398 protein-coding genes, 9 tRNA genes and 1 riboswitch (1 of these 408 only partly in view) are annotated in these 419,185 nt (G+C 66.1%); of the genes, 156 read left to right on the forward strand and 251 right to left on the reverse strand.

Annotation, left to right across the window (positions count from 1 at the left end; all coding sequences use genetic code 11):
• Together ACFY5D_RS02280 and ACFY5D_RS02285 are read left to right on the forward strand one after the other, a co-directional pair.
• On the forward strand, positions 1-563 hold the 3' portion of the coding sequence (locus ACFY5D_RS02280; RefSeq protein WP_387524447.1) for a DUF3097 domain-containing protein. The gene continues 301 nt to the left of window position 1, outside the view; the window shows 563 of its 864 coding nt (coding positions 302-864); its start codon lies off the left edge, out of view; its stop codon occupies positions 561-563.
• A 231-nt stretch (positions 564-794) separates the two neighbouring features.
• Positions 795-1,211, forward strand: a complete 417-nt coding sequence (locus ACFY5D_RS02285) for a DUF4870 domain-containing protein (protein ID WP_387524450.1) — start codon at positions 795-797, stop codon at positions 1,209-1,211.
• Between the two features lie 274 nt (positions 1,212-1,485).
• Here ACFY5D_RS02285 and hemW read toward each other — a convergent pair whose 3' ends face one another.
• A complete protein-coding gene (hemW, locus tag ACFY5D_RS02290) occupies positions 1,486-2,715 on the reverse strand; it encodes a radical SAM family heme chaperone HemW (protein ID WP_387524453.1) in 1,230 nt (409 codons plus the stop codon).
• 2 nt (positions 2,716-2,717) lie between these two features.
• The gene (lepA, locus tag ACFY5D_RS02295; RefSeq protein WP_387524456.1) at positions 2,718-4,562 is read right to left on the reverse strand and encodes a translation elongation factor 4; all 1,845 of its coding nucleotides are present in this window, start codon (positions 4,560-4,562) and stop codon (positions 2,718-2,720) included.
• A 131-nt stretch (positions 4,563-4,693) separates the two neighbouring features.
• Between lepA and ACFY5D_RS02300 the strand changes: the two genes are divergently transcribed.
• From ACFY5D_RS02300 to ACFY5D_RS02310, 3 genes are all read left to right on the forward strand, one after another.
• Positions 4,694-5,317 (forward strand): type II toxin-antitoxin system PemK/MazF family toxin, encoded by a 624-nt coding sequence (locus tag ACFY5D_RS02300; RefSeq protein WP_387524459.1) that lies wholly within the window; start codon positions 4,694-4,696, stop codon positions 5,315-5,317.
• A gap of 278 nt (positions 5,318-5,595) precedes the next feature.
• Positions 5,596-5,856: a 30S ribosomal protein S20 gene (gene rpsT, locus ACFY5D_RS02305; RefSeq protein ID WP_387524461.1), complete on the forward strand. Its 261-nt coding sequence runs from the start codon at positions 5,596-5,598 to the stop codon at positions 5,854-5,856.
• A gap of 331 nt (positions 5,857-6,187) precedes the next feature.
• Positions 6,188-6,919: a phosphatase PAP2 family protein gene (locus ACFY5D_RS02310; RefSeq protein WP_387524464.1), complete on the forward strand. Its 732-nt coding sequence runs from the start codon at positions 6,188-6,190 to the stop codon at positions 6,917-6,919.
• A gap of 16 nt (positions 6,920-6,935) precedes the next feature.
• Here the strand turns inward: ACFY5D_RS02310 and holA are convergent, their stop codons facing one another.
• The 3 genes from holA to ACFY5D_RS02325 form a co-directional block, all read right to left on the reverse strand.
• The gene (holA, locus tag ACFY5D_RS02315; RefSeq protein WP_387524467.1) at positions 6,936-7,934 is read right to left on the reverse strand and encodes a DNA polymerase III subunit delta; all 999 of its coding nucleotides are present in this window, start codon (positions 7,932-7,934) and stop codon (positions 6,936-6,938) included.
• Between the two features lie 89 nt (positions 7,935-8,023).
• Positions 8,024-10,525 (reverse strand): ComEC/Rec2 family competence protein, encoded by a 2,502-nt coding sequence (locus ACFY5D_RS02320; protein WP_387524470.1) that lies wholly within the window; start codon positions 10,523-10,525, stop codon positions 8,024-8,026.
• Complete coding sequence (locus ACFY5D_RS02325) at positions 10,522-11,256, reverse strand: helix-hairpin-helix domain-containing protein (protein ID WP_387524473.1); 735 nt, start codon at positions 11,254-11,256, stop codon at positions 10,522-10,524. The genes ACFY5D_RS02320 and ACFY5D_RS02325 overlap by 4 nt, the downstream gene beginning before the upstream one ends.
• Before the next feature lie 242 nt (positions 11,257-11,498).
• On the opposite strand from ACFY5D_RS02325, the gene ACFY5D_RS02330 reads away from it, so the two are divergent.
• Complete coding sequence (locus ACFY5D_RS02330) at positions 11,499-12,389, forward strand: CPBP family intramembrane glutamic endopeptidase (RefSeq protein WP_387524476.1); 891 nt, start codon at positions 11,499-11,501, stop codon at positions 12,387-12,389.
• 131 nt (positions 12,390-12,520) lie between these two features.
• Here ACFY5D_RS02330 and ACFY5D_RS02335 read toward each other — a convergent pair whose 3' ends face one another.
• Positions 12,521-12,760 (reverse strand): DUF2188 domain-containing protein, encoded by a 240-nt coding sequence (locus ACFY5D_RS02335; RefSeq protein ID WP_387524479.1) that lies wholly within the window; start codon positions 12,758-12,760, stop codon positions 12,521-12,523.
• A 311-nt stretch (positions 12,761-13,071) separates the two neighbouring features.
• Between ACFY5D_RS02335 and ACFY5D_RS02340 the strand changes: the two genes are divergently transcribed.
• Positions 13,072-14,490 (forward strand): MFS transporter, encoded by a 1,419-nt coding sequence (locus tag ACFY5D_RS02340; protein ID WP_387524482.1) that lies wholly within the window; start codon positions 13,072-13,074, stop codon positions 14,488-14,490.
• Positions 14,491-14,514: 24 nt separating this feature from the next.
• Here ACFY5D_RS02340 and ACFY5D_RS02345 read toward each other — a convergent pair whose 3' ends face one another.
• The 5 genes from ACFY5D_RS02345 to ACFY5D_RS02365 form a co-directional block, all read right to left on the reverse strand.
• Entirely contained in the window at positions 14,515-15,609 is a 1,095-nt protein-coding gene (locus ACFY5D_RS02345; RefSeq protein ID WP_387524485.1) for a DegV family protein, read from the reverse strand.
• Between the two features lie 22 nt (positions 15,610-15,631).
• Positions 15,632-18,148 carry a leucine--tRNA ligase gene (gene leuS / locus ACFY5D_RS02350; protein ID WP_387524488.1) on the reverse strand — a complete coding sequence of 839 codons (2,517 nt, stop codon included), beginning with the start codon at positions 18,146-18,148 and terminating at the stop codon, positions 15,632-15,634.
• Positions 18,149-18,424: 276 nt separating this feature from the next.
• On the reverse strand, positions 18,425-19,939 hold the full coding sequence (glpK, locus tag ACFY5D_RS02355; protein ID WP_387524491.1) for a glycerol kinase GlpK: 1,515 nt from the start codon (positions 19,937-19,939) through the stop codon (positions 18,425-18,427).
• Between the two features lie 127 nt (positions 19,940-20,066).
• Positions 20,067-20,795 (reverse strand): MIP/aquaporin family protein, encoded by a 729-nt coding sequence (locus ACFY5D_RS02360; RefSeq protein WP_387524494.1) that lies wholly within the window; start codon positions 20,793-20,795, stop codon positions 20,067-20,069.
• Positions 20,796-21,014: 219 nt separating this feature from the next.
• Positions 21,015-22,727 carry an FAD-dependent oxidoreductase gene (locus ACFY5D_RS02365; RefSeq protein WP_387524497.1) on the reverse strand — a complete coding sequence of 571 codons (1,713 nt, stop codon included), beginning with the start codon at positions 22,725-22,727 and terminating at the stop codon, positions 21,015-21,017.
• Between the two features lie 245 nt (positions 22,728-22,972).
• On the opposite strand from ACFY5D_RS02365, the gene ACFY5D_RS02370 reads away from it, so the two are divergent.
• Entirely contained in the window at positions 22,973-24,025 is a 1,053-nt protein-coding gene (locus ACFY5D_RS02370) for a sugar-binding transcriptional regulator (protein ID WP_387524500.1), read from the forward strand.
• 45 nt (positions 24,026-24,070) lie between these two features.
• The gene (locus ACFY5D_RS02375) at positions 24,071-25,030 is read left to right on the forward strand and encodes an alpha/beta fold hydrolase (protein ID WP_387524503.1); all 960 of its coding nucleotides are present in this window, start codon (positions 24,071-24,073) and stop codon (positions 25,028-25,030) included.
• Positions 25,031-25,054: 24 nt separating this feature from the next.
• On the opposite strand, the gene ACFY5D_RS02380 is transcribed toward ACFY5D_RS02375, so the two are convergent.
• The 13 genes from ACFY5D_RS02380 to pyrR form a co-directional block, all read right to left on the reverse strand.
• On the reverse strand, positions 25,055-27,229 hold the full coding sequence (locus ACFY5D_RS02380) for a primosomal protein PriA (RefSeq protein ID WP_387524506.1): 2,175 nt from the start codon (positions 27,227-27,229) through the stop codon (positions 25,055-25,057).
• A 263-nt stretch (positions 27,230-27,492) separates the two neighbouring features.
• Positions 27,493-28,698, reverse strand: a complete 1,206-nt coding sequence (gene metK / locus ACFY5D_RS02385; protein WP_387524509.1) for a methionine adenosyltransferase — start codon at positions 28,696-28,698, stop codon at positions 27,493-27,495.
• 180 nt (positions 28,699-28,878) lie between these two features.
• A complete protein-coding gene (gene coaBC, locus ACFY5D_RS02390) occupies positions 28,879-30,117 on the reverse strand; it encodes a bifunctional phosphopantothenoylcysteine decarboxylase/phosphopantothenate--cysteine ligase CoaBC (RefSeq protein WP_387524512.1) in 1,239 nt (412 codons plus the stop codon).
• 83 nt (positions 30,118-30,200) lie between these two features.
• Entirely contained in the window at positions 30,201-30,464 is a 264-nt protein-coding gene (gene rpoZ, locus ACFY5D_RS02395) for a DNA-directed RNA polymerase subunit omega (protein ID WP_387524515.1), read from the reverse strand.
• Positions 30,465-30,558: 94 nt separating this feature from the next.
• Entirely contained in the window at positions 30,559-31,137 is a 579-nt protein-coding gene (gmk, locus tag ACFY5D_RS02400) for a guanylate kinase (RefSeq protein WP_387524518.1), read from the reverse strand.
• 11 nt (positions 31,138-31,148) lie between these two features.
• Positions 31,149-31,484 (reverse strand): integration host factor, actinobacterial type, encoded by a 336-nt coding sequence (mihF, locus tag ACFY5D_RS02405; protein ID WP_209997048.1) that lies wholly within the window; start codon positions 31,482-31,484, stop codon positions 31,149-31,151.
• 689 nt (positions 31,485-32,173) lie between these two features.
• Positions 32,174-33,046, reverse strand: a complete 873-nt coding sequence (gene pyrF, locus ACFY5D_RS02410) for an orotidine-5'-phosphate decarboxylase (RefSeq protein WP_387524522.1) — start codon at positions 33,044-33,046, stop codon at positions 32,174-32,176.
• Positions 33,039-36,353 (reverse strand): carbamoyl-phosphate synthase large subunit, encoded by a 3,315-nt coding sequence (gene carB / locus ACFY5D_RS02415; RefSeq protein ID WP_387524525.1) that lies wholly within the window; start codon positions 36,351-36,353, stop codon positions 33,039-33,041. The genes pyrF and carB overlap by 8 nt, the downstream gene beginning before the upstream one ends.
• A complete protein-coding gene (carA, locus tag ACFY5D_RS02420) occupies positions 36,353-37,558 on the reverse strand; it encodes a glutamine-hydrolyzing carbamoyl-phosphate synthase small subunit (RefSeq protein ID WP_387524528.1) in 1,206 nt (401 codons plus the stop codon). Before carA ends, carB begins: the two co-directional genes overlap by 1 nt.
• Positions 37,555-38,100: a hypothetical protein gene (locus ACFY5D_RS02425; protein WP_387524531.1), complete on the reverse strand. Its 546-nt coding sequence runs from the start codon at positions 38,098-38,100 to the stop codon at positions 37,555-37,557. Before ACFY5D_RS02425 ends, carA begins: the two co-directional genes overlap by 4 nt.
• Position 38,101: 1 nt before the next feature.
• Positions 38,102-39,436 (reverse strand): dihydroorotase, encoded by a 1,335-nt coding sequence (locus tag ACFY5D_RS02430; RefSeq protein ID WP_387524534.1) that lies wholly within the window; start codon positions 39,434-39,436, stop codon positions 38,102-38,104.
• Positions 39,437-39,460: 24 nt separating this feature from the next.
• Positions 39,461-40,441, reverse strand: coding sequence for an aspartate carbamoyltransferase catalytic subunit (locus ACFY5D_RS02435; RefSeq protein WP_387524536.1), 981 nt, complete (start codon positions 40,439-40,441; stop codon positions 39,461-39,463).
• A complete protein-coding gene (gene pyrR / locus ACFY5D_RS02440; protein ID WP_387524538.1) occupies positions 40,438-41,028 on the reverse strand; it encodes a bifunctional pyr operon transcriptional regulator/uracil phosphoribosyltransferase PyrR in 591 nt (196 codons plus the stop codon). The genes ACFY5D_RS02435 and pyrR overlap by 4 nt, the downstream gene beginning before the upstream one ends.
• A gap of 116 nt (positions 41,029-41,144) precedes the next feature.
• Between pyrR and ACFY5D_RS02445 the strand changes: the two genes are divergently transcribed.
• A complete protein-coding gene (locus ACFY5D_RS02445; RefSeq protein ID WP_387524541.1) occupies positions 41,145-42,356 on the forward strand; it encodes a PrsW family intramembrane metalloprotease in 1,212 nt (403 codons plus the stop codon).
• Positions 42,357-42,425: 69 nt separating this feature from the next.
• Positions 42,426-43,040, forward strand: a complete 615-nt coding sequence (locus ACFY5D_RS02450) for a hypothetical protein (protein ID WP_387524544.1) — start codon at positions 42,426-42,428, stop codon at positions 43,038-43,040.
• 111 nt (positions 43,041-43,151) lie between these two features.
• Here ACFY5D_RS02450 and nusB read toward each other — a convergent pair whose 3' ends face one another.
• The 15 genes from nusB to ACFY5D_RS02525 form a co-directional block, all read right to left on the reverse strand.
• Positions 43,152-43,562: a transcription antitermination factor NusB gene (gene nusB / locus ACFY5D_RS02455; protein ID WP_387524547.1), complete on the reverse strand. Its 411-nt coding sequence runs from the start codon at positions 43,560-43,562 to the stop codon at positions 43,152-43,154.
• Entirely contained in the window at positions 43,562-44,122 is a 561-nt protein-coding gene (efp, locus tag ACFY5D_RS02460) for an elongation factor P (RefSeq protein ID WP_387524550.1), read from the reverse strand. The genes nusB and efp overlap by 1 nt, the downstream gene beginning before the upstream one ends.
• A gap of 238 nt (positions 44,123-44,360) precedes the next feature.
• Positions 44,361-44,945, reverse strand: a complete 585-nt coding sequence (locus tag ACFY5D_RS02465; protein WP_387524553.1) for a hypothetical protein — start codon at positions 44,943-44,945, stop codon at positions 44,361-44,363.
• Positions 44,942-46,033, reverse strand: coding sequence for a 3-dehydroquinate synthase (gene aroB / locus ACFY5D_RS02470; RefSeq protein ID WP_387524556.1), 1,092 nt, complete (start codon positions 46,031-46,033; stop codon positions 44,942-44,944). Before aroB ends, ACFY5D_RS02465 begins: the two co-directional genes overlap by 4 nt.
• Positions 46,034-46,208: 175 nt before the next feature.
• Positions 46,209-46,793: a shikimate kinase gene (locus ACFY5D_RS02475; RefSeq protein WP_387524559.1), complete on the reverse strand. Its 585-nt coding sequence runs from the start codon at positions 46,791-46,793 to the stop codon at positions 46,209-46,211.
• The gene (gene aroC / locus ACFY5D_RS02480) at positions 46,790-47,992 is read right to left on the reverse strand and encodes a chorismate synthase (protein ID WP_387524562.1); all 1,203 of its coding nucleotides are present in this window, start codon (positions 47,990-47,992) and stop codon (positions 46,790-46,792) included. The genes ACFY5D_RS02475 and aroC overlap by 4 nt, the downstream gene beginning before the upstream one ends.
• A gap of 32 nt (positions 47,993-48,024) precedes the next feature.
• A complete protein-coding gene (locus tag ACFY5D_RS02485) occupies positions 48,025-48,936 on the reverse strand; it encodes a shikimate dehydrogenase family protein (RefSeq protein WP_387524564.1) in 912 nt (303 codons plus the stop codon).
• Positions 48,933-51,149, reverse strand: a complete 2,217-nt coding sequence (gene mltG, locus ACFY5D_RS02490) for an endolytic transglycosylase MltG (RefSeq protein WP_387524567.1) — start codon at positions 51,147-51,149, stop codon at positions 48,933-48,935. The genes ACFY5D_RS02485 and mltG overlap by 4 nt, the downstream gene beginning before the upstream one ends.
• A gap of 172 nt (positions 51,150-51,321) precedes the next feature.
• Positions 51,322-51,810, reverse strand: a complete 489-nt coding sequence (gene ruvX, locus ACFY5D_RS02495; RefSeq protein WP_387524570.1) for a Holliday junction resolvase RuvX — start codon at positions 51,808-51,810, stop codon at positions 51,322-51,324.
• A gap of 26 nt (positions 51,811-51,836) precedes the next feature.
• Entirely contained in the window at positions 51,837-54,518 is a 2,682-nt protein-coding gene (gene alaS, locus ACFY5D_RS02500; RefSeq protein ID WP_387524573.1) for an alanine--tRNA ligase, read from the reverse strand.
• 95 nt (positions 54,519-54,613) lie between these two features.
• Positions 54,614-54,847, reverse strand: a complete 234-nt coding sequence (locus ACFY5D_RS02505) for a hypothetical protein (protein WP_387524575.1) — start codon at positions 54,845-54,847, stop codon at positions 54,614-54,616.
• A gap of 173 nt (positions 54,848-55,020) precedes the next feature.
• Complete coding sequence (locus tag ACFY5D_RS02510; RefSeq protein WP_387524578.1) at positions 55,021-55,392, reverse strand: DUF948 domain-containing protein; 372 nt, start codon at positions 55,390-55,392, stop codon at positions 55,021-55,023.
• Positions 55,393-55,551: 159 nt separating this feature from the next.
• Positions 55,552-56,178 carry a 30S ribosomal protein S4 gene (gene rpsD, locus ACFY5D_RS02515; protein WP_387524581.1) on the reverse strand — a complete coding sequence of 209 codons (627 nt, stop codon included), beginning with the start codon at positions 56,176-56,178 and terminating at the stop codon, positions 55,552-55,554.
• A 241-nt stretch (positions 56,179-56,419) separates the two neighbouring features.
• Positions 56,420-57,928, reverse strand: a complete 1,509-nt coding sequence (locus ACFY5D_RS02520; protein WP_387524584.1) for a replication-associated recombination protein A — start codon at positions 57,926-57,928, stop codon at positions 56,420-56,422.
• A gap of 251 nt (positions 57,929-58,179) precedes the next feature.
• Entirely contained in the window at positions 58,180-59,916 is a 1,737-nt protein-coding gene (locus ACFY5D_RS02525; protein ID WP_387524586.1) for a DUF222 domain-containing protein, read from the reverse strand.
• 249 nt (positions 59,917-60,165) lie between these two features.
• Here ACFY5D_RS02525 and dtd point away from each other — a divergent pair, with 249 nt between their 5' ends.
• Together dtd and ACFY5D_RS02535 are read left to right on the forward strand one after the other, a co-directional pair.
• Entirely contained in the window at positions 60,166-60,609 is a 444-nt protein-coding gene (gene dtd / locus ACFY5D_RS02530) for a D-aminoacyl-tRNA deacylase (protein ID WP_387524589.1), read from the forward strand.
• Positions 60,610-60,873: 264 nt separating this feature from the next.
• Entirely contained in the window at positions 60,874-61,611 is a 738-nt protein-coding gene (locus ACFY5D_RS02535) for a hypothetical protein (RefSeq protein WP_387524592.1), read from the forward strand.
• A 24-nt stretch (positions 61,612-61,635) separates the two neighbouring features.
• Here the strand turns inward: ACFY5D_RS02535 and ACFY5D_RS02540 are convergent, their stop codons facing one another.
• From ACFY5D_RS02540 to hisS, 4 genes are all read right to left on the reverse strand, one after another.
• Positions 61,636-62,754, reverse strand: coding sequence for a hypothetical protein (locus tag ACFY5D_RS02540; protein WP_387524595.1), 1,119 nt, complete (start codon positions 62,752-62,754; stop codon positions 61,636-61,638).
• Between the two features lie 56 nt (positions 62,755-62,810).
• Complete coding sequence (locus ACFY5D_RS02545) at positions 62,811-63,134, reverse strand: PadR family transcriptional regulator (protein WP_387524598.1); 324 nt, start codon at positions 63,132-63,134, stop codon at positions 62,811-62,813.
• Between the two features lie 1,276 nt (positions 63,135-64,410).
• Entirely contained in the window at positions 64,411-66,207 is a 1,797-nt protein-coding gene (gene aspS, locus ACFY5D_RS02550; protein WP_387524601.1) for an aspartate--tRNA ligase, read from the reverse strand.
• A gap of 218 nt (positions 66,208-66,425) precedes the next feature.
• Positions 66,426-67,772 (reverse strand): histidine--tRNA ligase, encoded by a 1,347-nt coding sequence (gene hisS, locus ACFY5D_RS02555; protein ID WP_387524604.1) that lies wholly within the window; start codon positions 67,770-67,772, stop codon positions 66,426-66,428.
• Positions 67,773-68,038: 266 nt separating this feature from the next.
• Between hisS and ACFY5D_RS02560 the strand changes: the two genes are divergently transcribed.
• The 3 genes from ACFY5D_RS02560 to ACFY5D_RS02570 all read left to right on the forward strand — a co-directional run bounded on the left by ACFY5D_RS02560 (position 68,039) and on the right by ACFY5D_RS02570 (position 72,142).
• On the forward strand, positions 68,039-69,589 hold the full coding sequence (locus ACFY5D_RS02560) for a DUF349 domain-containing protein (RefSeq protein ID WP_387524607.1): 1,551 nt from the start codon (positions 68,039-68,041) through the stop codon (positions 69,587-69,589).
• A gap of 272 nt (positions 69,590-69,861) precedes the next feature.
• Complete coding sequence (locus ACFY5D_RS02565) at positions 69,862-71,328, forward strand: amino acid permease (RefSeq protein ID WP_387524610.1); 1,467 nt, start codon at positions 69,862-69,864, stop codon at positions 71,326-71,328.
• A 124-nt stretch (positions 71,329-71,452) separates the two neighbouring features.
• Positions 71,453-72,142 (forward strand): type IV toxin-antitoxin system AbiEi family antitoxin, encoded by a 690-nt coding sequence (locus ACFY5D_RS02570; RefSeq protein ID WP_387524613.1) that lies wholly within the window; start codon positions 71,453-71,455, stop codon positions 72,140-72,142.
• On the opposite strand, the gene ACFY5D_RS02575 is transcribed toward ACFY5D_RS02570, so the two are convergent.
• The 10 genes from ACFY5D_RS02575 to ACFY5D_RS02620 form a co-directional block, all read right to left on the reverse strand.
• Positions 72,139-74,430 carry a RelA/SpoT family protein gene (locus ACFY5D_RS02575; protein WP_387524615.1) on the reverse strand — a complete coding sequence of 764 codons (2,292 nt, stop codon included), beginning with the start codon at positions 74,428-74,430 and terminating at the stop codon, positions 72,139-72,141. The genes ACFY5D_RS02570 and ACFY5D_RS02575 overlap by 4 nt on opposite strands.
• Before the next feature lie 201 nt (positions 74,431-74,631).
• Positions 74,632-75,612 (reverse strand): protein translocase subunit SecF, encoded by a 981-nt coding sequence (gene secF / locus ACFY5D_RS02580; RefSeq protein WP_387524618.1) that lies wholly within the window; start codon positions 75,610-75,612, stop codon positions 74,632-74,634.
• Positions 75,605-77,335, reverse strand: a complete 1,731-nt coding sequence (gene secD, locus ACFY5D_RS02585) for a protein translocase subunit SecD (RefSeq protein WP_387524621.1) — start codon at positions 77,333-77,335, stop codon at positions 75,605-75,607. The genes secF and secD overlap by 8 nt, the downstream gene beginning before the upstream one ends.
• Before the next feature lie 199 nt (positions 77,336-77,534).
• Positions 77,535-78,002 (reverse strand): preprotein translocase subunit YajC, encoded by a 468-nt coding sequence (yajC, locus tag ACFY5D_RS02590; RefSeq protein WP_387524624.1) that lies wholly within the window; start codon positions 78,000-78,002, stop codon positions 77,535-77,537.
• Positions 78,003-78,178: 176 nt separating this feature from the next.
• Positions 78,179-79,237, reverse strand: a complete 1,059-nt coding sequence (gene ruvB / locus ACFY5D_RS02595; protein ID WP_387524627.1) for a Holliday junction branch migration DNA helicase RuvB — start codon at positions 79,235-79,237, stop codon at positions 78,179-78,181.
• Between the two features lie 9 nt (positions 79,238-79,246).
• A complete protein-coding gene (ruvA, locus tag ACFY5D_RS02600) occupies positions 79,247-79,864 on the reverse strand; it encodes a Holliday junction branch migration protein RuvA (protein ID WP_387524630.1) in 618 nt (205 codons plus the stop codon).
• A 150-nt stretch (positions 79,865-80,014) separates the two neighbouring features.
• On the reverse strand, positions 80,015-80,620 hold the full coding sequence (gene ruvC, locus ACFY5D_RS02605; protein WP_387524633.1) for a crossover junction endodeoxyribonuclease RuvC: 606 nt from the start codon (positions 80,618-80,620) through the stop codon (positions 80,015-80,017).
• A 6-nt stretch (positions 80,621-80,626) separates the two neighbouring features.
• Positions 80,627-81,382 carry a YebC/PmpR family DNA-binding transcriptional regulator gene (locus tag ACFY5D_RS02610; RefSeq protein WP_387524636.1) on the reverse strand — a complete coding sequence of 252 codons (756 nt, stop codon included), beginning with the start codon at positions 81,380-81,382 and terminating at the stop codon, positions 80,627-80,629.
• A 2-nt stretch (positions 81,383-81,384) separates the two neighbouring features.
• The gene (gene pdxT, locus ACFY5D_RS02615) at positions 81,385-82,053 is read right to left on the reverse strand and encodes a pyridoxal 5'-phosphate synthase glutaminase subunit PdxT (protein WP_387524639.1); all 669 of its coding nucleotides are present in this window, start codon (positions 82,051-82,053) and stop codon (positions 81,385-81,387) included.
• 124 nt (positions 82,054-82,177) lie between these two features.
• On the reverse strand, positions 82,178-83,470 hold the full coding sequence (locus ACFY5D_RS02620; protein WP_387524645.1) for a CapA family protein: 1,293 nt from the start codon (positions 83,468-83,470) through the stop codon (positions 82,178-82,180).
• A 79-nt stretch (positions 83,471-83,549) separates the two neighbouring features.
• On the opposite strand from ACFY5D_RS02620, the gene ACFY5D_RS02625 reads away from it, so the two are divergent.
• Both ACFY5D_RS02625 and ACFY5D_RS02630 read left to right on the forward strand, forming a co-directional pair.
• On the forward strand, positions 83,550-85,571 hold the full coding sequence (locus ACFY5D_RS02625; protein WP_387524648.1) for a M3 family metallopeptidase: 2,022 nt from the start codon (positions 83,550-83,552) through the stop codon (positions 85,569-85,571).
• Positions 85,568-86,323: a GNAT family N-acetyltransferase gene (locus ACFY5D_RS02630; RefSeq protein WP_387524651.1), complete on the forward strand. Its 756-nt coding sequence runs from the start codon at positions 85,568-85,570 to the stop codon at positions 86,321-86,323. Before ACFY5D_RS02625 ends, ACFY5D_RS02630 begins: the two co-directional genes overlap by 4 nt.
• Before the next feature lie 113 nt (positions 86,324-86,436).
• Here ACFY5D_RS02630 and pdxS read toward each other — a convergent pair whose 3' ends face one another.
• From pdxS to thrS, 8 genes are all read right to left on the reverse strand, one after another.
• Positions 86,437-87,351, reverse strand: coding sequence for a pyridoxal 5'-phosphate synthase lyase subunit PdxS (gene pdxS, locus ACFY5D_RS02635; RefSeq protein WP_387524653.1), 915 nt, complete (start codon positions 87,349-87,351; stop codon positions 86,437-86,439).
• A 361-nt stretch (positions 87,352-87,712) separates the two neighbouring features.
• A complete protein-coding gene (bioD, locus tag ACFY5D_RS02640) occupies positions 87,713-88,429 on the reverse strand; it encodes a dethiobiotin synthase (RefSeq protein WP_387524656.1) in 717 nt (238 codons plus the stop codon).
• Positions 88,426-89,625, reverse strand: a complete 1,200-nt coding sequence (locus tag ACFY5D_RS02645) for a cytochrome P450 (RefSeq protein ID WP_387524659.1) — start codon at positions 89,623-89,625, stop codon at positions 88,426-88,428. Before ACFY5D_RS02645 ends, bioD begins: the two co-directional genes overlap by 4 nt.
• Positions 89,622-90,845: an aminotransferase class I/II-fold pyridoxal phosphate-dependent enzyme gene (locus tag ACFY5D_RS02650; protein ID WP_387524662.1), complete on the reverse strand. Its 1,224-nt coding sequence runs from the start codon at positions 90,843-90,845 to the stop codon at positions 89,622-89,624. Before ACFY5D_RS02650 ends, ACFY5D_RS02645 begins: the two co-directional genes overlap by 4 nt.
• Positions 90,835-92,196: an adenosylmethionine--8-amino-7-oxononanoate transaminase gene (gene bioA, locus ACFY5D_RS02655; protein ID WP_387524665.1), complete on the reverse strand. Its 1,362-nt coding sequence runs from the start codon at positions 92,194-92,196 to the stop codon at positions 90,835-90,837. Before bioA ends, ACFY5D_RS02650 begins: the two co-directional genes overlap by 11 nt.
• Complete coding sequence (gene bioB, locus ACFY5D_RS02660) at positions 92,193-93,413, reverse strand: biotin synthase BioB (protein ID WP_387524667.1); 1,221 nt, start codon at positions 93,411-93,413, stop codon at positions 92,193-92,195. Before bioB ends, bioA begins: the two co-directional genes overlap by 4 nt.
• A 297-nt stretch (positions 93,414-93,710) precedes the next feature.
• Positions 93,711-94,319: an HIT family protein gene (locus ACFY5D_RS02665; protein WP_387524669.1), complete on the reverse strand. Its 609-nt coding sequence runs from the start codon at positions 94,317-94,319 to the stop codon at positions 93,711-93,713.
• A 4-nt stretch (positions 94,320-94,323) separates the two neighbouring features.
• Positions 94,324-96,327 carry a threonine--tRNA ligase gene (thrS, locus tag ACFY5D_RS02670; protein WP_387524672.1) on the reverse strand — a complete coding sequence of 668 codons (2,004 nt, stop codon included), beginning with the start codon at positions 96,325-96,327 and terminating at the stop codon, positions 94,324-94,326.
• A gap of 426 nt (positions 96,328-96,753) precedes the next feature.
• On the opposite strand from thrS, the gene ACFY5D_RS02675 reads away from it, so the two are divergent.
• On the forward strand, positions 96,754-97,920 hold the full coding sequence (locus ACFY5D_RS02675; protein WP_387524675.1) for a Fic family protein: 1,167 nt from the start codon (positions 96,754-96,756) through the stop codon (positions 97,918-97,920).
• An 80-nt stretch (positions 97,921-98,000) separates the two neighbouring features.
• Here ACFY5D_RS02675 and ACFY5D_RS02680 read toward each other — a convergent pair whose 3' ends face one another.
• The 3 genes from ACFY5D_RS02680 to ACFY5D_RS02690 are packed head-to-tail and all read right to left on the reverse strand — an operon-like array spanning position 98,001 to position 99,923.
• Positions 98,001-98,492 carry a peptidase gene (locus tag ACFY5D_RS02680; protein WP_387524678.1) on the reverse strand — a complete coding sequence of 164 codons (492 nt, stop codon included), beginning with the start codon at positions 98,490-98,492 and terminating at the stop codon, positions 98,001-98,003.
• A complete protein-coding gene (locus ACFY5D_RS02685; RefSeq protein ID WP_387524681.1) occupies positions 98,464-99,564 on the reverse strand; it encodes a cation diffusion facilitator family transporter in 1,101 nt (366 codons plus the stop codon). The genes ACFY5D_RS02680 and ACFY5D_RS02685 overlap by 29 nt, the downstream gene beginning before the upstream one ends.
• Positions 99,561-99,923, reverse strand: coding sequence for an ArsR/SmtB family transcription factor (locus ACFY5D_RS02690; protein WP_387524684.1), 363 nt, complete (start codon positions 99,921-99,923; stop codon positions 99,561-99,563). The genes ACFY5D_RS02685 and ACFY5D_RS02690 overlap by 4 nt, the downstream gene beginning before the upstream one ends.
• 228 nt (positions 99,924-100,151) lie before the next feature.
• On the opposite strand from ACFY5D_RS02690, the gene ACFY5D_RS02695 reads away from it, so the two are divergent.
• Positions 100,152-100,604, forward strand: a complete 453-nt coding sequence (locus ACFY5D_RS02695) for a carboxymuconolactone decarboxylase family protein (protein WP_387524687.1) — start codon at positions 100,152-100,154, stop codon at positions 100,602-100,604.
• A gap of 276 nt (positions 100,605-100,880) precedes the next feature.
• Here the strand turns inward: ACFY5D_RS02695 and ACFY5D_RS02700 are convergent, their stop codons facing one another.
• The 5 genes from ACFY5D_RS02700 to ACFY5D_RS02720 all read right to left on the reverse strand — a co-directional run bounded on the left by ACFY5D_RS02700 (position 100,881) and on the right by ACFY5D_RS02720 (position 107,335).
• Positions 100,881-101,258, reverse strand: coding sequence for a glyoxalase superfamily protein (locus tag ACFY5D_RS02700; RefSeq protein WP_387524690.1), 378 nt, complete (start codon positions 101,256-101,258; stop codon positions 100,881-100,883).
• Positions 101,259-101,396: 138 nt separating this feature from the next.
• A complete protein-coding gene (locus tag ACFY5D_RS02705; RefSeq protein WP_387524693.1) occupies positions 101,397-101,660 on the reverse strand; it encodes a hypothetical protein in 264 nt (87 codons plus the stop codon).
• Between the two features lie 85 nt (positions 101,661-101,745).
• The gene (locus ACFY5D_RS02710) at positions 101,746-105,321 is read right to left on the reverse strand and encodes a DNA polymerase III subunit alpha (RefSeq protein WP_387524696.1); all 3,576 of its coding nucleotides are present in this window, start codon (positions 105,319-105,321) and stop codon (positions 101,746-101,748) included.
• A gap of 259 nt (positions 105,322-105,580) precedes the next feature.
• Entirely contained in the window at positions 105,581-106,936 is a 1,356-nt protein-coding gene (locus tag ACFY5D_RS02715; RefSeq protein WP_387524698.1) for a dihydrolipoyl dehydrogenase family protein, read from the reverse strand.
• Positions 106,937-107,023: 87 nt separating this feature from the next.
• Positions 107,024-107,335 carry a DUF6504 family protein gene (locus ACFY5D_RS02720; RefSeq protein ID WP_387524699.1) on the reverse strand — a complete coding sequence of 104 codons (312 nt, stop codon included), beginning with the start codon at positions 107,333-107,335 and terminating at the stop codon, positions 107,024-107,026.
• 211 nt (positions 107,336-107,546) lie between these two features.
• Between ACFY5D_RS02720 and ACFY5D_RS02725 the strand changes: the two genes are divergently transcribed.
• Together ACFY5D_RS02725 and ACFY5D_RS02730 are read left to right on the forward strand one after the other, a co-directional pair.
• The gene (locus tag ACFY5D_RS02725) at positions 107,547-107,987 is read left to right on the forward strand and encodes a VOC family protein (RefSeq protein ID WP_387524702.1); all 441 of its coding nucleotides are present in this window, start codon (positions 107,547-107,549) and stop codon (positions 107,985-107,987) included.
• Between the two features lie 46 nt (positions 107,988-108,033).
• Entirely contained in the window at positions 108,034-108,753 is a 720-nt protein-coding gene (locus ACFY5D_RS02730) for an ATP-binding cassette domain-containing protein (RefSeq protein WP_387524704.1), read from the forward strand.
• A 66-nt stretch (positions 108,754-108,819) separates the two neighbouring features.
• Here ACFY5D_RS02730 and ACFY5D_RS02735 read toward each other — a convergent pair whose 3' ends face one another.
• Together ACFY5D_RS02735 and ACFY5D_RS02740 are read right to left on the reverse strand one after the other, a co-directional pair.
• On the reverse strand, positions 108,820-109,503 hold the full coding sequence (locus tag ACFY5D_RS02735) for an alpha/beta fold hydrolase (protein ID WP_387524707.1): 684 nt from the start codon (positions 109,501-109,503) through the stop codon (positions 108,820-108,822).
• Between the two features lie 162 nt (positions 109,504-109,665).
• Positions 109,666-109,854, reverse strand: a complete 189-nt coding sequence (locus tag ACFY5D_RS02740) for a hypothetical protein (protein ID WP_387524710.1) — start codon at positions 109,852-109,854, stop codon at positions 109,666-109,668.
• A gap of 274 nt (positions 109,855-110,128) precedes the next feature.
• Here ACFY5D_RS02740 and ACFY5D_RS02745 point away from each other — a divergent pair, with 274 nt between their 5' ends.
• Positions 110,129-111,247 carry a hypothetical protein gene (locus ACFY5D_RS02745; protein WP_387524712.1) on the forward strand — a complete coding sequence of 373 codons (1,119 nt, stop codon included), beginning with the start codon at positions 110,129-110,131 and terminating at the stop codon, positions 111,245-111,247.
• 81 nt (positions 111,248-111,328) lie between these two features.
• Here ACFY5D_RS02745 and ACFY5D_RS02750 read toward each other — a convergent pair whose 3' ends face one another.
• The 8 genes from ACFY5D_RS02750 to ACFY5D_RS02785 form a co-directional block, all read right to left on the reverse strand.
• Positions 111,329-112,135: a DUF1206 domain-containing protein gene (locus ACFY5D_RS02750; RefSeq protein ID WP_387524715.1), complete on the reverse strand. Its 807-nt coding sequence runs from the start codon at positions 112,133-112,135 to the stop codon at positions 111,329-111,331.
• A gap of 143 nt (positions 112,136-112,278) precedes the next feature.
• Positions 112,279-113,799: a gluconate transporter gene (locus ACFY5D_RS02755; protein ID WP_387524718.1), complete on the reverse strand. Its 1,521-nt coding sequence runs from the start codon at positions 113,797-113,799 to the stop codon at positions 112,279-112,281.
• Between the two features lie 12 nt (positions 113,800-113,811).
• The gene (locus ACFY5D_RS02760; protein WP_387524721.1) at positions 113,812-114,354 is read right to left on the reverse strand and encodes a gluconokinase; all 543 of its coding nucleotides are present in this window, start codon (positions 114,352-114,354) and stop codon (positions 113,812-113,814) included.
• A gap of 230 nt (positions 114,355-114,584) precedes the next feature.
• A complete protein-coding gene (locus tag ACFY5D_RS02765) occupies positions 114,585-114,971 on the reverse strand; it encodes a VOC family protein (RefSeq protein WP_387524724.1) in 387 nt (128 codons plus the stop codon).
• A 434-nt stretch (positions 114,972-115,405) separates the two neighbouring features.
• Positions 115,406-115,813, reverse strand: a complete 408-nt coding sequence (locus ACFY5D_RS02770) for a VOC family protein (protein WP_387524726.1) — start codon at positions 115,811-115,813, stop codon at positions 115,406-115,408.
• Positions 115,814-115,926: 113 nt separating this feature from the next.
• Positions 115,927-116,340: a helix-turn-helix domain-containing protein gene (locus ACFY5D_RS02775; RefSeq protein ID WP_387524729.1), complete on the reverse strand. Its 414-nt coding sequence runs from the start codon at positions 116,338-116,340 to the stop codon at positions 115,927-115,929.
• 142 nt (positions 116,341-116,482) lie between these two features.
• Entirely contained in the window at positions 116,483-116,704 is a 222-nt protein-coding gene (locus ACFY5D_RS02780) for a hypothetical protein (protein ID WP_387524732.1), read from the reverse strand.
• A 351-nt stretch (positions 116,705-117,055) separates the two neighbouring features.
• Complete coding sequence (locus ACFY5D_RS02785; protein WP_387527537.1) at positions 117,056-118,012, reverse strand: DMT family transporter; 957 nt, start codon at positions 118,010-118,012, stop codon at positions 117,056-117,058.
• 52 nt (positions 118,013-118,064) lie between these two features.
• Between ACFY5D_RS02785 and ACFY5D_RS02790 the strand changes: the two genes are divergently transcribed.
• Entirely contained in the window at positions 118,065-118,967 is a 903-nt protein-coding gene (locus ACFY5D_RS02790; RefSeq protein ID WP_387524735.1) for a LysR family transcriptional regulator, read from the forward strand.
• A gap of 77 nt (positions 118,968-119,044) precedes the next feature.
• On the opposite strand, the gene ACFY5D_RS02795 is transcribed toward ACFY5D_RS02790, so the two are convergent.
• Positions 119,045-119,800, reverse strand: coding sequence for an SOS response-associated peptidase (locus ACFY5D_RS02795; RefSeq protein WP_387524738.1), 756 nt, complete (start codon positions 119,798-119,800; stop codon positions 119,045-119,047).
• A gap of 35 nt (positions 119,801-119,835) precedes the next feature.
• Between ACFY5D_RS02795 and ACFY5D_RS02800 the strand changes: the two genes are divergently transcribed.
• The 3 genes from ACFY5D_RS02800 to ACFY5D_RS02810 all read left to right on the forward strand — a co-directional run bounded on the left by ACFY5D_RS02800 (position 119,836) and on the right by ACFY5D_RS02810 (position 121,936).
• Positions 119,836-120,108 carry a glutaredoxin domain-containing protein gene (locus tag ACFY5D_RS02800; protein WP_387524741.1) on the forward strand — a complete coding sequence of 91 codons (273 nt, stop codon included), beginning with the start codon at positions 119,836-119,838 and terminating at the stop codon, positions 120,106-120,108.
• Positions 120,109-120,221: 113 nt separating this feature from the next.
• Positions 120,222-121,307: an S-(hydroxymethyl)mycothiol dehydrogenase gene (locus ACFY5D_RS02805; RefSeq protein WP_387524744.1), complete on the forward strand. Its 1,086-nt coding sequence runs from the start codon at positions 120,222-120,224 to the stop codon at positions 121,305-121,307.
• Positions 121,307-121,936 (forward strand): MBL fold metallo-hydrolase, encoded by a 630-nt coding sequence (locus tag ACFY5D_RS02810; protein ID WP_387524746.1) that lies wholly within the window; start codon positions 121,307-121,309, stop codon positions 121,934-121,936. The genes ACFY5D_RS02805 and ACFY5D_RS02810 overlap by 1 nt, the downstream gene beginning before the upstream one ends.
• A 73-nt stretch (positions 121,937-122,009) precedes the next feature.
• Here ACFY5D_RS02810 and ACFY5D_RS02815 read toward each other — a convergent pair whose 3' ends face one another.
• Positions 122,010-122,963 carry an L-lactate dehydrogenase gene (locus tag ACFY5D_RS02815; RefSeq protein ID WP_387524749.1) on the reverse strand — a complete coding sequence of 318 codons (954 nt, stop codon included), beginning with the start codon at positions 122,961-122,963 and terminating at the stop codon, positions 122,010-122,012.
• A gap of 198 nt (positions 122,964-123,161) precedes the next feature.
• Here ACFY5D_RS02815 and ACFY5D_RS02820 point away from each other — a divergent pair, with 198 nt between their 5' ends.
• From ACFY5D_RS02820 to ACFY5D_RS02830, 3 genes are all read left to right on the forward strand, one after another.
• A complete protein-coding gene (locus tag ACFY5D_RS02820; RefSeq protein ID WP_387524751.1) occupies positions 123,162-126,068 on the forward strand; it encodes an amino acid permease in 2,907 nt (968 codons plus the stop codon).
• 66 nt (positions 126,069-126,134) lie between these two features.
• Positions 126,135-126,434 (forward strand): hypothetical protein, encoded by a 300-nt coding sequence (locus tag ACFY5D_RS02825; protein WP_387524753.1) that lies wholly within the window; start codon positions 126,135-126,137, stop codon positions 126,432-126,434.
• Between the two features lie 246 nt (positions 126,435-126,680).
• Complete coding sequence (locus ACFY5D_RS02830) at positions 126,681-127,685, forward strand: patatin-like phospholipase family protein (RefSeq protein WP_387524755.1); 1,005 nt, start codon at positions 126,681-126,683, stop codon at positions 127,683-127,685.
• 5 nt (positions 127,686-127,690) lie between these two features.
• On the opposite strand, the gene ACFY5D_RS02835 is transcribed toward ACFY5D_RS02830, so the two are convergent.
• Positions 127,691-128,434 (reverse strand): biotin/lipoate A/B protein ligase family protein, encoded by a 744-nt coding sequence (locus ACFY5D_RS02835; protein ID WP_387524758.1) that lies wholly within the window; start codon positions 128,432-128,434, stop codon positions 127,691-127,693.
• A 37-nt stretch (positions 128,435-128,471) separates the two neighbouring features.
• Here ACFY5D_RS02835 and ACFY5D_RS02840 point away from each other — a divergent pair, with 37 nt between their 5' ends.
• Together ACFY5D_RS02840 and ACFY5D_RS02845 are read left to right on the forward strand one after the other, a co-directional pair.
• Positions 128,472-129,083, forward strand: a complete 612-nt coding sequence (locus ACFY5D_RS02840; RefSeq protein WP_387524760.1) for a uridine kinase — start codon at positions 128,472-128,474, stop codon at positions 129,081-129,083.
• Between the two features lie 108 nt (positions 129,084-129,191).
• Positions 129,192-129,794, forward strand: coding sequence for a hypothetical protein (locus ACFY5D_RS02845; RefSeq protein ID WP_387524762.1), 603 nt, complete (start codon positions 129,192-129,194; stop codon positions 129,792-129,794).
• A 24-nt stretch (positions 129,795-129,818) separates the two neighbouring features.
• On the opposite strand, the gene ACFY5D_RS02850 is transcribed toward ACFY5D_RS02845, so the two are convergent.
• Positions 129,819-130,646: a thioesterase family protein gene (locus ACFY5D_RS02850; RefSeq protein ID WP_387524764.1), complete on the reverse strand. Its 828-nt coding sequence runs from the start codon at positions 130,644-130,646 to the stop codon at positions 129,819-129,821.
• A 182-nt stretch (positions 130,647-130,828) separates the two neighbouring features.
• On the opposite strand from ACFY5D_RS02850, the gene poxB reads away from it, so the two are divergent.
• On the forward strand, positions 130,829-132,553 hold the full coding sequence (gene poxB, locus ACFY5D_RS02855; protein WP_387524766.1) for a ubiquinone-dependent pyruvate dehydrogenase: 1,725 nt from the start codon (positions 130,829-130,831) through the stop codon (positions 132,551-132,553).
• 15 nt (positions 132,554-132,568) lie between these two features.
• Here poxB and ACFY5D_RS02860 read toward each other — a convergent pair whose 3' ends face one another.
• Complete coding sequence (locus ACFY5D_RS02860; RefSeq protein WP_387524768.1) at positions 132,569-133,531, reverse strand: NAD(P)/FAD-dependent oxidoreductase; 963 nt, start codon at positions 133,529-133,531, stop codon at positions 132,569-132,571.
• Positions 133,532-133,644: 113 nt separating this feature from the next.
• Here ACFY5D_RS02860 and ACFY5D_RS02865 point away from each other — a divergent pair, with 113 nt between their 5' ends.
• Positions 133,645-134,244, forward strand: a complete 600-nt coding sequence (locus ACFY5D_RS02865) for a helix-turn-helix domain-containing protein (protein WP_387524770.1) — start codon at positions 133,645-133,647, stop codon at positions 134,242-134,244.
• 180 nt (positions 134,245-134,424) lie between these two features.
• Here the strand turns inward: ACFY5D_RS02865 and ACFY5D_RS02870 are convergent, their stop codons facing one another.
• Complete coding sequence (locus ACFY5D_RS02870; protein ID WP_387524772.1) at positions 134,425-136,725, reverse strand: SH3 domain-containing protein; 2,301 nt, start codon at positions 136,723-136,725, stop codon at positions 134,425-134,427.
• Between the two features lie 221 nt (positions 136,726-136,946).
• Between ACFY5D_RS02870 and ACFY5D_RS02875 the strand changes: the two genes are divergently transcribed.
• The 5 genes from ACFY5D_RS02875 to ACFY5D_RS02895 all read left to right on the forward strand — a co-directional run bounded on the left by ACFY5D_RS02875 (position 136,947) and on the right by ACFY5D_RS02895 (position 143,020).
• Positions 136,947-138,017, forward strand: coding sequence for an alkene reductase (locus ACFY5D_RS02875; RefSeq protein WP_387524775.1), 1,071 nt, complete (start codon positions 136,947-136,949; stop codon positions 138,015-138,017).
• Between the two features lie 115 nt (positions 138,018-138,132).
• On the forward strand, positions 138,133-139,161 hold the full coding sequence (locus ACFY5D_RS02880) for a M12 family metallopeptidase (RefSeq protein WP_387524777.1): 1,029 nt from the start codon (positions 138,133-138,135) through the stop codon (positions 139,159-139,161).
• Positions 139,162-139,482: 321 nt separating this feature from the next.
• Positions 139,483-140,361 carry a MurR/RpiR family transcriptional regulator gene (locus tag ACFY5D_RS02885; RefSeq protein ID WP_387524780.1) on the forward strand — a complete coding sequence of 293 codons (879 nt, stop codon included), beginning with the start codon at positions 139,483-139,485 and terminating at the stop codon, positions 140,359-140,361.
• A gap of 80 nt (positions 140,362-140,441) precedes the next feature.
• Positions 140,442-141,662, forward strand: a complete 1,221-nt coding sequence (locus tag ACFY5D_RS02890; RefSeq protein WP_387524783.1) for an amidohydrolase — start codon at positions 140,442-140,444, stop codon at positions 141,660-141,662.
• Complete coding sequence (locus tag ACFY5D_RS02895; RefSeq protein ID WP_387524785.1) at positions 141,659-143,020, forward strand: DUF3100 domain-containing protein; 1,362 nt, start codon at positions 141,659-141,661, stop codon at positions 143,018-143,020. Before ACFY5D_RS02890 ends, ACFY5D_RS02895 begins: the two co-directional genes overlap by 4 nt.
• 125 nt (positions 143,021-143,145) lie before the next feature.
• On the opposite strand, the gene ACFY5D_RS02900 is transcribed toward ACFY5D_RS02895, so the two are convergent.
• Positions 143,146-143,832: a DNA alkylation repair protein gene (locus ACFY5D_RS02900; protein WP_387524788.1), complete on the reverse strand. Its 687-nt coding sequence runs from the start codon at positions 143,830-143,832 to the stop codon at positions 143,146-143,148.
• A 211-nt stretch (positions 143,833-144,043) separates the two neighbouring features.
• Between ACFY5D_RS02900 and ACFY5D_RS02905 the strand changes: the two genes are divergently transcribed.
• The gene (locus ACFY5D_RS02905; protein WP_387524790.1) at positions 144,044-144,892 is read left to right on the forward strand and encodes an SGNH/GDSL hydrolase family protein; all 849 of its coding nucleotides are present in this window, start codon (positions 144,044-144,046) and stop codon (positions 144,890-144,892) included.
• Positions 144,893-145,019: 127 nt separating this feature from the next.
• Here ACFY5D_RS02905 and ACFY5D_RS02910 read toward each other — a convergent pair whose 3' ends face one another.
• From ACFY5D_RS02910 to ACFY5D_RS02925, 4 genes are all read right to left on the reverse strand, one after another.
• Entirely contained in the window at positions 145,020-146,507 is a 1,488-nt protein-coding gene (locus tag ACFY5D_RS02910) for an amino acid permease (protein ID WP_387524793.1), read from the reverse strand.
• Positions 146,508-146,667: 160 nt separating this feature from the next.
• Positions 146,668-146,814, reverse strand: a complete 147-nt coding sequence (locus tag ACFY5D_RS02915) for a hypothetical protein (RefSeq protein WP_387524795.1) — start codon at positions 146,812-146,814, stop codon at positions 146,668-146,670.
• A gap of 211 nt (positions 146,815-147,025) precedes the next feature.
• Positions 147,026-147,886 carry a hypothetical protein gene (locus ACFY5D_RS02920; protein ID WP_387524798.1) on the reverse strand — a complete coding sequence of 287 codons (861 nt, stop codon included), beginning with the start codon at positions 147,884-147,886 and terminating at the stop codon, positions 147,026-147,028.
• Between the two features lie 234 nt (positions 147,887-148,120).
• Positions 148,121-149,500 carry a DUF1254 domain-containing protein gene (locus ACFY5D_RS02925; RefSeq protein WP_387524801.1) on the reverse strand — a complete coding sequence of 460 codons (1,380 nt, stop codon included), beginning with the start codon at positions 149,498-149,500 and terminating at the stop codon, positions 148,121-148,123.
• 611 nt (positions 149,501-150,111) lie between these two features.
• Between ACFY5D_RS02925 and ACFY5D_RS02930 the strand changes: the two genes are divergently transcribed.
• Complete coding sequence (locus tag ACFY5D_RS02930) at positions 150,112-150,585, forward strand: hypothetical protein (RefSeq protein ID WP_387524804.1); 474 nt, start codon at positions 150,112-150,114, stop codon at positions 150,583-150,585.
• 57 nt (positions 150,586-150,642) lie between these two features.
• Here ACFY5D_RS02930 and ACFY5D_RS02935 read toward each other — a convergent pair whose 3' ends face one another.
• Entirely contained in the window at positions 150,643-151,008 is a 366-nt protein-coding gene (locus tag ACFY5D_RS02935) for a DUF1622 domain-containing protein (RefSeq protein ID WP_387524807.1), read from the reverse strand.
• 48 nt (positions 151,009-151,056) lie between these two features.
• Entirely contained in the window at positions 151,057-151,884 is an 828-nt protein-coding gene (locus ACFY5D_RS02940) for a bile acid:sodium symporter family protein (protein ID WP_387524809.1), read from the reverse strand.
• A gap of 1,008 nt (positions 151,885-152,892) precedes the next feature.
• On the opposite strand from ACFY5D_RS02940, the gene ACFY5D_RS02945 reads away from it, so the two are divergent.
• From ACFY5D_RS02945 to ACFY5D_RS02960, 4 genes are all read left to right on the forward strand, one after another.
• A complete protein-coding gene (locus ACFY5D_RS02945) occupies positions 152,893-153,795 on the forward strand; it encodes a formylglycine-generating enzyme family protein (protein WP_387524811.1) in 903 nt (300 codons plus the stop codon).
• Positions 153,796-153,836: 41 nt separating this feature from the next.
• Positions 153,837-154,157, forward strand: coding sequence for an EthD family reductase (locus ACFY5D_RS02950; protein WP_387524813.1), 321 nt, complete (start codon positions 153,837-153,839; stop codon positions 154,155-154,157).
• Positions 154,154-154,315 carry a hypothetical protein gene (locus tag ACFY5D_RS02955; protein WP_387524816.1) on the forward strand — a complete coding sequence of 54 codons (162 nt, stop codon included), beginning with the start codon at positions 154,154-154,156 and terminating at the stop codon, positions 154,313-154,315. Before ACFY5D_RS02950 ends, ACFY5D_RS02955 begins: the two co-directional genes overlap by 4 nt.
• A gap of 66 nt (positions 154,316-154,381) precedes the next feature.
• On the forward strand, positions 154,382-156,736 hold the full coding sequence (locus ACFY5D_RS02960) for an arylsulfatase (protein WP_387524819.1): 2,355 nt from the start codon (positions 154,382-154,384) through the stop codon (positions 156,734-156,736).
• A 263-nt stretch (positions 156,737-156,999) separates the two neighbouring features.
• Here ACFY5D_RS02960 and ACFY5D_RS02965 read toward each other — a convergent pair whose 3' ends face one another.
• The 11 genes from ACFY5D_RS02965 to ACFY5D_RS03015 all read right to left on the reverse strand — a co-directional run bounded on the left by ACFY5D_RS02965 (position 157,000) and on the right by ACFY5D_RS03015 (position 166,030).
• Positions 157,000-157,557: an SRPBCC family protein gene (locus ACFY5D_RS02965; protein ID WP_387524821.1), complete on the reverse strand. Its 558-nt coding sequence runs from the start codon at positions 157,555-157,557 to the stop codon at positions 157,000-157,002.
• 384 nt (positions 157,558-157,941) lie between these two features.
• Entirely contained in the window at positions 157,942-158,916 is a 975-nt protein-coding gene (nrdF, locus tag ACFY5D_RS02970) for a class 1b ribonucleoside-diphosphate reductase subunit beta (RefSeq protein WP_387524824.1), read from the reverse strand.
• Positions 158,917-159,063: 147 nt separating this feature from the next.
• Positions 159,064-161,184, reverse strand: coding sequence for a class 1b ribonucleoside-diphosphate reductase subunit alpha (nrdE, locus tag ACFY5D_RS02975; protein WP_387524827.1), 2,121 nt, complete (start codon positions 161,182-161,184; stop codon positions 159,064-159,066).
• A gap of 17 nt (positions 161,185-161,201) precedes the next feature.
• Positions 161,202-161,681: a class Ib ribonucleoside-diphosphate reductase assembly flavoprotein NrdI gene (nrdI, locus tag ACFY5D_RS02980; RefSeq protein WP_387524830.1), complete on the reverse strand. Its 480-nt coding sequence runs from the start codon at positions 161,679-161,681 to the stop codon at positions 161,202-161,204.
• 47 nt (positions 161,682-161,728) lie between these two features.
• Positions 161,729-161,974: a glutaredoxin-like protein NrdH gene (nrdH, locus tag ACFY5D_RS02985; RefSeq protein WP_209997258.1), complete on the reverse strand. Its 246-nt coding sequence runs from the start codon at positions 161,972-161,974 to the stop codon at positions 161,729-161,731.
• Positions 161,975-162,729: 755 nt separating this feature from the next.
• A complete protein-coding gene (locus ACFY5D_RS02990) occupies positions 162,730-163,185 on the reverse strand; it encodes a DIP1984 family protein (protein WP_387524833.1) in 456 nt (151 codons plus the stop codon).
• Positions 163,186-163,274: 89 nt separating this feature from the next.
• Positions 163,275-164,036: a YggS family pyridoxal phosphate-dependent enzyme gene (locus tag ACFY5D_RS02995; protein WP_387524836.1), complete on the reverse strand. Its 762-nt coding sequence runs from the start codon at positions 164,034-164,036 to the stop codon at positions 163,275-163,277.
• Positions 164,037-164,112: 76 nt separating this feature from the next.
• On the reverse strand, positions 164,113-164,463 hold the full coding sequence (locus tag ACFY5D_RS03000; RefSeq protein ID WP_387524839.1) for a zinc ribbon domain-containing protein YjdM: 351 nt from the start codon (positions 164,461-164,463) through the stop codon (positions 164,113-164,115).
• Between the two features lie 81 nt (positions 164,464-164,544).
• Entirely contained in the window at positions 164,545-164,871 is a 327-nt protein-coding gene (locus ACFY5D_RS03005) for a hypothetical protein (RefSeq protein WP_387524842.1), read from the reverse strand.
• A gap of 83 nt (positions 164,872-164,954) precedes the next feature.
• On the reverse strand, positions 164,955-165,677 hold the full coding sequence (locus tag ACFY5D_RS03010) for a DUF2071 domain-containing protein (protein ID WP_387524845.1): 723 nt from the start codon (positions 165,675-165,677) through the stop codon (positions 164,955-164,957).
• The gene (locus ACFY5D_RS03015; protein WP_387524848.1) at positions 165,674-166,030 is read right to left on the reverse strand and encodes a metalloregulator ArsR/SmtB family transcription factor; all 357 of its coding nucleotides are present in this window, start codon (positions 166,028-166,030) and stop codon (positions 165,674-165,676) included. Before ACFY5D_RS03015 ends, ACFY5D_RS03010 begins: the two co-directional genes overlap by 4 nt.
• Before the next feature lie 216 nt (positions 166,031-166,246).
• Here ACFY5D_RS03015 and ACFY5D_RS03020 point away from each other — a divergent pair, with 216 nt between their 5' ends.
• Both ACFY5D_RS03020 and ACFY5D_RS03025 read left to right on the forward strand, forming a co-directional pair.
• A complete protein-coding gene (locus tag ACFY5D_RS03020; RefSeq protein ID WP_387524850.1) occupies positions 166,247-167,008 on the forward strand; it encodes an alpha/beta fold hydrolase in 762 nt (253 codons plus the stop codon).
• 118 nt (positions 167,009-167,126) lie between these two features.
• On the forward strand, positions 167,127-169,103 hold the full coding sequence (locus ACFY5D_RS03025; protein WP_387524853.1) for an ABC1 kinase family protein: 1,977 nt from the start codon (positions 167,127-167,129) through the stop codon (positions 169,101-169,103).
• A 31-nt stretch (positions 169,104-169,134) separates the two neighbouring features.
• Here the strand turns inward: ACFY5D_RS03025 and arfB are convergent, their stop codons facing one another.
• Positions 169,135-169,557 (reverse strand): alternative ribosome rescue aminoacyl-tRNA hydrolase ArfB, encoded by a 423-nt coding sequence (gene arfB, locus ACFY5D_RS03030; RefSeq protein WP_387524856.1) that lies wholly within the window; start codon positions 169,555-169,557, stop codon positions 169,135-169,137.
• A gap of 146 nt (positions 169,558-169,703) precedes the next feature.
• Between arfB and ACFY5D_RS03035 the strand changes: the two genes are divergently transcribed.
• Positions 169,704-171,077, forward strand: coding sequence for an FAD-binding oxidoreductase (locus ACFY5D_RS03035; protein WP_387524858.1), 1,374 nt, complete (start codon positions 169,704-169,706; stop codon positions 171,075-171,077).
• A 27-nt stretch (positions 171,078-171,104) separates the two neighbouring features.
• Here ACFY5D_RS03035 and ACFY5D_RS03040 read toward each other — a convergent pair whose 3' ends face one another.
• Together ACFY5D_RS03040 and ACFY5D_RS03045 are read right to left on the reverse strand one after the other, a co-directional pair.
• A complete protein-coding gene (locus ACFY5D_RS03040) occupies positions 171,105-171,899 on the reverse strand; it encodes a DNA polymerase beta superfamily protein (RefSeq protein ID WP_387524861.1) in 795 nt (264 codons plus the stop codon).
• A gap of 53 nt (positions 171,900-171,952) precedes the next feature.
• Positions 171,953-172,657 carry a TetR/AcrR family transcriptional regulator gene (locus ACFY5D_RS03045; RefSeq protein WP_387524863.1) on the reverse strand — a complete coding sequence of 235 codons (705 nt, stop codon included), beginning with the start codon at positions 172,655-172,657 and terminating at the stop codon, positions 171,953-171,955.
• A 132-nt stretch (positions 172,658-172,789) separates the two neighbouring features.
• Here ACFY5D_RS03045 and ACFY5D_RS03050 point away from each other — a divergent pair, with 132 nt between their 5' ends.
• Positions 172,790-173,722: an NAD-dependent epimerase/dehydratase family protein gene (locus ACFY5D_RS03050; protein WP_387524866.1), complete on the forward strand. Its 933-nt coding sequence runs from the start codon at positions 172,790-172,792 to the stop codon at positions 173,720-173,722.
• Positions 173,723-173,741: 19 nt separating this feature from the next.
• Here the strand turns inward: ACFY5D_RS03050 and ACFY5D_RS03055 are convergent, their stop codons facing one another.
• The 12 genes from ACFY5D_RS03055 to ACFY5D_RS03110 form a co-directional block, all read right to left on the reverse strand.
• On the reverse strand, positions 173,742-175,052 hold the full coding sequence (locus tag ACFY5D_RS03055; protein ID WP_387524869.1) for a serine hydrolase domain-containing protein: 1,311 nt from the start codon (positions 175,050-175,052) through the stop codon (positions 173,742-173,744).
• Between the two features lie 244 nt (positions 175,053-175,296).
• Positions 175,297-175,369 (reverse strand) — tRNA-Ala (locus ACFY5D_RS03060).
• 73 nt (positions 175,370-175,442) lie between these two features.
• A complete protein-coding gene (gene rsfS, locus ACFY5D_RS03065) occupies positions 175,443-175,856 on the reverse strand; it encodes a ribosome silencing factor (RefSeq protein WP_387524872.1) in 414 nt (137 codons plus the stop codon).
• A gap of 42 nt (positions 175,857-175,898) precedes the next feature.
• Positions 175,899-177,635, reverse strand: a complete 1,737-nt coding sequence (locus tag ACFY5D_RS03070; RefSeq protein WP_387524875.1) for a hypothetical protein — start codon at positions 177,633-177,635, stop codon at positions 175,899-175,901.
• A gap of 12 nt (positions 177,636-177,647) precedes the next feature.
• A complete protein-coding gene (gene nadD, locus ACFY5D_RS03075) occupies positions 177,648-178,286 on the reverse strand; it encodes a nicotinate-nucleotide adenylyltransferase (protein ID WP_387527540.1) in 639 nt (212 codons plus the stop codon).
• Entirely contained in the window at positions 178,279-178,500 is a 222-nt protein-coding gene (locus tag ACFY5D_RS03080) for a hypothetical protein (RefSeq protein ID WP_387524877.1), read from the reverse strand. The genes nadD and ACFY5D_RS03080 overlap by 8 nt, the downstream gene beginning before the upstream one ends.
• Positions 178,501-178,601: 101 nt before the next feature.
• Positions 178,602-179,921, reverse strand: a complete 1,320-nt coding sequence (locus tag ACFY5D_RS03085; protein WP_387524878.1) for a glutamate-5-semialdehyde dehydrogenase — start codon at positions 179,919-179,921, stop codon at positions 178,602-178,604.
• 83 nt (positions 179,922-180,004) lie between these two features.
• Complete coding sequence (gene proB, locus ACFY5D_RS03090; protein ID WP_387524880.1) at positions 180,005-181,144, reverse strand: glutamate 5-kinase; 1,140 nt, start codon at positions 181,142-181,144, stop codon at positions 180,005-180,007.
• Positions 181,145-181,153: 9 nt separating this feature from the next.
• A complete protein-coding gene (gene obgE / locus ACFY5D_RS03095) occupies positions 181,154-182,725 on the reverse strand; it encodes a GTPase ObgE (protein WP_387524882.1) in 1,572 nt (523 codons plus the stop codon).
• A 149-nt stretch (positions 182,726-182,874) separates the two neighbouring features.
• On the reverse strand, positions 182,875-183,129 hold the full coding sequence (gene rpmA / locus ACFY5D_RS03100; RefSeq protein WP_068737764.1) for a 50S ribosomal protein L27: 255 nt from the start codon (positions 183,127-183,129) through the stop codon (positions 182,875-182,877).
• A 48-nt stretch (positions 183,130-183,177) separates the two neighbouring features.
• Positions 183,178-183,486: a 50S ribosomal protein L21 gene (gene rplU, locus ACFY5D_RS03105; protein ID WP_387527543.1), complete on the reverse strand. Its 309-nt coding sequence runs from the start codon at positions 183,484-183,486 to the stop codon at positions 183,178-183,180.
• 195 nt (positions 183,487-183,681) lie between these two features.
• Positions 183,682-187,101, reverse strand: a complete 3,420-nt coding sequence (locus ACFY5D_RS03110) for an Rne/Rng family ribonuclease (protein ID WP_387524886.1) — start codon at positions 187,099-187,101, stop codon at positions 183,682-183,684.
• Positions 187,102-187,658: 557 nt separating this feature from the next.
• Here ACFY5D_RS03110 and ACFY5D_RS03115 point away from each other — a divergent pair.
• Together ACFY5D_RS03115 and ACFY5D_RS03120 are read left to right on the forward strand one after the other, a co-directional pair.
• Positions 187,659-188,294, forward strand: coding sequence for a vitamin K epoxide reductase family protein (locus tag ACFY5D_RS03115; RefSeq protein WP_387524889.1), 636 nt, complete (start codon positions 187,659-187,661; stop codon positions 188,292-188,294).
• Positions 188,287-188,685: a DUF2809 domain-containing protein gene (locus ACFY5D_RS03120; protein WP_387524891.1), complete on the forward strand. Its 399-nt coding sequence runs from the start codon at positions 188,287-188,289 to the stop codon at positions 188,683-188,685. The genes ACFY5D_RS03115 and ACFY5D_RS03120 overlap by 8 nt, the downstream gene beginning before the upstream one ends.
• 111 nt (positions 188,686-188,796) lie before the next feature.
• On the opposite strand, the gene ndk is transcribed toward ACFY5D_RS03120, so the two are convergent.
• The 4 genes from ndk to ileS all read right to left on the reverse strand — a co-directional run bounded on the left by ndk (position 188,797) and on the right by ileS (position 194,395).
• Positions 188,797-189,213, reverse strand: coding sequence for a nucleoside-diphosphate kinase (gene ndk / locus ACFY5D_RS03125; protein ID WP_387524894.1), 417 nt, complete (start codon positions 189,211-189,213; stop codon positions 188,797-188,799).
• A gap of 71 nt (positions 189,214-189,284) precedes the next feature.
• The gene (locus ACFY5D_RS03130) at positions 189,285-189,728 is read right to left on the reverse strand and encodes a DUF4233 domain-containing protein (RefSeq protein ID WP_387524897.1); all 444 of its coding nucleotides are present in this window, start codon (positions 189,726-189,728) and stop codon (positions 189,285-189,287) included.
• A gap of 3 nt (positions 189,729-189,731) precedes the next feature.
• Positions 189,732-191,093 (reverse strand): bifunctional folylpolyglutamate synthase/dihydrofolate synthase, encoded by a 1,362-nt coding sequence (locus tag ACFY5D_RS03135; protein WP_387524900.1) that lies wholly within the window; start codon positions 191,091-191,093, stop codon positions 189,732-189,734.
• Positions 191,090-194,395, reverse strand: coding sequence for an isoleucine--tRNA ligase (ileS, locus tag ACFY5D_RS03140; protein ID WP_387524903.1), 3,306 nt, complete (start codon positions 194,393-194,395; stop codon positions 191,090-191,092). Before ileS ends, ACFY5D_RS03135 begins: the two co-directional genes overlap by 4 nt.
• A 349-nt stretch (positions 194,396-194,744) precedes the next feature.
• On the opposite strand from ileS, the gene ACFY5D_RS03145 reads away from it, so the two are divergent.
• Both ACFY5D_RS03145 and ACFY5D_RS03150 read left to right on the forward strand, forming a co-directional pair.
• On the forward strand, positions 194,745-195,785 hold the full coding sequence (locus ACFY5D_RS03145) for an endonuclease/exonuclease/phosphatase family protein (RefSeq protein ID WP_387524906.1): 1,041 nt from the start codon (positions 194,745-194,747) through the stop codon (positions 195,783-195,785).
• Between the two features lie 97 nt (positions 195,786-195,882).
• A complete protein-coding gene (locus ACFY5D_RS03150) occupies positions 195,883-197,601 on the forward strand; it encodes a DUF222 domain-containing protein (RefSeq protein WP_387524909.1) in 1,719 nt (572 codons plus the stop codon).
• Between the two features lie 109 nt (positions 197,602-197,710).
• Here ACFY5D_RS03150 and ACFY5D_RS03155 read toward each other — a convergent pair whose 3' ends face one another.
• The 15 genes from ACFY5D_RS03155 to ACFY5D_RS03225 all read right to left on the reverse strand — a co-directional run bounded on the left by ACFY5D_RS03155 (position 197,711) and on the right by ACFY5D_RS03225 (position 214,323).
• Positions 197,711-198,193, reverse strand: a complete 483-nt coding sequence (locus ACFY5D_RS03155; RefSeq protein WP_387524912.1) for a hypothetical protein — start codon at positions 198,191-198,193, stop codon at positions 197,711-197,713.
• A gap of 328 nt (positions 198,194-198,521) precedes the next feature.
• Positions 198,522-200,270: an alpha/beta hydrolase gene (locus ACFY5D_RS03160; protein ID WP_387524915.1), complete on the reverse strand. Its 1,749-nt coding sequence runs from the start codon at positions 200,268-200,270 to the stop codon at positions 198,522-198,524.
• A 51-nt stretch (positions 200,271-200,321) separates the two neighbouring features.
• Positions 200,322-201,098, reverse strand: coding sequence for an SDR family oxidoreductase (locus ACFY5D_RS03165; RefSeq protein WP_387524918.1), 777 nt, complete (start codon positions 201,096-201,098; stop codon positions 200,322-200,324).
• Positions 201,099-201,188: 90 nt separating this feature from the next.
• Complete coding sequence (locus ACFY5D_RS03170) at positions 201,189-202,703, reverse strand: FAD-dependent oxidoreductase (RefSeq protein WP_387524921.1); 1,515 nt, start codon at positions 202,701-202,703, stop codon at positions 201,189-201,191.
• Between the two features lie 72 nt (positions 202,704-202,775).
• On the reverse strand, positions 202,776-204,029 hold the full coding sequence (cobA, locus tag ACFY5D_RS03175) for a uroporphyrinogen-III C-methyltransferase (protein ID WP_387524923.1): 1,254 nt from the start codon (positions 204,027-204,029) through the stop codon (positions 202,776-202,778).
• Between the two features lie 55 nt (positions 204,030-204,084).
• A complete protein-coding gene (locus ACFY5D_RS03180; protein WP_387524925.1) occupies positions 204,085-204,999 on the reverse strand; it encodes an ABC transporter permease in 915 nt (304 codons plus the stop codon).
• Positions 204,989-205,711, reverse strand: a complete 723-nt coding sequence (locus ACFY5D_RS03185) for an ABC transporter ATP-binding protein (protein WP_387524928.1) — start codon at positions 205,709-205,711, stop codon at positions 204,989-204,991. Before ACFY5D_RS03185 ends, ACFY5D_RS03180 begins: the two co-directional genes overlap by 11 nt.
• On the reverse strand, positions 205,708-206,838 hold the full coding sequence (locus ACFY5D_RS03190; RefSeq protein WP_387524930.1) for an ABC transporter substrate-binding protein: 1,131 nt from the start codon (positions 206,836-206,838) through the stop codon (positions 205,708-205,710). The genes ACFY5D_RS03185 and ACFY5D_RS03190 overlap by 4 nt, the downstream gene beginning before the upstream one ends.
• A 65-nt stretch (positions 206,839-206,903) precedes the next feature.
• Positions 206,904-208,280, reverse strand: a complete 1,377-nt coding sequence (locus ACFY5D_RS03195) for a sulfate adenylyltransferase subunit 1 (RefSeq protein ID WP_387524932.1) — start codon at positions 208,278-208,280, stop codon at positions 206,904-206,906.
• On the reverse strand, positions 208,280-209,248 hold the full coding sequence (gene cysD, locus ACFY5D_RS03200) for a sulfate adenylyltransferase subunit CysD (protein ID WP_387524935.1): 969 nt from the start codon (positions 209,246-209,248) through the stop codon (positions 208,280-208,282). Before cysD ends, ACFY5D_RS03195 begins: the two co-directional genes overlap by 1 nt.
• A 91-nt stretch (positions 209,249-209,339) precedes the next feature.
• Positions 209,340-210,047: a phosphoadenylyl-sulfate reductase gene (locus ACFY5D_RS03205; RefSeq protein ID WP_387524937.1), complete on the reverse strand. Its 708-nt coding sequence runs from the start codon at positions 210,045-210,047 to the stop codon at positions 209,340-209,342.
• Positions 210,044-211,759 (reverse strand): nitrite/sulfite reductase, encoded by a 1,716-nt coding sequence (locus ACFY5D_RS03210; RefSeq protein WP_387524940.1) that lies wholly within the window; start codon positions 211,757-211,759, stop codon positions 210,044-210,046. Before ACFY5D_RS03210 ends, ACFY5D_RS03205 begins: the two co-directional genes overlap by 4 nt.
• A gap of 76 nt (positions 211,760-211,835) precedes the next feature.
• On the reverse strand, positions 211,836-212,597 hold the full coding sequence (locus tag ACFY5D_RS03215) for a sirohydrochlorin chelatase (RefSeq protein WP_387524943.1): 762 nt from the start codon (positions 212,595-212,597) through the stop codon (positions 211,836-211,838).
• An 89-nt stretch (positions 212,598-212,686) separates the two neighbouring features.
• The gene (locus tag ACFY5D_RS03220) at positions 212,687-213,052 is read right to left on the reverse strand and encodes a DUF488 domain-containing protein (RefSeq protein WP_387524946.1); all 366 of its coding nucleotides are present in this window, start codon (positions 213,050-213,052) and stop codon (positions 212,687-212,689) included.
• 71 nt (positions 213,053-213,123) lie between these two features.
• On the reverse strand, positions 213,124-214,323 hold the full coding sequence (locus ACFY5D_RS03225; RefSeq protein WP_387524949.1) for an ROK family protein: 1,200 nt from the start codon (positions 214,321-214,323) through the stop codon (positions 213,124-213,126).
• Positions 214,324-214,471: 148 nt separating this feature from the next.
• Here ACFY5D_RS03225 and ACFY5D_RS03230 point away from each other — a divergent pair, with 148 nt between their 5' ends.
• From ACFY5D_RS03230 to valS, 6 genes are all read left to right on the forward strand, one after another.
• Positions 214,472-216,619 carry an alpha-galactosidase gene (locus ACFY5D_RS03230; protein WP_387524952.1) on the forward strand — a complete coding sequence of 716 codons (2,148 nt, stop codon included), beginning with the start codon at positions 214,472-214,474 and terminating at the stop codon, positions 216,617-216,619.
• A 9-nt stretch (positions 216,620-216,628) separates the two neighbouring features.
• Positions 216,629-217,924, forward strand: coding sequence for an ABC transporter substrate-binding protein (locus tag ACFY5D_RS03235; RefSeq protein WP_387524955.1), 1,296 nt, complete (start codon positions 216,629-216,631; stop codon positions 217,922-217,924).
• Positions 217,925-217,926: 2 nt separating this feature from the next.
• A complete protein-coding gene (locus tag ACFY5D_RS03240; RefSeq protein WP_387524958.1) occupies positions 217,927-218,841 on the forward strand; it encodes a carbohydrate ABC transporter permease in 915 nt (304 codons plus the stop codon).
• Entirely contained in the window at positions 218,838-219,737 is a 900-nt protein-coding gene (locus tag ACFY5D_RS03245) for a carbohydrate ABC transporter permease (RefSeq protein WP_387524960.1), read from the forward strand. The genes ACFY5D_RS03240 and ACFY5D_RS03245 overlap by 4 nt, the downstream gene beginning before the upstream one ends.
• Positions 219,737-221,425 (forward strand): glycoside hydrolase family 13 protein, encoded by a 1,689-nt coding sequence (locus tag ACFY5D_RS03250; protein ID WP_387524963.1) that lies wholly within the window; start codon positions 219,737-219,739, stop codon positions 221,423-221,425. Before ACFY5D_RS03245 ends, ACFY5D_RS03250 begins: the two co-directional genes overlap by 1 nt.
• 141 nt (positions 221,426-221,566) lie before the next feature.
• Positions 221,567-224,194 carry a valine--tRNA ligase gene (valS, locus tag ACFY5D_RS03255; protein WP_387524965.1) on the forward strand — a complete coding sequence of 876 codons (2,628 nt, stop codon included), beginning with the start codon at positions 221,567-221,569 and terminating at the stop codon, positions 224,192-224,194.
• A 439-nt stretch (positions 224,195-224,633) separates the two neighbouring features.
• Here valS and ACFY5D_RS03260 read toward each other — a convergent pair whose 3' ends face one another.
• From ACFY5D_RS03260 to ACFY5D_RS03315, 12 genes are all read right to left on the reverse strand, one after another.
• Positions 224,634-225,251, reverse strand: coding sequence for a DsbA family protein (locus ACFY5D_RS03260; protein WP_387524968.1), 618 nt, complete (start codon positions 225,249-225,251; stop codon positions 224,634-224,636).
• 68 nt (positions 225,252-225,319) lie between these two features.
• Complete coding sequence (clpX, locus tag ACFY5D_RS03265; protein ID WP_387524971.1) at positions 225,320-226,612, reverse strand: ATP-dependent Clp protease ATP-binding subunit ClpX; 1,293 nt, start codon at positions 226,610-226,612, stop codon at positions 225,320-225,322.
• A gap of 157 nt (positions 226,613-226,769) precedes the next feature.
• Complete coding sequence (locus ACFY5D_RS03270) at positions 226,770-227,429, reverse strand: ATP-dependent Clp protease proteolytic subunit (RefSeq protein ID WP_387524974.1); 660 nt, start codon at positions 227,427-227,429, stop codon at positions 226,770-226,772.
• Between the two features lie 44 nt (positions 227,430-227,473).
• Positions 227,474-228,067 (reverse strand): ATP-dependent Clp protease proteolytic subunit, encoded by a 594-nt coding sequence (locus ACFY5D_RS03275; RefSeq protein WP_387527546.1) that lies wholly within the window; start codon positions 228,065-228,067, stop codon positions 227,474-227,476.
• 262 nt (positions 228,068-228,329) lie between these two features.
• The gene (tig, locus tag ACFY5D_RS03280; protein ID WP_387524976.1) at positions 228,330-229,697 is read right to left on the reverse strand and encodes a trigger factor; all 1,368 of its coding nucleotides are present in this window, start codon (positions 229,695-229,697) and stop codon (positions 228,330-228,332) included.
• 85 nt (positions 229,698-229,782) lie between these two features.
• Positions 229,783-229,857, reverse strand: a tRNA-Pro gene (locus ACFY5D_RS03285).
• Between the two features lie 295 nt (positions 229,858-230,152).
• Positions 230,153-230,851, reverse strand: a complete 699-nt coding sequence (locus ACFY5D_RS03290; RefSeq protein WP_387524979.1) for a lysoplasmalogenase — start codon at positions 230,849-230,851, stop codon at positions 230,153-230,155.
• Between the two features lie 101 nt (positions 230,852-230,952).
• Positions 230,953-231,026, reverse strand: a tRNA-Gly gene (locus ACFY5D_RS03295).
• Between the two features lie 238 nt (positions 231,027-231,264).
• Complete coding sequence (locus ACFY5D_RS03300; protein WP_387524982.1) at positions 231,265-232,233, reverse strand: Fpg/Nei family DNA glycosylase; 969 nt, start codon at positions 232,231-232,233, stop codon at positions 231,265-231,267.
• Between the two features lie 17 nt (positions 232,234-232,250).
• On the reverse strand, positions 232,251-232,724 hold the full coding sequence (locus tag ACFY5D_RS03305; RefSeq protein ID WP_387524985.1) for a ribose-5-phosphate isomerase: 474 nt from the start codon (positions 232,722-232,724) through the stop codon (positions 232,251-232,253).
• A 66-nt stretch (positions 232,725-232,790) separates the two neighbouring features.
• Positions 232,791-233,831, reverse strand: coding sequence for a DUF1648 domain-containing protein (locus ACFY5D_RS03310; protein ID WP_387524988.1), 1,041 nt, complete (start codon positions 233,829-233,831; stop codon positions 232,791-232,793).
• Between the two features lie 132 nt (positions 233,832-233,963).
• Positions 233,964-234,758, reverse strand: a complete 795-nt coding sequence (locus tag ACFY5D_RS03315; protein WP_387524991.1) for an aspartate dehydrogenase domain-containing protein — start codon at positions 234,756-234,758, stop codon at positions 233,964-233,966.
• A gap of 189 nt (positions 234,759-234,947) precedes the next feature.
• Here ACFY5D_RS03315 and pepN point away from each other — a divergent pair, with 189 nt between their 5' ends.
• The 4 genes from pepN to ACFY5D_RS03335 all read left to right on the forward strand — a co-directional run bounded on the left by pepN (position 234,948) and on the right by ACFY5D_RS03335 (position 239,470).
• The gene (gene pepN, locus ACFY5D_RS03320) at positions 234,948-237,491 is read left to right on the forward strand and encodes an aminopeptidase N (protein WP_387524994.1); all 2,544 of its coding nucleotides are present in this window, start codon (positions 234,948-234,950) and stop codon (positions 237,489-237,491) included.
• Between the two features lie 138 nt (positions 237,492-237,629).
• A complete protein-coding gene (locus ACFY5D_RS03325) occupies positions 237,630-238,103 on the forward strand; it encodes an OsmC family protein (protein WP_387524997.1) in 474 nt (157 codons plus the stop codon).
• A 15-nt stretch (positions 238,104-238,118) separates the two neighbouring features.
• Positions 238,119-238,808 (forward strand): DNA alkylation repair protein, encoded by a 690-nt coding sequence (locus ACFY5D_RS03330; protein ID WP_387524999.1) that lies wholly within the window; start codon positions 238,119-238,121, stop codon positions 238,806-238,808.
• Positions 238,809-239,032: 224 nt separating this feature from the next.
• Positions 239,033-239,470, forward strand: coding sequence for a globin (locus ACFY5D_RS03335; protein WP_387527549.1), 438 nt, complete (start codon positions 239,033-239,035; stop codon positions 239,468-239,470).
• A gap of 19 nt (positions 239,471-239,489) precedes the next feature.
• Here ACFY5D_RS03335 and ACFY5D_RS03340 read toward each other — a convergent pair whose 3' ends face one another.
• Positions 239,490-240,149, reverse strand: coding sequence for a hypothetical protein (locus ACFY5D_RS03340; protein WP_387525001.1), 660 nt, complete (start codon positions 240,147-240,149; stop codon positions 239,490-239,492).
• Between the two features lie 257 nt (positions 240,150-240,406).
• Here ACFY5D_RS03340 and ACFY5D_RS03345 point away from each other — a divergent pair, with 257 nt between their 5' ends.
• Positions 240,407-241,291 carry an acyl-CoA thioesterase gene (locus tag ACFY5D_RS03345; protein ID WP_387525004.1) on the forward strand — a complete coding sequence of 295 codons (885 nt, stop codon included), beginning with the start codon at positions 240,407-240,409 and terminating at the stop codon, positions 241,289-241,291.
• Positions 241,292-241,379: 88 nt separating this feature from the next.
• Here ACFY5D_RS03345 and ettA read toward each other — a convergent pair whose 3' ends face one another.
• Entirely contained in the window at positions 241,380-243,062 is a 1,683-nt protein-coding gene (gene ettA, locus ACFY5D_RS03350; RefSeq protein ID WP_387525007.1) for an energy-dependent translational throttle protein EttA, read from the reverse strand.
• A gap of 125 nt (positions 243,063-243,187) precedes the next feature.
• Positions 243,188-243,694 (reverse strand): single-stranded DNA-binding protein, encoded by a 507-nt coding sequence (locus ACFY5D_RS03355; protein ID WP_387525010.1) that lies wholly within the window; start codon positions 243,692-243,694, stop codon positions 243,188-243,190.
• Between the two features lie 261 nt (positions 243,695-243,955).
• Between ACFY5D_RS03355 and ACFY5D_RS03360 the strand changes: the two genes are divergently transcribed.
• Entirely contained in the window at positions 243,956-244,801 is an 846-nt protein-coding gene (locus ACFY5D_RS03360; protein WP_387525013.1) for an aldo/keto reductase, read from the forward strand.
• A gap of 25 nt (positions 244,802-244,826) precedes the next feature.
• On the opposite strand, the gene ACFY5D_RS03365 is transcribed toward ACFY5D_RS03360, so the two are convergent.
• The gene (locus ACFY5D_RS03365; RefSeq protein ID WP_387525016.1) at positions 244,827-247,217 is read right to left on the reverse strand and encodes an ATP-binding cassette domain-containing protein; all 2,391 of its coding nucleotides are present in this window, start codon (positions 247,215-247,217) and stop codon (positions 244,827-244,829) included.
• A gap of 153 nt (positions 247,218-247,370) precedes the next feature.
• Positions 247,371-248,624, reverse strand: coding sequence for an MFS transporter (locus ACFY5D_RS03370; RefSeq protein ID WP_387525019.1), 1,254 nt, complete (start codon positions 248,622-248,624; stop codon positions 247,371-247,373).
• Positions 248,625-248,818: 194 nt separating this feature from the next.
• On the opposite strand from ACFY5D_RS03370, the gene ACFY5D_RS03375 reads away from it, so the two are divergent.
• Positions 248,819-248,894 (forward strand) — tRNA-Arg (locus ACFY5D_RS03375).
• 112 nt (positions 248,895-249,006) lie between these two features.
• On the opposite strand, the gene ACFY5D_RS03380 is transcribed toward ACFY5D_RS03375, so the two are convergent.
• Complete coding sequence (locus ACFY5D_RS03380) at positions 249,007-249,453, reverse strand: Lrp/AsnC family transcriptional regulator (protein WP_387525022.1); 447 nt, start codon at positions 249,451-249,453, stop codon at positions 249,007-249,009.
• Between the two features lie 184 nt (positions 249,454-249,637).
• Between ACFY5D_RS03380 and ACFY5D_RS03385 the strand changes: the two genes are divergently transcribed.
• On the forward strand, positions 249,638-250,417 hold the full coding sequence (locus ACFY5D_RS03385; RefSeq protein WP_387525024.1) for a LysE family translocator: 780 nt from the start codon (positions 249,638-249,640) through the stop codon (positions 250,415-250,417).
• Positions 250,418-250,523: 106 nt separating this feature from the next.
• Here ACFY5D_RS03385 and ACFY5D_RS03390 read toward each other — a convergent pair whose 3' ends face one another.
• The 3 genes from ACFY5D_RS03390 to soxR all read right to left on the reverse strand — a co-directional run bounded on the left by ACFY5D_RS03390 (position 250,524) and on the right by soxR (position 252,268).
• Positions 250,524-251,153: a superoxide dismutase gene (locus ACFY5D_RS03390; RefSeq protein WP_387525025.1), complete on the reverse strand. Its 630-nt coding sequence runs from the start codon at positions 251,151-251,153 to the stop codon at positions 250,524-250,526.
• 51 nt (positions 251,154-251,204) lie between these two features.
• Positions 251,205-251,696, reverse strand: coding sequence for a flavin reductase family protein (locus tag ACFY5D_RS03395; RefSeq protein ID WP_387525028.1), 492 nt, complete (start codon positions 251,694-251,696; stop codon positions 251,205-251,207).
• A 101-nt stretch (positions 251,697-251,797) separates the two neighbouring features.
• The gene (soxR, locus tag ACFY5D_RS03400) at positions 251,798-252,268 is read right to left on the reverse strand and encodes a redox-sensitive transcriptional activator SoxR (protein ID WP_387525031.1); all 471 of its coding nucleotides are present in this window, start codon (positions 252,266-252,268) and stop codon (positions 251,798-251,800) included.
• Positions 252,269-252,391: 123 nt separating this feature from the next.
• On the opposite strand from soxR, the gene ACFY5D_RS03405 reads away from it, so the two are divergent.
• From ACFY5D_RS03405 to ACFY5D_RS03425, 5 genes are all read left to right on the forward strand, one after another.
• The gene (locus ACFY5D_RS03405) at positions 252,392-253,426 is read left to right on the forward strand and encodes an AI-2E family transporter (protein ID WP_387525033.1); all 1,035 of its coding nucleotides are present in this window, start codon (positions 252,392-252,394) and stop codon (positions 253,424-253,426) included.
• Positions 253,427-253,565: 139 nt separating this feature from the next.
• Entirely contained in the window at positions 253,566-254,189 is a 624-nt protein-coding gene (locus ACFY5D_RS03410; RefSeq protein ID WP_387525036.1) for a biotin transporter BioY, read from the forward strand.
• 57 nt (positions 254,190-254,246) lie between these two features.
• The gene (locus tag ACFY5D_RS03415; RefSeq protein ID WP_387525039.1) at positions 254,247-254,960 is read left to right on the forward strand and encodes an energy-coupling factor ABC transporter ATP-binding protein; all 714 of its coding nucleotides are present in this window, start codon (positions 254,247-254,249) and stop codon (positions 254,958-254,960) included.
• Positions 254,957-255,583 carry a CbiQ family ECF transporter T component gene (locus tag ACFY5D_RS03420; RefSeq protein ID WP_387525042.1) on the forward strand — a complete coding sequence of 209 codons (627 nt, stop codon included), beginning with the start codon at positions 254,957-254,959 and terminating at the stop codon, positions 255,581-255,583. The genes ACFY5D_RS03415 and ACFY5D_RS03420 overlap by 4 nt, the downstream gene beginning before the upstream one ends.
• A gap of 53 nt (positions 255,584-255,636) precedes the next feature.
• Entirely contained in the window at positions 255,637-256,542 is a 906-nt protein-coding gene (locus tag ACFY5D_RS03425) for a neutral zinc metallopeptidase (protein WP_387525045.1), read from the forward strand.
• An 89-nt stretch (positions 256,543-256,631) separates the two neighbouring features.
• Here ACFY5D_RS03425 and ACFY5D_RS03430 read toward each other — a convergent pair whose 3' ends face one another.
• From ACFY5D_RS03430 to ACFY5D_RS03470, 9 genes are all read right to left on the reverse strand, one after another.
• Positions 256,632-256,976, reverse strand: coding sequence for a metal-sulfur cluster assembly factor (locus tag ACFY5D_RS03430; RefSeq protein ID WP_387525048.1), 345 nt, complete (start codon positions 256,974-256,976; stop codon positions 256,632-256,634).
• A 3-nt stretch (positions 256,977-256,979) separates the two neighbouring features.
• A complete protein-coding gene (gene sufC / locus ACFY5D_RS03435) occupies positions 256,980-257,738 on the reverse strand; it encodes a Fe-S cluster assembly ATPase SufC (RefSeq protein WP_387525051.1) in 759 nt (252 codons plus the stop codon).
• A gap of 69 nt (positions 257,739-257,807) precedes the next feature.
• Positions 257,808-259,094: a Fe-S cluster assembly protein SufD gene (gene sufD, locus ACFY5D_RS03440; protein WP_387525054.1), complete on the reverse strand. Its 1,287-nt coding sequence runs from the start codon at positions 259,092-259,094 to the stop codon at positions 257,808-257,810.
• 2 nt (positions 259,095-259,096) lie between these two features.
• Positions 259,097-260,557: a Fe-S cluster assembly protein SufB gene (gene sufB, locus ACFY5D_RS03445; protein WP_387525057.1), complete on the reverse strand. Its 1,461-nt coding sequence runs from the start codon at positions 260,555-260,557 to the stop codon at positions 259,097-259,099.
• The gene (locus ACFY5D_RS03450; RefSeq protein ID WP_387525060.1) at positions 260,554-261,339 is read right to left on the reverse strand and encodes a helix-turn-helix transcriptional regulator; all 786 of its coding nucleotides are present in this window, start codon (positions 261,337-261,339) and stop codon (positions 260,554-260,556) included. The genes sufB and ACFY5D_RS03450 overlap by 4 nt, the downstream gene beginning before the upstream one ends.
• 204 nt (positions 261,340-261,543) lie before the next feature.
• Positions 261,544-262,656, reverse strand: coding sequence for a tyrosine-type recombinase/integrase (locus tag ACFY5D_RS03455; protein ID WP_387525063.1), 1,113 nt, complete (start codon positions 262,654-262,656; stop codon positions 261,544-261,546).
• Between the two features lie 105 nt (positions 262,657-262,761).
• Positions 262,762-263,151 carry an ImmA/IrrE family metallo-endopeptidase gene (locus ACFY5D_RS03460; protein ID WP_387525066.1) on the reverse strand — a complete coding sequence of 130 codons (390 nt, stop codon included), beginning with the start codon at positions 263,149-263,151 and terminating at the stop codon, positions 262,762-262,764.
• A 37-nt stretch (positions 263,152-263,188) separates the two neighbouring features.
• Complete coding sequence (locus tag ACFY5D_RS03465; RefSeq protein WP_387525069.1) at positions 263,189-263,680, reverse strand: hypothetical protein; 492 nt, start codon at positions 263,678-263,680, stop codon at positions 263,189-263,191.
• 105 nt (positions 263,681-263,785) lie between these two features.
• Entirely contained in the window at positions 263,786-264,310 is a 525-nt protein-coding gene (locus tag ACFY5D_RS03470; RefSeq protein ID WP_387525071.1) for a hypothetical protein, read from the reverse strand.
• 234 nt (positions 264,311-264,544) lie between these two features.
• Here ACFY5D_RS03470 and ACFY5D_RS03475 point away from each other — a divergent pair, with 234 nt between their 5' ends.
• The 15 genes from ACFY5D_RS03475 to ACFY5D_RS03545 all read left to right on the forward strand — a co-directional run bounded on the left by ACFY5D_RS03475 (position 264,545) and on the right by ACFY5D_RS03545 (position 272,631).
• Positions 264,545-264,868, forward strand: coding sequence for a helix-turn-helix domain-containing protein (locus ACFY5D_RS03475; protein WP_387525074.1), 324 nt, complete (start codon positions 264,545-264,547; stop codon positions 264,866-264,868).
• 37 nt (positions 264,869-264,905) lie between these two features.
• The gene (locus tag ACFY5D_RS03480; RefSeq protein ID WP_387525077.1) at positions 264,906-265,190 is read left to right on the forward strand and encodes a hypothetical protein; all 285 of its coding nucleotides are present in this window, start codon (positions 264,906-264,908) and stop codon (positions 265,188-265,190) included.
• A complete protein-coding gene (locus ACFY5D_RS03485) occupies positions 265,190-265,375 on the forward strand; it encodes a helix-turn-helix domain-containing protein (protein WP_387525080.1) in 186 nt (61 codons plus the stop codon). The genes ACFY5D_RS03480 and ACFY5D_RS03485 overlap by 1 nt, the downstream gene beginning before the upstream one ends.
• 73 nt (positions 265,376-265,448) lie before the next feature.
• The gene (locus ACFY5D_RS03490; protein ID WP_387525082.1) at positions 265,449-265,823 is read left to right on the forward strand and encodes a hypothetical protein; all 375 of its coding nucleotides are present in this window, start codon (positions 265,449-265,451) and stop codon (positions 265,821-265,823) included.
• A 217-nt stretch (positions 265,824-266,040) separates the two neighbouring features.
• Positions 266,041-266,193: a hypothetical protein gene (locus ACFY5D_RS03495; RefSeq protein ID WP_387525085.1), complete on the forward strand. Its 153-nt coding sequence runs from the start codon at positions 266,041-266,043 to the stop codon at positions 266,191-266,193.
• Positions 266,190-266,870, forward strand: coding sequence for a hypothetical protein (locus ACFY5D_RS03500; protein ID WP_387525088.1), 681 nt, complete (start codon positions 266,190-266,192; stop codon positions 266,868-266,870). Before ACFY5D_RS03495 ends, ACFY5D_RS03500 begins: the two co-directional genes overlap by 4 nt.
• A complete protein-coding gene (locus tag ACFY5D_RS03505; RefSeq protein WP_387525090.1) occupies positions 266,867-267,454 on the forward strand; it encodes a hypothetical protein in 588 nt (195 codons plus the stop codon). Before ACFY5D_RS03500 ends, ACFY5D_RS03505 begins: the two co-directional genes overlap by 4 nt.
• Before the next feature lie 20 nt (positions 267,455-267,474).
• Entirely contained in the window at positions 267,475-268,713 is a 1,239-nt protein-coding gene (locus ACFY5D_RS03510; protein ID WP_387525093.1) for an AAA family ATPase, read from the forward strand.
• On the forward strand, positions 268,710-269,066 hold the full coding sequence (locus tag ACFY5D_RS03515) for a hypothetical protein (RefSeq protein ID WP_387525096.1): 357 nt from the start codon (positions 268,710-268,712) through the stop codon (positions 269,064-269,066). The genes ACFY5D_RS03510 and ACFY5D_RS03515 overlap by 4 nt, the downstream gene beginning before the upstream one ends.
• Entirely contained in the window at positions 269,063-269,407 is a 345-nt protein-coding gene (locus ACFY5D_RS03520; protein ID WP_387525099.1) for a hypothetical protein, read from the forward strand. The genes ACFY5D_RS03515 and ACFY5D_RS03520 overlap by 4 nt, the downstream gene beginning before the upstream one ends.
• A gap of 2 nt (positions 269,408-269,409) precedes the next feature.
• Positions 269,410-269,940, forward strand: a complete 531-nt coding sequence (locus tag ACFY5D_RS03525; RefSeq protein ID WP_387525102.1) for a single-stranded DNA-binding protein — start codon at positions 269,410-269,412, stop codon at positions 269,938-269,940.
• Positions 269,941-270,192: 252 nt separating this feature from the next.
• A complete protein-coding gene (locus tag ACFY5D_RS03530) occupies positions 270,193-270,438 on the forward strand; it encodes a hypothetical protein (RefSeq protein WP_387525105.1) in 246 nt (81 codons plus the stop codon).
• Positions 270,435-271,940: a DNA cytosine methyltransferase gene (locus ACFY5D_RS03535; protein ID WP_387525108.1), complete on the forward strand. Its 1,506-nt coding sequence runs from the start codon at positions 270,435-270,437 to the stop codon at positions 271,938-271,940. Before ACFY5D_RS03530 ends, ACFY5D_RS03535 begins: the two co-directional genes overlap by 4 nt.
• A 58-nt stretch (positions 271,941-271,998) precedes the next feature.
• Positions 271,999-272,190, forward strand: a complete 192-nt coding sequence (locus tag ACFY5D_RS03540) for a hypothetical protein (protein WP_387525110.1) — start codon at positions 271,999-272,001, stop codon at positions 272,188-272,190.
• Positions 272,191-272,433: 243 nt separating this feature from the next.
• The gene (locus tag ACFY5D_RS03545) at positions 272,434-272,631 is read left to right on the forward strand and encodes a hypothetical protein (protein WP_387525113.1); all 198 of its coding nucleotides are present in this window, start codon (positions 272,434-272,436) and stop codon (positions 272,629-272,631) included.
• Here the strand turns inward: ACFY5D_RS03545 and ACFY5D_RS03550 are convergent.
• The gene (locus ACFY5D_RS03550; protein WP_387525115.1) at positions 272,619-273,317 is read right to left on the reverse strand and encodes a hypothetical protein; all 699 of its coding nucleotides are present in this window, start codon (positions 273,315-273,317) and stop codon (positions 272,619-272,621) included. The two genes, ACFY5D_RS03545 and ACFY5D_RS03550, sit on opposite strands and share 13 nt — an antisense overlap.
• A gap of 38 nt (positions 273,318-273,355) precedes the next feature.
• Between ACFY5D_RS03550 and ACFY5D_RS03555 the strand changes: the two genes are divergently transcribed.
• Complete coding sequence (locus ACFY5D_RS03555; protein ID WP_387525118.1) at positions 273,356-273,568, forward strand: hypothetical protein; 213 nt, start codon at positions 273,356-273,358, stop codon at positions 273,566-273,568.
• On the opposite strand, the gene ACFY5D_RS03560 is transcribed toward ACFY5D_RS03555, so the two are convergent.
• Complete coding sequence (locus ACFY5D_RS03560) at positions 273,565-273,927, reverse strand: hypothetical protein (RefSeq protein ID WP_387525121.1); 363 nt, start codon at positions 273,925-273,927, stop codon at positions 273,565-273,567. The two genes, ACFY5D_RS03555 and ACFY5D_RS03560, sit on opposite strands and share 4 nt — an antisense overlap.
• Positions 273,928-274,245: 318 nt before the next feature.
• On the reverse strand, positions 274,246-274,884 hold the full coding sequence (locus tag ACFY5D_RS03565; protein ID WP_387525123.1) for a hypothetical protein: 639 nt from the start codon (positions 274,882-274,884) through the stop codon (positions 274,246-274,248).
• A gap of 60 nt (positions 274,885-274,944) precedes the next feature.
• On the opposite strand from ACFY5D_RS03565, the gene ACFY5D_RS03570 reads away from it, so the two are divergent.
• From ACFY5D_RS03570 to ACFY5D_RS03590, 5 genes are all read left to right on the forward strand, one after another.
• Positions 274,945-275,373: a hypothetical protein gene (locus ACFY5D_RS03570; RefSeq protein WP_387525125.1), complete on the forward strand. Its 429-nt coding sequence runs from the start codon at positions 274,945-274,947 to the stop codon at positions 275,371-275,373.
• Between the two features lie 232 nt (positions 275,374-275,605).
• Entirely contained in the window at positions 275,606-276,085 is a 480-nt protein-coding gene (locus ACFY5D_RS03575; protein ID WP_387525127.1) for a hypothetical protein, read from the forward strand.
• Entirely contained in the window at positions 276,082-276,423 is a 342-nt protein-coding gene (locus tag ACFY5D_RS03580) for a VRR-NUC domain-containing protein (protein ID WP_387525130.1), read from the forward strand. Before ACFY5D_RS03575 ends, ACFY5D_RS03580 begins: the two co-directional genes overlap by 4 nt.
• An 86-nt stretch (positions 276,424-276,509) precedes the next feature.
• Positions 276,510-276,719, forward strand: a complete 210-nt coding sequence (locus ACFY5D_RS03585; RefSeq protein ID WP_387525133.1) for a hypothetical protein — start codon at positions 276,510-276,512, stop codon at positions 276,717-276,719.
• 119 nt (positions 276,720-276,838) lie between these two features.
• Positions 276,839-277,012: a hypothetical protein gene (locus tag ACFY5D_RS03590; RefSeq protein ID WP_387525135.1), complete on the forward strand. Its 174-nt coding sequence runs from the start codon at positions 276,839-276,841 to the stop codon at positions 277,010-277,012.
• A gap of 205 nt (positions 277,013-277,217) precedes the next feature.
• Here the strand turns inward: ACFY5D_RS03590 and ACFY5D_RS03595 are convergent, their stop codons facing one another.
• Positions 277,218-277,979 carry a hypothetical protein gene (locus tag ACFY5D_RS03595; protein ID WP_387525138.1) on the reverse strand — a complete coding sequence of 254 codons (762 nt, stop codon included), beginning with the start codon at positions 277,977-277,979 and terminating at the stop codon, positions 277,218-277,220.
• A gap of 62 nt (positions 277,980-278,041) precedes the next feature.
• Here ACFY5D_RS03595 and ACFY5D_RS03600 point away from each other — a divergent pair, with 62 nt between their 5' ends.
• The 4 genes from ACFY5D_RS03600 (at position 278,042) to ACFY5D_RS03615 (ending at position 280,375) form a co-directional block, all read left to right on the forward strand.
• Positions 278,042-278,737: a hypothetical protein gene (locus ACFY5D_RS03600; protein ID WP_387525141.1), complete on the forward strand. Its 696-nt coding sequence runs from the start codon at positions 278,042-278,044 to the stop codon at positions 278,735-278,737.
• 5 nt (positions 278,738-278,742) lie between these two features.
• Positions 278,743-279,204, forward strand: coding sequence for a hypothetical protein (locus tag ACFY5D_RS03605; RefSeq protein WP_387525143.1), 462 nt, complete (start codon positions 278,743-278,745; stop codon positions 279,202-279,204).
• Positions 279,201-279,992, forward strand: a complete 792-nt coding sequence (locus ACFY5D_RS03610; RefSeq protein ID WP_387525146.1) for a hypothetical protein — start codon at positions 279,201-279,203, stop codon at positions 279,990-279,992. The genes ACFY5D_RS03605 and ACFY5D_RS03610 overlap by 4 nt, the downstream gene beginning before the upstream one ends.
• A gap of 312 nt (positions 279,993-280,304) precedes the next feature.
• A tRNA-Cys gene (locus ACFY5D_RS03615) sits at positions 280,305-280,375 on the forward strand.
• 42 nt (positions 280,376-280,417) lie between these two features.
• Here ACFY5D_RS03615 and ACFY5D_RS03620 read toward each other — a convergent pair.
• Positions 280,418-280,981, reverse strand: a complete 564-nt coding sequence (locus ACFY5D_RS03620) for a hypothetical protein (protein WP_387525148.1) — start codon at positions 280,979-280,981, stop codon at positions 280,418-280,420.
• Positions 280,982-281,101: 120 nt separating this feature from the next.
• A complete protein-coding gene (locus ACFY5D_RS03625) occupies positions 281,102-281,734 on the reverse strand; it encodes a DUF3800 domain-containing protein (RefSeq protein WP_387525150.1) in 633 nt (210 codons plus the stop codon).
• A 547-nt stretch (positions 281,735-282,281) separates the two neighbouring features.
• On the opposite strand from ACFY5D_RS03625, the gene terL reads away from it, so the two are divergent.
• The 4 genes from terL to ACFY5D_RS03645 are packed head-to-tail and all read left to right on the forward strand — an operon-like array spanning position 282,282 to position 286,728.
• Positions 282,282-283,781 (forward strand): phage terminase large subunit, encoded by a 1,500-nt coding sequence (terL, locus tag ACFY5D_RS03630; RefSeq protein ID WP_387525152.1) that lies wholly within the window; start codon positions 282,282-282,284, stop codon positions 283,779-283,781.
• 13 nt (positions 283,782-283,794) lie between these two features.
• The gene (locus tag ACFY5D_RS03635) at positions 283,795-285,339 is read left to right on the forward strand and encodes a hypothetical protein (protein ID WP_387525154.1); all 1,545 of its coding nucleotides are present in this window, start codon (positions 283,795-283,797) and stop codon (positions 285,337-285,339) included.
• 8 nt (positions 285,340-285,347) lie between these two features.
• Positions 285,348-285,674: a hypothetical protein gene (locus tag ACFY5D_RS03640; protein WP_387525155.1), complete on the forward strand. Its 327-nt coding sequence runs from the start codon at positions 285,348-285,350 to the stop codon at positions 285,672-285,674.
• Between the two features lie 10 nt (positions 285,675-285,684).
• Entirely contained in the window at positions 285,685-286,728 is a 1,044-nt protein-coding gene (locus ACFY5D_RS03645) for a phage minor head protein (protein WP_387525158.1), read from the forward strand.
• 156 nt (positions 286,729-286,884) lie between these two features.
• On the opposite strand, the gene ACFY5D_RS03650 is transcribed toward ACFY5D_RS03645, so the two are convergent.
• Positions 286,885-287,037, reverse strand: coding sequence for a hypothetical protein (locus tag ACFY5D_RS03650; protein WP_387525161.1), 153 nt, complete (start codon positions 287,035-287,037; stop codon positions 286,885-286,887).
• 22 nt (positions 287,038-287,059) lie between these two features.
• Between ACFY5D_RS03650 and ACFY5D_RS03655 the strand changes: the two genes are divergently transcribed.
• The 5 genes from ACFY5D_RS03655 (at position 287,060) to ACFY5D_RS03675 (ending at position 290,621) form a co-directional block, all read left to right on the forward strand.
• Positions 287,060-288,298, forward strand: coding sequence for a hypothetical protein (locus ACFY5D_RS03655; protein WP_387525163.1), 1,239 nt, complete (start codon positions 287,060-287,062; stop codon positions 288,296-288,298).
• Between the two features lie 2 nt (positions 288,299-288,300).
• A complete protein-coding gene (locus ACFY5D_RS03660; RefSeq protein ID WP_387525165.1) occupies positions 288,301-288,651 on the forward strand; it encodes a DUF2190 family protein in 351 nt (116 codons plus the stop codon).
• A gap of 13 nt (positions 288,652-288,664) precedes the next feature.
• Positions 288,665-289,738, forward strand: coding sequence for a hypothetical protein (locus tag ACFY5D_RS03665; RefSeq protein ID WP_387525168.1), 1,074 nt, complete (start codon positions 288,665-288,667; stop codon positions 289,736-289,738).
• A 68-nt stretch (positions 289,739-289,806) separates the two neighbouring features.
• Positions 289,807-290,193 carry a hypothetical protein gene (locus ACFY5D_RS03670; protein WP_387525170.1) on the forward strand — a complete coding sequence of 129 codons (387 nt, stop codon included), beginning with the start codon at positions 289,807-289,809 and terminating at the stop codon, positions 290,191-290,193.
• Positions 290,190-290,621, forward strand: coding sequence for a DUF6093 family protein (locus tag ACFY5D_RS03675; RefSeq protein ID WP_387525173.1), 432 nt, complete (start codon positions 290,190-290,192; stop codon positions 290,619-290,621). The genes ACFY5D_RS03670 and ACFY5D_RS03675 overlap by 4 nt, the downstream gene beginning before the upstream one ends.
• Here the strand turns inward: ACFY5D_RS03675 and ACFY5D_RS03680 are convergent.
• Positions 290,618-290,806, reverse strand: a complete 189-nt coding sequence (locus ACFY5D_RS03680) for a hypothetical protein (protein ID WP_387525176.1) — start codon at positions 290,804-290,806, stop codon at positions 290,618-290,620. The genes ACFY5D_RS03675 and ACFY5D_RS03680 overlap by 4 nt on opposite strands.
• Positions 290,807-290,866: 60 nt before the next feature.
• Between ACFY5D_RS03680 and ACFY5D_RS03685 the strand changes: the two genes are divergently transcribed.
• The 12 genes from ACFY5D_RS03685 to ACFY5D_RS03740 all read left to right on the forward strand — a co-directional run bounded on the left by ACFY5D_RS03685 (position 290,867) and on the right by ACFY5D_RS03740 (position 302,703).
• Entirely contained in the window at positions 290,867-291,238 is a 372-nt protein-coding gene (locus ACFY5D_RS03685) for an HK97-gp10 family putative phage morphogenesis protein (protein WP_387525179.1), read from the forward strand.
• Positions 291,231-291,662: a hypothetical protein gene (locus ACFY5D_RS03690; protein WP_387525182.1), complete on the forward strand. Its 432-nt coding sequence runs from the start codon at positions 291,231-291,233 to the stop codon at positions 291,660-291,662. Before ACFY5D_RS03685 ends, ACFY5D_RS03690 begins: the two co-directional genes overlap by 8 nt.
• A 10-nt stretch (positions 291,663-291,672) precedes the next feature.
• Positions 291,673-291,894 (forward strand): hypothetical protein, encoded by a 222-nt coding sequence (locus ACFY5D_RS03695; RefSeq protein ID WP_387525185.1) that lies wholly within the window; start codon positions 291,673-291,675, stop codon positions 291,892-291,894.
• Between the two features lie 3 nt (positions 291,895-291,897).
• Positions 291,898-292,419: a hypothetical protein gene (locus tag ACFY5D_RS03700; protein ID WP_387525187.1), complete on the forward strand. Its 522-nt coding sequence runs from the start codon at positions 291,898-291,900 to the stop codon at positions 292,417-292,419.
• A 99-nt stretch (positions 292,420-292,518) separates the two neighbouring features.
• Entirely contained in the window at positions 292,519-293,175 is a 657-nt protein-coding gene (locus tag ACFY5D_RS03705; RefSeq protein ID WP_387525190.1) for a hypothetical protein, read from the forward strand.
• Positions 293,176-293,180: 5 nt separating this feature from the next.
• Positions 293,181-293,519: a hypothetical protein gene (locus tag ACFY5D_RS03710; protein ID WP_387525193.1), complete on the forward strand. Its 339-nt coding sequence runs from the start codon at positions 293,181-293,183 to the stop codon at positions 293,517-293,519.
• 19 nt (positions 293,520-293,538) lie between these two features.
• Positions 293,539-298,059 carry a phage tail tape measure protein gene (locus tag ACFY5D_RS03715; protein WP_387525196.1) on the forward strand — a complete coding sequence of 1,507 codons (4,521 nt, stop codon included), beginning with the start codon at positions 293,539-293,541 and terminating at the stop codon, positions 298,057-298,059.
• A gap of 327 nt (positions 298,060-298,386) precedes the next feature.
• On the forward strand, positions 298,387-299,529 hold the full coding sequence (locus ACFY5D_RS03720) for a hypothetical protein (RefSeq protein WP_387525199.1): 1,143 nt from the start codon (positions 298,387-298,389) through the stop codon (positions 299,527-299,529).
• Positions 299,530-299,538: 9 nt separating this feature from the next.
• Positions 299,539-300,708, forward strand: a complete 1,170-nt coding sequence (locus ACFY5D_RS03725; protein ID WP_387525202.1) for a hypothetical protein — start codon at positions 299,539-299,541, stop codon at positions 300,706-300,708.
• Positions 300,701-301,693, forward strand: a complete 993-nt coding sequence (locus tag ACFY5D_RS03730) for a hypothetical protein (protein ID WP_387525205.1) — start codon at positions 300,701-300,703, stop codon at positions 301,691-301,693. Before ACFY5D_RS03725 ends, ACFY5D_RS03730 begins: the two co-directional genes overlap by 8 nt.
• On the forward strand, positions 301,693-302,238 hold the full coding sequence (locus tag ACFY5D_RS03735) for a hypothetical protein (protein WP_387525207.1): 546 nt from the start codon (positions 301,693-301,695) through the stop codon (positions 302,236-302,238). The genes ACFY5D_RS03730 and ACFY5D_RS03735 overlap by 1 nt, the downstream gene beginning before the upstream one ends.
• 48 nt (positions 302,239-302,286) lie before the next feature.
• On the forward strand, positions 302,287-302,703 hold the full coding sequence (locus tag ACFY5D_RS03740) for a hypothetical protein (protein ID WP_387525209.1): 417 nt from the start codon (positions 302,287-302,289) through the stop codon (positions 302,701-302,703).
• A 241-nt stretch (positions 302,704-302,944) separates the two neighbouring features.
• On the opposite strand, the gene ACFY5D_RS03745 is transcribed toward ACFY5D_RS03740, so the two are convergent.
• Positions 302,945-303,151, reverse strand: coding sequence for a hypothetical protein (locus ACFY5D_RS03745; protein WP_387525212.1), 207 nt, complete (start codon positions 303,149-303,151; stop codon positions 302,945-302,947).
• Between the two features lie 66 nt (positions 303,152-303,217).
• Between ACFY5D_RS03745 and ACFY5D_RS03750 the strand changes: the two genes are divergently transcribed.
• Together ACFY5D_RS03750 and ACFY5D_RS03755 are read left to right on the forward strand one after the other, a co-directional pair.
• The gene (locus tag ACFY5D_RS03750; RefSeq protein WP_387525215.1) at positions 303,218-303,946 is read left to right on the forward strand and encodes a hypothetical protein; all 729 of its coding nucleotides are present in this window, start codon (positions 303,218-303,220) and stop codon (positions 303,944-303,946) included.
• A gap of 9 nt (positions 303,947-303,955) precedes the next feature.
• A complete protein-coding gene (locus ACFY5D_RS03755; protein ID WP_387525218.1) occupies positions 303,956-304,357 on the forward strand; it encodes a hypothetical protein in 402 nt (133 codons plus the stop codon).
• 344 nt (positions 304,358-304,701) lie between these two features.
• Here the strand turns inward: ACFY5D_RS03755 and ACFY5D_RS03760 are convergent, their stop codons facing one another.
• Both ACFY5D_RS03760 and ACFY5D_RS03765 read right to left on the reverse strand, forming a co-directional pair.
• On the reverse strand, positions 304,702-304,899 hold the full coding sequence (locus ACFY5D_RS03760) for a hypothetical protein (protein WP_387525221.1): 198 nt from the start codon (positions 304,897-304,899) through the stop codon (positions 304,702-304,704).
• A complete protein-coding gene (locus ACFY5D_RS03765; RefSeq protein ID WP_387525224.1) occupies positions 304,896-305,075 on the reverse strand; it encodes a hypothetical protein in 180 nt (59 codons plus the stop codon). Before ACFY5D_RS03765 ends, ACFY5D_RS03760 begins: the two co-directional genes overlap by 4 nt.
• Before the next feature lie 842 nt (positions 305,076-305,917).
• On the opposite strand from ACFY5D_RS03765, the gene ACFY5D_RS03770 reads away from it, so the two are divergent.
• Genes ACFY5D_RS03770 through ACFY5D_RS03780 form a run of 3 tightly spaced genes read left to right on the forward strand, consistent with a single transcriptional unit; the run spans position 305,918 to position 308,589 of the window.
• Complete coding sequence (locus ACFY5D_RS03770) at positions 305,918-306,874, forward strand: ABC transporter ATP-binding protein (RefSeq protein ID WP_387525227.1); 957 nt, start codon at positions 305,918-305,920, stop codon at positions 306,872-306,874.
• Positions 306,864-307,637 carry an ABC transporter permease gene (locus ACFY5D_RS03775; protein WP_387525230.1) on the forward strand — a complete coding sequence of 258 codons (774 nt, stop codon included), beginning with the start codon at positions 306,864-306,866 and terminating at the stop codon, positions 307,635-307,637. Before ACFY5D_RS03770 ends, ACFY5D_RS03775 begins: the two co-directional genes overlap by 11 nt.
• A gap of 19 nt (positions 307,638-307,656) precedes the next feature.
• Positions 307,657-308,589, forward strand: coding sequence for a heme A synthase (locus tag ACFY5D_RS03780; protein ID WP_387525232.1), 933 nt, complete (start codon positions 307,657-307,659; stop codon positions 308,587-308,589).
• A 79-nt stretch (positions 308,590-308,668) separates the two neighbouring features.
• Here the strand turns inward: ACFY5D_RS03780 and ACFY5D_RS03785 are convergent, their stop codons facing one another.
• The 5 genes from ACFY5D_RS03785 to ACFY5D_RS03805 are packed head-to-tail and all read right to left on the reverse strand — an operon-like array spanning position 308,669 to position 314,489.
• Positions 308,669-308,947 carry an HPr family phosphocarrier protein gene (locus ACFY5D_RS03785; protein ID WP_387525235.1) on the reverse strand — a complete coding sequence of 93 codons (279 nt, stop codon included), beginning with the start codon at positions 308,945-308,947 and terminating at the stop codon, positions 308,669-308,671.
• A 37-nt stretch (positions 308,948-308,984) separates the two neighbouring features.
• Positions 308,985-310,673: a phosphoenolpyruvate--protein phosphotransferase gene (locus tag ACFY5D_RS03790; protein WP_387525238.1), complete on the reverse strand. Its 1,689-nt coding sequence runs from the start codon at positions 310,671-310,673 to the stop codon at positions 308,985-308,987.
• Positions 310,670-312,718, reverse strand: a complete 2,049-nt coding sequence (locus ACFY5D_RS03795) for a fructose-specific PTS transporter subunit EIIC (protein ID WP_387525240.1) — start codon at positions 312,716-312,718, stop codon at positions 310,670-310,672. Before ACFY5D_RS03795 ends, ACFY5D_RS03790 begins: the two co-directional genes overlap by 4 nt.
• Positions 312,715-313,713: a 1-phosphofructokinase family hexose kinase gene (locus tag ACFY5D_RS03800; RefSeq protein WP_387525242.1), complete on the reverse strand. Its 999-nt coding sequence runs from the start codon at positions 313,711-313,713 to the stop codon at positions 312,715-312,717. The genes ACFY5D_RS03795 and ACFY5D_RS03800 overlap by 4 nt, the downstream gene beginning before the upstream one ends.
• Positions 313,710-314,489, reverse strand: coding sequence for a DeoR/GlpR family DNA-binding transcription regulator (locus tag ACFY5D_RS03805; RefSeq protein WP_387525245.1), 780 nt, complete (start codon positions 314,487-314,489; stop codon positions 313,710-313,712). Before ACFY5D_RS03805 ends, ACFY5D_RS03800 begins: the two co-directional genes overlap by 4 nt.
• Before the next feature lie 421 nt (positions 314,490-314,910).
• Between ACFY5D_RS03805 and ACFY5D_RS03810 the strand changes: the two genes are divergently transcribed.
• A complete protein-coding gene (locus ACFY5D_RS03810) occupies positions 314,911-315,054 on the forward strand; it encodes a hypothetical protein (RefSeq protein ID WP_387525248.1) in 144 nt (47 codons plus the stop codon).
• A 433-nt stretch (positions 315,055-315,487) separates the two neighbouring features.
• Complete coding sequence (locus ACFY5D_RS03815) at positions 315,488-316,039, forward strand: hypothetical protein (protein ID WP_387525250.1); 552 nt, start codon at positions 315,488-315,490, stop codon at positions 316,037-316,039.
• On the opposite strand, the gene ACFY5D_RS03820 is transcribed toward ACFY5D_RS03815, so the two are convergent.
• Together ACFY5D_RS03820 and ACFY5D_RS03825 are read right to left on the reverse strand one after the other, a co-directional pair.
• Complete coding sequence (locus ACFY5D_RS03820) at positions 315,967-316,686, reverse strand: flavodoxin family protein (protein WP_387525253.1); 720 nt, start codon at positions 316,684-316,686, stop codon at positions 315,967-315,969. The genes ACFY5D_RS03815 and ACFY5D_RS03820 overlap by 73 nt on opposite strands.
• A gap of 2 nt (positions 316,687-316,688) precedes the next feature.
• Complete coding sequence (locus ACFY5D_RS03825) at positions 316,689-316,871, reverse strand: hypothetical protein (protein ID WP_387525256.1); 183 nt, start codon at positions 316,869-316,871, stop codon at positions 316,689-316,691.
• Between the two features lie 539 nt (positions 316,872-317,410).
• On the opposite strand from ACFY5D_RS03825, the gene ACFY5D_RS03830 reads away from it, so the two are divergent.
• The 4 genes from ACFY5D_RS03830 (at position 317,411) to ACFY5D_RS03845 (ending at position 319,853) form a co-directional block, all read left to right on the forward strand.
• Positions 317,411-317,572: a hypothetical protein gene (locus ACFY5D_RS03830; RefSeq protein ID WP_387525259.1), complete on the forward strand. Its 162-nt coding sequence runs from the start codon at positions 317,411-317,413 to the stop codon at positions 317,570-317,572.
• 532 nt (positions 317,573-318,104) lie between these two features.
• Positions 318,105-318,497, forward strand: coding sequence for a nuclear transport factor 2 family protein (locus ACFY5D_RS03835; protein WP_387525262.1), 393 nt, complete (start codon positions 318,105-318,107; stop codon positions 318,495-318,497).
• A 279-nt stretch (positions 318,498-318,776) separates the two neighbouring features.
• The gene (locus tag ACFY5D_RS03840) at positions 318,777-319,142 is read left to right on the forward strand and encodes a YciI family protein (protein WP_387525264.1); all 366 of its coding nucleotides are present in this window, start codon (positions 318,777-318,779) and stop codon (positions 319,140-319,142) included.
• Positions 319,143-319,289: 147 nt separating this feature from the next.
• Positions 319,290-319,853 (forward strand): dihydrofolate reductase family protein, encoded by a 564-nt coding sequence (locus tag ACFY5D_RS03845; RefSeq protein WP_387525267.1) that lies wholly within the window; start codon positions 319,290-319,292, stop codon positions 319,851-319,853.
• A gap of 75 nt (positions 319,854-319,928) precedes the next feature.
• Here ACFY5D_RS03845 and ACFY5D_RS03850 read toward each other — a convergent pair whose 3' ends face one another.
• Positions 319,929-320,912 (reverse strand): heme o synthase, encoded by a 984-nt coding sequence (locus ACFY5D_RS03850; protein WP_387525269.1) that lies wholly within the window; start codon positions 320,910-320,912, stop codon positions 319,929-319,931.
• Between the two features lie 321 nt (positions 320,913-321,233).
• On the opposite strand from ACFY5D_RS03850, the gene tkt reads away from it, so the two are divergent.
• The 7 genes from tkt to ACFY5D_RS03885 all read left to right on the forward strand — a co-directional run bounded on the left by tkt (position 321,234) and on the right by ACFY5D_RS03885 (position 329,990).
• Positions 321,234-323,360: a transketolase gene (gene tkt, locus ACFY5D_RS03855; RefSeq protein WP_387525272.1), complete on the forward strand. Its 2,127-nt coding sequence runs from the start codon at positions 321,234-321,236 to the stop codon at positions 323,358-323,360.
• Positions 323,361-323,387: 27 nt separating this feature from the next.
• Positions 323,388-324,503, forward strand: a complete 1,116-nt coding sequence (gene tal, locus ACFY5D_RS03860) for a transaldolase (RefSeq protein WP_387525275.1) — start codon at positions 323,388-323,390, stop codon at positions 324,501-324,503.
• Positions 324,500-326,125 carry a glucose-6-phosphate isomerase gene (locus tag ACFY5D_RS03865; RefSeq protein WP_387525278.1) on the forward strand — a complete coding sequence of 542 codons (1,626 nt, stop codon included), beginning with the start codon at positions 324,500-324,502 and terminating at the stop codon, positions 326,123-326,125. Before tal ends, ACFY5D_RS03865 begins: the two co-directional genes overlap by 4 nt.
• A 129-nt stretch (positions 326,126-326,254) precedes the next feature.
• Positions 326,255-327,823, forward strand: coding sequence for a glucose-6-phosphate dehydrogenase (gene zwf / locus ACFY5D_RS03870; protein ID WP_387525281.1), 1,569 nt, complete (start codon positions 326,255-326,257; stop codon positions 327,821-327,823).
• Complete coding sequence (locus tag ACFY5D_RS03875) at positions 327,820-328,761, forward strand: glucose-6-phosphate dehydrogenase assembly protein OpcA (RefSeq protein ID WP_387525283.1); 942 nt, start codon at positions 327,820-327,822, stop codon at positions 328,759-328,761. Before zwf ends, ACFY5D_RS03875 begins: the two co-directional genes overlap by 4 nt.
• A complete protein-coding gene (gene pgl / locus ACFY5D_RS03880; RefSeq protein ID WP_387525286.1) occupies positions 328,751-329,509 on the forward strand; it encodes a 6-phosphogluconolactonase in 759 nt (252 codons plus the stop codon). The genes ACFY5D_RS03875 and pgl overlap by 11 nt, the downstream gene beginning before the upstream one ends.
• Before the next feature lie 97 nt (positions 329,510-329,606).
• On the forward strand, positions 329,607-329,990 hold the full coding sequence (locus ACFY5D_RS03885) for a hypothetical protein (protein WP_387525289.1): 384 nt from the start codon (positions 329,607-329,609) through the stop codon (positions 329,988-329,990).
• A gap of 82 nt (positions 329,991-330,072) precedes the next feature.
• On the opposite strand, the gene secG is transcribed toward ACFY5D_RS03885, so the two are convergent.
• The 13 genes from secG to ACFY5D_RS03950 all read right to left on the reverse strand — a co-directional run bounded on the left by secG (position 330,073) and on the right by ACFY5D_RS03950 (position 344,160).
• On the reverse strand, positions 330,073-330,324 hold the full coding sequence (gene secG / locus ACFY5D_RS03890; RefSeq protein WP_387527552.1) for a preprotein translocase subunit SecG: 252 nt from the start codon (positions 330,322-330,324) through the stop codon (positions 330,073-330,075).
• 27 nt (positions 330,325-330,351) lie between these two features.
• Positions 330,352-331,167, reverse strand: coding sequence for a triose-phosphate isomerase (gene tpiA, locus ACFY5D_RS03895; protein ID WP_387525292.1), 816 nt, complete (start codon positions 331,165-331,167; stop codon positions 330,352-330,354).
• Complete coding sequence (locus ACFY5D_RS03900) at positions 331,164-332,396, reverse strand: phosphoglycerate kinase (protein WP_387525293.1); 1,233 nt, start codon at positions 332,394-332,396, stop codon at positions 331,164-331,166. Before ACFY5D_RS03900 ends, tpiA begins: the two co-directional genes overlap by 4 nt.
• Before the next feature lie 27 nt (positions 332,397-332,423).
• Complete coding sequence (gene gap, locus ACFY5D_RS03905; RefSeq protein WP_387525296.1) at positions 332,424-333,437, reverse strand: type I glyceraldehyde-3-phosphate dehydrogenase; 1,014 nt, start codon at positions 333,435-333,437, stop codon at positions 332,424-332,426.
• Positions 333,438-333,682: 245 nt separating this feature from the next.
• Complete coding sequence (locus ACFY5D_RS03910) at positions 333,683-334,312, reverse strand: superoxide dismutase (RefSeq protein ID WP_387525025.1); 630 nt, start codon at positions 334,310-334,312, stop codon at positions 333,683-333,685.
• Between the two features lie 93 nt (positions 334,313-334,405).
• Positions 334,406-335,386 carry a DNA-binding protein WhiA gene (whiA, locus tag ACFY5D_RS03915; protein WP_387525299.1) on the reverse strand — a complete coding sequence of 327 codons (981 nt, stop codon included), beginning with the start codon at positions 335,384-335,386 and terminating at the stop codon, positions 334,406-334,408.
• A 10-nt stretch (positions 335,387-335,396) separates the two neighbouring features.
• Positions 335,397-336,437, reverse strand: a complete 1,041-nt coding sequence (gene yvcK, locus ACFY5D_RS03920) for a uridine diphosphate-N-acetylglucosamine-binding protein YvcK (protein ID WP_387525302.1) — start codon at positions 336,435-336,437, stop codon at positions 335,397-335,399.
• A 6-nt stretch (positions 336,438-336,443) separates the two neighbouring features.
• On the reverse strand, positions 336,444-337,337 hold the full coding sequence (rapZ, locus tag ACFY5D_RS03925) for an RNase adapter RapZ (RefSeq protein ID WP_387525305.1): 894 nt from the start codon (positions 337,335-337,337) through the stop codon (positions 336,444-336,446).
• A gap of 34 nt (positions 337,338-337,371) precedes the next feature.
• Positions 337,372-339,333, reverse strand: coding sequence for an excinuclease ABC subunit UvrC (uvrC, locus tag ACFY5D_RS03930; RefSeq protein ID WP_387525308.1), 1,962 nt, complete (start codon positions 339,331-339,333; stop codon positions 337,372-337,374).
• A gap of 29 nt (positions 339,334-339,362) precedes the next feature.
• Positions 339,363-340,031, reverse strand: a complete 669-nt coding sequence (locus ACFY5D_RS03935; RefSeq protein WP_387525310.1) for a lysophospholipid acyltransferase family protein — start codon at positions 340,029-340,031, stop codon at positions 339,363-339,365.
• Positions 340,032-340,754, reverse strand: a complete 723-nt coding sequence (locus ACFY5D_RS03940; protein ID WP_387525313.1) for an HAD hydrolase-like protein — start codon at positions 340,752-340,754, stop codon at positions 340,032-340,034. It abuts the gene before it with no gap.
• 77 nt (positions 340,755-340,831) lie between these two features.
• Complete coding sequence (uvrA, locus tag ACFY5D_RS03945; RefSeq protein WP_387525316.1) at positions 340,832-343,714, reverse strand: excinuclease ABC subunit UvrA; 2,883 nt, start codon at positions 343,712-343,714, stop codon at positions 340,832-340,834.
• A 65-nt stretch (positions 343,715-343,779) separates the two neighbouring features.
• Positions 343,780-344,160, reverse strand: a complete 381-nt coding sequence (locus ACFY5D_RS03950; RefSeq protein WP_387525319.1) for a GntR family transcriptional regulator — start codon at positions 344,158-344,160, stop codon at positions 343,780-343,782.
• An 82-nt stretch (positions 344,161-344,242) separates the two neighbouring features.
• Here ACFY5D_RS03950 and ACFY5D_RS03955 point away from each other — a divergent pair, with 82 nt between their 5' ends.
• Positions 344,243-344,905, forward strand: a complete 663-nt coding sequence (locus ACFY5D_RS03955; protein WP_387525322.1) for an MBL fold metallo-hydrolase — start codon at positions 344,243-344,245, stop codon at positions 344,903-344,905.
• A gap of 10 nt (positions 344,906-344,915) precedes the next feature.
• Here ACFY5D_RS03955 and ACFY5D_RS03960 read toward each other — a convergent pair whose 3' ends face one another.
• From ACFY5D_RS03960 to ACFY5D_RS03970, 3 genes are all read right to left on the reverse strand, one after another.
• Positions 344,916-346,358: a DUF222 domain-containing protein gene (locus tag ACFY5D_RS03960; RefSeq protein WP_387525324.1), complete on the reverse strand. Its 1,443-nt coding sequence runs from the start codon at positions 346,356-346,358 to the stop codon at positions 344,916-344,918.
• A 143-nt stretch (positions 346,359-346,501) separates the two neighbouring features.
• Positions 346,502-346,810, reverse strand: a complete 309-nt coding sequence (locus ACFY5D_RS03965) for a hypothetical protein (protein ID WP_387525327.1) — start codon at positions 346,808-346,810, stop codon at positions 346,502-346,504.
• 38 nt (positions 346,811-346,848) lie between these two features.
• Complete coding sequence (locus ACFY5D_RS03970; RefSeq protein WP_387525329.1) at positions 346,849-347,637, reverse strand: trans-aconitate 2-methyltransferase; 789 nt, start codon at positions 347,635-347,637, stop codon at positions 346,849-346,851.
• Between the two features lie 82 nt (positions 347,638-347,719).
• Here ACFY5D_RS03970 and ACFY5D_RS03975 point away from each other — a divergent pair, with 82 nt between their 5' ends.
• A complete protein-coding gene (locus tag ACFY5D_RS03975) occupies positions 347,720-350,251 on the forward strand; it encodes a DEAD/DEAH box helicase (protein ID WP_387525331.1) in 2,532 nt (843 codons plus the stop codon).
• Positions 350,252-350,324: 73 nt separating this feature from the next.
• Here the strand turns inward: ACFY5D_RS03975 and ACFY5D_RS03980 are convergent, their stop codons facing one another.
• On the reverse strand, positions 350,325-351,179 hold the full coding sequence (locus ACFY5D_RS03980; protein WP_387525334.1) for a metal-dependent hydrolase: 855 nt from the start codon (positions 351,177-351,179) through the stop codon (positions 350,325-350,327).
• A 110-nt stretch (positions 351,180-351,289) separates the two neighbouring features.
• On the opposite strand from ACFY5D_RS03980, the gene ACFY5D_RS03985 reads away from it, so the two are divergent.
• The 3 genes from ACFY5D_RS03985 to ACFY5D_RS03995 are packed head-to-tail and all read left to right on the forward strand — an operon-like array spanning position 351,290 to position 354,074.
• Positions 351,290-351,769, forward strand: a complete 480-nt coding sequence (locus ACFY5D_RS03985) for a GNAT family N-acetyltransferase (protein ID WP_387525337.1) — start codon at positions 351,290-351,292, stop codon at positions 351,767-351,769.
• Positions 351,766-353,040 carry an alpha/beta fold hydrolase gene (locus ACFY5D_RS03990; protein ID WP_387525339.1) on the forward strand — a complete coding sequence of 425 codons (1,275 nt, stop codon included), beginning with the start codon at positions 351,766-351,768 and terminating at the stop codon, positions 353,038-353,040. The genes ACFY5D_RS03985 and ACFY5D_RS03990 overlap by 4 nt, the downstream gene beginning before the upstream one ends.
• 11 nt (positions 353,041-353,051) lie before the next feature.
• A complete protein-coding gene (locus tag ACFY5D_RS03995) occupies positions 353,052-354,074 on the forward strand; it encodes an SDR family oxidoreductase (protein WP_387525342.1) in 1,023 nt (340 codons plus the stop codon).
• Here the strand turns inward: ACFY5D_RS03995 and ACFY5D_RS04000 are convergent.
• From ACFY5D_RS04000 to uvrB, 3 genes are all read right to left on the reverse strand, one after another.
• Complete coding sequence (locus tag ACFY5D_RS04000; RefSeq protein WP_387525344.1) at positions 354,071-355,393, reverse strand: MFS transporter; 1,323 nt, start codon at positions 355,391-355,393, stop codon at positions 354,071-354,073. The two genes, ACFY5D_RS03995 and ACFY5D_RS04000, sit on opposite strands and share 4 nt — an antisense overlap.
• Before the next feature lie 95 nt (positions 355,394-355,488).
• Positions 355,489-356,523, reverse strand: coding sequence for a TerC family protein (locus ACFY5D_RS04005; protein ID WP_387525347.1), 1,035 nt, complete (start codon positions 356,521-356,523; stop codon positions 355,489-355,491).
• Between the two features lie 269 nt (positions 356,524-356,792).
• Positions 356,793-358,895: an excinuclease ABC subunit UvrB gene (gene uvrB / locus ACFY5D_RS04010; RefSeq protein WP_387525350.1), complete on the reverse strand. Its 2,103-nt coding sequence runs from the start codon at positions 358,893-358,895 to the stop codon at positions 356,793-356,795.
• A gap of 208 nt (positions 358,896-359,103) precedes the next feature.
• Between uvrB and ACFY5D_RS04015 the strand changes: the two genes are divergently transcribed.
• Positions 359,104-360,387, forward strand: a complete 1,284-nt coding sequence (locus ACFY5D_RS04015; protein ID WP_387525352.1) for a dicarboxylate/amino acid:cation symporter — start codon at positions 359,104-359,106, stop codon at positions 360,385-360,387.
• Positions 360,388-360,466: 79 nt separating this feature from the next.
• Here the strand turns inward: ACFY5D_RS04015 and ACFY5D_RS04020 are convergent, their stop codons facing one another.
• The 4 genes from ACFY5D_RS04020 to ACFY5D_RS04035 all read right to left on the reverse strand — a co-directional run bounded on the left by ACFY5D_RS04020 (position 360,467) and on the right by ACFY5D_RS04035 (position 366,022).
• The gene (locus ACFY5D_RS04020; RefSeq protein ID WP_387525355.1) at positions 360,467-360,832 is read right to left on the reverse strand and encodes a hypothetical protein; all 366 of its coding nucleotides are present in this window, start codon (positions 360,830-360,832) and stop codon (positions 360,467-360,469) included.
• Positions 360,807-361,427: a dephospho-CoA kinase gene (coaE, locus tag ACFY5D_RS04025; RefSeq protein ID WP_387525357.1), complete on the reverse strand. Its 621-nt coding sequence runs from the start codon at positions 361,425-361,427 to the stop codon at positions 360,807-360,809. Before coaE ends, ACFY5D_RS04020 begins: the two co-directional genes overlap by 26 nt.
• A 37-nt stretch (positions 361,428-361,464) precedes the next feature.
• A complete protein-coding gene (locus ACFY5D_RS04030) occupies positions 361,465-362,874 on the reverse strand; it encodes an FAD-binding oxidoreductase (protein WP_387525359.1) in 1,410 nt (469 codons plus the stop codon).
• Between the two features lie 97 nt (positions 362,875-362,971).
• Positions 362,972-366,022: an ATP-binding protein gene (locus tag ACFY5D_RS04035; protein WP_387525361.1), complete on the reverse strand. Its 3,051-nt coding sequence runs from the start codon at positions 366,020-366,022 to the stop codon at positions 362,972-362,974.
• Between the two features lie 104 nt (positions 366,023-366,126).
• On the opposite strand from ACFY5D_RS04035, the gene ACFY5D_RS04040 reads away from it, so the two are divergent.
• The 3 genes from ACFY5D_RS04040 to ACFY5D_RS04050 all read left to right on the forward strand — a co-directional run bounded on the left by ACFY5D_RS04040 (position 366,127) and on the right by ACFY5D_RS04050 (position 368,574).
• Positions 366,127-366,801, forward strand: a complete 675-nt coding sequence (locus tag ACFY5D_RS04040; protein WP_387527555.1) for a YigZ family protein — start codon at positions 366,127-366,129, stop codon at positions 366,799-366,801.
• Positions 366,798-367,937, forward strand: a complete 1,140-nt coding sequence (locus ACFY5D_RS04045) for a class I SAM-dependent methyltransferase (RefSeq protein WP_387525364.1) — start codon at positions 366,798-366,800, stop codon at positions 367,935-367,937. The genes ACFY5D_RS04040 and ACFY5D_RS04045 overlap by 4 nt, the downstream gene beginning before the upstream one ends.
• Before the next feature lie 67 nt (positions 367,938-368,004).
• Positions 368,005-368,574 (forward strand): isochorismatase family protein, encoded by a 570-nt coding sequence (locus ACFY5D_RS04050; RefSeq protein ID WP_387525367.1) that lies wholly within the window; start codon positions 368,005-368,007, stop codon positions 368,572-368,574.
• Here the strand turns inward: ACFY5D_RS04050 and ACFY5D_RS04055 are convergent.
• Positions 368,571-370,040, reverse strand: a complete 1,470-nt coding sequence (locus tag ACFY5D_RS04055; RefSeq protein WP_387525370.1) for a hypothetical protein — start codon at positions 370,038-370,040, stop codon at positions 368,571-368,573. The genes ACFY5D_RS04050 and ACFY5D_RS04055 overlap by 4 nt on opposite strands.
• On the opposite strand from ACFY5D_RS04055, the gene ACFY5D_RS04060 reads away from it, so the two are divergent.
• The gene (locus ACFY5D_RS04060; RefSeq protein ID WP_387525373.1) at positions 370,039-370,503 is read left to right on the forward strand and encodes a YbaK/EbsC family protein; all 465 of its coding nucleotides are present in this window, start codon (positions 370,039-370,041) and stop codon (positions 370,501-370,503) included. The genes ACFY5D_RS04055 and ACFY5D_RS04060 overlap by 2 nt on opposite strands.
• On the opposite strand, the gene ACFY5D_RS04065 is transcribed toward ACFY5D_RS04060, so the two are convergent.
• The 6 genes from ACFY5D_RS04065 to polA form a co-directional block, all read right to left on the reverse strand.
• Positions 370,500-370,871 (reverse strand): hypothetical protein, encoded by a 372-nt coding sequence (locus ACFY5D_RS04065; protein ID WP_387525376.1) that lies wholly within the window; start codon positions 370,869-370,871, stop codon positions 370,500-370,502. The two genes, ACFY5D_RS04060 and ACFY5D_RS04065, sit on opposite strands and share 4 nt — an antisense overlap.
• 135 nt (positions 370,872-371,006) lie before the next feature.
• Positions 371,007-372,473 (reverse strand): 30S ribosomal protein S1, encoded by a 1,467-nt coding sequence (rpsA, locus tag ACFY5D_RS04070; protein ID WP_387525380.1) that lies wholly within the window; start codon positions 372,471-372,473, stop codon positions 371,007-371,009.
• A gap of 225 nt (positions 372,474-372,698) precedes the next feature.
• Positions 372,699-373,631 (reverse strand): polysaccharide deacetylase family protein, encoded by a 933-nt coding sequence (locus ACFY5D_RS04075; protein WP_387525383.1) that lies wholly within the window; start codon positions 373,629-373,631, stop codon positions 372,699-372,701.
• 5 nt (positions 373,632-373,636) lie between these two features.
• Positions 373,637-374,944: a GNAT family N-acetyltransferase gene (locus ACFY5D_RS04080; protein ID WP_387525386.1), complete on the reverse strand. Its 1,308-nt coding sequence runs from the start codon at positions 374,942-374,944 to the stop codon at positions 373,637-373,639.
• A 21-nt stretch (positions 374,945-374,965) separates the two neighbouring features.
• Positions 374,966-376,258, reverse strand: coding sequence for a GNAT family N-acetyltransferase (locus ACFY5D_RS04085; RefSeq protein WP_387525389.1), 1,293 nt, complete (start codon positions 376,256-376,258; stop codon positions 374,966-374,968).
• Positions 376,258-378,888 carry a DNA polymerase I gene (gene polA, locus ACFY5D_RS04090; protein WP_387527558.1) on the reverse strand — a complete coding sequence of 877 codons (2,631 nt, stop codon included), beginning with the start codon at positions 378,886-378,888 and terminating at the stop codon, positions 376,258-376,260. Before polA ends, ACFY5D_RS04085 begins: the two co-directional genes overlap by 1 nt.
• A gap of 85 nt (positions 378,889-378,973) precedes the next feature.
• Here polA and ACFY5D_RS04095 point away from each other — a divergent pair, with 85 nt between their 5' ends.
• Complete coding sequence (locus ACFY5D_RS04095) at positions 378,974-379,492, forward strand: hotdog fold thioesterase (RefSeq protein ID WP_387525392.1); 519 nt, start codon at positions 378,974-378,976, stop codon at positions 379,490-379,492.
• Positions 379,493-379,529: 37 nt separating this feature from the next.
• Positions 379,530-380,042, forward strand: a complete 513-nt coding sequence (locus ACFY5D_RS04100) for an adenylate kinase (RefSeq protein ID WP_387525395.1) — start codon at positions 379,530-379,532, stop codon at positions 380,040-380,042.
• 9 nt (positions 380,043-380,051) lie between these two features.
• On the opposite strand, the gene ACFY5D_RS04105 is transcribed toward ACFY5D_RS04100, so the two are convergent.
• The 5 genes from ACFY5D_RS04105 to ACFY5D_RS04125 all read right to left on the reverse strand — a co-directional run bounded on the left by ACFY5D_RS04105 (position 380,052) and on the right by ACFY5D_RS04125 (position 382,990).
• Positions 380,052-380,615, reverse strand: coding sequence for a dihydrofolate reductase family protein (locus ACFY5D_RS04105; RefSeq protein ID WP_387525398.1), 564 nt, complete (start codon positions 380,613-380,615; stop codon positions 380,052-380,054).
• A gap of 35 nt (positions 380,616-380,650) precedes the next feature.
• Entirely contained in the window at positions 380,651-380,893 is a 243-nt protein-coding gene (locus ACFY5D_RS04110) for a hypothetical protein (RefSeq protein WP_387525401.1), read from the reverse strand.
• Positions 380,890-382,128 (reverse strand): anion permease, encoded by a 1,239-nt coding sequence (locus ACFY5D_RS04115; protein ID WP_387525404.1) that lies wholly within the window; start codon positions 382,126-382,128, stop codon positions 380,890-380,892. The genes ACFY5D_RS04110 and ACFY5D_RS04115 overlap by 4 nt, the downstream gene beginning before the upstream one ends.
• 219 nt (positions 382,129-382,347) lie before the next feature.
• Positions 382,348-382,587: a hypothetical protein gene (locus ACFY5D_RS04120; RefSeq protein ID WP_387525406.1), complete on the reverse strand. Its 240-nt coding sequence runs from the start codon at positions 382,585-382,587 to the stop codon at positions 382,348-382,350.
• A gap of 175 nt (positions 382,588-382,762) precedes the next feature.
• Positions 382,763-382,990: a hypothetical protein gene (locus ACFY5D_RS04125; protein ID WP_387525409.1), complete on the reverse strand. Its 228-nt coding sequence runs from the start codon at positions 382,988-382,990 to the stop codon at positions 382,763-382,765.
• Between the two features lie 89 nt (positions 382,991-383,079).
• Between ACFY5D_RS04125 and ACFY5D_RS04130 the strand changes: the two genes are divergently transcribed.
• Positions 383,080-383,700, forward strand: a complete 621-nt coding sequence (locus tag ACFY5D_RS04130) for an L-threonylcarbamoyladenylate synthase (RefSeq protein WP_387525412.1) — start codon at positions 383,080-383,082, stop codon at positions 383,698-383,700.
• Between the two features lie 10 nt (positions 383,701-383,710).
• Here ACFY5D_RS04130 and ACFY5D_RS04135 read toward each other — a convergent pair whose 3' ends face one another.
• The 3 genes from ACFY5D_RS04135 to ACFY5D_RS04145 all read right to left on the reverse strand — a co-directional run bounded on the left by ACFY5D_RS04135 (position 383,711) and on the right by ACFY5D_RS04145 (position 385,863).
• The gene (locus ACFY5D_RS04135) at positions 383,711-384,139 is read right to left on the reverse strand and encodes a VOC family protein (RefSeq protein ID WP_387525415.1); all 429 of its coding nucleotides are present in this window, start codon (positions 384,137-384,139) and stop codon (positions 383,711-383,713) included.
• A gap of 19 nt (positions 384,140-384,158) precedes the next feature.
• Positions 384,159-385,040 (reverse strand): aldose 1-epimerase family protein, encoded by an 882-nt coding sequence (locus ACFY5D_RS04140; RefSeq protein WP_387525418.1) that lies wholly within the window; start codon positions 385,038-385,040, stop codon positions 384,159-384,161.
• A gap of 202 nt (positions 385,041-385,242) precedes the next feature.
• Positions 385,243-385,863, reverse strand: a complete 621-nt coding sequence (locus ACFY5D_RS04145; protein ID WP_387525420.1) for an ANTAR domain-containing response regulator — start codon at positions 385,861-385,863, stop codon at positions 385,243-385,245.
• 156 nt (positions 385,864-386,019) lie between these two features.
• Here ACFY5D_RS04145 and ACFY5D_RS04150 point away from each other — a divergent pair.
• Both ACFY5D_RS04150 and ACFY5D_RS04155 read left to right on the forward strand, forming a co-directional pair.
• Positions 386,020-386,100, forward strand: a tRNA-Leu gene (locus ACFY5D_RS04150).
• 481 nt (positions 386,101-386,581) lie between these two features.
• Complete coding sequence (locus ACFY5D_RS04155) at positions 386,582-387,508, forward strand: S1C family serine protease (protein ID WP_387527560.1); 927 nt, start codon at positions 386,582-386,584, stop codon at positions 387,506-387,508.
• Between the two features lie 111 nt (positions 387,509-387,619).
• Here ACFY5D_RS04155 and pyk read toward each other — a convergent pair whose 3' ends face one another.
• From pyk to hisI, 11 genes are all read right to left on the reverse strand, one after another.
• Positions 387,620-389,137 carry a pyruvate kinase gene (gene pyk / locus ACFY5D_RS04160; RefSeq protein ID WP_387525422.1) on the reverse strand — a complete coding sequence of 506 codons (1,518 nt, stop codon included), beginning with the start codon at positions 389,135-389,137 and terminating at the stop codon, positions 387,620-387,622.
• A 66-nt stretch (positions 389,138-389,203) separates the two neighbouring features.
• Positions 389,204-390,661, reverse strand: coding sequence for a glutamate synthase subunit beta (locus ACFY5D_RS04165; protein ID WP_387525424.1), 1,458 nt, complete (start codon positions 390,659-390,661; stop codon positions 389,204-389,206).
• Positions 390,654-395,258, reverse strand: a complete 4,605-nt coding sequence (gene gltB, locus ACFY5D_RS04170) for a glutamate synthase large subunit (protein ID WP_387525427.1) — start codon at positions 395,256-395,258, stop codon at positions 390,654-390,656. The genes ACFY5D_RS04165 and gltB overlap by 8 nt, the downstream gene beginning before the upstream one ends.
• Positions 395,259-395,687: 429 nt before the next feature.
• Positions 395,688-396,746 carry a prolipoprotein diacylglyceryl transferase gene (lgt, locus tag ACFY5D_RS04175; protein ID WP_387525429.1) on the reverse strand — a complete coding sequence of 353 codons (1,059 nt, stop codon included), beginning with the start codon at positions 396,744-396,746 and terminating at the stop codon, positions 395,688-395,690.
• Entirely contained in the window at positions 396,743-397,537 is a 795-nt protein-coding gene (gene trpA / locus ACFY5D_RS04180) for a tryptophan synthase subunit alpha (protein WP_387525431.1), read from the reverse strand. The genes lgt and trpA overlap by 4 nt, the downstream gene beginning before the upstream one ends.
• Positions 397,534-398,823 (reverse strand): tryptophan synthase subunit beta, encoded by a 1,290-nt coding sequence (trpB, locus tag ACFY5D_RS04185; RefSeq protein WP_387525433.1) that lies wholly within the window; start codon positions 398,821-398,823, stop codon positions 397,534-397,536. Before trpB ends, trpA begins: the two co-directional genes overlap by 4 nt.
• Positions 398,824-398,862: 39 nt before the next feature.
• Positions 398,863-399,696, reverse strand: a complete 834-nt coding sequence (gene trpC / locus ACFY5D_RS04190; RefSeq protein ID WP_387525435.1) for an indole-3-glycerol phosphate synthase TrpC — start codon at positions 399,694-399,696, stop codon at positions 398,863-398,865.
• 2 nt (positions 399,697-399,698) lie between these two features.
• Positions 399,699-399,950, reverse strand: a complete 252-nt coding sequence (locus tag ACFY5D_RS04195; protein ID WP_387525437.1) for an HGxxPAAW family protein — start codon at positions 399,948-399,950, stop codon at positions 399,699-399,701.
• 117 nt (positions 399,951-400,067) lie between these two features.
• On the reverse strand, positions 400,068-400,694 hold the full coding sequence (locus ACFY5D_RS04200; protein ID WP_387525440.1) for a Trp biosynthesis-associated membrane protein: 627 nt from the start codon (positions 400,692-400,694) through the stop codon (positions 400,068-400,070).
• Positions 400,691-402,250 (reverse strand): anthranilate synthase component I, encoded by a 1,560-nt coding sequence (locus tag ACFY5D_RS04205; protein ID WP_387525443.1) that lies wholly within the window; start codon positions 402,248-402,250, stop codon positions 400,691-400,693. The genes ACFY5D_RS04200 and ACFY5D_RS04205 overlap by 4 nt, the downstream gene beginning before the upstream one ends.
• Positions 402,251-402,292: 42 nt before the next feature.
• Entirely contained in the window at positions 402,293-402,694 is a 402-nt protein-coding gene (gene hisI, locus ACFY5D_RS04210; RefSeq protein ID WP_387525446.1) for a phosphoribosyl-AMP cyclohydrolase, read from the reverse strand.
• Positions 402,695-402,838: 144 nt separating this feature from the next.
• Here hisI and ACFY5D_RS04215 point away from each other — a divergent pair, with 144 nt between their 5' ends.
• Positions 402,839-403,471, forward strand: coding sequence for a TIGR03085 family metal-binding protein (locus ACFY5D_RS04215; RefSeq protein ID WP_387525448.1), 633 nt, complete (start codon positions 402,839-402,841; stop codon positions 403,469-403,471).
• Here the strand turns inward: ACFY5D_RS04215 and ACFY5D_RS04220 are convergent.
• Positions 403,468-405,480 carry an amidase gene (locus ACFY5D_RS04220; protein ID WP_387525451.1) on the reverse strand — a complete coding sequence of 671 codons (2,013 nt, stop codon included), beginning with the start codon at positions 405,478-405,480 and terminating at the stop codon, positions 403,468-403,470. The genes ACFY5D_RS04215 and ACFY5D_RS04220 overlap by 4 nt on opposite strands.
• A 205-nt stretch (positions 405,481-405,685) precedes the next feature.
• Here ACFY5D_RS04220 and ACFY5D_RS04225 point away from each other — a divergent pair, with 205 nt between their 5' ends.
• Entirely contained in the window at positions 405,686-406,255 is a 570-nt protein-coding gene (locus ACFY5D_RS04225; RefSeq protein ID WP_387525454.1) for a TetR/AcrR family transcriptional regulator, read from the forward strand.
• A 47-nt stretch (positions 406,256-406,302) separates the two neighbouring features.
• Here ACFY5D_RS04225 and ACFY5D_RS04230 read toward each other — a convergent pair whose 3' ends face one another.
• The 14 genes from ACFY5D_RS04230 to ACFY5D_RS04295 all read right to left on the reverse strand — a co-directional run bounded on the left by ACFY5D_RS04230 (position 406,303) and on the right by ACFY5D_RS04295 (position 418,650).
• Positions 406,303-407,073: a GNAT family N-acetyltransferase gene (locus ACFY5D_RS04230; protein ID WP_387525457.1), complete on the reverse strand. Its 771-nt coding sequence runs from the start codon at positions 407,071-407,073 to the stop codon at positions 406,303-406,305.
• On the reverse strand, positions 407,048-407,818 hold the full coding sequence (gene hisF / locus ACFY5D_RS04235; protein ID WP_387525460.1) for an imidazole glycerol phosphate synthase subunit HisF: 771 nt from the start codon (positions 407,816-407,818) through the stop codon (positions 407,048-407,050). Before hisF ends, ACFY5D_RS04230 begins: the two co-directional genes overlap by 26 nt.
• Before the next feature lie 66 nt (positions 407,819-407,884).
• Positions 407,885-408,733 (reverse strand): ATP phosphoribosyltransferase, encoded by an 849-nt coding sequence (gene hisG, locus ACFY5D_RS04240; RefSeq protein WP_387525463.1) that lies wholly within the window; start codon positions 408,731-408,733, stop codon positions 407,885-407,887.
• 112 nt (positions 408,734-408,845) lie between these two features.
• Complete coding sequence (locus ACFY5D_RS04245) at positions 408,846-409,109, reverse strand: phosphoribosyl-ATP diphosphatase (RefSeq protein ID WP_209997433.1); 264 nt, start codon at positions 409,107-409,109, stop codon at positions 408,846-408,848.
• A gap of 316 nt (positions 409,110-409,425) precedes the next feature.
• On the reverse strand, positions 409,426-409,908 hold the full coding sequence (gene ribH / locus ACFY5D_RS04250) for a 6,7-dimethyl-8-ribityllumazine synthase (RefSeq protein WP_387525467.1): 483 nt from the start codon (positions 409,906-409,908) through the stop codon (positions 409,426-409,428).
• The gene (gene ribB, locus ACFY5D_RS04255; protein ID WP_387525470.1) at positions 409,905-411,188 is read right to left on the reverse strand and encodes a 3,4-dihydroxy-2-butanone-4-phosphate synthase; all 1,284 of its coding nucleotides are present in this window, start codon (positions 411,186-411,188) and stop codon (positions 409,905-409,907) included. The genes ribH and ribB overlap by 4 nt, the downstream gene beginning before the upstream one ends.
• Positions 411,185-411,817 carry a riboflavin synthase gene (locus ACFY5D_RS04260; RefSeq protein WP_387525473.1) on the reverse strand — a complete coding sequence of 211 codons (633 nt, stop codon included), beginning with the start codon at positions 411,815-411,817 and terminating at the stop codon, positions 411,185-411,187. The genes ribB and ACFY5D_RS04260 overlap by 4 nt, the downstream gene beginning before the upstream one ends.
• A 9-nt stretch (positions 411,818-411,826) precedes the next feature.
• Positions 411,827-412,891, reverse strand: coding sequence for a bifunctional diaminohydroxyphosphoribosylaminopyrimidine deaminase/5-amino-6-(5-phosphoribosylamino)uracil reductase RibD (ribD, locus tag ACFY5D_RS04265; RefSeq protein WP_387525476.1), 1,065 nt, complete (start codon positions 412,889-412,891; stop codon positions 411,827-411,829).
• A complete protein-coding gene (gene pnuC / locus ACFY5D_RS04270; RefSeq protein ID WP_387525479.1) occupies positions 412,891-413,592 on the reverse strand; it encodes a nicotinamide riboside transporter PnuC in 702 nt (233 codons plus the stop codon). Before pnuC ends, ribD begins: the two co-directional genes overlap by 1 nt.
• A gap of 150 nt (positions 413,593-413,742) precedes the next feature.
• A riboswitch (FMN riboswitch) is annotated at positions 413,743-413,891 on the reverse strand.
• Positions 413,892-413,911: 20 nt separating this feature from the next.
• Positions 413,912-414,583 (reverse strand): ribulose-phosphate 3-epimerase, encoded by a 672-nt coding sequence (rpe, locus tag ACFY5D_RS04275; protein ID WP_387525482.1) that lies wholly within the window; start codon positions 414,581-414,583, stop codon positions 413,912-413,914.
• 45 nt (positions 414,584-414,628) lie between these two features.
• Positions 414,629-416,182, reverse strand: coding sequence for an RsmB/NOP family class I SAM-dependent RNA methyltransferase (locus ACFY5D_RS04280; RefSeq protein WP_387525485.1), 1,554 nt, complete (start codon positions 416,180-416,182; stop codon positions 414,629-414,631).
• A complete protein-coding gene (gene fmt, locus ACFY5D_RS04285) occupies positions 416,179-417,117 on the reverse strand; it encodes a methionyl-tRNA formyltransferase (protein ID WP_387525488.1) in 939 nt (312 codons plus the stop codon). The genes ACFY5D_RS04280 and fmt overlap by 4 nt, the downstream gene beginning before the upstream one ends.
• Positions 417,114-417,689 (reverse strand): peptide deformylase, encoded by a 576-nt coding sequence (gene def / locus ACFY5D_RS04290; RefSeq protein ID WP_387525491.1) that lies wholly within the window; start codon positions 417,687-417,689, stop codon positions 417,114-417,116. Before def ends, fmt begins: the two co-directional genes overlap by 4 nt.
• A 97-nt stretch (positions 417,690-417,786) precedes the next feature.
• The gene (locus ACFY5D_RS04295) at positions 417,787-418,650 is read right to left on the reverse strand and encodes a cytochrome (protein ID WP_387525493.1); all 864 of its coding nucleotides are present in this window, start codon (positions 418,648-418,650) and stop codon (positions 417,787-417,789) included.
• Positions 418,651-418,858: 208 nt separating this feature from the next.
• Between ACFY5D_RS04295 and ACFY5D_RS04300 the strand changes: the two genes are divergently transcribed.
• The 3 genes from ACFY5D_RS04300 to ACFY5D_RS04310 all read left to right on the forward strand — a co-directional run bounded on the left by ACFY5D_RS04300 (position 418,859) and on the right by ACFY5D_RS04310 (position 419,162).
• A tRNA-Gly gene (locus tag ACFY5D_RS04300) sits at positions 418,859-418,931 on the forward strand.
• A 65-nt stretch (positions 418,932-418,996) separates the two neighbouring features.
• Positions 418,997-419,067, forward strand: a tRNA-Cys gene (locus tag ACFY5D_RS04305).
• Between the two features lie 23 nt (positions 419,068-419,090).
• Positions 419,091-419,162 (forward strand) — tRNA-Val (locus ACFY5D_RS04310).
• The last annotated feature ends 23 nt before the right edge of the window (positions 419,163-419,185 follow it).

Below are 419,185 nucleotides of genomic sequence, written 5' to 3' on the forward strand. Positions count from 1 at the left end.
GCATGGTCACCGACCTGCGGGCCCGCACCGCCCGCGCAAGCCGCATCTGGGTTGAAGGCAAGCACGACGCCCAGCTGGTCGAGAAGGTCTGGGGCCACGACCTGCGGGTGGAGGGCATCGTCGTCGAGCCGCTGCATGGTGTCGATGACCTCGCCGCCGCCATCCGCGACTTCTCCCCCGGTCCGCAGCGTAAGCTCGGGATCCTCGTCGACCACCTGGTGTCCGGCACCAAGGAGGCGAAGATCGCTGCCGAGGCCATGCGGGTGCCCGGCGCCGCGGGCAATGTCCTGATTGTCGGCCACCCGTACGTCGACGTGTGGCAAGCCGTGCGCCCGACGGTGCTGGGTATCAAGGCCTGGCCGGTGGTGCCCCGCGGAACCGATTGGAAAACAGGCATCCTCAAGGGCTTGGGCTGGCCGCACCGGGAACAGATCGACGTGGCGCAAGGATGGGAACGTATCCTTGGACAGGTTCGAAGCTATGCGGATCTGGAACCGTCGCTTTTGGGCCGCGTTGAAGAGGTCATCGATTTCCTCACGGCCGGCGACCACGGGCCCGAATAGACGGGAGGGCCCGCCGCGACGCGCCCGGCCGAAGCAACGTCCGCTCCGTGAGAATGGTCACCCCGTCAACCAATCCGGGCACGTGGAGGGCCTGAAGATGACGCCGCGGCTTCAAAAACCGTTCACCTTTCGGCCAGAACTCGCCCGATGCAGCGATTCGGTTCAATGGACCCCTCGGATTGGCGATAAACTGTCCATCGATTCAGCAACAGCAACGAACAGGACACAGCAGTGGTCAACGAGGCACGACAGTCACCCGGCGCAGGCGATGGCCAGCCGGACCGATTCGAAGGTTCCTCGGACGTCCCGCTGCCACTGACGCCTTCCGAGGACCGCCAGTGGGCAACCATCGCCCACTTCGGCGCGATCATGGGTTGCATCCCGTCGGCCATCATCTACTACGTGTACCGCTCGCGCGGACCGTTCACCGCGCAGGAATCCAAGGAAGCGCTCAACTTCACGCTTCCGCTCACGGTCCTGGCCGTGGTGCTGAACCTGCTCGCACTGATTCCCGTCATCGGCTGGGTCTTCACGGTCCTCGTCGTCGGAATCTGGATCTTCCTCACCGTCAGCGGCGTCAAGGCGGGCATCAACGCGAACAAGTCGCGCCCCTACCGCTACCCGTTCAACCTTCGGCTGTTCAAGTAACCCAAGGCTTGCAGGGAACCCAAGGGCATTGCCGACAAGGCAGTGCCCTTTCCCGTTGGCGGACCCACGGGCCGTTCTTCCGTGGCATTTCCGTACACGGAACAGCTCATCGCATTCCGCGTCTGGTTTTCCGCGGCTGGTTTCTGCGCCTCGTGCGCGAGGCCGCAAGGTCAACTGCGGTCCACACGACAAAAAGGTGGGCGGCGGATTGGAATCCCTTCCAAACCACCACCCACCTCAGTAGGGCCCGTCTGTTATCGCCGCGAGGCGATCCCTAGAAATCCAGTAGCCTGCGCAACACGGCATCGGCCAAAAGCCGTCCCTGCAGCGTCAAGACGACCTTTTTGGCGAACGCCGCCTCGGGGACCACCAAGCCGTCGGCGATCAAGCCGGCAATTGCCTTCCGGCCCTCGGGCTTCAGCTCGGAGGTGTCCATGCCGTCGACGATGCGGGTCAGCAGCATGGCCCGTTCCAGGTAGCGTGCATCCTCGTCGGGGGTTTCACGTCCCGCGGCGGGCGAGGTGCCCGCGTCGATGCGCTGCTGGTACGCGGCGGGATGCTTGACGTTCCACCAACGCAATCCGCCAACGTGGGAGTGCGCACCGGGGCCCGCGCCCCACCAGTCTCCACCGCGCCAGTAGGCAAGGTTGTGCAGGCAGCGGCTGTCTTCGTCCTTGGACCAGTTGCTGACCTCGTACCAGTTGTACCCGGCTGCGGCGAAAAGTTCGTCGGCGATCAGGTACTTGTCGGCGTGGTCGTCGTCGTCGATGTTCGCGACCTCACCGCGGCGGATCTGCCCGGCAAGCCGCGTGCCTTCCTCGATGATCAGCGCGTAGGCGGAGATGTGGTCGGGATCGTAGCTCAGCGCGGTGTTGACGCTGGTGCGCCAATCCTCGATCGACTCCCCCGGAGTGCCGTAGATCAAGTCGACGCTTACCTGCAGGCCCGCGTCCTTGGCCCACTGCACGGCCAGGCCGACCCGCTCGGGGTTGTGGGTGCGGTCGAGGGTCTTGAGCACGTGCGGAACCGCGGACTGCATGCCGATCGACACGCGGGTGAACCCGCCGTCGGCCAGCAGCTGCAGGGACTCGGGCGTCACGGAGTCCGGATTCGCCTCCGTGGTGATCTCCGCGTCGGGAGCCAGGTCCCATTGGGTGCGGATCTCACGCAGCACGCGGACCAGGTCCTCGGCCGGCAACAGCGTGGGAGTTCCGCCGCCGAAGAAGACGGTGGACACGCTGCGCCGCGGCACGCCGGATTCCTCCAGGACCTTGGCGCCGAAGGCGATCTCCGAGGAGACGGCCTCCGCGTAGGTGTCCTGGCTGGAACCGGAGCCGAGCTCGTGTGCCGTGTAGGTGTTGAAGTCGCAGTATCCGCAGCGCACGGCGCAGAACGGAATGTGCACGTAGACCGAAAAAGTCCGGTCCACGGCACCGTCGGCGCAGGTTGCCGGAAGCAACCCGTCCGACGGTGCCGGATCCCCGAGGGGCAGAGCAGAAGGCATTGTTACTTTTTCTTGGGCTCGTCGGACGAAAGGGCAACGATGAAGGCCTCCTGGGGGACCTCCACGCGGCCGACCATCTTCATCCGCTTCTTGCCGGCTTTCTGCTTTTCCAGCAGCTTGCGCTTACGCGAGATATCGCCGCCGTAGCACTTGGCCAGGACGTCCTTGCGGATAGCGCGAATGCTCTCGCGGGCAATGATGCGCGAACCGATGGCTGCCTGGATCGGCACTTCGAACTGCTGGCGAGGGATGAGCTCGCGCAGCTTCTGGGTCATCATGGTCCCGTACGCGTAGGCCTTGTCGCGGTGGGTGACTGCGCTGAAGGCGTCGACCTGTTCGCCCTGGAGCAGGATGTCGACCTTGACCAGATCCGAGATCTGCTCGCCGTCGGCCTTCCAGTCCAGCGAGGCGTAGCCGCGGGTCTTGGACTTGAGGACGTCGAAGAAGTCGAAGACGATCTCGGCCAGCGGAAGCCAGTAGCGGATCTCCACGCGTTCCTCGGAGAGGTAGTCCATGCCGCGCATGACGCCACGGCGGGACTGGCACAGTTCCATGATGGCGCCGACGAACTCGTTCGGTGCAAGGATCGTGCCGGCAACCATCGGCTCGTGGACCTCGAGGATCTTCCCGTCGGGGAATTCGCTCGGGTTGGTCACGGTGCGCATCTTCTTGTCATCGGTCATGACCTCGTAGACCACGTTCGGTGCGGTGGAGATCAGGTCGAGGTTGAACTCGGCCTCCAGGCGTTCGCGGGTGATTTCCAGGTGCAGCAGGCCCAGGAAGCCGACGCGGAAGCCGAAGCCCAGGGCCACGGAGGTCTCCGGTACGTAGGTCAGTGCCGCGTCGTTGAGCTGCAGCTTGTCCAACGCGTCGCGCAAAGCCGGGTAGTCCGAACCGTCGATCGGGTACAGGCCCGAGAAGACCATGGGCTTCGGGTCCTCGTAACCGCCCAGGGACTCCTCTGCCGGCTTGGCAAAGTTGGTGACGGTGTCGCCGACCTTGGACTGGCGCACGTCCTTCACGCCGGTGATCAGGTAGCCGACCTCGCCGACGCCCAGGCCCTTGGTGGGAACCGGCTCCGGTGAGGAGACGCCGATTTCCAGCAGGTCGTAGACGGTGCCGGTGGACATCATCTGGACCTTCTCGCGCGGCGAGAGCTTGCCGTCAACGACTCGGACGTAGGTGACAACGCCACGGTAGGTGTCGTAGACCGAGTCGAAGATCATGGCGCGGGCCGGGGCGTCGGGGTCGCCGACAGGGGCCGGAAGGACGCGGACGACTTCATCCAGCAGGGCCTCAACGCCCACGCCGGTCTTGCCCGAAACCTGGAGGACGTCCTCGGGATCGCAGCCGATGAGCTTGGCGATTTCGGCAGCGTACTTTTCGGGCTGCGCCGCGGGGAGGTCGATCTTGTTCAGCACGGGAATGATCGTCATGTCATTTTCCATGGCCAGGTACAGGTTTGCCAGGGTCTGGGCTTCGATGCCCTGCGCCGCGTCAACCAGAAGAATGGCGCCTTCGCAGGCCGCCAGGGAACGCGATACCTCATAGGTGAAGTCGACGTGCCCGGGGGTGTCGATCATGTTCAGTGCGTAGGACTGACCGTCGACCTCCCACGGCATGCGGACGGCCTGGGACTTGATGGTGATGCCGCGTTCGCGTTCAATGTCCATCCGGTCCAGGTACTGGGCCTTCATATCTCGGTTTGAAACGACTCCGGTGAGCTGCAACATGCGGTCGGCCAGGGTCGACTTGCCGTGGTCGATGTGGGCGATGATGCAGAAGTTTCTGATGATCGCCGGATCTGTCGCGGCAGGCACCGGTGCGGTGCGGGCCATGGGTGACACGTAAGGGACCTCGCTAATAAGGGAGTGGAAAAGTAAGTTGGCAGCGAATTGCTTCGCAAAGGCCATTCTCCCATGCCGCGGCGCCGGTGTCGCACAATCGACCAAGGTGTTGCTCCTGATAGTTTGGCCAAATGAAGTTCAACGCCAATAAATTCTTCGGGTTTCTCGGTCGAGTCCTCGAAGGGTTCCTGAAATCCCAGAACGACACGAGCGCAAAAGAAGGCACCAAGCGTGCCCCGACTCCGCCCCGGACGACCACCACGGCAACAAAGCAGGGCACCAGGCCCCGGCCCGCGGCCCCGACAGGAGCGCGCAACGCCTCCAAGTCGGCGCGCACCGATTCAACCTCGGCCCTTGGATGGGAAAACGGCGACTACCCGGGCGACTTCCACGGTGCGGTGAAGCCCCGCTACAACCCCGAGACCGACGGACAGCCGGACCCCGGTGAAATCGTGTGGGCCTGGGTCCCCTATGAAGAGGACTACAGCCAGGGCAAGGACCGCCCGGTTCTCCTGATCGGAAACGACGGGAAGTACCTGCTGGCGCTCATGCTGACATCCAAGGACCACACCAACCCGCAGCGCTCCGACAGGGACTACGTGGACGTCGGATCGGGCCCCTGGGACAAGCAGGGACGACCCAGCGAGGTCAAGGTAGATCGCCTGATCCGCCTCTTGCCCTCCGGCATCAGGCGAGAGGGAGCCGTGCTGAACAAGCAGCTTTTCTCGCGTGTCGCGGACAGGCTTAGCTCGTAAGCAGGCGGGAAACGCGTCGGGAAATACCGGGCTGAAGTGCTGCTTCACCGCGAATCCCAGCTCCTCGGCGCCAATAGAACTTGACCCGCATCACGTTCGCGATTCCACGAATGAATCGTGAGTTCGATGTGAACCTGATAGTATTACTTCTTGTGTGTCCGCGCAGGTCGACGGGCACTTCTCCCGGGTCGCCATAGGTATCCCCACGCCGCTCAGTCAATGGCCCGGAAGATATCCCTCACCGACCATATAAGCGATGAGCAAGAGAGTTTAAAACAGTGGCAAATATCAAGTCCCAGAAGAAGCGCATTCTCACCAACGAGAAGGCACGCCAGCGTAACGCTGCAATCAAGTCCGAGCTCAAGACCGCAATTCGCGCAGTAAACACTGCCGTTGTGGCCGAGGACAAGGACGCAGCCTCTACCGCACTGGTAACCGCTGGCCGCAAGATTGACAAGGCCGTCACCAAGGGTGTGCTGCACAAGAACAACGCAGCAAACCACAAGTCGGCCATCTCCAAGAAGGTTAACGCCCTCTAAGGATTGCTTCACTGCATAGTAGGCCCTCCACCCAATCGGGTGGAGGGCCTACTTGTTTAACTTGCTCCCCGGTTTCTCCCTTGGATTCCGGGAACCACGCACGGAACGGACGTGGTTCACTGAACCGCAACTGGCCCTGGAGGGAAGCACCCAGCCAATCAGGGGCTCCCTCAGGGCGAACGTACTGAATGGGCCGGTAACCTCGTCAAGTCGGCATCCGTTGAGGGTGCTGCTTGCCCCTTGACCCCGGATGCTGAAATGAGCGCCCTGCCAAATGAACAAAGTCAGCCAGACCTGGTCAGCGTATCCGAGTCCACAAATCGACGGACGCATGCGCATGATGATTCTGCCGCAGCTGAAGTCATGGGTGCTGATCCCGACCGCAATGCTTGCGCTCGTGCTGGCCGTTGGATTCGGTGCAATGCACCTGCCCGGATACACCACAGGGGAACTAGCCGTGGATCAGGAGATCAGCCGCCATCACGACACACTGCTCAACGGCATGGCGCTTTTGCTCAGCACCGCTTTCAGCCCCTTCGGCGGCGGCATCCTCCTGGCAGCAATCTGCCTGTTCCTCCTGCTGGTGAGGCGCTCACCAGTGAACGCGATCGGTTTCGGGACCGTTGCGTCAGTGGGTTGGCTCTCTTCGCAGGTGTTCAAGGTGGTCGTGGAGCGACCCCGCCCAAATCCTTCCTTGTTGGCGGATCCGCTGGCCCCGGAAACGGGCTTCGACAGCTTCCCCAGCGGACACGTCAGCCTGGCAGTCGGCTTGACCTTCGCCGTCTACTACCTGGCCCGTGGAACCCGGTGGCGAAATGCGGCCGCAATTCTGGGTGCGGCCATGGTCGTTGCCTTGGCTCTCTCGCGGATCTACATCGGAGTGCATTATCCAACGGATGTCGCTGCCGCCGTCGTGACGGCCTCGGCAGCAGTGATGCTCTTCTCCGGCCTGTGGAACCGCCATGCTGCGCGCCTCCTTGCGAGACTGCGCTTCCTGGAACGATTCGGCCCGATTCCCCTTGAATCCCACCGCGATCGCCGCAAGGTCGGAATCCAGCGGTAGCTGCGAACCGGAAGTCCTAGCGTCTGGCAGCCAGGGCTATCTGGGTGACCGCGCGTTCGACGGCGTACTCGGGATCGCGTGAGGCACCCTTGACCTGGGCGTCGGCCTCGGCAACCAGGCGGATGCAGCGGCCCAGGTCGTCGGCACTCCAATAGCGGGCCTGCTCCTGGGCTTGCTGCACCTGCCATGGCGGCATGCCCAGTTCGCTTGCAAGTTGGCCGGCGGACTTGCGGACGCCTGCAACCTTGGCAACCTGGCGCAACTTCATGGCTAGCGTTGCGACGATCGGCACCGGATCGGTTCCCGTGGCCAGCGCGTGCCGAAGCGTGGAGAGCGCCACGTCGGCACGCCCCATCATGGCTGCATCGGCAACCTTGAAGCCGGTGGCTTCAACCCGGCCGCCGTAGTACTTGTCAACCACGTCCTGGTCGATCGCACCGATGGTGTCCTGCAGCAGCTGCGAACATGCCGCGGACAACTCGGACAGGTCGCTACCGAGCGCCGCAACCAGGGCCCGTGCCGCCTCGGGACTCAGGCGTCGCTTGGCCGCCTTGAATTCCTGGGTGACGAAGTCGATCTTCTCCGCATCCTTTTTCAGCGGTTGGCAGTCCACCAGCACGGCTCCGGCAGCCTTGAGTGCATCAAGCAGCTTCTTGCCGCGTACTCCCCCGCCGTGGTGCATGATAAGCGTGGTGTCCGGTGCAGGGGCCTTCGCGTACTCGAGGGCGTCGCCCAGGAAGTCCTCGTTCATGTTGGCCAGCTGGCGGACCTCGATGAGCTTGGTTTCGCTGAAAAGCGAGGGGCTGGAAGCCAGCAGCAATTCGCCGCGCTCGTACGAGTTGGCTTCAAAGCGCGTGAGCTCGACCTCCGCACCGGCCCGCAGGGTTGCCCGGACCTTCTCGAAGGAGCGGGAGGCAAGCAGATCCTCGGAGCCTTGCAACAGGATGATCGCCGCCGGGGAGACGTCCCGCCAGGAAATCCCGGCGCTCTTAGTTGTGCCTCGTGCCGCAGCCATGACCGAACCCTTACGTAGTGAATGAAGAACCCCATAAATACTATCCGCAACGCCCGCATCAGGTATTTTCCGACGGTTGCCGACACCAACTATTGTGCCGGTCGAAGTGATTCCAGGACCGCAACGGCAAGCCCGCCGTCCTCCCACCCCAGGACGAGCGTCCCGTGCTCGTCGGTGCGCAGCGCCGGCACGCCCCTTTCCTTCAGGGCCCCGATGATGTCCGGGCTCGGATGCCCGTAGGTGTTGTCCTTCCCCACACTGATCAGCGCCACCGCGGGGCGGACGACATCCATGATTTCGGTGCCGCCATTGGCCGCCCCGTGGTGGGCGATCTTCAGGATGTCGGCCCGTTGCACCGTCCCGGAGGCCAGCAGCGCCCCCATCGGGGTCTCCTGCATGTCACCGGTCGCCAGCATTGAAACGGTGCGGCCGGTTCCGGGAACCTGAATCTCGAAGCGAATCACCAGCGAGGCGTCGTTTTCGTCCATCTTGGTGTCAGTTCCGCCCGGCGCCAGGACCCGCCAAGCCACCGTCCCGGCGCTGCCCTCGTCCCCGGACTCCAGTTGTTCGCCCCTGAGCCCGTTGACCGCCGGCGGCTTCGCGGGGTCATCGAGCACCGAGTAAAACAATTGCCCCACTTGGCGGTTTTTCCCGGCTCCGGCGATCCCTCCGTCGTGGTCGGCATGCTGGTGCGTGATGAAAAGCGCGGCGATCTTCTCGACGCGCAGACGCCGCAGGCAGGCGTCGATGTCCGGAGGCTCCCTGCCGGTGTCAACAACGATCGCCCCCGCAGGCCCGGCATTGAGGACCAGGCCATCCCCCTGGCCCACGTCGCAGGCCACCACCAGCCATGCCACGGACGGCGCCGGGACCAGTGCCGTCACGGGAAGGGTGAGGCCCAGGAGCAACCCCGTTGCCATGCTTTGGACACCCCTCGGGATCCGCGACCGCCAGGTCCCCGGACGCTCCGGCGCATTGCCCAGCGAGAAGAAGATGGCAATGAACAACGCCCAGGCCAGGACGATTCCCACGACACCCGTCGGCCACGGCCTCAGTGCGCCCGGCAATGCCGCGACCCACACGCCGACAAGTCCCACGCCGGCCGCCGGAATGCCGGCGGCCCAGATGAGCAGCCCGCCAAGCGGTGCCGAAACCATGAGCACCACGATGCCCAGCGTGCCGGTGATCGTGATCCAGGGAATGAGCGGGGCGACCAGCAGGTTGGCGGGCACGGAATACAGCGAAAAGGAGGGGCTGAGGGCCACCAGCACCGGCAGGCAGGCGATCTGCGCCGCGACGGCGATGGCGGTTCCCTCGGCGAGGAATTGCGGCAGCCAGCGTGAGAGCTTCTCGGCGAGCCGGCGCCCGATGAGCACGATGCCGGCTGTGGCCAGGGCGGAGAGCTGGAACGCCGCCTCCCCCGCCAGATAGGGGTCGATGGCCAGCAGAACGACCACCGCAAGGCAGAGCGCCGAGAGCCCGTTGCGGCCCCTCGAGGAATGCACCGAGAACGCGGCGATGGCTCCCATGACGGCCGCGCGCAGCACGCTGGGTTCGTAGCCGACCAGCAGCACGAATCCGCACAGGGCGGCCATGCCCAGCAACAGCGTCGGCAACCTCGGCACGCCGAAGAGGCGGCACAGGGCAAAGGCCGCGCCGAGCACCATCGCGCAGTTTGCCCCGCTGACGGCGCTCAGGTGCGACAGCCCCGCGGCCTTCATGGCGTCGGAGAGTTCCTCGTCCTGGCCGCCGCGATCCCCGTAGATCATCGCCGGTAGCAGGGCCCGCCCGGGCTCCGGCAGCACCATCGCGTGCTGCCGGAATTTTTGGCGCATCCGCTCGGCAAGGCCTGGTTGGCCGTCGGTCTCCAGGACCACCAGCGGCGCCACTGCCGTGAGCCGGAAACGGCTGCGCTGCCCGGCCGGTGTCGGCGTGATGCGGGCCAGCACCTCCACGACGGTTCCGCGCGTGGGCCGTGTGCCCGCCGGGGCCAGCGAGTCCGCATACCCCAGGATGACCTCGGACTCCGCGGGAAGCCAGACGTCACCGCCGCGCATCGACCCGGCGCGGGCCTCCACCTGGTAGCGGGTGTGCCCGCGGGAATCTTCGGAGAACTTGTCGGCCACGAGGCTGGCGCGCGGAGTACCGGCCAGCTCGACCCGGACCCGGATGACCGCGGAATCTTCCGCTGCTTGGCGAAGCGGCTCGGGCACTGTGGTGGCCCCGCTGAGTGCGAGGTTTGCCAGCACCAGGCCGGCCGCGGTGCACAGCAGCGCGGGTGCCGCGAAGAGCGGCGCGGTGTCCCCGCCGAACAGGGCGTGCCTGGGCCGCAGCAGCAACAGCACGCCGAGCCCGGACAAACCCAAGAGCAGGAGCACCGCCATTCCCTGTTGCGGCAGGCTCAGGCGGACCCCGACCAGCGCGGCGGCCCAGGCCCCGATCAGGCACCAGAGGCCGCGCAGGTCCAACCGCAACGGCTCCTCGTCGGCAGCAACCGCCTTGGATCCGCTTCCGAGGCTCGTCGCCAGCCGCCGGCGCAACCGCCCCTGCAACGAGCGCTTCGGGGGTCCGTGCCCGGCAGCCTTGCTCACTTGAACTCCACCTTTGGGCGCAGTGTTGCGAGCATGGCCGGGCCGATGCCGCTGACGGCGTCGAGCTCGGCGAGGTTCTTGAAGGCACCGTTGGTTTGCCTGAAGTCGATGATGCGTTTGGCCAGCGCGGGGCCGATGCCGGGCAGCGCTTCAAGTTCGGCGCTGGTGGCGGTGTTGATGTTCAGCGGGCCACCGGCCGCGCCGGCCCGTGGCGTCGACCCATCGGGTGTCTGGGCCGCCGCGCCGGAACGCTCTCCTCGGAACGGTATGCGCAGCTGTTGTCCGTCGGCGATTTCGGCCGCCAGGTTGACCGCGTCCGGTGCCGCGTTTTTTTGCATCCCTCCGGCCCGGTTGACGGCGTCCAGCGCGCGGGAACCCATCGGCAACTCGTACACGCCCGGCTTCTTGACAGCACCGATGACGTGCACGACGGCCCTGGCACCGGCGGCCACGGTTCCAGCCGGCGGCGGCTGCCCGCTTTGTCCACCCTGCTCTTGTCCGACGGTCCGCTTTCCTTCCGGCGAGGAGCTTCCGTCGACGGCCAAAGGCAGGGACTGGATCTGTTTCGGGCCGGCGGGCGGCGGGTTGAAAACGATGGAGACGGAGATCCAGCTCAGCGCGCCGATGACCAGGACGATGACGGCCGACCTGCCGATAAGCACGCGCAGGCGGCCCGGTGCCAGCGCCAGGTCTGGGGTGGCCGCACGTTCCGCCCAATCGTGTCTGCCCATGCCTCAAGTCCAGTGCACCCGATCGTTCTTGTGCAGGGCCGGCGAACCGGTTGTGGAGAACTTCCGGACGCAGCGGATCCAAACCCAAAGCACAAGGTGGGCAGCGGCGGGTTCGACCTCCTGAGACGCTGCCAGTTCACGAAACCACTGATCAGGAGTAGATTAGTGAGCGTCGGTTGGTTACTGGCCACGGAATGCATCTCGTGGTGATTCCGTGTAAACCACAATGGGAAAGGCACACAATGTCTGAGTCGGCCTTGAACCTCGGCGGATCAAAATGGAAATCGTTTTGGAACCGGGGCGGATGGTGGAAGGCCTTGGCTTTTGCCGTCGTGTACTTGGCGCTGTACGAACTGGTGCCGCTGGCCGCATCCCCGTTCCTCGGCGGGGCCATCGACAACGACAACATCTTTGCCACACCCCAGAGCATCTTCGTCGCGGTGACACTCGGTTTGGTCATCGGCTCCCTGATCCTGGCGGCCTTCGCCTGGTCCGTCGGATGGCTGCCCCGTCCCTTGTTTGCGCGCCAGCCGGTAAAGGGAAGCCGGTGGATGTGGATCGCGCCGGCACTGGTTCTAGCACCGATCGTCCTTCGACTGTTCGGCACCGATTACGGCAGGTATTCCGCCGGAGTCGTCGCGATGATGTTTGTTACCGGTGCGTTTGTCGGCTTCTCCGAAGAGCTGCTCACCCGCGGCGTGGCTGTCACCTTGTTGCGCCGACGCGGTTACGGCGAGTGGGCCGTCGCGGCGCTCTCCTCGCTCATTTTCGCCTTGCTGCACAGTGTCAACCTGCTGAGCGGCCAGCCGCTCAGCACCGTGGCTGCGACCGTGGGCTACACCTTCGCGTTCGGGATGCTGATGTACCTCACGCTCCGGGTGACCGGAAACCTGGTGTGGCCCATGCTCCTGCACGCGCTAACCGATCCCGCCACGATGCTGGCCTCCGGCGGGATCGACGTGGACAATTCCGGAACCCAGAATCCATTGCTCAGCGCCGCGGGTCTCAGCACCATGCTGGTCATCGCCGCGGGCTTCATCCTGCTGGTCTTTATTCGCGGCAATGCCCGCGGCCGCGCCTCGGCCCGTGAGCTTCCGCTGACTCCACAGGCAACCGTTGCCCTGAAGCCCTGAAGCCCTTTTGCGCCCTTTTGCCGGGCAAACACAGGTGCCTGTGTTTGCCCGGCAATGTGGGCCATCGTCCGAACCGGCGGGATTCGGCCACGTGTTTGTCGTGGTCGGATCCCGGCTGGCTCCATGCGCCTTCAGCTCAGGTCGTACTCGCGGTAGGCATGGCCGTCAAGGGCGTGGATGACGATGTGGGCCGGGTGCGCGCCGGCCTCCTCGTGGGCCGCGGCAACCGCCTCTTTCACGGTGTGGAAGTGCGTGTGCTTGCTGGTCCGGACCTTGTGCAGGTCCCACTTCTTGTCATCCTCGCCTTCGACGGGCATCACGCGGTAGACCCAAGGCTTCACGGTCTTCTGCTCAGCCGATGCTGCGGACATGGCATCCTCCTGGAGGTTGTTCCATAAATAGTGTCCGGTCCCCGTCGCACGGCCACGTTCGCCGTGGCGCAGGTTCCATAAACAGTGGACACCTGCAGCCGGGCAAAAGCAATAACGAGCGACCCGAATATCCACTCCGACTGGCGGGTTCTGCTCCGCCGAACCCGCCAGTGGAACGGCGAGCCTGGAGGCCGGGCGCCACCACCGAATGCCGCCCGCGGGTTCCCCCTTCGTTGACTCTCCGTGCACGCGGTTCTACCTTCGGTCATAGGGGAACGACCCCGTGCAGGAAGGGAAGAGTGCAACGCCGCATGACATCACGTGAACTGGTGGTCCTGTGGGTGGCGATCCTCTCCTCCTTCGTGGCGTTTCTCGACGGGTCGATCGTCAACGTGGCGTTGCCGGCCATCGCAGCGGACCTCGGAGGCGGCCTGGTCACCCAGCAGTGGGTGCTCGACGGCTACCTGCTGACCCTCGGCTCGCTGATACTCGTGGCCGGCGCCCTGTCCGACGCGCACGGCCGCGTCAGGGTGCTGCGTGCCGGGTTGCTGCTGTTCGGTACGGCCTCGCTGCTGTGCGCGGCGGCGCCCTCCGGCCCTGTGCTGGTTGCCGCGAGGCTGTTCCAGGGAGCCGCCGCCGCCCTGCTGGTGCCCAGTTCGCTGGCGTTGATCACCTCGGCCTTCGAGGAGGAGCCCCGCGCCAGGGCCATCGGCCTGTGGACGGGGTGGACCGGCACGGCGTTCATCGTCGGCCCGGTCCTCGGCGGCGTGCTGGTGGACACCATCGGCTGGCGGTGGGTCTTTGGCATCAACGTGGTGCCGATCGCCGCGACCATGCTGCTGCTGCTTAGGCTGCACGACCCGGCGCGCGGGAGCACCGAAGCACACATCGATGTCCCCGGCGCGCTGCTTGCGGCGCTGGGCCTGGCCGGGACGGTCTACGCGTTGATCATGCAGGGCACGCTGGGCTGGGCCAGCCCGCTGGTGCTGGCGCCCTTCGCGGCGGGGCTGGCCTGCCTGGCCGGCTTCATCTGGTGGCAGGCGCGGGCAACGCACCCCATGATGCCGCTGGGGCTGTTCCGGATCCGGAACTTCGGCATCGGCAACCTCGCCACGGCGTCGATCTACGCCGGCCTGTCGCTGGGGCTGTTCATGATCCCGATCTTCCTGCAGGAGGTCGCCGGGTTCTCGGCCCTGGCCGCGGGTCTCGCGACCATCCCGCTGACCATCATGTCGTTGTCGTTCTCCACGCTCTTCGGCACGCTGGCCGGGAAGCACGGCCCGCGCCTGTTCATGGGGCTCGGCCCGTTCCTGGGCGGCTGCGGTTTCCTGCTGATGCTCACGTCGCGGGAACCGCTGGACTACTGGTGGCAGATCCTGCCCGGGGTGGTGCTGTTCGGGCTGGGCCTGTCGATCACGGTGGCGCCGCTGACCGCGGCCGTGCTGGGCTCGATCGCCGCGGAGCGCAGCGGCATCGGGTCGGCCATCAACAACGCGGTGGCCCGCGTGGCGGGGCTGGTTGCCGTCGCCACCACCGGCACGATCGTCGGGGCCACGCTGGACTACGGCTCGTTCCACCGGGTCCTGGTTGTCACCGCGGCGCTCCTGTTTGCCGGGGCCGCGATCTCCGCCATCGGCATCCGCAACCTGCCGGCGCCCGGCCCGCACGTTGCGCCGGAGGCCGCAGCGGCCTGCCACGACCGCAACGTCAACGGGGGTCCCAAGCCCTGAGCAGGCGGTGCTGTCTGCCGGACCCTACTCCGGGGTCGCCGCCGGAACCTCCGGGCGCGGCGCGGTCCCGGGATCCCCACCCTGCCTCGGGCGGTGCTCGCGGCGCGGGGCCGACTGGCGGGGCTTGGCGTCGGCAGGGCCGGGCGGCTGGGGCGTGCTTCCGCCGCCGATCGCGACCGCCAGCACGCCGGCGCCGGTGTGCGCGCCCAGCACCGCCGGGACGGGAACGGCCAGCACCTCGAAGCGCGAGGCCCCCGCAAGTTCGTGCACGACTTCCTCGGCGGCCGCCTCGTTGCCGAAGTAGTGCACGGCAAGGCGCGCCTCGGGGCCGCGCACGGCGGCCTCCGCGCGGGCTATCGCCACGAGCCGTGCCACGGTGCGCGACTGCGACCTGACCTTTTCGTGCGCGATGATGTGCCCGTCGCAGACGCTCAGGATCGGCTTGACGTTCAGCAGGGTGCCCAGCACCGAGGCCATGGCGCCGATCCGTCCGCCGCGGCGCAATTGCTCAAGGGAGGGCACGGCAAAGAAGACGTGGTTTTCCGGTGCGCGGCCGGCGATCTCCACCAGCTCCCCCAGGCTCGCGCCTGCGGCCGCGGCGGTGACGGCCTCCATCACCGCAAAGCCCTCGGCGAGGGCGACGGTGAGCGAGTCGATCACGGTGACCGGGACCGGGGACTGCGCCGCGCCCAGCCGGGCGGCGTCCACGGTTCCGGAGAGCGAGCCGGAGAGGTGGATGGAGATGATCCGCTTGACCCCCGCGTCGGCAAGCTCCCGGTAGGCGCGCAGCAGCTGGCCGGGCGCCGGGCGCGAGGTGCGCACGGACTTGCCCATGGCCAGGCCGAGGGCGAGCTCGTGGGGGACGTCGTCGGTGCCCTCGGAGTAGATCTGGTGGTCGATCATCACCGGCATCGGCACCACCCGCAGGTAGCGCCCGTGGGCCTTGGCCCAGTCGGCCGGCAGGGCCGCGGCGGAGTCGGTGACGACCCCGACGGGAATGAATCCGCGCCCGCCCGGGCCGCCGTGTTCGGGGCGGTCCAGGCGCTGGCGCAACTTGCCCACCCAACCGCCGGTGCGTGTCTGCCACGGCGGTCGGACGGGCAACTGGTCAGGATCCATATGGTTAGGTTACAGCCCCTGACTAGGACGCGGGAACCACGTTCACCAGTTTCGGCGCACGCACGATCACCTTGGCGATGGCCGCGCCGTCCAGGTAGCGGATGACCTGCTCGTTGGCCAGGGCCAGCGCCTCGAGGTCCTCGGCGGTGATGTCGACGGGCACCTCCAGGCGTGCGCGGACCTTGCCCTTGATCTGCACGACGGCGGTGACGCTGTCCTCGACGAGCAGTGCCTCGTCGACGGCCGGCCATCCGGCGTTGGCGACGGCGGGTTCGTGGCCCAACGCGGCCCACATGTCCTCGGCCGTGTACGGGGCGAAGAGCGAGAGGATGACCGCGGTGGCCTCGGCGGCCTCGCGGACGGCCGGGTCCGCCGCGCCGGCGCCGGCGTCGATGGTCTTGCGGGTCGCGTTGACCAGCTCCATCGCCTTGGCGATGACCACGTTGAACTTGCCGCCCTCGAGCAGCGCGGCGGCCTCGTGGACCGTCTTGTGGGTGACGTGGCGCAGGGCCTTGTCTCCGGTGGACGCATCCACGCCCGGGGCGCTGGCGACGTCCTGGGCCACGCGCCAGGCGCGGGCCAGGAACTTCTGGGAGCCGCCCGGGGACACGTCGGCCCAGTCCACGTCGTCCTCCGGAGGGGAGGCGAAGATCATGGTCAGGCGCACGGCGTCCACGCCGAACTTGTCCAGCTGCTCGCCGAGGTCGACGCCGTTGCCCAGCGACTTGCTCATGGCCTTGCCGCCGTTGAGCACCTGTCCCTGGTTCAGCAGCGCGGAGAACGGCTCGGTGACATCGATCAGGCCCAGGTCGAAGATGACCTTGGTGAAGAAGCGCGAGTAGAGCAGGTGCAGGATCGCGTGCTCCACGCCGCCGACGTACTGGCCGACCGGCATCCAGTTGCGCACGGCCTCCGGGTCGAACGGTCCCTCGGTGTACTTCGGGGAAACGAAGCGCAGGAAGTACCAGGAGGAGTCCACGAAGGTGTCCATGGTGTCGGTGTCGCGCTTGGCTGCGGCGCCGCACTTGGGGCAGTCCACGTTGACCCAGTCGCTGGCGGCCGCCAGCGGGCTGGTGCCCTTGGGGGCCAGGTCCTCGCCGCGCAGGTTGTCCGGCAGGCGGACCGGCAGCTGGTCGTCGGGAACCGGGACCTCTCCGCAGTGCTCGCAGTGGATGATCGGGATCGGGGTGCCCCAGAAGCGCTGGCGGCTCAGCAGCCAGTCGCGCAGGCGGAAGTTCACGAACTTCTCGCCGGTGCCGGCGGCCTCGACGATCTCGATGGCGCGGGCGATGCCCTCGGCCTTCGGCAGGCCGTCGAGCTCGCCGGAGTTGACGAGGGTTCCCTCGCCGGCGGCGGCAACGCCGGTCTCGGCCGGGTCCTCGGCGCCGGTCTCGACGACCACGCGCACCGGCAGGCCGAAGGCGCGGGCGAAGTCGAGGTCGCGCTGGTCGTGCGCGGGCACGGCCATGATCGCGCCGGTGCCGTATTCGGCCAGCACGTAGTCGGCGGCCCAGACGGGCAGCTTCTCGCCGTTGAGAGGGTTGATGGCGTAGCGGCCGGTGAAGACACCGGTCTTTTCGCGCTCGGTGGCCTGGCGTTCGATCTCGGACAGCGCCTTGACCTGCTCCTGGTAGGCCTCCAGGGCCTCGCGGTGCTCCTCGGTGACGAGCTCGTTGGCCAGCTCGGCGTCGGCGGCGACCACGAAGAACGTGGCGCCGTGCAGGGTGTCCGGGCGGGTGGTGAAGACCGTGGTCTTGTGCGCTTCCTTGGCCTCGGTGGCTTCGATGACGAAGTCCACGTGGGCGCCCTCGGAGCGGCCGATCCAGTTCTTCTGCATGGCCAGCACGCGCTCGGGCCAGTGGCCCTTGAGGTCGTCCATGTCATCGAGCAGGCGGTCGGCGTAGTCGGTGATCTTGAAGTACCACTGGTTCAGCGACTTCTTGGTCACCTGGGTCCCGCAACGCTCGCAGGCGCCGTTGACGACCTGCTCGTTGGCCAGCACGGTCTGGTCCTTCGGGCACCAGTTCACCGGGTGGTTCTTGCGGTAGGCCAGGCCCTTTTCGTAAAAGCGGGTGAACAGCCACTGGGTCCAGCGGTAGTACTCCGGGTCCGAGGTGTGCAGGCGGCGGTCCCAGTCGGCGGAGATCGCGTAGCGCTTGAAGCTGGCGGCCTGGGTGTCGATGTTGGCGTAGGTCCACTCGGCGGGGTGGGCGTTGCGCTTGATGGCGGCGTTTTCCGCCGGCAGGCCGAAGGAATCCCAGCCGATCGGGTGCATGACGTCGTAGCCGCACTGGCGCCAGTAGCGGGAGACGACGTCGCCCATGGCGAAGGCCTCGGCGTGGCCCATGTGGAGGTCGCCCGAAGGGTACGGGAACATGTCCAACACGTAGCGGCGTTCGGCACTGCCGTCGTCCTTGGGGGTGAAGACACCTAGTTCGTCCCACACCGGAGCCCACTTGGCTTCCATCTCCTGGAAGTTGTAGGCCGCTGCGGTGGACTCGTTGTCCGCGGTTTCGGTGCCGGTGGGCTGAGTGCTCACTATCGTGTTTCGCCTTCTTATAATCGTGCGCGTATGTGGGAACGTTCCCGGTTGCCGGGCCGCCTGTGCGCCGGATCGAAAGACCCCGTGACACACAAAAGCCCCTTGCATGCAAGGGGCGGCCGTATGGGGGTGAAACCCATACGGCTAGGTTAGCAAGAGCTCAACGTTCATGTTCTGCATTCTACAGCAAGGCCCGGGCATTGCCCCATTTCATCGCGGGGTCAACGCCCGGGCACCGGCTATCCGGTCCGCAGGGTGCGGGTTTCGGGGCGTCTAGCGAACGTCCTCGTCAACCCAGTCGAAGGTGCGGGTGACGGCCTTCTGCCACAGGCGCATCTGGCGTTCGCGCTCCGCGGTGTCCATGTTTGGCTCCCAGCGCTTGTCCTCGGACCAGTTGGCCCGCAGCTCGCCCAGGTCGTTCCAGAACCCGACGGCCAGGCCCGCGGCGTAGGCCGCGCCCAGCGCCGTGGTCTCCGTGACCTTGGGGCGGATGACCGGCACGCCGAGCAGGTCCGCCTGGAACTGCATGAGCTGGTCGTTGGCGACCATGCCGCCGTCGACCTTCAGCTCGGTCAGCGGAACGCCGGAGTCGGCGTTGACGGCATCGAGCACCTCGCGGGTCTGGAAGGCCGTGGACTCCAGGGCCGCGCGGGCGATGTGGTTCTTGTTCGCGTACCGGGTCAGTCCGACGATCGCGCCGCGGGCGTCCGAGCGCCAGTACGGGGCGAAGAGCCCGGAGAACGCCGGGACGATGTACACGCCGCCGTTGTCCGACACGGTTGCCGCGAGGGTCTCGATCTCCGCCGAGGTGGAGATCATGCCGATGTTGTCGCGCAGCCACTGGACCAGCGACCCCGCGACCGCGATCGAGCCCTCAAGCGCGTAGACCGGTGCCGCGTCGCCGAGCTTGTAGCCCAGCGTGGTGAGCAGGCCGTTCTTGGAGCGCACGATCTCTTCGCCGGTGTTGAAGATCAGGAAGCAGCCGGTGCCGTAGGTGTTCTTGGCCTCGCCCGCGTCGAAGGCGGCCTGGCCAAACGTTGCCGCCTGCTGGTCGCCCAGGATGCCGGAGATCGGGACCTCGCGCAGCAGCTGCGAGGAGTGGACCTGGCCGTAGACCTCGGAGGAGGACTTGATGGCCGGCAGCATGCTGCGCGGGACGCCGAAGTCGGCGAGGATCTCGTCGTCCCAGGCGAGCGTTTCCAGGTCCATGAACATGGTGCGTGAGGCGTTGGTGACGTCGGTGATGTGCACACCGCCGTCGGTGCCGCCGGTCAGGTTCCAGGTCACCCAGGTGTCGGTATTGCCGAAGAGCAGGTCCCCGGCCTCGGCGGCCTCGCGGGCGCCCTCGACGTGGTCGAGGATCCACTTGACCTTGGTGCCGGAGAAGTACGGCGCCAGCGGCAGGCCCACGCGTTCCTTGTAGCGGTCCACGCCCCCGTTTGCGGCGAGTTCCTCGACGATGTACTGGGTCCGGGTGTCCTGCCAGACGATCGCGTTGTAGACCGGAATGCCCGTCTTCTTGTTCCAGACCACCGAGGTCTCGCGCTGGTTGGTGATGCCGACGGCCGCGATGTCGTGGCGGGTGAGGTTCCCGGCGGCCAGGGCGACGGCGATGACTTCGCGGACGTTGTCCCAGATCTCTATGGCGTTGTGCTCGACCCAACCGGCCTGCGGGAAGATCTGCTCGTGCTCCATCTGGCCGGTGGAAACGATGGTGCCTGCGTGGTCGAAAACGATGGCTCGGGAGCTGGTGGTTCCCTGGTCAATGGCGATGACGTACTTGGACATGCTGTGGGGGTCCTTTCAACTTCGGGCCAGGTGGCCCGGTGGCGAGTTCCGTGTTCCCCGGTTGTCGGGGAACACGGTGGGGACTGCTCTGGTGTGCTGCTAAGAAGCCGTTGCGCGGGGCGCGGGGTTAGAACATGGCTGCGGCGGCCAGGCCGCCGATGAGACCGCCGATGATCGGGCCGACGACCGGCACCCAGGCGTAGGACCAGTCGCTGGATCCCTTGCCCTTGATCGGGAGCAGTGCGTGGACGATGCGCGGGCCGAGGTCACGGGTGGGGTTGATGGCGTACCCGGTCGGGCCACCGAGCGAGGCGCCGATGCCGACGACCAGCAGTGCCACGGCCAGGGGGCCGAGCTGGTGGGGCGTCTTGCCCAGGCCTGCGATCACGAAGACGAGCACGAAGGTGCCGATGATCTCGGTGACCAGGTTCCAGCCGTAGGAGCGGATGGCCGGGCCGGTGGAGAAGACCGCAAGCTTCAGTGCCGGGTCTTCCTCTGCGTCGAAGTGCTGCTTGTAGGCCAGGTAGCAGAGCACCGCGCCGAGCATGGCTCCGAGCAGCTGCGCCGCGAAGTACGTGAGGACGACGAGCAAGGTCTTGGGAATGCCGGGGCCGAACTCGGCGACATCGCCGTTGACCCACAGGCCGACGGTGACTGCCGGGTTCAGGTGGGCGCCCGATGCTGCCGCGGCGAAGACGCCGGCGAAGACGGCAAGGCCCCATCCGAAGTTGATCATCAGGAATCCGCCGGCGAAGCCCTTGGTTTTGGCCAGCACGGCGTTGGCAACTACGCCGCCGCCCAAGAGCAGCAACAGCATCGTGCCGAGCATCTCGGCTAAGAATGCGTTTAGGGACATGGTTCAACCTCTTTCGTGTGTGAGTGAAAAACTTGGCGTGCATTTCTTGCAACGGCTTCCGGCAGGGGCCCGCCGAAAGGCGAGTCCCTCGAACCGAAATTCCCCAACTGACGTGAGCTTAATCACTAACGCTTTTGGGCACACTTTACCCACGTCTGAAAACGTGGGTAAAGGGGTAGCCGGAAACTAAAAGGCGAGGTGAGGCGCGGGTGGCGGGGTTTAGGCGCCGGCCGGGGCGAATCGCACCCCGTGTTCCTGTTCCAGGACCCGGGCGCACTCGGCGACCTGGGCATCGATTTCGGCGGAGTCCCAGCCCAGGACCGGGGCGAGGATCCCGGCGCAGGCGGCCATGAGCTCCGGGGTCACCAGGCCGCGGAAAGCCAGCGAGGTGCGCCTGATGAACAGGTCGACGAGGGTGCCGATCTGTTCGTGTTCGGCAAGGTAGACCAGTTCTGCCGCGGACAGTTCCGCGCATTCGGCCAGCACGGGATCGTTGGTGCCGATGGCATCGAGCACCGTGTCGGCACGGCTGCCGTAGCGTTCGAGCAGCACCTCGAGGCGGGCCCGGGGCGCTCGGTCGCTGCGGGCGGCCAACCAGGCATTCTTCTCCTGGACGCTTCGCGGGTAGTTCTTGCCGCCGCCGATCGCCACACCGCGGGTGCTCTGCACCTCGGTGACGCCGAGCTCGGCCAGGACCTTGCCGCCCAGGGTTTCGGCCAGCGCGCGGAAGGTCGTCCACTTGCCGCCGACTAGCGAGAGCATGACCGACTTGTCTTCCAGCTCCGTGCGCTCCACGCGGTAGTCGCGGGAGACGAATCCCGGGGCCGTGTCGTCGTGGCGCGGCAGCGGGCGAACGCCGGAGAACTTGTAGACGATCTCGTTCTCGGTGACGCGGATGCGCGGGAAGACGTGGTGGACCAGGTCGAAGAAGTACTGGACCTCGGCGTCGGTGCAGCGTGCGGGCACGCTCATGTCCGCGTCGATGTCGGTGGTTCCCACCAGCACGCGGTCGCCCATCGGGTAGATCAGCACGATGCGGCCGTCGCTGTGCTCGAAGAAGATCTCACGGCCGCCGGTTGCCGCAAGCAGCTCGGGGTGGTCCAGCACGATGTGGCTGCCCTTGGTGCCGCCCATGTACTTGCTGGGGCTTCCGATGGCCTGGTTGGTCAGGTCGACCCAGGCGCCGGTGGCGTTCACGACGACCTGCGCATCGAAGTCGAATTCCTCGCCGCTGAGCTCGTCGCGCAGGCGGGCTCCCTGGGCGCCGTGGCCCACGAGGGAAACGTAGTTGCTGGCCCGGGCGTTGGGGTTGGCGTGCAGCCCGTCGCGCAGGACGTCGAGGGTGAGCCGCTCGGGGTTGTGCACCGAGGCATCGAAGTAGGTTGCCGTGTACTTCACGTCGTCGCGCAGCTGCGGCAGCTCCGCCAGCGAGGCCTTGGCCCCGCGGAACTTGTGCCACGGGGTGTTGCGCTTGGAGGCGCCGGCACCTGCGAACAGGTCGTAGAGCACCAGTCCGGCCTTGATCAGCACGGCGCCGCGTTCGGTGTGCTTGCCGCTGCGGTGGGTCAGGAAGCGCATGGGCGCCGACAGGATGCCGGAGAACGTGGAGAAGATCGGGATCGTCGTCTGCAACGGCTTCACGTAGTGCGGTGCGATTTCCAGCAGCGAGTTGCGTTCCTGCACGGATTCGTGGACCAGGCGGAACTCGCCGTTTTCGAGGTAGCGGATGCCGCCGTGGATCATGTGCGAGGAGGCGCCCGAGGCGCCCTGGCAGTAGTCGCCCCTTTCCACCAGGGCAACGTCGACACCCTGCATGGCCAGGTAGCGGAACGTGGCGACGCCGTTGATGCCGCCACCCACTATGAGGACCTTGGCTCCCGGGCGCTCGCGCAGGGCGGCGAGTTGTGAACGATGTGGGGTTGCGGCTTCCACTGTGAGGCCCTTCCATGGTGCTGTGATGCGTGGCTCAAACTTCAAACGATCCGGGAACAATCGGTTCACATCCCGGGGATTCCACTCTGGCACCGAAACCAAACAAGCAACAGGGCAGAGCGTCCCCGGATGATCGCCAGCGGGCTCTGGGAGCCGCATTGCACCGGATACGAGCTAGTCTGGTCAGTGCAGAACACTCCCGTCAACCGAAATGCACATATGTGCACGAAAGGCCGTTTCAGCCGATGAAACAGCACCTAACCAGTGACTTTCCGCCCGCACCGGGTGCTCAAAACGTGCAGGCGAAGCACCAGGCGCCGCATCCGGCGCAGGTCGTCCCCCGCGAACGCGACGCCCTGCGCGCGGCCCAGCTCTACTACCTGCAGCACCTGACCATGGAATCGATCGCCCGCGAACTGGGCGTCTCGCGCTCCACCGTCTCCCGGTTGCTCGGCATGGCCCGGCGCACCGGCCTGGTGAACATCGAGATCAACGCCACCGGCGACCGGACGCCGGTGCTGGTGCGCGAACTCGAGCGCATCTACGGGCTCCAGGTGTTCGTGGTTCCCACCGACGGGTCGCTCAGCGACAGCGAAATCCTTGAGCGCGTCTCCTCGCACGCCGCGCACGTGCTGAGCACCCTGATCTCCTCCGGCATGACCGTCGGCGTCGCCTGGGGCTCCACGGTGCAGGCGATGTCCAATGCGCTGAGCCGCAAGCCCACCCACGACACCGTGATCGTCCAGCTCAACGGCGCTGCCAACCCGCAGACGACCGGGCTGACCTACGCCTCGGACATCCTGCAGCGCTTCGGCGCGGCCTTCACGGCGCGCGTCGAGCAGTTCCCCGTCCCGGCGTTCTTCGACAGGGCGTCGACCCGCGAGGCCATGTGGCGCGAGGGCTCGGTGCAGCGGGTGCTGAAGATCCAGCGGAACATGACCCTGGCGGTCTTCAGCCTGGGAGCCACGGCCGCGGCCGTCCCCTCGCAGGTCTACCGGGGCGGCTACCTGACCCACGAGGAGGACCGCGCCCTGCGCGAACGCGGCGTGGTGGGCGACGTCGCCACCATGTTCTTCGACGCGCACGGCAGCGACGAGGGCATCGAAATCAACGAGCGCGCCACCGGACCCAGCCTGCAGACCCTGCGCGAGGTGCCGCGGCGGCTGTGCGTGGTCTCCGGGCGCGGCAAGCTCACGGCCCTGCGCGGGGCGCTGGCCGGCGGGCTTGTCACCGACCTGGTGCTCGACGAGGGAACGGCGCTGGAACTGCTCAACTCCCCCGGCGTTCCGCTCGGCTAGGCGGGGCCCTACGCGACGGGCCGGGCTTGCCACTAGGCTGGATGCATGCCAGCCGAAGTTTTCAGCCCCCAACGCCCGAGCCTGCACAGCATCCACGAGGTGCACGGTTCCCAAGTCCATTGCTGGAGCTACCCCGCACGCGAGGCCAGCCGCGGCGTGATCCTGGCCGTGCACGGTTTCCGGGGCGACCACCACGGACTCGTCAGGCTGATCGAGGAGCTGCCCGGCTACACCGTGATCGTGCCCGACCTGCCCGGCTTCGGGGTCTCCACCCCGTTCGCCGCCGCCCCGGGGCAGCCGCAGCCGGCGCACGACGTCACCGGGTACGCCGAGGTCATCCATGCGCTGCGCGGGGAACTGGGCCTCGGCCCGGAAACCATCCTGCTGGGCCACTCCTTCGGCAGCATCGTCACCGCCGCCTACCTGGCCAGACATCCCGATGCTTTTGCCGAGCTGGTGCTTATCAACCCGATCTGCGAGCCCGCGCTCGAGGGCAACCAGGCATTCATGTCCCGCATCGCAAGCCTCTACTACCGCGCGGGGGCGGCGTTGCCGGCGAGGCTCGGCGAGGGGCTGCTGCGTTCGCGCCTCATCACCGACGTGACCAGCCTGGCGATGCTGAAGTCCAGTGACCCCGCCATGCGCGCCTACGTCTTTGACCAGCACCGCCGCTACTTCTCCGGCTTCACCTCGCGGGCCACGCTGCGCGAGGCCTACGCGGCGTCGATCACCGAAACCGTGCGCGACTTCGCCGCGCGGATCGCCCAGCCCACGCTGCTGGTGGTCGGCGAGCAGGACGAACTGGGCTCCATCCCGGGACAGAAGTCCCTGGCACGCGCGTTCCCGCGCGGCGTCATGCGGGTGATTCCCGAGGTCGGGCACCTGATCCACTACGAGAAGGCGGCTGAGGCCGGCGCGCTGATCAACGGTTTCCTGGGGTCGGCGCACCCGTACGTGCCCAAGCCGGTGCCGCGCATCCTGCACGGGGCCACGCCGGGCATCTAACGCCCGACGTCTGGAGGACGCAGGCTACAGGATGCCGTCCGGGTCGACCCGGATCGCGAGGATCGGCTCCTTCGCGGCGCTGAAGCTTGCGCGCAGCGTCCGCAGCTTCCTGGTGACGGCGGGTCCCTGGGCGTAAGAGTAGAAGAGCAGCCAGCGGTGCTCGCCCTCGCCCGCCAGCACCGGCCCGTGCAGGCGCACGTCGTCCCCGAAGCCCAGGGCCTCGACGAACTTGTCCGCCGTCGCCGCCGGGCCCTTGACCAGGGCCGTGCGCACCGCCGGGGGCAGCCCGAGGGCGCGGCGCTCCCCCAGCTCGGCATCGGCGTAGGCGCCGGGATCGAACCTCACCAACGCGCGCATCGGCTCGCTGGGGTCGCCGGCCACCACCACGGTTCCGCCGCCGGGAAGGCCCGGCGCGCCCACGTGGCCGCGGGCCAGCTGTGCGGCGCCCATCCACCGGTTGAGCACCTCCTCGCCGGTGCGCAGGCCCTCGCGGGACATCATCCGGTCCCCGTCCAGCAGCAGCACCGCCGCGTAGCCGTGCTCGGCGACGGGCTCGGCGCCCGGGGTGGCGACGATCAACGCCGGGGCGTCGGGGACGTGGTGCAGCGGCTTGGCGCCGGTGGCGGCCACCACGTTCACGTTGGGGAAGGCCCGCCCGAGTTCCTCCACGGTGCGGTCCGCGCCGATGCTCGCCGCGCGCAACCGCATGAAACCGCATTCGGCGCACGACCAGCCGGCCGCCACCAGCCCGCACCAGCCGCACGAGGGCGCGCCGCGCGCATCGTCGAGGGCCAGCGGGCCCGTGCACTTGGTGCAGCGCGCGCTGGTCCTGCAGCGTTCGCAGCGCAGCGCCGGCATGAAGCCGGTGCGCGCCACCTGCACCAGCACCGGGCCGCGCTCAAGCGCCAGCTTGGCCTCCCGCCAGGCGGCCGCCGGCAGCCGGGCCGCGTGCAGCAGCGGGTCTCGGTTCTGCTCGAACTCGTCGGAGGCCGCGATCACCCGCGGGGCGTGGGCGCGCAGCAACGCGCGGTTGGCCCGCAATTCCACGGCCCAGTTGCTGCGGATCAGGCGCTGGGCCTCCGCGCTGCGCCCGGGTGCCGCGACCAGCATGGCCGCGTTCTCGATCCCGCTGCGCAGCAGCAGCACCTCGCGGGCGTGGTGGTAGGGGGCGCGAGGTTCGGCGTGCGAGGTGTCCGCGTCGTCCCAGATGATGACCAGCCCCAGGTCCTTCACCGGGGCGAAGGCCGCGTTGCGGGTGCCGACCACCAGCCTGGCTTGGCCGCGGGCCGCCCTGAGGAAGTTCCGGTAGCGCGGGGTCTGCCCGTCCTCGGCGCTGAGCCGCACGTAATTCCCGGTGCCGATCCGCTCGTCGAGCAGCGTGCACAGCCGGGCGAGGTCGCGTGCGTCGGGCACGACGATCAGCGCGCCGCGCCCCGATTCGTTGGCGGCAAGAGCCGCCTCCAGCAGCAGTGCCGGCCAGTGTCCGGGGCGGTTGGGCACCGCGCTGAGCACCGCGCGCGGTGAATTTCCCGCGGCCAGTTCCGCGGCGAAGTGCGCCCCGCCGTCGTATTCGGCCAGCAGCGGGCCGTGCAGCGCATCAAGACCGCGTGGATCAACGCCATCCGAAACAACGCCATGTGGTGCATCGCGCTTGTCGCCCGTGGGCGCGTCATCGGCGTGTTGCCCCGCGACACGCGGGTCGGCCGGGCCGGCGGCAGCAGCCGGAGGGTGCGTTTCTGGAGTGGCCGGGTCCGGTGCCTCATCCGCGGTGCCGGCCTCCTTCTCGACCCGTGCCATGCGCGGGGGAACCGCGGAGCGCAAGACGTCCCACAGCGTCCCCGCGTAGCGTTCGGCCACGGCTCGTGCGGTGGCGAGCACCGGCGCGGTGAGCACCACCTCGGGCGACACCACGGACCCCAGGGGCTGCAGCCTCACGCCCTGTTCGCCGTGTTCAAGCCGTTCGGCGAGGAAGCCCGCGAGCTCCTGGCCGCCGAAGCGCACCTTGACCCGCACGCCCGGCCGGGCCGTGGCATCCAGCTGCGCGGGGACCAGGTAGTCGAAGGGCCGGTCCAGATGCGGCAACGCCGAGTCGATGATGACCCGGGCCACCGGCAGGTGCTCGGCGGTCTTGGGGGTTCCGGGCAGCGTGGAGCCCAGGTCGAAGCCCGCCAGCAGCGATGGCTGAAGTGGATCACTCACGGTGCCGGCGCGTTCCCTTCGGGTTGTCCTGTGTATGTCGGTGTCATCGGTGTATTTGGTGTTCGCCGTCGTCCGGCGTTGCTCGTCGGGCCGTAGGCCATCCGGCCTGTGCCCTCCAGCATTCTGGCACGTCGGGCCACCCCTTTGACAAACGGCACGGCAAACGGCACGGCCCCCGTGGCTCCGCCCGTTCAGGGGCAAGCGCCACGGGGGCCGGCGGCAGCACGGGCGCCAGGGCGGCCGGACTGCGGGGTGTGGGGTTCCTAGGCGCCGAAGTACGCCTTCAGCGCGTCGACGCGGTCGAGCGCTTCCCAGGTGAACTCGGCGTCCTCGCGGCCGAAGTGGCCGTGGGCTGCGGTCTTCTGGTAGATCGGGCGCTTCAGGTCCAGGTCCTCGATGATGCCCAGCGGGCGCAGGTCGAAGACCTCGTTGATCGCCGCGGTGATCTTCGCCGGGTCGACGGACTCGGTGCCGAAGGTCTCCACGTAGAGGCCGACCGGGCGGGCCACGCCGATGGCGTAGGCGATCTGGACCTCTACGCGGCGCGCCAGGCCGGCTGCCACGACGTTCTTGGCGACCCAGCGCATGGCGTAGGCGGCCGAGCGGTCGACCTTCGAGGGGTCCTTGCCGGAGAAGGCGCCGCCGCCGTGGCGGGCGAACCCGCCGTAGGTGTCGACGATGATCTTGCGGCCGGTGAGGCCTGCGTCGCCGACCGGGCCGCCGATGATGAAGGGGCCCGACGGGTTCAGGATGATGCGGGTCTTGGAGGTGTCCAGCGGCGCGTTGGCCAGCACCGGGTTCACCACGTGCTCCAGCAGGCCGTCCTTCAGGTCCTCCAGGGAGAACTCCGCGGCGTGCTGGGAGGAGACCACGATGGTCTCGACGGATACCGGTACGTCGCCGTCGTAGCCGACGGTGACCTGGGTCTTGCCGTCCGGGCGCAGCAGGTCCAGCAGGCCGGACTTGCGGACGTCGGTCAGCCGCTCGGAGAGGCGGTGCGCCAGGTGGATCGGGGTCGGCATGAGGGTTTCGGTCTCGTCGGACGCGTAACCGAACATCAGGCCCTGGTCGCCGGCGCCCTGCGCGTCGCGCGGGTCAACGGCGGTGCCCTCGCGGACCTCCAGGGAGTTGAAGACGCCGTCGGAGATCTCCTGGGACTGCTGCCCGATCGACACCGAAACGCCGCAGCGCGCGCCGTCGAAGCCGTTGGCGGAGGAGTCGTAGCCGATGTCCAGGATGGTGCGGCGCACGATCTCCGGGATCTCGACGTAGCCGTCGGTCGTCACCTCGCCGGCAACGTGCACCAACCCGGTGGTGGTCAGCGTCTCCACTGCAACACGGGAGTTGGGGTCCTGCGCCAGCATGGCGTCGAGGATGGCGTCGGAGATCTGGTCGCAGATCTTGTCCGGGTGGCCCTCCGTAACCGATTCGGAGGTGAAGAGGCGCAGCTGCGGGGTTTCTAAAGTCACCTAGCTACTCTACCGTCAACTTGGCGCGCGGTCAGATTCATGCGTCCATCCCGTGAACCGCTTGTGACGCGCCGGGCCCGGTCGTGTGACGCACCGTGACGAACGATGACGCCGACGGGACCGCAAACCCGGCGGCACGCACGGCGGCATGGCGGTGGGTGGACGCCGCCAAGCCGCCTGCTAGCGGCCGAGCGCGGCGGCGACGGCCTCGATGACCGTCCGCGCCACGGCGTCCTTGGAGCCCGACGCGTGGACCGGGTCGGCCCCGAGCGCCGACAGGATGGTGATGGAATTCTCATCGGTCCCGAAGGTCAGGTTCTCCCCCACCTCGTTCACGACCAGCAGCTCGCAGCCCTTCCGGGCCAGCTTCGCCGCGCCGTACTCCAGCACGCTGTTCTCGGCGTCGCCGGTTTCCGCGGCGAATCCGACGACCAGGCCAGGCAGCTCGGTGTCCGGGCCCTGGGCCGCGCGGTCGGCGACCAGCAGCGCCAGGATGTCGGGGTTGCGCACCAGGGTGATCACCGGGTCCGCATGCTCGTCGGACTTCTTGATCTTGGAGTCCACGTACTCGGCGGGGCGGAAGTCGGCGACCGCCGCGCTCATGATCAGCACGTCCGCACCGCGCGCGGCCTCGTTCACGGCGGCCTGCAGCTGCCGTGCGGTGGAGGCGGTGCTCAGTTCGACGCCCTCGGGCGCCGGCTGGTCCATGTGCGCCGCGATGAAGCGCACGCGGGCGCCGGCCGCCATCGCGGCCTTGGCCAGGGCGATGCCCTGGCGGCCGGAGGAGCGGTTGCCGAGGTAGCGCACCGGGTCCAGCGGCTCGCGGGTCCCGCCGGCGGAGATCGCGACGATCCTGCCCGCCAGCGGAAGCTCCTCCGGGGTGCTCGCGGCATCGGACAGGTAGGGCTGGACCAGTGCGTAGATTTCCTCGGGTTCGGGCAGCCGCCCGGGACCCGAGTCCTTGCCGGTGAGCCTGCCGACGGCCGGGTCGATCACGTGGACGCCGCGGGAGCGCAGCGTCGCGACGTTGGCGACCGTTGCCGGGTGCTCCCACATTTCGGTGTGCATGGCCGGGGCCATCACCACGGGCGCGCCCGTGGCCAGCAGCGTGCCGGTGAGCAGGTCGTTGGCCATGCCCGCCGCGGCGCGGGCCAGCACGTCGGCGGTTGCCGGGACGATCACCACCAGGTCGGCCAGCTGGCCCAGGCGCACGTGGTTGACGGTGTCGACGGCCTCGAACACGCCGGTGCGCACCGGGTTGCCGCTCAGCGCCTCCCAGGTGGCGATGCCCACGAACTGCAGCGACGACTCGGTGGGGATCACGTCGACGTGGTGGCCCGCCTCCTTAAACAGCCGTAGCAGCAAAGCTGCCTTGTAGGCGGCGATCCCTGCGGATACACCAAGAACAATGCGCTTCACTGCTACCACCGATACTCTCGTTCGGAGCCGGCCGCTTCCGGGCCCAGGCCCCTGTGTTCAAAAAGCCTGGGAGGCCCGGGTAATTACTCTGCTGCTTCTTCGATCTTCGAGACGCTGAGCATGCCCTCGTTGATTTCGCGCAGTGCGATCGACAGCGGCTTCTCGTTCAGGCGGGTGTCGACCAGCGGGCCGACGTACTCGAACAGGCCCTCATGCAGCTGCGCGTAGTATGCGTTGATCTGGCGTGCGCGCTTGGCGGAGTTAATCACCAGGGCGTACTTCGAATCGGTGGTGGTCAGCAGCGAGTCGATGGACGGGCTGATGATGCCTTCAAGGTTCGTGGTCAACGAAGCCTCCAAATAACTAGTCGGTGGATCAGTCGGGGTGCGAGCGGGGTTTGCGCGCCAAAAGGCACACAAGGATCCCACCGGCAAAAAAGTCTTACTGCTCGTGCGGGGTCAATCCCATGTGGGTAACCAGCTCGTTAGCCGCCCGCGAAATCTCGTCGTTGACGATGGTCACGTCAAATTCGGATTCGGCAGCAAGTTCCAGTTTAGCGGTTTCCAGCCGTCGCTGCTGCTCCTCGGGTGTTTCGGTGCCGCGGCCGATGAGCCGGCGGACCAATTCGTCCCAGCTTGGCGGGGCCAGGAACACGAATTTGGCTTCCGGCAGGTTTTCCTTGACCTGGCGCGCCCCCTGCAGGTCGATCTCCAGCAGCACGTGCTTTCCCGAGGCGACCGCCTCTTCCACCTTGGTGCGGATCGTGCCGTAGCTGTTCTGCCCGTGCACGACCGCCCATTCAAGCATTTCCCCGTTCTGGACCAGTTCCGCAAACTTTTCGGGTCCGACGAAGAAGTAGTGCACACCGTCCACCTCGCCGGGGCGGGGGTCGCGCGTGGTTGCGGAAACCGAGAGCCATACCTCCGGGTAGTTGTCTCGAATGTAGGTCGAGATCGTCCCCTTGCCAACGGCCGTGGGGCCGGCAAGTACTGTGACCGAAGGATGGGCACTAAGCGTCATGGTGTGCTTCATTACTCTTTCGTTTTGGGAGGCGATTGCTGGAAATGTTCCACCAATGCGATGCGCTGTTTGCGCCCCAGTCCGCGCAGGCGCCGGCTGGGTGAGATCCCTAGTCTATCGATAAGGGTGTGGGCTCGGATTTCCCCGACCCCCGGCACGGACTCCAAGAGGTCCATCACGCGCAGGCGCCCGATGGCCTCGTCGTCCGGAACCAGATCCAGGACCTCGGTGATGCTGAGCTTGCCGGCGCCAAATTGGTTCTTGATGTCGGCCCGACGCGTGCGCGCTGCCAGCGCCTTCGCCCGTGCTCGAATACGATCCTCGTCCGAGAGTTCTCGCAGTACCATGCTCTTGCCGCCATTCCATCTGTAGGTTTCAGCACTAGGGCGGTGCGCCCTGAACCGAAGATAGCCAAACTTACCCCCCGATGCAATGGGTATTTGCGCGGTGGCTACCACGAATGCGACAAAGGGTCAAAACCGTGTTTCGTACGAGATTCATGCGCGCCGGGCTGTAAGCAAGATCATGATTCTGATGCGGATTCCGCACTCACCTGCATGAACGCGAAATCCAGGTGAAGACGAGCGGAATACGCGCCGAACACGCGGAAAATGCCCGAAAACCGCGCCGGTCGGGCGCTTTGGCCGAGGTATCCGCAATGGCGGTCATTGACACATAAGTACCAGTCAGTGACAGGTATGTACCTGGCCGTGAGCAAAGTCGCACCCGAAACATCAGACCTCTCGAAGTCTGGCAAGTTGCTGTGAAAATCCGGCGTGGCCGTGTCACATTGATTCATTGTCGCCCGTTCATGACCTAATTCACGACGGAATCCGCACCGGGGCGCCCCTTCCCTGCCGTTCCCGGCCTCGGAGAGCGCGCGCGGGGCCATCTGACACGGTCGGGAGTGACCCCTCGCGGGCCCCTCGCGCCGCCCGATCGACCCCTTAAAGCAGCGTGCGTTTGTCCTTCGGCCCCGCGAGGGACGGAAGGACAAACGCACGTTCACTGACGGGCCGACGAGCGGCCGGGCCTGTTAGACCAGCGAGTCCCGGGTACGCAGCGCCGCCTCAAGCAGCGACTTCGCGTCAGGACCGGCCTTGAGGACGTCGCGGCTGGAGGTGCCAAGCACCTGCGGCCAGAAGGCCCCGAAGGACTCCTTCATCTGGGCACCGGTGGCACCCTGGGCTCCGAGGCCCGGGGCCAGGATCGGGGCCGCGGAGGCGGCCAGGTCGATGCCCAGCTCCTCCAGGGCCGAGCCCACGGTGGCCCCGATGACCAGGCCGGTGGAACCGAACGGCACCCCGGCCAGGTTTTCGGCGGCGTTCTCGGCGCCGACGGCGGAGATGATGCGCTTGGCAACCGACTGGTCGCCTCCCACATGCTGCACGGCCTTGCCCTCCGGGTTGGAGGTCAGGCCGAGCACGAACACGCCGCGGCCGGTGGCGGCGGCGAGGTCCAGCGCCGGGCGCAGCGACTCGTAGCCAAGGTACGGGCTCAGCGTCACGGCGTCGGAGGCCAGCGGGCTGCCCTCCCCCAGCCAGGCGTCGGCGTAGGCGGCCATGGTGGACCCGATGTCCCCGCGCTTGGCGTCGGCGATCGAAATCAGCGACGCGTCGGCGCAGGCTGCCAGGGTTTCCTCCAGCACGGCCAGGCCGCGCGAACCGTGGCGCTCGAAGAGCGCCACCTGCGGCTTGAGGGCCGCGACCTGTCCGGCCATGGCCTCCACCACGCGCAGCGAGAAGGAGCGGAGCCCCTCGACGTCGTCGTTCAGGCCCCAGGCCGCGAGCAGCCCCGGGTGCGGGTCGATGCCCACGCACAGCGGGCCGTGCGCGGCCATGGCCGAGGCCAGGCGCTGCCCGAAGGCGGCGCGCCGGCCCGGCACGGTGGTGTTCTCGGTGTTAGGCATCGGCTGCATCCCGCAACACGGTGGCTGCATTCAGGGTGGCCGCGTGCTCCTGCAGGGAGGTGACGGTCCACTCGAAGTGGCGCATCGCGTCGATCGCCTGGATCGCCGCGCCGAACTCGGCGACGGTGGTGATGACCGGGGTGCCGACCGAGGTGGCCGCCGCGCGGATCTCGTAGCCGTCGCCGCGGGCCTCGCCGCCGGACGGGGTGTTGAGGATCATCGCGATCTCGCCCTCGGTGATCAGGTCCACGATGTTGGACTCGCCCTCGGCGGCGCCCTCGCGGACCTTGCGGACCACGGTGGACGGGATGCCGTTGCGGCGCAGCACCTCGGCGGTGCCGCCGGTGGAGATGATCTCGAAGCCGATGTCGGCCAGGTGCTTGACCGGGATGACGATCGAGCGCTTGTCGCGGTTGGCCACCGAGACGAAGACCTTGCCGGAGGTCGGCAGCGGGTTGTTGGCCGCGGCCTGCGACTTGGCGAAGGCGGTGTCGAAGTACTTGTCGATGCCCATGACCTCGCCGGTGGAGCGCATTTCCGGGCCGAGCAGCGAGTCGACGACCTTGCCCTCCGGGGTGCGGAAGCGGGCGAAGGGAAGCACTGCTTCCTTGACCGAGACCGGCGCGCCGTCCGGCAGGTTGGCGCCGTCGCCGGTTTCCGGCAGCATCTTGTGGACGGAACGCAGGTGGGCGATCGACACGCCCACGCCGATCATCGCCGCGGCCTTGGCCAGCTGCACGCCGGTGGCCTTGGAGGTGAACGGCACGGTGCGGGAGGCGCGCGGGTTGGCCTCGATGACGTAGAGCACGTCGGAGGCCAGCGCGAACTGGATGTTGATCAGGCCGCGCACGCCCACGCCCTCGGCGATGGCGCGGGTGGCGGCGACCACGCGGTCGCGCACGTCCTTGCCCAGGGTGATCGGGGGCAGCACGCAGGCGGAGTCGCCGGAGTGGATGCCGGCCTCCTCGATGTGCTCCATGATGCCGCCGACGTAGAGGTCCTTGCCGTCGAAGAGTGCGTCGACGTCGATCTCGATGGCGTCCTCGAGGAAGCGGTCGACCAGCACCGGGTGGTCCTCGGTGATCTCCGTGGCGTTGGTGATGTAGCGGGAGAGGTTTGCCTCGTCGTACACGATCTCCATGCCGCGGCCGCCGAGCACGTAGCTCGGGCGGACCAGGACCGGGTAGCCGATCTCGTCGGCGATGCGCTTGGCCTCCTCGAAGGAGACGGCGGTGCCGTTCTTCGGGGCGATCAGGCCGCCGGCATCCAGCACGCGCTGGAAGGCGCCGCGGTGCTCGGCCAGGTCGATGGCCTCCGGGGAGGTGCCCAGGATCGGCACGCCGGCGTCGGCGAGTTCCTGCGCGAGCTTCAGCGGGGTCTGGCCGCCGAGCTGCACGAACACGCCGAGCACGCCGCCGGTGGATTCCTCCGCGTGGATGACCTCCAGCACGTCCTCGAGCGTCAGCGGCTCGAAGTACAGGCGGGTGGAGACGTCGTAGTCGGTGGAGACGGTTTCCGGGTTGCAGTTGACCATGACGGTCTCGTAGCCGGCCTTGCGCAGCGCCATGGTGGCGTGCACGCAGGAGTAGTCGAACTCGATGCCCTGGCCGATGCGGTTCGGGCCCGAGCCCAGGATGATGACCGACGGCTTCTCGTGCAGCGCGACCTCGGTCTCCTCGTCGTAGGAGGAGTAGTGGTACGGGGTGAAGGCCTCGAACTCGGCGGCGCAGGTGTCCACCGTCTTGAAGACCGGGCGGATGTTCAGTGCGTGGCGGATGCCGCGCACCACGGCCTCGGTCTTGTGGGTGAGCTTGGCGATCTGCGCGTCGGAGAAGCCGTGGCGCTTGGCGGTGCGCAGCACGTCCTCGGTGAGGTCCGGGTTGCTGCGGATCATCTCGGCGGTCTCGTTGATCAGCGCGAGCTGGTCCAGGTACCACGGGTCGATGCCGGTCTCGTCGAAGATGTGCTCGATCGTGGCGCCGCCCAGCAGCGCGCGCTGCACGTTGGACAGGCGGGAGGTCGAGCCCTTGACGGAGGCCGCGATCAGTTCCTCGACCTCGAAGTCCATCGGCTTGTTGAACTCGAGCTCGGCGTCCTTCTGCTCCAGGGAGCGCAGGGCCTTCTGCAGGGCCTCGGTGAAGTTGCGGCCGATGGCCATGGCCTCGCCGACGGACTTCATGGTGGTGGTCAGTGTGGCGTCGGCGGCCGGGAACTTCTCGAACGCGAAGCGCGGGACCTTCACGACCACGTAGTCAAGGGCCGGCTCGAAGGAGGCCGGGGTCTTGAGCGTGATGTCGTTCGGGATCTCGTCCAGGGTGTAGCCCAGCGAGAGCTTGGTGGCGATCTTCGCGATCGCGAAGCCGGTGGCCTTGGAGGCCAGCGCGGAGGAACGCGACACGCGCGGGTTCATCTCGATGACCACGATGCGGCCGGTGTCAGGCTCGATGGCGAACTGGATGTTGCAGCCGCCGGTGTCGACGCCGACCTCGCGGATGACGGCGATCGAGATGTCGCGCAGCTTCTGGTACTCGCGGTCGGTCAGCGTCATGGCCGGGGCCACGGTGATCGAGTCGCCGGTGTGCACGCCCACGGGATCGAAGTTCTCGATGGAGCAGACGACCACGACGTTGTCCGCCTTGTCGCGCATCATCTCCAGCTCGTATTCCTTCCAGCCGAGGATGGACTCCTCCAGGAGCACCTCGGTGGTCGGCGAGTACTGCAGGCCGGCGCCGGCGATGCGGCGCAGGTCCTCGGCGTTGTACGCCATGCCCGAGCCCAGGCCGCCCATGGTGAAGGACGGGCGCACGACCACCGGGTAGTTCAGGATCTCGACCGCGGCGAAGGCCTCGTCCATGGTGTGGACGATGACGGACTTGGCGGACTCGGCGCCGCAGCGCTCGACAACGCCCTTGAACTTCTCGCGGTCTTCGCCGAGCTCGATGGCCTCGATGTTCGCGCCGATCAGTTCGACGTTGTACTTCTCCAGCACGCCGGCCTTGTCCAGGGCGATCGCGGTGTTCAGCGCGGTCTGGCCGCCCAGCGTCGGCAGCAGCGCGTCCGGGCGCTCCTTGGCGATGATCTTCTCGACGACCTCGGGGGTGATCGGCTCCACGTAGGTGGCGTCGGCGAACTCCGGGTCGGTCATGATGGTGGCCGGGTTGGAGTTGACCAGGATGACCCGCAGGCCCTCCTCGCGCAGCACGCGCAACGCCTGGGTGCCCGAGTAGTCGAATTCGGCTGCCTGACCAATGACGATCGGGCCGGAACCGATGACCAGGACTGACTTGAGGTCTTCGCGCTTGGGCATTACTTCTCTTCCTGAGTGGAGGCGGTGGTGGAGGTGGATGCGGCGGCGGTGCCCGCCGCGCGCATGACGTCGATGAAGCGGTCGAACAGGTGGCTTGCATCGTGCGGGCCGGAGGCTGCCTCCGGGTGGTACTGCACGGAGAACGCCGGCAGGTCCAGGCAGACCAGGCCCTCGACGACGGAATCGTTGAGCGAGATGTGGGAGACCTCGACGCGGCCGAAGCGGTCCAGCGGGGCCAGCGAGGCGCCCTCGCGCGGGGCATCGACGGCGAAGCCGTGGTTCTGGCTGGTGATCTCCACCTTGCCGGTGGCCTTGTCCAGCACCGGCTGGTTGATGCCGCGGTGGCCGTAGCGCAGCTTGTAGGTGCCGTAGCCCAGGGCGCGGCCCAGGATCTGGTTGCCGAAGCAGATGCCGAAGTACGGGATCTTCGCGTCGAGCACCTGGCGGACCAGTTCCACCTGCACGTTGGCGGTGGCCGGGTCGCCCGGGCCGTTGGAGAGGAAGACGCCCTGCGCGCCGGTGGCGGCGATGTCCTCGAAGGTGGCGTTGTACGGCAGCACGTGCACGCGCACGCCGCGCTCGGCGAAGCGCTGCGGGGTCATCGCCTTGATGCCCAGGTCGATCGCGGCGATGGAGAACTCCACCTCGCCGTCGAAGCCGTGGTCCTTGGGCTCGACCGTGTAGGCCTCGTGGGTGGAAACCACGGCCGAGAGGTTCAGGCCCTCCATCGGTGCCTGCGCGTTGACCTGTGCGAGGAGCTCGGCCACGGACGCCGCGGCGGCCTCGCCGGAGAACACGCCGGCCTTCATGGCGCCGCGGTCGCGCAGGTGGCGGGTCAGCGCGCGGGTGTCCACGTGCTGGATGCCGACGACGCCGTAGTTGACAAGCTCCTCGTCAAGCGAGCGCTGGGCGCGCCAGTTGGACGGGCGGCGGGCGGCGTCGCGCACCACGTAGCCGGCGGCCCAGATGCGGGAGGACTCGGCGTCCTCGTCGTTCACGCCGGTGTTGCCGATGTGCGGGAAGGTCTGCACGATGATCTGCTTGGCGTAGGAGGGGTCCGTGAGGGTCTCCTGGTAGCCGGACATGCCGGTGGAGAACACGGCCTCGCCGAAGGTGGTGCCGACGGCACCGTAGCTGCGGCCGCGGAAAACCCGTCCGTCTTCGAGCACCAGGAGGGCTGGCTCGGTCGTTGGTACTGCTGTCACTGGTTTTCCTTATCCTCGGCGGGTGATGGTTTTTCGTCGTTCGGTGTTCCGGCCCGCCCCAGGGCGGCGATGCCCTTGAGCAGGACCGGCAGTTCTTGGTGGTAGCGGGGGCGGAAGCCGGTATCCACGGCCTTGTCCCCAAGCGCCCAGGTGATGACCAGCAGGCCGTCCTTCTCGACGAACTTGCCGGCCATGCCGGAGGCGCGCTGCACGTTGGTGATGGTTGCCGCGGGGATGAACACGTCGGGCGCCCCGTGGCGGGCCAGCAACACGCCGGTCGGGTGGACGGACAACGTGGCGTTGGTCCGGATGCCCAGCTGGTGCGCGGCGATGCGGTCGAGCCAGTCCCCGGCGGTGGTGGTGCAGACGTACTGCCCCTCGCTGGGGTCCGCCAGCTGGACGCCGGGATCGGCGGGAACCGCCGGCGGGGCCGCGATGCTCGACTGGCGGCGCAGGCGGTTGCGCCAGCCGAGCAGGATCAGGGCGACCAGCACCGCGATGACCGCGATGGTGATGACCACCGCGCCGGTGTATTGGCCCAACTTACTCGGCTCCCACAAGGCGCGGGGTGGCCAGTGCGCCATTGAGCACGGTCGGGTGCCCGTGGAAGAACACCGTGGTGACCTTGCCCGGCAGCTCGAGCCCCTTGAACGGGGAGTTCCGGCCCTTGGTGGCCATCGCGTACGGGTCCACGACCCAGCGGGCGTCGGCGTCCACCAGGGTGATGTTTGCCGGCTCGCCCGCGGCCAGCGCGCGGCCCTGGTCCTCGACGCGGCCGATCGCGGCCGGGGCGGAGGAGGTGATGCGCGCGAAGTCGGCCCAGGTAATCATCCCGGTTTCGATCATGGTGTGCTGGACGACCGAGAGCGCGGTCTCCAGGCCGGTCATGCCCATGGCCGCGGCGGCCCACTCGCATTCCTTCGCCTCGGAGGGGTGCGGTGCGTGGTCGGTGCCGATGATGTCGATGGTGCCGTCGGCCAGCGCGGCGCGCAGGGCCATGACGTCGGCCTCGCGGCGCAGCGGCGGGTTGACCTTGTAGACCGGGTCGTAGCTCTTGACCAGCTCGTCGGTCAGCAGCAGGTGGTGCGGGGTGACCTCGGCGGTGACCTGCACGCCGCGGGACTTGGCCCAGCGGATGATCTCCACCGAGCCGGCGGTGGAGACGTGGCAGATGTGCAGGCGGGAGCCGACGTGTTCGGCCAGCAGCACGTCGCGGGCGATGATCGATTCCTCGGCGACGGCCGGCCAGCCGGCGAGCCCCAGCACCGCGGAGACCTCGCCCTCGTTCATCTGGGCGCCCTCGGTGAGGCGCGGTTCCTGGGCGTGCTGGGCGATGACGCCGTCGAACGCCTTCACGTATTCCAGGGCGCGGCGCATGATCAGCGGGTCGAACACGCAGATGCCGTCGTCGGAGAAGACGCGGACCGCGGCGCGGGAGTCGGCCATGGCGCCAATCTCGCTCATCTGTTCGCCGGCCAGGCCGACGGTGACGGCGCCGACCGGGCGCACGTCGACCCAGCCGGAGCGGCGGCCCAGGGCCCAGACCTGCTCGACAACGCCGGCGGTGTCCGCCACCGGGTTGGAGTTGGCCATGGCGTGCACGGCGGTGAAGCCGCCCAGCGCCGCGGCGCGGGTGCCCGTCTCGACGGTTTCCGCATCCTCGCGTCCCGGCTCGCGCAGGTGGGTGTGCAGGTCGACCATGCCGGGCAGGGCGATCTGGCCCGCGGCCTCGATCACGGTGGCGCCGGCGGCGGCCGGGTGGGCTGCCGCCTCGGCACCCAGGGCGACGATCAAGCCGTCGGAGATCAGCAGGTCGGTGGCCTCTGCGCCCAGCGGCTTCGCGCCGCGGACCAGGTAGGTGTTGGTGTTGGTGCTCATCGATGACTCCAGTTTCTGAGGTTCTTAGAGGCCGGAGGGACGCTGCTGGTCCCCCGATAGCAGTAGGTAAAGGACGGCCATGCGCACCGCGACGCCGTTGGAAACCTGTTCCAGGACGGTGGAGCGCGGCGAGTCGGCCGCGGCGGAGGAGATCTCCAGGCCGCGGTTCATCGGGCCGGGGTGCATGATGATGGTTTCGGACTGGCCCTGGGCGTCCAGCGCGGCCAGGCGTGCGTCGTCGAAACCCCAGAGGCGCGAGTACTCGCGGGTGTTCGGGAAGAAGGAGGCGTGCATGCGTTCGCCCTGCACGCGCAGCATCATGACCGCGTCGATGCCGCCGGCCAGCGTCGCGTCCAGGTCGTAGCTGATCTCGCACGGCCACACGTTGGAGCCGTGCGGCAGCAGGGTCGGCGGGGCCACCATGGTGACCTCGGCGCCCAGGGTGCGCAGCAGCCAGAGGTTGGAGCGTGCCACGCGGGAGTGCAGGATGTCGCCGACGATCGCGACCTTCATGCCCGCCAGGTCGGTGCCCAGCGTGGAGGTGCCGTTGACGCGCGCCCAGTGGTTGCGCAGCGTGAACGCGTCGAGCAGCGCCTGGGTGGGGTGTTCGTGCGTGCCGTCGCCCGCGTTGACCACCGGCGCGTCGATCCAGTCGGTGGCGGCCAGGCGGGCCGGGGCACCGGAGGCGCCGTGTCGGATGACCACGGCGTCGGCGCCGATGGCCTGCAGGGTCTGCGCGGTGTCCTTGAGCGACTCGCCCTTGGAGACGGACGACCCCTTGGCGGAGAAGTTGATGACGTCGGCGCTCAGGCGCTTGGCGGCGGCCTCGAAGGAGATGCGGGTGCGGGTCGAGTCCTCGAAGAAGAGGTTCACCACGGTGCGGCCGCGCAGCGCGGGGAGTTTCTTGACCTCGCGGGTTCCGACGGCGGCCATTTCCTCGGCGATGTCGAGGATCCGGATCGCGTCGGCGCGCGACAGATCGAGGGTGGAGAGCAGGTGTTTCATGCGGCGGCCTCGATGATGACTTCGTTGTTGTTCTCGCCATCGACCTCTGCCAGGTGGACACGCACCTTTTCGGTGGTGGCGGTGGGCAGGTTCTTGCCGACGTGGTCGGCGCGGATCGGGAGTTCGCGGTGGCCGCGGTCGACCAGCACCGCAAGGCGCACGATGCGCGGGCGGCCCAGGTCGGCGATGGCGTCCAGCGCGGCGCGGATGGTGCGGCCTGAGTAGAGCACGTCGTCGACCAGCACCACGACCTTGGAGTCGATGCCGCCGGCGGGAAGCCGCGTGGGAAGCGGGGTGCGGGTGGTGGAGTGGCGCAGGTCGTCGCGGTACATGGTGACGTCGAGTTGGCCGACGATGGAGGCCGCGTCGAGTCCGGGTTCGGTGGCGGCGATGCGCTCTGCCAACCGCTGGGCCAGCGGGAATCCGCGGGAGGGAATGCCCAAAAGGACCAGGTCTTCGGTGCCCTTGTTCGCCTCGATGATCTCGTGGGCGATGCGGGTCAATACGCGGTCGATGTCCTCGCTGGAGAGAACGGTCCGGGCAGTTTTGGGCGCTAAGTTCGGTGCCGCGTTGGCGTCGTCACTCATGATGCGGCCTCCTTCCCCGCCTCACAGGACGGAATTTAAAGGTTGCTGGCTCATTTTCGGTGTTTTGCTGCTCCATCAAAATTACCACGGCGTGCATCACACGTAGTCTTTAGTGCATGAGCGATACCTCACACACCATGCGCCCGTCGCCCGGGCCCCACCCGCGCGATCCGTGGACCGGGGCGCCCCGCACCGGGATGGGCGTCCCGGCCGCCGCCGGAATGCCGATCGGGCAGCCCGGCAGGACCGGTTCCGGGGTCCTCGTCGCGCTGGCGCTGTGCACCCTGTTGCTGCTGGGCGTCACGTTCTTCCTCTCCGGCATCTTCGGCACGGGCACCGTGCTGTGGCTCGGCGTCCTGGCCATGGTTCCGCTGGGCCTGTGCCTGGTCGGCCTGCGCTGGGTGGACCGCTGGGACCCGGAGCCGCGTCCCTTGTTGCTGCTGGCCCTGCTCTGGGGTGCCGGCGCCTCGGTGGCCGGCGCGCTGCTGGTGGGCGACCTGTTCACCGAGCTGTTCTTCAATCCCGCCGGGCGGCTGGACCTCGACACCTTCGGGGCCGTGGTCCAGGCGCCGATCGTCGAGGAGCTGGCCAAGGGCGCGGGGGTGCTGCTGATCTTCTGGATCAACCGGGCGCACTTCGACGGGCCGGTCGACGGGATCGTCTACGGCGGCATGGTCGGCGCGGGCTTCGCGTTCACCGAGAACATACTCTACTTCGGCTCCAGCTACGCCGAATCCGGAACCCCGGGCGACCTGGCCGCGGTGTTCGTGCTGCGCGGGCTCTTCTCCCCCTTTGCGCACGTGATGTTCACCGCGTGGACGGGCTTTGCGCTGGGGCTGTGCGCCGAGCGCGGGGAACGGTCCCGTTGGCCGCTCTACCTGGGTCTGGGCCTGCTGCCGGCGATGCTCGGCCATTTCCTGTGGAACGGCGGGGTGGGCATCTTCTTCGACTCCTTCCTGGGCTTCTACTTCCTGCTCCAGGTGCCGCTTTTTGTCGCAGCCGTCGTATCGGTCGTGCTGTTGCAGCGGGCCGAACTGCGGCTCATCGCCCGCCGGCTGGACGAGTACCGGCAGGCGGGCTGGTTCACGCCCGCCGAGGTGGCGATGTTCGCGACCCCCGCGGGCCGCCGGTCCGCCAGGGCCTGGGCCGCGGCGCACGGGCGCGGACAGCTGATGAAGGACTTCACCCAGACCGCGATGCGCCTGGCCGGGGTGCGCCAGCGCATCTCCGCGGGCCACGCGGACGAGGGCGACCACGCCCGCGAGGTCGCCCTGCTGCACCAGTCGTACAGGCAACGCGCGCAATTGCTGGCCGGCGTCGTACTCTAGGTTCCAAAACCGCCCCGGCGGCACCGTCAACCCCACGCAGGCACCACCAACCCCATGCAAGGAGCACAGGTGAAACACGCACAACTGAATTCGACCCGTCTGGTCAAGGCGCTGGACTACCGCCACATGGTCGATGTGACGCTCAAGGGCCGGGATGCGCACAAATCCCGCGGCTACGTGCTGGCCATGGGCGGCAAGTGGATCCTGGTGCACGAGACCACCGCCGGCGGGGCCCCGGACGAGACGGTCGCCATCCGCCGCAAGCACATCTCGCACGTGGCCAAGACCAAGCACTTCGCCGCGCGGACGCTGGAGGCCCGGAAGCTGCAGGTTCCGCAGTCGGAGCTGGGCATGCAGGACCTGGACTCGACCCGCGCCGTGCTCAAGGCGCTGGGCGGGGGCGGGGCGCTGCTCAGCGTGCTGCGCGACGTGGCGCGGCCGGACTCCATGGTCGTCGGATCGCTCGTGGAGATCGACAGGAAGCGCGCATGGCTGCTGGAGGTGACCTACCGGGGACGCTGGAAGCGCCGGATGACGGGCGTCAAGCCCCGGCACATATCCCGCGTCATCAGCGGCGGGGACTACCTGGACCAGCTCGCGCTGGTCGCGGGGCCCTGCCCGCCGGAAGGCGCCACTGGCGGACCCGCCCCGGCGGAGCCGTCCCCGGACGACAGCGACCGCTAGCGGGAGTTGCCGGTTAAATGGCCGATGGCCGGGTCTCGCACGCTGGTGCGTGTGGAACCCGGCCATCGAAAACCTGCCGGACTGCGGCAACAAACCGCGGCGCTTGCGTGGCTAGGCCAGCAGCGTCGGCTTCATCTGCTGGATGCGTCCGAGCAGCCCGTTGACGAACTCCGGGGACTCGTCGGTGGACAGCTCGCGGACCAGGGCCACGGCCTCGGCCACGGCCACGCCGTCGGGAACGTCGTCGTTGAACAACAGTTCCCAGGCGCCGATGCGCAGTGCGGTGCGGTCGACGGTCGGCATGCGCTCCAGGGTCCAGCCCTTGGAGTAGGAGGACAGGATCTCGTCGATCCGGTCCAGCTCGGCCATGACGCCCTCGATCAGGGTGACGGTGTACTCGTTGATCGTGATGTCTGTTGCTTCACGACGCAAACGCATGGCAGCCAGCGGCGAGACGTCGCGCTGTTCTGCTTCGAAAAGGATGTCAAGTGCCCTGCGGCGGGCCTTGGCGCGTGCGCTCACTAGGAGACACGCCCCAGGTAATCGCCGGTGCGGGTGTCGACCTTGACCTTGGTGTTCTGTTCGACGAACAGCGGCACCTGGATCTCGACACCGGTCTCCAGGGTGGCCGGCTTGGTGCCTGCCGAGGAGCGGTCGCCCTGCAGGCCCGGCTCGGTGTACGTGATTTCCAGGACCACGGAGGCCGGGAGTTCGATGTACAGCGGGGCGCCCTCGTGCATGGCGATGGTGGCGTTCTGGTTCTCCAGCATGTAGCCGGCGGAATCGCCGACGACGGTGCCCGGAACGGTGATCTGGTCGTAGTCGCTCAGGTCCATGAACACGTAGTCTTCGCCGTCCTGGTACAGGTACTGGTAGTCGCGGCGGTCAACGGTTGCGGTTTCGATCTTCGCGCCGGCGTTGTACGTCTTGTCGACGACCTTGCCGGTGAGCACGTTGCGCATCTTGGTGCGCACGAAGGCGCCGCCCTTGCCCGGCTTCACGTGCTGGAAGTCGATGATCGTCCAGAGCTGGCCCTCGATCTTGAGGACCTGTCCGTTTTTGATGTCGGTGGTTGAAGCCACGATCTACTCATTTCCCGTATGCGCCCGATGCTCCGCCGGCAATCACTTGCCGCGGCGGGCGGGGCCGCAGATGCGGCCGCCCGGGCGTGTTGTCAAAAATCCAAGATCCAGTTTAGCGCACGGATATGCACCGACGCTCAATTTTCCTTGGTGATCTACCAGACCCGCGGGCCGGCAGAAGTGCTGTGGGGCCCCGTTTGCCGCACGATGCGTGCGGCAAACGGGGCCGAAGTTGGTGCTAGACCGCCTGCGCGGCAGGGGTTTCGAGCCGCGCGGTGAGCGCCTCGAGGCAGCGGCGCGAGGACTCGACGAGCCGCTCGTCGGCTCCCTCGGCGATGCGCAGGTCAAGGGCCTTGCGGAAGCGCGTGGCCGCGGCCCGCAGGTCGCCGCTCTCCACGTACGCCATGCCCAGGTGCTGCTGCAGCACGGATTCGTGCGCGGTGCCGTTGAACTCGGTCAGCAGGGCGCGCAGGCGGTTGGCCGCACGCTGCGGATCCCCCGAGGCGCGGGTCAGCGAGGTGTCCAGCACGCGCATGGTGAAGTTCTGCGGTTCGGTGAACCGGGTTTCGGCGACCAGTTCGCTGGCCGCGCGGACGTGGCCGCGGGCCAGCAGCACGACAACCTGCTCGGCGGCGTTGCCGCGGGCCATGGTCTCGTCGGCCAGGGCCTCGTCGGAGATCGTCTGGCTCATCGAGTGCGGGTCGAAGCGCACGCCCGGGATGCCGGACTCGATGTTGTGGGTGGACGCCGCGGCGGCGGAGGCCGGCACCCGCAGCAGTTCCTGCGTGTGGGTCAGTTCGTGCGTCATTTCCTGGGTGGTCATTCGGCAATCTCCTGGTAGGCGGCGAAGAGCAGCGAGGTGTCCGGCACGTCGAGGATGCGGGGGTGCCCGATCTCGTCGAGCACCACGAAGCGCAGCAGGTCGCCGCGGGTCTTCTTGTCGCGGCGCATGCCGTCGAGCAGCGAGCTCCAGCGGTCCCCGCGGTAGGTGGTGGGCAGGCCCAGCGACTTGAGGATCGACACGTGGCGGTCGGCCACGACGTCGGAGGTCTTGCCGACGGTGCGGCCCAGTTCGGCGGCGAAGGCCATGCCGATCGACACGGCGGCACCGTGGCGCATCGAGTAGCGTTCGGCCAGCTCGATGGCGTGGCCCAGCGTGTGTCCGTAGTTCAGGAACTCGCGCTCCCCCGCTTCGCGCAGGTCCGAGGAGACGACGCGCGCCTTCACGGCGATGGAACGCTCGATGAGTTCGCGCAGGCGGGCCGATCCGGCCGTGGTGGCATCCGCCGGGTCCTCCTCGATGAGTTCCAGGATGCGTTCGTCGGCGATGAAGCCGCACTTCACGACCTCGGCCATGCCGGTGACAAGCTCGTTCTTCGGCAGCGTGGCCAGGGTGTCGAGGTCCACCAGCACGCCGGCCGGTGGGTGGAAGGCGCCGACGAGGTTCTTGCCCTCGGCGGTGTTGATGCCGGTCTTGCCGCCCACGGAGGCATCGACCATGCCCAGGAGCGAGGTGGGGATGTGCACCACCTTCACGCCGCGCAGCCAGGTGGCGGCGACGAAGCCCGCGAGGTCGGTGACGGCGCCGCCGCCGACGGCGACGATCGCGTCGGAGCGGGTGAAGTCGTTCTGGCCGAGAACCTGCCAGCAGAAGGCGGCAACCTGGATGTGCTTGCCCTCTTCGGCGTCGGGGATCTCGGCGGAGAATGCCGCGTAGCCGGCTGCCGCGAGGTCTTCCTTGACCGTGTCGCCGGTGCTCCGCAGGGCGCGCGGGTGGATGACCATGACGCGCTTGACGCGTTCGCCGAGGATGCCGGGCAGGCGTCCGAGCAGGCCGTTGCCGACGATGACGTCGTAGTTCTCGGCCGGGGCCGATCCGGTGACGTGGATCGTCGTGGGCGCGGGGTTCATCGTAGGTCCTCCAAGTGCTGCGTAGCGCACACTCCGATCCGCGTGCTGCGGGAAGGTGTGTGCGTGAGTGATAACGCGTCGTCCGAAACGGGGCGACTCTTAGCAGTTGGACCGAACCGTGATGTCACGGCCCAACGAAATTAAGCGTACGTGTTTCTGCACGCGAGATGGTGTTTCAGTGTCCGGTATCACGGTAGGCGGTGATGATTGCCTCCGCGATTTCGGCAGGGCGTAGCGTACGCGTGTCGATGCGCAGGTCGGCGCATTTCTCGTAGGTGTCGGCCCTGTCGGCAAAGATCCGCGACCAGGATTCCAGCGCCTCGGCGGCGCGGGCTTCCGCATCCGCTTCGGCGCCTTCCTGCGTGTCGCCGGTGGACGCGCCGGCAAGCAGCGGGCGCGTGGTGTCCTCGGCGATCCGGTGCGCGACCGTGGCCGCGTCCGTGTACAGGTACACGGTGAACCCCTCGGCCAGGATGCGCTGGTTCTCCGGCGCCAGCACCGCTCCCCCGCCGGTGGCAACCACCAACGGGGCCGGTCCGGCCGCGCGGGACAGCAGGGCCGCCCCGCGCAGCGCCTCGGTTTCGAGGCCGCGGAATCCGGCCTCCCCGCGGCTTGCAAAGATCTCCGGGATCGGGCCGTGGTCGCGGACCACCAGCGCGTCGGTGTCCAGTGCCTTGGTGTCAAGCAGCCGGGCAAGCTCCGCACCGACGGCGCTCTTGCCGCTGGCCATCGGCCCGATCAGGAAGATCGTGCGGGTCATGGACGGCGGACCGAGCCCAGGGATTCGGGGATGGCGTCCAGGTAGGTTTCCAGGTTGCGCTTGACCTCGGTCAGCGAGTCGCCGCCGAACTTCTCCAGCATGGCCTGGGCCAGCACGAGTGCGACCATGGCCTCGGCGACAACGCCGGCGGCCGGGACGGCACAGACGTCCGAACGCTGGTGGTGTGCGGTGGTGGCCTCGCCGGTGGAGGTGTCGATGGTGCGCAGGGCGCGCGGCACGGTGGCGATCGGCTTCATGGCCGCGCGGACGCGCAGGACGTCCCCGATGCTCATGCCGCCCTCGATGCCGCCGGCCTTGTTGCCGGAGCGGTCGATCACGCCGTCCTCGCCGCGCACGATCTCGTCGTGGGCGGCGGAACCGCGGCGCGATGCGGTGAGGAAGCCGTCGCCGACCTCGACGCCCTTGATGGCCTGGATGCCCATGAGGGCCGCGGCCAGGCGCGCGTCAAGGCGGCGGTCCCAGTGCACGTAGGAACCCAGTCCGGGGGGAAGGTTGTAGGCCAGGACCTCGACGATGCCGCCGAGGGTCTCGCCCTCCTTGTGGGCCGCGTCGACCTCGGCGACCATGGCCGCGGAGGTGTCGGCGTCGAAGCAGCGCAGCGGATCGGCATCGAGGGCCATGACGTCGGAGGCGCGCGGCAGGGCCGAGCCTTCCGGCGTGGCCACGGTGCCGACCGACACGGTGTGGGAAACGAGTTCCACGCCCAGCTGGGCCAGGAAGTTCGCGGCCACGGAGCCGAGGGCCACGCGGGCGGCGGTCTCGCGCGCCGAGGCGCGTTCCAGCACCGGGCGGGCGTCGTCGAAACCGTACTTCTGCATGCCGGTGAAGTCGGCGTGTCCGGGGCGCGGGCGGGTCAATGGCGCGTTGCGCGCCATCGAAGCCAGTTCCTCGGGGTCGACCTCGTCCGGGTTCATGACCTTGGCCCACTTGGGCCATTCGGTGTTGCCCACCTCGATGGCCACGGGTCCGCCCTGGGTCAGCCCGTGGCGCACACCGCCCATGAAGGAGACCTCGTCCTGCTCGAACTTCATTCGTGCGCCGCGGCCGTAGCCGAGGCGGCGGCGTGCCAGGGCATCGCGCACGTCCTGTGAAGAGATGGCAATGCCCGCGGGCAGTCCCTCGATAATTCCAACCAATGCGGGGCCGTGTGATTCGCCCGCCGTCAACCAACGCAACATGTGTTCCATCCTGCCATGTACTCGATGCCCGATCAGGGCCGAGGTAGGCCTACTGCGTCGCACATCACATTTGTGACGCGGCCCCAGTCGGCATCTTGAATTCCTGTAAAAAGTCTGACCTGTTCCACGCCCTGGTGGACCAGCATGCTCAGCCCGGAAACGACCAAACCACCGGCGGCTTCCCACGCGTTGGCCAGCACGGAGGGCCAGGGATCGTAGGCGACGTCCAGCAGCACGGCGCCGGGCTTGATGACACCGGCATCCGGGCCGGGGGTCTCCCCCTCACCCAGGCCCAGGGCATCAACCCACGAATCCGCCGCGCGGGCCGGGAGCGTGGAGATCACCGCGTCGTAGGTTCCCAGGCGCGGCCCGCCCTGCCGGTACGGAAGTGCTGTTGCCTCCAGCCCGAGGGTCCGGGCCAGCTCCACGGCCGCCGAGGCGCGCTCCGGGTTGCGCACCAAGAGCTCCACGCGGCCGACGCCCATCAGGGAGCACGCCTCAAGTGCGGCAAGCGCGGTGTTCCCGCTGCCGAGGATCGCCACCACGGCCTTGCCGTCGCCAGCGGGCACCGGGAGGTCCAGCGACCGGACGATGCCCTCGACGTCGGTGTTTTCGGCAAGCAGCCGCACGCCGTTCGCGTCCCGGGACACCACTATGGTGTTCAGCGCCCCGAGTCGCCGCACCCGGTCCGAGGGCTCGTCGACGTACGGGATCAGCGCGTCCTTCATCGGCATGGTGACCGACACCCCGACCCAGCCGGGTTCGGTGCGCAGCCGCGCGGCGATCTGCTCCGCCTGCTCCGGGAGTATGTCGATGGCCGTGTAGTCGATCTGCACGCCGAGCTCGCGGTAGGCGGTGGAGTGCAGCAGCGGGGACCGCGAATGCCCGATCGGGTGTCCCAGCACCGCGGCGCGTGCGCCGGGTGCCGGGGTTGCCCGGGTCACTTGCAGACGTCCGTGTTGGCCGCGCACCACACGCGGAACTCGTTCTGGTTGACCTGGTGCTCACGGTAGGTCTTCGCGAACTTGGTCTCACCGGTGTTGGTGTTGACCGTTACCCAGTAGTAGTAGTCGTTGGCCTTCGGGTTCGCGGCGGCCTTGATGGCGGAGGTGCCCGGGGACCCGATCGGCGTCGGCGGCAGGCCCTTGTGGACGTAGGAGTTGTACTTGTTGCCCGCGTCCTGCTTCTCCTCCTGGGTGAAGTGCAGGGTGTAGCGGTCAAGTCCGTAGATGACGGTGGAGTCGACCTGCAGCAGCCCGTTGGTCTCGGTGTTGCTTGCGTGCAGGCGGTTCTCCAGTGCACCGGCGACGGTTGCGTAGTCGTCCGGGCGGGCCTCCGCCTGCAGGATCGAGGCGATCGTCAGCACCCGGTACTGCTGGGCCGGATCGGTGATGCCCTCGTCCGTCAGCGCCTTCTTGGTGGCGTCGACCATCAGCTGCAGCACTTCCTCGGCGTCGGAATCGATCGGGAACCGGTACTCGCCCGGGTGCAGGAAGCCCTCGAGGCTCTTCACGTCGCCCTTGATGCCGAAGGCCGCGGGGTCACCGGCGAGGTTCTCCAGCGAGGCCAGCGACAGTCCGGTGGCCTTGGAGATCTCCTCCAGGACCGCCGGCATGCGGGTGTTCTGCTTGATCGCCACGTAGCCGACCTTTTCCGGGCCGTCGCCGATGAGGATGGTGGCGGCGTCCAGGGCCGGCATCTGCAGGCGCAAATCGTACTTCCCGGGGTGGATCACACGGTTTTCCGTTTCCACCATCTGGATCGCCTCGAGGAAGAGCTTGTCGCTGGCGACGATGTCGTCCTCAACAAGGGCGCGGCCGATCTGCTGGGGGCCCCAGCCGGACTTGACCTCGAAGCTGACGGTTGCCCCGCCCGGTGCCGGGAAATCCTTGGGGTTCAGCTTGTCCATGACGCCCTGCAGGACGATCACGACGCCGAAAATCACGGCGCAGAAGCCCAGCAGCACGGCCGCCATCACCGCGTTGCGGCGGCGGCGACGGCGTTTGCGGTGCGCAAGGTCCGCCGCGGTCGGACCGCCGAGGAACAGGCTTTCCCGCCCGCCGCCCTGCGCGGCAAGCTCGTGGTCCTGGTATTCGTGGTGTTCGTGTTCGTGGGATTCGGGGAGGTGTTCGTCCCCCTCGTAGTGGTACTCGAGCGATTCGTGGCCGGGCACTGCCTCGTAGGCCGCCCCGTAGGCGACGGGTGCCGGCGTTTCGTCGTGGGCCCGGGCCTCGGGGGCCGCAGCATGCACGTCATCCATGCCGTGGGCCACGTCCGCGGGGTCTGCCGCGGGCTCGGTTTCGTGCCAGTCGGGACCATCTGACTCCGAGACCGGGAACTCGTGGAGTTGCGTCGCCGGGGCAGGGGCCTCGGCAACCGGTTCCACGACCTGCTCGAAAGCCGTCGTGACGTCTTGCGCCTGGACCGGTTCGGCCTTTCCGGGGTTCGGGAGGCCGTTGGCGGCATGGCCCGGGTGCGAGAGGATGTCGTTGAAACTCATGGCCGCGTGTTCGCGGGCGTCCCAGCGTTGGCCCGCCGGTTCCGGCTCCGGAGCGGTGGTCGGCACGGCGGGAGGCGCGGCGGTCGGCGCGGGAGGCACGGCGAGCAGGGGTTCTGCAGGGGCTTCCGCCGGCGCTTCCACCATGGCGGTCGGCGGGGCAACCGGCGGCACTGCGCGGTGGTCCTGGTCGAAGGGGGCACCCGCATCGGCTGCGGGGGCGGCGGCCGATGGCGTGAAGTAAGGGGCCGAATCCGGGGTCACGGCGCTGCGCCCGGAGGCGGAGCGGGCCCGGCGGGGTCCGGCGGCGTTGGCACGCAGCGTTTCACGCACACGTTCCGCGGCGGCGCGCTGCGCCTCGATGGCTTCGGAGCGGGCGCGCAGGGCACCTTCGGTCCGGGCACGCTGCGCGGCCGCAACGGCCTGGGCGCGCTGCTGTTCCGCGGCGAGCTGGGCCTCGGTCGGTGCTACGGGATCGCCTGCAAGGGCCTCCGCTGCCGAAACGGCCGAGCCGGCCGTGTAGGCGGAATCCGATTCGGTGACAGGTGCAACAGGATCGTTCCCGCCGGCTTCCACCCGTTGGCGGGCGGCTCGTGCGGCGCGACGAGGCGAAACCTCGTTTTCGTGGCGCGAGGAATCGAAGGACGATTCGTTAGTCATGCGGTGTTCTCCCTTGCCCGCGGGCAACGTAGTAGCCGTGGGACGACGGAGGCCCACCTGTTCAGCTTTTTGAGATGTGACCTGATCGTAACCTAAAAGTGACACGTCATGCAGGTCATCGCCGGCGCGGATACGGGCGCGCCGCGCGTGATCAACAGCGGAATTATGGTCCTCAGGATGCATTGCCGAACCCGGATTCCGCGGGGAAAACCAGCTGCCCGGGGGCGAACTGGCCGTGTCGGCGCATTTCAAGCACCTGTTGGAGAATCTCCACGGCGGCGACCTGGTCGACCACCGAACGGTGCTTTCGCCCGTCCAAACCTGCCTCGCGCAGCGACCTGTGCGCGCTGACCGTGGTCAGGCGCTCATCGACCAGGCGCACCTCAACCTTCAGGGAGGCGCGGGCCAGGGCATTAGCCAATTCGTCGGCATAATCCCGCGCCATGCTCGTCGAGGCGGTCTCGCCGCCGGAGAGCGAACGCGGCAGGCCGACAAATATTTGTCTGACCTCGCGTTCCGCGGCGAGTTTCACCAGCACGGAAATGTCGCTGTTCTTCTTGGCGTCGCGCTTCAGGGTCTTCACCGGCGTCGCAAGCATGCCGTCGGGGTCGCTGGCTGCGACGCCGACGCGGGCCATGCCCACGTCGACGCCGAGCAGCACCCCGCGTGCGGGGTTTGCCGCCGAAGTTATGACAGGTCCTGGATCGAACGGATCATCGCCTCGATGGCCTCAGGCGTCTTGGTGACGTCCTGGCCGCCGCCCTGGGCGAGGTCGTCCTTGCCGCCGCCGCCTCCGCCGAGGATCTTCGCGGCGGTGCGCACCAGCGCGCCGGCCTTGACGCCCTTGGTGCGGGCGGCCTCGTTGGTGGCAACCAGCACCAGCGGGCGGCCGTTGGAGGCGCCGGTCAGCGCGACGGTCGAGGCCTCGGAGCCCAGTCGGTCGCGCAGGTCCAGCGCCAGGGTGCGCAACCCGTCGGCGGAGGAGACCTCGCCGGCGTCGTGCGCCAGGACGCGGACGCCGTTGATGTCGCGGGCCTGGGCCACCAAGGCACCGGCCTGGGCGGCCAGTTGCGCGGTGCGCAGGCGCTCGATTTCCTTTTCCGCGTTCCTCAGCTTTGCCACGGTGTCGGTGATGCGCTCGTTGAGCTGCGCCGCCGGCACGCGGAACATCGAGGAGAGCTCGGAGACGAGCGCGCGCTCGGCGGCACCGTGGCGGAATGCCTCCATGCCGACCAGGGCCTCGACGCGGCGGTTGCCCGAACCGACGGATGCCTCGCCCAGCAGGGTCAGCGAACCGATCTGCGCGGTGGCGTCCACGTGGGTGCCGCCGCAGAGTTCGCGGCTCCAGGCGCCGTTGATCTCCACCATGCGGACGGTGTTGCCGTACTTCTCGCCGAAGAGGCTCATGGCGCCAGCGGCGCGGGCCTCGGCCAGCGGCATGACGTTGGTCAGCACCTGATGGTTGTTGCGGATGGAGAGGTTGACGACCTCTTCGATCTCGTTGCGGGCCGCGGCGGAGAGCGCCTCCGACCAGGAGAAGTCGAAGCGCAGGTAGCCGGCCTTGTTGAAGGAGCCTGACTGCAGCGCGTCCGGGCCCAGGATCTCGTGCAGCGCGGCGTGGACCAGGTGGGTAGCGGAGTGCGCCTGCTCGCCGGAAAGGCGGCGGGCGCGATCTACCTCTGCAAGCACCGTGGCGTTGGCGGGCAGTTCGCCCTCGCGCACGATCGCCTGGTGGACATTGAGTCCGCGGATCGGGGACTGGACGTCGAGGACCTCGAGCACGAAGCCGTCGCCGGTGATGAGTCCGACGTCGCCGGCCTGGCCGCCGGCCTCCGCGTAGAACGGGGTCTCGTTGAGCACCAGTTCGATCTGCTGGCCCTGTTCGGCCACCTCGACCAGGGCGCCGTTGTGCACGATGCCGCGCACGGTGGATTCGCTGGTCAGCTCTTCGTAGCCGGTGAAGATGACGTCGCCGCGCTCGTGCAGCTGGGTGAACACCGTCAGGTCGGCGTGGCCGGCCTTCTTGGCCTTCGCATCCTTCTGCGCACGGGTGCGCTGTTCGCTCATCAACGCGCGGAACTGGGTCTCGTCGACCGACAGGCCGGCCTCGGCGGCGATCTCCAGGGTGAGGTCGATCGGGAAGCCGTAGGTGTCGTGCAGCGCGAAGGCGTCCTCGCCGGAGAGCGACTCGCCCTTGGACTTGGAGACGCGCAGGGCTTCTTCCAGGCGGGTGGTGCCGGAGGCGATGGTGCGCAGGAAGGCGCGTTCCTCGGCGTAGGCGATGCGGGCGATGCGCTCGAAGTCGGTCTCGACGATCGGGTAGACACCCTTCATGGCGTCGCGGGAGACCGGCAGCAGTTCCGGAAGGACCGCGGTTTCCACGCCCATCAGGCGCATGGCGCGGATGGCGCGGCGGATCAGGCGGCGCAGCACGTAGCCGCGGCCCTCGTTGCCCGGGGACACGCCGTCGGAGATCAGCATCAGCGAGGAGCGGATGTGGTCGGCCACCATGCGCATGCGCACGTCGTCCGCGTGGTGCGGGTCGTTGTGGTCCTCGGTGGAGGTGTATTCCTTGCCGGAGAGCTCGGCAGCCTTGTCGAGCACCGGACGGACCTGGTCGGTCTCGTACATGTTCTCGACGCCCTGCAGGATCATCGCGAGGCGCTCGAGGCCCAGGCCGGTATCGATGTTCTTCTTGGGCAGTTCGCCCAGGATCTCGAAGTTGTCCTTGCCGGTGCCCTCGCCGCGCTGGTACTGCATGAACACGAGGTTCCAAATTTCGATGTACCGGGTGTCGTCGGCCTCCGGGCCGCCCTCGATGCCGTACTCCGGGCCGCGGTCGTAGAAGATCTCCGAGCAGGGGCCGGCCGGGCCGGGCTGGCCGGTGGACCAGTAGTTGTCCGCCTTGCCCATTTTCTGGATGCGGTCGGCGGGGACGCCGATCTTGTCGCGCCAGATCTCCAGGGCCTCGGTGTCCTCGTGGTAGACGGTGATCCACAGCTTCTCGGCGGGCAGGCCGAAGCCGCCATCCGCGACGGGGGTGGTCAGCAGCTCCCAGGCGTAGGAGATGGCGCCTTCCTTGAAGTAGTCGCCGAAGGAGAAGTTGCCGGCCATCTGGAAGAAGGTGCCGTGGCGCACGGTCTTGCCGACTTCTTCGATGTCACCGGTGCGGATGCACTTCTGGACCGAGGTGGCGCGCGTGTACGGCGGCTCTTCGCGTGCGGTCAGGTACGGGATGAACGGCACCATGCCGGCGACCGTGAACAACAGCGACGGGTCGGAGGAGACCAACGAGGCGCTGGGAACCGCGGTGTGGCCCTTCGACTCAAAGTAGTCGACCCACCGGCGTGCAATTTCCTGCGATTTCATTGTTCCTCTTCGGTCCCTTCGTGCTTACGGGGTATGTCTGGTGCGGTGGTGTTCGCTGGAATCGGTCCGATCCGGGCACAACACCGCTTACAAGTTTAGTGGCGGCCGTGGCCGGTTGCTTCATCCAAGCCCAGGGCCTGGCGTAATTCTGTTTCGCGTTCGTTCATTCCATCGCGGAATGCCGCGGCGACCTCGTGCAGCGAATCGCTGATGCGGCCCATCGTGCGGTTGAGCCCGTCGGGGCCCGCCAGCGACTTGGCCTCGCCGATTTTGCGGGCGGCCAGTACGCCGACACCGATTCCGATGCCGACCCAGAAAAGCTTCTTCATCTGCGCTTCCTCTTCTTCGTGTTGGACCCAGGCTGTTGGATGTGCCTGCCGTCCCCCGCCGGGCCGGAGCCCGGTGTTCTCTTGCACTCTGTCCGGAACCGCTTCCAGCGCACCCGATCCAGTGGATTTCCGGATCGGTGTCTGGGCTGAAACGGCGTTCCCGGGTAATTGCCCTAGCGGCTGCGGCGTCCCTTGCCCGAGGGCTTGGTCCCCAGGGCGGCCCTGACACCGGAGGAGAACGCGGCGACCTTGATCAACGGCTTGCCGACGGTTGCCGCCATGAGTGAGGAAAGTGCGCTGATGTTGGCGGAGGCATCCGAAACGTTGTTGGTGATGCCTTCGACCTTGCGCAGCTGGTCGTTCGTGGTTGCAACCGTGGTTGTGACCTCGGTGAGCAACGGCGTGGTGCCGTCGGACACCTCACGCACTGCGGCACGAAGTTCGTCGAACACCTTGCCGAGCTTCCAGATGGGAACTGCCAACAGTGCCACAAGCACGGCAAAGACCCCCGCTGCGATGAGTCCGGCGATATCCGACCCTGTCATGTGCTTTTCCCCTGCCGTTGGTGACGTGTGCTTTTCCACCTTACCGAATGGCGGCCGGTAGCACAGAACCGAAACATGCCGGATAGCACGAAGCCCGCGACCAAGGCCGCGGGCTTCGTGTTGCACTGCATCATTCGGATGGGCGTGAGCCCGTCGAATTTAGCGTGCGTAGTATTCGACCACGAGGTTCTCTTCGCAGGTTACAGGAACCTCGGAGCGCTTCGGGCGGCGAACAAGCTTGGCCTGAAGGGCTTCAAGCTTGACGTCCAGGTAGGCCGGGACGGCCGGAAGAACGTCGCGGTGAGCGCCTGCAGCGGCGATCTGGAACGGGCCCATCTTTTCGCTACGCTCGTGAACGTGGATCAGCTGACCCTCGGACACGCGGAACGACGGACGGTCAACGCGCTGGCCGTTAACCAGGATGTGACGGTGCACAACCAGCTGACGAGCCTGGGCGATGGTGCGGGCGAAGCCTGCACGCAGAACCAGGGCGTCCAGACGCATTTCCAACAGTTCGACCAGGTTTTCACCGGTCTGGCCCTTGGTGCGCTTGGCTTCTTCGAAGGCACGGGTCATCTGTGCTTCGCGGATGCCGTACTGGGCGCGCAAACGCTGCTTTTCGCGCAAGCGTACTGCGTAGTCGCTGTCCTGCTTCTTGCGGGCGCGGCCGTGCTGGCCCGGACCGTAGGGACGACGCTCCATGTACTTTTCAGCTTTAGGAGTCAGAGCAAGGCCGAGGGCTCGCGAGAGGCGAACCTTACGGCGGGCACGAGTGTTGTTAGCCACGAGTGTCCTTTTCTTTTAGAGCGACTGTTTATCTAGCTGGCCTCCATCGTGGAGAGTTGTGGGAAGCCGCTTCCCAATTCACTACAACCCGTGTCTGCGCACCCGAAGGAACCGAAGTTCCATTGGATTTGCACACAGGGCTTGCCAGCCAAGGACCAATCCTACCACCGCCATCAAACCAGCGGCACATCGCCGCCGGTTCACCGCGATTCGGTCCACCTTGCGCGGCGTGGTCCACAGTCTATTTTTTGCCGCGGAACTTGGCTCGGATGATGTCCCTGATGCGTTCGAGGCGTTCGCCAATCAGGCGTTCGGCTCCATTGGTCGTGGGACGGTAGTAGTCGACACCCTGTAGGTCATCCGGTGCGTACTGTTGCGTGGCAATCGAATGAGGGGAATCGTGCGAGTAGATGTAGCCCTTGCCGTGGCCCAATTGCTGGGCACCGGCATAGTGGGCATCACGCAGGTGCATGGGAACTCCGCGGCCGCGCCCGGCGCGAACGTCGGCCACTGCCTCGTTGATCCCGTTGTAGGCCGCATTTGACTTGGGTGCCGTTGCCACGTGGACCACTGCGTGGCCAAGGATGATGCGGGCCTCGGGCATGCCGATGAGCTGGACGGCCTGCGCCGCGGCCACGGCTGTTTGCAGCGCGGTTGGATCGGCCATGCCGATGTCTTCCGATGCGCTGATCATGATGCGCCGGGCGATGAACCGCGGATCCTCGCCCGCTTCGAGCATCTTTGCCAGGTAGTGCAGGGCCGCATCGACATCGGAACCCCGGACGGACTTGATGAAGGCGCTGATGATGTCGTAGTGCTGGTCCCCCGCCTTGTCATAGCGCTGCACCGCGGCATCCATGGCGCGTTCGGTGTGTTCGAGGGTGATCCGGATCCGCTGGTCCTCGACGGGCAGGCCGCCGGCGTCGGCTGCCGACCCGTCTTCACCACCGGATTCGGCAGCGGTGTCGCCGGATTCGGTTTCTTCGGCTTCCGCGGCTGGCTCGGCAGGCTCCGGGTTTTGCGACTGGGCATCCGCCGCACTCCACGCAACGCCTGCCGCGGCCTCCAGCGCCGTGAGGGCGCGGCGCGCGTCTCCCCCGGCCATGCGCACCAGGTGGTCCAGCGCGGTCAGGTCCATGACCAACTCGTCATTGAAACCGCGTGGGTCCTCAAGGGCCCGGGTGATCAGTCCGGCGACGTCGGATTCTTCCAGCGGTCGCAACGTGAGCAGCAGCGAGCGAGAGAGCAGGGGGGAAACGACGGAGAAGGAAGGGTTTTCGGTCGTTGCGGCGACGAGCACGACCCAGCGGTTTTCAACACCCGGCAGCAGCGCGTCCTGCTGGGCCTTGTTGAAGCGGTGGATTTCGTCGAGGAACAGCACCGTGGTGAGACCGCGCAGGTCGCGGTCCTCCAGCGCCTGGTCCATGACACGGCGCACGTCCTTCACGCCTGCGGTGATGGCGCTAAGTTCAACGAAACGGCGTCCCGGGGCACGGGCGATGACGTGGGCGATGGTCGTTTTGCCGGTGCCGGGAGGTCCCCAGAGGATGATGCTGGACGGACCCGAGGGGCCCGGGCCATCAACGCCGGCCAACTGGCGCAGCGGGGAACCGGGCTTGAGCAGGTGCTGCTGTCCAACGAGTTCCTCCACCGAGCGCGGGCGCATGCGGACCGCAAGGGGCGCGCGGGGGCGCACATATTCGTCGTTGTTTTCCTCGTCGTCATCCAACGCACTGAGAAGATCGTTCACTCCCCTAGCCTAGTTCAGCCGGTCTGGTGATTTGTCCATCTGACGCTTTTTCCGAATGGATGGTCAGTGGCCGATCATTCAGGGTGCACGCGCGGGATTTGTCGTGGTGTTCCGGGAACCCTGGAAACCCATCTGGCTTCTCTCAAGGTTCTGCGTGGGCGCGACCGGCGGCCCCCGCCCAAGGCCGGAACCTGCCCCGCCGGAGAATCGATGCGTTCGCACATCGGCCGCCCGGGAATGAGGTTGCTCCATCAGTCCGTAAACAGCGGCGCCGTGTATCCAGCGGTGCGAAGCTCCGGATGCCAATGGAGGTTGCGTTCGGGAGCACCGCGCGGCTGGCCAGCGCGTTCGATGAGATGTGGAACGCCGCCAATCATCTTCATCGTGATCAACCCGGCATGCACCTGGAGATGATGATACAAACAGAGCAATGCGCCATTTCTGACACTGGTCTCACCGCCCTCGAGCCATGGTTTGACGTGGTGGGCTTCACTGGTCGCGGCAGATCTGTTGCAGCCGGGAACCGTGCAGCCGCGGTCGCGCAGCGCAAGGGCGCGGCGTTGGGCCTTGTTGAATCCACGCGCCTCCCGTCCGAGGTCGAGCAATTCCCCATCGGTGGCCAACACCGCCGGCAACAGGTCGGCGTTGCAAGCCATCCGCCTGATGTTTGCTGCTGAAATGGGTTTGCCGTGGTTGGTGATTCCTGCGTCTTCCAGCTGTCCAAGAAGGCTTTGGTAGCCGATGAACACGCCGATCTTGACGTGCATCCCGCCGGTATCGCTGACGTCGTCACCCGAGAGAACACCGGCACAGGCGGCAATGACTGCGTCGAGCAGCAGTTGCGGCGAGTTGCGTGGATCGCTGGCACCCGCATCAAAGGGGTCTCCCTGCGGGGGCAGCCCGCAATCCAGCTGGCTGAGTGGCGTGTCTCGCGGGTCGGTCCCGGGCGCCATGGCCCATTCAGGGGCTGGGGTTCCCGCGGGACAGAAAACAGGAGTACTTGAAAGCGGCGTTTTGGGCCGGCCGTTCGTTGCAGCGGCGGGAGGCATTCGGGTTTGCGCGGTTGACGTGGAGACTGGAGGCAGCTTTTGCGACCGCGGGTTGCTCCAAGCCTCGCCGAAGGAGAGGAGGACTTCGCTATCCATGGGGTCGCAGCGCAGCAGGAACTCGTCGCATCCGTCCCTGTAACCGCGGTAAAACATGCCGCGCTTGGCGAGGATTTCGTCATCGGTGATGGGCGATCCGTTCTCGGACAGGAACCCCTCCCAGTCCTGCAGGGCCTTGCCACAGGATTTGGGTTCACCCGTCCGTGCCTCGTGGACAAGCGATTCCTCGATCGCGGTGGTAATGATTCGGGCGTCGGGCCGCGGCGATATGCGTGGCTGCATGCCTTCGAGCCGCCCTGCCAGTTGGGAGAGATTTCCGACATCCGCAGTACCGTCTGAGGCGGCGCCGGCCAATACCGGGTAACTGGGGCGCGGGCCTTCGGGCGGCCGGGCACTTTCCGGACCGACCGTTGCTGCCTCCGGCGCGGGCATAGGAGCGACCATCAGCCGGGCACCGGTGAGCCGGCGGCGGGCCTCTGAAACCGAAATGTGCAAGTGGGCCTGGGTATACGCGACCGTATTGCGGTGTGGAGCCATGCCCCGGCACATGACCGCGGGTGGGATACCCACGGTTCCGTCGACAAGGGACTGCGGATCGACAACCAAGTCATCGACTTGTTGAGCCGTTGCAGGGTCAAGCCGGTGGATCTGGGCGGCGTCCGCGTCGAAGGTAGCCACGAGTTGGGCGTAGGCGATGGCGCGGTGCCCTTGTTCGAGAAGGCCGAGCATGACCGCACTGGCCGCGGCATCCAATGATGTCCCGGTCAGACGGACCGTCAGTTCACGCAGGCCGAGCACGGCTATGGCCATGTCCCTGCCCAGCTTTCCGGGGTCGGCGTCCGCCTCCGGCAACCCTCTTGCTTGCGTGATCATGCCCATCATTCTGCGCTTCTCGAGGGTCTCGCGTTGCCGGAAATGGGCAACTGTGGGGGAAAGTGGTCTATCTGGTGCCTGAACAAACTGGTGTCCGCACGCGTGGAGCGTTTGTGCCAAGGTGCAGGTGGGTATGGCGTATATGTAGAGTCGAAGTTGGCATGCGGTTTGTATGCCACACCAGGCGAACCGACCCGGCATCATTTTGGTTGCATGCCCTGACCAAGGTCGATCCCATTTTCGAAAATTAAGGATGTCATGAAGGCAGTTTTGCAAGTTGTATCGCGCGCATCGGTTGAAGTCGAGGGAGAAGTTGTCGGCAAAATCGATTCGCCTGGCTTGCTGGTACTGCTCGGCGTGACTCATGAGGACACCCCGGCCTTGGCCGCAAAGCTCGCGGCCAAGGTTTGGCGCCTGCGCATGCTGGCGGATGAAAAATCGTGTGAGGACTTGGATGCACCGTTGCTGGTCGTCAGCCAGTTCACTCTGTATGGGGATGTGCGCAAGGGACGACGACCGGGCTGGACGGCCGCAGCACCCGGCGCAGTGAGCGAGCCGTTGTATGAGGAATTCATGGCGCAACTGCGGGAGCTGGGAGCGCACGTGGAATCCGGAGTGTTCGGCGCGATGATGGAGGTTTCGCTCGTGAATTCCGGTCCGTACACGCTCATTGTCGACACCGATGACCTGCCGGGATCGTAGCCTTCCGAATCAAACGTAGCGCTTGGGCAGCTGCCGTTGGCTGCGCCGACGGCAGCAGGGAACGCAGCCCGAACCGGGCGGAGAGAGGCGCCCCGGCCGCGGAACGTTCTCACGGTAGGTACTAGCGGCACAGCGAGAGAATCCTGTGGGCCACCGCGGAACCTCGTGCGGTTTCCGTTCCAGGGGTGCGGAAACCGGTATTTGGGCGCATACTGCCAATTGAACTGGGGGGAGCATCTATCCCATAGGTACTCGAGGTTCGCCGTGAATATCTCCAGAACATTGGCCCCTGCGATGCTTGCCGCAGCGCTGCTGTTGACTACAGACATGCCCCAGACTGGTTCGCCGATCCAGTATCCGCGGCCGCCCTCCTTAGAACTGGATACATTTCAAGCTCAAAGGCAACAGGTGGCACTAAGCCCGGTTCACTCCAGATGGGTTGAGGCCCTGGGCATCGTGCCGATCGGGCCAACAGGCGGCACACCAACCAGAACCCCGGCTCAATCCGGTTTGGCAAGCGCGACCGGCACGTCGTGGTTGCAGGGTGCTGGAAATGCGGCCCTTTTGGTCCGACCCGAGGGCGCCACACCGTCCTCGAAGTTCCGCGCCAAGGCGCGGGCCGTCTTGAACAAGTATGGCTGCTCGTCCTCAGGGATAAGAATCAACGACAAGCGTTTGGGCAGGTACTCCAACGGGATGGCTGACTGGTACAACAACGTGGTGTTGCTGCGCAGTTCCATGCCGGCCAGCCGGGTGACTTATGTAACCGCCCACGAATGCATGCACATGCGGCAGTACCGGGCCTACAGGGGAAACGTGAACAAGCTCGCTGCCGCGATGAACCGGATCTACGGCGGCAAGGGGTTCACCGGACTGGAACGCAATGCGGACTGTATGACGCGTGCCGTAGGAATCAAGGTCACGAACAGCGCCTACGCCTCGTCGTGTAGCGGTGCAAAGCAAACGGCCGCGCTCAAGGTACTCAATGGCAAGCGTGCATGACCCTCCACTGTCGCGCAGCTGGTTTCAGCAGTCGTCCTCGTATCCGAGTGCCCGGGCCTGTGCCATGCGGCGCTGCCTAAGTTTTTTGGCGTCGGCATTGATTTGATTCGGCCTCCATGACTTGGCCACAACGACAGCCGCCACAATCAGGACAGCGATGTTCAGTCCGCTTCGCCAGGTCAAACCGTCCTCGAGCAGTTGCGCAAAAACGAAGAAAACCGCAAAGTAGAGCATCACAAACAGGATTCCCACACGCTTGGCAATGACGCCTCGCCTGATGGCAGGCGGATTGATTGCGGCGAGTTGAGCCGCGAAGACCTCGACGTTTCCGAATTCCGCGGCAAGGGTTGCGGCATGTCCAGTGTGCTCACGGTGGTCCTTTGCCTCACGCAACGCTTCGCTGGCCTGGGCTCGGGAGAACAGGTACCGGCCGCGAAGCAGGTTTTCCGCATGGGAAAACCAATGGGAATCGCCCCAATTCGAGTCATCGACCAGCGGCGGCTGCGCCGTGGCGCGTATGAGAAGTGCAGCGGCGAAGAGCACAACGCCGGCAAGGGGAATACTCCAGTTCGGCGGGGCTGGAATCAGGTTCTCAGGCAGTGACGAAACCAGGCCGACCGTTCCGACGATTCCCGTAATTGCTCCGGCCCATGACGCCGTCGCCAGGTGAAGCTTGCCCCTCGTGCGCAGGATCCATCCCCAGATGCCGAGCCCGCAGAATACTGCGGTCAGCGGGAAAAGCACGACCAGCTGACCCTGCGCGCTACGCGTATTCCAACCGTCGTCGATGCCAATCCAAAGCCCCAGAACAATCAGCATTACACCAAACGCCAGGAGCATCACCTGGACGCCGCCTATGATGCTCCGGAAGGGCAAATCCTTTTCCAATACGTCCGCAGGTAGACGCATGCGTTTGCCGACGGTCCGACCAAACACCTCGGGCTTGCCAAAAAGCGCGGTCGGTGTTTGACCGCTGGCTAAGACACTTTCACGAACCTCGGCCAGCCGGGGACTGACAGCCCCCTCCTCTGCGCCAAAGAGAACCATCGTGGCGGCGGCGTGTACTGCCCACTCGCGGTACGCCTCAGGCCAGAGTTCCACTTCGGACAGCCATGGATCGGGCTGCTTGTCTCGTTTTTTCATGCCGTCCTACTCGTAAAGAATTGTCGTGCCGTCGACACTCGGGGCAAGGAACTAGGTCAGGCCCGCAGAACTGCATCCTTGAAGAAGAACCAGAGTTCTCGCTGCGCCGCGAGGTGGCCGCGTCCGGAGCCGGTGAGCGTGTACACCTTGCGGCCAGGTGCACCGTCGCCGTCTTCCCAGGTGCTGTCCAATAGGCCCGCAGCTTCCAACTTCACCAGAGCGGGGTATAGCGTCGATCCCTTGATGGGTGAGAAACCTCGCCCTTCAAGGCTCTGCGCCAGCGCGTACCCGTGATTCGGGCCGGCTTCCAGCGCATCCAGCAGGCTCATGGGAAGCATCGCCCGCTGCCAGCTGCCAGGGAACTTCTTCTCTTCGATCATGAGGTCCACTCCCCCGGCGTCGCGCTGCCAATTGAACGCAGGGCAGGATATTGCCGACGACGCAATCCGCCAATGAAGAGGTTCATGTCATGGCCTTTCTTTGGTGGTGGGTATGCTTGCTTGACGTACGCCGCCAAGGTTCGAACTAAGTCAAAAATTTATCTAGATAATAAATGATACCAAAGATGTCCACATGTTCACGGTGTTCGTAGCGCAATTCTGGATGCTCGCGAGTCTTGAGCGCTTGAATTCTTCTGGGTGGCAGGCTCGAAAAGAACTCTCCTGCCTTGATCCGGTCAGTGCAGCGTTGCCCGTGCGGTCCGGCGAATGCCGGCTTACGCATAGGATGCCGCAGGAGGAGCCGAACAAGCCCGCAGCCGCCCCACTTCCCCGCCTACAGCGCCCCCAACGACTGCTCGCCGCGTGCCGGCAGACGGCAAGTATCAATGTTCAACGACACCAGCAGCTACCGTGAATCCACGGATGCCGCTCATCGATGGGCTACCAAAGAGAATCGCCGTTCCCACTAATGCCCTGCCGTTCCCGCGGCAGCCTGAGAAAGCCGTCGCGGGAACGGTCGCCCCGTCGCCGGACAGGCATTCGAAATCGACCGGAGCCGCCAAGTTGTTCCGGCCGATGCCTTCTAGAGCCCAGGCCCGCGCTACGGCACGCCTCAACTTGCTAGCGAACAATGCGCCACCTGCCACGCATTCCAATGTGTTCGCAATAATGCCAGCGACATCCAATCCCGATGGAAAGAAGTTCCCGGAGAACCACTCCCCCTCCGCGAAGAACAGCCAAGGACTCCTGGACCAGGAACTTGCACCAAATGCGCGAGCCGGGCACGGGGGGCTTCGTTCCAGGCCTTTCTTTGGGCGTGCGCTTGGTTGCCTGACTTGCGCCGCAAGAGGGTTGACTAAGTCAAAAATTTATCTAGATACTATTTAGTTGTATGGTTATCCACGCTACTTTTGCTGTCTCGCACGTGGCCTTCCGTGGCGTGAACGAAGTGTCACGTGGATCGGCCCGTTGATTTCGGACCGCTTCCCGCATGCCCCTCAGAGTTCTTCCCCATTATTTTCCTACCGGTGCCCTCTCCTGTCCCAAGACCGTTCCATGCAGCGCACCCGGAGCGGCCACCCACCCCGCTTCAGACCGTGGAACCTAGTGCTTGACTTGTTCGCGGGCCAGAAACGCCGCAGGGCGGGGGAAGAACGCCGACCCGTGTGGATCGGCGCTCCTCCCCCGCCCTGCGGGGTCAAACCAGGCCTGAAGGCTACTTGACCTCTACCGGTTCGTTCGTTTCGGCCTTCTTGGCTTCCGGCTTCGCGTCGACGCCGGCCTCCTTGCGCTGCTGCGGCGTAATCGGTGCCGGGGCAGCGGTCAGCGGATCGAATCCGCCACCGGTCTTCGGGAAGGCGATGACGTCGCGGATCGAGTCGGAACCGGTGAGCAGCTGCAGCACGCGGTCCCAGCCCAGGGCGATGCCGCCGTGCGGCGGCGCGCCGTACTTGAAGCCCTCGAGCAGGAAGCCGAACTTCTCCTGTGCGGCTTCCTCGTCGATGCCCATCATCTTGAACACTCGCTGCTGCAGGTCCGCCTGGTGGATACGGATCGAGCCGCCACCGATTTCGTTGCCGTTGCACACGATGTCGTACGCGTAGGCAAGTGCCGACTCCGGATCGGTGTCGAAGGTGTCCATGAACTCGGGCTTCGGCGAGGTGAACGCGTGGTGCACCGCGGTCCATGCGCCGGTGCCGACGGCTACGTCGCCCGAGGCGACCGCTGCTGCGGCAGGCTCGAACATCGGGGCGTCGACGACCCAGACGAAGGCCCAGTCGTCTTCCTTGATCAGGCCGGTGCGGTGGCCGATCTCGACGCGGGCGGCGCCGAGCAGGGCGCGTGCCTCGGTCTTGGTGCCTGCGGCGAAGAAGATGCAATCGCCCGGCTTGGCGCCGGTGGCCTCGGCCAGGCCGGCACGCTCAACGTCGGTGAGGTTCTTCGCAACCGGGCCAGCCAGTTCGCCGTCTTCCTTGTACAGCACGTAGGCAAGGCCCTTGGCGCCGCGCTGCTTGGCGAATTCCTGCCAGCCGTCCAGGGTGCGGCGGGGCTGCGAGGCGCCGCCGGGCATGACCACGGCACCGACGTGCGGGGCCTTGAAGACGCCGAACTCGGTGTCCTTGAAGAACTCGGTCAGGTCGCTCAGCTCCTGACCGAAGCGCAGGTCCGGCTTGTCCGAGCCGTACTTGGCCATGGCCTCGTGGTAGGTGATGCGGGCGATCGGGGTCGGGATCTCGACGTCGATCAGCTTCCAGAGTTCCTTCACCAGGGCCTCGCCGAGCTCGATGATGTCATCCTGCTCGACGAACGACGCCTCGATGTCCAGCTGGGTGAACTCCGGCTGGCGGTCCGCACGGAAGTCCTCGTCGCGGTAGCAGCGGGCGATCTGGTAGTACTTCTCGAAGCCGCCGACCTGCAGGAGCTGCTTGAACAGCTGCGGGGACTGCGGAAGCGCGTACCATGAGCCCGGGGACAGGCGTGCCGGCACCAGGAAGTCGCGGGCGCCTTCCGGGGTGGAACGCGTCAGCGTCGGGGTCTCGATCTCGCAGTAGCCCTGGTCGTGCAGCAGGTTGCGGGCGATGCGGTTGGCCTCGGAGCGCAGGCGGATGTTGCGGTTCGGGGTAGGGCGGCGCAGGTCGAGGTAGCGGTGGCGCAGGCGCGCCTCCTCGCCGACCTCGACGTGCTCGTCGACCTGGAACGGCAGCGGCGCGGCGGTGTTCAGCACCACCACATTGTCCGCGATGACCTCGATCTCGCCGGTGGCAAGCGCCGGGTTCTCGTTGCCCTCGGGGCGGCGTTCGACCTTGCCGGTGACCTGCAGGACGAATTCGTTGCGCAGCGGGTGGAAGTCTTCCTCATCGCGCACCACGATCTGGGCGAAGCCGGAGGCGTCGCGCAGATCAAGGAAGGCGACACCACCGTGGTCGCGGCGGCGGGCCACCCAACCGGTGAGGGTGACGGTTTCTCCGATGTTCTCGGCGTTCAAGGTGCCGAGCTGATGAGTGCGTAGCACTGCATTCCTTTCCAGAAGGGTGCGGATTGCGCAGGGACCCCGGCAACGCGCGCCGGTGGCGCGGGATCAGCGGGGGTGCGGATGTGAAGAATCTATGTGCGAGTTTACCGGCACGCGGACGATGGCATCCACGGAACCGCGCCCGGTGTGCGCCGAGTCACGTGGGCGGGCCGAAGCCCGGGCCGTCCACGTGACCCGGAACGGGGTGGGGGTATTGCCTACGCGGTGGCCGGCACGGGAGCGCCGACCATGTTGGCTAGGTCCTCGGCCGCGGGGCTCCAGGTGGCCGGATCGGCCGATTCCTGGGCGCCGGTGCGGATGTCCTTGACCTCGTGGCTGCCGTCCTCGGCGGTGAACCAGACAAACGGGATGCCGCGCTTGTCCGCGTACTTGATCTGCTTGCCGAACTTCTCCGCCTTGGCCGCGACCTCGCAGGCGATGCCGCGGGAGCGCAGCGAGGCGGCGACGTCCTGCGCGTCGTTCCAGGAGCCGTCGTTGGCCAGGGTCACCAGCACGGCGCTGGGCACCGAGCGGGCCGCGACCGCGGTGTTCTCGGCGAGCATGCGCGAGACCAGGCGGGTCACGCCGATCGACAGGCCGACGCCCGGGTAGTTCTTCTTGCCGGTGGAGGCCAAGGACTCGTAGCGGCCGCCGGAGCAGATCGACCCCAGGGACTCGTGGCCCACCAGGACGGTCTCGTAGACGGTGCCGGTGTAGTAGTCCAGGCCGCGGGCGATCGACAGGTCGGCGACGACCTTGCCCGGGGCGCGCAGCACGGCCGCCTCGATGACCTGGCGCAGTTCGTCCAGGCCCTCCTCCATGAGCGGGTGGGTGACGCCCAGCGCGCGGACCTGCTCCACGAACGAGCCGTCCTGGGTGCAGATGTGCGCCAGGGCCAGGGCCGCGGCGGCCTGCTCGTCGGTGGCGCCGAGCTCGGTCTTGAGCAGTTCGGCGACCTTTTCGGCGCCGATCTTCTCCAGCTTGTCGATCGAGCGCAACACGCCGGCGGTGTCCGTCAGGCCCAGGCCCAGGTAGAAGCCCTCGGCCAGCTTGCGGTTGTTCACGCGCAGGCGGAAGTCGCCGATCGGCAGCGCGGAGAGCGCCTCGGCGATGACCAGGGCGAGTTCGACGTCGTAGCGGAACGGCAGTTCGCCGTCGCCCACCACGTCGATGTCCGCCTGGGTGAACTCGCGGAAGCGGCCGTCCTGCGGGCGTTCGCCGCGCCAGACCTTCTGCATCTGGTAACGACGGAACGGGAAGGCCAGGTGCCCGGCGTTCTCCACCACGTAGCGGGCGAAGGGCACCGTCAGGTCGAAGTGCAGGGCCAGCGCGTTGGGGTCGTTCTTTGCCGATTCCTCGGCGGCCAGGCGGGAGAGTCCGTAGACTTCCTTGTCGATTTCGCCCTTGCGCAGCAGCTGGCCGACGGTCTCCACGGCGCGGGTCTCGATGTTCGCGAAACCGTGGAGCTCGAAGATCCGGCGCAGCGTGTCCAGTACATGCTGCTCCACCGCACGCTCCTGCGGGAGCCATTCGGGGAAGCCGGATAGTGAGGCCTTGCGTGCCATGAAGTGGGTACTCCTTGAGTCAATTCGGGGGTGTGGAACCTGTGGCGTGCGGCGCCGCCGCGCAGCTCGGGCTGCGGCGTGGCGTGGATGCACACAGACAACAAGTCTAGTCGCGCCGCGGGTGCGCCGATGGCGAAACCGCAAGACCAGTTGCCTCAATTTTCGCCGAAGAGTACCTGCGGCCGCGCCAACGCGGGTAAAGTGGCGGTGACAGTTGAGTCCCGGCGCAAATTCCGGGGCCGATCCTTAGCGAAAGAGTTTCAGCGGTGACCACCAGTCAGCAATCCGACGACAATCTCCAGGCAGCAGTCGTGGCCGAAGAGCAGCACAACGAGGCAACCCCGGTTGAGCCGGTGGCGGAAGAGGCAGTAGCTACGCAGCCCGAAGCCCCCGTTGCTGCCGAAGAGGTAGCCGACGCAGCGCCGGAAGCGCAGCCAGAGGCCCCTGCTGCCCCGGCCGCACCGGTACCGACCCCGGCAGCAGCCGCGGTTCCACGCCCGGGCGCCAAGGGTGCCCCCGCGAAGAAGGCAGCCCCCGTCCAGGCTCCCCCGACGTTCACCACGCCGCTGGAGGAAGCCGCTAAGTTCGGCCGCGTTTCCGAGGACGGACATGTCTTCCTGCTCATCGACGGCGAAGAGCTCCCGGTGGGCCAGTACCCCGACGCAACGGCCGACGAGGCCCTGGCCTACTTCGTGCGCAAGCACGACGAGGTCGTCTCGGCCCTGTTGCTGCTCGAGCAGCGCGTTGCCGCCAAGGCCCCGAGCTCGGACATGAACAAGACCCTTGACCACCTGGCAGCCACCGTTGCCGAGCGTGCCATGGTCGGCGACATCGCAGCCCTGGAAGCCCGCATCGAAACCGCACGCGTTGCCGTGGCCGACCTGGTCGCCACCGAGCGCAAGGCCAACGAGGAGCTGCGCGCCACCGAGCTCGCCGCCCGCGAGGCCATCGTGAACGAGGCCGAGGAACTGGCAGCACTGGACCCGACCACGGTCCAGTGGAAGCAGGGCTCGAACCGCATGAACGACCTGTTCGATGCGTGGAAGAACGCCCAGAAGTCCGGCGTCCGTCTGGGCCGTGCCACCGAAGATGCCCTGTGGAAGCGCTTCCGCGGCGCACGCACCACCTTCGACCGCCACCGCCGCGCCTACTTCTCCCAGCTGGATGCGACCAACGCCGACGCCAAGCGCACCAAGGAAGCGTTGATCGCCCGCGCCGAGGAACTCGCGCAGTCGACCGACTGGGGAGCAACCGCCGGGGAATACCGCCGCCTGATGGACGAGTGGAAGTCCTCCAAGCGCGCCTCCCGCAAGGACGACGACGCACTGTGGGCACGCTTCCGCGCCGCCCAGGACGTCTTCTTCGAGGCCCGCCAGTCCGCCAACGCGGCCATCGACGAGGAATACGGAGCCAACCTGATCGTCAAGGAGGCCCTGCTCGTCGAGGCAAAGGCCCTGCTGCCGATCAAGGACCTCGCCGCGACCAAGAAGCTGCTCGAGTCGATCCGCGACCGCTGGGAAGCGGCCGGCAAGGTTCCGCGCGCCGACATGCAGCGCGTCGAGTCCTCGCTGCGCCAGGTCGAGGATGCCGTTCGCTCGGCGGAGGACGACCAGTGGCGTCGTTCCAACCCGGAGACCAAGGCCCGCTCGAACTCGATGCTGACCCAGCTCGAGGACGCCATCGCGGGCCTCGAGGCCGACCTCGCCAAGGCCCAGGCCAAGGGCGTCGAGTCCAAGATCCGCTCGGCCCAGGAAGCCCTGGACGCCCGCCGCCTGTGGCTCGAAACCCTGCAGAAGTCCGCAGCCGACTTCCAGTAGCCGACGCGTCCACGCCCGCCCGGCGGCGCGTGGAGCTGCAAGGCCAAACCGAAGGGCCCCGATCCACCCGGATCGGGGCCCCTCGGCGTTGTCCCGGGATGCGTGACCTCCCGGCGGGAGGGCACGCATCCCGGGGCGAGAGCATGAAATCCCTTTTCATCGTCGACCGCGGCTCGCATACTGGAGGGACATTTGCTTTTCATCACCTGACGGTGCTCCCGGGCGCCAGGCTCCACAGCCCGGACACCGCCATTCCGTCAGGAGGCCCGCGCATGAGTACCCAGCCAAACCCGCATTCAGTCTGGCGGCGCAAGCCCATCGCAGAGATGGAAATTGAAAGCAAGCACAGCGGACTGCAAAAATCGTTGGGCCTGTGGCAATTGACGGCGATCGGCGTCGGCGGCATCATCGGCGTCGGCATCTTCTCCCTCGCCGGACTCGTGGCCCACGGGGATGACGCGCATCCCGGCGTGGGGCCGGCCGTGTTGTTCTCCTTCCTCATCGCCGGCCTGGCTTCGGCGGCCGCGGCCCTGTCCTACGCGGAATTCGCCGGAATGATCCCGCGCGCCGGTTCCGCCTACACCTACGGGTACGTCGCCCTCGGCGAGCTGATCGGCTGGTTCATCGGCTGGGACCTGTTGCTGGAGTACATCGCGATCGTCGCGGTAGTGGCCATCGGCATCTCCGGCTACATCAACGCCTTCCTCGCCGGATTCGGCGTCCAACTCCCGGACAGCATTTCCGCCACCGCGGACAGCGGCGGCGTGGTCAACGTGCCCGCCATCCTGGTGTGTCTCCTGGTCACCTGGATCCTGGCCCGGGGCACCAAGGCGTTCGGCCGGTTCGAGTTGGTGGCCGTGGGCATCAAGATCCTCCTGATCCTGTTCATCATCGGGCTGGGCATCTTCTACATCGACACCAACAACTACAACCCGTTCATGCCCAGCGGCTTCGGTCCGGTTCTCACCGGTGCGGCCACCGTGTTCTTTGCGGTGTTCGGCTACGACGCCATGAGCACCGCCGCGGAGGAGGCCACTGACGGCAAGAAGCACATGCCCAAGGCCATCATCTACTCCCTGGTGATTGCCATGCTGCTCTACGTTGCCGCCACCCTGGTGCTGACCGGCATGCAGAACTACAAGGACATCGACCCCACCGCAGGGTTTGCCTCCGCCTTCACCGGCGTCGGGCTGCCCGTGGTGGCCAGCATCATTTCCGTGTTTGCCGTGCTGTCCATCCTGACGGTGATGCTCACGTTCCTGCTCGGCGTCAGCCGCGTCTGGTTCTCCATGAGCCGGGACGGCCTGCTGCCCAAGTGGTTCTCCAAGGTGGACCGCCACGGAACACCCAAGCGCGTGACGTGGATCGCCGGCCTGGGCTCGGCCTTCCTGGCCGGGGTCTTCCCCATCCGGTTGGTGGCCGACCTGACCAACATCGGCATCCTGGCCGCGTTCGTCGTGGTCTGCGTCGCGGTGATCGTGTTCCGCTACACCAAGCCGGACGCCCCGCGCACGTTCCGGCTGCCCTTCATGCCCGTGGTCCCGGCGATCGGCGCCCTGTTCTCGCTGCTGCTGATCTGGCAGCTCTCCTGGGACACGCACCTGCGCTTCGTGGTGTGGCTGGTGATCGGCCTCATCATCTACTTCACCTACGGCCGCAAGCACTCGCTGATGAACCCGGAGAGCCCGAGGCACTCCGAGCTCGATGACGTTCCGGAGCCGCAACCCGGCCCGAGCTGACGGTCGGTGGGCCCCGGCGGCCGGATCCGGAAACGTGGCCCGGCCAGCGGGGCGACGGCGCACCGTTATCCACAATCCGCCCGTTGCCCGCCCGGAAGGCCCCGCGGGCTGTGAAGCTGGATGCATGCAAAGCACACCGACGCTCGAAAGCTCCAACAGGCCGGGCCGTTCCCGCGAGGCCGGGGATACCGCGCCGCAGCCCGGGCACCGCTCGCTGGCGCCACATATTTCCCTGGTCGACGAACCGTTCACGCTCAACGAGCTCCAGGCCATGCGGCTGCGCGGCGTGCTTCGCGAGGTTCTGCCCGGAGCCTACGTCCCCTCGGCGGTCTCCGACACCCCGTCCACCCGTGCACAGGTCGCGGCGGTGGTGGCGGCCGAGTACCTGGGGCAGCAGAGCGCGCTGTGCCGGCGCACCGCGGCGTGGGTCTACGGGTGCGCCCCGATGCCCGGGGAACTGGAGGTGGTGGTTCCTCGCTACCACCGGCCCTGCCCGCCGACGGCGCGGATGATGTTGCGCATGAGCGAGGGGATCGTCGACGAGGAGCAGATCTGCACGCTTGGCGGGGTCAACGTGACCTCGCCGCTGCGCACCGCCATGGATGTCGCGTTCAACAGCGAGCTGGAGCAGGCCTTTGCCATCCTGCGTTCCATGCACGGTGAGTCGCGGCTTCGCTGCGGCTATCCCCGGATGCTCGACCAGGTCGAATCCTCGGTGCGCCGCCCCGGACGACTGCGGGCCTTGGCCATCATCCGGCGGCTCATGGAAGAACCGCCGGACGTGGAGCGGACGGAGGCGGAGCCTGCCTGCTAGGAGCGCCGGTGCCCGCCGGTGGTGCGGTAGACGTCGTAGACGCCGTCGATGCGCCGCACGGCGTTCAGCACGTGGTTCAGGTACTTCGGGTCGCCCATCTCGAAGGCGAAGCGGGAGAACGCCACCCTGTCGCGCGAGGTGTTCACGCTTGCGGCCAGGATGTTGACGTGGTTGTCGGAGAGCACCTTGGTCACGTCCGAGAGCAGCGACTTGCGGTCAAGCGCCTCCACCTGGATTTCGACAAGGAACACGCTGGACTTGGTGGGCGCCCACTGCACCTGGACCACGCGGTCCGGCTGCAGTTCCAGCTGCTTCAGGTTCACGCAGTCGGCGCGGTGCACCGAGACCCCCGCACCGCGGGTGACAAACCCCTTGATCGGGTCCGGCGGCACCGGGGTGCAGCAACGCGCCAGCTTGGCCAGCACCTCCCCGGCCCCCTGGACCACCACGCCGGCGTCGGAATTCGCGAGGCGACCCGGAACGGCGTAGATCGGGGTTTCCTCGAGCGCGGCCTCGACCGTGCTGCTGTCCCCGCCGACCATGGCCGTGAGGTGCTCGATGACGTTCTGCGCCGAGACGTGTCCGTCCCCGACGGCCGCGTAGAGCGCGGCAATGTCGTGGTGGCGCAGTTCCTGGGCGACGGCGCTGAGCACGTCGTGGGTCATGAGCTTCTGCAGGGGCAGGTTGTTCTTGCGCAGCGCCTTGGTGAGCTGCTCCTTGCCCTTTTCAATCGACTCTTCGCGGCGTTCCTTGGTGAACCACTGGCGGATCTTGTTCCGGGCGCGCGGGGACTTCACGAACCCGGCCCAGTCCTGGCTCGGCCCGGCGCCCTCGGCCTTGGAGGTGAACACCTCGACCAGGTCGCCGTGGTGCAGCTCGCTGTTCAGCGGAACCAGCTTGCCGTTGACCCGCGCGCCGATGGTGCGGTGGCCCACGTCGGTGTGCACCGAGTAGGCGAAGTCCACGGGGGTGGACCCGGCGGGCAGGGACATGATCTGTCCCTTGGGCGTGAAGACAAAGACCTCGGCCGAATTGATTTCGTAGCGCAGCGAGTCCAGGAACTCGTTGGAGTCGCTGGTTTCGTTCTGCCAGTCCATGAGGCTGCGCAGCCAGTCCATGTCCTGGCCCCCGGCCTTGACTTCACCGCCGTCGGAGCCGTGCTTGTACTTGAAGTGGGCCGCCACGCCGTACTCGGCCCGCAGGTGCATGTCGTGGGTGCGGATCTGGATCTCGACCGGCTTGCCGCCGGGGCCGATCACCGTGGTGTGCAGCGACTGGTACAGGTTGAACTTGGGCAGCGCGATGTAGTCCTTGAAGCGGCCCGGCAGCGGGGTCCAGCGGGCGTGCATGAGCCCGAGCGCCGCGTAGCAGTCCTTCACCGAGTCGACGAGCACGCGCACGCCCATCAGGTCGTGGATGTCGTCGAAGTCCTTGCCGCGCACGATCATCTTTTGGTAGATCGAGTAGTAGTGCTTGGGCCTGCCGCTGATCGTCGCCTTCAGGCGCGCCTCGTTCAGGTCCTCCTCGATGGCGCTGCGCACCGTGTTCAGGTACTTTTCGCGTTCCGGGGTGCGCTCCCCCACCATGCGGACGATCTCCTCGTACACCTTCGGGTGCAGGGCCGCAAAGGAGAGGTCCTCGAGTTCCCACTTGACGGTGTTCATGCCCAGGCGGTGGGCCAGCGGGGCGAAGATCTCCAGCGTCTCGCGCGCCTTCTTGGCGCTGGACTCCGGGGAAACGTAGCGCCAGGTGCGCGCGTTGTGCAGCCGGTCGGCAAGCTTGATCAGCAGGACGCGGATGTCCTTGGACATGGCGATGACCATCTTGCGCACGGTCTCGGCCTGCGCGGCCTCGCCGAACTTCACCTTGTCGAGCTTGGTGACCCCGTCGACGAGCTTGGCGATTTCCGCGCCGAACTCCCGGGTCAGCGCGTCCAGGGAGTAGTCGGTGTCCTCGACAGTGTCGTGCAGCAGCGCGGCGGCAAGGATCGACCCGGTCATGCCCATTTCGGCGAGGATCGTCGCCACGGCCACCGGGTGGGTGATGTAGGGATCGCCGCTCTTGCGCTTCTGGCCCTCGTGGTGGTGCTCGGCCACCTCGTAGGCGCGGATCAGCAGGTCCAGGTCGGCCTTCGGGTTCTGGGCACGCACCGTGCGCAGCAACGGCTCGAGAGTCGGCGGCTGGGCGCTGGCGCCCCTGCCGGCCAGCCGCACCAGCCTGGAAATCGTTCCACGCTTCGGCGGCGGTCCCGGGGTTCCCGGCATCGTGACACTCTGGTTATCAACCATTGGGGCGTGTCTCCTCTCGATATGATGCGATCCTGGGGTTGACCAGCGGTCGCGCGCTGCGATGGGGCAATCTTCCCCGCCCGGAAACCGGGCGGGAATGGTTCACCAACGTCTCCTGCAAGGTTATAGCACTTCGGCTTAATACAAGACGGCGGGGTAGCGGACATTACATCCGCCACCCCGCCGTCTTGGCGAAGCTGATCAGGCGTCTTGGCGAACCAGTTCGATCTTCTTGTTGTGTGCAACCACGTCCGCATCCTTGTGGCGCAGCCACGCGTACAGCGGTGCCTGGATGAAGATCGTGGCCAGGGTGCCCACGATGATGCCGACGAACAGCGCCAGCGACAGGTCCTTCAACGTGCCGGCTCCCAGCAGGTAGGAACCGATGAAGAGGATCGAGGCGACCGGCAGGACCGCAACCACGGAGGTGTTGATCGAGCGGACCAGGGTCTGGTTGATGCCCAGGTTCACCAGTTCCTCGAAGTTGCGCCTGTGCTGATCGGCGAAGCCCGCCGTGTTTTCGCGGATCTTGTCGAACACCACGACGGTGTCGTACAGCGAGTAGCTGAGGATCGTCAGGAAGCCGATGACCGCCGACGGGGTGACCTCGAAGCCGGAGAGCCCGTAGATGCCCGCGGTGATGACAACCACGGCGAGCAGGCCGATGATCGCCGCCAGCGACATCTTCCAGGTCCGGAAGTACGCCGCCATCAGCAGGGCCACCAGGACCACGAAGACGACCAGGCCGATCATTGCCTGCTTCGAGACGTCCGCGCCCCAGGTCGGGCCGACGAACGTCGAGGTGACCTCGTTCTTCGTGACCCCGTAGGCCGACGCCAGTGCTTCGGCAACCTGCAGGGTCTGGTCCGTGGTGAGCTTGTCGGTTTGGACGCGCATGGTGTTCGGCGCAATGTTGGTCACGCTCGGGTGGTGGTCCGGAGCGACGCCCACCACGGCCTTTTCACCGACGGCGACGTCCACGTGCTCCACGCTGGAGACGGTGAATTCGGAGCCGCCGCGGAAATCGATGCCCAGGTTGAAGCCGCCCTTGACGACCGGAACCAGGATCGAGAGCAGCACCAGGACTCCGGCGATGGCGAACCAGAGCTTGTGCTTGCCGACGAACGGGTAGGACCGCTTGCCGGTGTAGAGCTCGTTGCCCCATGTTGCGAGATTAGCCATTTGATGAATCCTTATCAGCGCTGTCGTCCTGCTTGGTGGCCACGCCATGGGAGGCGGCCTGGCGTCGTTCGGCGATCGTCTGGCGACGTTCCGCTTCCTTGGCCGCACTGGCGTTCTTCTTGCCGCGGGCCGCATCGGCCTCGATGCTGAAGCTGCGGATCTTGCCCGCGCCCTGGTATAGCGGGACGACGCCGAGCAGCGACGGGTCCAGGCCGGAGAAACGGTGTCCCTCGCCGAAGAACTTGGTCTTGGCGATCAGCTGCAGGACCGGGTGCGTGAACAGGTAGACGACGATGATGTCGATGATTGCCGTCAGGCCCAGGGTGAAGGCGAAGCCCTTGACGTTGCCGACTGCCACGACGTAGAGCACGATGGCGGCGAGGATGTTCACTGCCTTGGCCGCGAGGATGGTGCGCTTGGCGCGCTTCCAGCCCATTTCAACGGCCGATGGCAGCGGGCGTCCGTCGCGCAGCTCATCGCGGATGCGTTCGAAGTAGACGATGAAGGAGTCGGCGATCAGGCCGATGGCCACGATCAAACCGGCGACGCCTGCCAGCGACAGTCGGTAGTTCATGGACCAGCCGAGCAGCACCAGGGCCAGGTAGGTCAGGACACCGGAGACCAGCAGTGACACGATGGTCACGAAACCGAGCATCCGGTACTGGAAGATCGAGTAGATGCCGACCAGGAGCAGGCCGATCAGGCCGGCAATCAGGCCGCTCTTGAGCTGGTCCGCGCCGAGGGTTGCGGAGATCTGCTGTTCGGACTGGATCTCGAAGCTAATCGGAAGAGCACCGAACTTCAACTGGTCGGCCAGCGCCTTGGCGCTTTCCTCGGTGAAATTGCCGGTGATCTGTGCCCGGCCGTCGGCGATCACGGCGTTGGTGGTCGGTGCGGAAATCACGGTGCCGTCGAGCACGATGGCGAACTGGTTCTGCGAACCCGGCAACGGACGAAGTCGCTGGGTGACGTCGGCGAACTGCTTCTTGCCTTCCTCGTTGAAGACGAGGTTGACTGCCCACTGGCCGGTCACTGCCCCCTGCTGGCCGCGGGCCATTTCCGAGTATGCGTCGGAGATGTTCGCGCCGGGAACCTCCACGGGGCCGAGGATGTACTTGGCACCGGTGCCCGGCTCGCAGGAAATCATCGGCTTGGCCGGGTCGTGGACGGTGTCCGCGCCCTTGCCCTCTTCTGCCGGGCAGTCGTAGGCCTCAAACTGCGTGAACAGCTCCGGGGTGATCCAATTGGTGTCCGAGGCGTTCTTCGGCTCTTCTGTCGGCTTCGGCAAATCCGCCGCCGGGGTGCGCTGGTCCTCGGGGACGGCCGTGTACGCGCCGGCAATGATGACCGGGCGGAACTCCATGTTGGCCGAGGCCTGGATCAGCTGGCGGGTGCGGGCGTCGGGAACGCCCGGCATGGAGACTACGACGTTGCGACCAGACTGGGTCGTGATTTCGGCTTCCGAAACGCCCGAGCCATCGACGCGGTCGCGGATGATCTCCACGGCCTGGTCCAGCTGCTCCTGCGTGGCGGCGGCGCCGCCTTGCACACGTGGTGCCAGGATCATCTGGGTGCCGCCCTCGAGGTCGAGGGCCAGTTTCGGGGCAAAAGTCGTTTTCCCGTTCAGCACGCCAGTTACAAGAATGGCTGCCGAGATGAGGAAGATAACGCCGAGCCACAGCAGGGATTTACGCGCCTGCTTGATCGGACCAGTAGTTGACATCGTGAGGCTTTCTGATTGTTGCGACCGCATCAAATGGCGGGCGAAGACTCCGCGTAAAACCCGGGGCACTGTGGGCTTTTGGCCCTTGTCAGTGCCCCGGGCCGCTTGGTGAATGCCGGTGGGCGGGGATCAGTCGGCCAAGGTCGTGGACCTTGGGACGTCCCTCAAACCGTTCACTGCTAAGGGATGGTGAGGCTCGTTAGGCCTTCGGGCCGTTGTCCTCGTTGTTGAGGCGACGCAGGGTCTCCTCCGGGGTCTCGGAAGCCGCGGCGTCTGACGCCGGAGTCTCGGTCGGTTCCACCGGGGCTGCGGTCAGCGAAGAAGCGTCGTTCGGAACCTCGACGGCCGGAGCTGCGGCCTCGGTGGCCACCACCTTGGCAACGGTCTGCGAGTGAACGGTGACGTTGTTGCCCGGGGAAACTTCCAGGACGATCTTGTTCTCATCGGTATCGATGCTCACGATGCGGCCGAAAAGGCCGAACTGGGTCATGACCTCGGCGCCGGGTTCCAGGTTCGAACGAATCTCCTCCTGGGCCTTGGCAGCCTTCTTACGGCCGCGCATCATCATGAAGATCAGCAGGCCGAATGCGGCAAGCATGATCAGCATGGTGGGGTCGAATGGGGCCTTCGCACCAGCGGCGGCCTGGGCCAAAACGTAATCGGTCACGAGTAAATACCTGTTTCTAAGTCATAGTCATCGGTCTGCGCACGGAATGATTGCAGCCGGTGGGCCTACTTATCCTATCGTGCCAAAATGCAGAAACTGTGACCAAGGCCAACATTTGCCCTGTAAATATCCTTTGAATTTTCGGTATTCACCCGGTAAACAATCAGGGAATTTCTTTATTCCCCGTCGTCCCCGTCGTTTTCGAAGGCCCCGCGCCCGGCGAATACAGCCTCGGCCGGCATGCGCAGGCCGAGGTGGTCCCAAGCGGCCGCGGTGGCAATGCGTCCGCGCGGGGTCCGACCGAGCAGGCCCTCGCGCACGAGGTATGGTTCGGCAACCGTCTCGACGGTTTCGGTTTCCTCGCCGACGGCGATTGCCAGGGTCGAGAGGCCAACCGGCCCCCCGCCGAACTTGGTGCACAGGGCATGCAGCACCGAACGGTCAAGTCGGTCAAGGCCGCGCGCATCGACCTCATACATGTCCAGCGCGGCGGATGCGGCCCGTGCATCGATGTTTTCCAACCTGTTCACCAGGGCCCAGTCGCGCACGCGGCGCAACAGGCGGTTGGCGATGCGGGGAGTTCCACGCGAACGCGAGGCGATTTCGCTGAATGCCGCGGAGTTGACCTTGAGCGAGAGCATCATGGCCGAACGGCGCAACACGAGTTCGAGTTCCTCGACGCTGTAGAACTCCAGGTGCCCGGTGAACCCGAACCTGTCGCGCAGCGGGCCCGGAAGCAGGCCGGCGCGCGTGGTGGCACCCACGAGCGTGAAGGGGGGAAGTTCGAGCGGGATGGCCGTGGCGCCGGCGCCCTTGCCGACGATGATGTCGACACGGAAATCCTCCATGGCCATGTACAGCATTTCCTCGGCGGGGCGACTCATCCGGTGGATCTCGTCCAGGAAGAGGACTTCGCCCTCCGTCAGCGAGGACAGGATTGCGGCCAGGTCGCCGGCATGCTGGATGGCAGGCCCCGAGCTGATGCGCAATGGCGCATTCATTTCGGCGGCGATGATCATGGACAGCGTCGTCTTGCCCAGGCCTGGAGGGCCCGAGAGCAACACGTGGTCCGCCGTGCGTTCACGGATCTTCGAGGCTTCAAGCACCAGCGAGAGCTGTTGGCGGACCCGGGCCTGCCCCACAAAGTCGTCGAGGTTCTTGGGACGAAGCGCCGCCTCGAGTACGCGCTCTTCGGGTTCGGAACCTGCGTTGGTGAGGATGCCGGATTCGCTCATTGTCTACTCCTAGAGTCCGGCTCGCGTGCCGCGGCCCAGGGAACGCAGCACGGCCCGCAGGATTTCGGGAACGCTGCCGTTGGTGGTGATTTCCGGATCGAACTTGGCCAGCGCTTCGAGGGCCTTGTTGGCGTCCTTCTCGGTCCAGCCGAGGCCGGTGAGCGCCTCGATGACCTGCGGTTCCCAGGCCGGGGCCGCAGCCACGCCGCCCGTTGCCACGGCGCCGGTCGGGGTGAGCTTTCCGGAAAGCTCCAGCACGATGCGTTCGGCGCCCTTGGGCCCGATGCCCGAGACCTTGGTGAAGGCCTTGGTGTCCTTGGTGCTGGCCGCGATGCGGACGTCCTCCGGGGTGTGTACGGACAGGATGGCAAGTCCGGTACGCGGGCCGATGCCCGAAACGCCGATGAGGACCTCGAAAACCTCTCGCTCGTCGCCGCTGGCGAAGCCGAAGAGGGTCATGGAATCCTCGCGGACCACCATGGAGGTGTGCACGAACGCCTCGCGACCGACAAACAGGGCGGACAGCGTTTGCGGGGTTGCCTGGATGAGCATGCCGAAGCCACCGACCTCGATGACCGCGCTGTTCAGGTTGACTTGCTGCGCCACTCCCCTGAGCGTACTGATCATCTGGCCGACCTCCGGTGGTTTGGGGTTTGCCGGCAACCAATAACCAGCAATGCGAATATATCTACGAACAGCTTACAGGCTGGGCGCGATTTGTTCGTGGATTTGATCGCCGGGCAAACCCGCGTATCGGCGAGGAGGCCCGTATCCGGTTTAGCGGGACTTGGTGCTCCGGGCCTTGGCCTCGGCGGCAATCCAGGCTCGCTGGGCGGGTGTCAGTCCCGAGGAGGTTCCGCCGCGCGGGGAGGATGCCGATGCAGCAGCGCCGGCGGAGCCGAATGCCGCACCGCGCCAACCATGCGTGATGGCAAGGGCCGCGGCGTCGGCGGCATCGGCCGGCGACGGAGGCTCGTCCAGGCGCAGGATCTTGGCAACCATCTTGCCGACCGCCTGCTTGTTGGACGTACCCGATCCCGTCACCGCGGCCTTGACCTCGGTGGGGGTGTGCAACGCCACGGGGATCTCACGGCGGGCCGCCGCAACGATGACGATGCCCGAGGCCTGTGCCGTGCCCATCACGGTGCTGACGTTGAGCTGGCTGAAAACCCGCTCAAGTGCCACGACATCGGGCTTGTGCTGGTCAAGCCACGCATCGATACCGTCGGCGATGACCAGCAACCGCTGGTCAAGTGGCGTCCCCGCCTCCGTGCCGATGACCTTGACATCGATGAGCGTGGCTCGCCTGTTGGGTTCGACGTCGACCACGGCCAGACCGCAACGGGTCAGTCCGGGGTCGACGCCAACCACACGCAGGGCCAAAGGGGCCTAGGCCTCTTCGAGTTCTGCCATGACCTCGGCGCTGATGTTGGCGTTCGAGTAGACGTTCTGCACGTCGTCGAGCTCCTCCAGCGCCTCGGCAAGCTTCAGGAACTTGGCAGCGGCCGCGGCATCAAGATCGACCTGCATCGAGGGAACGAATTCGACTTCGTCGCTCTCGTACTCGATGCCGGCCTCCTCGAGGGCTGCAACGACGGCGCGCAGGTCGGTCGGCTCGCTGTGGATCTCGAACGAGTCACCGACTTCCTTGACCTCGTCGGCGCCGGCGTCGAGGACTGCCATGAGCACGTCGTCCTCGGTCAGGCCGTTCTTCGGCAGGCCGACGACGCCCTTGCGGGCGAAGAGGTACGCAACCGAACCCGGATCCGCCACGGAACCGCCGTTGCGGGTGATGCCCAAGCGAACCTCGGAGGCCGCGCGGTTCTTGTTGTCGGTCAAGCACTCGATCAGCAGGGCCGAACCCTGCGGGCCGCGTGCTTCGTAGATGATCTCGGTGTAGTCGATGACTTCACCGGTCAAGCCGGCGCCGCGCTTGACGGCGCGGTCGATGTTTTCGTTGGGAACCGAGGTCTTCTTGGCCTTGGAAACAGCAAGTTCCAGTGCCGGGTTGCCAGCCATATCGGCGCCGCCGGCTCGTGCCGCGACCTCGATGTTCTTGATCAGCTTGGCGAAGGACTTGGCGCGCTTGGCGTCAATTGCAGCCTTCTTGTGTTTGGTGGTTGCCCATTTGGAGTGGCCGGACATGCTTACGCTTCTCCTCTGATCATGTGGATAAATAATTCGTGAATGCGGCGTTCGCCCGTCACCTCGGGGTGGAAGGACGTCGCCAGCAGGTTTCCCGAACGTACTGCAACAATTCTATCCACCTGAACACCATCGGCGTTCATCGGCGTGTTCGCTGCCGGAATAGTGGCCAACGCCTCGACGGACGGGCCGATGCTCTCGACCCACGGGGCGCGGATGAACACCGCGCGCACGGGCTTGGTCGGCTCGTCGGGGTCCTGGCTGGAGAGCGACTCCAGGCCGCGGACCTGCATATCGACCTCGAAGGAGTCGACCTGGCGACCGAACGCGTTGCGACGCACCACCATGTCGATGCCGCCGAAGCTCTGCTGCGGCTCCCCCTTGAGGTTTTTGGTGGGGTCGGCGATCGTGTTGGCCAGCATGATCATCCCGGCGCAGGATCCGTAGACCGGGAAGCCGTCGGCGATGCGTGCCTTGAGGGCATCGGCCACGCCGTACATGCGCGAGAGCTTGTCGATGACGGTGGATTCGCCGCCCGGGATGATCAGGCCCTCGACCTGCGCCAGTTCCTGCGGTGTTTTCACCGGGACGGCCTCTGCGCCCAGGGCGCCCAGCGTGTGGAGATGTTCACGCACATCGCCCTGCAGGGCGAGCACTCCTATTCGTGACACGTGTGTCGCTTTCTGGTTGTCCTTGTATGCTCCGCCTGCGGCTTGGGCAAGCGGACAGCCAAGCTTAAACCCGGACCGGCCTTCATGCCATCTTGATGACACGGCGCGTCGGGCATCGCCTGCGTCACGGGGCCGCCGGCTCCCATGGTCCCGCGCCGTCCGTGTCCGCGCCGAAGGCGTGGACGGTTGACGTGGTGCGTTTCAGCGACGCGGCGTCGCCGGGCTTGTCCGTGCATTGGCTCCCGGCCGGCGCGGGCAGGGCGCACCAGCGGTCGGGGGCCTCGGCCATCACGTGGGGGGCCCAGCGCAGCTTCCCCGGTTCCCAGCCGGCGGCGGTTCGCACGAATTGCATGTTGACGGTGATGCCTTCGCGGTTCAGCACGGTCTTGGTGGCGTGCTTCGCCACGGAATTGCCCAAACCGTAGACGATCCAGGTGTCGCCGCGTTTTTCGATCGGCAGCACCGAGTGGGTGTGGTGCGAGTAGACGAAGTCGAATTCGCCGCTGTCGGCCAGGGCCCGGTACAGCTCCTTCTGCCCGGCCGTGGGCCTGTCGGTGTATTCGGTGCCGTCGTGGATTGCCGCCAGGACGATGTCCGCCCCGGCGGCGCGTGCGGCCTTGGCCCGGGCAACCAGCGAGGCCTTGTCTATGCCGTCGACGCGCCACGGAGCGTCCTCGGCGATGCCGTTGAGCGAATAGGTGCCGGCGATGACCGCGACCTTGGCGCCGCCCACCTGCGTGAGAAGCGGCTTCCCGGCGTCGCCGGCGCTCCGGTAGGAGCCGGTGGAAACCATGCCCGCGTCCTTCAGCGCGTCCAGGGTGCGGATGACGCCCTGGACTCCCCCGTCCATCGAGTGGTTGCTCGCGGTGGTGCAGCCGTCGTAACCCACGGCCTTGAGCGCCGGGACGATTTCCTGCGGCACCGTGAACATCGGGTAGCCCTGGTACGGGCCGCCCTTGGGGGCCAGCGGGGTCTCGAGATTGCACAGCGACAGGTCGGCCTCGGCGAGGAACGGCGCGATGCCGCCGAGCAGCGGCTCGAAGTCCAGCTTCCCCTTGCCGTCCCTTGTCGCCTGTTCCCACAGCGCCGGGTGCAGGAGGATGTCGCCGGCGACGGCGACCTCGATGCATTCCTCCCCGGGGCACGAGGCGTCGGCCGACGTTTTTGCGGGTGGATCCGGCGCGTCGGATTCCTGCACTTGGGTGCCCGTTGTTGACGCGGCGCTTGGCCCCGCAGCGTCGGTCACCGGCGTGGTTGTCGGCGCGGCAGGAGTCTGTGCTGCGGAGGTCGGGGTGGCGACCTGCGAGGGCTGCGCGGGCGCAACCGAGCATGCTCCCAGGGCAAGTGACAGCGCCAGGGCCGGAAGCGCGGCAAGGATTCTTCCGGCACGCACGGAATCGGCTGGTCGTTCATGCATGGGTACGAGCCTAACCTCGATGAGCACCCGGCGGCGCGGGAAACGGACAGCGCGCCGGGCATGTGACAGGCTTAAGGACATGCAGAATCCGTTGCTTGAGCGAAGCACCTTGCCGTTCGAATTCCCCGATTTCCCCGCCATCACCGCAGCGCACTACCTGGAGGCAGCAGAGACCGGCGTGGCGCGTCATCTGGAAGAGCTTCTGGCCATCGCGCGGAATGCGGAGGCACCGACGTTCGAGAACACCTTCGTCGCCTTGGAACGCAGCGGGCAGCTGCTGCGCCGGACCATCATGGCGTACTGGACGGTCTTCTCCGCCCACGGCACCGACGACCTGCGCGAGATCGACCCGACGCTCCAGGCCCTCGTCTCCGGCCATATGGACGCGATCCACCTGGACCAGGAACTCTTCGACCGGCTGGCGTCCCTCGACGCCTCCGGGCTTCAGGGCGAGGACGCGCGGCTGGTGTCCGAGACCCTGCGCACCTTCCGCGCCGCGGGCGCGGAACTTGACGCGGACAAGAAGGCGACGCTGCGCGAGCTGAACGGGCGGATCACGGACCTGTCCTCCGAGTACTCCCGCAAGCTGCTCGGCGCCATGAACGACGCCGCCGTCCACTTCGGGGACGCCGGGGAACTTGCCGGGCTCAGCGAGGGCGAACTGGCCTCGGCCGCCGATGCCGCGCGCGAGGCCGGGCACGAATCCGGGTACCTGCTGACCCTGGTGCTGCCGACCTCCCAGCCGCTGCTGGCCACGCTGGAGAACACCGAATCGCGCCGCCGGCTCTTCGAGGCCTCGGTGACCCGCGGCCAGCACGGCGAGAACCGCACCCTGGAGGTTGCCGCGCAGATGGCCGCGCTGCGCGCCACCCGCGCGGAACTGCTGGGCCACGCCACGCATGCCGACGTGGTCCTGGAGGGTGCAACGGCACCGTCCCTTGAGGCGGTCCGGGAACGTCTGGCCGAGCTCGTTCCGGCGGCAGTGGCCAACGCCCGCGCCGAAGCCGATGAACTGGCAAGGATTTCCGGCGCCCCGGTCAACCCGTGGGACTGGGCCTACTACTCGGCGGCCGTCGCCAAGGAGCGCTACACCCTTGACCGCGCGGCGCTGCGCGAGTACTTCGAGCTGGACGCCGTCCTCACCCGCGGCGTCTTCGCCGCCGCGCACCGGCTCTATGGGCTTTCCTTCGCAGAACGCACCGACCTGCCGCTCTACCACCCGGATGTGCGCATCTGGGACGTGTTCAACGAGGACGGCAGCGTGCTGGGGCTCTTCCTGGGCGACTTCTTTGCCCGCCCCACCAAATCCGGCGGCGCGTGGATGAACTCGATCCGCGAATCCGTCGGGCTGTTCGGGGAACTCCCGGTGGTCACCAATACGCTGAACATCCCCAAGCCGGCGGCCGGGGAACCCGCGCTGGTGAGCTTCGACGAGGTCAACACGCTCTTCCACGAATTCGGCCACGCACTGCACGGGCTGTTTTCCGCCGGGAAGTACCCGTCGTTGGCCGGCACCTCGGTGCCGCGGGACTTCGTCGAGTACCCTTCGCAGGTCAACGAGATGTGGTCGCTGCACCAGGACATCCTGCCCGGCTACGCGGCCCACACGCAGACCGGCGAACCGCTGCCGGAGGGCACCATCGACAAGCTGGAAGCCGCGGCCCTGTGGGGCGAGGGCTTTGCCACCACCGAATACCTGACCGCGGCCGTCCTTGACCTGGCCTGGCATTCGCTGCCCGTCGGCGAGCCGGTCGAGGATCCGGCGGCCTTCGAGGACCGTGTCCTGAAGGAGGCCGGGCTGATTCCCGACCTGGTGCCCTCGCGCTACCGGACCGGCTACTTCAAGCACATCTTCGACGGCGGCTACTCGGCCGGGTACTACTCCTACATCTGGTCCGAGGTGCTGGACGCCGACACCGTGGAGTGGTTCACCGAAAACGGCGGCCTGCGCCGGGGCAACGGGGACCACTTCCGCAGCGAACTGCTTTCCCGCGGCAACACCCGCGACCCGCTGGAATCCTACGAGCTCTTCCGCGGCCGCCCGGCCCGGATCGAGCCGCTGCTGGTTCGCCGGGGACTGTCAACGGGCGAGGACGCATGACAACCATCAGCTTTGCCCAGGAGACACTCACCCAGTGGCACGAGGCCATGGCCATCGCCACGGGCGGCAAGCTCTTCACCACCCACGGCTGCTCGTGGGCCTGGCAGCCGGCGCGCCGCCGGCTGGTGCTGCTCTTCCCGCGGCACGCCCAGGAAGCCGGCATCCGCCCGGGCCTGGCGGAGGGAACCCGCCTGGGCGCGCGGCGCGTCGAGGCCTGGGTCAACTCCGGCGCCCCTGCCGGCGGCCTGCAATCGGCAGGTTTCACCGACTCCGCGCAGATCAGCTGGCACGCCGGAGAACTGGTCAGCCCCGCCGAGTTGTGGCCGGGGCGCGTGCGCCTGGGCACCGAGGTTCCGGAGGCCTCGGGCGCCGATGCCCGGGAGCTGAATGTGGCAAACCTGTGGCGCGATCCGGCCGCCGCGGGGCTCAGTGCCGGGCATCCCGCCCTGCGGCGCATCGAGCAGGCGACGGCCAGGACCCTTGACGGTGGCCTGGTCGGCCGGGCCTTTGCCCAGCAGGCCCTCGGCGGGCAGCTCGCGATCCACGGGTTGGCCGTGGGAGCCTCGCACCGGCGCCAGGGCATCGGCTCGGCCCTCCTGCACGGGCTCGCGCGCGGCATGGTTAATCCGCTGGGTCTTGAGGAAAAATCGCACATCGAGTTGATCGCCGCCGCGTCGCCGACGTCGGCGCAGTTCTTCGAGGCGAACGGCATGCGCCTGCTCGGCCGCGGGCGCCACATGGTGCTGCGCTGAGCCCCCAATAACCGCATACGACGAAGGCCCGGACCCGGATCCTCCTGCCCCGTGGGGGCAATTGGATCCGGGTCCGGGCCTTGCGCTTGCGCCAGCCTCAGCGGAGGGCGGTGTTACCAGCCGCGCTCGGCCAGGCGGTGCGGTGCCGGGATGTCGGCGACGTTGATGCCGACCATGGCCTCGCCCAGGCCGCGGGAGATGCGGGCCAGCTCGTCCGGGTCGTTGAAGAAGGTGGTGGCCTTGACCACGGCTGCGGCACGCTGTGCCGGGTTGCCGGACTTGAAGATGCCCGAGCCGACGAACACGCCGTCCGCGCCCAGCTGCATCATCATGGCTGCATCGGCCGGGGTGGCGATGCCACCGGCGGTGAACAGCACAACCGGGAGCTTGCCCGTGGCGGCGATTTCCTTGACCAGCTCGTACGGGGCCTGCAGTTCCTTGGCGGCAACGTACAGCTCGTCTTCCGGAAGGGCGGCAAGCTTGGCGATCTCGGCGCGGATCTTGCGCATGTGTCCGGTGGCGTTGGAAACGTCGCCGGTACCGGCTTCGCCCTTCGAACGGATCATGGCAGCACCCTCGTTGATGCGACGCAGGGCTTCGCCCAGGTTGGTGGCACCGCAGACGAAGGGAACCTTGAACGGCCACTTGTCGATGTGGTGCTCGTAGTCGGCCGGGGAAAGGACCTCGGACTCGTCGATGTAGTCGACACCGAGGGACTGAAGAATCTGTGCCTCGACGAAGTGGCCGATGCGGGCCTTGGCCATGACCGGGATGGATACCGCATCGATGATGCTGTCGATCATGTCCGGGTCGCTCATGCGCGAAACGCCGCCCTGGGCGCGGATGTCGGCCGGGACACGCTCGAGAGCCATGACGGCCACAGCGCCTGCATCTTCGGCGATGCGGGCCTGTTCTGCGGTGACAACATCCATGATGACGCCGCCCTTGAGCATTTCCGCCATGCCGCGCTTGACGCGATCGCTACCTACGGTAGTTGCCGGGGTTGAGACGCCTTCGTTTTCAGACACCTTGAGTTCCTTTCAATAAGGTGAGCAGTATGCGAATCATCGTAGGACGAGGACGTAACAAAGACCTCGGTTATGTCGTCACAATTCAAAGCCAGTAGACAAGTCACCTAGATTTTAGACGTCACCCATCGACAAGGGATGCACCAAATGCCGCACAATCACGGGGGATTCCCGGCACAACACAGGAAGCCGCCCGGCGCAACCCCGCACAGAACACAATCAGAGCCCGTCTGACATTTCGCCCGGGTTCGCCCTCGTCACATTCGCTGCCCGCAGGCCGCCCATCGGGAAAACACCAGGACGACCGCCAGATTCCGGAAACACCGCATCCCTGGAATGCCGCTCGATACCGATGTGTCTGCTACACCAGCACGGATGCCAGCCTGCCGCCCGCGGCCCAGAGATCCTCGTTTCTCCCCCGGGCCGGCCCCGTTGCCCCCAAGCCTGCGGGAAGTCCGTCCACCCAGCCCCAGCCGCGGCCGGCGGCAAGTGCGCCCAGGTTGCCGCGGTTGCGGACGTGAAGCACCGACGGCGCATCGGGGTAGCTTCCCAGGACCAGGGTGCCGCGTTCAAAGCCCCGGGTGACGGCGGCCTCCAGGGTGAGCGCGGTGTGGTTCAGCGTCCCGAGGTCGGGACGGGTCACCACCACCAGGTGCGCATCGAGCGCGGCGCCGAGGTCGGCAACGGTTTCCCCCGCGCGGGTCAGCGAAACCAGGAGCCCACCCGCCCCCTCCACGATGACCGAGTCGTGGCCCTGTGCCAGCGCCCTGATGCGCCGCACATGGTCGGCCATCGTGGGCAGCGAGTCGGCGGCGGCTTCCCCGCCTTCCTCCAGCGCGGCATCCACCGGGGCCATCGGCTCGAGCAGGCGGATCCCCTCCACGACGCTCAGCCGGTCGGGTCCCCCGAGCCACCTGGCGGTGTTTTGCGCATCGCCGTCCTGTCCGGGCAGCACCCCGGTCTGGGTCGGCTTGTAAACGGCCACCCGGTCGCCGCGGCGCAGCGCCGCGGCCGCCAACGCGGCGGTGACAACCGTCTTTCCGACATCGGTATCGGTTCCCGTGACAACGTAGATCATTGTGCATGTCCCTTCTGGCTCTGTGGCATGGGTGCGCCGTCCCGCAAACGCGTCAGCACGTCCGCCGGGGTCTGGAAAGAGAGCAGGTGGTTCCACCGCGGCTCCCTGTCCACCAATTCGATTCCGGGCAGTGCGCGAGCGGTGGCGCCGAGCACCAGCTCCGTCTCGAGGCGCGCGATGCCGGCACCCAGGCAACGGTGGATCCCGTAGCCGAAGGCCAGGGAGTCGTCCTCCGGGTCCTCCGGCATCCCGCCGGAGAGGCGCAGCACCAGCTCGTCGCCGGCCCGGAAGGATTCGCCCCCGACCTCCGCGTCCATGGCGGTGATGCGCCGCCAGGTGGGCACCGAGGAGGCCCGGGCCAGCACCTCCCGCACCACGTCCCGGGAGACCTCTCCCCCGGTCTCCGGAACGGCACAGGCGTCCCAGCGCCCGTCGGCCAGGGCGCCGAACACAGCCGTCTGGATGAGCATGGTGGTGGTTTCCTGGCCGGCGATCGCCAGGAAGTAGCCCAGCGAGATGATGCGGCGCTTCTCCACTCCCGCGCGGTGCAGGGCGGCATAGAGGTTTCCGTCGTCGCGCGCCACCGACTCGTCCACCGCGCCGACCAGCCACGCGAAGAATTCCGCGGCGCTTGCGGCCAGCACCAGTTGCCGCCGCTCGTCCGGCCACCCCCAGAAGAGCTCCAGGGAATGTTGGCTCCAGCGCTTGAGGAATTCGATCGGCGGCACGGGGATGCCTGTGAGCTTCTGCATGACCTCCGGCGGGATCACCGCCGCGAGCCGGTCCGCCAGGTCGACGGTGCCGCCGGACCGGTACGTTTCCCCGAGTTCCGCGCAGATCCCGCGCACCCGCGCCTCGATGAACGGGCCCTGGGCCTGCACCTTGGCGGGACTGAAGAAGCCCGCCACGACCCGCCGGACGGACATGTGTTCCCGGCCCGAGGCGCTGGCCAGGACCGGCGGCAGGGCGAAGCGCACCGAGGCGAGGATGCGCAGCGCGGCGGGACTCAACGTGATGGCGGTGCTCAGCGCGTTGGCGGGGGTGAATTCCTCGGCCCGGCGCAGGATCTGCCGCACCACGGCGGGATCCTCGATGCTGCGGTAGCGCCGGTTGACCGCCTCCGGGTAGGCCGCGGGAAGCGGGCCGGCCAGGGGTGCGCTTTCAACGGCGGCGGCCGCGGCAAAGGGACAGCTCATGATTCCACTTCCAGAATGGTCCGGGCCACCGTCTCCAGGACGAGGGCCAGTTCGGCAGGGTCTTGGTGCGCGTGCGCCGTGATCCGCAGGCGCGAGATCCCGTCCGGGACGCTGGGCGGCCGGAAGCACGCGACGGCAATGCCGCGTTCGCGCAGGGCGGCGGTGGCGGCCACCGCGGCATCCGCGCCGGGCATCCTGATCGACTGGACCGCACCCGCCCCACGCTCGATGCGCCCGCGCAGTTCCGGGTGCCCGGCCAGGGTTTCGCAGATGACCTGCGCGTTGTGCGCCAGCCTGCCGATCCGCGCCGGGTCCGCAAGGTCCAGCGAGCGGAGGGCCGCGGCGGCCGCGGCCGGCGCCAGGGCCGTGTCGAAGAGGAAGGTGCGCGAGGTGTTCACCAGGTGCTCGCGCAGCAGGCCCGCGGGTTCCCCGCCGAGCAGCGCCGCCCCGCCCTGGGCGCCGAGCGCCTTGGACAGCGTGGCGGTGACGACCACGTGCCCGTCGCCCGCCAGTCCCGCGGCGCGCACCGCGGAGCCGTGCTCCGTTGCCGCGAGCGAATGGGCCTCGTCCACCACCAGCAGGGCGCCGTGGCGGGCGCAGAGTTCCGCCGCCTCGGCCAGCGGCGCCGCGTCCCCGAGCACCGAGTAGATGGATTCGACGACGACGGCGACGCGCGGCTTGGGCGCCCGGCCGTCCAGGTTCTCCCGCAGCAATCTCTCCAGGTCCCGCAGGCTGTTGTGTTCGGCGGTTTCCACCCGCGCCCCGGACAGCCGTGCGCCGTCGATCAGGCTGGCGTGGGCGTGGGCGTCGAGGATGAAGAGGCTGCCGGGCCCGCCGAGGGCACCGAGCACGCCGAGGTTCGCGGTGTAGCCGCTGGAGAAGACCAGCGCCTCGGCCCGTCCCGTGTACCGGCAGAGCGACCGTTCAAGCTCGCGGTGGACCGGCAGGGTGCCGGTGGCCACGCGGCTGGCGGCGGCCCCGGCACCGTATGCGTGCACGGCCGCGGCCGCCGCGGCCACGACCTCGGGGTGCCCGCCCAGGCCCAGGTAGTCGTTGGAGGCCAGGTCCGTGAGCGGCCCGCGGGAGTTGTCGGTGCGCTGCATGCCGCGTGCGGCGCGCACCCGCGCCCGGGCGGCGAGCCATGCCTCCCAGGATCCCGGCTCCGTCCGGTCGGCATCGGCGGCGGCCAAGGGTCGGGTCGACGTCTGGTTAGGCACCATGGACTTCCCCCACAGCCGCGGTGATCGCCGAACCCAGTCGCCGCAAGTCGTCATCCGTGCAGATGTACGGGGGCATCACGTACACCAGGTCGCGGAAGGGCCGCACCCAGGCACCGTGCTCCACGGCCACGCGCGTCACGTCCGCGACGCGCACGGGCTCGTGCAGCTGGACCACGCCGACCCCGCCGAGCACGCGCACGTCCTTGACGCCCGCCAGTTCCCGCGCCGGCTCCAGCGCGGTGCGCAGGCCGCGCTCCAGGCGGGCCACCTGCGCGCGCCACGGCGCGGAGGCGCTTCGCGGGCCGTCGGGCCCGGCGAGCAGGTCCAGCGAGGCGCACGCCACGGCGCAGGCCAGCGGGTTGCCCATGAAGGTGGGCCCGTGCAGCAGCGCCGCCCCGGAGGACCCGCCGGCGCCAAGGGCCCCGGCCACCCTCGGGGTGCACATCATCGCGGCGAGCGACAGGTAGCCGCCGGTCAGCGCCTTTCCCACGCACATCACGTCGGGCTCGATTCCGGCCCATTCGACGGCAAAGAGCTTGCCGGTGCGGCCGAATCCGGTGGCGATCTCGTCGGCGATCAGCAGCAATCCGTGCAGGTCGGCGATGTCCCGCAGCACGTTCAGCACCCGCGGCGGATACATGTGCATGCCGCCGGCTCCCTGCAGGATGGGTTCGCACACGATGCCCGCCAGTTCCCCGGCGTGCTCGCCGGCGATGCTTCGCGCCTGCGCCTCCCAGCGTTCCAGCTCGTCCGCGTCAAAGACCCAGTCGCCGGATTCGGCGAGCCGCGCGGCTGGGGGCCGGGGCAGGAAGACCTGTCGACTGCCCATCGGCGCGAACGCCGCGTGCATGCCGTCCACGGGATCGCAGATACTCATGGCCGCGAAGGTGTCCCCGTGATACCCGCCGCGCAAGGCCAGGAACCGCTGCCGCTCCGGCTTCCCGCATGCGTCCTGGTACTGCAGCGCCAGCTTGAGCGCCACTTCCACGCTGATCGAGCCGGAGTCGGCCAGGAACACGTGTTGCAGGTCGCCCGGGGCCATGGCCACCAGGCGTTCGGCCAGTTCGACGGCGGGTTCGTGGGTGAGCCCGCCGAACATGACGTGGCTGAACGTGTCGATCTGCGCATGCGCCGCGGCGTCGAGCGCCGGATTCCGGTAGCCGTGCACCACCGACCACCAGGAGGCCATTCCGTCGATGACCTCGCGGCTGCCGCCCCGGCCGTCCTCCAGCGTGATCCGGGATCCCCGGGCGGCGGTCACCGAGTAGCGGGCCCCGGCGTCGAGGGAGGCATAGGGGTGCCAGAGCAGGCCCGAGTCGCGGGCCAGCAGGTCCAAGGTGTCGACACTCATGCGTTGGGGTTCTCCTGCGTGCCGGCACCGCGGCGGCGGAGGACCGGTTCGGCACCCATCGGGCCGCAGCCCCGGGAGGAGGCGCTGCCGCAGGAGGTTCCGCATCCGGGAGCCTCGGGCCGGGCCGGGGCCTCGTCGGCCCGGTGCCGGATGCGTGCCGCCAGCTCGGCGGGGTCGATGTCCTCCTGGCCCAAGACCACGTAGCCGGCATCCGAAATCATCTCCAGGTCCCGGCGCGCGTCCTGGCCCTCGGAGGTGAGGTAGTCGCCCAAGAACAGGGAGTTGGCCACGGCCAGCGCGGTGGACTGCAGGGAACGCAGGTGCATCTCGCGCCCGCCGGCCATGCGCAGCTCGGTGGCGGGCGCGGCCAGGCGGACCAGGGCCAGGATGCGCAGGCACGCCATCGGGGTCAGGTGCCAGGTTCCGGCCAGCGGGGTTCCGTCGAAGGGCATCAGGAAGTTCACCGGGATCGAGTCCGCGTCCAGCTCCCGCAGGGCGAAGACCGCCTCGACGAGCTGTTCGGGGGTCTCGCCCATGCCCACGATGAGCCCGGAGCACGGGGAGAGCCCGGCGTCCTTGGCCTGCCCGACGGTGTCCACGCGTTCCTGGAAGGTGTGGGTCGAGCAGATCTCCGGGTAGAGCGACTCGGCGGTGTTCAGGTTGTGGTTGTAGGCGTCCGTCCCGGCTGCGGCGAGCCGTTCGGCCTGGCCCGCCTTGAGGATGCCCAGGCAGGCGCAGACCTCGATCTCCGGGTGCTCGTCCTTGATCTGGCCGATCATGGTGGCCACCCGGTCGACGTCGCGATCGCTGGGCCCCTTTCCGGAGGCGACCATGCACACGCGCGAGGCGCCGCCGGCAATGCCGAGCCCCGCCTGGTGCACGGCCTCTTCGGGCTTGAGCCAGGAGTACTTGAGGATCTCGGCCTTGGAGCCCAGACGCTGGGAACAGTACGTGCAGTCCTCCGGACAGAGTCCCGATTTGAGGTTCACCAGGTAGTTGACCTTGACGGTGTTGCCGAAGTGCTTGCGCCGCAGGGTCCCTGCCGCCGCCACCACTTCCAGGGTGCGCTCGTCGGGCGTGCCCAGGATCGCCAGGGCCTCGGCCTCGGTGATTCGGTGTCCCGCTTCCACCCGGGCGGCAAGGGCCCGCGCGTCAAGCGGCCCGGCAAACGTCTCGGCCGGGGATTCTTCAAGATTGGTCGCAATGCCCAAGGTCATGGTGCTGCCTTCCGCTGGAATGAGAGAAGCGGCTCCACGCGCTTCCAAGGGGTTTTTGAAACTTGCTCAATGCATAATTGAACAGTGTTCAACCGTGAGGTAAAACCACCTTACACCGATCACCCCGACAGTTCTTGAACACTGTTCAATTGGGCGATTCGTGCCGTAATATCCGAAGCCACCGCGGCGACCCACGCTCCCCGCAGGCAACCCGGGTGCATCCACGCCCGTTGCCGTTAAACAAATTGACCGCCGGGCAAAATGCCCGACGGTCAATCCATCTACTACTATTCGGTTTTAGTCGATCTCAAGCCAGCCGGCAGCCAGGTCCTCGCGGATGTCCCCCAGCGTGGCGGGCATCGCCTTGGTCTGCGCGATGATCGGGAAGAAGTTCCCGTCACCCGCCCAGCGCGGAACCACGTGCTGGTGCAGGTGCGCCGCGATGCCGGCCCCGCCGGTGACACCCTGGTTCATGCCCAGGTTGAAACCGGTGGGACGCGAAACATGGCGCAGCACGCGCATGGACTTCTGCGCCAACGCAGCCATCTCCGCCGTTTCCTCCTCCGTGATGTCGGTGTAATCCGGCACATGGCGGTAGGGGCAGATCAGGATGTGGCCCGGGTTGTAGGGGAAGAGGTTCAAGATCACGTATGCGGTCTTGCCCCGGTGAAGAATCAGCGAGTCCTCGTCACTACGGGTCGGCGCTACGCAGAAGGGGCAGGACTCCTCGTCCTTGACCTGGTTCTGCCCGGCCTTGATGTAGGCCATCCGGTAGGGAGTCCACAGGCGCTGGAAGGAATCGGGCACCCCGGCGAGTTCGAAATCGTCGGTGGCTGCCGCATCCCGCTCCTCCTGCGAAAGCTCCTCGGGCGCTTCGATGGCTTGTGCCCGCGTGGACTCCCCCATGGATCTAGGCTTCCCGGTTCTTCACGGCGGCGACGATGCGGGCCACCGCTTCGTCCACCGGCACGCCGTTGTCGGTGCTGCCGTCGCGGAAGCGGAACGACACCGCCCCGGCCTCGGCATCCTCGCCGCCGGCGATGAGAACGAACGGCACCTTTTCCTTGGACGCGGTGCGGATCTTCTTCGGGAAGCGGTCCGAGGAGATGTCCGCCTCGGCGCGGATGCCCGCTGCCTTGAGCTTGTCGATCACGTCGAACATGTACTCGTTGAAGGCCTCGGCGACCGGGATGCCCACGACCTGGACCGGGGAGAGCCACGCCGGGAATGCACCGGCGTAGTGCTCGGTCAGCACACCCATGAAGCGCTCCACGGAACCGAAGAGGGCGCGGTGGATCATGACTGGGCGCTGGCGGGTACCGTCGGCGGCCTGGTACTCGAGCTCGAAGCGCTCGGGCAGGTTGAAGTCCAGCTGGATGGTGGACATCTGCCAGGTGCGACCCAGCGCGTCCTTGGCCTGCACGGAGATCTTCGGGCCGTAGAAGGCGGCTCCTCCCGGGTCCGGGACCAGCTCCAGGCCGGAGGCCTCGGCGACCTCGGCCAGGGTGCGGGTGGCTTCCTCCCAGACGTCGTCGTCGCCGACGAACTTCTCCTCGTTCTTGGTGGAGAGCTCCAGGTAGAAGTCATCCAGCCCGTAGTCCTTGAGCAGGCCCAGCACGAAGTTCAGCGTTTCGGTCAGTTCGTCCTTCATCTGCTCCTTGGTGCAGTAGATGTGGGCGTCGTCCTGGGTCATGCCGCGCACGCGCGTCAGGCCGTGGACCACGCCGGACTTCTCGTAGCGGTAGACCGAACCGAATTCGAACAGGCGCAGCGGCAGTTCGCGGTACGAACGCCCGCGGGAGCCGAAGATCAGGTTGTGCATCGGGCAGTTCATCGGTTTGAGGTAGTAGTCCTGGCCGGGCTTGCGCACCGTGCCGTCCTCGTTGAGCTCGGCGTCCACGTGCATCGCCGGGAACATGCCGTCCTTGTACCAGTCAAGGTGGCCGGAGACCTCGTAGAGGTGGCCCTTGGTGATGTGCGGGGTGTAGACGAAGTCGTAGCCGGCCTCGACGTGGCGCGCACGCGAGTAGTCTTCCATTTCCTTGCGGATGATGCCGCCGCGCGGGTGGAACACCGGAAGGCCGGAACCCAGCTCGTCGGGGAAGGAGAAGAGGTCAAGCTCGACGCCGAGCTTGCGGTGGTCGCGGCGCTCGGCCTCGGCGATGCGCTCCTGGTAGGCCTTGAGCGCGTCCTTGGTCGGCCAGGCGGTGCCGTAGATGCGCTGCAGCTGCTGGTTGTTCTGGTTGCCCAGCCAGTAGGCGGCCGAGGTGCGGGTCAGCGCGAAGGCGTTGGAGATCAACTTGGTGTTGGGCAGGTGCGGGCCGCGGCACAGGTCGCACCACACGACGTCGCCGGACTTGCGGTCGACGTTCTCGTAGATGGTGATCTCGCCGGCGCCGACCTCGACGTTCACGCCCTCGCCGGCGGAATCGGCCTCGTTGGCCTTCTTCAGCAGCTCGAGCTTGTACGGTTCGTTGGCCATGGCCTTGCGGGCCTCGTCCTCGGTGACCACGCGGCGGGCGAACTTCTGGTTCTGGTTGACAATCTTGAGCATCATCTTCTCGAGGGTCTTCAGGTCCTCGGGAGTGAACGGCTCGGCGACGTCGAAGTCGAAGTAGAAACCGTCGGTGATGTACGGGCCGATGCCCAGCTTGGCATCCGGGCGCAGCTGCTGCACGGCCTGGGCCATGACGTGCGCGGTGGAGTGGCGCAGGACCTCAAGTCCCGCGGGGGAATCGATGGTGACCCGCTCGACGGCGGTTCCGGCCTCAAGCGGGCGGGAAAGGTCGCGAAGCACGCCATCGACGTGCATGACCACGACATCGCGGTCATCAAAGTACAGCTCGGCCCCGGTAGTACCGGCATTCACCTCGCGTTGTTCCCCATCGACGGTCAGTGTGATTTGCTCAAGCACTACGGTTCCTCGTTTCGTTGTACGGCTTCATAGCTTGTGGCATACGATGACCACAGCCAGCCAACAACCAGCTTAACGGAACCATTCGGCGCCCCACCAATCGACGCGCATGCCGGCAGGGCAAATGCTTCGCACGGAAACCCGTGTCCCACAAGCCGCATCGCTGTCTCGAACCCTGCAACCCACTGGCAAGCGGAGTGGGATCGTGCATATCGCCGCTCAGTAACCTTGGATAACACACTCGCTATTCAAGGTTGTTGTCATAACCTTGGATAATTCGTTGACTATCCAAGGTTGCAGCCATAATCTTGGATAACCGATCCACTATCCAAGGTTAACGAGGAAACAATGAAGGTTCCGTGGCCATCCCATGATTCGGAACTCCTGCCCTGGACGCCAAGCGGCCAAGGCCCAAAAGAAGACCGCATGTTCACACGCTTCGTTGCCAGCATTCCCCCGTTGATTGCGGACGAAGTCTGGGTTCCGGATTCTGAACTGTCGACTCTATGCGAACGAGCCGTTGTGGCGATTACTCGCCTTGATGCCACCGCCGGCATGCTCCTGGCGCCGTTGACCGGATTCCTGCTTCGCAATGAGGCCCAGTCATCCTCAAAAATTGAATTCGTTGAAGCACCTCAAATTGATCTTGCACGCGCGTCCCTTGGGATTAGGGCCAGCGACAATGCCAAATCAACAATTGCCGCCGCAGACGCTATCGAAAATCTGATCCAGGCTGCCGAAAACCAAAATCCCGCGGATATCGGCGCCCTGACAACTGCGCACGCAATTCTCATGAAAGACGATCCTTACGAGACCCGGTACGCCGGCAAGATCCGTGATGTACAGAACTGGATCCGGGGTTCTGACTACTCTCCTCGAAATGCCGTCCATGTCCCGCCCGCTCCGGAAAGAGTCGAAGCCCTGATGACCGATTTGCAGTCTTTTTGCGGCAGACGAGATATTCCGGCGCTCGCCCAAGCGGCCCTCGCACATGCCCATTTTGAGAGCATCCACCCGTTTACCGACGGAAATGGCCGCATCGGGCGGGCCCTCATCAACGCAATCCTTCGACACCGCGGATTGACCCAGACTGCTGTCATACCCTTTGCCTCTGCTTTCGCTGCCCGCCGTGACTGGTATTTCGAGCTCGTCAACACCTATCGAACAGGTCGCGGTGCTCTATTCGTGGAATTCCTCGCGAGTAGTGCAATCATCGTTTGTCAGGAAGCCGAGGCTTCGGCACGGACTCTTGGTGAGATGCCGAGTCTTTGGCGTGAAACCGTCAAGCCCCGAGCCGGCTCCGCGGCGGACAGCCTCATCGACACCCTGCTCGCCACACCGCTCATAACCGTTGAATCCGTATCCCAACGGCTGGGAATCAGCAATACAGCGGCAAATGCCGGAATTCAGAAACTCGAGGAGGCCGGTGTGCTACGGTCGGTCGGCCGGGGAAGCCGTGATCGGGCGTGGAGCGCAGGGGATGTATTGGATGAGACCGAAAGCCTGGTCCAACGCATCGGCGAACATCGGGAACAGCTCTTGACACCGAATGTTCGTGCACATCTGGCAGCGGCAGGCCTTCTCGGCACCTGATCACAAATCGCAGGAAACTCCTCCACCCCTGCTCTGCGTTCATCTTAGGGAGCACCAGCGCGGCAAGCCGGATGTGTTTTTCAAAGGTCGCTAAGCCCGACCCCTTGGTCGTCCAGACAGGGCGAACGTTTTCCCGCCGGCGGCCCGACGGAGCGCCGGCAGGTGCAGGCCGGACCCTTGACTGCGGGCATAGCCAGCCAGACGAAGCGTTCCATCTTGTTGTATGAACCGAAGCCCAGGACTGCGCCGTCGAGTTTGGGGGCAAGCTCGCGACTGACACTGATCACGATTTCTTCATGGTCCGGCCGGTTCCACCCACCGGGGGAAGACCCGCCCGGCTGCTCTGGAACACCGAGTACGCATCGAAGGGGTTTCTTCGGTTCCGTCCGCGAGAAATACAGGCCTTGCCTTCGGCAGCCACCGTCCCACTGGTAGCAATGCAGCAGTCCGCCGAACACGTCGATCATCGCCAACGCTTCCCCTGTCACCATGAAACTGCCATGGCCGGGGATGCTCACCGATGCGCCCAGGTCGACCGCCTTGTCAATGATGGTTGTGCGCGGACGGCTCAAGACCAGCACCTTTTTCGCGCGCGGAAACCGTGACGGCATTGATCACCATGTCGTCGAGCTTGGGGAGCACGTGCCCGAGCCGGTGCTCGGCGGAGTGAATGGTTTCGGCCACCGTCGACAGGACCGCGTCCGCGACGGCAATGGTTGCAGTGCCCTGCAGCCGGTGGCCAACCCAGCGCAATTGCACGCTGTCGACGGTGAGGACTCCCGGCGTTCCGGCCAGGGCCACCTCGGCACGGTCCACGAGCTCGGGTTCGATGCCGTCCATGAGCCGGCACCCAATGCTTTTGAGCGTCCCGATGAGCAAGACGATGATGGCCACTGAAATCAGCAGGCCGATGATCGGGTCGGCAAGGGGGAATCCGAGCATCACGCCCACGGCACCGAACACCACGGCGAGGGACGTGAACCCGTCGGTGCGGGCGTGCACGCCGTCCGCCACCAGTGCGGCGGACCCGATCCTTTGCCCGACCCGGATCCGGTGCACCGCCACGATCTCGTTGCCGGCGAATCCGATCACGCCGGCCGCGAGCACCCACCACAGGTTTTCGAGTGGTTGCGGGTTGACCAGGCGTTCGATCGACTGCCAGGCGGCGATGACGGCGGACAGAGCGATGACCACGACGATGAAGAGACCGGCCAGGTCCTCGGCCCGCCCGTATCCGTAGGTGTAGCGTTTCGTGGCCACGCGTCGGCCCAGGATGAAGGCGATCCACAACGGCACGGCGGTCAGCGCATCGGAGAAGTTGTGGATGGTGTCCGCCAGCAGCGCCACGGAACCGCTGATCGCCACCACGATGACCTGCAGCGCCGTCGTGGCCAGCAGGATGACGAGACTGACCTTCAGCGCCCGGACACCTTCCTTGCTGGCCTCCAACGCATCGTCGATCGAATCGGACGAATCGTGGGTGTGCGGCACGAACAATTCGAATAGCCACCCCTTGAAGCCCGAGTGGTGCTTGTGGGAATGCCCGCCATGACCGTGATCATGGGCGTGGGGTTCATGCTGATGGACGTGCGGGTGTCCATGGTCATCCGCGGGGCGGTGGTCCGTCTGGTCGGTGATGCTCATGCCGTTGCCTGGCCCGCCCTGTGGTGCGCGGGCATCCCGCCGAGCGCGTGTTCGGCCTGGTGGATCGCGTCGACGACCAGCTGCCTCGCGTGTTCGTTTTCCAGCCGGTACATGACCTTGGTGCCGTCCTGACGCGTGGAAACCATGTGGGCCAGCCGCATCTTGGCCAGGTGCTGTGAAACGGCGGCAGGCGACTTTCCAACGACCTCGGCCAGGGCCCCGACCGCCATTTCCTTCTCCCGCAAGGCAAGAATGATCCGGACCCGGGTGGCATCGGCCAGCATGGAAAAGACCTCCACCGCCAGTTCCACGTACTGGCTGTCGACACCAAGCGAGCATGTTCCTTTATCTGCATTCATACGCACATAGTTTCATTAAAGATCGACGTCGTCTACATCCGCCCAGCCGAAGACTTCTCCGCATGTCTGATGGCCATCGCGGTCGCCATGACGCTCGGCCCGACCGCTTGCATGCGCCAGGGGTTTCCGGCCAGACAATGCTGCAACGGCATGCCATCCGCCGATCCACCACCCCATGCGTGCAAACAACCTCTAGTTGTTCCCGTGTTCCGGGACTAACATGCAGGCATGGATACCCGTGTGAACCTCAGCAAGTCCGATCCTGCCGCCTATGCGGCGTTGCTGGCCATGAACAAGGCCGCCAGCGAGGCCGCCCAGGCGGCCGATCTCGACCCGAAGTTGTGTGAACTTATCAAGATCCGGGCCTCACAGCTCAATGGGTGCAGTTATTGCCTGCGCATGCACACCCGAGACGCGTTGAAGCTGGGTGAAAGCAGCGACCGTTTGGCGGTGCTGCCAGCGTGGCGTGAATCGGAGTATTTCAGCGCCGTCGAGCGTGCGGCCCTGGCATTGAGCGAATCCATCACCCTGGTTTCAGTGGACCAGGTCCCCCGCGACACCTACACGATGGCGGCGTCGGTACTCACCGATGCACAGGTCTCTGCCGTGGCGTGGCTCAGCGCCGCGATCAACATGTTCAACCGCGTGGCAATCACCAGCCGATACCCGGTGACTCCATAGTCCACGGCATTGCCCGCCGGGTGCGGAGGGCTTTCTTGCGCGCAGCGAGAATGCCGACGCTATTGCCGAAATACCGCCCCCATCCCATCCCCTGAAACGGCAACATACTGCCGATACGCAAGATTTTCCGGCTTCCGCATTTCGCCAAAGGCCATGTTTCGGCGAGATCTCGCCGAAACATGGCCTTTGGTGACGAATTCAGATCATTTGTGGCCAAATCGGCAACTTATTGCCGATTTGGCCATCGGGAATCGGCAGGTCCGACTGCGCGGGGAATCAGCCGTTGGGACGCTGCGGGATGTACTGCACCGCCCACTTGTTGCCGTCCGGGTCGGCGAAGTACACGAAGCTCCCCCAGTCCTGGACGTCAATGTCGCTGACCTCGACCCCGTTGGCCGCAAGCTGGTCGTGTGCGGCCTGGATGTCGCTGACCACCATTTGCATGCTGGGTGCCGTTCCCGGTGCGGCATCGTTCAGGCCTTCGCCGATGCAGATCGAACAGGCCGAGCCGGGCGGAGTCAGCTGGACAAAACGGATCTTGTCGTTGGGCCGTTCATCGTAGTCCGCGTTGAATCCCACCTTGTTCACATAGAAGTCCTTGGCCCGGTCGACATCCGACACGGGAACAAATACCAGTTCTAGTTTCCAATCCATGGTGCACAGGCTAGTCCCGCCGCCGGCTAAGCAACAGGTCTCATGCCGATTTTCCATGCTTCGCGGCGTGCCGGCGAAACGACCGGCGGCGGTCCCCCAGGCCCGGCCCCGAAACTGCGTCGGCGGACGGAAAGCACATCAGGCGCGCTTGACCCCGAATTTGCCGGCCACCCGGATCCGGGCAACTAGCTGATGGAGCATCTGGCGAATCGCGACGCCGAAAGCGGTACTCACCGCGCCCAAGGCCGCAGCACCCAGTACCCGGGACCAGGAAAAGACACCGCCGGTTTCAAACACGCTGGCAAGGCCCACGAGCACCGAGCAGAGCAACGCTCCGCCGATAATTGCCTGCTTCCACCAGCGACCGAAAACAAGCCCAAACACGATCATTGACGGGATCACAACGCCAGCCTCCGTTCCAGGGCGGTCCGCCGATAGCCCCAGTATCACACGGCTGCTTCGGTCCGACAACGGATAATGCCACCTCTCAGGCCCCTAGGTATCCGCGCTGGTCCAGCCCCTCGTCGAACGTGGTTTGCGCCAGCGTTTTCCCGCGTCCCCGCGACGGCGTTTCCCTGCCCGGGAAGGTGCCGCGCCCGTCGCGGGCCCGGGCCGGATCATCCAGGTAACCCGGCGCCGGCAGCATGCCCTTCTGCGACAGGTCCCAGGCGTCCAGCGCCTGGACGCTGATTCCCCGCGGTCCGGTGCGCCGGGTCAACCCGTGGATCAGCAGCAACCGGGTGGAGAAGAGCAACGGGCCGCAACGCTGCTGCGCCTCGTGGAAGAACGTGGCATCCACGCAGCCGGTGCCGTCGTCGACAGAAATGAAGACCACGCGCCGCCCTCCGCGCATGGGCGGGGTCTGCGTGGCGACCCTGACCCCGGCCACCAGGACCTCGGTGCCGTTGCGCATCGCCAACAGGTCCTCGGCGCGCGAGACGCCCAGTGAGTCCAGCAGCGGGGCGTGGGATTCCATCAGGTGCGCACTGACATCGAGGCTCATCAGGTCCAGCTCGGTGCGCACCACCTCGTCCAGCGGGGTTTCCTCCGCCCCGACGGCCATGGCGGCAAGGTCCAGGTCTCCCATCGGCAGGGCGAGCTGCCCGGGAATCGGGCGGTAACGCTGCGGCATCGGCTTGTGCGTCCCGCCGCGCAGGTGGGCAACCAGGTCCGCGCGGTTTCCCCGCCCTGCCGTGCGCTGCAGCGAGTCGAAGGCGCCCAGGGCGGCGAAGTGGTTCAGCGAGGTGCGGGTGAGCCCCGAACGGTCGCGCACGTCGGCAATCGATTCGTAGGGCTGGCCGGCGACAACGCGCTTGACCTCGCGCTCCGAGACCCCGCGGATCCCGCGCAGCGACAGCCTGATCCCGAAGCGCCCGGGCAGCATGGCGCCGACGGCCCGGGGAACCACCGGCAGCTGCGCCGGCGGCAGCAGCCCCTCCAGCCTTTCCACCCGGTAGCCGTCCGCCGAGCGGTTGATGTCCAGCGGCAGGATCTTGATACCCATGCGCCGGGCCTCGGCCACCAGCAGCCGCTTGGGGTACATCCCGGGGTCGTGTTCCCAGATTCCGGCGAGGAACGCCTCCGGGTGGTGGGCCTTCAGCCAGGCCGACTGGTAGGTGGGCACGGCGAAGGCCGCACCGTGGGCCTTGCAGAACCCGAAGGAACCGAAGGCCGCCAGCGTTTGCCAGACCTCGTCGATGACATCCAGCGGGTAGCCGAGGTCTTGGGCGATGGAACGGAAGAAGGCCTCGACCCGGGGCTCCGACGCGCTTCCCAGGAGGCGGCGGTAGACATCGGCCTTGGCCAGCCCGCAACCGGTCATCACGTCGAAGATCCGCAGCACCTGCTCATGGAAGACCGTGACACCGTGGGTCTCGGCGAGCGCGGGTCGCAGGTTTGGGTGCGGATATTTCTCGGGTGCGAATCCGTGGCGGTTTTCCAGGTAGGGCTTGACCATGTTGGATTTCATGGGTCCGGGTCGGAAGAGGGAGATGTCGATGATGAGGTCGTTGAAGTCCCTGGGGGCGAGTTTGCCGATGAGTTCGCGCTGTCCGGGTGATTCGATCTGGAAGCAGCCGAGCGTGTGGGTGGAGCGGATGAGTTCGAAGGTGGGTTTGTCGTCGAGCGGGACGAGGGCCAGGTCGATGGTTCCGTTGGGTTTGATGTAGGCGGGGATTTCCCCCGGGTGTTTGCCTTGGTGTCCCCCCGCCTTGGCGACTGCCTGTGCGTCCGGGTGGATGCGTTGGATTTCGGCGAGCGCGTAGGTGATGGCCGATTGCATGCGTACCCCCAGGACGTCGAGCTTGAGCAGTCCCATGGGGTCCATGTCGTGTTTGTCGTATTGGCTCATGGGGAGGTTTAGTCCGCTGGGTTGGACAGGGGTTCGGTCCAGGAGCGTGTTGTTGGAGAGGATGACTCCGCAGGGGTGCATGGAGATGTGTCTGGGTAGCCGGTCGAGTCGTTCGGTGAGGTCCACGAGGAGGTCGAGTTGTTTTTCGGTGCCGAGTCGGTCTGCGAAGGGGGCGAGCTCGGGTTTTTCGTTCAGGGCGTCGCGGAAGGATGAGGCGGAGAAGCGCCAGAGTTGCTTGGCGATGGAGTCGATGTCTTCCTCCTCCATGCCGAGGGCAGTTCCCGCGTCGCGTACCGCCCCCCTGGCGCGGTAGCCGTTTTGCATGCTCATGAGGCTGACACGGTCGGCGCCGAAGCGGGTGAATATTTTTTGGTAGATGTTGTGGCGTTGGGCGGATTCGACGTCTATGTCTATGTCCGGCAAGGTGGCCCGGTCGCGGGAGAGGAAGCGTTCGAAGAGCAGGTCGTGGGTGATGGGGTTTACCTGGCTGATGCCGGTGAGGTAGTTGACCAGTGAGGAGGCGCCGGAGCCGCGTGCGGCGGAGCGTATGCCCATGCGGGTGATCATGTCGCTGACTTCCGCGACGGTGAGGAAGTAGGGGGCGAAGCCGAGGTCTGCGATGGTGCTTAGCTCCTCCCCCAGGCGTTGGCGCATCAGGGGGTTGTTGCCCTCCCCGGGGATGAGCCTGTTGATGCCGGCTTCCGCGCGTGCGGCGAGTTCCCGGTTGGGTTCGTCGGTGATGCCGATGATGTGGGATTCGGGCACTACGGGTATTCCCCATCCGGTGTCGCTGACGGGGTCGAGGCGTGCCCAGTCGGCGAGCGCGGCGGTGTTGCGCAGGAGTGTTGTCCCTATCCGGGGGTTTGTTGCCTCGCGGGCGAGTTCCGCGGCGAGGTGGCGCATGTGTCCCGTGGTCTTGAGCCAGCCTTGCCCGTTGGGTTGGATGTCGTTGAGGGTTTCGAGGGAGGTGAGGGCGCGTGCTGAGTCCAGGACGTCTGCCGTTGCCGCTCCGTCGGGTTCGGTGTATCTGACGGCGTTGGTGAGGATGGGGGCGATGTTTGCCGTTTCCGCGCAGCGGAGCATGCGGATGGCGTGTGCGGTGCTGAGGCGTTCCCCGGGGTTGTTGAGGTGGGTCACGATCTCTACCCGTAGTGTTCTCTCCCCCAGGAGTGTGCGCCATCGGTGGATGAGGGTGCGGGCCTGGTCGTAGCGGTGGTGTTGGGTTGCCAGGCCCACGTCGGAGTTTGGTCCCAGCAGGATCGTGAGCAGTGGTTCGCCCTCGGGGTCGAGGGCGTGGGTTGCCAGCTCCCCGGGGGTGATGCCTATGTGTTGTTTGCGTATCCCGTCGGGTGTTGTTGGTTGATGTGCGGCGGAGACCAGGCGGCAGAGGGCCTTGTAGCCGGTTCCGTTGCTGTGTCCCTTGGCCAGGATGATGATTCGCCCGGAAACGCGCAGGGGGTTGCGTGTCTTGCCGTCGCCGGGCCGGGGTGCGGGTTCGAGGGTTGCGAGGTCCACCCCCAGGATGGGGTCCATCCCGTGTTTGATGCAGGCCTTGAGGTGTTTGACGCTTCCGTAGAGTCCGTCACGGTCGGTGATGGCCAGTGCGTCGGCGCCGTCGGCGAGCGCTGCCTGGACAAGGTCTCCGGGCCAGGAGACTCCGTAGTGGGCGCTGAAGGCGGATGCCACGTGCAGGTGGGTGAAGCCCGTGGGCATGTTCGTCCCTCCCTTCGCGGCGCCCCTTTCGTTTGCTGGGTGCGGGTTTGAAGGTTTTTGTCGCTTCGGTGTGGGAGCAACGTGGGCCGTCCGCCGTGCAGGGGGTAGAGCCATCATATTAGAACATGTATTCGAATCAAGTCGCGTTGGAACACATTTGCCCTCCGCGTGCGTTCGTGTCGCATGGCTTTGGCGGTGATCAGGGATTATGTGGTTCGCATGAGATGGCGCACCCGCGCCCTCTTTTCGCCGGGCGTGCCTACCCGGAGTGCCCGAGCCTGTCGAATGCCACGAGGTAGGCCTCGTTGTAGCTGGGGAATTGCGGGACCTGGTCGCGCAGGACCGAAAGCGGGATGTGCGTCCTGATGGCGAGTGCCGCCTGGTGGATCCATTCGCTGGCTTGCGGCGCCACGGCCCATGCGCCGATCATGACCTGTTGCCGACGGTCGATCAGGATACCTAGGTCCCCTCGCGGGTTTTGCTCGTAGGTCCATGGCCGGGCGAGGGTTTCGGGCAGGTTCACGCTGACGGCCTCGGTCTCAATGCCAATCAGGTCGGCCTGCTCCCGCGTAAGTCCGACCGCCGCGATTTCCGGGCTTGTGAACACCACGCGCGGGATCCCCCCGTAGCCGGCGATTCGCTCCTTCCCCAGAATGCAGTCGGCGACGACGCGTCCCTGGTATTTGGCGACATGCGTAAAGGGCATGATTCCGGTGACGTCGCCCAACGCCCAGAGCCCTTCGGCCGATCGGCAGTGCTCATCCACCTGCATGTACCCCTTGTCATCCAGCAGCCCTCCGGCGAGTGAGATGCCCAGCCCCTCGGTGCGCGGGATCCGTCCGGTGGCGAAGACGACGGCGTCCACGGCCAGTTCATTTCCGTCACCCAGCGTCAGCACGCTTCTCCCTCCCTCGGCTCGCCCCTTGGCGATCGAGCCGTTCATGCGCACATCCACCCCCGACTCTCGCAGGTAGGCTTCGGCGAGCGCGGCAACCTCGGGCTCCTCGCGGCCCAGCAGGCGCTGGCTCCTGTTGAGCAGCGTGACGTCCACTCCGAATCCGACCAGGAAGGTGGCGGTTTCCAGCGCAACGGCACTTCCGCCGACGATGGCCACCGCTTGCGGCAGCTCCGCGAGCGTGTACACCTCGCGGTTGCCCCATGCGGTGATTTGGTCCGCTCCCGGGAAGGAAGGGAATATAGGCGCGGTTCCGGTGGCGACGACGATGTGGTCGGTCAGGTATTCCCGGCCGTCGGCTTGAATTCGACCCGGTCCCGCGATGACGGCTCTCGCGCGGACAACCTGGGCTCCGCGCCGCAGGTAGCCCTCGGCCTCGGCACTGTCATCCAGATGCCTGGCCATGTAGTCGCGATATTCCCGGGCTTGCTGCCAGTTGAGTGTGACGCCCGAAATTCCGGCGGTGCGCCCGGCTTCGTCCCGGAGTTCCGGTCCCCGCAAGATCGTCTTGGAGGGGACGCAGGCCCAATAGGCGCACTCACCCCCAATGAGCTCCGATTCAAACACCACAACCTTCTTGCCGGCGGCGATCAGCCTATCGGCGGCAACTTCCCCGCCGGGGCCCATGCCGATGATGGCAACATCGAATATTTCCTCCACAAGACCACTCCTGCGTTCATGAATCCGCCATGCAATGCCTTGCCCTTCAGCCTCGCACTTACCCCGGCGAACAGCCAGAGAACGGGGCTAGGCACTTTCCCCGCAGGCGTCGTGGATCTTGATGATCCACCATCTTCCGGTCTCGACCTGGCGGGAGACCTCGAAGGTCCGCAGGGGGCCCACCCCGGCGAGCCTGACCTGCAGCCTCCAGACCTCGTAGTCGACAAGCCCCGGTCCGCGGCCTCGTTCGGCCCGCAGCTCCTCCTTCCACCAGTCGCGCCGCTGGAACCACCGCACCGGCTCGGCGGCCAGCTTGTATTCCCGCCCTTGCCAACGCATGCGGAGCGGCACCCCCGCCGGTATGCAGTCGACCTCGATCGACTGGGTAAAAATGCCCACGCCCCCACCTCTCACTCGCCCCACACCGCCAAGCGGCGCCGCCCCCGGACCCATTCTGACCCAAGGAAGCAGCGCCGCACGGGATTCAATGGCGCACTCAACCATTTTATTAGAAACTATGTTCTATACAAGGTGAGACTAGAACATATCTACGACAACTTACGCCCTGAGATCTACTTTTCGGCAATTCCGAGGGCATAGACTCGTGCCCATGACTCCAGTACCAGCACCCATGATCACCGCCTTGACCCTGGGCGTGCGCGACGTTGAGCGCTCACGCGGCTTCTATGTCCAGGGCCTCGGCTTCCGCGAGGTTTCCCACATTCCCGGGGAAATCCTCTTCGTCCAGGCAGGCCACGGCCTCATGCTTGCCCTGTGGAACGTCGCCTCGATGCCCGGAGAGTACGGGGATGTGGGCCACGGGGTGCAAGCGCCCCCGATGTCCCTTGGCCACAACGCCGGCAGCGTTGAAGAGGTCAACGACTTGTACGCGAAGGCGATGGCTGCGGGTGCCACGTCCGTCGGCGCCCCGACAACCAGGGAATGGGGCGGAACGAGCGCCTGCGTGGCGGATCCGGACGGCTTCCGCTGGGACTTCGTCCACAACCCATCCTTCGGCATCGGTGAGGACGGGTTCGTTACCGGCGTCTAGCGCCGCCGCTTCCTCCCATTCCCACGGAAAGAACGTTCCGGGCATCATGCACATTTCCAGTTTCCCCATTCGCAGGATCACCGAACGCACGCAAAACCCGGCGCCCCGCAACGAATGGCCCCACACCCTGCCACCGGTCCGGCATCTCCTGGAACACGGGTTGGAGCTGGGCTCCGCCACGGTTCTGGTCGGGGAAAACGGTTCGGGAAAATCGACCTTGGTCGAGGCGATCGCGGCGAGCTACGGGCTGTCGCCGGAGGGCGGCTCCACCGGTGCCCAGCACAGCACCAGAGTCACCGAATCGATCCTGGATGAGCACCTGCAAGTCATCCGCAACCCCGGGGCGAGCCGCCGGGGGTATTTCCTTCGCGCCGAAACCATGCACGGTTTCTACACGTATCTCGAGCAAAACCCGGGAACGCGGCCCGAACCCCGCTTCCATGAAATGAGCCACGGAGAATCATTCCTGGAACTCATCGTCAACCGCTTTCGCGAGGGAGGACTGTGGGTACTCGACGAGCCCGAATCGGCGCTGTCGTTCTCCGGCTGTCTGGCGCTCGTGGGCATCCTCAAGGACCTGATGGCCACCGGCGATTCCCAGGTCGTCATGTCCACCCACTCGCCATTGCTGGCGGCATTGCCGGGAGCCGATATCTACGAGGTCGGGCCGTGGGGCCTGCGGCACAGCGAATGGGACGACCTGGATTTGGTCACCAACTGGCGGTCCTTCATGAACATGCCCGGACGCTACCTGCGCCATCTCTAGGAAGCAGTCCCGGGCTCGCATGGGTGAGGGGGCCCGACGAAGGCGGACCCCCTCACCTCACGGAGTTTAGGAGACAGCGGCCGCGGCCGACCGAATCAGGTCCGCCACGACGCCGGGGCGCGAAACGTAGATCGCATGGCTGCCGGGCGTTTCCACGACGGTGGCCCCGATGCGCTCTGCCATGGAGGCCTGCGCCGCGGGCGGGATCATCCGGTCCTCGGTCACGTGGAGGTACCAGCTCGGCTTTGCGCGCCATGCCGCTTCGCTCACGCTACCGCCCAGGGCCTCGAGGCCCCACGGCACCTGCGAATCGGCCATGAACCTGGCCTCGTCGGCGGGCACGTCCCCGGCAAATGCCTCGTGGAACTTCTCGCGGTCCAGGAAAAGATACCCATCAACGGGCGGCAGGATCGGCGGCTGGGGCCCGTCCTGGGGGAACCCCTCAATGAGGGTGTTGACAGATTCCCCCGTATCCGGCGCGAACGCAGTGACATACACCAGGGCGGCGACCTTCTCGTGGGTCCCCGCCTCGGTGATCACCGCCCCACCGTAGGAGTGGCCAACAAGGACCACGGGGCCTTCCAGGCCGTCGATCAGCTGACGCGTCATCGCAGAGTCATCTGCCAGCGACTTCGTCGCATTCTGTACAACGCGCACGTCGAAGCCGTCGCGCTGAAGCTCCTCATACACCGGCTTCCAGCCGGCTCCGTCGACGAAACCGCCGTGGACAAGGACTATGGTGGCACTCATGGTCTGTTCCTTCTGATTCGTTGGTGTTCGGGCTATGGGACTCCGGACGGTTTCGGCACAGAACATCCCCGGGACCCCGAGCAACGCCCGTGTCCAACCATCCGGAAGGATTTTGCGCAGGATCCAGCGCACAAACCCCTCACAGGCCAAGGCCCAAGGGGTTCAGTCGTCTTCGTCCTCATCGTCGTCGAGGTCGGGATCGTAATCCGGCGGCACAGCTCCGCCCTCGCTGCCCCACTTCGAACTTTGCACATCGCTCACGGCACGCTCGTCGGTGTTGTGCGTCAGGTGGTGAGGGTGCGGATGCCCGTGTTCCGGGTGTTCCGCCGGGTCCTTGGCTTCTTCGCTCATGTGGCCAACGCTAGACCTTTTCCGCGCCTTTGGGCAGACCCACCAACCGCGCAAATCGCCCCGGTTTGGACAACGCCCGCCAACGGGGAAAGTCCTTTCGCCGCGCCGCGCCGGGCGTCTGTTACCGTGGATGCATGCGCACAGATTCCCGATTTATGAACCCCCGGCTGGGTACCAGCCGTGGGTACGTGCACGTGCGCTCGTAGCATTCGCTGTCTCCACTGCTGCCAACCGGGGGTGATTCCCATTTCCCCGCAGCTTTCCAGGAGACACCATGACCACCCCGATCTACCTCACCCCCGGCGAACTCCACGCTTCCCTCACGGTCCGCGACCTCAGCGATCCCGCGCAGGGCGCCCACGCCATGCAAACCCTGCTGCACGGCGTTGTCGACTCCCTGCAGCAATCATGGAACTGCACCACCCGCATCCTCAGGAACCCGCCGATCGTGTCCATCCGGGACAACTACGACAGCCTGCAATACCAAGGAAACGATGTCACCCGGGCCCGCAGGTACACCAGGTACCTCAGCCCGACCACGATGCTGCGCAGTCACACCTCCGCCGATCTTCCGGCCGCCCTGCGGCACTACCAGGGGCGCACCGACGTCGATGAGCTGCTTGCGGTTCCCGGGCTGGTGTACCGGCGCGATGTCGTGGACCGCACCCATGTGGGCGAACCGCACCAGGTGGACCTCTGGCGCATCCGCTCCACACCGCACACCACGCAGGAGGACCTGGACGGGATGATCGGCACGCTTGTCGACGCGGTGCTTCCCGGGGCCGAGTGGAAAACCACGCCGGCGGTGCATCCCTACACCACCAACGGCCTGCAGATCGACGTCCTGCACGAGGGCGAATGGCTGGAACTGGCCGAATGCGGGCAAATCCACCCGGAGGTGCTCCAGTGCGCGGGGCTGGATCCGGCGCACTGGTCGGGATTGGCCCTGGGCATGGGCCTGGACCGGGCGCTGATGCTGCGCAAGCGCATTCCCGATATCCGCTACCTGCGGGCGACCGGCGAGCGCGCAGCCGAACAGATGCAGGATTTGTCTCCGTGGCGGCCGGTATCCCCGCTTCCGCCTGCGCGACGCGACATCTCGGTGGTGATCGACGCCGGGGAGGACGAGGAAACGCTGGGAGACGCGGTGCGCCGGGCGCTTGGCGGCGATTCGGGCCATGTCGAGTCCGTCGAGCTTCTCTCACGCACAAACAGCGACCAGCTTCCGGAGCCGGCGCGCGAACGGCTCGGCATCAGCAAGGGGCAAGACAATGCGCTGATGCGCATCACCATCAGGCCGCTGGAGAGCACCTTGTCTTCACGGCAGGCCAACGAGCTGCGCAACCGCATCTACAGGGCCGTGCACCAGGGCCCGCACCAGGAAATCATCTGAACACCCGTGCAGCCGGAAGGCCAAGGCTGAACAGCCGCAGTCCGGGTCCCCACGCACGGGACCCGGACTGCCCTGGCACCGTCACATGCGGGCAAACCGCGACTTCGCAATTTGGTAGAGGCCGTAGCAAACCAGGCCAACGCCGATCGGGGTGAGCAGGTACACCCCGTAGGGTTGCTCCCGCACCGCCCTGAGGGCGCCGTCCAACCCGGTGGATTCTTCCGGGCGGGCCTGCAGGGTGGTGACGACGAACAGCAACCCGACCAGGAACAGCGCGATGCCTTTCGCCACATAGCCCACCACGCCAAGAACGGTGACTGCCAGACGAAGGGCCTTTGACGCCGGCATGTCCAGCTGCTTGGTGAAGGAAAGCAGGATTCCCCTGGCCACAAAGACAATGCCGACAATCGCGATGACGGCACCCGCAGCCACCAGCAGCTGCGGGCCGAGCGGAGCCTTCATGATCTGGACCGACGTATCACTCGTCGTCTTTCCACTGTTCTTGCCCTGGCCTGCCGCGAAGGAAGCAAACGTCAAGGCCAGCGCCAGGAACACGATCCCCTGGACTCCGGCGGAAAGCTTTTTCCCCAGTTTCGCATTCGTCTTCATCCTCCGGTATCCGAAGACCGCCTCGCTGAACTGCCACAGCGCCAGCGCCACGCACGCTGCCGTCCCAAGCCAAAGCAATATGTACCCTGCCGGCTGCGTGGCGAGCTCGCCCATGGCTCCGCTCTGGTCCGCTTTCGGGGCTTTCCCAAAGGCAAGCTGGATGGCAATGGCCCCGATCAAGACGTGCAGGATCCCGCTCACCGCGAAGCCGGTTCTGGCGGCCAGCACAAAAGCCCTGGAGTTCGAGGCGTCCTCAACAGCTTCCGCTGCGTCCTTCATGTCCCTGTTGATGGCCGTGCCTTTCCTTTGGCTGCACACACGCGAGAGGATACACGTCCAAGGATTACATCACCCGGGGCTTGCTGGCCATGCTCGGCGCGCAACCATCAATTGTCGCCCGGCGCATGGAGGCCCTCGACGGCCTACAGGAACGCGGCAAGCAACACGGTCATCAGCAGTCCCACGACGGAAATCAGCGTTTCCATCACCGACCACGTCTTGATCGTTTCCCAGACGGTCATGCCGAAGTACTCCTTGACCAGCCAGAAACCGGCGTCGTTGACATGGGAAAAGAACAGGGACCCGGCACCGACCGCAAGCACCACCAGGGCCAGCTGCGCCGGCGGAAGGCCCGCGGCCAGCGGCGCCACGATGCCGGCCGCGGTCACTGTCGCAACTGTCGCCGATCCCGTGGCGACGCGGATCAGCACCGCCACGATCCAACCCAGCACCAGCGCGGAGAGGCTGAGCGCGACCGCGACCTTGCCGATCGCTGTGCTGGTGCCGCCGTCCACCAGCACCTGCTTGAAACCGCCCCCGGCGCCGACGATGAGTAGCACCCCCACAATGGGCAGCAGGCTTTCGCCGATCTTCCTGCCCAGCGTCGAGGCCGAGAATCCCACCGCAGTCCCGAAGGTGACCATGGCCAGCAGCACCGCGATGAGCAGTGCAACGACGGGGTCGCCGATGAAGTTGAGCACCTTGTACGGCGCACTTTGCGGATCGACCCAGAGGTCCGCCGCGGCACGCAGCAGCATCAGGAACACCGGGGACAGCACGGTGGCCAGCGTCCACCCGAAGGACGGGATGCGTTTGGCCTGCGGGTCACGGGCCCCCTGCCGCGGTGCGGACTCCACCGAGTCCCCCAGCTGGTGCTTGCCCTGCTTCACCTGCCCGCCCGCCGGTTGGTTGTTCCCGCCGCCGGCGGCTCCCGCCTCGGCCCCGAGGAAGGCGAGCCCCGCGCCTGCCGGGCCGATCGGCACCCACCGGGCCGCAAAACGGCCGAACAGCGGGCCGCAGATGGCCACCGTCGGGATGGCAACCAGCAGGCCCAGGGCCAGGGTGATGCCGATGTCGGCGTGCAGGATCCCGACAGCCGCCACCGGCCCCGGGTGCGGCGGGACAAAGCCGTGCAGGACGGACAGGCCCGCCAGCGCCGGGATGGCCAGCAGCATCGCCGGTCCCTTGGAACGGTGGACCGCCAGCATGACCACCGGAACCAGAAGCACCAGCCCGACCTCGAAGAACATCGGGATGCCGATGATGCCGGCAATCAGCGCCATCTTCCACGGCAGCATCGCCCTGCTGCCGTGCAGCAGCGTGTCGACGATCTTGTCCGCGCCGCCGGAGTCGCCCAGGAGCTTGCCGAGCATCGCCCCCAACGCAATCAGGACACCCACGTACCCGAGGACCCCGCCGACCCCCGTCTCGTACGACTTGGTCACGTTGGCCAGCGGGATGCCGGAAAAGACGCCGACCAGCAGCGAACTGATCGTCAGGGCCAGGAAGGCGTGCATCTTGGCCCAGATGATCAGGACGACGACCAGCACGATGCCAAGGACGGCAATGACGAGCACCAGGGTGTCGTGGGAGGTCCACGGTTCATGCATTTGATCTGAGGCGGCGTCGGCGAGGATTCCGACACCCGTGATTGGCGCGCTCATGATTTCTTCCGCTCAGGCTGGGTTGTTCAGGTTCAATTGGCCAAGAATCTTCCGGAGGATCTCCGCCGGTGGCGGACCGACGTCGATCCGGATGCACGGCTCGTCCGCGGCGGGTTCCTCGAGGTCGGCAAACTGGCTTTCCAGCAGGGTCGAGGGCATGAAATGGCCGTGGCGTGCAACCAGCCTGGCCTTGATCACTTCGAAGGACCCGGAGAGGTAGATGAACAGAACGCCGGAGCCCCTTCGGTTGAGGATCTCCCTGTATGAACGCTTCAGGGCCGAACAGGTGATGACGCCGTTCTTGCCGGCATCGAGCTGGCCTTCGATCCATCCCGCGACCTTCTCCAGCCACGGCCAGCGGTCTTCATCGGTGAGCGGACGCCCGGCATGCATCTTCTCCACGTTCGACTGCGGATGCAGTCCGTCGCCTTCCTCCAGATCCCAGCCGAATCGGCCGGCAAGCAAGGCGGCAACCGTGGTTTTCCCGCAACCTGAAACACCCATCAGGACCAAAACCAGTGGATCCGCCCCGGACGCCGTGACCTGAGCACTCATGAGGTCATGATGACACCGGGAACGGGGAATGTCTGTAGTCCGCCGGCACGGAGTGCCGCCGCAATTTCGGGCCGCTGGACGGTCGCCAACGGGGGCCGGGGATTCAGGTTGCCCGCAGACACGACGCCGCCGGTTCTGCCGGAGACGCATTCCGGCAGAACCGGCGGCGGGGCCAGCGGGCCATTTGGACGGATCGACTCCACCGATCAAGACCGCCGGTGTCGGTTGCCTCAGGCGAGGTTCTCGTGGAGGCAGAGTATGTTGCCGTCGGGGTCCTTGAACCAGGCAGCTTTCTCCGACCCCAAGACGCAAACATGGTCGACGGTCTTCAGGCTCGGCAGGTCGTAGTCCTCGAAGACAACGCCCTTGGCGTCCAGTTCGCTGATGACAGCGGCGATGTCGCGGACTTCGAAGCTCGCGGTCGTGTGCGGAGAGGGTTTTGCTTCCGGGTCGCTCAGGAGCGCAAGTGCGCCGGAGCCTGCAAGGGTGAAGACCAAATTGCCGTCCGTGGCCTGACCCTGGAATGGAAGTCCCAGGGTTTCCTCGTAAAAATGCCGCGACCTCTCGCCGTCTGTCACGGGAATGATGGTGGTTAACGGGCTGGTTGAGAGGGACATGGGATGCCGTCCTCGGTAGGGGGTTGAACCCTTCAATTTTACTTCCGGCGCCGCGGGAAGGGGCCTTTCAACGCCACCCAACGCGACCTAGACTGGGTGCGAACTCCCATGCCGGAAGGAGCAACCACCATGAGCATTCCGCAGCCCCCGGAACGCCCTTACCCGCCGGCGGAACCCAGCAGGGTGCCGCCGATCCATCCCGATCCCACGCATGAACCCCCGACCGAGCCGGAACCCATGCCGATGCCACCGGACCCCGGGCCCATGCCGCCGGATCCAACCACGCCCTTCCCGCCCTTCCCGCCGGGCCACCCGGATCCGACCGAACCCTACCCGCCCATCAGGTAGGGGCAACCGGGAACCAACACGTTCGAGGGCACTCCGCGCTGTTTGCGAAGTGCCCTCGATGGTGGTTGGCGGAATGCGGCGCGGTCCTAGTTCGCGCGCTGGTTCACCCGGATCATGTTGCCCGACGGGTCGCGGAACGCGCAGTCGCGCGGACCCCACGGCTGGTCGATGGGTTCCTGGAGGATCTCTGCCCCGGTGGCGCGGACCCGCTCAAAGAGACCGTCGATATCGCTGGTGCTGAAGACCGTCATCGGAAGCACACCCTTGGTGAGCAGTTCCTGGATGGCGTTCCCGTCTGCCTCCGAGCGGCCCGCATGCGGATCCGAAAGCACGATGCCCAACCCCGGTTGCGTATCCGAAGCAAGCGTGACCCAGCGGTGTTCGCCGGAGGCCACGTCGTTCTCCACCTTCAGGCCCAGGCCGTCGCGGTAGAACGGGATGGCTTCGTCGACGTCGTTGACGGTGATGTGCGAGTAGTTCAATGAAATATCCATGCACACCACGCTACGGCCGGGGTGGCCGGTGCGCTTCTTGAATCCTGCTCGATGCCGGCGAGCGCGACCAACATGAAGGGGCCGCGGCGCTCGCCGGTTTCCCCGGTTGCCGGCTAGTATCTGGGCGTCTTGGTGTTCTTGGGCCGGGTCACGGATTTGGCGATGCAGGCCGGCATCGCTTCGACCGCGGCGTGCTCCCGGTTCCTGTACCCGCTGGGGCTCTCTCCGGTGATCTGGGTGAAACTGCTGCTGAAGGACCCAAGCGAGGTACACCCGACTTCCATGCAGGCGTCCGTGACGCTCATTCCCGAGCGCAACAGGGCCATAGAGCGCTCGATGCGCCTGGTCATCAGGTAGGCGTATGGACTCAGCCCGTATGCGGCTTTGAACTGCCTGGAGAAGTGCGCCGTGGACATCAGTGCCATGGCTGCCATGGTGGGCACGTCGAGGGGTTTGGCGTATTCGCGGTCGATCATGTCCTTGGCCCGGCGCAGGGCTGTGAGCGTTTCAAGCTCGTGCGGCTTCATGACAACGAGATTAGCAGTGCATCGGGCCCTGACCACCGATTTTTCCGCGACCCCGGAGAAGTACGGACATGCGGAGGGCGGGTCCGGCCGCCTAAGGGTCGGACCCGCCCTCCAGTCATGTCGGCGGTCTGGTACGTGCTGGCTATCCGGTTTTACCGGACAGTGCGACAAGCACGCCGGCGACTGCGAAGTATTTGTTGCTGCCCAGATCGCGGATGGTCTTGATGCCCATGCCGGCGAGGATTTCGTCGTGCTTCTCGGTGAGCCCGGCAAGAGCCGAAGGCGGTGCGGCGAGGACTTCTTCCAGGGTCGCATTTTCGAGGGCCTTATCGAGCGCCTTGCCCAATTCAACGGAAACAGCCATGTTAATTTCCTTTCATCGATACGGAACAACATCACCCGCCACGGCACCGGCAGCAGCCGGGCCAGCGCGCTAGGACACCGGGATCGTTTCCCCCCATCCTGCCGGTTACCCTATCGCAGTGCCGCCAACAATGAAATCCCTTGCCGGACCCCAATTCGTGCCGGCGGCGAACGCCTTCAAAGCGGTGGACACGGCGGGGTCCACAGGGCGCCGGCCTCGGGGACGGGCAAGCCGCCAGGGACCATCTGATTGCTCGACGCGCTCCCCGCAAAAGCCCTGAATCCGGCCTGATGCGAGGCTTGTTCGTTCGCATCCGCATGTCGGAGCAGGTGTTTCGGCGCGGTTGCCGGGCTAGGAGCCGGTACCTACCGCTGCGGGGAGAGCCTCGGAGTTCCGGCGGGGCTGGCCAGGGGGTTTCCGCTGTCCCGCCCTGGTGGCGCCAATGCCGGCCACGATGACGAGCACGATGCCCACGAGGGCGGCCGGTCGTGGCACCTGGCCCAGGAGCAGCAGACCCACCACCAGGGCGATGGCTGGTTCCAGGCACATCAGGGTGCCAAACGCGGCGGTGGTCAGGCGGCGCAGGGACAGGATCTCCAGGCTGAACGGGATCACCGGCAACAGCAGTGCCAACCCGAACCCGATCAACAGCATGTGCAGGTCGATCCGCCCGATCACCGAGGGGCCAACCACCAGTGTCGCCGCAACGGCGGCGACCGGCATGGAGATGGCCAGCGCCCCGATGCCCTCCACCGCGTCGCCGGCACGCTGGGTCAGCAGCACATAGGCCGCCCAGCAGACGGCGCAGCCAAGGGCAAAGAGCACGCCGACCGGATCCGCGACCCCGTTCCAGGGTTCCGTCAGCCCCAGCACGCCGACACCGGCGACGACGGCCCACCATCTCCCGGCACCGCGACCCTGGAACACCGCGACGGAGAGCGGGCCAAGGAACTCCAGGGCACTGGCCGTGCCCAGCGGCAGCGTCTGGATGGCCATCATGAACCCCAGCGTCATTCCGGCGGTCGCCAGGCCCAGCAAGGCGCAGATTCCCAGGGTGGCCCGGCTGAAACGCTGCCTCCAGGGCCTGGCGATGGCCACGATGATCACCGCAGCCCAGGCCAGGCGCAACCAGCCCGCGCCCTCGGGCCCGATCTTCACGGCCAGCGTGGCCGCCGCCGCGAGTCCCAGCTGCACGCAGCCCATGGCGGCGAATGCCATCATGGAGCCGATCGCGGCGGAGTTGGCGGTGGATGCTGCGGATGTGGAGGGGCTCATGGTTTCCAAGTAGACGCCACCGACTTTGTACATGTCCACGCAAGAATCATCAACATATCGTTCATCAATCCTGCACAATGGTTGGATGGATACCCGACGCCTGCAATATCTCCACGAATTGGCACGCCTGGGCTCAATGCGCGCCGTGGCGGATGTGCTGGGCACCACAACGTCCACCGTCTCACAGCAGATCGCTGCGCTGTCCCGGGACACCGGAACCGTGCTGCTGGAACCCGTCGGGCGCGGGGTTCGGCTGACCGCGGCCGGGCGCCGGCTGGCCGAACACGCCCGGAACATCCTGGCCGCCGTGGATGCCGCACGGTTGGACCTCGACCCCTGCGCCGAGCCCTCGGGCACGTTGCGTGTGGGCGGGTTCTCCACCGCGATCCGCAAGACCCTGATGCCGATCATCCTGGAGCTGGCGGTCCGCCACCCGGCCGTGAAAATCATGGTTCTTGAACACGAGCCCGCCGAGGCCCTGAGCCAGTTGGGGCTCGACGACCTCGACCTGGCGCTGACCTACGACTACAACCTGGCCCCGGACCCGCCGGGCCCGGGCATCGAGACCCTTGAACTGTGGAGCACGCCGTGGGGACTAGGCGTTCCGAGCGATGCCGCGGCGCGTATCGCGGCCAACGGCACCGTCCCCGACGCGGCGGAGGTCTTTGGCTTTTTCAGGGACCTGGACTGGATCGGAAACTCCCGCAATGGCGCGGATGAGACGGTGCTGCGGCTGATTTCCTCGATGGCGGGGTTCCAGCCGGCGATGCACCACCAGTCCGACAGCCTGGACCTGGTTGAGGACTTGATTCTTGCGGGCCTCGGCGTGGGCCTGTTGCCCGCAAACCGGCCGCACCGTCCAGGCCTCACCATCCTGCCGCTGCACAACCCAGATCTCCATTTGCGCGCCCATGCCCGGATCCGCGCCGGGCGCAGCGCGTGGCCGGCATTGGCCCTGGTGCTCGATCGCATGCGGCAGAACCGCTGAGCGGACGCGGCACGGGTTCCCGGGCGTACGTCGGTAAACGTGCCCAGACCGCGCACCGGAAGTGAGCGGGACAAACGCTAGAACAAACCGGAATGTTCCTCGGTGAGTTCGGGGCCGTTGTTGCGCACGTTTCCCACCGCGGAGTCGACCTCGCGAAGTTCCCAGGCGGCGGCCACGTCGTAGGCCCCGGCCCGCACCATCTCCACGAGTTCCGCGGCGTTCTTGTTTTCCGGGTCAAGCCATTCGGCGAGCGCATCCCGGGAGAGGGGAATCGGCAGCCTGTCATGCAACCCGTGCAGTTCCCGTAACACCGGGGTTTCGGAGTCGGCCGGCGGCGAGGGGCAGGTGAGGATGGAGGTGGAGAGCAGCCACTGCTCCGGGTCCCCGTCTTCCTTCTTCGGGTCCTTCCACCATTCATAGAGCCCGGCGAAGAAGATCAGGGAGTCGTCGGCCGGATGAACATAGAAGGGGCGCTTTTTGGCCTTTGGAGTGTCCCCCGCCAGCCATTCGTAGTAGCCCTCGGCCGGAACCGCACAGCGCTTGGCCTTGATGGCCGCGCGGAAGGTGGGTTTTTCGATGACCGTTTCGCTGCGTGCGTTGAACGCTCGCACCCCCACGGCAGGGTCCTTGGCCCAGCCCGGAACCAGCCCCCACTTGGCCATGTGGACCTGCCTGTGGCTTGCCCCCTCGATCAGGCGTTCCAGGACGATGGGCACGTCGGTGGTCGGGGCAATATTCCACGACTGGCGCAATTCAAGGTTCGCATCGGCCTCGGCCTCCGCTTCCGCCACCAGGTCTCCGATTGCCTTGGCCATCACATAGCGTCCACACATGAAATAAGACTCTCATGTCCGTGGTTACATAAAGTATGACCGAAACAGAAAAACTTGCCCCATACGTCCCCGAAGCCGGATCCGTCACGATGTTCACCACCTCGTGGTGCGGATACTGCCGTAACCTCAAGCGCCTCATGGACTCCAAGGGAATCGGCTACACCGAGGTCAACATCGAAGAAGTAGAGGGTACCGCCGAGCTCGTTGAGCACTTCAACGGTGGCAACCAGACCGTGCCGACGCTGATCTTCGCCGACGGCACCGCCGCAACAAACCCACGCATCGAGGAAGTTCTCGAGCGCGCCTAGTCATCCTGTGCTTGGATGGAAGGGTGCTGATCACCGATCACGGTGATCAGCACCCTTCCTCGTTAAGTCTTTAGGGGTGGCGCATGGGTGCGCCCACCCATGAATGGAGTGTCATGTCCCAGAAGGTCCAGGCCGTCATCGTCCGCGCCAAGGATGCCCCGGTCGAAACAGTCACCATCGTCATCCCGGACCCGGGGCCGGGCGAGGCAGTGGTTGACATCCTCACCTGCGGCGTATGCCACACCGACCTGCACTACAAGCTCGGCGGCATCGGCAACGACTACCCGTACCTGCTGGGCCACGAGGCCACCGGCGTGGTCTCGAAGATCGGTACGGGCGTGGACAACGTCGCCATCGGCGACCGCGTGATCCTGAACTGGCGCGCGGTCTGCGGCCAGTGCCGCGCCTGCGCCAAGGGCCAGGCCCAGTACTGCTTCAACACCGCCAACGCCACCCAGAAGATGACCCTCGAGGACGGCACCGAGCTCTCCCCCGCCCTGGGCATCGGCGCGTTCGCCGAAAAGACCCTGGTCGCCGCCGGCCAGTGCACCAAGGTCGATGAGGACGTCGACCCCGCCGCCGTGGGCCTGCTCGGCTGCGGCGTGATGGCCGGCATCGGTGCCGCCATGAACACCGGCGAGGTCAAGCGCGGCGAGTCCGTGGCCGTCATCGGCTGCGGCGGCGTGGGCATCGCCGCGATCGCCGGCGCACAGCTGGCCGGGGCCACCACCATCGTCGCCGTGGACATCGACGACGACAAGCTGGCCATGGCCAAGGGCATGGGCGCCACCCACACCGTGAACTCCCGCACCCAGGACGCCGTCGAGGGCATCAAGGCCGTCACCGGCGGCTTCGGCGCCGACGTCGTCATCGAGGCCGTGGGCCGCCCGGAAACCTACAAGCAGGCGTTCTACGCCCGCGACCTCGCCGGCCGCGTGGTGCTGGTGGGCGTCCCGACCCCCGACATGAAGCTGGAGCTGCCGCTGCTCGACGTCTTCGGCCACGGCGGATCGCTGAAGTCCTCCTGGTACGGCGACTGCCTGCCGAGCCGCGACTTCCCGATGCTCGTGGAGCAGTACAAGCTCGGCCGCCTGGACCTGGACGCGTTCGTCTCCGAGCGCATCGGCCTGGGCGACGTCGAGGCCGCGTTCACCAAGATGGGCGAGGGCAAGGTCCTGCGCTCGGTGGTGGAACTCTAATGCCGGCACGGATCCAGAACATCGTCACCTCCGGGACGTTCAGCCTGGACGGCGGAACCTGGGACGTCGACAACAACGTGTGGATCATCGGGGACGACTCCGAGGTCTTCGTGATCGACCCGGCGCACGAGCCGGCCAAGATCCGCGAGGCCGTCGGGGACCGCACCGTCAAGGCGGTGCTGCTCACCCACGGGCACGACGACCACATCCGCTACGCCCGCGAGTTCGCGGACCTCGTGGACGCGCCGGTCCACCTGAACCCGGCCGATGCGATGCTCTGGGAAGCGATCTTCCCGGGCACCGCGGCGGACCGTGAGATCTCCGACGGGGACACGTTCGAGGTTGCCGGCACCACGCTGGTGGCGCTGCACACCCCCGGGCACTCGCCGGGTTCCACCTGCTTCTACGCCGAGTCCCTGGGAACCCTGTTCTCCGGCGACACGCTGTTCAACGGCGGGCCGGGAGCCACCGGGCGCAGCTACTCGAGCTTCGAGACGATCATCGACTCGATCCGCGGGCGCCTGCTGACCCTGCCGGGCGAGACCATTGTGAATACCGGGCATGGGGACGCCACCAGCATCGGCGCCGAGGCGCCGAACCTGGACGAGTGGATCAAGCGCGGCCACTAACAGTCGTTCTTTTGTGTGGGAGCGGTGGACATCCACCGCTCCCACAGCCATTTAAGGGCAAAGCCCTGTGCCGCTAGGAAAACAGCTGGATCGACTCGTGCAGGGCCCGCGCCGAGCGCTGGAGGAGTTCTTCTTCCCGCTCATCGAGGTGGGTGTCCAGCACCCGCAGGACACCGCCGGCCCCGACGATCGAGGGAACGCTGAGCGCCACGCCGTCGATGCCCCGGTAGCCGTGCAGCACGCTGGAGACGGGCAGGATGCAGCGCTCGTCCTGCAGCACGGCCTCCACGATGCGCGCGCCGGAGAGGCCGATCGCGTAGTTCGTGGCCCCCTTGCCGGCGATGACCCTGTACGCCGCGTTGACGACGTCGTGGGTGAGCGTCTCGAGGCGTTCGCGGGGAAAGAGCAGCGTCCCCGCCTCGTCCCTCCACTCCGGCAGCGGCGTCTGGCCGATGGTGGCGGTGGACCAGAGCGGGAACTCCGTGTCGCCGTGCTCGCCGATGATCAGCGCATGCACGCTCTGCGGGGCAACCTGGGCGGCCTCGGCCACCAGCCAGCGCAGCCGGGCGGAGTCCAGCACCGTGCCGGAGCTGAAGATGCGGCCGGCCGGCAGGTCGGTGATGCGCTCCGCCACGGCCGTCAGCACGTCGCACGGGTTGGTCACCAGGATGAAGACGGCATGCGGCGCCAGCGCGACGAGCTCCGGCAGCATCTTCTCCAGGATGCCCACGTTGACACCCGCCAACTCGAGCCGGGTCTGCCCGGGTTGCTGCTTGGCGCCGGCGGTGATGACCACGACGTCGGAATCGGCCACGAGCCCGATGTCGTCGCCCCCGGTGATGCGGGAGGACCCCGTAAACGGCGTGCCGTGCGCGAGGTCGAGGACCTCGGCCTCCGCCTTGGCCCGCGCGATGTCGTACAGCACGATTTCGCGGGCCGAATTGCGGATGAGGGCGGCGTAGGCGAGCGAGGTCCCCACGCTTCCGGCCCCGACGATGGTGAGCTTGGTGCTGCGGGCTAAGGTCATGACCCCAGTATCCCGCCATGCACGGCACCGACCCGATAAATTCCGCCTGTGTCGCGGCCCTTCGTCGGACCCGCACGCACCCCGGCGAGCGCGGGCCCATGAAAACCGTTCACTGCCCTTGAACAACGGCCCTGCCCAGGGTTACTTTGATGCAGGTTCCGGTTCCCGCCGGGCCGCAAGGCGTACCCGGAGGCCCGCATGCCCGAATCCGCAACACGACGCGTCCTGTCGACACGCAAGGTCGTCTTCCTGGTCATCGCCGCCGCGGCGCCGATGGGGGCAATGGTGGGCAACGTGCCCTTGGCGCTCACCCGCACCCAGGGCATCGGGCTGCCCGTCGCGTTTGTGATCGCCTCGGTGATCCTGCTGTGCTTCTCGGTCGGCTACGCGGCGATGAACGCGCGGGTCGTGAATTCCGGCGCCTTCTACACCTACATTGCGCGTGCGCTGGGCAAGCCCGCGGGCGCCGCCGGGGCCTACGCCGCGCTGGTCGGCTACACCTCCATGGCTCTGGGCATCGCCGCGGCGTTCGGCTACTTCACCCACCTGGTCTTCGCGGGCCTCGGCATGCCGGTGCCCTGGTACGTGTTCACGGCGTTCGCGGTCCTGCTGGTGGCGTTCCTGGGCTACCGCAGCGCCGAACTCTCCGCCAAGGTGCTGGGCGTGCTGATGGTCCTGGAGTTCGCGGTCCTGGTCGTATTCAACATGCTGGTCGTCGGCGCCAAGGGACTCGCGGCTTTCCCCGCCGAATCCTTCACCCCGAACCAGGCCTTCTCCGGCACCCTCGGCATCGGCCTGCTCTTCGCCCTGACCAGCTTCATCGGCTTCGAGTCGGCTGCGATCTACGGCGAGGAGTCCCGGAACCCGGAGCGCACGGTCCCGCGTGCCATGTACATCTCGGTGGCCTCCATCTCCGTCTTCTACGTGGTGACCGCGTGGATCATCATCGGTGCCGCCGGCGGCACCGAGGCACCGGCCATGGCTCAGGCCCAGCTCGGCGACATGGTCTTCACCTTGGCCAGGCAGTACGGCGGCGAAATCCTGTACGACGCGACGGCCGTGCTCTTGTGCACCAGCGTGCTGGCCTCCTACCTGGCGCTGCACAACGCGGCCAGCCGCTACCTGTTCGCGCTCGGCGGCGAGGGTCTGCTGCCGGCCGCCCTGGGCCGCTACCACCCCCGCCACCTGAGCCCGCACGTCGGCAGCCTGACCGTCACGGCAACCACGGTGGCCGTGCTCGGCACCATGGCGGCGCTGGGCGCGGACCCCTACACCGTCATCGCCGCGAGCCTGGTGGGACTGGGCACGCTGGGCATCGTTTTTGTGCAGGCGGCCACGGCCGTCGCGGTGCTCGTCTTCTTCTGGAGGCGGCCGGACCGGTCGCTCTGGCGCGGCATCGTGGCCCCGGCCGTGGGCGCCGCGGGGCTCGGCGCCGGCTTCATCCTGGTGACGCTGAACTACTCGGTCCTCACCGGCTCCGACTCCGCACTGGTCAACCTGGTGCCGCTGTTGCTGCCGCTCACCGCCGCCATCGGCGTCTTTGTGTCGCTGCGCCAACGCCGCACCGACCCGGCCGCCCATGCCGCGTTCGCCGCCTCCCGGCTGCGGAGCCGTTCCGCCGTTTCCCTCGGGGACAGCGCCCCGGTGGCATACACCAGTCGCTACTGCCTGGTCGGCGGCGGCCCGGCCTCCATGGCGATGGCCCGGGCGCTGCTCCGCGAGGGCGTGCCGTTCGACTGGTTCGAGAGGAACGCCGACTTCGGCGGCATCTGGGACATGGAGAACACCGGCACCCCGATGTACAACAGCGCGCACTTCATCAGCTCGAAGCACACCAGCGGCTTCCACGGCCACCCGATGCCGCAGGACTACCCGGACTACCCACGCTGGGACCAGGTCCGCGACTACCTGCGCGGCTTCGGCCGCGCGTACGGGCTCTACGAACACGTCACCTTCAACACGGAGGTCACCGAGGCCCGGCTGCTGCCCGACGGGCGCTGGAGCGTTCAGCTCTCCGACGGCGCGCGGCACGAATACGACGGCGTGATCGCGGCGCCCGGGACGACCTGGCACCCGCACGCCCCGCAACTGCCGGGCCGGGAACTTTTCGCCGGGCGGATCCGGCATTCGGCCGACTTCGAAGACGGCCTGGAACTGCGCGGCAAGCGCGTGCTGGTGCTCGGCGGCGGCAACTCCGGGGTGGACATTGCCTGCGAGGCCGCGCGAAACGCGGACGCCGCTTTCCTCTCGGTGCGCCGCGGCTACCGCTACTTCCCCAAGCACATCGGCGGCATCCCCACCGACGCGCTCGTTGCCGGGATCCTCGAGCCGCCCCGGGGCGTCAGCCTCTCCGGGGACCTGAACCGGGTCATCGATTCCCTGGTGGGTGACCTGACCCGGCTGGGCCTGCCGGCGCCGGACCACGACGCGCTGTCCAGCCACCCGATCATGAACAGCCAGGTGCTGCACCACCTGTCCCACGGCGACCTCACGGCCAAGGGCGACGTCGACCGCCTGACCGCGCACGGCGCGGTGTTTGCCGACGGCTCCGCCGAGGAGATCGACGAGATCCTGCTGGCCACCGGCTACGAGTACAGGATCCCGTTCCTGGACCCGGAGCTGCTGGACTCGGACTCCGGCCGCCCGCGGCTGTACCTGAACGTGTTCCCGCGCCGGGTCGATTCTCTCTACGTGCTCGGCTTCATCGAGTTTGCCGACGCCGCCTACAAGCGCTTCGACGAGATGGCGCAACTGGTCCTCATGGACATCAGGTCCAGGGAAACCGGGGTGCACCGCGAGGAACTCCGGGCCCTGAAGGCCACCGACCGCCCGGACCTGTCCGGCGGCATCGCCTACGTCGACTCCCCCAGGCACGCGGGCTATGTCGGGAGCCTGGCCTACCAGTCGTACCTGGCGGAGCTGCGCGACAGGTTCGGCTGGCCGGACGTTGACGACGGTTCCTTCGAGGCATCCCGCGCCGGCGGGCAGGACCGCGGGCAGGACCGCGGGCAGGACCGCGGGCAGGACCGCGGGCAGGACCGCGGGCAGGACGGCGGCCAGGACGGCGGCCAGGACGATCCGGAACTCCTGAACAGCAACGCCTAGAAGCCGCAACGCCTCAAAGCACTCCCGACGTGCCCTTTCGTGCTCCCCGATGGCATACTTCAACCCATGGACGACCCAGTTGAGACCCCACGCCAGCCATCCGGCGCCCGGAAGCCCCTCCTCCCGGTGGTCGCGGGCGCCCTGGCGCTGGCGGGCATCGTCGCCGGGACCGCGACCCTGCTGTTCAGCCAGACCACAACACAGACCTTCGGATGGTTCGCCTACGCGCCGCTCAGCGAAGAGGTGTTCCTCCCCGGCATGACCATCCTGGGAAACGGCCAGATCACCGGGTTGGCGTTGCTGGCTGCCGGGCTCATCTGTGCCGCGTTTTGGGCGGGGCTGCGCGTGGGAAGGCGCTCGCGCTAGCGTTTGCCGCCCCGGCGGGGATGGGCGGACGGTGTCGCGTTCGACAGCGACACGGCAACCGGCACGACACCCGTTGCGCGCCCCTTCGCCGGCGTGCTAGATTTCCCGTGATCGTGATCAAACGGCAGGAGGTGAGACCCATGTACGCAGTGTCCATACTGGGTGCTCCCCCGCAGCCCACGATCGCGCGACTGGTCTAGTCGCTTCAGGGAGCGCCCGCCAGGCAATTCGCGAAAGGCGACTCCCATGAACCCAACACCCTTTTCAACCCTGCGCATCACCCCGACGACGTCCACCGGGCGGCCGGGGACCGACCAGGCGCAGCCGCTGCCCGAAACCCTCGCGCCTGCGCACGCCCCGGGCCAGCGGGCGCTGGTCCTCGGCGGCGGCGGATCGGCAGGCAATGCGTGGCTGATCGGTGTCATCGCGGGCCTGCTCGAGGGCGGGCTGGATGCGACCGCGGCCGATCTGCTCATCGGCACCTCTGCCGGCGCGACGGCCGCGGCCCAGATCACCGGCGCCAGCCCGACCCGGCTGCTGGCCGACATCCTCGCGACTGCGCCCGTGCAGCCCCCGAACGGGGCCGCATCCGGCGGCGGACGAATTCCCCCGGCGTCGGCGTCCGACAACATGCGCAGGACCGGCGAGATCATCGCGGCAGCCAGCGATCCGGCAGACATGCGCCGGCGGCTGGGAGCGGCTTCGCTCGAGATGGACGCGGATCCGGAGGGATCCTGGAAATCGCGGTGGCGCGCCGTCGTTGCCGGCCGGCTGCCCGGCCCGCACTGGCCGCACCAACGCGTGCTGCTCACCGCGGTCGACGCCCGGACCGGCGACCCCGTGGTGTTCGACCGGGACAGCGGCGTCGACCTGGTGGACGCCGTCGCCGCCAGCACCTCGTTCGGCTTCGGTGCCCCGCCCTACCGCATCGGCGGGAGCTGGTACATCGACGGCGGCTACCGGCGATCCGGCGACAACGCGGACCTGGCCGCCGGATACGGCCGGGTGCTGGTGCTCTCGCCGCTTGGCGGCAGGTCGCGGGCGCCGCTGGATTGGGGCATGGATCTTGCCGCGCAGGTCGACGAACTCCGCGCCGGCGGCAGCAGGGTCGAAACCATCCTGCCCGATGCCGCCTCCCTGGACGCATTCGGCGGCAACATGATGGACCTCTCCACGCGTCCGCCCGCCGCCCGGGCCGGTTTCGACCAAGGCACGGCGTTGGCCGGCCAGCTCACCGGATTCTGGGGCTGACGCCCCTAGAAACCCGCAGGTGCCAGCTCTGCGTGCAGCGCGTACTCGGCCAGCAGGTGTTCGGTGAACAGCTCCACGGTGTACCCGGGAACCAGGTCGTCGGCGGCGCCCACGGTGGACGGATCCATCTCGATCCCCATCGCCCGGTAGACATCGTCAAGCACGGCGCGGATGGGCGCGGAATCCTCGATCACAAACACGCTGGAAAACATCCAGGCACCGGCGACGACCCGCTGGGCCGTCCCCACCAGCTTGACGGCGTGCCGCACCGGCGACTGGGCACCCGGCAAGCCGTGGACGCTGAAGTCACCGGGGCAGTACTCGCCGGGGATCGCCCCCACCCGGGCGTCGATGCCCCCGCGCCGCAGCGCCGACGCATACAGCTCGCCCAGCACCTGGAAGCGCTGTTGGTGGCCCAGCATGGCCTCGCCGGCCGGCTCCACGTGGTCAAGGATCACTGTCCCGCGGTGGTAGGCGGCCGCGCGCCCGCCGGCCTTGCGGACCACGGGGGCGAAGCCGTGCCGGCTCGATTCCTCGACGGCCTGCTCGTAGCCCGGCAAGCGGACGTCCCGCTGGCCGAAGGCCATCGTGGGGTCCGGCCGGTACAGCCGCAACGTCGCGGGAGCCAGGCCGTCGCGGACGCTGGAGAGCAGCTCGACGCCTCTCATGAGGTCGGCCGCGGGGTCCCCGCCGGGCACATCTTGCAGGACGCGCAGCGTGTGGTCGGCATCGGGATTCCATAGGCTCATGGTCTCGATTCTAGGTCCGGGGCCGATCGAAGGAATAATGGGAGTCGTGCCGAAACAACATATGCCCCTGATATTGCTCGGTGGTGCTTCCGGATCCGGAAAGTCCTACCTTGCCCACCGCTTCGGCCGCCCGCACGTGGAGCTCGACAACTTCTACCGGGAGCTCTCCGAACACACCGCCGGCTCCCCGCTCCCGCAGACCGGCTACGGCGAGGTCGACTGGGACCACGCCGGCACCTGGAACTGCGACAAAGCCGTCGACGGGCTGGTCGAGTTGCTGGAAACCGGGCAGACGCAGGTGCCGAACTACTCGATCAGCACCTCCAGCTACGACGGCACGCACCCGGTGGAGTTGGCGGAGGGCCCGTTGGTCGCCGAAGGCATCTTCGTGAGCGAGGTGTTGGCGCCGCTGCGGGAGCTCGGCATCGACGTGCGGGCCTTCTACATCGATGTCCCGGCCTCGCAGACGGCGCTGCGGCGGTTCGTCCGCGACGTCAAGGAACGCCGCAAGCCGATTCTCTTCCTGCTCAAGCGCGGCCATGCGCTCTTCCGCGCCGACCGCCAGGTCCGTGCCAGGTACCTCGAGGCCGGTTTCGTCCCGATGAAGAAGAAGGCGGTCAAGGCCATGCTGGCCGACGCCGCCGCCTAGGAAACTGCCGCAACCGGCCCCCTTGACCACCGGCCCGGACCGGGCTGAAATGGGATGAGAAGGCTCGGCATCCGGCCGCGCCCGGTGCTCGGCCGCGGAGGTGCCGCAGTGGTCCCCCAGACATTTGGTTTGCTGGCGATTCTCACGGGCGTCGCAACGGCCTGGCTGGTGAACACCAGGCCTTCCCGGGAACGGGACCCGGACGCCAAGTTCTGGTACGGCTTCACCGGGTACTGCGTGGTGGCCACGTTGCTCCTGATTGCCGCGTCCCAGGACCGGTGGGTCGGAGCCCTGTCGTTGGCGGTGATTGCCGCAGGCACCCTGGCGACGGGCAGGCTGGCCACCTGCAGCGTGGAGAAACGGGCCGCCGCGGAGTCGGATGCCCTCAGGACCGCCGCGCACGCCGCGCTGGTGGCGAGGCACGACTCGGTGCTCAGGGCCTGGGGCCGCTACGCCTTGGATCCGGCCGCCGCCATCGATTTCCCGGCGATGAACGACGTGCACGTCCCGGAGGTTTCCGGCCTGGCCAAGGCGTTGGCCGAGGCCGAGCTGCTGCGCCGGAGTCCGGACGCCCCGGAGGCGGATCCCTCCGGGGCCGGCTACCACCGGGCCATCGACCGGCTGGAAGCCGCATTCCGGCGGGCCGAGCAGGCGGCCGCAGACCCCGCCAGGGGCTCCGGAACACCATCGCCGGCCGGCGCCACCGAGTGACGTCCCGGGCGCCGGGTCCGCTGGCTACATCGCGGGCAGCGGCCGCACCGTGAGGATCTGCTCGCTGCGCCCGAACGGGCCGTGGAGGTCGTGCAGCACCGCGGAGGTCAAGCCGATCCCGTCGGCTCCGTAGGTCTGCTGCGCCTCGATGCCGAGCCACTGGCCCTCGGGCGCCCGGTGCATGTGGATCTGCAGGTCCACGTTCGGGAACATCCACGAACCCGGGCCCGGCGCCACCCGCGGTGCCACGCCGTTGGCGGTGTCGACCATGCCCATCAGCCGCACCAGGTCGGAGGTCTCCGTCCCCTCCACCATCTCGAAGTCGTTGCGCATCCACACCACGCCCTTGCCCGGGCGGTGCCCGTCGGCGCCGCGGAACTCCAGGCCCCGGATGTAGCCGCCCGGCCACGGGGTCATCCCGTCGAAGGTCACCAGCTCCTCGGGGTGGACCACCGGCTCGTCCTCGGACGCGGCGACGGCCGTGGAGTCCAGGGTCTTCAGGCGCCAGCCGCGGGCCACGATGCAGGTGCGTCCCTGGGAGACCATCTCGCCCTCGATGAGCTCGATGGTTTTCCCGGGCCGGATCATGCGGGTGCGGACCTCGAACTCGCCGCCGTGGATGATGCCGTGGATGTCCAGGCTGATCCTGGCCATGCGCATGTCGGCGCGCGGCTGGAACTTCTCCATCGCGTGCACCAGGATGCCGGTGGCCGGTGCCATGTGCTGTTCGTGCTCGTTCCAGGCGCCCTGGGCGTGGACCGTCGAGCGGTAGGTGTTTTCGCCGGTGGGCCGGTAGTAGAAATCGCCGACGGCCAGTTCCGGCGTGTTTGATTCGGTGGTTGCTTGGGTCATGTCCGTTTCCTTCTGCCCGGTGGCGTTGCCGCCCGATTCTCTTGGTGATCAGCCTAGCCACCCATGCGACCTGCACCACAATCCGGGCGCGCGCGGCGGTGGATCCGCGCCGGGGTCTTGGCCCGGACACCGCCCGCGCGTAGGGTGGGCCGCAGCAGCCAGCGCCAAGGAAAGGGACCCCCATGCCTACCGTCGCCGAAACCATGCTCGCCACGCTCAAGGCCAACGGGGTCAGGCGCATCTACGGCGTGGCCGGGGATTCGCTCAACGGCCTGACCGATGCCGTGCGCAAGGACGGCACCGTGGAGTGGTTGCCGGTGCGGCACGAGGAAACGGCAGCGTTTGCCGCCGGCGCCGAGGCGGAAATGACGGGGAACCTCGCGGTCTGCGCGGGAAGCTGCGGACCCGGCAACCTCCACCTGGTCAACGGCCTCTACGACGCGAACCGCAACCGGGTGCCGGTGCTCGCGATCGCCGCGCACATTCCCGGTGCCGAGATCGGCAGCAACTACTTCCAGGAGACCCACCCAGCAGAGCTCTTCCGCGAGGCGTCGGTCTTCTGCGAGATGGTCTCCACCCCCGAGCAAATGCCGCGGCTGCTGGAAATCGCCATGCGCACCGCCGTGGAGCGCCGCGGCGTCGCGGTGCTGGTCATGCCCGGCGAGGTGGCGCTGGCGGAGGCACGCAACACCCGGGTGGCTCTGGTCCAACGCAGCAGGTCCGCGATCCTGCCGCACGCGGAGGACCTGGCCAGGGCGGCGACGCTGCTCAACGACGCCAGGAAGGTCACCATCCTGGCCGGCGCCGGGGTCGCCGGCGCGCACGCCCAGGTCATGGAGGTCGCCGAGCTCCTGGCGGCGCCGGTCGTGCATGCGATGCGCGGCAAGGAACACATCGAGTACGACAATCCCTACGACGTCGGCATGACCGGGCTGCTCGGATTCGCCTCCGGATTCCGGGCCATGGACTCCGCCGACGCGATCCTGCTGCTCGGCTCGGACTTCCCCTACCAGCAGTTCTACCCGCAGAAGGCGAGGATCATCCAGGTCGACATGCGCGGCGAGCAGCTGGGCCGGCGCACCAGGATCGATGCCGGGCTCCACGGCACCGTCGCGGACACGCTCGAGGTCCTGGCCCCGCTGTTGGTCCGGAAGACGGATCGGGAGCACCTGCAGGATGCCCAGAAGCACTACCGCAAGACGCGCGAGAAGCTCGACGACCTGGCCGTCCCGTCCCGCCGGGGCGCGAAGATCCACCCGCAGTTCGTGGCCCGTACCCTGGACCGGCTGGCCGACGAGGACGCGGTGTTCCTGGCCGACGTCGGCTCTCCCACGGTCTGGGCCGCCCGGTACCTGGGCATGAACGGGAAGCGCCGGCTGCTGGGGTCCTTCAACCACGGCTCCATGGCGAACGCGCTCCCGCAGGCCATCGGGGTCCAGGCCTCCCACCCGGGCCGGCAGGTGGTGACGCTCTCGGGCGACGGCGGCATCGCCATGCTCATGGGCGACCTGCTCACCCTGGCCCAGTCCAAGCTGCCGGTGAAGATCGTGGTCTTCAACAACTCGTCGCTGAACTTCGTGGAGCTCGAGATGAAGGCGGCGGGTTTCGTCACCTTCGCCACCGACCTGTCCAACCCGAATTTCGCCGACGTCGCCACGGCCATCGGCATCAAGGGGTTCCGGGTGGAGGATTCCGACGACCTGGCCGGGGCCCTGGACGACGCCCTTGACCACGACGGGCCAGCCCTCATCGACGTGGTGACGGCCCGCCAGGAACTCTCGATGCCGCCGTCGATCACCGCGGCGCAGGCCAAGGGGTTCGCGCTCTACGCGATGCGCACCGTCTTCTCGGGAAAGGGCGACGAGCTGCTGGACCTGGCCGCCACCAACTGGCGCCAACTTTTCTGAGCGTTGCCCCGACCGTTAGAGCGCGGCCCTCTGCAGCCGCAGCTCCGCCACGTCCCGCTCGGTTTCCTCGCGGGTGAGGTCGGCGTTCACCGCTGCCCCCACGCCGAGCCCGCTGGCGGCCGCCATGATGACCTGCTGCTTCGGGTCCGCGAGGCTTCCGGCAACCCACAATCCCGGAACCGCGCTTTGTCCCATGGCATCGACCTCGACGCACTGGCCGACGCCCGTGGGATGCTCCGAGGCCCTCAGCCCCAACGATGCCACGCCGGAGAGATCGACCTCGACCCGGGGCATGAGGACCAGGGCATCAAGCGGATACTCGGTGCCGTCGGAGAGCTGCACGCCCCGGATGGAACCGGCGGCACCGCGCACCGCGGCGATGTCCGCCTCGATGACCACGACACCGCGGGCCTCAAGCTGCTCGAGCTCCTCGGAACCCAGTTCCCGATCCCTTGACTTGAACAGGGTGATGTCCTTGCTCCACTGCGTAAACATGAGCGCCTGGTGCACCGAGAAGGCACTGTCCAGGATGCCGAGGCGCCTGTCCTTGACTTCCCAGCCGTGGCAGTAGGGGCAGTGCAGGAGGTCGTGTCCCCAGTGTTCGGCCAAGCCGTCGATTTCCGGCATCCGGTCCTTCAGCCCTCCGGCCAGGATGATCCTCCGGGCCGAGACCTCGGGGTTCCGTGCCAGCGAGACGGCAAAACCCGTGTCCGTCCGGCGGCTGTCGGTTGCCCGGTCCGCAACAATGTCGACGCCGTATTTTGCCAGCTCCGCACGACCGGCGGCCAGCAGATCCAGCGGGTTCATGCCGTCGCGCGAAAGGTAGTTGTGCATCTTGTCCGCCGGCGCGTTGCGGGGTTCGCCCGCGTCCACGACCAGCACCGAACGCCGCGCACGGCCCAATGCCTGGGCGGCACTAAGCCCCGCCGCTCCCCCGCCGATGATGACCACGTCGTATGTCTTTGCCTGTTTTTCCATGAGGTTCCTGCTCCTTGTGATCCGTCGCGTGACCTGCCGTCCGCACTGCGTCAAGCGTGCACCCGGGTCGCGGTAGACTCCAAACATTTTTGCCGATGTGGCAAACTGTTGGCATGGAGCAAGACATCGAAGACACGCTTTCCCAGGTGGGCCCGAGGCTCAAGGCCCTGCGCACCGGCGCCAACACCACCCTGCAGGAACTCTCCGCACGCACGGGGATCTCGGTCAGCACGCTCTCGCGGCTGGAATCGGGCCACCGACGCCCGACGCTGGAGCAGCTCCTGCCCCTGGCGCGGGCGCACGGGGTGCCGTTGGACGATCTGGTGGGAGCCCCGGCCACCGGTGATCCGCGGATCCACATCAAGCCCATCACCCACCACGGCATGACGATCCTGCCGCTCAGCAGGGGTTCCGGAGGAGGACTGCAGGCGTTCAAGAACCTGCTGCCCGCGGGCACCGATCGCAGCGTTCCGGATCTGCGCACCCACGAGGGCTACGAATGGATCTACGTTGTCAAGGGCAAGCTCCGCCTCTGCCTGGGTGAGCACGACATAGTCTTGACGGCCGGCGAGGCCGCGGAGTTCGACACCCACACGCCGCACTGGTTTGGCAGGGCCGATGCCAACGCGGTGGAGTTCCTCAGTCTCTTTGGGCCCCAGGGAGAGCGGATGCACGTCCGGGCAAAGCCCTCGAAGACTCCGCAGCGGAAGTAGCAACCCGGCCCCCGCTGCGCACGCAGCCCGGCAAACCCCTGATGGCCCCGGACACGGACCGCCGCTTCTGCCCGTAGCGCACAATGCACGCCCGGTCTCAACGACCAGGCGTGCATTGTCTTCACCAGCCGACGGCCGGACATTCAAGCCGGCGCGACGGCTTCTCCAGGCGGTCCGGCGCTAGCGGCTCCTGGGAGCCGTGCTGGAAAGCTTGGAGGATTTGACCCAACCGGTCTTCGAACCCAGCTTCACGTTGGACCAGCCGTTGCCGGTCTTCACCATCTGCACCTTCTTCCGCTTGGGCAGGCTTGTCACCTTGGCCGCGCCGGAACTTGCGCTCTTCAGCAGCCTGGTGCCGACGGTCGCATAGCGGTACTGCACCCCCTTCGGCGCAGCGGCGGAAAGCTTGGATGTCTTGACCCAACCGGTCTTGGAACCCAGCTTGACGTTGGACCAGCTGCCGGAGGTCTTCAGCAGCTGGACCTTTTCGCCCTTGGACACGCTGACGACCCTGGCCGCACCGGAGCTGGCGCTCTTCAGCAGCCTGGTGCTCATCGACGTGTAGCGGTACCGCTTCGCGGAGGGTGCCGCCGCGGCACTGAGGTAGCTTGCGGAAACCCAGCCGGTCTTGCCGCTGTAGGTGGTCCTGCTCCAATTGCCGGACGTTGCCGTGACGGTGATCTTCGTGCCCGCGGGAATGGTCAGCAGGCGAGCCGAGTCCGCGTCGGCAGCCTGGCGCAGGTTCAATCCCGCCGTTGTCCACCTGGTGTAGTTCCGGGAGACGATCGGGGCCTCCGGCCGGGTGCTCTGGACGAGTCTTGTGGTGGCGCTGGCGCGGCCGGCGTCGTCCCGTGCCCGGATGCCGAAGATCGCGGTTTCCCCTGGCACAAGGGTCACGTCCGCCGAGGTCCCGGTGACGGTTTTCCCTGCCCACCAGATGCGGGAGTCGGACAACGAACGCACCATGACCTGGTACTTGGTGGCGCTGCTGACCGGCTTCCAGCTCAGCTTGATCTTTCCGTCGCGGCTCACGGGAGAGTCGCCGGAGTAGTCGCCGCCGGCGACCGGTGCCTTCAGCACGGGTCGCGCCGTGCCGTATGTTGCCGTGGTCTTGGCGATGCGCCTGGAAACCTCGGTGCGGATGGAACCGAGCTTCGAGTACAGGTACTGGCCCGGGCAGGCCGTCAGGTTGGTGTTGCGGTGCCCGAGGATGACGGGGACCGTCACCGCGACACCGTTCTTGTATCTCGCGGTCGACGGCCCGGCCGTGCTGGTGGTCAGCGTGGTGGTGCCCGTGACGTTCAGGTTGTACTGGTAGCCCTTCCAGGCCAGCAAGCGGGTCAGCGCCTCGATGGTGGCCTTCGGCGGCTCGACCTCGTCGAAGTTACCCATCGCCGAGACACCGATGGTGTTGGCGTTGTAGCCGCCGGCCTGGGCGCCCACGACCAGGTCGGTCATCGATCCTCGCCGGCCCTCGTAGATGTTGCCGAAGCGGTCGACGATGAACTGGTACCCGAGGTCGTCCCATTTCAGGACCTTGGTGTGGTAATCGTAGATCCCGCGGATCTGCTGGAAGGCCTCGGCTTCCGTGTACTTGTTGCTGCTGGCCGTGTGGTGCACGTACATGGCCTGAAGCTTGGCGGAACGGCGCGTGGTGGTGTTCGCTTGGGACTCCGTGGCGCCCCATTGGGCCCTGGTGATGACCGACGGCTTGAGCGCGGCCCCCTCCGCGGAGGTGGCGGTGGCCGTGGCGGTGGAAGTCGCGGCCTTGAGTGTGCCGTCCGTCGCAGAGGTACCCGCGGCCACCAGGTTGACCTTCAGGTTTTCCGGGGTCTGGCCGCTGGCCGTGAGCACACGTGCCTGGATGCCGTCCGCGCCCAGGCTGAGCAAAGGCTCGGTGCCGGCCTGCGTGCCTTCGCCCTCGGAGCCCGGGTTGAGCACCTCCAGGCTCGTCCAGTCCGACCAGGTGCCGTCTTCGCGCACCCTGACGGCAGCCTCGATGACCTCGTCGTTTGCGTCCGGGGTCCAGGTCAGTCCGGCCGCGGTGAACTCCTCGGTGGTCCGCTCGTCCGAGAGTGCCGCAAGCTGGTCGTCATCCCCGGGGTCTGGTTCGATAGCCGCGTCGCTGCGGTCCTTCGCCGGAACCGATGCTTCGGTGTCCGACAAATTCGGCGGAGTGAGCGCCGTTGCCTCTTCGCGGGACTCTTTGCTCTCTGCAGCCTCGGGATCAACTCCCGAAACAGCCACCTGCTGAAGGCTTTCACCGGTGACAGGGGCCGCCGCCGGGGCCGAATCGGGCGCCGGAACCGGTTCGGGTTCGGTGCCCGGATCCACTCCCGTGGCGTCGGCAGTCACGGTCTGAAGGGCGGATGGGGCGGCAAAAGCCGGTGCTGCGAGTGCGGGCGTGGCAATCAGCGCTGCCGTCAGCAGCGCCGCAGGCAGCCGCAAGCGGCGCACCTGTCCCCCGGAAGTGGTAGTCATTCCGCAACTCTATCGAATCGATAGATTTCGTACAGGGTTTGCCACTTCACAATTCCCGTGATGACGCCCGTGGCCTTGCCACCAAGGAGTAGTCCGTTCCGACGCTGGTCGACCAAAAGCACCCGGGCAAAAACCCGAGACACGGGTCACACGCGAAATAAAAGAAGCCGATCATGCGCTGTCGTTGGTTGACACAATGTCCCGCGAGAGGAACCTCCCCCATGCTGTTTTCCCCGATGAAGCTCGGCTCCATGGAATTGCCCAACAGGCTTGTCATGGCCCCGTTGACCCGCGTCCGTGCCGGCAAGCAGGGCGTTCCCGGGCCCTTGTTGGCCGAGCACTACCGCCAGCGCGCCTCGCTCGGGCTGATCGTCAGCGAGGGCACCTACCCCAGCCATGCGGGCCAGGGATTCCCGGGCCAGCCCGGGCTCGTCACCGAGGAACAGCTCAAGGGCTGGGCGGCAGTGACGTCCGCCGTGCATGCCGAGGGCGGCAGGATCTTCGCCCAGGTCATGCACGCAGGCCGCGTCACCCACCAGGACACCAACGGCGGCCACCCGGTCGTCGCGCCCAGCGCCATTGCCATCGACGGGGAAACCCGCACCTACGAAGGCAAGAAGCCGTTCCCCGTCCCCCACGCCCCGGCCACGGATGAGCTGGCCGGCATCGTCGAGGAATTTGTCCGGGCGTCGCGCAACGCCATCGAGGCTGGGTTCGACGGCGTGGAATTGCACGGGGCCAACGGATACCTGTTGCACGAGTTCCTTGCCGCCGGGGCCAACACCCGCGAGGACGGCTATGGCGGCTCCCCGGCCAAGCGCGCCCGCTTTGTCATCGAGGTGACGCGGGCAGTCGTTGCGGCGATCGGCGCGCAGCGGGTCGGCATCCGGCTGTCGCCCGAACACAACGTCCAGGGCACCCTTGAGCTCGACGCGGCCGACGTGCAGGAAACCTACGGGATCCTCGTCGATGCGCTGGCACCGCTGGGCCTCGCGTACCTAAGCCTCCTGCACAAGGACCCGGCGAGCGCCCTGGTACAGGACCTGCGGGCCAGGTTCGACGGAACGTTCCTGTTGAACACCGGCTTCGGCGACATCACCACGCGGGATGAAGCCGTCGCGCTGGTGGAGGACGGGCTCGCGGACGCGGTTGTCGTGGGACGCCCGGCCATCGCAAACCCCGACCTGGTGCGCCGCTGGCGCGAGGGCCTCCCGGTGAACGAGCCTGACGCATCGACGTTCTACGGGCCCGACGCCATTGGCTACAACGACTACCCGGCGTACCAGAACTAGGTTGCCGGAACCGGCGCCCGCCCCGCTTCCGGGGCGGGCGCCGCAACCCTTGATGCGATGCCCCCGATGGTGCCAGACTGCCGAAGTGGAAGTCGTCCCCAAAAAGGAGGAAGCCATGGCCAAGGAAACTGAACGACCGGCCTGCACCGTCAAGCCGCGGACACCCCTGGTCTTGCCGCCCGGATTGCCCGATGAGCGGATGCGGCTCATACGCATGCTGTCCAGCAAGTGGGTCAACGGAACCATCCTGCACTACTGGTTCCTCGATGGGCCCGCCGCCCAGCAACAGGTCGTCCGGGACGCCTTCGCCGAATGGAAGGCCCTGGGCATCGGGCTGGTGTTCACCGAAGTGCAGGACCGCAGCGAGGCCGAGGTCCGCATCGGTTTCGACCAGGCCGACGGCTCCTGGTCGTATGTCGGCCGCGACATACTGGGCATTCCCGCCACCCAACCGACCATGAACTTCGGCTGGGACCTGACCACCGACTACGGCCACACCACCGCATTGCACGAAATCGGGCACACCCTGGGCCTGCCGCACGAGCACCAAAACCCGTTCGCGGGAATCGTCTGGGACGAGCCGAAGGTCTACGGCTATTTCGGCGGCTCCCCCAACTTCTGGCCCCGGGAGCAAACCTTCTCCAATGTCTTGCGCAAGCTCGAGCCCACCGAGGTCGAGGGATCGACCTGGGACCCCAATTCGGTGATGGAGTACTGGTTCCCCGCGGGGCTGATCCTCCAGCCCGCGCAGTACCATGCCGGCCTGGAGCCGGCCGGCGGGCTCTCGGCCACCGACAAGGAGTGGATCCTGCGCTTCTACCCGAAGCTCAAGGCCACGAACCCGTTGCTGACCCCGTTTGTCTCGGTGCCGCTCTCCCTGGCGCCCGGCGGCCAGGCGAACTTCAGCATCGTCCCGAGCGAAACGCGCAGGTACGAGCTGGGCACCTTCGGGTTCGCCGACACGGTCGTGGTGCTCTTCGAAGAGGTCAAGGGGAAACTCCGCCACCTGGCGGCCAACGACAACAGCGGCACGGACAGCAATGCAAAAGTCCAGGTGAAGCTGTTCAAGGACCGGAAATACGTCGCACGCGTGCGACTCGGCTGGGCAGGGGCCTCGGGCCAGACCGCAATCATGCTCTGGTAGCCCGTCGCCGGGTGCCGCGGGCGGAACGCCGCCCGCGGCACGTGCCCGACTTGAACCACCCAAAAGTAATGCGCCGCCGCAACCCCAACGCTCGCCGACAGGTTGCAGCAGTCCGGCAACCAGGCTTCGCGGCCTGCCCGGCCATGGATTTGCCCAACTCAATGCATGCTTTCAGCCGGATGGCCAAGGCACTTCCCTTGCATGTCCGGAGTCGCAACCAAGCGAATGCCGCATGAAGCGCGATTCCGCAACCGCTTCACAAACCAAACTCATCCTGCAACTTGGATTGCAAGACCGACCTTCTGCAACCATAATTGCAACGTGCCCCACCTAACACCCACCACGCAGCCGGACGCCGTCCCCGGCGAAGACTGGCTGGATGACATCCTGATCAAGACGGCCCTGCCGAAAGCCCAAAACCGGGTGGCCGACGTCATCGTGCGCAACCCGCAGCTGGCCTCCTATGCGGAAATCGCCGAAATCGCCTTGCATGCGGACGTCAACAACTCGACGGTGGTCCGGACCGCGCAATCCCTCGGTTTCCAGGGCTGGCCGGACCTGCAGCGCGAACTGCGCTCGCGGTACCTGGCCAAGATCTCCACCGAAGACACGCTGATCCAGCACGGCGAGCACCGCAACCCCCTGCAAGCGGCCCTCACCCGCGACATCGAAAACCTGCGGCTGACCCTCGAGACCAACACCTCCCAGGACGTGGAGGCCACGATCGCCGCGCTGGCGGCCGCGCGATCCATCCTCGTGGTCGCCCACGGCTCGTACGCCGCACCGGCCGTCGTCATGTCCCACCTGGGCGCGACCATGGGCTACCCGATTTCCCTGGAGAGCCGCCCGGGCGTCCACCTGGCAACCAGCACCAACACACTCGGCCCAGGCGACGTCATGGTGGTCATCAACATCTGGCGCTCCATCGGGCAGCAGATCGCCGCAGCGGAGGCCGCCCACCGCGCGGGGGCCACCATCATCGGCATCAGCGACATGCGCCGGGGCCGGTTGGCCGACATCGCCGAGCACCTGCTGGTGGTCCCGTCCGAGGGGATCGGCTATTTCCAGTCGGTCACCGCCACCACCTCCGTGGTGTACGGACTGCTGGCCGGCATGCAGGCCGCGCATCCCGAGCGCAGCCTCGCCACCCTCCGCCGCTCCCAGCAGCTGTGGAAAGACCTCGACATCCACCTGGACTAGGGCCTCGCTCCTCCCAAAGCGACCCACGTCCCGACCTCCCATCCATCCATCCTCACTCCCTATCCCCAGGAGACACCATCTTGAACCCCATCGACACGACCCGGGCGGGTGCCGACGTCCACGCAGAGCTGGCCGCCGGCATCGAGTCCTGGCGCGGCAAGGTCCACGAGCTCGCCCGCGACATCCACGCGAACCCGGAACTCTCCTTCGAGGAGGTCCGCGCCTCCGCCGCCATCACCGAACTGCTGCGCGAGGGCGGCTTCACCGTGGAAATGGGCACCTCGGGGCTGCCCACCGCGTTCACTGCCACCGCGGGCAGCGGAGAACTGACCGTTGCGCTGTGTGTCGAGTACGACGCCCTGCCCAAGATCGGGCACGCCTGCGGGCACAACCTGATTGCCGGCGCCTCCGTGGCCGCCGCGCTGGCGCTCGCACCGCTGGCCGACAAGCTGGGCATCACGCTCAAGGCCATCGGAACCCCCGCCGAGGAGCACGGCGGCGGCAAGTCGCTGATGTTGGAGGCGGGCGCCTTCGACGGCGTCGGGTTGTCCATGATGGTGCACCCGGTCCAGGACGGGGTCACCTACAACCCCGCCGGCACCAGCGCCCAGGCCGTGGGCCGCTACCGGGCCACGTTCACCGGCAAGGCATCGCACGCCGCGGCCGCACCGCACCTGGGCGTCAACGCCGCCGATGCCGCTGTGCTCAGCCAGGTCGCCGTGGGCCTGCTGCGCCAGCAGATCCCCGGCGACCACCGGGTGGCCATGTACATCGCCGAGGCGGGCCACGCAACCAACATCATCCCCGAGCTCGCCGTGGTGGAATTCGAGTGCCGGGCCTTCACCCTGCCCGCCTACGAGGCCCTGCTGGTCCGCGTGCGCCGCTGCTTCGAGGGCGCGGCGCTGGCCACCGGCACCACGCTGGAGATCGAGCCGACGGAGCCGCTGTACGAGCCTCTCCTGCAGGACAACGACCTGGCCGCCAACTGGATCGCCGCCATGGACGTGCTCGGCAAGGACACCTCGCCGGCCGCCGGCATGAGCGGCGGGTCCACCGACATGGGCAACATCTCCCAGGCGATCCCTTCCCTGCACCCGTGGCTGAGCATCCCGGGCGCCGACGTCGGCATCCACTCCCATGCCTTCGCGGCCCTGGCCGACACCCCGGCGGCGTACGACGTCATGTTCGAGGCGGCCAAGGCCCTGGCCTGGACCACGGCCGACGCCGCCACGAACCCCTCCCAACGCAGCCGCTTCATCGCGGCCGCATTCACCCGCCCCACCAAGGAATCCCGCGCATGAGCACTCGCACCGCCCCGGCAATGGCCGGACTCAAACACACCCTGCCCATCGCCCTGCTGGCCCTGGTCATCGGACTGGCCGTGCAGTTCATCGGCCCGGCCAAGTTCAACGTCGGCATCGGCTCGATCGTCGTGTTCCCCATGGTCTGGGGCCTGATCCTCGGCCTGCTGGTGTCCATCCAGAAGTTCAAGCCGCTGGGCCTGGACCTGCAGAAGGTCGCGGCCGCCCTGGTGGGCGTCGCCGTGATGCTCCTGGTGGCGCGGCTCGCCTTCAACATCGGCCCGAGCCTGCCCGTGCTGGTCAAGGCCGGCCCGGCGCTGCTGCTGCAGGAGATCGGCCACCTGCTGGGCACCGTGTTCCTGGCGCTCCCCCTGGCCGTGCTGCTGCGCATGGGCAAGGCGACCGTCGGCGCCACCTTCTCGCTGGACCGCGAACCGTCGTTCGCCATGGTCTCGGAGAAGTACGGCCCGGACTCCGACCAGTACCGCGGCGTGCTGGCAATGTACGTCTTCGGCACGCTCTTCGGCGCCGTCTACATCACCCTGCTGACCTCCCTGGTGGCCAACTGGGGCGTCTTCAACCCGCTGGCCCTGGCCATGGGCGCAGGCGTGGGTTCCGGCTCCATGATGGCGGCCTCCGCGGCCAGCATCATCGCTGCCTACCCGGCCGACGAGCAGGCCATCCTCGGCATGGCCGCGGTGTCCAACCTGATCACCACCATCCTGGGCGTGTACGTCGGCATCTACGTCTCGCTGCCGCTGGCCGACAGGTTCTACAAGTTGCTGACCCGCAAGCAGAAGGCCACTGCCGCGGTTGCCACCGCGACACCTGCGGTCACCGCTTCGGCCGCCCAGGCAACCATCGACACGACCGAAGACGATGCCAACCGCGCCTTCCGCGAAAAGGTCGCAGAGTCCTCCGCCGAGGTCAAGCTGCCGTTGTGGCTCTCCCTCAGCGTGCTGACCGTCCTGGGCCTCGGCACCGCCTTCGTGGCGGCCAAGGGCGTGCACTGGAACGTCGTCGGCGGCTATGCGGTCCTCATGGGCCTGGTCCTGCTGGGGTTGTTCCTGCACAAGGTTTCCCGCAAGATCTCGGCAATCATCTGGATCACCACCATCGGCGCCTACATATCCAGCCCGTGGTTCTTCGCCGCGAAGCCCCTCACCGAACTCGTCTCGGCCGTCGACTTCCTCTCCATCGCCACCGTCATGCTGACGCTTGCCGGCCTGTCGCTGGGCAAGGACGTTCCGCTGCTGAGGAACATCGGTTGGAAGATCATCCCGGTGGGCATCGTGGCGATCTCCGCTTCCTTCCTGCTCTCGGTAGTCATCGCGGAATTCGCCCTCGGCTACTGGTAGAAACCACCGCCCCGGGAGTTCGCGGGCCCTTGCTCCGTTGCTCCCCCGGCCGTCTTTCCATTGAAACTGCCCACGGCATGGCGCCAGCCATATCGTGGGCAGTTTTCGTATTCCGACGCGGGCGCCTACGCCTGGCGGCTAACCATGTAGTTGATCCAGATCGGAGCGTACGGCGAGGTGCAGCCCGGGGGTGTCGGATAGTCGACCAACACCTGCAGTTTCTCTCCGATGGCCAGCGCACGGGCTCGATGCTCGGCGTGCGTGATGCCGATTTCGGCCAGCGTGTGGTTCATGGCCCACTGCAGTCTCTCCGGGGCTTCCTTCATTTCGGCTTCTATGGTGTCCAACAGCCCTGCGGTGTCCAGCAACCCGGGGTTCTTGGAGACCTGCATTACCGTGAGTTCCCAACCGGCACTGGCCACGACAGGGTCACTGTCGGCGAACCAAAGAACGCGCAACGCCTCGCAATGCGCACTCTTCTTGACCACGTAGCTGACCAGCCACTCTTGGACCTTCGGCACCACTGCCTCGCGCAGCATGGAGTCGAGTTCTTCGAAGCCGAACGCCTTTGGCTTGCATATCAACATGGCCAACAGGCGGGCGGCCGAGTCGCCGGTGTTCCACAAGCCGATGGCCAGATCCTGGTTGGTCTTGATTTGCTTGGCCAGCCCGCGAAGCTTGGTCAGGTTCACGGCGTGGTCGTTGCCGTGCTTTTCGTTCACCGCGAGGATTCGCGGGTCGTGCAGGCTTTCCAGCGCCGTTTGGATCTCCGCCAAGCTGCTTGCGGGATTGATCGTCGTGTTCTCGGCCATGCTCACGCCTTCCTCATAGTTTCCTGTTTCTACCCTAGCCGCGGTTCAGGACCGTACGTTGTTCGACGCATCGCCCTGCCGTAAAAGGCGATGCGACGGTTTCGGGACTTTGTGCACTGGCACCGGCCGCCTCGGAGGTGTCGACTGAAAGAAGGCAGGCACAAACCCTGCCCGCGAAGTTGTCCGGGGTAGGCAGAACGGAGCGGTGGCCATGGGAAACGTCAATGCCGAACCCGGAAGAAATCACTCAACCCGACCAGTCGAACAGCATCCATGGCACCGCTACGTGGCGTTGGGCGACTCCTTTACGGTCGGACATGGAGATCCCGACCCACTGAGCCTGGGCGGCTATCGCGGATGGGCGGACTGCGTCGCCCGTGAGCTCAGCCGCGAACAAGCCGGCTTTTCATACGCCAACCTGGCAATTCGTGGAGCCAAGATCCACCAAGTTGTAGCAAAGCAGTTGCCCCAGGCGATAGACCTCGCCCCCGACTTGGTGACTTTCCAAGCCGGCGGTAACGACCTCATTCGCCTCGACGCCGACCCCGACAAGCTGGCCGCGGCTGTCGCCCCTGCCATAGAAGCACTTTGTGCAGCGGAGGCCACGGTGTTGATGTTTGTCGGACCGGACTCCGGACCGCGAACCGTCTTGGGCCACGTCCGATCCAGGATCGCCCTGTTCAACGAGAACCTCCGCGCAATCGCCACACAAAATGGTGCAATGGTGGCAGACCTGTGGGCATTGCGGGATCTGTCCGATCCCCGCATGTGGGACCGGGACCGCCTGCACCTTTCCCCCATCGGCCACCAAAAGGTTGCATCGATGGTTCTGGACAGCCTCAACGTCGACCGCACCTTCGAACCCCTCGAGGCAGATCCCCTTCCGGCCCAAACCTGGCGCCAAGCCAAAGCCGGCGACCTCATCTGGACCAAGGAATACTTCGTCCCGTGGGTGCTGCGCGCAGTCACCCGACATCTGACGGTCGTGGCTCCCGTTGCCAAGCGCCCCTGCCTGGGATCCGTCCAAGGCTGCGATCCGCTCTATCGGGGCAACGACTGACACGAGGCAGTCGATATTCCACGGCTCTCGATTCGTTGGCAGCCAGGCCATCCGGCCTTGGGCAACCCGGCGGGCGAAGTCCTGCATGCGGCATTCTGTGAGTCCGCATGCAGGACACAAGGGGGCGTTACGGCTTCGTCTCCACGGTATTGAGCTTGCTGTGCTTCCGGGAATAGGCGAAGTACACGATGAACCCAATGACCAGCCAGACGACGAACCGTATCCAGGTCTCGAGCGACAGGTTCAGCATCAGGTAGAAGCAGAGGAGTGCCGAGGCGATCGGGACGACCGGAACCCACGGCACCTTGAACGACCGCTGCAGGTCCGGGCGGCTCTTGCGCAGGACGATCACGCCGATGGACACCAGGATGAACGCGGCCAGGGTGCCGATGTTGACAAGCTCCGCCAGCGTCGACAGGGGAACGAACGTCGCCAGGATCGCGATCGGGATGCCGGCGAGGATGGTGAACCTGTAGGGCGTGCCGAAGCGCGGATGGGTCTTGGCCAAGGACACGGGCAGCAGGTGGTCGCGGGCCATGGCGAAGCCCACGCGCGTCTGGCCCAGGAACAGGATCATGCACACCACGATCAGCCCGATGCAGGCTCCGATGGATATGAGGTTTGCCATGACAGGCAATCCCACGTTCACGAAGGCCGTGGCCAGCGGGGCGCCGTCGGCCGGGTCGATGTCCTTGTAGTTCTGCATGCCGGTGATGACCAACGACACTGCCATGTAGAGCAGGGTGACGATCGCCAGCGAGCCGAAGATGCCGATCGGCATGTTGCGTTGCGGATTGCGGGTCTCCTCGGCCGTGGTGGCCACGACGTCGAAGCCGATGAATGCGAAGAAGACCATGGCGGCCGCGGCGAAGACACCGGCGACGCCGAAGACGCTCGGCTCAAGCCCGAACAGCGTCTGGACCAGCGGCAGGTGCAAGGCACCGCTCTCGGTCGGGGGCGGGGTGCTGGCCGGTGGAATGAACGGCGACCAGTTGGCGACGTTGATGAAAAAGGCCCCCGCGATGATGACGGTCAGCACGACCAGGACCTTGATGCCCGTGACCACCTGGTTGATGCGGCTGGAAAGCTTCACCCCGGAAATAAGAACGAACATCAGCCCGATTACGAGCACGCCGGCGGGCAGGTTGAGATAGCCGTGTTCGGCAGTCGCGATCGCTTCGGGGATGGCAAAGGGCGTCCCGGCAAGGACAACCCCCAGATACTGGCTGAAGGATGTGGCAAGTGCCGCGGCTCCGACGGTGAATTCCAGAATCAGGTCCCACCCGATGATCCAGGCGAGCATCTCTCCCATGGTGGCGTAGGTGTAGGTGTAGGCGCTTCCCGCGGCCGGCACGCTCGAGGCCAGCTCGGCGTAGCAGAGTGCTGCCAGTCCGCAGCCAAGGCCCGCGATCAGGAAGGATAGTGCGATGGCTGGCCCTGCGTTCGTGGCGGCAGCATGGCCGGTGAGGACGAAGATGCCGGCGCCGACGCTGACCCCGACGCCGAAAACAATGAGATCCAGTGCGCCGAGGTTTTTCTTGAGCTTGTGCTCTGGTTCCTCGGTGTCTTGCAGTGTTTGCTCAATGCTTTTCGTCCGAAATATTCCCGATGACATGATGCCTCCTCGTATGGGAACGAAGCACGCAGTGCTGCACCTCACGATACGCCGGGGTCATCTGCTCCGGTAGAGCGCGACGGGGTCTACAACGACTCCGAGCAGCTCGTCAGAGTCGAGTTGTCGGCGGCAAAGGTCAGCCCATGTTGGCGCCGGTGAACTACGCGATCAGCCATATTGCCTCGACGACAAGGGAATACTTGTGGAAGCCCTTCTTTTCGGCTTTACGATTGCGCACCAGAACAATGATTGCCCACACCAGGTGGAGCACCATGCGCAATAGCTCCGCGGCTCCGGTGACGGCCATGATGGTGTTGCGTCCCGTGCCGACCCCGGGCCTGGACTTCGCCGGAGTCTGCGATTCGCGACATGGGCTCAGTCGGATCGCGAGGTGACACTTGGTTCCCCGAGTGCCCTGACCGCAGTCTTGCCGGGCATGACCCAGCCAGGGCACCCATTTCGAAATGGCCAGCCCCTGGGCTTGACGGTATCAGCCGGGTGATTTCGGCATTTGATCTTCAACGCCCGTACTGGACCCGCACCGTGCCGTTGTCGGGCAACACCACCACGGTCCCGCTCTGCGCCGTCCACCCGTCGGGCAGGAAGAACAGGTGACCGCCGCTTACCGACAGCAGCCGCAACCCGTCGTAGCGGTAGACCGGTGCGGCGTCCGTGCCGAGCTTGGTTTCGATGACAGACGGCGCGCTGATGGCCAGCGGCTGGGAGCTGTACAGTTCTGCGCGCGGAAGGTCGTCGAGGTTTTGCTCGATCTCCATGGCCGCGCGGCGGCCGACGGCGTCGGCGTGGTTGCCCGCGCCCCAGCACAGTAGCAGTGTCACGAGCCCAAGTAACAGCGCACCTTGGCCAACGCGATGCCCAACCGACAGCGCCTCCGGTTTGCCGGGATGCGCAAGCCAGCGCAGCCGCAACGCCCACGCGGCGAGCAAAACGCCGGCGGCAACCACGTAGGGGGCATACAGCGTGATTCGATCGGACTTAAGCACCAGCACCAACAGAGCGGCACCTGCCACCAAGATGCCCACGAAGGCAACAACCCCGGCCATCCGCCGAACCGTGGGGCCATCGCCGCGCTCAATCCGGCGGCGAAGCCATCTGTCTAACGGCAGGGTGCAGAGGCCTACGGCGAAGAGGCAGACCAGCAGCGCGAACAGGTTGCCCACACTGAAGCGGATGTAGTCCTGGCTGGTATATCCGAACAGGGCCAGGTTTAGATTCATGTACTTGGCCTGGGCGGCAGCTTGAGCCCAGCCGGAATAGGCCAGCACCGCGCTGATGACGGCAGTTGGCGGCCCGATGGACGCGATGGCGGTCAACAACCGGGATTTAGTTGTTCCCCCGCCATCTGTTGTCTGCGTCATGGCGCTCCTTGGTTCGGGTTGACGGACGGCGAGACCCGCGACCGAGACGACGGTCCTGCCGACTGCGCCAAAGCCATGGCGAATGGGAGGAACCGGGATTCTCGCTACGTTGGAAAGCGAAGACATGTTGAATCGTGATTCATGTCAACGGACGGTCCCTCTTTGGCCTCGTCCACTGCTCTGTCCAAGCCGCCGATGTGCGTGGCTTGGTCGGGGAACCGTTCACGGTCGGCGTCAATGAGGCGGGCGACGCTCGGTGCGCTGCAGTGGCGGCGCGGTCCATTGGCCGGCCAGCGCTTCGTCCTTCGGCCAGTAGAGACGCATGGCGATCATGAACGGGCCGACAGGGGCGGGCAGCCAGTTGGCGTTCCGGTCCTCGCCCGGGGAATCGTGCTGGATCATCAAGGTCAGGCCGCCGTCGGGATCCCTTGCAAGCAGGGGCAGCATACGGGAGTTGATCAGGTAGCGACCCAGCGGGTTGGCCACAAGCAGGCTTCGTGGCATGTTGTACATCGTCACGGACCAAAAAGCGTTAACCGGCGGCAGCTCGCCGGGCGCAAAACGCAGGGTGTAGCGGCTGGCTCCGTCCAACGGCCGGCCTTCGGCGTCGGTGCCGTAGAGCGGATACATGGCTTCGGCTTGTGAATTGCCATAGATCCCCAGCTTCGCAGCGGCCATCCGGTACAGATAGTTGTTCTGCAGGTACTCCCGGGTGCCAAACAGCTGTCCCGAGCCGATCTCACCCGCGTCCATTTGCTTCCTCAATGCGGCGAAGTCGTGCCAAGCGTCCTGGATGCCTCGCTCGAACCCTTCCCTGACGCCAGGGTCCAACTTGTCAAACCCAACACTCCGGCCGGCGGCAATTCCGATCCTGGCGAAGCGCTCCCTCAGCTCCGCTTCTGACGGGTGTATGGGACAAAACTGAAGGAGGAAACCCAAAAGGTCGAACACTGCCAGTGAGCTCTCTTCCTCCGCTGGCGTAAGCGGTTTGGGGAAATCGACGAGCGGCGAGTCAGGGGGTGTGGGCTGTCCAAGAAACGTTGAGAGAGGTTGCGTGATGTAACCGGACTGAACCGTCTTAACGTTCTCCAGGTCCTCCGGGTTGAACAGCTGGGTTCGGTAGACCGCGAGTGCAAGCTCGGTTTCTGACCGAAACACCGCGGCGACTCCCGCGGGAGTCTCACCGTTCCATCCCGGTCCGGCAACCAAGAAACTGCCACCGTCGTTGCCGGTGGTGCGGCTGCCGATGTAGGCGAAGTTGTGTGTGTACAAGTCGATCAGTTGGATGCTGAAATAGCGTTCCTGCTCAATCTTTGGCACGGTGAGGACGATTGGTTCGGCACGCAAGTCAAGACCGAGCATCGAGTACGGCGTGTCCGAGTTCGGCGTTTGTACCGTCGTGTCGTCTGATGTGTACACACGGGGTATGTTCCTGAGCTGGTTCCAGGGAGCCTTGAATTCAGGATTCCCGCGGTCGACGAAATAGGCGTGCATGATGCGGTAGCCATCTACCATCGGAAAACCGTAGGTATAAGCATCTTTGCCGATGGAGCGCGCGTCGGCGGGACCAATCTCGGATTGGGGTGGAGGTGTTGATGGTTGCACGGTATTCATGCCTTGCGTCTCTTTGCACTAAGCAGGATGAAGAAGACTGGTTACTTGCAAACCGTGGACCATTGTCCTGATCTTGTCACAACCGGTCGACCGATTTGATTGCGGCAGCATTTCCACGCGCCGCGGGTTCGCCGTTTCAGCGAAATCTGGGGAGGCAAGCAGTTCTCGTGGTGGTCAACATGGTACCCAGTGCATTTCCGTAAGTCACGACCCACAGGTTGGGGCGCCTGCGGTCATCTAGTGACAGGCTCCAAGACGGGTTGAGCGTAGTTGGCCCGCCTCCGATGCTCCGCAGCCAGCAAATGGTCATCCTTGGAGAGCAAGAGAAGCTCGATCCACGGCAAATTGAGTTCCAGTTCTCCCTTGTTGTCAGTCCACGTGGCCGAACGGCAAGGACAGGGTGGGCCTGCGGTTCACAGCTGTCTGGCAGCGTGGCTCCGCTCGTAGGAATTCCGGGACGCAGGTTCCCCTGTTCAGTTCCGGGCGGCACGGACAAAAGGACCAAGAAATGACTCAGGCAAAGGCTGCCCTGTTGCCAGACCTCGACCGAGCGTAGTCTTGCATAAACTTCTACGCCAAGACCCGGCCGCTGGCCACCGGGGAGGGTATTGATGAATATTGAAGTCAAGCTGCAGTTTTTCCAGTCTGCAGCCACGGTCCTGCCATCGATATTTGTCGCTTTTGCCCTCACCAGCCATTTTCTGGATCCCGCCAGTAGGCGCAAACTGAAGATCCAATTCCTTGGGCTATCCGGCAAGTACGGCATTGTCATGATGGCAATACTGATCACCGGCTTCATCGCCGCCGAGCTGCTGACACTGATCGTCCTCGCCACGAACACTCCCAGCTTCCCGGTCTTCGTCTTCGTCATCTTTTATGTTTTCCTGTTTGCCTGGTTTGTCGGTCTCCAAGCGTTGAGCCCGATGCTCCAAGACGCAGTAGTGGCGGCGGAAGAAGCGGCTGACGACGAAGTGGGCAAGGCAAACGTGGTCCGTGGATACCGACGGTTCGGTTACACGATCATTACCTGTTCATTGGTCCTGCTTCTAAGCGGGGCCATCATTTTCTATGTCTTGAGAGCTTAGGTCTGACCAGGACAACGGGCACCATATGCTTTCACGCTCCTTTCATGCGCCAGCAAATCACAAAGACTCGGGGGTCCTGTCTGTATCAAGTTTTTGCCAGGGCCATCTTCCTGTCATTTCAAGCTCCAGCGTGAAACTGAGAAAGGTACGGATCAGGACAATGAGTGCGAGAACACCCATCGACTCGAAGGTCGGGGTCACAGCGACCGTGCGAATGATGTCGGCGGCCACCAGCAGTTCCAGGCCTAGAAGGATCGAACGACCCAAACGCTCCCGGTAATTCACGTAAATCGTTCCTGGCCGGTTGCGCAACAACGCCATGGCCGCCAGAAGAGTCGCCACGACCGCTCCAATGACTATTGTCAGGACGCCAGCGGCATCTACGGCCCTGCCAAAGCCTTCCATGATCGAGTCAAACTCCATTCGATTCATTCCCTTCCTTGCAACTGCCGCGGCCGGCAAGGCCCGGCGTCAACTTTTACCGTTGGTGGCCAGCCGTGTCGCGGAACGCTTTTGCATCCACTTCATATACGGGATGCACACGATCGTGCCAACGATCAGATACAGGATGATGACGGCCCCGAACTGCATGGACGGGAAGTTCAGGGTGGCGATTGCCAGGGCGATGCCCGGATGGCGGAGCGAGCTGGCAAGTGCCAGAACCCTCGATTCGCTGGGGTTCGGTCCTGCCATGATGTGGCCGAATGCCAGGCCCAACACCGTAAAAGCGACAAAGGCCACGACAGTTCTTGCCGTCAGAACCTCCAAGAACTGTGGGAATGCCGCGACCAGCACGAACACGACTGCGGCCAGCAGCACCACCTTCGCCACCAGGGCGAACGGTTTCTCCACCCTTTCTGCCAGGCGTGGCAGGAATGCTCGTACGAGCATGCCTGCCACCAGCGGCAACACCACCGCCAGCAGAACCTGCCGGGCGACCGCCGCGAAGCCTACGTTGAACGGATTGTCCGTGAGGCTACCCAGGAACAACACCAATGCGGGAATGAGCACGATCGACAAGATAGAGACGGTTACCGTGAGCCCAAGCCCGTACGATGCGCGCCCACCGGGATCGTGTTCCTTGCCCAAAAGGGTTGGAGGAACGGGTGACAGCGCGAGAGTCACCAGCGCCACCAGCGCGACGCGAGGCGGGTCAACGAGCAGGGCCAGGACCAAGGCAACAAAGGGCATCACGATGAACATGGACACCAGTGAGATCACGAGGATGCGCGGACGGCGAACGACGTAAAGGACATCCGCGATGGTGGCCCTCAGGCCGAACCCAAAGACCGTCAGCATGATGCTCCCCTGAAAGGCAAGGAGCAATATCTTCGGAGGGTCCATGCTAGCCCCCGCATCCGCCGAGGTTGGTATACACAATTGACTCCTGTTCGGGTTCCGGGAAGGACGCGCCTAACACCTGCGGAGATCGTTCGGGAATGGTCCGGCACCTTTCCGCGCCATCGGAACAGTTGCCGGTGAGCGGATGACCGTGTCCGGACCACTTGTCAGTACTGGATAGCCCCGAGTGTAGACCGTCCAAAAGGTCGCGGCTACGTCCGAGCCTTGTTCGGATACCGTTTGGGCGGCAGACTGCCTGTGCTCCGTCTGCCCGCACGTTGTGCCGCGAATGTCGGCAATTCAGCGCCACGACCGCCAGTTTTGCGTGTCCTCCGGCTGGCACGCCCGGCTGACCGAAATTCGACCAACCGCGTCATCATGGGAACCGTCGGCCGATCGAGTGGGGTGAGAAAAGCCGACAAAGATTCCCGGGACCGGAGGCGACGGTGTTTCATGCATATTTTGGCTCATTCTTTACGCTAGATGGAACATCTCAGAGAGTTGTCGAAACGGTTCACCCGGCATTTGCAGCGGCAGGTAACCGGCGGCCCTTTCGAGGAGACTCCATGGTGACTACATCAAATTCGGCAACATGAGATTTCGGGTTGAGGAGCCACCCCGCGGTCCTATCGTGGGAAGGATCGTTGTGCTACGGTGACTGCATTATCCGTGGGTTGGGGGCGCGATAGGGTCGCTAAATGGGACCCGAGAGGAGCCGGCATTGGCCAAAACGTCTCTAGGCCACGAACTTCCCAAACTGTCGCCCGTGACCAGTTTTCAATCCGTTGTGGCAACTGAAAGGCGCTCTTCCCAACAAGTACTGACAATCCGGCGCAAGGGAACTAGCGACTTATGAACCCCGCGAATGGTGTCAGCCACCCGGTCACCGCGATTCCCGTTTCCTCCAGTTCCGCGGCAGGTCCAGACGCTGCAGCGAAACCAGCCGGGAAACCACCTGCTCCAAACATGGTCCGGGTTCCCGGCGGCACGTTCCTGATGGGCTCCGACCATCACTATCCCGAGGAAGCTCCCGCCCACCAGGTGAAGGTCAGCGGATTCTGGATGGACCGCCACACCGTAACGAACCGCGAATTCTCCCGGTTCGTTGACGAGACCGGGCACGTGACCGTGGCCGAACAGATACCGGATCCGACCGATTACCCCGGAGCGGTGCCCGAGCTGCTGGTGCCAGCCGCGACGGTGTTCGTCCAACCCTCGCATCCGGTGGACTTGGGCAATCCGTACAACTGGTGGACCTACGTGCCGGGAGCGGACTGGCGGCAACCACAGGGACCGGGAAGTTCCATAACGGGGTTGGAAGATCACCCCGTGGCACAGCTTGCGTGGACCGACGTCGAGGCATACGCGAACTGGGCTGGTAAGTCGCTGCCCTCGGAAGCCGAGTGGGAGTTCGCCGCCCGCGACGGCCTCGACGGCGCCACCTATGCCTGGGGTGAGGAGTTCACCCCGTCCGGACGTTGGATGGCCAACACCTGGCAGGGCGAGTTCCCGTTCCAGAACACTGGACAGGACGGGTACGCCGGTACCGCTCCCGTCGGTTCGTTCCCGGCCAACGGTTACGGCCTGGTGGACATGATCGGCAACGTCTGGGAATGGACCTCCGACTGGTATCGGTCACACTCCGATTCCTCTCATGCCTGCTGCACACCCGCAGATCCGCAGGGTGACATGCAAACCCGGAGCATCGACCCGTACGATCCCGTGCGAATTCCGCGCAAGGTGATGAAGGGCGGTTCACACTTGTGCGCACCGAACTACTGCAAGCGCTATCGGCCCGCCGCACGAATGCCTCAGGCTGTCGACACCGCCACTTCACATCTGGGCTTCCGCTGCATCATCCGGACTTGAGAGTCCACCACTGGCGAAGCTGTCTGGAAGGAATGTCAGTCATGCAAAAGATTCTGATCCTGCATCCCGAGCCCACCGAGCGTGCGGCCTTCGAGGACTACTACGTGAACAAGCACCTGCCGATGGCGGCCGAGTTGCCATCCCTGAATGCGGCCCGTTATTCCATTGGGGTTTCCGGCATCGGGGATCCATACACAGGGTCCCCGTATTTCGCCTTGTTCGAGGGGGAATACGATTCCCAGGAGGACTTGGCCTCGGCCGTTTCATCCTCTGCAGGCCAGGCGCCATTCGCGGACGTGGCCAACTTCGCAACGGGAGGGGCGGTGGTAATGCGCTACCGGGTAGAAACCCTGATCGGATGAACATCAAATCCACCTCTTCAGCGACGGCGGCCGCCATTTCCTCGAAGTACCCTCTGCCACCCAGCAAGAACGGTATTGAAGCGCTGGTTCGCCGCCACGTACCCACAATTGCACCCGCGCAAGCCCTCGAACGGGAAAGTACACCATTCCTGACGTGACAGGTGGAGCTCCCGGTTCCAGCAAAGGTGCAGATGGGTCGGAACCAATTACAGGAAGACAAGGTCATGGAAAATCAACAGCCAGTCTCGGTCTCACTCCCCGTGCCGGATCGCGGATACCGGGGATTCCTGCCCTACGACGCCAGGGATCCCGACTCGCATTTTGAGCCGATCCAACCGACGCAGCCGCCACCCGGGGCCCCGAATGTGCTCATCGTCCTGCTGGACGATGTAGGTTTCGGCGCGGCCAGCGCCTTCGGAGGCCCGTGCGCGACTCCAACAGCCGAGCGGCTTGCAGCCGCCGGCCTGAAATACACGCGCTTCCACACCACAGCACTGTGCGCACCCACCCGGGCGGCCCTGTTGTCGGGAAGGAACCACCACACGGTCGGGATGGGGACCGTCACGGAAGCCGCGACGGCTGCCCCCGGCTACACCTCTTCTCGGCCAAATTCCACGGTGCCGCTGGCTGAGATCCTCCGGATCGCCGGCTATTCGACCGCGCAGTTCGGCAAGTGCCACGAGGTTCCCGCCTGGGAGACGAGTCCGGTGGGTCCCCTCGACCGATGGCCCACGCACTCGGGTTTCGACTACTTCTACGGTTTCATCGGCGGCGAAACCAACCAGTGGTATCCGGCCGTAATCGAAGGCACGACCCCGGTGGAGGTCGGTCGGCCCGAGGACGGCTACCACTTCATGGTTGACATGACAGACAAGGCCATCATCTGGAGCCGCCAGCAAAAGTCGTTGGCGCCGGACCGGCCCTTCTTCATGTATTTCGCGCCAGGCGCGACACACGCCCCGCACCATGTGCCGGCGGACTGGATCGCCAAGCAGAAAGGACGCTTCGACAAGGGCTGGGACGCGGTCCGCGAAGAAACGTTCTCGCGCCAGAAGGAGCTCGGGGTGATTCCCGCCGAGGCTGTCCTCACCAAGCGGCATGCTGAAATTCCTGCCTGGGATGATATGCCGGAGGATCTCAAGCCGGTCCTGGCACGTCAGATGGAGATTTATGCGGCTTTCCTTGAATTCGCCGACCACCACGTGGGACGCCTGATCGATTCCCTGGAGGCAGACGGCCTCCTGGACAACACGCTTGTCTACTACATTGTCGGGGACAACGGGGCCTCCGCGGAGGGCTCGCTCAATGGCACCTTCAACGAGATGACCTACTTCAACAAGGCAAGCGCACTGGAGACTCCCGAGTTTCTGATCGAAAATCTCGACAAGTTCGGCGGCCCAGAATCATATAACCACTATGCCGTCGGCTGGGCGCACGCCATGGATACCCCGTACCAGTGGACCAAGCAGGTCGCATCGCATTTCGGCGGGACGCGCAATGGCACGGTCGTTCACTGGCCCGCGGGCATCGCGGCCCGCGGCGAGATCCGTCACCAGTTCCATCATGTGATCGACATTGCCTCCAGCGTTCTGGAGGTCATTGGGCTGCCCGAACCCGACACGATCAACGGCGTCACCCAGAAGCCCTTCGAAGGCACCTCGATGCGTTATTCCTTCGACGACGCAACGGCCGCCGACACGCACACCACCCAGTACTTCGAGATGATGGGAAACCGCGGCATCTACCACAACGGCTGGACGGCGGTGACCCACCACAGCACCCCGTGGGTGGCAGGCCAGCCGCCCGCCTTCGACGACGACGTGTGGGAACTCTACGACACCACGACCGACTGGACCCAGTCGCGCAACCTCGCCCAAGAGCAACCAGACCGGCTCCACGAACTCCAGCGGCTCTGGCTCATCGAAGCCGTCCGCCACAACGTGCTCCCGCTCGATGACCGCACCGTGGAACGGATGAACCCGGATCTTGCCGGGCGGCCCGAGCTCATCAAGGGCAAAACCCAGCGGCTCTACCGCGGCATGACAGGCCTCAACGAACACACGACCATCAACACCAAGAACAAATCACACGCCGTCACCGCCGCCATTTCAGTCGCTGAATCCGGTACGGGTGGCGTCATCTTCGCCCAGGGCGGCATAGGCGGAGGATGGGCGTTGTCCGTGGACGACGGGAAGCTGAACTACACCTACAACTTCCTGGGGCTGAACACCACACACATCACTGCCACAGAACCACTGCCGGCCGGGGCCCATCAAGTGAGCGCCCAATTCGCCTACGACGGCGGCGGACTGGGCAAGGGGGCTGAAGTTACGCTGTTCGTCGACGGCAGCCAGGTCGCCGCCGGGCGCATCGAACGCACCCACCCGATCTTGTTCTCGGCCGACGAAACAGCCGACGTCGGCATCGATGCCGGGTCCCCGGTGTCCGACCGGTATTCCGACAGCAACAGCAAATTCACCGGCGACATCGAATGGGTCCAGATCGACCTGGGCGATGACAGCCACGACCACCTCATCACCCCTGAGGATCGAATGCGGGTGGCCATGGGGAAGCAATAAGGCCGCGCAGCACTCTGTCCCTTTGCGCAACGCGCGCTCCGGGCAGGACAGAAGACTTTAACATTCTTCACCCACGTCCGGCCGGCCGGTGTGGCGGCAAGATTCCGAATTTGCCCCACCCGGCTGGCCCAGAACCCCATTCTTCGGTGCGGGGGCATGGCCGCTGTGCCCGGCCCGGCGGTTAGCAGGTCGAACGGCCGATACCCGTCAATGGTGAAGAGCCTTGTGCGAGTGTACGTTCGTCTTGCTCGCGAGTCCCTGCATCAGTTCTTCACATGTTCCCGGAGAGTGCGCAGGACTCGGCGTTGTACTCCTCTGATGATCGGGCCGCTCAACCAGATTAACGGGACGGCCCAAGGGCGTGCTCCAATGGCCAGCGTCCAGGTGAGGCGGGATCCGGAGGGTGTGGGCACGATGGCCCAGTCCTCCGCAACATTTCTGAGGCCGGGAAGAGTCGCCTCCAGACCGCCGAACGAAAATCGCTGCCCCTCGACCCAGCGGAAGAACTGTTCCCGGACGGTGAGCACTCCCGCCAGCGTGACCTCGCGTACTGTCCCTACGCCGAAAGGTGGCGAGCCCCAGCGCAGACCGGTCCATACCGGTACCCAGTGGAGCAACTCGTAACCAGTCAGCACTTCCCAGATCCGTTCGGCTGGCGCCGCGGTCTCCACGGACTGCTCGTAGCGAAAGTGAGCGGACTTTAGGAACGCGTCACCACTTTCGGCGAGGGGATACCACCGCCGGGAGATTAGTGCCATAGTTCCGTCCTCCGGGTGCGCAGTCTTCCAACAACGATCGCTGCGTCGACCTTGCAGCCACATGAATTAGCCAGCGCGCGGGCGTCGTCGCAGCGGAAAAGCGCAATGGAACCCATTACCTGATGGTACTGGCCCCGACGTTCTTGAGGTAGGCCTTTCTCGGATCATCGACGCTGCCGTGGTTCCGAATTGCCGAAGCACCGGGGAGCGATGTCGGGCATGACAGTCCCAAGACGGAAGGCTTCGGCCATGGAACGAGTGGCGGAGAGAATTGACGCGCCGCTCCCGCTGAACCAGAAAATTCGCTGAGCGGGGCACGAATCACCAGCGACATTGGCTGGCGAAAACGAAAACTCCCAAGAATCACCCCTCCTCGACAAAACGCAAAGGGCGCTAGCTTCCGCAGTGGAAGCTAGCGCCCTTGTCGATAGAACCGGGAAGCCAGACTTAGAAGTCCCAGTCCTCGTCTTCGGTGTTCACGGCCTTGCCGATCACGTAGGAAGAGCCGGAGCCGGAGAAGAAGTCGTGGTTCTCGTCGGCGTTCGGGCTCAGTGCCGAAAGGATCGCCGGGTTAACATCGGTCACCGATGCCGGGAACATGGCTTCGTAGCCCAGGTTCATCAGCGCCTTGTTGGCGTTGTAGTGCAAGAACTTCTTGACGTCCTCGGCCAGACCAACACCGTCGTAAAGATCGTGGGTGTACTGAACCTCGTTCTCGTACAGCTCGAACATGAGCTCGAAGGTGTAGTCCTTCAGCTCCTGCTTGCGCTCCTCCGAAAGGCCTTCGAGGCCCTTCTGGAACTTGTAGCCGATGTAGTAGCCGTGGACGGCCTCGTCGCGGATGATCAGGCGGATCAGGTCTGCGGTGTTTGTGAGCTTGGCTCGGGAAGACCAGTACATCGGCAGGTAGAAGCCGGAGTAGAACAGGAACGACTCGAGCAAGGTCGAGGCGATCTTGCGCTTCAGCGGGTCTTCGCCGTAGTAGTAGCTCTCGATGATCTGCGCCTTCTTCTGCAGATTCTCGTTCTCGGTGGACCAGCGGAATGCGTCGTCAATTTCCTTGGTCGAGCACAGGGTCGAGAAGATCGAGGAGTAGCTCTTGGCGTGCACCGATTCCATGAAGGCAATGTTGGTGTACACGGCTTCTTCGTGCGGGGTAAGCGCATCGGGGATCAGCGAGACGGCGCCGACGGTGCCCTGCAGGGTGTCCAGCAGGGTCAGGCCGGTGAAGACGCGCATGGTGAGCAGCTTCTCGTCCTCGGTGAGCGTGTTCCACGACTGGATGTCGTTGGACAGCGGCACCTTTTCCGGCAGCCAGAAGTTATTGACCAAGCGGTTCCAAACCTCGACGTCCTTATCATCCTGGATGCGGTTCCAGTTGATGGCTTCGACGTGGCTGGCCAGCTTTAGCTTCTCAGTCATTTCCGTCCCTCTTCTTACTAAAGTTTTTGGTTGTTGCGGGTGCGCGTACGACGGCGGGTGGTCACCCGCCGTCGTACGCATTCGGTTGTTAGGTTATCTCTACCTGGCAACCGGTGGTGAATCGGACGTGCTTAGAGCACTACCCGGCTACAGTGCGCAGGAAACGCAACCTTCGACCTCGGTACCCTCAAGTGCCATCTGGCGCAGGCGGATGTAGTAGAGGGTCTTGATGCCCTTGCGCCATGCGTAGATCTGCGCCTTGTTGATGTCACGCGTGGTGGCGGTGTCCTTGAAGAACAGCGTCAGGGACAGGCCCTGGTCCACGTGCTGCGTGGCAGCGGCGTAGGTGTCGATGACCTTTTCGTAACCGATTTCGTAGGCATCCTGGTAGTACTCCAGGTTGTCGTTGTTCAGGTACGGAGCCGGGTAGTACACGCGGCCGATCTTGCCTTCCTTACGGATCTCGATCTTCGCGGCCACCGGGTGGATGGACGAGGTCGAGTTGTTGATGTAAGAAATGGAACCGGTCGGCGGCACGGCCTGCAGGTTCTGGTTGTAGATGCCGTGCTGCATGACGGAGGCCTTCAGCGCACGCCAGTCATCCTGGGTCGGGATGTCGATGCCGGCAAAGAGTTCGCGCACACGCTCGGTGGCGGGAACCCATTCCTGCTCGGTGTACTTGTCGAAGAACTCGCCCGAGGCATACTTCGAATCCTCGAAGCCCTCGAAGGTCTCGTTCTTCTCGATGGCGATCTTGTTCGAGGCGCGCAGTGCGTGGAACACCACGGTGTAGAAGTAGATGTTGGTGAAGTCCAACCCTTCTTCCGAACCGTAGTGGACGCGCTCGCGTGCCAGGTAGCCGTGGAGGTTCATCTGGCCGAGGCCGATGGCGTGGGTCTTGGCGTTGCCCTGGGCAATCGACGGAACCGAATTGATGTAGGACATGTCCGAAACGGCCGACAGCGCGCGGATCGCGGTCTCGATCGAGGCTCCGAGGTCCTTGCCGTCCATGGCCTTGGCAATGTTCATCGAACCGAGGTTGCAGGAAATGTCCTTGCCGACGGTCTTGTAGCCGAGGTCCTCGTTGTATTCCGACGGGGTCGAGACCTGCAGGATCTCGGAGCACAGGTTGCTCATCGAGATCTTGCCCTTGATCGGGTTCTCGCGGTTTACGGTGTCCTCGAACATGATGTACGGGTAACCGGACTCGAACTGGATTTCAGCAAGGGTCTGGAAGAACTCGCGGGCGTTGATCTTGGTCTTCTTGATGCGGGCATCATCGACCATCTCGTAGTACTTCTCGGTGACCGAGATGTCCGAGAACGGAACGCCGTAGACCTTCTGGATGTCGTACGGCGAGAAGAGGTACATGTCCTCGTTCTTGCGGGCCAACTCGAAGGTGATGTCTGGAATGACAACGCCCAGCGACAGGGTCTTGATGCGGATCTTTTCGTCGGCGTTTTCACGCTTGGTGTCCAAGAAACGGTAGATGTCAGGGTGGTGCGCGTTCAGGTACACGGCACCTGCGCCCTGGCGGGCGCCAAGCTGGTTGGCGTAGGAGAAGCTGTCTTCGAGAAGCTTCATCACGGGGATGACGCCGGAGGACTGGTTCTCGATCTGCTTGATCGGGGCGCCGTGTTCGCGGACGTTGGTCAGCGAAAGTGCAACGCCGCCTCCACGCTTGGAGAGCTGCAGCGAGGAGTTGATGCCGCGGGAGATCGATTCCATGTTGTCTTCGATGCGAAGCAGGAAGCAGGAAACCAGCTCGCCGCGCTGGGCCTTGCCGGCGTTCAGGAACGTCGGGGTGGCAGGCTGGAAGCGGCCTTCGATGATTTCGTTGACCAGCGAGACGGCCAGTTCCTCGTCGCCACGTGCCAGGTGCATGGCAACCATGCAGACGCGATCTTCGTAGCGTTCCAGGTAGCGCTTGCCGTCGAAGGTCTTCAGCGTGTAGGACGTGTAGAACTTGAAGGCGCCCAGGAAGGTCTCGAAACGGAACTTCTTGGCATAGGCACCGCGGTAGAGGTCGCGGATGAAGTTCATCGTGTACTGGTCGAGCGTTTCACGCTCGTAGTACTCGTGCTTGACCAGGTACTCGAGCTTCTCGTCGAGGTCGTGGAAGAACACCGTGTTGTTGTTCACGTGCTCCAAGAAGTACTGACGTGCTGCGGCACGGTCAGCCTCGAACTGGATGCGTCCATCGGAACCGTAAAGGTTCAGCATGGCATTCAGCTCGTGGTAACCCAAGCCCTGAAAAGCTGCAGGCAATTCCTTAGAATCCTGTTTCACGTCAGGCTCTGCGACGTTCGTGTCCAAAAGACTTCCAATCCTTCGCGAACTCGGGTCACATCTTCTTGGGTGCCCATGAGTTCAAATTTGTATAGAAGCGGAACATTGCACTTGGCTGCAATCTTTATTGCGGCCAGGCAGTACGTGGTTCCAAAGTTTGTGTTTCCGGCTCCCACCACGCCACGCAGCAGGTTTCGGTTGCGTGCGTCGTTGAGGAACTTCACAACCTGCGGCGGAATCGAACGTTCCCCCTTTTCCCCACCATAGGTGGGAAGCAGGAGAACGAATGGTTCCGTGGCCACCAGTTGTGGATCCCGACTGTGCAGAGGAATACGCGCAGACTCGATCCCCAGTTTCCCTGCGAACCGGTGTGTGTAACCGGATGCGGAAGAAAAGTAGATCAGGTGGCTGCTGGTGAGTACCTCCGCCGCAGTGGCGTGACCTTGCATCGGTGTCGCCAGCGATGAAGTAGGCATCGTGATCGCCTCGAAATTGCTTGAATCGGTAAAGCTATGGGGGCTAGTTAGGCCACGGAAGCGCTGAGGCCCTGGGCAAGCTCTTCGATCTTGTCCGGGCGGAAGCCAGACCAGTGGTCGGCGTCGGTGATGACAACCGGTGCCTGCATGTAGCCAAGGGCGCGTACGCGCTCCAGCGCAGCGGGATCCTGCGAGATGTCAACGCTCTGGTAGACGATGCCCTTTTTGTCTAGAGCGCGGTAAGTTGCGTTGCACTGTACGCATGCTGGCTTCGTGTATACCGTGACGGTCATGTCCGTAAATCCCCTCGTGCAAAAAATCTATGTATGTGGTGTGGCCGGCTCCCCGCGACTCCCTCCGATGGGGACGGTCGCCGGGACGATGTGACTCGGTGGCTTCAAAGCCTTCGAGAGGCGGAGATTCATACATTTCCCCGCGCATTTGGGGGATTTTGCACTAGGCCTCGCCAGCTATTTCAATACTACATCTAGTGGGGCCGGAGGGGTTATACCCCAAGATGATGTATTACACGTCTGTCATTCCGGTCACCCGCAGTCCACACGCACTGTGGATAAGTTGCCCCACTTTAACCCCGGGAATCCAGCAAAAGACCCCCTGCGTCCACACCCTGTGGAGGAGCAACCCACAGTTAATTATTTTGGCGTGTCGTGCCCCTCGGCGTGTCGAATCCTTGGCTCCAAACACAAAATGTGGCGTACGTCAGTGAGTACAGGCACAACCCGTGGGAATGAGAGAGTCCCGGCCCGCAGGTTCACCCTGCGGGCCGGAACAAAAGATCGCATGGTCCCCGAACCCCACCCTCACCCGGACAACAAGCCTGCGCGTGGTGATAATTTGTGCGAGGTGACCCTCCGTTGGGAGTTGATGCGTGTGTGCACCGTGAAGGACATGATCTGTGACCGGCGCGAACCGGCGGACTGGTCCTTCAGTCCCTGCAAAGCCATCCGATTTGGCCTGGACGGCGGTAGGCCTTGCGCACGCTCTTGAAATCCGGACTACCGACTTGCGATCTGACCGAACCAACGACTCAGGAAAGCTCGTTGATCCAGTTGGCTTCCTGGATTCGTGTATCCAGTTCCCTCAACTTGGCCGCTAGGGCATCCGCCTCGGACCTGATCACCGGAACGTCCACGATCGAGACGTAGCGCAATTCGCTGCGGGTGCTCCGGTCAAAACGGGCCGAGGCGCGCGTTGCCACGGTTTGGCGCAATCGGACCTGCTGGCGCAGAACGTCGCGTCGGGCCAGTGCGGCCGTCATGCTTTCGTGGCCCGGCACCGTCACCGAGAGGTTGGTGGCGTTGATCCTGACAATCAGTTCCTGCAGTTCCGCCGCCAACCTGTCGTGCTCGGCCAGCAATGCCAACGGATCTTCGGCGGGCTTCTCGCCCTCCTGCACCAAGACGTTTTGCTCGATGCGCGAAGATATCTGGCTCATCCGTGTTGCTAGGTCGGCCCGCTTGGCCAATGCCTCGGCTAGTTTCATGGATTCAGTCTAATCACACGGGGATTCTGCATCGCCCATTTTCCGCGCGGCGCTTCGTCCGCGACCTTTTCTGCCGACAAGCCGGAGAACTACTGGCTGGCGGGAAGAGCCCGGGCGCCGAAGATTCCCTGGCCCACGCGCACCACGGTGGAGCCTTCCTCAATGGCCAGTTCGAAGTCACCGCTCATGCCCATGGACAGTTCCTCGATTTCCATGCCTTCCGGCGCGGTCTCCCGGAGCATGTCCCGGATTTCACGCAGTCGAACGAAGCATGCGCGTACGGCTTCCTTGTCCTCACTGAAGAGTGCAAGTGTCATCAAGCCCTTGACATGCAGGCGGTCGAATTGCGGAAGCTGGTTCACGAAATCCTGCACGTCCGCAGGGTCCAAACCGAACTTGCTTTCCTCGTTAGAGGTATTGACCTGGACGAAGACGTCCAACTGGCGGTCCTCGTCCTCGAGTCGACGCTGCAGGGCCTCGGCCTGGCGCAGGTTGTCCAAGGCCTGGAACTCGTCGGCGAACTTCGCCACATACTTGGCCTTGTTTGTCTGCAGATGCCCGATCACGGAGAACTTCAGCCCCGGGATGTCGGCAAGGCTTTCGGCCTTGCGCGCGACTTCCTGAACCTTGTTCTCGCCCAGGAACGTGGCGCCCGCGGCGATCGCCAGACGAAGGCGATCCTCCGGCACCGTCTTACTGACGGGCAGCAATCGAATTGAAGCCGGGTCGCGGCCTACTTTTCGAGCCGCTACCTCGATGCGTTTCCGGATCGAGGCAAGATTGTGCTCAAAATCCTCAACTGAGTTTGCGAGGGCAACTGCGGGTTCGGGGGTGCGCACGGGCTGAGTCATGAATGGAAAATCTTTCAGGGTGAGGAACTTCGAAATATCTGACCATCGGGCGGGCCGACGGCCCGCCCGTCGGTGGCTAAACCTTTTTCACGACCGAGGACTTCAGCTGCATGGGACCAAATCCGTCAACCTTGCAGTCGATGTCGTGGCCATCCACGCCATTGACCAGGCGAATGTTGCGCACCTTGGTTCCGACCTTGATCGACTGCGCCTGTCCTTTGACCTTGAGGTCCTTCACGATGGTGACGGAGTCGCCGTCTGCCAGTACGTTGCCAACCGAATCCTTGATGGCCTTTTCCTGGGGTTCTTCGGATTCGGTTGCCTCTGCCGACCATTCGTGGGCGCATTCGGGGCAGACCAAGAGGGCGCCCATTTCGTAGGCGTAGGGGCTTGAACACTGGGGGCACGGAGGCAGAACATCACTCATGCCTTCAAGTCTAGGCGGCAACCGCAGATTCAGGTCCCAGGCAATGCCTTGTGGCGAGCCCGCCGACAGGCCGGACGCCGGCTATTTTCGATTGAAAAACACCACGAAATAGCCAACGGCGGCAAACAGGAGACAGGCGAACCCCAGTGCCAGGGCGCAGACCGCCGGAACCGTAAACGCGTTGGCGCAGGAGCCGAACAACATCATGCTTCCGCCTCCGGTGGCCATGAACAGCAACACCGGCAATCCATAGATAACCAAACCCACGACGGCAAAAATCGGGCAGGCAACCAAGGCGGCGAAACTCAATTTGCTGAGGCGGCATGCCGGCATTTGGGCAGCGGCGTCCGCGGAAGGCACCTGAAGCACCGAGGATCCAGCTCGCAGCGTCGGCTCAGATTGGCTCATACCTAGGAAGCCTACGGCCAAAAACGGGATAAACCCAGTAAATGGACTTTATGCTGGCCTATGTGTCGCGAGGTGCAAACCAGTTAGCAAATGGACTGGTTTCGTGCCTTCGGAAATTCCGACGCAGACCACTTGACGGGAACATCGCGCATGACCAGGACATGGTCGAGTTCCGCGGCGCCAGGCGGCAACGAGTCGAAATAGGAGGATCCAATGTCGTGGATCTCTGTTGCCCCGACTTCCCACTGCCGCGTGCTCAGCTCAAGGCCGTCGAGCGTCTTGCCGCCCTTGGCCGGCGACCACCCGATTGTCCCCTCACGCTGGAACGCCGAAGCCTCCCCCAAGGTGCCGAAGAGTCGACTGACCCATTCCGTCGAATCCGAGACGTCTGCGTGCACGCGCATGTCCAGTGCCCGGGCATCGATCGTGATGCGGGAAGGCGATTCGGATACGGAGAATCCCGCGTGCTCATGGCGGCCCGGCAGGAGGGTTCCGCCCAGCACCACCGGCAGCCGGGAAGACGAGTGCCTGACCGGGATGAATACCCCGTTGCGGGTTCCGGACTCGTCGTCCCACTCCACCGCAATGCGGTGCGCCGCGTTTTCGGCGCTCCACCCCACGTTGGCGCCGATCCACTGTGGCCGGACGGCCGAAAGCCGGAGAAGGCAGATTCCGCCCACCGCCGCATCGCCCACCAACCGGGGGCGCAACCCCGAAGGAAGCAAGGACTGCGCCACCTCGGGATCCAACCTGTAGTTGACCAGTAGGCGGCGTGAAATGGTGGCGTCCAGGGTCGGCATTTTCATGATTCAACGCTCGTTTCAGTGGAGGTTTCGGCGGGGCTCGCCGCGGAGGGTACCCGGTGGCGAAGCCCGCGGAGCAGCATTTGTTCGGGACATACCGCGGAGAGGAAATTGCCGACGGAGTGCGCCAGCTGCTCCCCCGCCAGCGAATAGAGAATGCGGTTGGCCTCGCGGCGCTCGGTGATCAGGCCCGCGGCCCGCAGGATCGAAAGGTGGCGTGAAATCGTGGGCCCGGAGCTCGTGAACCGCCCGGCAATTTCACCGGCCGACTGCTCCCCATCGCGAAGATCCTGGAGAATCTGGCGCCGGGTGGGATGGGCCAGCGCGGTGAATACATCGGCGGTGTTTTCGCTCATGTCTTAAATTTAGCATGTTCGCTAAATAGCGAAACCGCTAAGGACGAAAAACTTGCGGCCATGGGAAAAGCGGACAACCCATGCTCCCCGGTGCCGGGGACCGCGCGGGGGCGGAATCGTTGTTCCGGCGGCACCAAAAGCATAGGATCACGACAGGGAAACGCACCGTCAACGTGGAGGCCATGCCCGGCGACCGAGGCATCTGGGGGTTTGGACATGAACAGCCATCTGACCGTTCACACCGGCGCGGCACGCATCCACTGCACCATCGGCGCAGGGACCGGGCCGGCCGTCCTGTTTCTCAACGGCGCCTTCTCGACGCGGCGCGACTGGAAACACGTCCTGCGGGCGCTCCCCCCGGAGCTACACACCGTCACCTTCGACGCCCGCGGGCGGGGCAGGTCCGCCGACTCGCCCGACTACTCGTTTTCCGGCGCCCTGGAGGATGTCGGCAGCGTCATCGAGGCAACCGGGCTGCACCGACCCGTCCTGGTCGGCTGGTCCCACGGCGCCACGCTCGCGATCCGCTACGCGGCCACCCACCCGGGCGAGGTTGCGGGGGTGGTCCTCGTCGACGGGGCCTTCCCCGTCCGCGTCTTCCACGAGAAGGCGCAAAAGCGTGTCCGGCGGCAGTATCGGTTGTTGCGCATTCCCATGCGCATCCTGGGGTCGATGCGCTTGCTGGCCCGGATGACTCACCACGAGGCGGCAAACGTCGTGATCGAGCTCGATGAAATCGATGCCGGGCTGCTTCCCGACTACAGGGACCTCACTTGCCCCGCGCTTTTTGTCGTTGGCAGCGGCCCGCACAAGGGATCCCCCGCCGAGGAAATGCGGACCATGAGGGCCGCCGCGGACCGTGCCGTCGCCGCAAACGAGATGGTGCGCGTGCATTCGGTCGTCGACGCAAACCACATGCGCATCCTGCGCAGGAACGCCGCGGACGTCGCCGACGCCGTCGCGTCGCTGACCCGGTAGCCGGCCCGGTAGCCGGCCTTGCGGGACCGAAGAACCCCGTCCCACGTGGGATAAAGTGTCAGCTAGGCGACATGGGCTGGCGCGCGAAGCCTTCCCGGGCCTGTCACAAGGGGTTTCCATGGAATTTGCAGACATACTCGGCCGCATCCTGTTCGCGTCCGTCGTCGCCGTCATCTACATCGTCGTCCTGGCGATGTTTGTCCGGCGCCTGCTGGGCGTGACCGTCGGCTTGGGCCGCATCATCATTGCGGGCCTGCTGGGATTGGGTGCGGAGGTCGGCTTCGAGTCCCGGTTCGTGTGGAAGGACGCCGAGGCCGGGATCTCCCTGCTGCCGGTGCAGATTGGCATCGTGCTGATCGTCGCGACCATGTTCCTGGTGGTCGCCGAGCTCGTCGTCCCCACCGGCACCATCGTGCGGCCCGACAAGTGGATCGCATCGCTTCGGGCGCGGATTGCACGGACCCGCAGGTACACCGAGGTCACGCGCATTGCCCTGTCCCACGGGCTCCTCCCGGCCAAGCGTCCCAGCAAGGGCAGCAACCCCGCGGCTGCGGCGGAACGCGCGGCCAGCGGCAAGTCGCTCCGCCTGGCGCTCCAGGATTCCGGCGTGACATTCGTCAAATTCGGGCAGGTGCTTTCCACCCGGGCCGAACTCCTTCCGGCCGAATACATCACCGAGCTTTCCAAGCTGCAACAATCCGTCCCGCCGGAACCCTGGGACAACGTCCAGGCCATGGTCGAGAAGGAGCTCGGCGAGGACGTGGATTCCGCGTTTGCCGAGTTCGACACGACGCCGCTGGCCGCGGCCTCGATCGGGCAGGTCCACCGCGCGCGGCTGCATTCCGGGCAGGCGGTGGCCGTCAAGATCCAGCGCCCGGGCATCGTGCCGCTGGTCGAGCGGGACCTGGACATCACCGTCCGCATGGCGTCGACCCTTGAGAGGTCCACCGCCTGGGGCCGCTCGCTCGGGCTCGTCGAGGTAGCGGAGGGGTTCGCCGACGCCCTGCGCGAGGAGCTCGACTACGAGATCGAGGCCATGAACATCACGGCGCTGCGCACCACGCAGCTCAAGCACCCCGAATCCGAGCGGGTGGAAATCCCCCTGCACTACCCGGAGCTCAGCACCCGGCGCATCCTCGTCATGCAGATGGTGGACGGAGACACGCTCAGCTCCCCGGGCACCATCGAAAGCCACCCGATCGAGGAACGCCGGCTCCAGGCCGTCGCGCTCTTCCGCTCCCTGATGCACCAGATCATGGACGACGGCGTCTTCCACGCCGACCTGCACCCCGGGAACATCGTGCTGCAGCCCGACGGCCGCATCATGCTGCTGGACTTCGGATCGGTCGGGCGGCTGGACGCGGAACTGCGACAGCTTGTCTCCGAGGTGCTGCTGGCCTTCTACCGCGGCGATTCGCGGGCCATCGGCGATGCGCTTCTGGGCATGGCGACGCTCCCCGAGGATTTCGACGAGGCCGCCCTGCGCCGGGAACTCAGCCGCTTCATGTCCCGGTACATGGGCCCGGGAGCGGCCGTCAAGGCGGAGGTCTTCACCCAGCTCGTGACCATGTTGGCCAAACACCGCATCACGGTCCCGCCCGAGCTGGCCGGGGCATTCAGGGCCGTCGCGGTCCTGGAGGGAACCCTCCGCCTGCTCGACCCCGATTTCGACCTCATCGCCGCGGCACGCGAGTACGGCGAGGCCCGCGTCCGCTCGGTGTTCCGCCCCAGCTCGCTGGCCGAGGCGCTGAACAACGAGGTGATGACCCTGCTGCCGCTGCTCAAGCGGCTGCCGCGCCGGCTCGACCAGATTTCCGGCGACCTCGAGGCGGGCCGGCTGGGCTTCAACATGCGCCTGCTGGCAAACCCCCAGGACCGGCACATGGTCCGCTCCATGGTCCACGAGGTCATCCTGACCTTCCTGGCCGGCGTCACCGGCATCATGGCCACCATGCTGCTGGTCAGCACTGGCGGCCCGATGGTCACGACCAACCTGACGCTCTACCAGCTCTTCGGCTACACCCTGATCGGGGTGGCCGCGGTGCTGTCCCTCAAGGTGGTCTTCGACATCTTCCGGCGCCGCCGCGGCGAGTAGCGGCCGGCCAGCAGGATTCGGTCGGCGGGCGCTACTCGTGCTGAGGCCGTTGCCGCTGCTTCTTGGTTTCCGACCGCCGCCCCTTGGCCGAAAGGCGCCGCTTCACCGATCCGCGGGTGGGCTTGGTCGCCCGGCGCCGGGGCCCATCGGGCGCAAGCCCGGCCGCCACGAGTCCTGCGAGCTTGGCCAGCGCCGTCTCCCGGTTGCGCAGCTGGGAACGCTGCTCGGAGGAATCCACGGTCAGCACCCCGGAAACGAGCCTGGATTCCAGCCGGGCCAGCAGCCGCTCCCGCTGCGCCACGGAGAGCACGGAGGACCGCGCAACGTCCCAGAAGAGTTCGACGCGGCTGTCGGAGGTGTTCACGTGCTGGCCGCCCGGGCCCGACGAACGCGAAAAGCGCCAGCCAAGCTCAGCGGCCGGAATTGTGAGCGCCGGTGACACCTCGAGATCCATCCATCAAGCATCCCACGCCGGGCCCGCTGACGATGCGCCGCGCCACCGGGCCCGGCTGATTCGCGCGTCGGAAACCCGGCATCGAAACCCATAGGCGTACGCCTTCTGGTGGGCTACCTTGAGTGGTGAACGGAAGGGAACCAGCCATGAGTCAACCCACCGATTTCGATGCGGAGGGCCTGCGCGCCAAACTTGACGGGTCCGTGCTTGTCCCGGGCGATGCCGGCTTTGAGGCGGCCTGCCTCGGCTTCAACCTCGCCCACGCATTCAGGCCGGATGTCGCAGTCCTGGCCGGCTCGACCCGTGACGTGATGGCCGCGGTGCGCCACGCCAACGAGGCGGACCTTTCCGTCCATGTGCAGTCGACCGGGCACGGCTACCCGCACCAGGACCACGGCGGGATGCTGATCAACACCTCCGGCATGCAGTCGCTGGCGCTGGATCCGCAGCAACGCAGCGCGCGGGTGGGCGCCGGCGTGCGGTGGACACGCGTCATCGAGGAAGCCGCGCCCCACGGGCTAGCCCCGCTCAACGGCTCGTCCCCCGACGTCGGGGTCGTCGGCTACACCCTCGGCGGCGGCATGGGACCCATGGGCCGGACCTTCGGCTTCGCCGCGGACCAGGTCCGCGGGATCCAGCTCGTCACGGCCGACGGGTCGCTCGTGGAGGTGAACGCCGAGTCCGAGCCCGAACTCTTCTGGGCCCTGCGCGGGGGCAAGTGCGCCGTCGGCATCGTCACCGAACTCGAGTTCGACCTGGTCTCCGTGCCCCGTGTCTACGGCGGCGCGATCTTCTTTGCCGGATCCGACGCGCCAGCCATCATGCATGCCTACGGCGCCTGGGTCCAGGAACTGCCGGAGTCCACCACCGCGTCCATCGCCCTGCTCAGGTTGCCTGACGACGAGCAGATCCCCGAGCCGCTGCGCGGAAAGCTCTCCGTCCACCTGCGCTTTGTCCATGTCGGCGACGAAACGGCCGGGGCCGCGCTGCTGGAACCGATGCGCCGGGCGGGCACCCCGCTCGTGGACCTGGTGGGCATGATGTCCTACACGGCCATCGCCTCGGTCCACCAGGACCCGACCGACCCCATGCCGGTGTGGGAAGGCTCGATGCTGCTGAGCGGCCTGGACGCCGCGGCCATCGACGCGCTGCTGGGAGCAGCGGGGCCGGATCACGACGTTCCGCTCATCATGGCCGAGATCCGCCACCTGGGCGGCGCACTGTCCCGCGGCCCGGAGCACGAAAACGCCGTCGGTGGACGCGACGCGGCGTTCTCCATGCTGGTCGTCGGACCCTACCCGCCGCCACTCATGGGCGCCGTGGAGGCCGCGGGAAATGCCGTTCTCGAGGCCATGAAACCCTGGGCCCACGGCGGATCGCAGATCAACTTCCAGGGCTTTGCCGGAACGCCGGAGGCCGTACGCAAGGCCTGGGCCGAACCGACGGTGGAACGGCTGCGCGCCCTCAAGACCGCATGGGACCCCGAGTGCCGCTTCAGCTTCGGGTACTCGATGGACTGAGGCACGCCCGGGATTGCATGCCAGCAACTACAAGATCAGCGTCCTGAAGAATTCGTCGACCCTGGCCGTTTTCCACGCCTCGATGGTTGCGCTCGCGTTTTCGTACGCCTCGTGCGCCGCCGCGAACTCGGACAGGACGAAGGACGCGAGGGGCTCGGGGAAACGTCCCTCCCCGAGCTCGCGGGTCACGGCCTTCACCGCCAGGAGCTCGTCGGTTTCGCGCATCACCGCCTCGGGCACCTCGCCTTCCCGCAGCAGCGTCGCCAGGTCCATCGGCGCCACCGCGGAGCCCGGATGCGTGCGCAGCCAGCGCAGCGCGGCCGCCGGGCGCAACGCGTAGAAGACCTTTTTGAGCGGGACGGTCTCCGATTCCAGGTCCCATTGGTTCCGTCCCACATGGAGATAGTGCCTGCCCACGCGCGCCGGGTCGATGACCTCGGACGCCAGGTCGAGCAGTCCGTCCCGGAAACCGACGTCGCCCCGGTACACGATCGGTGACGTCAACCACTCGACGACCGTCGCATTGCCCTTGAGCAGCAGGCGCAGTGCTTTGGCGACGTCCCACCCGTTCACGTCAAAGACCTTGTCCAGCGGCGTCTCGATGACGTCCCGGAGGGGCCACAGGCCCAGGTAGTCGTTGGCCGAGCGCAGGTAGAGAAAACGGCAGTCGTAGTCGCTGTCCGGGGAGGGGAATCCCCAGGCGCGGCTGCCGCTTTCCACGGCCCAGGAAACCGCGACGCGTTCGTCAGCTGCAACCCGTTCCAGGCGTGCATCTATTTCGGCGACCACCGATCGATCGAGGGTGTCTGGGACATTTCGCATGTCAACACCCTAACGCACGACCTCCTGGCCCCGGCCACGCATGAACGGGTCCGTCAGCCGCCGAGCCCGAGGTTGGCGGCCAGGTCCCGGACCGTCAGTTCAAAGAGTTCGGCCGGGTCGCCCAGCGTGTTGGGACCGTACTGCCCGAACACCTCGAAGCTGACGGCGCCGAACAGGCCGGACCACGCGCCCAGCCCGCGGGCGACAAGCCACCCCGGGGACGCGAGCGAGTATTCGGCCCTCAGAGACTCGACGTCCGCCGCCAGGCCCGGCGACAGGTCCGTGGCGCGATCCCGCACTTCGATCCCGCCGGCCTCCCAGGCGTCCTCGACGATCCCCATGAGCCGCACGACCACCCGGGTTCCGGCCGGGACGGTCTGCCCGGGGGGCGCGTGGTACCCGGGAACGGGCGTGCCGAAAAGCAGCCCGTAGCGCGCCGGTTCGGCGATCGCCCAGCCACGCACGGCCCTCGCCAGCACGGCGAACCTCTCGCCGTGCGAGGCCGGCGCGTGCTCCAGGGCGGCATCCACCGCGTCGCCCAGGTCCGTGTAGGCCTCGACCACCAGCAGCGTCAGCAGCTCGTCCCGGCTTGCAACATATCTATAGACGGCCGAGGACACGATACCCAGGTCCTTGGCCACGGCGCGCAGGGACAGCGCGGCGGCTCCCTGGCTGGCCAGTTGTTCGCGGCCGAGCCGCATGATTTCGGCCATGGTGCGCTCGCGGGCCAGTTCACGAGGGGTCCTTGTTGCTTGCATGAACCCATCCCACACCACGATCGTGAGCACCGTCAACTTTAGTGAGCAGCGCTCTTGACTCGACCGCCGATGGACGCCTAGCATTTTTGTGAGAGCACCGCTCTCACAATCCCAACCAGGAGGCTCCACGCCATGTCCAACCACTACCTCGTCACCGGCTCCGGTCCCGTCGGAACCACCGTCGCGCTCGCCCTGGCCAACAACGGCCACAGCGTGGTGCTGGCGACCCGTTCCGGCGGCGGCCCCGAGCACCCCGCCATCCGCAGGATGCGCGCCGACGCCCTCGACCCCGCCCAGGTGGCCGCCGCCATGGCCGGTGCCACCGCGGTGTTCCACTGCATCCACGCCGCCTACTCCGCCCGGGCCTGGGCCGAGACGCTCCCCCGCGCCGAGGAACTGGTCCTGGCCGCGGCCGGCGACCGGGGGATCCCGGTGCTCTTTCCCGAAAGCCTGTACTCCTACTCGAACCCCGAGCGACCCATGGCGGAGAACTCTCCGCGCAACGCGGCGGGCGGCAAGCGCGGGGTGCGCACGGCCCTGCTGAACGCCCGCGCGGCCTCCGGGACCCACACCGTCTCGGTGGTGGCCTCCGACTTCTACGGCCCCCACGTGGAGAACGCCCACGCCGGGGCCCGCATGCTGGAATCCGTCTTCGCCGGCCGGCGGCTGCTGGCGGTCGGCAACCCGGCCCAGCCGCATTCCTTCACCTACATGCCAGACCTCGCCGCAGCCATGGTCCGGGCCGCGGAACGTGAAGACCTCTGGAACACCGTGCTCCACGCGCCCACTGCCCAGCCGTCCAGCCAGCGGGCCATGGCGGAGGCCTACGCCGCAGCGGCCGACCGTCCCGCGCCGAAGGTCACCGGGATGTCCGGCGGAATCCTGCGGGCCATCGGGCTGGTGCACCCCGCAACGCGCGAGCTTGCCGAAATGGCGTACCAGTTCGACAACCCCTTCATGATGGACTCCACCCGGAGCGAGTCCCTGCTCGGGCTCTCCCCCACCCCGCTGGCCGACGGCGCACGCGCCACGGTGGACTGGTGGCGGGAAACGCACCCGGCGTGATCCGGATCCCCGACTTCATCTAGCCGGACGGGGTCGGCGACCCGCTCTCGGGCGCGGCCGGGTTCCCGCCGGGGACCTCGGAGGCACCGTAAAGCGTCGAGATGATCTCCTTCGCCACCAACACCGCGGCGTTTTGCCCGTCGACCGGCGAGGCCGAAAGGTTGGTGCCCACGATGATGGTGTCATCCGTCTTGTTGTTGTAGACCATGAACGACGAGTACCCGGGAAGCTGTCCGTCGTGACCCAGGATGCCGGGCGCGAACTCGGCGATCCCCAGCCCGTACCCGACGCCGTTCGGCTGGCCCTCGACGACGGGCCGGATGCTGTCCATCCGCAGCTTCTGCGTCTTCGCATCGAGCAGGCCGCCGGTGACCAGCGCCTTGACGTACACCGCCAGGTCGTTGGGCGTGGAGATGGCCCCGCCGGCGGTCCAGGCCCACGAGGGGTTCGCGTCGGTGTAGTTCAGCGGCTTGAGGGTGCCGTCGAGCGCGGCCGGCAGGTCGGCGGCGGGAACCGCGTAGGAATCGACGGTCTCCTCGTTGGTGCCGAACTGGTATCCCTGCGCATGGGGCAGCGGCAGCGCGGAGTCCGTGTTCACCGGCAGCGTGGTGTTCTTGAGCCCGAGCGGCTCGAAGATCCGCTTCTTGAACGCCTCGGAGGCGCTCATCCCAGTGAGCTGCTCGATGACCACCCCGAGCAGCACGATGTTGGTGTTGCAATAGTCGTACTTCTGGCCCGGCGGGAAGTTCGCCGGGTGCTTGAAGGCGATCGCCAGCAGCTCGTCGGGCGTCCAGGCCTTCTGCGGGTCCGCATCGAGCGTCGCGTTGAGGCCCTTGTCGAACGTGTAGCTGAAAAGCCCGCTGCGCATCTCGGAGAGCTGGGCGATCGTGATGTTCTTGCCGTTGGGCACGTCGGGCCTGAACTTGGAGATGGGGTCGTCCAGCTTGAGCTTGCCCTCCTGCACGAGCTGCAGGATGACCGTCGAGGTCATGGTCTTGGTGTTGCTGCCGACCCGCAGGAAATCGTTGAGAGACATCGGCACCTGCTTGCCGATCTCGGCGGTGCCGAAGGTGCCCGACCAGTCCCCGCGCGTGGGCGACTTGATCATCACCACCATCCCGGGGATGGCGTTGGCCTTCATCACCGCGGGAAGCTGCTGCTGCAGTGTCATGGCGTATGCCGGCACCTGCGCGCCCCCGCCCGTGGGGGTGGCCATTTCGCTGGTGCCGACCATGCCGCCGGCGGGTCCAGCGGGCCCTCCCGACGAGCAGCCCGAGACTGCGATCAACGCACCGGCCACAACAACCGCGATCCTTGCATTTTTCATCATGCACCGCACCCAGTTTCCTGATTCGGTTCGATCCTGTCCGCAGGTTCCCGCCGCCGGCGTGCTTGCCGTCCGGCGCCATGCGGTTACGCTCCACAGGATAGCAACGGTCCAACACACCGGACCATGCAGCAGGCGGTTGAATTTGCGCCCCGGTTCGCGGCCCGTCGTGCCCGAATTCCGGAGCCCTCGGCCGGAACACGAAAAAACCCGCCGGATCACAATGATCCAGCGGGTTTTCCTTCGGTGGAGGTAAGGGGATTCGAACCCCTGACCTTCTGCATGCCATGCAGACGCGCTACCAACTGCGCCATACCCCCGAATGGGAGCCACCCTCGCGGGCAACTCATCCATCATAGGTCACGACAATTGCGTGACGCAAATCGAGGAGTCCTAGAGGACGTCCGGGAGGGTTGCGATGTGCGACATGTCGGTTGCCGGCTCGCCGGTGGTCGGCAGCTCGATCAACGGGCAGTCGCCCCAGAGGCGCTCGAGCGCGTAGAAGACGCGGTCCTCGTTGTGCTGCACGTGGATGACGACATCCACGTAGTCCAGGAGCACCCAGCGGCCCGCGCCGCGGCCTTCGCGGCGCACCGGGCGGATCTCGAAGAGCTCGTCGAGCTTGTCCTCGATCTCGTCGACGATCGAGTTGACCTGGCGCTCGGAGGAAGCCGAGGCGATCAGGAAGGCGTCGGTGACGCCGAGGCGCTCGCTGACGTCGAGTGCGATGAGGTTTTCGGCCTGCTTGTCTGCGGCGGCGAGGGCTGCGGCCTTCACCAGGTTGATGGAATGTTCGTGGGCGCTCATGGGATTCTCCTTGAGTGTTGGGTTGCGGCCGCTGAGGGCGCGCTAGTTGGAGTTGAGGATCATGATGAGGCCGGCAACGAGCGCCGCGCCTCCAACGGACAAGGCCGCGATGACCATCAGGTACATGTTGTTGGCACGGCGCATTCCGGCGGTCTGCGCGTCAAGCGGTTCCAGGCCCTGCGCGCGAACGGCACGCACGGGCGGGTGGGAAACGCGTGGCTCAACGTCGGCGGCACCGTGTGCCTCCGCCAGCGGCGGGGCCTTCGGTGTCGCTCGTGCCGCGGCCGCGGGCTTGCCCGTGGCCATCGGCTTGGCAGGTGCGAAGGCCCCGGGCTTTGCCGGTGCCGCTCCTGCTCGTGCTGCTGCAGCAGCGGGGTTTGCTCCCAGTGACTTGGACTCACGGGAAGCTGCCTGGGCCGGAGTAGCAGCCGCAGACTTTTCAGCAGGTTTGGCCGCGGGCGCTGGCGCACCCGAAGCCGAAGTCTTGGTTCGTGCGGACGACGCGCCCGGGGCATCGACGATGGTCCCCTGGTCCGTCATCGAAATGTGGAAACCGCGCGTTTCGGGGCCGGAGATGCCGGTGTTGACCAGCTTCTTTTCGATGTCCTCGTCGCGCAGCATGTTCATGGAACCGGTGAACGGGTCCGATCGGCGCTGGCCGGCGCGCTGCGAGTTCGATTCCTCGAGGCGCTGGCGCTCGGCGGCACGGCGGCTGATGATGGCCGCCCGCGCGGCAAGTTCGCGCTGCTGGGCCAGGACCTCGAGATCCACGTCGCCGAGGTCCTCGGCCGGCTGGATCAGCGCGGGGTCGACCGGTGCGGCCCCGCCGGATCGGCGGCGCAGCGCCAGGGCATCCTCGACGCTCATTTGCGGCGTGGCTGCGGCGGGCTTCGACGGCACCGGATCCTTGGCCGCGGCAGGCTTTGCGGCTACGGGCTTTTCCGCGGCCGGCTTGCCCGGGGCGGGCTTGGCAGCGGGAGGCGCCGGGGCGTTGTCGGCAACGGGTGCCTCGTCGACCCTTTCTTCCACCAGGGTGTTGCCCGCGGCGGCGCCAAGGGTCTGCAGGCGCATTTGCTTGCGGGTCAGCGGGGCCGGGTCGTCCCCGGGGGACGGTTCCTTGGCGGAAAGCTCGGAGACTTCCTGTTCCAGGCGACGCCTGGTGCGCAGGGCCTCGCGGTCGCGGGCGCGCTGCAGGGAGGTGCGTTCCGCGCGCTGCGGCACGGCGTCGACTTCTCCCCCGGTGGCGCGGCGGCTGCTCGCAACCTCGGCGATCACGGCCGGGGCCGCAGCGGCGGGAGCGGCCTTTGCAGGCTCGGTCTTTGCCGGTTCAACCTTGGCGGGTTCCACCTTGGCAGGAGCGGCCTTTGCCGGTTCCACCTTGGCAGGAGCGGCCTTTGCCGGTTCCACCTTTGCGGCGGGTGCGGGAACGACTGCGGGAACAACCTTGGCCGGTGTTTCCTTGGCCGCGGCGGCGGGCTTCGGGGCCTGCGCGGCCGCAGGTGCGGGGGCCGGCTTGGAAGCCGCGGGCTTGGCGGGGGCCGGAGCCACGGGAGCCGGGGCGGCCGAGGGCCGTGCTTCCCCGGGCTGGCCCGCGCGCGGCTTTGCGGAGGGTGCGGGAACGGAAGGCTTGACGACCACCGGTTTCCCGATCGGTTCGGCAGCCTTCGGCTCCTTGCCTTCCGCCTGGAGGGCAAGCTGGGCTTCGGCCTCGGCACGGCGCTGCTCACGCAGGGCTCGCCTGCTGAGCGCGGGCCCGGTCTCGTCGCTCATCTTGTCCATTTCCCGGCCGTCCTACTTCTGGCCGTTTACTGCGTAGTTCTTGTCGTTGTAAAGCTTGTACTTGCCGATGTACTGGACCACGCCGTCCGGCACCAAGTACCACACCGGATGGTGCGTGCGAACGCGTTCGCGGCAATCCGTGGAAGAGATCGCCATCGCCGGCACCTCCATGAGGGAGATGTCGTTCCGGTCCAGCACCGGAAGCTCATGCCCGGGCCGCGTCACTCCGACGAAGTGTGCAAGCGTCCAGAGTTCCTCGGCGTCTTTCCAGCTCAGGATCCTCGCCATGGCGTCGGCGCCGGTGATGAAGAACAGCTCGGCATCCGGGCGCTGGGCGCGCAGGTCGCGCAGCGTATCGATCGTGTAGGTCGGCCCCGGACGGTCGATGTCCACCCGGCTGACCGTGAACCGCGGGTTGGCCGCCGTGGCGATCACTGTCATCAGGTAACGGTGCTCGGCCTCGGCGACCTCGCGGTCCGACTTCTGCCAGGGCGTGCCCGTGGGCACGAACACGACTTCGTCCAGGTCGAACACCGAGGCGACCTCGCTGGCGGCAACCAGGTGGCCGTGGTGGATCGGATCGAACGTGCCGCCCATGACGCCTAGGCGAAATGGGCGGTCCGTGCGCTCGGCCTCGAGACGGCTAGTGATGGCCGTGCTTGTTGGCGTGCTGGCGGTGCGTGTCGTCGGTCTCGGCCTTGACCTCGTGGCGGTTGCCGACGTTGGTGTAGGACATGGTGATCAGCAGCATCAGCATGAAGACCAGGAAGATGCCGCCGCCGATGATCAGGGCCATGGTCTCGGTCGGGATGCCCTCGGCCGATTCGGAAGCAAGGATCGCCGCGTTCAGGGACTGGGTAAACATGTTTCTCCAGGATGTTGTGTGCCGGATTCGCTGCGAACGCACGACACGGTGTTCAAACTATTTGTCTCTTTACCTTCTATCGTACCCACCTTGGCGCGTGGCTACGAACGAACATGCCCATCACCTTGGACAATCCACTTGGTGGTTGTCAGTTCGCGCAGGCCCATGGGACCGCGCGCGTGCATTTTCTGGGTGGAGATCCCGACCTCGGCGCCGAGGCCCAATTGCCCGCCATCGGTGAACCGGGTGGAGGCGTTGACGATCACGGCGGCCGAATCGACCTCGGCAATGAAGCGCTCGGCGTGGGCCAGGTTGTTGGTCAGGATCGCCTCGGTGTGCCCGGTGGTGTGGCGGCGAATGTGGCTAATGGCACCATCGAGGTCGTCGACGACGGCAACGGCCAGGTCCATGTCCATGTACTCGGTGTCCCAGTCCGCGTCCACGGCCGGGATCGTCGGGGTGGATCCAGCCAGTGCCGCGGCGCGCGCGTCGACGTGCAGGCGCACCCCGGACTTCGCAAGCGCGGCAAGCACCTGGCCTGCGGCCTGCGACTTGGCGTTGATCAGCAGCGTCTCCACGGTGTTGCAGACCGAGGGGCGCTGGGTCTTGGCGTTGAGCAGGATCGGCACCGCCATCTTGGCGTCGGCCGATTCGTCCAGGTAGATGTGCACGTTGCCCTCGCCGGTCTCGATGACCGGGACGCTGGCGGTGGTGACCACGCGCTGGATCAGTTCGCGGCCGCCGCGCGGGATCAACACGTCGATCTTGCCGCGGGCGCCCATCATGGCGTCGGCCCCGTCGCGCCCGTAGGCGTCGACCGAGGCGACGGCGTCGGCGGGCAGCCCCACCGATTCCAGGGCGTCGCGGATCAGGGCCAGCAGCGCCCGGTTTGATTCGGCGGCGGCCGTTCCGCCGCGCAGCAGCACGGCGTTGCCGCTCTTGAGCGCCAGGCCCGCGATGTCCACGGTCACGTTGGGCCGGGCCTCGTAGATGGCGCCGATGACGCCCATGGGCACGTGCACCTGGCGCAGGCGCAGGCCGTTGGGGAGGGTCTGGCCGCGCAGCACGGTGCCCACCGGATCTGGCAGGCCGGCAAGTTCCTGGAGGGCGGCGATCAGCCCGTCGACGCGCTTGTTGTCGAGCTTGAGGCGGTCCAGCATGGCTTCGGAAGTGCCGTTGGCGCGGCCGGCCGCGATGTCCTTGGCATTTGCCGCGATGATGCGGGCTCGCTTCTCGTCAAGCGCCGCGGCGATCGCCAGGAGCCCGCGGTCCTTCCAGTTCCGGTCCGCGCGGGCCAGCACGCGGGAGGCGGTACGGGCGCGGTCGGCCATGGCGGCCACCGCTGCGACGGCGTCCTGAGGGCCGCCGGCCGCCGCAGTCTCGTCGCTAAGATTCAGGGATGCATTGACTATCTGACTCATGCATATCAGTCTACGCACGAAGCGGCCGGGCCCGCCCTTTGTGTCAAGGGCGGGCCCGGCCGGGAGTGCAACGTCGGACGGTGCTAGACGACGACCAGGTCGTCCACGTGCACCACGGCGCGCTCGTACTGGGTTCCGAGGTCCTGGGCCAGCTCGTGCGTGGAGCGCCCGAGCATCTGCGGCAGTTCCTCCGAGGAGTAATTGACCAGGCCGCGGGCGATCACGGTGCCCTGGGCGTCGGTGATCTCCACCGCGTCCCCGGCCTCGAACGAGCCGTGCAGCCCGGTGATGCCGGCCGGAAGCAGCGAGGCGACGCCGGAGGCAACCGCCCTGACCGCACCCGCATCCAGCAGCAGGCGGCCCTGCGTGGCCGCCAGGTGGGCCAGCCAGAGCATGCGGGTCGAGCGGCGTCCGCCGCGGGCCGAGAACCACGTTCCCACGTCCTGCCCCGCCAGCGCCGCTGCGGCGTTGGCGGTGGAGGTGACGAGTGCCGGGATCCCGGATTCGGCGCTCATGGTGGCCGCCTCGACCTTGGTGGCCATGCCGCCGGTGCCAAGTCCGGCCCCGCCGGTGGAACCGATGCTCACGGCTTCCAGGTCGGCGTTGCTGTCGACGCGCGAAATCCGTACTCCCCCGTCGTTCGGCGGGGCGTCGTAGACGGCGTCGACGTCGGAGAGCAGCAGCAGGGCGTCGGCCTTGACCAGGTGCGCCACCAGGGCGGCAAGCCTGTCGTTGTCCCCGAAGCGGATCTCGTGGGTCGCCACGGTGTCGTTCTCGTTCACGATCGGCACCACGCCCAGGGCCAGCAGCCGGTTCAACGCACGGAACGCGTTGGCGTACTGCTGGCGGCGGATCAGGTCATCCGCCGTGAGCAGGACCTGTCCCACCGTGACACCGTGGGCGGCGAACGCCTGGGTGTACTTGGCCATCAGCAGTCCCTGCCCCACGGAGGCCGCTGCCTGCTGCGTGGCGAGGTCGCGCGGCCGGCGCCCCAGGTTAAGGGGTGCCAGGCCGGCGGCGATCGCGCCGGAGGAGACAAGGATCAGCTGGGTCCCGGCGGTGCTGACCGCCGAGAGCCGGTCCACGAGGTTCGAGAGTGCTTCCTCGGAGATCCCGCCGTTGAGCGTGGTCAACGACGAGGAGCCGACCTTGACCACGATGCGCGAGGCACGCGGGATGTCCTGGCGTTCGTCAATGCCCGAGGGGTGGTTTGTGGCTCGCACGGTGGTTTCCTACTCCCCCTTTTTGGGTTCTTGGTGCTTGTAGTTCACCGACTCGGTCCAGATGCCGGCCTTGCGCTCGGCTTCCAGCTCCTCGCGGGCCGCTGCCTTGGCGTCCTTGCGATCGGAGTGGATGGCCTTCTTTTCGCCACGGGACGGGCGTGCGCCGTATTCCTCGATGCGCACGTCCTGGCCGCGGCGCGAACCGAGCAGTTCGGCGCCGGCAGCCATTGTCGGCTCCCAGTCGAAGACCACGGCGTCGACTTCCGAGCCGATGACCACTGCGTCGCCCGGGCGGGCACCCATCTTGTACAGCTGGTTTTCGACGCCGAGCTTGGCCAGGCGGTCGGCAAGGTAGCCGACGGCCTCGTCGTTGCGGAAGTCGGTCTGCTTGATCCAGCGCTCCGGCTTTTCGCCCATGACGCGGTACAGGGCTTCGAGGTTGCGCTCTTCCTTGCGGATGATGAACCCCGCCTTGCTGGCCTTGGAGGCGCGCGGACGCACCACCTCGACCTCAACGGCCAGCGGGGCTGCCTCGAGCTTGGCACGCGCCTCCGTGACCAGCTCGGCCATGGCGAAGGAAAGGTCGCGCAGGCCTTCACGGCTCATCGCGGAGACCTCGAAGACGCGGTAGCCGCGCTTCTCCAGTTCCGGGCGCACGAACTCGGCCATGTCGCGGCCGTCCGGCATGTCGACCTTGTTCAGGGCGATCAGGCGCGGGCGCTCGTTCAGCGGGATGATCTGTCCGTCGGCGCCGGCGAAGGAGGAGTCGGTCTCGTAGGCATCGAGTTCGGCCTGGATGATGTCCAGGTCGGTGACCGGGTCGCGGTCGGCTTCGAGCGTGCCGCAGTCGAGCACGTGCACCAGTGCGGCGCAGCGTTCGACGTGGCGCAGGAACTCGTGGCCCAGGCCCTTGCCCTGCGAGGCGCCCGGGATCAGGCCTGGGACGTCGGCAACGGTGTAGCGGACATCGCCGGCTTCGACCACGCCGAGGTTCGGGACCAGGGTGGTGAACGGGTAGTCGGCGATCTTGGGGCGTGCCGCGGAGATCGCCGCAATCAGCGAGGACTTGCCTGCCGACGGGTAGCCGACCAGTGCAACGTCGGCAACCGACTTGAGCTCGAGGATGATCTCGGCTTCGTCACCGGGAATGCCCAGCAGCGCGAAGCCGGGGGCCTTGCGCTTCTGGCTGGAGAGCCCGGCGTTGCCAAGGCCGCCCAGGCCACCGGCGGCGGCGATGTATTCGGTGCCTTCGCCGATGAGGTCGGCGAGGATGTCGCCGGCGCGGTTCTTGACCACGGTGCCCTCGGGCACCGGAAGGATCAGGGATTCGCCGTTCTTGCCCGGGCGAAGGTCGCCCTTGCCGCCTTCGCCGTTGCCGGCATGGCGGTGGGGAGAGTGGTGGTACGAAAGCAGCGTGGTGGTTTGGGAATCGACGCGCAGAATGACGTCGCCGCCATTGCCGCCGCTGGCTCCGTCAGGACCACCGAGGGGCTTGAACTTTTCGCGTTTGATGGAGACACAGCCGTGCCCACCGGTACCACCGGAGACATGGAGGACCACTCGGTCGATGAAGGCTGCCACGGTTGAAAGCTCCTAGCAAAAAGGGGGTGAAGAGTTTCATTCGATCTTTATTGTAGCGACCGAAGAAACATGAGGTTTCTGGAAAAACACAAAGAGGGTGAGCCGTGCGGCCCACCCTCCAATGTGTAATGAATGCGGTTATGCGCTAATTAGTCAGCGATAACGATGTTCACGACGCGACGGCCGCGACGGGTGCCGAATTCGACAGCTCCGGCCTGCAGTGCGAACAGGGTGTCGTCCTTGCCACGACCCACGCCGGCGCCCGGGTGGAAGTGGGTGCCACGCTGGCGAACGATGATTTCGCCGGCCGATACGACCTGACCACCGAAGCGCTTTACGCCAAGGTACTGGGCGTTGGAATCGCGACCGTTGCGAGTGGAACTCGCGCCCTTCTTATGTGCCATTGAATATGCCTACCTTCAGGTAATGAGAATTCTTGGAATCAACCGCAATTAAGCGATCGAGGTGACCTTGACCTTGGTCAACATAGCGCGGAAACCCTGGCGCTTCTTGTAACCGGTCTTGTTCTTGTACTTCTGGATGACAATCTTCTGGCCACGAAGGTTCTCAACGACCTCAGCGGTCACCTTAACCTTGGCCAGCTCGTCGGCTGCGGAAGTTACCTTCTCGCCATCTACCAGCAACAGGGCCGGCAGTTCAATGGAGGCGCCTGGGGCAGCCTTCAGGCGATCAAGGGTAACGAGGTCTCCTACAGAAACCTTTTCCTGGCGGCCGCCAGCGCGGACAATTGCGTACACCACGTGGGTACTCACTTCTACTCGACGTTCAATATGTCTTGCTGCGCATCACTACCTCAAATACTAACGAGGATTGCGCTGTGCTGGCACGCCGAGCGGAAGAATCCGATAGCTGGCGTTCGCACCGAGGATCCAGACTACGCTAAAAAGCGCTGCCGGGGCAAATACAACTTACCCCAGCAAGTCGTCAAGACCCAATTATTTCAACTCGTTGACCGGTACCCCGACACCCAGCATAATCGGCGCATTGGCGTCGTTTAGGGGCTGAGCGACCTTTGGGGCATCTGCCAACGAAGCAACATGGGCGGAACCCGATGTTGCAGGCGTGTCCGATGCCACAGAAACTGCGGCGTCAGACCCACCCTGCGGGCTCGTGGCACGGCGGCTGCGCTTGACGCGCACCACCGGCTCGATGCCCGAAGTCTTAGAGGTCGCCACAACGGCCTTCGTTTCCGAAGGTGCTGCGGCGGAAGCCTGGCCTGCCACGCCGGAGATGACCGGTGCAGCCTGCTCGGGAGCCTGGGTAGCCTGCTCCGGGGCCTGCGCAGGGGCAGTGGCCTTGGAACGGCTCTTGCGGCGGCTACGGCTGCGCGGGGCACGGGTGCCCTGGGCGTCGTCGTGCCCGCCGGCGTCGTGGGACTCCGCCTCCGCCACCGGGGAGTTGTCCGGAAGCGCTGCTTCCAGGTTCTCCAGGGTCAGCTCCGGGGCGGAAGCCTCGGAACCGGCACGGCGGCGGCGTGCGTTCGGCACGACAACCTGCTCTCCACCCACGGTCAACGTGGCGTCGACGGCTTCGGCCGCGGCATCCTCGTGCTCGTGGGCGGCGTGTGCTGCTGCGGCGATGTTGGCAAAGGCCGTGCGTGCTGCGGTTGCCTTGGCCTCGTTGGCCTCGGGCTCCACCGCATGGACCTCGGTTGCCACCTCGGCGTTCTCCGACGGGGTCGGCTCCTCCGAGGCACGGTTGCGGCGGCGGCGTTCGGCCCGCGAAGGCTTCTCCTGGCCACGGCTGACCGCAGCATGCGGCTCGCCGGTGGAGTTGAACGCACGTCGGTGCTCGACGGGCTCGTCGTGGGTGATCACGCCGCGGCCGTTGCAGGCCTCGCAGTTCTCACCGAAGACCTCCAGCAGGCCGGTGCCCATGCGCTTTCGCGTCATCTGTACCAGGCCAAGCGAGGTGACCTCGGCAACCTGGTGCTTGGTGCGGTCGCGGCCAAGGCATTCGACCAGGCGGCGAAGCACCAGGTCGCGGTTGGACTCGAGCACCATGTCGATGAAGTCGATGACGATGATGCCGCCGATGTCGCGCAGGCGCAGCTGGCGAACGACCTCCTCGGCCGCCTCCAGGTTGTTCTTGGTGACGGTTTCCTCGAGGTTGCCGCCGGAGCCGGTGAACTTGCCGGTGTTGACGTCGACAACGGTCATGGCTTCGGTGCGGTCGATGACCAGCGAGCCGCCCGAGGGCAGGAAGACCTTGCGGTCAAGCGCCTTGTGGATCTGCTCGTCGATGCGGAAGGAACCGAAGATGTCCTCGTTGTTCTCCCACTTTTCCAGGCGCGAGATCAGGTCCGGGGCCACGTAGGTCACGTAGGCCTCGATGGTGTCCCATGCCTCGTTGCCGGAGACGATCAACTTGGTGAAGTCCTCGTTGAACACGTCGCGGACGACCTTGATGGTCAGGTCCGGTTCGCCGTAGAGCAGTTCCGGGGCCAGCGTCTTGGTGGACGTCGAGGCGGCCTCGATGCCTTCCCACTGGGCGCGCAGGCGGTTGATGTCGTTCATCAACTCTTCCTCGGAGGCACCCTCGGCCGCGGTGCGGACGATGACGCCCGCGTTTTCCGGCAGGTGGTCCTTGAGGATCTTCTTCAGGCGGTTGCGCTCCACGTCCGGGAGCTTGCGGGAGATGCCGGTCATCGAGCCACCCGGCACGTAGACCAGGTAGCGGCCCGGCAGGGAGATCTGGCTGGTCAGGCGGGCACCCTTGTGGCCCACCGGATCCTTGGTGACCTGCACCAACACGGTGTCCCCGGACTTCAGGGCGTGCTCGATGCGGCGCGGCTGGCCGTCGAGGCCCGCGACATCCCAGTTGACCTCGCCGGCGTAGAGCACGGCGTTGCGGCCGCGTCCGATGTCGACGAAGGCGGCTTCCATGGAAGGCAGCACGTTCTGCACCTTGCCGATGTAGACGTTGCCGATCAGCGAATCCTGCTGGGTCTTGGAGACGAAGTGCTCGGCAAGGATGCCGTCCTCCAGGACACCGATCTGGATGCGGTCTTCGCGCTGGCGCACGATCATCTGGCGGTCGACGGATTCGCGGCGTGCGAGGAACTCGGCCTCGGTGATCACCTGGCGGCGGCGGCCCGATTCACGCGAATCGCGGCGGCGCTGGCGCTTGGCTTCCAGGCGGGTCGAGCCCTTGACGGCCGTGACCTTGTTGGACATGACCGAATCCAGGGACGTGCGCGGTGCGCGCACGCGGGTGATGGTGTTCGGCGGATCGTCCTGCTCGCCACCGGCAAGCTCGAGGTCGGCCTCGCCACGGCGGCGGCGACGACGACGACGCGAAACGACGGCGTCGCCATCGGTCTCGTCCTCGTCGGACTCGGCGCCCTCGGCGGCTTCGCCCTCGGTGCGGGTGCGGGAACGCGAACGGCGGTTGCGGCGGTTGCCTGCCGAATCCTCGTCCTCGTCCTCGTCGGCCGCAACGGGTGCGACGACGGAAAGGTCGGGAGCCTGGAACAGCACGGAGAGTGCCATTTCCGGGATCGCGAACGGATCGGTGATGCCTGCGGATTCGGTTCCGGCGGTGGCCATGGCCTCGGCGGCGACGGCCTCGACGATGCTCGCGGCAGCGGCCGGAGCCTCAGCGACAACCTCTGCGGTCGCGGGCGCCTTGGCCGAACGCGAGGACCTGGTCGGACGCTTGCGCGCCGTCTTCGCCGGTGCCTCTGCCGGGGCTTCCACGGTTTCCTCTGCTGCGGCCTCGGCCACAACGGCAACTTCTTCGACTCCTTCGACCGCTTCAACAGCGGCGGCTTCAACAACCGGTGCCTCGGCTACCGGAGCCTCAACGGCGGTTTCCTTGACCGGGGTGCCGGCGGCGTCGCCGGCCGGTGCCGAGGCGCGGCGGGAGCGTGAACGGGTCGGGCGCTTGGCCGGGGCCTTCGCTTCGGCCTTTTCCTCGACCGGGGCAGGGGCTTCGGTTGCGGGCTCGGCGGCCGATGCCGCAACGGGGGCTGCTTCGATGATGCCGACCGTGGCATCGGTGCCGGCGACCGGGCTGGTGACTGCGGAGGTGGCGCGGCGCGGGCCGCGCTTGGCCGGGGCCTTCTTCACGGGTGCGGCGGCCGCGGTTTCAACGACGGGCGCTGCCGCGGGGGCCTCGGTCTTGGCGTTGGCGGCCGGGCGGCGGCGCGCCGGGGTGGTCCGCGGCGCAACGGTGGCACGGGTCTTGCGGGTGGGTGCCGCTGCGGCGTCGTTGAGTTCCGCGAGGGTCATCGCACGGCGCACCGGGCGGGCCGGGACCGTGGGTTCGCTGGAGGTGTTGCGCGGGCGGCTGGTGCGGCCTCGTCCCTTGGGGGTCTGACCTGACGCTTTTGATTCGTCGCGATTTGCTGCCATTTTAAAAGAGTGCTCCTCATGGATCGGCTGCTCCCACAGATAGCTCGCCGAGCCTTGGTTGGTTCGCAGTAACCGGGCCGGTGTGGCCACGTGTCCTAGCGGAAGTCGTTTGCTCGTCTTGCAGGGTACGCCAACCATCGTGGGGCGCGGCATCCGGCAAAACCAACGGCGCTTTTCCAAACAAGCCGCTTTTTGTTGCGGCGACCAAATCGCGGTATTCGCTCAGACCTTCGTATAGGCGGTCTCTACGCAGCAGATGCATCGCAATCGGGCTTGAAAGCCTGTCGTTGGGTTGAAAGCAGACTGTGGATCCGCGAACAACCATTGCAATTGTCTCATACCGTGGAACTTCGGCCGACCCATCTGCACATTTCGGCGCGTCCGGGCATGTCGAGCAGCAGGCGAATCCCGTCCGGACCCCTTCGCCGACTCCCCCTTGACGTGCGGCTTGCCGTGCCGGGAGGCCCGTACGCGGGGTTTCGGCCACTAGACTTCAAGCATCGGCACCGCTTTGCCGGCGCCGCCGAACCACTGCAGGAAAACCAAGGGAGTTATTGATGAGCACGTCCCGAGCCGACGCGGACTCGACAGGCATCGACGAGGCCGGCCTCCCGGCACTGCGGCGGTCCAAGCCCTTCGGGCTGTTCCTGGTGATCACCGGGGCCGTCGCCTGGCTCGCCTCCGGCATCCTGGTGCTCGAGCGCCTGGCCCTGTACAAGAACCCCGACTACGTGACCAGTTGCGACATCAACCCGTGGGTCTCCTGCGGCACCGTCATGAAGTCCAGCCAGGCCGCGCTGCTGGGCTTCCCGAACCCGTTCCTGGGCATCGTGGGCTTCGGCATCGTCATCACGATCGGCATGGCGCTGCTTGCCGGGGCCCGCTTTGCCCGCTGGTACTGGCTGGGTGCGCAGGCGGGCATCACCCTGGCGATGGTCTTCATCGTCTGGCTCTGGTCCCAGGCCCTGTACGAGATCAACGCCCTGTGCCTGTACTGCATGGTGGTGTGGACGATGATGATCCCGATGTTCATGTTCACCACGGCACGCAACGTGGCCCACGGGGTGATCCCGGCCCCCGCGGGCCTCAAGCGGTTCTCCGCCGAATGGACGTGGGTGCTGACCGTCGTGCTGCTGATCCTGACGGCCGCGAGCGTCGTCCTTCGCTTCCCGCAGGCGTTCTTCGGTGGCTGACCCGCGGGCACGCAGGAGGCGGCTGGCCGCGGGGCTGCTGGTTGTGCCGGTGGTTGTGCTGGGCCTGGCGGCCCGCTTCCTTGCCGCTGGACCCGCGGCGGACCTCTCCGGAGGGGTCCTCTACGCGGTGCTGATCTACGTCCTGCTGGTGTTCCTGCGGCCGCGCGCCGCCGCCTGGTCCAACGCGGCGATCGCCCTGGCGTTCTGCGTGGCGGTCGAGCTGCTGCAGATCACCCCGATCCCGGCTACGCTTGGCGCGGCCTTCCCGCCGGCCCGGCTGGTGCTCGGCTCCACCTTTGTCCCGCTCGACCTGCTGGCCTGCCTGATCGGCACGGCGCTGGCGTTCGGCATCGATTCGCTGATTGCCTCGGTGCGCGCCGGCCGGGAATGAACCCCGTTTCACAGTGAAACGCGTCCGGATGCGCCAAGGGCCCGGCACCGCTCCCCCGATGGGGGGAAGGTGCCGGGCCCTTGGCGTTGGGCCTCTCGGCCGCTGGACCGCTTAGGCGAACCAGATGCCGATCTCGCGGGCGGCGGACTCGACCGAGTCCGAACCGTGGACCAGGTTCTGCTGGACCTTCAGGCCCCAGTCGCGGCCCAGGTCGCCGCGGATGGTGCCCGGGGCAGCGGTGGTCGGGTCGGTGGTGCCGGCCAGCGAGCGGAAGCCGGTGATCACGTTGTGGCCCTCGGCGATGATGGCCACGACCGGGCCGGAGAGCATGAACTCCACGAGCGGCTCGTAGAACGGCTTGCCCACGTGCTCCTCGTAGTGCGCCTCGAGCAGCTCGCGGGTCGCGTGGACCTGCTTGAGCTCGGCGATGGCGTAGCCCTTGGCCTCGACGCGGGCGATGATCTGGCCGGTCAGCTGGCGCTTGACGCCGTCCGGCTTGATGAGGATGAGGGTGCGTTCAATGGTCATGAAGCTGCTCCTGTCACGGGTAAGTGGTGCAAAAAACGGTATTTCGTACTGATTCTACGGTTGTGCGCGGGCTACGAAGCGCCGGGCTCCGGGTTCGCGGCGTCCCACTCGGCCTGCTCCCTGGCGCGCCGTGCGGTCTCCACGTCCATCGAGTGCCCCTTGGTCACCGCGTACCACCAGGTCGCGGCGAATGCCAGGCCGATGACGAACATCTCGGTCATCAGGAACCCGGTCAGGATGAAAATGAGCTGCAGCCCCCAGCCGATGGCGTAACCCAGCGGTTTTTTCAGCAGGGCGCAGGTGAAGATGCAGGCCAGGGCCAGCACGGAGCCGGCGCCGAGCGCCAGCACCGGGCTGACCGTCTCGCGATGAAGCCCGGAGTAGGCCAGCGCGACGAAGAACGCCAGGAAGGCCTCCAGCGTGAGCACCGTTGAGGCGAACATCACACGGGTGGAGCGCGGCTTCTTCGGCTGGCCCGGGCGCCATTCCCGCTGCGCCTTGGTCATTCGTGCCATGTTCTACTTTCCCCCCATCAGCATGCGGGTCTCCCCGATCAGCGTGATCGACCCGGTGACGAGCACGCCGCCGCCGAAGTCCTCGCTGTCCTCCGCGCGGCCGACGGCCCATTCCAGGGCGTCGTCGAGGCGCTCGGTGACGTAGAGGTCCTCCTCGTCGAAGCCCGCCTCCAGCGCCATGGTCGCCAGCTCGCCGGCCGGGATGGCGCGCGGGGAGTTGGACTGGGTGATGCAGACGTCCTCGACCAGGTCGATGTACTGCTCGCGCAGCTCGGCGAGCATGGCCGGGGCGTCCTTCTCGGCGAGGATGCCGATGACCAGCACCAGCTTGGAGAACCCGAAGGCCTCCTTGACGGCCTTGGCCGAGGCGCGGATGCCGTCCGGGTTGTGCCCGGCGTCGAGCAGCACGCTCGGGGCGGTGCGGATGACCTCCAGGCGGCCCGGGCTGGTGGCGGCGCCGAAGCCCTCCATGACCAGGTCGTGGTTAAGCTCCGTCTGCCCTCCCCCGATGAACGCCTCGACGGCGGCCAGCGCCACCGCGGCGTTCTGCGCCTGGTGCTCGCCGTGCAGCGGCAGCAGGATGCCCGGGTAGCGCCCGGCCAGGCCCTGCAGGTCCAGCTGCTGGCCGCCCACGGCGACGATGCGGTTCTCGACGCCGAACTCGACGCCCTGGAACTTGTAGGGCACCTCGAGTTCGCGGGCCCTGTCCAGCAGCACCTGCGCGGCGTCGGCCGGCTGGGCCGCGGAGACGAGGAAGCCGCCGGGCTTGATGATGCCGGCCTTCTCCGTCGCGATCAGCTCGGTGGTGTCGCCCAGCAGCTCGGTGTGGTCCAGCGAGATCGGGGTGACCACGGAGACCTGGCCGTCGCCCACGTTGGTGGCGTCGGTGATGCCGCCCAGGCCGACCTCGATGATCGCCACGTCCACCGGGGCGTCGGCGAAGATCGCGAAGCCCAGGACGGTGATGGCCTCGAAGAAGGTCATCCGGTTCTCGCCCTTGGCCGTGAGCTCGTCGTCGACGATCTGCAGGTAGGGGGCGATCTCGTGCCAGATCCGCACGAACGTCTCGTCGTCCACCGAGTCGCCGTCGATCGCGATGCGCTCGGTGACCGAGGTCAGGTGCGGCGAGGAGTAGCGGCCGGTGCGCAGGTCGTGGGCGCGCAGCAGCGACTCGATCATGCGGGCCGTGCTGGTCTTGCCGTTGGTGCCGGTCACGTGGATGATCGGGAACGCCTTGTTGGGCTCCCCGAGGATCTCCATGGCGCGGAACATCGGTCCCATGCGCGGCTCGATCTTGTTCTCCGGTGCGCGCGCCAGCAGTTCGGCGTAGACGCCCTCTACGGAGTACTTGTCATAGGTGCTCACGTGGTTGGTCCCATTTCGTTCTCGGCGGCCTCGGCGGCCGCCACGGTTTCGACACGGACGACCGGTGCGGCGCCGTCCTCGGCGGTGTGCAGCACCAGGCCGGCGCTCAGGGTCTCGCCCTTGACCAGTTCGGCGTTGGCGTGCAGCGCGGCCACGGTGGCCGCATCGGCGGTGATCTCGGTGCGGATGCGGTCCCCGACCAGCAGGTCCGCGTCCTTGCGGGCGGACTGGATGGCGCGGATCATGTCCCGCGCGGTTCCCTCCGCGGCCAGCTCGGCGGTGACCTCGGTGTCGAGCACCAGGAACCCGCCGCCGGGCAGCACGGCCGCGGCGATCGACTCGTCGCCCGCGCCGGCTGCGACCACGGTCTCCAGCGTGTACTCGTGGGGCTCGAGTTCCAGGCCGCCGGCGGTGACGGTCCCGGCATCGGACACCGACCAGTCGCCCGACTTGGCGCCCTTGATGGCGGTCTGCACGTTCTTGCCCAGGCGCGGGCCGGCCGCGCGGGCGTTGACGACCAGCTGCTGGCTGATGCCGTACTCGGCGGCGTTGGCCTGGGCGGCGTCGATCAGCGTGACGCTGCGCAGGTTCAGCTCGTCGGCGATGATGGTCGCGAACGTGCCCTCCAGCGCGGCGGCGTTCGGCGCGGCGACGGTCATACCCTGCAGCGGCAGGCGCACGCGCAGGTTGGCGGCCTTGCGCAGCGAGGAGCCGACGGAGGCGATCCGGCGGGTGGCCTCCATCGCGGCGACCAGCTCGTCGTGGCGGCCGAAGAGATCGGCATCCGGCCATTCGGCCAGGTGCACCGAGCGGCCGCCGGTGAGCCCGCGCCAGATTTCCTCGCTGGCCAGCGGCAGCAGCGAGGCGCTCACGCGGGTCAGCGTCTCCAGGCAGGTGTACAGCGTGTCGAACGCGTTGGTGTCCTCGTCGAAGAAGCGCTGGCGGGAACGGCGCACGTACCAGTTGGTCAGCGTGTCCATGTACTGGCGGATGGTCTCGGCGGCCTCGGAGATGTCGTAGGCGTCGAGCTTGGCCGTGGTGTCGCGGACCAGGTCGCCGGTGGCGGCGAGCATGTACGCGTCCAGCGGGTCGGTCGAGGTGTAGGACAGCTTGGCCTGGTAGCCGGCGCCGTTGTTCGCGGCGTTGGTGTACAGGCAGAAGAAGTGCCAGACGTTCCACATGGGCAGCAGCACCTGGCGCACGCCCTCGCGGATGCCCTGCTCGGTGACGACCAGGTTGCCGCCGCGCAGGATCGGGGAGGCCATCAGGAACCAGCGCATGGCGTCGGAGCCGTCGCGGTCCAGCACCTCGTTGACGTCCGGGTAGTTGCGCAGCGACTTGGACATCTTCTGCCCGTCGGAGCCCAGCACGATGCCGTGGCTGATCACGTTCTTGTACGCCGGGCGGTCGAAGAGCGCGGTGGAGAGGATGTGCATGGTGTAGAACCAGCCGCGGGTCTGCCCGATGTACTCGACGATGAAGTCCGCCGGGTGGTGGGTGTCGAACCAGTCCTTGTTCTCGAACGGGTAGTGCGCCTGGGCGTAGGGCATCGACCCGGAGTCGAACCAGACATCCAACACGTCCTCGACGCGGTGCATGGTGCCGGAATCGGCGCAGCCCTCGTGGGACTTGGTGAGGTCGTCGATGAACGGGCGGTGCAGGTCCGGCTGGCCTTCGTGGTTCAGCGGCAGGCGCCCGAAGGCGGCCTTGATCTCCTCCAGCGAGCCGAACACCTCGCGGTGGGTGCAATCCTCGCCGTCGCATTCCCAGACCGGGATCGGGGAACCCCAGTAGCGGTTGCGGGAGATCGACCAGTCGCGGGCGTTTTCCAGCCACTTGCCGAACTGGCCGTCCTTCACGTTCTCCGGGATCCAGTTGATCTGCTGGTTCAGCTCCAGCATGCGGTCCTTGATCTTGGTGACCTCGACGTACCAGGAGGAGATCGCGCGGTAGATCAGCGGGGTGCGGCAGCGCCAGCAGTGCGGGTAGGAGTGCTCGAAGGAGGCCTGCTTGATGAGGCGGGCGTCGTTCTTGAGCAGGTTGGTGATGGCCTTGTTGGCGTCGAACACCTGGACGCCAACGATCTCCGCCAGTTCCCCGCCCTTGAACAGCGGCAGGAACTTGGCGCCCTCGTCGACCGAGAGGATCACCGGGATGCCGGCGGCCTCGCAGATCTTCTGGTCCTCCTCGCCGTAGGCGGGGGCCTGGTGGACGATGCCGGTGCCGTCGGTGGTGGTCACGTAGTCGGCGGCCAGCAGCTGCCAGGCTTGCGCGGTGTTGTACGTCTCGACGTCGGCGAAGGTGTCCCAGAGCGGCGCGTACCTGAGGCCGGCGAGCTCCTTGCCGGTGAAGCGCTTGGCGATGGCTTCCTGCGCGGCGGCGGCATCCGCGTAGCCCAGGTCCTTGGCGTAGGCGCCGACGAGGTCCTCGGCGAGCATGAAGTCGCCGGTGGCGTTGGAGGCCTTCACGCCGTTCTCGCCGGCGGGCAGCACCGCGTAGACGACGTCGGGCCCGACGGCCAGCGCCATGTTGGTGGGCAGGGTCCACGGGGTGGTGGTCCAGGCCAGCGCCTGGACGCCCGCGAGCTCCTTGGAGATTTCCGATTCGCCGGCGAGCAGCGGGAAGGAGACGGTGACGGTCTGGTCCTGGCGGTCCTTGTACACGTCGTCGTCCATGCGAAGCTCGTGGTTGGACAGCGGGGTCTCGTCCTTCCAGCAGTACGGCAGCACGCGGAAGCCCTGGTAGGTCAGGCCCTTGTCGTGCAGCTGCTTGAAGGCCCAGATGACCGATTCCATGTACTCGACGTTCAGCGTCTTGTAGTCGTTCTCGAAGTCGACCCAGCGAGCCTGGCGGGTGACGTAGGTCTGCCACTCGTCGGCGTACTTCATGACGGAGGTGCGGCAGGCGTCGTTGAACTTGTCGATGCCCATGGCCTCGATCTGCACCTTGTCGGTCATGCCCAGCTGCTTCATGGCCTCGAGCTCGGCCGGCAGTCCGTGGGTGTCCCAGCCGAAGCGGCGCTCCACGCGGGAGCCGCGCTGGGTCTGGTAGCGGGCGACCAGGTCCTTGACGTAGCCGGTCAGCAGGTGGCCGTAGTGCGGCAGGCCGTTGGCGAAGGGCGGGCCGTCGTAGAAGACGAACTCGTTGGCGCCGTCGACGCCGGCATCGCGGGCATCAATGGAGGCCTGGAAGGTCGAGTCGTTCTTCCAGTAGGAAAGGACCCGCTCCTCGATCTCCGGGAAACGGGGAGAGGCTGGCGTCACGCCATGCGGGTCGGTCGAGGCCTTGGGGTAGCTGGTCATCTGCGGCAGTCCTGGGATCGGTGGCGCACACTCGCGCCGGGCTTCTCCAACACAGGGACGAGTCTCAGTGATTGGTCACTGGGCCTCGCGGTACCACCCCGCTTGCCCTCTCCGCCCGGTGCCCCGGGGCCGGATCCGGCCGCTCATTGACTGCTGTGACGGGCTTACCCGCCCGGTTCTACTGGGCCCGCCCGCGCACGTGGCGGGGTGGCCGTTCTTCCGGGGACTCACCGGTGATGGCCGGGTCGACGTCGTGTTGTTCCCAGTCTAGCGCGCAGGGGTGCCGAACCTTCAACCCGCCGGCGGTTCAACGCGGCGGGCTCCCATTACGCCCGGCTATCCTTGTCCGATGCACCCGACCTCCGCAGCACCCGCCCAGCCCCTGCCGCGCCGCCGAACCTGGGCCGCCGGAATCGGCTGGGCCTTGCTCGTCCCGGTGCTGTTGTTGCTGGGGCTCCGGCTGGCCGGGGTCTCCGTCGGCACCCCGTGGGTCCAGCTGCTCTCGCTGACCCCGTTGTTCATCCTTCCGTCGCTCGGGGCCCTGCTGTTCTTCGCGCTCGCCAGCCGGCGCGGCCCTGCCTGGGTGGCCTCCGGAGCCGCCGTTGCCCTGGCGGTGTTGCTGGTCGCGCCGTTTGCACCCCGTCCCTCGGAAGGTGTTCCGGGAAGTGTCACGGCAAGCCAGGACTGTTCGACCCCCGGGCTGCGCATGATGAGCCTGAACGCCAGGCTCGGCCGCGCCGACGCGGCAGCCATCGTCGAGACGGTCCGGCGCGAGCAGGTGCAGCTGCTGGCCATCCAGGAGTTCACGCCCGCGTTGGGTGCGGCGCTGCGGGACGCGGGGCTCACCGACCTGCTTCCGCACACAGTCCAGGCGCCCGAGGGCGGCGCCGCCGGGGCCGGGACCTTCTCGCGGTTCCCGCTCGAGACCCGCGGGGTTCCGCCACTGGATTCCATGGCGTTCGAGAACCCCACCACCTCGTTCACGGTGTCGGATGCCGACGGCAGGGACCGGCGCGTGGAGATCACCAACGTGCACACCTTTCCCCCGCTGCCCGAGACCGTCGACTCCTGGCGGCACGATGTCGGCGCACTGGCCGCGGTGAATGCCCCCGGCGGCACCCGCATCCTGGCCGGGGACTTCAACACCACCTACGACCACCGCGAGTTCCGCGACCTCTTGCGTTCCAATGCCGACGCCCCGCTGGTCGACGCCTCGACCGGCGGGCTCCGCCGCCTGCAGCCCACCTGGCCGCGCGATCGGCAGTACTCCCCCGGCATCGTGATCGACCACGTGCTCACCTCCGCCGATGTGGCGACCTGCGGCTACGCCACCCAGCGGATCCCCGGCAGCGACCATGCGGCGGTGCTCGTGACGTTGAAGTTCCGCTGACCCGGGCACGGGCAGCTCCCCCCAAACCCGACAGCGCTTATCCACATTCCCCACGCCGGGTCCCCGCGGGGGCGCGCCATCGCCCATGCTTCGTGCCATGACCAACCAGCAGGACCTCGCGGAACAGGTCGTCGCCGCCATCGATGCCGTCGTCTGTACGCACCCGGACCGGGATGCCGCCGACGACGGGTTGCGCCTGCTCGCCGTCCTGAAGCCGGTCTTCCGGGTCATCCTCGACAGGGCGGCGGCGTCCGTCGGCCCATCGCAGGTCCGCGCCGCGGCGTTCGTTGCGCTGGCCGAGGACTTCTACCGGATCGGCGGCTACGGCCAGGTGCTTGCGGCAGCCCGCGCCACCGATGCCCGGCTGCACACCATCACCGAAGCCCCGCTGGCCGAAGTCAACGAGCTGCTCGCCGAACCAGCCGCCTTCGTGGCCGGTGAATGCGGCCTTCCCGACGACGCAGCAGGCGCTCCCGGGCGCAAGCCGCTGTACCGCGACGAGGTCGAGTTCCTCAAGACCCAGCAGAACCTCACGCATTTCCAGGCCCTGCACCGCGTGGAAACGGCGGCCAACCTGCTTCCGCACGCCGGATTCAACGGCCGGGAGGTCCCGCCGAAGTTCCCCCTGCTCGGCAAGGTGTTCAGCGACGCCACGGCCGATCCGCGGACGGTCGCCGGGCTCGCAAAGAAACTCGAGGCCATGGGCCCGGAGATCGGCAAGCAGGCTGACCCGGATGAGGTCGCGCGGCGCTTCGAGGCCGAGCTTGCGGCCGCGGTGGCCACCCGGAATTCACAGGGCACGGCCACGCTGCTCAAGGACCAGGCCCGCCGGCTCGATGCGGGCATCGTGGAGCGCCGCGAGGAATCGGAGTCGATGTTCATCGGCGCGTACTACCTCGGACACAGCCACAAAGGGTACGAATACAGGCTCATCACCAACGCCGAGGGGCACGAGCTGCTGGCCACCGCCGCTGACATCCTCAACAACCCCACGACCAAGGCCGGGACCACGCCAGCGCCGGAATCCAACACCCCGCCGCTTCCCATCCCGGAGTGGGCGATCGACCCGGCCCTTCCGCCGGACAGGCGGCCGGCGGAGGGATTCGGCGACACGGCCGGGGCCCGGATCGGGCCTGCCGGGCTCGATCCGGGCGTCGAGGTGCTGCCCGGGGAGACGCTCGACCAGGCGTACGCCAGGCAGCGCGCCCAGCGCCTGCACCAGTTTGTCCTCGACTCGATCCGCATCGTCACCACAACCTCCGGCAAGTCCGGTGGAACAGGCGACGACGACGCCGGGCAGATGCCGATGCTTCCCCACTTCACCCTCGCGGTGACCATCGACTTCCAGACCCTCAAGGGGCAGCTGGAGAACGCGGGTGTCACCGACCACGGACAGGACATCTCGGCCTCGAACTGCCGTCGCATCGCCTGCAATGCGGGAATCGTGCCGATCGTGCTCAACGGCGACGGCGTCCCGCTGGAACTGGGGCGCACCCGGCGGTACTTCAACCGCGCCCAACGCCGCGCCATCGCCGCCCGGGACAAGGGCTGTTGCAACCCGGGATGCTCGATGCCGGTGAACCGGACGGAGGCGCACCACCTCGACGAGTGGAGCGCGGGCGGCAGGACCGACGTCTCGCGCGGCTGCCTGTTGTGCGTGCGCTGCCACGTGAACCACCACTCCGGGCACTTCCGCATCGTGATGCTCAAGGGGCTGCCCCATGTCATCCGGTCCAAATCGGTCGATCCGGCGCAGACGCCCCGGCGCAACTGGATCTTTCACCCCGCCGTACCACCCCCAGTAGTTCTTGGTTAGGTTGTGCAACCAACGGACACCAACCTATCCAAGAACTACTAGTCCCCAAGCGAATGTCATTGGGGTTATCGCGGCGAACAGTGCGGCCGCGGCCCGGGTCCGGAATAACTCAATGCACAAGCGTGCTAAGCCAAATAATGCCCAGCCCCAATGCCGAGGTCGTGGCCGTGTTGAGCAGACGCAGGGGCCAGCGACTGCCGCGTCTGGCCGAGTTCGCGTAGCCCAGCACGGCCAGAACCGCGACGCCGACCCACAGTGCGATGTAGTAGGCAACGTATTCGTCCATGGCCCCGACCGTAGCCAGCAGCAAGAAGAACGCCGGCAGGAGCGTCGCAAGTACCATGCCCACGGAATGCCGGGCGGAGTCCAACACCGCGGACCAGATCGCTCTGCCTTCGTGCTCGGACGATATATGGCGTGCGATCACACCGGAATAGATGTGCGCCATCCAGAAAACACCGACCGTCCCCAGGGTGAACAGCAGTACTTCCAGGTCGGTGTTGTATTTCCATCCGATCGCGAGCAGGGCGCTGACAAGTACGATGCCGTAGATCGCGTACTCGGTGTCGTAGGCGCGCAGTACCTTGACCACGGGTTGCCTGGCAGCGCCGGGTATGGCGCGCCTTATCCAGCGGCGGTCACGTGGCGGGCGTTTTGCCCCGTCATGTCCGGGGGCGTCATCGCTGTTCTTCGCACAATACGTGGTCCGCATGGTGCAACGCTACCAACCAGGTCGCGTGTCCGGAAGGAAAAAATCGATCTGCCTTCGACGCAATCCCAGGTAAGGGCGCCGGCTGGGCGAAGCGCTGGTTGTCGACAGTTTTGGTCGTAACAACCCTAAACCGGCGCTCCGGCGGGTTGGGTTTGGGCACGTGCGAGGAATTCGAATCCAACCCTCCCATGCCCCGTACCGGAAACCGCTACTCCCAGATGGGGTCGTGCGTGTCGATCCGCTCGATGACCGACTGGATAGATGTCAGCTGCGCCTCGCTGCGCCCGTGGCCCGGCAGCACCTGCGCCCAGCCATCGACCGCGACGTCCCCGAAGTTGTGCCCGTGGCTCGGCGGGACCGCCTCGCTGACCAGCATGTCGGTGACCAGGTGCAGGAAGGTGACGCCCGGGATCCAGCGCATCGAGTCGCTCACGTCGGCGCCGCGGCCGCCCGATGCCGCGGGCCCGGCCAGCCACTCGGGGCGCTGGAGGATGACCGCGGGGTCAAGCCAGGTGATCGGGTCGGTGGCGTGCTGCAGGTAGCCGATCCGCGGCTGCTGCCACGCTCCGCCGAGCGCGGCGAAGTCGCCGGGCTTGGACTGCCAACGCACCTGCTCCCCGCCCCGGTAGACCGGCCGCCAGATTGGGCTGCCGGGATCGCGGTTCGCCTGCAGCCCGCGCCAGGGCTGCGAGTTGGCCGGCGGGCCGGTGAACAAAGCGGCGTCGGTGCGGGCCAGCAGGTCGTCGAGGTCCTCGAAGCCGCCGGCCATGCCCTGCGCGCCCAGGCTCAGCCCGTAGACGGCAAGCCTCGGCCGGTCACCTTCCGGCAGTTGCAGCCAGCGGGCGTGGACGGCGTCGAAGAGCGCCCTGCTGGACTCGGCGGCGAACTCCGGGTCGAACAGGAAGGACACCCAGCTGGGCTGGAACGAGTACTGCATCGAGGCCGTGGCCGTGTTCCCCCCGTACAGGTATTCCAGCGACGCGATGGCCTGGGGTTCGAGCCAGCCGGAGCCGGTGGGCGTGGCCACGAGCAGCACGTCGCGCTCGAAGCCGCCGGTGCGGACCAGCTCATCGACCACCAGCGCCGCGCGTTCGCGCACATCGGCTCCCTGGGACAGCCCGGCGTAGACGCGGACGGGTTCCTGTGCGGGGGCGCCGGTGACATCTGCAATGTTTGCGGCGCTTGGCCCGCCGCCGGCGAAGGCGCGGCCCTGCCGGCCCAGCCCGTCCCAGTCGACCACGGATCCGGGCCCGCCGGAGCGGGAGCCAAGCACCGGCTGCACGCTGCCGGCGAGCGTCCCCGCGTCGCGGTCCGCGTAGATCCAGCCGACAGCGGCGAGCCCGGCACCGGTCAGCCCGGCGACCAGCGCCAGCACCGCAACCAGGCCCGTGGCCCGCGAGGCCCAGCGTGCCCGGCGTTCGGATCCGCCCCGGCGCGACACGCGGCGGCCGGCCGGCGCACGCAGCGCACCGATGCCCCGGGCGATGCCGTAGAACACTGCCATCGTCGCGAACATGCTCAGCAGGAAGGCTGTGTGCCCGGCGCCGTCGACCGGTTCCATCTCCACGAGGGCGCGGACCCGGTTCTGCCAGGAAACCACCAGGGCCCCGTAGCCGACCACGTAGACCAGCAGCCCGATCCCCACGGCCACGGGGATGAGGGCCGCAGTCCGCGGCCTGCCCCGGGGCTCGGCTTCGGCGTCTACTTCGGCCTCGACCCGGGGGTTCGTCCGCGGGAACTTCCCGGCGAGTTTCCCGGCGAGAACCCGCCATAGGCCGCGCACCGCGAAACCCAGCTGGAAGCCGACCATGAACCACAGGCCCGCCAGGAAGCCCTGGAAGACCGTGGGCCGCGGCACCAGCGACGGGGTCAGCGCCAGGGACGCGAGCGCCAGGCCGCAGAGCAGGTTGGCCAGATGCGCACCCAGGTAGGCGGCGATGCGGCGAAGGAGGTTCAAGATGGTGCTGCTCCGATCCGGGGCGGGGTGTGCGACTGGACGGCGAAACGCCTAGGAGTCCTTGCGGAGCAGCTTGTGGTTGGCGGCCTGGGCCACCGGGCGGATGACGATCTCGTCGAGGTTCACGTGGTGCGGCAGGTTCACCGCGTAGCCGACCACCTCCGCGACGTCGGAGGCCAGCAGCGGCTTCTCCACGCCCCGGTAGACGGCCTGGGCCGCCTCCGCGTTCCCGCCGAGCCGGCGCAGCGCGAATTCCTCGGTGTGCACGAGTCCCGGCAGGACCTCGATGACGCGGATGTTGTTCTCGACCTCTTCGAGGCGCAGGGCCTGGGTCATCGCGCGCTGGGCGGCCTTGGCGGCGTTGTAGCCGGACCCGCCCTCGTAGCTGGCCAGCGCGGCGGTCGAGGTCAGGTTCAGCACGGTGCCCTCGCCGTGGGCGCGCAGCATCGGCAGGAACGCGCGGGTCAGCTTCATGGTGCCGATGACGTTGACCCGGAGCATGAAGTCCCAGTCCTCGTTTTTCGCGGCGCCCAGGTAGTCGGCGCCGCGCGCGCCGCCGGCGATGTTGACGAGGGTGTCGATGCCGCCGGCGGCCTGAACCGTGGCGAGCAGGTGCGCGACCTGGTCGTCGTCGGTGACGTCCGCGGGAACGGCGATGGCGCCGGTTTCCGCTGCGAGCGCCGCGAGGCGGTCCGCGCGGCGGGCCACGGCGAATACCGTCCAGCCGGAGGCGCGCAGGGCGCGCACCGTGGCCTCGCCGATTCCGGTGGAGGCGCCGGTGACTACTGCTGCATGCGTACTTGGTGCATGTGAAATCTGTGGTGACATGCTCAAATTCTAGCCAGTGCGGGCGCGGGCCCGCGACCACCGGAGCCGGGGCACCGGGTGGTCGCAGGTCGGCAAGGTTGCACGCGCAGGTCAGCCGCGGGACGCCGCCGGTTCCTCGACGGCACGCGACACGGCGACCATCTCGTCGCGGTCCACGACCTTGACGCGCTCGCGCGCCACCGGGCCGTCGTGGGTCGGCGCCGGATCCGCCGCGGCGCCGAGCGCCTGCTCGTGCTCGTCCAGCGCGAGCCAGCCGTCCCACGTGGTGTAGGCGACGTCCTTGGCGGCCAGCAGGGCCGGCACGGCATCGGGTGCGGGGTTGGCCGCCACCGGCAGCCGGTTCAGGTCCGCGAGCAGGTGGGCGATGGTTTCGGCGGCGTCGGACTTGGTGTGGCCGATCAGGCCGACCGGTCCGCGCTTGATCCAGCCGGTCGCGTAGAGCCCGGGCACCTCGGCGCCGGCGGCGTCCAGCACCTTGCCCTCGAGGTTCGGCACGGTGCCGGTGCGCCCGTCGTACTCGATCTCCGGCAGCGCCGAGCCGAAGTAGCCGATGGCGCGGTAGACGGCCTGGACGGGATAGTCGACGAGCTCGCCGGTGCCGCGCGCGTTGCCGGTGCCGTCGAGCTCCTGGCGCTCGAACCTGATGCCGCTGACCTTGCCGTCGGCGCCGGTGACCTCCACCGGGGAGTGCAGGAAGTGCAGGTGCAGGCGGCGGCGCGGGCGGCCGGACTCGGTGCCCCGGGCGGCCTCCCCGCGCTCCTCGCGCTCCTCCTGCTCGATCAGCCAGTTGGTGAGCGTGCCGACCATGGTCTTGACCTGGTTGTTGGTCTTGATCGCGGTATCGGAGGCCGCGTCGAACTCGAAGTCCTCCGCGTAGAGCACGATGTCCACGTCGTGGCTGTGCGACAGCTCGCGCAGCTCCAGCGGGGTGAACTTCACCTGGGCCGGGCCGCGGCGGCCGAAGACGTGCACGTCGGTGACCGGCGATGCGGCCAGACCCTGGTACACGTTGTCCGGGATCTCGGTGACCAGCAGGTCCTCGGCGTGCTTGGACAGCACGCGGGCCACGTCAAGGGCCACGTTGCCGTTGCCCAGCACCGCGACCTGCGTGGCCTCGAGCGGCCAGCTGCGCGGCACGTCCGGGTGCCCGTCGTACCAGGAGACGAAGTCCGCGCCGCCGTACGAGCCGTCCAGCTCGATGCCCGGGATGTTCAGGTCCGCGTCGTTGATGGCGCCGGTGGCGAAGATGACGGCGTCGTAGTGCTCGCGCAGCTCCCCGATGCCCAGGTCGGTGCCGTAGTCGACGTTGCCGAAGAAGCGGATGTCCCCGCGGTCCAGCACCTTGTGCAGCGCCTTGACGATGCCCTTGATGCGCGGGTGGTCAGGGGCGACGCCGTAGCGGATCAGCCCGTAGGGCGCCGGGTAGCGGTCGAAGAGGTCGATCGCGAGCTCGAAGTCGCGCTCGGCCTTGGTGAGGATGTCCGCGGCGTAGACGCCCGCGGGGCCGGCGCCGATGATGGCCACGCGCAGCGGGCGGGCGGCGAAGGCGGCGGGTGTGCTCACGGGCGCCGGGGCGTTTTTCGCGGGCGCGTTTTTCTCAGTCATGGGGGTCCTCCTGGGCGTGTAACTGGATTGGTGATGTTCGGGGGGGGGATGGCGGGCTGGCCGGCCGGCGGGTCAGCCGACGGGCAGCAGCCGGCGGGCGTTGGCGGCCGGGGCCAGGGCTCCGGCCGCGTGCGGGCTGATGCGCACCACGTCGCCGATGACGATCACCGCGGGGTTCTCCACGCCGATCCGCGCCGCGGTCGCCGCGATGGAGTCCAACCGGTCGATCGTGATGCGCTGGTCGGGGCACCAGCCGCGCTCGATGATCGCGACCGGGGTGTCGGCGGGCAGGCCGCGGCCCAGCAGCGTGGCGGTGTTGCGCGCCAGCCGGGCGACGCCCATGAGCAGCACGAGCGTGTGGTCGGCGCGGGCCGGCAGCTCGGAGAGCTCCTCGTGCCCAGTGGCCATCGAGAAACCGGTGGCCACGCCGCGGTGGGTGACGGGGATCCCGGCGGCGGCGGGGACGGAGATGGCGCTGGTGACCCCGGGGACCACGCTGACCTCGACGCCGTGCTCGCGGCAGTAGGCGGCTTCCTCGCCGCCGCGGCCCAGCACGAACGGGTCCCCGCCCTTGAGCCGGACCACGCGGTTGCCGGCCCGCGCCTCGGCGACCAGCACCGCGTTGATCTCGTCCTGGGTGGCCAGGTGGTCCCCCGGCGCCTTGCCGACCTCGATGATGCGCACGGACGCATCGAGGTCGTTGAGCAGGTCGCGCGGGCCGAGCCGGTCGGCGACCACCACGTCGGCGGCGGCCAGCAGCCGGCGCCCGGTGACGGTGATCAGCCCCGGATCGCCCGGGCCTCCCCCGACCAGCGCCACGGAACCGGCGCCGGAGCGGCGGCGGCGCAGCGGCAGCAGCCCGGTGTCGGCGGCCAGCGCGATGGCGTTGCGCAGCCCCGCGGCGCGGCGCGGGTCCCCGCCGGCAGTGACGGCAACCGTGGTGCCCTCCCCGGTCCGCGCGACGGCGGGGGTCCAGGCGCTGGAGGCCGCGTGGTCCGACGCGTTGACGCACCAGGTCTGCCGCGCGTCGGCATCGGCCGAAACCCGCGCGTCGAGCTTCTTGCTGCCGGTGGCGGTGTGGGCCAGCCACATGCCGTCCAGGTCCCCGGGCTCGTAGCCGCGGCGCAGCCAGAGAAGCTTCCCGGCGGCCGCGGCCGCGGCGATCGGCGCGACGGCCTCGGGGGCGATGACGGTGATCTTCGCCCCGGCGTCGAGCAGCTGCGCGATCCGGCGTGCCGCCACCTTTCCGGCGCCGACGCAGAGCACGTCCTTGCCGCTCAGGCGCAGGGCCAGCGGGTGGATGGGTGACTCGGTGGATGTTGTCATGGCCTGCTCCTTCGTGCGGAAATCGGGTGGAAGTTCGGGTGTGTGGAATCCGGGTTCATCGCCCGGCCCCGGGGGCCAGGCCGCGGCGGCGCAGCAGCCTGCGTTCCAGCGGCGCGAAGACCAGCAGCTCGATCACGATGCCGACCACCAGGATCGCCAGGATCGCGCAGGCGACCACCGCCATGGAGGACAGGTCCCGGCCCTGCTGCAGCAGCGAGCCGAGGCCGAAGCCGATCGACCCGCCGACGGCGATGATCTCCGCGGCCATCAGCGAGCGCCAGGAGAACGCCCAGCCCTGCTTGAGGCCGGCCAGGTAGCCGGGCAGCGCCGCCGGCAGCACGATCCGCAGCAGGCCCTGGGCGCGGGAGGCCCCGAGCACCGTGCCGAGCCGCCGGTACTGCGGCGGGACGGTGTCGACCCCGGAGAGCAGCCCGTTGACGATCGACGGGGTGGCGCCCATGACCACCACGAAGTAGACGGTGGCGTCGGTCAGGCCGAACCAGATGATGGCGGCCGGCACCCAGGCGACGGACGGCAGCACCTGCAGGCCGGAGACCAGCGGGCCGATCCCGCGGCGCAGCAGCGGGGAGGCGGAGAGCAGCAGCCCGAGCGGGGTGCCGATGGCCAGGGCCAGCAGGAAGCCGAGCACGCCGCGCTGCAGCGAGGTCACGACCGCCTCGCCCAGCCGGCCGTCGGCGGCCAGCCCGGCGGCGGTGCCGAACACCTCGAGCGGGCCCGGGGCCAGGTCGACGCGCGGGGAGGCGAACCAGGCGGCCAGCTGCCACAGGCTCAACAGGCCGAGAAGCGTGCCCAGCGGCAGCAGCACCCGCGACGCGGTGAACCGGCGTGCGGAGGCCGGTGCATCCTGCAGGTTGTCCAGTCCGGCCTCGAGTTCCTTCAGGTTGTCGACGGGGCTGTCGATCGCGGCGGTGGCAGCGGCGGTGGCGGTGGTGCTGGGGCTAGCGGGCATGGTGGCGGATCTCCTCGCGCAGACGCTGGGTGATGTCTTGGGTGAGCTTCGCGGCCGCGGCCGGGTCGCTGCGCACCGACTCGTCGATCTCCCATTCCGCGGCCACGCGGCCGGGGCGGGAGGAGAGCAGCAGGACCCGCTGGCCCAGCCGCACGGCCTCGCGGACGTTGTGGGTCACGAACACCACGGTGCGCCGGTGGGCGCGCCAGAGCCGTTCGAGCTCGTCGTGCAGCAGGTCGCGGGTGATCGCGTCCAGCGCGGCGAACGGCTCGTCCATCAGCAGCACGGGCTTGTCCTGCCCGAGCGCGCGGGCCAGCGAGGCGCGCTGGCGCATGCCCCCGGAGAGCTCGTGCGGTCGCTTGGCCCCGGCGTCGCCCAGGTGGACCAGCTCCAGCAGCCCGTCGGCCCGGTCCCGGCGTTCGGCGCGCGGGATCCCGCGCAGTTCCAGGGCGAGCTCGATGTTGGCGCGCGCGGTGAGCCAGGGCAGCAGCGCCGCGTCCTGGAACATGAAGGCGGCACCGCCGGCGGGTACGCTGACGGATCCGGCCGTGGGCGGCTCGAGCCCGGCGATGACGTTCAGCAGCGTGGACTTGCCGCAGCCGGAGGCCCCGAGCACCGCCACGAACTCGCCCTCGGCGATCGTGGTGGTGATGCCGGAGAGTACGGGTGCCGCGCCGTAGTCCTTGGAGAGGTTCTCGATCACGATGCTCATGCCGCCGCCCCCGTTCCGGCGCCAGCGCGCGCGGCGCGGGCCTTCTCCAGGAACGAGCCGTCGACGAGCCCGTCGAGGCTCGCCGGTTCGGCCAGCGACGCGGCCACGGCGTTGGCCTGCAGGCGCGGGTAGGCGCCGGCCAGCGGGTCGGGGGCGAAAATCAGCTTGTCGATCGCGCGTTCCAGCACGGCGGTGCCCAGGGCCGCGCCGGCGAGCTGCGCCAGCTGGGTGTTCAGGGTGCCCAGCACCTCGGGGCGCTTGGCGGTGTTGATCCAGTCCAGCGCGGCCAGGTGCCCGCGCAGCAGGGCGTCGACGGTCGCCGGGTGGCGGGTCGCGAAGTCCGGGGAGACGGCAAGCACCGTGGTCGGGAACAGCCCGGGGGCGCCCGTCTCGGCGCCGTCCCACAGGTCCGCCTCGTCCACCAGCACCTTGGCGCCGGCCTCCAGCACCAGCCGGGAGGACCACGGCTCGGGCAGCCAGGCCCCGTCGATGGCGCCGGAGCGGAAGAGCTCCAGGGTCTGCGCGTTGGCCGTCGGGGTGATGGACACCTCGCCGCCGCGCAGGTCGGTCTTCAGCCCGCTGGCCGCGAGCCAGGTGCGCAGCGCGACGTCCTGGGTGCCGCCGAGCTGCGGGGTGGCAAGGGTCTTGCCGCGCAGCGCGGCGGCGTCGGCGATCCCGGCACGGACCACCAGCTGGGCGCCTCCCGCCGCGGCACCGGCCACCACGCGCAGCCCGCGCCCGCCGCTGGCGGTGAAGGCGGCGATCGCAGGGTTCGGCCCCAGGTAGGCGGCGTCGATGGCCCCGGCGTTCAGCGCCTCGACGGCTTCCGGCCCGGCCCCGAAGATGCTGGTTTCCAGCACTGTGCCGGAGCCGGCAAGCTCGCGGGCGAAGAACCCGTTGGCGGTGCCGACGTGCGCCGGGGCGTGCGTAAGGTTCGCGAAGAAGCCCAGCCGCAGGGCGGCGGCCGGGGTGGCGGGCGCCGCCGCTGCCGCCCCGGGCCGCGGCACCGTGGTGGTGGCCGCGGCGCCGAGCACCAGCAGGCCGAGCAGGCCCGTGCCGCCGGCGAGCAGCGCACGACGGCCGGGGCCGCGGTGCGGGGGCTCGGCGGTGTACCTGATGGTGTCCATGGTCGGGGTGTCCTTAGTTCTCGGTGTCGGTTCGCTGTGTCGGTTGGCGGTGTCGGTTGGCGGTGCTAGTTCGCGCGTTCGCCGATCAGCCCGGCGGCGAGCGTGTTGCCGGACTGCGGGTCGATCACCAGGAACGCCCCGGTGCGGTGGTGGTGCGCATAGGGCTCGGTGGGCAGTTCGCCGGCCAGCCGCAGCTGCACGGTGCCGATGTCGTTGAGTTCCAGGCTGGCCGCGGGCAGCAGCCCGAAGTCCTCCAGGTCCAGCGCCCCGACGATGCCCGCGACCCGGGCCCGCACGGTGGCGGTGCCGTGCTTGACCAGGACCGTGGCCCCGGGCAGCAGCGGCGCGGCCGCCAGCCAGCACAGCTGCGCGGTCAGGTCCGCGGAGGATTCCGGCAGCGTTCCCGCGGCGGCGATGGTGTCCCCGCGGGCGATGTCCAGCTCATCTTTCAGGCGCAGCGCCACGGAGGCGGGCGCCGCGGCGGATTCCAGCTCGACCCCCGCGGCGTCGATCCCGACGACCGTCGTCTCCCGGCGCGGGGCGCCCGGCGAGGCTATGGTGACGGCGTCGCCCACGGAGATCGACCCCTCGGTGATCGCCCCGGCGTAGGCGCGGTAGTCGCGAAACGCCTCCGGATCCAGCCCCGGGGCGAGCGCGCCCTGCGGCCGCAGCACCAGCTGGACCGGGAAGCGGAACGCCTCGTCGGCATTGGCCAGCTCGTCGCGGGTCGGCAAGGACTCGAGCAGCCCCAGCAGCGTGTGGCCGGTGTACCAGGGCGTGTGTGCGGAGCGCTCCACCACGTTGTCGCCCACCAGCGCGGAGACCGGCAGCGTGTGCGGCGCCGGCAGGCCCAGCCCGGCGGCCACGCGGGCCACGTCGGCGGCGATGTCGGCGAAGCGTTCCCCGTCGTAGTCGATCAGGTCGATCTTGTTCACCGCGACGATCACGTGCGGCACGCGCAGCAGGCCGATCACGCCCAGGTGGCGGCGGGTCTGCTCGAGCACCCCCTTGCGGGCGTCGATCAGCACGATCGCGGCGTCGGCGGTCGAGGCGCCGGTGACGGTGTTGCGGGTGTACTGCACGTGCCCCGGGCAGTCGGCCAGCACGAAGGAGCGCTCCCCGGTGCTGAAGTAGCGGTAGGCCACGTCGATGGTGATGCCCTGCTCGCGCTCGGCGCGCAGGCCGTCGGTGAGCAGCGCCAGGTCCAGCGTGCCGTCCCCGCCGCCGAAGCCGCTTTCGGCCGAGGCCCGGGCCAGCGCGTCAAGCGTGTCCGCGAGGACCGCCTTGGCGTCGTGCAGCAGCCGCCCGACCAGGGTGGACTTGCCGTCGTCGACGGAGCCGGCGGTGGCGAAGCGGAAGAGCCCGCGGTTGCCGAGCGTGTGCGCGCCGGCTGCCGGCTCGACGGCCCCGGGGGCGATGGTCTCAAGGTTCGTGGTGCTCATTAGAAATACCCGTCCTTCTTGCGGTCTTCCATGGCCGCCTCGGAGATGCGGTCATCGGCGCGGGTGGCTCCGCGCTCGGTCAGGGTGGTGGTGGCGACCTCGCGGATGACGTCCGCCGTCGTGTAGGCGTCGGAGAGCACGGCACCGGTGCAGGACATGTCCCCCACGGTGCGGTAGCGCACGGTGCGCGTCGTGACGTCGACGCCCGCGCCGGGCCGGCTGAACTCCCCGACGGCCCGCCACATGCCCGAGTGCTCGAAGACCTCGCGCTCGTGGGCGTAGTAGAGGGAAGGAAGCGCGATGTTCTCGCGTTCGATGTAGCGCCAGATGTCCAGCTCGGTCCAGTTGCTGATCGGGAAGGCACGCACGTGCTGGCCCGGCGTGTGGCGCCCGTTGTACAGGTTCCACAGCTCGGGGCGCTGGTTGCGCGGGTCCCACTGGCCGAACTCGTCGCGCAGGGACAGGATGCGTTCCTTGGCCCGCGCCTTGTCCTCGTCGCGGCGCCCGCCGCCGAAGAGCACGTCGAAGCGGTTGGCGGAGATCGCGTCCAGCAGCGGGGTGGTCTGCAGCGGGTTGCGGGTGCCGTCGGCGCGCTCGGTGAGCCGGCCGTCGTCGATGTAGTCCTGCACGCTGGCGACCACCAGGCGCAGGCCCAGCTTCTCGACCGTCTCGTCGCGGAACGCGATGACCTCCTCGAAGTTGTGCCCGGTGTCCACGTGCAGCACCGGGAAGGGCACCACGCCGGGCCAGAACGCCTTGGTGGCCAGGTGCAGCATCACCACGGAGTCCTTGCCGCCGGAGAAGAGCATGGCGGGGCGTTCGAACTCCGCGGCGACCTCGCGCAGGATGTGGATCGATTCGGCCTCCAGCGCGTCGAGCACGTCGGTGCCGGGCCGCGCGGGGGCGGCGGTGGCGCCGGTGGTCGCGGTGCCGGGCCGCGCGGGGGCGGCGGTCGTGGTGGCGCTCATCTCTGGCTCCTTCGTCGATTTCGTCGGTGTGGTTCTTGGGTTGTCGGTCGGGGTGCGCGGTTCAACGGCGTACGGTTCAGCGGTGGATGGTTCATCGGTGGATGCCGCACTCGGTCTTGGCCAGCCCGGCCCAGCGGCCGGCGCGCGGGTCCTCGCCCTCGGCCACCGGGCGGGTGCACGGTGCGCAGCCGATCGAGGGGTAGCCGTGGGCCAGCAGCAGGTTCACCGGGACGTTGCGCGCCGCGGCGTAGCCGGTGAGCTCCTCGAAGCTCCAGGCCGCCAGCGGGTTGACCTTGACCAGCCCGTGCGCCTCGTCCCAGGTGATGAGCGGGGTGTTGGCGCGGGTGGGGCCCTCGTCGCGGCGGACGCCGGTGAACCAGAGCCGGTAGCCGGACAGCGCCCTCGCCAGCGGCTCCATCTTGCGCAGCCGGCAGCAGGTGCCCGGGTCGCGCTCGTGCAGCCGCGGCCCGAACTCGGCGTCCTGCTCCGCGACGGTTTGCACCGGGAGCACGTCGACGATCCGCACGTCCAGCGCCGTCGCGACCTCGTTGCGTGTCGCGTGGGTCTCCGGGAAGTGGTAGCCGGTCTCCAGGAAGAGCACGTCGACGCCGGGCAGCGCCTCGGCGACGACCGCCGGCAGCACGGCGTCGGCCATCGAGCAGGCGACGGCCACCTCGGCGGTCGCGAAGTTCCGCTGCACCCAGGCGATGACGTCGGTGGCCGACGCGTCGAAGCCCAGCTCCGCGGCCCCGGCCTCGGCCAGCGCGCGGTCCGCGGCGATCCGGTCCGCGGCGCTCACAGCACGTCCTCGTCTGCGGCGCGGTGCGACCACTGCGCGAAGGACTCGCCCTCGAGGCTGCCGGCCGAGTAGCTTTCCAGCACCCGCTCGACGTAGTCGGGCAGGTCCGCGGCGGTGACCTTCAGGCCGCGCACGGTGCGGCCCAGGCCGGCCTCGCCGCGCGAGGTGGAGGCCAGCCCCCCGCCCAGGTGGACCTGGAAACCGGGGGTCTGCCCGCCGTTGCCGTCGGGCAGCAGCTGTCCCTTGAGCCCGATGTCCGCGGTCTGGATGCGGGCGCAGGAGTTCGGGCAGCCGTTCACGTGCAGGCTCAGCGACTTCGGCAGGCGCACCGCGGACTTGGCGGCGAAGCGCGCTTCCAGCTCGGCGACCGCGGCGATGGTGGTGTCCTTGGTGTCCACGATCGCGAGCTTGCAGAATTCGATGCCGGTGCAGGCGATCGCGGAGCGGCGGAAGATCGTCGGCGCCGTGGCCAGGCCCAGGGCGTCGAGTTCGGCGGCGGCTGCCTTCACCGATTCGGCGGGGATGTCCAGCGCGAGCAGCTTCTGGTGCGGGGTGGTGCGCAGCCGCCTGGAGCCGTGGCGCTCCAGCAGGTCGGCCAGGTCGAGCAGCAGCGTGCCGGAGAGCCGGCCCGCGTTGGGGCTGGCGCCGATGAAGTAGCGCCCGTCCTTCTGCTCGTGGATGCCCACGTGGTCCCCGGGCGTGGTCGGCTTCTCGGGCGCGTCGCCGTCGGGCAGCGCGTAGCCGAGGTACTCCTCCTCCAGCACCTTGCGGAACTTCTCGGGTCCCCAGTCGGCCATCAGGAACTTCAGCCGCGCCTTGTTGCGCAGCCGGCGGTAGCCATAGTCGCGGAAGATCGAGACGACGCCCAGCCACACCTCGGCGGCCACCTCGGCGGAGACAAAGACCCCCAGGCGTTCGGCCAGCCGGGCGTTGGTGGACAGGCCGCCGCCGACCCACAGGTCGTAGCCCGGGCCGTGCTCGGGGTGGATGACCGCGATGAGCGCGATGTCGTTGATCTCGTGCACGACGTCCTGGGACGGGTGCCCGGAGATCGCGGTCTTGAACTTGCGCGGCAGGTTCGCCAGCTCGGCGTCGCCGATGAATCGGTCGCGGATCTCGCGGATCACCGGGGTCGGGTCCAGGATCTCGTCCTTCGCGATCCCGGCCACCGGGGAACCGAGGATCACGCGGGGCACGTCGCCGCAGGCCTCGGTGGTGTCCAGTCCGACGGCCTCGAGCCGGCGCCAGATCTCCGGGACGTCGACCACGTCGATCCAGTGCAGCTGGATGTTCTGCCGGTCGGTCACGTCCGCGGTGTTGCGGCCGAAGTCGCGGGAGATCCCGCCGATGGTGCGCAGCTGGTCGGTGGTCAGCGTGCCCCCGTCGATGCGCACGCGAAGCATGAAGTAGCGGTCCTCGAGCTCGTGCGGCTCAAGCGTGGCGGTCTTGCCGCCGTCGATGCCCGGCTTGCGCTGGGTGTAGAGACCCCACCAGCGGAAGCGGCCATGCAGGTCGGTGGGGTCGATCGAGTCGAACCCGCCCTGCGCGTAGACCTTCTCGATGCGCTCGCGCACGTTCAGCCCGTTGTCGTCCGCCTTGAACGCCTCGTTGGGGTTCAGCGGCGCGGTGCCGTCGATCTTCCACTGTCCGTGTGGCTTGGCCGCCGGGCGGGCGGGCCGGGTGCTGGCCGGGGTGTCGATTGCCTGTGTCATGCCCCGACTTTATGGCCGTCTTCGGGCGGCCCGCCAGCGCCCCCCGACCCGAAGCGTCATGTCGTCACACGGCGACTTATTCGGTGTCGGCGGACCCCTCGGCGAGGGCCTCCGCAAGTCTTCCGGCGACACATTTAGCAATTGTGACGGACGGAAGCAGCGCACCGGTGACGTAGTCCGCCCCGGCGCCGGCCAGCCGGTCGTGGAAGAACCCGGGGGCCAGCAGGAAGGAGGCGATGCCGACCCGCGAAGCCCCTGCGGCGCGCGCGGCGGCGACCGCGTCGGGCACCGACGGCGTGGCCGCCGAGCAGTACGCAACGCTCACGGGCTGGCCCAGGAAGTCCGCCAGATGCCCGGCCATCCGGGCGGCCTGCTGCTGTCCGGCCTCGATGCGCGTGCCCGCCGCGGCGAGCACCACCGCGTCGCCGGGCCGGTGGCCTGCCTCGGCCAGCCGCTGCGCCAGGACCTCGGCCATGAGCGGGTCGGGACCCAGCGGCGCGGCAGTGCGGGTCAGCGCGCGGGTGGCAACCGCTTTGGCGATGTCGACCGAGGTGTGGAACCCCTCGGAAAGCAGCAGCGGGGCGACGATTGCCTCCTCGCCGGGGGGCAGCGCGGCGAGCACCGCCTCCAACCGGGGTTCCTGCACATCGACGTAGGCCTCGTGGACTTCAGCGTGGATGCCGTCGGCGGCAAGCACCGCGGCCAGGTCCTCGCGCAGGCCGTTCACCAGCCCGCGGCCGGTCGGATTGTCGGTGCCGTGGGCGCAGGCCACCACATGCAGCGGCCGCCGCCCGGTGGAAACTTCTTCGTGCTGGTTCAGTGAATTCCGTGGTGACATGACCGAAGCCTAACCAGCTCGGGCGGCGCGACCCAAGCACCGTGTCGTTTCGTTGCCCGGACCCCGTGGCAGCTTGGCGTGCCGGTTGTTCAACCCTCGGCCTGCGACCGGCGGAGGAAATCCAGCAACACCACCGCGTGGTTGTGCACCGTGTCGCGCGCCGCATAGACCAGGACCACGTCGGGCTCGTTCCCGGCGATTTCCAGCAATCGCCTGGCTCCCTCGGCCGCCTCGCCGGCTTCCAGTTCGTGCCGGTAGATGTCGCTGAACTCCTCGAACCGTTCGGGCATGTGGCCGAATTCGACGCGCAGCGCGGTGGAGGGCGCGACGTCCTTGGCCCAGTCGTCGATGGCCGCACGTTCCTTGCTCAATCCACGCGGCCACAGGCGGTCAACCAGGATCCGGTGGCCGCCGTCGGCGGGTTCGTAGGCGCGCAGCAATCGAAAGTTACCCATGCCGAAATCCTAGGCCCGAAGGCACAAGTCTTCCAGCGACCCCCTGGGTCAACTCAACCGTGGTGGCCGGGTCATTGCGAGAAGGCGTATTTCTGGATGGCCACCGCTGCCGCACCGCTTGCCCACTGGTCGAACTCCCCGGACAGGACGGCGATCCGTACCTCGCTGGCCTCGGGATCCCGATCCGCGGCAAGCGCGGTGCGCACGCTCTGCTCGAACCTGTTGAACAGCTCGACGCCTTCCCCGCCCAGGACCACCACGTTGACCATGGCCAGGTTCGCGGCGGCGGCAATGAATCGCCCCAATGCGTGTGCGGCCGCCTGCAACACAGAGTGGGCCACTTTGTTGCCCGCGTCCGCCAGCTCAAATGCCTCCGGGTAGTCGACATCGCGTTGCAATGCAGTGGAAATCTGCGCACATATGCTTGGAATCGTGAGCATCGCGGTGGAGCAGCCGCGGTGTCCCTCGAGGCACAACGGGCCGTTCGGATCGAGCGGGAAATGGCCGCCCAGGCCCAAGCCGGTGTCCCGTCCGCGCACCACCTGCCGGTGCATGGCCAATCCGTATCCGACGCCGGCACCGATGGTCACCACGGCGAAGTCCGCCACCTCGCGTCCCACGCCGAACCATTGTTCGGCGGCGACAAGCGCCGTCACGTCGTTTTCGACCAGCACCGGCAGGCCCGTGCGCTGGCTCAACAGGTCACCCAGTGGAACATTGCGCCAATTCAGGAACGGCGCCCGCTCGATGAGCGCCCCTCCGGATATCTGGCCGCCGATTGAAATGCCGACCCCGGAGACTTGCCGACCCGCCCGCGAGCAGAGATCGCCGATCAGGTCCACCAGGGTGTTGAGCACGTCCCCCACCTCGCGGGTCGGAAGTTCGCGCGCGCCGCTGACCAGGGAATTGGCGCGCAGGTCCGTGAGCACTCCTTGGGCCATCTTGCCGGTGATCTTGATGCCGACGAAAAACCTCGCCTCCTGGCGGATTTCGAGCAACCGGGTGGGGCGTCCGACGCTTCCGTCAAGAATCAGGTCGCTTTCGCGCACGATTCCCGCATCCAGCAGCGGCTTGCTCAGGCGGGTCAGGCTTGCGGGACTGAGGTTCAGTCGCTGCGAGAGCTCACCGCGGGAGCTGGGGCCATGGATCAGGATCGCCCGCGCCACTTCCAGCTCCGGCTCGCTGAGCAAGGGCGTCCGTTGGCCTTGAGGCCCCCCGGACCAACTACGTGCGGGGGCTTTGTCGCTACTGGTTGCGGCTTCCGTTGACATGCGAACAGTTTATTTCACTTTGGCCATAATTATCGATCCAACCCGCCAAGAATGCGCAGCGATCTCACGGGCCCGGCAAGATGTCGACACTTTTCGGCGCTCACTGTGGCGCTTGACACACTGATTAGTTTTGGAGTAAAAATAATCAATGACCACCACAGCCCAGCCATTCGCGCCGTACCACCAGCTCCACCGTGGCGGCACATCAGTCATCCTGGATGCGACCACCGCAGGAATGCCGACGATCATCCACTGGGGCCCCGACACCGGCGAGCTCAATGAAAGCGAACTGCGGGATCTTGCAAGCGCGGCCCGCCCGCAACGCGTCTCGGGCGGGATCGACCTGCCTGCCCGGTTGGACGTTTTCCCGCAGGAACGCTTCGGATGGCAGCACAGCCCTGCACTTGAGGGCCACCGAGCTTCCCGGTCGTGGGCCACCGCCCTGGCCACCAGCGGGATCCGGTCCAGCGAACACGGACTGTCCATCAGTGCCGACGACCCCGTCGCCGGTCTCGGGCTGGTCACCGAGTTGCGGCTCAGCGCCCACGGCGTACTCGCGCAGCGCCACACGCTGACCAACTCCGGCTCTGGCGCCTACCTGGTCAACAGGCTCTCCACCGTGTTCCCGCTTCCGCACACCGCCACGACAATCCAGGACAGCACCGGCCGCCACCTCAAAGAGCGCAGCGCCCAGCGCCGCCCCTTGACGGTCGGCTCTCACGTGCGGGAAAGCCGGCGCGGACGCCCCGGCGCCGACGCCAGCCTGTTGATGCTGGCTGGAGAGGCAGGTTTTGGACACCGCTCGGGCCTGGTCCACGGCGTCCACCTGGCTTGGAGCGGCAACCACCGGTTGAGCGCCGAGCGGACCATCACTTCCGACAATTTCATGACCGCCGGGGAACTGCTGCTCCCCGGGGAACTCAGCCTTGAACCGGGAACCAGCTACAGCACCCCGTGGGCATTCGGTTCCTGGGGCCACGGCCTCGACCAGCTCTCGGCCCGCTTCCACAGGGATCTTCGGGCCCGGCCGCAGCATCCCCGCACACCGCGGCCCGTCACCCTCAACACCTGGGAGGCCGTGTACTTCGACCACGACCTGCAGGCACTCAAGGGCCTTGCGGACAAGGCAGCCGCCGCGGGCGTGGAGCGCTTTGTGCTCGATGACGGCTGGTTCAACGGCCGCCGCGACGACACCGCGGGCCTCGGCGACTGGTACGTGGACCAGGCCGTTTGGCCGCAGGGCCTTTCCCCGATCATCGACCACGTCACGGGACTCGGCATGGAATTCGGGCTCTGGTTCGAACCCGAAATGGTCAACCCGGACAGCGACCTTGCACGCAACCACCCCGAGTGGATCCTTCACACGGCAGACCGCTGGCCTGTCAGCGCACGCCAGCAGCAAGTGCTGAACCTGGCCCACCCCGGCTGCTACGCATACCTTCTCGAACGCATCGACAGCCTGCTCACGCAGTACCCCATCGCCTACATCAAATGGGACCACAACCGCGACCTGCTCGAGGCGTCCCACGCGGACAGCGGAACCGCGGCGGTCCGCGAAACGACCTTGGCGCTCTACCGGTTGCTGGGCGAGCTCAAGACCAGGCACCCGCGCCTGGAAATCGAGAGCTGCGCCTCCGGCGGCGCACGCGTCGATCTGGGCATCCTCGAGCACACCGACCGCATCTGGACCTCCGACTGCATCGATCCGGTCGAGCGCCTCGACAACCAGGAAAACACCAACCTGCTGGTCCCCTACGAGCTCATGGGCGCCCACATCGGAGGACCGCGATCGCACTCCACCGGACGCCGGCACGACCTCGGCTTCATGGCGCGCACCGCGATCTTCGGGCACTTCGGGATCGAATGGAACATCGCCGGGATCGACGAAAAGCTGGGTTCCGAACTGGCACGGTGGGTGGACTTCCACAAGGAAAACCGCGACCTGTTCCACCGCGGTGACAGCGTCCATGCGGACCATCCGGACCCGGCCATCGACATCCGCGGCGTGGTTGCCGCCGATGCCTCCCGTGCCGTCTTTGCCTTCACGCTGCGCGAGGCATCGCTGACCTACCCCGCTGGACGATTCACCCTGCCGGGACTGGACCCCCAGACCAAGTACCGGGTGCGGCTCAGCGAACCGCTGAACGACTCCGTCGGCAACGGGCAGTCGGTGCTTTCCTGGGCGCAAACAACGCATGTCCTCAGCGGCACCGTCCTGCAAACAACGGGGCTGCAGTCCCCCGTGCTCTTCCCCGAACAATCGGTACTGATCATGCTTGATCGCCACGAGGCATAAGGAGCACCCGTGAACACCGAAAAATCCCGTACGGCAGGATGGCGCCGAATCACCGGCGCATGCCTGGCCCTGGCGCTGGGAGCCTCGTTGGCCGCCTGCGCCCCGGCCGGACAGGCCCGCGTGAAACTGGACTTCTTCCAGTTCAAGCCCGAGGCGGTTGCCGAATTCAAAGCCTTGGTCGCCGAGTTCGAGGCACAAAACCCGGATATCGACGTGGTCATCAACGCCGTTCCCGATCCCGACACCGCCATCCGCACCCTGCTGGTCAAGGGCAAGACCCCCGATGTGCTCACGCTCAACGGCAACGGGAATTTCGCCGATCTGGCTTCATCCTGCGTGTTTGCAGATCTGTCGGGTTTCCCCTCCGCTTCGCGCGTCAAACCGGAGGTCCAGGAAATCCTGAACTCCCTGGGAACCTGCCACGGCAGCGAGACCAATGGCCTGCCCTTTGCGAACAACGCCAGCGCGATCCTCTACAACCCCGACATTTTCGCCAAGTACAACGTCAAGGTCCCGCGCACCTGGGATGAGTTGATTGCCGCGGCGGAAACCTTCAAGGCCAACGGCGTTGCCCCGTTCTACATGACCCTCAAGGACGCGTGGACGGTCCTGCCCGCGTACGTGAACCTCGCCGGTAATCTGAAGCCCGCGGGATTCTTCGAAGACATCCGTGCCGCCTCATGGACTCCGCAGACCGGCACGCACGGTTTCGCCAAGGAGGGGACGGAGGCGGCCGAGAAGCTCAAGCAACTCTTCGGCTACCGCCAGCCGGGTGCCGACAGCGCCGGCTACAGCGACGGGAATGCGGCCTTTGCCGCGGGCAAATCGGCAATGTACCTCCAGGGCAGTTTCGCCATTCCCGCGATCCGGGCAGCCAACCCCGATGCAAGGATCGCTTCCTTCCCGTACCCGACCACCAACAACCCGGCCGAGACTACGCTGATCACGGGCGTCGATGTCACGCTTGCGATGGGCCGGGAGACAAAACACCCGAAGGAAGCCGCGGCGTTCATCGAGTTCCTGATGCGCAACGAGGCCATGAAGGCCTACGCCAAGGCACAGTCCGCAATCGTGCCGCTTGACGATGCCGGACCCATGGCAGATCCGGCCCTTTCGGGGGTCCAGGACGTTTTCGACGAAGGCCGCCTGATCGGCTACTTCGACCACCAGATCCCCACCAGCATCCCGTTCACGGCAATGCTGCAGCAGTTCATGCTCGACGGCGACACCGCTGCGTTCCTCCACCGGGCAGACAACGAATTCGCCAAGGCCGCCGCCCGAACCTCAACGAAGAAGGGAGAATGACCATGAGCGCACCACGCCTCGCCACGGGTCCGGCCCAGAACAAGCTCCGCAGCCGAACCGTTAACCGAACGTTCTACTGGATGGTGGTCCCGGCCCTCCTGCTCTTCGTCGTGCTTCACACGATTCCGGCGTTGACCGGAATCTTCTACAGCTTCACCAACTACGCGGGCTACGGCGAGTGGGATTTCGTCGGCCTTGGGAACTACGTGAACCTCTTCAGGGACGACAGGATCCTCTCCTCCTACGGGTTCACCTTCCTCTTCGCCGTCACCGCGACGATCGTGGTGAACCTCGGCGCACTGTTCATCGCCCTGCTGCTGAACGCGAAGATCAAGTTCCAAACCGCCTTCCGCGGGATCTTCTTCATCCCCAATGTGCTGTCGGTGCTGATCGTCGGCTACGTCTTCAACTACCTGCTGTCCAACAACCTGCCGCTCATCGGCCAGGCCCTTGGCATCGAATGGCTCTCCACGTCGATCCTCACGAATCCCGATCTCGCCTGGCTGGGCATAGTCGGAGTGACTGCCTGGCAGTCGATCGCCTTCAGCGTGATCATCTACCTGGCGGGGCTGCAAACGGTGCCGGCGGAACTCTACGAGGCGGCAAGCCTCGACGGGGCGTCGCACTGGCGGCAATTCACCTCCATCACCTTTCCCATGATTTCCGCGTTCTTCACCATCAACATGGTGCTGGCACTCAAGGGCTTCCTTCAGGCCTTCGACCAGATCGTTGCGCTGACCGGCGGCGGCCCGGGAACCAGCACGGAGTCCGTCGCCATGGTCATCTACCGGGGAGGGTTCCAGGGCGGGGAATACGGCTACCAAATGGCCAACTCCGTGGTGTACCTGATCGTCATCGTGGTCCTGTCGCTGCTGCAGATGTGCACCCTACAACGCAAGGAGGCCGATTTCTCGTGAGCACTCAAATCATGACCGGGCAGGACGTGGACGGCGAACACGAACCCGTTCCCGCTTGCGGCACGGCCGGGAAACGGCGAACCTCCGGCGTCAACGTCCCCGTCACCGTCCTGGTGGCGGTGCTCTCGCTGACCGTCCTCATACCGCTGTACTTCACCGTGGTCACCGCGTTGAAGTCCCCGGACCAGCTCGGCGGGACCGGGTTCGAACTGCCCACCAGCATCCACCCCGAGAACTTCTCCAAGGCGTGGCAGCTCACCAATTTCCCCAACGCCCTGCTGGTCTCCGGTATCGTCACGGCTTCGGCCGTGGTCCTGACGATCATCACCAACTCCATGGTTGCGTACGCGATCGCGCGCAACATGAACCGGCCGTTCTTCAAGGCGCTCTACTACTTCTTCATCGCCGCGCTCTTTGTCCCGTTCCCGATCATCATGCTTCCGGTGACCAGGGAAACGGCGCTTCTGGGACTGGACAACCCGGTCGGACTGTTCCTGCTCTACACGGTCTACGGGCTGAGCTTCAACATCTTCGTCTACACCGCGTTCATCAAGTCGATCCCCCCGGAGCTCGAGGAGGCCGCGATCATGGACGGGGCCAGCACTTGGACCACCTTCTGGAAGGTCATCTTCCCGCTGCTGACGCCCATGAATGCGACGGTCGGAATCCTGACGTGCCTCTGGGCGTGGAACGACTTCCTGCTGCCCCTGGTGATCCTGTCCGATCCCACCACCCGCACGCTCCCGCTGGTCCAGTACGTCTTCCAGAGCCAGTTCAACACCGACTACTCCACCGCCTTCGCCTCCTACCTGATGGCGATGGCACCGCTGCTCCTTGTCTACCTGTTCGCACAACGCTGGGTTATTTCCGGTGTCATGAGAGGATCCATCAAATAATGAACGACAACGTTTCAACCACCGCGCTCGATGCGGATTGGTGGCGCCAAGCCGCCGTCTATCAGATCTACCCGCGCAGCTTCGCCGACTCCAACGGCGACGGGATGGGCGACATCGCCGGCGTCACCTCCCGCATCGGCTACCTCTCGGACCTGGGCATCGACGCGGTCTGGCTCTCCCCGTTCTACCCCTCGGCCCTTGCCGACGGCGGCTACGACGTGGACGACTACAGGAACGTGGACCCCCGGCTGGGTACCCTGGACGACTTCGACGCCATGGTAGGCGCCGCACACGCGGCAAACATCAAGGTCATCGCCGACGTGGTGCCCAACCACAGCTCCAACCGCCACGAATGGTTCAAGGCGGCCCTTGCGGCTGCGCCGGGCTCCCCCGAACGCGCCCGCTACCATTTCTTCGACGGACAGGGCGAAAACGGTGAACTGCCGCCCTCGGACTGGCCCTCGCACTTCGGCGGACCGGCCTGGACCCGGGTCACCGAGGCCGCCGGGGAAAACGCCGGCAAGCCGGGCCAGTGGTACCTGCACCTTTTCGCGTCCGAACAGCCGGACCTGAACTGGGACAACCCCGAGGTGCGGGAGGACTTCCACACCACGCTGCGCTTCTGGGCGGACCGCGGCGTGGACGGGTTCCGCGTCGACGTCGCCCATGCGCTGGTGAAGGACATGACGCTGCCGCTGCGATCCAAGCCGACCCTGGAAATCAAGGTCGACGACGGCACCGACGCGCTCTTTGACCGCGACGAGGTCCACGAGATCTACGCGGGCTGGCGCAGCGTGCTCAACGAGTACGATCCCCCGCGCACCGCGGTGGCCGAGGCCTGGGTGCCCTTCACCCATCGCCGGCTGCGCTACGCCCGCCCCACGGGCCTGGGCCAGGCGTTCAACTTCGATTTGCTGCAGGCACCCTTCGACGCCACCGCCTTCCGCGACATCGTCACCCGTTGCCTGGCCGAGGCCGAGGCCTCCGGCGCGTCCTCCACCTGGGTCTTCTCCAACCACGATGTCATCCGCCACCCCTCGCGCTACTCCCTGCCCGACGGCACGGACGGCGCCGGCCAGGATGCCTGGTTGCTCTCCGGCGGCCGGGAACCGGCCGGCGATCCGGCACGCGGGCTGCGCCGGGCACGGGCAGCGACGCTGTTCATGCTGAGCCTGCCCGGCTCCGCCTACCTCTACCAGGGCGAGGAGCTGGGCCTCTTCGAGGCCGCGGACCTGCCCGCCGAATCGCTGCAGGATCCCACGTGGTTCCGCACGGGCAACAAGATCAAGGGCCGCGACGGATGCCGGGTGCCGCTGCCGTGGAACGCAAGCGAAGCGAACTTCGGCTTCGGCGGATCGCCCTGGCTGCCGCAGCCGGAGTGGTTTGCCGGCCACGCCGTCTCCGCGCAGGACGGCGCGCCGGATTCCACGCTGGAACTCTACCGCTCCGCGCTCGCCTGGCGCCGCACCCTGCAAAGCGCCGAATCGCTGGAGTGGGTCTCGGAGCCCGACGCGACGCTGGCCCACTACCGCCGCCCCAACGGCTGGACCGTGCTGACGAACTTCGGCACCGCACCGGCGGAGCTGCCCGCGGGGGTCGACGCCTCGAAGATCGTCGTGGCCAGCGGAACCGCGGCAGGGCCCACGACGATGGTCCCGGGCGAAACCACCCTCTGGATCGCACCCTAACCCGAAACGGCGCACCCCGCGCCGATCCCGGACCTCCCTGGGGGCGCACACGACATCGCCGTGCGCCCCCGTGGCGTTTGTGGCGCGCACCACCCCGGCCCCGACTGGGGGTAACGGCGCGGACATGGAAGAATGGAACGCATGGCTGAAGACACCTTGGGCACAGACACGCCCGCAACAGTTTCCGTTCCCGACAAGCCCGCACTGGAGGGCCTGGAGGAACGCCTCGACGCCCGCTGGCGTGCCGAGGGAACCTACAAGTTCAACCCGCAGACCACGCGCGAGCAGGTCTACTCGATCGACACTCCCCCGCCGACCGCCTCCGGTTCGCTGCACGTGGGACACATGTTCTCCTACACCCAGACCGACGTGCTGGCCCGCTACCAGCGCATGAACGGCAAGAACGTCTTCTACCCAATGGGCTGGGACGACAACGGCCTGCCCACCGAACGCCGCGTGCAGAACTACTACGGCGTGCGTTGCGACCCGACCTACTCCTACGTCGAGGGCTACCGCCCGCCGGCCACCCCGGCGAAGAACCAGCGCGACTGGGACGTCGTTTCCCGCAAGAACTTCATCGAGCTGTGCGAAGAACTCGCCGTCGAGGACGAGAAGTTCTTCGAGCACCTCTTCTCCACGCTGGGCCTCTCCGTCGACTGGGACCTGACCTACCGCACCATCGACGACGTCTCCCGCTCGGTGTCCCAGCGCGCCTTCCTGGCGAACCTGAACGCCGGCGACGCCTACATGTCCGAGGCACCGACCCTGTGGGACGTCACGTTCCGCACCGCCGTGGCCCAGGCCGAGCTCGAGGACCGCGAGATGCCGGGCGCGTACTACCGCTACCCGTTCACCGCGGAAGACGGCACACAGATCTTCATCGAGACCACCCGCCCGGAGCTGCTCGCAGCCTGCGCCGGCCTGGTCGCGAACCCCGACGACGAGCGCTACAAGCCGCTCTTCGGCAAGACGGTCACCTCCCCGCTCTTCGACGTCCCGGTCACCGTGTACCCGCACGCGCTGGCCAAGGCCGACAAGGGCTCGGGCATCGCCATGGTCTGCACCTTCGGCGACCTGACCGACGTCACCTGGTGGCGCGAGCTGCAGCTGCCGACCCGCGCCATCATCGGCCGCGACGGCCGCGTCATCGCCGAGACCCCGGAGTGGATCACCACCGAGGCCGGCCGCGAGGCCTACGCCCAGATCGCCGGCAAGACCGTGTTCTCCGCCAAGGAGGGCGTCGTTGAGATGCTCGTCGCCGCCGACCTGCTCGACGGCGAGCCCAAGAAGATCAGCCACCCGGTGAACTTCTTCGAAAAGGGCGACAAGCCCCTGGAGATCGTCTCCTCCCGCCAGTGGTACATCCGCAACGGCGGCCGCGACGAGGACCGCCGCGAACGCCTGATCGCCCGCGGCGAGCAGATCGAGTTCCACCCGTCCTTCATGCGCTCCCGCTACGAGAACTGGATCTCGGGCCTGAACGGCGACTGGCTGGTGTCCCGCCAGCGCTTCTTCGGCGTTCCGGTGCCGGTCTGGTACCCGCTGAACGCCGCGGGCGACCCGGACTACGAGAACCCGATCCTGCCGACCGACGAGATGCTTCCGGTCGACCCGGCCGCCGACGCGGCCCCGGGCTTCGAGGAGTCCCAGCGCAACGTCGCCGGCGGCTTCATCGGCGACGCCGACGTGCTCGACACCTGGGCCACCAGCTCGCTGACCCCGCAGATCGTCGGCCGCTGGTCCCGCGAGGACGACTTCTTCGGCAAGGTCTTCCCGTTCGACCTGCGCCCGCAGGGACACGACATCATCCGCACCTGGCTCTTCTCCACCGCCGTGCGCGCCGATGCGCTGCACGACGTAGCGCCGTGGAAGCACGCCGCGATCTCCGGCTGGATCCTTGACCCGGACCGCAAGAAGATGTCCAAGTCCAAGGGCAACGTGGTGGTCCCCACCGACGTGCTCAACGACTACGGATCCGACGCCGTGCGCTACTGGGCCGCCAGCGCCAAGCTGGGCGCCGACACCGCGTACGAGATCAACCAGATGAAGATCGGCCGCCGCCTGGCGATCAAGATCCTCAACGCCTCCAAGTTCGTGCTGAACCTCGGCGCAACCCAGGCCAACGTCATCACCGGCGACGCCTCGGTCATCACCAACGGCCTGGACAAGTCCGTGCTCGCCCGCCTGTCGCAGGTCATCGACGACGCCACCCGCGCCTTCGACGCCTACGACTACGCCCGCGCGCTGGACATCACCGAGTCGTTCTTCTGGTCGTTCACCGACGACTACGTCGAGCTCATCAAGGACCGCGCCTACGGCGCCCGCGGCGAGGAAGAGCAGGCATCCGTGCTTGCCGCCCTGGCCACCACGCTTGATGCGGTGCTGCGTCTGTTCGCGCCGTTCCTGCCGTTCGCGACCGAAGAGGTCTGGGGCTGGTGGCGTGCCGGTTCGGTGCACCGCGCCGAATGGCCGAGCTCGGCCCACCTGGCCGACGCCGTTGCGGGCGCGGACACCGCGGTGCTGCCGATCGTCGGCGAGGCACTCTCGGGCATCCGCAAGGCGAAGTCCGAGGCCAAGGTCAAGCAGCGCACCGAGGTCCTCAGCGGCGTCGTCTCGGCACCCGAGGCCCAGCTTGAGCTGCTGCGCCGCGGCCTCGGCGACCTCTTGGCCGCCGGCAACGCCAAGGACCTGACCCTCGTTGCGGCCGAAGGCTCCATCACGGTCAGCGACGTCGTGTTGGCTCCGGCCGAGGAAACCGTTCAGGCCTAGCCACAACCGCATAGCCGCAATAAAACATCGAGGTCGGTGCCCGCCATGTGGCGGTCACCGACCTCGATGTTTCCGTGCCGGCGGAGATTCCCCGTTCCAGTCCACCTTGTGCCAGACAGAGGGGAAGCCCCTTCGGCCAACAAACTCAAATGTCGGAGGGGCTTCGACTCGGCAGGTCCTCTTTCAGCGATGATTCGAGAACCGGACGAAATCCTCGGTACGTAGGTCTTGTTGTATCGCTGCTACAACCGTGTTCGAAGAGATTCCACGACCACGTCTCTGCGTCTTTGGTTTTCGTTCAGCATCATTCCGGTAGTGATGCGTATATCTTTTATACGCACTTCCGCGGGTACGGGCAAGGGCCGGGGCGGAAGTTTGTGCTCCACCCCAGCCCTTGCCGGAAATTCCTAGATGTACTGCCTCTTGACGGCTTTTCCGCCTAGTTGACGCTGAATTCCGGCTTCTCGTTGCGGCTGCGCTTGAGCTCGAAGAAGTGCGGGTAGGCTGCCAGCGTCACCGTGGCGTCGAACATCGTTCCAGCTTCTTCGCCGGCCGGCACGCGGGTGATGACCGGGCCGAAGAACGCGGTGCCGTTCAGCGACATGATCGGGGTTCCGACGTCCTGGCCGACCTGCGAGATGCCCTTGTCGTGGCTGACGCGCAGTGCGTCGTCGAAGTCGGTGGTCGATGCGACCGCCGCGAGTTCCGCCGGGAGCCCCACGGTTTCAAGTGCGCGGGAAATGACCTCGTCGTAGTCGGTGACCTTTTCGTGGTGCAGCAGTTCGCCCATGGCCGTGTACAACTTGCCGATGACTTCCTCGCCGTGCTCCTCCGCGGCGGCGATGATCACGCGCACCGGACCCCATGCCTTGGCAAGGAGCTCCTGGTACTGTTCGCTCAGTCCTTCACGGCCGTCGTTGAGCACGGCAAGCGACATGACGTTCCATGCGACTTCAACGTCGCGGACCTTTTCGACTTCAAGCACCCAACGTGAGGTGGCCCAGGCGAACGGGCAGGCGGGATCGAACCAAAAATCGACACGGGTTTTTTCGGACAAGTGCTTTGCTCCTTTGTGGACTCGGATGGCCCGCCCAAATGCGCGCGGGCTTCAATCAGTGATGTAAATCAGGCCGACTTTTTGCCGCGCTTGGCGGCAAGCTGCTCGGAAATCAGGGTGGGTTCGGCGCCGTTGACAACGACATCGGCCGTGATGATGACCTCCGCGACGTCGTCGCGGCTGGGCATCTCGAACATGGTGGCGCTGAGGGTTTCCTCAAGTATCGCACGAAGGCCGCGGGCCCCGGTGGCACGGGCCAGGGCAAGGTCGGCGATTGCCTCAAGCGCGCCGGGCTCGAAGGATAGCTCGACTCCGTCCATCCTGAACATCTTCTGGTACTGCTTGATCAGGGCGTTCTTCGGTTCGCTGAGGATCTTGATCAACGCGTCGCGGTCGAGCTTTTCCACGGTCGTGATAACCGGCAGGCGGCCGATGAATTCGGGAATCAACCCGAACTTCAGCAGGTCCTCGGGCCGTACATCCGAATATGACGCTTCCTCGGACTTCAGCGCGGATAGAGGTGCCCCGAATCCGATTCCCTTGCGTCCGGCGCGCGAGGAAATGATCTCCTCGAGCCCGGCGAAGGCGCCAGCCACAATGAACAGCACATTGGTGGTGTCGAGTTGGATGAATTCCTGGTGCGGATGCTTGCGGCCACCCTGGGGCGGCACCGCGGCGACGGTCCCTTCCAGGATCTTCAAGAGCGCCTGCTGCACGCCCTCGCCCGATACGTCGCGGGTGATCGAGGGGTTTTCGCTCTTGCGGGAAATCTTGTCGATCTCGTCGATGTAGATGATGCCCTGTTCGGCCTTCTTCACATCGTAGTCGGCCGCCTGGATGAGCTTGAGGAGAATGTTCTCGACGTCTTCGCCCACATAGCCGGCCTCTGTCAACGCAGTGGCATCCGCTACCGCAAAGGGCACGTTGAGTCGGCGGGCCAGGGTCTGGGCCAGGTAGGTCTTGCCGCAACCGGTGGGACCGATGAGCAGGATGTTGGACTTCGCCACTTCGACTTCGTCCAGCGAGTTGGCATCGGACAGCGCGGAAACCGGCTTGGAGGCGGCCCCGCCCTGGATGCGCTTGTAGTGGTTGTAGACGGCGACGGCCAGCGAACGCTTGGCGCCTTCCTGTCCGATCACGTATTCCTGCAGCGAGTCGAAGATTTCCTTGGGCTTGGGAAGCTCGAAGGTGGTTCCCTCTTCGACCTCGGCAAGCTCTTCTTCGATGATTTCGTTGCAGAGTTCAATGCACTCGGTGCAGATGTAGACACCGTGCCCGGCAATTAGCTTGCGAACCTGCTTCTGGCTCTTCCCGCAGAAGGAACACTTGAGCAGATCAGACCCTTCACCCATGCGTGCCATAGTGTTGGTCCCCTTATCTGGTACCGGTAGAACCGGTCCGAGAGACCGGAAATGCTGAACTGTCTTAACTCTATGACAGAGGAGCGTCGGAATGGGCGAACGGGTGGTGTGTGGTGCGAATTTCACACACCACACACCACCCGTTGCCGACGCTACATTAGTGCGAAATAGCCTGTGGCTTGATCTTACGCGGGGTAAGAACCTCGTCGATCAGGCCGTACACTTTTGCTTCCTCTGCCGTCATGTAGAGGTCGCGTTCGATGTCGTTGCCGACCTCTTCCGCGGTCTTGTTGCTGTGTCCGGCAAGAGTCGTTTCCAACCAGGCACGCATGCGCATGACTTCTTCGGCCTGGATCTGCAGGTCGGACGCGGTGCCGCGTTCGCCGCCACCCATCGCCGGCTGGTGGATCAGGATGCGAGCGTTCGGAAGCGCCAGGCGCTTGCCCGGTGCACCGCCGGCGAGCAATACCGCGGCGGCGCTGGCTGCCTGGCCGAGGCATACGGTCTGGACCTCGGGGCGGATGAACTGCATCGTGTCGTAGATTGCGGTCATCGCGGTGAACGAGCCACCCGGCGAGTTGATGTACAGGGTGATGTCGCGTTCCGGGTCCATGGACTCGAGGACGAGCAGCTGGGCCATGACGTCGTCGGCCGAGGCGTCGTCGACCTGTGCACCAAGGAAGATGATGCGGTCTTCGAAGAGCTTCGCGTAAGGATCCTGGCGTTTGAACCCGTAGGGGGTGCGCTCCTCGAACTGAGGAAGGATGTAGCGTGCCGAGGGCATTTCGCCGGAGGTGGCGTGCGGGGTGAAATTCATCGTTTCTCCTGGGAAATCAGTTGGGTCTGCTGGATTCCGTCGCGTTACTTCGCGACCCCGCCGCCACCGGAGACGATGCCGGAGGACTGGGCGATGTGGTCAAAGAAGCCGTATTCGAGGCCCTCGGTGGCCGTGAACCACTTGTCGCGCTCGTTGTCCTTGAGGATGGTTTCAACGGTCTGGCCGGTCTGCGCGGCCGTCAGCTCGCTCATGACCTTCTTCATGTGAAGGATCAGTTCCGCCTGGATGCGGATGTCCGAGGCCGTGCCACCGATGCCGCCGGAAGGCTGGTGCATCAGGATGCGGGCGTTCGGGGTGGCGTAACGCTTGCCCGGCGTGCCCGAGGAAAGCAGGAACTGTCCCATGGAAGCGGCAAGGCCGGTTGCCACGGTCACCACGTCGTTCGGGATGTACTGAATGGTGTCGTAGATCGCCATGCCCGCGGTGATGGATCCACCCGGGGAGTTGATGTACAGGTAAATGTCCTTCTCCGGGTCCTCCGCGGAGAGCAGGAGCAACTGCGAGCAAATGGCGTTCGCGTTGTCGTCTCGGACTTCCGAGCCGAGCCAGATGATCCGCTCCTTGAGGAGTCGATTGTAGATGTAGTCCTCACGTGCGGCCGGGTCAACCGAAGCCATAGTGGGAGTGCGGGAGTCACTGGACATGTTCTGATACCTCTCCGTGATGCCGTGGCCCGATGTTCTGTCCGTCGGGCCACTGGCTCTTTACTTCTTTGAACATTACTGCCTTGGCAAGCCACTTTGGGAGCTCAACCGCAGCTGTTCGCTGTGGGCGCATGGTCCGCGCCCGGCCCATCGCCGAGGGCTTAAAGAACGATCGCGGGGCCACCAATGGTGACCCCGCGATCGGGAAAAACTTACCGCTTGGGCGGTGCAGGAGTTACTCTGCGGATGCTGCCGAAGCCGAGGAGGCGGAGGAAGCGGACGATGCCGAGGACGCGGAGTCCTCTTCACCTTCGGCGCTGACGAACGAGCTCAGGTCAACGACCTTGCCGTTGGAGTCGGTGACGACTGCCAGTTCCAGGACCTTGGCAAGTGCCTTGCGGCGGCGAACTTCGCCAACCAGCATCGGAACCTGGCCGGCGCCGTCGAGCATCTGGGCGAACTGGTTCGGATCCATGCCGTACTGGCCTGCGGTCTGAACGATGTAGTCGATCAGTTCGGACTGGGCAACGCCAATCTTCTCTGCTTCGGCAACGGCGTCAAGGACGATCTCGTTCTTGAAGGCCTTCTCGGTGTTCTCGCGAACCTCGGTGCGGTGCTCTTCGGTGTCGTGCTCTTCACCTTCGTTGTGCGCACCCTGTTCGAAGTGCTGCTCAACCTGCTCGGTGATGACGGATGCCGGAACCGGAACCTCAACGAGGGCCAGCAGCTTCTCGAGAACGAGGTCGCGGGCGGCAACGCCCTGCTCCATGACCTTGGACTCGGCTGCGTCCTTGGCGAGGGATTCGCGCAATTCGGCCATGGTGTCGAATTCGGAAGCCAGCTGTGCGAAGTCGTCGTTGGCCTCGGGAAGCTCGCGCTCCTTGACGGCGGTAACGGTGACCTTGACCTGTGCGTCGGCACCTGCGTGCTCGCCGCCGGCCAACTTGGTTTCGAAGGTTGCATCCTCGCCTGCGGACAGGCCGGTGACTGCCTCGTCCATGCCCTCAAGCATGGTGCCGGAGCCGACCTGGTAAGACAGGCCTGTTGCGGAGTCGATTTCTTCGCCGTCAACGCTGGCAACCAGGTCAAGGGTGATGAAGTCGTTCTCGGCGGCCGGGCGCTCGACGGACTTCAGCGTGCCGAAGCGGCCGCGCAGGTCCTCAAGTGCCTTTTCGATGTCTTCGTCGCCGGCCTCGAGGGCGTCAACGGTAACTTCGAGACCCTTGTATTCCGGCAGTTCGATGGTCGGACGGATGTCGATCTCGACCTGGAAGGCGAGCTGGCCTTCGCCGGCTACCTCTGCGGACGGGGTTTCGGTGATCTCAACCTCGGGACGCGACAGCGGAACGATCTCGTTCTCGGTGACGGCCTTCTGGTAGAAAGCGTTCATGCCCTCGTTGATAGCGGTCTCCAGGACATAGCCACGGCCGACGCGCTGATCAATCATGCGGGACGGAACCTTGCCGGCACGGAAGCCGGGAACCTGGATCTGCTTGGCGATGGTCTTGTACGCCTCGTCAATGCTTGGCTTCAGTTCCTCGTATGGAACTTCAACGGTGAGCTTGACCCGAGTAGGGTTGAGGTTTTCGACGGCGCTCTTCACAGCGTTGTACTCCTGGTGTGTGATGTTTGGTCTAACTGGACTTCAACCCCGCAACGGAAACCGTTGCGGGGTCGAAGGTACAGAGTCGGGGTGACAGGATTCGAACCTGCGACCTCACGCTCCCAAAGCGCGCGCTCTAGCCAAGCTGAGCTACACCCCGATTAGTGCAGAAACAGTCTATGCAGATACTGCTTGTTTCTACTAATCGGCCCGTCAACCAGAAGTTTGGATTTCGTTGACGGCGCGGAATAAACATACTAGGAGTTGGCCGAAAACCCAATTCGAGGGGTCGAGGCGCGGATTCTCGGGGTTTTTGAGGCCAAAACCCTCGTTCTGCGGTCCAAAAACACGTTCCTCCGCTACTTTTGACGCTCAAAACGGCGATTTTTGTCGACTTTATACAGTTTTTGTGACGAGGATTACTGCGTTTAGTGCGATTTGGATCCGTATGCGCACTACTCCCCCGCTGACGCGCGATATCCGGACGCGGCGGACCGTTCCCACAACTTCTGCGCAACGCCGTAGACGATAAGCCCCTGGCCAATCGTGTAGGTGCCCATGATGACCAGATCGATCTGCCAAAAATGGAAGTCGGGCACGAAGAGGTCGAGGGACAAGACCGAATCGGAGATCACGAACAGTGCGGAGCCAAGGGCGGTTGCGCGGTTGCCGCTGCTGCCGAGGATTGCCATCGTCAGGATCAGCAGCGCATAGGTGGCGACAGCCGGTGCCATCACGCCAGCGTGGGGCAGCACAATGGACAGGACCAAGACCACCAGGGGCAAGTAGAACAGCGCCCACTTTCTGGCATTGCGCGGGCGGAGGCCCATCCCCCACGCAAAGAGCACGATGTAGGAGAGGTGCGCAACGGCAAAGGCGCCCAATCCGCGCAAGAATTCATCGCCACCAAGATCCGAGTTGTCCCCCAGGCTCGATCCGAGCAGCGCCACGGTCCCAAGCGCGACCGGCAGCCAATTGCCTCGCGGCGCGGAAAGCAGGAACGCCACCAGCAATGCGAGCATCAACCAGGTCTTCGTCCAGTCCGCCACCGCGACCACGCCGGTGGCTTGCCCGTAGAGGTGAACGAGGGTCAAAATCGCAAATGGCACATAGGACCAGCGAGGCACCCGGTCCGTGCCTGTCAGTGTGAGCATGGACAAACCTTACGCCAACAAGTATTGGCTTGGGCCGAAAAGGGAAACCCTCGGAAAACAAAAAAGCGGCTTGGTTTCCGTGGAAACCAAGCCGCTCGCAGTGGAGGGGATGACGGGAATCGAACCCGCGTAATCAGTTTGGAAGACTGAGGCTTTACCATTAAGCTACATCCCCGTGTTGTTTCACCTTGTCGGTGGCAACGGATAAAACCTTAGCACCACATTTCCGAAGTGTGCAAATCGGCGCTTCCGAACGTCTCGATCCTTGTCACTGCGCAAGTACGCACCAACACCCAGGCGACACGAATCCCGCGAACCCGGCCCCGGAATCGCCGGACGTCCGGAAACGGGTCCCGCACCGGCCCGCACGCAGCCGCAGCCCGATTCCCGCCAGGGATCTCCGACGGGTGAACCTAACGCGTGGCGCGCTTGCGGGCCTTGGGCTGGCAGTCGGGGCACCAGTAGAGTTTGCGGCCGGCCACTTCCACCAGCGCGATGCCCGCATCGCAGAGCCTGCATTGCTGGTGCTGTCGTTGGTAGGTGTAGTACGCGTTGTCCGGCCAGAGAGGGCCCGCGGCACCGCGGTGTTCGGCACGGGTCGTGATGATCTTTCCGTCGCGGACGCCGTCCTCCATGATGGAAACGATGTCCTCCCAGAGCGCCGCGGCCCGGGGCTTGGACAGCTCGTTGCACGGCATGAACGGGTCGATGTTGCAGCGGAAGAGGGCCTCGGCGCGGTAGATGTTCCCGACCCCGGCCAGCACGGCCTGGTCCATCAGCGCGGTGCCGATCGGCGTCTTCTTCTTGGCCAGGCGGGCTATGAAGTCCTGCCTGGCGGCCCGGGCGTCGGCAGCGGTTTCCGCGTGCGAACCGCGCCCCTTGGCCAGGTTGAATTCGCCGGCCGCGGCGACGAGCGGGTCGGGGCCGAGCTTGGCGCGGACCGTCGCCGCCTGCTGCTCGGTGAGCACCTCGCAGGCGGTGGGGCCGCGCAAGTCCGCCCAACCGTGTGCGGAGACCAGCCGGGCGCGGACCTGGCCGACGGGTTCCGGCGGGCCGTCGTAGGGCCCCTGGTCCCCGGCGGAGGCCTGCTCGGATTCGCCCACCCGGCGCGGGGCGCCGATGGAGGAGGCGCCGGAGAAGTGCTCGTCCCCGCCGAAGCTCCAGGCCCCGTAGAGGCCCAGGTGCACGCGCAGGACCAGGTCGTTCCCGAAACCCAGGAACAGCTGCTTGCCGTGGGCGTGCGACGAGACCAGTTGCTGCCCGTCGATCAGCTTCGCCGCGGGCGCGAAACGGCCCTGCGGCGAGGACACGGCAAGGACCTGCCCGCCAAAGACGTCGTCAAATTGGCGGGCAAGTCGGTGTACCGAGTGGCCTTCGGGCATGGTGCGTGCGGCCCTGGCTAGGCCACGACCTCACCGGTGGTCTCGTAGGTGGCGATCTTGCCGATGCGGCGGATGTGGCGCTCGACGTTGGAGAACGGCTCGTTCAGGAACGCCTCAATGATGCCGGTGGCCTCCTCCAGCGAGTGCTGGCGGCCACCCACGGCAACGACGTTGGCGTTGTTGTGCTCGCGGGCCAGGCGCGCGGTGTCCAGGTTCCAGGCCAGCGCGGCGCGGATGCCAACGACCTTGTTGGCGGCGATCTGCTCGCCATTGCCCGATCCGCCCAGCACGATGCCCAGCGAGTCGAGGCCCTCGGCCTGGTCGGCGACGACGGCCAGGGCCGCGTTGATGCAGAACGAGGGGTAGTCGTCCTCGGCGTCGTAGGCGGTCGGACCGTGATCGACCATCTCGTAGCCCTTGGCCGTGAGGTGCTCGATAAGGTGGGCGCTGAGCTCGAGGCCGGCGTGGTCGGTGGCGATGTGAACGCGCATGTGAAATGTCCTTAGACGCTTGTGGGGAAAGTTCGGATCCAGCTTATCTTCACCGGCGGGGCGCCGCTAAGTTCGTGACCCGGCATCCGGGCGGCCGGGCGCAAGCTGGTTGAGCAGGCGCGCCATCGCGGTCGCGTCGTCCATGGTGGCCACCGAGTAGATCCGGGCTCCCCCGCGTTTGCGCTCCACGACCACTCCGGGGCCCTTCCCGACGATGAAGGCGACACCCGCGCCACTGACGCGCAGGCCCCAGCCGCCGAATTCGGCCGGGGTGATTTCACGTCCCTCCGCCCGGTGGATGTCCGCCGGGCGGACGTGCAGAAGCTTGACGATGCCGCCGCCGTAGACGCGGATGCCGTCGTCGTCGGCCACGACCCTGCCGGCCAGGCAAACCACGCCGGCCAGCACCACGATGGCGAACACCGGTGCCACCAGCCAGAGGTCTGCCGCGTTCTCTGCGGAAACGTAGACGGCCAGCACCAGCATTCCGACCAGCAGCGCCGCCAACACCGCCGTCACCCACGTGGGGCTCCTCACCGCGGATGCGAGCGTGGTTCCCGAAACCATGGGCATGCCCGCGGCCGGGCCGGAAGCCGGGCCAACCGCCGCAGCCGCCTCACCGGAAGTCTCGGCGGCCGGCAGGGACTTGCGCACGAGTCGGGCGGAGACGATTCCCCACAGGATCGCCAGCGCCAGTCCCGCGGCAAGCACCGGCATGTTCATCCTGCTGCCGAGCGCCTCCGCGGCGTCGAGCTGTCCGGCCAGGCCGGCGAGGAACATGGCACAGATGCCCACGAGCAGGCCGTTGCCCAGGCCGGCCAGCAGCGGCTCCCCGCCGCGCATGCCCCGGCTTCGTCCTGGTCCCGAGGCCAGGGACATGACGACGCCGAGCAACACGATGGTGAAGGCGCCCAGGATCAGGTGCATCCAGATGCTGCCCGTGCCGTCGGCGACACCGTTGAAGCCCCAGTGCGTGGCGACGGGCCGCGGCAGCCGGTTCCACCAGAGCGCGGTCGAGAGCACGTGGATCAGCAGCGCCGTCCCCATGGTGACCAGCGACAGGATCCAGAGTCGTGAAATGCGTGGTGCGTGTGTCGTTCCGGGCATGGCTTGTGCGGTCCCCCTAGGAATTTTGTGAAACAAGACTGCGTCCGAGCCTATCCAGAACGCTGTCGGGGTTTCACCTTTGACCCGTGCGGTGGTTCGTGCGGGGCTTTTATTGGACGTGGTGCGGGCACGCTAGATGAAGTGCGGGCCGACGCCGGCCAGGCGCAGCAGGCCCGAGGCCATCGCGCGGGCGGTGAGCGCGCTGGTGGCGGGGTTGTCCGGGTCGGGGGCGTTCTCGATCACCAAGTCGTGGCTGCCGCCGTTGCCGCGGATCCGGATCCCGTGGCGGGTCCGCGTCGCCGCGGGGTCGGCGGTGATGGTGACGTGAACGCGGGAGAAGTCGCCCGCGGCCAGGGCCAGTGCCGCGGCGACATTGATGTTCGCGGGGAACAGCTCCACGGCCCGCTCCACGCTTCCGCTGAAAGCGGTGCACGGCTCCCCCGCGCTTCCCGCGGCGGCGATCCGGGAACGCAGGGAATCGGGAAGCCCCGAATGAAGCAGCGCCGCGGGCGGCTTGCGGGTGTCCAGCTCGATGGCGTCGATGGTTCCGGCGGAGGCGCGGATCAGGTCGAGTCCCCCGATGGCACCGGTGGTCAGGTACGCGCGGCCCGGTCCCCGTTCCAGGAGGAGTCCACGCAGGCGTTCATCGACCAGCGCGCCGAGCGAGGCGATGATCTCCGGGCCGAGCTCGCGCACCGCCGCCGGTGAGGCGCACTCGGCGATGACGTCGGCGCGTTCGAGCGCGGTCGCCAGATCGAGCACCGGCAGCGACACGCTGGCGTCGTCGCCCGCTGCACTTTCCATGGCCTTCGGAGCGCGGCCATCGAGCACCCCGATGACGGCAATCCTGTCCGGATGCCGCGCCAGCATCCCGTGCAGCGACCGCCCGATCGCGCCGTAACCCAGCAGCACCACATTCAATCCCATGTCACCAATCCAACCAGTGTTTCGTCCAAAGGTCGGTTCACACTTGCGGCGCGGTGGGGTGGTGGTGAGAGAATGGACACAATGTTCAGGGCTTGCTTCACACCTGCGGTCTTGGTGCGTGCGCCCGCCGAACACCCCAGTCGAACACCCCATGCCGCATATCCCGATCGAAAGGCGCCTGAGCCGACCATGCCAGGATTGAACCTCACCCGCGAAGAAGCACAGACCCGCGCGGAACTCATCACCGTCGACTCCTACGAGGTCGCCCTGGACCTCACCGGGTCGGACACCGTCTTCGGCTCCCGCACCACCGTGCGCTTCGGCGCCGTGCCGGGCTCCAGCACCTTCATCGACGCCGTGACCGCGACCGTGCGCTCCGTGAACCTCAACGGCGTCGAGCTCGACCCGGCCGAGGTCTCCGACGGCGTGCGCATCGCGCTGCCGGACCTTGCCGCCGAAAACGTGCTGGTCATCGACGCCGACGCGCTGTACATGAACACCGGCGAGGGCCTGCACCGCTTCGTGGACCCCGTCGATGCGGAGGTGTACCTCTACTCGCAGTTCGAGGTCCCCGACTCCCGCCGCATGTTCGCCGTCTTCGAGCAGCCGGACCTCAAGGCCACCTTCGCCTTCACCGTCACCGCGCCGGACCACTGGGACGTCATCTCCAACGCGACCACCCCCGTTCCCGTGGCCGCGCACGAGGGCGCCAAGACCTGGGCCTTCGCCCCGACCGCGCGCATCTCCTCCTACATCACCGCGCTCATCGCCGGCCCGTACCGCTCCGTGCGCTCGGAACTGACCAGCAGCGACGGCCGCACCATCCCGCTGGGCGTCTTCGCCCGCGCCTCGCTCATGGAGCACCTGGACGCGGAGAACATCTTCACGCTCACCCGCCAGGGCTTCGAGTTCTTCGAGGAGCAGTTCGGCACCCCGTACCCGTTCGAGAAGTACGACCAGCTCTTCGTGCCGGAGTTCAACGCCGGCGCCATGGAAAACGCGGGCGCCGTGACGTTCCTCGAGTCCTATGTCTTCCGCTCCCGCCCGACCGACGCGATGGTGGAACGCCGCGCCGTGACCGTGCTGCACGAGCTGGCGCACATGTGGTTCGGAGACCTGGTGACCATGCGCTGGTGGAACGACCTGTGGCTCAACGAGTCGTTCGCCGAGTTCATGTCCACGCTGGCCGCGGCGCAGAACACCGAGTTCACCCAGTCCTGGACCACGTTCAACATCATGGAGAAGACCTGGGCCTACCGCCAGGACCAGCTGCCCTCCACGCACCCGATCGTCGCCGAGATCAAGGACCTCGAGGACGTTCAGGTGAACTTCGACGGCATCACCTACGCCAAGGGCGCCTCCGTGCTGCGCCAGCTGGTTGCCTGGGTCGGCCAGGAGCAGTTCATGGCCGGGGTGCGCAGCTACTTCGCCAAGCACGCCTGGTCCAACACCGAGCTGCCGGACCTGATGCGCGAGCTCGAGGACTCCTCCGGCCGCGACCTGGCCAAGTGGTCCGAGCTGTGGCTGGAGACCGCTGGCGTGAACACGCTGCGCGCGCAGATCGCCACCGACGCCGACGGCACCATCACCGGGTTCGAGATCGCCCAGAGCGCCGTCGCCGACTACCCGACGATCCGCCCGCACCGCCTGGCCGTCGGCTTCTACGACTTCGACGAGGCCGGCAAGCTGGTGCGCGTGCACCGCGAGGAACTCGACGTCGCCGGCGATTCCACCACGGTCGAGGCGGTCATCGGGCTCAAGCGCCCGGCGCTGGTTTTGGTCAACGACGACGACCTGGCGTACGCCAAGATCCGCCTGGACGAGCTCTCGCTGGCCACCGCCACGAACCACCTGAAGGACTTCGGGTCCTCGCTGCCGCGCACGCTGGTCTGGGGAGCCGCCTGGGACGCCGCGCGCGACGCCGAGACCCCGGCACGCGCCTATGTCGAGCTGGTGCTCAACAACATCGGCCACGAGTCCGATTCCTCGGTGGTCATGGTGCTGCTGCGCCAGCTGAACACCGCCCTCGACTTCTACGTCGACCGCGCCGTCGCCGCCGAGGCCGGCACCCGCGCCGCGGACCGCCTCTGGGCCCTGGCCAACGAGGCTGCTGCCGGATCGGACTCGCAGCTGCAGTTCACCAAGGCCTTCGCCCTGCGCGCCAACTCGGCGGAGCAGCTGGATTCCGTCGCGGCCCTGCTGGACGGCGGGCTGGTGCTCGAGGGACTGCAGGTCGACACCGACCTGCGCTGGGAGCTGCTGTCCTCGCTGGCCGCCGGCGGCCGCGTGGGCGTGGAGGAGATCGACGACGAGCTGGCCCGCGACAACACCGCAAACGGCAAGCTTGCCGCGCAGACGGCCAAGGCCGCCATCCCGACGGCCGAGGCGAAGGCCGCGGCATGGCAGGGCATCCTTGGGGGGGAACTGTCCAACCTGGAGCAGCGCGCCGCGATCACCGGCTTCAACCGCGTGCACGACGCCGCGCTGATCGCCGGCTACGCGAAGGACTACTTCGAGGCCGCCCGCACCGTGTGGGACACCAAGAGCTACGAGATCGCCCAGCAGATCATCGTCGGCCTCTACCCGGCCGCGCAGACCAGCCAGGGAACCCTGGACGCGACCGACGCGTTCCTGGGCACCCTCGACGAGGGTTCGCGGGCGCTGCGCCGCCTGGTCCTCGAGGCCCGCGACGGCGTGGTCCGCGCCCTCGCGGCCCAGGCCGCCGACAAGTAACCACGTAGCACGCAGCGGACGGGGGCCGTGCGGAAACGCACGGCCCCCGTCTGCGTCCGCGCACGTCGGCACCGCCCGTTCCCACCCCGAGCTGTCACGAATTGCGCGGACCTCCCGAACGTGCAAGAGAATGGAAGCATGAACCTGGCACTGCACAACTACTCCGTCTCCATCCACTGGACAGGCAACCGCGGCGAGGGCACCGCCAGCTACCGCGGCTACGGCCGCGACCACGTGGTGTCGGCCGCCGGGCTGCCGGACCTTCCGGGCACCGCCGACCCGACCTTCCACGGCGACCGCGACCGCTGGAACCCGGAGCAGCTGCTGCTCGCCGCGCTCAGCCAGTGCCACATGCTTTCCTACCTGCACGTCGCGGTGAAGAACGGCGTGGTTGTCACCGGGTACGACGACGCCGCCACGGGCACCCTGCGGCTGAACCGCGACGGCAGCGGCGAGTTCCTCGAGGCCACGCTGCACCCACAGGTGGCCCTGGCCGACGAATCCCAGCGCGAGCTTGCCGACTCGCTGCACCACGAGGCGAACTCGGTGTGCTTCATCGCCCGCAGCGTCAACTTCCCCGTGCACCACTCACCGGTCAACCCCGGGGCCTGAGCCGTGCCCGGCGCGGTGCCAGATAGCGTGGACGGCGCCGTCGAACTGCTCACGCAGCGGCTGATCCCGCACATCGAGGAGGGCCGGGCGGCGGGCCAGCAGGCCTACATGAAAACCCAACAGCCGTTCCTCGGCGTGCGGGTCCCGCAGGTCCGCGCCGTCGCCAAGGAGTTCGCACTCGAGTTCGGCCTGGACAGCGCCGGGGCCAGGCTGCAAGCCGCCACCGAACTGTGGGAAAACGCCACGCACCGCGAACACTGGTACGCGGCCGCGGAGCTCTGCGCGCACCGCAGCTGCCGGGGCCTGCCGGAATTCCTGCCGCTGTACGAGCGCATGATCCTCGAGGGCGCCTGGTGGGACATCGTCGACGGCTGCTCCCGCCGCTACGGGGAAACGCTGCTGGCCCACCCCGGGATCGTCGGGCCGATGCTTCGGGACTGGGCGACCGACGAGTTCATGTGGAAGCGGCGCATGGCCATGATTGCGCAGCTGCACCTGGGCAAGAAGACCGACACCGGCCTGCTCGACTACGCGCTGGCCTGCAACCTGGCCGACCCGGAGTTCTTCATCCGCAAGGCCCTGGGCTGGTCGCTGCGCCAGTACGCCAAGACCGACCCGGACTGGGTGCGCACGTGGGTCGATGCACACCAAGGCCGCATGAGCGGCCTCTCGCTGCGCGAGGCCATGAAGCACCTGGGCGGCTGAATCTCCCCCGCCCGCCCACGCCCTGCGCGAAAGCCTGCACCGGCACGCCCGCCGACCGGGGATAATTGAAGAATCGACGCCGGGGAGAACCGGCAGCTGAAAGGACCCGTGCCACCGTGAACGACATCCAGCCGGAAGCAATCCAAACCCCCAAGCCGGTGCTGCTGCCCAGCAGCACCCGCTTCGGCGAGCCCGTGGGACAGTTGCGCCCGGTCGGCGCCTCGCTGAGCAACGCGCTTCCGGAGGGCAAGCTCTCCCCCAACGACGACCACGACCCGGCCGCCTACGAGGGCACGTTCTACGCCCAGGTCGGCGGGCGCGAAACCTTCGCGAAGCTGGCCGAGAAGTTCTACGAGTCCGTCGCCGCGGACGAGGAATTCCGTTCCATGTACCCGGAGGAGGACCTGCGCCCGGCAGCGATGCGCCTGCAGCTGTTCCTCGAGCAGTACTGGGGCGGGCCCAAGACCTACGGCGAACGCCGCGGCCACCCGCGCCTGCGCATGCGCCACCACCCGTACACGATCAACTCGCACAACCGCGACGTATGGCTCAAGCACATGCGCTACGCGCTCGATTCGCTGCAGCTTCCGCCGCTGCAGGAGGAAACCCTCTGGGACTACTTCGACCGCGCCGCCCACTCGCTGGTGAACGCCGCGGACTAGCAGCCGGCAAACGGCGGACTTAGCCCAGCACGCCGCCCTGGCGGGCCAGCACGTGCCCGCCGGAGCTGCTCAGGCGCAGCCAGCCTCCGGAGCCGAAGAGCACGGAGGTTGCGCCGGGGCGCAGGAAGCCCAGGGTCTGCGCGCCGAAGGCCATGCCCAACGGCATCTGGACAGGAACATCGCTCATCGGCGTCGCCCAGATGCGTGAACGCACGGTCGCCAGCACCGGCTTGCCCGCGTTTTCCGGCAGTGCCTGCGCCACGGCGCCCATGCCCTCGGCGGCGCGCGCCAGCAGCACGTCGTCCTCCAGCTCCGCCAGCCGCTCCCAACCGCCACGCGGCACCTGCCGCCCGGCCCAGGGCGCGCCGACCTCCGCCGGGGGCATCACCAGTTCCAGGGACTTGCCCTCCATGCGCGCCAGCCGGTCGGTCATCGCGGAGATCGGGTACACGCCCTCGGCGCTGGCAGGACCGCCCAGCGCCACGGCGCGCATGCCCAGGATCGTCGGCACCGCATCGCCCAGGTTCTCGGGGAAGAGCACCGGCACGTAGAACGCAAGCACGTTGCCCGCAGCCTGCGCCCGCACCGCCCCGTCGTCGATCGAGCGCGCGCGGGCAAGGAAGGTGCCGAGGTCCGCGACGGTTTCCTGGTCTGTCAGTACAACTGTTTCACTGGCCATTCCTCCATACTTCCATGTCGTCTCGGGAAGCCGCCCCGCGGGGACGCGTGGGAATGTTCACTTTTCGTAGCATTCGGCTGCGAAGCCCGATCGGCGGGCCGCGCGGCCTCGATCGCGCTCGCCCCACGCGGATCCGACATCTGCCCGCCGCGCGGGACAAACCGCGCCTTCGGCAAGTATTTACTGCGACGGTTAAGAATCCGCGGCCCGGGGGCGATAGTGTCTAACCAGATCACTTTTTGCGCAAGGGAGCCCGCGTGAGCACGCAGAACACCAATACCGATACCCTGCTGGAGCTTTTGTCCCTCAAGGGAGGCAGCGAAGCCCGCACCGACGAGGACATCTTCGTCGGCCACACCCCGCCGCAGGCCCGCGACCGGGTCTTCGGCGGCCAGGTGCTGGGCCAGTCCGTCATGGCCGCGTACCGGACCCTGGAGGGGGACCGCCCGATCCACTCGATGCACGGGTACTTCCTGCGCGCCGGGGACGCCCGGCTTCCCATCACCTTCGGCGTGGAGCGCCTGCGCGACGGGCGCTCGTTCTCCGCGCGCCGCGTGCACGCCTACCAGAACGGCGTGCCGATCCTCTCGATGATCGCCTCCTTCCAGGAGCACTCCGAGGGCCTCGACCACCAGGACACCATGCCGGAGGGCATGCCGGATCCGGAGTCGCTGCCGACCACCGCCGACCTGATCGGCGAGATCGACCACCCGGTGGCCCAGGAGTTCGCGTTCAACCGGCCCTTCGACATCCGCTACGTCGGCGAACCGCTGTACTTCCAGCAGCCCACCGACCGCCGCGCCGTGAACGCCGTCTGGATGAAGACCACCGCCGCGATGCCCGACGACGACGCGCTGCACCGCGCGGCGCTTGCCTACGCGAGCGACTACACGCTGCTGGAGCCGATCCTCCGCCGCCACGGGCTGACCTGGATCACCCGCGGCATGTCCGTCGCGAGCCTGGACCACGCCATGTGGTGGCACCGCCCGTTCCGCGTCGACGAGTGGCTGCTCTACGTGCAGGAATCCCCCAGCGCCTCGGGCGCCCGCGGCCTGGGCACCGGCCGCATCTTCAACCGCGCCGGCCAGCTGGTCGCGTCCGTCGCCCAGGAAGGCATGCTCCGCCTGCCGAGCCACGACTGACACCCGCACGGCACGACGCATCCCGAAGAACGACAAAGGCCCGGCCCGCTGGAAAATCCAGCGGGCCGGGCCTTTGTTCCGACCGGTATTAGTCGCGGGTCAGGCGGCGGTGGGTGACGCGGTGCGGCTTTGCAGCCTCCGGGCCCATGCGCTCGATCTTGTTTGCCTCGTAGGATTCGAAGTTGCCCTCGTACCAGTACCAGTTCGCCGGATCCTCATCGGTGCCCTCGTAGGACAGGATGTGGGTGGCAACCCGGTCGAGGAACCAACGGTCGTGCGATACGACCACGGCGCAACCCGGGAATTCGAGCAGCGCGTTTTCCAGCGACGACAGGGTCTCGACGTCGAGGTCGTTGGTGGGCTCATCGAGAAGCAGCAAGTTGCCGCCCTGCTTGAGGGTCAGCGCCAGGTTCAGGCGGTTGCGCTCACCACCGGAGAGCACACCTGCCTTCTTCTGCTGGTCCGGGCCCTTGAAGCCGAAGGCCGAAACGTAGGCGCGCGAAGGAACCTCGACCTGGCCGACGTGCATGTAGTCGAGTCCGTCGGAAACAACTTCCCAGAGGGACTTGTTCGGGTCGATGCCGCCACGGTTCTGGTCGACGTAGGAGATCTTGACGGTCTCGCCGACCTGCAGCTCGCCGCCATCGAGCGGCTCCATGCCGACGATGGTCTTGAACAGGGTCGACTTGCCGACGCCGTTGGGGCCGATGACCCCGACGATGCCGTTGCGCGGCAGCGAGAAGGACAGGTTGTCGATCAACACGCGGTCGTCGAAGCCCTTCTTGAGGTTCTTGGCCTCAATGACCACCGAACCCAGACGCGGGCCTGCGGGGATCTGGATTTCCTCGAAGTCCAGCTTGCGGGTGCGCTCGGCCTCCGAAGCCATCTCCTCGTAGCGGGCAAGGCGGGCCTTCGACTTGACCTGACGGCCCTTGGCGTTGGAGCGAACCCATTCGAGTTCCTCGGCCAGGCGCTTGGCCAGCTTGGCGTCCTTCTTGCCCTGCACCTCGAGGCGCTCGCGCTTCTTCTCCAGGTAGGTGGAGTAGTTGCCCTCGTAGGGGATCAAGCGTCCACGGTCGACCTCGGCGATCCACTGGGCCACGTGGTCCAGGAAGTACCGGTCGTGGGTCACGGCAAGGACTGCACCGTGGTAGGCCTGCAGGTGCTGTTCCAGCCACTGGACCGACTCGGCGTCCAAGTGGTTGGTGGGCTCATCGAGGAGCAACAGGTCCGGCTTCTGCAGCAGCAGCTTGCACAATGCCACACGGCGGCGCTCACCACCGGAGAGGTGGGTCACCGGGGAATCTCCCGGCGGGCACTGCAGGGCATCCATTGCCTGCTCGAGCTGGGAATCGATGTCCCACGCGTCGGCGGAATCGATTGCCTCCTGCAGGTGGCCCATTTCTTCGAGCAGTGCGTCGAAGTCGGCACCGTCCTGTGCCATCTCCTCGGAGATCTGGTTGTAGCGGGTGATCTTTTCGTAGATCTCGCCGACGCCTTCCTGGACGTTGCCCAGGACCGTCTTTTCTTCGTTCAGCGGCGGCTCCTGCAAAAGGATGCCGACGCTGTATCCGTCGCTGAGGCGCGCCTCACCGTTGGAGGGCGTATCAAGCCCTGCCATGATCTTAAGGATCGTCGATTTGCCCGCACCGTTCGGTCCAACCACGCCAATTTTTGCGCCTGGGTAGAACGACATGCTGACATTGTCGAGAATGACTTTGTCGCCAACGGCCTTGCGAGCCTTGGTCATCGTGTAAATGAATTCCGCCATGCCCTCAAGGCTAGTGCCTGTTGCAGTCTTACTCACAATTTCCGCCGGTGAGTTTCGGCAGGTTATCCATGTTCTTGGGCACAGTGGCGGCCAAGTGCCCACATGCGGGACTTGGCCGCCCGCCCTCATGCGGCGTTGGTGTCGGCTTCACCGTTGGGCTCGGCATCGCTTTCGGGCCACCCCTTGACCGGAAAATCCTCGTCTGCCTCCCCCGCGGCCGCGTGCGGGTGGCGTCCGCGGGCACCCCCGCCGCGTCCGTCCTCGCCATCCTGCCTGCGCACCCGTTCGAAGGTGCTGACCCCGAAACGCAGGTCGTGCCCGAGCGAAAGCGCCTCGACGTCCGCACTGAATCCGCGGGTTCCATCGGCACGGTCGAACTCCCGCAGCTGGACCTTTCCGTAGACGACGACGTGGTCGCCCATGTGGATGCTGGCCAGCATGTTCGACGCCATCGCCCTGAAGCAGGAGACGGTGAACCAGTTGCTGTGGACATCGACCCATTGGCCGGACTCGGGGTCCTGGCGCCGCTCGTTGCTCACCAGTCGGAACTTGGCGATGGACGCGCCGCTGGCGCCGTTGCTGATGCGCGGTTCGGTGCCCACCACACCGCGAATCGTCAGGTGGTCGGTCATGGTGCCCTCCGGGGATCTGAGGCGGCAAGGCTCTCTTGCCGCGTCTGCCCAGTGTGGGTGGTTCCGGCGGGCCCGTCGGGCGGAACCGGACGGGATGTGGACAACCCTGGTGCCAGGGGCCGCGGGAACGGTCCCGCAGAAGCGGCCCGCCGCGCACCCAACCCCACGTCAGTCGATCTTTCGGAAGGCGTTCGGGCGGATGCATTCGCGGATGAACGGCACCCCCTACCGGTGGGCGACAAAGTGCCATAGCATGGCCAAATGCCAGACAACCACGCATCGGTCCCCCTTCGAGAACTCAACAACGGGGCTTTCATGCCCTCGATCGGCCTGGGCACCTGGCCGCTCGACGACGCCCAGGCAGGAGCCGCCGTGGTGCACGGCCTGGAGGCCGGATACAGGCTCATCGACACCGCCGAGAACTACAACAACGAGACGGGAATCGGCGAGGGCATCGGCAGCACACAGGTGCCGCGCGAGGAACTGTTCATCACCTCGAAGTTCAACGTGAAGTGGCATTCGGTGGACGGGGTCCGCGACGCCTGGGAACACAGTTGCACGCGGCTGGGCGTCGAGTACCTTGACCTGTTCCTCATCCACTGGCCGAACCCCGCCGAGGGCCGCTACGTCGAGGCCTGGGAGGGCCTGGTCAAGCTGCTGAAGGCCGGCCGGGTACGCGCCATCGGCACCTCCAACTTCACCACCGGGCAGCTGCAGGAACTGGTCCGAGCCACCGGCGTGGTGCCGGACGTGAACCAGATCCAGCACTCGCCGTACTGGATCGACGACGAGCGCCTGGCGTTCCACGCCGGGCACGGCATCGTCACCGAGGCGTGGGGGCCGCTGGGCCGCGGAAAGCACAACCTGCTACAGGCCGAGCCCGTGGTGGCGGCCGCGCACGCGCACAAGGTAACCCCGGCGCAGGCGGTGCTGCGCTGGCACGTGCAGCGCGGCGTGGTCCCCATCCCCAAGAGCGCCGACCCCGAGCGCATGGCCCAGAACCTCGACGTGTTCTCGTTCGACCTGACCGAGGAACAGGTCCTGGCGATCGATGCGCTGGACGGGACCGCCGGCGCGCCCGTTTCCCCGATGGAGTTCGGGCACTAGATGCGCCGGGGGCCTTTCCGGGTGGTTAGGCCCCGACGTAGGCGGCCAGGTGCTGCCCGGTCAGCGTCGAGCGGTCGGCGACCAGCTGCGCCGGGGTGCCCTGGAAGACGATGCTGCCGCCGTCGTGGCCGGCCCCCGGGCCCAGGTCGATGATCCAGTCGGCGTGCGCCATGACGGCCTGGTGGTGTTCGATCACGATGACCGACTTGCCGGAGTCCACGAGCTTGTCCAGCAGGCCCATGAGCTGCTGCACGTCGGCCAGGTGCAGGCCCGTGGTCGGCTCGTCGAGCACGTAGATGCCGCCGGACTCCCCCATGTGGATGGCCAGCTTCAGGCGCTGGCGTTCGCCGCCGGAGAGCGTGGTCAGCGGCTGCCCGATGCTCAGGTAGCCGAGGCCGACGTCGAGCATGCGGGAGAGAATCTTGTGCGCGGCGGGGATGCGCGACTCGCCGGCGGCGAAGAACGCCTCGGCCTCCGCCACGGACATGGCCAACACCTCGGAGATGTCCTTGCCGCCGAGCTTGTACTCGAGCACCAGGGAGTCGAAGCGCTTGCCCTCGCATTCCTCGCACGGGTTGGCGACGCCGGCCATCATGCCCAGATCGGTGTAGATGACCCCGGCGCCGTTGCAGGTGGGGCAGGCGCCCTCGGAGTTCGCGGAGAACAGGGCGGGCTTCACGCCGTTGGCCTTCGCGAACGCCTTGCGGATCGGCTCGAGCATGCCGGTGTAGGTGGCGGGGTTGGAGCGCCGGGAGCCCTTGATCGCGCCCTGGTCGATGGTCACCACGTCGTCCCGCCCCGAGACCGAGCCGCGGATCAGCGAGCTCTTGCCGGAACCCGCCACGCCGGTGAGCACCGTGAGCACGCCCAGGGGCACGTCGACGTCGACGTTCTTGAGGTTGTTCATGTCCGCGCCGCGGATTTCCAGCTTGCCCGACGGCTTGCGGGCGGTGTCCTTGAGCCTGGCGCGGTCGTCGAGGTGCCGCCCGGTGAGGGTGTCGGACGCACGCAGGCCCTCCACGGTGCCCTCGAACATCACCTCGCCGCCCAGCGAGCCGGCGCGCGGGCCCAGGTCGACCACGTGGTCGGCGATGGCGATGGCCTCGGGCTTGTGCTCGACCACCAGCACGGTGTTGCCCTTGTCGCGCAGCTGGAGCAGCAGTTCGTTCATGCGCGCGATGTCGTGCGGGTGCAGCCCGACCGTCGGCTCGTCGAAGACGTAGGTCACGTCGGTGAGCGAGGAGCCCAGGTGGCGGATCATCTTGGTGCGCTGCGCCTCGCCGCCGGAGAGCGTGCCTGAGGGGCGTTCCAGGGACAGGTAGCCAAGGCCGATGTCGACGAAGGAGTCCAGGGTCTCCCCCAGCGCCTCGAGCAGCGGGGCGACGGCCGGCTCGTCCAGGGACCGCACCCACACGGCCAGGTCGCTGATCTGCATGGAGCAGGCGTCGGCGATGGACACCCCGTCGATCCTCGAGTTGCGGGCGTGCTCGGCCAGGCGGGTGCCGCCGCATTCGGGGCAGGCGGTGAAGGTGACGGCGCGTTCCACGAACGCGCGGATGTGCGGCTGCATGGCGTCGACGTCCTTGGCCAGGAACGACTTCCGCATCTTCGGGATCAGGCCCTCGTAGGTGAGGTTGATGCCCTCGACCTTGATCTTGGTCGGTTCGCGGTAGAGCAGGTCCTCTAGCTCCTGCTTGGTGAACTTGCCGAGCTTCTTGTCCATGTCGAAGTAGCCGGACCCTGCGAAGATGCGGCCGTACCAGCCGTCCATGGAGTAGCCGGGGACCGTGAGCGCGCCCTCGGAGAGGGACTTCCCGGCGTCGAAGAGCGCCGTGAGGTCGAAGTCGGTGACCGATCCGCGACCCTCGCAGTTGGGGCACATGCCGCCGGTGATGGAGAAGCTGCGGCGTTCCTTGACCTTCTTGCCGCCCTTTTCCAGGGTGACGGCGCCGGCCCCGGAGACCGAGGGGACGTTGAAGGAATAGGCCTGCGGCGAGCCGATGTGCGGGGTGGCCAGTCGGGAAAAGACGATGCGCAGCATGGCGTTGGCGTCGGTGACGGTGCCGACGGTGGAGCGCGGGTTGGCGCCCATGCGCTCCTGGTCCACAAGGATCGCGGTGGTCAGGCCCTCGAGCACGTCGACGTCGGGGCGGGCCAGCGTCGGCATGAAGCCCTGCACGAACGCGCTGTAGGTCTCGTTGATCATGCGCTGGGACTCGGCGGCGATCGTGCCGAACACCAGCGAGCTCTTGCCCGAGCCGGACACGCCGGTGAACACCGTGAGCCGGCGCTTGGGGATCTCCAGGCTGATGTCCTTGAGGTTGTTGACGCGTGCGCCCCGCACCCGGATGAGGTCGTGGCTGTCGGCCAGGTGCGCCGTTGCCTGCTGCGTGTCGCTGTCGGTGGACGTGCTCATCGTCTCTCCATCGTGTTGCGTGGTTGGTGTCGGCCGGTTCGATCCTACGCGCGTCGGCCGACGGTTTCGGTGTCCAGTCTAGGAGCGGAACGCGCGCGGCGACTTCTCAAGAACTGCCCGTTTTGGTGGTCCGCCTGTTGGCCGGCCTACCGGTCAGTCGACCCGCTGCGCCATGGCCCGTGCCGCACGCTCCGGGTTGGTGGCCCGCGGGGTGATCAGCAGGGTCGCGAAGAGGATCACGGCCACCAGGATGAAAGCGTTGAGCACCCCGAAATGCTCCCCGAGGAATCCGAGCACGGGCGGGCCGATCAGCATCGAGGAGTAGCCGAAGATCGCCACGATGCCCACACGGCGCGGCCCGTCGGTGGGGTGTGCCGCGGCCACGGACATGCCGACGGGGAAGCCGAGGGACCCGCCGATGCCCCAGAGCAGCGCCCCGGTGAACACGGCCCAGGGTGCCGGGGCAAGGATGAACAGTGCGATTCCCGCCAGGCCCAGGATGCCCATGGAGACCAGGGCGCGCTTGTGCCCGAAGCGGTCGATCAACGGCCCGCCGAAGAACCGTCCGGCGGTCATGGCCGTGACAAAGGCGCCGAAGACCAGCGCGCCGGCCGCCTCGGTGAACTGGTGGTCGTCGACCGAGGCGATGGCGAGCCAGTCGTTGGCCGATCCCTCGGCGAACGCCAGGCCGGCGACCATGAGCCCGATCAGCATCAGGTGTCCGTCGCGGAACACCCCGAACACGCGCCGGATCCACGGCAGTTCCGCGGCGTCCGAGTCCGCGCGCTTTTCCGCCGCCGGTTCCAGTGCCGTCACGTTGCGCACGAAGAACAGGCCGAGCACGATGATCAGCAGTCCGACGCCGGCGAAGTTCCACAGGATGCCGACGTTCGCCCGTGCCGTCGCCGCGCCGCTGACGGCCCCGACGATGGTTCCCAGGCTGAAGAAGGCATGCATCATGGGCAGGAGCGTCTTGCCGATGGCCCGTTCGACCGCCGCCCCGTCGACGTTCATCATCACGTCGGTGGCGCTGAAGACGAAGCCGTAGAAGACCAGGATCAGGACGGCGGCAGGCACGTTGCTCGTGAGGTCCACCACCGCACCCAGGGCCGTCAGCGCCAGCCCCAGGCACACCAGGCCCGTGGCGATCCCGCGCCGCACGCCCATGCGGGCCAGGATGTTGGGCGCGAACGCCAGGCCGCCGATCGAACCGATGGCAACGGCAAAGAGCAGGATTCCGACATCGGCGGTGGACAGCGAGAGTTCCACGCGGACCGCCGGCAACCGGGCCACCCAGCTGGCAAACGCGTACCCGCACAGGAAGAAGATCCCGAAGATTGAATTACGCCATGCGGAGTGGCTCTTCGTGATGAGCGCTGTGTCAGTGGCGGCTTGCTGCTTGGGCAACGGGGACCTTCCGGATAATGATGGGAGAAATGGGGGATTGCAGGCGCTCGCACCGTTGCGTTTGCGACTTAATTGCCTTTCATCATACTGCCGGATTAACCTCAGGCCGAGGCCCGGTTGCCGTTTCGGAGGACAGCGCCCTTATGTGACGAAATATGAGCTCAGTGGTTCATTGGGCTATGATTCTTGTGCCTGCCTCCGTAGCTCAGTGGATAGAGCAACAGCCTTCTAATCTGTCGGTCGCGCGTTCGAATCGCGCCGGGGGCACCAAATCAAAGCGGCACCCACCAGCATTTCCGGTGGGTGCCGCTTTTTCATGGGCCAGGTCGCCTTTTCGCACTGACTTACACGATGAGACCCTTCATGCCCTAACAACGTCAGGCTAGATCGGAAGCCGGCCTCCGGACTTCAGGTTTTTCATGACGATGGTGCTGGTGAGTTTCTCGACGCCGGGCAGTGCAATGAGCACCTCGTCGTAAAAGTGTTGGTAGGCGGGAAGATCGGCCACCACCACACGCAGCAGGAAATCCGGATCGCCGAAGAGCCGCTGTGCATCCACGATCTGGGCGCTCTTGGTTACCTCGGTTTCGAAGGCCTTCATGTTCTGCCTGTCCTTCAGCGTGACAAATACAAGCGCCTCGAATCCGAGGTTGATCTTGGCCGGGTCCACGTCGGCTCGGTAGCCCCTGATGACTCCGGAGGTTTCCAGTTCCCGCAGCCTCCTGTGGCAGGGCGCCAGCGTCAGGCCAACCTCTTGCGCCAACGCGGTGGCCGTCATCCGCCCGTCTTCCTGCAGGTGGCGCAGTATCGCGCGGTCAATTCCGTCCAATGTGGTACTCCAATCACGAGCTTCTATCGATACAGCAATGTCTTACGCAAGATTTTACCTACAGCCTGCCACTATTGACATGCTTTCTCGCCGAAAACGAGCAATACCTGCAAGAACTCGCAAGCACATTTCGCGCGATTTTTCCTAAGCTTGCCCAGTAAGTTCCAAGCAGAAGGAGACCACCGTGGATCCGCAGGTTTATCTGGGCTTTTTGTTCGTCTCGTTTGCGCTGGCCATGACGCCGGGCGCCGACTGGGCATATGCGATTGCCGCCGGTCTCGGCCGATACCGCGTTGTATCCGCGGTCGCCGGATTGTGCACCGGCTATGTCTTCCACACCATCCTGATCGTTGCCGGCATGGCGGCGCTGATTGCAAGCTCGCCCCGGCTGCTGTCATGGCTGACCCTGGCCGGCGCGGCCTACCTGCTCTGGCTCGGAATTTCGACGGCGCGAAGCTGGCGGGGAGCCGGATTCACCGTGGCCGCAGCCCAGGACACCGAACAGCCAAAGGCAGCCAACGCTTCCGTTCAGGCATCCGCGACGACACCCGCAGGCGGCACCGCGCTAAAGGTGCGTGCGACACCCATTCAGGCCGCCGGCAAGCCGGCGGAACGATTCTTTGGCCCGGCGTTCTTCCGCGGCCTGGGAACCAGCGGCACGAACCCGAAGGCGCTGCTGCTCTACCTGGCCCTGATCCCCCAGTTCGTTCGACCCGACGCGGCCCTCGCGGTTCCGGCACAAACGGCGATCTTCGGGCTGTCCCACATGATGCTTTCCGTGTTCATCTATTCGGGCGTTGCCATCGGCGCACGGGTGCTGTTGCGTTCGCGTCCGACCGCGGCACGGGCCGTCACCCTGTTCAGCGGCCTGATCATGATCGGGCTCGGCCTGGTACTGGTGATTGAGCAGGTTCCGATGCTGATTGCCTCGTTCCAGACGCTTCTGTCCCTCGTCGGGAAGTAGCCCCTCCGCCAGCAGCAAAGGCCAGTCGATGAACCCGCGGGTTCATCGACTGGCCTTTGCCCAATCCGCCTGCCGTCCGGCAGCGAAGTCGCAGTCCGGAAGGCTGTTACTTGCCCGGGACGATCAACGTCGCCGCACCCGCACGTGCCGCCTCGAAACGCGCCGACACATCCGCCCAGTTCACGATGTCCCAGAACGCCTTCACGTAATCGGCCTTCACGTTCACGTAATCCAGGTAGAACGCGTGCTCCCACATGTCCAGCATCAACAACGGCGTCGTCGCCACCGGCACGTTACCCTGCTGGTCATACAGCTGCTCGATGACCAACTGGCCACCCAGGCCCTCGAAGCCCAGCAACGCCCAACCCGACCCCTGCAGGCTCATCGCCGCCGCCGTGAAGTGCGCACGGAACGCATCGAAGGAACCGAACGCGTCATCGATCGCCGCGGCCAACTCGCCCTCCGGCTTGTCCCCGCCCTCCGGGGACAGGTTGTTCCAGAAGATCGAGTGGTTCGTGTGGCCACCCAGGTGGAACGCCAGGTCCTTGGACAGCTTCGGGATGTTCCCGAACTCGCCCTTCTCGCGGGCCTCCGCCAACTGCTCCAGCGCGGTGTTCGCGCCGGCCACGTACGCCGCATGGTGCTTGCTGTGGTGCAGCTCCATGATCCGCGCCGAAATGCTCGGCTCCAACGCCGCGTAGTCGTACTGCAGCTCAGGCAAGGTGTAAATAGCCAAAATGACTCCTCAAATAGTGTCGTGCCGAATCGCTCCCGGAACCGGGAGCGGCTAAACGGTGAGTCGAGAATGATCACCGATGCTGTGGTAACCGCGCTGGTGGTAGACCAGTGGTGCGGCCGTGGATTCCCGGTCCAGGACTTCCACAACCGACGCTACGACCAGCGTGGCCGGACCCGCAGGGGTCTTTGAATGAATTTCGCATCGCAAGACGGTGCCGAGGCCGTGAATCAGCGGCTCCCCCGATTCCAGCTGCTCCCAGTTGTCCATCCGCGAAAAGCGTTCGTCGCCGGGCCTGGCGAAAAGCGAGGCCAGCTTCGCGTTCTCCGCGGTCAGCAAGTGGATCAGGATGGTGTTCGCGTTCAAGATGGCGTGGGCCGAGCCCTTGTCGCCGGCCACGTTGAACGCCACGAGCGCCGGGTCCGCCGCCACAGAGATCAGCGAAGAAGCGGTGATGCCCGCCGGCCCGCGCTCCCCCGTCGCCGTCACAATCGCTACCCCTGCGGGGTGGTTGCCAAAGGCTGCGCGAAATTGGTCAGCCATTGTCCGTTCGGCGATTTGTGTCTGCACTGCGGATGGATCCTCTCGTGACGTGCCGCTTGTGTGCGACCCTCAGACACCCACGCTAGAACCTCAACCAAGGTTTAGGTCAAATCGGGCTTCTTTTCGCGAAACAGCAGCGCCCCGCCCTCGGGGTCGGCCATCTTGTCGTTGGGGTTCACAAACCCGCACTCGGCCAGGGACAGGCAACCGCAGCCGATGCATCCGCCCAGCCCGTCGCGCAACGATTGGAGCTGGTGGATGCGCTCCTGCAGGTCCTCGCGCCACGCCAGCGACATGGCCTGCCAGTCCTCCTTGGCGGGTGCCCCGTCAAGCGGCAGCCCGGCAAAAAGCTCGCCGACGGCCTTGAGCGGGATGCCCGCACGTTGCGCCGCGCGGATGACGGCAACCCGGCGCAGCACGCTTCGGTCGAACCGCCGCTGGTTGCCCGAGGTGCGCCAGGACTGGATCAGCCCCTCGCGTTCATAGAAGTGCAGGGCGGAAACGGTCACCCCGGAGCGGACGGCCAGCTGTCCCACGCTGAGATCCCGGGAAAAATTGTCGGCTGCGTTCATCCTTACATTCTCCCCGAGGGGCCCTGTGCGCGGCGCTTATCAGCCGGCGTGCTTTTCGTCTAGAGTCACAAGCAAGGTACAGGACAAATCGGCTTGATGCAGCAGTAGAGGATATCGCCCCATATGAAACTCACATTCCGAGGCGGTTTCGTCGCAACCCTGGGCGCCCTGACGGCACTGGCCCTCGGCGCCGCCGTCATGTCGCTCACCTATGCGATCACCCTGGTCTTTGCCGCCTTCTTCATTGCCCTGGGCCTTGATCCACTGGTGCGCAAGCTCGAAGGTTGGGGCCTGTCCCGGGTGAAGGCCGTGCTGTGCGTGTTGGCGGGCTTCCTGATCTTTGCCGCCCTGGTTTTCAGCCTGGTCATTCCACTCCTGGTGACCGAGGGCCACAAATTCATCGTCTCGCTGCCTGGCAACCTGGACCAGATCGAGGAACAGGCCTGGTTCCTCTCACTGAACGAACGGCTGGACGGGGCGCTGCTTCCGGGCCTCGAATGGGTGCAGAAGACCATCGCGGACCCTTCGACCTGGCTGTTTGTGGGCAACGGCGCACTGAAGGTCGGCTTCGGCGTGGCAAACGCGGTGGTCGGCACGCTCTTTGTCACGGTGCTGACCATGTACTTCGTGACCTCGCTGGAGCAGATGAAAGGCAGCTTCTACGCACTGGTGCCCGCCTCCCGGCGCGATCGGGTCGTGGAAATCTCCGAGGAAATCGCCGCCTCGGTGGGCAGCTACCTCAGCGGCATGTCGATCCTCGCGGCACTCAACGCGACCTTCACCTTCCTGCTACTGACCTTCATGAACGTGCCGTTCGCCGCGGTGCTGGGCGTCCTGGCACTGCCGATCACCATGATCCCGCTGGTCGGCTCGGTCATCAGCGCGGCAATCGTCACCGTCGTCGCCCTGATCGCCTCCCCCTCGACGGGACTGGTCGTGATGCTGGTAATGGTCGCCTACATGCAGATCGAGGCGTACATCCTGACCCCGCGCATCGTCGGGAAGGCCATCAAGATCCCCGGTTCGATGGTGCTGATCGGCGCGATGGTCGGCGGCACGCTGGCGGGCCTGCTGGGCGCCCTTGTCGCCTGCCCGGCCAGCGCGTCCATCCTGTTGATCCTCAAGAAGGTCGTCGTTCCCGCGCAGGCCAAACGGTAGCGCGCCTCCCCCGTGCCCGGCGCCGTATGGGCGCAGGCTTGAACGGTGATCAGGACTTCTGAACGGTGTTCAAGTATTCTTGGTGGGGACGTCGCACGGCGTAATCACCAAGACCACTCGAGAACACCAGGAACCCAAAATGGCTCACTCCACGCAGGCCCCGGCCACACACGGCACCGCATCCCCGAGGGCGCGCCTGGGCGCCAGGGACCTGGCCCTCGTGGCCGTGTTCGCGGCGTTCATTGCCGTGCTCACGTTGGTGCCGGCGGTTCCGGTGGGCGCGCTGGGCGTGCCAATCACCCTGCAGACCCTTGGCGTCGCGCTCACGGCACTCATTCTCGGTTCCCTGCGAGGCGCCTCGGCCACGGCGCTCTACCTTGCCGTCGGCCTGGCCGGCGTGCCGATCTTCGCGAAGTTCTCCGGCGGCCTCGGATCCCTCGCGGCACCGAGCGCGGGCTACCTGCTGGCATTCCCGATTGCGGCGCTTGTCACCGGCGCGCTTGCCACGCTGGTGTTGCGCAAGTTCAGGCGCCGCCGCCTGCTCTGGCTGTTCCTGTCCGCCATGGGCGGCTCGATCCTGGTCATCCACCCGCTGGGGATCCTGGGCATGTCGCTGAACGCCGGCATTCCGCTGCAGCAGGCGTTCTTCGTCGACATGGCCTACTGGCCCGGCGACCTGGCGAAGAACTTCGTCGCGGCAAGCATCGCCCTGAGCGTGTTCAAGGCGTTCCCGAAGATGGCCCGCCGCAACTACAACGCCTAACGGCCCCGAGCGGCAGCCGGATTCGATCCGAACCATGAACAAGGAATACCGTTAAGCGTGATCCGTTTTGAAGAGGCAGGCCTGACCGTTCCGGCCGATGACCCCGAGGCGCCCGCACGCGTCGTGCTGGCCCCCTGCACGCTGACACTCGACGAATCGCGGATCGCCGTGATCGGCGCCAACGGATCGGGCAAGTCCACCCTGTTGCGCATGATCAACGGGCTGGCCGTCCCCTCCGGCGGATCCGTGAGCGTCCGCGGCTTCGACACCCGCACCAAGGCCAAGTCCGTGCGACAGAACGTGGGCTTCCTCTTCACCGATCCGCTCTCCCAGCTGGTGATGCCGATCGTGGTCGAGGACGTCGAGCTTTCGCTGAAGGCAGGCATCAAGGACCAGGACCACCGCCGCGAGGCGGCCCTGGACGCACTGGATTCGCTGGGCCTCAGGCACCTGGCCCAGCGCAGCATCTACGACCTTTCCGGGGGCGAACGGCAGCTGGTGGCGCTGTGCAGCGTGCTGGCCGCCGGGCAAAACATCCTCGTTGCCGACGAGCCCACCACGCTGTTGGACCTCGCGAACAACGAACTACTCCAGCGGAGCATTGCCTCGCTGGACCAGCAGGTCATTTACGCCACCCACGACCTGGACTTCGCCGCCCGCGCGGACCGCGGCCTGCTGGTCCACGGCGGACGCATCGTCTTTGACGGGCCGGCGGACGCCGCCGTCGAGGAATACCGCCGCCGGGTGCGCAGCGGATCGATCGCCGCATGAGCGCCTCGCACCGCATGCTGCTGGGCCACTACCAGCCCGGCACGAGCATCGTCCACCGCGCCCCGCTGTTCAGCAAGTACCTGCTGGTGCTCGCCGTCAGCACCTCCGTCCTGATCTGGCGCGTCCCTGCGGTCGGACTGGGGACCCTGTTCCTGAGCCTGCTGCTCTTCGCGGTGGCAGGCAGGCGCGTGCTGCGCGCCTGGGCCGCCCCGCTGCGCCAGCTATGGTGGGTATTCGCGATCCTCGCGGTCCACCAGTCGCTGATCAACTCCCCCGTGTTCGCGTTGACCCTCATCAGCGGCATGTTCGCCGCCATCCAATGCGGCAGGCTGGTCCTGCTGACCACCACGCAGGCGGCGCTGCTCAGCGGGCTCGAGGCGGCGGCGACTCCCCTGCGCTGGGTGGGTGGAAACCCCGCCACCGTGGCGTTGGCCGTGGCCCTGATGCTGCGCAGCATCCCGGCGATCGCAACCTCCGTGCAGAACCTTTCCGACGCGGCGAAGGCACGCGGGGTGGCCCGGAACCCTGCGGTGCTCGCCGCACCCGTGGTGATCAACACTGTCGCCTATGCCCAGCGCACCGCCGATGCCCTGGCCGCCCGCGGAATCATGGAACGCAACTAGCTTCCGCCCCTTTTTCACTTCCGTTGGGGCCGCAGGGAAGTATTGTATTGAGCATGAGCTTCAACGACGATGCACGGCTGGATTCCAATCGAGTCAAGGATTCACGCGGGCGCCGCGGGGCAAAGATCGCGGCGGGCGGTGGTGGCATCCTGGTGGTGCTGCTGGCCGCGCTCTTCGGCATCAACCCGGACATGCTGACCCAGCTCGGAATCGGCGAGGCACCCCCGAGCGAACAGACAGCCACGGGCGCTCCCGAAATCGCGGAATGCAAGACCGGCGCCGACGCCAACGAGCGCCAGGACTGCCGCATCCTCGCCACCACCCAGTCCCTGGACAGCTTCTGGCTCTCCTACCTGCCGAAGTACAACGTGAAGGTCGCCAAGCCCGGAGTGGAAATCTTCAGCGGCAGCGTCGACACGGCCTGCGGAACCGCAACCAGCGCCGTGGGCCCGTTCTACTGCCCCGGCGACCGCGTTGCCTACTTCGACACCGCGTTCTTCGCCGACCTGCAGAACAACTACGGCGCCGAAGGCGGACCGCTGGCCGAGGAATACGTGGTGGCCCACGAGTACGGGCACCACATCCAGAACACCATCGGGACCTTGGCCGCCTCCCAGCAGGGCGGCACCGGGCCAAATTCCGGTTCGGTGCGCGTGGAGCTGCAGGCCGACTGCTTCGCCGGCATGTGGGCCGCCTACGCCGCCCAGACCGAGGACGCCAACGGCAACACCTTCATGAAGCCGCTGACCGAGTCGGACCTGCGCTCGGCGCTCTCGGCGGCCTCCGCCGTGGGCGACGACCGGATCCAGAAGGCGGCCACCGGGCGGGTCAGCCCCGAGGGGTGGACGCACGGCTCCGCCGCCCAGCGCGAGGCCTGGTTCCTGCAGGGCTACAAGACCGGCGACATCAACCAGTGCGACACCCTGTCGTCGAAGAACCTGAATAAGCCCGGCGCCTGAGCTGCCACAATCTGAAGACCGTTTAAACTCGTGAGGCGAGCCCCCGTCCTTTGCAGGAGGGGAGCTCGCCTCACGAGTTTAAGCGTTGGCTAGATGTTGAACCCGAGGGCACGCATCTGGTCGCGACCGTCATCGGTGATCCGCTCGGGACCCCATGGCGGCATCCAGACCCAGTTCAAGCGGTAGGAATCGACGACCGATTCCAGCGCCGCCGCAACTTGCTCTTCCAACACGTCGGTCAGTGGGCAGGCCGCGGTCGTCAGGGTCATGTCGATCAGCAGGGCACCGTCGTCGGCGTACTTCAGACCGTACAGAAGTCCGAGGTCCACGATGTTGACACCGAGTTCCGGGTCAATGACATCCTTCAACGCCTCTTCGACGTCTTCGAGATCCGTGTGCGCCGACCCGTTGGCCGTTTCGTTGGAGATGCTCATGGCTTAGGCCGAAACGTTCAGGAAGCGGTCGTAGCCCTCTTCCTCAAGACGGTCGGCCAGTTCCGGGCCGCCCTGTTCGGCGATCTTGCCGTCGACGAACACGTGCACGAAATCAGGCTTGATGTAGCGCAGGATGCGGGTGTAGTGGGTGATGAGCAGGGTGCCCATCTCGTTCTCGGCCTGGGCGCGGTTGACGCCCTCCGAGACGACCTTCAGCGCATCGACGTCGAGGCCGGAGTCGGTCTCGTCGAGAACTGCGAACTTCGGTTTGAAGAGCTCGAGCTGAAGGATCTCAACTCGCTTCTTTTCGCCGCCGGAGAAGCCTTCGTTGACGTTGCGGGCCGCGAATTCCGGATCGATCTTCAGGGCGGCCATGGCCGTCTTGACGTCCTTGGTCCAGGTGCGCAGCTTCGGGGCTTCGCCTGCGATGGCCGTCTTGGCGGTGCGCAGGAAGTTGGTCATGGTGACACCCGGAACCTCTACCGGGTACTGCATGGCAAGGAAGAGGCCGGCGCGTGCACGCTCGTCAACGCTCATTTCCAGCACGTCTTCGCCGTCCAGGCTGATCGAGCCCGAGGTGACGGTGTAGCGCGGGTGGCCGGCGATGGTCGAGGCCAGGGTGGACTTGCCCGAGCCGTTGGGGCCCATGATGGCGTGGGTCTCACCGGTGTTGATGGTCAGGGAAACGCCCTTGAGAATTTCCTTGGTGCCCTGCTCGGTCTCGATGGAGACGTGCAGGTCCTTGATTTCCAGAGTAGACATACTTAAGTCCGTTCTCTTTCTTTGATGCCGGTTCTCACCGGCGAAATTTTCTGGTGGTGGGGGCTCGGACTAGTTGTCCGTGGCTGCGAGCTCACGCTCGATGGTCTCGGCAAGGCGTTCCTCGATCTCCGGAACACCGATCTGCTGCACGATTTCGTTCAGGAAGCCACGAACCACCAGGCGGCGGGCGGTCTTCTCGTCGATGCCGCGGGCCATCAGGTAGAACAGGTGCTCGTCATCGAAGCGGCCGGTGGTCGACGCGTGGCCTGCACCGTTGATCAAGCCGGTTTCGATTTCCAGGTTCGGAACCGAGTCGGCGCGGGCGCCGTCGGTGAGCACCAGGTTGCGGTTGGCCTCGTAGGAGTCCGTGCCCTTGGCTTCCTTGCGGATCAGCACGTCGCCGACCCACACGGTGTGCGCGTCCTTGCCCTGCAGCGCGCCCTTGTAGAGCACGTTGGAGGTGCAGTTCGGGGTTGCGTGGTCAACGAAGGAACGGTGTTCCAGGTGCTGGCCGGCATCGGCGAAGTACAGGCCGAAGAGCTCGATCTCGCCGCCTTCCGCGGAGAAGCGCGCGGTCGGGGTCACGCGAACCAGGTCGCCACCGTAGGACACGACAACGTGCTTCAGGTGGGCGTCCTTGGCAACCTTTGCCTGCTGCGAGGAGGCGTGGATTGCTTCCTCATCCCAGGCCTGCAGGGAGATGACGGTGAGCTTGGCGCCTTCGCGGACATCGATTTCGATGTTCTCGGCGACGACCGCGGTGCCGACGTGGTCGATGACGACGACGGCCTCGGAGTTAGGCTCGGCGATCAGCACGATGTGGGCCGCCGATGCCTCGGTGGAGGAACCGGTCATGGTCATGATGACCTGTTCGCCGGTGCTGCCTGCCGGGATGGTCAGCACGTTGGCTTCCGCCGCGTACTTCCAGGCGTTGGCCGAGATGCGGTCTTCCGGGATGCCGACCGAACCGACGCGGGCGTCGGTCATGGCAACGGCTTCCAGGGCAACGTTCGCTGCGCCCTCAACGGTCAGGGCCGGGGCCGCACCGTTGAGTTCGTCCTTGTGCAGGCCGCCGAGGCGCTTGAGCGGGGTGAAGCGGAAATCCTCTTCACGTCCGGTCAGCACCGGGAAGTCCTCGAGCTTGTAGCTGGTCAGGCGACCGGCACGCGAGGAGTCCGGGATGCCGGCTCCACCGCCGTGGCTGTGCGCCTTGGAGGCGTCGCCGCCCAACGGTGCAAGTGCCTCGGCTTCGTTCAACGGCGAAAGGTTTTCGCCTTCTTCGGTGAAACCGGCAATGGCTGCCGGTGCGCCGATGCGGGCCTTCTCGCCCGATACGTGAGTTGCAATATCAGTCATAATTAACCGACGGACCCTTCCATCTGCAGTTCAATGAGTCGGTTCAATTCCAGTGCGTACTCCATCGGGAGTTCGCGGGCGATCGGCTCGATGAAGCCGCGGACGATCATCGCCATTGCTTCGTCTTCGGCCAGGCCGCGGCTCATCAGGTAGAAGAGCTGTTCCTCGGAAACGCGCGAGACGGTTGCCTCGTGGCCCATGGTCACGTCGTCCTCGCGGACGTCGATGTACGGGTAGGTGTCCGAACGCGAGATCTGGTCAACCAGCAGCGCGTCGCAGACGACCGAGTTCTTGGAACCCTTGGCGCCTTCGCGCACCTGGACCAGGCCGCGGTAGGCAGAGCGGCCGCCGTTGCGGGCCACCGACTTTGCCACGATGGCGCTGGAGGTGTTCGGGGCGATGTGGACCATCTTGGATCCGGTGTCCTGGTGCTGTCCGGCGCCGGCGAAGGCGATCGACAGGGTCTCGCCCTTGGCGTGCTCGCCGACGAGGTAGACGGCCGGGTACTTCATGGTGACCTTGGAACCGATGTTGCCATCGACCCACTCCATGGTTGCGCCCTCTTCGCAGACTGCGCGCTTGGTGACCAGGTTGTAGACGTTGGTCGACCAGTTCTGGATGGTCGTGTAGCGGACGCGGGCGCCCTTCTTCACGATGATTTCCACAACTGCCGAGTGCAGCGAATCCGACGTGTAGATCGGGGCGGTGCAGCCCTCGATGTAGTGCACGTAGGAGTCCTCATCGGCGATGATGAGGGTGCGCTCGAACTGGCCCATGTTTTCCGTGTTGATGCGGAAGTATGCCTGCAGCGGGATTTCCACGTGGACGCCCTTGGGGACGTACACGAAGGAGCCGCCGGACCAGGTCGCGGTGTTCAGCGAGGCGAACTTGTTGTCGCCCACCGGAATGATCGAGCCGAAGTACTCCTTGAAGATGTCCTCGTGCTCGCGCAGCGCGGTGTCGGTGTCCAGGAAGATGACGCCCTGGGCCTCGAGGTCCTCGCGCAGCTGGTGGTAGACGACCTCGGACTCGTACTGGGCGGCAACGCCGGACACCAGGCGCTGCTTCTCCGCCTCGGGGATGCCGAGCTTGTCGTACGTGTTCTTGATGTCCTCGGGCAGGTCTTCCCAGCTGGTTGCCTGCTTCTCGGTGGAACGCACGAAGTACTTGATGTTGTCGAAGTCGATGCCGGAGAGGTCTGCACCCCAGGTCGGCATGGGCTTGCGGTCGAAGTACTTCAGGCCCTTGAGGCGCATGTCCAGCATCCACTCGGGCTCGTTCTTCAGCGCCGAGATGTTGCGGACAACGTCCTCGTTCAGGCCGCGGCGTGCGTTGGCACCCGCGTCGTTCTTGTCGCTCCACCCATATTCGTAATTGCCAATGCCATGGAGTTCGGGATTCTTCTCCAGGATCTCGGCAATCACGCCGGGGTCAGCGGACTCCTGTGCAATCTGATCCGTCATCGCGGCCTCTCCTGCTTCGTGATCTTGATTCGAGTTCTCTTCTCAGCACGCTGAGGAGTTTGGTTCCGACCCACAGGGATGTGGGTCGTACACACATGCCCGCCGCTGGCGAGCGTCGAGAGCCTTCGCACGTCGACGCCCAGCAGACGGGAAAAGGCCTGGGTTTCCATCTCGCAAAAGACGGGAAATTCCCGGGCCAAATCTTGGATGGGGCAGTGCCCCTGGCACAGCTGAACGCTGAGCATGGTGGCGGTCGGCGAGTTGGCGCCGACCTTCCGGGTTGAAGCGACAAAGCCATCGGCGCTGAGCGCCTCGCTCAGGGCCTCGGCGCGGTCCTCAAGCCCGTCGACGCCCTCAACCACGGGCCGGTAGCGGCGCTCCATGGCGGCAAAGCGGCGGGCGGCGAATGCCTCGATGGCTGCGGGGCCGGCGGCGCGTCCCAGTTCGGTGAGCGCGTCGGTGGCGATGTCCAGGTAGTCGTTGCCCATTTTCGCTTGGCCGCGGTGCGAAAGGACATAGCGGCGGGACGGGCGGCCAGCGCCGGTGCGCTGGTTGGCCACGAGCTTGACCTCGACCAGCCCCTCCTTGGAAAGGGCGTCGAGGTGACGACGAACAGCAGCAGGTGTGAACCCTAGACGCTCGCCCAATTCGGCGGCGCTGACCGGGCCATCCTCAAGTACGGAATACAGGACGCGGTCGCGGGTGCGTTCTTCGGTCTCCCCTGATGCGGGAACTATGCGCGCCGGGTCGTCGGCCAGCGCGGGATTTTTCGATGAATACACAACACAAGCATGCGCTAATGCGGCAAGCGAGTCTAGTAAGGCACCGCTTACTTCGCCACTGGTGGAAATGCGGTTCCCGGCGCACCGGGAATCCGCGGGTGCGATGTGCGCCACAGCGGCGGGTGGTTCAACTTCTACGTGGCATAAAATCATAACCCGCACCAGCACTGGGAAGTAGCAGAGATGTGGCGGTTTCGTGGCGGACTAGACCTCGCTGAGCAGATCCCCGACGTCTGACATTGCCGCCATCTTCGCGTCGTCATCCGGCCACAAGTGGCTGTAGGTCCGCAGCGTCTCGGTCGCATCCTTATGCCCCAGTCTATGCGCCACGGCAACCGGTGACGCGCCGCCGGCAATGAGTCGGCTCGCGTGGAAGTGGCGGACCTGGTGCCACCCTGAACCCATCCACGGAAGGACCTTCCGAACGCGGGACCACTCCCTGGCCGCACGAGCCGCGGTGAGGATCGTACCGCCGTCATGGAACAGCAGGCCCAATACGCCCGGCGCCTCCACCAAGGGACGCAGGATCTCCACAGCCTCCGGACCAATGCCGATCTCACGATAGGAGAACGGCGTCTTCAACGGCCCGAGCTTGGGCGCGGACACGGCATGTGTTGCCACCTGATGGGTGATCCTCAGCAGGCCCAACTGCAGGTCTACACTGTCCACGGTGAGGCCACGCCACTCACCCGGGCGGAGGCCCGAGGCCGCCGCGAGCATTAGCCCGTCCCTCCAGGGACCGCGCATCTGCCTGTGCATTGCCTGGATCTGATCCAACGTCATGGGTTGCACGGTGGCTCGAACTTGCTCCGGGAGCCTGATCCGCACGCACGGCGTCTCTGCGATGCGCTTGTCGAACACCGCGTCGGACATGATGCCGCGCAGGTAGGTGTACATGAGCGCCACGGTCGACGCCGCATTCCCCTTGGCGTCCCACCATGTCACCGCGCCCTGAACCTCCTGCCGCCCGATCTTCTGAATCGTCCGGTCCTTGAACGCCGGGAGGATCCAGTTCTTCACGTGGGAGTCCAGGGTGCTCAGCGAGTTGGCGCGTTGGTGGATCTGGTTGGCTCGCCATTCTTCGTAGTACGCGAGGAATGGAATGTCAGGTTTGATGCCGCGGGGGTCGCGAAGGTTCGATGCTGTCTTGTTGTCGATCCATGCTTTCGCGGCGTCTTTGAGTTCGAAGCTCTTCTTTTCTTCGTGTCCATGTCCGTCGGTCCAGACGGCTTGCCATCGTTTGCCGATGCCGTAGCGCTTGGATCGCGTTTTTCGGTCTTTGAGCAGCCAGGTGTCATTGATTCGGCCTGTTGCCATTTGGGACCTCCTGTTCTGGGGGGTGGCGAAGGGCACCGGCGGAGGTGCCGGGCTTGCCGGGTCGTGAAGGATGCGGGCGACTTCGGGCCCAGGGGGAGGATGAGCCTAGATTGCGTGATGGCTGGCCGCGTGCTCGAGCAACAGCAGTTCGTCGTCGGTGACGCAGTTGAGACGATCCAGAAGAACCATGTTGGTGACGCCCAGTTCGTCGCGCAAGTCGGCCGGCGACTGCGCCCAGGCCACCGCGGCGCGCAGGTCCTCTATGGCGATGAGTCGGCGCGCTGTCTCGTAGCGCACGCTTCGTTCGATGGCCGGCGGCTGATGGCCTTGATGCCGGTGCTCAAGATGCACGATTTCGTGGGCGATGCCACACCGGATTTCAGCTTGGGACAGTGCCGGGTCAATCCAGATCTTGTCGACGCCGTTGGTTGCGGCTGGCGAGTTGGGGCCGGGTCGCCGCCATACGATGGAGACCCCTGGGGGAATTTCAAACACCACGCAAACCTACCGGGCAGTGCCGACGCATCGGGTGCTACTGCTCACTGAGAGTGGCCGTTCCGGACCACGATTCAAGGGATTCCGAATAGGTCATCTTGCATGAGTATGTGGTGCGGATCATTGCCCCGAATGAGTTCTGGGAATCCACGGTCCCCCTCGATGCCCAGCTGGTGCCGGCGCCGCTGGCGGACTGCTGTGAGAACTTCGCCGAGGCCGGGGCTTTCAGCTGGTCCTTCACCATCAATTCGCACGCGTAGATCGCCTCGCCTTCACCGACCGCTTCCTTCTTGCCCGACCCGCCGAAGATATTTGCTGCGCAACTCACGAACAGGCCTACGATCACGACGATCAGCACTACGAAAAGGATGATCTGGGATGGCTTCATCGAAGCCCGCGTTACGGTGATGGCGTCGCCGACGCGTTCGCTGGGTTTAAACCCTCGGGCGGCGAGCTTCTCACGGATGTCTTGCTCATCGTCGGCGGCATGGAACGACTCAATGACGGCGCCCCGATTCATGACCGACACTTCGCAGGTCCTTGCAACCACTGCCGTGGGGCCGGATCCCTGGAGCCGCTCTACGGGTTCGCTGATGCGAGCGGTGAACTCTCTGTTTTTTTGCGCCACGACTTCCTATGCCTCGCCGTCCGGGTCTTGGTTCTCTTCGCCAGCGCCACCGTGTGCTTTGTTGAATCGGTCGCGGTCGGTTTCGAAGTTCGGGTGCGCGGCCAGGTCGTAGTTGGAGGGGTCGTCCGGGTCGAAGGCCGGCGCCGCAGGTTTTGATTCTGCAGCCTTCACCTCGTCGCGCCACCACAGCATGTTGTCGGCCATCGAGCGCAGGACCTCCTTGGATGCCTCCGGTAGGCTACCGGCACCTTCAAGGGTGAGGCTGGACTGGTCGTCGGCATTCACGGGGAGCCCCAGGGAGATTGCGAACGCGGTGACGATGTCGCTGACTCGGACGCCAAGGCCGCGAGACAGGCCAAGGATGACGTCGTTGTCCTTGGGGAATGTCTTGACGGGGCTGGACACCAATCGCTGCAGGTTGGCGCGGGTGGGAACACCGCCGCACGCTTGCGACAGGGATTCCATGCTTCGGTCGCGCTTCTTGTTAAGAATCAGCGCCTGGATGCCCCGTGCGGGGAATGTGTTTGTCATGGGATAAGGCTGCTTTGTTCGTCTCGGGCCCAGCAATCGGACACGTGTCCTATGTGATTACTCGCAATTGTGCCTCATTTGCCACCTAGTGATTACAAGAAAATCCGCGCCAACTCAAGGATTCCCACAATTCCGCCGCACAGAACTGCAATCACCGCTTGCAAATGTGATTACCAGTGATGCATACTATTGCTACCAGCAATTGCTGGAATCGATTACAACGAAAGGCAGATCATGTCACCCTTCCGCACCAAACGCCGCTGGCAGAAAGGCACGTACATGCAGTTGGCAACTGAACGTTTTCGGACGTTCGTCTACACCAAAGAAGACATGGACGCCTACAAGAACGGGCGCCCCATCGACCCCCGCAAGGTAACTCAGCGCTCCCTTGCGCGCAGGGCCGACGTCTCACAGACGATGATCAGCCTCCTAGCATCGGGCGGCCGCACCGGCTGCAAGCCGGAGACCGCGGAGCGCATCGCGGAGGCGCTTGGCGTCGACGTTACGGTTCTCTTTGACCCCAAAGAAGCAACCAGCACTATCAAACTTGCCGCCTAGTAGTTGCAAGAATCTTTTTTCGAAAGGACACGCCGACATGGCTGCACCAATTGCACTCGAAGATTGCTCGTGGCGGGAAGACGCCACCGACCTGATTGAACGTTGGGCCGCAGAGGGCCGCCGCTTCACTGCGGATGACCTACGTGAAGCCATGCGGCCGGCCCCTACCCCCAACATGATCGGCTCCGTTTTCCTTGCGGCTTCCCGCCGTCGGCTGATCGAGAAAGTTGCGGACAACCAGTCGCGTACCAAGTCCCGGAACGGCGGCCACCAGTACACCTGGGTCGGCATCCCGGAACGTCACCTGCAGTTGGTGGCGTGATGACCAAGAAGCTCCTAGGCGTCGACGAAACCGCCGAGCAGCTAGACATGCACCCGCAGACGGTTCGGGAGCTGCTTCGCCGTGGCGATCTGGTCGGCGTGAAGATGCCAGGCCTGCGAGGCCGGTGGAAGGTCGAACCGGCGGCGATCGACCGTTTCATTCGCCGCAATACCTACGCGGCATAAAAAAATTGGGCCAGCACCCCGTTCGAAAGCGTGCTGACCCAACCGAAATCATTTTCTGAAAGTGAGTATACCAATGAGCGTTTTGAAGAACCCCCTGTTTTTGGCCGCGAAGGTGACCCTCGTCAACGAGACCACCGCTTTTCTCAAGGAGCACGGGATGGATACTGACCGTGGCGAGTGGGTCGTGCTGATCGGCCAGTTGCGCAAGTCCCTGCAGCACAAGGTGGGTGGCACCGCGTTGGCGGAGTTGCTGGACCTGCTGGCTGACCGGGTGAAGTGCGAGTGGGACGACATGCCCCTCGAGTACCCGGTGAATGATCCGGACTACTCCGAGGCTAAGAACCGTTGGTTGCAGAAGCAGGACGAGCTGATCACCGCGCAGTGCGTGGAGCTGATCGGGTCTAAGTTCCGGCCGGCGCCGGTGCCCGCGTTGAGGGTGGCGGCATGAGCCGGGAGCCGATCCGCTGGACGGAGGAAGGTCGGGCAGTCCTTGCGGTCGGCCAGGGCGTTCTCGCGTTCGTGTGCGTGTGGGGCCTGCTGGCGTTGGTTGCCGGAATTGCTGGTGCGTCGTGAGGTGCACTTGCCCGTCCGGGGACTGCCCCGGCTGGGAGCGGAAGGCCGGACTCGAGAACCCCAATCCTGAGTGCCCGATCCATGGCGCGGCGATGATGCCCGAACCGGGGACGTTGGAGCCTTGGCGATTCATCGGTTTCTTGCTCGCCCGGATTGATGCCGGGCGAATGATCACCACGGCTGACTGGAACGAAGCCGTCATCACCACCACCGCAGCGTATGAAAGGAAGGCGAAAGCAGCATGAGTGAGCACAAGGACGCATGGGCCAAGCTCCGGGCGCCATTCAACCCCGGGCAAATCAGCCAGCTCCCCAAGCCGTACAAGGCCAACTCCGAGCGCGGCAACTGCAACGTCTGCGGCGGCTGGCATGGGCTACCGGCCATGCACCTGGACTACGTGGGCCACGCGGCCCTGACCGACCGCTTGCTTGAGGTCGACCCGGAGTGGTCGTGGGAACCTCTGGCCATCGGCCCGGACGGTCTCCCGGTCTTCGACAGCTTCGGTGGCCTGTGGATTCGACTCACCATCTGTGGTGTGACCCGCCTCGGATACGGGGACGCCGCGGGGAAGAACAACGCGAACGGTGTCAAGGAAGCCATCGGCGACGCCCTCCGGAACGCTGGCATGCGATTCGGAGCGGCACTGGATCTTTGGCACAAGGGCGATCTGTGGGCCGCAAAGGAAGAGCAGGGAATCGTCGGCGACGATGCCCCGGCCGCGCCGCCGGTTCGGGCCCAGCAGGCCCCGACACAACAGCTGGCTCCGAACGTGGACTGGCCCAAGGAAATCCTCAAGGCCCGAAACAGCGAACCCGCCCTGCTCCAACTCTTGGCCAAGGCCCAAGGCCTCGGAGCACCCCAGCAAGTAATCGACCAGATCAACGTCGAGGGCCGCGCCCTCTCTGAAAGGAAAGTGGCATGACCACCGAGAACATCGCCCCCGTCCGCAACATCCGCGACGAGAACCTGCGCCTGGGCCTGATCAAGGCCTACGCCGACGATCTGGCCGGGTTCCTCAAGGACGCCCGCGCCGACCTGCTGGACGAGCTGTTGCGCCGGTACGAAGCCGAGGGCACGAAGTCCTTCGCCATCCTCCTGCCCAACGGCCAGAAGGTCGGGCAGGTGACGCTGCCGGAGGCGAAGGCCTACGACGACATCACCGACGGCGCCAGCCTCTTCGAGTGGGCAGAGCCCAAGGACGGCATCATCACCGACATCATCCCGGCGCAGGCCGAACGCAAGGAAAAGCGCATCAACAAGGTCTGGCTGGAATCCCTGCTCAAGTCCGCGCTGGAAACCGAGGATGGCCAGTTGATCGATCCGGAGACCGGAGAGGTCATTCCGGGGGTGCGCCGGCATCCTTCGACGGTGAAGACCAGCTTCACCGTCACGTACACCAAGACCGGGCGCGAAGAACTTGCCCAGGCGTACCTGAACGGGGACCTGAATGGCATTGCTGCCGGGTTCGCGCTCCCCCAGATCGAATCCCACAAGCACGCAGCCTAAGACCTCAAGGAGTCTGACCCATGAGCAAGATCATCAGCTTGACCACCACGAATTTCAAGCGCGCACGACATGCACAGATCATCCCGGATCCATCCGGAAACTTGGTCATCGTTGCCGGGAAAAACGGCCAGGGCAAGTCGTCCATTCTGGACAGCATCACCGCGGCCCTCGGTGGCGTGAACGCGAAGACCACGCCGCGGCCCATCCGGGACGGCGAGGACAGAGCCGAAATCGTCCTGCAGACCGAGGACCTGATCGTCACCCGCACGTTCACTCCGTCCGGGTCCCGCCTCACCGTGAAATCGACCGATGGCGCCACGTTCTCCAAGGGGCAGGCGAAGCTGGACGAGCTGATCGGCAAGCTATCGCTGGATCCGCTGGCGTTTACCCAGTTGTCCGACCGGGCCCAGCTCGAAGCGCTGCTGGAACTGGTGGAGCTGTCGTTCAGCCCGGACGCTCTCGAAGCCGAACGCAAGAGCGTGTTTGACCGCCGCTCGGAAGTGAACCGCCGGGTGAAGGAACTGGCTGGGCAGATGGCTGGCATCCCGGCGTTTCCCGCGGACCTCCCGGCGGACGAGGTGAGCGTGTCTGATCTGTTGGACCAGTACCGGGCGGGGTCGGACCTAATCCGAGATCATGAATCGGCAGAAAATGAAGTGGCCCGCATTGCCGAGAAGATCCGCGGCCTGCGCACTCAGGAAGCCAGCATTCAAGCACAGATCGCGGAGGCCATCGATGACTCGATTGTTGCCGGGGATCGGGTGGCTGCGCTGCAGGCGGCGCCCCGGCCGGACCTCACGGGACTCCAGGAGCGCATCGACAACGCCGAGGCGACGAACCGCATGGTTCGCGACTTCAAGGCGGCCCGCGTCGTAGCCTCCAACCACAAGGCCGCCTCCGACGAATCCGCTGGCCTCACCGCGGAGCTGGAAACCATCGCCCAGACGAAGGCAGAAGGGTTGGCCGCGGCCAAGTTCCCGGTCGACGGACTCGGCTTCGACGAGGACGGCGTCACCTACCAAGGAGTGCCGTTCAAGCAGGCATCCAGCGCGGAACAGATCCGCGTCTCGCTGGCCATGGCCATCGCGCTCAACCCGGGCCTGCGCGTCATCCGCATCGCCGACGGCTCCCTGCTGGATTCGGACAGCCTCGAACTGATCCGCGATCAGGCCGCGGCCCACGACTTCCAGATCTGGATCGAAATGGTCGGCTCCCGCGACGACGCCTACGTGATCGAAGACGGCGAAGTGGCGGCATGACCGTCGACGTCCTGAACCCGGTCAACATCGAGGCCCGGATCCGCGACATCAGCGAGCGGATCGCCAACAGCGCCTCCGTCTGCAACGAACGGTACAAGGTGTTCCTTACCGCTGACCGGGACTACGACCAGGCGTTCGCCCGGGCCTACGTGGAGCACGCCGGCGCCGCGCACGAGAAGAAGTACGCGTCGGAGCTGGCCACGGCGGACGAGCGGGAAGCTCGGGACACTGCGGACGCCGCATACCGGTATGCGGACCGGCTGGCCAAGGCCCTCGAGTCGGAGTTGCGGGCCTACCAGTCCATCGGCGCCAGCGTCCGGGCGATGTTCAACGTGGCGGGGCGCGGGGAATGAACGGCCGCCAGTTCGCCCGCTACTTGGCCCGGGACCTCCACTGCGTGTGCGGGTGCATGGGCCGCGAGGAAACCTACGTGCCCCAACACCGGGCCAACCGGGGAATGGGCGGATCCAAGGTGTTGGACCGGCCGGCCAACGTGATCGTCATGTGCTCCGGCCTCAACATCCTCATCGAACAGAACGCGGACCTTGCCGCCCAGGCGAAGGCATTCGGGTGGAAGCTCGAACGCTGGCAGGTCCCCGAGGAAGTCCCGATCTTCGATCGGGCCACCGGCGAGTGGTTCTACCTCGACAACGATTTCAACCGAACGAAGCATCACGAACGAAAGGCGGCCTGAACATGGCAGGCGAGACAGTCATTACGGTCATTGGAAATTTGACCGGGGATCCGGAATTGCGCTTCACCCCGAGCGGGGCGGCGGTTGCGAACTTCACGATCGCTTCGACCCCTCGGACCTTCGACCGGCAGACCAATGAATGGAAGGACGGAGACACCTTGTTCCTCCGGGCGTCGGTCTGGAAGGACGCCGCGGAGAACGTCGCGGAGACCCTGACCAAGGGTATGCGCGTCATCGCCCAGGGACGCCTCAAATCCCGGTCTTATGAAACCAAGGAGGGCGAGAAGCGGAACGTCACCGAACTCGAGGTCGACGAGATTGGCCCGTCGTTGCGTTCTGCGTCCGCGAAGGTGGTCAAGACGCAGCGCGGCGGCCAGGGTGGCGGGTTCGGCCAGGCGCAGGGTGGCCAGCAGTACGGCGGCGGATTCGGTGGTCAGCCGCAGCCGGGCCCGGGCAACCCGACCGCGCAGGGCTGGGGCGGCGGCCAGCAGGGCGGCTGGGGCAACCCCGGCGCCGACGAGCCACCCTTCTAAAGCAACACCCGTTTGAACCGCATGGGCGGGTCGATCCTTGGGGGCTTGACCCGCCCATTCCCTTACCCAAAAACAGGAGAAACAAGACATGAATGCCTGCAAGCGAACTTGCTGCTGGAACCCATATGGGCTGTGCTCGCGCAAGCAGAACTGCGCCTGCCACCAGATCAGCATCCAAGAACGAAACGCCGCCGACTGGGCCGCGAACCTCGAAACCGAACGCACCGCCAGCATCAACCGAAAGGGAAAGCGATGACCACGTTCCAAGCTGTCTGGCCCATCGTCGACCAGACCATGCCGTTCGCGGACCTTGTGGCCGAAGCGGAAGCAGACCTGCGCGCCGTGGCCACCCGGCACGGCGCCGCAATCACCGGACCCGCAAAGTACCAGGTCGTCGACGGCCGCACCCAGCCCGGCTCCCAAGGTGCAGCGCAATGCGTTGTCGCCACCGCCCCGGCCATCGCCCGCAAACGAAACTACGGATGGATAGCAGCATGAAGACCCTCGACCGAAGCATCCTCGAATCGATGCCAGAACTCACCGTGACGGATATGTTCTGTGGCGCCGGCGGTTCCTCAACCGGTGCGATGGAAGTTCCTGGCGTGACGGTGAAGACCGCGATGAACCACTGGGCCCGCGCCATCGAAACCCACAACACCAATCACCCGGACACTGACCACGTGCTGGCCGACATCCAGGTGACGGACCCGCGGTACATCGCGAGCAGCGACATCCTTTGGGCCAGCCCGGAGTGCACGAACCACTCGGTGGCCAAGGGCCGAAAGAGGATCAGCAACCAGCCGGATCTGTTCGGTGATTCCTTGGCCGATGAGGCTGCGGAGAAGTCCCGGGCGACCATGTGGGATGTGCCTCGGTTCGCCGAGGAACACGGGTACAAGCTGATCCTGACGGAGAACGTCGTGGACGCCGCGAAGTGGGTGATGTTCGATGCCTGGCTGATGGCCATGACGTCGCTCGGCTACAACCACCACGTCGTCTACATGAATTCGATGCACGCGCAGCTCGGCGGCCTGCCGGCGCCGCAGTCCCGCGACCGCATGTACGTGGTCTTCTGGAAGATCGGGAACCCGGCGCCGGACTTCGACATGCTGATGCCGCTGGCCCACTGCCCGACCTGCGATGAGACGGTACGTTGCATCCAGTCGTGGAAGAACCCGGCCTATCGGTGGGGCCGCTACAAGGCCCAGTACGTCTTCCGGTGCCCTAACACGCGGTGCAAAAACCAGATCATCGAACCGGGCTGGCTGCCGGCAGCCGCGGCCATCGACTGGAGCCTGCGCGGGCAGCGGATCGGTGACCGCAAGAAACCCTTGGTTGAGAAGACCATGGCCCGCATTCGTGCCGGGCTGCAGAGGTATGGCAAGCAGGCCGTGAGCCTCGACTCAGTCCGCGGATCCCAGATCATCGCACCGGTGGAAGCCGAACCGTTCCCGACGCAGACGACCAGCTACACCCGGTCGCTGCTCGTGCCGGTGGAAGGCCGGGAGGGCAAGCAGGCGCAGCCCGTCGAGGACGCGATGCGCACGCAGACGACCCGGAATGAGACGGGTGTGCTGATGCTGCCAACCTCGCTGCTGATGGAGTACTACGGCAACGGGGTCATGCACCCGACGTCGAAGGCGATCCCGACGATCAGCACCACCGACCGGTTCGCGATGATCACGACGATGCGCGGCACCGCCCCGGAACAGATCCGCGGGGCCGCGGCACCCGTATCGGACCCGCTGCGCACTATCAGTGCCGGCGGCAACCACGCGGGCCTCACCGAATGGACCGTCCCCGAGGTTGAGGACTGCGAGTTCCGGATGCTGGAGCCCTACGAAATCACCGCGGGCATGGCCTTCCCCAAGTCCTACATCATGACGGGCAACAAGCGGGAGCAAGTCAAGCAGGCAGGCAACGCCGTCACCCCGCCCGCGGCCCGCGATCTTTTCATCGTCGCAGCACTATCCCTGGCATCGAGGAAGGTGGCGGCATGACGGAGGAAATCCCTGTTCTCGATGGCCAAGCGGACGCACTGGAAGAGCTGGAGGAACCATGAACACCCGGAGCCCGAAGGCGGAGCGCCAGTGCGTGTGCGGGCGCTGCGGCATCCGCCACACGCCGAACGGCCGGACCCCCGGCAAGGACTACTGCCAGGACTGCCGGCCCGAGGCCGCGGTCTTCGGATGGTACGACCAACCCGCCCGCGGATCCCGCGGCAACACCGTACGAAAGGAAACAGCATGAGGCAGTGGGTTGAGGACGGCAAGAAGGTCCCGCTCGATCAGCGGTGGGTGATGCGCTGCGACAACCAGGTCGACGGGCAACGCTGCACCACGACTACCGAACCGGAGAACACGCAACCCAGCCTCGAGGCACCGCTCGCCGCTGGCTCGCATTGCCCGCCTCACCGGCGACATTTGCCCCACCTGCATTACTGCCAGGGCAACACCCGGCGACCTCTACTTCAAGGAGAAGGAATGACATCCCATGGACTACAAATCGATGACCGCGGAACAGCGCAGGGCATGCAATCTGTTGCTCACGATCCTTCAAACCAAGGTTCAGAAACTCGACATCAGCGTCGTTGGGCAACACAATCAACTGGCGCTTCGTTTCGCCTATGGGCAGGTTCAAGAACTCATCGAGACAGAACATTTGGCTCTGATGAACAGCTATCCAATTTGAAGTTGCTGCGCCGCTACAACCAGTTGAGTCAAAGCAATTGCGTTCGCAGGCATTGCCGCAATCGTGCTGCCTCGGGTCTCTTCCCAAAGTCGTTTGGCTTTATCACGCCAGCGGTCAGCCGATTCCGGATCCGTGGCACTGCCAGCGGCCGCGTTGGTAGCTACCCAAAGGTCGTAGACAGCCTCGGCGAAGTCTCCTCCTGGCGAGAAGTGTTCATCTTCCAGGAACCGCTGGAGAGTTCGAATTGTTCGGTACACGTGCCCCTTGATGTCGGGATCAAGCGAATCGTCTTCCATGAGCAGAGGAATGATCTCAGCGATCATTCTTTCAATGCTCTGGGAAGTTGCCGCAATGGGAGCGTAATTCATCATGCTGATGAATGTCTCCAGCCCCTCGACAGCGTCCAGCAGGTGGTCTGTAAACGGTTTATCAGCGTCCTTGTCAAACCAATTGTAAGGATGATTAATGATCGCCTTGACACAAAGATTCAACGCTCGTTGGTGGACGGCAACTCTAGATCCTTGCACTTCGGCAAGATCCAATATCCGGGCGCAATCGGCAACGTACCGCATGGCAAGGAGATGCTTTTCAATGCCGCCTTCATCCATGGAGCGAGCATGGTGTGGCGTTGGCCCAGTTTGCCAGGATTCGAAAAGGGCACGCAAGTCAGCTGCTGGATTGTGCATGGACTCAGCCTACCCAATGCGAGCAAGGAATTTGCGGCATGAGCGCGCAGTCTGTCCGCCGCGTGTACCGCTCCCCTAGGCCTGTGTGCCCAGACCCCTACTGCGGGAAGGTCTGGGCACCAACTCGGGACGACGCCAAACGACTACGCGCCGAAATCCAGAAGGAGAACGGCGACCGCTCCCCCGTCCGCTACTACGAACACGCCGGCGGCTGGCACTGGACCAGACGCATTGGCAGAAGCGATGCCTAGCGCTTGCGGCGAACCGTCACCAGCCCACTCTTCATGGCGGATTCGTTGTTCAATTTCTTGATCTGACTTCTATTGACGAGGTTGCTCACAATCAATATGACGCCCAGTACCAAAACCAAGCAGAGAGCAAAATCGTTACCAGCGAGCCGCAACGAAATGGCAGCGCCACCAAGGACCAACACCGAACCAACAAGGTTGCTGAAGTTCATAATGCGATTCAAATTGAACAGTTTACGTGCTTTCAATTCAGCAGCGTCGCTATTTCGCGCCTGCACCGTAGTCCAGGAGACGATCTGCGTACCAATCATTGCTCCCACTGCCAAGCACATTCCGCCGGTAAACAACCACCATAGATCCAACTAATCTCCATTCGTAGAAAGAATCATTTATACATGATCCCCACCATAGTTCCGCTGATAAGAGCAGGATTAAGCCAAGGGAGTGGCAGTTGACTGACACTAGCGAAGGCGGGTAATCCTCCGCCACGGCCACGCTCGACTACTGGTATGCCCCAAGAAGGACGGCATATCCGGTGTGGTCATGGTTCCGAGCATCGTCAAAACGCTGAGACTCCAAGAACACTCTGGTATCTGACCGCTTGGCGACATCACGTGATCTACTACGAACACGCCGGAGGCTGGCACTGGACCCGGACGATCGACCGGAAGAATATCTGATCAGGCGGGATCAGCACTTCGAATCACAATCTCATTGCACGCCCTTTGCTGCCGGCCCAGTTCCGCAAAAGCTTGCTCTCGTTCTTGATCTGTACGAGTATTCCAATTCTGCAGATGGTAGCTGAGGGCGCGACATGCATCTTGGAGTGCTTCTTTAGCGTCTGCGGCGATATCGCCGCCCTTTTTACCGGAGGCCCTCTTAATCGCCAAACCGGATAGAACCATCGGCCAACCCTGCAGCAATGCCACTGGCTCGAGGGCAAATTCTCCAAGCATTTTTAGCTCGAATACAGATTTGCTCATGCGCCCATTTAGCTCTGACAGGAGCTTGAGCTGCTCTGGAGTATTGTCCGGCAAGTAGAGCCACGAAAGATGAAGCGCTTCAGCAGCGGACATAAATTCTGCAATACACCGACTACTCTCCGCTAGCCGAGATTCCTCAATTTGAAAAGCGAACTGCTTTTCTAGGATCTCCTTCTGTTCACGAAGGGCCTTTGCAGACTGCACGTATGCGTCGGCACGAGCAATTGCTGCTTGCTTACCTTGGTACTTGTTCGTTCTCCAAACAACGAACACAGCGACAAGCGCTGCCAGCACTGCAGACACCAGGGCCCCAATCGTGCCGCTCCATAGTTCCATCCAGTGCTCTTGCGATATCCCCCATAACATGCCCATCAGCTTACGTGAAAGGACAACCAATTGACTGAAACGGCGAAGGACAAGCGACCTTACTTTGTTCTCACCAACGAGTACCCCAGGCACCGAAAAGTACGCGGACTCAGCGACAAAGCATTCCGCCTCCACATCACCCTCCTCGGGATCTGCAACGAAGACCTCAACGACGGGATCATCGGGAAGCACGACCTGAACATGCTCGGGCCCGGCCCCGGCAAGGAACTGCTCACCGCGAAACTCGTGTACGACAACGGTGGCGGAACCTACCGGATGCACGACTACGTGAAGCACCAGAACACCGCGGCGGAGGTGAAGCACATGCTTTCCGAGCGGGCGGAGTCCGGGAGGCGCGGCGGCATCAAGTCCGCGCACACCAGGAACCACGTGAACAAGGGTGTCACGGACCCGAATTGCCCCCTCTGTCCGGGCGAAGAACCACCTCCCGAGGACTGATTAGCTTCGATTTAGCTTGAACCTATTTCAAGCTCAGCTTCAAGCGATAGCTCAAGCGATAGCTCAAGCAAAATCCAACCACCATTAACCATTAACCAATCCACTCACCTTGGGTGCCTCAACTCACCAAGGTTTCTACTCAAGTTTCAAAGAATGAAATCCAAGACAAATCGTCGAATGTCACTCACTTAACGCGAACCCCAGCGACAATCGACGATGGAAAGAAGAACCCATGATCACCCAGCAGCAAGCCTCAGCCTTGGCCGAAGTCCTGGCAATGATCCGCCCCAACGATTGGAAGCCTCGACAGCTCATGACCCTGTTCGCCAAGCACCGCGAGGACCACAACTTCCCCGCGTTGGCTGAAGCTGCGATCCGTGCAGCCAGGAACCCCGCCATCCGATCCCCCGAAACGATCTTCCTCCCCGGCAAGCACTGGCTCCAGCCCGGCGAAGAGCCCGACCGACTGCCACCGCGTCAACTCTGGTGCCCGGAGCATGAGCGTCCGGAGAACGAATGTCGACGCCAGCACTACCGGACCGAACCGCCAGCAGGATGGCGAGCCATCGTAGGCAACCCCGGGACTACGTCCCCAACCGGCAACCAGCACTTGCAACCCAAGGAATCAGTAGGAGACAATTTGAGCGCCGCAAACGAACCGGGACAAACAATCCCCCACCCAGCCCCCGCGAAGCCGGGAGCGAGCGAATGAACACCGAAAGAACCGACATTGTGGCACAGGGCGTGAATGTCATGTCGGAGAAGAACTTTCAGACCCGAGTGATTCAATTGGCAAAGTTCCATGGTTTCGAGCTGGTTTACCACACGCATAATTCGCAGCGGAGCGCGCCGGGATTCCCAGACCTGGTTATGGTTTCGACGCAACGTAAGCGGATCTTGTATCGGGAGTTGAAGGCGGCAAAGGGGCGGGTGACTGCGGATCAGCAGGAGTGGCTGAATGCCCTTGCGAGGACTGGCCAGGATGCGGGCGTGTGGCGGCCGGCAGATTTGCTGAATGGGCGGATCATTTCGGAGCTGCGTTGCAATTAGCGTGCTTGCTTTTGTAATCAGTGATTGCTAGATTGATAACTGTCGATAGCAGCCGCGAGTAGCGGGAACCCCTTTGGGAGGGAATTATGAGCACCACAGAACCATCCACGATCGTTGATCTACTTGAGGCGCAGAAAGCCGTACTGGCTGCACGCCGGGAGGTTCGTGTTGCGGCTGCCCGAGTGAACCAGGCCGCGCAGCATGACCGAGACGTACACGCTCGCATCGAGGACCTGGTCCGGGCCGGCACCGCACTGGAACAGGCCGAAGCCGACTACGCGGCGGTGGCCAAGTGAGCACCGACCCACGCATCGAAGTCGCCTGCGATGGTTTCTATAGCGACCCGAGTGGGTTGACGGACTGGACGCATATGGCATCCGTTGAGCCTGAACTCGCCAACAGGTACCGGGCGTCCATGGCCCGTGCTCTCGCCGCGATCGACAAGCAATTCACCGGTGCCGAGGTCAACCAGGCGGGCTGGGTGTGCGGTGCTTGCGAGCCCGGAGACTACGCCACGTGCGAAGACTGCCAGAGCGCGTGCGATGACGTTGCCCAGTTCGTCAACCGCCTGACCGGAGCCACCGAATGAGCCGCCACCTGTTCTGGTGTCGGCGCACAGACTGCCGCCTGATGACCAGCAACGTACTCGAAGCCGACCAACACGAACGCGAACACCCGGAGATCCGGAAGATAGGGAGCCTGCCGTGAGCCCGTGGTGGGAGATCTTCCCGTGGCTCAACGACTGGATCACCACCTGGCGCAGCCACCAACCCAACTCATGGCTCTAGAAAGGACTACTCAGATGCTTCAATCCCCAAAAGTTCCTGCACACCTGTTCCAGCGAGCGCCTTCAAAGCGTCATAGGCGCCACTTTGTGCCATCGCTGTTGCCAAAGAAACAGAGTAGGCGAAAAGCTTGCGCCTCTTTTCGGTGCTCTTCGTTTCATTCATTGCCGACAGCAACACGCCGGCCATCTGGTCCAACAAGCGCTGCAGTTTTCTCGGATCGATGTCAATCTCCGGGTCAAGCGCTTCGCGAAGGAACTGGACGTGAGTCGCCAAGCGAACGCGAATTGCCTGTGGAATGTCAAAACATTCCTGAGTCTCTTGAATTACGGCGTCGAGTAATTCAAGAAGTGCTGCGCGGCCTTCGACAGAAATCTGCGGCCCACTTGCGTCAAACGCATCAAAAAAGTGTGAAAGCGTTTCCAAACTCTGGATGTCTTCCACCCCCAGCAAATGGTTGGTGTTGGAGGTCTGCCACTGAACCTCCGGGGAAAAAGCGTAGTTCCAGACCCGCGCCAGCATTGGTCGGTAGTTGTCTACCGGAATGCCGCGCTCTCGCAAGGACTCTAGTGCATTTTCCGTTTCGACGATGAGCTCAATGCACTTCCGCTGCCTTTGCCAAAAATCGTATGCAAGCGACGATTCGCCGTCACGCATCCCACGACGGACAAAAAGGCTCTGCCGCGTTTCTGTATTCCATTCGGTCATCAGCGCAGCCAATTCACGCGCAGCATTCATAGATTTCTCCCCATTGGTTGTCCGTTGAATCATATTCGAAACTCTGATCTGAGAACCAATTACTCGCCGGACATCACCGGCCAGAAAGGTAAGCCATGACCGCCCGAGTAACTGATGAAGGGTCGGTGGCCGCGGCCGTCGCGAAGTGGAAGGGCGACCCAACCTTCGCACCCGGGCAGATCGTCAACGGTCTGGTCATCTGCGGCGGGAAGAAACGCAAGGACGGCGAACCGTGCGGCGCTCCCCCACTCAAGGGTGCAACCCGCTGCGGGAACCACGGCGGCAAGAGCCCACAAGCGCAGCGTGCCGCCGAACGCCGCCTCGCAGAACAGGAACTCCAGAACATCGTGAAAACCCTCGGCATCCGCGACCAATACCCAGACGTCGACCCCGGCGCCGCACTGCTCGAAGAGATCCGCGTGACCCACGCTCATGTGCAGTGGTTGCGTGGCCAGGTCGCAGAGCTGTCCCCGCAGGAGCTCACCTGGGGCACTGTCCAGCATGAGGAAGGCGTCGGCCCAGAAGGCCCGATCGACAAGAGCACGGAGAAAGCCGAACCGTCGGTTTGGTATCAGCTGTACTGCCGGGAACGCGACCACCTGGTCAAAGTATCGGCCGCAGCCTTGCGCGCCGGCATCGAAGAACGCAAGGTCCGGATGGCGGAGCAGCAAGGGGAACTCGTCGCCGTCGTCCTCAAGCAGATCTTCGGCGCCCTCAACCTCAGCGCCGCGCAACAGCAGTTGTTGCCAACCATCGTCCCGCAAGCCCTACGCGCTCTTAATGGAGAATAGAAGGCATGACTACTGAAGAAGCACAAATAGCTCTCGGCATTGCACAGATTATCGCTAGCCTGATCATCGGATTTTTCGGTGCCGCCATTGGAAACTCCTATTCCAAGAAGCGAGACAAAGCTACTCTTGCGCAAGCGCGTCGAGCCAGCTTGATCGCCTATGAGAAAGCTCTGATGGATTTGTCGTGGGCGATTGAAAGCTCAATAGCGGAAGGGCTGGGCGCTCACCCATTTCCAGACAAAGACGATCTGGAAAAGGCGCGTAATGAGGCATACCCCTACATCTTCGAGTTCGAGAATCACAAGCAGTACTTCACCCTAAAATCGCCCTATTTTGAGAGCTTTGGAGGCGATGACCGCTTCGAACAGGTTGACTTCTATTCAGCGGCCCAGCAGACGATTGCGCAGCATTTAAAGGACCACCCAAACCCACTGACCAAATCGCCATATCCAAAGGAAGTCAAATGACCGAATGCACGCACTGCGACAAGGACTTACCCGACGGGCTCACGCTCTGCAATGATGGGGCGAACGACCTGCGCCGGATCTTGGGCAGGGTCCGTGACACCCTGAACACCGCGGGCGGGACGCTCACGAACACGGCCGTTGCCCCGGCGCCCATCGGCGGCGGAGGCGGCTCAACTGCCCCCGGGCTGCCGTTCAGCCTGGACATGAGCGGACACGTCGCCGGGTACCAAGAGGCCATCGGGTACTGGGCCGGCCTCATTGGCAAAGCACAGAACAAGCAGGCACCCGTTGACACGATCAGCGCTGCTCACTTCCTTCGCATGCATCTTGGCATCATCCGTGGCAACGAGCACGCCAACACCATCCTCCAAGAACTCCGGGCAGCGGAACGCCAAGTCATCAACGCAGCCGACCGGCAAGCTCCCAAGCTCCTACTCGGCGAATGTAATACCCCCGTCTGGGAGGAAGAAACCATCGTGTTCTGTGCCGGCCAAGTCATCGGCCGCGAAGGCGACGACCAAGCGAAGTGCGACACCTGCCGCGCCACACACTCAGCAAGGGACCGCGTCACCGCGAAGATCAGCCAAGCCTGGCACGTCATCGCACCACTCCCCCAAATCGTTCGAGCACTCAACGACTATGGCTACCCCCTCAAATACAACACCGCCAAACAATGGGTAACCCGCGGAAAACTCGCCCCAGTATGCGACATCCGAACCCGACAGGAGGGACACACCGCCGCCTCAGTACTCACACTCATCGAACCAAAAGCAATCACTCATTGCTGAAATAGCAATTAGAACTTGCTAAAACCGCACAACTGTACCTAAGATGAAATCAAGATCGGATTACTGCCTCGATCTTCAACTCACGTGTGTGGCCGGAACCTATCGACAATAGCGCTGACGAGCCGCGGACCCTCCACCCCAATGGACTCCGGACGGCAATGACCGGCAACCGGCCACACGCCCACTTTCCCAGCGGATGAACTTACCTTTTCGCGAACTCTCGGCTGGGAATCGCCTCCCCGATCTTCTTGCAACGCCGCGGGGCGGCATACAACTGAATAGCCCGGCCGGAACATGAGCCGGCCGGGCCAAGGTTCCCTGACCGAACGGCCAGGTGCTGGCCTGCAAAGCCAATCAAGCGGGTTCGACTCCCGCGGGAACCCCTATGGCCCGACGCGCCTTCCACCGCCGGGCCTGCTACGTAGTCAGTAAGCGGCCGACAGCTCCAGATGCTTAGCAAGAACACGGGCCCTGAGTTCCGCGTAGCTCTGATCGCGAGCAGCTAGCTCAGCGACTGATAGTGACGCGGGTGCAAGCTGAAGCCAGAAGTTGCCGCAGCTTGAATTGAGGCACATGACCTCGTGGCACTCCAATGCACCGTACGCCTTCGGGCCGATCGGCATCAGAACGTAGTGGAGCAGGTTGCCGCACAGCTGGCATGGAACGATGCCCGGCGTGAATTCCTTGACGTCTTTCAATACTTCCCCTTTGTTGAATTGCCAAAGAGTCAAGCCTACCAAACGGTAAGTTCGCCACGCCGACGAACGGAGCCCGCGCTCAGCATGAGGGCGAACCAGGTCATAGGCAAGATATTGCCGATTCAGCCATTTTGGAGGCCAAAAGCCATCAGAAACGGGCGAACCGGCAACATCCTGCCGAAACAATCTTGACGGCGGCGAGAGCCGACACAACACATGCGCCCTGGCTACGCCACGCGCCACCGCGGACCAAGCCGCCGTCAACAACGCGTGCAACTGTGGGAGTTGCATCGAACGATGCGCCATGCAAGACTTGACTCACCGAGACCCGTCGTTCGAATAGTCGCCGTATGGCGTGCGTGCTTCATTGCGAAGATAGAACGATGGGTCGACCTTTTTAAGGCCGCTCGCCTACCTGAAACCCCACAAGGTCCCGTGCGGCTGGTAGGTCCTCGGCCTCAGGATATCTAAGTGTTTCGGGTCGCTAGGTTTGCCAGATCGCACTGCCCTGTTTATGGCTCCCGCAACCATGTCAGCAAGCTGAATTCCCGCATTGTTCTTCGAATCAGCAAACGTCACTTGACTCAAAGTTCCTGGCGCACCATTATTCGCCACCCGCATGATGTATTGGTGGTCTTGAATACCAAATGCTTTGGTGTCCTGACCGTCAATGACAACTTTCGCGTCTCGGATATGACCAAAACCATGCGACAGTAGTTGCGAAATCGCTAGGTTCTTAAGGGCACTAGGGCTCGACCGGTACTTCGGTGCCCAGATATTTTTCTTATCGATATGGATCGCACGAATACTGTAGTCGATGTCGCTGGTGCACTCGAAGAAGCAATCCTTGAGGCGTTCTTTGGTTTTGGAATACTTAAATTCGTTCCTGTGCCTGTTCTGCGTTGCGCATCCGCTAACACATGCCTTTAGCTTTTGAATTTCTAAAGGATCCTTGAAGACACACGCGGCCATAACCAAATGACTTGACGACCCTGACTCGAATTTGAATCCCCCATCACCAGAGTCATCGATGAAAATGTGCATGCATTCCTGCGCTTTCTACCCAAGGCCGACCCAATACGTCCCACATATCGTCGAATATCATCACCGGTTTTACTTCACTACTTCAAGATTACAGGTGCCGCCCCAAGCACCGAAATGGTCGACAAGTTCTGTAGGTAGATACGTGGCACCTGCGGGGCAACCCAAATAGAGGAGGCGCTGTGACCGTCGACTGGGCGGAATACGCAGCACGCGCCTTCGAACCGCCACTTCATGACAGGTCATCTAAATGTCCGGGTCAACGAACTCACGCACGAAGAAAACCTCGGTCCCGAACTTTCCCACACCCGCGTACTCACGCGGGAACGACCCGCATCGGCAATCGAATGGCTCCGTAATTGCAGCCGCCGCCAAGTCCTTCCGCTCCGCCCATCTATCCCCAATAAATACGCGGCCCCCGCAGTGCACGCACATCAGGTGATAGTCGAGATGTCGTGGCATGTACATGTTGTTGTTCATTTTGGCCCCAACCAAAAGAAGTGAACTGTAGCTTCGAGACTAGAACAATAGATGCGTTGGAGGTAGGGCTTTGACGGTCGATTGGGCGGAATTCGCAGCACGCGCCTTCGAACCCGCTCAGCACGACTGGGCAACCCCCGGGCATCTCGCCCGGGCCATCGAGCCCACCACCGTGCAAACCAGAGCCCTCGACCTCATCGACGAATACCTTGTGAAGGTCGAGGCCGGGGAGATTGACCGGCTGATCATCAACCTGCCGCCCCAGGAGGGGAAGAGCACCCGGGTCACGACCATTGGCCCGCTTTGGTTCCTTACCCGGGACCCGTCCCGGCGTATCGCGATCGTCTCATACGCCCAAGACCTTGCCGACGAATTCGGCAGGAACATCCGGAACCACATCGCCTCCAACGACGGCGACGATGGATCCTTGGATCTTGGTCTGCAGGTCGCCCGCGACAACGGCGCGGCCCGCCGGTGGCAGCTCGAAGGGAACAAGGGCGGCGTCCGTGCCGTCGGTATCCGCGGCGGCCTCACCGGCCGCCCTGTCGACGCCCTCTTCATCGATGACCCCATCAGCAACCTCGAACAAGCGAACTCCAAAACCTACCGCGAACAGGCGTGGGGGTTCTGGCAGTCCGTCGGCATCACCCGCCTTGCTCCCGGCGCCCCGGTCATCCTGGTGCTGACTCGTTGGCATGCTGATGATCTGGCCGGCCGCCTGTTGGCCGGGGAAGATGCTTCGCGCTGGACGGTGCTGAACATCCCTGCCGAGGCTGGGGACGATGACCCTCTGGGCCGGAAGCCCGGCGAATGGCTCGAATCAGCCCGAGGGCGAACCGAGAAGCAGTGGGAACAGATCAAGGTGTCCGTCGGCCCGAAGGTGTGGCAGTCCCTCTACCAAGGGAACCCGACGCTGGACGAGGGCGGCGTGCTCCCGACGGAGTGGACACACTACGACCAACCACTTTGGATGGTCGACAGCAACGGCGTTCACACCGTACCGGGCATCGGCCGTGACGACCACGAACTCGTCCAATCCTGGGACCTCACGTTCAAGGGCGAAGACACCAGCGACTACGTCGTCGGGCAAGTCTGGCTCCGCGTCGGCAACACCGCATACCTGCTCGATCAGGTGCGGCGCCGGATGAACTTCAACGAGACCTGCGAAGCCATCAAGGCCATGTCGGCGAAGTGGCCGCAAGCCATCGCCAAGTTCGTTGAAGACAAGGCCAACGGGCCCGCGGTCATGAATGCTCTCAACGGGCAGATCATGGGCATGATCCCCATCGAGCCCGAAGGCAGCAAGTACGCCCGCATCAGCGCCGTGTCACCGCTCGCCTGGGCGGGCAACGTGCAGCTTCCATCCACAAGGTTGTGCCCATGGGTGGAAAACTTCCTTCAAGAAGCCCTGTCCTTCCCGTCCGGCGCGAACGACGACCAGTTGGATGCGTTCTCCCAAGCCGTGAACCGGCTCCTGCTCATGCCGCTGCTCCACGCGTCCGAAACTATCGTCGAGCCGGATGTGTATGACGGCTACGACGAACGCGGCTTCTACTTCTCACCCGTCTAAATTGGAGGTGCCTGTGGGCATTCTGGAAATGCTTGGCCTCCGAGAGGCAGCCGTCCCCGAAGGCAAGGAACTTGTCGCCGCGGGCACGGTCGCCACCATGGGGCACCGCCTCGAGGAACTGACCGAGTCCTACGCGGCACTGATCATGTCCCGCGAGGACGCCGGCTGGCAGAAGATCACCCAGGACGCCACACAGGAGTTCTCCCGCCAAGGCCTCAAGACCAGCGCGGAGCTGGCCCGCGTGTTCCTCGTCGCCAACCCCCTGATCAAACGGGCCGGGGCCCTGCGCCGCGCCTACGTCCACGGGCAGGGATGCGGCACGACCGCGACCGGCGAGAAAGTCAACGAGCTCATCCAAGAATGGTTGGATGATCCCGAGGTCCGTGAGGTGTTCTCCGGCGCCCAGGCCGCGGAACGCAACGAAGACTCGCTGACGACCGATGGCAACGTGTTCTTCTCCCTGTTCACGAACCCGCTCAACGGCCGAGTCAGGCCGCGCCTGATTGACTTCGACGAGGTCGAGGACAAGATCACGAAGCCCGGCGACAAAACCACCACCTGGTACTACCTGCGCACCTGGGTTGAGGTCGACCAGAACGGCCGCGAGGTCCAGCGGAAGGCTTACTACCCGGACATTGCACACCGGCCATTGGCTCGGCAGAAGCGGATCCAACAGGCAGGCTCCACGGAGTCCATCGAAGTCATGTGGGATGCCCCGATCTATCACATCAAGGTCAACGCCTTGAATGGGTGGAAGTTCGGCATCGGCGACGCTTACGCTGCGTTGCCGTGGGCTCGCGGGTTCAAGGAGTTCCTTGAGGACTGGGCTCTGCTAATGAAATCCCTCAGCCGGATTGCGTGGCAGAACGTGGGTGGCAAGAAATCGGCTGCCCAGGCGAAGCGCCAGCAGTTGGCCGGGATGCAAGCCCTGCCAGCCGGATCGACAGTGAGCACGTCGGAAGACAACAAACTAGAGGCGGTCCCAAAGTCCGGCGCCACCCTCGACAGCGAATCTGCGAAGCCACTGGCCGCCATGGTCGCCAGCGCGATGGGCCTGCCCGTGACGATGATCCTGTCCGACCCCGGCCAGACCGGGGCACGAGCTGTCGCCGAAACACTCGACCGGCCCACGCGGCTGGAAATGCAGTCCCGCCAAGAAGTATGGCGGGAAGCACGCCGGCAGATCCTCGGCTACGTCATCGAACAATCCGTCATCGCCCCACGCGGACCCATCAAGGGCACCGTAGAGCGGGACGGCGACCGCCTCCGGGTCAGGTTGCCGAACCCAACGGACATGACGCTGACGATCACGTACCCGGACCTCGAAGACATCGCCCTGGATGTGGTCATGGACGCTCTCGTTGCGGCTTCCGGCCATGTTCCTCCGTTGCTGCTCGCTGAGCAGATGATGCGGGCGCTCAAGATCCGCGACGTGGATGAATGGCTTGAGGAAATGAAGGACGATGATGGCACCTTCATCGACCCGACCGTGACCGCTGGCCAAGCCGCTGCGGACGAGTTCCGCAAGGGCAACGACCCCGCCGCACTACTCAAATAGGAGGCCCCATGGGCTACGGATATTACAAACTGCCCGATGGCCGTGAGGCCGGATATAGCGTCGAAGCAACCTGCGACAAAGACGGCTGCGAAGCCAAGATTGATCGCGGCCTCGGATACCTGTGCGGGGAACACCCGGACGGGCATCGCGAGGACGACGCCCCCGGATGCGGCAAATACCACTGCCCCGAGCACGAACTCGACCATGACTGCCCAAACGACTTCTGCGGCGATGGCGGACCGGTCGGCGACTTCCATTGCATCTTGAAGGACGGGCACGAGGGTTCCCACCGCGACGCCGACGAGGGCGAATTCACGGATTCCGAAGAAGACTAGGGGGTGGGCGGTGGCTGTCACTGATGAAACGCTGAAACTCATTGCTGACACCCGCCGCACCCTCGCTAAACTCACCGACGAACAGGCCCGGGCCCTCGTGGCCCAATGGGTGGCAGCGTGGGACGAACTGCTCCCCGAATACGAGGCCTCCATCGCCGAACTTGTCGAGGACTCGGTGAACGGGAAAGTGAGTCGGGCGAAGGTCCGGGCCAACTCCCGCCTCAAACAGGCATTGGAAGTGACCAGGGCGAACCTCGACGGACTTCAAGACGCCGCCAACAAGACGATCACCACGGACCTCCCCGAGGCCATCAACCTCGGCGGGACCACCGGTGCCGGGGTGGCAGCCTCCCAACTGCCACCCGCACACGCTGGACTCGTTGTCGCCTGGGACTCGGTATCGCCGGAAGCCATCGCCGCCATGGTCGAACGAACCACCCAGCGGATCCACTCGCTCACCAAGCCAATCCCCGCGGACACCGTTCGCCTGATGAAGCGGGAACTAATCCGCGGCATCAGCGTTGGCACAAACCCGCGGGAGACAGCGCGGCGAATCATCAAGCGCACCGAAGGCCAGTTCAACGGCGGCCTCAACCGGGCGCTCACCATCGCCCGCACCGAAACCCTCGACGCCCACCGCGCCGGAGCAGCCGCCGCAGCCAAGCAGAACACGGACATCCTCCAAGGGTGGAAATGGTCCTGCAGCTTCTCCGGCCGCACCTGCGCCGCCTGCCTGTCCATGCACGGACGCGAGTTCACCAACGACGACCCGGGCCCGGAAGGCCACCCGAACTGCCGGTGCGCCCGGGTGGACATCACCAAGTCCTGGCGCGACCTCGGATTCGACATCGACGAACCCAAGGACGTCTTCCCTGATGGGCGCTCTTGGTACGACGGCCTCACTCCGGACTCGCAAGCCGAAATCATGGGCAAGTCACGCCGCGACCTACTAGCCAGCGGCGACATCAAGTGGGAAGACCTCGCCACCAAGCAGGACAACCCCGGCTGGCGGCCGTCATGGCAGGCAACACCGATCAAGGATTTGGTGAACTGATGGCAACGAGAATCCGGTTTGCGACGGAAATGCCCGACTACGGCGAACCGTGGAAGCTTCACTGCAATGACTGCGATTGGACGGCGTACGTCACGCCGCTACGCGCACCCTTGGACTTGCCGGAACATCCCGGCCATGACGTTGTGTGCGCCTGATTTACGGCCGCCACACATTGACCGTCTCGCACCACTTGCACTTGTCGTAGATGAATCCGCCCTGCCGCGACAAATCGACGTGGTCAATTTCCCATTCATGGCCCGGGCATTCCCCGGGCACGCCCGCGGCATCGTTCGCATCATCAATAGCCATCCCACCAGCATAGGAGGTCGCGATGTCGACTTTGATCAAAGAAGCAGCCGCCGCGACCCGCACCGGCCCCGGCCGCGTCATGCTCACCCTCATCACCCCCGGCATCGGATCATCCGGCGAATACACTCCCGAAGTCCTGGAGCAGGCCGCCAAGGATGTCGTCTTCCCGCGAGGCACCCAGTCCCACATCAACCACGACACCACCATCGAGCGCATGGAACGCCCCGGCGGGGACCTGCGAAACCTTGCCATGGTCACCGTCGAAGACGCCGTCTGGCAGCCCGACTGGGTTGACCCGGAAACGGGCGTGAAAGGGCGGTTGGCGGCCGAGTCCCGAGTCAGCTCCGCATGGCGCGATTTCGTTGAAGAGTTCGGCGAGTTCATCGGCGCATCTGTCGTAGCCAGCGCGGACATCAAGGAAACCTCCACTGGACGTGTCGTGGAAAAGCTATACCCGTCCAAGTTCAACCGGTGCGACCTCGTAACGGTTGCTGGCCGCGGTGGCGGGATCAGCGAAGTGCTCGAGGCCGCCCGCGTGATTGAGTCCCGTTCCATGGTTTCCGAAACCGTGACCGCGGACATTGGCAACTACCTTCGGTCCGCGGTGCGGGACACTCACGGCGCCGGCGACCGCTACGCCTGGCTGCAGGACTTCGACGACACTTACGTGTACTTCGAGCAGGACAGTCGAACCTACCGGCAGGAATACGCCCTGACCGGTGTCAACGCGGCCCTGTCCGGTGAGCCTGTTGAGGTTCGCCGCCGCACCGAGTACGACCCCGTCGCCGTAAACACGGCGACCGAATCCAAGAACTCCCCGCCGGTCCCGGCCGGGGCCACCCAGAAGAAGGAGGACGCCCCCATGGCGACCACCCAGATTGAGGAAGCCGAACTTGCCACCCTGCGCGAGTCCGCCAGCCGGGCCGCCACGGTCGAGGTTGAACTGAAGGAAGCCCAGGCCAAGCTGGCCGCAGCTGAAACCGCTCGCACCCAGGCGACCGCCGAAGCCATCGTCGCGGAAGCCTTCGGCGACACCGAAGCCAAGGTCACCCGCGCCGCGCTGATCACCGCTGCACTGGCCGCCGAGTCCTTCGACGCCGAACAGCTCAAGGCCGACGCGACCGAAGCCGCCGCAGAAATCGCGGTCACCCACGGTGCCGGCACCCCACGCGGTGTTGGCGAATCCGCCAAGGTCACCGAATCCGGAAAGACCATCACCAGCGAGAGCATCGTCTCCGCACTCCACGGGAAGGCTGCATAACCATGGCTGGCAATCAGCGTTACACCAATGCCCTGCACATCACCGTCACCGCACCATACGACGTGGCATCCGGTGCCCCTGTCCGCGTCGGATCCATCTGTGGCATCGCACAGATCGCTGCCAAGGCTGGCGAGAAGGTCACCATCTGGCTCGACGCCTCGTGGGACGTCGAAGTCACCGGCGCCCTGGCCACCGAGGGGCTGCCGGTTTACATCACCGCCGCGGGCGAACTCAACACCACGGCCGCCGGCAACTACCTGTTCGGCATTGCCCTGGGCACCAAGGCCGCAGCCGCTGGCCCCGTCGAAGTAGCCCCCATCGGCTACACCACTCAGACCGCCGTCGGCGCGTAAGGAGAACACCACCATGGCAAATCTCGCAATTGAAGGCTTCCGCGCCGCTCCCACCGAAGACGAGCGCATCTACGAAGCCGCACTGCTGTTCGGAGAAGGGCGCAACCCGTCCAACTTCGCCCGCCAGAACATCCTCATGGAAGCGCTCACCACCAGCGACTTCCCCAAGCTGCTTGGCGCCGCTTTCGAAAAGGAAGCGATGACCGCGCAGAAGGACGCCGTCAAGGAATACGAGCTGTTCGCACTCCCGAAGAGCCTTTCGGACTTCCGTCCCAAGAAGCTCGTCGACCTGTTCGGCAACGAGTACTTCGAAGACGTGAAGGAAGGCGAAGAGTACAAGGGCGGAAAGCTGGCCGAGACCGACGTCGAGATTTCGACCGGCAAGACCGGCAAGTTCTTCAACCTCACGTGGGAGTTGCAGCTGTCCCGCGACTTCTCCGACCTCGCCGACTTCCCGAAGGTCCTCGGCAACGCCGCGGTCAACACGGAGAACAAGAAGGTCTACGAAGTCCTCGTCGGCAAGACCGGGCTGAACACCAGCTTCTTCGGATCGGTCGACAACAAGCCGCTGACCTCCGAAAACCTGCTGACCGCAATCCAGACCCTCTCGGTGAAGGAAAACCACCGCAAGGAACTCGTCGACATCAGCACCATCGTGCTCGTCTGCGGTCCCGGTCTGGCCCTGCAGGCCAAGCGCATCCTGAATGCGGAAAAGATCGTGCACAAGGTCGACGACGGTGCCGGCAACGTCACCGAGACCGAGGAATCGAATCCGTTCCGCGGCCAGATTCAGCTGCAGGTGTCCCGCGAGTTCGTGAACCAGAACGGTGCCGCGACGAAGAACTCGAGCTGGGCACTGCTCCCTGGCAAGAGCACGGCGAACCCGTCCGTCGTGAAGACCGGCCTGATCGGCCATGAAGCCGTGGACATCCGTGTGAAGCGAGATCAGGGCGAACGCGTTGGCGGTGGCGCAGTCGCCATCACCGATGGTTCCATCCAGGACGACACGATCCAGTTCCGCGGCCGCCACGTAACCGGTGCGGCGAAGGGCTTCACCCAGGCCGTTTACGGCTCCAAGGGCGCCTAGCATCACCCCGGCGCGCATCCCCGTCCCAAGCGGGGGTGCGCGCCACCCCAACAACTTAGGAGGTCCGGATGGACTACACCACGCCCGCTGGCCAAGTTCGCTTGCTCATCGCGGACCTCGCAAGCCCGCCCATCCTCGATGATCCGATGCTCGAGGGATACCTCGGCATGCACGGCTACGTCACCGGGGACGCGGGAAGCATCGAACTGCCGGGGATCTGGCGGGCCGCGGCCGACGCCCTGGACGCCATCGCCACCAGCGAAGCGCTCACGTCGAAGAAGATCCGCACGCAGGACCTGTCCACGGATGGGCCGGCCGTTGCCGCCGAGCTGCGTAAGCAGGCCGCGGCGCTCCGGTACAAGGCCGACCAGAAGGACGCCGAAGACGATTCGTTCTTCGAAATCATCCCGTTCTGTGGCGGCACCCGGCTTGAAGGCGAGGAATGGCGCTCATGAGCCCACTCCCCGCCACCGCCATCATCCCCGCCAATTGGGTGACTCATCACCGGCCGGTTGCGGCACAGACCATGGTCTCGGGATGCAGGATCTACCGCATCGCCGAAGGCCCGCCACCGTACCCGATCCCCGAGGACTGGACGGGGCGCGTGCTGCTCTGGACCGGGACTTGCCGGGTTCAGGAGCTCAAGCGCGAAGCGAGCATTATCCCCGGCGAGCAGCCAACGGAGCTACGCCAGTACATGGTCGGGCTCCCGTTCGAGAACGGGCAAGGCGTGGGCCTCCCCCAGCTCATGACCGGGGAACGCGGCGACGTCGTCGAAGCCGTAGACCGAGTGTTCAATCTCAAGCAGTCCATGGCCGGCTCATTGCTCTGGCAGAACGACTTCATCGCCTGGGAAAACCAAACCCAGCAGAACCCGGACTAGCTCTTTTTGCGGTTGGCGAAGTTGATCCACCACAGCAGCCCGAGAAGTGCTGCGATTACGAAGCTAACGGTACTTATTACCCCGTAAAAACCGGCGTAACTGGAAACTAGCGCGGCCAGGATGCCGACGACTGCGAAGAAGATGATGCCTTTGCCTAGACCAGTGTCTTTCTGAGTTTTTGTCATACGCCACACCCTACCCAAAGCCCCACTCAGTTGGGGCTTTTCCATTGCCCGGAGGTGCCCATGTCATTCGATGCATCCGAACTGCGAATGCTGGCCAAGGATCTTGGTGAAGCACCCAAAGCGGCTGGTCATTTGACCCGCGCCGTGGTCCGTAAGACCGCGAAGGATGTGGAGCACACGGCCAAGCTACTGGCGCCAGTGGATACCGGAAACCTGAAAGGGTCCATCGGGACGAGCGACCTGCGAGCCATGGGCACGTCGGGTTCCATCGAAGCCGAGGTACGGGCCACCGCTGACTATGCCATCTACCAAGAGATGGGTACGAGTCGCATGGCGGCGCAACCGTTCATGGGCCCGGCAGCGGACAAACACTCCCCTGCTTTCGCGGAAGCGATGGCGCAGATCATGGCTCGGGCGGTGTCTGGTGGTTGACCCGAACGCCCTCACCGACCTGCTGTTGGCCAAGCTTCGGTCCCTGCCAGACATCGGTGCCCGCGTCTACGACGGAATCGTTCCGGCGAAGGTGCCCACGGATCCGTCCGGCCAGTACATCCGGCCCTACGTCGCTGTGTTCTCCGGGCTTGGCTCCGACCTTCCCGGCGAACGCGACCTGACCGGACTCGTCGACGTGACGGTCTTGGACTGGGCTCCACAAACAACCGTCGTCGGCCCCGATGCCCGGTCGTGCCGGCAGGCCGCACAACAGGTTGCTGCGGCGCTCACCAACCTGCCCATGGGCTCCAAGTTCCTCATGCCTGACGCCGACGCATTCCGTGTAACCAAGCCCCTCACAGATTCCCAGGTCACCCCGGCCCGGGCTTACCTGCCGCTGCAATGGCGGCTCACCACCAACTAGGAGGCCCATCGTGGCAACCCCCAAACCGGTCACCGAGCCAGCCACGCCTGTGGTGGCCACCGTGACCGAACCCGCCCGTCCAGAAGCTGACCGTGTCTTCGACCCTCGCAACAAGGTGTTCGTCTACGACACCACGACCGGCAAGAAGCTTGACCGCCCGGTGCCGGAAACGTGGCTTGACGGCCGCTTCCCACAGCTCAAAGAAGTCCCATCCCAGAAGGAAGGCCGATAAACCATGCCACAGAAGATGCTCACCGACGGCAACCGAAACCTTGCATTCGTCCCCACGCTGGCGAACTACCACGCACCAAAGCTCTCGGAGCTGACCGGCGCAGGCGTACTGAACCTGTCTTGCCTGATCACCCTCGCAGATTTCCAGCTCGGCGCGACTGGAAACGCCGAAATCAACGACCCCGGCTACTGCGCCACGCTGGAAGTCAAGGCCCCTGGGCTGCCGACCTACGAGGGAGCAAGCACGTTCTTCCGTTGGAAGGACACTGTCGACGACAAGGGATGGACGACGTTCACCCACGCTGGAATCGCCGGCTACCTCGTGGAGCGCATCGGCCAGATCGCGGAAGGCGAGAAGGCGCACGAGGTTCCGTTCAAGGTCGGCGACGAGGTCCGCGTGTTCCAGGTTCTCACTGGCACCCCACGTGTTCTGTCTCCGCAGACGGCATCGTACGAGAAGTTCGGCATGACCTGGTACATCCAGGAAGAAACGGACGAGCGCGCCGTCGTGGCCGCCGGAGCCTAACCGCTCCCACAAGACCCCGTGGCGGGGTGTACGTCAGACTCCGCCCCGCCACGGTACCACGCAAGAGTCTGACAACACCCCGAACGTAGGAGTCTGACCATGACCGAAAACCAGAACACCCCCACCAGCGAACTCGACTTCGACGAATGGCTGGCCGGCGGCGAACGCACCACCCACCATGTCACCCTTTTCGGGCGCCTCGGCCTCATCGGCGACATCGAACGACTTGAGAAGCAGCGCGTCACCTACACGCCGCCAGCAGAAGGCGACGAAGCCCTCGGAGGCGAAGAAGACCCCAACGCCGACATCAACGCCAAGATCGAAGAACTCGAGCAGAAGCTCTATGAATCCAAGCGCGAATTCCGAGTCTCCGCCGTCACCGGCGACGAGGAAGACGCGATGAAGGAAGAGATCCGCAAGGACCTCGCCGATGAACTCGTCGAAGCAGCCGCCAAGGGTCGCGCCGGGGCACGAACCACCGCGAAGCTGATGGGCATCAGCTCCACCAGCGACATCAACGAGCTCGTGCGTGTCGGTGCCAACGAGGAAACCAACCGTGTCATCCGGACCGAACTACGTCTGCGCCAGATCGCGTCGGCCACGAAGGTCCGATACAAGGACGATTGGGTGCAGCTGACCCGCGACCAGGTGAAGGTCTTGCACGACAAGCTCGGTGATGCGCAGATCGACATGCTGGTTCAGGCCGCCCGCGCTGCGTCGAGCGATGTTCCCGAGGTGACCGTCCCAAAATCGTAGAAGCTATGGCCCGCCCGCGCTGGGCGCACCTGATCAGTCAGGCGCGAACAGCGCGGGCTTGGCGCTGGCCCATCACCGTTCTTCTCGGCTACCGGGCACAGGACGGCATGGTCAACCAGCGCGACCGTTTCATGGCCATAGCACTCCAAGCCTACGAAGACAGTCTCTGCAGCGGGTGCGGACTCCCCCATTCAATGACTCGAGGGGACGCAAACGTCGGACGGTTTGAAGTCCAGGACGACGTCACCTGCCACGGCTGCGAAGCCAACGAATCCTACGTGGCAGACAAGAACCGCACCACGTATCCGGGCCAGAAGGTCTACCTCGTGGACACGCACGAATAACTGAATACAGGGGGCTGCTTTGGCTGCTGAAAAAACCGTAACAGTCCGCATCCGCGCCGAAATCGGCCGCTTCCGCGCCGACATGGACGCAGCTGCCAAAGCCGCCGAAACCGCCGCCAAAAAGACCGAGAAAGCTGGAGCGGACGCCCAGTCCGGCATCGGCAAACTCGCCCAAACGGCAAACGCCCACCAGGAGGCGTGGAGCCAGGTCTCCACCGGGCTCGTGGCCGGCGGTGTCGCCATCGTCGGCGGCCTCACCTTGGCCACCAAGGCCGCCATGGACTGGGAATCCGCGTGGACCGGAGTACTCAAGACCGTCAACGGCACCCCAGCACAGCTGAGCCAGGTCGAAAACGGGCTACTCGGCCTCGCCAAGACCCTCCCCGAAACGCACACCGAAATCGCTGGTGTTGCAGAGGCCGCGGGCCAGCTCGGCGTGGCCACCAAGGACGTCGTCGGCTTCACCAAGACGATGGTCGACCTCGGAGTATCCACGAACCTCACAGCAGAGGACGCTGCTACGCAGATCGCGCAGATCAGCAACGTCATGGGCACGATGAAGCGTGAAGGCACCGAAGGTGTCTCCCGGTTCGGCGCGGCACTCGTGGCGCTCGGAAATGACGGCGCATCCACGGAAGCCGAAATCCTCTCCATGGCACAGCGCATCGCTGGCGCCGGTGCGACCATCGGCGCATCCGAGTCCGACGTCCTGGCGCTCTCCAACACGCTGTCCTCGATGGGCGTGAATGCAGAGCTGGGCGGCGGCGTCACAACCCGCGTCCTGCTCAAGATGTACAGCGCCGTCCAAGAAGGTGGCGACAAGCTCGACTCCTTCGCACAGACCGCAGGCATGAGCGCCGACCAGTTCGCCGAAGCATTCCGCACCTCCCCAGTCGAAGCACTAGACGCAGTCAACAAAGGCCTGTCGCGGGTCAAGAATGAAGGCGGCAACGTTGTCGCCACCATGAAATCCCTCGGCATCAAGGGCACCGAGGAAACTCAGGTCATGCTGGCCCTCGCCGCCTCGGGCGATCTGCTGAGCGACTCCCTGCAGTTGGGCAACAAGGCATGGGCCGAAAACACAGCCCTCGTCGACGAAGCCAACAAGCGGTACGAGACCAGCAGCTCTAAGGTCAAGATCGCCTGGAACAACATGAAGGACTCGGCCATCGACGCCGGATCCGTCATACTTCCGGCGGTGGCGAGCATCGCCGATGGAGCGGCCAAGATTGCTTCCGTGTTTGGGGATCTCCCCGAGCCGATGCAGAAGATCCTGGTCACCGGCGCCGCTGTCGTTGGCGTAACTGCATTGGTTGCTGGCGGGTTCATGAAGCTCGTGCCAGGCATCGTTTCCACTGCCGCCAGCCTACGCGGACTTGCAGGCGCCACGCTCGGCGCCACCACTGGCCTCTTCGGAACTGCAGCGGCATCGAACGCCGCGGGGCTGTCCATGAACAGCGCTTCGAAGTCCGCCGCCGCGCTCAACAGGGCCCTCGGCGTCATCGGCCTGTTGGCTATGGTCGGCCCTACTGTTGCCGCAATGGTTCCATCCGGGGCGCTTGCTGACACCGACGCCATGGGGGCGGCGCTCCTGCGGATGGGCTCGGGCGGCGAAGCGGCAAAGACCGGGCTGGCTGAAATCAACAAGATGTTCACCAGCAAGGGAAACTTCTTCGACGGAGTTGATGTCAAAGGTCTGGAAGACGCATTCAAGGTCATCGGCAACCGCGACGTCGCGGACAACGTTGACCTGATCTTGTCCAAGACTCTCTCGCTTGGAACTCGTGGATCCAGCAATATCGAATTCGCGAAGAAGAATTTCGAGCAGCTGGACGCTCAACTCGCGCAGATGGCTGCGAACGGCAACGCCGACTCGGCGGCCAAGTCGTACGAGATGATCGCTTCGGCTGCCAAGAATGCCGGCGTTGATCAGGCAGTGCTCAACGAGCACTTCCCGGCATATGCGAAGGCACTCAGTGAGACGTCGGCAGAAGCTCAGCAGGCCGCGGAATCAGCTCAGATGCTCGGGACCGCCATGGGCGTGGCATTCCCGGTCACGAAGGACATGGCCGAGGGCCTGGCCGAAATTGGCGTCTCGGCGGACGGGTCCATCACTTCCATCGACAAGCTGCTGTCTACCTTGTGGCAGCTTTCCGATGGCACGCTGGATGTTCGGGCGGCGAACCGGGCCGTCGAGGACACGTTCCGTTCGATGGAAGAGACCATCAAGAAAAACGGGAAGTCCCTAGACGAGCACACAGCCAAGGGCTCCGAAAACCAGGCAGCGCTTGATTCCTACATCGGCACCCTGAAGCAGCGCACGAACGCCATTGCCACGGCTGTGGATGAGAACGGCGACCTGGTTCATTCGGATCAGGAAGTCCAGGACTCGATGTCGAAGTCCTACAAGCAGGCTGTTGATGCGGCCGGCAAGTTCGGTGTGTTCGGAAAGGAAGCGGACACCCTCGCCCGCTCGCTGCTCGGCATCCCGAAGGACGTCAACATCAAGACGTGGCTGGAGGACTTTGCCACGGACCGCGCCAACGGAATCACCGGAGTCCTCGATGCCATGCCGGAGCGAAAGGACATCAAAGTCCTCGTTTCCGAGGATGGCACCACGAAACTCACGCAAGCCCAGATCGACGCGATCATGGGCCAGACCGTGGGCGTCGAAGTCACCGACGAGGGCACGGTCCTGAGCGTCCAGGGCAAGATCAACGGGGTCACCGACGGTGACGCCCGCTTGCTGGTATCGGACGACGGGTCTGTGAGGATCGTTCAGGGCAAAATCAACGGGGTCAATGACGGTTCGGCGAACGTCAACGTGACGTCCTCCGGGGTCTCCATAGTGGAGTCGGCAATCAACAACGTTGCTCGGAACCGGACGTCGACGGTCTCCGTCTCGTACAACGTGCCTCCGGTTCCCCTTGCTCCCAGCCTGGCCAGCAAGTTGGTCCCAAGAAACATGTTCGGTGGCCAGATCCCCCGGAATGCTGCAGGTAGCAAACTTCCGACCACGGGGCCGGGCACGGATACCCGAGATGGAATCCTGGGCGTCACCAAGGATGGCGTCCCGCTGTCCTGGCTTGACGGTGGCGAATGGGTCATCAACCGCGATTCGTCTCGGAAGCATGACCGGTTGGCGCGCATGATCAACGACGATGACCCTCGACTTGAGGGACTGTCGGAATTGATCGGCCTGAAGTCCGGTGGCCGTGTGGGTTGGTCGCAGGGCGAGGATGCGAAGGCGAAGCGTGCTGCCGATGCGGCGACACGGGAGCGCAAGCAGGCCGAGAAGGATGCGAAGGCCTCCGAGAAGGCCTACAACGCGATCGACGGCAAGAAGGAAAACAAGTCTGCGAAGGCGGCGGCGAAGCGTCGGCGCGACAAGGACAACCGTGAGCTGGCCGCGGCGAAGAAGGCCGAGGACAAGGCCAAGGAAGCGCTGCGGGATTCCAAGGAGCGCACTGCCCGCCTCTCCGAGGGCACGTTCGATCTGCGTCGTGAGACGAAGCGCGGGGACATTGTTGAGGCGTTCACGTCGGGCAATGGCATGGGCATGGTTGACCGGATGTTTGAGGCATCCAACAACAAGGACCTCAGCAAGAAGCAGCGCGCCAGCATGCGGGCGCTGGCTTACCAGACCGAGGATGCGCTGCTCAAGCTGGAGAAGCGTGCGGAGTCCACGGGCAAGAAGTTGGAGTCGGCGCGTGAGAAGCGCGATGACCTGCTCTCGATCCGTGACGGCGTGGCCTCCGGGCTGCGCGGTGAGACTTCCCTCGGGGGTCTGATCGGCGAGCACCAGGCGACGAGGTACGGGCGGGTGACCGCTGGCGGCATCGCCAACCTGGGCCGGTCGAAGGTCGCGAAGATGAAGGCGTTCGGCGACAAGCTCGATGCCCTGCGGAAGAAGGGTTACGGCGGTGCCGTGGTCCAGGAGATCGCTGAGATGGGCACCGAGGCCGGCATGGAGGCGGCGACCATCCTGCTGGCCGGGTCGAAGTCGGATGTGTCGGCGCTGAACTCGGTATACAAGGACCTGGAGACGCAGGCGAATCGTGCCGGCAACTATGTCACGGACGCCCTGTCGAAGGGCGGGCTGAATGCGGCCGAGTCGTTGGTGGACACGCTGGCGAAAAAGGAAGGCGACATCGAGAAGGCCTTCTACGATCTCGGCATCGCGGGCCAGAAGGGCTTCCATCGGGCGTGGGGCATTGCCTCGCCGGCGAAGGAAGCGAAGAAGGACGCGAAGCACATTGTGGACGGCTCCGTTTTGGGCATCAAGGCCGAAGCGCCGCGCTTTGCCGCGGCGATGGAGGGGCTGTATGCCGCGCCATCGATGCCGGATGCCGCCCGGTACGCGGTGCCAGCCTACGTCCCGGCGCAGGTGACGGCCGCTCAGGTGGCCCAGAACCTGACGGTGATCGTGGAGAACCCATGGACCGGCAAGCAGATGGAAGCCAAGGTCCGCATGGTCGCCAACGAGGAAGTCTCCAAGGGGCAGATGCAGTTCGCTGGCCACATTGCAAACCAGCGGTAATCAACCGGGTGGGCCGGGCAATACGGCCCACCCCTACTTTTTGGAGGTAACTCGGTGGCAGCAATCCGCACGAACTTTGCAACGAACCCATCCGGCGAAACCGGCACCTCGGGATATATCACGAGTCCCGGGACCAGTGGCGCGGCGTCCCTCTCAAGGGTGACCGACTCCCCGCGAGTCGGCACCTCAACCGTTCGCCAAACGTGGACCGTCGGATCCTCGGGCGGATCAGCCGGGATCACCTATCGGCCCTCCATGGCTGGGGTCGCGGGCAACGTGATTTCGGCTCGTGCCTCGGTGCGCACGTCGAGTGCTAAACCTGTAAGCGTGATCTTCCGGTTCAAGCTCGGATCGACAGTTGTCGGAACCAAAACGACGGCGGTCAAGACGACGAAGGCGAACCAGTGGGAGGACTTCGAAGCCGCCGGAATCGTGGCGACCGGGGCCTATGACACGTTCGAGGCGTGGGCGTTGCTAACCAACGGAACAGTAAACTCCCCGGGCGACTGGATCGACCTCGACGCAATTCTCCTCGAGCCATCAGCAACCCCCGGAACGTACTTCGACGGTGACACCCCGGCGGATGCCACGTACGCGTATTCGTGGACGGGCGCCCCGCACGCGTCCACGTCCATCGCCGAATACGCCCCCTACTACACGCAGGCCGAAGCCGTCACCGAGGCAGGCAAACCACCGCGGGTGAACCTGACAATCAACTCCATCCCCGGTGAGCAGGTCATCCGGGTGGGACGCACCGCGGGCGGTGACACCACCATCGTCCCGGGGGCGCGGCGCAAGCGCGGATCCGTGGCCATGGTCGTCCCCGACTTATTCCCCGCCCTCGGCGTCCCCACCACCTACACCGTCTACGTCGGCACGCAGGCCGTCGGGCAGGCCACGCTCACCGTGGAATCCGACACCGCGTGGCTGCAAGACCCGATCCACCCCGACCAGGCGGTGCCGGTGCACGGAAGCTCCGGTGGCGACGGGGTCTTGAAGCTCACCAGCGAATCCCTGCAAAGCGTCTCCTATGCGGTGACCGGGACCGAGCACAAGGTCATGGGCGGCCGCTACGGCGTCGTCGTCGGATCCGATCGCGGCGCCGCGGAGGGAATCACGCTCACCACCTCGTCCTACGACCGGGACCTGGACGCGGCAGTGCGGGAGCTGGTGAAAGACACCCCGATCCTGGTCTTCCGCCCCATCCCGGGCATGCACCCGCTTCCGCCGGTCTGCTACCTGCACGCGGCCTTCACGGACCTGCCGATGACCACGCACTGGGGCGGGCCACTGGGCCGCTTCTCCCTGGCGGGGAATCTCGTGCAGGCGGTACTCTCGGCCTTCCGCTCCGGGCTGGCCACCTACGCCGACGTGCACGCGGTCCTCTCCGGCTACACCTACGGGGATGTCGCGGCCCTGCACGCCGGCAAGCAGTACCTCGATGTCCACAAGGACCCCACCAGCATTTAGGAGGCACCAGTGCCACGCGACATACCAGAGACCCTGCTCGATGCCATCGGCGGGTCAATGCCCGATGCCCGCATGGCCTTCTTCGCCTGGTACGGCGGGGAGGCCATGAACGATGGTGTGCCACTGCCGGTGACCTCGTGGTCAATTGACTGGACCGGCGACACCGGGACCCTCATGCAGGGCACCCTGTCGATCACGGTGGCCGACGGCACCGGAGACCTGGCCCCGTGGGGGTTTGACGAGGCCTTGTCGGTGGGCGGCTCGGAAATCACAGCCCGCTTCGAACACGGCGCCGACCTGGTGGAGCTGGGCACGTACCGGAACCAGGGCTCGAACCCTAATGAGCAGTGGCGCATCGACCGCGACGGGGTCTCATTCATCCCGGGCGGCGCGACGGTGCCGGTCACCGCGAATGAGCTCACGCAGCTGATCATCAACGACGCCTTCCGCTCCCCGGAAGCCCCGAACACGTCCGGCACGGTCGTCTCGGAGATCAAGCGCCTATGCGCCGGCATCGTCGGCGTCGTCTTCACCGGCGTCACCGATCGGGCGATCCCGCTGGACATGACCTACCGCGAGGACCGGATGGCGACCATTGAGGATCTGGCGAAGCTGGCCGGGGCCGCGTTCCGGATGACCGGGGATGGGGTGCTGGAAATCTACGCCACCGCCCGACCGGCCGCCCCGCACTGGGCCATCCTGCCCGGCGCCGGGGAAATCCTCATCAACGTCGCCCGCAGGCAAGACGCCAGCACGATCTTCAATTCCGTCGTGGCGACCGGCACCAACGCCGGGCACGAGATCCGCGAGTACGCGGACGCCGAGGGAATCCTCGCACCCAACGGACCGATGGGCCGCAAGACGAAATTCGTGCAGTCCATGGAAATCGACCGCGACGGCGTGCTCAAGGATGCCCGGGCCGCGATCACGAAGTCCGGCGCCGAAGCAACCACGCGCCTGGCGGTGTCGTGCCTGCCGCACCCGGGCATGATGATCGGCGACTGGGTGCAGATCGTGCAGCCGGTCGCCGACGACCTGACCAGCGGGCTCGTCGGATGCATCCGCGGCATGAGCCTGTCCGGCAGCGGCACGAGCTTCGACGCCATGAGCCTCACGGTCGAATGCGACACCGCCGAAGTGGAACGGATCGCACGCATGGTCAGGAGCGCCCGTGAATAGCGCGCTCATCCTCGCGCAGGCCTTCAAAAAGCCCGTCCGCACGACGCGCCTGGAGACGGGCTTTTGCGAGGCCGGCAAGAAGGTTTCCATCGGCGGCAACGTGCTCTCGGCAATCTGGCTGGAGCACGTAATTGCCGAGGACGGCGACCCGCTGGCCATGGTCATTGTGGACTACACGGACTCCACCTCCAGTGCCCCCTTTGTGCTGGGCGTGGCCCGCGACTACGAGCCAGTGGTTCCGCTGCCGATCGAGGGGACGATCAAGACGTGGGCGGCCGGGTCGCTCACCGCCGTGGTCTCGACCACGGCGGGTGACATGACGGCCACCACGACCTCCAACTACACGCCTGTCGTCAATGACCGGGTGCGCCTGCTGTGGCAGACCGCCCCCAACGGCGGCGTCGTGGGCACGGTGTTGGCGAAGATCGGCGCGGTCGCCCCGCCGACCCCGCCGCCGCCGAAGCCGAAGCCGCCGAAGCCAGCACCCCCGCCGCCGAAGCCGGTGACAGGGTCGGACACCTTTACCGCATCGAATTCCGGCACCTTCTCCACCGGCGTGGGCGTGTGGAATGACCGCTACGGGACCGACGTGATGACCGGATCCGGATGGGGTTCGCCCGGCAACCAGCGAGGCGCCTGGTTCTACCACGACAAGCTCTCCAAGCTCGACGGGAAGACCCCGACGAAGGTTCAGCTGTGGATCCCTGCCCGGCGCAAGGTCGGGAACCACAACGGGTCGGCGACTTTCCAAGTCCACCGGCACACCTCGAAGAAGCGCCCCGGCGGCGACGTGAACCGCGTGGACAGCATCACCATCACCCTGCCCGCCAACTCATCCGGACGCTGGGTCGACCTGCCCACCAGCTGGGGAACGCCGCTGATCAATGGGCACGGAATCGGTTTGGCCGGCGGCGACTACGCGGGCTTCGACGGAATCAAGGACAACTCCGGCTCCGGCCGCATACGAATCTACTGGGAGGCATAATGCCAGAGAATATCTTCAACAAGATCCGGGTGCCCGCCCAGACGGACATGTGGGACCTCGTTCCAGACCTCAAGAAGATGGGCGAGTCCGTCAATGCCGTCATCGCGGTGAGCTCGAAGGCCGAGCGGGATGCCCTGACCGGGCCCGGCGGCGGTGCCATCCCCAACGGCACGGTCGTCGTGAGGCTGGACCAGGACGGCGTCTTGGACCGGCGCGTCGGCGGCGCGTGGCAGGAGGGGCGACCGGCATGGACCAGCGTCGGCGGCGGCATCTCCTACCGGTACTTCCCGGCGACCGGAATGGTGGAAGTCATTGTCGTGGTGACCGCCAGCCTGCCCGTGGGCGTCACCGACCTGGCCGTGGCCGCCATCCCCGCCAATCGCCGCGCATCCGGAGGCAACCCCCGCGGCGAGGCGCTGCTCAGTAGCGGCAACATGCCCGGGCAAATCTACGTCGACAACACGTCCGGCAACATCGGCTGCATCAACCAGTCCGGGGCCACCCGCACCGCCGTGCAGGGCCGCATCCTCTACAGCGTCGGATAGGAACCCGCACATGCCCCCAATCCCCGAATGGATCGGTGGATCCACCGGATGACCGAGACTATCTGGATTCAGATCATCATCACTGCCGGAGTTGTCCTGGTCGCTGGAATCCCTGCCTACTTCGCTTTCAAGGGCAAGCTTGCCGAGATCAACAAGGGTACGCAAGCGGCCGCCAAGGACGCGAGGGAGGCCCGTGTGCAGGTCAAGAATTCCCACGATACGAACCTTCGCGAAGAGCAGGACGAGCGCCACGAGGCCTTGACGAATCTGCTTGGTGAGCTCGCCCGGGACGTGCGTGGTCTGCGCGAGGACCACTACGCGACGCGCAAGGACATCGGCCTGCTGCATGCGGAAGACCGGGCCGGACGCCGCGAGACGCAGGAGCTTCGCCGCGAGCTCTCGGAGCATCTTGAGCAGACAGCCGAGAACATGGCCCTCGTCAGACGACTAGCCGCCGAAAACTGAACAACCCCACACCCCAAGCCCCGCACTCCGGGGCTTGGAGGTGTTGGCGGAAGGGTTCGCGGCAATGATCTACAGGCCATCCTCTCGATCGAGTCGAGACAGCGTTGGGTGCGGGTCCTCGGCGCACCAATGGCGTTCGACCCAAGCCCTAAACCATGCCCTAATTCTTTTCATGCGGACCCCCAGGAACGAAGCCAAGGTGGATCGGCTGGACGATCTTCCGGGAACAGCACCGCAACCGCTAATTGCTTTGGTCGTCCGGCTTCCATATAGCTGTCGCATGATGCGGCTCGGGGAACATCTTATTCGGGTCGTACATTCCAGTCGCGTGAGACAACCCGTTCCAGACGTACCGGCCACCGGGCAAGTTCATCGGGAAGGTGCTTACATCGAGCAGCTTCTTTTCGTCGGCACGCGGACCGCCCTGAAAAGTAAATAAGTACTCCATCAATCCAATCTAACTCGCTCAAGCCGCCCCACCTAGGGCGGCTTTTCTGTTGCCCAGGAGGCACCCATGGAATACCACCTCGCCCCATCCCTCGTGAAGCTACGCGACCAGGTCAACGCCCGATGGCCGGAACGTGACAAGGGCTCGGACGGATGGATCGGCGATCCGTCCCACCAGGCACGCCCGTCCGACCACAACCCCGACTATGCGGACGGAGGCATTGTCCGTGCCCTCGACATCGACAAGGACGGCATCAACGTCGACGAGCTGCTGGCCGCCGCCATCGGTGAACCTCGGGTCGCCTACGTCATCTGGAACCGACGCATCTGGACCCACGCGGCAGGATGGCAGCCGTACACCGGAACGAACGCGCACACTGCCCACATTCACGTGAGCATCCGCCACACCAGCGTCGCAGCAGCAGGCGGGGCATGGGCTCTTGGCGGAACCGTGAAGCCTGCCGGGACCATCAAGCCAAAGCCGCCCACATCGAAGCCCGCGGGCAAGTCCGTGGCGACCATGGCCGCGGAAGTAATTGCAGGTCGGCATGGCACCGGCCACGACGCCCGCCGCCGCTCCCTCGGAGTCAGCGCCGCGGTATATGAGAAGGTGCGTGCCGAGGTGAACCGCCGCGCCGGGGCCAAGACCCCGGCCGCGGGCAAGAGCATCAGCCAGATGGCCACGGAAGTAATCCAGGGCAAGCACGGCAACGGGCACCCGGCCCGACAGAAGTCCCTCGGCGTCAGCAATGCGACCTACGCCCATGTCCGCGCCGAAGTAAACAAGCGAGCCTAGGAAGGCATCATGGATACCGATACCCTCATCACCGCGATCACCGCGGCATTCACCATCGCACTACCTGTGGTCGTTCAATGGCGCAAGCAGCCCGAGTGGTCCAAGCTGCTCAAAGTAGGCCTGCCAGTCGCGGCGTCACTGGTCATTGCCGTCGCATACCTGGTGGCAACCGAGGCGCTGGCCGGTCTCAGCTTCCTCGCCGCGTTCCTGATCGTCTACGGCCTGCAGCAGCTCGTCTACGCGACGATCATCAAGAATATTGCCGGTCTCATGAGTAGCGACGGCCGCCACGAGGCAATTACACAGGCTGACACAGATGACACCGATGTACACAGTGGTGACCACGACGCCTACCCGATCGGCGAGGCACACGGCCCCACACAGGCCGATCCCGAACGCTACACACCGTAGACAGCCGCACCTCCTTGGGATAGGTTTTCCGCACAACTGAATAGTCTCCGCGCTCCTTATGTCTTGTGCGGACGATCCGAAAATAGCCCCACCCTTTCCTCGCGGATCGGGTGGGGCTTTGTTCTCGCAGAAGTAACATTCGTTGGCACCTGAGAACGCTGATATGGTGGTCGCTGCGCAAGTACCCCCCCAGTACCTGCGCAACGTTTCGCAGGTACCCCCCAAGAACCTGCGCAACCATTCGTAGACGCTCATGCCCGTCATGGCATCTACAGACGAAATAGCCCCAGCCGATCCGCAAGGAAAGGCTGGGGCTATTTTTGCGTTTCTGGAGGAAACGGCGGCTAGTCGCGGGCGTTGATCTGGTAGATCCTGGCGTTGCTAAGTCCGGTGACCTCGCGGATCTTCGCGGTTGGCACGGCCGGATCCGCGATGGCCGCCTTGATGGCTGCGTTCAGTTCGGCCATGGCGACCTCCAGCTCGCGGTCGATCTTGGCCTTGCGATCCGCCGCCGCGACCAATGCGGCCAGCGCGTCGCTCATCGCTTCAAGTCCCGTCGGATGGAGACGACGGCGAACGCGAGGGTCACGGCGTAGACAACCCAGATGACCGCGAAGGCCACGGGGTAGGTATCGCCTGCCACGAACGTTCCCGCGAGGATGACCAGCGCGACGGTTGCCATGCTGATGGTGAGCCGGTGCTTGAGTGCTTGTTTCATTGTGTTTCCCAATCTTGCTAGTGTTGATCCCGGGGAACCGAGCTACTTTCTTTAGCTCGGTTCCCCTTTCCTATTTCTTTCGCTTACCGCTTCCTCGCCAGTTCTGTATGACTTGGATGATTCCGGTGAGCGTTGCTATCGCTGTCAGGATCAGTGTTGCTAGTTCGATTGATTCCTCCCTTCGTTGATAACTCTAGTCTAGTTGACTAGACGAATGGACGCAAGTGAGGAGCGGAAGAACCTCTAATCACCCGGCCGCCGGAGTGTCGCAGGGATTCCCCGAGTTCAAGGTGAATAAGGGTGCGGGTTGATTCCCGCTATCGCACCCGCCATCCAGGTTCTCGCACTTCCCAACCACCAGTCTGCGGACACTCAAACAACTGCCACGTCACTGGCTCCGAGGCCCGCGAACCAAGTGTCACCTGAACCTGCCACACCTGCACGTCAATCCTGAACGGCTGCCCCGCGGCCGCGCCCCTCTCTGCACGCACTTCCGTTCGCCACCAAGCAACCCGCTCAAACCAGCAGGTCGGCTCCACGACCACAGTCCATACGCGACCCTGCCGGCGCACCTGCATAGGCTTGCCCGACGCCGTCCACCGAATCTCAACACTTTCCATTCGAACGAACTTACGTGCACCCTATGACAGGTTCGAACACGGCTAGAACATGGAGCAGAGAATCTGTGGCGGTTTCGTGGCGGTTGGCCCCCGGCAGGAGCCTATTTGCGGCTCTTTTCGACTACAAGTAGAAAAGTGGTCAAATCCCCACAACCCTTGCAAACACTGGGAACAAAGGGCATCATGACCCGACTTCCCTTCTACGTGGCATAGAATGTCGGGGTGTCCAATGTGCCCCCAAGCCTCGTCATCGAGGACTTGCTCAAAGATTTCGGCCCCGTTCCAGCCCTTGACGGCCGCATGGTGCGCGTACTGAACGGCATCAGCCTCAAGGCGAATGCCGGCAGCGTAACCACCCTGCTGGGTTCCAACGGCGCCGGAAAATCAACCACCCTTGCGTGCGCGCAGGGTCTGTTGCGTCCCGACGGGGGCAAAGTATCGCTGCTAGGCGAGGATCCCTACGGGGCCAGCCCCGCGCTGCGCTCCCGCGTCGGGGTCATGCTGCAGGACGGCGGCCTCCCGCCCTCGCTGCGACCGATCCCGCTGCTGCGCCACGTCGCCTCGCTTTACCAGCGGCCGGCAGACATCAACGCGCTGATCGAGCGCCTGGGCATCAACGAATTCGCCAATACCTCAATCCGCAGGCTCTCCGGCGGACAGAAGCAGCGCGTGGCGCTGGCCGCGGCGCTGGCCGGAAACCCGGAGGTCGTCTTCCTCGACGAGCCGAGCGCCGGGCTGGATCCGCAGTCGCGCCAGGTCGTCTTCGACCTGATCACCGAGCTTCGCAACGCCGGGCTGTGCATAGTGCTGACGACCCACCTCATGGAGGACGCCCAGCGCCTCTCCGACTACGTCTACATCATCGACCGCGGAATCAACGTCGCCGAGGGCACCGTCGCGGAACTGACGGCACGCGCCAGCCACGAGGCAACGGCCCAGGCCGTGACCTTCACCGCCGCACCCGCCCTGGCCCTGCCCCAGATGCCCGCGCACCTGCTGCTGCTGGAACCGGCCCCCGGGCAGTACCGGCTCGAGGGCGTGCGTGATGCCCACGATTTGGCAAGCCTCACCAACTGGTGGGCGCAGGAAAGCATCCTGCCAGATTCGCTCCTGATGCAGCCGCGGACGCTCGAAGACGTGTTCTTGGAAATTGCCGACAAGGGAAACGATGTCAACTAGTACTCAAGCAGCACCGGGCACCTCGAATGCCGTGGGAACGCTCAAGCGCATCCTGTTGCAGGGCCGCTACGAGACCCTGGCCATGATCCGCAACGGCGAGCAGCTGGTCATCGCGATCGTGCTGCCGCTGATGGCCATGTTCGGGCTCGTCTTCACCGACCTGCTGAAGAACATCGCGGCCCGCCCGATCGATGCCGCCGTCCCCGGCGTCCTGGCGCTGTGCGTGGTTTCGACCGCGTTCACCGGCCAGGGCATCGCCACCGGGTTCGACCGACGCTACGGCGTCATGCGCTTCCTCTCAACCACGCCGCTGGGCCGCGCCGGCCTGATCTACGGCAAGGTCATGGCCGTGCTGGCCGTGCTGGCCATGCAGGTCGTCGTCATCGGCGGCACCGGCTTCCTGATGGGCTGGGAGCCCGCCCCGGGCGGAATCCCGTGGGCCATCCTGCTGCTGGTTCTCGGCGCCGCGGCCTTCACGGCCCTGGGCCTGATGATCGCCGGCACCGTGCGCCCCGAGGCCACGCTTGCCATCACCAACCTTGCCTGGGTCCTGCTGGCCGGGGTCGGCGGAATCCTTTTCCCCTCCACCAGCGTTCCCGCCTTCCTGCACCCGATCATCAACGTGCTGCCCTCGGCCGCGCTGGGTGATTCGCTGCGTGCAGCCCTCATCTCCGGGACCGCGTCGGGCCCCGGCATTCTCATCCTGCTGGCATGGACACTCATCGCCGGTTTCGCCGCAACGCGCTGGTTCAAGTGGAACTAGAAATCTGGAGCACAAGATCATGAGTACCGACTCCCCCACGACCAACCACCGGACGAACTGGTTGCCGTCCGCGGTCAACAAGACCGTCCACCGCCTGGCCATCGCCTCGCTGGCGTCCCAGATCGGCATCATCGTCACCGGAGGCGCCGTGCGCCTGACCAAGTCCGGCCTGGGCTGCTCGCAGTGGCCCAACTGCGTGCCGGGCTCCATGACCCCGGTGCCGGAACAGGGCATCCACGGCCTGATCGAGTTCGGCAACCGCATGCTGACCTTCGTGCTGGTGGTCATTGCCGTGGCCATGATCGTTTCGATTTGGCGCATGCGTTCGACGAACAAGACCATCTACGGACTGTCGATCGCCCTGCTGGCCGGCATCCCCGCCCAGGCAGTCATCGGCGGCATCACGGTGCTGACCAAGCTGAACCCGTGGGTTGTTTCGCTGCACTTCATCGTGTCGGCCACCATGGTCATGGCCGCGACCCTGCTGGTCAACCGGACGGGCGCGCTGCGCCGCGGGGAAGCCTCGCTGGGCAAGCCGGCGGGCACCACCCAGCAGTTCCTGGCCTGGACGATCCTGGCGACGTCCGCGCTGGCGATCGTGCTGGGCACGGTCGTCACCGGCACGGGCCCCCACGCAGGCGACGCGAATGCCCCGCGCCACCTCTTCGACCCGTACTTCGTCACCCGCCTGCACGTGGTCCCGGTGTACCTGCTGGTTGCGGCAACGCTGATCGCCCTGTTCCTGGCGATGCGCAACAGCGAGGACAAGCAGCTGCGCACCCCGCTCATCCTGATGACCGCGGTCGTCGTTTTGCAGGGCGTCATCGGCTACACGCAGTACTTCAACGGCCTGCCGATCCTGCTGGTGATCTTCCACATGCTTGGCGCCTCGCTGCTGGCAGCGGCGGCCATCAACGTGTGGGACCGCACCACCCAGAAGTTCCCCTTCTAGGAAGACCCCGACAGAGGAGCCCGGGACCATTGCGGTCCCGGGCTCCTCTGCGTTTTTCCGGTGATGGCGTGGCGCCTGGTCAGGCGGCGTCGTGGTCGGTTTCGAGCACGCGGGCCAGGGTCTCGAGGACCGCTTCGGCGCCCTCGCCGTCGGCACGGAGCACGACCTTGGTGCCGTACTCGGCACCCAGGCCCATCAGCGACAGGATGCTCGAGGCGTCGAGCGCGTCCTCGACCGGCTCGCCTTCCAGGGCGATGGTGACCTCGAGGGGCTGGTCTGCTGCGGCCTCGGCGAAGATGGCCGCCGGACGGGCGTGGAGTCCGACGCGGCTGGCGATGGTGGCTGTACGTTCTGCCATGATGTTGCTCCTTGGTTGGGGTTGTTCCGTTTGGGTGTCAGAGTCCGAAGACGTCGAGTTCGGGCAGTTCGGCGCGGACGGCGCTCCGGGCTTCCTCAGCGGAACCGGCTTCGAGCGCCAGCTCCGCGATGCGCCGGGCCCCGGCCAGGTCCACGGTCTTGAGGATGGCGGCGACGGCCGACAGCGCGCGCCGGTTCATCGACAGCGTCGCCACACCGAGCCCGACCAGCACGACGGCCAGTGCGGGGTCGGCCGCGGCCTCGCCGCAGACCCCGACCGGCCTGGGACCGCCCTGCGCGGCCGCTCCCCCGTCGCAGGTTGCCCTGATCAGGTGCAGCACGGCCGGCTGCCAGGGGTCGTTGAGTTCGGCCAGCGCCCCGAGTTGGCGGTCGGCGGCCATGGTGTACTGGGTCAGGTCGTTGGTACCAATCGACGCGAAGTCGACCTCGGAGGTCAGCTGCCTGGCCATCAACGCGGCGGAGGGGACCTCCACCATCACGCCGGGGGTCTTCAGCCCGGCCTGCACGCACATCGCCGCGAACGCCGCGGCCTCGGCGGGTGTGGAGATCATCGGCGCCATGGTCCAGACCTCGGCGGCGGAGCCGTCTGCGGCCTCCGCGATGGCGGCGAGCTGGCGGGCCAGGACGCCCGGGACGGCCGCGTCGGTGCGGTAGCCGCGCACCCCGAGGGCGGGATTAGGCTCCGAGTCGTCGGTCAGGAAAGGCAGCGGCTTGTCGGCCCCGGCATCGAGGGTCCGCACGACGACCTTGGCGCCGCCGAACGCGTCGAACACCGCCCGGTAGGCCTCCACCTGCTCCCCGCGGGTGGGCTCGGTGTCCCGGCCCAGGAAGCAGAACTCGGTGCGCAGCAGGCCCACGCCCTGGGCCCCGGCGGCGGCCGCCGCCACGGCGTCGGCGCCGCTGCCCACGTTGGCCAGCAGCGGGACGCCGTGGCCGTCGGCAAGCCGGCCGTCGCCGTCGAACTCCGGCAGCGGGACCCGTGAGGCGTAGGCCTCTGCCAGGTCGACTTCCGCGATGCCGGGCCCGCGCACCACGGTGCCGTCGATGCCGTCCACGAAGACCAGGTCGCCGTCGGCCAGGGCCACGGTCCCCCGGGCCGCGACGATCGCCGGCAGGCCGAGCGAACGGGCGATGATCGCGGTGTGCGACTGCGGCCCGCCGTCGCTGGTCACCAGGGCCAGCACGCGCGCCGGGTCCAGCGTGGCGGTGTCGGCCGGCGCCAGGTCCACGGCGCAGAGCACGAACGGTTCCCCGGCGTCGGGGATGCCGGGCGCCGGGACGCCGCGCAGTTGCGCGACGATCCGGGCGCGGACGTCCAGCACGTCGGTGGCGCGCTCGGCCATGTAGCCGCCGAGCGCCGCCAGCTGGGTGGCGACCGCGTCGGCCGCCTCCCAGATCGCCGATTCCGCACAGGTGCCGGTGGCAACGAGCTTGGTTGCCGACTTCAGCAGCGTCCGGTCCGCGGCCATGAGCGCGGTGGCCTTGAGCACGGCGGCGGCGTCGCCCGTGGCGGCCGCTGCGCGTTCCTTGAGTCCCGCGGCGACGGCCTGCGTGGCTTCGGCCAGCCGTGCCGACTCCTCCTCGGCGCTCACTCCGGCCGGCAGCGGGGCGCCGTCGGCGGGTGCGGCGATGGGCTCGGGCATCCGGCGGACCGGGCCAATGACCCGGCCGGCGCTGACGCCGACCCCGGTGAATCGCTCGCTCATGCCGCCACCTGCTCGGTGGCTGCGGAATGTTCAACGGTTGCCGCCGCCGCGGAGGGGGTCTTGCGGGCGTATCGCTTCAGCGCCACCACGGCCAGGGCGCTGATGACGGTGCCGACGACGATGGAGAGCGCGAACATCGGCAGGTTGCCGATGGCGAAGAAGACGAAGATTCCGCCGTGCGGGGCCTGCGAGGTGACGCCCGTGGCCATGATCATGGTGCCCGTGACCCCGGCGCCCAGCATGCTGGCGGGGATGACGCGCAGCGGGTCGGCCGCGGCGAACGGGATCGCGCCCTCGGAGATGAAGGCGGCGCCAAGCAGCCAGGCGGCCTTGCCGTTTTCGCGCTCGGCCGTGGAGAAGAGCCTGCGGTCCAGCACGGTGGCCAGGGCCATCGCGAGCGGCGGGACCATGCCGGCGGCCATGACCGCCGCCATGATCTGCCACGGTGCCTGGTTGGCCACGGCGCCCGCGCCGAGTCCGGCGACGGCGAAGGAGTAGGCGACCTTGTTGACGGGTCCGCCGAGGTCGAAGGCCATCATCAGGCCCAGGATCAGGCCGAGCAGGGCCGCGGCGACGCCGGACATCCCGGAGAGCCAGCCGTTCAGGCCCGCGGTCAGCGCGGCGATCGGGCCCCCGAGGACCAGGAACATCAGTCCGGAGGCGATGATCGAGCCGAGCAGCGGGATGATGACCACGGGCATGAGTCCGCGCAGCCATCGCGGGGTCTTCCAGGAACCGATCCAGCGGGCCGCGAGGCCGGCGATCAGGCCGCCGGCGATGCCGCCGAGGAAGCCCGCGCCCATGAACCCCGCCACGGCGCCGGCGGTGAAGCCCGGGGCCAGGCCGGGACGGTCGGCGAAGGCGTAGGCGATGTAGCCGGCCAACACGGGAACCAGGAAGCCCATCGACAGGGCGCCGATCTTGAAGGCGACGGCGCCAAGGTACACACCCATCGGGCCGAACTGCGCGCCGATCTGGGCCACGACGTCGGCACCCGGCAGGTTGAACAGGGTGTTGGCGGCCAGGACCTTGTCCGCGACGGTGGTGACTTGGTAGCCGCCGAGCAGGAAGCCCAGCGCGATGAGCAGGCCGCCGCCGGCGACGAAGGGAATCATGTAGCTGACGCCGGTGAGCAGGGCGCGCTTCAGGGCGGCGCCGGCGCTCTCGCGCCCGGCCGGAGAACCGCCGGAGGTGTCCGCAGACCCGGTGCCGGAGGCGACGCGGCGGGCGTTCGGGTTCGTCGCGGCGGCCAGCGCCTCGGCCACCATGACGGCGGGCTCGTCGATGCCGCGCTTGACCGGCGACTGGATGACTGGCTTGCCGGCGAAGCGTTCCTTGCCGCGCACGTCGACGTCCACGGCGAAGATCACGGCCTCGGCCGCGGCGATCACCGCCGGGTCCAGCGGGGTGGCGCCGGATGATCCCTGGGTTTCGACCTGCAGGTCGATCCCGGCCTCCGCCGCCGCGGCCACCAGCGAATCGGCTGCCATGTAGGTGTGGGCGATGCCGGTGGGGCATGCCGTGACGGCAACCAGGCGGCGCCGCGCGGACGGCGCCGGAGCCGGGGCGGCTGCCGCAACGTCGGCGGCGGGGGCCGGGCTGACGGCTGTCTCGACCAGTGCCACGATCTCGGCCGGGCTTCCGGCGGCGCGCAGGGCTGCGGTGAAGTCCTTCTTCACCAGCGAGCGGGCCAGCTTCGAGAGCAGCTTCAGGTGCTCCTTGTCGGCGCCCTCGGGGGCGGCGATGAAGAAGATCAGGTCGGCGGGGCCGTCCTTGGCGCCGAAGTCGACGGCCGGGGCCAACCGCGCCATGGCGAGCGTCGGTTCGGTGACCGCCGCCGAGCGGCAGTGCGGGATGGCGATCCCGCCCGGCACGCCGGTGGCGGTCTTCTGCTCGCGGGCCACCGCGTCCCGCTGCAGGGCCGCGGTGTCCGTGGCGCGGCCGGTGGCCGCCACGGTGCGGGAGAGCTGGGCGATGACCTCGGTGCTGGTGCTGCCAAGGTGCATGTCAAGCAGGACAAGCTCTTCGGTGATGAGACGCGTCATGGCTTTCCTTCGGTGGGAAGTGGGGTGGGGAGTGGAGCGGGAAGCGCGGCGACGGTGACGGCGCGCGGGTTGGTGTGTTCGGGGGCGGGAATGGTCGATCCCGGCAGGGCGACGGCGGCCGATCCGTGGGCGACGGCCTGGCGCAGGCAGTCGGCCGGTCCCCCGCCCGCCGCGTCGGCGAGCAGGTACCCGGCCAGGGCCGAGTCGCCGGCGCCGACGGTGCTGCGCGCGGTGACCGGGTCGTGGGTTGCGTGCCAGCTGCCGGCCCCGGTGGCCAGCACGGCGCCCTTGGAGCCGAGCGTGGCCAGCACGGCCCCGGCCCCGGCCTCGATGAGCCGCAGCGCGGCCCGGGCGGCGTGTTCGGGGTCGGCCTCGAGCTCGGGCTCGGTGCCTTCCCCGGTGAGCTCGGCCAGTTCCTCTGCGTTGGGCTTGATGAGGTCCGGGGCACTGTCCGGGCCTGCGGCGAAGAGCGCGGCGAGCGGGGCGCCGGAGGTGTCGACGGCAATGCGCGGGGCCCGTGCGCCGAGCTTGGCGCGGACCTCGGCGACGAGTCCGGCGTAGAACTCCGGGGCGACGCCCGGCGGCAGGGAGCCGGCCATCACCAGCCAGCTGGCACCGTCGGCCGCGGCGAGCACCGCTTCGACCAGGGCGCGCTGGTGTCCGGCGTCCAACAGGGGGCCGGGGGCGTTGACCTTGGTGGTGGTCCCGTCGGCCTCGGCCAGCGTCAGGTTGCTGCGCAGCGGCTGGCCGATGGGCAGCGCCACGTGAGGCAGGTCGATGTCCGCGAGGCCGAGCACCACGGGGTCGTGCGGGTCACCGGGCAGCACCGCCAGCGTGCGCAGCCCACCGGCGGCCAGTGCGCGGGCCACGTTCACGCCCTTGCCGGCGGCCTGCGAGGTCAGCGACAGGGCCCGCTGGACCCCGCCGCGCTGCAGGGGCGTGGCCAGTTCGATGGTGCGGTCCATGCTGGGGTTCATGGTCAGCGTGGCGATCATGCCAGCACCACCTCGACGTCGGCGGCCTCCAGGGCCGCGGCCAGCTCGGCGTCCGGTTCCCGGTCCGTGACCAGGGTGTCGATGTCGGAGAGCGCGGCGAAGCGGACCAGCGCGGTCTCCCCCAGCTTGCTGGAGTCGGCCAGCACCACCACGCGCCGCGCGCAGCCGACGATCGCGGTCTTCACCGCGGCCTCGAGCGCATCGGGGGTGCTCAGGCCGAAGCCGGCGTCCACGCCGTTGGCTCCAACGAAGGCGATGTCCGGGCGCAGCGAGTCCAGTTGGGCGAGCGTGTGGCTGCCGGTGGCCGCGCTGGTGAGGCCGCGCACGCGGCCTCCGATGAGTTCCAGCGGCAGGGCGGGAGAGACGCGCTGCGCAATGGGCAGCGCGTGGGTGATCACCAGGAGTTCCTCGGCACGCGGCGCGGCGAGCTCCTCGGCCAGCAGCCCGGCCAAGAGCTCGGTGGTGGTTCCGGCATCGAGCAGGATCGAGGTGGCACCCTGCGGGAGCAGCTCGAGCGCCTTCGCGGCGATCCGCCGCTTGGCAGCCAGGTTCTGGGTGGTGCGGGCCGTGTGGCTCTGTTCGGCGGTGCTGGTCTTCGCGGCTGCGACCGCGCCGCCGTGCACCCGGCGCAACACCCCGACCTGCTCCAGCTGGGCAAGGTCGCGGCGCACGGTTTCGCGGGTGATGCCGAAGCGTTCAGACAGGTCGGCAACTCCGACCTTGCCCGACAGGGACAGCTGCTCGGTGACGAGGCGGTGGCGTTCTTCGGCAAACACTATGTGGAGCCTCCGGATAAGGTGACGCGAGTCACGGCGATCTGTGTTCGTATGACTTTAGGCGCGATGCGTACGCAATGTCAACACAAAACAACACAAAACCAAATAAACACAGATTCGATCGAGGACCCCACCTCCGTCCACCGGCGGCGCCGACTTTCCACTGCGGGACACGGCAGCGAAGGTGTCGCCTGAACCCAGACCATCGAGTTGCAGGTCAACGTAGTGTTCCCCCGAGAAAGCGGGCCGAGGTCGTCGTTGCTTGAAAACTGTCATTTTCGAAGTCGACTGCACTGACCGTCCAAAGTCACGTGCACTGCGCCGCCGCGTCCTTGGGCGGAACGCTCAGCGGAAAAGTTGGAAGACACACTGCCGTGCCAAGCGCGGCAAGACGGCAAGGGCCAGCCCTTGGTGTGGAGTGATGAAGGCACTGATAGATAACGCCCGACGCATCTCCGACGTGCTCACCGAGCTCGATGACGAAGACGTGCGAACGCTCATCGATGCCTCCGAGCATGTTGGAGTAGGCATCGCGGGGAACAACCGGGACAGCCCGCATCGGTGAAACGACCGTCTTCGTGAAACACCTCCCATTCACAGCAGCGAAGAGGCGGATCCAACCTCCACTGCCAGTAGAGTCCAGCTTCCCTTTGTCAGCCACTACGGGATCGGAAGCCCTGCCCACGGAGTCGGGCGGGAACTGGCGGCGCACCAGGCAACCACCCCGCGGATTCAGGCAGGAGCGGTGGATTTCTTCCCGTTCTTGCTCGGGTGGCGGGTCGTTGACCTGAAATGCGATACGGACCTCAATGAATTCGACGGCGAGGTTCCCCAGCGCCAGCGCCAGATCCGGTGCGCGTGGCACTCGGCGGGAGCGCCGACCTGATTGCCCAACATGCGAACGTCGCTGTCTACACAACGGAGATGTTCGGTGCCCTCAAGCAGGATGCGTCCGCCACGCTGTTCTACAGCACCCACGACAGGAGCCCTCAGTTTGCGTGACCGCGCACAAGGGCGCTAGTCCCCTCGTCGGCAACAAGACCTATCTGGACGCCGCTGCTGGCCTCCTCGCTGTGGAGGCCGGCTCAGCATGGATCATCCGCAGCACCCTGTTGGGGATGGGCATGTACTCACCAGCAGTGATCATCTCCAACGTGAGGGACGCCGTTGACGGCCGCTCCGACGATAACCGGCCCATCCTTCTCAACGGCGTGGCGAACCGGGTCCCCACGGATGTCACCGGCTTCGCCTTTGGATGCACCACCGCGCAGGTGCTAACCATTGCCTACCAGACCAGCAGCGGATGCGGTGGCCGGTCCCTGTGGTTTCGGAAGCCGGGCAGATTCCTCGTTCCCACACCCAGCAACCCGGTGAAGGGGCTGCACCAGGGCTACATAGGTGATGCCTGGGCGGCGGTTCCTGATCAAACCATCCGGGGCATCGAGGAATCGCTGCAGGCCTGCACAATGTGCCGCTGTCACAGGCGGTATTCTGGGTTTTCGAAGTCGAACCGGGCGCCTGCCTTCCATTCCTCCGGAAGGTTGCCATAGGCGGGTATACCGCCGGCGTCCTTGAGCGTTCGGGCCAAATGCATCAGGTTCCACGTCATAAAGGTGGTGTTGCGGTTGGTGAAATCGCTTTCCGGCCCGCCCGATCCCTCGTCGAGGTAACTGGGGCCCGGACCCACCGGGCCAATCCAGCCGGCGTCGGCTTGCGGCGGGATCGAAAAACCCACGTGCTGGAGGCTGTAGAGGATGTTCATTGCGCAGTGCTTGATGCCGTCCTCGTTGCCCGTGATGAGGGCACCGCCCACTTTCGGATAGAACGCCCACTGGCCCTTCTCGTTCAGATCCCCGGACTGGGCGTACAGACGCTCAATCAGCTTCTTTGTCTGCGAGCTGTTGTCCCCCAGCCAGATGGGGCCGGCCACAATCACAATGTCGGCCAATTTCACCTGCCCGTAGATCTCTGGCCAGGCATCCGTGTCCCAGCCGTGCTCACGCATATCCGGGTACACGCCTGTGGCAATGTCATGATCTATCGTTCGGAAGAGTTGCGTGGACACGCCCTGTTTTTCCATAATTCGCCGGCTGATGGAAATCAACCCGTCGGTGTTGGAAGTCTGTGGCGATTTCTTCAGCGTTCCATTGAAGTACACGGCACGCAGATCCGAATAGTCCTTCGCGTTCGTTGCCATTCTCAGGCGCCCTGCAACTCGCAAAGAGTGTTTCCGGCCGGGTCCGTGAACCAGTCAATCAAAGCTCGGTCGCCGCGGAAGATCCCCGCAACATCCGTTTCCACGGGCGTGTTGGCATAGAAGATTTTCGCCGGGGCAATCTCGTCGATCGAAAAGCCGCTGTACGCATGGGTGTCATGGAACATGGCTGCCTCCGCAGTGGGGGGATGAATATTTCTTGGGATGTTCCCAACATACGGCCGAGCCCCAGCCATTTGCTAGAGAATTTTCATGGCCACCAGCCCACCGGCGTTTCACTAACGGCGTGCGGGAATCAGGACTGTCAGAGGCCGGCGTCGTTTTGGGGGGGTCGGGTGTCATTTTCCTCTAAGGCGACTTCATTGGGCTTCTGAAATGACAAAACGGATTTCCCCGGCCGCGCAAACCCAAGCGCGTTGGACGGCATGCATCGGGATTGTCGATTCGAACCAATCTCGAAATCCCTAGTTTCAGGGGTCATTCACCTTACCGGCGCCAACGCGTCGCGACTGCCCGCTGGGCGCTGTCCGCCACCTTGGTTGCCCCGGGGCTGTTCCTGACGGCCTGTTCGGGCTCGGCGGGCAAAGATGGGGATCCGGACTTCGGTCCGGGCACTTGCGTGGCGCCGGCGGGCACAAAGCTGCAGGGCATCGAGCAGAAGGACTCCCCCGTCAAGCCGTAGCCGAAGCCGGCCAGATCCGAGCTGGTGGTGGAGTTCGAAACGGGACAGCTGTCCGCACGCTACGCCGGGATGGTGGCCGAAGCCACCGCCATCTGGTCAAAGAGTTCCCGCCTGAACGTGGTGGCGCTCCAGAAGTGCTCCGGCGGTGCGAACCGCGTGGCCGTTGTGGAAGACGGCAGCCGCTAACGCAACACGGATGGAGAGACGGACTGGCTGGGAACGGCGACTACATGGAAACGGCAATCATCACCCTGTAAACCCAGCCGCTGGGGGCAGACACTCGACAACGGGACGCTGCCCACCATCGTCCACGAAATGGGCACGCGCTCGGCCCGGACCACCGACACAAGAGCTCCGACGCCATGAACTCGGTCACCGGCGACAACACGAATCCGGTGCCTGACGCGGTCGGGGCAATGGGTCCCATTGGAATGAGCCCGATGCGGGTCAAGACCTAACCGCGGGTGGCGATCCGTTGGAGAAGCCAGCCCATGACTGCATCGCCTTGTTGTTGCTGGAAGGCTCGAACGGTGGGAAGGCCGACCGGGGCCGGAAACTTGCCGAACGAGGCAAGTCCGCACCGGGCGGCCGTCGAACCGGGAGCACCCTAAAGCGGGTCCCGAACCTTGGAGTCCTCCCCCATCGACAGGCATCTGAGCCCCGAATAGTCTTGAGCCGTTCCAACACGACCGACAACAGAGACGAAGAGATGTCTGACATGGGAGCTGCAGAAAACGCCGAACTGGTTCGGCGGGGATACGAGGCCTTCAACGCAGGAGATCTGGCGGCACTTGGCGAATTGTTCGCGGAGGACGCAATCTGGTACTCCCCCGGAAGCGGCGCGCTGTCCGGGACGAAGCAAGGACGCGACGCCGTCTTTGCTTACTTCGGCGAGCTGGAAAAGCGTTCCCGGGGCTCTTTCCAAGCGACCCTCCGGGACATCGTCGGCGGGGAAAACCACACGGTGGGGCTCCAGCAAAGCCGTGCCGAAAACAACGGAAAAACCTTGGACATGGCCACGGCCATCGTGTTCGTGCTCCGGGACGGAAAGGTCATAGAGGGCCGGGAGTTCTTCGATGATCCGGCCAAAGTGGACGAGTTCTGGGCCTGAGTTCCAGTGTGTCCCAAGCCGCAGTTGAAGGCGACCCTCATCCTGCAGGCAGCCACGCCGGGGGGGCAGTTCTTGGCACCGCACCGATGCGTCTTGCTACCCCGGCGCCGGCGTTCTTGGTCGACTACTTCGCCCCTCCGGGCGCGGAGGCAATGGGCGTCGTCCAAAAGCCGAAGAAAGGCCCCAAAATTCGCTGAAAGAAACGCCTACCGGAGGCCACCGGCTCCTAGGTAGAGTGGCTGGCAGCCGCCCGAGCCGACCCGATGCAGGAGTAACGACATGACCCAGTACATGATCTCGGTAAGCCACAACACGGCCGAGGCCCCCACGATGGAAACCATGGACCCCTCCGTGATCCAGCCGATCATTGCCGCGGTCGATGCGTTCAACGACAGGCTCCGCGCCGAGGGCGCATGGGTATTCGCCGGAGGGTTGCAACCCATCCAGACGGCCACCACGGTCGACAACACCGGCGATTCACCGGTCGTGACCGACGGCCCGCATGCCCAGTTCGAGGAATACCTCGGCGGTTTCTGGGTCATCGAGGCCGACGACCTCGATGCCGCACTGGAATGGGCCAAGGACGCCTCCAAGGCGTGCGCGGGCCGTGTCGAGTTACGCGCGTTCCAGGACGAGCCCGCCTGAACGGACGCCTCACATCGGGTACCGGGATTCAATCCACGGTGAAGTCGCGATCGTCGGGAACACCAAGCCGGCGTTCCGGTCATGGACATCCGGGACCGGGGGTCGGTATCGTGCCCGTATGTCAGAGAATGCGATGGTCGTGAACCCATGCTGATCTACTCGATGGGCGTTTCCGTGGACGGCTTCATCAACGACCGCGCGGGCCGGTTCGATTGGACCGACCTGACCGAGGAGCAGTTTCGTTTCCACATCTCCCAGGTTGGCGAACTCGGCACCTACCTGTGCGGCCGCAGGCTCTACGAAACCATGCTCGTCTGGGAGACCGATCCGGCGATGCGCAGCAACGAACTCGACGCGACATTCGCCGACATATGGTGCGCCCTCCCGAAGATCGTTTTCAGCCGCACCCTCGACTCCGTCCAGGGCAACGCCCGGCTCGCCAAGGCATCGGTGGCCGAGGAAATCGCCGCGGCGCTCGGCGCGACCGACAAGGACGTGTCGATCGGCGGAGCAAACCTGGCAGCGGAGGCGATCGGGCTCGATCTCGTCGACGAGCTGCGCATCTTCCGCAATCCGGTCGTCGTCGGTGGCGGCACGCCCTTCCTGCCGCCGATCGCCGAAACCCTTCCGCTGGACCTCATCGAGACCAGGACATTCGGCTCGCGCGTGGTCTTCGAACGCTACCGGCGCGCCCGTGGCGGGTCCGACTGAAACCGCCGGCCGGCACACAAAAAAGCGGCCCACCGGATTTTGAACCGGAGGGCCGCCAGGAAGTGGTAAACGCGCTTAGCCGAAGAGCGGGCCGCCCACGAACGGGTCGATCGCCAGGGCGATGAACACGAGCGTCAGGTAGGTGATGGAGATGTGGAAGACCTTCATTGCCTTCTTGTTCATGTCCGCCGGCTCGTGGTCGCGCTGCGCCTCGCGGTAGAGCACATGGCACTCGTAGATGAACCAGGCGCCGCTGACGCCGGCCAGGACCGTGTAGACGATGCCCGCGTAGCCCATCGGGGCCAGCAGCAGCGAGCAGACGACGGTGGCCCAGGCGTAGAGGACGACCTGGACGGAGACCTTGCGGGCCGTGGAGATCGCGCCGAGCATCGGCACGTGTGCCGCGTTGTAGTCGTCCGCATACTTCATGGACAGCGGCCAGTAGTGCGGCGGGGTCCACAGGAAGATGATCAGGAACAAGATGATGGCGGGCCATTCGATCTTGTTGGTGACCGCCGCCCAGGCGATGAGCACAGGCATGCAGCCGGCAATGCCGCCCCAAACGATGTTCTGGGCCGTGCGGCGCTTGAGGATCAGCGTGTACAGCACCACGTAGAAGAGGATCGCGGCCAGGCCCAGGGCCGTGGTCAGCGGGTTGGTCCCGACCCACAGCACCACCAGCGAGGCGATGCCCAGCAGGTAGGCGAAGACCAGCGCCTCGCGCGGGGTGACCTCGCCGGTGACCAGCGGGCGCCCCTTGGTGCGCTTCATGACCTTGTCCATGTCGCGGTCGATGTAGCAATTGAATGCACCCGATGCGCCCGCGGCCATGGCGCCGCCGAAGAGCGTGGCCAGCACCAGGGTGATCGACGGGAAGCCGCGTTCGGCGAAGATCATGGTCGGCAACGTGGTGACGAGCAGGAGTTCGACCACGCGCGGCTTCGTCAGCGCAAAATACGCCTTGGCCTTGCGCGAAACGAAGTCGCCCACCGATTCATTCGGCTGACGAGCTGCACGAGCAGTCGTTGCGGATTCAACGGAAACGGTCTTCACAGACATGCACTCAGTTCTACGGGGAAATAAGACAGACAGGCCTATCATACCCTTTTACGCGACGTAGAATTCGGCCGGTGAACACCCGCTTCGGGGTCACCCGCGGTGTTCTATGTCTCCATCGGACCCGAAACGGCCTTCCATAATCTTCAAGTTGTGGTCTCAAACGGGCAATTACCCACCCAATCGCGATAGGGTTGGAGGGTTGCGACGCCGCCGAAACCACCCAGTGATTACCCGGGTCGGTCCGGCGGCATTGTGCTTCATGGCGGGAAATCCGCCCACCATAGTTTTTGATGCAGACCTTATATAGGGAGGACCCACATCGTGGCGCCACTAGCAGACACCAGCGATTTCGCATGGACCGGCCTTGACCAGCGAGCCGTCGATACCGCACGCGTGCTGGCCGCAGACGCGGTCGAAAAGGTAGGAAACGGACACCCGGGAACGGCCATCTCGCTGGCCCCGGCCGCCTATTTGATCTTCCAGCAACACCTGCGCCACGACCCGAGCGACCCGGCCTGGATCGGCCGCGACCGTTTTGTGCTCTCCCCCGGCCACACGTCGCTGACCCTCTACTTGCAGCTCTTCCTCTCCGGCTACGGCCTGGAAATGGAAGACCTCGAGGCACTGCGCACCTGGGGCGCCAAGACCCCCGGACACCCGGAGTACGGCCACACCGCCGGCGTGGAAATCACCACCGGCCCGCTGGGCCAGGGCCTGGCCTCGGCCGTGGGCTTCGCCTACGCCCAGCGCCGCATGCGCGGCATGCTTGACGCCGACGCACCAGCGGGCACCTCCCCGTTCGACCACACCGTCTGGGTCATCGCCTCCGACGGCGACCTCCAGGAGGGCGTCACCTCCGAGGCCTCCTCGCTGGCCGGCCACCAGGAACTCGGCAACCTCGTCGTTGTCTACGATGAGAACCACATCTCCATCGAGGACGACACCGACGTCGCGTTCACCGAGAACGTCCTGGGCCGCTACGAGTCCTACGGCTGGCACACCCAGCGCGTCGACTGGACCAAGACCGGCAACTACGTCGAGGACCTCGCCGAGCTGGACGCCGCGCTGCGCGCCGCCAAGGCCGAGACCAACCGCCCGTCGATCATTAGCTTGCGCACCGTCATCGGCTGGCCTTCGCCGACCAAGGCGGACACCGGCGGAATCCACGGTTCCAAGCTCGGCGGCGCCGAGGTTGCCGGCCTGAAGCAGGCCCTGGACTTCAACCCCGAGGAATCCTTCGCCATCGAGGCCGAGGTGCTGGAGCACGCACGCTCCGTGCAGGACCGCGGCACCGCGGACCGCGCCGCCTGGCAGACCGGCTTCGACGCCTGGGCCGCCGCCAACCCGGAGAACGCCGCCCTGCTGGCGCGCCTGGAATCCGGCGAGCTGCCGGCCGGCTGGGACGAGAACCTTCCCGAGTTCGAGGCCGGCAAGGACGTTGCCACCCGCTCGGCCTCCGGCAAGGTCATCAACGCCGTCGCCGGCGTGCTGCCCGAGCTCTGGGGCGGCTCCGCCGACCTCGCCGGCTCGAACAACACCACCATCGAGGGCGCCGCGTCCTTCATCCCGGCCTCGCGCTCCACCGAGTCCTGGACCGGCAACCCCTACGGCCGCGTGCTGCACTTCGGCATCCGCGAGCACGCCGCGGCGGCGATCGTCAACGGCATCACCCTTGCCTCCCCGACCCGTGCCTACTCGGGCACCTTCCTGATCTTCTCCGACTACCAGCGCCCGGCTATCCGCCTCTCGGCGCTGATGGGCGTCCCGTCGATCTACGTCTGGACCCACGACTCGATCGGCCTGGGCGAGGACGGCCCGACGCACCAGCCCGTCGAGCAGCTCGCTTCCCTGCGCGCCATCCCGAACCTCGACGTGGTCCGCCCGGCGGACGCCAACGAGGTCTCCTACGCGTGGAAGAAGATCCTGGAGACCACTTCCAACCCGGCCGGCATCATCCTCTCCCGCCAGAACCTGCCGGTCTACGACCGCAGCCAGCTCGGCTTCGGTGCCGCATCGGGCGTCGAGAAGGGCGCCTACGTGCTCGCCGACGCGACCGCCAACAGCGAGGTCGTCGCACCCGAGGTGCTGCTGCTGGCCACCGGCTCCGAGGTTTCGCTGGCCGTCGAGGCCCGCGAGGCACTGCAGGCCCAGGGCGTCGCCACCCGCGTCGTCTCCATCCCGTGCCTGGAATGGTTCAACAAGCAGGATGCCGCCTACCGCGAATCCGTGCTGCCCGCTGCCGTGAAGGCCCGCGTCTCCGTCGAGGCAGGCGTCGCCATGGGTTGGCGCGAACTGGTCGGCGATGCCGGACGCATCATCTCGCTCGACCACTACGGTGCATCGGCCGACTACAAGCGCCTGTACTCCGAGTTCGGGATCACCACCGAGGCGATCACCGCCGCGGCGCTCGACTCCATTGCCGCCGGCTCCGTCGCCGCTGCCAAGTAACCAGACCGACTCGAAGGACTTAGAACCGTGAGCAACCCCAACACCCAGGCCCTTTCCGACGCCGGCGTTTCCATCTGGCTCGACGACCTCTCCCGCGAACGCCTGAGCTCCGGCTCGCTGGCCGCGCTGATCGCGGAGAAGAACGTCGTGGGCGTGACCACCAACCCGTCGATCTTCCACGCGGCGCTGTCCGACGGCGAGTCCTACGCCGCGCAGGTCGCCGAGCTGGCGGCCGCGGGCATGGACGCCGAGCAGGCCGTGTTCAAGATCACCAGCGACGACGTCGCCGCCGCCTGCGACCTGTTCGCACCGATCGCCGCCGCGACCAACGGCGCCGACGGCCGCGTGTCGATCGAGGTCGACCCGCGCCTGGCCCGCAAGACCGCGGAGACCATCGCGGAGGCCAAGGAGCTGTACAAGCTGGTCGACCGTGAGAACGTGCTGATCAAGATCCCGGCGACCGTCGAGGGCCTGGAGGCCATCGCCGAGACCCTGGCCGCCGGCATCTCCGTCAACGTGACGCTGATCTTCTCGCTGGAGCGCTACCGCGCCGTCATCAACGCGTTCATGACCGGGCTGGAGGCCGCCAAGGCCAACGGCCACGACCTGTCCAAGCTGCACTCGGTGGCGTCGTTCTTCGTCTCCCGCGTGGACTCGGAAATCGACGCACGCCTAAACGCCATCGGCACCGACGCAGCCCTTGCCATGCGCGGCAAGGCCGGCCTGGCCAACGCCGTGCTGGCTTACCAGGTGTACGAGGAGTCCTTCTCCTCCGAGCGCTGGAACGTGCTGGCCGCCGCCGGCGCCAACGCGCAGCGCCCGCTGTGGGCCTCGACCGGCGTGAAGGACCCGGCCCTGCCGGACACCCTCTACGTCACCGGGCTGTGCGCACCGAACACCGTGAACACCATGCCGGAAAAGACCCTGCTGGCCACCGCCGACCACGCCGTGATCACCGGGGACACCGTCACCGGCACCTACGGGCAGTCCAACGCGGTGCTCGACGAGCTTGCCGCCCTGGGCGTGAGCTACAATGACGTCGTCGCCAAGCTCGAGGTCGAGGGCCTGGAGAAGTTCGAGGCCGCATGGAACGAACTGCTCGCCGACCTCGACGCCTCGCTGGCCAAGGCAGCAGGGAAATGAGTTCGCTCGGCTTCATCGCCACCGGCGCCGCGCAGGCCGCCATCGAACTGCACGTCCCGACGCTGGTCGCCGACGCCGTGGCAAGCCGCATCGCCGCGAAGGACGCGACCCTCTGGGGCCCGGCCGCCGAGGCCGAGGCCTCGATCCGGCTGGGCTGGGTCGACGCCGCGGAGACGTCGGCCGCGCTGGTGCCCGGCATCCTTGCGCTGCGCGACGAGCTGCGTGCCGAGGGCGTGAACCGCATCGTGCTCGCCGGCATGGGCGGTTCCTCGCTGGCACCGGAGGTCATCGCCGCGACCTACGACGTCGAACTCGTGGTCTGCGATTCCACCGATCCCGAGATGGTCGCTGGCGTCCTGGCCGACCGGCTGGCGACCACCGCGCTGGTGGTTTCCTCCAAGTCGGGCTCGACCGTGGAGACCGACTCGCAGCGCCGCGTCTTCGAGCAGGCGTTCAACGACGCCGGCGTCGACGCGACCCGCCGCATCATCGTGGTCACCGATCCCGGTTCCCCGATGGACAAGGCCTCCCGCGCCGCCGGCTACCGCGCGGTGTTCAACGCCGACCCGAACGTCGGCGGGCGCTACTCGGCGCTGACCGCGTTCGGGCTGGTCCCCGCGGGCCTGGCCGGCGTGGACATCGAGGAGTTCCTGGAGGAGGCCGCGGCCGCCGCCGAGTTCCTGGCCGAGGACGACGAGGACAACATCGCCCTCGCCCTGGGCGCGGCCATGGCCGGCACCGTGCCGCTGCGCAACAAGCTGATCTTCGCCGACGAGGGCTCTGGCCTGGTGGGTTTCGCCGACTGGGCCGAACAGCTCATCGCCGAATCCACGGGCAAGTCCGAAACCGGCGTGCTGCCGGTCGTCGTGGAGGACCGCGCGCCGGAGACCACCAGCACCGCGGCCGACCTGCTGCAGATCCGCCTGGTCTCCGACACCGGCATGCTCACCGACGACGACGTCGATTCCGACTCCGCCTCGGTCTGCATCTCGGGTTCGCTCGGTGCGCAGATGCTGCTCTGGGAGTACGCGACGGTCGTTGCCGGGCGCCTGCTGGGCATCGACCCGTTCGACCAGCCGGACGTGGAGGCCGCCAAGGTCGCCGCCCGCGCACTGCTGGAGGCGACCCCGGAACCCGTTCCGGCGGCGCTGAGCCAGGACGCGATCGAGGTCCGGGCCTCCGACGGGCTGCTGGACGGCGTGACCGACCTGGAGGGCGCACTGCGCGCCCTGCTGGCGGCGCTTCCGGCCGACGGCTACCTGAGCGTCCAGGCCTACCTGGACCGCCACGGCGATGCGTCGCTGGAAGGCATCCGCCCGGCCTTGGCCACGGCTACCGGCCGACCGGTGACGTTCGGCTGGGGCCCGCGCTTCCTGCACTCGACCGGCCAGTTCCACAAGGGCGGGCCGCGCATCGGGGCCTACCTGCAGGTCACCGCGGACTCCGCGATGGACCTGAGCATCCCGGGGCTTCCGTTCACCTTCGGGGAACTGATCTCCGCCCAGGCGTCCGGCGACGCCAAGGTGCTGGCGGACCTCGGACGCCCGGTATTGCGCCTTCACCTGCGCGACAAGGAATCGGGCATCGCACAATTGGATAAGATCATTCAGGGCCTGGTTTAGGCCTTGGCCCACAACGATCGGGTGTGTGGCGCGCGGGGCAACCCGCACGCCACACACCCGATCGGGTAATACCCACTTTCGCACCCACGTGATCCACAGGCACCAAAACAGTTGAAGGCGCTTCCTCGAATGCTTGATTCTTCACCCGGCCCCTCCGGCCAGCACCCCAATCCCCTGCGCGACCGACGGGACCGGCGGCTGAACCGCATTGCCGGGCCCTCCGCCCTGGTCTTCTTCGGCATCACCGGGGACCTGGCCCGCAAGAAGCTCATGCCGGCCGTCTACGACCTGGCCAACCGCGGCCTGCTCCCCCCGAACTTCGCAGTGGTCGGCTTCGGCCGCCGCGGCTGGAGCCCCGAGGAGTTCGCGGCCCAGGCGCGCGGCTGGGTCATCGACCACGCCCGCACCCCCTTCAACGAGACGGTCTGGGAACAGCTGGCCAGCGGCTTCCGCTTTATTTCCGGCGGCTTCGACGACGATGCCGCCTTCATCAACCTGCGCGAGACGCTCGACGAGCTCGCGCTGACCCGCGGCACCGGGCACAACCACGCCTTCTACCTCTCCATCCCGCCGAACTCGTTCGAGCAGGTCTGCGAGCAGCTCTCCAAGCACGGGTTGGCCCGCGCCGAGGACACCGACGCCGAGCCCGCCGGCTGGTCCCGCGTGGTCATCGAAAAGCCGTTCGGCCACGACCTGCTGTCCGCGCGCGAGCTGAACGAGATCGTCGAGTCGGTCTTCCCGCCCGACGCGGTGTTCCGGATCGACCACTACCTGGGCAAGGAAACCGTCCAGAACCTGCTGGCGCTGCGCTTCGCCAACCAGCTCTTCGAGCCGCTGTGGAACTCCAAGTACGTGGACCACGTGCAGATCACCATGGCCGAGGACATCGGCATCGGCGGGCGCGCCGGCTACTACGACGGCGTGGGTGCCGCGCGCGACGTCATCCAGAACCACCTGCTGCAGCTGCTGGCGCTCACCGCCATGGAGGAGCCGATCAGCTTCGACGCGGACCACCTGCGCAGCGAAAAGGAGAAGGTGCTCACCGCGGTGCGCCTTCCCGCGGACCTGTCCCACTCCAGCGCCCGCGGCCAGTACACCTCCGGCTGGCAGGGCGGCGAGAAGGTCACCGGCTTCCTGGACGAGGAGGGCTTCAATCCGGCGTCCAAGACCGAGACCTACGCGGCCATCAAGCTGGAGATCAACACCCGCCGCTGGGCGGGCGTGCCGTTCTACCTGCGCGCCGGCAAGCGCCTGGGCCGCCGCGTCACCGAGATCGCCGTGGTCTTCAAGCGCGCGCCCAACCTCCTGTTCCGCGACCACAAGGACGACGAGTTCGGGCAGAACGCCATCGTGATCCGCGTCCAGCCGGACGAGGGCGCGACCATCCGCTTCGGCTCCAAGGTCCCGGGCACCCAGATGGAGGTGCGCGACGTGACCATGGACTTCGGCTACGGCCACGCCTTCACCGAGTCCTCCCCCGAGGCCTACGAGCGCCTGATCCTCGACGTGCTGCTCGGCGAGCCCCCGCTGTTCCCGCGCCACGAGGAAGTCGAGCAGTCCTGGCGCATCCTGGACCCGTTCGAGGAGCACTGGGCATCGCTGCCCGAACAGCCCGAACCCTACGCCCCGGGTTCCTGGGGACCGGCATCCGCCGATGAATTGTTGGCCCGCGACGGAAGGACATGGCGCCGGCCATGATCGTTGAACTGGAAGACACCACCACCTCCAAGATCTCCAAGCAGCTTGTCGCCATGCGGCAGGCCCAGGGCGTCGTCGCGCTCTCGCGCGTGCTCACGCTGCTGGTCATCACCCGCGCCGGCTTCGAGGAGGACGCGATCGCCGCGGCCAACCTCGCCAGCCGCGAACACCCCTGCCGCATCCTCGTGGTCGTCAAGGGCCGCGTCACCGGCGAGACCCGGCTGGACGCGCAGATCCGCGTGGGCGGCGACGCCGGCGCCTCCGAGGTCATCGTGATGCACACCTACGGCCCCGGGGCCCGCGTCGACGAGTCGCTGGTCTCCGGGCTGCTGCTGCCCGACGCGCCGATCGTGGCCTGGTGGCCGCACGGCGTGCCCAAGAACGCCTCGCAGACCCCGCTGGGCAGGATCGCCCACCGCCGCATCACCGACTCCGGCGCCGAGGCCGATCCGCGCAAGGCGCTGTTCACCCTCGCGGATTCCTACCGGGCCGGCGACACCGACCTGGCCTGGACCCGGCTGACCCTGTGGCGCGCCCAGCTGGCCGCCGTGTTCGACCAGCTCGATCCCTCCGAGGTCACGGGCGTGACCGTCAAGGGCGCCGTGGACTCCCCCTCCACGGTGCTGCTCGCGGCTTGGCTGACGCTGTGCCTGGACGTGCCCGTCACGATCGCATCCGCCCCGGAGGGCACCGGCGTGCGCTCCGTGCGTTTCACCCGCGACCGCGGCGACATCGAGCTCTCCCGGCCCGTCGGCGACGTGGCCGAGCTCTACCAGCCGGGCCAGAAGCCCCAGCTGATTTCGCTGCCGCAGCGCCCCGTCGCAGACTGCCTGGCCGAGGAAATGCGCCGGCTCGACCCGGACGAGGTCTTCGGCGAGGTCGTGCGCGTGGGCCTGAAGCGCACCAACCTGAGGAGCATCCGCCCAAGTGAACGCTAAACGCCACATCGTCGTCCACCCGGACCTGCCCGCCACCGCCGCGGCGGTCGCCGCGCGGCTCATCACCGCGATCCTGGACGCCCAGGCAACCCGCGGGGAGGCCACCGTGGTGCTCACCGGCGGCACGCTGGGCATCGCCTCGCTCAAGGCCGTCGCCGATTCCCCCGCGCTGGCAGCGGTGGATTGGTCGCGCGTGAACTTCTACTGGGGCGACGAGCGCTTCGTCGAGGCCGGCTCCCCCGACCGCAACGCGGTCCAGGCCGAGGTCCTGCTCTCGGTGCTCGATGGCCACGGCCTTGACCGCGGGCGCGTGCACGTCATGGGTTCCAGCGACGAGTTCGCCACCCCGGAGGACGCCGCCACGGCCTACGCCGAGGTGCTTGCCGCCGAGGCCGCCGACGCGGGCGGTTCAACCCTTCCGGTGTTCGACGTGCTGATGCTGGGCATGGGTCCGGATTCGCACGTGGCTTCGCTCTTCCCGGACCACGCGGGAGCCGCAACCACCGGCGCCGGCGTCATCGGGGTGCACGACTCCCCCAAGCCGCCGCCGCTGCGCGTCTCACTGACCTTCGAGACGATCAACACCGCCCGTGCGGTGTGGCTCGTGGTGGCCGGCGCCGACAAGGCACCCGCCGCTGCGGTTGCGCTGGGCGGCGAGGCGACGCGTGAGCGCGTCCCCGCCTCCGGCGTCCAGGGCACGCAGGGCACCTGGTGGCTCATGGACCGGGCGGCCGCCGCGCTGATCTAGTAGCAGCCCTCGAAGCTCGACGATGGCGGTCGTTGCGGCACCCAGTAATCCAGGGGTGTCGCAATGACCGCTTCGGCTTAAACGAAGGAGACGGTTGTTGGATCAAATTCTGCATGGCACGGTGGGCGGCCTGGCCGCTGCCGTGTACCTCACGATCTTTTTTGCCACATTGCGAAGCAAGAGTCTGCTCGGGTCTTTGCTCTTTATCTGTTTGGTGCTGGTGCAGGCAATGTCGAGTATTTTTGAGATCTCCTGGTGGCCAGGTATTGCGTCACTCACCGAATCGTGGGGGTTGAACTTTGGTGCGGAGGCGACACGGACGGGAATACTGAGCATCATGATTTCCATGCTCGGTGGCCTCGCCATCGCCCACTTCACCGGTTTCATCAGGTACTTGAGTCGCCGGATTGATCGGTTCGGCGCAGCATTCTCGGCGCGATTCACGAGGCCGCCCGATTCGACCGGTCCAACAAACAACTAAGCCACCAATAACCTGAGCCTACAGAAAAGTGAAGGACGGCTTCCCCGAGGGGAGGCCGTCCTTCACTTTTATGCGGTGAAAACTAGGATTCGATGTTGAAGCGCATGACCAGGGCCAGACCGATGATCACGGTGACCCAGGTCAGACCCAGGATGATCGTGATGCGGTTCAGGTTGCGCTCGGCAACGCCGGAGGAACCCAGCGAGCTGGTCATGCCGCCGCCGAACATGTCGGACATGCCGCCGCCGCGTCCCTTGTGCAAAAGGATCAGCAGCGTAAGCAGCAGGCTGGTGATTCCCAGAAGTACCTGCAAAACAATCTTGATGGCGTCCATCATTGCCCTTCAATCAGCTGGTGGCGATTACTCGGTCACCAGGTGGTGCTCGAACCTAACAATGTTAGCAAATTCTGCGGCGTCCAAGCTGGCTCCGCCGACCAACACGCCGTCAACGTCCTTTTCAGCAAGGATCTGCGCCGCATTGTTGGCCTTCACGGAACCGCCGTAGAGCACACGGACCTTGCCGGCGACCTCGTCGCCGAACAACGTTGCCAGCTCGACGCGGATCGCTGCGCACAGTTCCTGCGCGTCCTTCGGACCCGCGACCTCGCCGGTGCCGATGGCCCACACGGGCTCATAGGCGACCACCAGGGTCTCGGCCTGTTCGGCGGTCACGCCGGCCAGCGAGCCGCGAAGCTGCTCGAGCGTGTACTCGACGTGGGTTCCGGCCTGGCGGATGTCCAGACCCTCACCAACGCACAGCACCGGGGTCACGCCGTGGCGGTAGGCCGCGGCGATCTTCGCTGCCAGCAACTCGTTGCTCTCGCCGTGCAGGGCACGGCGTTCGCTGTGGCCCACGAGCACGTAGCTGCAGCCCAGGCGGGAGAGGAACTGGCCGGAGATTTCCCCGGTGTAGGCACCGGAGTCGTGCGCCGACAGGTCCTGTGCACCGTAGCGCACCGGCAGGTTGTCGCCCATGGTCAGCGTCTGCACGCCGCGCAGGTCGGTGAACGGCGGGAAGACGGCCACCTCCGCGCGGTCGAAGTCGTGCTCCGCGTCGGCCAGCGTCCAGGCCAGCTTCTGCAACAGGGTGATGCCCTGGACGTGGTCCATGTTCATCTTCCAGTTGCCGGCAATCAGCGGCTTCCGGTCAAACACGCCGTTGGTCGATGTTGTCACTTGGCACCCTCCAGGGCTGTCAGGCCCGGCAGTTCCTTGCCCTCGAGGTATTCCAGGGAGGCACCGCCGCCCGTTGAAATATGACCGAAGTCGTCATCGTTGAAGCCCAGGGTGCGCACGGCCGCGGCGGAGTCGCCACCACCGACGACGCTGAACGCCTCGGAATCGGCCAGCGCACCGGCCACGGCACGGGTGCCGTTCGCGAACGCCGGGATCTCGAAGACCCCCATCGGGCCGTTCCAGAACACCGTGTTGGCGCTCTTGATGTAGCTGGCGAAGGTTTCCCCGGAGACCGGGCCGATATCCAGGCCCAGGCCGGTGGCACCGAAGGCGCCGCCCTCGATGTTGTCGGCGGCCAGCACCTCGTGCTCGGCGTCCGCACCGAACTTGGAGGCGACAACCACGTCGGTCGGCAGGACGATGTCGCAGCCGAGTTCCTTGGCGCGCGAGAGGTAGCCGCGGCAGGTTTCCAACTGGTCCTGCTCAAGCAGCGAGCCGCCGACCTCGTGGCCCTGGGCCTTGAGGAAGGTGAAGGCCATGCCGCCGCCGATCAGCAGGTGGTCGGCGCGTCCCAGCAGGTTGTCGATGACGGCCAGCTTGTCGGAAACCTTCGAGCCGCCCAAAACCACCACGTAGGGGCGCTTCGGAGCCTCGGTAAGGGTCTTCAGGACCCGGACCTCGGTGGCAACCAGGTCGCCCTGGTAGGCCGGAAGCAGCGCCGCGATGTCGAAGACCGAGGCATGCTTGCGGTGCACGGCACCGAAGGCGTCGTTCACGTAGGCGCCGTTCTCGCCGGTCAACGCGGCAAGCTCGGCGGCGAACTCGGCGCGCTGCGCCGCATCCTTGGAGGTCTCGCGCGCATCGAAACGCACGTTTTCCAGCACCAGCACGGCGCCGTCGGTCAATTCAGCGGCAAGCTGCTTGGCCGATTCGCCCACGACATCGGCGGCAACCCGCACGTCGAGCCCGGAGAGCTCGGCAAGCCTGGTGGCGGCAGGGGCGATTGAGTACTTGGCATCCGGTTCGCCCTTGGGGCGGCCCAGGTGAGCCATCACGATGACGCGGGCGCCGGCCTCGGCCAGCTTCTGCACCACGGGGATGGAGGCGCGTACACGCCCATCGTCGGTGACGGTAACGCCATCGAGCGGCACGTTCAGGTCGCTACGGACCAAAACGCGCCGCCCGAGGACACCGTCGGCGAGTAGTTCGTCGAGAGTGTGGGAAGTCATGAGACTAGGTTATCCGAATCGCTCGGACTAACCGAGCTGGCTGCCGACGTATTCCGCGAGGTCAACCAGGCGAGAGGAGTAGCCCCACTCGTTGTCGTACCAGGCAACCACCTTGACGGTGGTACCGATCACGGTGGTGAGGCCGGCATCGAAGATCGCCGAGTGGGCGTCGTGGACGATGTCGGTGGAGACCAGCGGGTCCTCCGAGTACTTTAGGAAGCCCTTGAGCGGCCCCTCTTCGGCTGCCTTCTTGAAGGCTGCATTGATCTCCTCGACGCTGGCCTCGCGGGCCAGGGTCACGGTGAGGTCGGTGGCCGAACCGGTCGGGACCGGAACGCGCATTGCATAGCCGTTGAGCTTGCCCTTGAGCTCCGGAAGCACCAGGCCGATGGCCTTGGCGGCACCGGTGGAGGTCGGGATCATGTTCAGCGCTGCGGCACGGGCACGGCGGGGATCCTTCTTGTGCGGGGCGTCCTGCAGGTGCTGGTCCGCGGTGTACGCGTGGATGGTGGTCATCAGGCCCTCGACGATGCCGAACTGGTCGTTGAGCACCTTGGCCACGGGGCCCAGGCAGTTGGTGGTGCAGGAGGCGTTGGAGATGATGTGGTGCTTGTCTGCCTCGTACTTCTCGTGGTTGACACCCATGACGATGGTGATGTCTTCCTTGGAAGCCGGGGCGGAAATGATGACCTTCTTGGCGCCTGCCTGCAGGTGCTTTTCGGCGTCCGATGCCTTGGTGAAGAAGCCGGTCGACTCGATGACGACGTCCACGCCGAGGTCTCCCCAGCCCAGGTGTGCCGGGTCCTTCTGGGAAAGCACCTTGATGCGCTTGTCGCCGATGACGATGAAGGCACCGTCAACGGAGACCTCTTCGTTCAGGCGGCCGAGGATGGAGTCGTACTTGACGAGCATGGCCAGATCGTTGATCGAACCGAGATCGTTGACTGCGACAATTTCGATGTCTGCGCCATTGGCGAGGCTGGCTCGCAGGAAGTTGCGTCCGATGCGTCCGAAACCATTAATGCCAACACGGGTAGTCACGTGAATGTCTCCTAGACAGAGTGGTGTTGCCACAGCCGCCGGATACACCCCTGGAGGGGGCATGCATAACGGAGTGGCTTGGAATAATGACACTCCGTTGTGTCGCCGGCTGATGCCGGCCGGGTTGTTTCGGGTCTCACGACACAGGCCGTGAGACCCGAAAAACACGTTGTTCTTATCTTACGCTATTTCGGCGCTCGATGTGACGGACGTAACGACCGTCATGTTTTATTACAGGCTTGTTTCTACTTGCCCGGGACGATCAACGTCGCCGCACCCGCACGTGCCGCCTCGAAACGCGCCGACACATCCGCCCAGTTCACGATGTCCCAGAACGCCTTCACGTAATCGGCCTTCACGTTCACGTAATCCAGGTAGAACGCGTGCTCCCACATGTCCAGCATCAACAACGGGGTCGTCGCCACCGGCACGTTGCCCTGCTGGTCATACAGCTGCTCGATGACCAACTGGCCACCCAGGCCCTCGAAGCCCAGCAACGCCCAACCCGACCCCTGCAGGCTCATCGCCGCCGCCGTGAAGTGCGCACGGAACGCATCGAAGGAACCGAACGCGTCATCGATCGCCGCGGCCAACTCGCCCTCCGGCTTGTCCCCGCCCTCCGGGGACAGGTTGTTCCAGAAGATCGAGTGGTTCGTGTGGCCACCCAGGTGGAACGCCAGGTCCTTGGACAGCTTCGGGATGTTCCCGAACTCGCCCTTCTCGCGGGCCTCCGCCAACTGCTCCAGCGCGGTGTTCGCGCCCGCGACATAGGCGGCATGGTGCTTGCTGTGGTGCAGCTCCATGATCCGCGCCGAAATGCTCGGCTCCAGCGCCGCGTAGTCGTACTGCAGCTCAGGCAAGGTGTAAATAGCCAAAATGACTCCTCATTCTCTGTGCACCCGGAACATTGGATGCAATTCAACGTGGTTACTGCATCTCCGCACTGAAGCGGAAAATCTCGCTGCCGGTCAGTTTTCCAGCATGTCTAGTGGAACGCTCGCCTCCGTGCCAGGTATTCCCAGCTCAGAGGCGCGTTTGTCGGCCATGGCCAAGAGCCGGCGGATGCGCCCGGCGATTGCGTCCTTGGTCATCACGGGATCGGCCATGCGGCCGAGCTCGTCGAGGCTCGCCTGCTTGTGCGCCACGCGCAGCGCGCCGGCGTACTTGAGGTGCTCGGGGACCTCGTCGCCGAGGATCTCCAGGGCACGCTCCACGCGGGCCCCGGCGGCAACGGCGGCCTGGGCCGAGCGGCGCAGGTTGGCGTCGTCGAAGTTGGCCAGGCGGTTGGCGGTGGCGCGCACCTCCTTGCGCATGCGGCGTTCCTCCCAGACCATCAGCGCGTCGTGCGCACCCATCCGGGTGAGCAGCTGGGCGATGGCCTCGCCGTCGCGGATGACGACGCGGTCCACGCCGCGAACCTCGCGGGCCTTGGCCACCAGGCCCAGGCGGCGCGCGGCGCCGACCAGGGCAAGCGCGGACTCCGGGCCCGGGCAGGTGATTTCCAGGGCCGAGGAACGGCCGGGTTCGGTGAGCGAACCGTGGGAGAGGAAGGCTCCGCGCCAGACGGCCTCGGCATCGGCCGTCGAGCCGTTGACGATGACCGAGGGCAGCCCGCGCACGGGTCGGCCGCGGCCGTCGAGCAGGCCGGTCTGGCGTGCCAGGGCCTCCCCGTCACGAACCACGCGCACCACGTAACGGTTGCCGCGGCGCAGGCCGCCACCGGAAACCACGAGGATCTCGGAGGTGTGGCCGTAGACCTCGGCGATGGCCGCGCGCAGGCGGCGGGCCGTTGAGGCAAGGTCGACCTCGGCCTCGATGACAATGCGTCCGGAGATGATGTGAAGTCCACCGCAGAAACGCAACATGGTGGAAACTTCGGCCTTGCGCTCGGATGATTTCCGAACATCAAGGCGGGACAGCTCGTCCTTGACGGAAGCCGTCAGTGCCATGGATTGTTTCCTAACTGCTGGGCTCGTCTGTATTGAACGTCGTGAAAACGTCGTGGTACGCGGCGGCAAGTCTCAAGGGGTCGTGGACGGCTCGTCCGGCACCAACCCCTACTTTACCGAAAAAGGTGCGTGCACCTAGCCGGGCCGCCGCGCGGGTGAAACTCTCATGATCCGCCACCGTGGACGGATCCGCCAAAACGGCGTCGAGCCGAAGGTCGGGCGCGTAGCGCGAGATGACCTCCAAATGCGCCGCTGCGTCCATGCCCGCGGTCTCCGCCGTGTCGGTGGCCAGGTTCATGGTCAGCAGGCGCCGGGCCGGGGTCGACTCGAGCGCCTGGCGCATTTCCGGCAACAGCAAATGCGGAAGCACCGAGGTGTACCAGGAGCCCGGGCCGAGCACGACCCAGTCGGCAAGCTCGATGGCCTCGAGCGCCTCGCTGCAGGCCGGCGCGTCGGCCGGCTCCAGCCGGACGTTCGAGACGAGTCCCTCCCCGCCCGCGGTCGCCAGCTTCGCCTGGCCCACGACGTGGCGGCGCACCAGGCCCCGGGGGCCGGCGTCCTCGAGCACGTCCCCGGCGATGGTCAGCGGGACGGTGCTCATGGGCAGCACCTGGCCGCGGGCACCGAGCAGGGCCCCGGCCCAGCGCAGGCCGGCCACGGGGTCCTTGAGCAGCTCCCAGAGCGCGACGATCAGCAGGTTGCCGACCGCGTGCTGGTCGAGCGATGCCGCCGAATCCGGGGCGGAGGTGAAGCGGTGCTGCATGACGTCCCGCCAGGTCCGGCCCCAGTCGGTGTCGTCGCACAGCGCGGCCAGGGCCATGCGCAGGTCCCCCGGCGGCAGCACGCCGAGTTCCTCGCGCAGCCGCCCGGAGGATCCGCCGTCGTCGGCGACCGTGACGATGGCCGTCAGGTCAGTGGTGAGCCGGCGCAGCGCGGAGAGCGATGCGGAAAGCCCGTGCCCGCCGCCGAGCGCGACGACGCGGACCAGCTGGTTGTCCTCGGCCGAACGCGCGGGCGGCTGGATCGGGATGGGGCCGGTGAAGAACGCCATGGCTGTCTACTCGCGGCCCAAGTCGCGGTGCGTGACGTTGACGCGGACGCCGGGAAGCTGGGCCAGCCGGCGCCCGACCTCCTCGGCCGTGGCCACCGAGCGGTGCTTGCCGCCGGTGCAGCCGATCGCGATGGTCGCGTAGTGCTTGTTTTCGCGGCGGTATCCCTCGAAGACCGGCTCCAGCGCGGCGATGTAGTGCCCGATGAATTCGCCGGCGCCCTTGGCGTTGAGCACGTAGTCGGAGACCTGCTTGTCCTTGCCCGTGTGCGGGCGCAGCTCCGGCACCCAGTGCGGGTTGGGGATGAAGCGGACGTCGGCCACGTAGTTGGCGTCGGTGGGGACCCCGTACTTGAAGCCGAAGCTCATGACGTTCAGGCGCAGCACGATCGGGCCGGAATCGGTGAAGAGCTCGGTGACGGAGCGGGCCAGGTCGTGCACCGAGAGCTCGGTGGTGTCCAGCACGATCTCGGCCGTTTCCTTCAGTTCGCGCAGCACCTCGCGTTCCTTGGCGATGCCGTCGACGATGCGCCCGTCGCCCTGCAGCGGGTGCGGGCGGCGGCCCTGCTCGAAGCGGCGGACCAGCAGGTCGTCGCCGGCCTCGAGGAACAGCACGCGGTAGGTGATGCCGGCGGCGCTGAGCGAATGCAGCGCCTCGCGCAGCTGCGGGAAGAGCGACTTGGAGCGCACGTCCATGACGACGGCCAGCTTGGGTATGGAACCGCCCGAGTGGGCGACGAGCTCCGTCAGGGTGCCCAGCAGCGCCGGCGGCAGGTTCTCCACCACGTACCATCCGTGGTCCTCCAGCGCATGGGCGGCAGTGGTCCGCCCGGCACCTGACATGCCGGTGATGACTAGTAGTTCGGTCTCTGCTGGTTTCACGGGGGAAAGCTCGGTGGTCATGTTCCTAGCCTAGTCGCGATTGCGGCGTGAACGGTTAGTCCAGCACCTCTCCGGTGGTCATGTTGACCGCAGGGGCCGCGTCGCCGGACCCTGCCAGCGCCTCGTGGATCGTCGCCGCAAGCACCGGGCCGACGCCGGGGACCTCCGTCAGCTCCTCCACGGACGCGGCGCGCATCTTCTTGACCGAGCCGAAGTGCTTGCGCAGCGCGTCGCGCTTGGCCGGGCCCAGGCCCGGGATCTCATCGAGCACGGAGGCCATCATGGAGACCGAGCGCTTCTTGCGGTGGAAGGTGATGGCAAAGCGGTGCGCCTCGTCGCGGATGCGCTGGACCAGGTACAGCGCATGCGAGGCGCGCGGCAGGATGACCGGGAACTCGTCGTCCGGAAGCCAGAGCTCCTCCAGCCGCTTGGCCAGGCCCACCACGTAGATGTCGTCGATGCCCAGGTCCGCCAGCGCGCGGGTGGCCGCGGCGACCTGCGGCGGGCCGCCGTCGACGATGACCAGCGAGGGCGGGTAGGCGAAGCGGCGGGCCGGGGCCTTGGCCGCGGCGTCGGAGATGTCCAATTCGCCGGAGACCACCGGCACCATGTTGGCCGATTCCTCCAGGTAGTTCTTGAAGCGGCGGGAGATCACGTCGTACATCGACGCGGTGTCGTCGCGCGCGGCGTCCCCGGTGATGGAGAACTTCCGGTAGTCGCTCTTCTTGGGCAGCCCGTCCTCGACGACCACCATGGAGGCCACCACGTTGGTGCCCTGCACGTGGGAGACGTCGTAGCATTCGATGCGCAGCAGCGGGCTGGGCAGGCCCAGGGCGTCCTGGAGCTCCTGCAGCGAGGCGGAGCGGGTGCTCAGGTCCCCCGCGCGGCGGGACTTGTGCAGGCGCAGCGCCTGTTCGGCGTTCTCCCGCACGGTTTCGGCCAGCGTGGCTTTGTCCCCGCGCTGGGCCACGCGCAGCGAGACGGCGGAGCCGCGGCGCTCGTGCAGCCAGGCAGAGACCTCGTCGGCATTTTCCGGCAGCACCGGGACCAGCACCTCGCGCGGGATCCTGTCGTCGCCGTCGGCCTCGCCGTAGACCTGGGTGAGCAGGTGTTCGATGAACTCGGCCGGCGTGGAGTCCTCCACCTTTTCGACGACCCAGCCGCGCTGGCCGCGGATGCGCCCGTTGCGCACGTGGAAGACCTGGACGGCGGCCTCGAGCTCGTCCTCGTGCACGGCGAAGATGTCGGCCTCGGTGTTTTCGGCGAGCACCACCGCGTTGCGCTCGAAGACGCGGCGCAGCGCGGCGATGTCGTCGCGGTAGCGGGCCGCCTGCTCGTACTCGAGCCGCGAGACGGCGTCGACCATCTTGCCCTCGAGCTCCTTGATGAAGCGCGTGCCCTCCCCGCCCATGAACTGGCAGAGCTCGGCCGCGAGCTTCTTGTGGTCCTCGGCGCTGATCCGGCCGACACAGGGGGCCGCGCACTTGTCGATGTAGCCGAGCAGGCAGGGCCGGCCGGAGGATTCGGCGCGCTTGAAGACGCCCATCGAGCAGCTGCGCACCGGGAAGACGCGAAGCAGCGTGTCCAGGGTCTCGCGGATTGCCTTGGCCGGGTAGAACGGGCCGAAGTACTTGGTGTCCTTGCGCTTGTCCCCGCGCATGACCTGCGCGCGCGGGTAGGTCTCCCCCATGGTGACCGCGAGGTACGGGTAGGACTTGTCGTCGCGGAAGACGATGTTGAAGCGCGGGTTGTACTCCTTGATCCAGGTGTACTCCAGCTGCAGCGCCTCCAGCTCGGAGCCCACCACGGTCCACTCGACCGAGCATGCGGTGTGCACCATGGCGTGGGTCTTGGGCGTCAGCCCGGCGGGGTTGGCGAAGTACGAGTTCAGCCGGGAGCGCAGCACCTTGGCCTTGCCGACGTAGATGACCCGCCCGACCTCGTCGCGAAAGCGGTAGACGCCGGGATTCAGCGGGATGTCCCCGGTCTGGGGTCTGTAGCTTTTCGGGTCTGCCACGTCTGCGCTCCGGAATTATTCGGCGGTGTTTACTCCGCGGTGGGTGTCTGGTTGTAGGCGTCGACCCGTTCCTGGCCCGTCAGCTCGGCGATGGCGTCGACGATCTCGTCGGTGGCCTTGCGGCGCTGCGGCAGCGGGTGCTTGCGGCCCAGGTGCTCGAACTGCAGCGGCTTGCCGAACGCCAGGGTGAAGTGGTGCGGCTTGATGGTGTTCTTGCCCGCGGGCTGCAGGTTCTCGGTGCCGATCAGGCCGACCGGGACCACCGGGGCGCCGGTGGTCAGCGCCAGCCAGCCCACGCCGGTCCGGCCGCGGTAGAGCTTGCCGTCGCGCGAGCGGGTGCCCTCCGGGTAGATGCCGATGCCGCCGCCCGCCTCCAGGATGTCGACGAGCGATTCCAGCGCGGCCACGGAGGCCGCCTGCTCCCCGCGCTGCACGGGGATGGACCCGACCGACTCGAAGAAGGTCTTCATGGCCTTGCCCTTGAGCCCGGGGGTGGTGAAGTACTCCGCCTTGGCGAAGAACGCCACGTCGCGCGGGGTCAGCGCCTGGATGATGATCGAGTCCAGGAAGGAGAGGTGGTTGGAGGCGATGATGACCGGCCCGGTGCGCGGGACGTTTTCCAGCCCGGTGACGGTGGGGCGGCACAGGCCGTTCAGCAGGCCGCGGATCGAAGAGCGGGTCATGGTGTACAGGCTCATTTATGCACGCGCTCCTTCGTTGTTCTTGTTGGTCAGTTGTGTGCGGATCGTTTCCTCGGCGGCGTTGCCCAGCAGCAGTCCGGCAAGCTCGGCAGGGTCCTTGGCGTGGGCCCCGGCACCGGAGGCCTCCAGCTCGCCCGGCGGGGCGAATCCCCACCCGGCGCCGATCGACGCCATGTTGTGGTCGTTTGCCGCCTCGATGTCGTAGCGGCGGTCCCCCACCATGATGCAGTGCTCGGCCGCCAGCCCGTGGGCCTCCAGCACCGCAGCGACGATGTGCCGCTTGGATGCCGAATTCCCGTTTGCCTCGTCGTCGTTGCCGAAAATGCCGTCCACCGCGCCGGTCAGGCCCTGGATGTCCAGCAGCTGCCGGGCGATCTTCGTCGGCTTGGCGGTTGCGACATAGAGGTCGATCCCCGCCTCGCGCAGCGCGGCAAGCACCTCGCGGATCCCGGGGTACGGACGCGAGTCCGCCATGCCGGTGGCAGCATATTCCGCGCGGTACACGGCAATCAGGTCGTCGATCATGTGCGGTTCGACGCCGTCGATCTCCGCGAGGCCCAGAACCAGCGGCGGCCCGATGAGCGTGCGGAGTTTTTCTTCACCCGGATCCGGAACGTCCGCCTGCTTCAATGCGTGGCGGATGCCCGAGGTGATGGCCCCGGCCGGATCCACAAGGGTTCCATCGAGGTCAAGCAGAACGGCGGAGGGAGCAATAATCACTGTCGTATTCTCGCATGAACTGGGTCGATCCGCCGTACACGCATGCCGCAATCGGCATACATGCACGGCGGGCCGGCCTAGCCAAGCAGCGGCGCCAGGAACCTTCCGGTGTAGCTCTCGGCCACCTCGGCGACCTGCTCCGGGGTGCCGGTGGCGATGATCTCGCCGCCGCCGGAACCGCCCTCGGGGCCCAGGTCGATGACCCAGTCCGCGCTCTTGATCACGTCGAGGTTGTGCTCGATGGTGATCACCGTGTTGCCCTTGTCCACCAGCCCCTGCAGCACCAGCAGCAGCTTGCGGATGTCCTCGAAGTGCAGGCCCGTCGTGGGCTCGTCGAGCACGTAGATCGAGCGGCCGTTGGAGCGCTTCTGCAGTTCCGCGGCGAGCTTGACGCGCTGCGCCTCGCCGCCGGAGAGCGTCGTGGACGCCTGCCCCAGCCGGACGTAGCCGAGCCCGACGTCCACCAGCGTGCGCAGGTGGCGGGCGATTGGGGTGAAGGCTGCGAAGAACTCCGCGCCCTCCTCGATCGGCATGTTCAGCACGTCGGCGATGGTCTTGCCCTTGTAGTGCACCTCGAGCGTTTCCCGGTTGTAGCGTGCCCCGTGGCAAACCTCACAGGGAACGTACACGTCGGGAAGGAAGTTCATCTCGATCTTCAGGGTGCCGTCGCCCGAGCAGGATTCGCAGCGCCCGCCCTTGACGTTGAAGGAGAAGCGGCCCGGCAGGTAGCCGCGCACCTTCGCCTCGGTGGTCTCGGCGAACAGCTTGCGGATGTGGTCGAACACGCCGGTGTAGGTCGCCGGGTTGGACCGCGGGGTGCGGCCGATCGGCGACTGGTCCACGTGGATGACCTTGTCCAGGTGCTCGAGCCCCTCGACGCGGGTGTGCCGACCCGGCACCTGCTTGGCGCCGTTGAGCTTGTTGGCCAGCACCTTGTACAGCACGTCGTTGACCAGCGTCGACTTGCCGGAGCCGGACACGCCGGTGACGGCGGTCAGCACGCCGAGCGGGAAGCGCGCGGTGAGGTCCTCGAGGTTGTTCTCGCGGGCGCCCACGACGGTGACCTGGCGCTTCTTGTCGATCTTGCGGCGCTTGGCCGGAACCTCGATCTTCCTGCGCCCGGACAGGTAGTCGCCGGTGATCGACTTGGTGTTCGCCTTCAGGTCCTCCAGGGACCCCGAGTGCACCACCTCGCCGCCGTGCTCGCCGGCGCCGGGCCCGATGTCCACGATCCAGTCGGCCTCGGCGATGGTGTCCTCGTCGTGTTCGACGACGATCAGGGTGTTGCCCAGCGACCGCAGGCGGGTCAGCGTCTCGATGAGCCGGCGGTTGTCGCGCTGGTGCAGGCCGATCGACGGCTCGTCGAGCACGTAGAGCACGCCGACCAGGCCGGAGCCGATCTGCGTGGCCAGGCGGATGCGCTGGGCCTCGCCGCCGGACAGCGTTCCCGCCGCGCGTTCGAGGTTCAGGTATTCCAGCCCGACGTCGAGCAGGAAGCGCAGGCGCGCCTGGATTTCCTTCAGCACCTGGGAAGCGATCTGCGCCTCGCGGCCGGTGAGCACCAGGTTCTCGAGGAACTCGGAGCATTCGCGCATCGGCATCGCCGACACCGCGGCGATCGACTTGTCGTTGATCAGGACGGACAGCGAGGCCGAATTCAGGCGTGCGCCGTTGCATTCGGGGCACGGGATCTGCCGCATGTACTCCTCGTACCGGTCACGCGCGTGCTCCGATTCGGTTTCCATGTGCTTGCGGTGGATGTACTGCACCACGCCCTCGAAGCCCGTGGAGTACTTGCGTTCGCGCCCGAATCGGTTCTTGTACTGAACCACGACCTTGTGGTCCTTGCCGTGCATGATTGCGGCGCGGGCCACGGCCGGCAGCTTGTTCCACGGGGTCTCGAGCGTGAAGTCCATTTCGGCCCCGAGGCCCTCGAGCAGCCGGTTCCAGTACTCGGTGGTTGCCGCACCCAGCGACCAGGGTGCAATGGCGCCCTGCCCCAGAGGCATGTCCACGTCGGGAATGATCAGGTCCTCGTCGACCTCCAACCGGGTGCCGATGCCGCTGCAGGCAGGGCAGGCGCCGAACGGGTTGTTGAAGGAGAAGGACCGGGGCTCGATCTCGTCGATGGCCAGCGGGTGCTCGTTCGGGCACGCGAGGTTTTCGGAGAAGGCGCGGATGCGGCCCTCGGCCTCCGGGTCGAGGTCCACGAAGTCGATGAGCACGCGACCCTCGGAGAGGCCGAGCGCGGTTTCGATGGAGTCGGTCAGGCGCTGGCGGACCGAGTCGTTGATCGCAAGGCGGTCGACGACGACCTCGATCGTGTGCTTGAACTGCTTGCCAAGCTTCGGCGGTTCGCTGAGCTGGATCGTCTCGCCGTCGACGCGGGCGCGGGAGTAACCCTTCGCGCTCAGTTCCTTGAAGAGGTCGACGAATTCGCCCTTGCGTCCGCGGACCACCGGCGCAAGCACCTGGAATCGGGTCTTCGGCTCGAGTTCCAGCAGCTGGTCGACGATCTGCTGCGGCGTCTGCTTGGTGACGGCCTCGCCACACTCAGGGCAGTACGGCCGACCCACACGTGCCCAAAGCAGGCGCATGTAGTCGTAGATTTCGGTGATGGTTCCCACCGTCGAGCGCGGGTTCTTGGAGGTCGATTTCTGGTCGATCGACACCGCCGGGGAAAGCCCCTCGATGAAGTCAACGTCCGGCTTGTCCACCTGCCCGAGGAATTGTCGGGCGTATGCGGAGAGCGATTCGACATAGCGTCGCTGCCCCTCGGCAAAGATCGTGTCGAAGGCCAGGGAAGACTTTCCGGATCCGGAAAGGCCGGTGAAGACGATCATTGCGTCTCTCGGCAAATCAAGGTCGACGTTGCGCAGATTATGCTCGCGCGCGCCCTTGACCACCAGCCGGGTCAGATCGTGCGGACGAGGGGTTTCAAGGGAGCGGGAAGTAGCCACTCAAACATGCTAATCGAAAACTACTTCGAATTGCTCGTGGATGTGAGCAACAAGACCAGCCTTTGTTAAACCTGCGAGCTAAAGGCCGCCCTGACGTACCCTATTGCCGCTTTTTCACTGATTCCCCAGCGCGTGGCAACCGCCGCAAATTCAGAGGCGGCGTCGGCCACGGCAATGGATCCCTGGTCGTCCGTGGCTTGGACGATGGTGCCGTGTCGCCCGCGGGTTACCACCGCGCCGCTGGCTTCGAGTTCCTTGTAGACCTTGGCAGCGGTGTTCACCGCGAGTCCCAATTGTTCGGCGAGCGCCCGCACCGAAGGCAGCTTCGTTCCAGCCTTGAGCTTGCCCTTGGCGATTGCAACAAGGATCTGCTGGCGCACCTGCAGATACGGGGCCATCTTGTCAGCGCTGTCCACGTTGATGAATGCCAACGGATTACTATCCATGGATTTGGTCCTTTGATGGGGATGGACGATCTTCTTCTCAGACTATCCCGCTCGATTGCCGTTGAGTCGTAAGGTAGTGGCCATGAGCGAAATTTTCCACGACCTGAATGACGTGACGGTACGAGGCATTAGCGTTTCGGAGATGGCCAACAACGTCTACCTCGTGACGTCCAAGGCCGACGGCGCACAATTGCTGATTGATGCGGCTGACGATGCACATGCCATCAACGGGCTGATCCAATCCGCTTCATCCGATGCCGAGGTTCCGACGTCACTGGTTGGCATTGCCACGACACACCAGCACTGGGACCACATCCGCGCGCTGCAGGAGATGGTTGACTCCACGGGGGTCAAAACTTTCGCCGGCGCTGAAGACGCCGCCGGGATCCTGAAGGGGTCGTCGGTAAAGATTGATGCTCCCCTTGGCCACGGCGATACGGTCTCCGTTGGCACGACGGTTCTTGAATGCGTTCACCTGCGTGGCCACACGCCCGGATCCATCGCATTCGTCCTTCGGGATAGCAGCGGAACGATCCTGATCTTCAGCGGGGATTCCCTGTTCCCTGGGGGCGTCGGCAATACCGGGAACGATCCACAGCGGTTTACCTCGTTGTTGGACGATGTCACCGAGCGACTCTTTGGACAATACCCGGATGAGTCGATCGTACTGACCGGCCATGGAGACTCCACGACCTTGGGCAAGGAACGCCCTCATCTCGACGAATGGCGAAGCCGGGGCTGGTAGAAGTCAGGAACTAGCAACTGTCCAGGGGCGGGTGCGCCTCCGGGCTTTCGGGGGTCCCTGGCAAGGGCGGTGCCATCGATCGGAAAACTTGGCCGCTGGGCGTGGTGATCTCAATGGTGTGGCGTGGACCGTTAACCACGCGTTCATGCCACCCCTCCGTCTCCTTGGTGTAGTTACACCATGCACAACGCCCGTCGCCGTTCACGGCCATGGTTCTCCCTCCCATCGCGACCTGTTGAACGTGGTCGTAATGTCGGATGGGGGCGTCGCAGTATGGCGTCCTGCAGAACTGGTCCCTGATTGCGATCATTCGCTTGAGTTGCTTGGGCAGTATCCGCTTGGACGACTCCATGGCGACAAGTTCGCCGCTGCTTGGCGCGGTAAAAAGACGTCGAATCCAGACTTGTGCCTTGGATTCCTTCGGTGAATGGTTCGGGTCGCCCGCGACGAGGTATCGGGCATAGCCAGCCGGAATGGTTCCATAGCCGTTGAGGTAGGCTGGCTCGCTATCCCCCTGCATGAGGGTGCGGTCCGTCATGACTAGATTGACCATCAGCGGCGTTCCATTAGCACGAGTTTGGCCTGTTACACGCTCGACGAGAGTATCGGCTTTGACCTGCATGTCGGTTCGACGGTCTTCCGGCGAGCGCTTCTTGGCTGCCGCGGCCACCAAAGCCTCGTTCAGTGCCACCCCCTGCTCCATGGGAAGTGAACCACTGATCCTCATGAATCCCCCGGGAGCCATCCTCACCGAAATGAAGCGCTTTCGGAGCGCTTCTGCGCTTTTGTTCATTTCGATCGTATTGTCGAACGCCAAGGCGAGTCTCTTGACGCGTGCCATGAGTTCCTTGGAACCAACCCCATCAAGCTTGCCGGGCTGACCCGCCATTTCGCGGTCGATGATCTCTTGGACCATGGGATCAAATTCGCTGGTTTCCCGAACAATGATCATTGCGCGCTCTTCATTGATTTCGCCGCGCTTCAATGCTGCAAACGTATGCGGCATGTGCTCAAGCATGGATCGGGAGTATGCCACGAACTGCGGTCCAAGGTATTGCGATTCGCGCCGCGCCAATGCGACCTCCGCTCCCGTGCCGCGGTTGAGGTTGGTTTGGTACTTACCCTCGGCTTCGTGTCGGGAGATCACGGCTTGCTCTGCTGCTCTAGCTTCGACCGACTGGGCTGCAGAAGCCGCTGCCTTGAGTCTTTCTAGGGCAGCAATGCGGTCAAACCGAGAGGATTCGTCGACGTCCGGGGGCAGACAACCCAATGCGTCACTGACGGCTTCAAGGAAATCCGTGGCTTCGTCGCACCGTGGCCTGGTTGCGTTTCGAATGGCAACTGGATTGTCGGGAGCGTGACCCAAAAGCCTGTGCCCAAGGATCATTTCCCCGGCCTGCTCAATTGGCAGCGATTCCGGGTTCGACGGTTCACCCTCGAACTCTTCGAACATATTTACTACTATACGCCTCATGCGCAGCATTGTGAAGAGTTCGTTTTACTTTTCGCCATGGAAACTACCTAGTCACCATACGAAAAGTAATCCACAGTCCGCTTATGGAGCCTTGACTCTTGAGATCAGAGGAGGCATAGAAGCTACTTGAACGACATGCCTTGTGCTTCACAGGCCCGTTTGAACGCTTCCAAGTCGGAAATCACGGGCTTGCCTGCCGCGCCGGTGGCAACCGCATTCCGGATGGCTTCGGTTGAGGATGCAGCACCATGCTCCGCAGCCTTGCCCATGTTCGTAAGACCCACACTGCCGTTATCGGTGTAACCGCTTCCGAAATGGATACATGCAGTATTGCCCTGAACGTCGCGCTGGCGGAACTCATCGGCGCTGGGTCCCGCGCAGGCTGTAACCGCGATTCCAAGGATGGCCAGGACCGGGAAGAGTTTTCTCATGTCCCAACCCTATGAGCTCTACTCGGGTTGGATCGAATTCAGCGTTTGCGGCCGACCATGAAGATCCGGCGGAACGGGAACATTGTCAGCAAGCCGCCGTCGGCCCCTTCGAATGACGGGTAAGCTCGCGCGACAAGCCTCGCATAGTCTGCTTCAAACTCGGCAGCCTCCGCGGCATTCAGCTTGGCCAGGACGGGGCGCAGTGCCGTACCGCGCACCCACTCGAGCACCGGGTCCTTACCCGAAAGGATCTGCCCGTACGTGGTTTCCCAGACGTCCGCCTCAAACCCTGCCGCAAGCAGTATCTTGAGGTAGTCCGCCGGCTCCCCGACCGCGTCTTTGTGCCGCAATACGCCGGCCAGCTGCGGTGCCCAGCGGTCAGAGGCTGCCAACTCGCGCATGAGCACGTGGGAGGGCGAGCTGAAGTTACCGGGCACCTGCACCGCGAACCACGCACCGGGCCGCAGCGCGTCCAGCCACTTCGCCATGAGTTCCTGATGCCCGGGGATCCACTGAAGCATGGCGTTGCTGACCAGGACATCCGTACCGGGATCCGGCATCCACGTGGTTGCGTCGGCATGCTCGAACTCCAAGCCTGGTGAATGCTGCGTGGCGCGTGCCTTCTGGACCATTTCGTCCGAGGAATCCAGACCGACGACACGGGCCTCGGGCCAACGCTCGGCCAGCGACCGCGTCAGCGGGCCCGGACCACAGCCTAAATCGACAACGAGCTTCGGTGCATTGGCGGCAATACGTCCAGTCAGATCGAAGAACGGCCGATCCCGATGATCCGCGAACTGTACATATTTTTCCGGGTCCCATTTCATGCCCACAGCCTAGGCCCAACGATGTGTCGCTCTCCAGCTCCACCGAAAGAATCGGCAACATAGGCGATAGGCTTGAAACATCATGAATCTTACCGAGTTGCTGCCGAACACTCCCCCGCGTGGAGCCACCGCCGAATCCGTCTACGAAGCGTTTATCAAATGGGTGGAGGACCGCGGCATCGGGCTGTACCCGGCGCAGGATGAAGCCGTCATGGAAATCGTGGCCGGCAACAACGTCATCCTGGCAACGCCGACCGGCTCGGGCAAGTCGTTGGTGGCCGTCGCGGCGCACTTCTATGCACTCGCCCGCGGGGAACGCAGCTACTACACCGCACCCATCAAGGCATTGGTTTCCGAGAAGTTCTTCGACCTGTGCAAGATTTTCGGCGCCGAAAACGTCGGCATGGTCACTGGCGATTCCTCGGTCAACCAGGATGCCCCGATCATCTGCTGCACCGCGGAGATCCTCGCCAACATCGCCCTGCGCGAAGGCAAGATCGCCGACCTCGGCCCCGTGGTCATGGACGAATTCCACTTCTACGCCGACCCGCAGCGCGGCTGGGCGTGGCAGGTGCCGCTGCTGGAACTGCCACAGGCGCAATTCCTGCTGATGTCGGCGACCCTCGGCGACGTCACCCGTTTCGAGGACGAGCTGACGCTGCGCACCGGTCGCGAAACGACCACCGTGGCGCACGCCGAACGCCCCATCCCGCTGCACTACTACTATTCCGAGGATCCGATCCAGGAAGCCATCGAGGAACTGCTGAAGACCAAGCAGGTACCGATCTACGTGGTCCACTTCAGCCAGCTCGAGGCCATTGACCGCGCCAGCAGCCTGATGAGCATCAACGTCTGCACCCGCGAGGAGAAGGACCGGATCTCCGAGCTGATCGCCGGGTTCCGTTTTGCCCCGGGATTCGGCAAGACGCTGAACCGCCTGGTGCGCCACGGCATCGGCGTGCACCACGCGGGCATGCTGCCAAAGTACCGCCGCCTGGTTGAGCAGCTGGCACAGGCCGGGTTGCTCAAGGTCATCTGCGGCACCGACACCCTGGGCGTCGGCATCAACGTGCCCATCCGCACCGTGCTGATCACCGCACTGTCGAAGTACGACGGCATCCGCACCCGCCTGCTGAACTCCCGCGAATTCCACCAGATCGCGGGCCGCGCCGGACGCGCGGGCTTCGACACCGCCGGAACCGTGATGGTCCAGGCGCCGGAACACGCCATCGAAAACAAGAAGTCCATGGAGAAGGCGCTGGCAAAGTTCGGCGACGACTCCAAGAAGATCCGCCAGGTGGTCAAGAAGAAGCCGCCGCAGGGGTTCGTGACCTGGGGCGAGAAGACCTACGAGCGCATCATCGCCTCCACCCCGGAACCGCTGAGCTCCTCGTTCGTGGTCACCCACTCGATGCTGCTGAACCTGCTGGACCGCAAGGGCGACTCGTTCGCCGCGGCACGCCGCCTGCTCACCGAGAACCACGAGACCCCGGCCAAGCAGCGCGCCCTGCAGCGCAAGGCGCTGGGCATCCTGCGCGAACTGCTGGCCACCGGCGTCGTAGAGCGCCTTGACGTGCCCGACGAGTACGGCAACAAGCTCGCGCTGACCGTGCACCTGCAGCAGAACTTCGCGCTGAACCAGCCGCTGTCCCCGTTCGCACTGGCCGCACTGGAGCTCTTCGACGAGGAAGGTGCCGGGTACGCGCTGGATGTCGTCTCGGTCATCGAGGCCACGCTGGAAAAGCCGCGCCAGGTGCTTTCCGCCCAGGAGAAAAAGGCCCGCGGCGAGGCGATCGCCGCGATGAAGGCCGAGGGCATGGAGTACGACGCCCGCATGGCGGCCCTGGAAGAGGTCACCTACCCGCAGCCGCTGGCTCAGGTGCTCGGCGACGCGTTCGAGCAGTACCGCGCCGGTGCCCCGTGGCTCGGTGACTTCGAGGTGGCCCCGAAGTCCGTGGTCCGCGACATGTACGAACGCGCCATGAGCTTCAGCGAGTACGTGCAGTTCTACTCGCTGGCCCGCTCCGAGGGCGTGCTGCTGCGCTACCTGACCGACGCCTACAAGGCGCTGCGCCAGACCGTGCCGCAGGATGCGCTGCGCGAGGACCTCGAGGACCTCATCGAATGGCTCGGCGAAATGATCCGCCAGATCGACTCCTCGCTGCTCGACGAATGGGAGGAGCTGGCCAACGGCGTCCTGCACGAGCCCGACGCGGAGATCATCCCGCCGGCCCCGGAGCGCCTGACCTCCAACGAGCGCGCCTTCCGCGTCATGGTCCGCAACGACATGTTCAAGCGTGTGAAGCTGTTCGCCGACGAACAGGACGAGGCGCTCGGCGACCTGGACGGGCACAACGGGTTCGACTCCGACGCCTGGGCCGACGCCATGGACGCGTACTTCGAGGAGCACGAGGACATCGATGACGGCCCCGGCGGCCGCGGCCCGAACCTGCTGATCATCACCCCGGGAGCCGATGCCTGGAAGGTGCGCCAGATCTTCGCCGACCCGGCCAACAACCACGACTGGGGCATCGACGCCACGGTGAACCTCGCCGATTCGGACGAGGCCGGCATGCCGGTCATCACCGTCACCAACGTGGGACGTTTGGACTAACCCCCGGATACGCAACAGCCCCGGCACTTCGACTCCGCAGGGAGTGAAGTGCCGGGGCTGTTGCGTTGGGGCGCTACAGTCCCAGGAACTTGCTCAGCGACTGGGTCTGGTTCTTGAGCACCAGCACCAGCGGAACCACCATGCCCACCAGCGCGTAGGCGGAGACGGGCACGCAGAGCAACCATTCGCGGCCCGATCCCGCTTTGCCAAGCACGGGGATCGCGATGCGGCCGCTGGGCTTCCAGATGTCCTTGAGCAGCGGGACCCGGCGCAGTGCCTTCGGGGACTTGATCTTGACGGGCCAGATCAGGTTGCACCCGCCGACCGTGAGCATGTCGCCCAGGATGTGCACGGCGCAGCCCACGGCAACCGCAATCACCAGCCAGTTCTGCTCGTCCGGGGAGAACACCGCCACGAAGATTCCGGCGGGGATGGAAAGCAGCCAGGGCAGCCTGGCCATGGTGTCCGGGATGAACTTCAGCGCCTTGAGCGCGAAGGACACCAGCAGCACCGCGAGCAACCCGGCGCCCGGGTAGATGATCCCGAACTTCTCGCTGTCCATGGTCCACAGGCCCAGCACCCAGGCCAACGCCGTAAAGACTCCGATGCCCAGCAGCGAGTGCGTGCCGTTGCGGTGCCCGCCGGACACCTCGCCGATGCCCGCACAGATCGCGTTGGAAACCGGCGGAAGCGAATGCGCGATGGTCGCCTTGCGGTGGTCGGCATCCGGCAGCAAGGCCGCTCCGGCGCACACCATGGCACCGGCAACGCCCGCAATCGGGGATTGTTCCAGCAGGCCGAAGCCCAGCGGGATGGCATCGGGCATCCACGAGATCATCTCGGGGAGGTTGCCGGTGGGGAGCTTGAAGCTCGTGGTCAACGCGATCCAGGCTGCTGCGCCGGTGGCCGCGTGGTGGCCGCCCATCATATGGGGGTCCCCCCTCTAACTTGTTCTAGCATTCGATCGCCCCCACCTTATGACGCGGCACCCACGCGTTGGCTTCACCGCGCGCAATCCGCCCCGGTAGGCTTGGTCACATGCCTAACCTGCGACCCGCACAACCCGCCGACGTCCCCGCAATACTCCAACTCATCCACGAATTGGCGGTGTTCGAGCGGGAACCCGACGCCGTGAAAAACACCGAAGATGAACTCGCCGCGCACCTTTTTGACGCCAACCCGCAGGTCTACGCCCACGTGGTCGAGGTGGACGGCGAGGTGCTCGCCTTCGCCCTGTGGTACCTGACGTACTCCACCTGGGAGGGCACGCACGGCATCCACCTGGAGGACCTGTACGTGCGAGAGTCCGCACGCGGCGGCGGACACGGCACGGCGCTGCTGCGCGAGCTTGCGGCCATCGCGGTGCAACGCGGCTACAAGCGCGTGGAGTGGAGCGTGCTTGACTGGAACGCCCCGGCCATCGGCTTCTACGACTCTCTCGGCGCCGGCTCCATGGAAGGCTGGACCGTGCGCCGCCTCGAGGGCGCCGCGCTGCAGGAACTGGGGGCAGGCGCATGAGCACTTTCCGCGGCATGGACACCACCGAGCACTACTTCAAGGTCCCGCTGGACCACGCGAAGCCGGCCGGCGAAGCGATCACCGTGTTCGCCCGCGAGATCGTCTCCACCGAGCACGAGGACCCCTCGACGCTGCCGTGGCTGCTCTTCCTGCAGGGCGGCCCGGGCGGCAAGTCCCCGCGCCCCGGCTCGCTGTCCGGCTGGATGGCCGAGGCCGCCAAGACCTTCCGCATCCTGCTGCTTGACCAGCGCGGCACCGGGTTGAGCCAGCCGGCCAACCGGCAGACCCTGCCGCTGCGCGGGGACGCCGCAGCGCAGGCGGCCTACCTGACCCACTTCCGCGCCGACTCGATCGTGCGCGACGCCGAGGCCATCCGCCGGGCACTGGGGATCGAGAAGTGGAGCACGTTCGGGCAAAGCTACGGCGGATTCTGCACGCTGACCTACCTGTCGATCGCACCGCAGGCGCTGGAGCGCTGCCTGGTCACCGGCGGGCTCGCCTCGCTCACCGCGGACGCCGCGACCGTCTACCGGGCCACCTACGCCCGGATGGCCGAGCGCAACGAGGAGTACTTCTCCTGGTACCCGCAGGACCGCGACGTGCTCGCCCGCATCGCGAAGCACCTCCGGGGCACCGCGGAACACCTGCCCAACGGGCGCCCGCTCACCATGGCCATGGTGCAGATGCTCGGCCAGTTCCTCGGCGGCAACGCGCGCGTACACCTGCTGCACCACGTCTTCGAGGGCGCCCTGGTGCACACCCCCGGCGGGGACCGGCTCTCGGACGCCTTCCTGGCCGAGGTCCAGAACCAGGCCGACCGGACCACGAACCCGCTCTACGCGCTGATGCACGAATCCATCTATGCGCAGGGCGCCGCCACGGCCTGGGCGGCGGAGTCGGTGCTGGAGGAATTCCCGGCCTTCTCCCCCGCGGCAGAGGTCCCGCTGCTCACCGGCGAGATGGTGTACCGCTGGTACTTCGAGTCGGACCCGGTGCTGCGCCCGCTGGAGGAAACCGCCCGCATCCTCTCCGAGCACGAGGACTGGGCGCCGCTCTACGACCCGGAGGTGCTGGCCCGCAACACGGTTCCCGTGGCCGCTGCCGTGTACACCGACGACGTCTACGTCGATCGGGACCTGTCGATGGAAACCGCCCGCGCGGTGGCCGGGCTCAAGGTCTGGGAGACCGCGGACTTCCACCACGACGGCATTAGCGACGACGGAGCGATGATTTTCGCGAAGCTGCTGGAAATGACGGGTGCTTCGGCGTAGATTTCGCTTCCATGGGCGATGAATTGGTTTTGGTCACCGGCGGATCCGGGTTCCTGGGTGCGCACTGCATCGTGGCGCTGCTGGACAAGGGCTACCGGGTGCGCACCACGGTGCGCTCGATGGACCGGCAGGTGGAGGTCTGGGCGGCGCTGGACATGGCCGGGCTCACCGACGCCGAGGTGGACATCGTCGCCGCGGACCTGACTTCCGATGCCGGCTGGGCGGAGGCGGTCGCCGGCTGCACCTACGTCTTGCACACCGCGTCCCCGTTCCCGGTCAACGCCCCGAAGGACGAGAACGAACTCATCGTCCCCGCCCGCGACGGCGCCCTGCGGGTGTTGGCCGCATCACGTCATGCGGGCGTGAAGCGGGTGGTGCTGACCTCGTCGTTTGCCGCGATCGGCTACGGCCACCAGCCCCGGGACACGGCCTTCACGGAGGCTGACTGGTCCGACCCGGACGCCGACATCGGCGCGTACACCAAGTCCAAGACGCTGGCCGAGCGCGCGGCCTGGGACTTCACCGCGGCCGACGGCGGGACGCCGGAACTGGCGGTGGTCAACCCCGTGGCGATCATCGGCCCCGTGCTGGGCCCCAAGCTCTCCACGTCGATCGAGCTGGTGCGGCGGCTGCTCTCCGGCGGCATGCCGGGGCTGCCACGGATTTCACTCGCCGTGGTGGACGTGCGCGACGTCGCGGACCTGCACCTGCTAGCCATGGTCGATCCCGCGGCCGCCGGCCAGCGGTTCCTGGCCGTTGCGGGCCCGGCGTGGAGCCTCGAGCAGATGGCACACGTCCTGCGGGCCCGGCTGGGCGACGACGCCTCGAAGATGCCGACCCGCGTGCTGCCCAACTGGCTGGTGCGCGCGGCGGCGGTCTTTGTCCCGGCGCTGCGCCAGCTGGTCCCCCGGCTGGGCGTGGTGAGGAACGCGTCCAACGCCAAGGCCGTCGGCACCTTCGGCTGGGCGCCGCGGCCCGTCGAGGACTCGCTGGTCGACACCGCCGAGTCCCTGCGGACGCTGGGGATGCTCTAGGACTTGCGCTGCCGCGCAAGCTCGCGCAGGCAGAAGGGCGTGACGGCCAGGATGAAGACCAGGCAGAGGTAACCGAGGCCGGCGAAGCCCAGCCAGGCCAGCAGCAGGCCGGACCCTGCGGCGCCCAGCGCCCCGGCGGCACCCATGAGCGTGTCGGAGACGCCCTGCACCAGCACCCGGCGTTCGCGCGCCACCCGTTCGGCCAGGAAGGCCGAGCCGGAGACCGTGGCCATCGACCAGCCCAGGCCCAGCAGCACCAGCCCGGTGGTGACGGCGGCCTGCGAATCAGCTCCCAGGCCGCAGACCAGCACCGCGGCAACCAGCATGCCCTGGGAGGCAAGCATCATCCGGATCCGCCCCATCCTGTCGGCCAGCGCGCCGACCAGCGGGGAGAGCGCATACATGCCTGCGATGTGCAGGGAGATGGTGAAGCCGATGACCACCAGGATGTCGCCGGCGCCGTGGTGCATGGCATGCCCCGGCGTCGCGGCCATGTCCTTGAGGTGCACGGGCGTCATCGACATGATCCCGACCATCACCAGGTGCGCCACCACGATCGTGGAGATGCCCAGCATCGCTCCCGGCGACTGGCGTGCGGCGGACAGGCCCGTGGCGAGGGAACCGCGTCCGCGTCCCACGGCGGGCTTGGCGCCCGGGTGTCCGGCGGCCTCGTCGAAGCCGCGGGCCAGCATAATCGGGTCGGGGCGCAGCCCGATGTTCAGGATGACGATCGCCAGCACCATGCCGGCCAGCGAGAAGAGGAATGGCCCGCTCATCGGCGGCAGCCCGAGGCTTGCGCCGAGCGCCGATCCGGGGCCGATCAGGTTCGGGCCGGCGACGGCGCCGACGGTGATCGACCAGACCACCAGACCCAGGTCGCGGCCCCGGGTGGCATCGTCGGCCAGGTCCGTTGCGGCGAAGCGCGCCTGCAGGTTTGCTGCGGACCCCACGCCCAGCAGCGCCGCGCCGATCAACAGCACGGCAAAACTCCTGGTGACGGGTGCCAGCATCATCAACACCGCGCCGATCCCCGCCAGGAAGTAGCCCAGCGACAGCGCCACCCGGCGGCCGCGCTTGACCGCCAGCGCGGCCAGCGGCAGTGCACTCACGGCACCCGCCACGGAGATCGCCGTGGTGGAGGCCCCGGCAAAGGCGTTCGACCCGGTCAGCTCCACGGCCATGAGCGATCCGATGGCCAGGCCCGCGCCGTTTCCCACGCCGGAGAGCAGCTGCGAGGCCGAGAGCGTGAGCACCACGCGGCGCTGCGCCCGGGCGCGCGTGGAAACGGGTTTGAGTACCGATTTCGAGGAAGTAGTCACCCGTGCAAGCTTAGCAACGCACGGGGCCTAACGACCGTCGGGCCCCGCCTCCGAAAGGAAGCGGACCCCGACGGGGACAGACAGGAGCCGGGCGACTACTCGGAGTCTGCCTTGGCCGCTTCGTCTGCGGCCTTGAGTTCCTGCGTTGCCTTGTGCTCGGCGGCGGCGCGGCGGCCGGCCGGGGAGAGCAGCGAGGCAACCGTGGCGATGACGATGGTGCCGAGAATGACCACCAGCGAGACGGTGATGGAGATGTCCGGAACCCACTCGATGTGGTGTCCGCCGTTGATGAACGGAAGCTCGTTGACGTGCATCGCGTGGAAGACCAGCTTGATGCCGATGAAGGCAAGGATGATCGACAGTGCGTGCTTGAGGTAGACCAGGCGGTCCATCAGGCCACCGAGCAGGAAGTACAGCTGGCGCAGGCCCATCAACGCGAACAGGTTCGCGGTGAAGACGATGAACGGGGACTGGGTCAGGCCGAAGATCGCGGGGATCGAGTCGACGGCGAAGAGCAGGTCGGTCATGCCGATGGTCACGAAGACCAGGACCATCGGGGTGAACATGCGCTTGCCGTCGATGGTGGTGCGCAGCTTGTTGCCGTCGAACTCCTTGGAGATCGGCAGGTTCTTGGTCAGCTTGTAGACCAGACCGCTGTTGGCGCCCTCGGACTCGTCCTCGCCGTGGTCCGTGGCCTGCTTCCAGGCGGTCCAGAGCAGGAATGCACCGAAGATGTAGAAGACCCACGAGTAGTTTTCGATGACAGCGGCACCGAGGATGATGAAGATGCCGCGCAGGATCAGCGCGATGATGATGCCGAACATCAACACTTCTTGCTGGTACTTACGTGGCACCGAGAAGCGGGCCATGATGATGATGAACACGAAGAGGTTGTCGATGCTCAGCGAGTATTCGGTCACCCAGCCGGCGATGAACTGCTGGCCGAGGTCCGGGCCCGCCTGCCACCAGACAACGGCGCCGAAGATCAGGGCCAGGGTGACGTAGAAACCGACCCAGAGGCCGGACTCCTTCATCGAGGGTTCGTGTGGTTTCTTGACTACGTAAAGCAGGTCAAGCAGAAGAATGATGCATAGTGCCGACAGCGAGATGATCTCAAACTGCAGCGACAAGCCGTGGTTTCCCAATGGTGGGGCCTTTCAAACGGGGTACGTGAAATTACCGCAAGTCTCTCCGCCGCCCGCTCAGATTGGGACGACCGCTGCGCCCGGCGAGGCATCGATGCCTCGCGTGTTGACGATCACAGCACAAGTGGGATACTCCCCTACGCTTGGAACAGTCTAGCGCACTCATGTTTCGGGCGCGTGAATGACCTGCGGCTTTACCCGGGATCCTCGAACGCGGGCAGGTCCCGGGGCTGGCAAGGTTCCGCAAACAGCGCCTACGCGTGACCTGCGTTTTTCATCTGGCGAAGTTCCTTCTTCAGCTCCGACACTTCGTCGCGCAGGCGGGCGGCGACCTCGAAGTGCAGCTCTGCGGCTGCCGCGTGCATCTGCTCGGTCATCTGGCTGATCATGTCGACAAGGTTTTCCGCCGGGGCCGCGGCCAGGCCGTCGGCACGGACCACGTCGTGCGCCTTCTTGGTGCCGGCGGCCGAACGCTTGGCGGTCTTGGCCAGGCGCTGGTTGTTCAGCAGCTCCTGGGTGTCGGCGTCCTCGCGGGCCAGCGAATCGGTGATGTCGGCGATCTTCTTGCGCAGCGGCTGCGGGTCGACCCCGTGGTCCCTGTTGTACTTTTGCTGGACCTCGCGGCGGCGGTTGGTTTCCTCGATCGCCTGCGCCATGGCGTCGGTGATCTTGTCAGCGTACATGTGGACCTGGCCGTCCACGTTTCGGGCGGCACGGCCGATGGTCTGGATCAGCGATGTCGCCGAGCGCAGGAAGCCCTGCTTGTCGGCGTCCAGGATCGCCACGAGCGAGACCTCCGGCAGGTCGAGGCCCTCCCGGAGCAGGTTGATGCCGACCAGCACGTCGAACAGGCCCATGCGCAGCTCGCGCAGCAGCTCGACGCGGCGCAGCGTGTCCACGTCCGAGTGCAGGTACTGGACCCTGACCCCGTGTTCGGTGAAGTAGTCGGTGAGGTCCTCGGCCATGCGCTTGGTCAGCGTGGTGACCAAGATGCGCTCGTTGCGTTCGACGCGGGCGCGGATCTCGTCGAGCAGGTCGTCGATCTGACCCTTGGTGGGCTTGACGATGATCTCGGGGTCGATCAGGCCCGTGGGGCGGATGATCTGCTGGACCACGCCATCGGCCTTGCCGAGCTCGTACTTGCCGGGGGTCGCGGAAAGGTAGACGGTCTGGCCGATGCGCTCGAGGAATTCGTCCCACTTCAGCGGGCGGTTGTCCATGGCCGAGGGCAGGCGGAAGCCGTGCTCCACCAGGGTGCGCTTGCGCGACATGTCACCCTCGTACATGGCGCCGATCTGCGGGACCGTGACGTGGGATTCGTCGATGACCAGCAGGAAGTCGTCGGGGAAGTAGTCGATGAGGCAGTGCGGGGCGGTGCCCGCGGCGCGGTCGTCGATGTGCCGGGAGTAGTTCTCGATGCCGTTGCAGAACCCCATCTGCTCCATCATTTCCAGGTCGTAGGTGGTGCGCATGCGCAGGCGCTGGGCCTCCACCAACTTGTTCTGGTTCTCCAGGGTCTCCAGCCGCTGGCGCAGTTCGTCCTCGATGTCGGTGATCGCGCGGTTCATGCGCTCTGGACCCGCCACGTAGTGGCTGGCCGGGAACACGTACATCTCGTTTTCCTCGCGGATCACGTCCCCGGTGACCGGGTGCAGCGTGTGGATCGATTCGATCTCGTCGCCGAAGAACTCGATGCGCAGCGCCTGCTCCTCGTACATCGGGATGATCTCCACGGTGTCCCCGCGCACGCGGAAGGTGCCACGGTGGAAGTCCATGTCGTTGCGGGCGTACTGCATGGAGACGAACTTGCGCAGCAGGTCGTCGCGGTTCAGCTCCATGCCCTTCTTCAGGGTGACCATGCCCGCGACGTATTCCTCGGGGGTGCCCAGGCCGTAGATGCAGGACACCGTGGCGACGACGACGACGTCGCGGCGGGTGAGCAGCGCGTTGGTCGCAGAGTGGCGGAGGCGTTCGACCTCCTCGTTGATCGAGGAGTCCTTCTCGATGAAGGTGTCCGTCTGCGGCACGTAGGCCTCTGGCTGGTAGTAGTCGTAGTAGGAGACGAAGTACTCGACGGCGTTGTTGGGCAGCAGCTCGCGGAATTCGTTGGCCAGCTGCGCGGCCAGCGTCTTGTTCTGCACCAGGACCAGCGTGGGGCGCTGCACCTGTTCGATGAGCCAGGCCGTGGTGGCGGACTTGCCGGTACCCGTGGCGCCGAGCAGCACCACGTCCTTCTCGCCAGCGTTGATGCGTGTCGTCAGTTCCTTGATCGCCGTTGGCTGGTCGCCGGCGGGCTTGAACTCGCTGATGACCTCGAAAGGGGCAACGACGCGGTTGATTTGCTGGGCAAGACTCATGTTTCTAGGCTACGCCCCCGCGCCCACAGGATGGTGGCCTGCTCGCGTTGGGCTGAAAGATTCGACCGGCCGCAGCTGCCCCGGGACCAACCGGTGAATTTCAAGGAACGGCCCGCACCGCATACGATGGCTGAGGCGTGGGCTGCGCCACAACCGCTTTGCCCACTCCCTCGCGCCCCCGAAACCGTCGACTTGAGGACACCCCCCAATGAAACTGCTGAAATCGATCCCACTGCTCGGCTGGATTGTCGTAGCCATCGTGCTGGGCATCCTGACCGGCCCGGTGATGCCCGCTTGGCTCGGCGGGGTGTTCCTGACCTACAACTCGATCTTCTCCGGTTTCCTCGGCTTTATTGTGCCGCTGATCATCCTGGGCCTCGTCACTCCCGCCATCGCCGAACTCGGCAAGGGCGCCGGCAAGTGGCTCGGAATCACCGCCGCGATCGCGTACGGCTCTACGATCCTCGCGGGGCTGCTCGCCTACTTCGTGAGCCGCTGGCTGTTCACCCCGACGCTCTCGGGCGGCGGACTTGAGGCGCTCGGCGAAGAAGGCGGATCGGGCTTCACCCCGTTCCTGACGGTGGTGGCCAAGGCGGGCGACTCGGCAACCGAGATCGTGCTTCCGCCGGTGATCGACGTGATGAGCGCGCTGGTGCTCGCATTCGTGCTCGGCGTGGGACTCACCGCCTTCCACAGCAAGGTGATCTTCCGCGGGGCCGTCGAGTTCCGCACGATCATCGAGTCCGTGATCCGCCGCATCCTGGTGCCGGCGCTGCCGCTGTTCATCTTCGGCATCTTCATGGACCTCTCGGCCAGCGGTGCGGCCGTCACCGTCGTCACGAAGTTCGCGCTCGTCGCCCTCGTATCGTTCGCCCTGACGCTCGTCGTGCTGCTGCTGCAGTACACCGTGGCGGGCTCGATGGCGGGCCAGAACCCGCTCAAGGCACTGTGGAACATGCGCGACGCCTACTTCACCGCCCTGGGCACCTCCTCGTCGGCCGCGACGATCCCGGTCACGCTGGCTTCGACCAAGAAAAACGGGGTCTCCGACTCCGTTGCCGGCTTCGTGGTCCCGCTGTGCGCCACCATCCACCTTTCCGGTTCGATGGTCAAGATCACCTGCTTCTCGATCGCGGTGCTGCTGCTCACCGGCGGCGACGTCTCCTTCGGCGCGTACATGCCCTTCATCCTGATGCTCGGCGTCATGATGATCGCCGCCCCGGGCGTACCCGGCGGCGCTATCGCCGCGGCCGCGGGCCTGCTGGCCCAGATGCTCGGCTTCGGCGAGGTCGAGGTGGGACTCATGTTCGCCGCGTACATCGCACTGGACAGCTTCGGCACGGCAACGAACGTGACCGGCGACGGCGCGATCGCCATCATCATGAACAAGCTCACCCGCGGCCACCTCGGCACGCAGATTCAGGATCCGGCCGACGAGACGCTGGAGGTTGCCGCGGGCAGCACGGCCGCATCGCACACCCTGGCCGAGTAGCCAACAGGCACAAACAGCAGGGCCCGCAATCGCGATTGCGGGCCCTGCTGTTGTTAAGACGAATGTTGTTAAGACGAACCTATCGGCGGCGCGGGGCCTTGTGGTTCTTGCGCACGTCGCGCTCGACGATGTTGCCCAGCGAGGCGCGCATGGCCCGCATCAGGAACAGCACGGCGGCGAGGGTGGCCGAACCGATGCCCAGCAGCGCCAGCCAGGCCGGCACCAGCACGGCGGCGTCGTAGCCGGAGTCCCGGGAAACGAATTGCGCGCGGCCGCCGAGGAACAGCCAGGGCACCAGCGCGGCGGCAAGGCACAGGCCGCAGAGGAGCCAGGCCAGCTTGATGCGGCGCAGCTCCCGGTCGGCGCGGGCCTCTTCGGCCTCGAGCATGACCAGGAGTTCCTCCTTGGCAGCTTCGCGGTCAGCGGGCATGCTTGGTTTCAACATGTTTGGATTCAACAGCGAGGGACTCCCAGACTTCGTTGACGCGGTCGCGCAGTTCCTCAACCGTGCCGGAATTTTCGATGACGACGTCGGCGACGGCCGCGCGTTCCTCGTCCGTGGCCTGCGCGGAGATGCGCGCCAAGGCGTCGGATTCGTCCATGCCGCGGTCCCGGGCCATGCGGTGCAGGCGCTCGGCCAGCGGGGCCGCGACGACCAGGACCACGTCGAAGTCCTTGGCTTGGTTGGTCTCCACCAGCAGCGGGATGTCCTGGACGATCACCGCGTCCGCGGGCGCGGCCTCGCGCAGCCGGGCAGCCTCGGCGCGCACCAGCGGGTGCACGATCGAGTTCAGCTTCTCGCGGGCGGCGTCGTCCTTGAACACCAGCGCACCCAGGGCCGGGCGGTCCAGCGCCCCGTCGGCGGTGAGGATGCCGGTCCCGAACGCGGCAACGACCGCCGCGAGCCCGGGGGTCCCGGGCTCCACGACGGCCCTTGCGATGGCGTCGGCGTCGATGAGCACCGCGCCGAGTTCGGCCAATTGCCGCGCGACGGCGGACTTTCCTGCGGCGATCCCGCCTGTCAAACCAACATTGAGCATGTGCCCTAGCCTACAGGCGTCTTAGGAAACAGCCGTCCTAGGAAACAGTCGCGGGCTCGATGTTCTGGTTGTGGTGGAACAGGTTGGCCGGGTCGTACTGCGCCTTGATGCGGGCCAGCCGGTCGTAGTTGTGCAGGTAGGAGGCGCGGATCCGGTCGGTCCCCTCCTCCATCATGAAGTTCACGTAGGCCCCGCCGGCGGTGGTCGGGTGCAGCTCGTCGTAGTACGACTTGGTCCAGCCGGTGATCAGCTCCGCGTTGGCGGGGTCCGGGTCGACCCCCACGATCACGCCCGCCCAGCCGCCCTGCCGGTAGGCGAAGGCCGTCGCGTCCGCCGGGACGCGCGCCGCGGCCCCGTCGATCGGGTACAGGTGCATGGTGGAGTACCCGGTGGGCAGCGTCTCTCCGTACTTGGCGTGGATGTCGATCGCGGCATCGGAGATCTCCTTCACGAAGTCCGCGCGCCAGTACCACTGCAGGCCGGCCGGGAAGAGCGGGTCGAACGCCTGCTGCAGCGCGCTGAACGGCATGGGCGCCAGTCCGACCACCAGCGGGGAGCCGAACTCGCGCACCGGGGCCAGCACGGCGTCCGCCGCGGCGTGGTCGCCGGTGTAGCACCAGATAATGCCGCAGGACTTGCGGCCCCAGAGCTCCTCGGGGAACGGCGGCGCCGGCGGGATGGTCAGCAGGCCGATCCACCCGCTGAGTTCCTCCGGCAGCGCGGGCAGCAGCTCGCGGTACCAGCGCATCACCGCGGGCGCGTCGGCCAGGTCGTAGAGCACGGGACCCCCAATGACGACCCCGTGCTCGCCGATGTCGTGGGTGCGGAAGGTGAAGGACGTGACGACGCCGAAGTTGCCGCCGCCCCCGCGCAGGGCCCAGTACAGGTCGGGGTGGCGGTTTTCGTCGGCGGTGACCAGGGTGCCGTCGGCCAGCACCACGTCCGCGGAGAGCAGGTTGTCCACCGTCAGGCCGAAGCGCCGGGTCAGGTAGCCGATGCCGCCACCCAGGGCCAGCCCGCCGACGCCCGTGGAGGCGATGAAGCCGCTCGGGGTGGCCTGGCCGAAGGCGACCGTGGCGTGGTCGACGTCGGCCCAGACGGCGCCGCCGTCCACCCGCACGGTGTGCGCCGCCGGGTCGATCGTGGTGGAGCGCATGGCGCCGAGGTCGATCACCAGCGCGCCGTCGGCGACCGACAGCCCGGAGGCCTGGTGCCCGCCGCCGCGCACGGCCGGTTCGACGCCGTGCTCGCGGGCGAAGTTCACGCAGGCGACGATGTCCGCGGTGTCCGCGACCCGCGCGATCGCCGCCGGGCGGCGGTCGACCATGCCGTTGTAGACGGCACGCGCCGCGTCGTATCCCTCGTCCTGCGGAAGCGTCAGCGTTCCGCGCAACGACGCCGCGAGTTCGGCAAAGGGTGCTTCCGTGGTTTCCGGATCCCCGCTCATGGTGTTTCTCCTGCTGGGTTGTTGGGGTTGGCGCTTGGTGTTTGATGCACCCCACGCTAGGCGCCCGTCCGTTCGCCGGGCGTTCGCCCGGCATCCCTCAGGCGTTCGCGTCCCCTTCCAGCCGGCGCAGCAGCGCAACGCTGCCTTGTTCCCCGGCCAGGGCGCGGGCGCGGTCCAGCATCGCGCGGCGCGCGGGCCCGCGGGCGTGGCCGGCGCGCAGGCGCAGCACCTCCGGGAGCCACCAGCTGTCGCTGTGCTGTTCGGCGGTGGCCAGGGCCGCGTCCAGCACCGCGCAGGCGCCCTTGGCGTCCCCCTCCGCGGAGAGGTTCCCGGCGAGCAGGGACAGCCAGTAAGGCATCCGGGCGAGCGCGTCGTGGGCGCGCAGCGTGGCGATGCCGGCGCGGATCTGCGCCGTTCCCTCCGGGCCGCCCGCCATCCAGCCCTGCAGGATCTCGCCCCACTGCCCGTAGTAGGCGAGGTCGTAGCGGCGGCACAGGCCCAGCAATTCGGCGGCGAGCAGTTCCAGCGCGGCGGTGTCCCCGCGCAGCTGCTGCAGCAGCGCCGCGTAGGCCAGCGCCACGGCCCGCGTGTACGGGAGCTCGCCCGGCCCGGACATGGACAGCGCCTCGTCGGCCAGCTCCGTGGCCCGGGCGTCGTCCCCGACCAGCCAGTGCGCGTGCGACGCCCAGCCGCGGGCGTGGATCTCCAGCCTGGTGCCCAGGATGTAGGAGTAGCCCGGCCGCCCGATCTCGCTGCACAGGGCGAAGTGGCCGATCGCCTCGGCCGCCCGGCCCAGCCCCTGCGCGGCCCCGGCCACCGCGAAGTGCGCCTGGCCCAGCAGGTCCGGGTCGTCCCCGGCAAGCTCCAGCGCCTGCCGGGCGATCTTGTACGACGGCCCGATCCGCCCCTGGACGTAGCGGCCGGCGAAGAGCCCGATGAGACTGTCAGCCAGCACCTCCCGGTGCCCCAACGACAGGGCGAGTTCCCGGATGCGGTCGAGGTTTCCCAGCAGCTCGGCCGACGAATAGCCCAGCAGCGCCGTCTGCGGCGGGGACATGGACCGCCGCACGGACAGCTCGGCCGCGTCCCGCGCGCGGCCCGCCGGCCGGGCGGCGATCAGCCCGAGCGCCCGGCCGTAGCTCTTCAGCGCCGCGGAGTTGGCGAACACGCGCGCGGCGTCGGCCCCGGCGCGCAGGTGGAACGGCAGGGCGCGTTCCGGGCTGGAGCCGAGCGTGTACTGTTCGGCGAGCGTGGAGGCCACGGCGTCGAGGTTTCCCGCGTGCAGCAGCTCCAGCCCCTGGGCCAGCCGGCGGTGCAGCAGCCAGCGCTTGGCCGGGGTGGCGCCCTCGTAGGCGGCCGCGCGCAGCAGGTTGTGCGCGAACCCGTACCCGGGGCCCACCGGGAGCAGGATGCCCAGGCCCCACAGCTCGTCGATGGCGTCCACCAGCTCGGCGCTCTCCAGGTCCCCCGCCTCGCTGAGCAGGTCCAGGCTGATGTCGTGCCCGAACGCCGCCGCGAGTTCCGCGACGTGCCTGGCCCGCGGGCCCAGCCGCTGGATGCGCCGGCCCAGCAGCGGGCCGAACCCCGCCTCCGGAAGCGGCTCGGCCTCCGGAAAGGCGCGCGCGGCCTCCAGCACGTAGAGCGGGTAGCCGCCCGTGGCCGCCTGCAGCAGCCGCGTCTCGTCCTCGTCCAGCGCGTGCCCGCGGATGTGCCCGGCCAGCTCGCCGCTGGCCGCGGCGTCGAGCGGCTTGACCGTCATCTCCCGCAGCTGCCCGGCGCTGCGTGCCCCCTGAAGCAGGCCCGCCACGGCCGCGGACCCGCCCTCGCCGCCGGCGCGCAGCGTCGCGGCCAGCAGCAGATTCGCGGTCCGGCCGGAGCCCATCAGGTAGGCCATCCACGCGGCGGTGTCGGCGTCGCACCATTGCAGGTCGTCGAGCACAAACAGGGTCGGCCGCCCGGTGGCCTCCACCGTCGCGGCAAGCGCCTCGAAGAACCTGTAGCGCTGCCAGGCATCGACCATGGCCCGCCCGGGACCTTCCTTGGGCACGGGGTCCTGCCGTTCCGCGGGTTCCGGCAGCACCTCCGGCAGCAACCTGGCGGCCTCGCGCCGAAGCGGCGCGGGCAGGGTGGCCAGCACGGGGGCGAAGTCCCTGCCGCGCAGCCACCCGGCCACCGGCGCCAGCGGGATCCGGCCCGACGCGTCCACGCAGCGCGCCTGGGCCACCACCGCGCCCGTGGCCCGGGCCAGGTCGCCCAGCGCCGCGGCGAGATGCGTCTTGCCGACGCCCGGCGCGCCGGATAGCACCAGCAGTCCCCCGCGGCCCGCGCGGGTTTCCTCCCAGCATTGCCGCAGCACCGCCATCTCCCGGGCCCGCCCGATCGACCCAGGTCCCGCAAGGGGATTCGCCGGACCCGCGAGGGGAGGTCGGCCCGGTCCCAGCAGGTTGCGGGTCTCCGCCGACGGTGCCACGCCCAGTTCCCGTTCGAGCACCGCGGTGCAGCGGTGGAAGGCGTGCAACGCCGCCGCCCGGTCCCCGAGGGCCAGGTGGGCGCGGATCAGTCCCCGGTAGCCGGCCTCCTCCAGCGGCTGGATGGCGATGCGCTGGCCCGCGACCGCCAGGGCGCGCCGCCCCTCCCCCAGCGCCGTCCAGGCGGCAACGGCGTCGTCGCACAGCGCGGTGCATTCATCGCGGATCCGCTCCCGCGCCGCGGGCACCCAGTCCGAGTAGTTGCCGGGCATCAGATCCCCGCGGTACTCGTCCAGGGCCAGCTGCGCGTGGTCCAGGAATTCCCGGGCATCGGGGTTCCCCGTCGCCGCCAGTGCGGCATCGCGTTCCGCGGCGAACACCTGCACGTCGACGCGCAGGCCGGGGTCCGGCAGCCAGCCGATGGCCCCGTCGGAGGCCGCGAGGCAGTCGGTGCCCTCCAGCAATTGCCGCAGGTTGTGCAGTTCCCGGCGGAGGTTGGTCATGGCCTGGGCCTCGGGCGTATCGGGCCAGAACGTCCCGGCCAGGACCGGGCGCGGCACGCGGATCCCGGGGTGCAGGACAAGGTAGGCCAGCAGCTCCACCGCCCTGGACCCGCCGGCAACAAGGTCGACGCCCAGCGTCGTGAGACGTTGTTCACCGAGCAGATTCAGTTGCAGCACGGCATTTTGCCCCTTTTGGCGACCATCCCCCGCATGGAATTCTCCCACCGGCACCCGAGGCAGGCAATGAGCTGCCGGTCCCGACTGACTAGAATGGATCGGTGATGCACAGCGATTCCGTGGCGACGGCCTATACGACGGTGGACGGCGACTTCGTCCACGAGCTGGAGATCAAGCGTTCGCGTTTCATCACCTACCTGCGCCGGGTCGAGTCCGAGGAGCAGGCGCGCGGCCTGATTGCGGAGCTGCGCAAGAGCCATTTCGACGCGCGTCACCACTGCAGCGCGTTCATCCTGGGCCCCGACCGCATGGCCATGCGCAGCAACGACGACGGCGAGCCCTCCGGAACCGCCGGCATCCCGATGCTCGACGCACTGGCCAAGCGCGAGACCGCACCGGGCGTCACCGACCTCTCGGACATCGTCGCGGTGGTGGTGCGCTACTTCGGCGGCATCTTGCTGGGCGCCGGCGGCCTGGTGCGCGCGTACTCCGATTCGGTCTCCAGCGCCCTGGACGCGGCCCCCTTGGTCCGCCGCCAGCGCATGCGCATCCTCGGGATCGACACGGACTACGTCGCCGCGGGGAAGCTTGAGAACGACCTGCGCGCCGGCGGGATCCAGGTCCTGGGGACCGACTACGGCCCGCGCCTGGCCACGCTGCGGGTGGCGCTGAACGACGAAAACGACGCGATCGAGCAGTTCAAGGACCGGCTCGCCACGCTCAGTGCCGGGGCCGGCACTGCCGAAAACCTGGGAACCGAATGGGTGGATCTACGATGAATCTTGATTTTGCGCTGTTGCGCCGCTGGCCCGATGTCGAGGCCGAAAACCTGCAGGCCTTCGACGCCGCGGACCGGCTACTGCTTGACCTTGCAGCGGAGGCCGGCTGGCCGGCCGAACCGGGCAGGGTCGCCATCCTGAACGACCACTACGGTGCGCTCACCCTGGGCGCCCTGGCCGCCGGGGTGCGCTCCGTGCGCGTGCACCAGGACGCGCTCTCCGGCGCCCGGGCCATCGAGGCCAACGCCAAGCGCCTCCTCCCGGAGCTGGCCGGCGACTACACGCACCTGCCGCTGGGTGCCGGACTGTTGGAGGGCACCTCGATGGTCCTTCTCCAGCTCCCCCGTTCCCTGGACGCGCTGGAGGAAATGCTGGCCTTCGTGGCCGACCACGCCTCGGACGACGTCACGGTCATGGCCACCGGCCGCATCAAGCACATGGGCCTGGGCATGAACGAGGTCATGGGCCGCTACTTCGAGAGGGTCACGGCATCGCTGGCGCGGCAGAAGTCCCGCGTGCTCACGGCCGCGGGGGTTCGCCCGGCCGACCAGCGACCGGCGCCACGCTTCCCGTTGCACAGCTCGTTCCCCGTCGGGCTGGAGAATCCGCTCGAGCTGCGCGCCTACGCCGAGACCTTCGGCGGCGCGAAGCTCGATCCGGGGACACGGTTCCTGCTCGAGCACCTGGATTTGCCGGACACCGCCAAGCGCGCAGTCGACCTCGGTTGCGGCAACGGAACCATTGCCGGCTTCATGGCACTGAAGTACCCCAGGCTCACGGTGCACGCCTCCGACCAGTCTGCATCCGCCGTGGCCTCAACCGCTGCAACGGCGGCGGCCAACGGCGTGGCCCACCGAGTGGCGCCGGTGCAGGACGACGCGCTGGCGTCGCTGCCCGATTCCTCCGAGGAACTCGTGGTGCTCAACCCGCCGTTCCACATGGGCAACACCGTGCACGCGGGGATCGCGCTGAAGTTGATTACCGACGCCGGCCGGGTGCTGGCGCCCGGGGGCGAGTTGTGGTGCGTGTGGAATTCGCACCTGGGCTACAGGTCGCAGCTGGAAAAACTGGTGGGTCCCACGCGCCAGGTGGCCAGGAACCCGAAGTTCACCGTCACGGTGTCGACGCGGGCGTAGCGGAGAGTTGGCGACTGCATGGGCGAGTTTCAATCGTTCGGGAGCCAAGTGGTGCAATACTTCTGGAATGGATGAGCGCACCGAGGTACCGAAGAAGGCCCTGATCGTCGTTGACATGCAAAACGGCGTGGTTGAACATTGCGTTCACCCGAAGAAGGTCACCGCCCGGATCCAGGAAATGGTCACCAGGGCACGCGATACCGGCACCCCGATCTTCTGGGTACAGGACGAGCAGGACTTCGCCCGGCATTCCACCCCGTGGCGTATCGCCGCCCCGCTGGAACCCCGCGACGGCGAGCACCACATCTTCAAGACCTACCGCGATGCATTCGCCGGAACCGGCCTGCACGCAGCGCTGAACGCCCAGGACGTCCAGCACGTGGTGATCTGCGGCGCCCAGTCCGACTATTGCGTTCGCACTGCGGCCCAGCGCGCCGCGGCCATGGGCTTTGACGTGACGCTCGTGCGCGATGCCCACACCACGGGGGCCGCCACCTTTGAGGGCCAGACCATGACCGGAGACCAGGTCATCGCCCACACCAACGCATACTTTGCCGGCTTGGAGTATCCCAAGCAGAGCATTTCGCTGCTGCGTGCCGAAGAAGTCGTCTTCCACCCGGTGCCGGTTAACGACTAAGTCTGGTCGGAGTTGGGAGCTGTTCTGTTGCCATGCTGATCCGCTGAGACAAAGAACGGATGCCCGTGTTTGTAGCGCTGGGCACGGCCGTCGATCCCGAACGGCCGTAGGTCCACTTCCTCAACGCGTCCTGCCATGGGTACGGGGTTTGGCTTCGGCGCGGTTTCGCTGTCGGAATTCCGCGATGCCTCGAGCTTGCGTGCGCCGAGGAAGTTTTCCGTGGGTTCGCTGCGCCATCCTTCGATGGCCAGGAATTCTTTGTCCTCAACCAGCCCCACGCGGCCGGGCAAACCCGGACCTGCATAGCCAAGCACACCGATTGGCCTGCCCATGGCGGTGATGGGAAGCCTGGACAACTGATTCCAAACCCATGGCTCGGTGCGGGCCATCGCGGCAAACTCCGATGTGCCCATGGAATTGACCGCGTCCACTCCGTGCACCGCGCAATGCAGGTCGACATGAACCTCGTCCATGTACTCTTCGCCTGATTCGATTTCCTCGAATTCCGTTTGTTCCTTGCAGCTGCAGCCATCACGCTTTTGCTCATCTTCGGAGAGGTGCCCGGTATCCAGCCAGTCCTTTCCCGCCACGGATAGCGGCCCGCCATCGGGCGTCGGCAGGATCCAGAGCACGGAACCGATCGACCTGGCACGGAACATGCGCCAGGCGATCTTGAACGGCAGGACCACCGCCCAGAGCGCCGCCCCCAGGGCTACCGCCAGCAAGAAGGGACTAAACGGCTCAGGTTCCGGCCCTGACCCTGGCCCATTAGCAAGGGAACTGTTCAGCAACCACGAGAATGCCAGGTAAGCGGCAAGTGCCACGCCTGCAAGGAACAGGAAACCCCCGCGTCCGCTACGCGCATGCTCTCGCGCCCATTTTGCCTGTTCATCGGTGATTGGACGCGTTTTCGGCGTTTCCTGTTCCAGTGCCTTCCGTAATGTGCGGAGCGCAATGAATTGCCGCAGGCCCATCGACAGTTCGATCAACGCAGCAGCGCCAAGCAGCACTGTGCTGGGCCAGTACCACCAATGGGGTTCAAGCCCCATGCTGGTTGCAATGTAGTTCTCAAATTGGACGGCAAGAAACGCCACCCAGATTCCCGTCCTCGGCGAAAACATCACCGGTAGCAGGATGAGGAACAGCATAGTGAATGCTGCATCCGGCATGAAACCCGAAGGCTCCACGGATGCGACCCACGTGGTTGGTGCCATCTCGGCATCATCGCCGAGCCACTTGATGAATTCCGCGGCAAGCAACCCTCCGAACCCCAGAAGCAATGCCCAGTACAACACACGGGGCGCGAGCATTTTGGGCAGTGCAACCCATTGGGCTTCGCTGGGGCGGAGCAGCAGGGCAGTTTGTTGATTGGTGACCCCATGATATTGCCATCGGTCGCGCCTCTGGAACGAATTCGTGAGTGTGGCTAAAATACCTGTGACCAGCAAGGAGGCACCGGCGACCATGAACCCGAAACACCAAAGATTTGTTGCCGACCTTAAGAAGGCAGGCATTGATCGAGAGATACAGATTCTTGACGAGCACACGCACACCGCAGCGGCGGCTGCCAGTTACCTGGGCTGCGAGGTGGCGGCAATTGCCAACTCGTTGGTCTTCGATTGCGCGGGCGAGGCGCTGCTGATCATGTCCAGCGGTGCGGGTCGCGTCGACACCAAGGTTGTCGGTACGGCACTGGGCGGTGTTTCGATCAAACGGGCAACGCCCGACTTCGTCAAGCAGGCAACGGGGCAGGTCATCGGTGGAGTTGCACCTGCGGGGCATCCCGCTCCCCTGCGCACCGTGGTTGACGCCGCGTTGCGTGACTTCGACGAGCTCTGGGTTGCCGCAGGCACAGCGGATTCGCTGGTGCCCCTCAGCTACGAGGAGCTCATCAGGCTGACTGGCGGTACCGAACTGGTCGTCCGTTAAGGACCCGAAACCGCAGGTTCGAGGCAGTGCTCGACATCGGGCCAACTCACGGTGACCTTTTCGCTCGGAGCCAGCGCCTTGAGCAGCAGCGCGTCGGCGACCACGATTCCATGCGGCGAAACCTCGAGGATGGCCAATGGGCCAGACAATGCACCGGGCGCGTCCTTGAGCTGCCATTGCTGCATCAACTCGGAAATTCCTCGTTCACACAGGAGGTCTTCACCGGCAAGGTAGTTGCACGGTTCACCGGCGACATGCCCCAGGACCGAGCGGGGCTGCACGACGTCGTAGTCGGGAGTCACCGGCTCGAGGTATCCAACGGTTTCCCCGTCTTCCCGGGTCACGGCTATCCATGCGGAAGTATCCATGATTTGAGGGTAGTCCGCGGGTACCGGATTTTCCGAACCGCCTGGTTAACGACGAAGGGCCCCTCCACCATTGGTGGAGGGGCCCTTGGAACAAGCTACCTCGAGTGAATCAATGATTCACAAGCGGAGGAAGGCTTAGGCTCCGGTGAGCTTCTCGCGCAGTGCGGCGAGGGCTTCGTCGGATGCCAGGGTGCCTGCCTCGGGAGCCGGAGCTTCCGAGGAGTAGGAGGTTGCAGCGGACTCGGCCGGTGCAGCTTCAGCAGCTGCATCGTCGGCGAGGTGCTGAGCAACCTGCTTCTTGTGGGCTTCCCAGCGAGTCTGGGCGTCAGCGTACTGCTGCTCCCAAGCTGCACGCTGGGTCTCGAAGCCTTCGAGCCATTCGTTGGACTCTGGGTCGAAGCCCTCTGGGTACTTGTAGTTGCCCTCTTCGTCGTACTCTGCAGCCATGCCGTAGAGAGCCGGATCGAATTCGGCACCTTCCGGATCGACGCCCTCGTTGGCCTGCTTGAGGGACAGCGAGATGCGGCGACGCTCGAGATCGATGTCGATGACCTTGACGAACAGTTCGTCTCCAACTGAGACAACCTGCTCTGCCAGCTCCACGTGGCGCACGGCCAGCTCGGAGATGTGTACGAGGCCTTCGATTCCGTCTTCGACGCGAACGAATGCACCGAACGGAACAAGCTTGGTGACCTTACCCGGTACAACCTGCCCAAGGGCGTGGGTGCGGGCGAAGGTCTGCCACGGATCTTCCTGGGTGGCCTTGAGCGAGAGCGAAACACGCTCGCGGTCCAGGTCGACCTCGAGAACCTCGACGGTGACTTCCTGGCCAACTTCGACAACCTCGGACGGGTGGTCGATGTGCTTCCAGGACAGCTCGGAAACGTGGACGAGGCCGTCTACGCCGCCAAGGTCCACGAATGCACCGAAGTTGACGATGGAGGAAACGACGCCCGGACGAACCTGGCCCTTTTCCAGCTTGTTGAGGAAGGTGGAGCGAACCTCGGACTGGGTCTGCTCGAGCCATGCACGACGGGAAAGAACAACGTTGTTGCGGTTCTTGTCCAGTTCGATGATCTTGGCTTCGATTTCCTGGCCGATGTACGGAGCCAGATCGCGCACACGGCGCATTTCGACGAGCGATGCCGGCAGGAAGCCGCGCAGGCCGATGTCGAGGATAAGGCCGCCCTTGACCACCTCGATGACGGTGCCGGTAACGACGCCGTCTTCTTCCTTGATCTTCTCGATGTCGCCCCAGGCACGCTCGTACTGAGCACGCTTCTTGGACAGGATCAAACGACCTTCCTTGTCCTCCTTGGTGAGGACGAGGGCCTCGACGTTGTCACCAACGGCGACTACGTCGCCCGGGTCAACATCGTGCTTGATGGAAAGTTCGCGGGAAGGAATGACACCTTCGGTCTTGTAACCGATGTCGAGCAGAACTTCGTCGCGGTCAACCTTGACGACGATGCCTTCGACGAGGTCGCCATCGTTGAAGTACTTGATGGTGGCGTCGACGGCAGCGAGGAAGTCTTCAGCAGAGCCAATGTCGTTGATTGCAACAACTGGAGCACTGGTCTTCTCGTTGGAGGTGATGGTCATGTAGTAGGGACTCCGATGTGGATAGTCTGTATGAATCGGTCGGCCGGAAGTCCCGGCATGTTCCGAATTTAAGCTTTGTGCGGGCACGGCAAGGCCGAAACGCGCCCTCCTAGTCTATTCCCCCGCACCCTGCCGGGTCAAAACGTCAATTCCCGTTCTTGTCAAGCCGGAGTGTCGGATTCCGCCGACGCCGAAAGGCGCACGACGAGGGAGGATACGGACGGATTACTGGAACGCGTCGGACAGCTTGAGCAGGCGCAGATCCCGGGATTCAAGGGATTTCAGCAGGCCGGGAAGCGCCCGTGCCACGCCGGCCCCGGTGCCCGAATTCGGGCGGTTGAAGTGCGCGATCCCGACATCGCGCTTGCCCAGCAGGGCCGTTTGCGCGGCGACGGTGGCCGCCGGGAAGGTGGCTCCGGCATCGAGGTTCACGGTGAAATTCATCGGAATGAGTCCAAGCTCACGTGTCATGCGGGTGCTGAGCTCGTCCATGTGGGCGGTTCCCGAGCGGAAGAACCTCGCCTCCACGCCGAAGGTCTCCGCCAGGTAGTGCTGGTTGCCCATGACCTCGTCGTAGGCCTGGGCGATGGATGCGGTGCCGGGAATCCCGTAGGCGGACTGTCCCCTGCTGGTCAGCGGCGCATGCGAGGTGCCGTGATTGGCGATCTCGAAGAGCGGATCGGCCACCAGCTCCAGCATCAGGGAATGGTTGGCCTTGGCCCAGCGGCGGTTGATGAAGAGGGTGGCCGGTGCCTGGTGTTTCCGCAGCGCCTTGATCAAGGTGGCGTCATAGCCCTCGCCGTGCGGGCCCCCGCACGCGTCGAAGGTCAGCGCCGCCCCGCGGGCCCGGGCCGGCAGGTCCATCTGGATGCCCTTGACCTCGAGCCCGAAGGCGCCGGCGGGCTCGCCCGAAAATTCGGCGACGGCCTGCTTCCGGGTCATCACGGTGAACTTGTCCGGGGTCTCGTCCGGCGTGGCGGTCGGGCTCGGTGTGGAACTCGGCGTGGCGGCGGCAGACGTCGAAGCAGCGGGTGCCGCCGTGGGCGCGGTGGGCGAATTCGGGTCGGCGACGCAGGCGCTGAGCACGCCGGCACCGAGACCGAGGACGGCGCCGAGGACGACGCGGCGCCCCACCGGGTTTGAAACGGGGATCTGCATGATGTCTAGAAGTCCGCCTGGCAATAGGGAACGGTGGCAGTGGCGAAGAGCGCATCCATGGTGGACAGCGCGCCGGCCGAGTGGGCCGTGAGCACCCCGGCCTCGTGAAGCCGCGTGGCGCTCGTGGCCCCGAGGTAGAGCGAGGCAAGGTCGCGCACGTCGAGGCTCGCGTCCACGGCGAGGTCCGCGGGGGCTTGGCGCACCACGGGCGCACCGGCGGTGACGGTCAGTTCCCAGGCGCCGTCGACGAGCTTCAGGTCGTCGCGCACCTGCAGCCGGATGCTGCCGTCGGAGGAGTAGCCGCGGGCGCCGAGGGCCGCGGGGATGTCCAGGATGCGCAGCCACAGGTGGTCGCCCAGCGCCGTGACCTTGTAGGAACGCGAATCGGCCAGCGCGGTGGGCAGCACGTCGTCGACGGGTCCGCGCCCGGTGACCTTGTCGATCAGGTCGTGGGCGCCCAGGTGCGCGACCAGCTCCCGGCGGGCCGCGCCGGTGACGGCGCACAGCTGCTGGATCTCCAGGGTGTGCGTATCGTTCTTCCACCCGTTGAACAGGTAGGTCACGAATCCGTCGGGGTTGCCCTGCGCGTCCAGGTGCAGGGCTGCACGCAGGTTCTTGACCGGCTTGAGCGACTCGTAGTCGTCCCACCGGCCCTCGGCGAAGCCGAGGTCGAAGTGGTTGTGTCCGACCGAGCCGAGCGTCCGGGCATGGGCGGCCTCGAAGATGGCCGCGTCGTGGCCCTTGAGGTCGGCCGGTGCGACCTCCACGACGCTGCCGGTGGTCGCGGCGCGCAGCTGCGCGCCGCGGTCGACCTTGAGTGAGAAGCGCACGCGTTCGGTGGCCCGGCCGAAGCCGAAGCGGCCGTAGATCGTCGCCTCGGAGGCGGTCAGCGCGGCAAGCGGCATGCCCGCCTCCCTGGCACGCGCGAGGTCCTCGGTCATCACGGTGCGCAGGATGCCGCGCCGGCGGTGCGTCGGGCTGACGGTCACCGAGGTGATCTGGTGCACCGGCACCGGCCGGGTCCCGCCCACGTTGATGGTCCCGGGGAACGCGGCGTAGGTGGCGACCGGCTGGTCGGCGTGGATCGACGGTGCGACAGCGGCATCGTCGTGCACCGCGGTGAACGTGACGCCGTCGGCGACGGCGATCTCCGCCAGGGTCTTCAGCGCTTCGGCCTCAGGCGGGCCGTCGTGGAACCCGCGGCTGGTGGCCAGGTTGAACGCGTCGGTGCGCCGGGTGGGCACGCCGTCGATGGTTTCGGGGGCGAAGCGCTCGATGCGGATGGCGCTGTTCCTGGTCACGGTTTCACTCATGGTCGACGGTTGCTCTCTTCTTCAGAATCCGTTGATGGCGTGGGGCAGGCCGGGCAGGTCCAGCAGCCGGCCGAGCCGGGCGGCCTCCCCCGGGTCGTCGATGCGCAGCTGGCCGGCGGCATGGAGCTCGGCAACGCCGGCGGCCGAAAGCAGGAGCGGACCGAGCGCCACGGCGTCGCAGGACAGGGTGGCCGGCGCGTCGTCGGCCAGGCGGGTGACCACGGCCCGGCCGTCGCCGACCTCGAACCCGTAGGTTCCGGAGGCCAGGCCCAGCGGGTCCTCGACGCGCAGGGAGAAGCTCCCGGTGCCCCGGTACTCGCGGGCGGCGAACGCCCGGGGCACGTCGAGCACGCGCACCCAGAGTCCGTGCTCGCGTTCGCTGTAGCCGATCCGGGAGGCATCCTCCAGCGCCCAGCCCAGCGGGTCGTTGGCGGCGGCGAACGGGTAGCTCACCCGCTCCACGAGGTCGTGCGCGGCCAGGAACCTGAACAGCTCGCGGCGGGCGACCTCGGTGGTGGCCACCAGGTCCCTGACATCCAGCGTGATCGGCTTGGGGTCCCAGCCGGCAAAGGCGTAGGTGACAAATCCCTGGACCTCCCCGGCGGCATCCAGGTACACGGCAGCCCGCAGCTTCGGATCCGGCTCGGGCCCGTCGTCGCCCCAGCGCGCGGTGGCGTGGCGCAGGTAGGACTCCTGGCGCCCCACCGAACCGCGCCGGGCCGCGTGGAAGCGCTCGAAGAGCGGCACCGCGATGTCGCCGAGCTTTTCGGGGGCCACCTGGGCCACGGACCCGACGGGCTCCGCGTGGAAGCGCACGTCGCCGCGCACGTCCAGCTGCAGCTCCTGGTGCTCGGTGACCCGGCCGAAGCCGAAGCGCCCGTAGATGGTCGCCTCGGTGGCGGTGAGCGCGGCCACCGGGAAGCCGGCGGCCTTGGCCCGGGCCAGGTCACCGGTCATGAGCTGACGCAGGATGCCGCGGCGGCGGTGCGTGGGCCGCACCGTGACCAGGGTGACCAGGTGCGCCGGAAGCAGCCCGGCGCCGGCGTTCAGCGTCTTGGCGAACGACGCGAACGTGGCCACCGGGACCAGCGGGTCCACGAGCCCGGCGGGCCGGGTGTCGTCGTACACGCCGGTGAGCACCCGCTCGTCGATCTCGTGGGCCTGCAGCATTTGCTCCAGCTGCTCCGCCGTGGCCGGCTTCTTGTAGAAGCCCTCCCAGGCGGTGTTGATCCAGGCGGCGAACTGCCCGCTGGCCGCGCCGTCCTCGCGGCGCGCCAGGGACACGTTCTCGATGCGCAGGTGCCCGGCGCTCATCAGTGGCCGGCGTCCTGCCAGGACTTGCCGATGCCCACGTGGACATCCAGCGGAACCTTCAGCTCCGCTGCGGCGCCCATCTTCTCGCGAACCATGGCCTCGACGGCCTCCAGCTCGCCGGGGGCGACCTCCAGCACCAATTCATCGTGGACCTGGAGCAGCATGCGGCTCTTGAGCCCCGCCTCCTCCAGCCCTTCCTGCACACCGAGCATGGCGCGCTTGATGATGTCGGCGGCGGAGCCCTGGATCGGGGCGTTCAGCGCGGCGCGCTCGGCGATGTCGCGCAGCTGGCGGTTGTCGCTGGCAAGCTCCGGCAGGTAGCGGCGGCGGCCGAAGATGGTCTCCGTGTAGCCGTCCTTGCGGGCCTGGTCCACGACGGCGCGCAGGTAGTCGCGCACCGCGCCGAAGCGGGAGAAGTAGTCCTTCATGAGGTTGCGGGCCTCGTCGACGGAGATCTTCAGCTGCTTGGACAGGCCGAACGAGCTCAGCCCGTACGCCAGGCCGTAGCTCATGGCCTTGACCTTGGAGCGCATCTCGGAGGTGACCTCCGCCGGTTCCACGTCGAAGACGTGCGAGCCGACGAAGCGGTGCAGGTCCTCGCCCTCCTGGTAGGCCTGGATCAGGCCCTCGTCGCCGGAGAGGTGCGCCATGATGCGCATTTCGATCTGCGAATAGTCCGCGGTCAGCAGGGTCTCGTAGCCCTCGCCGACGACGAAGACCTCGCGGATGCGGCGGCCCTCCTCGGAGCGGACCGGGATGTTCTGCAGGTTCGGGTTCAGCGAGGACAGGCGTCCGGTGGCGGCAACCGTCTGCGCGTAGGTGGTGTGGATGCGGCCGTCGGTGGCCACGGCCTTGCGCAGGCCCTCGACGGTCTGGCGCAGCTTGGTGGCGTCGCGGTAGGCCATCAGCGCGACCAGGAACGGGTGCCCGGTCTTGACCAGCAGGTCCTGCAGCGACTCGGCGTCGGTGGTGAAACCGGTCTTGATCTTCTTGGTCTTGGGCAGGTCCAATTCCTCGAACAGCACCACCTGCAGCTGCTTGGGGCTTGAGAGGTTGACCTCGTGGCCGATCGCCGCGAAGGCCTCCGCGGTGGCCAGGTCGATCGTCATGGTGAAGTCGGAGTACAGCTCGTCGAGCTTGGCGGTGTCGATGGCGATGCCGGCCATTTCCATCTGCGCCAGCACGTGAGAGAGCGGCATTTCCAGTTCCTTGAGCAGGGCGTCCCCGCCGCGCTCGACCAGCATGCCCGCAAGGTGCAGGGACAGCTCGCGCACCACGTGGGCCGCGCGCACCGCGGGGGTGGCCATGTCCGGGCCCTCGAGGTCCAGCGCAAGCTGGCCGTTCGCGGGTGCCTCGGTGGTGTCCAGCGACATCTTCAGGTGCACCTGCGCGATGTCCGGCAGGTCGTGGCTGCGGCGGTCCGGCTGGATCAGGTAGGCGGTGATCATGGTGTCGTCGGCGACGCCGTCGAGGTCCAGTCCGCGGTTCTTCAGCAGCTTGTAGGTGCCTTTGTAGTCGTGGACCGCCTTGGCGTAGCCCTTGGAAGACAGCACCTTGGCCAGGGCCTGCTCGGTGTCTGCGTCGGCCTCCTCGAGCGAGACGTAGGCGTTGGCGTCGACCGAGGCGAAGGCGAGCCCGACCACGTCGAGGCTTCCGGCCGCGGGAACGGTGGCCGCGTGCATGCCCAGCAGCTGGGCGCCGTGCTTGGCGAACCAGTCGCGGATTTCCCCGGCGGAGCCGAGCATCGAGTGGTCGGCGATCTCCACTTCCTCGCGGGCATCCTCCGGTTCGTCGCCGAAGAGGTCGAACAGGCGCTTGCGCAGCGTGTTGAACTGCAGCGCGTCGAAGAGTTCCTCGACGGCCTCACGGTTGGGGCGTTCCAGTTCCATGGCCTCGAGCTCCACCGGCAGCTCGAGGTCGCGCAGCAGGTGGTTCAGCTTGCGGTTGCGGGTGACGTTGTCGACGTGTTCGCGCAGCGAGTCGCCGACCTTGCCCTTGATGGAGTCGATGTTTTCGAGGATGCCCTCGAGGCCGCCGTAGAGGTTGATCCACTTGGCGGCGGTCTTCGGTCCCACGCCCGGCACGCCGGGCAGGTTGTCGGCGGTTTCGCCCACGAGGGCGGCCAGGTCCGAGTACTGCTCCGGGCGCACGAAGTACTTGGCCTCGACGGCGTCGCCGTCCATCGGCGGAATGTCGGAGATCCCCTTCTTGGGGTAGAGCACCAGAGTCTTTTCGGTGATCAGCTGGAAGGCGTCGCGGTCGCCGGAGACCACGAGCACGTCGAGCCCCGCCGCTTCGCCCTTGGCCGCGAGTGTCGCGATGATGTCGTCGGCCTCGTAGCCATCCATGGTGATGGTCGGGATGTTCATGGCTTCCATGACCTTTTGGATCAGGTCGATCTGCCCGTAGAACTCCTCGGGCGTCTTGTTGCGCCCGCCCTTGTACTCGGTGTATTCCAGCGAGCGGAACGTGGGGGTGTCAAGGTCGAAGGCCACTGCGACGTGGGTGGGCTTCTGCTGCCGGATCATGGTCAACAGCATCGACACGAAACCATGCACTGCGTTGGTGTGCTGTCCGGTGTCGATGGCGAAGTTCTCCGCCGGCAGGGCGTAGAAGGCACGGAAGGCCATCGAGTGCCCGTCAATCACAAGAAGTCGCTGGGGATCGGTTGCCACAAGTTTGGTTGATTCGCTCACACCTGCCAGCCTAGTTGGCATGAGCGATAATTTCACACACCACAACGCCTCCCCGACCGAGATATCTGGCACCTTTGCCGAGGCCACGGCGGAACACGCCAACCCCTTCGCCGGGCAGTTGGCCGCGCACGGGGTTCCCGAAGCGATGTGGCCGATGCTTGCCGCCCACGGAGTGGGCACCCTGGTGGAGAAGCTCGGCATCGTTTTCACCGACCTGTCCCTGGACCGCGTCAGCGGGACGATGCCGGTCGAGGGCAACCAGCAGGTGGCCGGGATCCTGCACGGCGGGGCGTCCGTGGCACTCGCCGAGACGCTCGGTTCATTCGCGGCAGCCATTCACGGCGGCGGCAGGAAGCGCCCGGTGGGCGTGGACATTTCCGCAACCCACCACCGCGCCGGGGTCACCGGGCTGGTCACCGGCGTCTGCACGCCGATCCACCTGGGCCGCACGCTGACCACCCATGAGATCGTGATCAGCGACGAGCAGGGGCGCCGCATTTGCACGTCGCGCATCACCAACATGCTGCTCGAAGACTAGCCGGACGTTGAACGGCAATCCGCAACGAATCCTCTGCATGGGCGTCACCGGCAGCGGGAAATCAACGCTTGCCGGCGAGCTCGGCCGCATCACGGGCCTTCCGGTCCACTATGTCGACGAGGAATTCGGCTGGCTTCCCGGCTGGGTGAACCGCAGCGTCGCCGAGCAAAAACGCCTCGCACTGGCGACAGCCGCCACCGAAAGGTGGATCTTCGATTCGGCCTACGGCACCTACCGGGCCGAATTGTCTTCGTGCGCCGAGCTCATCGTCTGCCTCGACTACCCTCGGATGGTTTCGCTGCGCCGGTTGCTTACTCGTTCCATCCGCCGCGTGCTGAGCCGGGAGCCGGTCTGTAACGGGAACTTCGAAACGTGGGGGCGCTTTCTGGGCCGGGAGTCGATCGTGCGTTGGCATTTCAAGAACTTTCCCGCCAAGCGCCGGCAAATGCGCGAGTTGGAGGAACGATTGGGTAAGGAACGAGTCATGCGCTTTTCCAGTCCCCGCCAAACAAAAAGGTGGCTTGCTTCGTTGGAAGCAAGCCACCTTTAGGGGCAGTTCTTAGTACTCGCGGTCCTGTCCCGGCGCCTTGACGAACGCGTATTGGGTCTCGCGGATCCCGCCGGCAAATTCCCGGCTGGACGCCAGACTCAGCTTGGCGGTGCCGCGCATCGCGAAGAGCGGTCGGCCGCCGCCGAGGATGACGGGCATCGTGTAGAGCAGCAGTTCATCGAGCAGGCCCGCGTCAGCGAATTGCCCTGCGACGGATCCGCCCCCGACAACCCAGACGTCCTTGCCGTTGGCGCTGCGGGCGATGTCGCCGGCCCATTCGTTCACGTCGCCGCGCACAAAGGTCAGGTCCGCACCCGGGAATGCGGCGAGTTCTCGATGCGTGAACACCCACACCGGCAGCCCGGCGTAGGGCCATTCGTCGCCGATTTCCCTCAGCATCCACGAATAGGTGTCGGCTCCCAGGACGATGGCGCCAATGTTCTCGAGGAACGCCTCATAGCCTTCGAGCTGGCCTTCAAAGCCGTCGAACTCCATGAGCCAATCGAGGCGCTCGTTCTCATCGGCAATGTAACCGTCGACAGAGGCTGCTACGTAGTACCTGAAGTGCGTCATGCAACCCATACTATCCACGAACAACCGCGTCTTGGCTAGTGAATGCCGAGGATGCTCGCGCTCAGCTGGGGAACGATGAGGATGATGCCGAAGAGCACCACTACGCCGCACAGGCCGAAGCAGACGTAGGCAGTGCCCTTGGCCAGACCGGTCGAGCGGTTTTCGTCTTCGGCCACGGCCAGCATGCGCACACCCAGCGAGTAGGCGCCAACGATGAACAGTGACGAAACCCAGGTGACAATGGCAACGATCAGGAATGCATCCCATTTGATGTTCATGGCTTGGTCTCCTGGTTTGCTTCGGCCTGGTCTGCCTTGGCTTTCTCTGCCTTGGCGCGCGCCATCTTGCGGCGTTCCTTCTTCGTGGGGATGTTGACTGCTGCACCCGAGACGTCGACGTCGCTGATCGCGTTGCCGTGGCCGACGATTTCGCGGCGTGAAAGGAACCAGATCAGCAGCAGCGAACCGAGGCCGAGAACGGTCACGGCGATCAGGCCGCCGGTTCCGAAGTGGGCAAGCGCAGCGGCTGCGGCACCCATGAGAGCCGCGGCCGGAAGGGTGAAGAGCCAGCCGATCGCGATCTTGCCCGCGGTTCCCCAGCGGACTTCGGCGCCCTTGCGTCCAAGTCCGGAACCGATGACGGAGCCGGAGGCGACCTGCGTGGTGGACAGGGCGAAGCCCAGGTGCGAGGAGGCAAGGATTGCTGCGGCCGTGGAGGTCTCGGCGGCGAAGCCCTGTGCGGGCTTGACGTCGGTGAGGCCCGAACCCATGGTGCGGATGATGCGCCAGCCGCCCATGTAGGTGCCCAACGCGATGGCCAGTGCACAGGATGCGATGACCCAGAAGTGCGGGCCGGTGCCGGCGGTCTGCAGACCCGAGGCGACGAGCGTCAGGGTGATGACGCCCATGGTCTTCTGCGCATCGTTGGTGCCGTGGGCAAGTGCCACGAGCGAGGAGGAGAAGATCTGGCCGTAGCGGAATCCGCCGCGCTTCGGGGAAGCGACGCCGGACTGGCGCTTGGTCACCGAATAGGCAAGCTTTGTCGCAAGGTAGGCCGAGGTTCCGGCGATCACCGGTGCCACGAGTGCGGGCAGCAGGACCTTGGACATCAGCACGCTGTAGTCGATGGCACCGAAACCTGCGCCAACGATTGCCGCGCCGATCAGGCCACCGAAGAGGGCGTGGGAAGAGCTGGAGGGAAGCCCGAGCAACCAAGTGAGCATGTTCCAGATGACGGCGCCCATCAGGCCCGCGAAGATCATCGCCGGCATGATTTGCACGCCGGTCTCTCCGCCTTCCTTGATGATGCCACCCGAAATGGTCTTGGCGACCTCGGTCGAAAGGAATGCGCCGACGAGGTTCAATACGGCGGCGAGTGCCACTGCGGTTTTGGGCTTGATGGCTCCGGTGGCGATGGGAGTTGCCATCGCGTTCGCGGTGTCGTGGAAGCCATTGGTGAAGTCAAAGAACAAGGCAAGTGCTATGACTAGGACGACGATAAGCGTCAGATCCATGTAGAAACCAATCTTGGGTTACGGGCGAGGGCCGAGGCGCAAACGGTCACCTTGAATCTCCGCATTGTTAACCCAATGTTTCGGTTCCGGTCACCTAAGTCGCCAATTCATCATATGGCCTGTAGAAAACTAGTCAATTCGCGGAAAATCCCGCCCAACCCCACTTTGGCGCGTGATTAGGCGGCGCAAGGGCGGGCCGCATATTTTGCGTGAGCTACTTCACGGCTCACGCGGCTCAACCAGCCTGGCCATCAACTCGATGAGCAAACGTTCCGACGCTCCCTGAGGAAGGGCCTCGACGAGTGCCATCGTCGGCGCCATTCGTTCGGGCAACCCGGCCGTGCCATCGGAGAATCCGATCCGGGTCAGCAGGAACAGGGCAACCTCCGAATCCAACTCAGGCAGGCGGCCGTCGGCACCCAGTGCAGCGAGCGCTTCCTGCGCGTCGTCACCGCCCACTCCCCTCACTTCGTCGGGCCCCGAGCGTTGTGGAACCCAGCCCCGCAAGACCTGCCTCGGCGGCAGGGGTGATGGTCAGGTGCGCGGCATGCAACTGCCGTCGGCCTGCCGGAAGCCGGGCTGGAGTTGTGCATGCCATCCACGTGCCCGAAGGCTGTCGTCCCAACGGTGTGGATCAACGCGACGGTCCGCCGGGACTTTGCCGTCCTGCGCCCCGGCAAAACGAGGGCCGGCGGGTTTCCGACCACTCGCGCCCCTCGATCTCACCAACCTGCCCGAGCAACGCATCGGTGGAGCGAGCGCAGAACTCGGCGAGCGCCGCAAACACCGTCCGGCCCAGGGCGCGGACGATTCCCCAGGCGGCCACCAGCGGCCCACCGAATTCGAACCGAGCAGTGTCCATGGAAATTCTCGAACGTTGCCAACAAGCGCCGCGGAGTTTTTCCCGCCGGCCCGATGCGCGATTCGCACCATGGGCCGTAAGCTCGTTCAATGGCACGATTTTTTGATGTTCACCCCGAAAACCCGCAGGCACGCTCGATTGCGCAGGCCGTTGACCTGCTCCGCAACGGAGGATTGCTGGCCTACCCCACCGATTCCTGCTACGCACTCGGTGCACAGATAGGCAACAAGGAAGCGATGGACCGCATCCGTGCGATCCGGAAGCTGGACGACAAGCACCATTTCACGCTGGTCTGCAAGGACTTTGCGCAGCTGGGACAGTACGTTGAAGTCAACAACATGGTCTTCCGCAACATCAAGGCAGTCACCCCCGGCAGCTACACCTTCATCCTGCCCGCGACGAAGGAAGTCCCGCGCCGCCTGATGAATGCGAAGAAGAAGACGATCGGCGTGCGCATTCCGGACAACCCGGTGGTGCAGGCGCTGCTCGAGGAATTGGGCGAGCCCATCCTCTCGAGCACGCTGCTCCTGCCGGGCGAAGAAGAACCGATGACCCAGGGCTGGGAAATCAAGGAAGCACTGGACCACGTGGTGGACGGCGTCATCGATTCGGGCGAATGCGGCATCGAACCGACCACCGTCATCGACTACTCGAGCGGCGAGGCCGTCATCGCCCGCGTCGGACTGGGCGACCCCTCCCGCTTCGAATAGAACAAATGTTCTAGTTGGCCGCGTCCTGCGCATCGGTGAGGTTGCAGACCAATTGCCACAGGTGCCCGTCGGGGTCCGTGAACGTTCCCACGTATTGCAGGCGCCCGCTGGCATGGGGGATCTCGTGGGGCTCAAAGGTCCTGCCGCCGGCGGCCTTGACCACGGAGAGGATCTCGTCAACCTCCCCGGTGCTGGCGATGGCGCAGCTAAGCAAGGCATCACTTGCCGGCACGGGCAGGAGCGGTGACCGCTTGGCCTCGCGGGAGTACTTGGTGAAATCCGCGACTTCCGCGAGGAACAGCATGATCCCGGGCAGTTCAATGCCGACAATACCCATGTCCAACCGGACGCTGTCCGCACCCAGGACCTCGCGGTAGAAGTCGTGGGAGCGGGTTGCGTCGCTCACCGCCAGGCTGAGCACCACGCCCTGTGTTTTCATCCGGGTTTCCCTCCCTACGTCATTCGCCTTCTTGCGGGGCCCGGCGGTGCCGGATCCCCCAACCAATATCCCAGCTATCCCCCGGCTCAAGCCAGTGCAGGCCCATCCCGTTGTTGAATGCATCCGCCGGCGCCGTCATGGGTTCCATGGCAACGGCGTTCACGTTGCCGCCGTCCGACGGGAAATCGCCGGTGGTGTAGACCTGGATATAGCCGAACTCCGCATCCATGTCCATCTCGACCCGGCTGCCGTCCGGCGCCTCCAGGTAGTGGACCGATCCGCCATCGGTGCTGCGACGGAAATCCGTCCACACGTCGTCCAGCGCCGTCGAGCCCAGGATTTGCCCCGCCCGGAAGTCCCGCGGCGTGCCGCTTACGGCGGTGATCTCGCCCGTGGGAATCAGCTTCCCATCGACTTCCAGGTGCGAATCCGCGTTGATGACAAGCTTGAGGTCCTCCGTGGGCACCTCCCCCAAACGGAGATACGGATGGGTGCCGACCGCCACGGGAGCCTTGCTCCGGCCCGTGTTCGTCAGCCGATGCGTCACACGAAGGCCGTCCTGGTGCATCTCATAACGAACCGAGGTGGACAGCTCGAAGGGGTAACCCTCCTGCGCCCGGAGATCGGCGGCCAGCGTCAGGCTCGTAGCGGTCCGTTCGACCAGTCGGTAGTCTGCGTCTGCCAACAAGCCATGGAGGGCGTGGCCGCGTTCGGGTTCGGTGATCGGAAGCTGTTGCGTGGTCCCCTCATGCGTCCAACGGCCGCCAGCCACGCGGTTCGGCCAAGGCACCAGGTTCCAGCCGGCACTGAACGGCGCAGCGGAGTCCGCCGGATAGTCCTGCACCAGTGAAATGCCGTCAACGCTGAGCACCCGAAGCGTACCTCCGGTTTCCGTGACCACCACACGCTGGCTTCGGCCGCCGATTTCGGCCTCGAGTTCAAAGCATTCGCCCATCGGGGCAACATGGTTCGGCAAAGCGAGCCTTTCTGGAGTTCCGGGGGAATCTGGCGGCAGCCTCAATGAGGCCCAAGGTGCGACTCTGGGGCCGCGCAAACCAAGATTTCGGTTCCCGCGACCCCAGGGTCGTTGACTACGTGTGTTGTTACTTGACCTGGTCGATCACGGTCTCGGCAACCTCGCGCATGGACAGGCGACGGTCCATGGAGGTCTTCTGGATCCAGCGGAAGGCCTCTGGCTCGGTCAAGCCCATCTTCTCGGTCAGCAGGCTCTTGGCGCGCTCGACGAGCTTGCGGGTGGCAAACTGCTCGGTGAGGTCGCCCACCTCTTTTTCAAGGGCCTTGATCTCCTCGTGGCGGGAAATCGCGATCTCGATAGCCGGGACCAGGTCGGCCGGGGTGAACGGCTTGACCACGTAGGCCATGGCGCCGGCTTCGCGGGCACGCTCAACAAGCTCCTTCTGGCTGAAGGCCGTGAGCAGGACCACGGGGGCAATGCGTTCCTTGACGATGGTTTCGGCGGCCGTGATGCCGTCCATGACCGGCATCTTCACGTCCATGAGAACCAGGTCTGGCTTGAACTCGCGGGCGAGTTCAATGGCCTTTTCGCCGTTGTCCGCCTCGCCAACCACGTCGTAGCCTTCGCCGCGCAGGATTTCGACAATGTCGAGGCGGATCAGGGTTTCATCTTCGGCGACAACGACGCGGCGTGGTGCGCCATTGTTGGGCTCAGCCTCGATACGGGTGACTTCGGGCAGATCGCTCATGGTGCTCCTTCATTCCCGGGGTGACCGGGTGAATCTTCAGTACTCGGTTTCGTGGTTAAGCCTATCTGCATGTACAGTGGTTAACCGCAAGGACGCGAGGATTTCTCAAGATAGAGATTATCCCTTATGCTAATTCTTGATTCCAATGATGTGCCCGCCCGAGTGGCGGAATGGTAGACGCGCTGCACTCAAAATGCAGTATCGAAAGGTGTGTGGGTTCGAGTCCCACCTCGGGCACAGATAGGCTCCGATCCCTTATTACGTAAGGGATCGGAGCCTTTTTCATTTTAACTATTGTCATTCTTTATCCGCATCTCAGGCACAAATTGAGCTGATAGGGCCAAGGCTTGTCCGGCCCGTGGAGCCGTTACATGTCGGGTGAGTGACTCAACGACCCGTCCAGCCGCGCGTCAGCTTCCAGGGCGGGCCGGCAGAAGGCTCCGACAGGTGTTGCCGACCACTGGTCGCTCACTGAATTTGCCACCGTCCGGGCGTGCATGGGGAGCCTCGGAGACGCAGTTCTTCCTCCCCGGGGGTGTTCTCCGATGGCGTACCCGTGGCGGGACTATGGCGGGCGCCGCTTCCGTTGTATTGGCATATGGCACGGCCGGCACGTGGGCAGGCCGCGCCGCCAATGTCAGGCCACGATCGCCCAACGAGGTGTGCGGTGAAAGAGTCCTTCGATTTTTCCGAGGCTGGGCTTGGGTCCGAAGACGCGATGGACGCGTACTCCCGGACCGTTGTCAGCGTCGCCGAAGCGGTTGGGCCGCACGTGGCCGCCGTCGATATGGTGGGTCCCGACCGCAACGGGCGGGTGCGCCTTGGCGCGGGTTCCGCCGTCGTCTTCACCGAAGACGGCTACATGCTGACCAATGCCCACGTGGTTGCCGGCGCCAGCGCCGGACGGGCAACGTTTGCCGATGGCACGGGAACGGAAATCGAGATCAGGGGCGCGGATGCCCTGTCCGACCTCGCCGTTGTCCGCGGAGTCTCCCACATGCAGGCCCCGGCGCGACTCGGCGACGCCGAGGGGCTGCGGGTGGGCCAGCTGGTCATCGCCGTGGGAAACCCTCTGGGGCTGGCCGGATCGGTGACTGCCGGGGTGGTCAGCGGGCTGGGTAGATCCATCCCGACCGTCCTTGGCCGGACCCGGCGGGTCATCGAGGACGTCATCCAAACCGATGCCGCGCTGAACCCCGGCAATTCGGGCGGGGCGCTGGCCGATGCCCACGGGCGCGTGGTTGGCATCAACACGGCAGTGGCGGGAGCGGGCCTGGGCCTGGCGGTTCCGATCAACGCCACCACCCGCCGGATCATCTCCGCGCTGATAGCTGACGGGCGTGTCCGGCGCGCCTATCTGGGCCTGATCAGCTCGCCGATTGCGCTGAACGCGACGCTGGCATCGCGCATAGGCCAGCGGGAGGGACTGCGCGTTGCGGATGTCATCGCCGGGTCGCCGGCGGAGAAGTCCGGGTTGAAGCCCGGCGACCTGGTGCTCACCGTCGGGCAGCGCCCGGTCTCCAGCGCCGAGAGCGTGCAAAAGCAGTTGTTCGCCGAGGCCATCGGCGTGCCGTTGCCCGTGACGGTATTCCGAAACGGTGCGATGGTGGATGTCATTGCCGTGCCGGTTGAGATGACGGACTAACGCACCTCATGCACGGACAACCCGTGGCACAATGCAAGAGCCGGATCCGCAAGCCCACTCCCCCGAGGGGGGATGTCTTGCCGATCCGGCTCTTGGTTTAGACAGGGCTACCTAGATTTCGCGGGTACCTTCACCCGACACGGTTTCGGTGTCCCAGGGGCCGACCTCTTCGCGGGCCGGCATCGGCTTGCCGTCAACCAGCTGGCCTGCGTCCGCGAGGTCGCCGACCTTGTGGATGCGCAGCGAGTTGGTCGAACCGGCCTGGCCTGGAGGGGAACCGGCGGCGATGCAGACGATGTCGTTGATCTCGGCCAGTCCTTCCTGCAGCAGTGCGCGGTCGACCTGTGCGGTCATCTTGTCGGTGTGGTCCGCGTACTCGACCACGCGCGGCTGGATGCCCCACATCAGGGTCATGATGTTGTAGGTCTGCGGCAGCGGCGTGAACGCCAACACCGGCTTCTTCGGGCGCAGGCGCGACAGGCGTCGGGCCGAGTCGCCGGACTGGGTGAACGCCACGATGTACTTGGCATCCAACTGGTCGGCGATTTCCACCGCGGCACGCGTGATGGCGCCGCCACGGGTCTTGGGCTTGGAGCCCAGACGCGGGATGCGGTCAAGGCCGTGCTCCTCCGTGGAGGAGATGATCCGGGCCATGGTTTCGACGGTCTCGATCGGGTATTCGCCCACCGAGGTTTCGCCGGAAAGCATGACAGCGTCGGCGCCGTCGAGCACGGCGTTGGCGCAGTCCGAGGCCTCGGCGCGGGTCGGGGTCGGCGATTCGATCATCGACTCCAGCACCTGGGTTGCCACGATGACCGGCTTGGCCCAGCGGCGTGCCAATTCGATGGCGCGCTTCTGGACCAGCGGAACTTCTTCGAGCGGAAGCTCGACGCCGAGGTCGCCACGGGCGACCATGATGGCGTCGAACGCGTGGATGATTTCCTCCAGCGCGTCCACCGCCTGCGGCTTCTCGATCTTGGCGATGACCGGAAGGCGACGGCCTTCCTCGTCCATGATCTCGTGCACACGCTCGATGTCGGTGGCGTTACGCACGAAGGAGAGCGCGACCATGTCCACGCCGGCACGGATGGCCCAGCGCAGGTCTTCCTCGTCCTTTTCGCTCAACGCGGGGACGTTGACCGCAACACCGGGAAGGTTGATGCCCTTGTTGTTGGACACCTCGCCGCCCACGACCACCTCGGTGACGACCTTTTCATCGTCGACCTCGGTGGCGCGGAGGGAAACCTTGCCGTCGTTGATGAGCAGGATGTCGCCCACGTTGACGTCCTGCGGCAGGCCCTTGAACGTGGTGGAGCAGAAGGTTTCATCCCCCAGCACATCGGCGATGACGATGGTGAAGGTGGCTCCCACCTTCAGGAGGTGCTTGGCGTCGTCGATGAAACGACCCAGCCGGATCTTGGGACCCTGCAGGTCGGCAAAGATGCCGACCGGTCGGCCCAGTTCCAGTGCCGCTGCACGGACGTTTCCGAGGTTCTCGGCGTGCATCGAGTGGTCGCCGTGGCTCATGTTCAAGCGGGCGACGTCGACACCCGCCTTGAGCACTGCCAACGTCTTTTCGTAGGTACCGATCGCTGGGCCCCAGGTGGCCACAATTTTTGCGCGTCTCATACGGTCAGCCTAACTGCCTTTCCATTTCTCAGGTCGGAAAATCACCGCATTAGTGGTGCATCCGTCTCACATCATGCTGATGGCCTGGTCCGTCGGTGCAACGGGGGCCGGAAGGCGGGTTTCGCCCATCAGGAATTTGTCCACCGCCGCGGCACAGGATCGTCCCTCGGCGATGGCCCACACAATCAGGGATTGTCCGCGTCCGGCATCGCCAGCCACAAACACCCCCGGGGTGTTGGTCATGTAGTAACCATCGCGGGCGACGTTGCCCCGGTCATCAAACTCGGTGTTGGCCTGTTCCTTGAGACCGGCTTCTTCGGGTCCGGTGAACCCGAGAGCCAGGAAGACCAGATCCGCGGGAATAACCCGCTCGGTGCCTGGTTTCGGAAGGCGCTGACCGTCAATAAATTCGGTCTCTGCTACCGTAACACCCATCACGCTTCCGCGCTCGCCCGTGAAGTTGACGGTGGCGGCCAGGTACGTCCGCTCGCCGCCCTCTTCGTGGGCGGATTGGACCTCGAACAGCCTCGGGACCATCGGCCACGGCTGGTTTGCCGGACGCTCCAGCGGGGGCTGGGCGCCGATGGCCAGGGTCGTGACGCTTGCCGCTCCCTGGCGCAAGGCGGTGCCCAGGCAGTCGGCGCCGGTGTCTCCGCCGCCGAGGATCACCACGTGCTTTCCGGCGGCATCGATGCGCAATTCATCGCGCTCCCGGGCCACAACCTGATTGGAATCCACCAGGTAGTCCATCGCGAAATGAACCCCGTCGAGCTCGCGCCCGGGGATCGGCATGTCACGCGGAACGGTGGCCCCTGTGGCGAGGATCACCGCGTCATACCGGCGATGCAGGGCATCCCAGGTGATGTCGGTGCCCACCGAAACGCCGGTGCGGAAGCGGGTTCCCTCGGCCTCCATCTGGGCCAGCCGGCGCTCGAGGACGTCCTTTTCCATCTTGAAGTCCGGGATGCCGTAGCGCAGCAGGCCGCCGATCTTTTCGTCCCGCTCGTACACGGCCACGGTGTGTCCGGCGCGGGTCAGCTGCTGGGCAGCCGCGAGCCCCGCGGGGCCGGAACCGACGACGGCGATGCGCTTGTCGGTGTGCCGCATGGCAAGCACCGGCTCGAGGTTGCCGGAGGCCAGCAAGGTCTCCGCGATCTCCGCCTCAATTTGTTTGATTGTTACGGCCGGCTGGTTGATTCCCAGCACACAGGAGGTCTCGCACGGGGCCGGGCAGAGCTTCCCGGTGAACTCCGGGAAGTTGTTGGTCGCGTGCAGGCGCTCCGAGGCCTCGGCCATCCGGCCTTGGTGGACCAGTGCATTCCACTCGGGAATCAGGTTGCCCAGCGGGCAGCCGCTGTGGCAGAACGCGATGCCGCAGTCCATGCAGCGGCCGGCCTGGGCCTTGAGCGTGCCTTCGTCCTGCCGTTGGGTGACCTCGCGGTAGTCCATCAGGCGGATGGGCACCGGGCGCTTGGGCTGGGTTACTCGTTCACGGACTTCCAAGAATCCACGTGGATTAGCCACGGGTCACCTCCAGAATCCGGTTCCAGGTGGTTGCTGAATCCGGGTCGAAACCTTCATGGGCGGCAGCATTGCGTGCCTGGGATACCGCGGCGAAGTCCCGCGGGAGGACCTTGGTGAAGCGTGCGGCGGCGACGGGCCAATCGGCCAGCAGGCTTGCCGCAAGCGCCGAGCCGGTGTGCAGCTGGTGCTGTGCGAGCAGGTCCTTGATCAGCTCGCAGTCCGCCTCGCCCGGCCCCTCAAGGATCAGGTCGTCGTTGGCGACGGCCAGCGGGTTCAGCTTGCGGGTGTCAAGGTCCAGCACGTAGGCCACGCCGCCGGACATGCCGGCCGCGAAGTTGCGCCCGGTCGATCCGAGGATCAGGGCCGTGCCGCCGGTCATGTACTCGCAGCCGTGGTCGCCGATTCCCTCGACCACCGCGGTGGCGCCGGAGTTGCGCACGGCGAAGCGTTCGCCGACCATGCCGCTGATGAAGAGCTCGCCGCTGGTTGCGCCGTAGCCGATGACGTTTCCGGCGATGACCTGGGTTGCCGGGTCGAACCCGCTGCCCGCGTCGGGCCGCAGGATGACGCGCCCGCCGGAGAGGCCCTTGCCGACGTAGTCGTTGGAGTCGCCGATGAGCCGCAGCACGATGCCCGCCGGGAGGAAGGCGCCGAGCGACTGGCCCGCGTGTCCGCGCAGCGTGACGTCGATGGTTCCGGGTGCCAGTTCCTCCACACCGAAGGTGCGGGTGACGTGGTGCCCGAGCATGGTGCCCACGGCTCGGTCGGTGTTGCGCACCTCAAGGTCGATGGACACGTTTTCGCGGTGCGCAAGCGCCGGAGCGGCGGCCGTGATCAGCAGGTTGTCGAAGTGCTCGTTCAGGTGGTGGTCCTGGAGCGTGGTCCGCCGGCGCGGGGCGCCGGGCTTGGAGCCAACGGTCTCGAAGATCCTCTCCAGCTGCAGGCCCTCGGTCTTCCAGTGGCCCACCGCGGCGCGGGTGTCGAGCCGCTCGGCCTGGCCGATGGCCTCCTCGAGGCTCCGGTAGCCGAGCTGCGCGAGCAGTTCGCGCACCTCCTGCGCCAGGAACTCGAAGAAGTTCACCACGTGGTCGGCCTGTCCGGTGAAGCGCTTGCGCAACTCCGGGTTCTGGGTCGCGACACCGACCGGGCAGGTGTCCAGGTGGCAGACGCGCATCATGATGCAGCCGGTGACCACCAGCGGTGCGGTGGCGAAGCCGAATTCCTCGGCGCCCAGCAGCGCTGCGATCACGACGTCGCGGCCGGTCTTCAGCTGGCCGTCGACCTGCACCGTGACGCGTTCGCGCAGCCCGTTGAGCATCAGCGTCTGCTGGGTCTCGGCCAGGCCGAGTTCCCAGGGCACGCCGGCGTGCTTGAGCGAGTTCAGCGGCGAGGCGCCGGTGCCGCCGTCGTGGCCGGAGACCAGGACCACGTCGGCCTTGGCCTTGGTGACGCCCGCGGCAACGGTGCCGATGCCGACCTCGGAGACCAGCTTCACGTGGATGCGTGCGGCGGGGTTCGAGCACTTTGCATCGTAGATCAGCTGGGCCAAGTCCTCGATCGAGTAGATATCGTGGTGCGGCGGAGGGGAAATGAGCCCGACGCCCGGGGTGGAGTGGCGGGTGCGTGCGATCCACGGGTAGACCTTCTGCGCGGCCAGCTGGCCGCCCTCGCCGGGCTTGGCTCCCTGCGCCATCTTGATCTGCAGGTCGTCCGCGTTGGTGAGGTACAGGCTGGTGACGCCGAAGCGGCCGGAAGCGATCTGCTTGACCGCGGAACGGCGCGCCGGGTCCAGCAGGCGCTCGACGTCCTCGCCGCCTTCGCCGGTGTTGGACTTGCCGCCCAGCCGGTTCATCGCGATCGCCAGGGTTTCGTGCGCTTCGGCGGAGATCGAGCCGTAGCTCATGGCGCCGGTGGCGAACCGCTTGACGATCTCGCTGACCGGCTCCACCTCGTCGATGTCGATGGCCGCGGACGGATCGATCTTGAAGTCCAGCAGCCCGCGCAGCGTCATCAGGCCCTTGGACTGGTCGTCCACGCCCTTGGTGTACGCCTTGAAGATGTCGTAGCGGCGTTCCCGGGTGGCGTGCTGCAGGCGGAACACCGTTTCCGGGTTGAACAGGTGCGGCGGGCCCTCGCGGCGCCACTGGTACTCGCCGCCCGTTTCCAGGGTGCGGTGCGGCTCCGGTGCCAGGTCGGCCGGGTAGGCGTAGGCATGGCGCATCGCGGTTTCGGTGGCGAGCACGTCCAGGCCGACGCCGTCGAGCTGCGACTGGGTGCCGGTGAAGAACTGGTCGACGACGCGCTGGGACAGACCCAGGGCCTCGAAGGTCTGCGCACCGCAGTAGGAGGCGACGGTGGAGATGCCCATCTTGGACATGATCTTCAGGACGCCCTTACCCAGGGCCTTGATCAGGTTGGCCTGTGCCTTGGCGGGCGTGACGGTGCCGAGCTCGCCGTTGCGGGCCATTTCCTCGACGCTTTCCAGCGCAAGGTACGGGTTGATGGCGGAGGCGCCGTAGCCGATGAGCACCGCCACGTGGTGGACCTCGCGCACGTCGCCGGCCTCGATGATCAAGGAGGTCTTGGTGCGGTTGGCGCTCTTGAGCAGGTGGTGGTGCACCGCGGAGGTGAGCAGCAGCGACGGGATCGGCGCCCACTGGGCGTTGGAGTCGCGGTCCGAGAGCACGATGAACTTGATGCCCCGGTTGATCGCGGCGGAGACCTTTTCACAGATTTCCTGGATGCGGGCGCGCAGCTCGGATTCCCCGCCCTCGGGGCGGTAGAGCCCGCGGACCTTCAGCGAGACCTTGAGGCCCTCGTCGTCGCGGATGTTGGCGATCTTGGCGAGGTCATCGTTGGTGATGACCGGGTAGGCCAGGGACACCTGCTGGGCGCTGACCTTGCCCAGCGACAGCAGGTTGCCGGCGGGGCCGATGCTGGTGCCCATGGAGGTGACGAGTTCCTCGCGGATGGAGTCCAGCGGCGGGTTGGTCACCTGGGCGAAGGACTGCGTGAAGTAGTCGAAGAGCAGGCGCGAGCGCGCGGAGAGCACCGCGACCGGGGTGTCGGAGCCCATGGCTCCGAGCGGTTCGGTGCCGGTGGAAGCCATCGGGGCCAGCAGGATGCGCAGTTCCTCGGTGGTGTAGCCGAAGGTCCGCTGGCGCAACTGCACCGAGGCCGAGTTGTGGCTGACGTGCTCGAGGTCCGGCAGGTCGGAGAGGCGGATCTTGTTTTCCGCAACCCATTCCCCCCAGGGCTTGGATGCGGCGATCTGCGCCTTGATCTCATCGTCCTCGATGATGCGTCCTTCGACGGTGTCGACGAGGAACATCTTGCCCGGGGCAACGCGTCCCTTGGCGACGATCCGTTCCGGGGCCAGGTCGATGACGCCGACCTCGCTGGCCAACACCACCAGCCCGTCGTCGGTCACCCAGAAGCGTGCGGGGCGCAGGCCGTTGCGGTCAAGAACCGCGCCCACCTGCTTGCCGTCGGTGAAGGACACCGCGGCGGGGCCGTCCCACGGCTCCATGAGCATGGAGTGGTACTCGTAGAAGGCGCGGCGGTCCTCATCCATGGTGGCGTGGTTTTCCCAGGCCTCGGGGATCATCATCATGATTGCCTGGGCGATGGGGCGCCCGGACAGCGTGAGCAGCTCTGCCACTTCGTCGAAGGAGGCAGAGTCGGAGGCACCCGGGCTGCAGATCGGGAAGAGCTCTTCGGGGACCTCGCCCAGCAGCGCGGAGGCGAGCTGGGACTGGCGGGCGCGCATCCAGTTGCGGTTGCCCTTGACCGTGTTGATTTCGCCGTTGTGGGCGATGGTGCGGAAGGGCTGTGCCAGCGGCCAGGACGGGAAGGTGTTGGTGGAGAAGCGCGAGTGCACGATGCCGAAGGTGCTCGCGAAGCGCTCGTCGGTCAGGTCCGGGTAGAAGGCCGAAAGCTGCGCAGTGGAGAGCATGCCCTTGTAGACGATGCTGGCGCTGGAGAGCGAGGGGAAGTAGACGCCGAACTTGGTCTGGGCGCGCTTGCGCACACGGAAGACCCGCGCATCGAGTTCCGTGACGTTTTCGCCGGGAATGCCGAGGAAGATCTGGGCGAAGTGCGGCATGCAGCCGCGGGCCGTGGGGCCGATGTGCTCGGCGTTGACGGGCAGTTCACGCCAGCCAAGCACGGTGAGGCCCTCGTCGATTGCCAGTTCCTCAAGTGCGCTGATTGCCTGTGTCCGCTGCGTTGGATCCTGGGGCAAGAAGGCGGTACCGGCGGCGTAGTGTCCGGGGGCCGGGAGGGTGAATCCGGCGACGGCGCGGAAGAAGGCGTCGGGGATCTGGGTGAGGATGCCGGCGCCGTCACCGGTGCCGTCGTCGGCGCCTACGGCGCCGCGGTGTTCGAGCCTGCGCAGGGCCTCGAGTGCCTGGTTCACGATGGCGTGACTAGGTACTTTTTTGAGGGTGGCGATGACTGCCAGCCCGCACGCGTCTTTTTCGTTTTCGGGGTTGTAGAGGCCTTGCGCTTCGGGGGCGTCTGCGAACCGTGTGAAGGGCGAAGATACTTCCCCGCCACAATCCGGTGAAGCGTTCAGCTGGACTCCGGTCATGCTCATGAGCATACCTTTCTCGGTGTTTTTCTGGGATACAAGGACGCCGTTGTCCGAGAGGTTTCTGGGTCGCCAATGATCGGTGGCTGAGATGGTGTTTCCCACCGACAAGAGTGCGGGGTTTTTCCCGGCTTGAGGACCGGGCCACGTCGTTGTGGTTTGTGCAATGCGGCGGGATGTCCGCCGGGCCTTGCTGCGTCGCGGGGTCCATGTTCGATTTCGTGCATCGAAGCCTACGCCCGCTGGGTGAAAAAATCGTAGCACCGCCATGTTTCGGTTTTAGGCGCGGTTATGTTTCCAACAGTTTTCCGAATACCCCGGCATCACCGTCTGACTAGGCATTTTATAGAATCCTCAATTGTTACCCAGAAATAACAAGACCCCTCGTCATGTACCGCGGGCGGCGGTTGACGAGGGGTCTTGAAATGGTTCTTTTTAGTTTTCGTTCTTTTCCGATTTTCCTTCGGAATCAGTTCCCTTTTCGGGATCCGTGAACTGTTTCACCTGCAATGAACCGTCTTTTGATTCGGTATCAGTGGTCGCTTCCGGGTTGGAATCGACCGACGATTCTTCCTCGGTGTCGACTTCCGGCTTTGGCTCGCGCCCTTCGAGGTAGACGCCCGGGTCCCGCTGCGGGCGCAACTTGGCGAGCACGTAGATGAGCCCGACCGTGCCCAGGATGACCATGCCGATGGCAAGCCACATGTGCACGCGCAGTCCGATGCCGAGGATGACGATCGTGTCGGCGGCGTCGATGCGCATGGTTTCCATGATGATGCGGCCCGTGCCGTACCAGATCAGGTAGGACCAGAACATGGCGCCGCGGCGCAACTGGAACTTGCGGTCCAGCGCCAGCAGCAGCACCACGCCCGCGACGTTCCACAGCGATTCGTAGAGGAACGTCGGCTGGAACAGCGTCCCGGGCGGAAGGCCCGGGGGGAAGTTATAGCTGGTCGGGTCGATTTCCAGGCCCCACGGCAGGGTGGTCGGCTTGCCGAAGAGCTCCTGGTTGAACCAGTTGCCCCAGCGGCCGAAGGCCTGGGCCAGCAGCACGCCGGGTGCCACCGCATCCAGGAAGGCCGGGAGCCTGACGCCCGCGCGGCGGCAGGCGATCCAGGCGCCGAGCGAGCCGAGGCTGATGGCGCCCATGATGCCCAGGCCGCCTGCCCAGATCTGCGGGATTTCACCCAGGTGCGCGCTTTGGCCGTTGAGCCCGAAGTAGTAATCGGGGTCGGTGATCAGCACGTGGTAGAGCCGGCCGCCGACGATGCCGAACGGGATCGCCCAGATGCAGATGTCCCAGACCACGTCCTCCGGCCCGCCCTTGGCGATCCAGCGCTTGTTGGTCATCCACATGGCAACGACGATGCCCAGCAGGATGCACAGGGCGTAGGCGTGGATGGTCAACGGGCCGATGGAGAACTTGGAGAACTCCGGCGGCGGGCTTGGGATCGAGGCGAGCACGGCGGTGCCGACGCCAACCAGGGAGGTCATACGGCGACTGGCCTGCCGCTAAGTTCCGCGGTGAGCCTGGCAACGGCTTCCACTCCCCCGTCACGCAGCGCCGCGACCAACGCGGTGCCGACGATGACGCCGTCGGAGTAGGCGCCGATTTCCTCGACGTGCTTGCGCTGCGAGACGCCCAGGCCGACGCAGGCGTTCTCGGCGCCGGCGGCGTGGGCCGCGGCAACCACCGAGGCGGCGGCGTCGGAAACCTCGGCGCGGGCGCCGGTGACGCCCATGACCGAAACGCAGTAGACGAAGCCGCGGCTCGCGGCGACGGTTGCCTTCATGCGGGCCTCGGTGGAGGACGGCGCCACCAGGAAGACGCGGTCAAGTCCGTACTTGTCGGAGGCCGCCATCCATTCTGCCGCCTCGTCCGGGATCAGGTCCGGGGTGATCAGGCCGGCACCGCCGGCCTCGGCCAGGCGGCGGGAGAACTCGTCCACGCCCATGCGCAGCACCGGGTTCCAGTAGGTCATGACCATGACGGTGGCGGAGCAGCGCTCAGTGATGCCCTTGACGATGTCGAAGACCTGGGCGACCCTGAATCCCTGGGCCAGCGACTGGACGGTGGCGGCCTGGATGACCGATCCGTCCATCACGGGGTCCGAGTACGGGATGCCGACCTCGATGATGTCGGCACCGTTCTCGGCCATCGCGACGGCGGCGTCGATGGTTGCCTGCGCGTCCGGGAAGCCTGCCGGCAGGTAACAGATCAGGGCCGGGCGGCCCTCGGCACGGGCTGCGGCGATGGCCGCTGCGCTCTTGGAAACGGGGCTCACTTGGCATCCTTTTCGGTGTCGATGAGTTTGAACCATTCGGCGGCGGTGCCGACGTCCTTGTCGCCGCGGCCCGAGAGGTTGGCGATGATGATGGTTTCCTCCGGCTTGGCGCCGGCGGCGATCTTGCGGGCGGCGATCTTCAGCACGCCGGCCAGGGCGTGCGAGGACTCGATGGCCGGGATGATGCCCTCGGTGCGGCAGAGCAGCGAGAAGGCGTCCATGGCCTCGGTGTCGGTGATCGGCTCGTAGTGCACGCGCCCGATGTCCGCCAGGTAGGCGTGCTCCGGGCCGACGCCCGGGTAGTCCAGGCCCGCGGAGATCGAGTGCGACTCGATGGTCTGGCCGTCGTCGTCCTGCATCAGGTAGCTCTTGGCGCCGTGCAGCACGCCGGGCTTGCCCAGCGTGATGGTGGCGGCGTGGCGCGGGGTGTCCACCCCGTCGCCGCCGGCCTCGAAGCCGTAGAGCTCGACGTCGGCGTCGTCAAGGAAGCCGTGGAAGATGCCGATGGCGTTGGAACCGCCGCCGATGCACGCGGCGACCGCGTCCGGAAGGCGGCCGACCTGGGCCAGGATCTGCTCGCGGGCCTCCTCGCCGATGACCTCGTGGAAGTAGCGCACCATGGCCGGGAACGGGTGTCCGCCGGCTGCGGTGCCCAGCAGGTAGTGGGTGGTTTCCACGTTGGCGACCCAGTCGCGCAGCGCCTCGTTGATGGCGTCCTTCAGCGTCTGCGACCCGGCGGTCACCGGGATGACCGTGGCGCCAAGCAGCTGCATGCGCGCGACGTTCAGTGCCTGCCGGCGCGTGTCCTCGGCGCCCATGTAGACGACGCATTCCAGGCCCATGAGGGCCGCGGCCGTCGCGGAGGCGACGCCGTGCTGGCCCGCCCCGGTTTCGGCGATGATGCGGGTCTTGCCCATGCGCTTGGCCAGCAGCGCCTGGCCGAGCACGTTGTTGATCTTGTGGCTGCCGGTGTGGTTCAGGTCCTCGCGCTTGAGGAAGACGCGCACGCCGCCGGCGGCCTCTGAGAAGCGCTTGGCCTCGGTGAGCAGGGAGGGGCGCCCGGAGTAGTTCTTGTTCAGGTCCTTGACCTGCGCCACGAACTCCGGGTCCGCCTTGGCGGCCTCAAACGTCTCGCTGAGCTCGTCCATGGCGGCGATCAGGGATTCGGGCATCCAGCGTCCGCCGTAGTCGCCGAAGTACGGACCGGGGGCATGCCGCAGGGAGTCCCCCGGCGCTGCAACGTGGCTCTGCGAACCGTCTGCCGGTTCACCTGTCGTCGGGTTCATCTGGGGGCATCCTTATCTAGCTGAGGAATCGTGAAGAAATTAGGCGCCGGGGCGTGCCGGCTTCGCGGCCGTTCCCGCGCTCATGAACTGCTTGATGGCGGCGCTCGGGTCGTTGTCCTTGACCAGCGCCTCTCCGACCAGGATGGCGTCCGCGCCGTGCGAGGCGTATTCGCGCACCTCGGCGACCGAGCTGACGCCGGATTCGGCGATGATGACGGCCTCGGCCGGAATCAGCCCCGCGAGCTTCGCGAAGTTTGCGGGATCCACCTCCAGGGTCTTGAGGTTGCGCACGTTCACGCCGATGATCTTCGCCCCGAGCGCGACGGCGCGGGCGATTTCCTCCTCGGTGTGGGTCTCCACCAGGGCGTTCATGCCCAGCGCGTGGGTCAGGTCGAGGAACTCGCGCATCTGCGCATCGTCCAGGGCCGCGACGATCAGGAGGATGAGGTCTGCGCCGTGGGCGCGGGCCTCGTAGATCTGGTAGGCGTCGACCGTGAAGTCCTTGCGCAGCAGCGGGATGTCGACGGCGGCGCGCACGGCGTCGAAGTCGGCCAACGATCCGCCGAAGCGGCGCTCCTCGGTGAGCACCGAGATGACCGAGGCGCCTCCCGCGACGTAGGCCGCTGCGAGTTCGGCGGGTTCCGGGATGTCGGCAAGTGCGCCCTTGGACGGGGACTTGCGCTTGACCTCGGAGATCACGCGTAACACGGCGTCACGGTCGGACTGGTTGGAAGCGCCGCCGAGGGCGGCGAAGGCGTCGAGCGCCGGGGCGGCGTTTGCCGCGTCGGCCTCGATCTGGGCCTGGCCGCATATGGAACGGCGGGCGTCCAGATCGATCCGAACGCCCGCAATGATATCCGTAAGTACGCTCACGACTAGTGCGAGGAACCCGACCGGGCGCCGCCCACGCCGAAACCGGCCTTCTTCATGACCCAGCCGGCGATCAGGCCGACGACGACAACGCCGAGACCCGCGTAGACCATGGTGGGGTTGTGGCCGGCGAAGGCGATGCCGCCGATGATGACACCGATCATTGAGATGCCGACCAGGGTCCAAGCCGCAATTGAGTTGCCGTGGCCGATTTCTTCGGCGTGCATCGGGTCGATCTGGGTGTTGCTGTTAGCCATGGTGGGATACTCCTCGTCACCTCGTGCCAATCGGGAATTTTCCCGACGATTAACTTCTGTCTATTCTGCCATTCTTTAACGCGGTGGCGTGCCATGTTGCCCGCCCGCGCGCGTTCCTCAGGTGGGATCGTCCCCGCGGGAGAGCGAGTCCCAGCCGTCGATCTCATCGATCGGGCCCGTGGAGTTCTCCTGATCCGCACGCCGGGCGGCCGCGGCGTTGTCGCGGGCGTACTTCTTGCTGCCCGCCCAGGTGTGTCCGGCGATCGCCAGGACCAGCGCGTTGAGCACCAGCACCACGCCGGCCAGCGCCGCCGCGTAGGGCCAGAAGGAGACCTGGTAGTCCCCGCCGGCGGTGTTCAGCCCGGTGGCCTCGCCGACCTTGGTGGCGGCGGCCGCGACCGGGTTGGCGAGCACCGCGATGGCGGAGGCGACGATGCCGCCACCGGCCAGGAGCATGATGGCGGCGATGATGTAGCGGGCGACCTTGCCGGCGATCAGCGCCGCCAGCGAACCCGCCAGGGCCACCACCGCGAGCGCGGCGACGGCCGCCGAGGCGTCGGAGCCCGCGACCTCGATCAGCGGGATCTTCACGGAGCCGACCTCGGGCTGGACGGTGATCCAGATGCGCGTGCTGGTGGCCAGCGCCAGCACGGCCCCGACCAGGCCCAGCAGCATGACGACGCGCTTGGTGCCCCAGCGCGGGGTTTTGGCGGCGCCCTTGGTGTTGTTTTCGGTGTTGGTCATGACCCCAAAATTTCCTGGCCGGCGGGCGCCATGGTGCCCGCGGCCCAGACGGCGCGCAGCGGAGCGGCCGACTTGTTGACGGTCTCGAGGGCCTCGGCGTCGAGGTCCGAGTCGTTCACGATGCCGCCGCCGGCCTGCACGTAGGCGCGGTTGCCCTTGAGCAGTGCGGAACGGATGGCGATGGCCATGTCCATGTCCCCGGCGAAGTCCAGGTAGCCCACGACGCCGCCGTAGATGCCGCGGCGGTACGGCTCCAGCTCGTCCAGCAGGCGCAGGGCGCGCGGCTTGGGCGCGCCGGAGAGCGTGCCTGCCGGGAACGTCGCGGCCAGCACGTCGTAGCCGTCGGTGCCCGGGGAAAGCTTCCCGACCACGTTGGAGACCAGGTGCATGATGTGGCTGAAGCGCTCGACCTCCATGAACTGGGTGACCTCCACCGAGCCCGGAATGCAGACCTTCGAGAGGTCGTTGCGCGAGAGGTCGACGAGCATCAGGTGCTCGGCGCGTTCCTTCTCGTCGGCCAGCAGGTTCTTCTCGTGCTGCTGGTCGTCCTCGTAGGTGGCGCCGCGCGGGCGTGAGCCGGCGATCGGGTGCGTGACCACGTGATCGTCGTTGACGGTGACCAGCGCCTCCGGGGAGGAACCAACGATCGAGTAGGCCTTGCCGTGGGAGTCCTCGAGGCTGAAGAGGTACATGTACGGGCTGGGGTTCGTGGCGCGCAGGATGCGGTAGACGTCCAGCGGGTCCGCGTGGGACTCGAGCTCGAAGCGGCGCGAGACCACCACCTGGAACACCTCGCCGTCGACGATGGCTTCCTTGCCGCGCAGGACGGCCTGGCGGTAGGAGTCCTCGTCCCAGGAGTGGGTGACGGCGTTCATCAGCTCTTCTGCCGGGACGTCGGTGCCGGAGAGCATCGAGACCGGGGTTTCGGTCGCCTCGCCGAGGGCCGCAAGCATGGTGCGCACGCGGTCCACCGCGTGGTCGTAGGCCCCGTCGACGCCGTCGTCGGTGCCGTTGAAGTTGATGGCGTTGGCGATCAGCGTCAGCGTGCCGTCGGTGTTGTCGTGCACGGCCATGTCGCCGACCAGGTTCATGGCCAGCTCGGGCAGGTGCAGGTCGTCGGCCGGCGGGTTGGGCAGCTTCTCCCAGTGGCGCACGGCCTCCCAGCCGATGAAGCCGACCATGCCGCTGGTCAGCGGCGGCAGACCGTGCAGCGGCTCGGTGCGCAGCGCGCGCACGGTGTCGCGCAGCACCTCTACCGGGTTGCCTTCGGTGGGCATGCCAGCAGGCGGCGTGCCCAGCCAGTGGGCCTTGCCGTCGCGGGTGGTCAGCGTTGCCGGCGAGTTGGTGCCGATGAACGAGTAGCGGCTCCAGACTCCCCCGGCCGCGGCGGATTCCATCAGGAAGGTGCCGGGGCGTCCTCCTGCGAGCCGGCGGTAGATGGAGATGGGTGTCAGCGAGTCGGCCAGCACCCGCATGGTCACGGGAATGACGCGGCGGTCCGCGGCGAGGGCGCGGAACTGCTCGCGGGTGGGTGAGAGCGCACCGAGAGCTTGCATGAGTGGCTAGTTATCCTTGCGTGGACGGATGGTGGTGACGGGTCAGGAAACGCGGCGGCCGACGACGGCCGGGATCTCGCGCCCGTCGAAGCAGGTGTGGGTTCCGGTATGGCAGGCCGCACCGATCTGGTCGACCACCACCAACAGGGCGTCGCCGTCGCAATCCAGGGCGACGGAACGCACCAGCTGGGAATGCCCGGAGGTGTCGCCCTTGCGCCAGTATTCCTTGCGGGAACGCGACCAGAAGGTCACCCTCCCGGTGGTGAGGGTGCGGCGGAGGGCTTCCTCGTCCATCCACCCGAGCATGAGCACCTCGTGGGTGCCATGCTGCTGGATGATGGCCGCGACCAATCCGGAGTCGTCCTTTTTCAGGGCCGCGGAGATTTCGGCGGACAATTTGCCGTCAACGGAGACGGGGGTTGCGAAGGCTGGGTTCTGCGACATCACTTCCAGTCTAGTGCCACCGAAGCGCAATTGGCCGAACGGGATTCACCCGCGCGGCACGCGCGCAATGTTTCGCCGAAACCCGTAAGTCGCGTGGTGCTTCATACGGCCACAAGCGGCGCCGGACGTGTTAGTTTCGTAGTGATGCAATTTGTCCCAGCCTCCCGCGAAGTACTGGCCGAAGTCCTGCTGGCAGCAGGGCCGACGGCCCCGACATTGTGTGCCGGTTGGCAGACCCGCCACCTTGCCGCACATCTGGTGCTGCGCGAACACTCGTTGCTCTCCGCCGGGATTGTCCTCAAGCCGCTGGCCTCCGTCATGGAGCGCGAGCTCAGGGCCAAGGCCGACCAGGCCCGTGACAACACCGCCTACACGGAGCTGGTCCACGAGTTCGTGGCCGGCGTGCCCAAGTATTCGCCATTCGCCCTGACGGCGTTCGACCGCTCGGCAAACCTGAGCGAGTTCTTCATCCACACAGAGGACGTCCGCCGCGCCACCGACCGCTGGGCGCCGCGCGTGCTCGACGAGCAGTACGCCGAACTCCTGTGGAAGGACCTGGTCCGCCGCGCCTCCCTGTATTACCGGGGCAGCGAGGTGGGCATCATCCTGGTGCGTCCCGACGGACGGCGCCATGTGGCCCGCAAGGCCAAGACCTCGGTGGCCATCATGGGCCGCCCCGAGGAATTGCTGCTCCATGCCTCGGGACGGCGCGAAGAGGCGCTCGTGACGTTCGAGGGCGCCGACGAGGCCCTCGAACTATTCAACGCCCAACGCTAGATTTCCGCGAAGGCCCCGGCGGCCAGACCCGTCGGCGACACCACGTGGACGACCACCAGCGCGTCGCTTGCCACGGGATTCCAGCCAACCGCCCCCGGCTCGACGGCGGCACCCAGCACGTGCTCGGCACGCCAGGTGTTTCCGTCCCGGACGGCGACGGCCGCTTCGCCGTTGACGGTGAGGCGGATCGATGATCCTTCCGGAGCAGCGACGGTTCCCGCGATGCGCAGCAGCCTCGAGTCCTCGTGCCGGATCGCCGGGTCGAACTCCGCCCCGACGGTGATTTCCAGCGGTTCCGGGTCCCCCTGGGTGGATGCGCGCCCCGCGCCGCAGACACCGTCGCTCGGCATCGGCGGCGTCAGGACCGGGGCCTGGCGCAGCGAACCCGCGGCTTCGAAGGCATGGCCGCAGGACAGCAACTCGTTGTCCCTATAGGCGGCGCCGGCAAGCGTCAGCCCCACGGGCATGCCGATGTCTTGCATGACGCCCATTGCCACGGTGATGCTCGGAATGCCGAAGTGGCGCAGCGCGTAGTTTCCGTTGGAGAAGAACACCCCGTTTTCCCAGGCGTGGTCAGCGGATTCCGTGTTGATGTCCGAGTCCTGGGCCGCAACGTCGGCATTGGCCGGGAAGACGATCGCGTCAAGGCCGTGTTCCTCCAGCCAGTCCTCGAAGAGCTCCTTGCGCAGCGTCTCGAGCGACCGAAGCCCCTCGGCGAAGCCCGGCAGTGAATGAACCGGCGGCAATCCGGCGGCAGCCATCTTCACCACGTCGCGGTAGCGGTTCTCGTAGTCTTCGACTTCCTCGTAGCGGTCGGGCAGCGATCCGGCGGGGGCCGGGAAGATTTGGGTGTGGTCGACGTCGGCCAGGCGGTTCAGCGCGGGGTCGTTGTTGGCCCGCAGGAAGGTGTCCCAGCCGTGGGTGAGGATCTCGTTGAACTCGATGTCCATCCAGCCCTCGGGCAGGATCCCGAGCGCAGCAAGCTGTTCGCCGCCCGGGGTGTTGCCCTCGTATTTTTCGATCATCGGCAGGTCGACCTCGACAACGGTGGCGCCAAGCCCCTCGAGCCGGGCGCGCGCTGCGTCCCAGAGTTCCAGGATCGAGTCGCGCACCGCGAGCGGGAAATCGGCGTCCTTGCCGAGGTACATGCGCGGAACCCCCAGTCGCTTGCCCCTCAGGGCGTCCGGGTCGGCCAGTTCCGAATAGCTCCCGGGGCGGACATCCGAGGCCAACGGCAGCGCGACGGCAGTCTGGTCGCGCCAGAAATCACCGGTGGTGTTTTCGTCGTCGGCCACGATCACGTCCAGCAGGCGGAACATGTCGTTCATTGACCGGGTGTGGGGCACCACCACGTCCCTGGTGGGGAACAACGGCCAGTTGCCGCGGATCGAAATGACGCCGCGCGAGGGGGTGTAGGCGCACAGACCGTTGTTGGAGGCCGGGCTGCGACCCGAAGACACGGTCTCCTCCCCCATGCCGAACACTCCCATGCTGGCCGCGGTTGCCACCGCCGAGCCGTTGGACGAGCCCGAGGCATAGGCCGCCGCCAGGTAGTTGGTGTTGTAGGGGCTTTCGGCCCGGCCGTAGACGCCGCGCTGCATACCGCCGTCGGCCATGGGCGGCATGTTGGTCTTGCCGACCAGCACTCCCCCGGCCTCGCGGATCCGCGCCACGGTGAAGGCGTCGTCCTGGGCGACCAGGTCCTTGAAGGCAGGAGATCCCGCGGCCACGGTGAGCCCGGCGACCATGTAGCTGTCCTTGACGGTGAAGGGCACCCCTTCAAGGGCGCCCGCCTGTCCCGAGCGGCGACGGCGGTCGGATTCGGCGGCCTCGGCAAAGGCGCGGGGATTCAGCACGCACATGGCGTTGAGGCGCACCGAGGATCGGTCGAAGCGCCCCACCCGGGCCAGGTGGGCGGCAACCAGCTCGACGGCGGTGACGGTGCCCGCGTCGAGCGCATGCAGGACGTCGTCGATGGAAGCTTCATGGATGCTGAATGGCTGGCCCATTGGTGGATTCCCCTCACGGATCTCGTTCCTTCACCACCGGGCTTCGACCGCTTGGGGTGCGAAAGCCTCGATCGTGAGGAGCAAACAGAAATTGACTGGATGTTCAGTTAAAGATAGCGTGTGGCCCACGGTACATGGAAGTACGCAAGGCCGCCAAGCGGAAAATTCCTTGCGGTTCCAGCAATTGAAAGGCACGGTTCCGGGCATGGCCAACGACACCCGAAAGCGAATCCTTGAGGCATGCAGCATCTGCATTGCCCGCGACGGAGTCCGCGGCATGCGCGTGCAAGACGTCTGCAAGCAGGCAGGAATCTCCACGGGACTTGTCTACTACCACTTCACCGACAGGGACGGCCTGCTGGCCGCGACGCTTGAATACGTCAATATGGACTCGGTCGCTCAGCGCGAGGAACCGGCGGCGGGCGGCAGCGAGCCCTACGAATTGCTGCGTGAGTTGCTCTTGGCCGAGATCCAGGACGACGAGTCGGTCCGCGCGAAATCGATTGTCTGGAACGAAATCAAGGCGATCGCGGTCTTCGAGCCGCCGCTTGCCGAGCACTTGGCAGCATCCACGTCCGCATGGCAGTCGCACGTCGCAAAGCTGGTCAGCGGGCACACCGGGGCAGGGATCGAGCAATGCCAGGAAGCGGCCCTTTTGCTGACGTCCCTGGTTGAAGGTCTTTCCAGCCGCTGGCTGTCCAACCAATTGGACACCGCCGCGGCACGAGCGGCGCTGGAACGCGGGCTGGAGTCGGTTCTGCCGGCCAAAGGCTAGCGGGAAAGAAGCCGGACCTTCATGTGTTCGCGTCCGGTTGCGCCTTGTCAGCTCCGGGGCGTGACGCGGTAGTGGTAGCGCGAGACGGTTTCGAAGCCCAGCGACTCGTAGAGCCTGCGGGCAATCTGGTTGGCCTCGACGACCTGCAGCCAGAGACCCTCGAGATCCCGGTTCGATGCTTCGGCGAGCAACGCCTGGACGACGGCACGGCCGTGGCCGCGGGAGCGCGATTCGGCCTTCGTGGCCACGGCGTAGACCCCGCCCAGGTTCCCGACCAAGGCAAGCCGGGCGGTTGCTTCGACCCGGCCGTCGAGGACCAGGGATGCATAAACGGATGGTGTTTCGGCCAGAATTCGACGGCTCAGTTCCTGGGCCTCCGGCGCATGCGGCCCTTCGACGCCCCACAGGGTTTCGAGCCAGGCGTCGCTCGGTTCATCGGACAATTCGATGCGCGGATCAGCGACGCTGTCGCCATCGTTGCCGTCCCCCGTAAGGGCAACGTACTGAACGAGCGTCGGCGAATCGAGCTGGTAGCCGCGTTCGGCCAACCGCCGATCCACATCGGCGGGCATCGAATCGGGGCTGATCTGGAAGACGGCAGGCAACCCGCGAACCGCATAGCGCTGTTCGATCACGGAGAGGGTTGCGGCAAAGTCCGCGGGCTCCCCCAGTGGCAGCACCGAGTTCGCGCGCTTGGTGACCCCGCCGGAAAACCGGCAGACCCAGCCGTCAACGGCTTCCTCCTCGAGCGCCCGCCAACCCCTGGACATGACCTCGTCCAGGAACGCAGGTTTAGCGGACCGGGAATCCTGCTTCACGAATGGCATCCTTGACCTGCTTGATCATGTCATCCGGGCCAAAGTGGAAGATGGATGCGGCCAGCACCGCGTCGGCGCCGGCGGCGATTGCCGGCGGGAAGTGCTCCGGTCCACCGGCACCGCCGGAGGCGATCAGCGGCACGGTGACCGCCGCACGCACGGCGCGGATCATTTCAAGGTCGAAGCCGTCCTTGGTGCCGTCGGCATCGATGGAGTTCAGCAGGATCTCGCCCACGCCGCGCTCGGCGGCTTCCTTGGCCCAGGCCACGGCGCAGCGGCCGGTGCCGGTGCGTCCGCCGTGGGTGGTGACCTCGAAGCCCGAGGCAACGTTTGGATCGCTGGTGCGGCGGGCGTCGAGCGACAGCACCAGCACCTGGGATCCAAAGCGCTGGGTGATTTCGTTGATGACTTCGGGGCGGTCAACCGCGGCGGTGTTGATCGAGGCCTTGTCGGCACCCGCACGCAGCAGGCGGTCGACGTCCTCGACGGCACGCACGCCGCCGCCGACGGTGAGGGGAATGAAGATCTCCTCTGCCGTCTTGGCGACAACGTCGTAGGTGGTTTCGCGGTTGCCCGAGGACGCCGTCACGTCAAGGAACGTGATTTCGTCGGCACCGGCGGCGTTGTAGCGCTTGGCCAGTTCCACGGGGTCGCCGGCATCGCGCAGCCCCTCAAAGTTCACTCCCTTGACGACTCTGCCGTTATCCACGTCGAGGCACGGGATCACACGGATCGCAACGCTCATAAAGGATCAACTCCTAGAAAAGTTATGAAGGTGGTGTTCTTTGAGGGGACTACGCAAAAGCCGGAGCTAGATGCGGCAGGCGTGGATCTGGCTGACCAGGATCGCGCGGGCGCCCAGGTCGTAGAGCTCATCCATGATGTTGTTCGTCTGGTTCTTCTTGACCATGGCACGCACTGCGACCCAGTCAGAATCCTGCAACGGGGAAACCGTCGGGGATTCGAGTCCGGGAGTCAGGCGGCAGGCTTCGTCGGCCTGGTCGCGGCGCACGTCGTAGTCGAGCATGACGTAACGTCGGGCAACCAGCACGCCGGTCAGGCGGCGCTTGAGCACGTCGAGGCCGGCGGGGTTGCGGCCGGTGCGACCGATCAGCACGGCCTCGGACTTCAGGATCGGGTCCCCGAAGATCTCCATGCCTGCGGCCTTGAGCGTGTTTCCGGTTTCCACGACGTCGGCGATGGCGTCGGCGACGCCGAGGCGCACCGAGGATTCCACGGCACCGTCAAGGCGGACCACCGAGGCGTCGATGCCGCTGTCGGCCAGGTAGCTGCGCAGCAGGGTGTCGTAGCTCGTGGCAATGCGCTTGCCCGATAGTTCGTCCTGCGAGGTGAAGGTTCCCACGGGTCCGGCGAAGCGGAAGGTGGAGGCACCGATGCCCAGCGGCAGGACCTCGTCCACGTGGTCGTTGACATCGGCGTCCAGGTACAGGTCGCGGCCGGTGATTCCGACGTCAAGGATTCCGCCGCCGACGTACACGGCGATGTCGCGGGGACGGAGGTAGAAGAACTCGACCTCGTTTTCCGGGTCAACCATGACCAGTTCGCGGTTGTCGCGGCGCTGGACGTAGCCAGCCTCCAGCAACATGGTTGAAGCGATTTCTGAAAGGGCTCCCTTATTGGGAAGTGCTACACGCAACATGAGGTGTTTCTCGTTTCTGGCTTTGGGTTTTTACGGCATCAGGACAACAAATTTTTGCTTGTTGGCCACCGCGGCTCGAGGGTCTTACGCAAATCTGCCCCGAAAGCGGCGGCTAGAGATGCTTGTAAACGTCCTGCAAAGTCAGGCCCTTGGCCAGCATCATCACCTGGAGGTGGTAGAGCAGCTGGGAGATTTCTTCGGCGGCCGCTTCATTGCTTTCGTATTCGGCAGCCATCCACACTTCGGCGGCTTCCTCAACGACCTTCTTTCCGATGCCATGGACGCCCGAGTCCAGTTCGGCGATGGTACGCGAACCTTCGGGGCGGGCCTTGGCTTTCTCGGAAAGCTCGGCGAAGAGGGTGTCAAAAGTTTTCACGTAACCAGCGTAGCCCGGCCTGTCCAGCCCACTCACAACCACTGGCGCAATGTGACGAAGGACTCGCGCTCAAGTGCGAACATGACGCGAGGATGACATTCCGGGCTCAAATATTCAACCGGTCAATCCGTTTTCCGCGCGCGCCTGCATGTGATTTCGCACGTTCCAAATAATGAAGCCTAGATTCGATGAGGCCCGGAATGCCACCAGCCACCGGCGGCCGGTTCCAGACCGATGGGGCACTGCGTGTGGGCCGCGGTTTGCCTTCCGATACCGATGTCCGGAGAGTAAGACCGCGACCCACGCAACATGGGTATTAGCGGCGGAGCAGCGCCACTGCGGTCTGCAGTCCGGCGCTCATGGCCTCATAGCCCTTGTCCTCGACGGAGCCTTCCAGCCCCGCGCGGGCAATCGCCTGTTCTTCGTTGTCACAGGTCAATACGCCGAAGCCAACCGGAACACCGGTTCGCACCGAAACATCGGTGAGGCCCAGCGTTGCACCCTGGCACACGTAGTCGAAGTGCGGGGTTCCGCCACGGATGACAACGCCCAAGGCAATCACCGTGTCGTAGTCCGGCGCCAGGCGGGCGGCCGCCACGGGAAGCTCGAAGGTCCCCGGAACCCGCACGATGTCCGGCGTCTGGATCCCGGCATCGGCGGCGGCGCGCTTGGCGCCATCGATGAGCCCGTCCATGATCTGGGTGTGCCAGCTGGCGGCCACGATGACCGCGCGCATGCCCGCTTTGCCTGCCGCGACTAGCTCGTCGGCTCCGATGACTGGTGCTCCGTGTCCGCTCATGATTCAGCTCCTGTTTTGGTGGTTACTGTGCTTGGCAGCTGCAACGAGTGGTGCAGCAATTCCTGTTTGGTGCGTAGGTATTCGAGGTTTTCCGGCCGTGCAGCCACACGTGTGGGAACCCGCTCGGTCACGTCGATTCCGGCCTCCTTCAACCACTGCTCCTTGAGCGGGTTGTTGGTGATGAGCCGGACGCTATGGATGCCCAGCGCGTCAAGGATGGCCGCGGCGGCATCGTAGTTGCGGGCGTCGACCGGCAGCCCCAATTGCTCGTTGGCCGCGACGGTGTTCGCTCCCCCGTCCTGCAGGGCGTAGGCGCGGATCTTGTTGGCCAGTCCGATGCCGCGCCCCTCGTGTCCGCGAAGGTAGATCAGCACCCCGCCGAATTCGTTGATGGCCTGCAGACCGGCTGCCAGTTGCTCGCCGCAGTCGCAGCGGTAGGAGCCGAAAACGTCGCCCGTCAGGCACTCGGAATGCACCCGCACCAGCGGCTCGGACGGCATCGTGCCGTCCGGCCCCGGGGCGCTCAGGGTCAGGTGTTCCACGCCCGTGGCGCGCTCGAGCCAGGCCCGCACCATGAATTCGCCCTGCGGGGTGGGAACCTTGACCTCGGGACCCGACTGCACGGCCGCGGCTTTGGTGCCGATGACAGGTTCGGCATCGCAGCTGGCGCGCCACGCGGCCAGGTCTTCGATGCTCACCAGCGGGATGTTCCACAGGTCCGCAAATTCACGCAACGCGGGAAGGCGCATCATGGATCCGTCGTCGTGGACCAGCTCGGCGATGACGCCCACCGGTTCCAGGCCCGCGGCCACGCACAGGTCGACGCTGGCCTCGGTGTGGCCGCGGCGAACCAGGACGCCGCCGTCCACCGCGCGCAGCGGGAAGATATGCCCCGGACGGGTGATGAGATCGGGCCCGGAGGCCGGGTCGGCCAGGATGCGCGAGGTCAGGGCCCTGTCCGCGGCGCTGATGCCGGTGCTGACACCGTGGGCCGCATCGCAGGAAACCGTGTAGGCGGTGCCCTTGGCGTCCTGGTTGTTCTCCACCATGGGCGGCAGGCCAAGCGCGTCGGCCCGGTCGCCGTTCATCGGGGTGCAGACCACGCCCGAGGAATGCCGGATGGTCCAGCCCATGAGTTCAGGCGTGGCGAATTCCGCGGCGAAAATGATGTCGCCTTCGTTTTCGCGGTCGGCGTCGTCCACGACAACCACTGCCTTGCCGGCGGCCATGGCACTGATCGCCGAGGCTATGGAATCCAGGCGGATTGTTTCGGTGCTCATGCTGTTGCTCCTTCGGCTGGGTTGAAGGAGGCGAGACGTTCGGCGTACTTGGCCATCACGTCCACCTCGAGGTTCACGCTGTCGCCGGGTTCCCGCTGGCCGAGCGTGGTTTCACGCAGCGTGGTGGGAATGATTCCCACTTCGAACCACTGGTCCTTTTCGCTGGCGTCCGCGACCTCGGTGACGGTCAGGGAAATCCCGTCGATGGCGATCGAACCCTTCTTGGCCACGTACCTGGCAAGCGGGTACGGGATGGCGAACCGGAACCGGTCCCAGGCGCCGAGGGATTCGTGTTCCAGGAGCGTGCCCACGCCGTCCACGTGTCCCTGCACGACGTGCCCGTCTAGGCGACCGCCGGCCTGCACGCAACGCTCGAGGTTGATTGCCTCGCCCGCCTTGAGTCCGCCGATGGTGGTGTGCCTGAGGGTTTCGCCCATGACGTCGAGCGAGAGCGAGTCGCCCTCGATGCTGGTTGCGGTGAGGCACACGCCGTTGATGGCAATCGATCCGCCCAGGCCGAGGTTTTCGGTCTGGTTCGGTGCGCTGATGCGCAACACCACGGAGTCGGATTCGGGTTCGGCATTCACCGCTTCGACGCGGCCCATGCCGCTGATGATTCCTGTAAACATTTGTTGTCCTTACGATGCGGTGCTGCGCGCGGGCAGCCGGATCGGCATTGGTTCCAGATGGGTGAGGGTGTCGGTGCCGAGGATTTGCACCGATTCGCCGTCGATGGGATCCAGACGGAAGGCACGGGCTTCGCCCAGCGTGCCGACCCCGAGGTCCCCGATGCTTTGTCGTCCGGCGCCCAGGAAGATGGGCGCCTGGTAGAGGTAGATCTCGTCGATCAGGTCTTCGGCGAGGAACGCCGTGATGATCGAGGACCCACCCTCGATGAGGACGTGGGAGATCCCCGATTCGTGCAGCCGCCCGAGCACCGTCCGCGGGTCGTGTGAACGGATCTGTTCCCAGTTCGCGTCGGCGGCGAGGGCCGCGCCTTCCGGTATCTCGCGCTTCCCCATCACAATGCGACGCGGTTGGCGGTCGAACGGCTGGCCGTCTTCGTCACGGGCATTGAGTCTCGGGTCGTCCGCCAGCACCGTCCCGGTGCCCACCACGATGGCGTCCACCCGCGAGCGGATCTGGTGCGCATGCAGGAGGGAAGCCGGCGAGGTGATCCATTGGCTGGTTCCGTCGGCGGCGGCAATCCGTCCGTCGAGCGTCTGGGCCAGATGCAGGGTCGTGAAGGGACGTTGTCCGGCACGGGCGAGGAACCAGCGGTGGTTCAGGTCAAGTGCCTCGGATTCGAGCAGGCCCTGTTCGACGTTTACCCCGGCGGCGCGCAGCCGCTCGGCTCCGCCGGCAGCCTCCGAACCCTCGTCCTTGGCCGCGTAGACGACGTTGCCGATGCCGGCATCGATGATCGCCTGCGCGCAGGGGCCGGTGCGTCCCACGTGGTTGCAGGGCTCGAGGGTCACCAGCATGGTTGCCTTGCGGGCAGCTTCGGCCGGGATGGGGCCAAGCCTGGTGAGGGCGTCGGCTTCCGCATGGGGCGTGCCCGCACCTCGGTGGTAACCGGTGGCGAGAATGTTTCCCGACGAATCAATGACGACCGCACCCACCAACGGGTTGGCCCCGCGGACTCCGCGTTTGGCCAGCTCCAGGGCAACCCGCATTCCGGCGATCCGGCGATCCGCCGGCATCAGATGCCCGCCTTGACCGTGGGGTCCGGCATCTTCGTTTCAATGGTCGGCTTCGAGCCGCTTTGGGCCCTCCACCAGATAAAGAAGCCGACGAGGGTGAAGCAACCGTAGAACAGGTACATGAAAGCACTTGCGTAGTATCCGGCGCTGAAAAGCAGCGGCACGCCGACCACGTCGACAAGCACCCAGATGAGCCAGAACTCGACAAGCCCCTTGGCCATGCCATAGGTGGCGAGCAGTGAACCGACGAAGGTCCAGGCGTCCGCCCAAACCGGGGCGTAGGAGCCCAGGGCCCCGAAGACCGGTGTCAGCGCAACGGTGCCGGCCACCAGGATTGCGGCCAAGCCGATGCGCTCGTTCTTGCTGGCCCAGCGCGGCGTGACGGCGCTTTGGCCCGAATCACGGCTGGACTTCCAGCGGTACCAGCCGTAGATCGACACGGCGATGAACATGATTTGGCGTCCGGCCTGGCCCAAGAGGTTTGCCGTCGAATCGTGGCCGAAGATGCTGCCGAGGAATACGGTCAGCAACAAGGCGTTGCCGATGATGCCTACCGGCCAGGCCCAGACCTTGCGGCGGATGCCGCCCAGGGCGGAGGCCAGGCCAAAGATGTTGCCCACGACTTCGCGTACCAGCAGTGCGCTGCTACCAATCGTGATGTAAGAGTTGAAAGCTTCAATGAGCCACCGCAGAAAATCCATCGTCCTCCTGTCAAGCCGCGGCGGCTCCGGGGGTTTCGATACGACGGTTCACTGCCATCCTGCACGTGATTGCCTGAACTTGAGGGCCGGTGGTCCGTAGACATCCGCCGTCTTTTCTTGGCACAACCCGTGAGGGTTTAGGTGTTGCGTGTACGTGCTTCTCCCATCCAGACTTTAACTGTCGGTACTGGAATTTCACCAGTTCAACCATGCCTCCGAAATTCCGTGAGGAACTTCCTTGGCGCGGGTCGCGGACTATAACCGCCGGTTCGGACTTACACCGACCCCGGAGCACGTTGTGTAGTTGTAGCTCTTAGTATTACACGGACACAGGCGTTTGGGCGGCGAGGTTTCGTAATGTGTCGACGGCAACGGCCGGGTCCTCGGTGCCGTAGACCGACGACCCCGCGACAAACACGTCGGCTCCGGCCTCAGCCGCACGCAGAATGGTTTCGCGGGTCACCCCTCCGTCGACCTGCAGGGCGATGGGCAGGCCGGTTCCGTCGATGGCCCTGCGGGTGCGCCGGATCTTCGGCAGGACCAGGTCAAGGAAGGCCTGTCCCCCGAATCCGGGTTCCACGGTCATCAGCAGCACCATGTCCAGTTCCGGAAGCATGTCCAGGTACGGCTCGATGGGCGTCGCGGGGCGCAGGGCCATCGAGGCCCGCGCACCGGCTGCCCGCAGATCCCGAGCCAGCTTCACCGGGGCCGCGGAGGCCTCCGCGTGGAAGGTCACCGAGGCCGCGCCGGCCTCCGCGTAGCCCGGGCCCCACCGGTCAACGTCGGTGATCATCAGGTGCACGTCCAACGGCAGATCGCTGACCTCATTGAGCCGCTGGACCACGGGAAGCCCGATGGTCAGGTTCGGCACAAAATGGTTATCCATGACATCCACGTGCACCGCATCCGCGGTGTGGATCCGGTGCAACTCACGCTCGAGGTTCGTGAAGTCGGCCGAGAGGATGGACGGGTTGATCTGGCAAGTGCGCATTGAAGCTCCTGATGAAGGGGGCCCGGGACACGGGCGTGCGTCTGGCTAGGCAGTACGGGTCAACAATGCCATGAACATGGCATCGGTGCGGTGGATGTGCGGCCACAGCTGGATGGTGCTGCCATCGCCGACCTTGCGGGAAGCCGAGGCCATGCCCGGAAGCGCGGCGGCCTCGAGTGCGGCACCGGTGTCCAGCAACTTCACGTTCGCATGGCGCGAAAGCACGTCGTCGATCACCGCGACGGTTTCGGCCGGGTGCGGAGAGCACGTCACGTAGGCGACAACGCCGCCGACGCGGACCGCGCTGAGCGCAGCGTCGAGCAGCTCGCCCTGCAGGATCGTCAGTTCCGCGACGTCCTTCGGGCTCTTGCGCCAGCGGGATTCCGGGCGGCGGCGCAGCGCGCCAAGGCCCGAGCACGGGGCGTCGACCATGACCCGGTCGTAACCGCCGGCGTATTCGGCCTCGCCGTATTCGCGGCCGTCGCGCACCGAGATCATCCAGGTGTCCGGGTCCACTGCCACCAGGGCCTTGCTGACGAGCTCCGCGCGGTGTTCGGCGGGTTCGTTGGCGGTCAGGCGGGCACCGTGTTCGGCCGCAAGGGCCGCCAGGAGCGCCGCCTTGCCGCCGGGTCCGGCGCACAGGTCCAGCCAGTAGGCATCCTCTCCGGCATCCGGCAGCGGCACCTGGGCCAGGGCGCGGGCCACCAGCTGGGAGCCGGCATCCTGCACGCGGGTGCTGCCTTCGCGGACCGAGGAAAGCCGGGCGATGTCCCCGCCCTGGTAGTAGGCGGAATCGGCGACAAGCGTGCCGACCTCGGCGCCGTTGTCGAGCGCTTCCTCCAGCGAGCCGATGCCCGGAAGGGCCACCAGGTTCACGACGGGGGCAAGGTTGTCCGCGGCGAGCAGGTCGTTGATCTCGCTGGCCTCGCGGCCGTGGGCGACCAGTGCCTGGCGCAGGGCGCGGACGATCCATTCGGGGTGCGAGTGGACCAGTGCGGCGGCCGCGCTTTCGTCGGTGATGCCCTCGACCAGCTCGGCGCTCCAGGTGTCCAGGTCCTTCAGCGACACCTTGCGCAACACTGCGTTGATCAGGCCCGAGGCACCGGCGCCGATGACCATGCGGGCCAGCGAGACGGTTTCGTCGAGGGCGGCGTGGTTTGGAACGCGCATGGCCAGCAGCTGGTGGGCGCCCAGGCGCAGCGCGTCAAGCACCGCGGGGTCCAGCTGGTCCAGCGGGCGGTCGACGCAGCGGGACAGGATCGCGTCGTAGAGTCCCTGCCCGCGCAGGGCGCCGTAGGTCAGTTCGGTGGCGAACCCCGCGTCGCGGCGGTCAAGGCGGTGGTCGCGGATGCGGGTCGGCAACACCAGGTTTGCGTAGGCGTCGTGCTCGGCTACGGCGCGCAGCACCTCGAAGGCCGTCAGGCGTGCCGGATCGGCGCGGCGCCCGCGGGCCGAGGGTGCGGACGCGCTGAACTGGCGCTGCCCGCTGCCTCCGCGGTTGCGGGTGCGGCCGGCCTCGTCTCGACGAACCTGGCCTCCGCCGCGGTTGCCTTCGTTGCGTCGCGGACGGTCGGAACGTCCCTGTCCGAATTCGCTCATGCGAATTTCACCTCATCCACGGTTCCGGAAGCGAGAATCCCTCGCGCCCAATCTGCTGCGTTCATCATTTTCTTGCCCGGTGGTTGCACCAGGCCAAGTTCTACTGCGTGCGACCCGGTGCCCACCAGGACCCGCGGCTGCTTGCCCGGCTCGATGCGGACCTCGCCCGGGGCCAGGTCGGTGACTTCCGTCTGGGGCGTGAGCGTTCCGAGCTTGAAGCGCTGGCCGTCCAGCTCGGTCCAAGCGCCCGGGTCCGGGGTGGTTCCGTTGATGCGCCGGCGAATGACCAGCGCCGGAAGCGACCAGTCGACCTTGCCGTCGACAAGCGTGAGCTTGTGCGCATAGGAGGTTTCGCTCTGCTGTTCGACGCCCACGAGCCTGCCGGCGTCAAGGCCGGAAAGGGTCTGCGACAGCAGTACCGCTCCGGAGACAGCCAACCGGCCCAGCAGCTCCCCCGAGGTGTCCGCGGGGTCGATGGTTTCGGTGAGCGTGCCGAAGATGGGACCGGTGTCCAGGCCCTTTTCGAGCTGGAACGTGACCGCGCCGGTGATGTCGTCGCCTGCCATGATCGAGTGCTGGACCGGGGCCGCGCCGCGCCATGCGGGCAGCAGCGAGAAGTGCAGGTTGATCCAGCCAAGGCGCGGAATCGTCAGCGCCTTCTCGGGGACCAGTCCCCCGAAGGCGACGATCGCCGCGATGTCCAGGTCCAGCGCGGCCAGGCGCTCCTGGGTCTGCTCGTCGATGCGGTTGGCGTGGATGATGTCGATGCCGAGCTCGGCCGCGCGCGCAGCGACGGGCGACGGGGTCAGCACGCGCTTGCGTCCCACCGGGGCGTCTTCGCGGGTGAGCACTGCCACGACGTCGAACCCGTCGGCAACCAGCCGGTTCAGGGATTCGACGGCCACCTGCGGGGTTCCGGCAAAGAGGACCCTCATGCCTGGCCGCCAAAGCTGGCGCCGGCGCCGAAGCTCGAACCCAGCGCCGCCGAGCGCTGGTTGACGGTGGTTGCGGCAACGCTGTTGTAGTTGGTGTTGCGCAGCTTGCGGAAGGCTTCCTTCTTCAGATCGCCCGTGAGCCTGTCGATGTAAAGGATGCCGTCGAGGTGGTCGGTCTCGTGCTGCAGGCACCGGGCCAGGAATCCCTCGCCCTCGACGACAACCGGGTTGTTGTCCACGTCGACGCCGGTGGCACGGGTCCAGCGGCGTCGGGTCACCGGGTAGCCGAGGCCCGGGATCGACAGGCAGCCTTCGGACACGTCTTCCTGGTCGTCATCGCTGAGCTCGAGGACCGGGTTGATGATGTGTCCGCGCTGGCCGGCGATTTGGTAGGTGAATACCCTCAGCGATACGCCGACCTGGGGCGCGGCAAGGCCTGCGCCTTCGACGTTTTCCATGGTTTCGTCCATGTCCGCGACCAGCTTGCGCAATACGGGGCCGAATTCGGTGACCTCGTCCGCCCGCGTGCGCAGGATCGGGTCGCCAACGATGCGAATACCTAAGACGGTCATGGGGATCCGTCTCCCTTCCGCCGGCTGAGTCCCGGCAATGTGCTGTGGATGTAAGGGGCGCGCCACACTCAGTTTGTGGCTGCGCCTTCGATCAAGTCTACCGAGCGGACTCGTTCTCCGGTGCTGCGGGAGGGCCCACCACATGCAGGGCCGAACCGGCATCGCGCACCCGCTGGCTCGCACCCCAGACCTGTCGAAGCGACCAAAACTTCGACCAATAGGCGGGAAGCACCTCGGGATTGGCCATGACGGTTTGCACCTCGGTCTCTCCGATCGCCACCCCCAGAAGCATGGGGTCCTGTGAGTATTTCCACGCTTCCCAGATGCCGGCGGCGGCGTCGACCACCATTTCCTCCGCCTTGGCGCCGGCCGCCAGTTGCATGATCACCTTGGGATCCAAGGGTTTCACGCGGCCCTCCCGGTCTGTTCCGCGGGTCTTGTAGTCGATCAGGCACAGGCGACCCCCGATGGTTGCCACCAGGTCAAGGGTGCCCGCGTAGCCTATGGTGCTGTTCCAGACGGTGACCTCTGCGGCAAGGGGCTGCACCTGGTACTGGTCCCACCATTCATCGAACCGTCCGGCGAATGCTTCCTCGCCGTTTTCGGCCAGGGCCTCGCGCGATTGGGCGGCCTGGTGCGATCGGCCGAGTGCGCGCAGCGCGATTTGTTCGCAGTATTGGTGGACGCGGTCCCCGCGGGCGGCGGCAGCGTCGCGGTATTGCGCGGCGGCGGTGGATGCTTGCCGGGCCAGTGCCTTGAGCTTGGCGCTGTTTCCCACGGCACCGCCGAGGCGTTCGTCCTGGATCACCGCGGTCGCGGCCATATGGCCGATCCATCCGTCCATGTCCATCTTTTCCTGGCCAATGACCGTGGTGATGGATGGAACCTCGGGAAGTTCGCCGATTTTCCGGGCATACATGCGTCCGAAATCGGTCTGTTGCGCCAGCGCTGGAGATGTCATAAAAAGATTTTTTCATGCTTTTACGACGATTTGCCGTTTTGGGGCCCGTTGCCGAGAGTTGCAAACCCCGAGATCACGCGGATTATTTGCCTCTGCGGTCGTATGAAACCCTCGATTTGGAACTTTGGGTAAACGTCGTATAGAGTTTTTACTCGTTGGAACGCAGCCAAACGGAACGGAAACGAACCGGGCGGAAAGCGATTCACACGTGGACATAGCTCAGCTGGTAGAGCGCGACCTTGCCAAGGTCGAGGTCGCGAGTTCGAACCTCGTTGTCCACTCGCATAAGAATCACCGGATCGGTTTACCGATCCAGCCGACAAGTAGTTCACTACTCGTTGGTCATGGTGGGGTGGCCGAGAGGCGAGGCACCGGCCTGCAAAGCCGTTTACGCGGGTTCGAATCCCGTCCCCACCTCGTAGGAATATTGCAAGAAGTATGGGCGATTGGCGCAGCGGTAGCGCGCTTCCCTGACACGGAAGAGGTCACTGGTTCGAACCCAGTATCGCCCACGAACAGTCAACACATCATGTGT

This window comes from Paeniglutamicibacter sp. NPDC012692 (assembly GCF_042901625.1).
Classification (GTDB): Bacteria; Actinomycetota; Actinomycetes; order Actinomycetales; family Micrococcaceae; genus Paeniglutamicibacter.

Coding starts and splice junctions, on each gene's coding strand:
- ACFY5D_RS04055 (WP_387525370.1), bottom strand. CDS start 370,040: ATGGTCGCCGGTGCCTCCTTGCTGGTCACAGGTATTTTAGCCACACTC.
- ruvA (WP_387524630.1), bottom strand. CDS start 79,864: ATGATCAGTACGCTCAGGGGAGTGGCGCAGCAAGTCAACCTGAACAGC.
- ACFY5D_RS03685 (WP_387525179.1), top strand. CDS start 290,867: ATGTCATTCGATGCATCCGAACTGCGAATGCTGGCCAAGGATCTTGGT.
- uvrB (WP_387525350.1), bottom strand. CDS start 358,895: ATGAGTCTTGCCCAGCAAATCAACCGCGTCGTTGCCCCTTTCGAGGTC.
- ACFY5D_RS04050 (WP_387525367.1), top strand. CDS start 368,005: ATGGATGAGCGCACCGAGGTACCGAAGAAGGCCCTGATCGTCGTTGAC.
- ACFY5D_RS04030 (WP_387525359.1), bottom strand. CDS start 362,874: ATGAGCGGGGATCCGGAAACCACGGAAGCACCCTTTGCCGAACTCGCG.
- ACFY5D_RS02345 (WP_387524485.1), bottom strand. CDS start 15,609: ATGGATCCTGACCAGTTGCCCGTCCGACCGCCGTGGCAGACACGCACC.
- ACFY5D_RS03080 (WP_387524877.1), bottom strand. CDS start 178,500: ATGTTTACCCAGTCCCTGAACGCGGCGATCCTTGCTTCCGAATCGGCC.
- hisS (WP_387524604.1), bottom strand. CDS start 67,772: ATGGCACGCAAGGCCTCACTATCCGGCTTCCCCGAATGGCTCCCGCAG.
- rpe (WP_387525482.1), bottom strand. CDS start 414,583: ATGCGCACTTGCCAGATCAACCCGTCCATCCTCTCGGCCGACTTCACG.
- ACFY5D_RS03955 (WP_387525322.1), top strand. CDS start 344,243: ATGAGCGAAATTTTCCACGACCTGAATGACGTGACGGTACGAGGCATT.
- ACFY5D_RS02880 (WP_387524777.1), top strand. CDS start 138,133: ATGGCCAAGGAAACTGAACGACCGGCCTGCACCGTCAAGCCGCGGACA.
- ACFY5D_RS03665 (WP_387525168.1), top strand. CDS start 288,665: ATGGCAAATCTCGCAATTGAAGGCTTCCGCGCCGCTCCCACCGAAGAC.
- ACFY5D_RS02830 (WP_387524755.1), top strand. CDS start 126,681: ATGAACCCAACACCCTTTTCAACCCTGCGCATCACCCCGACGACGTCC.
- hemW (WP_387524453.1), bottom strand. CDS start 2,715: ATGCCTTCTGCTCTGCCCCTCGGGGATCCGGCACCGTCGGACGGGTTG.
- ACFY5D_RS02750 (WP_387524715.1), bottom strand. CDS start 112,135: ATGAAGGACGCAGCGGAAGCTGTTGAGGACGCCTCGAACTCCAGGGCT.
- ACFY5D_RS03490 (WP_387525082.1), top strand. CDS start 265,449: ATGAGCGTTTTGAAGAACCCCCTGTTTTTGGCCGCGAAGGTGACCCTC.
- ACFY5D_RS03755 (WP_387525218.1), top strand. CDS start 303,956: ATGGATACCGATACCCTCATCACCGCGATCACCGCGGCATTCACCATC.
- bioB (WP_387524667.1), bottom strand. CDS start 93,413: ATGACCTTGGGCATTGCGACCAATCTTGAAGAATCCCCGGCCGAGACG.
- ACFY5D_RS03195 (WP_387524932.1), bottom strand. CDS start 208,280: ATGAGCACCACGAACCTTGAGACCATCGCCCCCGGGGCCGTCGAGCCG.
- ACFY5D_RS03600 (WP_387525141.1), top strand. CDS start 278,042: ATGACCGCCCGAGTAACTGATGAAGGGTCGGTGGCCGCGGCCGTCGCG.
- bioD (WP_387524656.1), bottom strand. CDS start 88,429: ATGATCTACGTTGTCACGGGAACCGATACCGATGTCGGAAAGACGGTT.
- ACFY5D_RS03710 (WP_387525193.1), top strand. CDS start 293,181: ATGGCCCGCCCGCGCTGGGCGCACCTGATCAGTCAGGCGCGAACAGCG.
- ACFY5D_RS03405 (WP_387525033.1), top strand. CDS start 252,392: ATGAAACTCACATTCCGAGGCGGTTTCGTCGCAACCCTGGGCGCCCTG.
- ACFY5D_RS02695 (WP_387524687.1), top strand. CDS start 100,152: ATGGATACCCGTGTGAACCTCAGCAAGTCCGATCCTGCCGCCTATGCG.
- ACFY5D_RS02925 (WP_387524801.1), bottom strand. CDS start 149,500: ATGAATACCGTGCAACCATCAACACCTCCACCCCAATCCGAGATTGGT.
- ACFY5D_RS04020 (WP_387525355.1), bottom strand. CDS start 360,832: ATGTTGAAACCAAGCATGCCCGCTGACCGCGAAGCTGCCAAGGAGGAA.
- ACFY5D_RS03620 (WP_387525148.1), bottom strand. CDS start 280,981: ATGCAACTCCCACAGTTGCACGCGTTGTTGACGGCGGCTTGGTCCGCG.
- ACFY5D_RS02745 (WP_387524712.1), top strand. CDS start 110,129: ATGACCACCCCGATCTACCTCACCCCCGGCGAACTCCACGCTTCCCTC.
- ACFY5D_RS02630 (WP_387524651.1), top strand. CDS start 85,568: ATGACAACCATCAGCTTTGCCCAGGAGACACTCACCCAGTGGCACGAG.
- ACFY5D_RS02790 (WP_387524735.1), top strand. CDS start 118,065: ATGGATACCCGACGCCTGCAATATCTCCACGAATTGGCACGCCTGGGC.
- ACFY5D_RS03550 (WP_387525115.1), bottom strand. CDS start 273,317: ATGCACAATCCAGCAGCTGACTTGCGTGCCCTTTTCGAATCCTGGCAA.
- ACFY5D_RS03850 (WP_387525269.1), bottom strand. CDS start 320,912: ATGTCTGTGAAGACCGTTTCCGTTGAATCCGCAACGACTGCTCGTGCA.
- ACFY5D_RS03845 (WP_387525267.1), top strand. CDS start 319,290: ATGCTGATCTACTCGATGGGCGTTTCCGTGGACGGCTTCATCAACGAC.
- ACFY5D_RS03745 (WP_387525212.1), bottom strand. CDS start 303,151: ATGGAGTACTTATTTACTTTTCAGGGCGGTCCGCGTGCCGACGAAAAG.
- ACFY5D_RS02370 (WP_387524500.1), top strand. CDS start 22,973: ATGAAACAGCACCTAACCAGTGACTTTCCGCCCGCACCGGGTGCTCAA.
- ACFY5D_RS03785 (WP_387525235.1), bottom strand. CDS start 308,947: ATGGCAGAACGTACAGCCACCATCGCCAGCCGCGTCGGACTCCACGCC.
- ACFY5D_RS03250 (WP_387524963.1), top strand. CDS start 219,737: ATGAACGACAACGTTTCAACCACCGCGCTCGATGCGGATTGGTGGCGC.
- ACFY5D_RS04280 (WP_387525485.1), bottom strand. CDS start 416,182: ATGAGCGAATTCGGACAGGGACGTTCCGACCGTCCGCGACGCAACGAA.
- mihF (WP_209997048.1), bottom strand. CDS start 31,484: ATGGTACTGCGAGAACTCTCGGACGAGGATCGTATTCGAGCACGGGCG.
- ACFY5D_RS02565 (WP_387524610.1), top strand. CDS start 69,862: ATGAGTACCCAGCCAAACCCGCATTCAGTCTGGCGGCGCAAGCCCATC.
- ACFY5D_RS03045 (WP_387524863.1), bottom strand. CDS start 172,657: ATGCAAGCAACAAGGACCCCTCGTGAACTGGCCCGCGAGCGCACCATG.
- ACFY5D_RS02920 (WP_387524798.1), bottom strand. CDS start 147,886: ATGACGCAGACAACAGATGGCGGGGGAACAACTAAATCCCGGTTGTTG.
- ACFY5D_RS03595 (WP_387525138.1), bottom strand. CDS start 277,979: ATGATTCAACGGACAACCAATGGGGAGAAATCTATGAATGCTGCGCGT.
- ACFY5D_RS03190 (WP_387524930.1), bottom strand. CDS start 206,838: ATGGACACCATCAGGTACACCGCCGAGCCCCCGCACCGCGGCCCCGGC.
- ACFY5D_RS02375 (WP_387524503.1), top strand. CDS start 24,071: ATGCCAGCCGAAGTTTTCAGCCCCCAACGCCCGAGCCTGCACAGCATC.
- ACFY5D_RS03035 (WP_387524858.1), top strand. CDS start 169,704: ATGAGTCAACCCACCGATTTCGATGCGGAGGGCCTGCGCGCCAAACTT.
- ACFY5D_RS03980 (WP_387525334.1), bottom strand. CDS start 351,179: ATGATGGGCGGCCACCACGCGGCCACCGGCGCAGCAGCCTGGATCGCG.
- ACFY5D_RS02620 (WP_387524645.1), bottom strand. CDS start 83,470: ATGCATGAACGACCAGCCGATTCCGTGCGTGCCGGAAGAATCCTTGCC.
- ACFY5D_RS02760 (WP_387524721.1), bottom strand. CDS start 114,354: ATGAGTGCTCAGGTCACGGCGTCCGGGGCGGATCCACTGGTTTTGGTC.
- ACFY5D_RS04015 (WP_387525352.1), top strand. CDS start 359,104: ATGAAACTGCTGAAATCGATCCCACTGCTCGGCTGGATTGTCGTAGCC.
- ACFY5D_RS02430 (WP_387524534.1), bottom strand. CDS start 39,436: ATGAGCACCAACACCAACACCTACCTGGTCCGCGGCGCGAAGCCGCTG.
- ACFY5D_RS03625 (WP_387525150.1), bottom strand. CDS start 281,734: ATGCACATTTTCATCGATGACTCTGGTGATGGGGGATTCAAATTCGAG.
- trpB (WP_387525433.1), bottom strand. CDS start 398,823: ATGAACCCGACGACAGGTGAACCGGCAGACGGTTCGCAGAGCCACGTT.
- aroB (WP_387524556.1), bottom strand. CDS start 46,033: ATGAACCCCGCGCCCACGACGATCCACGTCACCGGATCGGCCCCGGCC.
- ACFY5D_RS02950 (WP_387524813.1), top strand. CDS start 153,837: ATGCAAAAGATTCTGATCCTGCATCCCGAGCCCACCGAGCGTGCGGCC.
- ACFY5D_RS02725 (WP_387524702.1), top strand. CDS start 107,547: ATGACTCCAGTACCAGCACCCATGATCACCGCCTTGACCCTGGGCGTG.
- ACFY5D_RS02610 (WP_387524636.1), bottom strand. CDS start 81,382: ATGTCCGGCCACTCCAAATGGGCAACCACCAAACACAAGAAGGCTGCA.
- ACFY5D_RS03025 (WP_387524853.1), top strand. CDS start 167,127: ATGGAATTTGCAGACATACTCGGCCGCATCCTGTTCGCGTCCGTCGTC.
- ACFY5D_RS03150 (WP_387524909.1), top strand. CDS start 195,883: ATGACCAACCAGCAGGACCTCGCGGAACAGGTCGTCGCCGCCATCGAT.
- poxB (WP_387524766.1), top strand. CDS start 130,829: ATGCCTACCGTCGCCGAAACCATGCTCGCCACGCTCAAGGCCAACGGG.
- def (WP_387525491.1), bottom strand. CDS start 417,689: ATGACCGTCTTAGGTATTCGCATCGTTGGCGACCCGATCCTGCGCACG.
- ACFY5D_RS04095 (WP_387525392.1), top strand. CDS start 378,974: ATGAGCGATAATTTCACACACCACAACGCCTCCCCGACCGAGATATCT.
- ACFY5D_RS03315 (WP_387524991.1), bottom strand. CDS start 234,758: ATGGGATTGAATGTGGTGCTGCTGGGTTACGGCGCGATCGGGCGGTCG.
- secG (WP_387527552.1), bottom strand. CDS start 330,324: ATGGACGCCATCAAGATTGTTTTGCAGGTACTTCTGGGAATCACCAGC.
- ACFY5D_RS03115 (WP_387524889.1), top strand. CDS start 187,659: ATGAGCACGTCCCGAGCCGACGCGGACTCGACAGGCATCGACGAGGCC.
- ACFY5D_RS03535 (WP_387525108.1), top strand. CDS start 270,435: ATGAAGACCCTCGACCGAAGCATCCTCGAATCGATGCCAGAACTCACC.
- ACFY5D_RS02765 (WP_387524724.1), bottom strand. CDS start 114,971: ATGTCCCTCTCAACCAGCCCGTTAACCACCATCATTCCCGTGACAGAC.
- ACFY5D_RS04195 (WP_387525437.1), bottom strand. CDS start 399,950: ATGGCTAACAGCAACACCCAGATCGACCCGATGCACGCCGAAGAAATC.
- ACFY5D_RS03210 (WP_387524940.1), bottom strand. CDS start 211,759: ATGACACAGGCAATCGACACCCCGGCCAGCACCCGGCCCGCCCGCCCG.
- ACFY5D_RS02965 (WP_387524821.1), bottom strand. CDS start 157,557: ATGTGGCTGCAAGGTCGACGCAGCGATCGTTGTTGGAAGACTGCGCAC.
- ACFY5D_RS03365 (WP_387525016.1), bottom strand. CDS start 247,217: ATGAGCACGTCCACCGACAGCGACACGCAGCAGGCAACGGCGCACCTG.
- ACFY5D_RS03020 (WP_387524850.1), top strand. CDS start 166,247: ATGAACAGCCATCTGACCGTTCACACCGGCGCGGCACGCATCCACTGC.
- ACFY5D_RS03790 (WP_387525238.1), bottom strand. CDS start 310,673: ATGAGCGAGCGATTCACCGGGGTCGGCGTCAGCGCCGGCCGGGTCATT.
- nrdH (WP_209997258.1), bottom strand. CDS start 161,974: ATGACCGTCACGGTATACACGAAGCCAGCATGCGTACAGTGCAACGCA.
- ACFY5D_RS04085 (WP_387525389.1), bottom strand. CDS start 376,258: ATGAGCGCCGGGCACCTGCGCATCGAGAACGTGTCCCTGGCGCGCCGC.
- ACFY5D_RS02740 (WP_387524710.1), bottom strand. CDS start 109,854: ATGAGCGAAGAAGCCAAGGACCCGGCGGAACACCCGGAACACGGGCAT.
- ribD (WP_387525476.1), bottom strand. CDS start 412,891: ATGCCGGCGGATCGCCGGATCGCCGGAATGCGGGTTGCCCTGGAGCTG.
- ACFY5D_RS04110 (WP_387525401.1), bottom strand. CDS start 380,893: ATGAACATCAAATGGGATGCATTCCTGATCGTTGCCATTGTCACCTGG.
- arfB (WP_387524856.1), bottom strand. CDS start 169,557: ATGGATCTCGAGGTGTCACCGGCGCTCACAATTCCGGCCGCTGAGCTT.
- ACFY5D_RS03410 (WP_387525036.1), top strand. CDS start 253,566: ATGGCTCACTCCACGCAGGCCCCGGCCACACACGGCACCGCATCCCCG.
- ACFY5D_RS03040 (WP_387524861.1), bottom strand. CDS start 171,899: ATGCGAAATGTCCCAGACACCCTCGATCGATCGGTGGTCGCCGAAATA.
- ACFY5D_RS03900 (WP_387525293.1), bottom strand. CDS start 332,396: ATGACTTCCCACACTCTCGACGAACTACTCGCCGACGGTGTCCTCGGG.
- rpmA (WP_068737764.1), bottom strand. CDS start 183,129: ATGGCACATAAGAAGGGCGCGAGTTCCACTCGCAACGGTCGCGATTCC.
- ACFY5D_RS03540 (WP_387525110.1), top strand. CDS start 271,999: ATGAACACCCGGAGCCCGAAGGCGGAGCGCCAGTGCGTGTGCGGGCGC.
- ACFY5D_RS03750 (WP_387525215.1), top strand. CDS start 303,218: ATGGAATACCACCTCGCCCCATCCCTCGTGAAGCTACGCGACCAGGTC.
- ACFY5D_RS03960 (WP_387525324.1), bottom strand. CDS start 346,358: ATGTTCGAAGAGTTCGAGGGTGAACCGTCGAACCCGGAATCGCTGCCA.
- ACFY5D_RS02940 (WP_387524809.1), bottom strand. CDS start 151,884: ATGCTGACGGTCTTTGGGTTCGGCCTGAGGGCCACCATCGCGGATGTC.
- ACFY5D_RS02675 (WP_387524675.1), top strand. CDS start 96,754: ATGTTCACACGCTTCGTTGCCAGCATTCCCCCGTTGATTGCGGACGAA.
- ACFY5D_RS04220 (WP_387525451.1), bottom strand. CDS start 405,480: ATGGGCCAGCCATTCAGCATCCATGAAGCTTCCATCGACGACGTCCTG.
- gmk (WP_387524518.1), bottom strand. CDS start 31,137: ATGACGCTTAGTGCCCATCCTTCGGTCACAGTACTTGCCGGCCCCACG.
- polA (WP_387527558.1), bottom strand. CDS start 378,888: ATGGCCTTCCGTGCCTTCTACGCCCTGCCGGCGGAGAACTTCGCCATC.
- ACFY5D_RS03510 (WP_387525093.1), top strand. CDS start 267,475: ATGAGCAAGATCATCAGCTTGACCACCACGAATTTCAAGCGCGCACGA.
- ndk (WP_387524894.1), bottom strand. CDS start 189,213: ATGACCATTGAACGCACCCTCATCCTCATCAAGCCGGACGGCGTCAAG.
- ACFY5D_RS02875 (WP_387524775.1), top strand. CDS start 136,947: ATGCTGTTTTCCCCGATGAAGCTCGGCTCCATGGAATTGCCCAACAGG.
- ACFY5D_RS03470 (WP_387525071.1), bottom strand. CDS start 264,310: ATGACAAACACATTCCCCGCACGGGGCATCCAGGCGCTGATTCTTAAC.
- ACFY5D_RS04115 (WP_387525404.1), bottom strand. CDS start 382,128: ATGGATCTGACGCTTATCGTCGTCCTAGTCATAGCACTTGCCTTGTTC.
- ACFY5D_RS03975 (WP_387525331.1), top strand. CDS start 347,720: ATGAATCTTACCGAGTTGCTGCCGAACACTCCCCCGCGTGGAGCCACC.
- ACFY5D_RS03055 (WP_387524869.1), bottom strand. CDS start 175,052: ATGATGAAAAATGCAAGGATCGCGGTTGTTGTGGCCGGTGCGTTGATC.
- cobA (WP_387524923.1), bottom strand. CDS start 204,029: ATGACAACATCCACCGAGTCACCCATCCACCCGCTGGCCCTGCGCCTG.
- ACFY5D_RS02860 (WP_387524768.1), bottom strand. CDS start 133,531: ATGGAAAAACAGGCAAAGACATACGACGTGGTCATCATCGGCGGGGGA.
- pyk (WP_387525422.1), bottom strand. CDS start 389,137: ATGAGACGCGCAAAAATTGTGGCCACCTGGGGCCCAGCGATCGGTACC.
- ACFY5D_RS02775 (WP_387524729.1), bottom strand. CDS start 116,340: ATGAAGCCGCACGAGCTTGAAACGCTCACAGCCCTGCGCCGGGCCAAG.
- ACFY5D_RS03215 (WP_387524943.1), bottom strand. CDS start 212,597: ATGTCACCACGGAATTCACTGAACCAGCACGAAGAAGTTTCCACCGGG.
- ACFY5D_RS03505 (WP_387525090.1), top strand. CDS start 266,867: ATGACCACCGAGAACATCGCCCCCGTCCGCAACATCCGCGACGAGAAC.
- ACFY5D_RS03705 (WP_387525190.1), top strand. CDS start 292,519: ATGACCGAAAACCAGAACACCCCCACCAGCGAACTCGACTTCGACGAA.
- ACFY5D_RS03355 (WP_387525010.1), bottom strand. CDS start 243,694: ATGACCGACCACCTGACGATTCGCGGTGTGGTGGGCACCGAACCGCGC.
- ACFY5D_RS02785 (WP_387527537.1), bottom strand. CDS start 118,012: ATGTACAAAGTCGGTGGCGTCTACTTGGAAACCATGAGCCCCTCCACA.
- ACFY5D_RS03310 (WP_387524988.1), bottom strand. CDS start 233,831: ATGCCCGGAACGACACACGCACCACGCATTTCACGACTCTGGATCCTG.
- ACFY5D_RS03270 (WP_387524974.1), bottom strand. CDS start 227,429: ATGAATTTCACCCCGCACGCCACCTCCGGCGAAATGCCCTCGGCACGC.
- ribH (WP_387525467.1), bottom strand. CDS start 409,908: ATGAGCGGACACGGAGCACCAGTCATCGGAGCCGACGAGCTAGTCGCG.
- ACFY5D_RS03395 (WP_387525028.1), bottom strand. CDS start 251,696: ATGGCTGACCAATTTCGCGCAGCCTTTGGCAACCACCCCGCAGGGGTA.
- ACFY5D_RS04045 (WP_387525364.1), top strand. CDS start 366,798: ATGAATCTTGATTTTGCGCTGTTGCGCCGCTGGCCCGATGTCGAGGCC.
- ACFY5D_RS03775 (WP_387525230.1), top strand. CDS start 306,864: ATGTCAACTAGTACTCAAGCAGCACCGGGCACCTCGAATGCCGTGGGA.
- ACFY5D_RS03430 (WP_387525048.1), bottom strand. CDS start 256,976: ATGAGCATCTCCAACGAAACGGCCAACGGGTCGGCGCACACGGATCTC.
- pyrR (WP_387524538.1), bottom strand. CDS start 41,028: ATGAGTGACGACGCCAACGCGGCACCGAACTTAGCGCCCAAAACTGCC.
- ACFY5D_RS02650 (WP_387524662.1), bottom strand. CDS start 90,845: ATGGTGCCTAACCAGACGTCGACCCGACCCTTGGCCGCCGCCGATGCC.
- ACFY5D_RS02900 (WP_387524788.1), bottom strand. CDS start 143,832: ATGGCCGAGAACACGACGATCAATCCCGCAAGCAGCTTGGCGGAGATC.
- ACFY5D_RS03840 (WP_387525264.1), top strand. CDS start 318,777: ATGACCCAGTACATGATCTCGGTAAGCCACAACACGGCCGAGGCCCCC.
- ACFY5D_RS03170 (WP_387524921.1), bottom strand. CDS start 202,703: ATGACTGAGAAAAACGCGCCCGCGAAAAACGCCCCGGCGCCCGTGAGC.
- ACFY5D_RS02335 (WP_387524479.1), bottom strand. CDS start 12,760: ATGTCCGCAGCATCGGCTGAGCAGAAGACCGTGAAGCCTTGGGTCTAC.
- ACFY5D_RS03010 (WP_387524845.1), bottom strand. CDS start 165,677: ATGAAAATGCCGACCCTGGACGCCACCATTTCACGCCGCCTACTGGTC.
- ACFY5D_RS03780 (WP_387525232.1), top strand. CDS start 307,657: ATGAGTACCGACTCCCCCACGACCAACCACCGGACGAACTGGTTGCCG.
- ACFY5D_RS04125 (WP_387525409.1), bottom strand. CDS start 382,990: ATGGACACTGCTCGGTTCGAATTCGGTGGGCCGCTGGTGGCCGCCTGG.
- ACFY5D_RS03655 (WP_387525163.1), top strand. CDS start 287,060: ATGTCGACTTTGATCAAAGAAGCAGCCGCCGCGACCCGCACCGGCCCC.
- ACFY5D_RS02730 (WP_387524704.1), top strand. CDS start 108,034: ATGCACATTTCCAGTTTCCCCATTCGCAGGATCACCGAACGCACGCAA.
- hisI (WP_387525446.1), bottom strand. CDS start 402,694: ATGTCGCAGAACCCAGCCTTCGCAACCCCCGTCTCCGTTGACGGCAAA.
- ACFY5D_RS03240 (WP_387524958.1), top strand. CDS start 217,927: ATGAGCGCACCACGCCTCGCCACGGGTCCGGCCCAGAACAAGCTCCGC.
- ACFY5D_RS02475 (WP_387524559.1), bottom strand. CDS start 46,793: ATGACCCGCACGATCTTCCTGATCGGGCCGATGGCCAGCGGCAAGAGC.
- ACFY5D_RS02780 (WP_387524732.1), bottom strand. CDS start 116,704: ATGGCTGTTTCCGTTGAATTGGGCAAGGCGCTCGATAAGGCCCTCGAA.
- ACFY5D_RS04060 (WP_387525373.1), top strand. CDS start 370,039: ATGAACCCGAAACACCAAAGATTTGTTGCCGACCTTAAGAAGGCAGGC.
- ACFY5D_RS02870 (WP_387524772.1), bottom strand. CDS start 136,725: ATGACTACCACTTCCGGGGGACAGGTGCGCCGCTTGCGGCTGCCTGCG.
- ACFY5D_RS04135 (WP_387525415.1), bottom strand. CDS start 384,139: ATGAAAACACAGGGCGTGGTGCTCAGCCTGGCGGTGAGCGACGCAACC.
- ACFY5D_RS03610 (WP_387525146.1), top strand. CDS start 279,201: ATGACCGAATGCACGCACTGCGACAAGGACTTACCCGACGGGCTCACG.
- ACFY5D_RS03165 (WP_387524918.1), bottom strand. CDS start 201,098: ATGTCACCACAGATTTCACATGCACCAAGTACGCATGCAGCAGTAGTC.
- ACFY5D_RS02820 (WP_387524751.1), top strand. CDS start 123,162: ATGCCCGAATCCGCAACACGACGCGTCCTGTCGACACGCAAGGTCGTC.
- ACFY5D_RS02735 (WP_387524707.1), bottom strand. CDS start 109,503: ATGAGTGCCACCATAGTCCTTGTCCACGGCGGTTTCGTCGACGGAGCC.
- ACFY5D_RS03305 (WP_387524985.1), bottom strand. CDS start 232,724: ATGCGCGTTCACATCGCCACCGACCACGCCGGCCTCGAGCTCAGCGCC.
- clpX (WP_387524971.1), bottom strand. CDS start 226,612: ATGGCACGCATGGGTGAAGGGTCTGATCTGCTCAAGTGTTCCTTCTGC.
- zwf (WP_387525281.1), top strand. CDS start 326,255: ATGCTTGATTCTTCACCCGGCCCCTCCGGCCAGCACCCCAATCCCCTG.
- ACFY5D_RS04040 (WP_387527555.1), top strand. CDS start 366,127: ATGCACAGCGATTCCGTGGCGACGGCCTATACGACGGTGGACGGCGAC.
- ACFY5D_RS03420 (WP_387525042.1), top strand. CDS start 254,957: ATGAGCGCCTCGCACCGCATGCTGCTGGGCCACTACCAGCCCGGCACG.
- mltG (WP_387524567.1), bottom strand. CDS start 51,149: ATGACTAACGAATCGTCCTTCGATTCCTCGCGCCACGAAAACGAGGTT.
- ACFY5D_RS02895 (WP_387524785.1), top strand. CDS start 141,659: ATGAGCACTCGCACCGCCCCGGCAATGGCCGGACTCAAACACACCCTG.
- ACFY5D_RS04100 (WP_387525395.1), top strand. CDS start 379,530: ATGGGCGTCACCGGCAGCGGGAAATCAACGCTTGCCGGCGAGCTCGGC.
- ACFY5D_RS02930 (WP_387524804.1), top strand. CDS start 150,112: ATGAATATTGAAGTCAAGCTGCAGTTTTTCCAGTCTGCAGCCACGGTC.
- ACFY5D_RS03575 (WP_387525127.1), top strand. CDS start 275,606: ATGATCACCCAGCAGCAAGCCTCAGCCTTGGCCGAAGTCCTGGCAATG.
- ACFY5D_RS03275 (WP_387527546.1), bottom strand. CDS start 228,067: ATGGCTTCGGTTGACCCGGCCGCACGTGAGGACTACATCTACAATCGA.
- ACFY5D_RS03515 (WP_387525096.1), top strand. CDS start 268,710: ATGACCGTCGACGTCCTGAACCCGGTCAACATCGAGGCCCGGATCCGC.
- sufC (WP_387525051.1), bottom strand. CDS start 257,738: ATGTCTACTCTGGAAATCAAGGACCTGCACGTCTCCATCGAGACCGAG.
- ACFY5D_RS02945 (WP_387524811.1), top strand. CDS start 152,893: ATGGTCCGGGTTCCCGGCGGCACGTTCCTGATGGGCTCCGACCATCAC.
- ACFY5D_RS02570 (WP_387524613.1), top strand. CDS start 71,453: ATGCAAAGCACACCGACGCTCGAAAGCTCCAACAGGCCGGGCCGTTCC.
- ileS (WP_387524903.1), bottom strand. CDS start 194,395: ATGACCAGCTACCCCAAGGCCTCGACCGACCCGCATGGCGTGACGCCA.
- ACFY5D_RS04260 (WP_387525473.1), bottom strand. CDS start 411,817: ATGTTTACAGGAATCATCAGCGGCATGGGCCGCGTCGAAGCGGTGAAT.
- ACFY5D_RS02505 (WP_387524575.1), bottom strand. CDS start 54,847: ATGAAGAAGCTTTTCTGGGTCGGCATCGGAATCGGTGTCGGCGTACTG.
- ACFY5D_RS04205 (WP_387525443.1), bottom strand. CDS start 402,250: ATGCAAGCTCTCGGTGCGCTCTCACCCACCCGCGAGCAGTTCCGCGCC.
- ACFY5D_RS03325 (WP_387524997.1), top strand. CDS start 237,630: ATGAACCTGGCACTGCACAACTACTCCGTCTCCATCCACTGGACAGGC.
- ACFY5D_RS03970 (WP_387525329.1), bottom strand. CDS start 347,637: ATGAAATGGGACCCGGAAAAATATGTACAGTTCGCGGATCATCGGGAT.
- rapZ (WP_387525305.1), bottom strand. CDS start 337,337: ATGACCACCGAGCTTTCCCCCGTGAAACCAGCAGAGACCGAACTACTA.
- ACFY5D_RS03795 (WP_387525240.1), bottom strand. CDS start 312,718: ATGACGCGTCTCATCACCGAAGAGCTTGTCCTGCTTGACATGCACCTT.
- ribB (WP_387525470.1), bottom strand. CDS start 411,188: ATGAGCACCGAAACAATCCGCCTGGATTCCATAGCCTCGGCGATCAGT.
- lgt (WP_387525429.1), bottom strand. CDS start 396,746: ATGACCTCCCTGGTTGGCGTCGGCACCGCCGTGCTCGCCTCGATCCCA.
- ACFY5D_RS03500 (WP_387525088.1), top strand. CDS start 266,190: ATGAGTGAGCACAAGGACGCATGGGCCAAGCTCCGGGCGCCATTCAAC.
- pepN (WP_387524994.1), top strand. CDS start 234,948: ATGCCAGGATTGAACCTCACCCGCGAAGAAGCACAGACCCGCGCGGAA.
- ACFY5D_RS03480 (WP_387525077.1), top strand. CDS start 264,906: ATGGCTGCACCAATTGCACTCGAAGATTGCTCGTGGCGGGAAGACGCC.
- ACFY5D_RS02910 (WP_387524793.1), bottom strand. CDS start 146,507: ATGTCATCGGGAATATTTCGGACGAAAAGCATTGAGCAAACACTGCAA.
- ACFY5D_RS02645 (WP_387524659.1), bottom strand. CDS start 89,625: ATGAGCTGTCCCTTTGCCGCGGCCGCCGCCGTTGAAAGCGCACCCCTG.
- rpsA (WP_387525380.1), bottom strand. CDS start 372,473: ATGACCATCACCTCCAACGAGAAGACCAGTGCTCCAGTTGTTGCAATC.
- ACFY5D_RS02685 (WP_387524681.1), bottom strand. CDS start 99,564: ATGAGCATCACCGACCAGACGGACCACCGCCCCGCGGATGACCATGGA.
- whiA (WP_387525299.1), bottom strand. CDS start 335,386: ATGGCACTGACGGCTTCCGTCAAGGACGAGCTGTCCCGCCTTGATGTT.
- ACFY5D_RS02445 (WP_387524541.1), top strand. CDS start 41,145: ATGAGCGATACCTCACACACCATGCGCCCGTCGCCCGGGCCCCACCCG.
- ACFY5D_RS03800 (WP_387525242.1), bottom strand. CDS start 313,713: ATGATCGCCACGCTGACCATGAACCCCAGCATGGACCGCACCATCGAA.
- ACFY5D_RS03145 (WP_387524906.1), top strand. CDS start 194,745: ATGCACCCGACCTCCGCAGCACCCGCCCAGCCCCTGCCGCGCCGCCGA.
- ACFY5D_RS02700 (WP_387524690.1), bottom strand. CDS start 101,258: ATGGATTGGAAACTAGAACTGGTATTTGTTCCCGTGTCGGATGTCGAC.
- ACFY5D_RS02755 (WP_387524718.1), bottom strand. CDS start 113,799: ATGAGCGCGCCAATCACGGGTGTCGGAATCCTCGCCGACGCCGCCTCA.
- ACFY5D_RS02835 (WP_387524758.1), bottom strand. CDS start 128,434: ATGAGCCTATGGAATCCCGATGCCGACCACACGCTGCGCGTCCTGCAA.
- gltB (WP_387525427.1), bottom strand. CDS start 395,258: ATGAGCATGACCGGAGTCCAGCTGAACGCTTCACCGGATTGTGGCGGG.
- ACFY5D_RS02825 (WP_387524753.1), top strand. CDS start 126,135: ATGGACGACCCAGTTGAGACCCCACGCCAGCCATCCGGCGCCCGGAAG.
- ACFY5D_RS04080 (WP_387525386.1), bottom strand. CDS start 374,944: ATGAGTGAAACCGTGACCAGGAACAGCGCCATCCGCATCGAGCGCTTC.
- ACFY5D_RS02710 (WP_387524696.1), bottom strand. CDS start 105,321: ATGCCCACGGGCTTCACCCACCTGCACGTGGCATCCGCCTTCAGCGCC.
- ACFY5D_RS03965 (WP_387525327.1), bottom strand. CDS start 346,810: ATGAGAAAACTCTTCCCGGTCCTGGCCATCCTTGGAATCGCGGTTACA.
- ACFY5D_RS02665 (WP_387524669.1), bottom strand. CDS start 94,319: ATGGGGGAGTCCACGCGGGCACAAGCCATCGAAGCGCCCGAGGAGCTT.
- ACFY5D_RS03000 (WP_387524839.1), bottom strand. CDS start 164,463: ATGAGTGATGTTCTGCCTCCGTGCCCCCAGTGTTCAAGCCCCTACGCC.
- ACFY5D_RS03005 (WP_387524842.1), bottom strand. CDS start 164,871: ATGAGCCAATCTGAGCCGACGCTGCGAGCTGGATCCTCGGTGCTTCAG.
- rsfS (WP_387524872.1), bottom strand. CDS start 175,856: ATGAGCGCCCACGAACATTCCATCAACCTGGTGAAGGCCGCAGCCCTC.
- ACFY5D_RS03585 (WP_387525133.1), top strand. CDS start 276,510: ATGAGCACCACAGAACCATCCACGATCGTTGATCTACTTGAGGCGCAG.
- ACFY5D_RS02770 (WP_387524726.1), bottom strand. CDS start 115,813: ATGGATATTTCATTGAACTACTCGCACATCACCGTCAACGACGTCGAC.
- ruvB (WP_387524627.1), bottom strand. CDS start 79,237: ATGAGCGAATCCGGCATCCTCACCAACGCAGGTTCCGAACCCGAAGAG.
- ACFY5D_RS02545 (WP_387524598.1), bottom strand. CDS start 63,134: ATGATCGAAGAGAAGAAGTTCCCTGGCAGCTGGCAGCGGGCGATGCTT.
- hisF (WP_387525460.1), bottom strand. CDS start 407,818: ATGAGCGTTGCGATCCGTGTGATCCCGTGCCTCGACGTGGATAACGGC.
- ACFY5D_RS03735 (WP_387525207.1), top strand. CDS start 301,693: ATGCCAGAGAATATCTTCAACAAGATCCGGGTGCCCGCCCAGACGGAC.
- ACFY5D_RS02795 (WP_387524738.1), bottom strand. CDS start 119,800: ATGTGTGGACGCTATGTGATGGCCAAGGCAATCGGAGACCTGGTGGCG.
- ACFY5D_RS02330 (WP_387524476.1), top strand. CDS start 11,499: ATGTCTGAGTCGGCCTTGAACCTCGGCGGATCAAAATGGAAATCGTTT.
- ACFY5D_RS02805 (WP_387524744.1), top strand. CDS start 120,222: ATGTCCCAGAAGGTCCAGGCCGTCATCGTCCGCGCCAAGGATGCCCCG.
- ACFY5D_RS03820 (WP_387525253.1), bottom strand. CDS start 316,686: ATGGCAACGAACGCGAAGGACTATTCGGATCTGCGTGCCGTGTACTTC.
- ACFY5D_RS02435 (WP_387524536.1), bottom strand. CDS start 40,441: ATGAAACACCTGCTCTCCACCCTCGATCTGTCGCGCGCCGACGCGATC.
- ACFY5D_RS04130 (WP_387525412.1), top strand. CDS start 383,080: ATGGCACGATTTTTTGATGTTCACCCCGAAAACCCGCAGGCACGCTCG.
- ACFY5D_RS03525 (WP_387525102.1), top strand. CDS start 269,410: ATGGCAGGCGAGACAGTCATTACGGTCATTGGAAATTTGACCGGGGAT.
- ACFY5D_RS03875 (WP_387525283.1), top strand. CDS start 327,820: ATGATCGTTGAACTGGAAGACACCACCACCTCCAAGATCTCCAAGCAG.
- ACFY5D_RS03580 (WP_387525130.1), top strand. CDS start 276,082: ATGAACACCGAAAGAACCGACATTGTGGCACAGGGCGTGAATGTCATG.
- pyrF (WP_387524522.1), bottom strand. CDS start 33,046: ATGCCTAACACCGAGAACACCACCGTGCCGGGCCGGCGCGCCGCCTTC.
- ACFY5D_RS02510 (WP_387524578.1), bottom strand. CDS start 55,392: ATGACAGGGTCGGATATCGCCGGACTCATCGCAGCGGGGGTCTTTGCC.
- ACFY5D_RS03565 (WP_387525123.1), bottom strand. CDS start 274,884: ATGGAACTATGGAGCGGCACGATTGGGGCCCTGGTGTCTGCAGTGCTG.
- ACFY5D_RS02960 (WP_387524819.1), top strand. CDS start 154,382: ATGGAAAATCAACAGCCAGTCTCGGTCTCACTCCCCGTGCCGGATCGC.
- ACFY5D_RS03475 (WP_387525074.1), top strand. CDS start 264,545: ATGTCACCCTTCCGCACCAAACGCCGCTGGCAGAAAGGCACGTACATG.
- glpK (WP_387524491.1), bottom strand. CDS start 19,939: ATGTCCAAGTACGTCATCGCCATTGACCAGGGAACCACCAGCTCCCGA.
- ACFY5D_RS02990 (WP_387524833.1), bottom strand. CDS start 163,185: ATGAAACTAGCCGAGGCATTGGCCAAGCGGGCCGACCTAGCAACACGG.
- ACFY5D_RS02800 (WP_387524741.1), top strand. CDS start 119,836: ATGACCGAAACAGAAAAACTTGCCCCATACGTCCCCGAAGCCGGATCC.
- ACFY5D_RS02865 (WP_387524770.1), top strand. CDS start 133,645: ATGGAGCAAGACATCGAAGACACGCTTTCCCAGGTGGGCCCGAGGCTC.
- ACFY5D_RS03935 (WP_387525310.1), bottom strand. CDS start 340,031: ATGAGCCTGTACACCATGACCCGCTCTTCGATCCGCGGCCTGCTGAAC.
- ACFY5D_RS02310 (WP_387524464.1), top strand. CDS start 6,188: ATGCGCATGATGATTCTGCCGCAGCTGAAGTCATGGGTGCTGATCCCG.
- ACFY5D_RS02815 (WP_387524749.1), bottom strand. CDS start 122,963: ATGACCTTAGCCCGCAGCACCAAGCTCACCATCGTCGGGGCCGGAAGC.
- ACFY5D_RS02850 (WP_387524764.1), bottom strand. CDS start 130,646: ATGACCCAAGCAACCACCGAATCAAACACGCCGGAACTGGCCGTCGGC.
- sufD (WP_387525054.1), bottom strand. CDS start 259,094: ATGACTGATATTGCAACTCACGTATCGGGCGAGAAGGCCCGCATCGGC.
- ACFY5D_RS03300 (WP_387524982.1), bottom strand. CDS start 232,233: ATGCCCGAAGGCCACTCGGTACACCGACTTGCCCGCCAATTTGACGAC.
- ACFY5D_RS03760 (WP_387525221.1), bottom strand. CDS start 304,899: ATGAGCGACGCGCTGGCCGCATTGGTCGCGGCGGCGGATCGCAAGGCC.
- aroC (WP_387524562.1), bottom strand. CDS start 47,992: ATGTTGCGTTGGTTGACGGCGGGCGAATCACACGGCCCCGCATTGGTT.
- ACFY5D_RS04065 (WP_387525376.1), bottom strand. CDS start 370,871: ATGGATACTTCCGCATGGATAGCCGTGACCCGGGAAGACGGGGAAACC.
- fmt (WP_387525488.1), bottom strand. CDS start 417,117: ATGAGGGTCCTCTTTGCCGGAACCCCGCAGGTGGCCGTCGAATCCCTG.
- ACFY5D_RS02840 (WP_387524760.1), top strand. CDS start 128,472: ATGGGAGTCGTGCCGAAACAACATATGCCCCTGATATTGCTCGGTGGT.
- ACFY5D_RS03650 (WP_387525161.1), bottom strand. CDS start 287,037: ATGGCTATTGATGATGCGAACGATGCCGCGGGCGTGCCCGGGGAATGC.
- ACFY5D_RS03985 (WP_387525337.1), top strand. CDS start 351,290: ATGCCTAACCTGCGACCCGCACAACCCGCCGACGTCCCCGCAATACTC.
- ACFY5D_RS04215 (WP_387525448.1), top strand. CDS start 402,839: ATGCAATTTGTCCCAGCCTCCCGCGAAGTACTGGCCGAAGTCCTGCTG.
- ettA (WP_387525007.1), bottom strand. CDS start 243,062: ATGGCGGAATTCATTTACACGATGACCAAGGCTCGCAAGGCCGTTGGC.
- ACFY5D_RS03865 (WP_387525278.1), top strand. CDS start 324,500: ATGAGTTCGCTCGGCTTCATCGCCACCGGCGCCGCGCAGGCCGCCATC.
- ACFY5D_RS03640 (WP_387525155.1), top strand. CDS start 285,348: ATGGGCTACGGATATTACAAACTGCCCGATGGCCGTGAGGCCGGATAT.
- ACFY5D_RS03675 (WP_387525173.1), top strand. CDS start 290,190: ATGAGCCCACTCCCCGCCACCGCCATCATCCCCGCCAATTGGGTGACT.
- holA (WP_387524467.1), bottom strand. CDS start 7,934: ATGGCTGCGGCACGAGGCACAACTAAGAGCGCCGGGATTTCCTGGCGG.
- ACFY5D_RS04105 (WP_387525398.1), bottom strand. CDS start 380,615: ATGACGCACTTCAGGTACTACGTAGCAGCCTCTGTCGACGGTTACATT.
- ACFY5D_RS03340 (WP_387525001.1), bottom strand. CDS start 240,149: ATGGCCAGTGAAACAGTTGTACTGACAGACCAGGAAACCGTCGCGGAC.
- ACFY5D_RS02625 (WP_387524648.1), top strand. CDS start 83,550: ATGCAGAATCCGTTGCTTGAGCGAAGCACCTTGCCGTTCGAATTCCCC.
- ACFY5D_RS03530 (WP_387525105.1), top strand. CDS start 270,193: ATGACCACGTTCCAAGCTGTCTGGCCCATCGTCGACCAGACCATGCCG.
- ACFY5D_RS04145 (WP_387525420.1), bottom strand. CDS start 385,863: ATGAGCGATCTGCCCGAAGTCACCCGTATCGAGGCTGAGCCCAACAAT.
- ACFY5D_RS03825 (WP_387525256.1), bottom strand. CDS start 316,871: ATGTTCCATGACACCCATGCGTACAGCGGCTTTTCGATCGACGAGATT.
- ACFY5D_RS02915 (WP_387524795.1), bottom strand. CDS start 146,814: ATGGCCGTCACCGGAGCCGCGGAGCTATTGCGCATGGTGCTCCACCTG.
- ACFY5D_RS02810 (WP_387524746.1), top strand. CDS start 121,307: ATGCCGGCACGGATCCAGAACATCGTCACCTCCGGGACGTTCAGCCTG.
- ACFY5D_RS02955 (WP_387524816.1), top strand. CDS start 154,154: ATGAACATCAAATCCACCTCTTCAGCGACGGCGGCCGCCATTTCCTCG.
- secD (WP_387524621.1), bottom strand. CDS start 77,335: ATGTCAACTACTGGTCCGATCAAGCAGGCGCGTAAATCCCTGCTGTGG.
- ACFY5D_RS02690 (WP_387524684.1), bottom strand. CDS start 99,923: ATGAATGCAGATAAAGGAACATGCTCGCTTGGTGTCGACAGCCAGTAC.
- ACFY5D_RS03765 (WP_387525224.1), bottom strand. CDS start 305,075: ATGAAACAAGCACTCAAGCACCGGCTCACCATCAGCATGGCAACCGTC.
- ACFY5D_RS03185 (WP_387524928.1), bottom strand. CDS start 205,711: ATGAGCATCGTGATCGAGAACCTCTCCAAGGACTACGGCGCGGCACCC.
- ACFY5D_RS03015 (WP_387524848.1), bottom strand. CDS start 166,030: ATGAGCGAAAACACCGCCGATGTATTCACCGCGCTGGCCCATCCCACC.
- ACFY5D_RS03130 (WP_387524897.1), bottom strand. CDS start 189,728: ATGGCACGAATGACCAAGGCGCAGCGGGAATGGCGCCCGGGCCAGCCG.
- ACFY5D_RS02905 (WP_387524790.1), top strand. CDS start 144,044: ATGGGAAACGTCAATGCCGAACCCGGAAGAAATCACTCAACCCGACCA.
- ACFY5D_RS02465 (WP_387524553.1), bottom strand. CDS start 44,945: ATGACCACCCAGGAAATGACGCACGAACTGACCCACACGCAGGAACTG.
- ACFY5D_RS03590 (WP_387525135.1), top strand. CDS start 276,839: ATGGCCCGTGCTCTCGCCGCGATCGACAAGCAATTCACCGGTGCCGAG.
- ACFY5D_RS03425 (WP_387525045.1), top strand. CDS start 255,637: ATGAGCTTCAACGACGATGCACGGCTGGATTCCAATCGAGTCAAGGAT.
- ACFY5D_RS02935 (WP_387524807.1), bottom strand. CDS start 151,008: ATGGAGTTTGACTCGATCATGGAAGGCTTTGGCAGGGCCGTAGATGCC.
- yvcK (WP_387525302.1), bottom strand. CDS start 336,437: ATGGCGTTCTTCACCGGCCCCATCCCGATCCAGCCGCCCGCGCGTTCG.
- ACFY5D_RS02525 (WP_387524586.1), bottom strand. CDS start 59,916: ATGATGGGCATGATCACGCAAGCAAGAGGGTTGCCGGAGGCGGACGCC.
- ACFY5D_RS03485 (WP_387525080.1), top strand. CDS start 265,190: ATGACCAAGAAGCTCCTAGGCGTCGACGAAACCGCCGAGCAGCTAGAC.
- cysD (WP_387524935.1), bottom strand. CDS start 209,248: ATGAGCGCCACCACGACCGCCGCCCCCGCGCGGCCCGGCACCGCGACC.
- ACFY5D_RS03545 (WP_387525113.1), top strand. CDS start 272,434: ATGGACTACAAATCGATGACCGCGGAACAGCGCAGGGCATGCAATCTG.
- ACFY5D_RS02540 (WP_387524595.1), bottom strand. CDS start 62,754: ATGAAAAAACGAGACAAGCAGCCCGATCCATGGCTGTCCGAAGTGGAA.
- ACFY5D_RS02300 (WP_387524459.1), top strand. CDS start 4,694: ATGAAGTTCAACGCCAATAAATTCTTCGGGTTTCTCGGTCGAGTCCTC.
- alaS (WP_387524573.1), bottom strand. CDS start 54,518: ATGAAATCGCAGGAAATTGCACGCCGGTGGGTCGACTACTTTGAGTCG.
- ACFY5D_RS03220 (WP_387524946.1), bottom strand. CDS start 213,052: ATGGGTAACTTTCGATTGCTGCGCGCCTACGAACCCGCCGACGGCGGC.
- ACFY5D_RS03995 (WP_387525342.1), top strand. CDS start 353,052: ATGGGCGATGAATTGGTTTTGGTCACCGGCGGATCCGGGTTCCTGGGT.
- ACFY5D_RS02360 (WP_387524494.1), bottom strand. CDS start 20,795: ATGTCCCTAAACGCATTCTTAGCCGAGATGCTCGGCACGATGCTGTTG.
- ACFY5D_RS03660 (WP_387525165.1), top strand. CDS start 288,301: ATGGCTGGCAATCAGCGTTACACCAATGCCCTGCACATCACCGTCACC.
- ACFY5D_RS03050 (WP_387524866.1), top strand. CDS start 172,790: ATGTCCAACCACTACCTCGTCACCGGCTCCGGTCCCGTCGGAACCACC.
- ACFY5D_RS03950 (WP_387525319.1), bottom strand. CDS start 344,160: ATGGATAGTAATCCGTTGGCATTCATCAACGTGGACAGCGCTGACAAG.
- ACFY5D_RS02325 (WP_387524473.1), bottom strand. CDS start 11,256: ATGGGCAGACACGATTGGGCGGAACGTGCGGCCACCCCAGACCTGGCG.
- ACFY5D_RS03670 (WP_387525170.1), top strand. CDS start 289,807: ATGGACTACACCACGCCCGCTGGCCAAGTTCGCTTGCTCATCGCGGAC.
- ACFY5D_RS03225 (WP_387524949.1), bottom strand. CDS start 214,323: ATGTCAACGGAAGCCGCAACCAGTAGCGACAAAGCCCCCGCACGTAGT.
- ACFY5D_RS02575 (WP_387524615.1), bottom strand. CDS start 74,430: ATGGTTGATAACCAGAGTGTCACGATGCCGGGAACCCCGGGACCGCCG.
- soxR (WP_387525031.1), bottom strand. CDS start 252,268: ATGAACGCAGCCGACAATTTTTCCCGGGATCTCAGCGTGGGACAGCTG.
- ACFY5D_RS03085 (WP_387524878.1), bottom strand. CDS start 179,921: ATGAGTCAGATAGTCAATGCATCCCTGAATCTTAGCGACGAGACTGCG.
- ACFY5D_RS03810 (WP_387525248.1), top strand. CDS start 314,911: ATGAAGGCACTGATAGATAACGCCCGACGCATCTCCGACGTGCTCACC.
- ACFY5D_RS03520 (WP_387525099.1), top strand. CDS start 269,063: ATGAACGGCCGCCAGTTCGCCCGCTACTTGGCCCGGGACCTCCACTGC.
- sufB (WP_387525057.1), bottom strand. CDS start 260,557: ATGACGGATCAGATTGCACAGGAGTCCGCTGACCCCGGCGTGATTGCC.
- pnuC (WP_387525479.1), bottom strand. CDS start 413,592: ATGGATTTTCTGCGGTGGCTCATTGAAGCTTTCAACTCTTACATCACG.
- dtd (WP_387524589.1), top strand. CDS start 60,166: ATGAAGGCAGTTTTGCAAGTTGTATCGCGCGCATCGGTTGAAGTCGAG.
- ACFY5D_RS03070 (WP_387524875.1), bottom strand. CDS start 177,635: ATGGACAAGATGAGCGACGAGACCGGGCCCGCGCTCAGCAGGCGAGCC.
- ACFY5D_RS03605 (WP_387525143.1), top strand. CDS start 278,743: ATGACTACTGAAGAAGCACAAATAGCTCTCGGCATTGCACAGATTATC.
- ACFY5D_RS03290 (WP_387524979.1), bottom strand. CDS start 230,851: ATGCTCACACTGACAGGCACGGACCGGGTGCCTCGCTGGTCCTATGTG.
- ACFY5D_RS03680 (WP_387525176.1), bottom strand. CDS start 290,806: ATGACAAAAACTCAGAAAGACACTGGTCTAGGCAAAGGCATCATCTTC.
- ACFY5D_RS03360 (WP_387525013.1), top strand. CDS start 243,956: ATGCCAGACAACCACGCATCGGTCCCCCTTCGAGAACTCAACAACGGG.
- ACFY5D_RS04200 (WP_387525440.1), bottom strand. CDS start 400,694: ATGACCAACACCGAAAACAACACCAAGGGCGCCGCCAAAACCCCGCGC.
- nrdF (WP_387524824.1), bottom strand. CDS start 158,916: ATGACTGAGAAGCTAAAGCTGGCCAGCCACGTCGAAGCCATCAACTGG.
- carB (WP_387524525.1), bottom strand. CDS start 36,353: ATGCCCAAGCGCGAAGACCTCAAGTCAGTCCTGGTCATCGGTTCCGGC.
- ACFY5D_RS03110 (WP_387524886.1), bottom strand. CDS start 187,101: ATGGCAGCAAATCGCGACGAATCAAAAGCGTCAGGTCAGACCCCCAAG.
- ACFY5D_RS04295 (WP_387525493.1), bottom strand. CDS start 418,650: ATGACATCTCCAGCGCTGGCGCAACAGACCGATTTCGGACGCATGTAT.
- bioA (WP_387524665.1), bottom strand. CDS start 92,196: ATGAGTGTCGACACCTTGGACCTGCTGGCCCGCGACTCGGGCCTGCTC.
- ACFY5D_RS03555 (WP_387525118.1), top strand. CDS start 273,356: ATGAGCGCGCAGTCTGTCCGCCGCGTGTACCGCTCCCCTAGGCCTGTG.
- ACFY5D_RS03180 (WP_387524925.1), bottom strand. CDS start 204,999: ATGCCCGCTAGCCCCAGCACCACCGCCACCGCCGCTGCCACCGCCGCG.
- ACFY5D_RS03455 (WP_387525063.1), bottom strand. CDS start 262,656: ATGGCAACAGGCCGAATCAATGACACCTGGCTGCTCAAAGACCGAAAA.
- hisG (WP_387525463.1), bottom strand. CDS start 408,733: ATGTTGCGTGTAGCACTTCCCAATAAGGGAGCCCTTTCAGAAATCGCT.
- ACFY5D_RS03990 (WP_387525339.1), top strand. CDS start 351,766: ATGAGCACTTTCCGCGGCATGGACACCACCGAGCACTACTTCAAGGTC.
- ACFY5D_RS02995 (WP_387524836.1), bottom strand. CDS start 164,036: ATGACTCAGCCCGTGCGCACCCCCGAACCCGCAGTTGCCCTCGCAAAC.
- ACFY5D_RS02340 (WP_387524482.1), top strand. CDS start 13,072: ATGACATCACGTGAACTGGTGGTCCTGTGGGTGGCGATCCTCTCCTCC.
- ACFY5D_RS03495 (WP_387525085.1), top strand. CDS start 266,041: ATGATGCCCGAACCGGGGACGTTGGAGCCTTGGCGATTCATCGGTTTC.
- ACFY5D_RS04075 (WP_387525383.1), bottom strand. CDS start 373,631: ATGCAGATCCCCGTTTCAAACCCGGTGGGGCGCCGCGTCGTCCTCGGC.
- valS (WP_387524965.1), top strand. CDS start 221,567: ATGGCTGAAGACACCTTGGGCACAGACACGCCCGCAACAGTTTCCGTT.
- ACFY5D_RS04155 (WP_387527560.1), top strand. CDS start 386,582: ATGGACGCGTACTCCCGGACCGTTGTCAGCGTCGCCGAAGCGGTTGGG.
- ACFY5D_RS04225 (WP_387525454.1), top strand. CDS start 405,686: ATGGCCAACGACACCCGAAAGCGAATCCTTGAGGCATGCAGCATCTGC.
- nrdI (WP_387524830.1), bottom strand. CDS start 161,681: ATGCCTACTTCATCGCTGGCGACACCGATGCAAGGTCACGCCACTGCG.
- ACFY5D_RS03740 (WP_387525209.1), top strand. CDS start 302,287: ATGACCGAGACTATCTGGATTCAGATCATCATCACTGCCGGAGTTGTC.
- ACFY5D_RS03230 (WP_387524952.1), top strand. CDS start 214,472: ATGACCACCACAGCCCAGCCATTCGCGCCGTACCACCAGCTCCACCGT.
- secF (WP_387524618.1), bottom strand. CDS start 75,612: ATGGCTAATCTCGCAACATGGGGCAACGAGCTCTACACCGGCAAGCGG.
- coaE (WP_387525357.1), bottom strand. CDS start 361,427: ATGCTCAATGTTGGTTTGACAGGCGGGATCGCCGCAGGAAAGTCCGCC.
- ACFY5D_RS03835 (WP_387525262.1), top strand. CDS start 318,105: ATGGGAGCTGCAGAAAACGCCGAACTGGTTCGGCGGGGATACGAGGCC.
- ACFY5D_RS03700 (WP_387525187.1), top strand. CDS start 291,898: ATGCCACAGAAGATGCTCACCGACGGCAACCGAAACCTTGCATTCGTC.